A 461,373-nucleotide genomic window follows, 5' to 3' on the forward strand; every position below is an offset into this window, starting at 1 on the left:
GCCCGTCATCACACCAATTGCGTACCGGATTGGGTCCGAGCCAGCGTAGCATGGCTGATACCCGGCCCTGCCAAAAGGCCGGGAAAGCCTCGCCAAGGTCATCCTCGACAATCCGCTTGGTCGCCAAGCGCAGCCATGCATTGAACAGCAACGGCTCGATCTTGTTGCGGTCTTCCACATAGTCCCATTGGCTCAGTTGCTTGAAAGCCGCCTGATCCACATCCTTGCGCCCCTCAATGAGCTTCAGCATAACAGGGCCAAGTGCCGCATAGGCATTGGAATAGGCATCGCCCTGTGCCTTGCGATTGGTCTCCATTGATTGCTGGTTCGCGCCATAGACAAGCGATTTGATCCGGTCCATTCGCCATGTCTCATCCCAATCGAATGTCAGGAAATGCGGATAGGTCGCGTCGACCATCTTGGTATTGGCTGTGCCAATGACGTTATCGGCAGGGTTATAAGCGCGCGGCAGTTCCTCATAGGGGATATACCCCTTCCAGTCATAAGTTGCGTCCCAACCGGGGGATGGTGCGCGGCCCATGATCTGGTTGGCTGGATCGCGGACGGGCACCCGGCCCGGGGCAATCAGACCAATATTGCCATCAACATCCGCAATAACCATCGATTGCATCGGCGTCACGAAATCGCGCATTCCGTTCTGGAAATCGGTGACATTGGCAAAATCCCAGAGTTTCAAACCGGCAGATATGGTTTTGTCATCGGATGCAAGTGCGGTCCACGACAGTGCGGCAACCGTATTCTCGGGCAGATAGTGATCGAGACCACGATAATCGGTAGGCAAGACCGGACCATGCCGCGTGACCATCCGGTTAAAGGTCACATCGCTCGCACCCTTGACCTTGATCGTCACCGGCTGCTTCTGGAAAGGCGCAAAACCCTCAGGTGTCTGATATTCATCCGGATTGGCCGGATTGATGCGCTCGATAAAAATGTCCTGAACGTCGGAACCCGTATTGGTGAAGCCCCATGCTACCCGGTCATTACGTCCAAGCAGCACCAGCGGCGCACCGGGAAGTGTCACGCCGACGAGATTCCGGCTCGTGCCATCGGCATTTTTCACTTCAAGATGTGCCAGATACCATACGGCAGGTGCGCCCAACCCCAGATGCGGATCATTGGCAAGGATTGGCTTGCCCGTTTCCGTTCTCGCACCGCCCACGACCCAGTTGTTAGAAGCACCCGTCGACATGATTGCATTGAGCGAGGCAAATTGCTCTTCGGCTTCCAGCGCACCGGTCTTGATGGTGCCGCTGGGCAAACCAAGCAATTGCTTCAGGTCAGGCATGGGCTGCGGTGCATCATCAGCAACCGGCGGCAACAGGTCTGATATTTCCGCATCCGACATACCAAGCCGGGCGAATTTCAGACGATTTACTTCCTGATCGATATTCGCAGCCAGCGTCACCGACATCATCTTCAATGTCACGATGACATCTGCTGCGGTCCATTCATCCGGCTTGTAGCCAAGAACGACAAATTCCGGCGAATATTTAGACGCGAAGGAACGCCCGCTGCTGTTGATGAACGCGTTGATGCCGCGCACATAGGCGTCAACATGCTTGCGATCTTCGGGGGCAAGTGCTGCAGCTGATGCAACAGCAGATTCATAAACGCCGAGCGAACGCAAAAAGCGGTCAGTGGAAACAGTCTTGTCACCAAACATTTCCGACAAGCGCCCCTGCCCGGCCATGCGTGTGACTTCCATCTGCCACAAGCGCTCCTGCGCGTGGACAAAGCCAAGAGCCCTCAGGACATCATCGACATTGTTACCGACAATATGCGGAACAGCGTTCCTGTCGCGCGTCACGGTCACAGGTGCCGAAAGGTCGGCCAGCACCATTTCGCCCGTCGCCGGAGTTACTGAACGTGCGAGCCAGACATAACCAACCCCTGCTGCAATTAAAGCGATAGGGATGAGCGAGAAAACTATCCACAATAGGCCTTTGATGATCCGCCGCATTGTCCTAACCTCTCCCGCAAATCTTCGAACACATAGCCTATCTGACAGAGGAAATTACGGAATGGCAACAGTCACATTTATTGGTCTTGGTATTATGGGTTACCCGATGGCGGGTCATCTAAAGACCCGCGGGGGCCATGACGTCACCGTCTTCAACCGCAACGGCGAGAAGGCAAAGAAGTGGGCTGAACAGTTTCAGGGCCAACACGCGCCAACCCCCGCAGAAGCCGCTGCGGATAAGGATTTCGTCTTCTCCTGTGTCGGTAATGATGATGATTTGCGCGCTGTTACCATTGGCGACAATGGCGCTTTTCATGCGATGAAAAAGGGCTCGATTTTCATCGATCACACCACCGCCTCGGCAGAAGTGGCACGTGAACTCGGTGCAGAAGCAAGCAAGCGCGGCTTTCATTTTCTTGATGCGCCAGTCTCAGGTGGTCAGGCCGGTGCCGAAAATGGCGTTCTCACAGTCATGGTTGGCGGCGAATCGGAGGCCTTCGACAAGGCAAAGCCCGTCATCGGATCCTTCGCCAAGATGGTCGGCCTGATGGGGCCAGTTGGTGCCGGGCAGTTGACCAAGATGATCAACCAGATATGCATTGCCGGACTGGTCCAGGGGCTTGCCGAAGGCATTCATTTCGGCAAGAAGGCTGGCCTTGATATCGAAAAGGTCATTGAAGTCATTTCCAAGGGCGCTGCGGGCTCCTGGCAGATGGAAAACCGCCACAAGACCATGAATGCCGGAAAGTATGATTTCGGCTTTGCCGTGGACTGGATGCGCAAGGATCTCGGTATCTGCCTCGATGAGGCTGACCGCAACGGCGCACAACTGCCGGTGACGGCGCTGGTCGATCAGTTTTACAAACAGGTGCAGAACATGGGCGGAAAACGCTGGGACACATCATCCCTGTTGGCACGGCTGGAGAAATAGCCAGCCGTGATGGATCGGGCTGATGATATCAGCCCGATTCCTTTTCAATGCTCATATAATCAAGCGGCAGCTCGGTCGTGTATTTGATCTGCTCCATGGCGAAGGCCGATGACACATCGCGAATGTCGATCTTGGCGATCAGGCGCTTGTAGACCGCATCGTAAGCGGCAATATCAGGCACAACAACGCGCAGGAGATAGTCAACATCGCCGCTCATGCGGTAGAACTCGACCACTTCCGGGAACTCCTGAACCACTTCGGAAAAGCGCTTCAGCCATTCATTGTTATGCGCACCGGTGCGGATCGACACGAACACCGTCACCCGCGTATTCACGCGCACCGGATCAAGAATGGCAACACGACGCTGGATTACGCCATCTTCCTCCAGTTTCTGGATGCGGCGCCAGCAAGGCGTCGTCGACAGCCCCACTTTCTTGGCGACATCAGCCACCGCGAGCGTTGCATCCTCCTGCAGGAGGCGAAGAATTTTTCGGTCGAGTCTGTCCATGACATTCAATCCCCTTGGAATGGGATACTTTATGGTCCGTTATTCGACCATCGTACAAGAAAATTATTCTAAACTTTATAAACTTCGAAAAAATTTCGTCCGGAAAGCGATCAAATTAGAATCTTGACCTTCTCCCGCAGCACAGGAAGAACGTTCTCTCCGAACCATGGATTCTTCCGCAACCACCCGCTATTGCGCCAGGACGGATGCGGCAGCGCTAAAATGGAAGGCCCCGACGCAGGGTTGAAATAATCCTGCCAGTGAAAAACCGTTTCCGTCACGCTGGCCCGGCGATGCTTGCCGAGGTGATAGGTCTGCGCATATTGGCCGATTGTCAGGATCAACTCGACCTGCGGCATGGCGGCAAAAACCTGATCATGCCACGTCTCGCGGCACTCTTTACGCGGCGGCAAGTCCCCGCCATGCGCATCATAGCCGGGAAAGCAGAACCCCATCGGCACAATGGCGAATTTATGCGGATCGTAGAACTGATCCCTGTTAACCCCGAGCCACTCGCGCAGCCGGTCCCCCGATGGATCGTTGAACGGCAGGCCAGTGTTGTGAACACGAATGCCCGGCGCCTGTCCGCAAATGACGATACGCGCGCTCTGCGACATCACGCAGACAGGATTGGGCTCATGCGGCAAAGGCGGCAGATAGCGCGGCGCATCACGGCACAGGCGACACGCCTTGATCTGCGATGACAGGGGGGCGATCTCTGGCACGTTCACGCCTTGGCGCTTGGCCGGTTTGATACCGCCTCGTACCAGCGCCTCACATGCGTGACATAATCGGGCAGCTGAATCCGGGCGGGCTTGAAGAAATCAATCGCCACGAGCGCTGTAATATCCGCGATGGAATATTCATCGCCCGCGATGAACGCATTGGTCTCAAGCTGCTTGTCCAGAACATCCAGAAAGGCGATGGCCTTTGGCTTGTTTGCCTCGCCCCATTCAGGAATTTGCGGCACCTCCCACTCGACCATAGCCGGATGAATGTGCCGGAAGGCGGAAGCAACCGTAGCAAGGAGGTTAAACTCCACCCGCCGCTGCCACATCTCCACCAAAGCCTTGCCAAGCGCCCCCCGGCCGAACAAAGCAGGCTCCGGATAAAGCTCCTCAAAATAGCGGGAGATAGCCACCGACTCCGCAATCACAGTGCCATCATCAAGTTCCAGCACAGGCAGACGCTGCAAGGGATTGAGTGCGGTGATTTCTGCACAGCGATGTCCCATCGCCCCCATATCAACAGGCACAAGCGGTACCTCGATGCCCTTTTCTGCCAGAAAAATCCTTGCCCGCCGCGGGTTTGGCGCGCGTCCTCCATCATATAGTTTCACCAAAACTCTCCCAATTTCTGATACACCCAATCATAGGCGCTATTGATAGCGTCGAACAACCAGTCCAACAGCGAGGGCGATGTTTCCACGCTGCCTTCATGCACCTTTCGCCAATCCTGCGGCCTGTCAAAGGAACCCGCCCACAGGCCTTTTCGTTCCGCCTTCGCCCGCATTTCCTCGTCATAATAGGCGCCATAGGATGTCGCCTGCCCCGCCTCGACCATCATGCTGTTAAGATTGGTTTCACTGGCAAAACACGTGCCGAGATCGCGCTTATACTTGTCCTGTCCTGTTATCTCGCACCGCACGGCCCTGCTGCTGATCAGCTTGTCCAGTGCCCGCCTTGCCACCTGCCCGCAGGGGTAATCCGCAGGCACCTCGCCGCAACGCTGCGCAAGCTCAGGCGCGTCGATGCCCTTGAGGCGGATATGTTTGCCCGTCAAGACAATCGTGTCACCATCGATGACATAGGCCTTGCCGGTTATCTCCTGCTCATCGCGCGGAATGGACAACCGCGCCGCCAGAAGCGCAACCAGAGCAAAGAAAACCAGCATCAGGATGAAATCAACAAGTTTCCGCGCGAAAGAACGCGGTGGCCGTGCCTGACGTTGCTGATGGTATCCCCGGAAGCGTCCACTCATCGCAAGAATACGTCCATCAAGATTGATTCTCCCGGCAGGTTTGAAGTCTTTTAATCATTTATCCATAGGCTTGCGATGCAATGCTGCCAAATGAGCAGACAAACGATGATCTGGAACAAGGCGCATGGCATTACTCGACGCGGCAAATGCAGACAAAAACATTGTTGACCGGCGCAAACCGCCGCGCAACAAGGATTTGTCTGTTGTCGTGCGCCGCGCCCGTGATCGCCTGATGGAACATGCGGGCGTGAAGCATTTCGAGCGCGAATTGCTGTTCATGCACACCCGCGCCTTGATCGTGAACGCAGCCACGCTCCCGCTTTTCATTGCGATGATTGCAGTGGCCGGTGTTTTCGCCGGGTTTGGCCGGGATATGGTCGTCTGGGCAACCATCACAATCGGCCTTTATGCTGTTCTCGGCCTCCTCGCCCGCCATCTGGATAAAATCGGCATCCACGATGAACAGGTCAAGAACTGGCAGGTTATCTATCTCGGTGGTCATTTCCTCACCAGCATGGGCTGGGCCTATTTCTCCTTTTTGGGCTGTTCCACCTGTGGCATCAGCCTTTTCCCGGTTATTCAGGCGGTTGTGCTGATCCTCGCCATGGCCATCACCGCCATCATCTGCTCGGCCTTGCGCGCTGCCATCCTCGCTGCGTTCACCCTGCCTGTTATCACCTATACAATTCTTGCCACGAGCCATCTGCAAAGTCCGATACAGGCAACGATGGTGATCATGCTTTTTGCCGGGCTGGCGTTCTTCTATCTCGTCGCCACGCGCCTCAACCGCTCGGTTTCCGTATCCCTCGCCCTGCAGGCGGAGAAAGACGCGCTGATTGCCGAGCTTGAAACCGCCAATGCCATGTCCGATGAAGGCCGCCGCCGCGCCGAGGAAGCCAATCTCGCCAAATCACGCTTCCTCGCCTCCATGAGCCACGAACTGCGCACACCGCTCAACGCCATCCTTGGCTTTTCCGAAGTCATGGCCAAAGAAGTGCTCGGGCCCATGCAAAACGCCACCTACCGCGAATACGCAGGTGATATCCATGCATCAGGCGATCATCTGCTCAATCTGATCAATGAAATTCTCGATCTGAGCCGTATCGAAGCCGGGCGTTATTCCATCAATGAGGAACCCCTGCTCCTCAGCGATATTGCCGATGAATGCATCCACATGATGGATTTGAAAGCCCGCAACAAGAGTATCCGGGTCGTTCCCCAATTCGAAACCGGCTTGTGGCGGCTGCGCGCCGATGAGCGGTCGATCCGCCAGATCATTCTCAATCTCCTCGCCAATGCGATAAAATTCACCCCGCAAAACGGCCGCATCGACGTCAAGGTCGGCTGGACAGCGGGCGGCGGGCAATATGTCTCCGTGCGCGACAATGGCCCCGGCATTCCGCCGGAGGAAATTCCCATTGTTCTCTCCACCTTTGGCCAAGGCTCGATCGCCATCAAGAATGCCGAACAGGGTACCGGCCTTGGTCTTCCCATCGTTCAGGCCCTCGTCCACATGCATGACGGTGAATTCCACCTGTTCTCAAAACTGCGCGAAGGCACGGAAGCACTGGCCACCTTCCCTCGCGCCCGCATCCTGCCATCAGCTGAATCGGCAGTAAAAGTCGCAAAACGTCAAAAAGTTGCCTGAAAAACTCAACTTCAATTTATTGTTATTTGCTCGTTATTTAGCACCTGTCCATTGCTGCCATGTGCAACACGTTCACATGGGGAAATTTTATGAACGCAAATGGCAACAACCGTCCGCTGATCATTCCTGCTCTTGGCGGCATCTACACTGGTCTGGCGCAATTTTCTGAAACACTGCTGCGGGTCATCGCCGGGGGCGCGCTGGTCCTGCACGGCTCCGGCAAGATCGCCAATCCGTTCGGCGCTATCGAAATGGTCGAAGGACTGGGCTTTTATCCCGGTGTGTTCTGGTCGCCGCTTCTCGCCGCAACAGAATTCTTCGGCGGCATTCTGCTGGTCCTTGGGCTCCTGACCCGCCCGGCCGCCTTCGCCACCACCATCGTCCTCCTTGTTACCGTCTATTTCCACTGGATCGCAAAGGGTCAGGGCTGGGACGGCTCGGAAAAATCCATCCTCTGGGCGGCAATCTTGTTCTTCTTCGTCATCCGCGGCGCCAGCAATTATTCGGTTGATGCCAGGATCGGTAAGGAATTCTAACTGGCTATCGCTTTGCCGGCACTTATCACAAAGTGCCGGCAAAGCCACCGATCTGCTCCAAGACTGCCTCATACTTATGTTGCACTTGACTATCCCGCGCATTTGCAAATTTATGAGCCGATATTCATTGCCTGCTTTTTTTGATTTTACATTTTAAAAAATTTATAATGGGAACCATATTTCATGTCTTTTCACGCCACAGATGCGGGCTTTTCCGCACGGACTATTCGCCTTTCCATTTTTCGCAAGCATTTGATGAGCAGCGTTTGCGCCGGGTTGATTATTGCAGGTGCTGGACCGAGCGCGCATGCGCAGCAGGTCCCGAGCAAGTATTTTAATGCTGATGGCACACGTACTAGCGATTATGAAGCTGCCAAGAGAAGTTGGCTAGCTGACAAAGAGTTTCAAGGTAACTGGGGATTGAAAGCGATCCATGCTGAAAGCGCCTATGCGCATGGTTTTTCAGGCAAAGACATCAAACTCGGAATCATTGATGAAGGCACCTATAAATATCACCCCGAATTTTCGAAACCAGGCAAGCTGATCCCACTGATTACGAGGGCCATCCGCACAATGGATGATATCCACAATCCCAATGACGCTGCCAGCAAGAAAGGAATGCTCCTCGCAATTGATGGCGGAATGCCATTTTACGGGTTGAAGAATATTGATAATCCATTGGATGGCTATGAAATTAAAGATCACGGTACTCACACAGGCGCGATAGTTGCAGCCCAGCAGGATTATTCCGATAAAGGCATGTTGGGTGTCGCTTGGGGATCCACACTTTATGCATCCAATGGAATAGGTCTTGGCCCCAGTGTAGGTCCGATTGATGCACTAGACCCAGATATCTACGCAGTCGAGATAAATCAGCTAATCGCATCCGGCGCCATTGCGATTAACAACAGTTGGTCAATTGACCCTGCTACAGGTAGGGCACCTTGGCCATTGCCGGATGTCATTCATCAATATACCACAGCTAAGACCCGCGCGAATCTTGACACCGCGGAGCGCGCGACCAAAGCGGGTGTTATTTTGGTTTTCGCTGCGGGCAACGAAGCACGCTCTCATCCAAGCGTTCTCAACGGGTTACCCTACTTCAGGCCAAGTCCGGAAATTGAAAAGCATTTTGTTACCGTTGCCAATTTGCAGAAAAATGATGATCTTAGTGAGTCTTCCAACATTTGCGGCTACACCAAATATTGGTGCCTTTCCGCTCCTGGGACAGATATCCTTTCCGCAGTTGTGACAGGTGATCCTGATCATTTGAAGAGCGCATACAAAGAGCAAAGCGGCACATCCATGGCTGCGCCTCATGTGACCGGAGCGCTCGGACTACTCGCTGAGCGTTATCCATTTCTAACGACCGCCCAAATTCGAGATATAATGCTGACAACAGCAAGAGATCTGGGGGCGACCGGGGTCGATTCTACTTTTGGTTGGGGCGCACTTGATTTGAACAAGGCCCTTAATGGTCCGGGTCAATTCCTTGGGCGGTTTGAAGCCAATCTTGGCCTAGGTAAAAGCGGCACATGGAGCAATGACATCTCGCAGGACGCACTTAATCAGCGCAAGTTGGAAGACGCTGGAGAAATTGCTAAGTGGAATCAGGAGAAAGGCGCAAAGCATCTGTTCGCGAGCCAAACTGAGGCACAATCGAAAACAATGATTGAAAATCAGTCCAGCCGCGCTGCAGACCTACTCAAATCACTGCACGGCGCGATTTCAACTGGTAAGTTTGAGAAAGAGGTTGGTGCGATCCTAGAAAATAACGTGGCTAGCGCATTGTTCTCACGTTTTTTGAAATCGTATCCCTCCGATGCAATAAATTTCAACACCTACCTGAAATGGGCTTCCAATCCGAAAGATCAGGACGCGGTTTTGTATGCTGGCAAACTGAGCGATGGACTAGCGGGGTTTAACCACGCGTCCTTGCAAACCGGCATTCAGACACACCCTAGCGAAGTGGTGGAACTATTCAAATCACTGCAGGGTGCGGTTGCAACAGGCAAATTTGAGAAAGAACTCAAAGCTATTCGAGAAAATGATCTGGCGAATGGATTGTTTTCACAGTTTCTGAAATCGTATCCCTCCGATGCAATAAATTTCAACACCTACCTGAAATGGGCTTCCAATCCGAATGATAACGACGCAGTTACTTATGCTGGAAAATTTGGCGATGGATTGACAAAATTTATTGCTGTAGATTTGCAAACAGCAATTGAGCCTCAGTCCGCCGGTGCGTTAGAACTACTGAAATCACTACAGAGTGCGATTGCGGCCCATAGTTTTGAGAAAGAACTCAAAGCTGTTCGAGAAAATGATCGGGCGAACGGATTGTTTTCCCGCTTCCTGAACCAGCATACACCCGAATCTCTAACCTTTAGCGATATCTTAACACGGGCCTCCGGTGACGATGCCGAAAAAGCAGTTAGGAATAGAGACAGACTAAAAAAAGGATTGGTCGAATTTGCCGAAACAGGATTGCAAACAGCAATTGATCCTCAGTCCGCCGCTGCGTTAGAACTACTGAGATCACTACAGAGTGCGATTGCGGCCCATAGTTTTGAGAAAGAACTCAAAGCTGTTCGAGAAAATGATCGGGCGAACGGATTGTTTTCCCGCTTCCTGAACCAGCATACACCCGAATCTCTAACCTTTAGCGATATCTTAACACGGGCCTCCGGTGACGATGCCGAAAGCGCAGTTAGGAATAAAGACAGACTGGTCGATGGATTGGCTAAACTTTTGAGCCCGTCTTCTTTTTCAATTTCCAATGCCGATATCGAGGAGGCAAAAAGAATATTGCAGGAGCGGATTACTGTAGGTCTTTCGGAATATGATTTTATAGAAGAAAGCCGAGTTCCCTACCTCACCAAGAAGCTCTCCGATCCATCCGCCTATCTCGGCGGATTGACGAAATCCGGTGCCGGATCATTGTGGTTGACGGGGAAGAACACCTATCGCGGTGATACCATTGTCAACGGCGGTGAGCTTGGCATTAGCGCGGGCGGTTCGATCGTTTCGGCGTCCACCATTAATGATACCGGACTTTTGACCGTCGATGGCAGGGTAGCCTCAGTGACCGCAAATTCCGGTGGGATATTGAAAGTCAAGGCTCCGGGTGTCACCGGCGCTGTTACCCTCAATGGCGGTTTTGCCTCGGTTGATGGAACAAGCGGTGCAACTATTGTCAACGCGGACGGCACGCTCGCCGGCGTTGGAACGATAGACAGTCTCGCGGTGCATGCGGACGGTACGGTGTCTCCCGGCAATTCCGTCGGCACATTGCATGTCGGCACACTGCATGTTGACAATGACGCGACCTTTCATGCTGGTAGTTTCTATGACGTCGAGATTGCCCGGACTATGGACAAATCAGACAAACTGCTGATTGGCGGCAAGGCATCCTTACTGGGCGGTACCGTGCTGGTGGGTATGGAAGACAGCGCAGCCCAGCTTGACGAGAAGGAGACAAAGGCTCTTTTCGGCAAGGGCTACGATATCCTGAGAGCCGGAACGATCACCGGCCAATTTGCTGGCCTCGACCAGAAGGTGTTGTTCAACTATATCAGCCCCTTATTGGACTATGGTCAGGCAAATACTGTTTATCTGCGCTTTGATTTTACGCAGACCGCAAAGGATGAGGCGGCACGGAAGCTTGCCGAGCAGTTGGCTGCCGTCAAGCGAGAACAGGAAAGGCTAGAGCAGCAGGGTGTGGACCTCGCACAGGTCGAGCGAGCAAAGGGGCTTGTTGCAGTCAAGCAAGAAGCGGATATAGAAGCTGAACGAGAGCGAGTAGGAGCGCGGGCCGAGGACACAAAAAAAGCGGCGGCGGCCCAACGAGAAGTCGAACGGCTGGAGGCAGCTCTTCTGACAGAAAAGGCAAGAACCTTCTTTCCTTTTGACGCGATCACCCACAACCAGAACAGTGTATGGAGTGGTATTCGATCGCAGGGAATGGGCAATTCTCTGTTTAATACGGTTCTGTTCTCCAAAGCGGGCGAGATATTTGATTACGACGCCCTGTCAGGTGAAGTGCATGCTTCACTGCAAGCTGTGCTTGTTGAGGACAGCCGCTTTGTGCGCGATGCGGCTGCCAATCGCATCCGTGCCGCCTTTGGCAATATGGCAGGTGGCAAAACATCAGCGCCGGTTCTGGCCTATGGTCCTGATGCAAAGAAGGGCAGCAAAGCCGCAGGCGAAGCCTTTGTCCCGCTGCTGCCAGCTGTTCCCACCACTGCCTTTTGGGGTGAAGCCTATGGCTCACGCAGCCATGCGGATGGGACAAGCAATGCATCCGCCTATAGCCGCAATACCGGCGGCTTCGTCACCGGGTTTGACGGGGTGATTGCCGATACATGGCGCTTTGGTCTCTTGGCCGGTTATGGCAATACGTCTGTCAATACGGCGCGTGGTCATGCCACAGCCGACAGCTATCAGGTCGGTGTCTATGGCGGCACCAGACTGGATGCACTGACTTTAAGCCTTGGCACCAGCCTTGCCCATCATCAGATTGATACGCGCCGCAAGGTCGTCTTCGGCGCTATCAATGACAGCAACACCGCAGACTATTCGGCCAACACAGTGCAGTTGTTCGGTGAAGCCGCCTACCGGATCGATACGGCCTATGCCGCCCTCGAACCCTTTGCGGCAGCCGCCTATACGCATCTGAAAACCGATGGCTTTACCGAGACAGGTGGCAAGACTGCTCTGTCAGGTCAATCTGATACAACTGACCTGACCACCACAACCCTTGGTCTCAGGGCCTCACATCGCTTTGCCTTGAGCGAGGGGACTGTCCTCACGGCTCATGGCATGGCGGGTTGGCGGCATGCCTTTGGTGATACCACACCGGAAGCCTCATTGGCCTTTGCCAGTGGCGGTCAGGCTTTTCCGGTCCATGGATTGCCCATTGCATCAGATACAGCCCTCGTCGAGGCCGGGCTGGACTTTGGTATCGGCAAGGCAACCACGCTTGGCCTCAGCTATACCGGCCAGTTTTCCAGCCAGAGCCATGATAACGCCGTCAAAGCCGATCTGACTGTACGATTCTAAGGGGAAACGCAAAATCAACAGGCTGGCGGGAATAGACCTCGCCAGCCCCGGAAACGATGGGTTTTGGTCATGCCACATCAGATCGCCACACAATTGGTCGAATGCAGCCATTGCAGTACCCAGCATATGGTCACATTCCGCATGTCATGCTTCACCTACCAAGGACAAATCCCCGAGGAGTTCGACTGTCTTCACTGTCAAAAACTCCTCGTCAGGGCAAAATGCCTGTCTATTTCAGCCGTCCTGCACCGGGTTCATTCCGATGCAGGGTCAAGGCTGCAAGTTCCAGCGCACCCCTGAAAGCTGACCAGCAAGAAGCTGAATGGTCAGATCAGATGCCAGCCGCTAATCGCGGTTGCTGACACCGGCCTGATCGAATGTTGCCATGCCGCTGTGGCAAAGCGCAGCCGCCTTGACGATACCGGCGGCAAGCGCTGCACCGGTGCCCTCGCCGAGCCGCATGCCAAGATCAAGCAATGGCTTTTTACCAAGCTTTTCCAGTGCCTTGCGATGGCCGGGCTCAGCTGACACATGGCCGAACAGGCAATGGTCGATGGCTTCAGGATTGGCCGCATGCAGGATTGCAGCAGCTGAAGTTGCCACATAGCCGTCGATAATAACCGGGATTTTTTCCACACGGGTGGCTAGAATGGCGCCGACCATGGCAGCAATCTCGCGCCCGCCCAGACGGCGCAGCAGCTCCAGCGGGTCTTTCAAATGCGAAGCGTGCAATGCCACGGCGGTGCGCACGGCATCGGCCTTGCGCGTCAAGCCATCGCCGGTTGCGCCGGTGCCGGGACCGACCCACTCCTCGGCTGTTCCGCCATAAAGGCCATGGAAAATCGCCGCAGCAATGGTCGTATTACCAATCCCCATCTCGCCAATGCACAAAAGATCCGTGCCACCGGCAATGGATTCCATACCAAACGCCATGGTGGCAGCGCAGGTCTTTTCATCCATCGCCGCTTCTTCGGTGATATCAGCGGTCGGATATTCCAGTGCGAGATCAAAAATTTTCAGGCCAAGATCATTGGCGATGCAAATCTGGTTGATCGCTGCGCCGCCAGCGGCAAAATTCTCCACCATCTGTGCCGTGACCGATGACGGATAGGGCGAAACGCCCTTGGCGGTCACGCCATGATTACCGGCGAAAACCGCAACCAGTGGCCGCGTTATCTGCGGACGCGAACGACCGGTCCATGCGGCCAGCCATTCGACAATCTCTTCCATACGCCCCAAGGCGCCTGGTGGCTTGGTCAAGGTCGAATCGCGCTTGCGCACCGCAGCAACAGCGGCTTCATCCGGTCCGGGCAGGGTTTCAATCAGAGTACGGAAATCGTCAAATGGCAGGCCAGTGGTCATGATATTCCTTGCAACCAGGTCTTCATGGCAAATTATCAATGCACGTCCTATAAGCTCTGGCGAAGGAAACGCAAAGGCTATCGGACGGCATTGAATGTCGCGCCCCTCAGCTTACGGGAACATGTCATGGATCTGGTGAAGGAAACGATGCGCGCATTGGCCTTTTTGTCGCGCTGGCCGGTTTCGCCGCAATGGTTCGATGGTTACGAAGGCGCGCTGCACGACACGGTGCGCGGCTTTCCGCTGGCTGGTATTCTGATCGCCCTGCCCTCGGCGATTGTCATCCTTGCGGGCTCAGTGCTCGATTTGCCTGAATTCGTCACGGCATTGCTTGTGGTAACCGCATCGATCATCGTGACGGGTGCGCTGCATGAGGATGGCCTCGCCGACGTGGCCGATGGTTTTTATGGCGGTAAAACCCGCGAGCGGCGGCTTGAAATCATGAAGGATTCGGCCATCGGCTCCTATGGAACACTTGCGCTGATCATCTCGGTTCTCATGCGTATCGCCTTCTATATGGATATTCTTTCCGAGCTCAGCCCCGCCGCTTCCATCGCCATTCTCGCCGGAACAGAAGCGGCAAGCCGCGCAGTTCTGGTCAAATTCTGGCAGATGCTGCCCTCAGCGCGTGAAGGCGGCGTCGCCGACCGGGCGGGCACGCCAACGGCGAATGCCGCCAATTTTGCCCTCATCATCGGCGCGGTTGTGTTTTCTATCGCCTATGGCGCAGCCGGAGGACCTTTTGCCGTGATTGTTCCCGCATGTCTGACCGCATTGGTCTTTTATGGGTTTTCAGCCCTATGCCGCGAGAAAATAGGTGGGCAAACCGGGGATACATTGGGCGCCATGCAGCAACTGGCAACAACTTCCCTTTTGCTCGGGCTTGTCATAACACTCTAACCGCACCAAATTTGGGATATGAGCACCATCGAGTCACCCTGCATTCTCGTCTGCGCCATCGATATGAAAACCGGCTACTGCTTCGGTTGCGGGCGCACGCGTGAGGAAATCGGTGCCTGGTCGGTGATGACGCCTGAAACACGCCGCACCGTCATGGCTGGCCTCCCCGCCCGCATGGAAGCCATTGAACGCCGCCCGCGCCGCGAAACGCGCAGGGGCCGTATGGCGCGCGAGAAAGAACAGGGTATCTGATGCCACGGCTGTTCTGGATAATCATTGCACTCATGGCCGGAACGGTATTGCTCCTTATTGCCAACAATGGCAGCGGCACGACGCTTGGCCTTGCCAATGATCAATTTGCGCGCTTTGCCTATATGAGCATCTGGGGCATCGTGCTCGCCGCCGGTCTTCTCGGTTCCGGCATTCCGCTCAGCCACTTCCTGCGCAACATGGCCGTGTGGCTGATCATTTTGCTCGCACTGGTTGCGGGGTATCAATATCGCTACGAATTGCAGGATGTCGGCCACCGCATCACGGCTGGCCTCATTCCCGGCAGTCCGATTTCCGCCCGCGATGGCGATGGCGCCGTGACCGTTACCCTGGCCAAGGCTGAAAGCGGTCATTTCGAGGTCAATGGCTCGGTAAACAACACGTCGATAGGCTTCATGGTTGATACGGGAGCCTCATCCATTGTGCTGTCCTATGATGACGCAAAGCGCGCCGGGCTCGATCCGGATAAGCTGTCCTACCGAACGCCGATCATGACAGCCAACGGCTCAACCACAGCGGCGATTGTCACATTGGATGAGATCAGGATCGGTGCCATTACGCGGCGCAATATCCGCGCCATGGTGGCGCAGGATGGGCGCATGGATGGCAGCCTTCTCGGCATGAATTTCCTCAACACCTTGAACGGATTTTCCGTGCGCGGCGACCGGCTGATCCTGTCGGATTAGCCAAAGCCTCAGGCAGCCTGATCGGCCATCCCCGTTTGCACGGCCTCATAGGCGCGGCGGATAACACTGCTATCCGCATCCGGCTTGTTTGCTTCGGTGGAGAGTATCTGGCGCCAGCGCCGCGCTCCGGCAGCACCATGAAACATCCCGACCATATGGCGTGCCACATGGGAGACGCGGCCACCCTGACGGATATGATTATCCGCATAGGCACACATATGATCGATGATCGCGTCAATCGACACGGCTTGCGGCGCATCACCATAAATCGCCGCATCCACATCAAGCAGCATCATTGGATTGTTATAGGCGGCACGGCCAAGCATCACCCCATCCACATGATTCAGATGATGAAGCGCTTCATCGAGCGTCTGAATACCACCATTGATCCCAATGAATTGACTCGGGTTTTGCCGCTTGAGGCGGTAGACGCGATCATAGTCCAGCGGCGGAATATCCCGGTTCTCTTTGGGTGACAGTCCCTTGAGCCAGGCTTTGCGGGCATGGACCCACAGCGCATCCGCTCCAGCGGCGAAGACGCCACCCGCAAGATCATCAAGCGCGGGTTCAACATCCTGATCGTCAACGCCGATACGGCATTTCACCGTCACGGGAATGGAGACCGACTGTTTCATGGCAGCCACGCAGTCCGCCACCAGACCCGGCGTTTTCATCAAACAGGCACCGAACGTGCCGGATTGCACGCGGTCAGACGGGCAGCCGACGTTCAGATTGATTTCGCGATAGCCAAAAGCTTCCCCCACTCGCGCGGCTTCCGCCAGCTTCGCCGGATCGGACCCGCCAAGCTGAAGCGCGACAGGATGCTCATCACTGGAAAAGCCCAGAAGCCGGTCGCGATTGCCATGGATCGCGGCGTCGGCAACGATCATTTCCGTATAGAGCAAGGCGTGGCGTGTGAACTGCCGGTGCAGTGTCCGGCAGTGGCGATCGGTCCAGTCGATCATCGGTGCAACAGCAAAGCGGTTGTGCCCATATCCCTTGTCCTGTTCAGCCGTTTCCGCCACGTCTCAGTTCTTTCGATTGGTTATCTGACACCCATTGGCGCCAGTCATGATTGATGAAAACGAACATGGGGCAGCCAAACGGCCCTGCCCACCTCTTGCACATCACGCCGCCCCTCATAATCCGCCATGCCGATTTTGTCTACCAAACCGAGGATTTGGCTTGTTAAACCCGATGCATAAAAGCCGGATGCGGTAGCGTGATAAAACCGCAACAAGCTTTATCGAACCGGTGGTTCGACATTATTTCAGTCTTACGTCATCATAAAAACCGGCCTAGAAATGATTCACTGATTTGAATGGAGGCTTCCAAATGAACATCAAAGGTTTTCTTTTCGGTTCAGCTGCAGCACTTGTTGCAGTTACTGGCGCGCGTGCGGCAGATGCTATCGTTGTCGCAGAACCGGAACCGGTTGAGTATGTTCGCGTTTGCGATGCTTACGGCAAAGGCTTCTTCTACATTCCCGGTACCGAAACCTGCCTGAAGATTGGCGGCTATCTGCGTTACGACGCATCAGCGGGCGATGATGTTTATAATGGCGGGGACCGCGACACATGGAACAAGCATCTGCGTACGGAAATTCGCTTTGATGCCCGTTCCGAAACTGAGCTTGGCACCCTGCGCTCTTACATCCAGACCCGTTTCGAATATACCGACGGCGTCAACAGCGGCGGCTCCATTCCGCAGGCATTTATTGAGCTTGGTGGTTTCCGCATCGGTGTTGCCGATGAAATCTTCGGATCATGGACCAATTATGCGGGCGATATCGTCAATGATGATGTGATCAACTACAACAGTTGGGCGAGCAATCAGGTCAGCTATACCTATGCTGCCGGCAATGGCATCTCTGCAATCATTGCTGCCGAACAGGGCTCGGTCAATGAAGGTTACTCCGATTATGTTATCGATGACTACCTGCCGCATCTTATGGCAGGTGTGAAGTTCGAACAGGGTTGGGGCGGCGTCAGCGCAATTGGTGGCTATGACTCAAACGTCGAAGAATTCGCAGGCAAGTTGCGCTTCGATCTCAAATTCACCGATACGTTCTCTGCCTTCCTCATGGGTGGCTATCAGTCCGGTTATGACGACAGCCGCGTCAAGCGCAACTTCCTTGCGCCTTGGCATGGTGATTGGGCTGCCTGGGGCGGACTTGCCGCCAAGGTTTCTGACAAGGCAACGATCAATGGTCTTATCGGCTACGAATCCGAGGGCACCATTGCTGCGGCTCTGAATGTTGGCTACGAAATCGTTCCGGGCTTTGTGATCACACCGGAACTGAACTACACCAAGTTTGATGGCGACCGTAAGGCGGATTCAATTGCCCATGGTGGTAGTGACGATGCATTCGGTGGCACACTGCGCTTCCAGCGCAATTTCTAAACAAATCGCAAAAGCATAATAAAACCGGGGGCTTGCTCCCGGTTTCTGCATATATGAATTGAATTCAGTTCAGATTTGTTCCGAAACAGCCGCAAACGCAGCGGATTTCTTCAGAACTGCAACAAATGCAGCACCGGCATTGGCGACAACACCAGAATTATCGATCATCACGGCATCCAATGGATCGCAAGGGTTTGGTGCCGCCCGCATCAGGCGACGCTTGATTTCCTCAGCGCCTTCCCGCCCGCGCGCGGCAAGGCGCTGCGCCAGAACCTCATGCGAGGCCGTAATGTGCACCACGATGAAATTGGCATAGGACTCCCGCAACGCAGGCAGAATTGCCCGCGAGACATTGGCAATGGCAACGGTACCCTGTTCCACCTGCAGGTTTACCGAAACAGGCAGCCCATAACGCAGGCCATGCGCTTCCCAGCAGTGGCAGAACGCCCCTTCCCGCTGCGCGGTCAGAAACGCCTCTTCGCTCAAGCTGTCATGGTCTTCTGCATCGACAGTCGATGGCCGTGTCACCACGCGGCGCACGAAATGGAAATCCGGTTGGCCGCGCAGCGCCTCCCGCGCGAAATCCATGATTGTGTCCTTGCCCGCACCGCTTGGGCCGACCACCGCGACAAACACGCCGTTGCGCAAAGGGGCTGAGGCAGGATTGAGCGCGCGTTCGATCGTTGCCGCCGCCATCAGACTACCCGGCGGCCTTCGCGCCAAACGGTGCGCACAACGGGAATGTGCTCATCAACACGAACCCGGACCAGATCGGCACGCTTGCCAATGTCGATAACACCGCGATCATCAAAACCAACAGCTTCGGCTGGATTTTTCGTCACCAGCCGCACCGCGTCGGGCAGGGTGATGCCATCGACAACTTCACTGAGGAAGAAGGTCGACTGGATCAGGCTGAACGGAATATAATCCGAGGACAGAATATCGAGGTGGCCGTGTTCGACCAATTCGCGAGCCGAAACATTGCCCGAATGCGAGCCGCCACGAACAACGTTCGGTGCCCCCATCAGCACAGCGAGCCCCGCCGCTTTTGAAGCAGCAGCCGCTTCCAGAGTCGTTGGAAATTCAGCCACATGAATGCCCTGCTCAATCGCTTCATCCACATGGGCTGATGTCGCGTCATCATGGCTGGCCAGCACAATGCCACGCTCGCGGCACATATCAGAAATCGCCTTGCGCTGGGGTGCAGAGTTACGCGCAGATTCTTCCATGCGCTTTTCGCAGAACACAGCGAATTCCACATCGGAAAGCTTCAGCTTGCGCTGATAGTAGTAGGCATAGGTTTCGAGATTGACGAACTGGCGCTGGCCGGGAGCGTGATCCATCAGCGATGCCAGCCGCACGCGGCTGTCATTATCGAAAAAGTGAAAGCCATTGAGGCAATCGGCTTCCGATACTTCGCAGCGCAAGTGAAAATAATGGTCGGCGCGCAAGCGGTCCTGCTGCACGCTGTCTTCAATCGCATCGGCCAGCTTGCGGATTTCCTCGGCTGACATATCCGCATCGCGGTCAAGACCGATCCGCAGCGCATCGAGAACCGTGGTGATGCCTGACGTGGCAATCTGCGCATCATGGGCAAGCACGGCGGCAATCGGGTTCCAGCGCACGCGCGGACGCGGTGCATAATGCCCCTCCAGATGATCCGTATGCAATTCCACGAGACCGGGAATGAGATAATCGCCGTCAAAATCCTCGCCGCCCGCAATTGTGCCGGTTGAGATATCGGCAATCTTGCCATCACGGATCAGGACCGATCCGGTGATAACCTCGTTTTCGAGAACGATTTGCGCATTGTTCAGGCTCAATTCGGCGGACATGATCAGGCAGTCTTTCTACGGTTGGTTCCGGCCAGCGGATGCAGCGAGTGAATTTCAAAGGGAAAGCCCGGCTCGGCTTCCGTAAACAAAGCGAGATTATTGATTTCGACTGGTTCTTCGAGGACTGGTTCCAAGAATTCACCCAAAATGCGTTCGATTTTGGGCCTGTCGCGCTCGGGAACCGGGCCTGTTAACGTCATATGGAAGCGGAATTCCTCAAACACATAGGGATAGCCCCATTGTTCGAGATTGCGCCGCTGGGCCAGAGACAGTTTTTCCGGGTTGCGGCGCTTAACTTCGGCTTCGCTCGGCGGCGCACGAAAACGGTCAAAGGCAACGGTGACATCGTTCGCCAGTTGGTTCAGCCGCTCAACGGGTTCTTCAGGAACCAGCGCAAAAAACCCTTCGAGATTGGCAATCACCAGCTTTGGAATTTCCACGGGCTCAATCGACGAGGCAAAATGCATCATGGCCGACAAAAGCTCGCGCTCTTCAATGCCTTCAGCCAGATGAAACGGCGCCTTCAGGGTCGCGTGAAAACCGTAGCGGCGCGCGGACTCGGTCAATTGCGCAAAATGCTCATGCGCCAGATCGCGGATCTGTGGCGGCCTGACCGGTTGCCCGGTAAAGGCGTTGCGGCCAAGCCAGTTCGCCGCCACTTTCAATAGCGGGTCGGCCGATGGCGGCGTGAAATAGATTGCATAGCGCATGGGTGATTCCTCTGGAACAGTCTCGCGTTACGCCCCGAATATGACAAGCCTTTGAAGGTCACGAATTAATGGTGCGACTTTCCGGCCAGACGGGATCGCAGCGCGTTCGATATGCCGTCGAAAATGAATATCACAGCAAGGATGAGGACGACCATATAGGCAACATTGTGCCAGTTTGTATTGGTGCGCATGGCCTCCCACAGTTTGAGGCCGATACCACCCGCCCCCATCGCGCCGATAATAGTGGCCGAGCGCGTATTGGACTCCCAGAAATACAGCGCCTGGCTCGCAAAAACCGGCAGCACCTGCGGCATGACACCATAGCGCTGCACATTGGCCGGCGACGCACCGACGGATTTGACGCCCTCGCGCTGCTTGTCGTCGATATTTTCAAGCGTTTCCGAATAGACCTTGCCGAGCGTGCCGGTGTCGGTGAAGAAAATCGCCGAAATACCGGCAAGCGGTCCGGGACCGAAAGCCCGGGTAAAGAACAATGCCCAGATCAGCATATCCACCGAACGCAGGAAATCGAAGAAGCGCTTGGTGATCTGGTTGGCAAAGAAATTCGGCGTGATGTTGCGCGCCGCCATGAAGGCCAGCGGAAACGCCACCAGTGACGCCATGAGCGTGCCCATAAAGGCCATGACAATGGTCTGCAGGAGTTTTGTCCAGACATCGCCATGCTGCCACGACGAGTTGAACCAGATATTGTCGAAGGCCAACGCCGCATTCGACATTTCGGGCTTGATGCGGTCGCCGCTGACGATCATGGAAGTCACTTCACCGAACGACTTGCCCCAGAATGGCGACGCCGTATCGAACACAAAGTTCGCCCAGCCGAGGAACCGGCGGCTCACCACCACGCGTTGCGGAATAATATCCGCCTGCCCGGCAAAGCCGAAGGTCACGGTGACCTGATCTTCCTTGAGGGTCGCCCAATCCGGCAATGGTCCCTGCGGCTTGGCACCATCGGTTGCAAGGAGAACTGTCAGGCTCTCGGATCCACGCGTCGCGATGACCCGCTGATCGTTGATATCGAGCTTTTTGTCTGGACCGAATGCGATGGTGACATTGTTGCCGTCCTTGACAACCCAGCTTGGGTTCGGGTTGTCGCCGAGTTCAGAAAAGCGCGGATAGCTGACAGTTGTTCCCGTTGGCGTCGGGCGAACTGTGGTGCGGATCGCATAAGACACCCAATCGCGCGCATAAAGCTCGGCACGCTGCCATTGGCCGCTCGCCAGCACTGTCCCGATGGAAAAGAACCACCAGCAGTAGAAAACATAGAGCACAATCCCCGCTGCAATCACCAGAGGCATAAAACGCCGCCAGAATGGCGGATTAAACACGGCGGGATGCCGCAACTCAAAATCGGCAATGGCATCGGCTGTCATGGCGTTCATAAGAATTTCCTAACCGCCGAAGGCAAAGGCCTGCTCGCCAACGAGGCGGCGGCGCAGCCATGCGGAAAACTGGTCCACGGCAATGATGGTGATGAACAGAAGCAGGATGATTGCGAGCGTCTTGGCCTGATGGCCACGGCCGATAGACAGGCGCAGCTCCTCACCGATACCACCGCCACCGACAGCGCCGATGATGGTCGATGCCCGCACGTTGATCTCAAGCCGCAGAAGCGCATAGGACATGAAATTCGGCATGACCTGCGGCACGATGCCGAAGCCGACGCGCTCGATCCAGTTGGCACCGACAGCACGCAAGCCCTCGTCCGCCTTCATATCCGCGTTCTCGACCACTTCGAAGAACAGCTTACCGAGTGCACCGATGGTGTGAATGCCCACGGCAAACATCGCCGGGATCGGCCCGAGCGACAGGATCGCGGCAAAGAAACCGGCAATGACGATCTCGGGAAAGGCACGCAAAATTTCCATATAGCGGCGCGCGGCAAACCGGATGAACCGGTTTTTGACGAGGTTCTTGGCCGCCAGAAAGCAGATCATGAAACCGAAGATAAAACCCACAAGCGTCGCCAGGATCGCGATATTCAGCGTCTCCAGCATCTTGTAGAAATATTCGGGCATATAGAAGCCGCCAAACAGATAAACCCGGCCTTCCGGATAATCATATTTCAGGCTTCCATCGAAATAGGGCGACGGCAGATCGAACATGGCGCGCCAGACTTCCCAGCCGTCGCGCGGGATCAGATCCCCGGCAAAATCGAAAAGATGCGGCAAACGATCAAAGAACTTGCCGGCATTGGATTCATTGGCAAACCACAGGGACCCGGCGATAGTCACCAGCAGCCCGATAGCGATAATCCAGCTATAGGCGCGGCGGCGTCCGGCAAGCTCCTGCCAGTGCCGTTCGATCTGGATGCCGTCGGGTGACAACTCAGCGGAAGCGGTTTTGCTCATTGCACAAATCCTTCAAGGTGCCAGCAAACAAAATCACGGCCAGTCGTAAGGACCGGCCGTGATGATGCGTGTCTGGCTTATCCGCCGATCTGCGCTTTGCGAGCGTCGATGATGGGCTGATAGAACTGGGTGTTCACCTCAGTGTAGCTCTTGAAATCACCGCCCATGGTGGCAGCAAAGCAGGCTGGATCGCTCTTTGGCAGGTCGAGCATGAATGCCTTGAACTTGGACTTCAGGCCCGAATCCAGCGAGGTGCGGATAACAATAGGACCGTTCGGGATCAGCGGCGACTTCCAGAGTTCGACGAAATCCTTCATGTCGATCAGGCCCTTGTCGACCATCTTGCGCAGATTGCCGGATGTGTAGCCTTCATCAAACTTGCCAACGCCGGAGCCGAATGTCGTACCGGCATCGAACTTGCCATCCTTGACGGCCAGAACGAGGTTTTCATGACCGCCGCCAAAGCCGGTTTCGGAGAAATAGTCCTTGACCGAAGTCTTGATGTCTTTTGGCAGCGAGGTCACTGGAATGAGATAGCCGGACGTGGAATCCGGATCGGCAAAACCAAGCTTCTTGCCCTTCATGTCGGCAAGCGTCTTGATGCCGCTGTCCTTGCGGGCAACCATGATGGAGTAATAACCGGTCGCGCCATCGGTCTGAACGGTGGTCAGGATTGGTTCAACAGCGTTCGGGTTGGTCAGGTAGATCTTGGCAAAGCCAGAAGCGCCCAATTCCGCATAATCGAGGGTGCCGCCGAGCAGGCCCTGGATGACGCCATCATAATCCGTCGCCGGGAACAGCTTGACGTCCTTGACGCCGAGAACTTTCGGCAGCTTGTCGACGATGCACTGGTAGTTGCGCAGACGGTCGGCTTCGTTTTCGCCGCCAATGATACCAACACGAAACGTTTCAAGGTTTTCAGCGCGGGCCATTGTGCCGGTAAATATGGCGCTGATCGCAATCGCACCCATAAGGGCTTTCCTAAGCAACATGACTATCTCTCCTGTCAAAGCTTCAAAGTTTTTTATGTGACTTGAGCCCGTTACGTGGGCAAGCCGATCCGTTTGCGCTTAACGCGCGGCCAATATGGCCTCCAATTCGGGGATTGGTGTCGGCGCTTGACGCGCAATGCTTGTCGATGTGATGGCTTCCGAAAAAGCGTCCTTCAGGCCATCCGCACCATAGATGCGGCGGGCGGCGGCCTCAGTCAGGTCATCAGGTGTTCCATCAAAAACCACTTTGCCACCCTGCATGCCGATGATGCGCTCGCAGAAATGCCGCGCCGTATCGAGCGTGTGCAGGTTGGTGATAACGGTCAGACCCTCTTTCTCATTAATGTCGCGCAAAGATTCCATCACCACCTGCGCATTACGCGGATCGAGCGAAGCAATGGGTTCATCAGCAAGAATAACTTTGGGGTTCTGCATGAGCGCACGGGCAATGGCGACGCGCTGCTGTTGTCCGCCGGAGAGTGTTCCGGCCCGCTGCAATGCGGTTTTGGCAATATCGAGCCGCTCCAGCGCGGCGATTGCCATGGCACGTTCTTCCCGTGAGAAAATGCCAAGAATACTTTTGATGGTGGATCGGTGGTTGAGGCGTCCGAGGAGGACATTGGTCAGCACATCAAGGCGGGGAACAAGATTAAACTGCTGAAAGATCATCGCGCAATCGCGTTGCCAATTTCGCAGCGCCGACCCGTTCAGCTTCGCCACATCCTTGCCATCAAAGATGATCGACCCTTCCGACGGGTCGATCAGGCGATTGATCATGCGCAGCAATGTCGACTTGCCCGCGCCCGAACGGCCGATGACGCCAACCATCTGCCCCTGCGGGATTTCAACATTGACATTGTCGATGGCAATATTGTTGCCAAAACGACGTGTCACGTTTTCAATCTTCAGCATAGGCCAATCCTTGTTGGTATTGCCCTGTCCTAAAGCTCTACTGTGAAGGTGCTATGGCACTTTTGTTGCACTTACGTGACAACTGTTGATAGCAAAACTCAACTCGAATGTTTTTCGAGAAATGCCTCAATATCCAGAGCGCGAAAATCATCGAGAGCACCACGCAGGCGTGCATGGTCCCAGTCCCACCACGCCAGTGTTTGCAGGCGTTCGGCGATCTTCCGGTCGAAACGATCACGGATTTTGCGCGCAGGAACACCCCCGACAATCGTATAGGGATCAACATCGCGTGAGACGACCGCCCCTGCCCCGATCACCGCACCATCGCCGACCGTAACACCCGGCAAAACGGTCGCGCCATGGCCAATCCAGACATCATGGCCGATGCGCACCTGATTGGTGCGGCGCCATTCGAAAAAGTCCTCTTCCGGCCCGGCATCATCCCAGTAATCATTGGCCCGATAGGTGAAGTGGTGCAGCGTTGCGCGCCAGGTCGGATGGTTGGTCGCGTTGATGCGAACACTGGCGGCAATATTGGCAAATTTGCCTATCGTGGCACACCAGACCGCGCCGTCCTGCATGATGTAGGAATAATCATCGAGCCTCGTTTCGCTGATCCGGCAACGCTCGGAAATTTCCGTATAGCGGCCAAGTTCGCAATCCTCGACATGGGCGGTGGCATGAATAAGCGGTGTTTCGGAAAGCCGGGTCATGCTGCCTCGCTGGTCACGGCGAATGCGGTCACGTCGATAATCCTGTCGGCCACTGCCGTGCGGACATCCTCATCGTGGAAAATGCCGAGCATGGCGGTCCCTGCCTCTTTCTTGGCCCGGATCATGGAAACCACCACTTCACGGTTTTTCGCATCGAGCGATGCCGTCGGTTCGTCCAAAAGCAGGATCGGGTGATCGGTGATAAAACCGCGCGCAATGTTGACGCGTTGCTGTTCACCGCCGGAAAAGGTTGCAGGCGGCAACGACCAGAGCCGTTCCGGCAGGTTCAAACCTGCAAGCAACACAGCTGCCCTGTCACAGGCTTGCCTGCGATCAACACCACGCGCCACCAGCGGTTCAGCAACCACATCAAGCGCCGACACGCGCGGCACAGTGCGCAGAAACTGGCTGACATAACCGATCATATCGCGGCGCACGCCGAGAACCGTGCGCGGATCGGCGGACGCAAGATCAACAAGGCGGTCGCCATAGGGCACGATGATCTGGCCCTGATCGACGGCATAATTGCCATAGACCATTTTCAGGATCGAGCTTTTGCCCGCTCCGGATGGACCACCGAGAACGGCACATTCGCCCGCCTTGATGGAAAACGAGACATTCGCCACCACGGGCAAACGAATACCGTCGCGCAGATGCATGGTGAAACTTTTGGCGACATCGGAAACAACAAGAGGTGTTGGCATGATGTTAAACCTGCAGAATGGAGGAAACGAGAAGCTGGGTGTATGGCGCCTGTGGGTCATCAAGCACCCGATCAGTCAGACCTGTCTCGACAATATGGCCATCCTTCATCACCATCATTCGGTGTGAAAGCAGCCGTGCCACGGCGAGATCGTGGGTGACCACAATTGCCGCGAGCCCAAGATCACTCACCAAACCGCGCAAAAGATCAAGCAGACGCGCCTGCACGGAAACATCGAGGCCACCGGTTGGTTCATCCATGAACACAAGCCGGGGGTTGGTCACGAGATTGCGTGCAATCTGCAGACGCTGGCGCATGCCGCCGGAAAAGGCGCGCGGCTGGTCATCGATACGGTCAGAGGCAATTTCCACCCGGCCAAGCCAGTCGGTCGCCGTGGCGCGGATATTGCCATAGTGCCGGTCACCGATAGCCATCAACCGTTCGCCGACGTTTGCACCGGCAGAAACAGTCATGCGCAGGCCATCCGCCGGGTTCTGGTGCACAAAGCCCCAGTCCGTGCGCATGAGGAACCGGCGTTCCGCCTCACTCAAACGGTAGAGATCGCGGAACTGGCCATCGCGCATGCGGTATTCCACCGAGCCTGCCGACGGGGCGAGCCGTGTGGCAAGGCAATTGAGCAGGGTCGTCTTGCCGGAACCGGATTCACCGACAATCGCCAGCACTTCACCCGGCCACAGCTCGAACGAGACATTCTGGCAGCCAATGCGGCTTCCGTAAAATTTTGACAGGTCCTTGACCTTTAAAAGGGGTGTGTCGCTCATATTCATTCTGCTGCCTCCGCAGTCCCGGCCTCTGGCGCAAGTGCACCGCGATGCCCCTTGGCCTGCCGATCTTCACAAAAATCCGTATCCGAACAGACGAACATGCTGCCGCCCTTGTCATCGAGAATGACCTCGTCCAGATAGCTGCCCTTGGCGCCGCACAAGGCACAGGGCTGGGAAAAAGTCTGGATTTCAAAGGGATGATCCTCGAAATCAAGGCTGACCACTTCCGTGTAGGGCGGGATGGCATAGATGCGCTTCTCGCGCCCTGCCCCGAAAAGCTGCAATGCCGGAGACATATGCATCTTGGGGTTGTCGAATTTTGGCGTTGGCGACGGGTCCATCACATAACGCCCCTCAACCTTCACCGGATAGGCATAGGTGGTGGCGATATGGCCATGCCGGGCAATGTCCTCGTAAAGCTTGACATGCATCAGGCCGTATTCTTCGAGCGCATGCATCTTGCGCGTTTCGGTCTCGCGCGGCTCCAGAAACCTCAGAGGTTCGGGGATCGGCACCTGATAGACAAGCGTCTGTCCCGCCTGCAATTGCATTTCCGGGATACGGTGGCGCGTCTGGATGATCGTCGCTTCTGAGGTCTTGGTGGTCACGCGGACATTGGCGACCTTCTGGAAGAACGCCCGGATCGACACGGCATTGGTGGTGTCATCAGCGCCCTGATCGATCACTTTCAACGTGTCGTCGGGGCCAAGCACCGCTGCCGTCACCTGCACACCGCCAGTGCCCCAGCCATAGGGCATGGGCATTTCGCGCGAGGCAAAAGGAACCTGATAGCCGGGAATGGCAATGGCCTTGAGGATAGCGCGGCGGATCATCCGCTTCGTCTGCTCGTCCAGATAGGCAAAATTGTAGGTCGCTAGATCGGTCATTCTGCTGCCTCTTTGGCTTCTTCGCCCGTCTGATGCTTGCGCTCGTGTTCGGCGCGCATGCGGCGGATAAGATCAAGCTCCGCCTGAAAATCCACGTAGTGCGGCAGTTTCAGGTGCTCGACAAACCCTGTGGATTGCACATTGTCGCTGTGGGAAATGACGAATTCCTCGTCCTGCGCCGTAGCGGTGATATCTTCGCCGAGTTCCCTTGCCCGCAAAGCGCGATCACACAGAGCCATGGACATGGCCTTGCGCTCACTCTGGCCGAAAACAAGACCATAGCCGCGCGTAAACTGCGGCGGCTGCTTTGCGGAGCCCTTGAACTGGTTGACCATCTGGCATTCGGTGACGCGGATGGTGCCGAGCGTCAGCGGGAAATCGAGTTCCGCCACTTCAAGCTCAATGTCCACTTCACCAATGCGGATTTCACCAGCAAAAGGGTGACTGCGGGCATAACCGCGCTGGGTCGAATAGGCCAATCCGAGCAGAAAGCCTTCATCACCGCGCGCCAGTGCCTGCAAGCGCAAATCCCGTTCCAGCGGAAAAGTCAGCGGCTCACGAGTCAAATCGCCGGCAACCGAACCTTCCGGCATTTCGCCATCTTCCTCGATCATGCCGTCATGGCCGAGAATGTCAGTCACACGCGGGGTAAATGCTTCCGGCTCGTCACGCTGTTCGGGCGCGTCAACCGGGCCATCCTCCGCCAATTCCGGATCAAGCAGACGATGGGTGTAGTCGAACGTCGGTCCCAGCAACTGGCCACCCGGCAAATCCTTGAACGCTGCTGAAATGCGCCGTTCAATCTGCATCTTTGATGTTTCCAGCGCTGTCGAATAACCGAAACGCTGTAGGGTCGTCCGGTAGGCGCGCACCAGAAAGATCGCCTCGATCAGATCGCCCCGCGCCTGCTTGATGGCAAGTGCGGCAAGTTCCGGATCATAGAGCGAGCCTTCGGCCATCACCCGGTCAACGGCCAGCGACATCTGCTCGACAATCTGGTTCAGTTCAATCGCAGGAACGTCCCGGTCGCCGCGACGGCGGTCGGCGAGAAGCTTGTGCGCATTGCGGATGGCGGCTTCACCGCCTTTGACTGCAACATACATGGCTCAAGCCTCCGTTTTCGTAATGCGGGTGGTGCGGGGCAAGGCTGCAAGCGCGCCCTTTGCGGCGAACACCAGATCAACACCGCGTGGGAAAGCCGCACGATTGGCAGCCCATTGGTCCCGGAACATTCTCGGCAGATGGCTTGGAGAGAAGGACTGTGTTTCCTTGATCCCCGGCCCTTCGAGCGTCAGGACATCCGCCCCATCGAAACTGTCGATCTGCAGGATCAGCGTGGTCGAACGATCAGGATATTCAGCCGTTCCCCGGCAAAAAGATTCCAGCGACGGCATCGCGTTGACATCGCTGATCAGGGCAAAATCCGCTTCCGCCGTATCGCCAGTCAGTTCGAGGCCCGTGTGGAATTTGAGCCAACCGACAGCGGCGGCAGAACCCGATATGGCGCGATCACACCACACCGTTGCATCATGATCGAACAGCGTCGCGGCAATGGATGCTGCGAGCGGCGTCAATGGCGCTGGCGGCGTGGTGAGATCGCTCACATCAACGATGCGTCCGGGATTGGCCATGGCATCCATCAGCGCACGGAAAACATTTTGGGCATTCAGCACGCTATCGCTGAAACCGCCTTCAAAGACCTGTGTTTCAACACGCATCAGTCATCACCCCGTACCATTGTGAAAAAGTCGACTTTCGTCGCAGCCGTCTGCGCATGCTTCAGCGCGCGCTGCTGCTCAAGGCGTTCGGCGATGGGTGCAAGCACCGCCTTCTCCACCGCATCACGGCAATCCGGCTGCTGCCACAATGCGTCGAACACAGCGGCAAGACGTACCTTTTCCCGGTGGCGACCAAGCGCATAGGCATGCCCGACGGCACCATTGCCGAGCCGCACCGTGGCGCGGGTTACGGTCGCCTCACCCAGATTGAACGGAGCGCCACCGCCGCCGATACGGCCACGCAACATCACGAGGCCGGTTTCCGGACCGCGCAGAGTTTCCACATCGGGCTTGTCACCCCACCCAGCCCAGAAGGCCGCTATTTCGGGCGCTGTCGCCTGCGCCAGCAAGGCCATGGCGGCCTTGCGCTCCAGATCCGGCACATTGCCGGTTTCCGTGGACTGATTATTTTCTTTGATCATTGACATCTCGCTCAGATTTGTCTATTCATCTATACAACTAGACAATAAACCTACCTATAAATCCCGTCAATGACAGGAGCATGACAAAACGTGAAAACCGCGCGATTCATCACACGCAATAGTGGTGTTGCCATCTGGCGGCAGATCGCCGATCAAATCCGTGGTGATATTACGGCGGGCAAAATGCCAAGCGGTGCCAAACTGCCGCCGGAGGTGACGCTGGCCGAGCGTTTCTCGGTCAATCGCCACACAATTCGCAGCGCCATTGCCGCCCTGACCAAGGAGGGCGTTCTGCGGGCTGAACAGGGTCGCGGCACATTTGTTGCCAACAGCAAGAAGCTAACTTACCGCATCGGCGAGCGGACGCGGTTTTCCGAGATACTGTCGACTCAGGTGCGCGAGACAAAGGGCATATTGCTCGGTCATCGCATCGAAGACCCAACCGAGGATGTGGCGGCAGCGCTTGGCATGGTGGCTGGTCAGGTGATCAGGATGGATGCCATGCATACGGCAGACGGCAACCCCGTTTCCTGCGGCACCACCTGGTTTGATGCGGCACGCTTTCCCGATATCGTTGAGGATTATCAGGCCTCCGGTTCAATTACCGCCGCACTCCGCGCTGCCGGTATCGATGACTACCTGCGCAAATCAACCGTCATCGCCGCCCGTCACGCCGACGCGGAAGATTTGCGCCATCTGCGCCTGTCGCCCGGCGCTATTGTGCTGATATCAACCGCGATCAATGTGGATATGGAGGGCAACCCGATTGAATATACCGTAAGCCGCTTTGCCGCTGATCGTATGGAGATAGCGATTGCCGGGAAATCTGCGGGTTAGGGTCCGTGTTGCAGGACTATTGTGCGTGGTTCGACAAGCTCACCATGAGGGAGAGAGGTGCTGTAACGCTAATCACCAACGTTGCAGATCAAAAAGGTTGCAGATCAAAGGTTGCAGAGTTTAGCTCCCTTTCATCACCCCTCTCCCTCATGGTGAGCTTGTCGAACCACGAACCACAAACCACGCGAATGCAATCCCATTGTCCTAATCAATAACCGACCCGCACCAGCCCGGCAGATAACCCGCATCATCGCCCTTGGCTTCCTTCAACGCACGGTTGAGCGCGGTTTCAAAATCCGTTTCAACACTCTTGCGGTTCATCCTGCGCCGCAGGAAATCCGCCCAGAGAAACTCGCTGAATGGTGTTGTGTCCTTGGCAAAGCCACCGGCGCGGCGCAATTCGCCCGCCAGACTGCGGAACGGATCATCGGCAAGGTCCTTGATCGCTTTCGGGATTGCCCCATAGTCGCGCCGCTTGCCTTCTTCATCAAAGGGATGCATCCAGCCGCGATTGTCGAGAACGACCATAAACGCATCCTTGTCGAGCGAAGAAAGATCGCTGATGACAGTCACCAGAATGTGCTTCACACCCTCTTCATAGAGCGCACGGGCAAGATGGTGATGATCGATCACATAGTTGCGCCGGTTAGGACCCAGCACCACGGGGATCATGTGTTCGCCGAGAAATTTTCCGCCCTTCTCGCCCTTTTGCTGACGCCATTTCTTGCGCTTCTCGTCCACTTCACGCATGCCGACCGTTATCTGCGTTGGCCGCAGATCCTTGATCGCAACCGGCGTTACAATGGGTTCTCTTGCTCCGGATATCTGCATCGTCATTCCTCCGCGCTGGGCGCCAGTTTCCTGATCGCATCGTCGACACTATGAAATATATGATCCGATCCGATCAGAGAGATGAGCCCAAACCGTGACAGGGCGTCTTGCGCACGCACGGATTCCAGCCGCGCAATGGCAAATTTTACACCAGATGTCTGGCAGTAACTGATCACATCGGCGAGAGCCTGTGACGCGGTGTAGTCGATCTCGATAATGCTGCTGGCCTCAAGCACAACCAGATTAAGCTCGGTCCGGTTGGCATCGATGGTCTCACACAGGCCGCGCTTGAAATCATCCGCATTGACAAAGGATAGTGGCGCCTGAAACGCGATAACCAATACGCCGGGTAGCTTTTCACCGCCCTTTGCTGCGCTGGGCGGCCACCAGATGGAGCTGCCAGGCACCTTTTCAAATTCAATGGGCCGGGCCCGCATCACCGCCCACAAACCATGCAGCAGAGAAAGCCCAATGCCGATGGTCACACCCGCCTCAATGGGCAATGCGACAATGGCGGCCATGGTGATGAGGATCAGCGCGAATTCGCCTCGCGCCTCGCGGTAAACAGCGCCAATGGTCTGCCAGCGGATAATCCGCTGCGCCACGAAGAGAAGAATGCCCGCCAACGCCGCATGCGGCACACGCGCCAGCAACTGGCCGCCAAATGCTACCAGTGCCAAAACGATCGCCGCTGCAATCAATCCGCTGACCTGCGAACGACCGCCGGTTTCGGCAACAATCGCTGTGCGCGGCGGGCTGGCATTGACAGGGAATGCACCGAAAAGTCCGGAAAGAATACTGCCTGCCCCTACCCCGATAAAATCGCGGTTCACATCAGGCGCTTCGCCATCTTTCGAGACAAAAGACCGCGTTGTTGCGGCCGTTTGCACCATCACGACCACCGCGACGAGCAGAGCGAGGGGAAGCAGGTTCCGCAGTTCCTCAAAACCAACCTCCGGTACAGAAATCTGCGGAAGGCTGTTGGGAAGCGCACCGAGCACCGAAACGCCGCAGCTCTCAAGGTTAAAAAGCACAACCGCGAGGGTTGAAAGAACAAGCCCGAGCAAGGCACCGGGTATCCGCGCGTTGATCCGTTCGGAAAGCAACACAATCAGGAACACACCAGCGCCGAGGGCCACGCTGTAGACGTTGATTTGCGGCGCACTGGCAATCGTTGCCGATATCCGCTGAAAGACATCTCCCGATTGCGCGGAGATACCCAAAAGCCCCGGCAATTGCGAAATGATAATGTGGACAGAGATACCAGCAAGAAAACCTGTTGTTACGGGCACCGACAAAAGATCGGCGATCCAGCCAAGCCGGAAAATACCGCTTGCCACCACGATCAGGCCAACAATTAAACCAAGCGCAGCAGCCAACAGACCAAACTCCGGCGACCCACTGGCAGCAAGCAGCGCCAGACTGCCGGCAAAGATCGGTGTGATGGTAGAATCCGAACCCGCAGACAAATGCCGGCTTGCGCCAAAGATGGCAAAAGCCAGCGAACCGGCGATGAAGGCAAAAAAGCCGATCTCAGGCGCAAAACCGCCAAGCCGTGCCGTTGCCATCTGCTCGGGGATCGCGATAGCCGCCAGCGTAAGACCGGCAATGATATCGCCATTGAGATCAGATGGTTTCCATCCGGCAATGGAACGAAACGGCAGCCAGTTCCTGCCCCTTGCAATGGTTTGGGAAGCACGCGGCTGTTCCATCAAATGCCTCCCAGAGTTTGGCGCAGCCTACCACATGGTCTTGGCAGCGCGCGCAGCCCATTCACTGTCGTAGGTTTCACCGCCCACGCGGTTTTCACTCAATGCCGCCAGCATCTGGCCCGGTGTTGGAAACTCCTTGGGCGAGCGGAATTTCCCGGCGTTCCAAAGCTCGGATCGGATCAAAGCTCGGGCGCACTGGAAATAGGCTTCCTCGACTTCCATGGTGATGACCGAGCGCGGTGCCTTGCCGTCCATGATGAAACTGTCGAGCAACTCCGGGGTCGTATCGATAAACGCGCGACCATTGACGCGGAACGTCGTGTTAATCCCGGGTATCAGGAAGAGCAGCGCCACACGCGGATCGCGTACAATATTGCGCAGGGAATCGACGCGGTTATTGCCGTGCCGGTCGGGCATCATCAGTGTCCGCTCGTCATGGATACGAATAAAGCCAGCAAGATCACCGCGCGGCGAGCAATCCAGCCCCTCCGGTCCGCTTGTTGCAAGCGCCACAAAGGGAGAGCCTTCGATCAAGGCCCGGTATTCCGGAATAATGCGGTTTGTTACCTTGGCGGTCGATGCTTCTGCAATCGCGCCGCCGCCATAAATGACCTCAAGTTCTTCGATTGTCGTAACGCGAGACAACGAAACCTCCTTCTGGATTGTTCAAATGTCTTTGCCGCCTAACATTGCATGTTTAAGCTATGATGACAGCCCGCATTTTTAGCAAATGACAGCGGCATTGCACTCGTATATCAGTTCGCGGCAGGCATATGTTTGGGAGGATTTCATGGGCGGGTTTGCAGCCATCGGCGAGTGTATGATCGAACTGTCAGGAGCCAATGGCGACCAGTGGCGCATGGGCTTTGCCGGTGACACGCTCAACACCAGCTGGTATGTGCGCGCCCTCACCGATCCGGATTTCGCCGTCGATTACGTCACGGCCTTTGGTGACGATCCTTTCTCCGTCAAACAGCGGGCATTCCTGAAGGAAAATGGCATCAACACAGCCTATAGCCCTGTCGTTGTCGGTGCCCGCCCCGGCCTTTATGCCATCACGCTCACAGGCGTCGAGCGCTCCTTCACCTATTGGCGCAATGACTCGGCGGCACGCCATCTGGGCGATGACCCGTTAGCTCTCGCACATAGTCTGGACAGCAGAAAAATCATCTACTTTTCCGGTATCACCATGGGCATTCTCAGCCCCAAAAGCCGCCAGAATGTTCTAAACGCCGTCAGTAATGCCCGCAGACAGGGCACACTTGTGGCGTTTGACGCGAATTACCGCCCGCGCCTGTGGGAAAACGCCGAAACAGCCAAGCAGGCTCTCATCGATGCCTATCACGTCGCAGACATTGCCCTTCCGACCTTTCCCGATGAAAACGCGCTGTTTGGCGACACAACACCTGAAGAGACAGCCGCGCGCATCACCACCTATGGCGTGAAGGAAATTGTGGTGAAGGATGGTACGGAGCCTGCTCTCGTCGTTGCTGATGGTAAGCACGAGCAGGTAGCGGCCGTGCGCGCCAATGCGGTGGATACAACAGGTGCCGGTGACAGCTTCAATGGCGGTTACATCGCGTCGCGTCTGGCCGGTCTTGAACCTGTGGCCGCCGCTGCCCGCGCGCACAAGGTTGCGGCGCGGGTTGTCGAGTTCCACGGCGCGCTCGCCCCGATGAGCGAAGCACGCAAAGCCTTCACGAACTAAGCCTTATTCTTCTTGAACGTATAGTGTGTAAGGTGGCTGTATCCCTGCCCCGGACGCAGTATCGCTTGCGGGAAGTAAGGGAAATGCGTTGAATCAGGCCAATTCTGCGTTTCAAAGCAGAAACCGGCATAATTGCCATAGGTCTGACCTGTCAGGCCAAGCGGCGGGCGCCCGCCCAGCGTATTGCCTGCATAGAGCTGCACACCCGGCTCCGTCGTCAGCACATTCAGCTCAACGCCGCTCTTTGCACCTTTGGCTGAGGCAACCCATTGCAGGGGGTGTCGTTGGCTGGCAACGCAGAAATTGTTGTCATAGACAATCTGCTTGCCATTCTCCTCGCGCCGGATGGTCCGGTATTCGCGGAAATCATGCGTTGTTCCGGCAACGGGAATAACCCGGCCATCGGGTAGAAGATCGCTGTTGACGGAGAGATAGGCATCCGCCCCGATCTTGACCTGATGATCAAGCGCATCGGTCAGCCCGCCATCATCAAGATTGAAATAGCTGTGATGCGCCAGATTGCAGATGGTCGGCTTGTCTGTCACCGCATCGAGACGCACCACCAGCGTGCCTTTGGATTCCAGCATATAGGTGCAGGTGATGGTAAGATTGCCGGGAAAGCCCATTTCGCCATCGCCGAGCATGATCGTCAGCGTGACATAATCAGGGCCGACAGCCACAACATTCCAGACACGTCGCCCTGCGCCATGATCACCACCGTGAATGTTATGGACACCGTGGAAATTGCGCTGGAGTTCAAAAGTCTGGCCATCGATGACAAGCTCGCCATCGCGAATCCGGTTGATCGACCGCCCCACAGTCGCCCCCATATAGGGAGAATGCGCGGGATAATCGGCAAAATCCTGATAGCCGAGCACGAGCGGATGCTCGTGCCCCTTGAAGCGCAAATCCTGAATGACTGCGCCCCAGGTAAGGACATTGGCGGTCAGCCCGCCGCCCGAGATTGTAATGCGGTGCACTGCCTCGCCATCGGGCGTATGGCCGAAAATTTCGGTATTCATGTTTCTTAGAGTCCCAGGCCGCCGACGCAGACATATTTTGTGTCGAGATAGTCTTCGATGCCCTGATGCCCGCCTTCCTTGCCAAGACCGGATTCCTTCAGGCCACCAAACGGTGCTTCCACCGTGGTGATCATGCCTTCATTCACGCCGACCATGCCATATTTCAGGCCTTCAGAAACACGGAACACGCGTCCGAGATCCTGTGTGTAGAAATAGGAGGCAAGACCGAACTGGGTGTTGTTGGCCAGATCAATGGCTTCCTGTTCGGTTTCGAACTTATAGATGGGCGCAACCGGTCCGAAAATCTCTTCCGTTGTGAACAGCATATCAGGCGTTGCATCGCCAATTACAGTCGGCTCGAAGAAGCTACCGCCCAGCGCATGGCGCTTGCCTCCGGTGATGATCTTGCCGCCCTTCTGCTTGGCATCGGCGATAAACTCTTCCACCTTGGCAACAGCCTTCTCGTCGATCAGCGGTCCCTGCTGTGTTCCGGCATCAAGCCCATTGCCGATCTTCAGCTTTTCCGTTGCCGCGGCAAACTTTTCGACAAAGGCGTCGTAAATGCCAGACTGGACAAGGAAACGGTTGGTACACACGCAGGTCTGGCCGGAATTGCGGAATTTCGCTGCAATAGCGCCGTCGACGGCGCGGTCCAGATCCGCATCATTGAACACGATAAACGGCGCATTGCCGCCCAGTTCCATCGAAACCTTCTTCACCGTATCGGCAGCCTGTTTGATCAGAATTTTGCCGATTTCGGTCGAGCCGGTGAAGGTGATCTTGCGCACCAGCGGATTGCTGGTGATTTCGCCGCCGATTTCCGAGGCAGAGCCGGTCAGAATATTGACTACGCCCTTGGGAATACCGACTTCCTCGCACAGCGCACCCCAGACAAGACCCGAATAGGGTGTCTGTGTTGCAGGCTTGACCACCGCCGTGCAGCCCGATGCCAGTGCCGGACCGATTTTGCGGGCGAGCATGGAGGACGGGAAATTCCATGGTGTGATCGCACCGATAACGCCGAGCGGCTCTTTCGTTACCAGAATACGGCGATCAGCCCACGGTGACGGAACCACATCGCCATAGGTGCGACGTGCTTCTTCCGCATACCAGAGGATATAGGCGGCCGACATACCGACCTCGCCCTTGGCTTCCGTCAGCGACTTGCCCTGCTCCAGCGTCAAAAGTTCCGCCAGCGCGTCCTGATTGTCAAGGATTGCATCGTGCAGCTTGCGCATCAGTTTCGAGCGCTCCAGCACCGATGTCTTGCGCCATGTCTTGAACGCTTCGGCTGCCGCCTCGATGGCGCGCTGCGTTTCGGCTTTGCCTGAATTGGGAACAGTACCGATCTTCAGACCGGTTGCAGGGTTGATGACGTCAATCGTCTTGCCGGAATCTGCGGCCACCCATTCGCCATTGATCAGATTGGCCTGTTTCATGAACTGGCTGGATTTCTGCAACATGATATTCTCCCTGAAATGCTAGGCGGAGCGTTTGGTCCACTGATTTTGTGAGTTCCGTGAGAGGACAATCCCGCATCGCAAGATGCCATGGATGTCCTGTGGAAGCGATGCCGCCACCCTGCTCCTTTTTGGCCAAAGCTGCAACAGCGTTCGATTACCCAAAAAGGTGTACAGCGACGCTCGCCCAAAACACCACTGTCACTGCGGAAAGCGCCGTTGCTATGACCATGGAATTGGACGCAAGCGCTTCGGCGGTCCTGAATTTGGTGGCAATGAGATAGGAATTAACCCCGGCAGGCAGCGCCGCCGACACCACCGCGATCTTGGCTGTGAACGGCGTAAGACCGATGAGGAGCGCGACTGCCAGCACGATTGCAGGCATGACAAACAGTTTTATACCCGCAATGACAAGCGAAGGGGCAAGCTGCCCTGACGTGCCGAATTTCTTCAAGCCCATTCCCATGGCAAACAGGGCCACCGGCCCCGCCACACTCCCCAGCAACTGGACGAGGGAATCGACAACAACAGGCAATTGCAGCCCCGTAAAGCGCCACAGCCATCCAGCGAGAATACCGAGGACGAAAGGATTGCGCAGGAGGCTTTTGAAAAACGAGGCGACAACTGTGCCAAGCCGGGTCTCACCCTCAAACACACCATCACGGCGCAGGGCAATCTCATGCAGGGTGATCGAAGCGGCCATGACACTTGGCATATGAACAGCGACAATCAGCGACAGGATGGCAAACCCGTCCTGACCATAAACGCTTAACATCAGTGGCATGCCCAGAAACACGAGATTGGAAAACGCGCCGGAAACACCTGCGACCACCCCTGCTCGATTATCCCGCTTGAAGATTACTTTGATTGCAAGATCAGAAAGAGCCCAGGCCAACGCCAAGCCGGTGAAATAAGCAATCCACAGTCCCCAAGGTGCCGTGCCGTGAAAATCTGCCGTCACCATGGTGCGGAACAGCAAAAGCGGTGCGGCGATCATGAAAACAAACTCGGAAAGTCCGTCGCCCACCCGCTCGTCAAGCAGCTTGAAATGCGCTGCGGCATACGCAACGCCTATCACTCCAAAAACCACGATGATTGTTTGAACGAGACCCATTACTTCCCGCAATAAGCCCGCCGCAGCAACCGTGCAAGGCAATCACAGTTTTTCACTTTATTTTTCTTCGCCAAACCACCATCTCCACGCTAAGGAGAATGAATGTTAAAGCCTTTGCGACTTTTTACCTTTTTGACCCTGACGCTTGCATCAAGCGTTTCCCTTTATATTCCTACTGCATTCGCCACCGACGCCGCCTGGGCAAGACTGGCACGCGGCGGCTATACGGTTCTTCTGCAGGGCGCTGATTCTTCGGGAACCTTAAGTCCTTCCACAGATAATTCCGCTGACTGCACACAAATACGCACGCTTTCGGATCGCGGCCATCAACTGGCGCAAAAGCTCGGCGCGCGCTTTGCCGCAAAAGCCGTGCGAATCGATAAGGTGCTGACCAGTCCCGTCTGCAATGCACAGGAAACCGCGCGGCTGGCATTTGGCTCGGCACCGGTGGAGATCGTAAGTGCTCTTGGACCTTTGGCCGAAGACGAAACCGCGCAAAAATCGCAGATTGATCAAATTCGCGACCTGATTGCCGAATTCAAAAGCTCCGGCAATCTGGTAATGATGACTGACCGTGCCAATATAACAGCACTGACCGGCATCACCCCGCGCCCAACCGAAGCGGTGGTGGTCTCGCCTCCAGAAGCTGGGGAAACGGTTCATATTGCAGGCAGGATTATTTTCGACTGACGACGGAATATGCTGGAGTAACAATGGATAGGGTATTTCGGTCTTTCCCTTAGCCATGAAAAACGCTAGATACCGCCTCATGAGACATCAGTGCCTTTACGGAGGCACCGGAAGCAAAAGGAAACTGAATTGACCTCAACATTTGACAAGGTCGCCGATATCATCGCTGAAACCAGCGAAATCGACCGCGATTCCATCACGCCGGAAAGCCACACGATCGACGATCTCGGCATCGATAGCCTTGACTTCCTCGACATCGTTTTCGCGATCGACAAGGCCTTCGGTATCAAGATCCCGCTCGAGCAGTGGACGCAGGAAGTCAATGACGGCAAGGCTCCGACCGAAGAATACTTCGTTCTGAAGAACCTGTGCGCCAAGATCGACGAACTCGTCGCGGCCAAAAAAGCCTGATTTCCGGATGCAACGTCTGGACTGATCATCTTCACCTAACCGGGTGCACCGTATGAAAGGTGCTGCGAGAAAATGCAGAACAACACCGTCGTTATCACTGGTATCGGACTGATTTCATCCCTGGGTGAAGGCGCTGATGCCCATTGGCAAGCGCTGAACAGCGGGGCCGATCCCCGCATCGATAGTGAGACGTTCAAGCCCTATACGGTTCATCCGCTCGGTGAAGTCGACTGGAACAACCAGATTCCGAAGCGCGGCGATCAGCGGCAGATGGAGACCTGGCAGCGCCTGGGTACCTATGCTGCCGGTCTCGCGCTGCAGGATGCGGGGATCAAGGACGATGAAGCGCTTTGCACGACCATGGATATGGTGGTTGCTGCCGGTGGCGGCGAGCGTGATGTCACTGTTGACACGCAAATCCTCGCCGAAGCGCGCGTGCGCAATGATCTCGGCACAATGCTCAATGAGAAGCTGACAACGGAACTGCGCCCGACCCTGTTTCTGGCACAATTGTCCAACCTTCTGGCGGGCAATATCTCGATCGTCCACAAGGTCACCGGCTCGTCGCGTACATTCATGGGCGAAGAGGGTGCAGGTATTTCCGCGCTTGATACAGCCGCAGCGCGCATCCGCTCCGGTCAGAGCACCCATGCGCTCGTCGGCGGCTCCTATAATTCCGAACACCCTGACATGCTGCTCGGCTACGAGCTGAACGGCATGCTAAAATCCGATGGCTGGGCACCACTCTGGCAGCGTGAAGGCACGGCAGGCGGCGGTGTTGTCACCGGCTCCGGCGGCGCTTTCCTCGTGCTTGAGAGTGCTGACCATGCGGCCAAGCGTGGTGCCCGCGTCTATGCGGCAATTGACGGTATCTACAGCGCGCAGATTCGCCGCAAGCGCGAAGACCTGCAGGAAACCATTGCGAAACTGGTTGCTGCCGCAAGTGCAGACAAGCCAGCTGGCTTGATTGTTTCTGGCGCAACTGGTGCACAGGGCGTTACTGCAACGGAAAAAGCCGCGCTTGATGTGTTCGCTTCCGCCGCTGTTCGCGGCGTTGCGGGTAAGATCGGCCATCTGCGTGAAGCACAGTTTCCGCTGGCTGTCGGTCTGGCTGCGCTCAGCCTGTTCCATGGAACAGCATTCCCGCCTATCGATGCGAAGAATGAAAAGGCCGCTTCCGGCAGCCTTGATACGGCACTGGCGACCGCAATCGGCGCAACCCGGGGCGAAGGCGTCGCTCGCCTCGTCAAAGTTTGAGAGATTGGCACATGTCAAAATACACTGACCATCTTGGCCGTCCCCTCGTTGCCGTCACTGGTCTTGGCGTTGTCTCCTCGCTCGGACAGGGCAAGAAGGACAATTGGGCCGCGCTGACTTCAGGCACCTCTGGCATCCACACCATCACGCGCTTTGCGCTTGATAATCTGCGCACGCAGATCGCCGGAACCGTTGATTTCCTCAAGGAGAGCAATGAAGGTGCTTCGGCCCTCTCTGAAAAGCTGGCATCGCTCGCCGCCGAGGAAGCCATTGCGCAGGCCGGTTTCGACACGGAGAATTTTGGCGGACCACTGTTTCTCGCCGCTCCCCCCGTCGAACTTGAATGGCGCAACCGCTTTGCGCTCGATGCTCTGGTAAAGAGCGAGGGCGAACCGGGCTACGACCTGCTTCTCGCGGCCTGCCGCCGTGGCACGCAGGAAGCCATGTTCCACACCACCGAATTTGGCTATATTGCCGAGCGCCTTGCCGACACGTTCGGCACACGCGGCCTGCCGATCACGCTTTCCACCGCCTGTGCATCCGGCGCCACGGCTATTCAACTTGGCGTTGAGGCCATCCGGCGCGGCGAAAGCGACAAGGTTCTGTCCATCGGCACCGATGGTTCCGTTTCGGCCGAAGCGCTCGTGCGCTTCTCACTGCTCTCTGCCCTTTCCACCCAGAATAACCCTGCCCACAAGGCGGCAAAGCCTTTTTCCAAGGACCGCGATGGTTTTGTCATGGCGGAAGGCTCCGGCGCGCTTGTGATGGAATCGCTGGAATCAGCAGTCGCACGCGGTGCAAAAATTCTCGGCATCATGCATGGCTGCGGCGAAAAGGCTGATGATTTCCATCGCACCCGGTCAAAGCCAGACGGCTCGCCCGCCATTGGCGCAGTGCGTGCAGCGCTTGACGATGCGGGTATCAAGGAAGATGCGATTGATTACATCAACGCGCATGGCACCTCGACACCCGAGAACGACAAGATGGAGTATCTCGCGCTCTCGACCGTGTTTGGCGAGCGTATTGCATCGCTGCCAGTCTCATCCAACAAATCGATGATCGGGCATACGCTGACTGCTGCTGGTGCGATTGAAGCCGTATTCTCCATGCTCACCATCGAGACCGGAACACTTCCGCCGACGATCAATTATGACAATCCGGACCCGGCAATCATCCTCGATGTTGTGCCGAACGTGAAGCGTGAAGCGAGCGTTTCATCGGTGCTCTCAAGCTCATTTGGCTTCGGTGGACAAAATACGTGTCTTGTCATGACGGCAGAACCGCACTAATCCCTCTCCGAAAAGGAAAACGGATATGCGCGCATTACAGCTGATTGAAGACCGCAAGCTCGAGATTGTCGATGTTGCTCCCCCGCCCCCACCCGGTCCCGGTGAAGTAACCGTCAATATCAAGGCTGTCGCGCTCAATCATATCGATGTCTGGGGCTGGCGCGGTATGGCGTTTGCCAAGCGCAAGCTACCGCTAACCATCGGCGCGGAAGCATCCGGCGTGGTTGACGCAATCGGTCCCGGCGTTTCCAACCTTCTGCCCGGTCAGCTTGTGTCGATCTATGGCGCGCAGACCTGTGGTCTCTGCCGTCCCTGCCGCGAAGGCCGCGATAATTTATGCGAGCATGTTTCCGGCGTTTATGGCTTCCATCTCGATGGTTTTGCGCAGGAGAAGGTCAATCTCAAGGCACGCCTGCTCGTTCCTGCGCCTCCCGGCGTTGATGAAATCGGCGCTGCTGTTGCGCCCGTTACCTTCGGAACTGTCGAGCACATGCTGTTCGATAATGCCAAGCTTGAGCCGGGTGAAACTATCCTCGTGCACGCAGGCGGTTCGGGTATTGGTTCCGCAGCAATCCAGCTTGCCAAGAAGATCGGTTGCACCGTCATCACCACTGTGGGTTCCGATGCAAAGATCGAAAAGGCCAACGCGCTCGGTGCCGATCACGTCATCAATTATCGCGAAGACCGATTTGAAGGTGTTGTGCGCAAGCTGACCAAGAAGAAGGGCGTTGATGTGGTATTCGAGCATGTTGGCGCGGATACATGGGCCGGTTCCATGCTGTCGTTGCGGCGCGGTGGACGGCTCGTCACCTGCGGTTCAACCTCGGGCGTTTCCACCAGCATGAACCTGATGATGTTGTTCCAGCAGCAGTTGAAACTGCTCGGCTCCTTCGGTTGCCGCATGGAAAACATGGCCGATGCCATGCAGAAAATGGCGCGCGGTCTGGTTCATCCGGTCATAGATACGGAAGTCGGCTTTGACGACATCGATACGGCGCTGAAGCGCATGGAAGGCCGGGACGTCTTCGGCAAGATTATCCTGCGCGTCAACTGAGCCGAGCATGAACCTCAAATTTAAACTTGCTCTGTTCCGCTGGAGCCAGAAGTTGAAGGTTTTCAACTACTGGCTATCGGCTCATGTCATTTTCGGCATATTACGCGTCCTCCGGTTGCTACCGGCGGAAGCCGCGACCAATTTCATCGACGCTGCGGCACGTAAAATCGGACCGCTGATGGGGCGTCACCGGGTGGCGATGATCAATCTACGCAAAGCCTATCCGGAAAAACCGGAGGAGGAATTGCAGCTGATCGCCCGCGATATGTGGGGCAGCATGGCGCGCCTTACCGCCGAATATGTCTTTCTCGACGCGATTTTCGACTATGATCCGCACAGCGAGACGCCGGGGCTGATTGAGGTCCAGGGCCGCGAAATATTCGAGCGCATCCGCGACGAGAGCGACCGCCCGCATATTTTCTTCACCGCTCATACGGGCAATTTCGAACTCTTGCCAATTTGTGCCGCCACGTTTGATCTGAATGTCACAGCGCTGTTCCGCCCGCCGAACAATCCCTATGTTGCCAAGAAAATACTTGGCGCACGCCGCACCAATATGGGCCACCTTGTTCCTTCAAAAGCCGGTGCCGCATGGTCGCTTGCCAGCGTTTTGAACACCAATGGCAATGTCGGCATGCTGGTTGACCAGAAATTCCATCGCGGCCTGCCCTCGACCTTTTTTGACCGCCCATGCAAGACCAACCCGCTGCTGGCAAAGCTCGCCCGTCAATATGATTGCGATGTCTATCCCGCACGCTGCGTCCGCCTGCCCGGTGGCCGGTTCAGGCTGGAGTTGGAAGAAAAGATGGAATTGCCACGCGATGAAACCGGCGCCGTCGATATTGCCCGCACAGTCCAACTGGTCAATGACAAGGTGGAAAGCTGGGTGCGCGAATATCCCGGCCAGTGGATGTGGTTTCATAAGCGCTGGAACGCCTGATCAGTAATAGTTCATGACGGCATGTTTCGCTTCGGCGAAAAACAGCCAGCGCTCAACGAACAGACCGAGCATATGTGTAAGCACGCCCATGGCCATCAGGCAGGTGCTCAATGCACCACCGCCAACGGCCATGGCAAGCAGCACCGCCAGAATTGGCAGCACAATCCCGCTGACAAACGCGATGACCCAAAGCTTTTGCGCATGTTTGCGCGCAACGCGAAAACCCATTTCCCGCGTCAGATAATTATCAAGCGCATGGGGTCGCTCCAGCAACCGCACTTTGCCGATACCGCCTAAGCCCGTGGCACTTTCCGGCGTTGACAGAGAAACAAGCGTCGTTGCGCGCTTGCGCCAGATCATCTTTGCAACAAGCGCCAGCAGCAAAAATAGCACCGCCAGCAATTGCAACGGCAAGACGTTGCCATCCCCAGCAAATAGCGCACCCAGCACCAGACCGCCCGCCAGCGCGAACAGCAAAAAACACAGCGGCGTCAGTTTCGTATGCCATGCATCAACGGTTTTAAGCGATGCATAGATCATCGAGGTGCAGTAAACCGTGATGACGGCCCCGAGAACGGTGATCAGGCCAAGGGTTGTGTCTTGCCGGTTGAGGAACAGGCACAGCGCGGCGTTTGAAGTCAGCGGTACAAACGTGGCAATCGCCATCACACCTTCACGCGATAGCCAGCTTGACCGCCATTGGCTCAGCGCCCGCCACGCCCGCTGCGGATTACCCAGATGCAACAGGGACGACAGAAGGCCAATGCTTATGAGCGCCAGTGCGGTGATGTAGGCAATTTTGGTTGGCAGTGCGGATGGATCAAGAAATCCCAAACCCAGAATGACGGCAAGGCCATAGCCAAGGCCTGACAGCGTGGTGAAGACGATGATGGAATAGGCTGGATGCATTTATGACAGCCTCGGGGGTGGGTGCTCACCCCCCTCTGTCCTGTCGGACATCTCCCCCACAAGGGGGGAGATCACATTGGCATCAACGCCTTTGCACAACAGGAAGCGTTTCAGATTGTGCAAAGACAGCCATGTAGGCTGATCTCCCCCCTTGTGGGGGAGATGTCCGACAGGACAGAGGGGGGTGAAAATGCACAACATCATCCTCAAATCCGATCCAATGTCTTATCGAGCCAGGCAAAGAACCCGCGTGCGCCTTCCGTATTCTCGGCAAGCGGGATCATCGGGGCAGCATTGGCGAGAGAGGTGCGGGCGCGCGGTGGAAGATATTTGTTCGTCGGACGGGTCTCCTGTTCCGGCATCAGATCAAAACCACCCCGCGCGGCAACCATGATAGAAACCTCAGACGAAGGATCACCAAGATCGCCATAATGGCGTGCATTGGCCGGGCATGTGCGCACGCAGGAGGGCACGCGGTCCTCCTGCTGCAAAGTCTCGTTGTAAATGCGGTCAACACACAGGGTGCACTTCTTCATCACCCCTGCCGCCAGATCCATCTCGCGCGCGCCATAGGCGCAGGACCAGGCACAGAGACCGCAGCCGATGCACTTGTCCTCATCGACAAGCACAATGCCATCCTCGGCACGTTTGTAGGATGCACCGGTCGGGCAGACGGTAACACAGGGTGCATCCTCGCAGTGCAGGCAGGATTTGGGGAAATGCACCACCCGCGCATCACCAGCCTCACCAATCACCTGCCCGCCATCGGGCACCACTTCAAAACTGTGAATGCGGTTGAGAAAGGTGCCGGAGACATCATCACCATAGGGGTCCTGATCCGACAGCGCATTGCCATAGGCGCCGGTATTCCATTCCTTGCAACTGATGACGCATGCATGGCAGCCGACACAGACATCAAGGTCAATCACAAGGCCAAGCTTTTTCGCACCAAGGGTTTGCGGAAGGCTGGTCATTTCGCCCACTCCTGTCCATAGCGTAATGCATCGACAGGCGCGGGCTGACTGCCGGGCCGCTTGAGCGTACTGAAATGTGGCTCGCTGATGGCCTCACCGGCCTCGGCCTTTTCAATTTGCACGCGCAAATCATACCAAGCGGCCTGTCCCGTGATCGGGTCCGAATTCGACCAGCGCATGCCATCGCCTTTTGGTGGCAGCAACTCATGGATGAGATGGTTGAGCAGAAAACCCTTGGTAGCCTCTGGCGCGTTCTTGTCGAGTGCCCATGCGCCGCTGCGCTTGCCAATGGCATTCCATGTCCACATGGTCCTGCCATTCACCGCATCGGTGCGGGCAATCTCGCATTTGATCCGGCCATGATGGGAAGTCACCCACACCCAGTCGCCATCCTTCAAACCAAGCTCATCGCAAATGCCGCCGGGGACATAAAGCGGGTTCTTGGTGTGGATTTGCCGCAACCAGGCATTTTGCGAGCCCCATGAATGGTACATCGCCATCGGTCGCTGGGTGATCGCGTGATAGGGGAAAGCATCGGTATCGACACCTTGCTCCTCGAACGGCCGGTACCACAGCGGCAGCGGATCAAAACACTCAAGCAATCGCTGGCGATATTGCTCCGGCGCGACGGGCTTGCGTACACCCTGCGCCGACAGGCGGAACTTTTGCAGCGTCTCCACATAAAGCTGGATGGTCACCGGCTGCGGCGTATCGAAGAAGCCCATATCAATGGCGAACTGCTGGTAGGCCGCATTGTGATGTTTGAAATAGAGCGCTTCCTCCGGAATGTGCTTCATCCAGAATGCACCATTGCCGACATAGTTTTTCAGCTGGTCGGGGTTTGGCGTTCCGCGCCCCTCACCGCTTCCGTCCGTATCGCGCCAGCCTGATAGCGGACCGATACCCGGCTTGCGCTGATGATTGACGATGTAATCCGCATAATCCTTGTAGAGCGCCCCGCCCTGTTCATTAACAAATCCCGGCAGCTTCAGCCGAGCGCCAAGATCAATCAGCACTGACTGGAAGCCGCGCACATTGCGATCAGGCTCCAGCACCGGCCAGCGAATGGCATCGCAGGCAGCTTCCGGCTCGGAAATCGGTCTGTCGAGCAGCGAAATACAGTCATGCCGCTCCAGATAGGTCGTATCCGGCAGAACCAGATCCGCATAGGCAACCATTTCCGAGGAATAGGCATCGGAATAGATGATCTTGGGGATTTTGTATTCACCCGTTGCCTCGTCCCGCGCCTCCAGCATTTTTATGGTGCCGCGCGTGTTCATCGACGAGTTCCAAGCCATATTCGCCATGTAGAGGAACAGTACATCAACCGGATACGGATCGCCCGCATGGGCATTGGCGATGACCATATGCATCATGCCGTGAGCCGACAGCGGCGCTTCCCACGAAAACGCCTTGTCGATGCGCTGCGGCTTACCATCGGCATCGACAAGCAAATCTTCCGGCCCAAGGGGATAGCCAAGATGTGGTCCGGCCAGTGGCTTGCCGGGTGTCACATGCTCTGCCCGCCCATGCGGACGCGGATGGGCCGTGGCAGGCTTCGGATAAGGCGGCTTGTAGCGATAACCACCGGGGCAATCGATGGAGCCAATGATCGTCTGCAGCACATGCAGCGCGCGCGCCGATTGAAATCCGTTGGAATGGGCCGAAATACCACGCATCGCATGGAACGTCACCGGACGGCCGATCATCACCTCGTGCTGCTCGCCCTTCATATCGGTCCATGGCTGGTTGAGGATAATTTCTTCCTCAAACGCCACCCGCGCTATTTCCGCGGCCAATCCCCGGATTGTTGCAGCGGAAATACCGGTTTCTGCGGCAACCGCATCGGGTGAATATTGCGGGTCGAGATATTTTTCCGCCATCAGCCGGAGCACGCTGCGCACCTTGCGGCCATCAGGCGTGGTGAAATCCGCATTGAGATCAGCAACGTGACCGGGTTCGTCAAAACGCACCAGCGCACCCGTCTTGCGGTCGCGCACCAAAGCCTTGCCGAGATCATCACGCAGGAACAGCCCGTGATCCTCGCTCCCCTCCGCATCAACCACCAGCCACGGCGCATTGGTGTAGCGCTGGAGATAATCGAGATCAATCTGCCCGTTGCGGAACAATTCGTGGATGATGGCAAGGATCAACAGCCCATCGGTTCCCGGCCGGATACCGATCCAGTTGTCAGCCACCGCCGAATAGCCCGTGCGCACCGGATTGACCGACACGAACCGTGCACCGTTCTTCTTCAGCTTGGAGATGCCCATTTTGATCGGGTTGGAATCATGATCCTCCGCCACGCCAAACAGCACAAACAGTTTGGTCTTGTCCCAGTCAGGCGCGCCGAACTCCCAGAATGCCCCGCCAATCGTATAAATACCGGCTGCGGCCATGTTGACCGAACAAAACCCGCCATGGGCGGCATAATTGGGCGTGCCAAAATTCTGTGCCCAGAAACTGGTCAGCGCCTGCGACTGGTCGCGCCCGGTAAAGAAGGCGAGTTTCTGCGGCGCCGTCTCACGAACAGGCTGCAGCCAGTCGACGGCCAGCGAAAGCGCCTCCTCCCAGCTGATTTCCTTGAATTCTCCCGATCCGCGCGGCCCGGTGCGCAGCAGCGGCGCACGCAACCGTGCGGGCGAATAATGCTGCATAATTCCCGCCGAACCTTTGGCGCACAGCACACCCTTATTGATCGGATGGTCGCGATTGCCCTCGATATAGCGGACCTTGCCGTCCTTTAGATGCACATCAATGCCGCAGCGGCAGGCGCACATATAGCAGGTCGTCTTGCGAACCTCATCACCAACCGGCTCCGACAGGGCAATGTACGGTTCGGTTTGCATCTGGTGATTGCCTCGCTGGTCACGTCACAGAATCTCTGTTTTATAAGAACAATTCTAATCCGCCAAACACACAAGCGACATTGCACAGGGAAAACGCCACGATGCAATTGGCAAGAAGTTGCCCCTTGCCAAATCCGCCCCGACGCTGATTTGATATACCAATGGACGAAAAACTTTCCCGCGCGATTGAAAAACGACGTGACGATCTGGTTGCGTTGACCCGTGATCTCATACGGTTTCCCACCGTCAACCCGCCCGGTGAAGCCTACACGCCCTGCGCTGAATATATCGCGCAGCGGTTGAAGAAGAGCGGTTTCGAAACGCAACTGATTCGCGGTGAAGGCACGCCCGGTGATACGGACCGCTATCCGCGCACCAATGTCATCGCCCGCTTTGACGGCAGGACGCATGGCCAGACCGTGCATTTCAATTCGCATATCGATGTGGTTGATACGGGTGAAGGCTGGACCGTTGATCCGTTCGAAGGCGTGGTGAAAGACGGCAAGGTTTATGGGCGCGGTGCCTGCGACATGAAGGGCGGGCTTGCCGCTTCGATCATCGCCGCCGAGGCCTTTCTCGAAGTCTATCCGGATTTTGCCGGTTCCATCGAAATATCAGGCACGGTGGATGAGGAATCCGGCGGCTTTGGCGGTGTCGCCTATCTCGCCAGCAAAGGCTTCTTCTCAAAACCCCGCGTTGATCACGTCATCATCCCCGAACCGCTCAACAAGGACCGCATTTGCCTTGGCCATCGCGGTGTCTGGTGGGCGGAGATCGAAACCAAGGGCGAGATCGCTCATGGCTCCATGCCGTTTCTCGGCGATTGCGCCGTGCGCCATATGGGTGCGGTGCTCGACGCCTTCGAGAAAGATCTGTTTCCCGCGCTCGATAAAAAACAGACCCGCATGCCCGTGGTGCCGGAGGGTGCAAAGCGCTCCACCATGAATATCAATTCGATCCATGGCGGACAGACCGATGATTATTCCGGCCTGCCCTCGCCCAATGTGCCTGATAGCTGCCGCCTGATCATCGACCGGCGTTTTCTGCTGGAAGAAGACATTACCGAGGTGAAGCGCGAGGTGACATCGATCCTCGACCGGCTGCAATGGGAGCGGCCGAAATTCCACTACAACATCCGTGACATCATGGAGGTGCAACCGCTGATGACCGAGCGCGATGCGCCCGTGGTGACAGCCGTCGCGCAGGGCATTCGCGAGATTTTTGGCAAGGAACCGGAATATGTCATTTCGCCCGGCACCTATGATCAAAAGCACATCGCCCGCATTGGCCTGCTGCATGATTGCATCGCCTATGGCCCCGGTATTCTCGACCTCGCGCACCGGCCCGATGAATATGTGGGGATTGAAGACATGATCGAATCGGCAAAAGTCATGGCACTCGGGCTGAAAGTTCTGCTATCCGGTTCTATCTAGAACAATAAAAATATGCTGATCTGCATGGGGTTTACGGCAAAGTCTTTGGGAGACGGTGAATGAACAGATTCTGGAAGTCGGCCCTAGCGGCTAGTGCAATTGTCCTGCTTTCGACCACCGCGTCCTTTGCCGCGAAAACCGATCTGGTGCTGGGCATCGTGCTGGAACCTCCGCATCTTGACCCGACCGCCGGCGCTGCGACAGCCATTGGCGAAGTTGTCTATGCCAATGTTTTCGAGGGGCTGACACGGATCGATGCCAAGGGTCAGGTTTTGCCCGCACTCGCGGAAAGCTGGACCGTCTCCGAGGATGGCAAGGTCTATACCTTCAAGTTGCACAAGGATGTGAAATTTCACGATGGCACCGCCTTTGATGCGCAGGATGTCAAATTCTCGCTCGACCGGGCACGCGATGAAAAATCCACCAATCCGCAAAAACCCCTGTTTGCATCCATCGATACAGTGGAGGTTGTCGATCCGCTGACCGTCAAGATCACGCTCAAACAGCCGAATGGTGATTTCCTCTACAATATGGGTTGGGCGGCTGCCGTCATCGTCGCGCCTGAAAGTGCCGACACCAACAAGGAAAAGCCGGTTGGAACCGGCCCCTTCAAACTCGACAACTGGGCCAAGGGCTCGCAGATCACCATCTCCAAAAACCCTGCCTATTGGGGCAAGCCGGTAGCCCTCGACAAAGCAATTTTCCGCATCATTCCTGATCCGGCAGCCGCAACCGCCGCACTGCTTGCGGGCGATGTGCAGGCATTCCCCGTCTTTCCGAGCTATGAGGCCGTGCCGCAGTTTCAGGCTGACCCACGTTTCAAGGTGGTGATCGGTACAACCGAGGGCGAGACCGTTCTTGGCATGAACAACCAGAAGCCGCCTTTTGATAATCTCAAGGTCCGGCAGGCAATCACCCACGCCATTGACCGCAAAGCATTGATTGATGGCGCCCTGTTTGGCTTGGGAACACCAATCGGCTCGTTCTTCCCGCCGCATCACCCCGCTTATATCGACCTGACCGGTGAGTCCGCCTACGATCCGGCGCTGGCCAAAAAGCTTCTGGCCGAGGCTGGCCACCCTGACGGTTTCAAGACCACGCTGAAACTGCCGCCACCCGTCTATGCCCGCCGCGGCGGCGAGATCATAGCGGCAGAACTGCGCGAAATTGGTATCGAAGCCGAGATTATTCCGGTTGAATGGGCGCAGTGGCTGGAACAGGTGTTCAAGGGCCGGGATTACGACATGACCATCGTGTCCCATACGGAGCCGAACGATCTCAACATCTTTGCCCGGGATAATTATTACTTCAACTACAACAGCCCGGCCTTCCGCGATGTGATCAAGCAGATCGAGGCGACGTCTGATACGGCCAAACGGACTGAACTCTATCAGCAGGCGCAGAAAATCCTCGCCGCCGATGTTCCGGCTGCGTTTCTGTTCCAGCTTCCCAAAACCGGGATATGGGATGCAAAGGTCGAAGGGCTCTGGGAAAATGGGCCAATCCCCGCCAATGATTTGACAGCGGTGAAATGGGCAGAGTGATCGATTGATGGTTGGACCCGAGGCATTCACCCCCCTCTGTCCTGTCGGACATCTCCCCCACAAGGGGGGAGATCAGCCTTCACTACTGCCTTTGCACAATCTGCAACGCTTCAGATTGTGGGAAAGCGTTACTGTCAATGTGATCTCCCCCCTTGTGGGGGAGATGTCCGACAGGACAGAGGGGGGTGAAAACCCGCACCTCCTATGCTGAACTACATCTCAAAGCGCGTCCTGATCGGCATTCTCACCCTTTTGGCCGCTTCTATCGTCGTTTTCATCATGCTTGAAATCGTCCCCGGTGATCCGGCACGGCTGATGCTCGGCATGAATGCGACGGAGGATGCTGTTCAGGCGCTGCAACAGCAGATGGGTCTCGATCAGCCCCTGCTCACCCGTTATTTCAGCTGGATCGGTGGTCTTCTCGTCGGCGATTTCGGCAAGTCCTATACCTATTCAGTCCCTGTTCTGAATCTCATCACCGAACGTATCGCCGTTTCCCTGCCCCTCGCCCTTATCTCGCTGTTTCTCTCCACCATCATTGCCATTCCGGTCGGCCTGTTTTCCGCCGCCCGGCGCGGTACGCTTGCCGATAGCGGCACAATGGGCATTGCGCAAATCGGTGTTGCCATACCCAATTTCTGGTTCGCGCTGCTCTTGGTCTACGTCTTCGCCGTCACCTTGCGGCTTGTTCCTGCAGGCGGGTTTCCCGGATGGAATGCCGGATTATGGGCCGGGTTCAAATCGCTGATCCTGCCCTCCATCGCGCTTGGCCTGCCGCAGGCGGCTATTCTTGCCCGTGTCACCCGCTCCGCCCTGCTTGATGTGCTTGGCGAGGATTATATCCGCACCGCCCGCGCCAAAGGGCTTTCGCGCCGCAAGGTGCTTTATCGCCATGCCCTGCGTAACGCGCTTATTCCCATCCTCACCATTCTCGGCCTGCAATTTGCATTTCTGCTGGCCGGTACGATTATCATCGAGAACGTGTTTTACCTGCCCGGCCTTGGCCGTCTGGTGTTTCAGGCCATCACCCAGCGCGATCTGATCGTGGTTGAAGGCGTGGTCATGCTGCTGGTGGCCACGGTCATTCTGGTCAATCTGCTTGTTGACCTCTCCTATGCGCTTGTCGATCCGCGTTTGCGGGGCCGCTCATGAGCGCCCCGACCGAATGGCAAGCCAATATCTCAAAGGCCTTTTCCAACCGCTCTTTTGTGATCGGCCTGATCATCACCGTCCTGCTTCTCTTGATGGCGATCGTTTCGCTCTTTTGGACGCCCTATGCCGTCGGTTCGTTTGACATTCTGGGCAAACTGAAAGGCTCATCATCGGCCCATTGGCTCGGCACTGACCATTTCGGCCGCGATATCCTGTCGATGATCATGGTTGGCAGCCGCAATTCCATCGCCGTTGCTTTGGTTTCCGTGCTCATCGGTGCCGGTATCGGTGTGCCGCTTGGCCTGTGGGCAGCGGCAAGAGGCGGTATCATCGATGAAGCACTGATGCGTTTCAATGATCTGGTCTTTGCCTTTCCCGCGCTGCTTTCTGCCGTGATGATCACCGCCGTGTTCGGGCCGGGCGCTATCAACGCCATCATTGCCATTGGCATTTTCAATATTCCGGTGTTCGCCCGTGTCGCGCGCGGCTCGGCGCTGTCGCTTTGGCCGCGTGAATATATTCTGGCGGCCAGAGCTTCAGGTAAAGGCATTGCGCGCATCACCGTCGAGCACATCCTGCCTAACATGATGAACATTCTTGTCGTGCAGGGCACCATCCAGTTTTCCCTTGGCATTCTGGCGGAGGCCGGCCTGTCCTATGTCGGGCTTGGTTCCCAGCCACCCATGCCAAGCTGGGGGCGGATGCTGTTCGAAGCACAGACAATGATTGGCCTGGCACCACATATGGCACTCTACCCCGGCCTTGCCATCGTCATCACCGTGCTTGGCCTCAATCTGCTTGGCGATGGTCTGCGCGACGTTCTCGACCCGAAAATGCGGCGGGAGCGCTCATGAACCTCCTCGAAATCAGCAAGTTATCGCTGCGGATTGGCGCTTTCGAAGCGCTAAAAGGCGTCGACCTCTCCGTCAATGTGGGCGAAATCCGTGCGCTTGTCGGCGAATCCGGTTCCGGCAAATCCATGACCGCACTCAGCATCATGAAGCTGCTGCCAACAGGCGCGCGAACCGAAGGGCAAATCCGTTTCGACGGCAAGGACCTGCTTGCGACCAGCGAGGCCGATATGTGCCGCTTGCGCGGTAACGAGATCGGCATGGTGTTTCAGGAGCCGATGACCGCGCTCAACCCGGTCAAAACAATCGGCGAGCAGGTGGCTGAAGGCATAAGGCTGCACACCGGCGCAACCCGCGCCATTGCCGAGGAGCAGACCCGCGCCATTCTCGATCGCGTCGGCCTTCCCTCCGCAAAATTCCCGCTCAGCCGTTATCCGCACGAACTTTCCGGCGGTCAGCGCCAGCGTGTGGTGATTGCCATCGCCTGCGCGCTCAAACCCCGTTTGCTGATCGCCGATGAACCCACGACCGCGCTTGACGTTGTCCTGCAGGCGCAGATTCTCGAGCTTCTGCAAAGCCTCGTCGATGAGGAACGCATGGGCCTGCTGCTGATCAGCCATGATCTAGCTGTTGTCGCTGACATGGCCCACTCCATCACCGTGCTGCGGCATGGCGAGGTGATGGACAATGGCGAAACCGCGCAAATCCTCACCGAACAGACACATCCCTATACCCGCCAGCTCGCGCGGGCTTCCATGCATGTGCCGGAGCGTTCGCCTGAGCATCCGCACCACGCTGCCAATAACGGGCCTTTGCTCGCCATCCGTGATCTGTCACGCACCTATCCGGGCCGACGTATTGGTCTGTTTGGCCGTGATCCGGAATTCACCGCGGTTGATAATGTCAGCTTTGACATCAAGCCGGGACAATCGACGGCATTGGTCGGCCGTTCCGGTTGCGGTAAATCCACCCTCGCCCGCATGGTACTTGCGCTTGACCGGCCCACATCGGGCCAAATCCATTTCGCTGGACGCCGGATTGATGAGCTTACACAAAACGACCTACGCCCGGTCCGGCAGAATATGCAGGTGGTTTTTCAAGACCCTTACGGCTCGTTCAATCCCCGCCACAAGGCCGAGCGGCTGGTTTCCGAACCATTATTCTTGATTGATCGGGAACTGAGCGCAAAGGAAAAACGTGACCGGGTAGACCGCGCACTGGAACGCGTTGGCATTCCGCGTGCTGATAAGGACAAATATTCGCATGAATTCTCAGGCGGTCAGCGCCAGCGGCTTGCCATCGCGCGGGCCATCATCACCGAACCAAAACTCATTGTCGCCGATGAGCCGGTTTCGGCGCTTGATGTTTCAATCCGCGCGCAAATCCTTGACCTTTTCGCCGATCTGAATGACCGGCTTGGCATTGCCTATCTCTTCATCACCCACGATCTCGCCGTCGCACGGGCGATTACTGACACGGTCATGGTCATGTCCGAAGGCAAAATCGTTGAGCATGGCAAAACCGACGAAATTCTGCTTCACCCACGCTCCGAGGCAGGACGGGCGCTGGTGAAGGCATCACCGGATTTGCACAAGGCCCTCGCCCGCCGTATCGGCGAACAGGGCTAAAATAATCCCAGGAAGAAGAATACCAAGAGAACAACCATGAAGAGCGCCGTCGCAACACTGTAAACCCGCAGCGCCGCATCGATATCTTCGCCACCCGCATCACGACGACCTGCACCATTGAGCATCGGCTCATTGGCAATCACACCGCCATAGATACGCGGACCGGCAAGAGCAACGTCGATAGCCCCCGCCATGGCCGCCTCAGGCCAGCCCGCATTGGGCGAGCGATGCAGGCGCGCATCGCGCATCATCACATTGAACGAACGGCTGGCCGCCTTGCCGCCCCGTAGAATCCATGCGGCCGCAGCGATGAGCAGTCCCGTCAGCCGCGCGGGAATCCAGTTGGCGACATCATCAAGCCGGGCAGCAAACCGGCCAAAATCGCGATGGCGATCATTCAGATGGCCGATCATCGAATCCGCCGTATTCAGCATTTTGTAAGCAAGCAGACCCGGTAGCCCGAGCAGCGCATACCAAAAGGCCGGTGCGATAATCCCGTCAGACGTGTTCTCAGCGAGGCTTTCAATCGCAGCGCGTGTAATCGCCGGTTCGTCAAGCACCTGTGGGTCGCGCCCGACGATCATCGATACCGCACGGCGTGCGCCCACCAACCCGTCATTGCGCAGGGCATCAGCCACCCGCGCCACATGCTCGCCAAGGCTCTTTTGCGCGAGGAATACTGCTACGATCAAAGCTTCGATCAGACCGCCAAATGGCGGGATCATCGTCAGCAGCCAATGGATGAGCGCACCAATTCCAGCCGCCAGAAGCAGTAGCGCCAGCATGGTGAAAAAGCCGTCACGTCGCTTTTCCTGCTCCGTATTGCCAGCCTTGTTGAACCGCTTGTCGATAAAGGAAATTGCCTTGCCGAACAGCACGACGGGATGCGGGATTCTCTGCCAAAGCCAATCGGGGTCGCCGACATAACGGTCTGCGAGCAAAGCAAGAAACAGAATCAAGAGGTTGATTTCCATGGATGATTCGATCCCGTTGAATCAAAATATCAGCTTCGGATAGTATCCAGAGCTATAAGGGTCCGCTGCCGAAAAGTCTCTGCGTCATTCTCATCCAATGGCAGACCAAAACGCAACCAATGCGGCGCATAGGCAAATTTCCGCACCAATACATGCCGGGTGCAAAGCGCTTCAAACAGCGCATGGGCACGCTCGTGCTCGACCAGCGCAAACAGATCAGTACCGCCGATTTCCTTCAGCCCTGTCTTGGTGAAAACCGCACTCAGCAACCCACGACGATGCGTCAGCCGGTCCGTGAAAACACGCAGAGCACCCTTGTCCGTAAACGCGTGTTTGGCGATGACAAGTGCGGGGCCTGATACCGCCCATGGACCCATCCGCCTTGTCAGCCGCGTCGCGATATCAGGGCTTGTCAGGGCAAAGCCGAGCCGCAGTCCCGCCAGCCCGAAAAACTTGCCGAAGGATTTGAGCACGATCAATCCATCCCCGCCGCAATGGGCCGCAATACTGGTTTGCGGGTGTGGATCGGCAAAGGCTTCGTCGACGATCAAAAACCCTCCACGCATGCGCAACGTCTCGGCAAGATGAAGCAGCGCATCTTTCGCAACAATACGGCCATCGGGATTGTTCGGGTTAACGACGACAGCTACTTTCGCCGATTGTGGAATAGCATCGACACTGTCACACAACGTCACTTTCCAACCTGCCTGTTCGAAAGTTGACTGGTGCTCCTGATAGGTCGGGCCGACAATCGCCACCTCACCGCGCTCAACCAGATCAGGCATGATCTGGATCAGGGCCTGCGTGCCGGGTGCGGCAGTTATCGCTGCTTCATCAGCAACACCGTAATAGCTGCGGGCCGCATCAAGCGCCGATGCCAGCAGGCTTTCATCGGGCAAGCGGTTCCACACATCCGAAGCAATGGACGGTAGGGGAAAAGCCTCCGGGTTGATGCCGGTGGAAAGATCGATCCAATCTTCGCGTGTTCCGCCAAAGCGGCTTATGGCGCGATCAAGCGCGCCGCCATGCTCAATCTGCATCATCCGGCCATATCGATCATATGCATGTAGGAACCTGATACGGAGCCAACCCGCAGACCCATCTCACCAAGATCTTCACCCAGCGCATCGCGAACACGGAACAAGCGCTCGGCGTTACCCTCACGGACGATACTGGCATAGTGAAATTCATGGGCGTTAAACGGAAACGCGAAGGGTGATGCCGCCAGCGGCTCAATCCGCCGGTAGCCCAGATGCAGCTTGCGCTTGGCAAAACTGGTTTCCAGCGGCAGCAGCCCAAGCATGGCATGGGTTTTCCCCGATGCATCTTCGATGCTTTCGCCCAGCACCATGTAACCACCGCACTCGCCATAAACAGGGATACTGCGTTCCGCCGCCTGCCTTATTCCTCCGGCAAAATTCGATGCGGCAGACAATTGTTCCGCATAAAGTTCGGGATAACCGCCCGGAAGATAGACCGCGTCACTACCCACCGCTGGCGCTTCGTCGTTCAGCGGTGAAAAGAAACTGATCTGCGCACCGCGCCGCCGCCAGCCGTCGAGCAAATGCACATAGGAAAAAGCAAAGGCATTGTCACGCGCAACGGCAACATGCTGGCCGAGTGGCGGCACACGGGCGATATTGGCCATGGATGCCGCCGGGCCGAACCGCCCCGCAATATGCTGAAGCGCCGCCAGATCAATCTGCGTGCTCATCACCTCGCCCGCATGGGCCATGAACGCGTCGAGTTCCGCATGTTCTCCCGCCTGAACCAGACCGAGATGCCGCTCCGGCAAATGCAGTTTCGGATCGCGCATAATGGCACCGAGAACCGGGATACCCACAGGCTGCAGCGCTGCACGCAACATTGCCTCGTGCCGCGCACTGCCAACCCGGTTGAGAATAAGCCCTGATATCATCACCTTGCGGCGAAAATCCCTGAAACCGCTGACAAGCGCGGCAATCGAATGGGATTGCTTGGCACAATCAAGCACCAGAATAACCGGCAGCGACAGACGCACGGCAAGATCAGCCGCCGAACCCGTTCCGTCAAGCGCACCGTCAAAAAGGCCCATCATGCCTTCGACAACCAGCGTCTTGCCGCCTTCCGTATGGCGGGACGCCAAAGCGCTGATCAGATCAGGCCGCATCGCCCATGGATCAAGATTGATGCAGGGCACACCTGATGCAACGCTATGATAGGCAGGGTCGATATAATCAGGGCCAGCTTTGGCTGGCGCAATCTTGGCGCCAAGGTCGCGCAGTGCGCGCAGCAATCCCAATGTCACCGTGGTCTTGCCGCTGCCCGAAGATGGTGCGGCGATTACAAAACCTTTCATCCCGCATCCTTTTCGCGGCGTGTTCCGAGCGGATCAACCTGCAGCACCCGGCCATCCAACGCACCCAGCCAATCCAGCGCCGCGCGCAGCCGCACCACTTCGCCGATCACCACAATTGCCGGTGGCCGCAAGCCTGCCTGCTCCACATCGCGTTCGGCTTGAGTAAGCGTCGTTTCCAGCACTTTTTGTTCGCCCGTCGTCGCATTGCAGACAAAAGCCATCGGTTCATCTTTCGAGCGGCCCGCCGCAATCAGCTTGGCGGCTATCGTACCAATATGCTTCATCGCCATATACATGACGATGACGGATGATCCCTTGGCAATACTCGCCCAGTCCATCGTATCGGGGATAAGGCCTGTTGCATCATGGCCGGTCAAAAAGGTCACGCTCTGGTTGGTCTCGCGATGGGTAACCGGAATGCCCGCATAGGCAAGCCCGCCAATGCCAGCGGTGATTCCCGGAACGATCCGGAAGGGCACCCCATGTTCAACCAGCGTCAGCGCTTCTTCGCCGCCACGTCCAAACACGAAAGGGTCGCCGCCCTTCAGGCGCAGCACCCGTTTGCCTTCCTTGGCCAGTTCCACCAGTCGCAAGGATATATCCCGTTGCTGCGGCGACGGCTTGCCGCCGCGTTTGCCCGCATATTCACGCTCGGCTTGCGGCCCTGCAAAGGAAAGGCATTCCTCATTCACCAGCGCGTCATAGACAATGACATCTGCCTGTTCGAGTGCATTGACCGCATGCAGCGTCAAAAGGCCGGGATCACCCGGCCCCGCCCCGACGAGCCAGACATGGCCCGCTTCAAACTTCGGCAATTTTGCTGTCACTGCGCTCATCGCGCTCCCCGTATTTGCTGTTTTGCGCATAGCATAATTTTTCGCCTTGCAAGCATGAACTTATCGGAAAAATCATGCAACTCTATCCCAAGCTGGTCTATAAGACGCGCATGAGCGACGAACCCGATGCCGGAATGCGGAAACCTGATGATGCCAGCCCCACGCCCCTGCGCCGAGGCTGGACGACGGGTGCCTGCGCGACCGCAGCCACCAAGGCGGCGTTGATTGCACTAATCACAGGCGAATTTCCCGATCCCGTTGCCATTATCCTGCCGAAGGGCGAAGTGCCGCATTTTCCGCTGGCACTCGAATCAATCGGCGATGGCTATGCCATAGCCGGTATCGTCAAGGACGCCGGGGATGACCCTGACGTTACCCATGGCGCCACCATCATCTCGACCGTTTACCCCGCTGCTCCCGGCAGTGGCATCCAATTTGTCGCCGGTGATGGGGTTGGGACCGTCACCCTGCCCGGCCTGCCGATCCAGCCGGGGGAAGCGGCGATCAATCCCGTCCCTCGCGCCATGATGACCGCCATCTGCGAGGAAATCTGCGCGCAATATGAACTGCCCGCCGATCTCGTCATAACGATCTCCGTACCTGAAGGCGAGGAACTCGCCAAACAAACCTGGAACCCGCGCCTTGGTATTGTCGGCGGCATCTCCATTCTTGGTACGACAGGCATCGTCCATCCCTTTTCCTGCGCCGCGTGGATACACTCGATCCACAGGGGCATTGATGTTTCCCGTGCAGCGGGCCTCACCCATGTGCTGGCAGCGACGGGTTCGACCTCGGAAGATGCGGCACAGGCCATTTATGATCTGCCTGATGTCGCGCTTCTGGATATGGGCGATTTTGCCGGTGGCCTTTTAAAATATCTGCGCGTGCACCCCATCGACAAGCTTACCATTGCCGGTGGCTTTGCCAAACTGACCAAGCTCGCACAGGGCGCGCTCGATCTGCACTCGGCGCGCAGTCAGGTCAGCATGGAATTTCTGGCTGATGAAGCGGAAAAGCTTGGATTCGACCAGAATATGAGGGACCAGATTCTGAATGCCAATACCGCGCAGGAAGTGCTTGAAATGACTCTGGGTTTGGGCATCGACCTGCCGAAATCCATTGCCGAGAAAGCCAAGGCGGTGGCGCTGGCAACGCTTAAAGGCGCGCCTGTGGAGGTGGAAATGATCGTGACTGACCGCAAAGGGACGATCCTTGCCCGCCTCTGATCATCCGATTCTCATTCTTGGTGGAACAGCCGAAGCGGCGAAACTGGCCGCCGCGCTTGTCGCCTTGGGCTATCGCACCATCTCGTCACTGGCGGGCCGCACCAGCAATCCCGCGAAAATCGAGGGCGAAGTGCGCACCGGTGGCTTTGGCGGCGCTGATGGCCTTGCCGATTATCTGCGCAGGGAAAATATCGCGCTGCTGGTCGATGCCACACACCCCTTCGCCACGCAAATCTCCGACAATGCCATTGCGGCGGCTGATGTCACCGGCATTCCTTTTGTCCGTTTGGAGCGGACCGAATGGCGGCGCAAACCCGGCGATATCTGGATCAGCGTAGCGACACTGGAAGAGGCCGTTGCCGCTGCTCCCTCCAAGGCGCGGATATTGCTGGCGCTCGGCCGCCAGCACATCGCCCCCTTCTCCAAACGGCGGGATGTGTTTTTTGTCGTGCGGATGATCGATCCACCGGAAACACCCCTGGACCTCTTCGATTTTGAACTGGAATTGTCCAGGCCGGGCAAAAAGGACGAGGAAGCCGCGTTTCTCACGCGCAAACGCCTGACGCATATTATCTGCCGCAATTCCGGTGGCGCCGCATCCTATGCAAAAATATCAGCGGCACGGGAGTTGGGTCTACCCGTTATCATGATTGAACGGCCACATCGCCCCGGTGCTCATGCTTTGCCTGATACGGACAGTGTGCTGCGTTTTGTGGTGGAGATGTTGGGGTAAGTTGCGCGAATATGTGAGTGGGTCGTTCGAGGTTGGTGGTTCGTGGTTCGTGGTTCGACAAGCTCACCATGAGGGAGATGGGTGGATGCAACGCTAATCGCAAAGACTGTAGAGATTGCAATTCACAAAAGTTGCAGAACTTGGCTCCCCTTCATCACCCCTCTCCCTCATGGTGAGCTTGTCGAACCACGAACCACGCCCCTCACCCACGCCAAAACAACCCGCACCTACCACCTCATTCAGACCGTGAGCGCAGCGTGTGGCTGTGATCCTTGTGATAAAGCGCGGAATCGCGAAATGCACCGGCTAACAGGCCCTTGCCGACAAAGATCATCGCTGAGCGGGTCAGGCCCGAATCCTTCACCTTGCCCGCAATATCGGCAAGCGTTCCATGGATGAATTGCTCGTCCGGCCAGCCAACCCGGTAAGCCACGATCACAGGACAATCGGCACCATAAAGCGGCGTCAGCTCCGTCTCGATTTTCGTCAGATTGCGGATGGAAAGATGAATGACCAGCGTTGCGCCGGATTTACCGAGCGTTGCCAGTTCCTCACCCTCCGGCATGGCTGATGATTTCATTGAGGTGCGCGTGAGAACAATGGTCTGGCAGACCTCGGGAACCGTCAATTCCTTTTTCAGCGCTGCGGCAGCCGCCGCAAAGGCTGGAACACCCGGCGTCACATCATATTCAATGCCAAGCGCATCAAGCCGTCGCATCTGCTCGGCCACAGCGCCATAGATCGACGGATCACCGGAATGCACCCGCGCCACATCCTTGCCTTCCGCATGCGCCCGTTCAAACTCGGCAATGATCTCGTCCAGCGTCAATGAGGACGTATCGACAACCCGCGCACCCTCTGGCACTTCGGCAACCATTTCCGGTGGCACCAGCGAGCCCGCATAAAGACACACCGGGCAGGACTGGATCAGTTTCAGACCGCGTACGGTGATAAGATCGGGCGCGCCGGGACCGGCGCCAATGAAATGAACGGTCATTGTTTTACGTCTTTCTTGCCGCCAATGCAGCGGTTGCATGGGCAGATTTCGTCTTGCCGATCACCAGTTTACCAGCCGGGCCAGCGGCAGCGAGTGCTGCGGCTTCTGCTATACCATGACTGCCTGTCAGCTCGAATACACGCTGCGACGGGTTGGCAAGCCGTGGCGTTTGCTCCTCCAGCGTTGCAGCGTCAAAGCAGAGGAAGGGCAAACCCCAGCGCGCGGCCAACTGAATGATAGCTGTCTCGCCAGCACGCGCGTCTATCGAATAGATACCCGATAGATCGTCAGAATTTATCCCAGCCGCTTTCAAAACAGTCTCGGCAAGGGCCAAAAGCTCCTGCGGATCGCATCCCCGCTCGCAGCCCACGCCAAGCATGTAACCAATGTCTGACATCAATGGGACTTGTGCAGCTCTTCCGGCGTCACGCCGAGCAGGTCCGCCGTCCGGCGGATGAGATTGGCTTCCTTGGGATCAAGATCATCGTCCGCATTGGCGATGGCGAGAAGATGGCGCAGGAGCATCACCTTGCGCTCAAAGGGCACGTCCGCAAAAGCCAGCGCCGCCTGTTCGCTTGATGTCTCATAGCCGAAATCCTTGAGATATTCGGCAACTTCGCTGAACTCATCCGGCGAAATACCGAAATCTGTGGAAGCAATGCGCAGGATCGCAGCATATTCCGATTTCTCTGTTTTGCCGTCAGCCAGCGCCACATGCAACAGGAGCAGCAGTTCCGCTGTCAGAATCGGATCATCGGCCACTTTCTGCACCGCGCTCTTGCTGCCGAGAAATGCGGTGATGCGATCAAAAATGCTTTCGCTCATTGTACCCCCAACTGTGTTCACGCGATTGATCGCAGTCTCAACCATTGAATTCAAGTGCGCAAACAACACACCAGAACGCGATTCGCACAAGTGAATTGACAGAGCGCGCAAATGTTCTCGCCAAAATGGAATTTGTCTCTATGGTCCGGCGCATTCTTGCAAGAGTCTTCCGCCATGTCCGCCTTCTTCGACAATATCCCTTACATTCTCATCATTGCTGGCTTTGCCGCAGGCTTTATCGATTCGATTGCCGGCGGTGGCGGTTTGATCACCGTCCCGGCGCTGCTGCTATCGGGCATGTCGCCAGTGGAATCACTCGGCACCAACAAACTGCAATCGCTGTTCGGGTCAGCCTCCGCCACCATCGCCTATGCGCAAAAGGGGCATGTTCATCTGAAATCACAGCTTCCTTCGGCGCTTATGTCCTGCCTTGGCGGTGTCGGTGGTGCTTTGCTCGCCGGTTTCTTACCCGGTGATCTGCTGCGCGCCTTTTTGCCCGTCCTGCTCATTGCCATCGCGCTCTATTTTGCCCTGAAGCCCAATATGGGCGATATCGACCGCAGCAGGCGCATGACGCCCTTCCTGTTCGGCGTGACAATTGTTCCGCTGATCGGCTTTTATGACGGCCTGTTCGGCCCCGGCACCGGCTCGTTCTTCATGCTCTGCTTTGTTTCGCTGGCAGGCTATGGGTTGCTCAAGGCAACAGCGCACACAAAGCTTCTCAACCTTGCTTCCAATCTTGGCGGCTTTGCCACGTTCGCCTTTCTCGGCGTGATCAACTGGAAGATTGGCCTGTGCATGGGCGTTGCCCAGTTCCTCGGCGCGCGCGTTGGCGCCGCCATGGCCATGAAGAACGGCGCAAAGATCATCAAGCCGCTGCTGATTATTGTCTGTCTGGCCTTGGCGACCAAACTGCTGCTCGACCCCAGCAACCCGATCCGGGTGTGGATTGCAACGCTTTAGAGTCTGCCAACGTGCAAAGAAGCGATCGGTAGTGGTTCGTGGTTCGTGGTTCGACAAGCTCACCATGAGGGAGAGTGAGGATGCAACGTTAATCGCAAAAGTTGCAGCACAAAGGTTGCGGAAGATTGTGGCATAGGGATTGCACCGCAAAGATTGCAGAACTTAGCTCCCTTTCATCCTCACTCTCCCTCATGGTGAGCTTGTCGAACCACGAACCACCCACCAAGACCCTTCAACATTCAATGCTGCACCATACCTCTAAAACTCAATGCCCTTCTGCGCTTTGATACCGGAACGGAACGGATGCTTGATCATTTCCATCTCGGTAACGAGGTCGGCAAACTCAATAAGTTCGTCCTTGGCATTCCGCCCGGTTATAATCACATGTTTCATATGCGGTTTCTGCTTGAGCACCTCGATGATTTCCTCAACGGGCAGGTAGTCATAACGCAGCGCGATGTTCAGTTCATCGCAAAGAACGATGTCCGTTTTATCATCAAGGATCATGGTCTTGGCCTGCTCCCACGCATCGCGCGCCATGGCGATGTCGCGAGCGCGGTCCTGCGTTTCCCAGGTAAAGCCCTCACCCATGGCCGAGATCGTCACCTGCTCGGGAAACTTTTCCAGAACCCAGCGTTCGCCCGTATCCCATGAACCCTTGACGAACTGGATAACGCCAATCTTCATGCCATGACCGAGCGCCCGGAACACGACGCCGAAACCCGCCGTCGACTTGCCCTTGCCCTTGCCCGTGTTGACGATAACAAGACCTTTTTCATCTGTTTTGGTCGCAAGGATTTTGTCGCGCACGACCTTCTTTTTGCGCATCTTGTCCGCATGCCGCGCGTTGACTTCCTCTTCGGTCAGGTTCAACAATTTCTCTGATTTTTCAGCCATTTGGCGTTTCCTTCCGAATCATTGTCTCAGGCGGCAAGCTTGCCGAGTTCAAATCGTGCCGAGTTGGAACGCGGCACCCAGAAGCCGCGCTCTACGGCCTCTTCAAGCTTTTCCGCGATGTCGCGCAGGGCATGCGGGTTCTTGTCTTTCAGGAACGCCCGCACACCATCATCCATCAAAAACGCCTGATAGACAGCTTCAAAATGGTGGTTGCGCACGGCGCCTGTCGTTGCCGCAAAGGCAAAGAGATAGTCGACCGTTGCCGCCATCTCGAAAGCGCCCTTATAGCCATGGCGCATTACACCGGCGATCCATTTCGGATTGGTGACGCGGCCGCGCACCGTGCGCCCGATCTCTTCCTCAAGCGTGCGGATAACGGGCTTTTCGGGGCGTGAATGGTCATTGTGATAAATGGTCGGGCGCTCGCCGGAAAGCTGTTCGACCGCCGCCGACATACCACCCTCGAACTGATAATAATCATCGGAGTCGAGCAGATCATGTTCGCGATTGTCCTGATTTTGCACCACCGCTTCAACGGTGCGCAAACGCTCCTCCAGCAGCCCGCGCTCCGCTTTACCGTCTTCACCAGCGCCATAGGCATAGCCGCCCCAGACGAGCCATGCTTCGGCAAGATCGTCGCGCTTGTCCCATGCCTTTTCGTCAATCAGCGTCTGCAAGCCTGCACCATAAGCACCGGGCTTTGAACCGAACACGCGAAAGCCAGCCCTTTGCCGTGCGGTCTTCTCATCAGCACCTTCGGCCATGAGCCGCGCCTGTTCATCGCGCATACGCTTGGCAATCGGATTGTCTTCCGCATCTTCCTGCAGAGCGCCAACAGCCCGCACCGCCTTGTCGAACAGCGCAATCTGGTCCGGAAAGGCATCCCGGAAAAAGCCTGAGATACGCAAAGTCACATCCACACGCGGACGGCCAAGCATGGCGGGCTGAATAATTTCGTAGCCGGTGACGCGCCGTGACGCCATATCCCAGACGGGTTTGACGCCAATCAGCGCTAGCGCCTGCGCGATATCATCACCGCCGGTCCGCATATTCGAGGTGCCCCATGCGGTGAGCCCAAGCGATGTCGGCCATTCGCCGTGATCCTGCGTATAACGGCGGATCAGAAGCTCAGCGGATTTCTGTCCAAGCTCCCACGCAGCAGGTGTTGGCACAGCGCGGCTATCAACGGAAAAGAAGTTGCGTCCTGTCGGCAGGACATCAGGACGCCCGCGCGTCGGCGCACCCGATGGGCCCGGTGCAACAAAACGCCCGGAAAGCGCCGTCATCAGCCCGGTCATCTCAGCCTCGCCGCAGGCCATGACAGCTGGATGCAAGTTCGTGCGAATGCCTTCCAGAACCGCTTGAGTCGCCTGCCATACGTCCGGACAAATGGTTTCACCGGCCACCAGCTTTGCCGCCAGCAATTCAATACGCTCAACGGTGTCGCCCGCAATACGCCAAGGCTCGTCGGTGACCGCGTTCAGAATATCCGGCCGTTCCGCAGTCCACGCCGCAGCCATTTCGCAATCGAGCGGATCGAAACCGGCAAAGCCAAGATCGCCAGCAATGGCGCGTTGCAGGCTTTGGTCCGCACCATCACCCGAACCGCGTGGGACACGCGCCAGTGCCACCACCAGATCGGTCAGCAAACGCCCTTCCGGCGACAGTCCAAAAATGTGCAGGCCGTCGCGAATCTGCATTTCTTTCAAATCGCAAAGATAAGCATCGAGCTTTTGCAGGGCGAGATCATCAGGGTCATGATCATGAATACCCGCATCGCTATCAAGGCCGATATCCCTGACCAGATGCAGGATTTGCACCTTGAGCCGCACCAGACGCCTCGGATCAACGCCCGAAGCCTCATAATATTCATCGACCAGCGCTTCCAGATCTTTTAATGGCCCATAGCTTTCCGCCCGCGTCAGCGGCGGCGTCAGATGATCGATGATGACGGCAGAGGAACGGCGTTTTGCCTGCGTGCCCTCACCCGGATCATTGACGATGAACGGGTAGATATGCGGCACAGGCCCAAGCACCACCTCGGGAAAACAGGTTTCCGACAGCGCCAGCGATTTGCCCGGCAGCCATTCGAGATTGCCATGCTTGCCGACATGCACGATCGCATGGGCATCATAAACGATGCGCAGATAAGCATAGAAGGCGAGATAGCCATGTGGCGGCACCAGATCCGGCGAGTGGTAGGTGTCCTTTGGATCGATATTGTAGCCGCGTGCAGGCTGGATACCGACGAGGACATCACCAAACCGGCTCAGTGGCAGCGCAAAGCCGCGCGCGCTATCAAGGAAAAATGGATCGTTCTTTGGCTCGCCCCAGCGCGCCGTTACCTTCGCTTGAATCACATCGGGAAGCGCCTCAAAGAAGCTCTTGTATTGATTGAGTGAAATCGTCTCGCGAATATCGCGTCCATCGCTGGCCGCGTTGGTGGGACCCGCCATCAAATGATTGATCAGCGCCTCGCCATTATCTGGCAGATCGGCGACACCATAGCCCGCATCGCGCAGGGATTTCAGCACCTGCCATGTGCCCGCAGGCGTATCAAGGCCAACACCATTGCCCAGCCGTCCATCCCGATTGGGATAATTCGCCATGACAAGCGCAACGCGCCGCTCCTGCGGCTTGCTTTCACGCAGACGCGCCCAGTTGAATGCCAGCTCAGCCACAAATGCCACGCGGTCAGCCTGCGGCTCGTGCATGACGATATTGGCTTCCACGGCTTCATCGAAATGCTGTGCCGACTTGAACGAAACCGCACGCGAAAGAACCCGGCCATCCACTTCAGGCAAGGCGACGTTCATCGCGAGATCACGCGCTGACAGGCCCTGATCGGACAGACGCCACTGCTCGGCACTGGAGCCGGAGAAGATAACCTGCAGGACCATCGCACCATCATGCTCAAGCACAGTCGGCTTGCGCGCGGAACCCGGCGCAGACACGGCAAAGCCCGTGGCGTTCAGAACCACCGCAGGCGGTGCTTCGGCAAAAATGCTCTCCAGCGTTGCAATGGAAACCGGGTCTTTCAGGCTGGAAACAAACACCGGCAGCGGGTTGAGGCCCTTGGTGCGCAATGCCTCCAACAATGCTTCAACCGGTTGCGTCTGCCCGCTTTGCACCAGCGCCCGGTAGAAACAGATCGCCACGACAGGCGCACCATCCCGCCAACTCTGGCGCATCTCTTCCAGTGAAGGTGCTGCTTTCCCCGGCCACCACAACCCGGCTTTCAGCAGGGGTGCGGCTTCCTGCGGTTTTTCACCTGATTTGATCAACGCGCCACAATAATCGAGAAAACGCTGCGCATTCTGCGCGCCGCCTTCCAGCAGATAATGCCAGAGTGCATCGCGATCATGCCGGGCAATGGTTGAAAACCGGTCGAGCCCCGGATCGGGCTTGTCATCCCCCGGCAGCACCGCAAGCTGCACCTTGTGATTAACAGCGCAGGCATGCAAGGCTTCCAGACCATAAGGCCAGTAGCTTTCGCCGCCGATAACCCTGACCACGATCAATTTCGCCTGTCGCGCCGTCCGCTCCACATAAGCATCGACGGACATCGGGTGCGACAGGCTCATCATATTGGCAAGGCGCAGCGACACCGCGCCATCGCCCTGCCGCCGCGCGGAGGCAAGGCTCGCCAGTTCCGTATCAGCGGCAGAAAGAAACAACACATCTCCCGGCGTCTGGCCAAGGTCGATAGCCTCGGTCCCTTCAGCAATGGTGCCTTTCTGGGCAAGCAGGAGATGCATTCAGTTTTCCAGCCTCAATTATACGGCAGCAGCGGTTACAGCCGATGTGATGGCTGCATTATCGATGTCATGCAAACCGATGACGACGAGACGCGTCTGGCGCTCTTCGCCCGGATTCCACGCACGGTCAAAGTAATGCTCGATGCGTGTACCGACAGCCTGCACCACCAGACGCATGGGCTTGCCGGGAACATCGGCAAAACCTTTCAGGCGCAGAATGTCGTGATCGGCAATAACGGTCTTCAGCTTTTCAACAAAGCTCTTCGGTTCCGCAACCGGGCCAAGACCAACGACAAAGCTCTCAAACTCGTCATGATCATGCTCTTCGCCCGCTTCGTGTTCCATTTCATGGTGCGATTTGCGGTTGGCAATGTCCTGTTCAGTGCCAACACCCAGACCCAGCAGCAGTTCATTGCTGAGCTTGCCGAAGCTGGCCGAAACCATATTGAGCGAGCGGGACGAACGGCTCTGCACATCGCCGCGCACGCCATCAAGCTGCTTGTCACTGATAAGATCGGTTTTGTTGAGAACAATCAGGTCGGCAGCGCGAATCTGGTCTTCGAACAGTTCTTCCAGCGGGCTGTCATGATCGAGCGCTTCATCCTGAATGCGCTGGGCATCAACCTTGTCATGATCATCGGCAAAACGGCCTTCCGATACGGCAGAGGCGTCGATGACAGTCACAACGCCATCAACCGTTACCTGCGTCTTGATTTCGGGCCAGTTGAACGCTGCAACCAGAGGCTGCGGCAAAGCGAGACCCGATGTTTCAATGACGATATGATCAAAGCGATCAGGCCGATCGAGCAATTTGGTCATGGTCGGAATGAAATCATCCGCCACGGTGCAGCAGATGCAACCATTGTTCAGCTCGATAACATCTTCATCGCGGCAGGCTTCGATGCCACAGCCTTTGAGCAGGCCACCATCAACGCCAAGATCGCCGAACTCGTTGATGATCAGCGCAATGCGCTTGCCATTGGCGTTCTCAAGCAGATTGCGGATCATCGTGGTTTTTCCCGAACCGAGAAAACCGGTGATGACTGTTGCTGGAATCTTCTGACCCTGCATATTCCTGTCCCTTCATTGTGAGCGGCAGCCCGGCTGCCACGAAATAGACTGTTGCCGCAGCTTGTGCCACGGCCTGATGGAGACGTCCGGCATGGTCGCGAAAATCGCGCGCCATGCGGTTCTCCGGAACGATGCCGAGACCCACTTCGTTCGAGACCAGAACAATCGAACCTTGAAGTTTCGGCAGCGCTTCGACAAGCTGCCGCGTCTCGGCGGTGATGTTGCGCTCATCCATCATCAGATTGGTAAGCCAGAGCGTCAGGCAATCGACAAGAACCGCCTTACCCTCGCCAGCCACCCCTTGCAAAGTATCCAGCAGATCAAGCGGCTCTTCTATGGTGCGCCACAGTGGACCGCGCTGCTCTTTATGCAGGTCAATGCGTACAGACATTTCCTCATCCCACGCCCTGCCCGTTGCGACATAGATCGCATCAAGGCCCGACGCCTTGATCAGGCCTTCGGCAAAGCTGGATTTGCCCGAGCGGGCACCGCCGAGGATGAAAGTCACACCGGAATTGAGTTGAGGCATCGCCGCTATTGCAACCGCAACGATCCATCCATCAAAGGGAATGCGGGCGGGAAAACAAGCGAATGCGTCATACGAGCAGCCATAACAACCTCCGTGCTGGGCCTGAAGAGACATTACCCTTCAATTCTTGGGCAGGATTACCCTTAAGTGCTTCCTGGAAAAACACTCTATGACTGGCAGGTCTCCTGGCTCACGGGTCGTCGAAGCAATGCCGCCTTCCCGGTTTCCCAGTGGCTGCCTTCTGCATATGCATCAGGCTTTGCATTGATCCTCGCCGCTCTACAGTCGCGGGGTCGGCTGCGGTGGGACCGCCCTTCAGGGTACGGCCGTCGCATTCCCTTTTGATCCCTTGGCCTTCGACCAATATGGGAACCAATCATGGGTTGGACGTTATTCATCCCTCACGAGAAATGTCAATTGAATGTGTGTTGTTTGGGAAGAGAGTGATGGGGGTGTGGTTCGTAGTTCGACAAGCTCACCATGAGGGACGGGGGTGATGCAAGGGAGTTTTATTTTGCCATGTTGCGGAGCTTGACTCCCTGCACGCTCCTCACTCCCTCATGGTGAGCTTGTCGAACCACGAACCGGCGGCGTTCACCCCCCTCTGCCCTGTCGGGCATCTCCCCCACAAGGGGGGAGATCACATTGACATTAACGCCTTTGCACAACAGGAAGTGTTGCAGATTGTGCAAGATGGTTTTGAAGGCTGATCTCCCCCCTTGTGGGGGAGATGTCCGACAGGACAGAGGGGGGTGCCTATGCGGCGGATAAACATCAATATCTGCCTGCAGCACATGCAAACAGCGCATCGATATCAATCAGCTCTTCCAACTGCCCCGCAATACTATCCAACGCGGCATCCACGCCAGCCCGATAGTCAAACTCGTCAGCAGCGATACCCATCGACCCCAACAGCGCCGCACGAAACTGATCCGCGCCGAAAAGCCCGTGCAGATAGGTGCCGAACACCTTGCCGTCCTTCGATATCGCCCCATCATTCATACCGTTGATACGGGCAACGGGGCTGGAACAATCAGGGCCCGTCGTCCGCCCCAGATGAATTTCATAGCCACTCAGTGGCAGATCGAACTGCAGCGAATGCGCATCGACATTGCGCACGGTCTTTTCAGGTTCCATCACCGTATCGATATCGAGATGCCCGAGCCCTTGGGTTTCCGTCACGCTGCCCTCGATGCCATCGGGGTCGCGTACCGTGCGCCCGAGCATCTGGAAGCCGCCACATATGCCGATGATATGGCCACCGCGCCGTCGGTGCAGGTCCAAATCCCTGTCCCAGCCATTTTCGCGGAACCGCAGCAAATCGCTGATTGTGGATTTTGAACCGGGAATAATCACCAGCCCAGCATCGGACGGCAGCCGCTCGCCGCTGCGCACCATCACCACATCCACCTGCGGCTCGGCCATCAGCGGATCGAGATCGTCAAAATTGGCGATGCGATCAAGCACCGGCACCGCGAGCTTGAGCGCCCGGCCCTCGCCTTTCACCAGACGTTCCAGCACGACCGAATCTTCGGCAGGCAACCGCGCCGCATCCTTCAGCCACGGCACGACGCCGAATGACGGCCAGCCGGTGAACTCAGTGATGGCTTTCAACCCGTCGTCGAACAGCGAGACATCACCGCGAAACTTGTTGATGAGATAGCCGATGATCATCGCCCGATCTTCCGGTTGCAGAATCGCATGGGTCCCGACGATGGAGGCAATCACCCCGCCCCGGTCGATATCGCCAACCAGCAGCACAGGCACGTTGGCGCGGGTGGCAAAGCCCATATTAGCGATATCCCCTGCCCGAAGATTGATCTCTGCCGGTGAGCCAGCCCCCTCGACGATCACGAGATCAGCGCCATCACGTACAATATCCCATGACGCCATGACAGCATCGAGCAGCTGCGCCTTGAATTTTTGGTAATCGCGTCCCTTCGCCTGCCCCCAGACTTTGCCCTGCACGATGATCTGGCTGCCGGTTTCCGATTGCGGTTTCAAAAGCACGGGATTCATATGCACAGATGAGGGCACACCACAGGCGACGGCCTGCAGCCATTGCGCCCGGCCAATCTCGCCGCCATCATCACTGACAGCGGCATTATTCGACATATTCTGCGGTTTGAATGGTCGAACTTTTAATCCACGATTGCGCGCAAGCCGGCAAAGTCCGGCCACCAGGACGGATTTCCCAACATCTGACCCTGTTCCCTGCAACATGATTGCGTGTGTCATGGGCTTTGAGTAGCGGATATGTCTTTCTCTTCCTAGCCCCCGCCAAAACGCATCTCTGTCGTTGCGCGGCCCCGCGCTTGGGATAAACTGCGGCCAAGAGGAATACAGGGAGGTTATCATGGATGCGCACGTGGATACGGCGTCCAGCCAGTTCGAACTCAATGAGGATCAGCTGGCAATTCAGGACATGGCCCGCGCCTTTGCGGCGGACCGCGTTGCACCCAACGCGCTTGCCTGGGACCGCGACAAGCACTTTCCAGCGGATGTAATCCGGGAAACCGGCCCGCTCGGCATGGGCGGCATCTATGTGAAGGAAGAGTTTGGCGGCTCGGGGCTGAAACGGCTCGATGCTGTGCTGATCTTTGAAGCGCTATCAGCCGCCTGCCCGGCTTTTTCGGCCTTCATATCGATCCACAACATGGCGACATGGATGATCGATCTCTACGGCAATGACGAACAGCGCCAACGCTTTGTGCCGCATTTGACCTCAATGGAGTGGCTGGCGAGCTATTGCCTGACCGAACCGAATTCCGGCTCGGATGCCGCCGCGCTTAAAACCCGCGCGGTGCGCGATGGCGACCATTATGTGCTGAATGGCGCAAAACAGTTCATTTCAGGCGCGGGTGATACGGACCTTTATGTCACCATGGTGCGCACCGGCGAGGACGGCCCGAAGGGCATCTCGACGCTGATCATTCCGAAAGAAGCGCCCGGCCTTTCCTTCGGTGCGAACGAACACAAGATGGGCTGGAATGCCCAGTCCACCCGGCAGGTGATTTTCGACAATTGCCGGGTGCCGGTGGCAAACCTGCTGGGCGCGGAAGGCGACGGCTTCAAGATCGCCATGGGCGGCCTTGATGGCGGACGCCTCAATATTGCCGCCTGCTCACTTGGCGGCGCTCAGTCGGCACTCGACAAGGCAGTAACCTATGCGTCGGAGCGTAAGGCGTTCGGCAAGGCGATCAACCAGTTTCAGGCACTGCAATTCAAGCTGGCCGACATGGAAACGGAACTCTCGGCGGCGCGCGTCCTGCTATACACGGCGGCGTCAAAGCTTGACCGCAAGGCGCATGATGCCTCCAAATGGTCTGCCATGGCCAAACGCTTTGTCACCGATACCGGCTTCAATGTTGCCAATGATGCGCTGCAAATCCATGGCGGCTATGGTTATCTGCACGATTACGGCGTGGAAAAGCTGGTGCGTGACCTGCGCGTTCATCAGATTCTCGAAGGCACCAATGAAATCATGCGGGTGATCATATCCCGCTCCATGATGGGCCGCTGAACCACGCCTTTCACCTAACAATATCAGGGAGAATACCGCGATGACGACTGTCGCTTTTATCGGTCTTGGCCATATGGGCAATCCTATGGCCGCCAATCTGGTCAAGGCCGGGCACACGGTGCTGGGTTTTGATCTTCTGCCGGAAAATCTTGAAACCGCCAAAGCCAATGGCGTCACCATCGCGCCAAGCGCAGTTGCAGCCATTGCCGATGCCGATGTCGTCATCACCATGTTGCCAGCAGGAAAACACGTCCTCTCCGTCTATGCGGAAATCGCTGGAAAGGCCAAAAAGGGCGCATTGTTCATCGATTCCTCGACAATCGATGTGGATTCGGCTCGCAAAGCCCATGCCATAGCCGGCGAAAGCGGATTGCTTTCAGTTGATGCCCCGGTTTCCGGCGGTATTGGCGGCGCAGCGGCGGGAACGCTGACATTCATGGCCGGTGGTTCCGGTGATGCCTTTGCCGCTGCCGAGCCTGTTCTCAAGCCTATGGCTGGCCGTATCGTCCATTGCGGCGAACCGGGTGCCGGTCAGGCCGCCAAGATCTGCAACAATATGATTCTGGGCATTTCCATGATCGGCGTCAGCGAAGCCTTTACGCTGGCCGAAAAACTTGGCCTGTCGCATCAGGCATTGTTCGATGTTGCCTCCACCTCCTCGGGCCAGTGCTGGTCACTGACCACCTATTGCCCGGTCCCCGGCCCTGTGCCGACATCCCCTGCCAATAACAGCTACAAACCGGGCTTTGCCGCTGCGCTGATGCTGAAGGATTTGAGGCTTTCGCAGGAAGCCGCAAGAAGTGTCGGTGCTGCGACACCGCTCGGCCAGCATGCGGAAGAGATTTATGCTCAATTTGGCGCCGCCGGAAACGAAGGTTCGGATTTCTCCGGCATCATCAATTATCTGCGCGATGCCACCCGTGAAGGCTGACAGGCAAAGAAAATCTTGCAAATTTAGATTTGCTTAAGCTCTCGCTAACCTCGCGGTAACGATGTCCGGTTAAAACTTTGCATGGAGCAGACAAGACCCTGCCCCATGCTCCGGATAGGTACTGCGTACCGGAGCTGTAATTTCTGCCAGCGTATTGTACGGCAGAATGCCATGCGTAATTTGGCAAAAAACCGCACTGCTCCTTGTCGGACAGGGCGGTTTTTGATTTGGGTCTTCAGCAAAATCAGGCAAAGAAAAACCGCCACCTCCGAGGAGGCAGCGGTTTCTCGAAACTTTCTGACGTGTCAGAAATCAGCCAGCCGAACGGGTCCAGATAAAGGACACTGCGGAGGCGATGCCGCTCTTCAGATTGCTGGATGGCGCATTGCGCTTTTCCGTAGCATTCCATGCAATGTGGACGCGGTTGTTGCGATTGAAGATGTAAAGCATTTGAGCACCTGATGGTAAAAACGTTTGTTGCCGCTCAAATGCGCTTTTTGCTTAAAGTTTGATCACGTTTTTTCGCCATGGCATGTCGCATTTACAGCAACCGATCATGCAAATATGCATGGCTGCTATGCTGAAACCACACCTCTATTGCCACAATTACGGGCACTCTGACTAAAACAGCAGCAAAATCAACGATGGCGCTGATAAAGCAGCCTTATTTCAGCTTTTGGCCACCAGACGCTTGTAATTGGCCCGCAGCGTTTTCCGTCCGGGATGGAGTGCCGCTTTTGTCGCTTTATCGACGGTCGCCTGTGCGATAGCCGCCGGTGACTTGCCGCTCCACACATCGAGCCAGAATGTTGCCGCCGAGTTCATCACCGATATTTGCGCTGCCACAACGCCATCGGTCATCGCGGCCATTTTTTCGGACACCGCCCGCGTTGACTCTGTTTTGGCGGACTTTTCCGTCAGCCCCTCCATCATCATCATGGGCAGGCGCATGGCGATCACCATCGACGCCATTTGCAGGTCATGGACAGGAGCACGGCTTTTAACGGGAGATTTCATCTTTAAGGCCTTTTGGGTTTGAACGCAGCATCGACAGGTGGTTTTAAACCATTGGCGAGCCGATTGGTTTCATTGGCCATGCCGACAACCGCCAGAAGTTCCATCAATTGCGGATCGGTCATGCCCTTGGCGCGGGCAGAAGCCGTGTGCGACCAACTGCAATAGTCGCAATTATTGGTGGCGGAAACCGCGATATAGATCATCTCTTTGACCAGCGGATCGAGCGCCCCGGGTGCCATGACTTCCCGCAGACTCTCCCATGTCCGTTTGAGAAGCTTTGGATCATTCGCCAGCACTTTCCAGAAATTGTTGACCCAGTCGGTGCCGCGCGTTTTCATGATGTCATCATACACGGCACGCACCGCTTCATCAGCCTGTTCATACTCAATCATCGGAACAATGGTTTGGTCAGTCATCGTGCTTTCTCGCGCTCTTGAGCCTTGGGAAATACGCCCGGAAATAACGGGCAGAAGAGGCCCAGACCCCAGATTGAGCCCGCCAGAACGAAAAAGTCCATTGGAATTCTTGCACAGGAAAATCCGCCGCTTAGAACCAGAAAAATCGGGAAAATACGCCCAACAGTAAATGAAATGGTGAAGAAAAATCGCCTAAAGCGTTGATCTTTCATGAACTGGCTTGTTACAATACCCGGATGAACATTGTGACATCCACCTTCACAATTGATTTCCCGGCGTCGTTATATCGACAGGTGCTGTCGCGATATACCGCATTAATTGAACGAAACCATTGCATTCTGACGCGATAAGGATGCCAAATGGCACACAAACGAACAGCTGGGCAAAAGGCAGTGCCAAGTTAGATTCGTACCGGGTGAACGAACTGTCAAAACGAGTGGGAGACTAAACCTATGAAGAAGCTACTTGCTTCAACTTTATTGGCCGCAGGGTTTTTCGGCTTTGCCGGAGCCGCTTCGGCAGCAGAATGTGGTTCCGTTACCATCGCAAATATGAACTGGCCGTCTGCTGAAGCCTTGGCCAATCTGGACAAGCTTGTGCTCACCGAGGGCTATGGCTGCGATGCGGAACTGGTCGCTGGCGACACCGTTCCAACCTTCACATCAATGATCGAAAAGGGACAACCGGATGTCGCGCCGGAAGGCTGGCTCAATTCGGTGCGTGAACCGCTCGAAAAGGCAGTCAAGGAAAAGAAGCTTGTCTATGCTGCACCTGCCATTACGGAAGGCGGCACGGAAAGCTGGTGGATACCCAAATATTTCGCCGATGCACATCCTGACATCAAGACAATCGCCGATGCCATGAAGCATCCGGAGCTTTTCCCCTCACCTGAAGATCCGAAGAAGGGTGCGGTTTACAACTGTCCGTCAGGCTGGGCCTGCCAGATCACAACAACGAATTTTTACAAGGCCTATGAAGGCGACAAACACGGCTTCACCCTTGTTGACACGGGTTCCGCGGCTGGCCTCGACGGCTCGATTGCGAAAGCTTACGAGCGCAAGGAGCCATGGCTCGGTTATTACTGGGGTCCAACAGCCATTCTCGGCAAATATCCCATGGTTAAACTCGACAATGGCGTGCCATTTGATGAAAAGGAATGGCAGCGCTGCACCACCATCGCCGATTGTCCTGATCCAAAGCCGAATGGCTGGGCAAAATCCGACATCTACACGATCGTCACCACGAAATTTTCTGACAGGGCTGGACCCGCGTTCGACTATTTGAAGAAGCGTCAGCTCTCCACGGTCGAGTTCAACGCGCTTCTCGCCTGGATGGTCGACAATCAGGCCACCGGTGAAGATGGTGCAAAATATTACCTGAAGAACAACGAAGCCACCTGGTCAAAATGGGTTTCTCCGGAAGCCGCTGCAAAGATCAAGGCAGCCGTTCAATAACCGACTGAATTGATGCGGCGAAGACCCTCTTCGCCGCATCGCACCATCCCGAATGGGCCGAGCGTTATCGCGTTCGGTCGCGATGGTCATTTCTTGACCCACAAAGAAGGGGGCGCAACATATGGATTGGTTCTATTCATTCCCGAAAATGAATGACGAGACACTCCGCAATTTGAAAAAAGCCATGGATGAAGGCTTCAAGGCTTTCACCCGCAGCTATGGCGATGTGATCGAGTCATTTTTCCAGCCGCTGCAATATTTTCTCATCCAGGCCGAAAAGTTCATGACATCGACACCGTGGCCAATCATGGTCCTGCTGATCGCCGGTATTGCCTGGATCGCCAGCCGCAACTGGAAGATCGTTGCCGGAACGGTCATCACTCTCCTCCTCATCGGCTATTTCGATATGTGGAGCGATGCGATGAAAACCATCGCGATGATTTTCGTCGGCACTGTCGTGTCCATCGTCGTCGGCATCCCCATCGGCATCGTCATGGCCCGCTCCGATACATTCCAGCGCGTCGTCAATCCCATTCTTGACGTCATGCAGACCATGCCAAGCTTCGTCTATCTCATCCCCGTGGTCATGCTTCTCGGCATCGGCAAGGTTCCGGGCCTCATCGCCGTGGTGATCTACGCCATTCCGCCGATGATCCGCCTGACCAATCTCGGCATCCGGCTTGTTGACAAGGATGTGCTTGAAGCGGCTGACGCCTTTGGCTCCTCCAGCTGGCAGCGCCTCAAGAATGTGCAGATACCGCTCGCCCTTCCCACCATCATGGCCGGTATCAACCAGACCATCATGATGGCGCTTGCCATGGTGGTTATCGCTTCGATGATCGGTGTACAGGGTCTCGGCCAGCCGGTTCTGCGGTCGGTCAACGGCCAGTTCTTCTCACTCGGACTTTTCAACGGTCTTGCCATTGTCGGCATTGCCATCATTTTTGACCGCGTCAGCCAGGCCTATGGCATGCGCCTTCAAAAGCACCAGGAGGTGGTTCATGGCTGATCGTTCCGTTCAGGGCGCCGGTATCCAGATCAAGAATCTCTACAAGATTTTTGGCCAGAAACCTGCGAACTATGTCGATGCCGTCAAGAAGGGCATGACCAAGACCGAGCTCAATGAAAAGTACAACCATGTGCTCGGCCTGCGCGATATCAATATCGATATGCCCGCCGGTTGCATTCAGGTTGTCATGGGCTTGTCAGGTTCCGGTAAATCGACACTGATTCGCCATATCAACCGGCTGATTGATCCGACTGCCGGCGAAGTCATCATCGACAAGTCAGATGTTTGCAAGATGAACCAGAACGATCTGCGCGAGTTCCGCCGCCACAAGACGGCGATGGTTTTCCAGAAGTTCGCACTGCTTCCGCATCGCACGGTGCTCGACAACACGGTCTATGGCCTTGAAATTCAGGGCCTGAGCCGGGCAAAGCAGGAAGAACAGGCCCGCCGCTGGATTGAACGCGTTGGCCTGAAAGGCTTTGAGGACAATTATCCCAACCAGCTTTCCGGCGGCATGCAGCAGCGCGTGGGTCTTGCCCGTGCGCTCACCAATGACGCGCCGATCCTGTTGATGGACGAAGCCTTCTCGGCGCTTGATCCGCTGATCCGCATGGACATGCAGTCTGTGCTTCTGGATTTGCAGAAGGAAATCAAGAAAACCGTTGTCTTCATCACCCACGATCTTGATGAGGCGCTGCGTCTGGGCGACCGCATTGCAATCTTGCGCGATGGCGAGGTGGTTCAGCAGGGAACCGGACAGGATATCGTGCTGAAACCTGCGGACGAGTATATTTCCAGCTTCGTCAAGGAAGTGAACCGCGGCCGGGTGATCATGGTGGATACCATTTCCACCAAAGGAGATGGTGCTGGCAATGCGGGTGGCGTGACGGTGAAAACCGGCACAATCCTCGAGGAAGCCGCCAAAACCATGACCGACGCCAACCAGCAGCATGCAACGGTTGTCGATGAAAGTGGTAAGCCGCTGGGTGTCATCAGTATGAACAATCTGATTCAGGCCATGGTTACGCCAATCAGCCATCTGACCCATCAGGCTGCTGAGTAGCAGCGCTTTATCTCCGCTTTGTGGGAGAGACTCGCCGTGCTGATACTTCTGTGCTGGGAGGTGGCATTCACCCCCCTCTGCCTTGTCAGGCATCTCCCCCACAAGGGGGGAGATCACATTGACATGAACGCTTTCCCACAACAGGAAACGTTTCAAATTGTGCAAAGGCAGTAGTGAGAGCTGATCTCCCCCCTTGTGGGGGCGATGTCCGACAGGACAGAGGGGGGTGAATGCCACCGGTTCGTGGTTCGTGGTTCGACAGGCTCACCATGAGGGACCTGGGTGGACGCAACGCTAATCGCCAACATTGCACTTCACACCTCTGCACTTCACACCATTGCAGAACTCACTCCCTGCACCCCACCACTCTCCCTCATGGTGAGCCTGTCGAACCACGCACAACCTTGGTGCAACTCTGTTCAATAAATTCTCCCTCTCAACTCCTTAACACCTGTTTCCCCCTCTCGCCCATGTCGCTTCCCTTGCGGTCAGCGTCGCTCACGCCGCGCACGAATTTCCCGTCTGTGGCGATAGTGGCACCATCGCAAGTGAAGGGCATGAGCTATGAGTGAACCGGCAACAGACATCGAAATCCCCGCAACGGCACGCGATCATGGCCGGCGTGGCGGACGGTCCCGCCCCCGCAGCATTGAAAGCGGCGCATTCGACCAGCCTCCCTTCCGTCAATTGAAGATTCCGTTCGCGCCCACCAAGATCATTTCCGATGATGAGCTGGAATCCATCCACAATGCCTCGCTGCGCGTTTTGCAGGAGATTGGCGTCGACGTGCTGCATGATGGCGCGCGGGAGATCATGAAACAGGCGGGCGCAGATGTGCGTCCCGGCACCATGCGCGTGCATTTTGATAAGGACATGATCCTTGAATATGTCGGCTACGCGCCGTCGGAATTCACCCTGCACGCCCGCAACCCCGCCCACAATGTGCGTTTCGGCGGCAACAACCTAATTTTCGCGCAGATGGGATCGGCGCCCAATTGTTCCGACACGGACAATGGCAGACGATCCGGCAATCAGGCGGATTTCCGCAACTTCGTCAAACTGGCGCAGATGCACAACATCATCAACATGACGGGCGGCTATCCCGTTGAACCGATCGATATTCATCCATCGGTTCGCCATCTCGAATGCATCCGCGATCTTGCCACTCTCTCCGACAAGGCTTTTCACATTTATTCGCTCGGCAAGGAGCGCAATCTGGATGGCATTGAAATCGCCCGCATTGCCCGTGGCATCAGCCAGGAGCAGTTGCAGAACGAAGCCTCCTCCTACACCATCATCAACACCAATTCGCCCCTGAAGCTCGATGTGCCGATGATGGAAGGCATCATCCATATGTCGGGCAATGGCCAGATTGTTATCGTCACTCCGTTCACGCTGGCAGGAGCCATGGCCCCCGTCACCATCGCCGGTGCGCTCGTTCAGCAGAATGCCGAAGCGCTTGCCGGTATCTCCTTTACCCAGATGGTGAAGAAGGGTGCGCCTGTCGGTTATGGCGGCTTCACCTCCAATGTCGATATGAAATCCGGTGCACCTGCTTTCGGCACACCTGAATATATGAAGGCGCAGATGGTCGGCGGCCAGCTCGCCCGCCGCTATAAGATCCCCTATCGCACCTCCAATGTTTGCGCCGCCAACACGGTCGATGCGCAGGCTGCCTACGAATCCGTCTTCTCGCTCTGGGGTGCAATCCAGGGCGGCGGCAATTTCATGCTGCATTCCGCCGGTTGGCTGGAAGGTGGCCTGTGCTGTTCCTACGAAAAGATGATCCTCGATTTTGATCTGTTGCAGATGGTGGCGGAGTTCCTGACGCCGCTCGATCTGTCTGAAGATGCACTCGGCCTCGACGCCATGCGCGACGTTGGTCCCGGTGGCCACTTCTTCGGCACAGCCCACACCCAGTCCCGCTACAAGACGGCGTTCTATGCGCCGATCATATCAGACTGGCGCAATTACGAGACATGGCAGGAAGCCGGTTCCCCCACGGCCATTGATCGCGCCAATCGCGTCTGGAAGGAGCGGCTTGCCACCTATGAGAAGCCTCCTATCGATCCGGCCATCGAGGAAGAGCTGAACGCCTTCGTGGCCAGACGCAAGGCCGAGGGCGGCGCGCCGACCGATTTCTGACGGCCCTTTGAATCAAACTCTCAACGCATTGAATCATATTCCTATACAAGAGGCATAAGTGAATGAAATCGCACGTTAAAGCAGTTGTCATTGGCGGCGGCGTAGTTGGATGTTCGGTCCTTTACCATCTCGCCCGCGCCGGCTGGACGGATGTTCTGCTGATCGAACGCTCGGAGCTGACATCGGGGTCATCCTGGCATGCGGCTGGCGGTTTTCACACGCTGAACGGCGATCCGAACGTCGCCAAGCTGCAGGCCTATACGGTCAGCCTCTACAAGGAAATCGAAGAACTCTCTGGCCAGTCCTGCAGCCTGCATCTGACCGGCGGCGTGATGATGGCCGACTCGCCCGAACGCATGGATTTCCTGCGCCTCGCCCATGCACGCGGCCGCTATCTCGGTATGGACACCGAGCTAATCACCCCGTCGGAAGCCAAGGCCATGTTCCCGCTGATGGACGAAACCAACTTCGTCGGCGCCATGTGGGACCCGGTTGAAGGGCACCTTGATCCATCCGGCACCACCCATGCCTATGCCAAGGCCGCGCGCAAGCTTGGTGCTGAAATCAGCCTGCGCAACCGCGTTGTTGAACTGACGCAGGAAGTGGACGGCACCTGGAATGTCGTCACCGAACAGGGAACGGTAAAGGCCGAACACGTCGTCAATTGCGGCGGCCTCTGGGCCCGCGAAGTCGGCCGCATGGTTGGCCTCGAATTACCAGTGCTTGCCATGGAGCATATGTATCTTCTGACTGAAGATGTGCCCGAAGTCATGGAATTCAACCAGTCAACAGGCCGCGAACTCATCGGCGTCATGGATTTCAAGGGCGAGATTTATACCCGTCAGGAGCGCAATGGCATTCTGCTCGGCACCTATGAAAAGGCCGCCAAGCCGTGGTCGCCGGTTAATACCCCATGGGATTTCGGCCATGAACTTCTGGCACCGGATATTGATCGCATCGCCCCTTCCCTCGAAGTCGGCTTCAAGCATTTCCCCGGCATCGAAAAGGCCGGCATCAAGCAGATCATCAATGGACCGTTCACCTTCGCGCCGGATGGTAATCCGCTCGTCGGCCCTGTTCCGGGCCTGACCAATTACTGGACCGCCTGCGCCGTCATGGCCGGGTTCAGTCAGGGCGGCGGCGTCGGGCTCGCCCTTTCCAACTGGATGGTGCATGGCGAACCCGGCTTTGACGTCTGGGGCATGGATGTGGCGCGGTTCGGCGAATGGGCAACCCTGCGCTATACCAATGCCAAAGTACGCGAAAACTATTCGCGCCGCTTCTCCATCCGCTTCCCCAATGAAGAACTGCCCGCCGCACGGCCGCAGCAGACAACGCCGCTCTATGACACCATGGTTAGCCAGAACGCCGTCATGGGCGATTCCTGGGGACTGGAAACACCGCTCTGGTTTGCGCCAAAGGGCACAGAAGCCAAAGATATCGTTTCATATCACCGCTCCAACGATTTCGAGCATATCGGCAATGAAGTCCGCGCCACGCGTGAGCGGGTCGGCGTGACCGAAATCGCCAACTTCGCCAAATACGAAGTCACCGGCAGCGGCGCGGAAGCATTTCTTTCCTATCTCATGACCAACACCATGCCGAAGACAGGCCGTCTGGTGCTGACACCCATGCTGAATGAAAAAGGCAAGCTGATCGGCGATTTCACCATCGCCAAAGCAGCCGAGGATCGCTTCCTCATCTGGGGTTCGTCCGCCGCCCAGCGCTATCACATGCGCTGGTTCCAAAAACATCAGCCAAAAGACGGTTCGGTGCATATCCACCGCTTCGACCAGACGCTGGTTGGCCTTTCCATCGCCGGGCCGAAATCCCGCGATCTTCTGGCCAAACTTGTCGATGAAGATGTGTCGAACACTGCCTTCCGGTTCATGGATTTCCGCGAAATGGCCGTTGGCGGCGCACCGTGCAAGGTCAACCGCATTTCCTATACGGGCGATCTCGGTTACGAAATCTGGATGGAACCGGCCTATCAGCGCCTTGTCTACAAGGCCATCAAGGAGGCGGGCAAGGAATTCGACATTGTCGATTTCGGCATGCGCGCTTTGCTATCCATGCGGCTGGAAAAGAATTTCCCCACATGGTTCCGCGAATTGCGCCCGATCTATGGGCCCTATGAAGGCTCGATGGATCGTTTCATCAAGCTCACCAAGAATGATTTTATCGGCCGCGAACCCGCAGCGCAGGAAAAAGCCGAATTTGACGCCGGAATCAGCAAAAAACTGCGCCGCGTATCGCTGATCATCGATGTGCCCGATGGTGATGGTGCTGCCGATGTCATGGGCGATGAGCCAATTTGGGCCAAGGTTACCAAGGATTATGGTGTCGTGGAAGCCGGCCACGGCGTTGGCGCCCCGCGCTTCGACCACACCGGTGCCGCTGTTTCCTTTGATGGCGACAAGGGTGCTGTTCAGGGCGATTGGCGCGTTGTCGGCTGGGTGACATCGGGCGGTTACGCCCATTATGTCGGGCATTCCATGGCACAGGGCTATGTGCCTGCCGAGTTGGCTGAAAACGAGAGTGCTGGTCTATTCGAGGTGGAAATCCTCGGCCTCCGCCGCGCTGCCCGCATCAATATCGAGCCACCATTCGATCCATCCGGGGCAAAAATGCGCGGGTGAGTTGAGGGTTGTATTCCAACACATCTGTTATCCCTGATCTACTCTCCATCATCCTCCGCTCCACCGCCAACCTTGGATACCATCCCTCCGTCATCCTCGGGCTTGACCCGAGGACCCATTACTGAGAAATGCGTCGCGCTTGCGAAGATCGCTGCCCTCTTTTGCCGTGGGTCCTCGGGTCAAGCCCGAGGATGACGGTGGAATGGAGGATGACGGACGGATGATGCCCGTGGAATAAGGACCGAGGACGGTGGAGTTGAGAATGTTGCGGAATGCGCGGCGTTTTTAAACAACCACACCTTCAAAGGCTGAGATAAATGGCAGGCCCTTGCGCTTGGCGGTCCAGCCTATCACGATCAGGGCACTTGCTGCCTCGTCATAGCGCTGGGCAAGTGCCCAGGACTTGATATCAATAGCGGCAATATCCGCACGCCCTGACGCCACGGCTTGCACCGAGGCACGGTGGCCGCCGGTTTCAATGAGGCGGGCAAACAGGCTAAAACTCTCACCCGTTGCGGCCAGATCGCGCTGGAGGCCGAGATAGCCGGACATGGAATCATGGCTGTTGAAAGCAAGGCGTTTTCCGCGCATGTGGGCGATGGGTAAAATCGGCTGGCTGTCCTGCGACGCAGGCACGGCTACCCCCTCGCCCCGGCGCATCACCAGCGCGCTGGAATAGAGCGCGTCATCGCCGCCCGCCACACCCGAATAGTCGTCCTGCCCCGCCACATGCACATGGGCGGCAAGACCGAGTTCCATCGGACCCCAGCAGGTCTGCGCGAACAGCAATGCGGGATGGCGCCACAGCGTCGGCATATCGAGTTCATCGGGGGCAAGCGATGCCGGATCAGGCGCAATCACATGACCGGCGGCATCGCGGATACCGCCCGCTACAGCAGGAAGATCGCCATTGCGCCGCGTCAAAAACTCCGGCGCATCAAACCCTTTGGCGCGAAGCTCATCTCGAATGGCAACCCACTGCGCATCCACTTCGGCGCGGCGTTCCGGCCAATCATACATCGGCAAGGCTGCAATGAGTGTCATACGGGTAGTTTACTCTGTCGGAGGCTCGGCGGGAATAGGCACGCTCGTTCCGCCCTGCAGGGAAATGCCATGGCGGCGTGGACGAAAAGCCCGTCCAGGTGCGGGTTCACGGCGCAGGACCGGGTGAACGACTTCTTCCTTGCTGCGGAATGCATAGGCACGCAGGATTTCAAAGTAGTTGCGGAAGACATAGCCGCCATTCATGGCTTTCCACTCTTCACGCTGCTCGCGATAGAGTTTTGGCAATTTGTACCACGGCACAGTCGGCCGCTTGTGATGGACGAAATGCAGATTGTTGTTGAGAAACAACAGCGCCAGCGGCGATTTCTCGACAATAATTGTGCGCCCATCCGGGCGCTCGGACCACTGGTGTTCGCAATAGGAGCGGATGGCAATGATCGCCAGTCCCCAATAAACCGCGGTCAATGCATAAAGCCAAAGCGGGATACCGAATTCGACCAGCAGGACAACCAGAGGAATAAGTCCGGCCGCATGCAGGAGCCATGCGGTGCGCACTTTCCGGTCACCACCGGATATCAGCTTGATATCCGTGGCGATGAATCCCACAATCATCAACGCTGGTCCAACAATGATACGGCCAAGCATCGTATTGTTCCATTTCAGCAGCATCTTGAGAGCGGCAGGCAGCTTCTCCCAATCCCCTAACGCCCGGTAATAGCTTTCCGGATCGTCATAGGGATCGGTCAGGCGCTCATCCGCATGGTGTTTCAGATGCAGATGCTTATAGCGGCGGTAGGGGTAGAAGAGACCGATAGGCAGGGAGACAAGAAACTCATTGAGCATGCCGCTGCGGGTCGGGTGCCCGTGCAAGGCTTCATGCTGTAAAGAAGAGTGAAATGCGACGGCAACCGCCATCAGTGCCAAGGCCACAAAAGGCATGGTTGGATAGAGGTAAAATCCTGACACCAGCCATAAACCGTAGCAGATGATCATCAATGCAAGGGTAGGCCATTCAATGCCAGGGTGCTTGTGTCCCCGACCGGATTTGTCAGTTAGTTCGGCTGTATGTGCTTCTGATTCCATGACTTTCATCCTCTCACTGTCAGGAACTGTCAGCAACGCGATTTTAGTGATAAACTGTTGATTATGCGCACCAAATGATGCAATTGTTGTATTTAGTAAACAAAAAGGCATGCAAATGGACAAACGGGATCTCTCGCGCCTGTTTCAGGACCGCATCCGGAGCCTGCTTGCCCGCAGCGGCGATAATCAATCGTCGTTTGCTTCAGCCGTCGGCATAGACCGTTCAGCACTCTCGCAACTTCTCTCCGGCCAGTCGACGCGCCTGCCCCGCGTTGAGACACTGCTCAACATTGCCGAGCGCTATGCAGTATCTCTCGATTGGCTGCTTGGTCTCAGTCAGGATGAGGCGATCACCGGCGAACTGCGCGCCAGTATGGAGATTGAGGAAGGCCATGACGGTTTCGAGCGCACGCTGCTGGTGCGCTGGCATGCGGAGGCGACAGGCAGCAAGATCCGCTATGTACCGGCGCGTATTCCCGACCTGCTGCGCACACAGGCGGTGATTGCCTACGAGACTTCGCTTGTACACCGCGATCCCACGACCCAGATCACTGAAACTGCGTTCCGGCTTGATTACAATCGCCAGCCGGGCACGGACATGGAAGTATGCATGCCCTACCAGACCCTGCGCGATTTCGCTGGTGGCGGCGGCATCTGGGGCGACCTTTCGCGCGCGGTACGCGTTGAACAGCTTCAGCATATGACGGCCCTGCTTGATGAGCTTTATCCGTCCTTCCGGCTGTTTCTGTTTGACGGGCGCGAGCGGTTCTCGGTGCCCTACACCGTGTTCGGCCCCTACCGCGCTGCGATCTTTGTCGGCGAGATGTATCTGGTGCTCAACACAACGGATGCCGTGCAAACCCTGCAACGGCATTTCGATGGTCTGATCCGCGTGGCAAAGATCAATGCCCACGAGGTTGGTGCTTATATTTCGTCATTGAAGGTCGATTGAGTGCTAGAGCTTGTCGCAAATGAATATTGACCACATATAAAGACTTCCTTATATCGTTATCTAAGTCTCATCACAGGAACTGCGCGCCATGACCATTGCCAATCCGCTTGCCGATCTTCTCGCTGAAAAGGGCGTTCTGCTGGCCGATGGTGCGACGGGCACGAACCTGTTTGCCACGGGTCTGGAAGCCGGTGAAGCACCCGAACTCTGGAACGAAGCCCAGCCGGAAAAAATCCTCGCGCTGCATCAAGGCTTTGTCGATGCCGGTGCTGATATCATCCTGACCAATTCCTTCGGCGGCACACGCCATCGCCTCAAGCTACACCATGCGCAAGACCGCGTGTTCGAGCTCAACAAGAAGGCCGCTGAACTTGCCCGCGCTGTCGCCGATAAGGCAGACCGCAAGGTGATTGTGGCTGGCTCTGTCGGTCCGACGGGCGAACTGCTGGTTCCACTTGGTGCGCTAACCGAAGAGGACGCTGTCGCTGCGTTTACCGAACAGCTTGAGGGTCTGAAGGCTGGCGGTGTTGATGTCGCATGGATCGAAACCATGTCGGCTCCGGGTGAAATTCGCGCTGCAGCAGAAGCTGCCGTGAAGGTCGGCCTGCCTTATGTCTACACAGGCTCGTTCGATACGGCTGGCAAAACCATGATGGGCCTGCCACCAAAAGAGATTCACGGCGTTGTCGATGGGCTGGCCCAACGCCCGGTTGCTGTCGGTGCCAATTGCGGTGTCGGCGCGTCGGATATTCTGGCCTCCCTGCTCGACATGTCCGAAGCTGATCCCACAGCCACCATTGTCATCAAAGGCAATTGCGGCATTCCGGAATTTCGCGGCGCGGAGATTTTTTACTCCGGCACGCCCGAATTGATGGCAAATTATGCGCATCTCGCCATTAATGGCGGTGCAAAAATCATTGGCGGCTGCTGCGGCACCTCGTTTGAACATCTGGCCGCGATGCGCCACGCGCTGGATAACCATATCCATAGCACGCGCCCGACGGTGGAAACCATTGTTGAGGCGATCGGACCAATGCGCAACAAGCTCGCTGCCCATGCGGATGACCTGCCGAAGCGCGAACGTCGCGGACGTCGCGGTTGAACCTGGGCTGGATCGGCGCACTGCCTGACCCGTTGGGCATTATCGTTTTTCTCATCCTGGGCTACCCGGTCCCATTCATCCTTGCGCTTGTCGTGCTTTATATTATCGCGCGATATGCATTCCGCTGGTCCGTGCTTGTCAGCCTCCTGATGAGTGTTATCGTTGGAACGCTCGCGTTCTTTGCGGGTCTTTCATTTTTTTAATGGTTCGTGGTTCGTGCAGCCCGCAGGAACTCGCTGCGATAACCAATGGCATCATCGCCCCTTTGACGATGCCAAAGGTCCAATCCTTGGGTGAAAAAACGAAATCAATCAAAATATTTTTTGCGCTCGCTCAGCTGCGTGCAAATGCGGCCATGTGAAAACGCTGCTGATCGGGCATATAGGCGTGTTCCCGTCCGACTGGACAAGCCAGCCGTGCCAGACAGCCGCCATCGAGACACACACGCCCTTGTGGTTCTGCGAGATATGATCGGCAGCGACCAACAGCAAAATTCTTTCCATCGAATGCGTCCACCGGGCAGGCGCTCAGGCATGGTTTTTCCGCGCAGCTATCGCAGGGGTGATTATCCCGAGCAATTGATGGGAAGTCGATAACCCGGTCAAACAGCAAGGCACCCCGAAACGCCTGCCAGAGGCCGTATTCAGGATGAATCAACAGCCCCAAGGGCGATGCCGAGAGGCCCTCCCCACGCATGGCCCATTGCTGGAACGGCAAATAAGGCTTGTCGGATGGAAAGACGGCTTGTCCTTCCACAGCGTCCGCGACACGGGTGAGAACAGCTTTAGACCATGCATCGAGCGGATCGTCCACATCCGGATGCGCCCGCCGCCACCGGGTGAAATACGGCCAGATGGATGAACCGAAATGGCCGATAAGAACCACGCTGCGTGCCGAAACGCCGGTGCTCAGACGGGGCGCATCATCCCCTGCTCCGAAAACAAAAACGCCGCGCGGAACAAGACCATAGGGTTCCAGCGCGGCGGCGATTTCAACAAGAGGATCGGCAATAGTCATCCCGGGCCTGAACCCTTAACAGCAGTGGCCCAGACTTCTTCATGGATCAGATTGGCCACTTTAGCCCGGCCGTCCTCGGGCTTCTTTCAGGTGAATGCGTCGGGCATCGACGCTTTTTTCTTGGCAATGAATTCCTTGAGGGATTCGTCAATGGCCGGATCAAGATAGGGTGCTTCGTAGGTTTCAAGCCAGCGTCGTGCCAGTTCATTGCCGCGCTGGTCGGCACGTTTCTCGCCCTCGGCAAGCCACTGCTCATAGGAATTGTTGTCGGCAATGTTCGAGCGGTAGAAGGCCGTCTGGAAGTTTGCCTGTGTGTGGTCGCAGCCAAGATAATGGCTGCCGGGCCCAACCTGACGGATCGCATCCATCGCCTGACCATTCTCGGAAAGGTCAACGCCTTCAGCAAATTTCTGCGCCATACCAAGCTGGTCGATGTCCATCATGAACTTTTCATAGGAGGACACAAGACCACCTTCGAGCCAGCCGGCGGAATGCAGCACGAAGTTCGTACCAGCCAGAAGCGTCGAATTCAGCGTATTGGCGCTCTCATAGGCCGCCTGCGCGTCGGAAACTTTTGAAGCGCAGAGCGAACCGCCGGTGCGGAACGGCAGTCCAAGACGGCGTGCCAGCGCCGCAGCGCCGTAAGATACAAGCGACGGCTCAGGTGTTCCGAAAGTCGGCGCACCCGACTGCATCGAGATGGACGAGGCAAATGTGCCGAAAATAACCGGAGCACCCGGTCGGATCAGCTGGGTGAGCGCTGCACCGGCCAGCACTTCCGCCAGAACCTGCGTCAACGTACCGGCCACCGTCACAGGGCTCATCGCACCGGCAAGAATGAACGGCGTGACAATGCAGGCCTGATTGTTGCGGGCATAGACCTTGAGCGCACCAACCATCGTCTCGTCGAAAACCATCGGCGAGTTTGCATTGATCAGGCTGGTCAAAACCGTGTTCTGGTCGAGATAATCCTCACCGAAAACCAGCTTACACATGGATATCGTGTCTTCCGCCCGCTCAGGCGCGGTGACAGACCCCATGAACGGCTTGTCGGAATATTTGATATGGGCATAGACCATATCGAGGTGGCGCTTGTTGACGGGAACGTCGACAGGCTCGCACACCGTGCCGCCGGAATGGTGGATTGACGGTGCCATATAGGCGAGCTTCACGAAATTATTGAAGTCTTCAATGGTCGCATAGCGGCGATTGCCATCAAGATCGCGCACAAAGGGCGGGCCGTAGACCGGCGCAAACACCGTGGCCTTGCCACCGATCTGCACGGAACGCTCTGGGTTGCGCGCATGCTGTGTGTAGATGGACGGTGCCGTCTTCAGCAGTGAGCGGGGAAGCCCCTTTGGAAAGTGTACCCGCTCGCCTTTGACATCGGCCCCAGCTTCGCGCCAAAGCTGCAAAGCTTCCGCATCGTCGCGGAACTCGATGCCGATTTCCTCAAGGACGGTATCCGCATTGGCTTCGATCAGCGCCAGCCCTTCCTCATCAAGCACTTCATATTCGCGAATCTTGCGCGTGATATAGGTGAGCGACTTGCCGGGGCCACCGCCGGAACGGGCGGCACGGCGCGCAGCAGCGCCCGCACCGGCACCACGTCCGCGACGTCCGCCGCTTTCAGCAGTATCAGCGGGGGTCGCAGTGTCCACCGGTGCATCAACTGGCGTTTCCTGATTCATTTTATTTCTCCAGGCGCTTGATGCGCGGATTGGTTTAACGATCCGATCCTACCTGCGACATGGACAGGCGCGTTTCCGTGTGCGTCAAACGATGGCGCATGGAAGACAAACAGGTGGTCGCTTTCGTCATTTACGAGGTCGCATTTAAGCAATGCGTTTTCAGCAACTTGCCCGATATGTTAAGGGAATGCCAGTAGAGATAAAAAGCGCTGCATAACGCTTGAGAGGAAGACACCCATGGCCGACGATGAAATCATTCTTTCGGAGCTTTCGGACGACGAACTCGTCGAACAAATGCACGACGATCTCTACGACGGATTGAAGGAAGAGATCGAGGAAGGCACCAATATCCTTCTGGAGCGCGGCTGGGTGCCTTACCGGGTTTTGACCGAAGCACTCGTCGAAGGCATGCGCATTGTCGGCGAAGATTTCCGTGACGGCATTCTCTTCGTGCCGGAAGTTCTGCTGTCAGCCAATGCCATGAAAGCCGGCATGTTCATCCTGCGCCCGCTTCTCGCAGCCACGGGCGCGCCGAAACAGGGCAAGCTCGTTATCGGCACCGTCAAGGGCGACATTCACGACATCGGCAAGAATCTGGTCGGCATGATGATGGAAGGCGCTGGCTTTGACGTCATTGATCTCGGCATCAACAATCCGGTCGAAAATTATCTGGCAGCCATCGAAGAGCACAAGCCTGACATTCTCGGCATGTCGGCCCTGCTCACCACGACCATGCCTTACATGAAAGTCGTCATCGATACGATGAAGGAAAAGGGCATTCGCGACGATTACGTGGTGCTCGTCGGCGGTGCGCCGTTGAACGAAGAATTCGGCAAGGCCGTCGGTGCTGATGCCTATTGCCGCGATGCGGCGGTGGCCGTTGAAACAGCCAAGGACTATATGAAGCGCAAGCACAACCAGATGTCCGGCGCCTGAACCAAATCAAAACGGCCGCATCAAAATGCGGCCGTTTTTCGAATCTAGTGTAACTTTGCTGAAACTGGCCTATGAGGCCGAATAATCAGTTGGCGGCTTTTGCTACCCGATGACCAGCGGACTGGGTCGCATTCACCGTGTTGGCTGTATCGGAGCCGATACCGCGGATTGTGTTGGCGCAGCCGGCCAGTGCTACGACAGCAAGAACAGCGGCGATCGGTACAACGCGTGATAGTTTCATGGACAGGGTCTCCCGTTCTGATAGAATTTAATCAACGTTCGCATAACGCGATGGAGCGAAATCAGTTCCATGAATGTTAGCCAGAATTCGAATAATTCGCCAGAGATCGTCAGGGTGATCGCCTGCGGCATGATTGCCCGGGAAATACTGGCTATACGCGAGCAATTCGGCCTCGATCACATCGAGCTGAAATGTCTGCCCGCCGTCTATCATCATCATCCGGAAAAGATTGCACCGTCGGTGGATCGGGCAATCGTCAAGGCAAAAGCTCAGGGCATCAAGCGAATCTTCGTCGGCTATGCCGATTGCGGCACTGGCGGCATGCTTGATCGCGTCTGCGAAAAGCACGGTGTGGCGCGTATTGAGGGTCCGCATTGCTTCTCGTTCTATGTCGGCAATGATGCCTTTGCGTCCAAATGGGACGATGACATGACGTCATTCTTCATGACGGACTTTCTCGCCCGGCATTTCGAAGCCTTCATGGTCAAACCGCTTGGCCTCGACCGCCACCCTGAGTTGCGTGACATGTATTTCGGCAATTACACCAAGATGATCTACCTCGCTCAGACAGACGACGCCAAGCTCAATGCCAATGCCGAAAAGGCGGCTGAATTCCTTGGCCTCGCCTATGAGCGGCGCTTTACCGCCTATGGCGATCTGGTTCCTGCCCTGCGGCTGGCAGCAGCAGATAGCGCAGTTTGACACTTTCCTTTACGCCTTTAAATCGGCATGGTCCGCCTGCTTCCTGATGGAATCGAAAACAAAGGACCGTTCTCATGCTGTTTCGAACCCTTCTTCTCGCAACGATCAGTCTGGCAACCATCAGCGCCGCCCATGCGGATGGCGCGATTACAAAGATCATCACGCCCGCCGATACCAAACGGCTAGAGCAGTACGATCAAACAAAGACCAAGGCGGTTGCAGATGCGAAAGCGACCGGTAGCGCCGCTGATATCCGCATTGTTGATGAATTGTTAAAGCGCCCCAGCCTGCCTTTCAGTGAAGGTTTTGACATGACCGGCAACTGGCAGTGCCGGACAATCAAGCTCGGCGGCATGGCCCCGGCGCTCGTGGTCTATGGCTGGTTCAAATGCAAGGTCACGGATGATGGCTCCGGCTGGGCTTTGGAAAAAGTGACGGGATCACAACGCACCAAAGGGCGTTTCTACACCGAAAGCGACAAGCGGCTGACCTATCTCGGCACCGGCTATGTTTCGGATCAAAAGCCTGCGAAATATGGTGCAGGACCGAAAACCGACGAAGCTGGCTATGCCTATCGCACCGGCAAGAATGCCTTCCGCATCGAGTTTCCGGCACCCTATTACGAATCCCTGCTCAACATCATGGAATTCAAACGTTAAGTACTTTCGTCGCTGCCGCGTCATTGCAATGTCACCTTTGCCCCTCCATATGGGCAAAGGTTGAACAAAAGACGGACCCATGGTTGCAATAGATAGTGAAAATCAGAAGAAGATGGACAGTGCTTCGACACATGCGGAAAACGATCCGCGGCCCCTTTCACAGGTTTTCGAAGACCTTGCACGGACAACCACCGCACCCGTTTCTTTCACCGAACTTGAAGATGCCTTCACTGATCGCAGCTTCGCAGCCCTTTTGACATTTTTCGCCATTCTCAACCTGCTTCCGCTGCCACCGGGAACCGGTATTGTCACCGGCATTCCGCTTGTTCTTGTATCGGTGCAGATGGTCATGGGCCGCGAATCCGTCTGGCTACCGACCTTCATGCGCACAAAAACCATTGCGCCGGAACGTTTTCGTCAGGTCTCGAACAAGGTTGTTCCGTGGCTGCAATGGCTGGAACGCTTCATCCGCCCGCGCAACTGGCCCTTTTCCCAGCGTCAGGGCGATCGCTGGCTCGGCGCATTTACGACAGTTCTGGGCATGTCCGTCGTCCTGCCCATGCCGCTTTCAAACTGGCTTCCGGCCTTGGCAACGGCCATTATCGGCATTGCACTGTGTGAACGCGATGGCCGTTTGATGCTCGGTGGCCTCATTCTGGGCGTGGTCTCGATCAGCATCGTCTTCGGCTTCGCCTTCATCGCCGCCAACGTGCTGGCCTATCTGGCAGGTTTCTGGCCTTTTTGAGATTGGGCAGAGCCGTGATGTTGGTTCGTGGTTCGACAAGCTCACCATGAGGGATAGAGGTGATGTAAAGATAATCGCCAGCTTTGCAGATCACCAACGTTGCAGAACTTGACTCCCTTTCATCACCCTTCTCCCTCATGGTGAGCTTGTCGAACCACGAACCAACCACCCCCACTAAAATCTCTGTCGCAAAAACAACAATGTCGCACGTCGCATTTGAGTGGGCGCACGTCGTGAGATAACAAGCTTACCCCCTGATTATCAGGCAAAACGGTCCTCGTTGGAGGATAAACTGCATGGCCGATCTTATTGTCGTTTATTGGCGGGACATTCCTGCTCAAGTGACCGTCAAAAAAGGACGTCAGGCCGCAAAACGCGAACTTCCTCTTCGTTTTACTGAAGCCATCGACATGTGTGCGATGCGCATTGGCGCCCGGGATTCGGACGCCTATCTGGCAGAGTGGCGCCGGGGAACACCGGTGCCGGTGAGTGATGATCTGGATGCGGAGGCTGATGCGGCCCTCGCCCGTATTGACAGCGAATATCATCGGGAACGCCTTGTGGCGCTAGTAAAGGCAGGCGGACATGACAATTCATGAACTGAAAGCAAAGCCAATGACAAAGATCGCAGCATCCATCGAAGTGGCGGCACGCCAGGCGATTGAATCGCAGGACCTGCCCGGACTGTTCCCGGAAGGGACACGCGTTTACATCACTGACATGGGTACTGATGGCGTTGACACGCTGACAGCTGCCGCCAAACGCATTCATGATCTCGGCTACAAGCCAGTTCCGCATTTCGCCTCCCGCCGCCTTGGCACGAAAGTAGCCTTGGAGACCCGCATCCGCCGCGCCGCTGAAGAAGCTGGTGTGACCGATGTGCTGGTTATCGGCGGCGGCCTTGAACGGCAGGCTGGCGAATTCTCCTCCACCATGGAAGTGCTGGAAACCGGCTTTTTCGACAAATATGGCATCAATGAAATGGGCGTCGCCGGTCATCCGGAAGGCAGCCCGGAATTTTCCGAAGCTGTTGCGCTTGAAGCCCTGCGCCTGAAGAAGAATTTTGGCGAGCGCACCGGCGCCCGCTTGCGTGTCGTCACGCAGTTCGGCTTTGATGCCGATCGCTTTATCCGCTATGCGGAATCGCTGCGGGAACATGGCGTTGATCTGCCTGTGCATCTGGGCGTTGCTGGCCCGGCCAAGATCACCACATTGATCAAATATGCTGCCATGTGCGGCGTCGGCAACTCGATCAGCTTCCTCAAAAAGAATGCCTTGTCCCTGACAGCGCTTGCCACCAGCCATTCACCTGAAGGTGTTGTTGGCCCTATCGAACAGCATGTGATCAACCATCCGGCTTCCGCCATCAAGCAGATCCACATTTTCCCGTTTGGCGGCCTGAAGAAGTCCTCCGAATGGCTGGTTGATCGCGGCTCCTGGAATGTCGCAACCGGCCACTACGCATCTGCAGCAGCGAACTAAGGATTTCCTGAATGACCCGTACCATTGTTGCCTCGGCGACCAGAGAAATCATCATCGGATTTGACCAGCCTTTCTGCGTGATCGGCGAGCGGATCAATCCGACCGGCCGCAAGAAGCTTGCCGCCGAAATGATCGCTGGCAATTTTGATACGGTCATCAGGGATGCGCTGGAGCAGGTTGCTGCCGGTGCAACCATGCTTGATGTCAATGCGGGCGTCACTGCTGTCGACCCGAATGCAACGGAACCGGGCCTTCTGGTCAAGACACTGGAGATCGTGCAGAATCTGGTCGATGTTCCCCTCTCCATCGACAGCTCGGTAACGGCTGCTATTGAAGCTGCTCTGAAAGTCGCCAAGGGCCGCCCGCTGGTTAATTCGGTGACCGGTGAAGAGGAAAAGCTTGAAGCCATCCTGCCGCTGATCAAGAAGTACAATGTGCCTGTCGTCGCTATCTCCAACGACGAAACCGGTATTTCCATGGACCCGGACGTCCGTTTTGCCGTTGCCAAGAAGATCGTGCAGCGCGCGGCTGATTTTGGCATTCCGGCGCATGATATCGTCGTTGACCCGCTGGTCATGCCGATTGGCGCGCTTGGAGATGCGGGCCGTCAGGTTTTTGCGCTGCTGCGCCGTCTGCGTGAAGAGCTGAAGGTCAACACCACCTGCGGCCTTTCCAACATCTCATTCGGCCTGCCCCACCGTCACGGCATCAATGCCGGGTTTATTCCCATGGTAATCGGCGCTGGCATGACCTCGGCGATCATGAATCCCTGCCGTCCGCAGGAAATGGAAGCGGTTCACGCCGCCAACGTGCTCAACGGCACCGATGCCAACTGCACTTATTGGATCAGGAAATATCGTGACCATCAGCCTGCTGTTGCCGGAGCGCCTGCCGTATCGGTTCCTGCTGATGCCAATGGCGGTGGACGGCGGCGCGGTGGACGTGAAGCGCGGCGTGGCGTTGCCGGTTGATTGATTTGTGATGCCACGCTATTGGCGTGGTTCGTGGTTCGTGGTTCGTGGTTCGACTAGCTCACCATGAGGGAGAGTGAGGATGCAACGCTAATCTTAGGGATGGCAGATCAAAAAGATCACGCATCACAAGAGTTGCAGAACTTGACTCCCTTTCATCACCACTCTCCCTCATGGTGAGCCTGTCGAACCACGAACCACGGACCACAAACTGCGCACCGGCCATATCGGTATTGCAAGCAAATGGCATGCAGGACTTGGAGCATTGATTGTGAACGCACCCGTAAAATCCCCTGAAGCATCGGCAAAGGACGCGCTTGTTCTGTTCATGCCATCGGGCAAGCGCGGGCATTTTGCGGTTGGCACCACGGTGCTGGAGGCAGCGCGCACGCTCGGTGTCTATGTGGAAAGCGTGTGCGGCGGGCGCGGCATTTGCGGGCGCTGCCAGATTGACGTGCAGGAAGGCAAATTTGCCAAGCACGGCATTACCTCTTCCAATGATCACATTTCCGAATTCGGTCCAAAAGAAAAACGTTACGCCGAAAAGCGTGATCTGAAGGATGGCCGCCGCCTTTCCTGCTCGGCAACCATTCTCGGCGATCTCGTTGTGGATGTGCCGCAGGATGTTCAGGTCAATGCGCAGGTCGTGCGCAAGGATGCCGATACACGTATCATCGAGCGCAACCCAGCCATCCATATGTGCTATGTCGAGGTGGAAGAGCCGGACATGCACAAGCCGCTCGGCGATCTTGACCGCCTGAAGGCCGCACTGGAAAAGGAATGGGGCATCCGCAATCTTGATGTGGATACCTATCTCCTGCCGCAAATTCAGAAAATCCTGCGCAAGGGCGAATGGGGCGTCACCGCTGCCATTCACCACGACGAGGAAACGACGCGGCCAACCATGATCGGCCTGTGGCCCGGCCTGAAGAACGAGGCTTACGGCATCGCCTGCGATATCGGTTCCACCACGATTGCCATGCATCTGTCATCGCTGCTTTCGGTGCGCACCATTGCTTCGGCTGGAACATCCAACCCGCAAATCCGCTTCGGCGAAGATCTGATGAGCCGCGTCTCCTACGTCATGATGAACCCGGAAGGCCGGGAAGGCATGACCAATGCGGTGCGCGACGCCATCAACGAGTTGATCGGCAAGGTCTGTGCTGAAGGCAATGTCGCGCGCGAGGACATTCTCGATGCGGTGTTTGTCGGCAATCCGATCATGCATCACCTTTTCCTCGGCATTGACCCGACGGAACTCGGCGGCGCGCCGTTTGCCCTCGCCGTTTCCGGCGCCGTGCATCTCAGAGCCAGTGAAATCGGTCTCAATATGAACCCCGGCTCGCGCGTCTATATGCTGCCTTGCATTGCCGGCCATGTCGGCGCTGATGCTGCTGCTGCAACCCTTGCGGAAGGTCCGCACCGGCAGGATGAGATGATGCTGCTCGTCGATGTCGGCACCAATGCGGAAATCGTGCTTGGCAACCGGCAACGCACGGTTGCAGCCTCCTCGCCAACAGGCCCGGCCTTTGAAGGCGCGGAAATCTCGGGCGGCCAGCGCGCTGCCCCCGGCGCCATCGAACGTGTGCGTATCGATCCGATAACACTGGAGCCACGCTTCCGCGTCATCGGCACGGAACAATGGTCGGATGAACCGGGTTTTGCCGAAGCCGTGCAGGCAAGTGGCATAACAGGCATTTGCGGCTCAGCTATTATCGAAGTCGTCGCGGAAATGTACCTTTCCGGCATTATCTCCGAAGATGGCGTGGTGGATGGTAGTCTTGTTGCCAAATCGCCGCGTATCATGCCAAACGGTCGTACATTCTCCTATCTGCTGCGCGAGGGAACACCGACCATCACCATTACCCAGAACGATGTGCGTGCAATCCAGCTTGCCAAGGCTGCGCTCTATGCGGGCGTCAAGCTGCTGATGGACAAGCAAGGCATTGATCACGTTGATCAAATCCGTTTTGCCGGTGCCTTCGGTTCTTTTATCGATCCAAAATATGCCATGGTGCTCGGCCTTATCCCTGATTGCGACCTCGACAAGGTAAAAGCTGTCGGCAATGCCGCCGGTACAGGCGCGCGCATGGCGCTGCTTAACCGCGATTATCGCCGCGAGATCGAGGATACTGTCACGCGCATCGAGAAGATCGAAACGGCACTGGAGCCAAAATTCCAGGAGCATTTCGTCTATGCCATGGCCATGCCGAACAAGGTCGATCCCTTCCCCAAACTCTCGCAGGCCGTCACCCTGCCACCGCGCAAGAATGTCGGTGAGGATGGTCAGACAGGTGATGCCACACCGCGCCGACGCTCACGCGAGGACCGAGCGGCCCGCCGGTCGCGTGAATAGGTCGCGTGAATAAATCCATTCAGTTGAGTTTGCCATGCAGACAAATTCCGCTATCAACATCCACCATGATTGATTCCGGATATATGTTCCCATGATTGCCTGCTTTGACATCGGTGGCTCGGCCATCAAGGGTGCAATAGCCTATGCGCCCGAAGACATCCGGCCACTGCCAAAAGTGCCGACGCCCTTGCGCGATTTCGACGCCTTTGCCGCCGCGATTGAAAAGATTGCAGCGGAGGGTGGCGCTGATACCGCATCGCTGATTTCCATTTCGATTGCCGGTGTTATCGATGCGGATAGTGGTAAAATCACCTGTGCGAACATTCCCTGCATCGATGGTCGCCCGCTGGTCAAAGACCTCAGCGAAAAGCTGCGCCGTCCGGTTCTTGTCGCCAATGACGCCGATTGTTTTGCCCTGTCGGAAGCCGTTGTCGGCGCCGGACGCGGCCACCGCGTGGTGTTCGGCATTATTCTGGGCACTGGCGTTGGTGGCGGTCTTGTCATCAATGGCAAGATACATGAGGGCGCCGGCGGCTTTGCCGGGGAATGGGGCCATGGTCCGATATCGGCGACATGGGCCGGTAATCCGCCGATTGCCATCCCGCGTTATGCCTGCGGTTGTGGTCAGGTCGGCTGCGTCGATGCGGTTGGCGCAGCGCGTGGCATGGAACGCCTGCATGCACACATTCACGGCGTTGATCTGCCAAGCACCGAGATCATTGCCGCATGGAACAGCGGCGATGCGGCGGCTGAGCGCACCATTGATTGCTACATCGATATCGTCAGTGGCCCGCTGGCCATGACGCTCAATGTGGTCGGCGCGTCGATTGTGCCCGTCGGTGGCGGCCTTGCCAATTCAGTCCCGCTGATCGAGCGGCTGGACCGCGCCGTGCGTGACCGCATCCTGTGGAAGACAGCCAAGCCGCTGGTCATCCCGGCGCAACTGAAAATTGAACCCGGATTGATCGGTGCCGGTGTTCTCGGTTTGATGGGAGCGGCACAATGAGCGGCATTCTTCTGGAAGTCTGCGTTGATGATTCGAGCGGCCTCGCCGCTGCCATCACAGGCGGCGCTGACCGGGTGGAGCTTTGCTCTGCGCTGGAACTCGGCGGCCTGACACCAACACCCGGCCTGATCGGTCAGGCCATTGCTTCGCCCATTCCGATCTACGCCATGATCCGTCCGAGGCCCGGCAATTTCGTCTTCGGCGAGGCTGATATCGACGCGATGCTGCGGGAAATCGACATGATCCGCAGCGCCGGTCTGGCGGGCATCGTCCTTGGTGCGAACCATGCCAATGGCAGTCTCGACCATGCCACGCTTGAACGCCTGATGCGCAATTGCCATGGACTGGGCGTGACGCTGCATCGGGCCTTCGATCTCGTACCCGATCTTGCTGAGGCTGTTGAAACGGCTGTTGGACTTGGCTTTGAACGTATTCTGACTTCAGGCCGCATGCCGACATCAGCTGAAGGCATCGACAATCTGGCAGAAACCTTCGCGCTTGCTGCTGGGCGGATCAAGATCATGCCCGGCTCGGGCGTCAATATCGGCAATGCCGGTGCATTGCTTGACCGTATTCCCTTTCGGGAAATCCACTCATCCTGCGCGGTTCTGGCAGAACCAGTCAGTGCCGCTGCACAGCGGCTCGGTTTTGAGACTTCAACGCAAAAGCGCACCAGCGTTGAGCTGGTCAAGGCATTGAAGGCTTATTGCCAAACTCGGTAGAGGTGTGGTGCTGCCGTTTGGACGTGGGTGGCATTGCGGGTGGTTCGTGGTTCGACAGGCTCACCATGAGGGGGAGTGTGGATGTAAGGATAATCGCCAACGTTGCAGAATAGAGCTCCTTGCACCCCACCCCTCTCCCTCATGGTGAGCCTGTCGAACCACGCAATATATCGATGCAGCGTTTAGAGGGGGTGTTACCGCTCCAATTGCCCCTAAAGCTTGCCCGTCCGCTCGTAGCCCTCGAAATACACCCGCAGATGCTGAGCCACAGCTTTGACATGCGCGCCGGCATTTTTGGCAACCAGCATGCCAAGCTTGGACTCACCGAGTGGTGGCAGACCAGTTTCCGGGCCAAGTGCTACCATATTGTCCTCAAGCAGAAACTTTGAGAACGGCGCAACGGCAAGGTCGGCCACGATAGCGGCGCGCTGGCCCATCGTATGGGCGCTCATATAGGCGACACGATAGTCCCTGCCAGCGCTTTCAAGTGCGCTGATGGCATTGGCGCGCCAGATGCAGCCCTCTTCCCACATGGAAAGCGGCAAAGGATTGCGCTCATGCGCTGTTCCGCATTTCGCCCCGGCCCAGATGATTTCCTCGGTCATGAGGACTTCGACCTCATCAAGCTTGGCCAATGTTTCATTGACATTAACAAGCGTCACATCAAGCCGCTGCTCATCCAGCCGCTTGCGCAGGCTGTTACTCTGGTCGATGACCACATCAACGGTGACATCCGGATGCGACTCGGCAAAGCGCTTCAAAACGAAGGGCAGCACCTTTTCGCCGATATCATCGGGCGCACCGAGCCGGACAACCCCGGAAACCGTTGGCGTGATGAATTTCGCCACAGTTTCGCGATTGAGCGCCAGCATGCGCCGCGCATATCCAAGCAGCAACTCGCCGCTCGGCGTCAGTTTGACCGAACGTGCATCGCGTTCAAGCAGGATATGACCAAGTGTCTCCTCAAGCTTCTTGATCTGCATGGACACAGCCGAAGGTGTGCGGAACACCGCATTGGCAGCGCTGGAAAAGCTGCCCGTCTCGGCAATCATGGCAAAGGTACGCAACACATCAAGATCGAGGATCGGTATGGGATGCTGCATCGGTGCTGACATTGCGGCGTCTCCTTCATCAATTTTTCTGAACTATACTGTTCTGTAATTTCGTTTGATTGAACATCAACTTGGGCAGATAGTCAATATCACACAACAAGGTGGTTACAGAAAATTGGGCACCTTAACCACAAGGAGCAGCAAAATGAGTGTCTGCAATGAACTTCCACACCAGACAAGCCTGAGTGAACGTCTCTTTACTGCCGTTACACGCACGGCGGAAAGCGTCGCATCAATAGCAATAGTCTCGCGCGATGCGATTGTCCGGGGCCGTCGGCGGCGTGTGACAGAAGCAGCTCTGGATAGTCTTCCAGATAATATCCGCTCTGATATTGGCTGGCCGGATCTGTATGAGCGCCAGATTGCCGAATGCAATCAGTCTAATCGCACGCGCCAGTAAATCATGAGAACACCCCAATAAGGGAGCGGACCTGTTCACGTCCGCTCCCTTTATTTTGCGCTTTACCTGCGCTTTTGCGACACAGGCAGGCTCACTTCCCTTTAGAATAATTCTATGGTTCTATCTGAAAAAAAGCTCCAGAGACCACGCCCGTAATTTGAAGAACCTACTTCAGGTGCGACATGGCCTCGTAGTAATAATGGGAACATAGAATCATCATGAACCAGACGGACCTGAACAAGCGGTCTTTTGTTTTTTTCCTTGTGCCGAACTTTTCGATGATCGCTTTTGCGACCGCTATCGAACCGCTGCGCATCGCCAATCGCATGCTCGGATATGAGGCCTATCGCTGGCGTCTGGCCTCGGTCGATGGCAAACCCGTCACGGCCTCCAATGGCGTTGAATGCGCCGCGAACTCTTCCCTTGAAGATGAACGCCGCTTTCTGACCGGCGAAGACCGTCCATCCATGGTTTTTGTCTGCTCCGGCGTGCATGTCGAAAAATTCCAGAACAAATCCGTCTATGCCTGGCTGCGGGAAGAATTCAACCGCGGCGTCGCCGTTGGTGGCCTTTGCACCGGCGCGCACATTCTGGCTGCCGCTGGCCTGCTCTCGGGCAAGCGCTGCGCAATCCATTGGGAAAACCTTCCCGGCTTTGCCGAAGCGTTTCCGAAAGCCGACGTCTATGCGGACCTGTTTGAAGTCGACGGCAATATCTACACCTGCGCCGGCGGCACCGCCGCGCTCGACATGATGTTGAAGCTCATCGGCGATGATTTCGGCGATAATATCGTCAACCGCGTCTGCGAACAGGCCCTGACCGACCGCGTGCGTAGCCCGCATGATCGTCAGCGGCTGCCATTGCGCGCACGTCTCGGCGTGCAGAACTCAAAAGTTCTTACCATCATCGAACTGATGGAGGCACGTCTGTCCGAGCCGCTATCGCTCATCGAGATTGCCGACCATGTCGGCCTGTCACGCCGCCAGATCGAACGGCTGTTCCGGCAGGAGATGGGACGCTCACCCGCGCGCTATTATCTGGAAATCAGACTCGACCGCGCCCGCCATCTCCTCATCCAGTCATCCATGCCTATTGTTGAAGTAGCGGTTGCCTGCGGCTTCGTCTCCGCATCGCATTTTTCCAAATGCTACCGCGAACTTTATGGCCGCTCACCACAGCAGGAACGCGCCGACCGCAAGCAGCTGATGGCGGCATAGTTACCTGCTTCAGCATGTTCGTGGTTCGTGGTTCGTGGTTCGTGGTTCGTGGTTCGACATAACAACCATGAGGGAGAGTGAGGATGCAACGCTCATCGTAAAGATTGCAGCGTAAGGGGTGCAGAATTTCGCTCCTAACAAACCCACCCCACCGTCATCCTCGGGCTTCACCCACCCCCACCGTCATCCTCGGGCTTGACCCGAGGACCCATAATTCAAAAGTGCTGAACGTTGAGATTCGTTTGAGCTCCTTAACCGTGGGTCCTCGGGTCAAGCCCGAGGATGACGGTAGGGTGGGTTTTTTTAGGAGCCAAATTCTGCACCCTTGGCGGTTACACTACCAATCTCTCCAATATGGGTGCTTAGCATCGCATCAACCAATCCAAGGTGGTTCTTGCATCCTCACTCTCCCTCATGGTTGTTATATCGACCCACGAACCATCCTTGAAGCAAATCTATCGCGATTCCCAATCCTGCATGCGCCGCTGCCAGACTTTTTCACCGGACAGGCAGTCATAGTCTTTCTTGGTCTGCGCAAAGATAACCGGGAGTTTTTCCTGAGGCGACCATTCTGCATGTTCTATGCCGTCAGGCTTATCAGCGAGTTCCTGTACAAGCTTGCGGCGCACCGCTTCGGGGAACTGTTCCCATGAATTGACGGGAACCATGAAGGCGCCGCGACCGCCGATGACGCAGTTACCGTAATAGGTATCGAGATCGGAGACGACCCAATCCGAATAGAAGTCGCTCTGTGTCATCAATGGCAGACCATTGATGGTCACGCCCTTGGCAATCGCCTCCGCACGCGCTTCGATGACTGGCCTGCCATGATTATTGGCACCATCGCCGGAGACATCAATCACATGGCGCGAGGACCGAAAACCGTTATTGTCAAAAAGCGTCGCGCCAAAATCAATCGCTCCGGAAATCGATGTGCGGCTTTGGGTGGAAGGAATGGGCTGATCGAGGGCCACAGCCAGCCGTTCAGCCGATTCAGCGCTATCCACCAGCGTCCATGGCACGATGACGCGTTGCATGGATGACCCCGCCCACTCGACATAGGTAATTGCCACGCGGCCATGAACGCCTTCAAGAATGGCATCGATAACCTGACGGTGGCGCAAGGCGGCGATATAGCCATCGCGCTGAATCTTCTGCTCAAAGGGTTCCATGGAGCGGGATGCATCCACAGCCAGCACAAGCTCGACATCAACATCGACAGGGGCGGTCTGGGCGCATGCAGCAGAACTCGCCAGTGATGCCGCGAGTAAGAGAAAACCTCTGAAAGTTTTCCTGTGCGATGCCATAGGCAAGTGTAACGCAATCAGGCGCAATACAAAGCCCGATACGGCGCATTCACGCTCTATTGAACGGTTGTTCAAAAGAAATGGCGCCCCTGCGGACGCAATCCTCTCATTCAATCGCCATGCATCATCGTGGAAGTGGTAGTTGTTGCGTGCGCATTATTCACCCCCCGACCTTGATCGTTGTGGCTCAGAAAGTCCGAGACAGCCAGCACGCTTGGAAATCAATCGCATGGGATCATCTTCGGCCTCTTCGTATTCAAAAAGAAAAAGCATCCGGCCATAAAATGAAGTGCGGGCAGGCCACCGCTACGGACGATACGAAAGGTGTCGCGTAATTTGAGGCGAACCCTACCTCCGCACACATCATGTGCTGCATGAGCGACGTAAAGCCTGACGAACTTCTTATCGAGCCGGGACAGCGCAAAGAGGTGCGTGTTGATCTTGCATTTTAGTAGATAGCTCTCAATCTCGCCATCAGCCCAGACACCTACCTTCTCATTAAGCCATTCAAAGATCGGAAAATGGACAAACAATCGGTGATCAGTCACAGAGATGTCCTGGCCTTCCCGCTCCTGCCGGTAATAATAATAGCAGTCTGGAATGATCGACATGCGTTTCACGCGTGCAAGAACTTCGAACTGAAATGGAAGGTCATCAAAACGGCGAATGTGCTCCGGAAAGCTTATGCCATTATCGGATAAGAAAGCGCGTTTGTAGATGCGTCGCCAGATTGTCGGCTTTACCGCAAGAAATGTGCGAGGGTTCCATACGAGCCCACTCTTGCCGTCGACCGAGGAACCACCCGCAGCGGTAGGATAGGCTTCGAACCGTCCAGAATCCTCGAAGGCTTCTATATACCCACACTGTGAAACATCCGCCGCGTTGAGGACAGCGGACTGGTAGAGCTGCTCAAACATGTTCACGTCAACCCAATCATCTCCGTCTACGAACGCAACATACTCTCCGGTAGCGTGGGCAATCCCAGCATTGCGGGCGGATGCGCAACCACCATTCTGTTTGTGTATGACCTTGATACGTCCCGGATACTTTTCCGCCCATTCGTCGAGTCGAGCACCAGTGGCATCAGGCGATCCATCATCGACCGCAATGATTTCCATGGATTGGAGAGTCTGATCAGCGAGTGTTCCCATGCATCGGTCGATCCAAGGGAGTACCTTATATGCAGGGACGATCACTGAAACCTCATAAGTAGCCTTTGGACCATTGAAGCTGATCGGCGTCGAATGGCCGGATATTCGCCAGAAGAAGCTTTCAACCCGGCCGCGGCAACCGCGATAGACGACCATTGGATCAGCATCGTAAGGATCAAACTCGCCGGCGATGTGGCCAATCTCGAAACTCTCAATCAAGCGGGCGACCATGCCCCAATCGAATGCCGCCAAATCAACACGGACCATTCCTATCCTTCGTTCGGGGATGGCATGTGCCAGTTCGTCCGCAGACGAACAAAAGATAACTTGGCTCTGCCAGTCGAGCCCTTGAACCCGCGCAAGCGACGTCAAAATCTCCTGTCGCAACCCCTCATGAGGTTCAACAAGCACAATCTTCATTGTCGGGGAAGATGTCAGAAGGCGAACAATCTCAAGACCTGATCGCGCACCAAAAAACACCGTGACACTTTGAGGATCCTCTGATCGCACTTTAAGTCCGAAGAAGCTATTTTGGAGGCGCCAACGATCTTCATCTAAATATCTAGTGAGAAGGACACCATTGAGCCTCCTCGCCAACCGATGGAATTCCGTGTTTCTCAACATGTCTGTTTGCTCTATGATTTTTTATAAGCGATAGGAAATACTGTCGCAAAGAAGGTTCTGAACTTCGCCAACATCATTCTTTTTGCAACTGCTCTCGGCTTGTCACCGAACTGCCAGTCCAGCAACATTCTTAACGTTACGAACGGAGAAAACGATTGCCTGGACGCATGGCTAACAAGGAACGGGACGGAGTTTGTGCTGAACGCAGACAGAAGAATGCCCTCCCGTTCATCCACGACAGAGTTAATGCAATAGTTGACGACAGGCCTTGGAACTCTTTCACGAATTAACTGGCAGGCCATCGTGAAGAAACGCACCCTATCTTTATTAAGCGTATTCTTCCCACACCAATAGATCAGACGGGAGGCCATCGCCAGGATATGCGCCATTCCCTCTATATTTACTTGCCTCTTCTGCGCCGCGCGTAACGCCAATGTCACTGATTGGAGGATATCGAAGCGTCTGGCGCTCTTTTCGTCTGTAATCTTGCCGGCCCGGTTTACCCGATAGAAATAGCCCGTACTATCGAGTAGGAGCACCCTATGCGCAGCCCCAAGTGCATCAATATGGGTCGGGAAATCTTCTCCAATGGTCAGCCCAATTGGAAATGAGAGATTATTCTCCAAAGCAAATGAACGTTGCCAAAGACGGGTGTTGACGTTGGGTTCAAGCTGGAAAATGCGACAATCCCGGGCAGCGTTTACCGTTACACTGCTCTGCCCCGCCAATATCCAGTGCCAAAGCGGAGCATCATAAAAGTCGTGAGATTCTCCGGAGGCATTGTCAAAAACAACTGAACGGCAAATGGCAACTTCACACGCTCCGCGCTTGGCAATTTCTGCCAGTTTAAGATAGACGGCCACATCAAGGCGGTCATCGCTATCACAAAACCCAACAAACTCTCCGCGTGCTTTTTTGAGCCCAGCCATCCTGGCCGCAGACGGGCCAGCATTGGGTTGCCAAATATGAACCGATGGGAATTTGTGTGAACGCATCCAATTGTTAATCACGTCGGAACTGCGGTCTGTGCTGCCGTCATCAACAACGATTATCTCAATGTTTTGCGAATCCAGGCAGGCTATGGAATCGAGTGTTTCACGTAGGAATGCTTCCGTATTGAACACCGGCACAATGAACGAAATGAGCACTTCACCATCATCCAGTGCATCACGGGCGTCATAAATGATCTGGTCCGTCATCTTAAATTAACACAGCCTTTTCTGGAGTTTTCTATAAAGTATAGTTTAAATATCGTACAGCGAAGACGACCCGGTATTCTTCGCTCCGGGAACAGTCGTAGAAAATTTCACAAGATTAATATTTTCTGGCATCACAGCGAATTCTGTCAGAAAGTGCGTAGAGATAGAGTGGGGCCATATTCGCCAATGCCTTCGCCTCTTGACGCGCCAGTGCCCTTCTCTTGTTTTGAATGGGTTTTGCCTCTGAACCAACTCCGACGCATTGGCTAGAACTCTCCAAGCCTCCCCTTCAACCCGTCCCATATTGCTCTAAAGAGCATACGTAGAGACATCACGCTAAACTTCTTTCTCGATACCGCCCATATCGCTATTCCAGTAATTATTGCTAAAAAAATAGATAAAAACTTGAATTCGGAGTATTCACCAGAAAGAAATACCATATTTCTCACGTTATAGTAATGCTTCACACCAAACTGGCTATGCCGCATCCTTGATGCTTGAACACGCATATGATCTATCTGACTTGCCGGTACGAGCCAAATCCTCCATCCAAATTTCTTCAGACGCAGGGAATACTCAATGTCATCGTAGGAAACAAAAAACCTGATATCCGGCATTCCGATCTCGCGGACGGCATCAGTGAGGACAAGAAAACCAACAAACGACGCCGTATCTATCTCATGGGTAGCGACTACATAGTTTTCCGCCGATACAGGGGTTTCTATACCGAGAGCATGTGAGTATTTTCTGCGGTGCATCAGGGCCAGCGAACCAAACTCATAGACAGCGGGACACATTGCGCCAGTTTTTGCTGGTAACTGGCAATGGACTTCAAGCAGACACTCCAAGGCAGATGGATGCGGCACTGCATCGTCATCCAGCAACCAAATCCACTTTGGATTAAACGAGAGACCTGTCTCAAGGCCAAGAGCAAAACCGCCTGCCCCGCCATGATTTATCTCGCTACGGACAACATGGAACGTTGAGGATGACGGCGTGCCCGCAACCACCGGAATTGTACTGGCGTTATCTATCACCACAATATGGTCTGGCTTGAGGGTTTGCGATAACAGAGCAGCCACAACCTGTTTGAGTTCCTCGGAGCGATTATGGGTGACAACAACTGCGACAACGCCCATGCTATCCGGCGTCATGCGAGTGGGTCCACGACAAAGCTGGGCATGGCACCGCCGCTCTTTTGCATATCGAGAAAGCGTTCAGCTACTTCAAACGCTTCGGCAATCGTGACATGCATATCGAGATACCGATACGTCCCCAATCGGCCAACAAACGTGATTTTTTGTTCGGCGCGAGCCAACTCGACATATCGCGCGAATTGAGCCTTATCATTCACGAGACGGATAGGATAATAAGGGGTATCTGCCGCGCCGCATTGTCGACTGTGTTCTTTGTAAATAATCGTACTGTCGTGCGATTCCCATGGCGCAAAATGCTTGTGTTCGGATATACGCGTCCATGGCACATGCTGATCACAATAATTGATTACCGCGTTTCCTTGATAATCACCCCGGTGACGCTCGACTTCAAAATCCAGCGTTCGGTAACCCAAGCGCCCGTCGGCAAAATCGAACCAACTATCAATAGAGCCGCTATAGAAGAGGTGGTCATAGTCACCGGCCATCCCACGCTCGAAATTGGTGTTCAATTGAATATCGATGTTGGGATGGTCAAGAATTTTTCCAACAATAAAAGTATAACCGTGCTTGGGTATGCCCTGATACGCACTGGCATAATAATTGTCATCATAGTTGAAGCGCACCGGTAGGCGCTTCAGGATACTGGAGGGAAGTTCAGACGGGTGTAAGCCCCACTGCTTCTGTGTGTAGCCTTTAAAGAAAACTTCATACAGATCACGCCCAACAAAGCGTAAGGCCTGTTGTTCGAAGGTCAGCGGAACAACAATGGATTGATCACCTATTAAACCCATAAATTCGGCGGCTTCCTTGGGGGAAAGCGCCTTTCCAAAGAATGAATTGATGGTCATAAGATTAATCGGCAATGAGTATACTTTGTTGCCAACGAGAGCCTTAACTCGATTGACGAAAGGCATAAACTCATCAAATTTACGGATGTAATTCCATACTTTCTCATTGCTTGTATGGAAAATGTGCGGCCCATACACGTGAAGCATTATATTTGTCTCAGGATCGCGTTCCGAATGGCAATTACCCGCGACATGGCTTCGACTGTCGAATACGATAACTTTGTAACCTGCGTCCGCTAACTCACGTGCAATAACTGCGCCCGAAAAGCCTGCGCCCACGACGCCGACCTTACCCCTCACTTCGTCACCTTAAAATGCGGGGCTACCATTTGTGCCAACATCTCCGAAACCCTCAATCTGAGTGCCAAAAATCGATAGCATCCGCCCTCATCAAGCTTGATCTCAAATCTCCGATGACTTGAGGCTTGCAGAGCAAATGACTCGCTATTGGCAGTGCTGTCAGTTGACACGAAATGTCATGCTGGAGAAATCCGTAAACCTACGGATTTTGTCTCAATGTTACGGTCAAATAAAATCTGGAGTTGTCAGAAAAAAATAATTTATACTTTAACTTACATGTGGAAGTTACCGTATTATGAATCATTAATTTGAATAGACTCTCACCTTAAATGAACTGGACAACCACCCAAAAAAATGGCGCCCTTGCGGGCGCCATTTCTTATTCTTCGAAGTGGTAAGAGAAGTTTATGCGCGTAGACGCTCGTTCTCGGTATCAAAAGGTGCTTCCGGAATGACCGTTGCCTTGTGAGTCTTGCCAAGGATTTTGATCTCAAGCTGCGTGCCCAGTGCCGAATAGTCAGGCTTGACCATGGCAAGCGCGAGGCTCTTGCCCAGACGCCAGCCGTAACCACCATGGGTAGCACGGCCAATCAGCTGGCCATTGGCATAGATTGGCTCGCTGCCGCGCGCGTCGATATCGGAAACACCCGGTACATGGACCTCAAGCGTAACGAAATTCCACTTCAGGCCATCCTCGCGCGCCTTCACCACCGCATCACGGCCAATGAAATCACCCTTGTTGGGATGAACGAAACGGTCGAGGCCACTTTCGAAAGCATTGTACTCGATCGACAGTTCACGCGGGATCAGGCGATAGGACTTTTCGACGGCCATTGCTGTCATAGCGCGGATGCCAAATGGCTTGATGCCGAATTCCGCACCGGCTTCGAGCAGCAGATCATAAATAGTGTTCTGCTGTTCAATCGGGTGATGCAGTTCCCAGCCAAGTTCACCGACAAAGTTGACGCGCAGGGCATGGGCTGTGCCGGTGCCAACGCTGATTTCCTTACCCGACAGCCATGGGAAGGCTTCATTGGACAAGTCAGCCCGTGTGAGTTTCTGCAGCACTTCGCGGCTTTTGGGTCCGGCAACAACCAGCACGCCATACATCTGCGTGATTGGGCGCAGGGTTACCGAGCCATCAGATGGCAGCAGCTTGTAGAGATAGTCGTGATCATGGTTCTCATAGGCACCGGCGGAGACGAGATAGAACTTGCCGGGCGCCCATTCGTAAACCGTGAACTCGGAACGTACGCCGCCGTCCTTCGTCAGGAGATGGCAGAGTGCAATGCGGCCCTGCTTCTTGGGGATGCGGTTGGCCAGAATGGAATCGAGCCATTCACGCGCACCGGGACCAGCCACTTCAATCTTGGCAAAGGCAGACATGTCGAGAAGGCCAACATTGTTGGTGACGTTCTTGATCTCGTTGCCCACATGCTCAAAATAGTTGGAACGATGGAAGGACCAGATTTCCTTTACCTTGCCATCCGCATCCGGCTTTGGATGGTTGTGGTTCATGATCACATCCGGCTTGTCCAGCTTTGCAACGTCAAGGCCATAACCCTGCGGCGCGAACCAGTTGGCACGCTCCCAGCCATAGACAGTACCGAACACGGCACCGAGCGCCTTCTGGCGGTCATAGGATGGCGAACGCTTGAGCGGACGGGCGGCGCCGCGCTCTTCATCCGGATAGTGGACGGAGAACACCTCGGCATAGGCTTCCTCGTTCTTTTCCTTCAGATAGCCTTCGGTTGCGTAAGGACCGAAACGGCGCGGATCAACACCCATCATGTCAATGGATGGTTCGCCTTCGACAATCCATTCGGCCAGCTGCCAGCCAGCACCGCCAGCGGCGGTCACACCAAAGGAATGGCCTTCATTAAGCCAGAAATTCTTCAGGCGCGGCGCTGGACCGATGATGGGCGAACCATCCGGGGTATAGGCAATCGCGCCATTATAGACTTTTTTGATACCGACTTCGCCAAAGGCAGGAACACGGGCAATGGCCGTTTCGATATAGGGTTCGAGACGGTCAAGGTCTTCCTGAAACAGCTCGTACTCGCTGGCATCGGATGGCCCGTCCACATAGCAGACAGGTGCGCCCTTTTCATAAGGTCCGAGCAGCAGGCCGCCATTTTCCTCGCGCATATACCAGGATGAATCGCTTTCGCGCAGAACACCCATCTCCGGCAGGCCCTTGGCCTTACGCTCAAGAATGGCCGGATGCGGCTCGGTGACGATGTACTGGTGCTCAACCGGGATGACGGGCACATCGAGACCAACCATCTTGCCGGTTTTGCGGGCAAAGTTGCCGGTTGCCGAAACAACATGTTCAGCGGTGATCTCGCCCTTGTCGGTTTTCACAAGCCATTCGCCGGAAGGCAGCTGCTCGATACCGAGAACTGAGGTGTAGCGATAGATCGTGGCACCGCGATCACGCGCACCCTTGGCCAGAGCCTGTGTCAGATCAGCGGGCTGGATATAGCCATCTTCCGGATGCTGGATTGCACCGAGAATCCCGTCCATTTCGGCCAGCGGCCAGATTTCCTTGACCTGTTCTGGCGTCAACAGCTTGACCGGAACGCCGATGGTTTCAGCAACACCGGCATAATACATATATTCGTCCCAGCGATCCTTGGTACGGGCAAGACGAATATTGCTGCAATTGGTGAAGCCGACATTCATGCCGGTTTCTTCCTGCAGCTCCTGATAGAACTTGACCGAGTATTTGTGAATCTGGCCGACGGAATAGCTCATATTGAAAAGCGGCAGCAGACCAGCTGCATGCCAGGTGGAACCGGATGTCAGTTCCTTGCGCTCGATGAGCACCACATCGCTCCAGCCTTTCTTGGCCAGATGATAGAGTGTTGATACACCCACCACACCACCGCCGATGACAACTACACGCGCTTGGGTCTTCATTTCATTCTATCCTCTGATATCAATCGGTGGTTTGGCGGTGATCTGGCGACACGCACCAATTTTCTGCACTATGCCGTTCGTACTGTCCATTGCTAAGGCCTGTTTGCGACATGGCCAAAACACGCCGCGACGCGCGGCAAACTGTCAGCATTTTGCGTGAATTTCTGATCAAACTGCAGGAATGATTTAACGCAATATGGAGACTTCCCGCTATAGAAATGGTCTTTAAGCGTCGACCAGCCGGAAACGAACAATAATGTCAGATATCTCCAAGGACATGACCAGACCGGCCGTTGGGATATTCTCCCCGCTGGCGTTGCTTCTGCTGGTGCTGGCGGTGCTGGCACTGCTGCTTAGTCTACGGCTGGTTGTGCCGATCGGCCCGATGTACTGGGACACCTATATATATCTCGACGCAGCCCAGCGCCTGAAGATGGGGCAAATCCCGGCCGTGGATTTTCTGGCTCCCGTCGGAGCGCTCGACTACTACCAGTTCTACTGGCTGCAAAGGCTTTTCCCCAATGGCCAGCCTACCCTGCTTGCGCAGTGGTCCGCCCTTATTTTTGCCGCGCCCATCATGGCCGTTATTGTTTGGGACGTGGACAAGCGCAGCCGTGGCATCGCCTTCGCCCTGCTTATTCCCTTTCTGATTTTTGCGATCTGCCCCACCAACACGCAGAGCTTTCATTCCTATCCCGGCATCTCAGGCTTTGGCATCTATAACCGGCATACATCGCTGCTGCTCTATGTCCTGACCAGTGCGCTGATCTTCCTGCCAAATACCCGCAAGCTGGCTATCGTCGCTGCCTTGGCGATGCTGGCGCTGTTTTTCACCAAGATCACCGGCTTTCTTGCGGGCGGACTGATTGGCCTGTTCGCAATACTCAGCGGCCGTTTCAAATGGCGGCATGTATTGCTGGCTATGATTGTGGTGATTGTTGCACTGCTGATTTTCGAACTCAACCACCGCATGGTTTCGACCTATCTTGCCAGCATCATCGAACTTGTGGGCATGAACCAGGGCGTACTCCTGTCGCGTTTTCTGACTGTTTTTTCTACCAAGCTGGATGTCATTCTGGCCGCCGCTGCGCTCATCCTGTTTCTCTTCTGGATCAATCGCAGCAATGTGGCCGCCGTGCTCAAAAAGCTGGCAAGCCAGCCATCCACCAAGGCAGTGGCAACCGTTCTTGATCAGGACTTTCTATGGATCGGCGTAGTGCTGGTAGCGGGCATATTCTTGGAGACCCAGAACACTGGCAGTCAGGAGTTTATCTTCCTCTGGCCTGTCCTGCTGGCACTCATTGTCAAGTCGGCGACCTTGCCGGAAAGCCATCGCCTCATCGTCTACGTACTCGTTGCCTTCACGGCGATACCCACCTTGACCAAAGTGATGCACGAGAGCCTGCGCATGACAGCCGTTGCACCAACATACGTGGCAGCACCTGTCACGGACGTAAAATCAATGGGGCTCGTGTCGACGCGCAAAGACATATGGGAGCGCGTTGATCTCCTTGAGGCGCATTATGTGAAGAATGCTGCCACCTATCGCGAACTGGCGGAACAGGGGCAGCTGCCAAGCTGGCAGCTTTATTCGGAACTGGACTACCAGATGTTCTGGCTTGTCTCGGCGGATCGCGCCGTCAAGGCCATCAAGCAGTTCGAAGCCACGAACGGCGTACACCTGAACAGTCTGATGAATCTCGATTTCACCAATCCGTTCCCATGGATTCTCGATCGCGATGCAACGCGCCATATACAGATTGGTGCAGATCCGTTCCGCACCGTTGGCACCCTGACATCGGAAGAAGAAGCCGCGGTGCGCGCCACAGACGGCGTGTTGCGGCCAAGCTGTCCCATGACAACAGCGCGTTTGATGCTTTGGAAAGTCTACGAGAAAGCCCTTGATGACAGAACCGTGGTCAAGCTCAATGAGTGCTGGGATCTTTTGCTGCGTCCGGGCGTTGCCAGCACGAAATAAAAGGCCGGGACATCAGCCCGGCCCTCACACTCTTATTTCACCTGTGCTTTGACGAAATCCTTGACGATCCGCACGATGCCGCGCGAAAGCACCTCATCAAGCGCCGCGATAAACCGGTCGACATTTTCGTGCTGGCAGATCAATGGCGGCTCAAGGCGTACCACATTGCGGTTATATTCAGTGAAGGCCACCAGCACGCCATGATCGCGTAGCAGATGGCTACCGATAAAGCCCGGCAGTGATCCCTTGAGTTTGTCGTCGAGAATGGCGAGCACAGGCCGCAACACGACCGGCACTGTCTTGGAAAAATCGTGGAATTCGAGGCCGATCATCAGCCCCTGTCCGCGAACATCCTTGATCATGGCCGGATACTTGGCTTTGAGGCCTTCCAGCTGTTCCAGCAGATAATTTCCCGTCTCGGCTGCATTGTCGATCAGATGCTCGTCATAGAGAATATTGATCGCTTCAATGGCCGTCACACAGGCCTCGCCAATACCACCAAAGGTTGCCATGGCGTGGATCATCGCGGTCTTGGGTGTGCCATAGGCCTTCATATAGACCTCGCGCCGCGCAATCATCGCACCAACTGCAGCCTTGCCGCCACCCAATGATTTCGCCAGCGCCGTCACATCGGGCACGACACCCGCATGTTCGAACGCATAAAACCGACCGGAACGGCCAAAGCCGCACTGCACCTCATCGGCAATCCAGAGCACGCCATATTGATCACACAGCGCCCGAAGCTTTTGCCAATAGGCATTAGGCGCGCTGATGATGCCGCCGCCACCCTGAATGGTCTCAAGCACGATGACACCGATTTCCGGGTCAGAGCGAAACACATTCTCAACCGCATCAATATCGCCGAAGGGAATACGGACGGTATTGTCGACAAGCTTGAAATCACCGCGATAAAGCTGGCCATCGGTGATCGACAAAACACCCTTGGTCTTGCCGTGGAACGAGTTTTCGGCATAGACGATCTTGGGTTTCTTTGGCCCTGCCGCCCGCTCCGCTACCTTGATTGCCGCTTCCATGGCCTCAGACCCGGATGAGCCGAGAAACACCATGTCGAGATCACCGGGCGAACAGGCCGCAAGATTATGGGCCAGCGCGCTCGCATATTGCGACATGAAGGCAATGGCGATTTCCTGACGCCGCTCGTCCTGAAACTGCTTGCGCGCAGCTACAATGCGCGGATGGTTATGGCCAAAGGCCAGTGATCCGAATCCGCCGAAAAAGTCGAGAATGGCCCGGCCGTTCTGATCGTAATAATACATGCCTTCCGCATGCTCGATCTTGATCTTGTGGAAGCCCAGAAGCTTCATGAAATGCAGCTGGCCGGGATTGAGATGTTTGGTGAAAAGCTCCGTCATGCGCGGCAGCGTCATCACCTTGGCGTCTTCAACGGTCAGCAGATCCGGCCTTTTGATCGGCTCGATCACATCAGGGGTGTCCTTTGGCAGTGTTGTCAGCTTGTTCATCGATAATCCCCGTTATTGCGCCGTTATCGACGATGGTTGTCCGGCAACCTTGCCATCCTTGTTGTTGCGGTATTCGCGGTAAGCCGCAATCAGCATGTCCTCATCCCGGTATTGCGGCACCCAGCCCAGTTGCCGCTCGGCCTTCGAGACATCCAGCACGCACATCTCGTCAGCAATCAGATATTGTTCCGGGTCCATGATCGGCATGTTCAGCCAGTCAAATGCATCCAGTGTTTTCTTGACTGCCCAAGCGGGCGTCGGCAGCAGCAGTGATTTCGAATTGGCGAATTTAACCAGATCCCCCAGCAGCTTGCGCACCGGCGGCGGGTTAAGCGAACCGAGATTATAGGCTTCGTTGGGCACACCGGCTTTCCACGCCGCGCGTGCAGCCTCAGCGCAATCGAACACCGAAATGAACTGATAGGGGTTCTTGCCCGAACCAATCATCGGAACGGGTAGATTATAATCGATCAGCTTGAACAGCTTTTCGAGAATGCCGAGCCGTCCGGGCCCGATGATCAAACGCGGGCGAAACAGCGAGATATCCATGCCCCGCGTCCGCCATTCAGCGGCCAGTTCCTCGGTTTTAAGTTTTGACCATCCATACTCACCCAGCGGCGCCGCCGGATGGTCTTCGGTCTGTGGCCAGACATAGGTGTGGCCGTAAATCATGTCCGTGGTGTAGTGGACAAGCTTCTTCGCGCCTGCCTTGTCCATCGCCTTGATGATGTTCTCCGTGCCGAAATAATTGACCGGAAAGAAGAAATCGTGGCGTTTGGCGCGCACTTGCAGGGGCGACAGCATCTTGGCCGAAAGATTGAAAACCATATCGTCAGCCTTGATGCCAACGGCAGCAATCGCCTGTGGATCGGTCACATCGCACTGGATAAAGGCAACATTGGCATAATGCGGCTGATCGCTCTTGACGATATCCGCAACGATAACCTCTTCACCATCGGCAATCAGTTTGGGTGCGAGATGGCGTCCGACAAATCCGTCGCCGCCGAAAATAACATGTCTCATGGCTCTGCTCACTCAGGACGACGTTGTGGGGGCTGGCGGCGTCTGTTCACCCGGCTCAGCGCCGCTGTGACGGCCGCTCTGCGCAATGAAAATCGTGCCCAGCATAATAAGCGCAATTCCGGCAATCTTGTAGGCGCCCAGTTCCTCCTTGAAGACAGCCCAGGCAAACAGCGCAACCGCCACATAGGCAAGGCTCAGAAAGGGATATGCGAAGGAAAGGTCCACCTTGGAAAGCACGTAGAGGTGCGAGGCCATCGAAATGACGAAGGTGAAAAGCCCGGCAAACACCCATGGGTTGAACACGATCTGGAACACGCGCTGGATAAAGCTGTCTGCGCTGAAACTGATCGGCCCGAGCGTGATCATCCCATATTTCAGCATGACCTGCGCCGCCGCATTGGTCATGACTGTAAAGAGTATGAACGGAATATATTTTGTCATGCCAAGATTACCCCCACCTGCTGCCCCCAAATAACAACCTTACGTTGAAAAGACTCGAAGGCCATTGTTAAAAATTGAACTATCTGTCGCTTTATTCTTGGGCCGACAGAGCCGTTCGTGCCCAGAAATTCGAATTGAACATCGGGTCCCGCCATTTCTCCAGCTGCTTCCATTGCGGAAACCCTGCCTTGAAGACAGCCGCACTCATACGCTGATCCTTATACGGATTGACCCGGCCGCCTGCTTCGATTGTCATGCGGTCAAGCTGCTCCAGCAGTGCCAGCGTTTTCTGGCCGCGATTGGGAAAATCCAGAGTGAGCGTGTAACCGGCACGCGGAAATGACAACAGACCCGGTGAGGCGATGGCACCAAAACGCTTGAGAACCGTCAAAAATGAGTTTTGCCCGGCCTGCCGCGTCAACTCCAGCATAAGAGCGATCGTCTCGCGGGCACTGGCTTCAGGGATGACACTCTGGTGCTGATAAAGTCCAGCCCGGCCATAAAGGCGGTTCCAGTTCTTCACCTGATCGAGCGGATAAAAGAAAGGCGAATAGCCCGTCAGTCCCGTATCCGTTTTGCTGCCCTTGCGATGATAATACGCTGTATTGAACAGCTTCAGGCTTGGAAAATTGAGCGCCGAAACCGGCAGATCAACAGGCACGCCAAATCTGGTTCTGCCCGCGCTGATGTCGAAATTGCCATTATCCGCATGGTTTCCGGTCAGGAGAATGCCGCGTCCGCTGCTCAACTGATCCACCCATGCGACGACATATTCGTTTTCTTCATCCGCCTTTGGGGCGAGATCGAAATAGGCGTCCAGATTTTTGAAGCGGGTGACGCGCTCCTCAATATCAAGCGAACTGACCCGCATGAGCCGGATGGAGGCCGTCTGGATAATGCCGGTCAGGCCAAGCCCGCTTATGGTGGCGTTGAACAGATCAGTATTTTCCAAGGCCGAGCAATTGGCGACTGTCCCGTCGGAGCGCAGAAGATCAAAGCTCTCGACATGGCAACCAAATGTACCGCGCCGATGATGGTTCTTGCCATGCACATCATTGGCGATAACGCCGCCCAGCGTGACAAACCGGGTACCGGGCGTAACAGGCAGGAAATAGCCTTCGGGCGCGGCGATGGCGATGATATCCGCAAGCAGCATTCCCGCTTCCGCATGCAGCACACCTGTCGCTGCGTCGAAGGCGATGAGTTGATTGTTGGGACGCATGTCAACCAACAGGCCCGCATCATTATGGCAACTGTCGCCATAGGATTTGCCATTGCCGAACGGCAGGTAGGAACCGGGCAGTGAAACATCGAAAGCCTGCCGCGCCTCCTCCAGCGAAATGGCGGAGCGGCGATGCCTGTCTATCCGGCCAAAGCTTTCATAGTCGTGCGTCATGCCCTTGCGCCGCCGTAGAGCAGCAAGGCCGCGCCGATTGCGATCATCACCTGGCTGCGCCAATCGGAAATAATAAAGACAACCGGGTCCTCATGCATCTCGCCGCGATGCGCCAGAATCCAGATGCGGATATTGAGGTAGAGAACGATGGGGCACAGCGGCCAGATCATCCACGGATAGGAATAGAGCCGGACCACGGAATCGCTGTCCACATAAAGCGCGAGAACCGTAGCAGCTGCAAAAGCGGATGCGACACCGCATTGCGCAACAACCTCGCGATCACTCTGCCGGTAACCCCTGCCCGCAATCCGATCTTTTTCGAGAAGTGTCGTGCTTTGCAATTCCACATAGCGTTTGACCAAAGCCAGCGAGAGAAAGAAGAACGACGAGAACGCCAGAAGCCAGAATGATCCCGCAATGTTCGTGGCAGCAGCACCGGCGAGCACACGCAGTGTATAAAGTCCTGCCAGCATCAGGACATCAATCAGCAGCATACGCTTGAGCGAAAGCGAATAGGCCGTTGTGGCGATGATATAGACACCCAGCACGACACTGAATGCCCACGGCAATTGCATTGCCAGAAAACCGGCGATGACGAGCAGCAGGAACGCAATCCTCAGACCGAACGGGATGGAAAAGACCCCGCTGGCAAAGGGGCGGCTCCTTTTTCGGGCGTGCTGGCGATCCAGCGGCAGATCAAAGAGATCATTGAGGATGTAAATCGCCGAAGCCGCCGCAGAAAACGCCACAAATGCGATCAGCGCAGCGCTCAATGTCACCCAATTCGTGATTTCATGATCGAGTGTAGGCGGCACGAAGATAAGCGTGTTCTTCATCCATTGATGCACCCGCAACATTCGGAAGAACGTCCGCCAGCTGGTCTTTGGCGCTTCAAACATTTTTACGGAATGCGCATGCTGCCATTTGGCTGCGGCCCGGTCCGGTGCAACCACAATGGCCTCGCTTGCGGCCTCGAAGACGGGGATGTCAGCCCTGCTATTGCCCGCATAGGCAAAGCTTCTTCCGTCAAAGGTTTTCAGCAGAAACTCGGTTTTCAGCTTCGATGTCAGATTTCGCGTCTCATCCGTGGCATAAACCGCATCGAAAAGACCGATATGCGCAGCGATTGGCTCGGCAAATTGCCGGGCGGCACCGGTGGCCAGAACAATGCGCCGGCCCTTGCTGTGCTCTTCCCGCAAAAATTCGAGAAAATCCTGCCTATAGGGAAGAAGAGCGGGATTGATACAGACACGTTGCGATATCTGATGCTTCAGATTGCCTTTTCCCTTTAACGCCCAGAAAGGCAGAACAAAGAGATAAAGCATATTCTTCTTGAGCAGCTGAAAAATACTTTCCCATAGAAGGTCAGTGGCAATCAAAGTGCCATCAAGATCGACAACGAGATCCACAAACTGCTTGCTTGACTGCACGCTCACCGACACATCCCCACGCGATATTCCCCATGCGACGACCTATCGGCAAACTAGAAATGAAGAGTGAACTGCCCAAGTAAAATGAAAAAATACGAGTAAAAACAATATCGACAGTGAATCAAAAATTAATAGGCCCGAACTATTTTAAACAGTTCGGGCCTATATTTACTGGAACAGCCGGGTTTCGTCTACTTGATCGAAACCTTGCCGCCTTTGATTTCGATGCTTTCGCCGCCCGTCAGAGCTTCGCGGTCGCCATTGGGAAACGTGACGAAGCAGCCGCTGCTGCAGAACTCAACCGTGTCACCGGCGGCAACCTGCAACTGGGTTTTACTGGAACCTTCGGTCACGACGACGGTCTGAGCGCTCGCGTCGCTGTTTTTCAGGCTGGCTGCGAACGCTGGACCGGCCAGAGTGGTGCCCGCTACAATGGTGCTTGTAAGAATGACAACAGCAAACTTGTTCATTTCACCCCGGTGTTTCCACCGCCCCTGTTACATCGGGCTTAACTGCCCCTTTTCGACAATAGTTATAACGGGGTGAAACTGAACGGCAACTGAACGTCTCGTTATTTTTCCGATATTTAGACGAAAGTACCAAGTTGATGACTGATCTGTATCATCAATTCTTTGTTGTCTTCTTCGGTTGTCCAGCAAGCTGCTCCTTAACGCGGTCTGTAATCATCTGAACGATGGCATCTGCATCATCCAGATGGATGTTGACGTCGCGCTGCGGGAACGGAATCTCGATCCCCTCTTCGGCAAAGCGATCAACCAGCGCAAAGCGAATTTCATTCTGCACAGTGCCTGAGTTCGACAGGTCAGCAAGATGCACCCGCATCTCAAAATCCATGGTGGAGTCCGCAAGCGCCTTGAACGCAACGAAGGGTTCGGGGTTTTTCAGGACAAGCGGATGGCTGCGCGCAATGTCCATCAGGATGGCGTGCACACGGCGCGGATCAACCTTGTAGGAAACGCCAATCGGAATTTCCACGCGGCCAAGCTTGTTGCGGTGCGTCCAGTTACCAACATTGCCGTTGATGAAGGACGAGTTCGGAATAATGATCGACTGGCGCTGGAAGGTTTCAACTTCCGTCGCGCGAACACTGATCTTTTTGACAATACCGCCAACGCCGCTCGTTTCAATCCAGTCACCCACCTTGAAAGGCCGCTCGGCCAGAAGGATCAGGCCAGAGACGAAGTTGGAAACAATGGCCTGCATACCAAAACCGATACCGAGCGACAGACCACCGGCAACCAGCGCGAGGCTTGAAAGATTGATACCCGCCGCCGAAATGCCAATGAGACCCGCGATACCAAGGCCGAGATAACCGACCGCAGTGCGGATCGAGTTACGCACACCGGAATCCAGCTTGCCACGCGACATGACGCGCACATCGAGCCAGCCCTGAAACCAGCGCGTGAAACCGTAAAACAGGGCAAACAACAGGATACCGACCGCAATGGCCACCAGCGAGATCGTCACCGATCCGATCTGGAAGCCGGTGGCAAAGGTCAGGAACCAGACCGTCATTTCGCTCCACTGGAAGCCCCAGAGCAGCAGAATGATCGGAATACCAAGCAGAAGCACAAAGACATTGATGACGATGCTGGCAATCAATCCAAGCTGGTCAAGCGTCGATTCATCGATGCCGAAGCGCGTCTGAATTGTACGTCCAAGCACGGTTCCACCAAGCGCATTCTCGTCTGCAACGGCACGCGCCGTGAGGAAGCCGAGATACATTGTGACAAGCACAGCACCATTGATGACGATCTGCTGCGAGACAAAGCGCGCAAAGCCGATATAGCCAAGCAGGGCGGCGGCGATTGGAATAAGACCGATGGCATAGAGGAACAGCCGCAATGGACGCGGCCAGCGCTTCGCCGCACCGGTCTCCTGATCCTCCAGCGGTTTCAACAAAGCCATGGCAATGATGAGAAGCCCGACCAGAACCGTGGCAAACAGGCTTTTGGCCACCGTCAGCGACAGCGGTGAAGTTGCAATCTGGTTGATCGTATCGGCAAGGTAGTCAAGCCCGGTGATGGTTGCGGTGGCGGTGATGAGAACCATCAGGATACGCCCCGGCCGGGGCGCCACATGCACAAGCCGCCAGTTCGGCGCGCCGGGACAGATGACCGCCTGCGCCAAAGCATGAACGAAGTAGACAATACCGATGACGCAAAACAGCGTGTAGAACAGTGAGGCAACGTCAGGTCGCAACACATTGAAATAGCTAAGGAAGAGATAGGTGGTGGCAAGAAATACCACCACGGTCAGCGAGCGCATCAGCGTCGACCAGAACGCGACTGCCAGACGGCTGAGATAGGATGGCTGCTCAATGGCGGCATCGCGCAGGTAAAGGTGCCCAAGCAGCCGCTGCCCGCCAATAAGAAGGACCAGAGCAGCAATCACAGCGAAGAAAGCTGCAGCCAGCATCGACTGCCATTTGAAGGTAACGACAAAGCGCCACCAGGACGAAATCAGCTGGTTCATCGTGCTGATTTCGCGGCCATAAGCGTCGATCACTTCGCTGCCAAGAGAATAGTTGATGTCAACGCGCTGCGACAATGTATTGGCGAACAGCTCACGGCGCGCATCACCAATTGCGTCGATCATCTTGTTGACTTCGAGCAACTGATCTTCAGTTTCACCCAGAACTGCGTTGATCTCGGCCTTCTCGGTCGTCAGGCGCGTCCGTTCGTCGGTAACGATCTTCGCTTCCGCTGGCTGGCCTTGTGGCGGCGGCGATCCCAGCTGTTCAAGCCGGGCATTGATCTCCGTGATGCGCGGGCGGAATGAAACACCGATATCGAGCAGCTTTTTGGCGCTGCCTTCCAGATCAAGCCGAAGATTTGCCAGCGCGGCGTCCGCGTCAGCCTTTTGCTTGAATTTCTGTTCGTAGGCCGCAATCTGCTTCTTCAACGCATCGATGACGGGGCGCTGCTCGCTCACAATACTGGATGGAACCGCAGGAGCTGGAGCCTCCGCTACCGGCGCTGGTGCAACTGCTGCCGGTGCTGGTGCAGCGGGCGTAGTCGTTACGGGTGCCGGTGCGGGCGATGCTGGTGTAGGCGTCTGGGCCAAAGCCAATTGGACAGGCGCCGCCAGAAACAAAACGGCGGCAATCGTCAGAAGAATCTGCCGAAGAAAAGATGAGATCACAGGTCTGGAGCCTTTATGAATAGTTTGCTTTGTCGATTTGCCTGTTCATGTCGGCACAATCAAGGCACTTTTTGCTTCCAATTCCAAGGTTGGGTCGGGTTGTTGATAGTGCTCGCCGCTATCCTGATGACCGTCCCTTGCATCGGACAGTAGCATAATGCCGGGGTAATCATGAATCGTCACACATAAGGCAGGCCGAAATTCTTGCCAAAGTAACAGTTTTGCTCACCTTCGCTTCGTACTCATCTTGACCAGCCCAGACACACACTGTTGACTGGCATATCAGAGAAATAGAACGCCAAACCGCAACAGATTCGCTTTCGAGACAAGAAGACCATGATAATCAAATGCCCCTATTGCGGACCGCGTGACGTCATCGAATTCACCTATCAGGGCGATGCAACACGCCAACGCCCCGACCCGGCTTCGTCAGATCAGGCTGCATGGAGCGCCTATGTCTATGACCGCGCCAACCCGATGGGCTCGCACCGCGAATTCTGGCTGCACAGCGGTGGCTGCCGCCAGCATTTGATCATCACCCGCGATATGGCCACACACGTCATTTCATCCGTGGGCTTTGCGCGCGACGCAGTTGCATCGGTAAAAGGCGGTGAGCACCCATGACCGCTTCAAGACTTCCCAAGGGCGGACGTGTTGACCGCGCCAAAACCGTTCGCTTTACCTTTGATGGCAAGGCCTATAGCGGCCATCCAGGTGATGTGCTGGCTTCAGCCCTCCTTGCCAATGGCATCACGCTGTTTGGCCGCTCCTTCAAATATCACCGCCCGCGCGGCGTCTTTGCTGCGGGCAGTGATGAACCGAATGCACTTGTCACTGTTCTGTCCGGCAGCGTTCGCGAGCCGAATGTCCGCGCTACCGAACTGGAGATCTATGATGGGCTGGTGACGGCAAGCCAGAACCGGTTCCCATCGCTCGAGCATGATTTCATGGCCGTCAACCAGTTGGCCGGCCCGATATTTTCCGCAGGATTTTACTACAAGACCTTCATGGGACCGGCGATAGGTCCGCTGCGCAGCACCAAAGTCTGGATGTTCTTTGAAAAATTCATCCGCCGCGCCGCCGGTCTTGGCAAGGCAGGCGTGACAGCAGACCCGGATCATTACGAACGCATGAATGCCTTCTGCGATGTGCTTGTGGTCGGCACTGGCCCCGCCGGGCTTCTGGCGGCAGAAGCTGCTGCGGAAACTGGCGCACAGGTGATTATCGCCGAAGAGCGCCCTATCGCTGGTGGTTCGCTTCTGGCATCGGTTGAACTGATCGATGGACGCAATGCCGCCGTCTGGGCGCGGGAAAAAGCGGCAGCGCTTGCTGCCCTTCCCAATGTCCGCTTTCTCACCCGCACCTCCGTCTGGGGTTATTATGATGGCAATGTCCTGACAGCCATCGAACACGTCTCCGACTTCAAGCCGAACCGCACGAAGGGGCAGGCACGCCAGCGCTACTGGATTATCCGCACCGGTAAAACCATTCTGGCGACGGGCGCATTTGAGCGACCCATTGTATTTCCCGGCAATGATTGCCCCGGTGTCATGCTGGCGGATGCTGTCAGGCGCTATGCGGTCGAATACGGCGTTGCGACAGGAAACAATGTGACGCTGTTTACCAACAATGACAGCGCCTATGAAGCGGCACGCGCCCTGTCGCAGGCCGGCGTCAACATCGTCGCTATCGTTGATGTGCGTGCCGATGTTTCGGGTGCCTGCATCGAGATTGCCTCATCGGCGGGAGCAGAGCTTGTGCTCGGCCATGCGGTAACAGGCACCCATGCGGGTAAAACCCTGAGTTCGATCACTGTTCAGCATTTCAATGCGCAGACAGGTCATGTCTCGGGAACGCCGCGGGAAATCAAGACCGATTGTCTGGGTGTTTCAGGCGGATGGTCCCCGGCTATCCATCTTGCCAGTCAGGCGGGTGGCAAACCGGAATGGGACGAAGACCTGCAGGCCTTCCTGCCACCGGAACCCAACCAGAACTGGGTCACTGCCGGATCAGCCGCTGGCTATATGGATACGGTCAGCGTGTTTTCCGACGGTGCCACCAAAGGCTCCTCGTCCAAGGCCAAGCCGAAACTGCCCTCCGTCGACGCGCCGATGTTCGACGCTTCGCCCGCAGCCGTTTTCCAGATCGAACCGGCAGCCAAGTCTCAAAAAGCTTTCGTCGATTTTCAGCATGACGTTACCGCCGATGATATTCGCCTCGCCTATCGCGAAGGGTTCCATTCGGTCGAGCATTTGAAGCGTTACACTACGCTCGGCATGGCGACGGATCAGGGCAAGACCTCCAATATTCCCGGCCTTGCCATCATGGCCGATGCGCGTGGCATTACCATTCCTGAGGCTGGAACCACCCGCTTCCGCCCGCCCTTCACCCCGGTTTCCTTCGGTGCGATTGCTGGCGAGCGCTATGGCGATCTGCGTCCGCACCGCCTGACACCGATGCATGACTGGCATCTGGCCAATAGCGCCAAGACCTATGAGGCCGGGCTTTGGCATCGCCCGATGATCTATGGCAGCCATGGCGAAACTGTTGAACAGGCCTATGTGCGGGAAGCCCGCGCCGTGCGCCAGAGTGTCGGCATTGTCGATGTTTCAACTCTCGGGAAGATCGATATTCAGGGCCCCGACGCGGGAATATTCCTCGACCGCGTTTATACCAACATGTTCTCCACCCTGCCCGTCGGTAAGGCACGCTACGGCCTGATGCTGCGTGAAGATGGGATTGTCTATGATGACGGCACCACATGGCGCTTGAGCGAAACGCAGTTCCTGATGACGACAACCACCGCCAATGCCGGAAATGTCATGCAGCATCTGGAATTCTATCTCGATTGCATCTGGCCTGACCTGCGCGTGCATCTCACTTCAGTCACCGATGTCTGGGCCGGTACGGCTGTGTCAGGCCCAAAAGCCCGCGCTGTTCTGGAAGCCTGTGTCACGGGAACCAGCGTCGACAATACGACTCTGCCTTTCATGGGCATTGTTTATGGTTCAATCGGCGATGTGCCCGTCATGATCTGCCGCCTCTCCTTCTCGGGCGAACTTGCCTATGAAGTCTATTGCGGCGCGGGTTTCGGCACGCAGGTCTGGGAAGCGCTGCTGGAAGCAGGCAAGCCTTACGATATCATGCCTTACGGGCTGGAAGCGCTTGGTACGCTGCGTATCGAAAAGGGCCACGTTACCGGTGCCGAGATCGATGGACGGACCACCGCCCACGATCTGCATCTGGATTGGATGTTGTCGAAAAAGAAGCCCTATATCGGCTCCGCCATGAAGGATCGCGACGGGCTTGCCGACGAAAATCGTCTGTCGCTTGTGGGCCTGATCTCGCTCGACAACCAGTCGATCAATGGCGGCAGCCATATCGTCAGTGATGCCACTCCGCGCGAGCCTGCCGACAGTTTCGGCCATGTGACTGCCGCCTGCTATTCACCGGCGCTCGGCAAATATATTGCACTGGCGCTGGTCAAGCACGGAACATCAATGATCGGCAACCGTGCCTATGCGACGGACCTCCTGCGCGGCAAGCATGGCGCGGTTGAGATCGTCAGTCACCACATGTTTGATCCAGAGGGGAGCCGGATGCATGGCTGAACCATTATCTCCACTCGGCCACGCGTTCATAACCGGCGACCACGGTAACTCTGCTGGTGGTGTCGGCATTGCGATAACGGAGCGGAAAAACCTGTCCATCGTACAGGTCACTGCGTGGCGTGAAACCGTACCTGCCATTCTGACCGCCATCAGCAATGTCACTGGCCTCAGCGTCCCGGATAAACCCGGCGCGGGTCGCAGCGCCGGCGAGAAATCCGTGTTTGGTTTTGCCCCCGGCCGTTACTTCGTCGTGGCGCAAGCCAGCGATCTGGAAGATCGTTTGCGCAAGGCGATACCGCTTGAAACCGGAACGATCATCGATCTCACCCATGGCCGCATGGCCATTCGCGTCAAAGGTCCGTGGTCTGAATGGGTTTTGTCAAAGCTCTTCGCCATCGACTTTTCCGAGCACGCTTTTCCGGTTGGTTTTGGCCGCGCGACGCTGCATCACGATATTCACACAAATATCCAGCGTATTGATGAGGAAACCTTTGACCTCTACGTGTTCCGCACCTTTGCCCGCTCGTTCTGGCAAACGCTCGGCCACGCGGCAGCCGAAGTGGGCTACCACGTCCAATAGTCAGATCAAGTGGTGAGCAAGCTCTTCGCAGGCTTTCCGGCCACGTAGACCTCGGCGATGGTGCGGTCATCGCCCATGGTCTGCATCAGGAAAAGCTCCTCGACCAGCGTTTCCACCGTCTCCATGCGCAGACGCATGGCCGGAGTTGAACGGGCATTGAGCACGATGCAATCGGCTTCCGCACCCGGCATGAACGAGCCAATGATCCCTTGCAGTGACAGGGCGCGGGCATTGCCAAGCGTCGCCTGATAATATGATCGCAGTGGATGATAGCGCTGGCCCTGAATGTTCAGAATCTTGTAGCCCTCATCCAGCGTGCGCAGCATGGAATAGGACGTGCCACCGCCAATATCCGTGGCGATTGCATGGCGCACTGGCGGATTGGATGCTTCCAGCCGGGCCAGATTGAACAGTCCGCTGCCGATGAACAGATTGGAGGTCGGGCAGAACACCGCCACCGAAGCGCTATTGGCGATAGAGGCGATTTCCGCATCGGTCAGGTGAATACAATGGCCAAGCAGCGTCTTGGAGCCAAGCAGGCCGTAATGCTCATAGACTTCAGTATAGTCCCGGCTCCACGGGAACAGCTCTGCCACGAAGGCAATCTCGGCGGTGTTTTCGCAAAGATGCGTCTGCACATGCAGATCAGGATATTCGCGCACCAGCGCGCCGCTCATCTCCAGTTGCTCGGGGCTGGATGTCGGGGCAAAGCGCGGCGTAATCGCGTAGAGCTGGCGCCCCCTACCGTGCCATTTGCCGATCAACTCCTTGCTGTCGTTATAGCCTGACTGCGGCGTATCCAGAAGCCCCGGCGGTGCATTGCGATCCATCATCACCTTACCCGCGACCATGCGCATATTGCGCCTATCCGCTTCGAGGAAGAAGGCTTCAACTGATGCCTTGTGAACGGTGCAATAGGCGGCAGCGGTGGTGGTGCCGTGCCGGATCAGTTCATCAAAAAACGCCGAGGCAATCCGTTCAGGATGCCCCTGATTGGAGAATTTCTGCTCTTCAACAAAGGTGTATTTGTTCAGCCATTCCATCAACTCGCCCGCATAGGAGGCAACAACCTGCGTCTGCGGATAGTGTATATGCGTGTCGATAAAGCCCGGCATGATCAGGTATGGGCGATGATCGATGACCTCGACATTCCGCCCTTCCCCGGCCCGCAGACGCGAGAATTCATCCATCGCCCATATCTTGCCGTCGCGGATCAGCAGTGCGCCATCTTCAATATAGGTGAACGCATCAGGGCTCGCTTCGCCAGCCAAAGGCTCATCGTGAAACGTCAGCAGACGCCCGCGTAACAGAAGTTCAGTCATTGCGTCGATTTTCCCGATGCCGCGGAGCGATACCAGGAGACGATCTGGGCCCGTTCAGCATCTGTCATTTGAGTAAGGTTTCCCGGTGGCATGGCGTGGCTGGCACCGGCGAAGAGATAGACCTGACTGGCGTGAGTCGCAATCATGGCATCCGTATCAAGCCGGATACCTTTGGGCGGATGGGCGATCCCTTCCCATGATGGCTCCGCCGCATGGCACATGGAACAGCGCCCCATCACCGTATCGCGCACCTGTTGAAAGTTCTGCGCGGCGAGAAACGGCGTTGCGGCGTTTGATACTTTTTCCTCGCCTTTCAAAACCTTTGGCACTGTCGACAGCCAGACAATCACGATGAACAGCACGACTGATGCCAGCCATGTCCAGTGCGGATTCCCCTTTCCGGCGTGTTTAGAATTGAAGTAATGGCGGATCAGCACACCCATCACGAAAATCAGCGCTGCAATAATCCAGTTGAATTCCGTTGAGCTGGCCAAAGGATAATGGTTGGACAGCATCAGGAAAATAACGGGAAGCGTCAGGTAATTATTGTGGGTCGAGCGCTGCTTGGCTTGTTTCCCGAGCTTCGGATCTGGCGTCTTTCCAGCGATCAGATCAGCCACAACCTTCTTCTGATTGGGGATGATCAGCAGGAAGACATTGCCGGACATGATCGTCGCGGTGAATGCGCCGAGATGCAGGAAGGCAGCACGTCCGGTGAAGAGATGCGTATAGCCCCACGCCATGAAAACGATGACCGCATAAAGGATGATCATCAGGGCGGTGTCATTTTTGGCCAGCGGCGATTTGCAGAGGAGATCGTAAATCAGCCAGCCCAAGCCGATAGAAGCCAGCGAAATCAGGATCGCAACGGGTGTCGACACGTCAAGCACATTGCGATCAATGAGATAAAGATCAGCACCCGCATAATAGACGATGCAGAGCATTGCAAAGCCTGATAGCCACGTCGCATAGGACTCCCATTTGAACCAGATCAGATGTTCCGGCATGTTGGGCGGCGCGACCATATATTTCTGGATGTGGTAGAAGCCACCCCCATGCACCTGCCATTCCTCACCATTCACCCCCTGCGGCAGTCCCTGATGACGCCGCAACCCCAGATCAAGCGCGATGAAATAGAAGGATGAGCCGATCCATGCGATTGCAGTGATGACATGCAACCAGCGGGCGGCAAAGCTGAGCCATTCCCAGAAAATAAGGTAATCCATCAAGGCCTCATGCAAAGCATCACAATGCGTGTGTTCGAGGCTTGATGCAAGGTGGGGAAGTAGTCAGTTGGGAGTAGTGAGTAGTCCGTGGTTCGACAAGCTCACCATGAGGGGCTTGGGTGGATGCAACGCTATTCGCAAAGACTGTAGCACAAGGGTTGCAGAACTTGACTCCCGTTCATCCTCACTCTCCCTCATGGCGAGCTTGTCGAACCACGAACCACGAACCCCGGACTACTCACTACTCACCTACCTACTTGGAATCATGAAAAATAATCCCCAACGTATTGCGTTTGCCGCTGCGGACCCGGCTGACCCCATGGCGCATGTTCACGCGGTAATAGCCGCGCGAGCCTTTAACCGGTCGCTGGCTGACGGGAAAGACCACACCATCACCTTGTTTCAGCGGCACCACTTCCGCGCGCGATTGCATACGCGGTCGCTGCTCGGTCAGCACGAACTCGCCGCCGGTAAAATCCTCTCCCGGTTCTTTCAGCAGAAAAGCCACCTGCAGGGGAAACACATGCACCCCGTAAATATCCTGATGCAGGCAATTGTAATCTCCCGCACCATATTCCAGCAGCAGAGGTGTCGGCCTGTCCTGCCCCGCCGCATGACAACGCTCGATGAATGCCTGATGCTCATCAGGATAGCGGATATCGATGCCCATATGCTCGTTCCAGCGATTGGCGATGCCAGCCAGCGGCGGATAGAGCGCTTCACGCAAGCCATGCACAATCTCAGGCAGCGGATAGGAGAAATACTTGTATTCGCCCTGCCCGAAACCATGCCGGGCCATAATGATGCGCTTGCGGAAAATCGTATCATCAGGATAGCTGTCTGCCAGCGTCTCGCATTCCTCCTGCGTCAACACACTCCGAAGGATCTTGCAGCCGGAGGCGTCCATTTCCGCTTCTGCTGCATTCCAGTCGACATCGCGCAGTCCAGTCATCGCCGTTTCCTCGATCATTTTAGTTTCACCAACAGGAAAACCTGATCGGGCCAGAACAACCACCCGATTCCTGCGCTCAAACCATGAAAAGGCCAGGTTTTTCATCCAATTGGCCACACACACGACGATTTTAAGTGACTCAGCTTGCCGGACTTCATAAATAGAGTCGCAACGAGGCCGGTTCGGCCCGCGACAATGAGCTATTGGAAACGCATATGGGCTTTAGCAGAAATGGCAAATCAGGAAGGCGTGGGTCCGCTCCGCTGCTGATTTCTATTTTCTGGCTGATTGCGACTTTAGGCGCCGTCTATATCGCTGCTCCCGAAACGGATTTGCGCAACAACCGTGCCAGTACGCCGGTTCGCGACGATGCACGTCTGGCCCATGAGAGTGATAACCGGTCGGGCCCGGTGCAAAATTCCATGCGCATTGCCGCACTGGAAGCTCTGCACCTGAAAATCAAAAGCGGTATGCGGGCAGGCACGGATTCCCACGATGGCCTATTGCCTGGCGGGAACGAACTCGTCCTGATCAGCAGACAGTCCGCTTCTCCATTGGAAACAGGTTCGGGCCTTGTGCTTGAACAAATAAGCGTTTTCAGCGCGCGGGCACCTCCTCTCGCCCTTGCTTGAGACCATTCGTTGCTCAGCAACGGTCCCAACACAACACCATCGGCAAGCCGCCCGGAACAGATGTGATCATCTCTCGGCAGCAGGGCCGCAATTCATAACGGAACACTGACATGCGCACTTCGAAATGGGTTCTGGGAACCTATATTTTCATCATTATTGCGGGCATCATCCTCGCGCTGCCCAATATTTTCACCAAGGCACAGCTTGATGTCCTGCCGAATTGGCTGCCCAAGAAGCAGATCTCGCTTGGTCTCGATCTTCGCGGCGGCTCCTACCTCGTTCTCGAAGTTGACGCCGCAGCGCTGAAAAAAGACCGCATCCGCGCCATGCTGGATGATGCGCGCAACAAGCTGCGCACGGAGCGCATTCAGGCACAGTCAATCCGTATTGCCGGTGATTCCGTCATCGTCACCATTGCTGATCAGGCACAGCGCGACCGCGCCGTAACTGTTCTGAAAGAACTGACCGCGCAGGTTACACAGATTGGCTTCGCCGCTCCGGTCAGCGACATCGATATTACAACTGCCGACAATACAATCCGCCTGACACTGACGGAAGCCGGCATGAAGGACAGGCTCGATAACGCCCTGACCCAGAGCCTTGAAATCGTTCGCCGCCGCGTCGATCAGGTCGGCGTTGCCGAACCATCCATCCAGCGCGTCGGTTCAGACCGTATCGTCGTCCAGCTTCCGGGCCTTCAGGACCCGTCACAGCTGCGCGCTCTGCTCGGCAGCACGGCCAAGATGACATTCCACATGGTTGCCAATGGCAATTACGGCGATACACCGCCTCCCGGCATTTCCATCCTGCCTGATGCAAAGAACCCGGGACAGACCTATCCTGTTGAAGATCGCGTTGCGCTGAGTGGTGAACGTCTGACCGACGCCCGCGCTGCCTTCGATACGCAGACCAACCAGCCGATCATTTCGTTCCGCTTTGACAATGTCGGCGCCCGTCAGTTTGCCGATATCACCAGCCAGAACGTCGGACGCCCCTTCGCCATCGTTCTCGACGGCAAGGTGCTGACCGCTCCGGTCATTCAGGTTCCAATCACTGGCGGTTCTGGTCAGATCACCGGTAACTTCACCGTTCAGGATACCGTTACCACTGCCGCCCTGTTGCGTGCCGGTGCCCTGCCCGCACCATTGACGGTGATCGAAGAGCGTACTGTCGGCCCTGATCTTGGCGGCGACGTCATCAAGATGGGTATTTTAACCGGTCTTATCGGTTTTGCCCTCGTCGTCGGCTTTATTTTCGTTCTTTACGGAACATGGGGCTTCATCGCCAATCTGGCTCTGGCGCTTAACGTCATCCTGACATTCGGTGTTCTTACCCTTATCGGCGCGACGCTCACCCTGCCCGGCATCGCCGCTATCATTCTCGGTATCGGTTTTGCCGTTGATGCGAACATTCTGATCAATGAGCGTATCCGGGAAGAAGCCCGCAAAGGCATCGGCGCCATGGCTGCCGTGGATCGTGGTTTCAAACACGCCTACGCAACCATCGTTGACGCGAACGTTACCCACATGATTTCCACCCTGCTGCTGTTCCTTTTCGGCTCGGGCCCGATCCGTGGTTTTGCCGTGACCATGCTTATCGGCACGCTCATTTCAATGTTCACCGCCGTTACGGTCGTGCGCATCGTCATGACGGCCATCGTGCGCCGCCGCAAGATGAAGACGATCAGCATCGAACATGTGATCAAGCTCGTTCCGGAGACCACGAATATCTCCTTCATGAATGCGCGTTTCTTTGGTATCGGCGTTTCGATCTTCCTGTCGATTGCCTCGATTATCCTGTTTATTCATCCGGGTCTCAACTACGGCATCGACTTCAAGGGCGGCATTCAGGTAGCGATCGCAACCTCGAAGCCAACAGATCTGGCTACCATGCGTAGTTCGCTTGAAGAGCTGGGCCTTGGCGAAGTTGTGCTTCAGCAGGCTGGCAGCGACAGTCAGGTGCTGATTCGCGTTCAGCGTCAGGATGGCGGCGAGGAAGCCCAGACAATTGCTGTGACCAAGGTCAAGGCAGCGGTCGAAAAGCTCGATCCGGGTGTGAAGATCGAAAGCTCGGAGGTCGTTGGACCAAAGGTCAGTCAGGAACTGGCACGGTCAGGCGTTCTGGCTGTTATTCTCGCCAGTATCGCCATGCTGCTCTACATCTGGTGGCGGTTTGAGTGGCACTTTGCCCTTGGCGCGATTGCCACGCTGATCCTCGATACGACGAAGACAGTAGGCTTCTTCGCGCTGATGGGACTGGACTTCAACCTCACGGCCATTGCCGCGCTTTTGACGATGATCGGTTACTCCGTGAACGATAAGGTCGTGGTTTATGACCGTATGCGTGAAAATTTGCGCATTCACAAGAAGATGCCACTGCGCCAGATCATCGACATGAGTATCAACCAGACGCTGGCGCGCTGTATCTACACCTCCGCCACCATCTTCCTTGCCATGCTCCCCATGGCAATCTGGGGTGGCAAGGCAGTGGAAAACTTCGCATTGCCGATGCTGTTCGGTGTGATCATCGCCACCAGTTCCTCGATCTTCATTGCAGCGCCTATCCTGCTGCTGCTGGGAACCTGGTGGGAAAAGAACCACACACATCGCATTGGTTCCAGCGAAACACCTGCTGTTAAGAGCTGACCAGACATTCGTCTAAGCTCTCCAAGCTAAATATCTGCGGCGTATGGAAAAAATTGCATTTCCTGCGCCGCAGAATGACAAAAGTTGTTTGCAAGACATCATGTGTACGCAATAGTGAGGCAGTCATAGAGCAATTATTGTTTTTGCGTAGCCGTTCTGCCGAACCCGGGGGATTTGACCCGAATGTACAGGCGGAAAGCCTGAGCAAAAACAAAACCTGCTCTGGCTGTTCACAGTTTGATTTGATTATTTTCAACATATCCAAGGGGGAGACACCGACATATGCCTCATGAAACGCCGCTGATTGCGACAATCGTAGTGGGCCTTGTTCTGGCCTTCATATTCGGTGCGATTGCCAACCGTCTGCGCGTTCCTCCCCTTGTCGGTTATCTGCTTGCCGGTGTGCTTGCCGGCGCTCACACGCCCGGTTTTGTTGCCGATCAGGAACTGGCCGCAGAACTCGCCGAAATCGGCGTCATTCTGCTGATGTTCGGTGTCGGGCTGCATTTCTCTCTGAAGGATTTGCTGTCCGTCCGCGCCATCGCCATTCCTGGCGCCATCGTCCAGATCATCGTCGCCACATTGCTTGGCGCAGGTCTTGCCTGGATACTTGGCTGGAGCATGCAGGCTGGTTTCGTCTTTGGCCTCGCCCTGTCCGTTGCCAGTACCGTTGTGCTGCTTCGCGCCATGCAGGAACGCCGCCTGATCGAGACGGAGCGCGGCCGCATCGCTGTTGGCTGGTTGATCGTTGAAGACCTTGCCATGGTTCTGGCACTGGTGTTGCTCCCGGCCATAGCCGGTGTCGTCAATGGCAAAAACCCTTCGGCTGAAATTGTCCACGCAGCCAGCGATCCGATCGCCAATTATTTCAACCTTGGCATTGGCGGCATCATTGCCCTGACCCTCGGCAAGGTCGCCGCCTTCGTGGCCCTCATGCTTATCGTTGGCCGCCGCGTCATTCCGTGGACGCTCCATGCTATTGCCCATACGGGATCGCGCGAGTTGTTCAGGCTCGCGGTGCTGGCCATTGCGCTCGGCGTCGCCTTCGGTGCTTCAAAGCTCTTCGGCGTATCGCTGGCACTTGGCGCCTTCTTCGCCGGTATGATCATGAGTGAATCCGAGCTGAGCCACCGTGCAGCGGAAGAATCCCTGCCACTGCGTGACGCTTTCGCTGTTCTGTTCTTCGTTTCCGTCGGCATGCTGTTCGACCCGATGACGATCATCAATGATCCCCTGCCCCTTCTGGCAACGCTCGCGATCATCGTGGTGGGCAAATCGCTGGCGGCATTCTTCATTGTTCTGGCCTTCGGCTATCCGACCGGAACGGCGCTGATCATTTCAGCAAGCCTCGCGCAGATCGGCGAATTCTCGTTCATTCTGGCGGAGCTGGGGGTCGGCCTTGGCATGTTGCCGGAGGAAGGACGCGATCTCATTCTCGGCGGCGCTATCTTGTCGATCCTGCTCAATCCCCTCGTCTTTGCCGGGGTGGGTTATCTCAAACCATGGCTGGAAAAACGCTATGCACCGGCACAGGAGGCCGATCCGGAAGTCACTGTGATCGAAGAGCCTGATGTCGAGGAACTGCACCAGACAACCCTGACAGACCACGCCGTTCTGATCGGTTATGGCCGTGTCGGCAGCCTCGTCGGCGATGCGCTCAAAGAAGCGGGCAAGTCGTTCCTCGTCATCGAAGACGCAGACAAGACGGTCGCGAAACTACGCGATGATGAGGTGGAAACCATCGTTGGCAATGCTGCCAATGGCGATGTTCTGGCCGCTGCCAATCTGGCACAGGCCCGGCAACTCATCATTGCCATTCCCAATGCGTTTGAAGCGGGACAGATCGTCGTCAAGGCGCGCGCTGCCAATCCATCAATCAGTATTCTGGCGCGGGCGCATTCCGATGCAGAGGTGCAACATTTGCAGGATCTCGGTGCTGATGCAGTGATCATGGGTGAACGCGAGATCGCCCGTGGTATAGTCGCGCATATTCTCGATCTGGACAAACCTGTGCCGGAGGAACCGTTACCGGCATAACGATAGGAAAATGGGGGTAGCGGCGTAAAGATATGCGCCAGTGGATCAATAAGCTCGAAAAGAGCGCTCAGTGAGAATGGCAAGGCAGGAATAAGCATGAAGTTGAAGGATTATGTATGGCCGGTAATCGGACTGGCCGCAGTCGGTGTTTCCGCATGGCTCCTTTACCGGGAGTTGCGCAGCATATCGCTGGATGACGTAATCCACAGCCTCTATGCCATTCCCGCCCATCGCTGGATTCTGGCCGCGCTCAGTTCGCTCGTCGCCTACGCCGCACTCGCAGGTTATGATCGCATCGCCCTTCTGCATCTGCGCCGCAAGATTTCATGGCTGTTCATCACGCTTTGCTCGTTCACCACCTACGCCCTCTCGCACAATATCGGTGCATCGATGATATCGGGCGCTGTGGTGCGCTATCGTGCCTATTCCTCGCAGGGCATGAGCACAGCGGAAATCGCGCTCCTCATCGCCTTCTGTTCGTTCACTTTCATGCTCGGCACAATAACGCTGAGTGCAGTCGTGCTTCTGATCGAGCCGGAGATTCTGCAACGTTTCAACGATGAAACGCCGCTTTACGTCAGTTACCTTCTGGGGTTTGGTGCCCTGGCGTTTGTGTTGCTTTATGTCTTCGGCAGCTGGTTGCAATTGCGCCCCTTGCGTATCCGCAAATTCACTCTGGAATATCCAAGGCTGACCGTCGTCGCCCAGCAGTTGATCGTCGGGCCGGTGGAACTGCTCGGTGCCGCCGCCATCATTTATTTCACCCTGCCGGAGGCAGGTAATCCCGGCTTCCTGATCATTCTCGGCATTTTCCTCATCTCATTCTCTGCGGCGCTGATTTCCCATGCACCCGGCGGACTTGGTGTACTGGAACTGGTGTTTTTGACTGGCCTTCCCGATATGAATCAGGCCGATGTACTGGCTGCACTCATCATCTTCCGCCTGTTCTATCTGCTTATTCCCTTTGCCCTGTCACTGCTTGTGGTCCTCTTTTTCGAACGTTCACAATTGCTGTTGCGCTGGTACAAGAAAGACACCGAAAGTTGAGATAACAAGGAGGTGCTTTAACCGGACGTATCATTGTTTGAAGCAATGCGTTGGCGGTAGGCAAGAAGAATGACAGCGAGCGCAACCGTCAGATAGCCGCTCAGAAGATAAGGCGCAGAGACACCCGCGATCCCCGCCAGAACAGCCCCAAGCGGCGGTGCAGCTGTTATGCCAATCGCGCTCACCGCCTCGCCAACTGCCGTAACGCGGCCAAGCGATTCTGGCGGCGTTTCTTTCTGAAGAATAGTTCGGTAGGGAACAAAGAGGCACGCGCTCGTAACGCCAATAAAGAACTGAAGTATGCAGAAGATAATTGGCGACATCACCAAATCGCCACGCCCCACATGTCCCGTGACCGCAATGAGCAGACCGCACCCGATGCCACCTGTCGCCATCAGCCTTAGCGGGTCATGGCTGGCTCCGAACTGGCCAAGCAGAAGAGCGCCCAGCACGCCGCCTGCGCCTGTTACTGCCACCGAAATGCCCAGCATCGCGTCAGAATAACCAATCGTTTTAATCAAAAGAGAGATCAGCCCATCGTAGAGAAATATCAGGAAGAAGCCGATGCCCATCGTGGCGATTGCAGTGAGAAGTAAGGGGCGTCTTCCGATGAGAACCAGCCCATCCATAAATTCAAGACGGAAGCCTCTGCTCCCGGTCGCCTCGCGGGCATGACGCAAACCGGATGGCAGTCCCAACAGGATAAGCGCGGCGATGAGCGAGAGGCTCGCATTGGCGAGGAAGATTTGTTGTGGGTTGAGAAGAACCACCAGTCCACCTCCCAAAGCGGGACCAGTTACCTTTGTCACTTGATTGATGGTGTGACTAAGACTGTTGGCGGCCATTAACCCATCGGGCGGACTGAGCAGCGGTATTGTGGCCTGTTTCGCTGGTGTGAACACGGCATCGACACTTGATTTGGCTATGACCAGCAAAAGCAGAATTGGCAGGTTCGGGGCTATGGCAAAAGCCGCCGTTGCAACGGCTCGAAGGAAATTACTGGCAATCAATAGAGTACGTTGGTCACTGCGATCAACAAGCACACCAATCAGAGGTGCAAGGACGACATGGGGCAAGGCGAGCGCCAACGTCAAACTGGCCAATGCGGCTGGGCCGAGATTCCAATGAAAGGTCAGCAGTGCCGCCAATGCAACAAAGTCGAGCCAATCAGCAAGATCAGCGGGCACTTGGGCAATGAAAAGTCGGCGCAATCGTGGAACCGCGAGGGGAGACAGCGCAGTCGGCAGGGAGAAAAAGCGCATTGTTCACCGCACCTCGACTGCTATCATTTTCCGGAAAGTATTTGTTTTAACCGCTACCCACAAGAAACCCTTGCGCGAAACCTTTACCAGTGACCGGGCGCGATTTCACGGTTTCGGATTTTTGCATTGGATTTATTTTCCATTCCTCGCACTCTTTAGTGCCCTATTCCTTCAATGAATGGGGTTCGGCACCTATTTTCAGGCGGTGACTTCAACATTTCCTCCCGAAACTGGAAGGATGAGCGGCTGATGACAACATTGATCATTCCGGGATATCTCGGCTCCGAAAAAGGCCATTGGCAGCGCGAATGGCTGGCCGATGACGACACTGCCCGTCTTGTTGAGCAGGACGACTGGGAGAACCCGGTCCTGTCGCAATGGCTGCATGTGCTTGAAGCCCGAATTTCCGAAACGCCGGGCGCCATCCTCGTTGCGCATAGTCTTGGCTGCGTTCTTGTTGCGCATCTGGCCAGCCGTCCCTCCGCCGCCCATGTGGCGGGCGCCGTGCTGGTGGCGCCTGCGGATGCGGAGCGCATGGCCGTGCAGGACGAAAAGTTCCGCAGCTTTGCGCCATTGCCGCGCCATGCTTTCAGTTTTCCATCGATTGTCGCCGCCAGCCGTGACGACCCCTATATGTCGTTCAACAAGGCACAGGCACTGGCGGAAATCTGGGGCTCCGGCTTTGTCGACATGCGCAATGCCGGGCATATCAATGTGGCCAGCGGTTTTGGTGCTTGGCCGGAAGGTTATATTCTGGCGGATTCCATGCGGCGGCAGAATGAAACTTTTCGCACCAAACGCGCCGCTTAACCCGCCTGTTTGCGTTCCAGAAAATATTTCAGGATCAGCGTGACCACGGCAATCAAAGCCAGGGTCGATGCGGCAGCAAAGGCCCCGGTGACATTGTAATCATTGAACAGCAGTTCGATTTGCAATGGCAGCGTGTTGGTCTGGCCGCGAATAGCACCCGATACGACTGACACAGCGCCAAATTCGCCCATGACGCGCGCATTGCACAAAACTGCGCCGTAAAGCAGCGCCCAGCGAATATTTGGCAGTGTCACGTAGAAGAAGGTCTGCAATCCGGTTGCGCCAAGGGTAATCGCCGCTTCCTCATCTTCACTGCCCTGCGCCTGCATCAGCGGAATGAGTTCGCGCGCCACAAACGGACTGGTGACGAACAGGCTGACAAGGAAGATCGCCGGGACCGTAAACATGATCTTGATGTCATAACTCTCAAGCAGTGGCCCAAGCAGACCCTGACTGCCATAAAGAAAGAGATAGGTCACACCGGCAACAATCGGCGAGACCGAGAACGGTATCTCGATAAAGGTGATCAACAGCCCGCGTCCGGGAAAGCGGAAGCGCGTGACGAGCCATGCCACGCAGATACCAAAAATCATGTTGATGGGCACAACCACAATGGCTGTCAGCACCGTAAGCCAGATGGCGTGCAGTGTGGCAGGCTGGGTAATCTGCGAGAAATATACCGCCACGCCTTCGCGGAACGCATAGGAGAAGATCACCGCAATCGGCACGCCAATGAACAGCGCCGACAGCGCCATGGCAGACAGGATCAGCACCCAATGCGATGCCCGCGCCGGGGGCTGGCCATGCCGCCGGGACGACTGCCGCTTCGCAGTGGTGGCGAGATCAGCTGCGGTCTGCATAGCGAAGCTGCCGGGCTTGAATGGAATTGGTGACAAAGAGCATAAGGAACGCCATGACAAGCATGACCGTGGCGATTGCCGCTGCCGCCGGATAGTCATATTCATCAAGCCGGATGAACACGAGCAAGGACATGACCTCGGTTTCAAAAGGCAGATTGCCTGAAATAAACACGATCGCACCGAATTCGCCAAGGCTGCGGGCAAAGGACAGGCTGCATCCGGCGATAAAGGCCGGGAATATCGCAGGCCAGATAACCCGGCTGAATATCTGCCAGTTCGTCGCCCCCAGTGAGCGCGCCGCTTCCTCCACATCCCCAGCCACGTCTTCCAGCACCGGTTGTACCGTGCGGATGACGAAGGGAATGCTGGTGAACATCATCGCAATGGCGATGCCAAGCGGCGCATAGGCAACCTTGATGCCCATAGGCTCCAGAAACCGGCCAAACCAGCCATTGGCAGAAAACACGGTGACAAGGGCGAGACCAGCAACAGCCGTCGGCAAGGCAAAGGGCAGATCAACCACCGCGTCGAGCAATCTGCGACCGGGAAATTCGTAGCGCACCAGCACCCATGCGAGCAGCATGCCAAACAATGCGTTAAACAGCGTCGCAAGCGCCGCCGCCCCGACGGTGATCCGGTAAGTTGCCACCGCCCGTTCGGAGGAAATGATTGTCCAGAAATCCGACCAGCCGAGATTGACCGATTTGTACAGCATCGCCAGCAAGGGCAGAGCCACGATGATGGTGAAATACAAAAGAGTGACGCCGAGGGTCAGGCTGAACCCCGGCAATATTCCGCGCTGACTGGATTTCGAAAACAACGACATAGCAGGGTTCTAGAGCCTGTTCCCGTGAAAGCAAGCAAGGGTTGAAAAGAATGCGGCGCAGCTTTGAAGCCACGCCGCCTTTTGATCTATCAATCGCCGATCAACGCTTGGTGAAAACCTTGTCCAGAATCCCGCCTTCGGCAAAATGCTCCTTGGACAACTTATCCCAACCGCCGAATACATCTTCCACTTTAAGCAACCGTGTTTCAGGGAACTGCGCGGCATATTTCGCTTTAACCGTTGCATCATTCACGCGGTTATAATTCTGGGCAAGAATGTCCTGCCCTTCAGGCGTGTACAGGAATTTCAGATAGCTTTCGGCAATCGCCCGCGATCCGCGCTTGTCGACCACCTTGTCAACGACGGTAACGGGAAATTCGGCGAGAAGGCTGACCGGCGGTACAACCGCCTCATACTTGTCTTCGCCCAATTGCTTGCGTGTGCCCAGCACCTCAGCTTCAAAGGTAATCAGCACGTCGCCAATGCCACGCTCAGCAAAGGTGGTTGTCGCGGCACGCCCGCCCGTGTCAAACACCGGCACATTGGCGAAGAGCTTTTTGACAAACTCCTGCGCCTTGGCCTGATCCTTGTTGTTGACTTCAAGCGCATAGGCATAGGCGGCCAGATAGGTATAGCGCGCATTGCCTGATGTTTTAGGATTGGGGAAAATCACCTTCACATCATCGCGAGTGAGATCGTCCCAGTTCTTGATGTGTTTTGGATTTCCGGCGCGCACCAGAAAAGCCGGCAGGGAATAATAAGGCGAGGAATTGTTGGGCAGACGTGACTGCCAGTCGGCGGGAATGAAATTGCCCTTGTCATGCAGAACCTGAACGTCGGTGACCTGATTGAAGGTCACGACATCGGCTTCCAGCCCTTCAAGAATGGACCGCGCCTGCTTTGACGAGCCGGCATGCGACTGGTTGACGGTGATGTCCTTGCCCGCCTCCTTCTTGTAGGCGGCGGTGAATGCCTTGTTGACCTGCTCGTAAAGCTCGCGCGAAATATCGTAGGAAACATTGAGAATTTCCGTTGGCTCCGCAGCTTTCACGGGCCCAAGACCCAGTGCCAGAGCAACTGTGGCATAGACGAACAGTCTTTTCATTGCATTCTCCCAAGCAAACGGCACGGAACGCGCCATCATTATTGACCCAGCCCAATCCGACCCGACGATTTCATAGGAGAACGGATATTTTTTCTTAGGATGCCGCCAAATTTCCGGGAGAGGAAGAATTGAAGTTCCAACAATGATGAGCTTGTTAAAATGTTATTCCAAGAAATACGTAAATTGAAATATTCTCCCTGAGTATCAGGGCTGCTTGCGCAATTGATTTCTACCCCCGCTGCTGTGCGAGGGCGCGTCCCAGTGGAAAAAGCGGCTTACCAGAAGCCGCGATGCTGCCAGCACCAGAGGAAATCTTCTTCGGTCCAATTGCGATGACGCTTGGCCGAAGCCTCCTGGCTGTCCCGCTTCTTTGGATCACTTGCATCGGAATCGAGTGTTTCGGCGACAAATACCTCGCGCCACAGACGCTCGGCCCGATTAAAAATGCCGGATACTTCACTGTACATTGCGACCTCCTGAAACAATTTGGTTGCAGAGTGCAGCTGCCCTCAAGGGTCAACCGATACTCAATGATGACCGGTTGAAAAAATTTGTCAACAATCACTACCTGTTTAATCGTGTATTGATTTTAACGCTTTCGAAACTTCTTGAGCGCTGAATTCTTAATGAAGTATTATTTTTCAGAGCCTTACCGGCCACTTTTAAGACATTTGGCTGCCATGAAAAAACTCCAATTTTTAACATTTTTACACTAGAAAATGGCACGCGAGGGACTATGACTGCGTCTTATAAGATGATCAGGCAACAATAATGATTTCGCAGAAAGCCAAATATGCGCTCAGGGCGCTTGTCGTTCTCGCGAGAGCTGACGCCGAAAAGGCTCTGTTCATTTCCGATATTGCGGAAGAACAGAACATTCCGAAAAAATTCCTCGAACAAATCCTGCTCGACCTGAAGCATCAGGGCATTGTCATGAGCCGCCGCGGCAAGATGGGTGGCTATCTGCTGCTCAAGCAGGCGGAGGACATCACCTTCGGCGAAGTGCTGCGCCTGATCGATGGCCCGATTGCTCCCCTGCCGTGCCTCAGCAAGATTGCCTATCGCCGCTGTGAAGACTGCGAGAGCGAAGACAATTGCGAAATCCGCCATGTTTTCAGTGAAGTTGCCAATGTCACCCGCGGTGTGCTCGATAAAACAACCATCGCCGATTGCCTCGCCTATGGCGGTGATCGCGGCCTGGCTATGCTCGATAGCTAGGTTCCGCTTTAATTGTCAATGAGTGGTTCTTGATGAGTGTTTCGTGGTTCGACAAGCTCACCATGAGGGAGAGGGATGATGCAACGCTAATCACGGAGATTGCAGCCCAAACGGTACTGAATATAGCTCCCCTTTCGGTGCAGAATGTAGCTCCCTTTCATCACCCCTCTCCCTCATGGTGAGCTTGTCGAACCACGAACCACACACCAACCACCACCTCAAAGGACAGCTATGACCGCCAATGATCCGGATACTCTGGCATTTTACGCTGATGAAGCGGTGCGCTATGCCAATCAGATACAGGCGCGGTCATTTGAGCATCTGGATACATATCTTGCGCTGCTCTCGCCGGGTGCCACCATTCTGGAACTTGGCTGTGGCGGCGGCGATGATACCGCCCATATGCTGGAGCGCGGATTTAACGTTGCCCCAACAGACGGCTCACCTGAAATAGCTGCCGAAGCACAGAAGCGGCTGGGTATTCCGGTCAGCGTTTTGCAATTTCAGGATATAACAGCCGAAAATGCCTTTAATGGCGTCTGGGCCAGCGCCTGCCTGCTGCACGTGCCGCGAACAGCCCTCCCTGATATTATCGGCCATATTCACCGGGCGCTAAGACCCGATGGCCAGTTCTTTGCAAGCTTCAAGTCAGGCACAGCGGAAGGGCGCGACAGGTTCGGTCGCTATTTCAACTATCCCTCACCCGACTGGTTGCGAGATGCCTATCAGGCGGATCGCTGGCAGACCATCGACATCCAAACAGTGATGGGCAGCGGCTATGACAAGGAGCCGACCGAATGGCTCCACGTCACCGCCACCAAGCGCGGCTGATCAAGTAAACACCGCCCTGCCGATCACTGGGGTTGACGGCACTGCCACATCGCGCGGCTCCAGCATGCCCGCATGAAATGCCATGTGGCCAGCGTCCACTGCCTTGGCAAAGGCGGCGGCCATCACGACGGGGTCTCCAGCCTTCGCGACCGCCGTGTTGAGCAAAATGGCATCAAAGCCAAGCTCCATCACGGTTGCCGCATGGGAGGGCCTGCCGAGCCCCGCATCCACAATCATCGGAACCTCAGGAAAATGCCCGCGCAAAGCCCGCAAAGCGTGGAGATTGAGTGGTCCCAGCGCCGATCCAATAGGCGCGCACCACGGCATCAGCACTTCACATCCGGCTTCGAGCAGACGCTCGGCTACAACGAGATCATCGGTTGTATAAGGAAAGACATTGAAGCCGTCGGCGGTGAGGATACGTGCCGCTTCGACCAGTGCAAACACATCCGGCTGCAGTGTATCGTGGTTGCCGATCACCTCCAGCTTGATCCAGTTGGTGGCAAAAATATCCCGCGCCATCTGCGCCGTCAGCACCGCCTCTTTGACCGTATGACACCCGGCCGTATTGGGCAGAACATGCACGCCGAGCGACTGGATCAGCGACCAGAACTTGTCGCCGGATTTGCCGCCTGCCATTTCACGCCGCAGGGAAACCGTGACAATCGCGGTTTCTGACGCTTTCACCGCATCCATCAATATGGCGGGCGAAGGGTACTGTGCAGTGCCGAGCAGCAGCCGCGAGGAGAGCTCGGTGCCATAAAGTTTCAGCATGGCTCAGCCTCCCTGCCGGGGCGTCAGGATTTCCACCTTGTCGCCTTCATTCAAGGTGAAGGTCGAACGCGCCGCCGCCCGCACCAACTCGCCATTGAGCGCGGTTGCCAGCCAGTCGCCCTCATAGTCGAGTTCGCCCAGCAGATCGCCAAGCGTTCGGGAGGTAACCTCCAGCGGTTCTCCATTGATGATAAGTCTCATGATCAAGCTGCCTTCTCATATTCAAAAACCATCGCCGCCGCCTGTATTGCCATGGTAGGCGCGAGCAGAAATCCGTGCCGGTAGAGCCCGTTAATGCTGATCACTTTGCCCTCACGCTGCACACGCGGAAAATTATCCGCATAGGCGGGCCTGACCCCAACACCGGTCTCAAGGATTGCCGCCTCACCAAACGCCGGGTGCAGGCTGTAGGCGGCATTGAGCAGTTCCATCATCGAGCGGGCGGTGATGGGGCCTGTGGCGTCGCTTTCGATCATCGTCGCCCCGACCATGAAGATATGGTGCGCACGCGGCACGATATAAACGGGGAATCGCGGGTGGATCAGTCTCACAGGCCGGGCCAGCGAGACATCGCGCGTTTGCAGCACAAGCATTTCACCGCGCACCCCGCGCAAATCGGGCTTGGCTGCGCCATAACCGGTGCAATCAACGATGACATCAAAGGTGCCATCCGCTTCGCCGCTCACGAACCGGACGCCGGAGGCGGCCAGTTTTTCCGCCAGCATGGTCAAGGCGCGGCGTGGATCCAGATGCGCCTCTTCCTTGAAAAACAATCCCCGACGAAACCGCCCTTCAAGATCAGGCTCCAGATCGGCCAATTCCTGCGCGTCCACATGGGAAAACCCTGATGTGCGCGAACCGAACCGGTCCAGTTCCCGGATATCCCGTGCGGGCGCTAAAACCAATGTGCCGTTGCGCACAACACTTCCGGGCAAAGCTGCCTCCCACCAGCAAGCAGCTTTTAGCCCGAGTTCAAGCACCTGTTCATCGGCACTTTCCCGCTCGCAATAGGGTGCAAGCATGCCGCCCGCATACCACGATGCGGTGGCGGATGTGTCGCGGCGCGGGTCAAGGACTGTTATGTCCCCGCCCCGCGCCAACAGTTCATGGGCGGCGGTGAGCCCGGCGACCCCCGCCCCTTTGATGAGAATACGCATCAGAACTCGTCACCTGATACCGGTATGGGAACAGCCACGGATTTGAGCGGCATATAGAGATCGCCGCCCTGCTTGAATTTCTCGGCCATGGCAGACATGCCCTCCTTCTGCGCCTCGGCCCGGATATCATGGGAAATCCGCATCGAGCAGAATTTCGGCCCGCACATGGAACAGAAATGCGCGACCTTATGCGCCTCCTTCGGCAGGGTCTCATCGTGGAAGAGCCGCGCCGTTTCCGGGTCGAGCGACAGGTTGAACTGATCCTCCCAGCGGAATTCGAAGCGTGCGCGCGACAGTGCATCATCACGCACCTGCGCCGCCGGATGCCCCTTGGCGAGATCCGCCGCATGGGCCGCGATCTTGTAGGTGATCACTCCAATTTTTACATCATCGCGGTTCGGCAGGCCAAGATGCTCCTTCGGCGTCACGTAGCAAAGCATGGCCGTGCCAAACCAGCCGATCATCGCCGCGCCTATGCCCGATGTGATGTGGTCATAGCCCGGCGCAATATCGGTGGTGAGTGGTCCCAAAGTGTAGAAAGGCGCTTCACCGCAGACCGCCAACTGCTTGTCCATATTGGCCTTGATCTTGTGCATCGGCACGTGGCCGGGGCCTTCAATCATCACCTGACAACCCTTGGCCCAGGCAATCTGCGTCAGTTCACCCAGCGTTTCCAGTTCGGCAAATTGCGCCGCATCATTGGCATCGGCAATCGAGCCCGGACGCAGGCCATCACCCAGCGAAAAGCTGACATCATAGGCGCGGCAGATATCGCAAATCTCGGCAAAATGCTCGTAGAGAAAACTCTCGCGATGATGATGCAGGCACCACTTGGCCATGATCGAACCACCACGCGAGACAATGCCGGTCACACGGTCGATGGTCAGCGGGATATAATGCAACCTAACACCCGCATGGATGGTAAAATAGTCGACACCCTGCTCTGCCTGCTCAATCAGAGTGTCACGATAGACTTCCCATGTCAGGTCTTCGGCAATGCCGCCGACCTTTTCCAGCGCCTGATAGAGCGGCACAGTGCCAATCGGCACCGGCGCGTTGCGGATGATCCATTCGCGAATATTGTGAATGTTGCGCCCCGTGGAGAGGTCCATCACCGTATCGGCGCCCCAGCGGATCGCCCACACCATCTTTTCCACCTCCTCCGCCATGGAGGATGTCACCGCCGAATTGCCGATATTGGCATTGATCTTGACCAGAAAATTACGGCCGATGATCATCGGTTCAAGCTCGGGATGGTTGATATTGGCCGGGATGATCGCCCTGCCTCGGGCAATCTCCTCGCGGACAAATTCCGGCGTCACATGATCAGGCACCGAAGCCCCGAAGGAATTGCCATCCCGCTCCAGCTTGGTGCGCGCAGCATCCCGACCGAGATTTTCGCGGATCGCCACATATTCCATCTCGGGTGTGATGATACCGGCGCGGGCGTAGGCAAGCTGTGTAACGGCTTTATCACCCTTCGCCCGCAACGGCTGGTTGCGAACCGGAAATTCCGGTGTCAGCCGCTCGCCGGTGACAAACCCATTGTCCTCAAGTTTGATGTGGCGGCCTTCATAGGCAAATAAGTCTTCATGATTGGCCAGCCAGCGTTCACGAATGCGCGGCAGGCCCTTGGCAATATCGATGGTTGCATTGGCATCCGTATAGGGCCCGGATGAATCGTAAACCGTCACCGGCGGTTCGCCCGCCGTCGGGTGTACGGAAATCTGGCGCAAAGGAACGCGCAGATCGGGATAAGTCTGGCCCGGTTTGTATATTTTGATCGATGCCGGCAGCGGTCCTGCCGAAACGGTGGGGGTAATTGCGGTCATCATCAGGCTCCTAAGCGGTTAAGCGTAAAAACCCAGTTCTGTGCCGGAAGGATGAAAAGAGATTGCGAATCCGAATACGGATTATGTGCCGAGGCTGACTCGCATGACTTTCGCACCGTCCCTACGCCAGTATGAACTGGATCAGGTTCAACGGGTCACTGCGCTGCAAAAGCCAGCAGAATCTCAGCCCCTTGTCGGGACCCCCCTGGTGAATGTCTTGAATTGAAACCCCGATCCGCCATTTGTCAAGCGAATCAGGAAAACTTGAAGGTGTGGCGCCCTGGCAGAGCCAGAGCGCAAGAAGATATCAGGAAGCGCGCAGAGGCTTCAAAGCGTTGCTCCACTTGAGCAATTCGCCGATCATCGTATTGGCGCTCGTGACAACGAGTTCGTTGGCCTGAAATTCGCCTTCATCGTTGATGAACTGCTGAAATGCGGGAATGGCAACACCCTCTGGGATCGGAACCGTGCGCAAACCGGCAAGCAGCCCCTTGACCGATTCGACCGAGCGCAACCCGCCCGACATGCCGCCATAGCTGACGAAACCAACCGGCTTGTAGTTCCACTCCTGCCAGAGATAGATGATCGCATTGGTCAGGGAGGGCGGGGCAAAAAAGTCATATTCAGGCGTGACGAACACCACCGCATCACCCGCGTCGATCAGTGCGCTCCACTTTTTGGTATGTTCATGTTCGTATTTTTTGGCGCGCGGATGGTTCGGTTCATCGAAGATTGGCAGGTTTAGATCAGCCAGATCAATCAGCACTGGCTCAAATTGACCATCCTGCTTGACGAAATCATGGAACCATTTTGCAACCGGTGAACCGGCGCGGCCCGGACGGGTACTGACTTGGACGATATTGAGCTTGGGTGCCATTGAGACGTCTCCATAGGGCTTGAACGATAGTCCCCATGAATAGGCGCGCCATACGGGAACGCACAAGAAGGCACTTTTTCGAAACCGGGTCATATCGCTGTGAACGAACGACTTGGAGCGTCGTGCCGCAAAGTGGGCAGAACGCACACAAAACGAAACCCGCTACGGCGTGACCGTGCGGGTTCTGTCGCGTTTTACAAGGACCGGAAAGCTCCGGTCATTGATGATTATCGGTTATTGCTGAAATCGTTTGAAGCGGCGCCGGGACGGGCAACCCGTTCCTTCTTCTTCGGACCAGGAAGCAGACCTTCACGCTGTGCCTGCTTGCGCGCTGCCTTGCGGGCGCGGCTGACGGCTTCAGCTTTTTCACGGACACGGCGCTCGGACGGCTTTTCAAAAGCCTGGCGCGCCTTCATTTCGCGAAAGAGACCTTCGCGCTGCATCTTCTTCTTCAGAACCCGAAGGGCCTGTTCAACATTGTTATCACGGACGAGAACTTGCAATCGTTTTCCTTACCCATGCTTGTCTCGTCTTGCGAACCTATAAGCCACAATCAGACAAGCGTTTGATGAATTACCACAGTGGCAATCACGAGAAGCGCGGACTTTATTCATTCCCGCGCCAAAAATCCAGTGCATCGGAGCAGATTTACTGGCGTGCACTTCATTTCATCCCAGCAAAATACAATATTTCCGCCGGGATGAACTTATTCTTCTGCGTCACCCACCCTATCGGGTAGATTTCTGTAAAGAATCAGATCGCAGCAGTGATAATGATTTCGACCTTGTAGTCAGGTGTCGCCAGCTTGGCTTCGCCGGTGGCGCGTGCAGGTGTGTTGGCCGGATCGACCCATGCATCCCAAACCGCATTCATCTCGGCAAAGTCCTTCATGTCGGCCATCCAGATGATAGCCTGCAGGAGCTTGGACTTGTCGGAACCGGCTTCCTTCAGCAAACGGTCAACCGAAGCCAGAACATCCTTGGTCTGCTCGGTAACGCTCTTGCCGGGTGTGCCTACCTGACCTGCGAGATAAACCGTGTTGCCATGGATAACGGCCTGGCTCATGCGTGGACCGACTTCAATACGACGAATGCTCATGGAGAGTCTCCTCTAGCAGTTTGGGGATAGACGGACGTGTATAAGAAAAAAGGGCCATACGGCCCTTTTTTCAAAGAATTGGTGGGCACAGTAGGGATCGAACCTACGACCCGCTGATTAAGAGTCAGCTGCTCTACCAACTGAGCTATGTGCCCGTCAGCCGTTGTGACGACCGAAGGTGGGGGCTCTATAACGGGCCAAAACCGGACTGTCCAGCCCTTCATGAAAACTTTATGTCAGCTTTGAACAATAAGTCGCTTAAACGAAAAGCTGCCCTTCTGCTGTCTTGACCGCAGAACCGCCGATACGCCCGCCAACAAGCCTCTGGTCGGCAATATCCAGTTCCAGACGCAACCGTGACGGACGGCCCATTTCCTGCCCCTGTTCCAGCCACAGGCGCAGTAAACCATCAAGCGGTTCGTCAAAGTAATGGATGGCACCGGCGAAAGCAGCAGTAGCAGACCCGGTCGCCGGGTCCTCATAGGTACCATCGCCGCTCACGAACATCCGCGCGTGAAAATGACTGTCATGCAGCGTGGTCTCGCGGCAATAGACATAGGCGGGAAGCTGGCGCTGGCCGATTGTGGGAGCCACCTTCTTCATGGCTGCCTGATCGATTCGAATGCGGCCCGCCGCGGCCAGCCCATGCACCGGCACGAGAAGATAGGGCACGCCCGCATCCCAGATGGTTGGAACGTGATTCTCGAAACCGATTTCCTTTGGTTCAAGGCCCAAGGCCCTCGCAAGGGCTATCTTGTCATACTCATAGGGCAGCGGTTCCGGTAATTTGGGAAGATCAAATTCAGCAAAGGCACCATGGCTGGTCAATTTGACACCGCAGCGAACCGGACCAACCTGCTCTTCCAGAATGATCAGCGCTTCCTGATCATCCGAAACATCGGGGAAACGAACCTGTGCCAGGGCAATGGCGGAGCCCACAGTCGGATGACCGGCAAAAGGCATTTCATATTCGGGTGTGAAAATCCGAATTCGTGCCGTATGGGCAGGATTTTGGGCGGGCAGAACAAAAACCGTCTCGGAGAAATTGAACTCCTGGGCAATCTTCTGCATGGCCACATCGTCAAGGCCAGCGGAATCGTGGACGACAGCCAGCGGATTACCCGTCAGAACCTTGTCGGTGAAAACATCATAAACCTGATAACGCCTGCCGCTCATTTGGTGCTCCTCGTCGAACCTCTGGCAAAAGTAGAGACTGGAGGGAGCTGATCAAGTTAAACCTTGTGACGGTGACATTCCAGTGAGGCCAGAGCATATACTCGTAAGCGCGTAGCCAAATCGGAATGGCTGGGAGGTCGAGCGATGCCACTGCCCCCCAAAGCGCGCATGTCCGTCGTCCTAAGCTGACGGGGCGCGCCACGCTGAGTTTTAAAGACGCCGGTGCAGAACAGTCTCGGCAGCGGCGACTACCACATAGCCTGACGGACTATGCCGAGGGCAAATCGAAGCCGCTTGGTAGTGATATCCAGATAACAGTTTGCGCCTCTGGGGAATGACGAGAAAGATGTCCCTTGCCATGCGTGTCCTCTACTAACACGAAGCTACCCGCCTGAACGCGGCGCACCTCTCCGTCGCTCGTCTCGTATTCAACCGAACCATCCAGCCTGACCGTAAGCACCGGTTCTGGGACGCTATGCCAAGCAACCTCGCGCATGCCTGCCGGAATGTGCGTGAGGCGGACGCGGGACGCCTGATAACTGGCAGTAACATCGAACGGCACGGCATCGGGGTGCACCGACCTCTTGGTCGTTGGCAACTCGACTTCGTCGAAATGCGACTCGCCATCCGGGGTGGCATAGATGCGCAGACACTTCATCACAGCTGACTCCTTGTAATTCCCAATGCTCAAACGAAGCACGCGTGCCAAGACGGAAGCGGATGACGCGACGGTCTGGGCGAATGCACGGCATATTTAGCAACTTTTCAACTATATTGGCACCATCCGAACTTGGCGATGTCCGGTTGGAGTCTGCAATTCACCGGATAGCCCTAATCCCCAAAGTGCCAATCAGCAAAAGTGCTGAACGTGCGCGGCGTTGCCTCGCCCATCTCTCCCGCCGCGGAGATGGCACAGATATCATCAAGCTCAGGCTCGGCCTGCGAGGCGATGGTTTTGCGGATGGAGGCAAGCAGTTCATCCGCCGTTTGGGTAAAATAATAGCGCCGGAACACTGCGATACTGCGATCAACCCTTACCAGATAGGCCATATCATCACGCCGCGCCGCTTCGGCAAGATTGAGCCCGGTTTCCTCGGCGACTTCACGCTGGGCATTGCCATCGAAATCCACCCGGTCATCAACCAGATCATCGGCATCAAACGACCCGGCAGGAAAGTACACCCGGCCCGCAACCGATGTTGTCGGCGCCATCCGTCCGGCGATCAGCCTGTTGTCGCTCGATACGATCACGCCGACGCCAAAAATGTGCCAGGGTTTTTCACCCGTCACATTGCGCTTCCAGTGCATCATCGTGGCGAATGTCGTGCGTTTGTAGAGGGCGTGGAAAACACTGCCCTCGATTTCGGCATGTTCTCCCATGAAGAATGACCCGTCGAACAGCGTCGGCTTGCCAGCGATTTCTTGAGCCCAGTTTGCCGTTATCGCATCGCGATGCTGCACGGCATAGGCGAGAGGCCCTTCCTCCACACGCACAATAGCTTGGCTGATCGGGATGACGGTTTCTTCTGGTATATTGAGCATCAGTCAGACAACATTAAACGTTACGGCAACAGGGCAATGGTCACTCGCCTTGGGGCGATCCCAGCCAATACGCGGAAACATCTCGACCTTCTGGTCGGGCGGGAAAATCGTGCGGTACGGCTGGCCGCGCCTGATTATATCGGGAACCGCATCGCTGTTGGTTCGCGCAAGCGCCGGCGAGGCCAGTATATAATCCAATTGGCACAGATGCCGCTCCTCGGGGCCGCGCGTGTGGTACAGCGTCCAGCGATCCATAACCGGGCGACGCTCCACCAGATTTTCGCAGAATCCGCCTTCCAGCAACACGTCAACACTGCTTACCGCCTCGCGCACCGGATCGAATGTATATCCGGCCATGGAATCGCCGCCGATAATCACCCGCTCGCGGTAGTCATTGAAATCACCGCAGATGACCCAATGCTTGTCCGCCGAGCCGCCGCTATCCGCAAACCGGTCCTCGATGATGCGCCGCACCGCCTTTGCCTCAGCCATTCGCACGGGCATGGAGGCTGTACGTCCGTCAAGCCCATTGCGCGGCGGTCCCATGGATTTGAAATGGCTGACGAATAGTGTTAGCGGCCGCCCGCCAATGCGCACATCGATCTCCAGACAGTCCCGCTTGAAAATACGGTCATGCGGCTCAAGCCCAAGCGCCGCGATCTCCGCGTTGTAGAGACCAAAATCATTATAGGTCATATGGGCGTGGCTGGTCATTTCGATGAATTCGATAGGCTCGCCATGCCGGGTCTGGTCGCGCATCAACACGGCAACATCAATGCCGCGACTGTCATTGCCTTCAAGCATATATTTGTGGCGGTAGCCCTCGCCCACCATCTTGAACAGATAACCGAACTCAAAAGCGTTCAGTGCGCCGATATTATCGACTTCCTGCAGGCACAGAATATCCGCATGGGTTTCGGCGATGGCCAGTGCCGTCAGCTGCCGCGTATCATCCGCATGGGCAATGGCCCGCCCCTGTTCCAGTTGCCGGTATTGTTCCTCATTATTGATCTGGAAGAGCTGAAGCGTCCGGTCCTTGTTCAGATTGTTCTTGAAGCCTGAGAAATCGAACCTGTTCATCAGATTTTCGACATTGAACGTGGCGATGCGTACAGACATTCAAATACCCTGAATTATGAAACCAATGGGAGAAGCAGGACGTTACGCCAAGCCTAGCCTGATTGGTGCATCACAACCAGTGCCGAAACCGTTACCCGAACGTTTTCCGCTTGGGCAGGTAGCGATGAGCCGCATGAAGGCCTATATAAAAAAGCGAAACAATACGGATATGATAATGATGAAAAGCCTGCTCTCCGCCCTCGCTGCCCTTGGTCTTGTCCTGACGGTTGGTATCGGTGTTGCGTCGGCACAGGTGCAGCCATATCGCCCGGCGCCGCGCGGCAATGATGTCGTTCCAAGAACGCCGCTGGTGCTTGGCAATGACAACTCGGCCCTTGCCAGCCCCGGTTGCACAGGAACGGCACGCTGCAATGATTTCCGCAGGAGCCGGCCGATTATCTCGCCGCCCACGCGCACACAGGCCCAGAATTGTCAGGATCGCTATCAATCCTACCGCGCCTTTGACAATACCTATCAGCCGCGCAGCGGCCCACGCCGCACCTGTACGCTGCAATAGGAAAAGGCCGGTAGATCGCTCTACCGGCCCATTTTTATGCAGCTTAGAAAAGCTTAGTTCTTGGCTTTATCAACCAGCTTGTTGCTGCCGATCCAAGGCATCATGCCACGCAGCTTTTCACCGACTTCTTCAATCTGGTGCTTGTCGTTGTTGCGGCGGATAGCCTTGAAGCGCGATGCGCCAGCCTTGTATTCCTGCATCCAGTCGGATGTGAACTTACCGGTCTGGATGTCGGTCAATACGCGCTTCATCTCTGCCTTTGTCTCGGCCGTGATGATGCGTGGACCGGAAACGTATTCGCCCCATTCAGCAGTGTTGGAGATCGAGTAGTTCATGTTGGCGATGCCGCCTTCATAGATCAGGTCGACGATGAGCTTTACTTCGTGCAGGCACTCGAAATAGGCCATTTCAGGCGCATAGCCGCCTTCAACCAGCGTTTCGAAACCGGCGCGGATCAGTTCAACCAGACCGCCGCACAGAACAACCTGCTCGCCGAACAGATCGGTTTCGCACTCTTCACGGAAATTGGTTTCGATAACACCCGAACGGCCGCCACCAACACCGCAAGCGTAGGAGAGAGCAAGGTCATGGGCATTGCCCGATGCATCCTGATGGATGGCGATGAGGCAGGGAACGCCGCCGCCCTTCTGGTATTCGCCGCGAACCGTATGGCCGGGGCCTTTTGGCGCGATCATGACAACGTCAACGGTCTTCTTTGGCTCGATCAGGCCAAAATGCACGTTGAGGCCATGGGCGAAAGCAATCGCAGCGCCGTCGCGGATATTGTCGGCAATGTGATCCTTGTAGATGTCGGCCTGCAATTCATCAGGGGTCGCCATCATCATCAGGTCGGCCCATTTTGCAGCGTCAGCAACGCTGACAACCTGGAAGCCATCGGCTTCGGCCTTCTTGGCGGTTGCTGAACCTGGACGCAGGGCAATGCGCACGTCCTTGGCACCGGAGTCCTTCAGGTTCAGCGCATGGGCGCGGCCCTGCGAACCGTATCCGATAATGGCAACCTTCTTCGATTTGATCAGGTTGATGTCTGCATCGCGGTCATAATATACGCGCATTGATTTCTTCCCTTCAGCGTTGCGTACAGCGGCCTTAACCGGCCCCGTTGGTATAAGCTCCATAAAGAGCAAAAAACTGCTGTGTCGCGCGCCGGGCCTCGCCGTCGATTGCCACATCAGTCAACTCGAACCGGTCACCAAGCAGCAACCGGATTTGCACATCCCGGACAACCAGTCCGAAAAAAGTGCGAAATGCTTCTTCCGTATCCTCGAAGGCCAGCAGGCCAGCCTCACGCCCGACTTCGAGCAGCGGCATCAGACGACGCGCCATGGCAAATGGACCGTTTTCCAGAACGATCGCGCCAAGATCGCGCTTGTCGCTGCCCGCATGGCTGACGGCTATGCGGTTGAGCGCCACGGAAATCTTGCCCGAAAGCACCCGCAACCAGTCCGAAGCAAAGCGCTCAAGCCCGCTTGTCAGCGATATCAGATCAAGGCCATCACGTTTGGCGGGAATACCGCGTACTTTTGACGCCTGCCACTGGACAGTCGCCGTCAGCAGCCCGTCCCTGTCGCCAAACCATTTGTAGAGAGTTTCCTTGGAACAGCTGGCACGGCGCGCCACGCTCGTCATCGTCAGCGTATCACCCGCTTCCACGAGAAGACCAAGCGCCGCATCAAGAACGTCGCGCTGACGTTCTGTCAAAGGGCTGTCACTGGCTTCTGTTACGGATTGCACGAGGCGTCTTTCCAATCAATTTTCACGGCTTCTTTTGCCGTACCGTACGTTACGGTTCGGTTCTAGTTCGATGAAAATCATTTGGCAAGTGGTGATGAAAAAGAATTCTAGTTCCAGATCTTTTCGCGCAAGCCGATTGGCCTGAAGGGGTCGATAAGAGTACCCGATACCATCGATGCCAGAACTTGTGGCGCTGGCGGAATACGCGCCAGGGTTGGCACAACCCGATCACGCGCGAAAGGCAGCGCGGTTGAATCCGATTGGTAAAACGGCGTGAAGGCCCGCGACAAAGCTTGAAAACCGCGCACATGCATCCGGCGGGACGCCGCATAGGCAGACAGAGCCGCATCAAGCTCGGTGGACGTCATCAAGGCATGGGCGAGCGCCCGTGCATCCAATAGCGCCATATTGGCACCCTGCCCCAACTGCGGGCTGGTGGAATGGGCGGCATCGCCGATAACAGCCAGATGACGGCCAACCGGCATAGACAGTGTATGGTGGCCATAACGCGCCAGCGTCATATCGTCGAAACCATTGATCTGATCGAGATAGACAGAACATTCGGGCCAGAGTGACAGAACCCGGTCTTTCCAGCTTTCAATTCCGGCAGCACGCAGACTGTCCGCTTCATCGGGTTTTGTACTCCAGAAGAAGGCGGCCATATCGTCACCAGCCGCATCTGTCCTGCCGATTGGCAGAACGCCGATCATGACACCTGCCTTCCGGTAGCGCTGCAACAGGGAGCGCGCATCAAAGCCTTCGCCGTGCCATTTGAGCGATACCCAATAGGCGCCATAGGTCAGAGGTTTTGGCTCCGACGGATTGAAGGCATATTGCTTGAGTTTCGAGCGCGACCCGCTGGCATCAACAACAAGATCGAACGTGCCAATACTGCGGCCGGTATTGGTCATCAGCCACGCACGGCCATGGCCGGTTTGCATCGTTAGCGCATCCACATTGGTCTGGATATCAATCCCTTCCCGCAAGACGGCCTGATAGAGCACATCGAACAGCGCAGCGCGGTGCACGGCAATGCCGTAGCGCCCGCCTTTCAGGGCGGAGTAGCGGACGTCAAGCACCGGACGTCCCGACAGGGCATCAGCGCCATAGAGCCGGTCAATCCGGTTGCCCAGCAATGAAATACGGTCAAAAAGCCCAAGATCATCAAGCACGGTCAGGCCGGTCGGCTGCAGAATGAGACCAGACCCCAAGGGCGACGGTGTCGAAAAGCGTTCGAGAAGTTTTACATCATGCCCGGCACGATGAAGATAAAGCGCTGCGGCAAGTCCTGCGGGGCCTGCACCGACAATGGCAATCTGCTGCTTTTTCAATCTGACCCGCCCCTTTGCTGGTACGGGCATACAGACGCGATGCGGGTCTTTCAACCCGGCATCGCGTCTCACATCGTCCTAAATATTGACCTGCGTTCCGATTTCGACAACGCGGCCGGTCGGGATTTGGAAATACTCGGTGGCGTCGCTGGCGGTGCGCGCCAGCGCAATGAACAGCCGATCCTGCCAATGCGGCATTTCCGAGCGCGCCGATGCCTTGAGCGAGCGGCGTGACAGGAAGAACGACGTTGTCATGATATCGAACTTCCAGCCCTGCTTGCGGCAGATCGCCAGTGTACGAGGGATATTCGGGCGCTCCATGTAGCCGAAGGTCAGCGTGACGCGCATGAAAAGATCGTTGATGGGTTCGATCTTGACCCGCTCGCTCTTTTTGACGAGCGGCGATGGCGCGGTGATGACGGTCAGGATCACATTGTTCTGGTGCAGCACCTTATAGTGTTTCAGGCTGTGCATCAGGGCAGTCGGCGTGCTCTTCGGATCGCCGGTCAGGAAAACAGCGGTTCCCGGCACCAGCGGCGGCGGGTTTTGCGCCATTTTCTTCGAGATGAGATCAAGCGGCACTTCGCCCTTGCGTGTTTTCTCAAACAGCTGACGGCTGCCGCGCACCCAGGTGAACATCACCAGAATGATCAGGAATGCCACGACGAGAGATGCCCAGCCGCCATCGACAACCTTGATCAGGTTGGCGCTGACAAAGGTCAGATCAATAATCATGAAGCAGACAGTCAGGCTGACCGCCACCCAAAGGCGCCACTTCCAGATGCGCGTCATGACGATGAAAAGCAGGATGGTGGTGACCAGCATATTGCCTGTCACAGCAATGCCGTATGCGGAAGCAAGATTGGTTGAACGCTCAAAGCCGAGAACAAGCAGGATAACCACAAGGCCAAGCAGCATGTTGACGCGTGGCAGATAGACCTGACCCGATTGCTTCTCCGACGTGTGCTCAATGTTCAGACGTGGCAGAAGATTAAGCTGCACGGCCTGACGCGACAGGGAATAAGCGCCCGAGATAACCGCCTGACTGGCAATAACGGTCGCCGCGGTGGCCAGAAGCACCATTGGCAGCAGCGCCCAGTGCGGGAACATTTCGAAGAACGGGTTCTTGGCAGAATCAGCATGAGCCAGAATGAAGGCGCCCTGCCCGAAATAGTTCAGGAGAAGACAGGGAAACACGATCCAAACCCATGCGGTCGCGATTGGCTTGCGGCCAAAATGGCCGAGATCCGCGTAGAGTGCTTCTGCACCCGTCACCGCCAAAAACACTGTACCGATAGTCGGAAATGCTGTTCCCGGATTATCGATAATATACTCGACCGCATAATAGGGATTTACAGCAGCAAATACGCTCAGATCATCGGTCAGATGCCAGAGGCCAAAAAAACCGATGGCAAGGAACCAAAGAAGGGTGATCGGCCCGAAGATGGTGGCAACGCGCGCAGTGCCGAATCGCTGGACGGAAAACAGCGTGAGCAGAATCACAATGGTAATCGGGACGATGAACGGCGTCAGCGCCGGCGTAACAATCTCGAGACCTTCAACCGCCGAGAGCACCGAAATGGCCGGCGTAATCACGGCGTCACCGTAAAACAGCGACGCACCGACGATACCTAGACCCAGAATAAGCTGTGGCCGGGATTTGAAACTGGACCGCGCCAGCGCCATCAAAGAAAGAATACCGCCCTCGCCGTCATTGTCGGCGCGTAGCACGAAAAAAACATATTTGATGGTGACGATCAGGGTAAGCGCCCAGAAGATCATGGAGACAACACCGAGAATATCGGTCCTGCTCAGAAATCCATCCATTGACGCTGCGTGCAAAGCTTCGCGAAAGGCATAGATCGGGCTCGTCCCGATGTCGCCATAGACAACGCCGAGGGCACCAAGCACAAGAACCGGAAATGCTTCTTTGTGATGCGGTTCCGGTTCATAGGCGACGGTGCCGTTCGAATCGTTCTCGTCGCCAATTTGCTGGTCACTCATACAGGTTTTCCCTCGCTCTGACAGCGTGGGCGGACGAGTTAGTCGTGTTGCACCGCAATATCAATCGCCATTTTAACATAGCTGTCATCCCACGTTATGCAAAAACGCATGGCAACGCAAATCTCGCACGCGAATCAAGGCTCTACGCCTGAAGCGCATTCATGAATCTTTCCACGGCACGCGACATGCCGTGCGTCAAAGCCTCGGCTGTCAGGCCATGACCGATCGAAACTTCCACCAGATTCGGCACTTTTTTAACAAGCGCAGGCAAATTGGCGACCGTCAGATCATGCCCGGCATTAACAGCAATGCCCACCTTGCCAGCCGCTTCTGCAACTCTTGCAAGCCTGTCCAGTTCCAATGCTTCGCGGCGTGGATCGTCATGCGCACCGCCATAGGGGCCCGTATAGAGTTCAACACGGTCCGCACCGAGAGCCTTGGCCAGCGCTGGCGCTTCCACATCAGGATCAATGAACAGCGATACGCGGCTCGACTGGTGCTTTAGTTTCTGAATGATGGGGCGCAGGAAGTCGCCGTGTTTCTTCAGGTCCCAGCCATGATCAGAGGTCGACTGATCAGGATCATCAGGAACCAGCGTGACCTGTTCAGGCTCGTTCCTGGCAATGAGATCAAGGAATTCCGCCGTCGGATAGCCCTCGATGTTGAATTCGGCTTGCGGGAACTCGTCATCGATAAGCGCCCGAATCTCCGGCAGGTCAGAGAAGCGGATATGCCGTTCATCCGGACGCGGATGCACGGTCAGCCCGCCCGCTCCACCCGCCAGCGCCACACGTCCAAGCCCGATAACACTGGGCCAAGGCAGGTCGCGCCGATTGCGCAACATGGCAATTGCATTGAGGTTCACGGAAAGGGAAGCTGTCATGCCGGATTCCATTGCAGAAGGTGTTGCCTTGATCTTTAGCGCAGAAAGAGAACATAAAACATTGGAATCTGAACCATAGCCCAAGATGGTCGTCACCCCGCAATTTCTTGCCCGTAAAGAGTATCAGTTTTATGAGCCCATCTGACTTTTCTTCGCCGATTTTTGCGCGGTGGCGCGAAAACGCAGCCACTGACTGGTCCACCTATGTCGACCACGCTTTCGTACGCGGTCTCGGCGATGGTTCGCTGCCTGAGCAGGCATTTCTGCATTATCTGGTTCAGGATTACATTTTCCTGTTCCACTTCTCGCGGGCTTGGGGAATGGCGGTGCTGAAGGCGGAAAGCCACGAGGAGCTGGAACTGGCATCGGCAACCGTCAATGCATTGGTCAATCATGAAATGCCTGTGCATATCGAGATATGCGCAAAGGCGGGAATTTCCCGCGCGGCCCTGCTTGAGACCGAAGAAGAGGCCGAAAATCTCTCTTATACCCGCTATGTTATCGATGCCGGGCTATCCGGTGATTTCCTTGATCTGATAGCGGCTCTCGCGCCTTGTGTGATGGGTTATGGCGAAATCGGTACACGCCTCGCCGCCACCTCAGCGAAAGGCAACCCCTACCAGCAATGGATCGATACCTATGCGGGCAAGGACTATCAGGATGTCTGCCATGCGGTCGGGCAACTGATCGAAAGCAGCGTTCGCACCCGGCTTGGCCTGTCGCCTGATAGTTCAGGGCGGTGGAAGTCACTCAATCGGCGTTTCCGCACGGCAACCCGGCTGGAAGCAGGGTTCTGGTCAATGGGAATGCGCGGGATGGCCCGAGTCTAGGGCTGGTACCGCAAGAGCGATGACGTACCCGTTGCAAAACCCATTTTTTCATAAAACGGGATAAGGCGATCCGGGCAATAAAGCTCAAAGCTTGCCATGGATTTCAGTTTTTCATGGCCTTTAATGCGGTCCATGATCGTTTGGCCCAACCCCGTCCCACGGAATTTTTCATCAACAATCACGTCGAAGATCATCGCCTTGTAAACATAATCAGTCAGAACACGGGCAAAGCCGATCAGCTTACCCTCGACACAGCAGCCAATGATGATGTCGCAATGCTCAAGCATCCGCACGACGTCATCATATTGCCGGTTCTTCGTCCACCACTCATTCTGGTAAAGGGCAAAAAGCTCCTGCCGGTGGCTGCCTTCGATCCGATCGATCCACTGCATATCCTTTTCGCCTCCGGACAAACTCTCTATCTCACTATGGTCAGCCGTTCCGCCGCGCGGGTAATAGCCGTGTAAAGCCAGCGATCACGCGTATCCCGGAAGGCAAAACTTTCGTCGAACAGAACCACGTCGTTCCATTGCGAGCCCTGCGCCTTGTGGGTCGTCAGCGCGTAGCCATAGTCGAAATCGTCATAGCGCTTCTTGGTTTGCCACGGAATTTCGCTGTCAGGGTCTTCAAACTGCGCTTTCAGCAGTTTGATCTTGGCAACGCCCCGGCCCGGCTCTTCATCCTCAGGCGCAACCAGCAGATTGATGCCGGGCTTCACCGTTTCGCGTGATGAGGTCATCACCTTCCACAATGAACCGTTGAGCAGCCCCTTGGCCGGATCATTGCGCAGGCACACCAGCTTGTCACCCGCCTGCGGGAACGATGCGGAAAAGCCTTTGAGTTCGCGCAAACGCTGATTATAGCGGCGGCGCGTGCGGTTGGTGCCAACCAGAACCTGATCGGCGCCGAGCACCAGATCCTGCGTCACATCATTCTTGGAAATGACCTTGGCCGCACCGAAATCCCCATAGCCGAATTCGCGCCCCTCGCGCACATCAAGCGCAAGGCGCAGGATCGGGTTGTCGCGCGCCTGCCGGTGAATTTCGCTGAGCAGAAAATCTGGCTCATGCTCGGTAAAGAAGCCGCCACCTGATATTGGCGGCAACTGGCCGGGATCACCCAGCACCAGAATGGGCGTACCGAAACTCATCAGGTCACGGCCAAGCTGTTCATCGACCATGGAGCATTCGTCGACAACAATAAGCTTTGCCTTCGAGACAGGACTTTGCCGGTTGAGCGAGAAGGTCGGCGCAATGCTGGTCTTACCAGTCGTCTCATCCTCGACTGCCTCTTCGCCGCGCGGGCGATAGATCAGCGAATGCAGTGTCCGGGCATTGGATGCGCCTTTCGAGCGCAGAACCTGCGCCGCCTTGCCGGTGAAGGCAGCAAACTGGACGTCGCCATCAATGTGCTCGGCGAAATAGCGGGCAAGCGTCGTCTTGCCGGTACCGGCATAGCCGAAAAGCCGGAAAATCGGGCTGCGCCCGTCTTTCAGCCATTTGGAAACAGCGCCAAGCGCCTCATCCTGTTGTGGTGATAATTGCATCGCCCTGACTGACAGGATTCGCCCTCAAAGGGCAAGGAAAATGGGACAAACGCGTCTTATACTATAGATTATCCGGGTTTCCGGGCCGGATTTTTCCCTCCCCGGAGGCTCCGGTTTTCGTGTCCCGCATACGGAACTGATCGCCCTTCACTTGCAGGTACCAGCAAACTTTCTGCTCCTCGCCTTCATAAAGCAGGCAGAGCGTGTCTTTCTCCAGCGTCCATTCACCGGCATAGGACATGCCATTGGTCAAAACCTTGTCCGGCTTACAGCATTCGATCAACTTGCCGCGCGATTTGCCATCTGGTCCCAGAAACTCGGTAAAATTGAACGGCGGCTGCGCTTTGACTTCACCAGTAATGGTTGCTCCTGTGATGACCTTGCGCAGGTCCTCTTCCGAGGCAACCGGCCAGGAAGCATCCTGCGCACGCACCGGCGCGGCATAACTGCCAACCGCAAATAGCATCAACACAATCGCTGCACGGCGAACTGTCGAAGTTCCATGCATCTCAAGACCTTTCCGGATCGTTTTCCAGCCGGATCGGCTGGCCATGCGGGGTAGCATGGGCAGCACGCTGCCATGCAGCAGCCAAATGATCAATATCAGTGGAATTTGTCACGTTTTTTGCAGCGATCAGCGATTCCAGCGCGGCAACCCAGCATTGATAATAATCACTGCCATCATCGAGAGCGCCCGGACGCTTCAATTCGGCCGATAGCGCCTGCGCCCATTCATCCCAGCCGAACAAGCCTTGTTCATGCAATGCAAGCACCATGGCAAAGGCTTCTGCCTGCCACGGTTCGGCAAAAACAGGCGCATCGATCCCGTCGCCCAACCCTTGCGAATACGCAATCAGATCACGCAAGCTCAAGATAGCTCTCCCAGGCGTCAATGCTGACAGTCAACGTCGGATCGGCACCCTCACCCCAGATCTCGTCCGCCTTGAACACGACCGTATAGACATATTGCGGGTTCTCGCCCTCGCCATGGGCATTGCTGTCAGGCAAAACAAAACCACCCCGCATTGCCTCCACAATGCCCATTTTCCCGCGGGCATAGCGCGGCAGCCGGGTATGTGTTTCTGGATTGAAATTGCGCGTCTTCACATGGTCCCCCACCTGAAAGCGTGGTGCCACCTCAACCGGTCGGTCACATGGTCCACCCTTTGCCAGAACAGACGCTACATTTTCAGCTTTCAACGTGCGCTTGGGCTCAGTACCCTTGCCGAGCGAATGCGCGTCCTTCAATTCAGCATCGGTCACAAATCCGTGGCGCTTGAGCAATATTTCCAGCGCTTTTGTCCAGATTTCATAATAGCTGGATGAGTAGTAATCAGCCGGATGCAGGCTTTCCCGCGCGTGACGGCTTTCGTCGATATTCCAATGGCCGATCGCTCCGGCGGCCAGTGTCAGACCAAGCGCCCGCTTTTCCCATGCGGCATGAAAATACGGCTCATCCTTTTCCGGATTGACCGGACCAAAGCCCATCTGCCCGCCAAGATCCTGCGGTCCGTTCATGCGACCTCCGGAACGCGCGCCAAACCGGTGCCAATCATCGAATCGCGCGTCACCAGTTCGGCCAGTTGTTCTTCGTTCCAGCCATCCGTGCCTTCGGGGCGGAGGGGTATCACCAGATAACGCAGTTCGGCAGTCGAATCCCACACCCGAATACTGGTCGCCTCTGGCAAAACCAGATCAAACTCCGCCAGCACACCGCGCGGATCGATAACCGCGCGTGACCGGTAAGGCGGCGATTTATACCAGACAGGCGGCAGGCCCAGCACCGACCACGGATAGCAGGAGCAAAGAGTACACACGACGAGGTTGTGGGTTTCGTCAGTGTTGAACACTGCCTGCATGTGCTCGCCCTGACGGCCCGAATAACTAAGCGACCCAATAGCTGCAGTTGCATCGCGCTTCAACCAGGCATTGAACTCAGGATCAACCCACGCCTTGGCCACGACACGCGCGCCGTTGCGCGGCCCGACCTTGGTCTCATAGGTCTCGACAATGGCATCGATAGCCTTGGGATCAACGAGCCCTTTTTCGGTGAGGATCGTCTCCAATGCCCGCACCCGCGCGGCCATAGGATCAAGTTCATTATCGTGGTGGTGATCATCGTGATGGTGTGGCATGAGTTAATTGTAATGCCGCCGCGCTCACTCATCAAGCAGATCGGCAGGCTTAATTTGCGCCGGTATCCGGGATAGCTTCATGAAAATACTTGTACTTGGCGGCAATGGTTTCATCGGACAGGCTGTGTGCCACAAACTGGCAATGAACGGCCATTCTGTTACCGGCATCGGGCGAAGCATCCAGGCGGCGCGCCAACGCCTGCCGGAAATCGAATGGCAATCTGTCGATATCGGAAAACTGCTGCAATCGGATGCTTGGCTTGCCCTGATCAGCGGGATGGATGTTATCGTCAATTGTGCGGGCGCCCTGCAAGACGGTGCCCGGGACGATGTGACAGCCGTCCAGCAAAGTGCCATGCTCGCGCTCTATCAGGCGGCTCAGCGGGTTTCCATCAAACTCATCGTGCAGATTTCCGCAGAAACCGAAAAAAGTGGCGCAGACCTGCCATTCATTGCCACCAAGCGTTTTGCCGACATCGCTCTCAAACAATCAACTCTGCCATATGTGATCTTGCGGCCTGCTCTCGTCATTGGCCGTAATGCAAATGGCGGTTCGGCCCTTATCCGGGCTTTGGCATCGTTTCCCTTCCTCACACCACTGATATTTCATAACCACCCGGTGGAATTTGTTGCTTTGGATGATGTAACCGAAACCGTCCTCACCTGTATCGAAGGAAAGATCACGCCGGGTTCAGATTTCGCACTCGTTGCTCCCAGGACCCATACCTTGGCTGAGGTGGTGGCCGCACATCGGGCATGGCTGGGGCTCAAACCCGCTTCTGTTCTGCGCCTGCCAGAAATAGCGGCAAATCTGATGGCTCGTGCCGCTGACCTCACTGGCCACCTCGGCTGGCGCTCTCCCCTGCGCTCGACTGTTATGGCGATCATGATGGATGGCATTGTCTCGGGCGACATCGAAAAAGCTGGCGCTTCGGCTACACGACCAGAACTCCTCACATTGACGGAAACATTGTCCAGACATACCGCCGGTGTGCAGGATCTCTGGTTTGCGCGGCTATACCTGCTGAAACCATTGATGATCCTCACCCTCTCCCTCTTCTGGATAGCGTCAGGGGCACTGAGCTTATTGAGTTTTGATATGGCGGCTGGCAATCTTGTACCCGGTTTCGGTCCTTTGGGTGCCGAATTGCTCACGGCAATCACCAGTCTTGCCGACATCCTTCTCGGCTTATTCGTCCTGCTCAGGCGGCACGCTATCAAGGCCATGCTTGGAATGTTGCTTCTCAGTGCTGCCTATCTTCTTGCAGGAACACTTCTCGCCCCTATTCTCTGGCTTGATCCTCTCGGACCTTATGTAAAAGTGATCCCTTCAATGGTTCTCACTCTGGCCTGCCTTGCCATATTCAACGAGCGCTAGAAAATGCTGTATCAGGATATTCTCCGCCTCATCCATGTCATCGGCGCAACCGTTCTATTCGGCACCGGCTCAGGCATCGCATTCTTCATGGTCATGGCGCACAGGACGCGCAATCCGGCAATTATCAGCCATGTTGCGGGCATAGTCGTTCTTGCCGATACGGTTTTCACGGCCTCGGCAGTCATTCTGCAACCGATCAGCGGTTATCTCCTGGCAAAATCCATCGGATGGACGTTGGACACACCGTGGATTGCCCTGTCACTGGGCCTCTATGTCCTTATCGGTCTTTTCTGGCTGCCGGTCGTCTGGATACAGATTCAGTTGCGCAACATCGCCACACAAGCAGCGGCAAGCGGGGCTGAACTACCCGCCCACTACTTCAGGCTTTATAACATCTGGTTTATTTGCGGGTTTCCCGCATTTGCCGCAGTCATTGCCATTTTCTGGCTGATGCTCACCAAACCCGATCTCAGCTGGTAAAACGCTATTTCAGCATCGGCCAGAGACTGGCAACCAGCAAGGCGGCCATTGAAATATTGAACCATTTCAGTCGCGCGGGATCGGACAACCAGCCGCGCATGAACTGGCCAAATATGGCCCAGCTTGATACCGACGGGATATTCACCACCGCAAAGGCGATGCCGACGATCAGAACCGTGAGGTAATAGGATTGTGGCGCGGTATAGGTGGCCATGGCAGTCACCGCCATCACCCACGCCTTGGGATTGATCCACTGGAACGCCGCTGCCTCCATAAATGTCATGGGCCGCGTATTGCCATCCACAGCGCCCAGCGAGCGTGATGTGGCGATCTTGTAAGCAAGATAGACGAGATAAGCGCCACCGGCGAATTTCAGGATCGTGTAGACAAGCGGAATAGTCTGGATCAGCGCGCCAAGGCCAAGCCCGACGCCGATCAGCAGCGTGAAAAAGCCGCTGCCAATGCCAAACATGTGCGGAATGGTGCGCTTGAAGCCGAAATTCACACCGGAGGCCAGCAACATCAGATTGTTCGGCCCGGGTGTGATCGACGTAACAAAGGCAAAGACCAGCAATGTGAAAAAGATTTCGAGCGACATGACAAACCAGACCTGATGCGTTGGGGAGATGTAAGCGTCAGGCAGGTATGGCTCAATCGCAATCTTGTCAGGGATACAATTACGTATCCCTGAGTTTGATCGTTGAAGCTTACATGCCCTGCGGGCCGCGGTTCATGGCGGCGACACCTGTCCGGCAAATCTCCACGAGGCCAAGCGGCTTCATGATGGCGATGAACTGGTCGAGCTTTGAACCCTTGCCGGTTATTTCGAAGATGAAATGTTCCGTGGTGGCATCGGCCACCTTGGCATGGAATGCATCGGCAAGGCGCAGTGCCTCGTTGCGGTTTTCACCAAGACCGGCCACCTTGACCAGCGCCAGCTCGCGCTGGATCGGCTTGTCATTGCCAAGCTCATCCGCACGCACGGAAAGATCAACCACCCGGTGCACCGGAACAATGCGCTCCAGCTGGTGGCGGATCTGGTCGAGCACATGCGGCGTGCCCCGTGTCACGATGGTGATGCGGGACAGATGCTGCTCATGCTCGGTTTCAGAGACGGTGAGGCTTTCAATGTTGTAGCCACGCCCGGAGAACAGGCCGATGACACGGGCAAGGACGCCGGGTTCATTGTCAACGAGAACCGATAGCACTGTGGTGATCGGTAGTTCTGTCTCCTTGGCAATGAAATATGCCGAGCCGGAGGCTAGATTTTGAGCGTTCATTTGGTTCTTCTCTCCGGTTTCTTAAACGAGCTGCCGACCTTTGGCATCGATAGCGTTGGCAACGGCTTCATCGGTGGCTTCGTCGGGCAATAGCATCTCATTATGCGCCTTGCCGGATGGAATCATCGGGAAACAGTTTGCCAGATTGGCCACGCGGCAATCGAACAGAACAGGCTTTTTGACATCAATCATTTCCTGAATGGCATCATCCAGCTGATCGGGTTTTTCGCAGCGAATGCCATGGCCGCCATAGGCTTCCGCCAGCTTGACGAAATCCGGCAGGGCTTCCGTATAGGAATGCGACAGGCGGTTGCCATGCAGCAACTGCTGCCACTGGCGGACCATGCCCATATACTGGTTGTTCAGGATGAAAATCTTGATTGGCGCTTCATACTGCACCGCCGCGCTCATCTCCTGCATGGTCATCTGCACCGAAGCATCGCCGGCAATATCGATAACCAGCGAATTCGGATGGGCAATCTGCACACCCAATGCTGCTGGCAAGCCATAACCCATGGTGCCGAGACCACCCGACGTCATCCAGCGGTTCGGCTTTTCAAAGCCATAGAACTGCGCCGCCCACATCTGGTGCTGGCCAACTTCCGTGGTGATGAAGGTGTCGCGATCCTTGGTCAGTTCATAGAGCCGCTCCAATGCATATTGTGGCATGATCACGTCTTTGTTGCGGGTATAGGACAGTGATTTGCGCCCGCGCCATTTATCGATCTGCGACCACCATTCACCCATCGCCTTCTTGTCAGGACGCTCGGATGTGGCGCGCCACAGGCGGATCATATCTTCCAGAACCCGGCCAACATCGCCGATCACAGGGATATCAACGCGAACCGCCTTGTTGATCGAGGACGGATCGATATCGATGTGAATTTTCTTGGAATTGGGCGAGAACGCATTGAGACGACCGGTGATGCGGTCATCAAAACGCGCGCCGATGCAGACCATGACATCACAATCATGCATTGTCATATTGGCTTCGTAAGTGCCGTGCATGCCGAGCATTCCCAGCCAGTTCTTGCCGGATGCAGGATAGGCACCGAGGCCCATCAGGGTCGAAGTGATCGGGAAATTGGTCAGTTCAACCAGTTCGCGCAGCAACTGGCTGGCCTGCGGGCCGGAATTGATAACGCCGCCGCCGGAATAGATGACCGGGCGCTTGGCAGTTGCCATCAATGCAACAGCCTGCTTGATTGCCTCGATATCGCCCTCGACTTTTGGACGATAGCTGGTGCGCGGCGATGTTTCCGGCGGTGTATAGAAGCCGGTGGCAAACTGAACGTCCTTCGGAACATCAACGAGAACCGGACCGGGACGGCCGGTGCGGGCAACGTGGAAGGCTTCGTGCAGAACACGCGCCAGATCATTGACGTCCTTCACCAGCCAGTTGTGCTTGGTGCAGGGACGCGTGATGCCGATTGTATCACACTCCTGAAACGCATCCGAACCGATGAGCGTTGTCGGAACCTGACCACTGATGCAAACCAGCGGGATCGAGTCCATCAGCGCATCCTGCAATGGCGTCACCGCATTGGTGGCACCGGGACCTGAAGTCACCAGCATAACGCCAACCTTGCCGGTCGAACGGGCATAGCCTTCAGCCGCATGCCCCGCGCCCTGCTCGTGGCGAACCAGAACGTGGTTGATTTTGTCCTGCTGATGCAGCTCATCATAAATGGGAAGGACCGCACCACCCGGATAACCGAAAATATCCGTCACGCCCTGATCGATGAGTGCCTGGATGACCATTTCGGCCCCGGTCATCTCCCGTCGTTGCGATGCGTGGTTGTCACTATCCTGCTTGTCTGCGGTCATCGGTCTCTTCCCGTATACTCTGCGGCTTAAAGCCTTCCAGAAGGTGTTTTCGTTTGCGTAATGTTTGGAAATAAAAAAAGCCCCCGAAGGAGCCTGTGTTTCGCGCATGGGAGCTTCCGCCGGGTGCTTACAACACCCTGCCCATGCGCGGTCCCACGACGATAAGAACTGTTTTCATGGTCGCGGACGATAATTAAGCAAATTCTATCCGTCAACGGCAAAATTGAGGAATTTGAAATGTTTGCAAACAAAGGGCTGCTTTGGCGCAACATCCTTCAAATGCGAAATTCATCGCTAAGATATTCTCAATGCCTTACGACTAAAGTTTAATCTCGCTGCCAAGTTCCGGGATTGATCACCACCAATGAGCGCCGAAGCCCTGCCCTCCGCACAGGAAAGACCAATGGTTCGCAACCGGACCGATGGTCATGTCATCGAGTGCAATGGCGATAAGGCCACCATCCACGCGATGACCGGACCATCAATCACTGCATCGGAGGATTACTGGTCCGTCGGCCAGCTTATTTCCATTCAGGTTGCGGGCAGCCGCGTGGTCGGTCTTGTTTACAAGGTTGATCTGCCCAATGCCGAATGGCAACAGGATGTCGATCAGAGCATCCATATCCATGTGGAGCTTGTCGGTCAGGTCGATACGCATGAGGACGGCAAGCTGCGCTTTTCCAGCGGCATCAGAACCTATCCGCATATGGGTGCCATCGCCCACCGCATCCGCGCGGCTGATCTCGCCACGATCTACACGACATCCCTGAAAAATACCGTATCCATCGGCCATCTGTCGCAAAATGCCGACATCCCCGCGCTGATCTCAATCGACAGCTTGATCTCGCGCCATTTCGCCGTGCTTGGCAGTACCGGCGTCGGCAAATCCAGCGCCGTGACGCTGCTCCTGCGGAAAATCATCTCACAGCGCCCGGATTTGCGCGTGCTTATTCTTGATCCCCACAATGAATTTGCCAGCGCTTTTCCTGATCTTGCCATTTCCATTGATTACAGCACCTTTGACCTGCCCTACTGGATGTTCCGGCTTGAAGAATTCGGTGAAGCGGTTTTTCGCGGACGCCCGTCGATCACGGCTGAAATCGACATTCTGCGCGACCTGATACCGCTTGCCAAAGAGCGCTTTGCCAATACGGAATCCACCCCGGCGTCTTCCCTGTTGAAGAGGGAGCGCGATTCCGCCTCAATGACTGCCGACACGCCTGTGCCCTACCGCATGGCCGATCTGATGAAGCTGCTGGATGAGCGTATTGGCCAGCTGGATGGCAAGACTGATCGCCCGACCCTGAAAGCGCTGCGTTATCGGTTGCAGGCATTGATCGCCGATCCACGCTATCGTTTCATGTTTTCAGCGCCCACCACGCTTGATACGATGCGCCAGACACTCGGCCATATTTTTCGCGTACCCAAGAATGACCGGCCAATCTGTGTTTTCCAGCTGGCGGGATTGCCGGCGGAAGTGGTGAATTCCGTCGCTTCGGTTCTTTGCCGCATGGCGTTTGACCTTGCCGTCTCCAGCGATGGCAATGTGCAAACACTCGTGGTCTGCGAGGAAGCACACCGCTATATCCCCGCCGATACCTCCGCCGGTTTCTGGCCGACACGCCAAGCCATCGCCCGCATCGCCAAGGAAGGCCGCAAATACGGCGTTTACCTCGCTGTTATCACCCAGCGTCCCGGCGAGCTTGACTCGACAATCCTTTCCCAGTGCAGCACTGTTTTCGCCATGCGGCTCGGCAATGAGCGCGATCAGGAAATCATTCGCGGCGCGATCAGCGGCGCATCGCAGAGCACCGTGGGTTTCCTGTCATCCATCGCCAATCGCGAGGCAATTGCCTTCGGTGAAGCCGTGCCAACGCCGATGCGCATGATGTTTGAAACCATTGCACCTGAACATCTGCCAGCCGCCCATATGACACAGCAGCAAGAGGCCGTACGCTCCGGTGACAGCCACGTCTCGCTGGATATGATCCTCAATCGCATGCGCCAGTTGAACGCAGCCGACAGCGCCACTGGTGATGACACATCAGGCAATTTTAGCGCCTTCGAAAAACCTGTCATGGTGCAGCGGCCCGCAGCGCCGATTCAGCGCGAACCGATCAGAACCCAATGGCGGGCAGCCGAGGCCGTGAGCGTTCCGATTATCGAGGAACCACGGAAGCCAGCGCGATCAGAGACGGAGGGTTTGCGCGCCAGCGACCTCATCCGCAGTTTCCGCAGCGATAAAACTTAAGTCTGGGGATAGGCGATCCGCTCCCAGTCATCGCCCAACTGATTGCGGAACCATGTCATTTGCCGTTTCGCATATTGCCGCGTCGCAATGGTCGACAATTCGGCGGCGCGCGCGGGGCTGATGGCACCATCCAGCATTTGCGCAATCTCACTCACCCCGATGGCACGCATGGCGGGAAGATCAGTTGAAAGACCAAGCGCCAGCAAGGCTTTAACCTCTTCAACCGCACCCTTTTCTATCATCGCCTGAAAGCGCATCGCGATCCGTTCGCCAAGCCACGGACGATCCGGTTCAATCACGATCTTGCGGGCAGAAACAGTATCGATCAAAGGCGTGCCGGTTTCCTTTTGCCAATCGACAATCGAACGCCCTGACGCATCAATCACCTCCAATGCCCGCACAATGCGCTGACTGTCGGTCGGGCGCAAAATCGCCGCCGCCTGCGGGTCTTTCTCTTTTAGAACAGCATGAAGCTGTGCTGCCCCTGCTTTCGCGTCCTGTTCACGCCAGTAAGCCCTGACAGCATCCGGAATATCCGGCATGGCCGACAGCCCCCCGAGCAATGCCCGGAAATAAAGCCCCGTACCGCCGACAAAGATCAGCGGACGATCACCGGCGGCCTCGGTTTTCAAAAAATGTTCCACATCGGCAAACCAGCGCCCGGTGGAATAAGCAGTCGACGGCGCAACGTGGCCATAGAGAAAATGCGGTGCTTCACGCAGATCATCAGGACCCGGCCGCGCCGTCAGCACATCAAGCACATCATAGACTTGCATGGAATCGGCGTTGACGATCCAGCCATCAACCTCTTTGGCCAAGCGCAGCGCCAATGCCGACTTGCCGCTTGCCGTTGGTCCGGCTATCAGGATTGTCTGTCTTCTTGTCACACCAATCGTCCAATCAGGAAATGCTCATGCCCTTGATGGCCACGCTTATCGCCAATCCGGCTTCACCCAGTCTCAGCCCATCGCTGGGGATTAAAGCCTCAGCGGCAGTCAATGCAACAGGACTTTATTGGCTGGCCGACGGAATTGCCTGCGATCTCGCTTTGCGGACAGGGTCTGACCCGGTGGAAAGCCATGCGGAACTGGCGCGGATCGTTGATGGCGAGCCCATCGATATCGTGGTGCAGGAGCAGGATATCCGGCGCAAGAAGGTCCTGATTGCCGACATGGATTCCACCATGATCCAGCAGGAATGCATTGACGAACTGGCCGAAGAGGCTGGCCTGCGTGACAAGGTAGCCGCCATTACCGCCCGCGCGATGAATGGCGAAATCGAATTCGAACCCGCCTTGCGTGAACGCGTCGCCCTGCTCAAGGGCCTGCCCTATACGGTGATCGACAAGGTCATTGCCAGCCGTATCACGCTCATGCCCGGCGGGCCGGAACTGGTCCGCACAATGAAAAAACACGGTGCCTATACGGCGCTCGTCTCCGGTGGCTTCACCGTGTTCACCCAGCGCATCGCCGCCATGATCGGTTTTCACGAGAACAGCGCCAATACTTTGCTCGACAATGGCGTAACGCTGACAGGCGAAGTCAGCGAACCCATTCTTGGCCGTGAGGCCAAGGTCGCAGCGCTCAACGCCATCTGCGAGCGGTTCAATCTTTCCCCGGAGGAAGCCCTTGCTGTGGGTGATGGCGCCAATGATCTCGGTATGTTGCAGCTCGCGGGCACCGGTGTCGCCCTGCATGCCAAGCCGTCAGTTGCCGCGCAGGCAAAAGTGCGTGTCGATCATGGTGATCTCACCGCACTGCTTTATATCCAAGGCTATCGCAAGACTGATTTCGTTATCTGATGGTGCACATGAAAAAGGCGGCCACTGGCCGCCTTTTTGTTGATCTCGATAGTATCAATTCATCTGCAGGGTCACGAAGCGCAACTCGCCGGTCTTTGATGCGAGCATCAACAGGGCGTTCTTGCGGCCTTCGTCGCGTAGCTTTTCAATCCGCTTGGCTACTTCTTCAGGTGTCTTGACGGTTTCCTGCGCGATATCGACGATGACATCGCCAGCCTCGATCCGCTTGTTCGCAGCGACCGATTCAGCCTGTACTTCGATAATCAGAACGCCTTCGACCTCTTTGGCAATGCCAAATGTCTTTCTGGTTGCCTCATCGAGAACACCGAGCGACATCCCCAGAACATCCACGTCCTGCGAAGAGTCTTCGTCCTGATCGGTCTGCGACTTGGGCTTGTCCTTACCTTTGCCCTTGTCGTCAGTGTCTTCAAGGCGGCCAAGCGTGACCTTGACCGTCTGTTCCTTGCCCTTGCGGACAATGACCACATCGACTTCCTTACCGACAGGGCTTTCCGCAACGGCGCGCGGCAAATCTTTCACATTATTGATAGACTTTCCGTCGAATTTTGTAATGACGTCACCAACAAGCAGCGAACCATTGGCAACGGGTCCGCCATCAATAACACCGGCAACCAGTGCGCCCTTGCCCGATGTCATTCCCAGACTTTCAGCGATATCATCCGTAACCGGCTGAAAGCGAATACCCAGCCAGCCGCGCTGCACTTCACCATGGTCGCGTAGCTGTTGAATAACGCCGGATGCAAGTTCGGCCGGAATGGCGAAACCAATGCCGATCGATCCGCCCGTTGGCGAAATGATTGCCGTGTTGATGCCAATCACCTGACCATACATGTCGAACAGTGGTCCACCGGAATTGCCCCGGTTGATTGCCGCGTCGGTCTGGATGAAATTGTCATAAGGGCCGGAATTGATATCGCGGTTACGCGCCGAAACGATACCGACAGTGACGGTACCGCCGAGGCCGAACGGATTGCCAATGGCCATGACCCAATCGCCAATACGGGCTTTCGAGGAATCGCCAAACTTGACCGCGACAAGCTTGTGCTTCTTTGGATCAACCTTGAGAACCGCAAGATCTGTCTTGGTATCCTTGCCGACCAGCTCCGCCTTCAGCTTGGAACCGTCGGTAAAATTGACTTCGATATCGTCGGCATCGGCAATAACGTGATTGTTGGTCACGACAATGCCCTGCTCCGCATCAATGACAAATCCGGAGCCAAGCGACTGAACCTTGCGGGATGGATTGCTTTCGCCTGGCTTCTGCTTGCCAAAATATTCGTCGAAAAACTCCTGAAATGGCGATCCTTCCGGGACCTTTGGCATCGGAACCGGTCCGGAATCAGAATCGCCGTCCTGCCCCTTCACGGTCTGTGATGTCGAAATATTCACCACCGCATCCAGCAGGCCCTCGGCAAGATCGGCAACCGATGCCGGGCCTTGCGCTCTTGGCTGCGCTGACTGTGCTGCGGCGACAGTCACAAAGGCTGGTGCCACGCTGGTGGCGGACAGCGCAACCAGCGCTATTATCGCGGTGGCAGAACGGAAAAACGGGCGACCAGGAGTGAAAACCATGCGTTCGGGCCTTTGTCTGTATGGACAGATTAAAAAATAAATGGCGACGGATTACAACAGAGCCGCGAGAGTAGACGAAAATATGGCCATGGTCGCAAGCTTGATCAAGTTTGGTAATGGCGGGACCGCCATTACCCCCGTGCAAGCCAGACGATTCCCACGCCAAGGGCGATGGACGCGACACCGGCAATACGCAAAAAACCATCGGGCTGGGCACTAACATCCCGGGCGACGCGTTTTGCGATGAGTGGGAAACAGCCGTAGAGCAGCCCCTCAAAGACGAGGAACAGCCCTACGGCATCCAGAAAATCAATCATCTTCACCTGCCCCGATTATGGGGCAGGTTTTGGAAGAGCAGGCGGTGCCGGTGGTAGAGTGCCATTGGCATCCTGGAAATAACGGAAGAACTCGGAATTGGGCGAAAGCACCATCGTTGTTCCCGTATTATCCAGCGCCGCACCATAAGCCGCCATCGAACGATAGAAGGCGAAGAAGCTCGGGTCCTTGGAGAAGGCATCAGCGAAGATACGGCTGCGCTCGCCTTCACCTTCACCTCGGGCGATTTCCGATTCCTTGCGGGCTTCCGCAACGATCTCGACCACCTGACGATCGGCAATCGCCTTGATGCGCTGTGCAGCTTCACGGCCACGGGCGCGCAGGAACTCGGCCTGTGCGAGACGTTCAGCTTTCATGCGCTCATAGGTCTGCTGCGAGACTTCCTGTGTCAGATCAGTCCGGCGAACACGCACATCGGCAATCTCAAGACCAAGCGATTCCGCATCGGGACGCAGTTGCTCGCGCACTTCACGCATCATGCCCGCACGTTCATCAGAAAGCGCAGCTTCAAATCCACGCAGACCATAAACGCTACGCAAGGACGCATCGAGACGTGTCTTCAAGCGAGCCTGCGCAAAATCCACGTCACCCGACACCGTCTGGCGGAACTTGCGTGGATCGGTAATGCGATAGACGAGGAAAGCATCGACTTCATAGAACTTGCCGCCCGAAACCTGAACACGGATATTGTCGAGTTCAAAGCTCAGGAGACGATCTTCGACCATCTGGACATTGTCGGCTTCCAAAAAGCCGAATGGCAGTTTGAAATAGATGCCCGGTTGCGTTTTCACATCAACGATCTGACCAAAGCGCAGGACAATGGCCTGCTGACGTTCATTGACGACAAAAACCGACGAATAAACCAGCAGGGCGACGAATGCGATCAGACCCGCAATAAGAGGTAAACGGTTCTGGTTCATTACTTTGTCCCCTCGGTCTGGCGCTGCTGCTTGGTGATCTCTGACAAGGGCAGATAGGGCACAATTCCCTGACCATCTTTCTGGTCGACAATCACCTTGTTCGAGTCCTTCAGCACACGCTCCATGGTTTCGAGGTAAAGACGCTTGCGGGTCACTTCCGGCGCCTTGACGTACTGGTCGTAAACAGAGGTAAAGCGCTGCGCCTCACCCTGTGCTTCCTGCACGATCCGGTTCTTGTAAGCGGCAGCATCTTCGCGGATCTGCGCGCCTTCACCGCGAGCCTGACCCAGCTTCTGGTTGGAATACTGGTTCGACTCTTCAACGAAACGGTCTTCATCCTGCTCGGCACGCTGCACTTCATCGAAGGCATCGGCAACTTCACGCGGTGGCGAAGCATCTTCGATCGAGACAGCGTTGACAGCTATTCCGGAACCGTAATCATCCAGTGTCTTCTGGATGATGCCGCGCACGTCATTGGCTATGCCAGCACGATTATCGCGGAAAATGTCCTGTGCCGGGCTGCGGCCAACGATTTCGCGCATCGCGCTTTCGGAGACCTGCTGCACCATATTCTCAGGATTTTGCACATGGAACAGGTAAGCAACCGGGTCGGAAACGCGGTAAAGAATGGAGAACTGAACATTCACGATGTTCTGGTCACCCGTCAGCATCAGACCTTCTCTGGCGCCGGATACACCCTGTCCGCCAATGTTCTTCTGCTTCTCGACGATCTGCACCTTTTCATAGGATTCGATTGGCCACAGATGGAAATGCAGACCGGGCTCGGCAATATCTGCCTTCGGCTTGCCGAAACGCAGCTCTACAGCGCGTTCATCCGGCTGGACCGTATAGATCGACTGAAAAAGCCAAAAAGCAACGAGCGCAAGCGCAACAAGTCCGAAAATCGTCGAGCTGCTGCCAGTACCACCGGGAAGTGCCTGGCGCAGACGATCCTGACCACGGCGGATAATATCTTCAAGGTCGGGTGGATTGCCACCGGGGCCTCCACCCTGTGGTTTTTGGCCCCATGGACCTCCGCCACCACCGTTATTGTTACCGCCGCCACCCCAAGGGCCGCCGCCACCATTCTGATTACTCCAGGGCATTCCTACCTCATATTTTGGACGAGATTCGCCACCCCATGGCAACGTCCCTCTAACCCGACTTCCCGTTTATAGGGATCGCGAGGCCCGCTTTCAACGCGCGGCGCGGTTTTTCATGCTTATTTGGTAAAAAGATGAATGATTATGACCCCTTATCACGACATTTTCATATCAAGACCTATACGGAGTGCCATTTTCAGCGCCGTTCGTAAATTGCGTAGCGTGTTGGATAATTGTCTTTTTCGCCTGCGGGAAATTCTTCCTGAGAAACTTCGTTCCAGATCTTGGGATCAATCGGGGGGAAGAAAGCATCGCCTTCAATATTCGCCAGAACCCATGTGATGTGAAGCCGGTCTGCCCGGTCAAGCAGCTGGCGATAAATCTCACCGCCGCCGATCACACAGATTTCGTCAACCTTGTCAGCCGCCGCATGGCTTCCGGCAATCATCAGCGCCTCGTCAACCGAACGGACCGCGATAACGCCCTCCACGGCAAAGGCCGGATCGCGGGTAATGACGATATTGGTGCGTCCCGGCAATGGCTTGCCAAGAGTGTCCCATGTCTTGCGACCCATTACGATGGGTTTGCCCATCGTAACAGCCTTGAAACGCTTCAGGTCAGAGGACAAGCGCCAGGGCAGACCATTGTCACGGCCAATAACACCGTTCTGTGCGACGGCCACGACAAAACTGATCATGGGACCTTGTTCCTTTCGAGAACCAGAATGTTGAGATCTTCTTCGGGTAAAAAGTCCTTGGCGGTCATTTCGAAGGTGGTTGGTCCCGTCTTTTTGATCCCGGTGCCACAGAAACTGATCAAATTATCAGGATCACCCTTATCAACTGTCAGTTTGAAATTCTGAATGGGCCCCGCCCAATTGGCACCTGTGGTCAAGACGTAGGAAATCCAGCTTTCACGAAAGGGATAGCTGTTCACCGCATATTTCTGCAAGACTTTGGCAACAGTCTGATCAAAATCCTTGTCGCGGCAATATTTTCGCGCATGCGCCGCATCTTCCGCTGACGGGGTTTTGGCCAGAGGATCAAACCGGATGGCAACAAAACCGCCGACGCTCGGCGTATAGCGATGCGAGACCCGTATCTCCTTGCCAGCCGGAAACTTCATCGACCACCAGAAGGTCGCCTTCAATATCCATGCCGGGGCATAGCTCAACTTGCCGTCGACAAGTTCGCCACTGTCGACAAGCAGCCCCCGGCTCATCCAGTCATTCTTCGTGTTGTCATCAAGGGCGTTGATCGCCGCTATCACTTTGCTGTCAAAGGGCGATACGGCTATCCCCTTCCCGGTCAAAATATCCGTAACGTCGAGACCACCGGCAACCGCCCTTTGCTGCAATTGCGGCTTGATGGGTTGTCCGTCTGCTGTGACACTAAAATCAAAGAAATTATCGGACGCCGGGTCCGGTATTGATACCATGGATTGGGTGTCAAGCCGCATGTCAGGCATTGGAAATGCCACCACGCTTTCGACATCTTCCTTGGCGCTGTTGCTGAAGACGTAATCGACCCGGACCTGTTTTTGGGAGATAAACAGGTCTTCCTGTCTCATCCAAATGTCCTGATTGCGCAAAAAGACCAGACCGCCGGTTGCCAGCGAGGCGGTTGAGTCATTTGCCCATGACATGGAAGGGTAAGTAAGCGAAGCAAGCAGAGCGGTTAAACACAAGCGTTTCAGCACGATGTCCTCCAGACAATTGCCTATACGGCGATGGGTGCCTTGATGCTCGGTTCTGAGACGTAGTTCTCTAGATTGAAATCTTCGAACTTGAAGGCGAAGAGATCTTTCACGTCAGGATTGATACGCATAGTTGGCAAATGACCGGGGGTACGGCTTAATTGCAGCTTTGCCTGCTCGAAATGGTTGGCATAAAGATGGGCGTCGCCCAGCGTGTGAACGAAATCGCCCGGCTTCAATCCGGTAGCCTGCGCCACCATCATGGTCAGCAAGGCATAGGATGCGATATTGAAGGGCACGCCGAGGAAAATATCCGCAGAGCGCTGATACATCTGACAGGAGAGCTTTCCGTCGGCCACGTAGAACTGGAACAGGCAATGGCATGGCGGCAGTGCCATTTCATCGACAAGCGCCGGATTCCACGCTGAAACGATCAGACGTCGCGAATAAGGATTCTGCTTTATCGCACTGACAAGATTCGCGATTTGGTCGATATGGCGGCCATCGGGCGCTGGCCATGAACGCCATTGATAACCATAGACGGGTCCGAGGTCGCCATTCTCATCGGCCCATTCATCCCAGATCGTCACGCCGTTTTCCTTCAGATAGGCGATATTGGTTTCGCCGTTCAGGAACCAGAGGAGTTCATGGATGATGGATTTCAGATGCAGCTTCTTCGTTGTCAGCACGGGAAAACCGTCAGACAGGTCGAATCGCATCTGGTAGCCGAAAACGGACCGCGTGCCGGTACCGGTCCGGTCACCACGATCAATGCCCGTATCGAGCACATGCTGTAAAAGATCAAGATAGGCGCGCATGGCTTCTCTTTAGCAGATTCGCTCTGTGAAATAGTAAAACTTCTATGTGATCCACAAGCACAGCTATCAAAATCCCCGGCGAATCACCGGGGATTATATTTTATCCGTGAGGACAATCAGAGGCTGCCGAGCAGTCCGAGTTCTTTTGCCGTCAGATAATAGAAGGTGACGCGCCCCTTGGAACGGTCGGCTTTCATCTTTTCGCAGACGGCGTGAATGGCAGCATCGGCCTTGGCAGCATCGGTAACGCCAAGCTTCTTGCCAACCCAACTGGTGCGAACACGGCCCAATTCTTCCGGGTCCGAGCAGGAAACGAGCGAAGAATCTTTGTTGCGCAGAGCAATTCCGAGATGTTTGACGATTTTGGCTACCGTGGCTTCATCGGCACCGGCATCATAAATGCGTACATCTTTTAGATAGTCACTCATGGATAAATCCCCTGATTGTTAGGTTCAGCGCCCAAGCACTGTAACGCTCCCTGACACGAAAGACATCGCACAACCGGCAGATGCATGAGGCGATGACTCATTTGACAGAAAGAAACATTCCCCACCAACAGGAACCTGTCAATGCCACTCTTTCATTTCGTCGCGACACGACCTATATAGGTCCTGCTGGTCTCGGCCAGCTATAGTGATAAACGGACGATGTAATAAGCCCATTGGACCCGGGGGCGGTACCCGGCGCCTCCACCAGAGTGCAGTTGAAAGACTGCATTGTGGCGGGGGCGAAATAGGATCGACAAGGGTGTAAAGATCGATCTTTTGCTCGGCATTGTACCACCGTTATCGGGCTAACTCAGTAGTTGCAAACGACAACTATGCGGAAGCACGTCTCGCTGCTTAATTGCGGTGTGATCGCTTCAAATTAAGTCCTAGGGGTTCGCACTTCTAGGCGGGGTTCGGAGGTACCTGGCAACAGAAACCTCCACTTTCCCCCTTCTGAACATCTCCAGCGCTGCAAGCCATCCTCAGGCTTTGCGCATTCTTTTTCCATTTCATCAACATTCGCGCATGGCGGCAGGGCTGCACTGCGCCGTCAGGAGTCTATCCATGCATAAGAGCAATGACCGCTACGTGATCCTTACCGGCGGACCGGGAGCGGGCAAGACAACCCTCATCTGCGCCCTGAAAGAACGCGGCTATGCCACCGCGCCGGAAGCGGGCCGCGCGATTATCCAGAATTATCAGGCCATCAACGGACCAGCCCTGCCCTGGCAGAACAAGGCGCTGTTTGCCGAGCTGATGCTTTCATGGGAACTGCGATCCTATGGAGAAGCCGCTGAGCAGGAAGGAATCGTGTTCTTTGATCGCGGCGTGCCGGATGTTCTTGGTTATCTCGACCTCATTGGACTTCCGGTCCCCGAGCACGCAAGACAGGCAGCAAAACTGTTTCGTTACAACCCCAGCGTGTTCATCCTGCCGCCATGGCCGGAGATTTTCGAACAGGATGCCGAACGCAAGCAGACACTGGAGGAAGCAGAATTGACATACAGCGCGCTGGCAAACGCCTATGCGCAAAGTGGTTATAATCTTGTCGAGGTTCCCAAGTGCTCCGTTGCCGAACGCGCCGATTTCATCCTTGCCCGCCTTGGTGGTCTCTGAAAGCAAAAGGCCCGGAACTGTTCATTCCGGGCCTTTGTCTTATCAATGCTAGGGGCCGATTATTCAGCGGCAGCTTCCACTTCCACCACGCGGCGGCGCGCAATGGTTACCTGTGTGAGGATAAAGGCAGCCACGGCGCATAGGCCTATGCCCGCCGCCATCGGCAATGCTGTACCGTCGAAGAACAGGCCCGCAATGACCATGGCAACGGCTGCTGTCACGAAGTGCAGTGTTCCCATCAGGGCTGAAGCTGTACCGGCAATCTCGCCATGATCTTCAAGGGCAAGCACCGCAGTGGTCGGGATAACCAGCCCAAGGAAGCCGTAGCCGATGAAGAGGAACGTCGCCAATACAGGCAGCTGATTGAAGCCAAGCGCCATCACCACAACCATTGCAGCCATGGTGAACGAGAATGCTGTCAGCGCCATGCGCATGACCCGTACCAGACCAAAGCGATCACCCAGCCAGCCCGTCAACTGCGATACCGTGAAGAACGAAACCGCATTGATCGAGAAGGCGATGCTGTATTGCGTTGGCGTCAGGCCATAATGGTCAATCAGCACGAAAGGCGAGTTGGCGAGGTAGACGAGGAAGCTTGAAATACCCAGACCGCCGATGAAGGTGAGCGTCAGAAAATTGCGGTCGCCGAGCAGCAGACGATAAGCCGCCATGGCGCTGCCAAGGCCGCTTTCGACGCGTGCAGCCTGTGGCCGGGTTTCCTTTAGCTGCGTCGACAGCAGGATCAGGCCAATGAAAGCCGCAATCGTCACCGCCCAGAATACGCCGCGCCAGCCGTAAAAGCTGATGACAGCACTGCCTGTCAGCGGCGCCAGGATCGGCGAGATGCTGAATACGAGCATCAGCAATGACATCAGACGCGCAGCCTGCACACCCGTATGCATATCGCGAACGATAGCGCGCGGAACAACCATGCCCGCCGCACCGCCAATCCCCTGCAGGAAACGGAAGGCGATCAGCGTTTCAATGTCCTTGGAAAGCGCGCAGCCAACACTGGCCACGGCAAACAGGCCGATACCCATATAAAGCGGTGCTTTACGGCCCCACATATCGGAAAGCGGCCCGTAGATCAGCTGGAAGATGGCAAATGAGATAAAGAAGGCAAGAAGGCTCATCTGCACGACATTGTTTTCCGCGCTCAAATCCTTGCCGATTGATGGCAGCGCCGGAAGATACATGTCGATCGCAAAGGGCCCGATGGCCGACAGGAGCCCCAGAATGAGGGCCGTACGAAAGAATGAGGTCGTCATGGTGTTTTTCTTTCAGAAAACGGCAGCGTGACGCTCTTCAGCTTCTGCGCTGCATTGCTCTCAGGAGAGGTTCAGAATTCTTACCTGCAAAGCGGCGGCGCGCTTGGGAGGACGCTCGTCACATCACAAAACAGTGTGTCAATATTTTTAGACACAAGTGTCAAATTAGACACTATTGTCTAAAACGTCAATGCGCCTTATCTTTGGTTCATGAGAAATCCAAAAGAAGCAGCGCACAAGGCGACCGGCCCTATTCTTGGCCATACTCAACGCGGTCAATGTTCAAAACGACTATCGATATTGGATGCGGCGGCGGAAGTATTTTGCCGTGAAGGCTTTGCCGGAGCGAGTATTGACGAAATCGCTGTGGAAGCCTGCGTTTCGCGCCAGACCATATACAACCACTACCGCGAAAAGGAAACACTCTTTACCGCTGTGGTGGAAGATGTGATGAACCGCACCAACTCCAGTCTCTATTCCATTCTGGCGACATTTCCCGACAAGCCGGATAGTCTTGAAGATGATTTAAGCGCTTTCGCGGTTCGATTGACCAAGAATTGCCTGTGCAATCAGGACGGCAAATTCCTGCGCAAGCTCGTGCAGTCCGAGGGCGAGCGCTATCCGCAACTGTTCGAGGGTTGGCGCAAGCATGGTCCCGGCAAGATCGGCACCGCCCTCGCCGCGCTGTTTGCCCGCCTCTCCTATGGCGGTGCGTTGCAGATGGAGGATTTTGATCTGGCCGCCCGGCAGTTTCTCGCCTTGGTCAACGCTGATCTGCAAATACTCACGCTGTTTGGCGAATCGCCGACCGATGAACAGCTGGAAACGGCAGCGCGCAATGCGGTGCGCACCTTCCTCAGGGCTTATTCGGCACCCGCGACAAATGCACCTGCTAGTCAACCTCCCGTCAAAGCCGTTGGCTGAAACGCTCCCTCAAACTCAGGGAAATGGCAGCAACTTTGTCTCGTTCACAGCATCGGTGAGGAGGCTCACACAACCTCCCAAGATGTGAGGGACAAGCATTATTTACATCAGGCGCTTACAACCAGTCGCAATTCCTTTATCCATGCGCCATAATGGCTCAAATACGTTTGTCTTCTCTGCTTGACAGAGAGGGGCGAATCCATGGGATAAGAGTGCATGCCACAAGATATGATCCGCTACGATATACTGGCCCAGGAAGCGCTACGCGGCGTTATCCGCAAAGTCCTTGGAGAAGTCGCCAAGGCTGGTCTTCCTGGCAACCATCATTTTTTCGTCACGTTCCTGACCGGTGCGTCGGGCGTGCGCATATCCACACGTCTGCACGAAAAATATCCCGAGCAGATGACGATCGTGCTGCAGCACCAGTTCTGGGACCTGCAGGTGACTGACACGCTTTTCGAAGTCGGCCTGTCCTTTGGTGACGTGCCCGAGCGTCTTGTGGTTCCTTTCTCGGCTATTCGCGGCTTCTATGACCCCTCCGTCAATTTCGAGCTGGAGTTCGATGTCGAGGTGGAAGAAACCGTTGGCGACAACGATCAGGGCATTACCAGCATCGCGCCGGTGCCAACAGCCGAAAAGCCCAAAACCGCCTCTTCGGGTTCCAAGCCCAAGCCAGCAGCCAAATCGGCCAAGAAGCCTGTGAAAGCTGGCGGTGAGAAAACCGATGCGGCGCGCGAGGAAGGCGGCGAAAAGACATCAGCCTCCGTTGTTTCGCTGGATTCCTTCCGGAAGAAAAAGTAGCCGCTGATATGGCCGACATCGTCAATCTGCGGCAATTCAAAAAGCGCAAGGCGAAGGACGCAAAAGAGCAGACTGCGGCCGAGAACCGGATTGTTTTTGGCCGCACCAAAACCGAAAAGCAGTTCGAACAGAGCGCCAACCGCAAGAGCGAACTGTTTCTCGACAGCAACCGGCTTGAGGGCCAGCCGCCTTCCATTGACGCCGACAAGGACAAGCCTTGAGCCTTGTGCGCAAACGCTCCGTGACCATCCGCGGTCACCGCACCAGCTTTTCCCTTGAAGACCCATTCTACGACATCATCACATCCATCGCCGAAAGCCGGGATATGACGGTCGCAGGTCTGATAGCCGACATTGACGAGGGCCGCGACCGTAATTCCAACCTCTCCTCTGCGCTCCGCATCTACGCGCTGGATTGGGTGATGAACGGGATGAAGCCCACCTCATAAGCCACCGTCTTGACTCCATAAATCTGCAAAGAGTGAGCTTGGAGTTCGTGGTTCGTGGTTCGTGGTTCGACAAGCTCACCATGAGGGAGAGTGAGGATGCAACGATAATCGCAAAGATTGCTAATCACAAAGATTGCAAGGCTTTACTCCCTGTAACCCGCCCATTTCCGTCCTTCTCGAACCCCTCTCCCGTCATCCTCGCTTTCCCTACCACCCCCGCCTTCTCCGCCGCCCTCGAACACCCATCTCCGTCATCCTCGGGCTTGACCCGAGGACCCACGGCTAAGAAGATGAAATCATCTGAATGTTCAGTACTTTTAAGGTACGGGTCCTCGGGTCAAGCCCGAGGATGACGGAGATGGGTGTGTCCCTCATGGTTGTTTGTCGAATCACGCGCTGTTGATCTGCAATCGCCCCATCGCCCAAGGATGTTACTGAACCGTCGGGCCTAGCGTTTTCAGAAAATCATCGACTGACTGCTTGTTGATGGAGCCGGTTCCCTGCGGTGGTTCGGCTTGTGCACCGCCATTGGCGGGAGCCTGCTGCTCGCGGGCTTTGCGCGCGGCCTCTTCAGCTGCCTTCTCTGCCGCTGCTTTTTCTGCTGCGGCTTTCTCCGCAGCAGCCTTTTCCGCCGCCTGTCTTTCGGCTTCTGCTTTGGCTGCGGCTTCCTGCTCCGCTTTCAACTTTGCTTCTTCAGCCAGTTTCTGCCGTTCCGTCGCCTTGCTCTGATAAAACAGCGCCTCGCGCCGCAGGCGCTGCTTTTCCACCAGCGATGCCTGCATGGTTTCGACCCGCTGCTGCTCGCGCTCCAGCGTGCGCTGGGTCAGGAACTGTTCCAGCGGCTGACGGTTGAGTGTCCATTTCGGCGCACGCCATGGCCCTTCCCCGGTAAATTCCACAACCGGTTCGGCCCCGGCAACTACCAGCTTGCCCGGATCAAAGGAAAAGCGTCCCTGCGAAGCCATTGTCATATCAGGCAGATTGAGGCGCAGATCCGCATTGAGTGTCGCGCCTTCGCTTTTCAGCTGGAATGTCGAGGTTCGCGCCATGCCGCCCGCAATGGTAAAGGCGAACTCCGCCGCTCCGGCATTGAACGGCCCTGCATGCAGATATTTGCCAATGACGGCGCTGATCGCATCTGACGTAATCGCCCCCGGCAGATTGTCGGCATCGTTCAAAATGGGCTTGAGCGCACCGGGATTGATGGCGTCAACAGCCAGATCGTCGACGGACACAACGCCGGAACCTGCAACAGACGCCATCATATCCGCAATGGATGTTCCGGTCGCATTGACCGATGCGACAATCTTGGCCGCACCCATCAAGGGTTCATGATCATCGGGCGTATAGAGATCATCAAGGGTCGCCTGCTCCAGCGTGAACTGGCCGGTGGCCAGACCATTGCCGCCCGTATTGCGCAGTTCAAACATGCCTTTGAAGTTGCCGCCGAGCACATCCCCTTGCGTGTCATCAAGCCGCAAATAGCCATCCTTCAGCGAGGCGGTTGATTGCAGCTTGGTCACAGGCCCCAGAAGTCCTGCGTCGGCCTCGTCAGCCTTGATTTTCAGATTGAAACCAACGGGAAACAATGGCGCTTTGGCAAAGACTTCTTTGGGCCATGATTTTTGCCCGCTCGCATCAAGCGTGCTGGTGCCGAGCATGAACTGCGCCACCGAGGACAGATCAAGCTTGCTGAAAGTCAGATTACCCTGAACATCGGGAATATTGTTCTCTGTTCCAAGATCAAGCCGGCCCGCCATCTTGGTATCATTCACTTTACCGTTAAGATCGGGCAGCACCAGCCTGCCCTTGGCAAGCTGAAAGCTGCTGGCCATATCCACCGGCATACCGCTGCCGAAGCCCGGCAGAGAATAACCAGCGGTTGCAAGATAGGGCTCGATGTCGCTGGCTTTGATCGAAGCGCGCCCTTCCCCGTTCAACAGGCCGCCGGTGCTGCGCAAACTGCCATCGAGCAGTGCCTGGCCATCCGGCGCTTTAAGGGAAAGCTGGGTCTGAATGCCATCCTTGCCATTGCCCTTGAGCGCAAGATCAGCCTCAAGCTCACCAGCGAAGCCAAGCGGCAGCGCCGGAAGCCCCATCAGGGCCATCAGGTTCTCGCCATGGTCCGTGCGTGCATTCATGGTCAGCTCAAGCGCCCGGAGCTTGTCGGCGCCCTGACTGGTTGTGCCTGATAAGGTTACATTCATGCCACCGGTTTTTCCCGAGGCACTGAGGGAAAATTCATCCGCTGCATTTTTGCCATGGAGAGCATTGGCGAGGATGCTCAATTGCGTTTCCTCGAATAGTCCGGGAAATTTCGCGGCATGTTCATTCAAGGCTGTGACAAAAGGAAAGTCGGGAAATCGCTTCGCCAGTGCTGAAACAAATGGAGCAAGGTCATCTGCAAGAATGGTGGCATCCAGCGAACCCGTCGGTTCATCCTTGAACGGCTCCATCCTGCCCGTAGCGGTAATCGTTGCCCCGGAAAGATCGCCGACCGTCAAACGGTCAATATCGAAAACTCCATCGCGCAGGCGAAAACCCGTATCAAGGCTCTCGGCCACCAACCCGCCATGGCTGACCGGACCAGCTTTCAATCGCACATCGAGGTCTTCGCCCGCCAGTTGCGGCGATCCCTTACCCGCCTCCGATGGTGCATTCCGGCCAAAGATTGCGGCAAAGGCTTCCAGCGCGTCGCCATCCAGCGCGCCGCCCTCCAGTGTCAACTGGGTCAGCGGCACGGATTCGCCTTTGGCACTACGGATCAGCGAACCCTTTAGCGACGCGCCGCCAAGCGCTACCTCAAGATTGTCAATGCGCTGCAAATCATCATGCAGCTTCACGTCACCGGAAAAACCCGCCCCCTGAAGACGCCTGATCGACTCGTCAACAGTATCCGTCAGCCATGCAGCGAGACCAGAGGGCTGGCGCGAGGCCACGAGGAGTTTACCGTCAAAACCGAAATTCTCGCCAATCTGCAACATGCCATTGGCTTCAAATTGGGTCCGCCCGGGCAATTCCGCCCGAAGCTGGTTGATTTTCCACTCGCCACCTGACGGTTCCGCATCGATCGTCACTGAACGGATTGTCGTATCTCCAGCCACAATCGCAGGCAGCTTCAGATCAATCGTACCCGGAACGGTCGGTATCGGGAGCTGATCCATCAGGCGGCGGAACACTCCGAGCCGCTGCGCCGCCGTGTGCGGTTTCGGTTGGCTGCCCTTCGAATCTTCATTCTGATCGCTGAATGTGACCTGCTGGCCGTCAGCCCTGATTTCAAAGCGTGGGTTCTTGCCATAGTCAAAAAGCGCATTGCCATTGACGATGTAAGGATCATCAGTGGTCCCCTGCTCCATACGGAAGTCAGGAATGGATATCCGCGCATGGTCGGCTTCAAAGCGTCCGGTTACACGCACGCTTGATAGCAGCGGCTTCTCAGCAACCGCGCTATTCTTGTTCGCATTTTCCGCCTTGCCCGCACTTCCCATCTTGGGCGCGGTTTCATCAACAGAGCGGATATTGATATTGCCGGCATATTTCAGCGCCCCCTTGTCGAGAGTGATACCGCCATCAGTTTCAAGCACCGCGGGCATTCCATCCGGCGTGACCCGTGCATGGACATTCAGCGAGCCATCGGCTTTCACTTCGCCTGTCGAGGCTGAAACAGCCGTTTTCTCGCCATTGAAAAGCAGGGTGCCGTCAAACTTCCAGGGGCCGCTCAACTTGGTCGCGGAAAGCGTTGCATCGAGATCATCAACCGTGCGCACCGTCGCCGTGGAAGCATCGTGCACCACCACTGATCCATCGGTGATCTTCATGTTTTCCAGTTTCACCTGCGCAGAGCCAATTGAGGTCTGCGGGCGGATGGCCCAGTCGATCACACCATTCTTGTCGATATTCACCTTGGCGGTCGGCTTTTCCAGCCGCATGTCGAAGATGAGGATTTCACCGCGCAGGAATGGCGCAAGCTCCGCATCCATCGAAAACTTGTCGATGGTCATGACAGGTTCCGATCCGGGATCCCCCACTTTCACATCAGAAAATGTCACCGAGGGAAATGGTAGAAGGCGCGCGCTGGCAGATCCGGCAACCGTGACCGGCCGCCCCAGAAGCGCCGAAGCTTCCCGCTCAAACGAAGAACGATAGCCCGCCCAATCGACAAAATACGGCACCACCAGTGCCGCAGTCAGCACCAGTACCAGTAATCCGCCGATGAAAACAAAAAGGCGTGCCAGTGTTTCACTCCATTCCTACGTTCCGAACACCCTATACGCCGCATCGTTCACAAATTGGGCGAACATGCGGATTCAAAACGCAAAGTTACAGACGTAAGATCTTGCCGGGATTCATGATATTGCCCGGATCGATAGCCCGCTTGATGGATTCCATCACATCAACCGCGCCGCCAAGCTCCAGCCGCAGGAATTTTATTTTCCCCTGCCCGATGCCATGCTCACCCGTGCAGGTTCCATCCATGGCAATCGAGCGCAGAATGAGGCGTTCGACAAAGGCTTCCACTTCACGGATTTCGTCCGGGTTCTTGTCGTCAAACAGAATCTGTACGTGGAAATTGCCATCGCCCGCGTGCCCGACAATCGGCGCGACCAAACCGGTTGCTGCAATGTCTTTTTCCGTTTCAACAATACATTCGGCCAGCCGCGAAATTGGCACACAGACATCCGTGGCAAGCGATTGCTTTCCGGGTGCGAGCGCCATGCAGGCAAAATAGGAATTGTGCCGCGCCGACCACAGCTTTTCGCGCTCTTCCAGATTGACGGTCCATTTGAATGCGCCGCCACCATTGGCCGCAGCAATCTCTCCGAAAAGTTCCGCCTGTTCCGCCACGCCCGCATCGCTGCCATGAAATTCAAGGAAGAGACAGGGTGCGATGGGGTAATCAAGCTTCGCATAATTGACCATTGCCTGCATCTGCAAGGTATTGACCAGTTCGATGCGCGCGACGGGAATACCCATCTGGATGGTTTCGATAACCGTGTTGCAGGCACTTTCCAGATCAGGAAACGTGCAGATACCACCGGAGATCGCCTGCGGAATGCCATAGAGTTTCAGCGTCAGTTCCGTGATGATGCCAAGCGTGCCTTCAGAACCAACCAGCAGACGTGTCAGATCATAACCCGCCGACGTCTTTTTCACCCGTTTGGCTGTGCTGATCAGCCGGCCATCGGGCATGACGGCTTTGAGTGCCAGAACATTTTCGCGCATGGTGCCATAGCGCACTGCATTGGTGCCCGAGGCGCGGGTTGCCGCCATACCGCCAAGGCTGGCATTTGCGCCGGGATCAATCGGGAAAAACAGACCCGTATCGCGCAGATATTCGTTGAGTTCCTTGCGCGTAACCCCCGGCTCCACGACGACATTGAGGTCTTCACTATAGACCTTGAGGATACGGTTCATGCGCGACATGTCGATGGAAACCCCGCCCGCAGGCGCGTTCACATGGCCTTCCAGCGACGTGCCGGTGCCGAAAGGAATAATCGGCACATGCCACTCGCCGCACAGACGCACGATCTCCTGGATATCCTCAACATTCTCAACAAAAACAACCAGATCGGGAGCCTGGTTCGGAACATAGCTTGTGGTGTGAGCATGCTGTTCGCGGATGGATTTTCCCGTCTGCGCGCTATCGCCAAATCTTTTCTTGAGAATTGAAACAACGGTCGCAATACCATTTTCGTTGCGCACCATTGCTCCTGCATCAGCCAATGCCATTCCAGTCTCCAGAATTCCAATCGAGGATTCGTTCAAATTGCGCGCATTTTCAGTCAGTGCACGCGACTTGTCCAGTTGTAACTCTGTGTGAGAGAACCGCAAGGGTCAGGGCTGGGTTTGATTTAAATGATATGGTTGATGACGCCAGCACCGCCGGTGCATGGTCCGCGGCCCGTGGTTCGACAAGCTCACCATGAGGGAGAGGGGTGATGCAACGCTAAGCGCAAAGAGTGCATCACAAACATTGCAGAACTTGGCTCCCTTTCATCACCCCTCTCCCTCATGGTGAGCTTGTCGAACCACGAACTACATTCATACAACCCCTAATCATCCTCCTCATCATCACTCGGTTCCCAATCGGTCACCCGAACGAACCGTTCCTGCTCGCCAGTGCGTTCAAAAACGCTGCCAATGGGCGAGTCGAGCAGCGGAATAATGCTGGGATCATAATTGGCGATGGTGTTGACGTCGAATATCCCGCTGTTCTCAGGATCACCCATATAGTCATCACTCTCGAAACCAGAGAGAAAACGCCAGCCGCTATCAAGCTCATTATCCGGGTCCTCACGGTACATGAAGCGCACGGGATATCCGTCGATTGTTATCGTATCAGTTGCGATACAGCCGCCGTAATTGCGGACCAATGGCCGTATCTCGTCCTTGGTGAGTCGATAGGTTTTATCCATGCTTAATTTTAGTTGATCGTCAGCGACTTGGCCAGCCTGCGGAAACGTTCTGCATATTTATCCTTCTCGCTGTCGCGCACGATCAGGATGGCGCGAACATAGCGGGCAGTCTCGAACCGGGCGATCTGCGCGACATAAAGTGCATCGCCGCTCGCAGCATCAGTGGCGCTTCCGTCGATCTCGACCCACTCTCCCCCATCCGCTTCGGAACTCGTTTCATTGTTGGAGCGAACGTCCTTGATACCTGTCAACGACGCAAAGGCCTGCTTGGCAAAATCCATGCGTTGAGCCGCCTCTGGCGCATTGCCGAGATTGGAGGCAATGATCACCACCGGCTGCGAGGAATTGGCGGGAATATCCTGCGGACCATCAGTCAGAAGATAGGTTGCCCCGGCAATGGCGCGGATGGGGCGAAAACCCTCCAGTTGACCCACTTTGAATGGCAAGGCGGCCACCTGCTCTTCAAGGGTTGGCGGCGTGCGCACGGCAATTGAACGCAACGTATCTTCCACATCCGCATCGGAAGGACCGCCCGCAGCACCGTCAGGAACCTGCATGGTGATCATTGCTGTGGTCGTTGGCCCCTGCGTCAGCACGATCCATTTGCGATACTTGATGCCCGATGCGATCTGGCTGCCGTGAACAAACTTGGCAGCAGACGCGCCCTTGACGGTCCAGTCCCGAACCGCGTCGGTGACCACAATGCCCGTCGGAGCCAGGCCTTCCGCGTTAAACTTGCCTGATATTTGAGCATAGGCTTCAGCCGGCAGTTCGGTCAGGACGATTGACGCACCCGTCTTGATATCTTCGAAGCCGCTGAATGTGGATGATGCCTGCATGTTCTTGGGAACGACGAGCCCGACGCTTGATCCTTCCGGGAAAACCGCTTCCTGCGCAAACGCCATCTGTCCGCCGCCAAGCGACAGTGCGATAAAGACCAGAATGGCAGTTATATAGCGCATGAAGGCAATCCCCGTTTCGGCCCTGTCAGTAGCAATGACTGGAACGGTCTGGCAAGCGATTGGTTTCACACCAGTGGATCAGCTCAGATACTTCTTGAAGAATGCAACCGTCCGGCTCCAGGCAAGGTCAGAGGCTTCCTTGCTATAGCGTGCGGTGGATGTGTCATTGTTGAACGCATGGTTCACACCCTCATAAACCTCGATATCGAAGGTTTTTCCATTGTCCTCAAGGGCTTTCCTGTAGCCATCAATGCCCGCATTGATCCGCGTATCCAAGCCCGCATAGTGCAGCAGCAATGGTGCTTTGATTTTCGCCACGTCCTCGGCTTTCGGCTGGCGGCCATAATAGGCAACACCAGCACCAAGCTCCGGCGAATTCACCGCAAGATCATTGACCAGTCCGCCACCCCAGCAAAAGCCCATCACGCCGACCTTGCCATTGGTGTATTTTTCCGCCCTGAGATAGTCGATGGTCGCCACCCCCTCGGCAATCGTCTTATTCGCATCAAGACTGGCAATCAGGTCGCGCGCCTTGTCTTCATCAGCGGGCGTACCACCGGCCGATGACAGAAAATCCGGCGCCAGCACCGTAAAGCCTTCCAGCGCCATGCGCCGGGCGACGTCGCGAATATGACCATTGAGACCACGATTCTCGTGGATGATGATGACCGCAGGCAGTTTACCTGTCACGTCTGCCTGACGCGCGCGGTATCCCTTCATATCGCCTGACGAGCCCGAATAGATCACATCCTTGGTGAAAAGCCTTGCATCATCGGTGGCAACAATGGCGGCCTGTGCGGAATTTGCCGCCAGCATCGGTGCGATGACAGCCGCAGCTGCGCCGGAACCCGCCAGCTTGGCAAGCTTGTCCATGAACGCCCGCCGGTCAAGGGTCAGATGCGTATATTCATCATAGGCATCAACCATGGCCTGATTGATCTTCGGGGTCTTCGGCTTGTCCATTATGGTTCTTTCCATCGAAGAGGGCTGCCGGGCCGTCGAACCCCTGCCGTTTCCCATCATCCCTTGAGACGATGGGAAAGGACACCGGTGGAGAGCGCAACGCCGAGTCCAGTCATCACTGCTGCGCTAATTTCCCAGACGCCGACCGGCTCGTCAAGGAAGATGGCACCACCAAACGCTGCAAGGACAGGAGTAAGCGCACTGAAAGCCGCCGCCTGGCTGCCACCGAGGGCACGCACAGCGATCCCATAGGCGAGCATGGCGGCAAGCCCCGACAGAATACCCTGGCTCAAAAACTGCAAACCAATCTCGCCCAGCGGCACTGTCATGATCGTTGTTCCGAAGACCAAGGCAAGGCCAATATGGATGATGAAGGACCACACGGCGATGAGCGCGCCGCCTTCCAGCGCGGTCAGGCCCGAGCGGCGGAATGCATGGGTATATCCAGCCCACAGCAAGGCCCCCAGCGGCAGGAAGACAAAGCTGATCCATGTGATTTCATGGCCTGCAACGGCGCGCACCAAGAGGATGGCAAGACCACCGACAATCGCGGCAAGGCCGAGACTGCGGAACAGATCGGGCCGCTCACCGAACAGAATGACACCGATCAGCGCAGCAGCCAGCGGCATTGATCCACCAAGCAGCACACCGACGGCGGATGCCGGAGTGGAATGAATGGCAAAGGTGGTGAACTGGAAAAACAGGGCACCGGCGCCGCCCACCATAATCACCAGAAGGATCAGCGGTACATTGCGTGGAATAAGACCAGTGCGCAGCCAGACCGGCGACAGAACCAGCGCGGGAACACCATACCGGATCAGGCCAAGATCAATGGTACCCAGCTGTGTGCCTGTACTGTGGCGCGTGGCGATAATCCATGTGGCCCAGATGAGAACCGTCACCAGCGCCCCGGCATAACCTGCGCCTGATGATGTGGACTTCTTGTAGTCCTGAACGAGAGCAACCATCGGAATATCCTTTCAAAATCAGTCCTGATGACTTCTGTTGAAAGGAGATTACCGCCAATGGCACGAGCATGTCCTTGCAAGTTGATGCCACTACAACTACCATTTCAGCAATATTCGCAAAGTTTTATCGAACTGAAAGGTGATTTATGCCAAATCTGGATAAATTCGATATCGGCATTCTTGAAGCACTGCAGGATGACGCACGGGCAACCAATGTGGAAATTGCGGAGAAGGTGAATCTGTCGCCCTCACCCTGCCTGCGCCGTATCCGCAATCTGGAAAAATCAGGGGTGATCCGTGGCTACCGCGCCGATATTGACCGCAAGGAGGTCGGGCTTGGCCTCACTGTGTTTGTCGAAATCAAGGTCGGACAGCACAGTAAGGAGAACTCCGATGCCCAGCAGGCCGCGCTGATCGCCTTGCCTGAGGTGACCGGAGCCTTTCTGATATCAGGAACTGCCGATTTTCTGGCCGAAGTGGTGGTGGAGGATTTGAGCGCCTATGAGCGTTTCCTGACAGAAAAATTGCTGGTGATGCCCGGTATTTCGGACATCCGCTCCAACTTCGCCATCCGCATCATCAAATCAGGCGCCCCGCTGAAACTGCCTATGCGCTGAAAAAACGAACGCTTCCTTCTGGCAACCTAAAACACCTATCTCACCACCGTCCTTAAACATCCATCTCTCTGTGATTCCAAAAGTAACTACCTCGCTGTCATCCTAAAGCACCTATCTCGCTGTCATCTAGCATCGCTCTCTCCGTGATCTAGCATCGCTCTCTCCGTCATCTAGCATCGCTCTCTCCGTCATCTTAGCATCCCTCCCTCCGTCATCCTCGGGCTTGACCCGAGGACCCATCGTTGAGGTCAGTAATATTGCAATGTATCGGTACCGATTTTGCTTGTTTGCCGTGGGTCCTCGGGTCAAGCCCGAGGATGACGGAGGGAGGGATGCCCAGCATCTTTCATGATACCCAGCATCTTTCATGCAGATGAATGCTGGCAGCACCGGATCACTCCAGCACCGCCAACACAAAGCACTCTATTTATCCTCACAAAATGAAATGCGGTTGCTGAATGGATCGGTCACATGCACCTCGCGGCCCCATGGAGCATCCTCAAGACCGGGTTTCATGAAGCGGTAATTCTTGGCGTGAAGTTCCTTATGAAAGGCTTCAATACCCTTCATCCGTACAAAAACCCGCGCGCCGGGGCTCGCATCACCGGAATGCTCGCTCAGATGCAGCGTCAAGCCGGAGCGTGAGACCTGGCAATAAAGCGGGAAATCGTCACCAAACCGGTGCTCCCAATCCAGCGTAAAGCCAAGAAAATCCAGATAAAACTCTCTTGCCTTGTCCACATCGAAAATCCGCAGGATCGGATTGGCAGGCCCGAAGGATACAGCATCCTTCCCGGCAGGTTCTTCTGCCGCAATTTTTGCCGCAAGCACGTTCCAGTTATCGAGACCGAAGCCGGCCGCAACCAGTTCCAGACCATCACTGTGCGAAATATCGATATTTTTGGCAGCCAGTGCCTGTCGCAGCGATTTGGCCATCGCCTTGGCGTCGTGAAAAGTACGCATCGTCTATCCCTATCGTCATGTGAACGAGGAAAGTCAGTGCCCGCATTGCCGACCCGTTCACCAGACAAGGATGAAACGAAGCTTCTTTTGATACATTCACCTTGGGTTAGGAACCCGCGAGCGGCTGGCTGTATCTGCCTGCTTTATGGATAAGGGCAGTTTGGAAAGCAGTCAACAAAAAGCCTCCCGGACGGCAATCCGGGAGGCTTGTCATACGGGGCTATTACTTCGGCAGCGTATAGGCGACGACGTAATCGCCCGGCTTGGTATTGATCGAGCCATGCCCACCGGCGACGATAACGACATACTGCTTCCCATCAGCCAGCGCATAGGACATTGGTGTCGACTGGCCACCGGCGGGAAGACGCCCTTCCCATAGCTGCTTGCCGCTGGTCACATCATAGGCGCGCAGGTAATTATCAACAGATGCGCCGAGGAATGCCACGCCGCCAGCCGTGATGATCGGACCGCCAAGGCCGGGCACGCCGACCTTGAATGGCAGTGGCAGCGGCGAGGAATCATAAACAGTGCCGTTGCGATGCTTCCAGGCGATCTTGCCTGTGCGCAAATCCGCACCGGCCACGTAGCCCCAGGGCGGTGTCTGGCAGGGCAGACCAAGCGGCGAGACAAACGGTCCCATCACCACCGCATAGGGCGCACCTTCATTGCGGTTGAGACCCTGCTCGCTGCCCTTTGTGCCAGCACCGGGTGCAGGCACGTCGGCACGCGGCACCAGCCGCGAGGTAAAGGCGAGATAGGTCGGCATCCCGAACATGATCTGCCGTTCAGGATCAACGGCAACGCCGCCCCAGTTGAACACGCCGAAATTGCCGGGATAGATCAGCGAGCCCTGTAGTGACGGCGGCGTATACCGGCCCTCATAACGCAGCTTGAGGAAGTTGATGCGGCAGGCGAGCTGATCGAACATGCTGACGCCCCACATATCCTTGCCCTGCAAGGGTTGCGGCATGAAGGTCAGGCCCGAAACCGGCTGTGTCGGCGATGTGTGATCGCCCTCGATAGCACCGCCCGGTGCAGGCACTTCCTCGATAGGAATGATCGGCTCACCCGACCGCCGGTCGAGCACATAGAGATCACCCTGCTTTGTCGGACCGACCAGCGCCGGTACTGTACCTGTTGCCGTATTCACATCGATAAGACTTGGCTGCGAGGGCACATCCATGTCCCACAGATCATGATGGACAGTCTGGCGCACCCAACGCAGCTGGCCGCTGTTCAAATCAAGCGCCACGATGGACGAGGAGAATTTCTCCACATTGGCCGAGCGCCCTGCCCCAAGCTGATCGGGCGTCTGGTTGCCGAGCGGCACATAAAGCAAGCCAAGCTTTTCATCGGCACTGGAAATCGACCAGCTATTGGGGGAATTCGCCGTATATTTCTGCCCTTCCGGCAGCGGTGTCGTCACATCAGGATTGCCGGAATCCCAGTTCCACACCAGCGCACCGGTGTTGATATCGAAGGCGCGAATAACGCCTGACTGTTCGTGGATGGAGTAATTGTCGTTGACCGCACCGCCGACAATGATTTTGCCTGCGGCAATAACCGGCGGCGAGGTGGAATAGTAATAACCGGCGGGATTATAGGGCATGCCGGTTTCAAGATGCACGGTGCCCTTGTCGCCAAAAGCCGGACAAACCTGACCATTGGCCGCGTCAAGCGCAATCAACCGGGCATCGGCAGTTGGCATATAGACCCGCTCTGCACAGGGCTGACCGGCGGCTATGCTTGCATCCGCATAATAGGAAACACCGCGGCAGGTCTGATGCTGCCGGTCATTATTGTCCTTCACCTGCGGATCAAAGCGCCATTTTTCCTTGCCGCTCGCCGCATCCAGCGCAATGACGAAATTGTGCGGTGTGCAGATATAAAGCGTGTCACGCACTTTGAGCGGCGTGACCTGATAGGTCGTCTCAGGCACATCAGTCGAACGGCGCACATCGCCGGTCTGATAGGTCCATGCCACCTGCAGATTGGCGACATTATCAGGCGTGATCTGCTTCAGCGGCGAATAGCGCTGGCCGTAAAGGCTGCGGCCATAATAATGCCAGTCATCATTGGGCACACCGCCAAGATCCGGCTCTGTAACGACCGCCTCCTTGCTGAGCTGGCCCGCGAGATCAAGCGGGTCCTGCGTCATGGAATAACCGGCAACACCAAGCGCCACCAGAACCGTCACAAACAGCGCAGCACTACCGGCTGCCGAACTTTCACCGCCTGCCCGCACAAGTTTGCCGCGCACCCATGGGGTCAGCAACCAGAGCGCGAGGAGAATAATAACACCGCCGCGCGGTGCAAGCTGCCACCAGTCAAACCCTATTTCCCAGATTGCCCAGCCAAGCGTGCCGATTACCAGCACCGCATAAACAAGCAAGGCGGAGGGTCGCCTTCGGAACAGCAGAATGGAGGTGAGAAGAAAGGCAAGAGCCGCGATGATATAGTACCAGCTGCCGCCAAGAGCGGCGAGCCAGACACCGCCCCCACCAAGGGCAGCCGCAATAATGAGAAAAAGGAGAGCCGTTAGAGTGATTGCCATGGCAGGGGTCCTTTCCAAGCTCAATCAAGATCGAATGGTCCTGACATGAGGCTGCGAACGGGCCATCGGCTGCCAGATTCCTCTTAATCACTAAGGCGTATGCCTTAATTCAAACCGGTGCAATATCGATGATTGAATTTTTCAATCGCAAGTTTCAGGGGAAACAATCAGGTAAATGCTGTATGTTCTTGCTTTGTATCGCATTGACCTAGTTTTTTGGTGCCGAATCACTACATTGGAGACAAATGTCCGGATTGCCAGACGATATTCCGTTTTTCGACGAACCTGATGCGCCTCGCCAGCCCTCGGGCATAGCTGCACGCGCCATGCAGGCGCGCGGCATGCCGCCTTACCTCAATGGCCTCAACCCCGAACAGCGCCTTGCAGTTGAAACCACTGAAGGTCCCGTGCTGGTTCTGGCCGGTGCAGGCACGGGCAAGACGCGGGTCCTGACCTCACGCATCGCCCATATCCTGTCGCTCGGCAAAGCCTATCCCAGCCAGATCCTTGCGGTGACCTTCACCAACAAGGCGGCACGCGAGATGAAGGAGCGTATCGGCGTTCTCGTCGGCGGTGCCGTGGAGGGCATGCCATGGCTCGGCACGTTCCACTCAATCGGCGTCAAGCTTTTGCGCCGCCATGCGGAACTGGTCGGTCTACGCTCTGATTTTACCATTCTCGACACGGATGATGTCATCCGCCTGATCAAGCAGATCATTCAGGCCGAAGGGCTGGATGACAAGCGCTGGCCCGCCAAACAGTTCGCGCTGATGATTGATGGCTGGAAGAACAAGGGCCTTGGCCCGACGGAAATCCCTGAAGGCGATGCCCGCGCCTTTGCCAATGGCAAGGGCCGCGAGCTTTATACCGCCTATCAGAACCGCCTGAAAACCCTCAACGCCTGCGATTTCGGCGATCTGCTTTGCCATCCCATCCGCATGTTCCTCGCCTATCCGGATGTGCTCAAGGAATATCACGCCAAATTCCGCTATATCCTCGTGGACGAGTATCAGGACACCAACACCGCGCAATATATGTGGCTGCGCCTGATTTCGCAGGGCTCAAAGAATGTCTGCTGCGTTGGCGATGACGATCAGTCGATCTATGGCTGGCGCGGTGCCGAAGTCGACAATATCCTGCGCTTCGAAAAGGATTTTCCCGGCGCTGTCGTGATCCGTCTGGAGCGCAATTACCGCTCGACGGCACATATTCTTGGCGCGGCCTCATTCCTCATTTCCCACAATGAGGGCCGCCTCGGCAAAACCCTGTTCACCGATGCAGCAAACCCCGAAGACGCCAAGGTGAATGTCCACGCCGCGTGGGATTCCGAAGAGGAAGCCCGCGCTGTCGGCGAGGAAATCGAACAGGCACAGCGCAAGGGCCACACCCTCAACAACATGGCGATCCTCGTGCGCGCCTCCTTCCAGATGCGCGAGTTCGAAGACCGTTTCGTTACCCTTGGCCTGAATTACCGCGTCGTTGGCGGTCCGCGTTTCTATGAACGGCTCGAAATCCGCGATGCCCTCGCCTATTTCCGCGTTGTCGCGCAAGGGTCTGATGATCTGGCGCTGGAGCGCATCGTCAACACCCCCAAACGCGGTCTGGGTGAAGCAGCGATCCGGCAGGTGCATGATTATGCCCGCGCCCGCGATATTGGTATGCTGGATGCCGCTGCCGATCTGGTGCAGACGGAAGAGTTGAAACCCAAACCTCGCTCCGCCCTGCGCGAAGTGGTGGAGAATTTCCACCGCTGGCAATCCCTGATTGATTCTACGCCGCACACGCAATTGGCGGAAATGATCCTAGATGAGTCCGGTTACACCGCCATGTGGCAGGCGGACCGTTCTGCGGAAGCACCGGGCAGGCTGGAAAACCTGAAAGAACTTATCCGCTCCATGGAGGAGTACGAGTCCCTGCGCTCCTTCCTCGAGCATGTGGCGCTGGTCATGGATGCCGAGCAGAACGAAAATCTCGATGCCGTCAATATCATGACGCTGCATTCAGCCAAGGGGCTTGAGTTTGAAACCGTGTTCCTCCCCGGCTGGGAGGAAGGTCTGTTCCCGCACCAGCGTGCGCTGGATGAGGGTGGGCGTTCCGGCCTTGAGGAAGAGCGGCGGCTTGCCTATGTCGGCGTAACCCGCGCCAAGAAAAACCTGCATATCTGGTTCGTCTCGAACCGGCGCATTCATGGCCTGTGGCAATCGACTATCCCGTCGCGTTTTCTCGAAGAACTGCCGGAAGCGCATGTCGAGGTTGTTGCGACGGGTAATTCCTATGGCGGTTACGGCTCTGGTGGCGGTTATGGCCAGTCGCGCTTTGACCGGGCCGATCCATTCGAAAACACCTATTCCACCCCCGGCTGGCAGCGCGCCCAGCAAAACCGCTCCGATGCCACGCGCAACAATTGGGGCTCGCGCTCCGGCTCAAAGGTCGAGCGCATCGGTTACGGCGAAACGGATTCCGGCCACGGCGCCGGACGCGGCTCGGTCAAGGGCCGCATGATCGACGGCGAACTGGTGGCCAAATCCGTCAGCGAAACCCCATCGAATTTCGATGTCGGCGACCGGGTTTTCCATATCAAGTTCGGCAACGGCAATGTGTCGTCCATCGAAGGCAACAAACTGACCATCGATTTTGACAAGGCCGGTCAAAAACGCGTGCTGGATAGTTTTGTAAAGCAGATTTGAGCCAACGTTCATGACGGACCGCAGGTCTGGGCGTGTAGCGGCACCAACTTGGAAGTGTTGGCAAGTATTCACCCCCCTCTGTCCTGTCGGACATCTCCCCCACAAGGGGGGAGATCACATTGACATGAACGCTTTTGCACAACAGGAAAAGTTTCAGATTGTGCAAAGGCGGTAGTGATGGCTGATCTCCGCCCTTGTGGGGGAGATGTCCGACAGGACAGAGGGGGGTGAATGCCACGGCTTCATGGTGCGTGGTTCGACAAGCTCACCATGAGGGGCTTGGATGGATGCAACGATAATCGCAGAGATCGCACATCACAAACGTCGTACCTCATAAAGGTTGCAGAACTTGACTCCCCGCAATCCTCCCTCTCCCTCATGGTGAGCTTGTCGAACCACGAACCATGTTACTGCAACCACCTCTTTTCAAAAAAAATCACACCAACTTATCCAACACCATCCCACCTCGCTTATTCTGATGGTGTCCTTTCCGGCGGGAATGCTCCGGAAACCTTCTGAAGTCAGGAAAGGATCGGTGATTTCGTCTGCGGGGAGAACCCAACCGCAGAGGAAAGGTTTTATCTCACAAGGGTAAAAACCAGTCATCGGGACGGGTGATCCGGGAGTTTCTTGACAAAACAGGAAAATCTCTGGGGAACGCACTGATTAGACTACCAATACCAAGACCCCGCGTTCCCCTTTGGATCGCCCGTCTTTCCCACCTTTCAATAGCCAGACGCAAAAGCGGGCGTGGCAATGGGGAGGGTATAATTTGGTCGGCTGCAGAACCGTTGTTGCGCCCTTCGACAAGCTCAGGATGAGGGGGGTGGTTTGGTTGCAAAACTAATCTTCACCGTTGCAGAACTTGACTCCCCCGCAACCCACCCCACCGCAATCTATCCCACCCGCAACCTGCCCCACTGTCATCCTCGGGCTTGACCCGAGGACCCACGGCTAAGGAGAATAAACGAAACCGATACTCAGCAGTTATCAACATGGGTCCTCGGGTCAAGCCCGAGGATGACGGTGGGGGGCAATGGGGTGGGTTGCGGGGGAGTCAAGTTCTGCAACCTTTGCGATTCGCGTTGCATCCATCTCCCTCATGGTTGTTATGTCGAACCACGACGCACGCACACCCCCTCTTACTCGGGCTTGCCCTTCGCCCAAGTCACATTCCCGGCAAACAGTGGAATGGTCGAGATCGAGGTTTTGGCCGAGCCATCCTGCACCTGGCTGGCATGGGCGAGATAAACAAGCGAATTGTTCTGCTTGTCATAGATACGGGTGATGTTCAGCTTCTTCCAGATCAGGCTGGTGCGTTCGGAAAAAACCCGCTCGCCGCCTTCGCCAAGCTTGATATCGCCGATCACAATCGGCCCTGTCTGCTGGCAGGAGATCGATGCGTTGGATGGGTCCTCGAACCAGTTGCCCTTCTGCAGCCGGTCGATCATGCCACGTGAAAACGAAGCGAGATGGCAGGTCACGCCCTGGATTTTCGGATCGACAACCGCATCAATGACAATGTCATTGCCCAGCCAGTCAACGCCGACCTTGCCGACCTCCTCCGCCTGTACAGGCAGGATGGTAGCGCCCAGAAGGGCCAGAGCAGCAAGCATACGCTTCATCGAAATTCTCCTGAAATTATTAGAAGTGCCAGACAAGGTTGAACCCAGACACAGTTGGACACTGGCTCTTGGAATTTCAAGCAGAACGGCTTGTGGCTTCTATCGTTCCCACTTTGCAAGAAAATCTTCGATGCTGAGCGACTGGATATCAGGAATGGCGTCAAAAATCGTCTCGGTGGGCCAATCCCACCATGAGAGCGCGATCAGGCGTTCGGCAATCTCAGCGGGAAAACGCGGGCGGATCACCCGTGCTGCGTTACCGGCAACGATCATATAGGGGGCAACATTCTTGGTCACGACAGCGTTGGCGCCGACAACAGCACCGTGGCCAATGCTGATGCCGGGCATGATCACCGCGCCATGGCCAATCCACACATCATGGCCGATGCTGACGCGCTTTGCCTGCCGGCGCGCCCGAAACTCGAAATCGAGGCCACGATAGCGGAAAAACTCGTTTGGCCGATAGCTGACCTTGTGGGTGGTCAGCCGCTCCATCGGATGTTCGAGCGCATTGATACGCACATTGGAGGCAATGGAACAGAAGCGGCCAATATCGGCGTAAATGCCTTCGCTATGGCGTTCAATATAGGAAAAATCCCCCATGGTGACATCGCGTAAAATTACCCGTTCATTCACCTCGGCAAACCGGCCAAGCTTGACGCCCTTCAGCTGTGCCGTCGGGTGAATGCGCGGCTCGGGATTCTGGAAACGCAGATCGTCAGGGTCAGCCATCATGTTTTCTCAAATAAGTGTGCGCCAATCCTTTTGCATAAATGCGGGTGAAATCCTATAATCAAGCAATGAAATCATCATATTCCATCAGCCCATCGCAAATGGCGCTCTATGCAACGCTGGCGCTTATTGCCGCCACCGCAACGGGCATTACCTTTGCCGCATGGTTCAACCATGGTGATACGATCTTCCTGTCGCTGATTCAGGCGGGTCTTTCGTGGTGCATGTAGAAGCGTCAGGACGGCCCTTAAAGGAAATTCCCCTATGAACAGACGCTTTATGCCGGTGCTTGTCATCGCAATCATCGCCCTTGCCGCGGTTGCCGGATGGACCACTTTCCAATCCTATCGCCAGCAATCAGGGTCGGCCAATTCAGGGCCGTTTGGCGTGCCTTTTCAGCTTGTGAATATGAATGGCCAGCCAATCACCGAGGCGGCTTTCCGGCAAAAACCATCGGCGGTTTTCTTTGGCTTCACCCATTGCCCGGAGATTTGCCCGACGACCCTGTTTGAACTCGATGCATGGCTGAAGCAGCTTGGACCTGATGGCCAGAACATCAACGCCTATTTCGTCACTGTGGACCCGGATCGCGATACCGCCGATGTGATGAAATCCTATGTGGGCAATGTATCCGACCGTATTGTCGGCATCACAGGCGATCCGGTCAAAATGGCAGCGATGCTGAAAGGCTATGCCGTTTATGCGCGCAAGGTGCCGACCGAAGGCAATGACTACACCATGGACCACACCGCCTCGGTGTTTCTTCTGGATAGCAAGGGCGGCTTCTTCGGCACCATTGCCTATGGCGAAAATCCTGATACGGCTGTCGCAAAGTTGAAACGTCTGGCAAAGAGTTGATGTTGTGACTGATGGTGCGTTGCATGAACATTGTTCATCGTTCATTGCATCAATATGGTTCGTGGTTCGTGGTTCGACAAGCTCACCATGAGGGAGAGTGGGGATGCAAGGGAGTCAAGTTCTGCGACCTTACTGATCTGCAACGTTGGTGATTAGCGTTACATCCACCCAAGCCCCTCATGGTGAGCTTGTCGAACCACGAACCACACAATTCTGATACAACCAACCACACAAACACCACCCCAAGTCCGAAAGTACACGACCTGATGACCCAGACCCGCCTGTTCCTCACCGCTGGCAAGATTGAAGCCGACCGGGTGTTTGATCTGTTGCAGCTTGCCTTTGAAGAGGACGGCCTGCCGATCTCCACATTCGAGGTGGATGAGGATGCGGAAATCTTCGATGTCTCGGTCTATACGTTCGAGCCTGATGAGATCGAGCCGCGCATCCGCGATATTCTCAGCGCCAATGCCTTTGATCTTGAGGTCAGACGTGAACAGGTGCCCGACATTGACTGGGTGGCCCATTCGCTGGAAGGGCTTTCCCCCGTGCGTGCTGGCCGCTTTTTCGTGCATGGCTCGCATGATCGCGACAAGCGCCGCGTCAATGATCTGGGTATCGAAATCGATGCGGGGCTTGCTTTCGGTACCGGTCATCACGGCACCACCTCCGGCTGCCTCGACATGATCGGCGAAGTGATCCGCCGCGAGCATCCGCGCAATGCGCTGGATCTGGGCACAGGCAGCGCGGTGCTGGCCATCGGCATTGCCAAACTTGCGCCCATTCCGGTTCTGGCAACCGATATCGATCCGGTTGCCGTGGCGGTGGCGCAGGATAATGTGGTGAAGAACGGTGTTGCAGCGCGCGTGCAGACCGAAACAGCAACAGGTTTTCATCACCCTGCCCTGCGCTTTGCCGCGCCATTCGATCTGATCGTTGCCAATATTCTGGCGCGCCCGCTGATGCAGCTGGCACCTGAGATGCGCAAGCATCTGGCCTGGGGTGGATCGCTCATTCTGTCGGGAATTCTGGAAACCCAGCGCGACAAGGTACTGGCGGCCTATCGCGTGCAGGGCCTTTTTCATCAGAAAACCCTGCGGCGCGAAGGCTGGGTCACTCTGCACCTCAAGGCAAAATCCACCTATTGATGCCAATTACACTTGCAGCAAATAAAAAGGGCAGCTTCGGGCTGCCCTTTATTTATACGAAGTAGACAATGTGCTTGGTTCTTTCGCGCTTGCCGTCAACAGTGCGGACAACATACCGCTCAATCTGCGACGTGCGGTAAGCGATCAGATTTTCGAGCGCTGTCTTGAAAAACCCGCGGACCTTCTGTGCCATCTTGAATCTCCATGATTGGCAGTCGATCCTCCCGTTGCACTGCTATAGCTGACTCTCCCCTGTTCCAGCCATCCGCGTTGCTGCATGACAGCCATGCTTTTGTGCATGTGCGAAGTCATAATTGTGCAATGCACACATGAATCACCTCTGTAAAAGTGGCGTTCTCCATTGCCTCGGAGATGGTGGAAAGATAGGTTCCATCACCCACCAACAGAGGTTTGCATCACTATGTTCCAGTCGTTTGAGGTCGTCAGCAATCCGGCCACCGGCGCTCCGCGCGTCGCCAAGCTGCGCGCCGAACTCGAAACCCTTGGCCTTGACGGTTTTCTCGTTCCCCGCGCCGATGAGCATCAGGGAGAATATGTTCCGCCGCGCGCGCAACGTCTGGCCTGGCTGACCGGCTTTACCGGCTCCGCGGGTGTTGTCCTCGTTCTGAAGAGCAAGGCGCATCTGTTTGTCGATGGCCGCTACACGCTGCAGGCCGCCGAGCAGACCGATCCTGCCGTCTTTACCGTGGAAAGCCTTGTCGAAACTCCGCCACCAGTCTGGCTGCGCAACAGCGGCCGCAAGCTCACCATCGGCTTTGATCCATGGCTGCACACCATTGCCGAGACCAAAGCACTGCGCGAAGCGCTTGAGGCCAATGGCGGCACACTCGTTGCCGTGAAGGACAATCTGGTTGATCTCATCTGGGAGGATCAACCCGCGCCGCCGCTGGAAGCAGTCTCGATCCAGCCGGAAAAATATGCGGGGAAACTCGCCAGCGACAAGCTGAAGGAACTGGCCGAAGCGGTGGAAAAAGCCAAAGCCGATGCAACCGTGCTGACCGACCCTTCATCCATCGCATGGGCCTTCAATATTCGTGGCAATGACGTCAGCAATACGCCGTTGCCGCTCGCCTTTGCCATTATTCCCGTCTCAGGCGAGCCGCTGCTCTTCATCGACAAGCGCAAATTGCCGATCGAGACAGAAGCCTATCTCACCCAGCTCGCAACACTGCGCCCGCCATCAGCTCTTGAAGGTGATGTGGCATCCATCGGCGTACAGGGGAAAACGCTGATGCTTGATCCGGCATTGGCAGCCGAAAAGCTACGGCTGGTGGTCGAACATGCCGGTGGCAAGATTGTCGAAGGAACCGATCCGGCCCGCCTGCCCCGCGCCCTGAAAAATCCCGTGGAGCTTGAAGGCGCCCGCAAATCGCATGAACGCGACGGCGTTGCCATGGTGTCTTTCCTCTCATGGATCGATGCGCAGGCTCCCGGCACGATCGATGAGATCGACGCCGCCAAGAAGCTTGAGGAAACCCGCCGCACTGTGGCCGAAGGTTTCCAGATGCCGCTGGAAAACCTCTCCTTTGACAGCATCTCCGGTGCAGGTCCCAATGGTGCTTTCGCCCATTACCGCGTCAACACCCAGTCCAACCGCAAGCTGCAGGAGGGCGAACTTTATCTGATCGACAGCGGCGGCCAATATCGTGACGGCACCACGGATATAACCCGTACCCTGCCCGTCGGCAAGCCGACAGAGGATATGAAGCGCAAATTCACATTGGTGCTGAAAGGCGTGATCGCCATCACCACGGCGCGTTTCCCCAAGGGCACGCGCGGCATGGACATTGATGTGCTTGCCCGCATTGCATTGTGGAAACAGGGTTACGACTATGGCCACGGCACCGGCCACGGTGTCGGGTCATTTCTGTCTGTTCATGAAGGTCCACAGAGCATTTCCAAGCGCGGTGTGCATGAACTGCTGCCGGGCATGATCCTGTCCAACGAACCGGGTTACTACAAGCCCGGCGGCTATGGCATCCGCACGGAAAACCTGCTCATCGTCACGGAGCTGGAAGTGCCCGAGGGCGGCGACCTGCCGATGATGGGTTTTGAGACGATCACGCTCTGCCCCATCGACAAGCGTCTGATCGACACAAGCCTGCTGATCCGGGAAGAGCTTGTCTGGCTCGATGCCTACCATGCGCAGGTGCGCGAAGCATTGCTGCCGCATACCAGCGCTGGCGACAAGGATTGGCTGATCAAGGCAACCGAGGCGTTCGGACAGCAGTAAACAATCAGATCGGAAGCTGGCGCAGCAGGATAATCATCGCTGCGCCGGCGAGAAACATTGTCAGTGCGTTGAAACGCAGGGACACCAGCCCGGCAAAAACCAGCGCGACAATGCCGCGCCAATCCGCCGTTGCGATAGCGGGCGCCACCAGCGTTGTCAAAACCGCTGCGGGAACGGCATTGAGCGCCACTTCCACCCGCGGATGCACATGGTCAAAGCGCGACAACACCAGATGACCGCCGATACGGGTAAGGAACGTCAGCACGGCACCGGCGAGGATAATCCAGAATATCGTCGACATCTCAATTCTCCCCTTCGGTTTTACCGGGCTTAGCGAAGATCACGGCGGTCAGGATACCGGCGAGCGCGCCGATGCTGACATGCCAGGGCGAACCGATGGTCTTGGCCGCAACAATCGACGCGATACCGCTGGCAATCACGATAGGCGCCCAGTTGGAGCGCTTGCGGAAACCCATGACCAGTCCAAGGAAATAGATCGGCAGCAGCATATCGATGCCGAGCGCATGCGGATCCTTGATCAGATTGCCGAAAAGTCCGCCAATCCAGGCTTCAACCACCCACATCACATAGATCGGGGTGGCAACACCGAGATACCATGCAAAGGTGACACGAACACCTGATTCCGCCCGCTTTTCCGTCTCGGCATATTGCGGATCGGTAAGCAGGAAGTAACTCAGAAAGCTTTGAACAATGGTGAAATGGCCGATGCGGCGACCCACGGCTGCCGAATAAAGCACATGGCGGAAATTGACCGCAAAAATGGAAAAGACGATCAGCCACGCCGGAATATTGTGGCCGAAAAGTTCGATGCCAACCATCTGGCTTGCACCGCCAAAAATCGCCGCGCTCATCAGCACCGCTTCAAACACGGTAAAACCATTGTCGATGGCAAGGGCACCAAACAACAGGCCAAAGGGTGCCGAAGCAATCATCACAGGAATGCCGCGCCGAAAACCTTGCCAGAATTCCAGGCCAAAGCCTGATTGCCGCGCAGTGGCGGTGTCATCTTGATATATTTGTTCGCTCATGCGGGTGGTCTACGGCAGGTTTGGCAGCCTGTCACGTGAGAATTCTTGATCGCTATCATCAATGTTGCTGCAATGTCAGGTGCTTGTCAGGAGCACAGTGCCAAGCGTAGGTTCCCTTCAAGGTCGTACCGGGAGGAGACGCATGGCACATATTATCAACCGCGAAGACTGGGCTGAACACCCTGAATTGTGGAAGGGCGAATTTACAGGAAAACCCTATGGCACCAATGTTTCGGTGATTTTCTACAGCACACACAAGATCGGCAGTGGACCCAACCTGCATACCCACCCCTATGCGGAAACTTTCATCATCCGCAGCGGCAATGCCCGCTTCACCGTGGGCGATCAGGTGATCGATGCCCATGCAGGACAGGTCGTCATCGCCCCGGCAAACACGCCGCACAAGTTCAAAAATCTCGGTCCCGATCTGCTGGAGACCATCGATATCCACGCCAATGAGGTGTTCATCACCCAATGGCTTGAATAGACGACAAGAAAAAGCCACCGGGCGAGGTCGGCACCCGGTGGCAGTAGACCAGCAGAAATTCGGCTAAAATTTCTGGGTCAGGGAAACGCGGAAACTGCGACCAACTTCGGAATAACGATCGCTGGTGGCGAGGTTGATGCTGTTAGGAACATCAGTGGCATTCCAGTATTTCTTGTCGAACACATTGAAGACACCGGCCTGAATCTTCATGCCCTTGGCAAATTTCGGTTCCCAATAGGCTGTCGTGTCGACGATGCCGTAGCCCGGAGCAACGAAACCACCCGTACTAACCTTGTCGCGGGCAGCGGCCATGGTCAGGGAGACGTCGGCACCCCAGCTATCGGCATTATAGCCAAGGCCGACAATCGCGCGAATTGGCGGGATCGAGTTCAGATACTGGTCCGTTTCCGTGTTCTTGCCCTGCGAAAAGGCAACGGATGCCCAAGTGACCCAATGATCGGCAAAGTTGATGCGACCGTTGAGTTCGGCACCGTAAATATGAACACGGCTGAGGTTGGCATAACCGGTAATGCCACCAACGGGGTAGTCACCGCCCGGAGGCGCAATTGTTATCGTGTCGATGAAGTTGCGATAGTAATTATTGAAGACACTGGCCGACAGCGCATATTTATCGCTCTCATATTTGGTGCCAATCTCGAAACCATTGCTGGTTTCGGACTTCAGGTCTGCGTTGCCGACGCGGGCATAAGAACCGGGCGCACCATAATTCTGAAACAATTCAAGAGCCGATGGTGCACGGAAGCCCTGCGCCCATTGCGCATAGAAATCCAGATCATTCGTCGCGTGATATGTTGCCCGCAACTTCGGCGTGAAACGTGATTCACTGCTGGAACCCGGCAAAGTGCCATTGAAATTTGGTCCATTCGCGTAGGCTGCGGTTGATTGCGGACTATGCTCGTACCAATCGAAACGGCCCCCGGGTGTCAAGGTCAGACGTCCGTTGAAAAGCTCAATATCGTCTTCCGCATAGATACCAACTCCTGTTGATTGAACGTCGGGCATATCCGAACTGTTGGCATGCAGCATCCGGCACGTCTGCGGCCCCATCGGTTGGCGTATCTTGGTCCAATCAACATTCGGGCAGTTATCAACGCCAGCCGCATACTGGTGCCAATCCTGCCGATAGATTTCACCGCCGATACGGAACTTGTGTTTGATATCGCCGATCTCGGCTTCCTTGATCAGATAGCCGGTAAAACCGTAAGCATCGAGGTTCAGCTCGTTGTCGCGTTTGTAGACACCTGATGGAAAGCCATAACGGAACGGATCACCGGGGATGGCCGCCGCACGGGGATCGCGCAAGCGGACAGCATCAGTCGTCGTATTGAGGGTCTGCTGGGTCCAATAAACAGTGGCATGCGCCTCATCAAGCCAGCCACCCTTTTCGGGGGCGATATAATCGTAACTGCCGGAAATACGCTTGCGATCATAATTCTCGCCAGATTTAAAACTGTCCCGCACATAGGACGATGACGTGCCAATCAGATTGTCAAAGTCGGAATCACGTTTGAAAATTTCACCGGTCAGACCGAAGCGGTGCCCGCCTTCGACGTTCTGGTAGAGCTTTACGAGCACATTGCCCTGATCATAGTCGAGCGGATTCTGTTCTGTTCGCCCTGCGCCATAACCACCGATGTCGCCGGGAATATCCTTCTCATGCCCCTGACGATAGCCACCCTGAACGAGAAACTCCGTATTGCCAGCACGTGCGGCAACCGTAGCGTTCGTGCGCCAGCTCTTGTCACTGGAGTCATAGGCGCCCTTGGTCACGGCACCCCAATTGCGGCCTTCCTCGATCACATCCGATGGATCAAGCGTTCGCAATTGAATAACACCGCCCAGCGCACCAGAACCGTAACGGCTTGAATCGGCACCCTTGGTGATGTCGATCTTCGCAAAGCTGTCGAAGTCAAAACCATCAAGCCCGCCCTGCATATCACGCGGATCGGCCAGCCATGGCACACGAATACCATCAATGACAGTCAGGACACGATCCTGATCCAAACCGCGCAGGTTGATGCTTTTCGAGGCGGAGTTGAAATTCACGCCCGCATCGACGCGGCGGCCCAGATCCTGGAAATTATCGACCATGCGTTTCTGGATCGTTTCCCGATCCGTGGTCGTCGTCAGCGGCGTTGCTTCTGTACCACTCTGATTTCTTTTCAGAACAATCGGCGCAAGCTCGATCGCCTCGCCCGTTTGCGGCACAGTTTGCGCGAGTGCTGCGCCCGTACCTATCCCCACAATCAACAAAGTACCGGCGCTACCGCACATCAGGCGCGCAAGCAGATTCCGTGTCATAGCCATATCCAACAAATCCCCGAGAGAGAGTGCTTGGCTGGCTTAACGTTGAGCGCAATAACCGCGCCGTGTTTATGGCTTGCTGAGCTGAATTTATCTGCGTGTATTCACGCTGTACATTTGTTCAGTACAAAAACATGACCATAAAAGTCAACATTAATAAGCTGAATAATCCGCCGATAATTTATTGCCTGAACGGGTGTTGCCACGACAACACAATTTCGCCTTATTCACCCAAGTCCTTGGTGTTTTGGATCAAACCGGGATCTGTTACCCCTTTATAAAAATCATCAGGAAACGAGTGTACCTTCGATCTTCCTGCCCCAATCGATGAGCGGCTTGGCCTTCGTCGCAAACGCCAGCAGTTCATCGGCAAGTGCAGGTGATGTAATGCCATCAGGATCGATCGGGTAACGCACGGCAAAATGCCGGTTGCGCAAGGCTTCGATGAGATCGGCATCCACGACCGTTTCAAAGCCGCGCGGCGTGCGCTTCAACCGGTCGTAATCGCTGAGGGTCAGGCCGCCCTTCTTCAGCGCGGCAACCATGGCGCGGTAATTCTCCGGCTTTTCAACAATGGCCTTGCGCATGGCAAGCAGAAGTTCCGGCTTTTGCTGCCACCACGCCACCGCAGCATAGCAGCCTTTGTAATCCTCAAGGCCAATGCAGACGTAGAAACAGCCTGATTCGGGCCATTTGCTCCCATCAGGCGAAAGCAATGCCGAAAGGTGCCTGTTGTAAGGGCTTTTGTCCTTGGCAAAGCGCGTATCGCGCTTGATGCGGAACTGCGATTTCTTGCGGTCGCCTTTGAACGGCAACCCGGCTTTTTCAAACCTGATGATCAGATCATCGATCAGATCGCCCAGCGGTTCCAGCAGATGCGCTTCGAACAGGTCCTTGTTCTCCAGAAACCATTCCCGGTTCTGGTGAAAATCCAGCGCTTTGAGAAAAGGCAGCGCCTTGTCGCCAAAGCCTTTGAAAACCGTCTCGCTCATGCGCCCACCAGTGTGAACCAGCTATCTTCGTCAATGACTTCAATGCCCAGTGACTGCGCCTGTGTCAGCTTCGAACCGGCGCCCGGTCCCGCCACGACAAGATCAGTCTTTTTCGACACGGAACCGGCTGTCTTGGCGCCATAGCGTTCGGCCATGGCTTTTGCCTCGTCGCGCGACATGCGTTCCAGCGAACCGGTGAAGACAATCGTCTTGCCCGCAACCGGCGAGTTGCCGACAGTGCGCACTTCCTCGTCAAGCGGTGTCACCTCCGCCAGCAAAGCAGAAAGCGCCGTGCGGTTATGCTCTTCCGCATAGAAATCAACCAGCGCTTCCGCCACAATACTGCCAATGCCTTCAACGTCGTTGAGTTCGCGCCAAGCATCATTGCCCTTGTCGGATTTATCCACCGGCAGGGTTGCAGCCTGCGCCACCGCCGCAAGCGCATCATAGGAACGATAGGCCTTGGCCAGACGCTTGGCATTGACCTCGCCCACATGGCGAATGCCAAGCGCGTACACGAACCGGCTGAGCGTTACCTGCCGCCGGTCATCAATCGCATCATAGAGTTTCTTGACCGACACAGCACCGAAGCCGTCAATATTCTCAAGCTTGGTCAGCGACGCTTCCTGCCTTTTCCTCAAGGTGAAGATATCCGCAGGCGTGCCGATATGCAGCGCCGGATCATCGGATTTGAAGAAGAACTCGACCTGCTTTTCGCCAAGACCTTCAATGTCGAAGGCATTGCGCGATACAAAATGCCGGATACGTTCCACCGCCTGCGCCGGGCAGATAAGACCGCCTGTGCAGCGCCTGACGGCTTCCCCCTCTTCACGCACCGCATGCGAGCCGCAGGCCGGGCATGTATCGGGGAACACATAGGGCGACGGACCGCGCGGCTTATCCGCGACAATATCCACAATCTGCGGGATGACATCACCCGCCCGCTGCACGACAACCGTATCGCCAACCCTGAGGTCACGGCCCTCGCGGATCGGCTGGCCATTCTGGCCGATCCCTTTGATATAATCCTCATTGTGCAGGGTCACGTTGGTGACGACAACGCCGCCCACCGTCACCGGCTCCAGCCGCGCCACGGGCGTCAACGCGCCGGTGCGGCCAACCTGAATATCGATGCCGCGCAAAATGGTGATGGCCCGTTCCGCCGGGAACTTATGCGCGATAGCCCAGCGCGGACTGCGGGAGACAAAGCCTAGCCGTTGCTGCAAAGCGAGATCGTCGACCTTGTAGACAACACCGTCAATATCGTAGCCCAGCGTCGCGCGCTGTTCCTCAATCTGGTGATAGTGTGTCACCAGCCCTTCAACCGTGTCGAACTTCTGCATCAGCGGGTTGACGCGGAACCCGTAGGACTTGAACGCCTCGACCATGCCCATCTGGGTTGAGGCAGGCATCTCGCTGACCTCGCCCCAGGCATAGGCGAAAAACTGCAGGGGCCGCGAGGCGGTAATCGTCGCATCAAGCTGGCGCAGGGAACCCGCCGCCGCATTGCGCGGATTGGCAAAAACCGGCTTGCCATCCTGTATCTGACGCTCGTTCATCGCAGCAAAATCCGCATGGCTCATATAGACCTCGCCGCGCACCTCAAGCACTTCAGGCGGATGGCCGCCAAGCACGTTCGGAATGCTGGCTACGGTGCGCGCATTGAGCGTGACGTTTTCGCCCGTCGTGCCATCGCCGCGGGTTGCCGCCGTGACCAGCCGGCCCAGCTCATAGCGCAGCGACAGCGACAGCCCGTCAATCTTTGGCTCCGCAGTGATTGCAACCGGCGCGCTGGCACCCAATTTCAGGAACCGCCTGATGCGATCAACAAAATCCTGCACGTCCTGATCGGAAAAGGCATTGTCCAGCGACAGCATCGGGATGGAATGGGTGACCTTGCCGAATTTCTCCGAAACGGTCGCACCCACCTTGTTGGAAGGCGAATCCTCACGCTTCAGGTGCGGAAAACGTTGCTCAATGGCAAGGTTTCTGCGCCGCAGGGCATCATACGCGCCATCCGAAATCGTCGGGGCGTCTTCCGTATTATAGCGGTAATCATGCTGGGCAATTTCTGCCGCCAGACGGCCAAGCTCCTCTGCCGCTTCTGCTTCGCTCAATTCTTCTACGGAAATATCTGCCATGACCTGTCCGACGCTGAAAATACGGATTCGGCGCGAGATTAACTGAAGAAGGGCGGAAAAGCATCGGCAATATCCGTTGAGGATGCGGGTTGTGATCAGATGCTGACAGTTGAACGATAATGACCGCAGGGCGATGTGATTTCACCCCCCTCTGTCCTGTCGGACATCTCCCCCACAAGGGGGGAGATCACATTGGCATAAACGCCTTTGCACAACCGGAAATGTTTCAGATTGTGCAAGATGCTATTGAAGGCTGATCTCCCCCCTTGTGGGGGAGATGTCCGACAGGGCAGAGGGGGGTGAATACTGGTGGTTCGTGGTTCGACAAGCTCACCATGAGGGAGATGGGTGGATGCAACGCTAATCGCAAAGAGTGCAGAATGAAGCTCCCCTCATCCTGAGCCTGTCAAAGGGCCTCATGGTGAGCTTGTCGAACCACGAACCACAACCCACACACAACTCAAGCAGCGCTGTTTTCCCGCAGCAAACGCACGGCGGCAGCGCGCGCTTCATCCGTCACGCTGGCACCGGCCAGCATCCGGGCGATTTCTTCCTGACGATCACCGGTTTCCATCGCATGGATCGATGTTGCCACCCGGTCATTGCCCGCGGCGGATTTGGCGATGAGAAAATGTGTCTGGGCGCGCGCGGCAACCTGCGGCGCATGGGTGACGGAAAGCACCTGCACCCGGTCGGACAGACGGCGCAGGCGCTGGCCGATGGCATCGGCCACCGCGCCGCCAACGCCCGTATCGATTTCATCAAAGACCAGTGTCGGCGCGGAACCACGGTCGGCCAATGCCACTTTCAGCGCCAGCAGAAAGCGCGAGAGTTCGCCGCCTGAGGCAACCTTCATCATGGGTCCGGCACGGGTGCCGGGATTGGTGCGCACCCAATATTCAACCGTATCAATGCCCTCGGGCAGGCGGTTCTCGGGATTAGCGGACATTTCAACAATGAATTCCGCCCGCTCCAGCTTCAAAGCGGGCAGTTCCGCCATCACAGCAACCTTGAGGTGGTCGGCAGTTTCGTGCCTTTCCCCGGACAGGCTCAAAGCGGCTTCATCATAGGCAAGACGCGCGGCGACAGCCTCTTTTTCGAGTGCGGCAAGCCGTTCGGCGCCCGCATCAATATCGGCGAGATCCGCATCCATCTTGTCACGCAGGCTGGCGAGATCATCGACCGGAACCGAATATTTACGCGCCGCACCACGCAGGGCAAACAGCCGCTCTTCCGTTTGTTCCAGAATACGCGGATCGAAATCAATGGCGCGAATGGCCTGTTCGATCCCGTTCTGCGCTTCTGCCAGAGCGTTGAGTGCTTCATCGATTGCCTTGACCACCGGTTCCAGCAATTGCGGCGCTTCAGGCACCTTGCGCTCAAGTCGCCGCACAAGGCTGGCCAGCGATGGCACCGGAGAACCGGAGCCAGACAGCACTTCATTGGCGTCGTTTACATCACCGGCGATCTTTTCAGACCGCATCATCTCGGTGCGTCTGGTTGCCAGCGCCTCTTCTTCCAGCGGTTCCGGATCAAGCTTGGACAATTCATCGACCGAAGCGCGCAGATAATCCGCCTCGCGCGTTGCCGCTTCCACCTTGGCGCGATGCCGGACCAGTGTGTTTTCGGCATCACGCCACGTCTTGTGCAGGGCGCGCACTGTCGATGCCTTGGTTTCCAGCGCGCCAAAGGCATCAAGCAAGGTGCGGTGAATATCAATATCGATCAGCGCACGATCATCATGCTGGCCATGAATTTCCACCAGCCGACGACCGAGTTCCCGCAGCAGCGTGACGCTCGCGGCCTGATCATTGATGAAAACCCGGCTGCGTCCATCCGATGTCTGCACCCGGCGCAGAATAATGTCGCCATCATCGCTGATATCATTGTCGCGCAGAAGCGCCCGCGCGGGATGAGCGCCTGCCACGTCGAACACGGCAGTCACCTGCCCCTGCTCTGCGCCATGACGCACAAGCGAGGCATCGCCGCGTGCCCCAAGGGCAAGCGACAAGGCATCAAGCAGAATGGATTTACCGGCGCCGGTCTCACCCGTGAGTACCGACAAGCCATCGCGAAACTCAATGTCGAGCCGTTCAATCAGAACAATATCGCGGATCGACAGGTGCGAAAGCATGAGTAGCTCAGGTTAAAGTCTGTTATGCGCCATCTTTTTTGCCGCCAACAATCGATTGGGCAGCCTGTGACAACCATGAACCGGCATTCTGGCGAGGCTCCAGACCACCTGATTGCAGCAGCTTGTAGCTGTCCTTGTACCACTGGCTATCAGGATAATTCTGTCCAAGCACCGCAGCGGCTGTCTGGGCTTCACTGGTCAGACCAAGCGCATAATAGGCTTCTGTCAGACGTGCCAGCGCTTCTTCGATGTGGCGGGTATTGGAATATTGTTCAACAACGCCGCGGAAGCGCTTGATTGAAGCAAGATAGTCCTTGCGCTCCAGATAGTAACGCCCGACCTGCATTTCCTTACCGGCGAGCTGGTCGCGGCCAAAGCGCATCTTTTCCCTGGAGTCATCAATATATTCCGACTGCGGGAAGCGTTCGATGACTTCATTGAATGCAGCGATGGAGCGGCGTGTCATGCTCTGTTCGCGCGTCACATCGGGGATCTGCCGGTAGTAGCAAAGGCCGGTGATGTAATAGGCGTAGGCAGCTTCCGGCTGCGTCGGATAAAGCGCGATGTAACGCTTCGTCATGGCAAGCGCATCATCATATTTGCCGGAGCGATAATTCGCAAAAGCGCCCATCACGAGCGCCTTGCGGGCAAATTCAGAATAGGGGTGCTGGCGGTCAACCGCATCGAACTTCTTGGCGGCCTCGTCAAGACGGCCTGCGTTTAGATTGGCAAGGGCCTGATTGTAAAGCACATCGGCGGGCTCGATTGTGTCGACATAAGCAGACAGATCGAGGTCATCATCTTTCGAAGCACAACCTGAAATAGCGGTAATACCAGCAACGGACGCCAGAAGAAGGGCCAAACGGGCCTTGCTGCCAAACCCTGCACTCATCGACATTCTGCAACTCGCCATTCTGTCTTAGGCCCCATTCAAGAAATTAGAGCATTCTGCGCAAATTCGATATCACGTTTGCGCATCATGCTCTAGATACAGTCAAACTAACCGTCAGTTGGGCGTTCTTAAACCACAAGCCGACAGAATCAGCAATCTTATTGCCATCTAATCGTCCAAATTTGTGGCAGAGACAGAAATGAGCTGTGAAAAGGCAATATTCCTTTATTTTGGCAGCGAAAGATGGCCGACCTTGTAAATCTGGGTGGCGTCATTGACCGGACCCGGCCCTTCAGCGCTCCACAGACGGAATCGCACAACTGTCCATGTGGTGGGCTCAAAGCCGGTGACAGAGGCGACAACGCCCGATTGTTCGATGTCTTCAATGGCCTTTTCGCTCTCCAGACGCCGACGGTCGCCGACGGATATATTGACATCAACAGGCAAAATCTCCCGCGTTGCAAATACCGCCTGTGCAACATCTGGTGCTATACGCGCCTGCCAGACGAACCAAGATTTCACCTGTGGCCGTCCAAACGAGTGTGACACAGCAACAAACCCATCCCCGCCGAGAAAATTGTTCAGGCCCTGCACGTCGTCCCAGAGATAAAATGGTGCATAGAGATTGTCACGGCTACGGGTTTCATCGGTACGACGTGCCGACAGATAGGCCTTGAAGCGAAGATGCGGGAAATTGTCGAGCAAATGCCCCTTCTCCGCAATACGGCGGTCAATGATCCCCATGTCGTAATCGGCAGGCAGGGTAAAACTATACTGCATGGCGATCATGGTTCGATGCCTTTCCGGTCGACAGGTTCAAGCCAGTGTACCGACTTGCCCTCATGCACAGCCTGGATGCTGACATAGGAGAATGCGCTCCTATCGCTGGCGCCATGCCAATGGCGTTCATTCGGGGCGAACCAGACGCAATCCCCTGCCCGCAGTTCCTCAACCGGGCCACCATCGCGCTGGGCGAGACCAACACCCGACAGCACGTAGAGAAATTGCCCGCGTGGATGGGTATGCCAATGCGTGATGACATCAGGATCAACCGTTGCACGCATGACGGTGTTCTCGCCCTCCTGTTCGCTTTCGAGCAGCATTTCCGCCCAGAACGGCGCGGAGGAAATACCATCAGGAGAACGCGCGATTGCTGTTCCTGCCCGGCGCACCGTCATTTGGCCGGGGCAGGTCTTTGGTTTGGTTAGTACACGGTCATTCATGGGACTATCACCTGTTTTGAAAGAAGCTTGATCAGGCAACCTCGAACATCTGCATACCGCCATTGGCGAAGGACCATTCATCCCGGCTGGAGGTGCTGATAATGATCATGACGTCTTCGGGTCGCACACCGGGGGCAGCCGCAAGCCGCTCAACCAGCCGCTCGTAAAATGCCTTTTTCGTTGCCGTATCGCGCGGCTTGCCGATCGCAATGGCGAAAATGATGAAATCATCGGAACGCGGACCACCAAGATAGTTGCGGTCAAAAATGAACTCGTTCGGGCGGTGCTGATGGATAACCTGGAATAGGTCATTAACAGGGACATTGAAGGTCTCGATCATGGCCTGATACAGGCTGTCAGACACGGCCTTCAGATAGTCATCAGACTTACCCTCACGCAGGGAAATACGGGCGAATGGCATGGACCTATCCTCTTTGATCTGGCGCTCCGGTTTCTGGTGGCGGGCGCTATTGAACTTGACCAAATGGTTTTAGCACGCCACAATCATCCTGATAATCAGAAATAACTGGATCAATGATCCTGAAAAAGTGGATTAATGGCGATGCGTCAAACCACATTTGATCTCGATGTTCTGCGAACCTTCGCCACGGGCGTTGATCTTGGCAATTTTGCCAAGGCGGCGGACAGGCTCGGCCGTTCCACCTCAGCTGTCAGCGCGCAGCTGAAAAAGCTGGAGCAGCAGGCGGGTACGCCCATCTTCCAGAAAGCCGGGCGCGGGCTGGCGCTCACCGATGCGGGCGAGACCATGCTTGCCTATGCCAGACGGTTGCTTGACCTGAATGACGAGGCGGCGAGCGCCATCCATGGCATTGAACTGGAAGGCTGGGTACGGCTCGGTCTGCAGGAGGATTTCGGCGAAACCCTGCTCCCCAATATTCTCGGGCAGTTTGCCCGGGCGCATCCGAAAGTGCGCATCGAAGCGCGTGTTGCCCGCAATGCCGAGCTGGTTGATCGCGTCACCTCAGGCCGTCTTGATCTCGCATTGGCATGGAATATCGGCGCACCACTCCCCTACGGTCAACGCATCATGGATGTGCCCATGTGCTGGGTGGGTTCGGTCAATCCCAATATGGTCTGGCAAAAATCCGATGGCGACCCCCTGCCGCTGGCCGCGCTGGAAGCGCCCTGCCTCTTGCGCACGGCAGCCATCAACGCGCTTGACCGCGCCGGCATTGCCTGGCGGCTGGCGTTTATCAGCCCGAGCCTTGGCGGCTTATGGGCGGCAACGGCAGCGGGGCTGGGCCTGACCATCCGCACACCGATTGGCTTGCCCAAATCTGTCCAGTTGATTTCACCGGAGGAAAACGGGCTGCCCGTTTTGCCAAAAATTGGACTGGACCTGCTGCGTGCCGACTCGGAACCCGCAGCTGTTACCGCGCGATTGGCCTCGATCATTTTGCAAGCATTGCAGGATTTCATGCCTGTCCGGGCGGAGGCTGCTTAGTTGCATGACGATTGTGTGTGGTTCGTGGTTCGTGGTTCGACAGGCTCACCATGAGGGAGAGTGCGGATGCAACGATAATCGTCAACGTTGCAGAATAAAGCCCCCTCACCCTGAGCTTGTCGAAGGGCCTCGTGGTGAGCCTGTCGAACCACGCACTCCCGACAGCACCGTCGCCTTCTACCCCTCTCCGTCACCTTCTACCTCTCTCCGTCATCCTCGGGCTTGACCCGAGGACCCCCTCGCGGAACGGGTATATCCGCATTTGTGAAATGCATTGGGTAAATCCCGACTTCGATGTGGAATTGTACTATCTCACGCGATGCGAGATTGGGTCCTCGGGTCAAGCCCGAGGATGACGGAGGGTTGAGCGTTTTTGGATGACGGAGAGATGTTTTAGAATATTCAGCATGTCTAAATCACCCGGGGCGCAAACACCGCTGCATTGACCGCGCCCAATGATGCAGCTTGACCGGCTTGATCAGGCATCTCGACAATCTCAAACCCCGATGGATCAGACAATAGCGCGCGCAGTGCCATGGCGTTCAATCGGTGCCCGCCACGATAGGACCGGAAGCAGCCGATAAACGGGCTACCGGCCAGCGCAAGATCGCCCACCGCATCCAGCGTCTTGTGCCGCACGAATTCATCCTTGAAGCGCAGGCCACCGGGATTGATGATATTGTGGTCGTCACCGATAACGAGCGAGTTATCGAGCGATGATGCCAGCGCCAGTCCTGCCGCCCAGAGCTTTTCCACATCGCGCATGAACCCGAAAGTGCGGGCGCGGGATATCTCGTCGCGGAAAACCGCTTCGCTCATATCGCCGGTGAAGGCCTGCCTGCCGATGACGGGGGTCTCGAAATCGATCTCCACCTCATAGCGCGTACCATCATACGGGCGAAACTCTGCCCACGACGCTCCAGCCTCAATGCGCGATGGCTTGAGCACGCGGATATACCGGCGCTTGGCCATTTGAGCCACAAGCCCGGCCTGATCAAAGGCTGCAAGGAAAGCCGCTGATGTTCCATCAACGATGGGCACTTCCGGTCCGTCAATCCTGATAGTCAGATTGTCGATCCCTGCCCCCGATATGGCGGCCATGACATGTTCGACGGTGCTGACACTGACGCCATTCCGATTGGTAAGGGTGGTGCTCAGATCCGTTGTGCCGACTTCCGAGATCAAGGCTTTGATCTCATGGCTGGCGCCCGCCGAATCGAGCCGGTGAAAGACAATGCCGGTATTGGGGTCCGACGGCAGAAATGTCATGTTCACGGGCGTGCCACTGTGCACACCAATCCCGGAAAGCGAGACGCTCTTCGCTATTGTTGTCTGAAAACTTTGCAACAAAAACCCCATGCCTGTGTGGCAACATCAATAGCGCCATATGACTATCGTGCTCGGCTGCCCGTGATTCCGAAGCGCCGTCATACTGAATTTTCTGCGCTTTAAGCTACATATGGCAAAGCGAAACGCAAAATCAAGCTCACGCACTGCCTGCCATGAACGCAGCCGCTTTATGTCTTGGTTCCTTTCGTAAAGGTATTTTTGACCCGCTCGGAACGCGCGAAGTAGATGATCCAGAGCACACAGCCAACATAGGCACGGGACATATCGTCAGGCACTCTTGCTGTCAGTGAAAAATCACTGAACACCTTGGAAAAATAATACAGCGACACATTGTCAAACGTACTGGCAAGGCTCGTTAAGACAATGAAATTGATCGCCCAATCTGGAGCTCTGAAATTTTCAGAAAAGATCAGATTCAAAGTAAAGACACCAAGGGAAACGCTAGTGACTCCCAAAAACAGGGATATTGCTGCGGATATGGCAACACCAGGATAGGCTGTACGAACTGGCTTCCATTCTTCTGCCGTTAATTCAAACGCGTCGTAGCAGATATTTATGCAGGTCAAAACGATGGCCAGACAAATAACAATCACAGCGACATTGAGCCAGCCGCCAAAGCCCTTGGGACCTTTATCAACCGAAGATTCCTCCGTCACTTCAATGCCCCCAGCACAATAAAAAGAAAAACCCGCCATTGATACAATGGCGGGTTTTTCGGCTCCGAACAATCCGTGATCGGATCAATTAGCCTGACGGCGCAGGAATGCCGGGATTTCAAGCTGATCATCTTCCGACGACTGGCGGGACTGCGGCTGAACACGGCCCTGTTCGTCAAGCTGTCCGCGGCGCGGTGCATAGATCGATGCATCCTGCGACAGCGGGCGGCGTGGCTCTGCCGGGCGCATGGCTGGTTCGCGTGGCTGCGCTGGCTCAAGCCGTGCCGTATCGTCTTCACGGCGGGTCAGGCCAGCGGTCAGACGCTTCAGGAGACCCATCGGGCCACGGTCTTCGTGGCTGTCATAGGATGCCTGATCACGGCCATGATCGCGTGCATTGAGTTCTGCCTGAACAACCGGCGGGAAGTCAGCAACATTAGGCATGCGTGGTGCCGGTGCTGGCTGTGGAGCCGGTGCGGCCTGCACAGGAGCCTGTGGCTGCGGTGCTGGCTGATGAACCGGCTGCTGCGGTGCAGCGGCAACAGGCGCATCAAACACCTCCGGAGCAGGTGCCTGGAAAATACGGCTCTGCGGGCGGAATTCCTGTTCGGCAGGCTGCGGTGCGCGCTGTGGCATTTCCATTTCGGCGGCGCGCATGGCGTCAGCGACCGGATCTGCGATACGGGCGGCTGGCTGCTGCACAACAGGACGTGGTGCAACGGTTTCAACACGGGCAGCTGGCTGCTGGACCGGCTTGGCAATCGGCTTCATCGGCTGGCGAAATTCGATCGGCGCAGGCGCCGCATCTCCCACCTGCTTGTCGATACCTGTTGCCACGACCGAAACGCGGATGATGCCTTCGAGGCTTTCGTCGAAGGTTGCGCCGAGGATGATATTGGCATCCTGATCGACTTCTTCGCGAATACGTGTTGCAGCCTCGTCAACTTCAAACAGCGTCATGTCACGGCCGCCGGTGATCGAGATCAGCAGGCCCTTGGCACCGCGCATGGAGGTTTCATCCAAAAGCGGGTTGGCAATTGCAGCTTCGGCAGCGGCCATTGCACGGCCATCACCGGAGGCTTCACCCGTGCCCATCATTGCCTTGCCCATCTCGCGCATAACCGAACGAACGTCGGCGAAGTCGAGATTGATCAGGCCTTCCTTGACCATCAGATCGGTGATGCAGGCAACACCGGAGTAAAGAACCTGATCGGCCATCGCGAAGGCATCGGCAAAGGTCGTCTTGTCATTGGCGATGCGGAAGAGGTTCTGGTTTGGAATGACGATCAGTGTATCGACATTCTTCTGCAGGTCTTCAATGCCCATATCGGCGGTGCGCATGCGGCGCTGGCCTTCGAAATGGAAAGGCTTGGTGACAACACCAACAGTCAGGATGCCTTTTTCGCGTGCGGCGCGGGCAACAACAGGGGCTGCACCAGTACCGGTACCGCCGCCCATACCAGCCGTTACGAAGCACATATGCGTGCCCTGCAGGTGATCATTGATTTCATCGATGCATTCTTCAGCGGCTGCGCGGCCAACTTCCGGCTGCGAACCAGCGCCAAGACCTTCTGTTACCGCCGCGCCAAGCTGAATAAGACGTTCAGCCTTTGACTGCGCCAGTGCCTGGGCGTCCGTATTGGCCACAACAAACTCAACACCGCGCAAACCGGCATTGATCATGTTATTGACCGCGTTGCCACCGCCACCACCAACACCAAAGACGGTGATCCGGGGCTTAAGCTCGGTAATGTCCGGCTTTTGCAGATTGATGCTCATTTGTCTGTTCCTTTTTCCTTTACCGCGTCGCCGCCGCGGTATCTTTTTTGGGTTTCCCCGGATTGATCAAAAACTCTCTTTCAGCCACTGGCCGATACGCTGAAAACGCCCACCCGTACCTGTCATCAGCGACGATGAACCGGCCTTTACAGAACGCTCCTCAATTCCTGCCACCTGCGGATAGATCAACAGACCGACCGCTGCGGAGAAAGCTGGCCCCTTGGCTGCTTCGGGAAGCCCCGTAACACCCAGAGGACGGCCAATACGTACGTTGCGGGCCAGAATACGGCGCGCCACTTCAGGCAAGCCGGCCAACTGGCTGGCTCCACCTGTCAGGACAACACGCTTGCCGACAATCTGGCCGTAGCCGGATTGGTTCAGGCGATCACGTGCCAATTCCAGTGTTTCTTCCACACGAGCCCGGATGATGCGGGTAAGCACGGCGCGTGGATATTGATTGGGAACGTCCCGGCCATCATTGCCGAGCGGCGAAACGCTGATGAGGTCCCGGTCATCGGCTGCACTTGGCAGGGCCGAACCGTGCATGACCTTCAAACGTTCCGCATCGTCCATATGGGCGGAAAGACCGCGTGCCACATCCATGGTGACGTGGTTGCCGCCAATCGCGATGGCATCGGCATGAATGAACTTGCCTTCGGAGAAAACCGAAATCGTTGTCGTACCGCCGCCCATATCGATGCAGGCCGCACCCATTTCCGCCTCATCATCGACAAGCGCCGAAAGGCCGCTGGCATAGGGCGTTGCAATCATCGCTTCAACCGAGAGGTGGCAGCGGTTGACGCACAATTCGAGATTGCGCAACGGCGCCGCATCGGCGGTCAGCACATGCATCTCGACACCGAGCGTATCGCCGATCATGCCAAGCGGATCGCGGATACCTTTTTCGCCATCGAGCGCATAACCGATAGGGAGCGAGTGAACGAGGTGACGCTCCGTTGCCAGCGCCTGCTTGGCACCCGCAGCAAGCACTCGGCGAATGTCGGACTGGTCGACTTCATGACCACCCAGATTGATACTGGCGGAAAAGCTTTCGCTCTTCAGGCGACCGGCAGAAATATTGACGATCATCGAATCAACAGTCAGGCCAGCCATACGTTCAGCCGCATCGACCGCCAGACGGATTGCCTGTTCGGCCGCATCGAGATTGACGATGACGCCGGATTTGATACCGCGTGATTTCTGATGTCCGATACCCAGCACTTCAATGCGATGGGTACGGCCGGGCAGATGCGAACTTTCCTCGCGCGGACGCAGCCGGGCGATGATGCAGCACACCTTGCTTGAACCAATATCAAGAACTGTCAAAGACCGCGTCCGTTTTGCGGAAGCAGCTCCAGATGACGCGCTCTTTCCGTTCAGAATACTCATATACGCTTCTCCGAACGCTTAGGCGCTTTGTCTCGCGCCTTCAAAAACTCTACGCGCTGAACCATCGCATCTGGTGTCAGCTTCACAACAACCCGGTCCGAAAGCCGCATATCCACCGACGATATCGCGCGGGACAAAAGCCCGTCTTTACGGTCCATATTCACGATATCCGCAAGCGCCTGATCAATACGGAATTCCGGCAACATCACGGTTACGCCGTTTTTCAGGATCAGGTCCCAGCGCCGGTCGGCTACACGGGCATAGGCCTTGACCTCGGAAACGACCTGCGGGAATGCAGCAATCTGGGCGAACAGCATTTTCGCCTGCTTGTCAGCACCAGCACCCATAATCAGCGGCAACCCGGCATTGCGGCCAGCCGTGTAAGGAACAATCACACGACCATCGGCATCGATGACCGACAGATCATCGCCGTTCTGCCAGATGGCCAGCGCAGAGCGCTCATGGATCGAAATCTGGATGGTGTTCGGATAAACCTTGAACACATCAACGGATTCAACCCAGGGCAAGGTAGCAACAGCCTTTTGCGCATCGGCCGCACTCAGACCAACCAGTGACGTCTCGCCATCAAGACCAAGCGCACCAAGCACGTCGATCTCCGAAGTTTCCTTGTTGCCGACAACCTTCACATCTTCGATGGCAAAGCCGAAGGTCGAAGTCGTCACCTTGACCACCTCGGGCGCATGGCCGCCGAGAATGGCACCGTAAGCACCGGTCAGAGCCAGAAACACCACGGCACCGAGCGTGCCGGTGTGATTGGGAATATGAACTTCACCCTCGACCATACGGGTAAAGACGCGCACAGGCTTGCGCAGGAATTTCGGCAGGACAAAGCGGAAACGGCCAAAAGCTGCCGTCCTGTCCGAAGACACCGGCGCCACACCCCGTGGGTGTATATTTTTGCCCTTCAACGCAAACACGATGCGTCCTCCACCATCCAACTCAACAATTCACCGAAGGTATGCCCCGCAGCTTTGGCGATATCAGGTACAAGAGATGTTGGAGTCATGCCCGGCTGAGTGTTTACCTCCAGCCAAATCAGTTCGCCATCTTCGGAAAAACGGTCGTCGTAACGGAAGTCCGACCGGCTAATCCCTTTACATCCAATTGCCTGATGCGCCTTGAGTGCTAGTGTTTGTATTTTTTGGTAAATTTTTAGTGAAATTTTTGCCGGACACACATGATTTGATCCGCCTGCAACATATTTTGAATCATAATCGTAGAACTGATGGCCCACAGGGATGATTTCGCACACCCCGATTGCCACATCGCCCATCACCGCGCAGGTCAATTCGCGTCCATGGATGTAACGCTCGACCATAACTGTGTTGCCATATTTCCATTCAGGCGAGGTGATCACCTGCGGCGGATGCGACTGATCCTCCTTGACGATGACGACACCGAAGCTCGAACCTTCATTGACAGGCTTGACCACGTAAGGTGGCTTCATCGGGTGCTTGGTCGTAAAATCAAAACGGTTCATCACCTTGGCTTCCGCCACGGGAACACCGGCAGCCTTGGCAACAATCTTGGCCTGTTCCTTGTCCATGGCCAGAGCCGAGGCAAGCACGCCGGAGTGCGTATAGGGAATTTCCAGATATTCGAGGATGCCCTGAATTGTGCCGTCTTCACCAAAAGGACCATGCAAGGCGTTGAACGCCACATCGGGGCGCAATTCGGCGAGCACACTGGCGACATCACGCCCCACATCAACACGGGTGACCTGGTAACCTTCAGCTTCCAAGGCCGCAGCACAGGCATTGCCCGAGGAGAGACTCACCGGACGTTCCGATGAAAACCCACCCATCAGCATCGCAACATGCTTTTTCGCCATGGAGGCAACCCCTTTTACGCATCCCGCCACTACTGCACCGCGCACCCCCATCGGACACGCAAAGGACACAGCAGCATCCCTCACTGGCGCATCACCACTCCAAAAACCGATACGATTTCCGGGGCTCTGCGCAGCCGAAAAAAGACATGAGTTTCCGCAAGCCCGGCGATCAAGACCGCAGGCACCCGAGGCTGACACAAATCAGCCGACTCAAATCAGTTAACGCTTGTCCCTAAAGAATCAGAGAGTTGATTCGCTGACAAGTCCCCTTTGATTCAACAATGATATTTCGTGGAAAAAAAGAGTCATGAGCCCGATTATGCGGCCCGTGTTGCCGCTTCGATTGCCCCGGCAATCCATTCATTCAGACTTTTGTTCTCCGCTGCGGCTGCCAAAACGGCAGCCTCGTGAACTTCAGCAGCCAGACGAACATTAAAACGGCCGGAAAATTCGCGAAATGGCGCAATGCCCTTCTCCGCACACATCTCAAGAAAGACCTGAAGAGACTTTCTCCCCTCCAAAAGAAGCCCGTCAACGCTTTGCGCGTAAAAATCTGCACCGCCGTTCAGCCCAAGAAACTCACCTCTTATCAGGCTGATCTCGGGATGAAAGGAAATGACCGCTTTGTGGCCATCTATATCCAGAATGTTCTTCAAGGTCCTATCTGCACCAAAGTTGCGCGATGTCTTCTATTCAAATTATTGGTACCAAAATTCAGTACTATTACAAAATGTTTTCGGTTCAAAAACTACAAAAGCTGTCCCAGATACTCCTGGACTTCCTGACCGGGACGGAAAAGCCCCAGACGCTTGATTTCCCAATGCAGGTGAATGCCGGAATTTTCCAGCACGCGGGCACGGATTGTCTCACCGAGCGTTTCCAGATCATGCCCGCTGGCAGTGCCCGTATTGATCATGAAATTGCAGTGCATCGGCGACATTTGGGCACCGCCAATCATCAGGCCACGACCGCCAGCAGCGTCGATTTCCTTCCACGCGGAAGTGCCTTCCGGGTTTTTGAAGGTTGACCCCCCGGTTTTTTCGCGGATCGGCTGCACTGTCTCGCGGTGCTGCTGAACCGCGTTCATCGCCGCCTGAATGGCGTGAGTTTCGCCGGGTGTGCCCTCAAGCAGGGCGGAGGTGAAAATCAGATCCTTGGCCGCACCGGAATGCCGATATTCATAGCCCATATCCGCATTGGACAGGATGTGCACATTGCCCTTGCGATCGAGCGCCCGTACCTCGACTACGCGCTCGCGCGTTTCGACACCATTGGCACCGGCATTCATGCGCAGCGCACCCCCGAGGCCACCGGGTATGCCATGGTAAAAATGAAACCCGGCAATTTTTGCCTCAAGCGCGGTTGCGGCAAGCCGCTTGTCGGGCGTTGCCGCTCCGGCGCGCAACTGCGTATCGCCGACGCGCTCGACTTCACCAAAGCCCTTGGCCGACAGGCGCACGACAAAACCCGGCACACCGCCATCACGCACCAGAAGGTTGGAGCCGATGCCAACAACGAGGATCGGATATTCTTCGGGGACGGCTTGCAGGAAGGCAGCAAGGTCTTCTTCGTCGGCGGGCTGGAACATGACTTCAGCAGGGCCACCGGCGCGGAACCATGTGACTTTTTCCATACCCATATTGGGCGTCAGCCGCCCGCGTAAGCCAGAGAAACGATCTCCGAGCTTGCCAAGCAGAGCCTCGCCGTCAATCCTTGAAGACATGATATCCTTCCAGCAGTTATGGCGTGAGGCACCCCGTCCTCACGCAACCGCAAACTCTAAAGCGCAGCAAGTTCCTTTGGCAAGGCATAAGCCCACTGGGTGATATTGCCAGCCCCGAGAAACACGACGAAATCGTCAGGCTTGGCGATGGTCGCAATCAATGGCGCAATTTCCTGCGGACCAGTGACATAGCGTGCATCACGATGCGCTGCCGTCTTGATGCGGGAAACCAGCGCTTCCGACGTAACGCCCTCAATGGGGTCCTCACCTGCCGTATAGACAGGAGCAACGACAACCGTATCGGCATCGTTGAAACATGCTGCGAACTCATCAAACAGGCTGGCAAGGCGGGTAAAACGATGCGGCTGCACGACAGCGATCACCCTGCCCTTGGCGGAATCGCGTGCTGCTTTCAGCACGGCCTTGATCTCAACCGGATGGTGTCCGTAATCATCGAACACCTCGACACCCTTCCACGATCCCGTGTGGGTGAAGCGCCGCTTCACGCCACCAAAGGATGACAGACCTTTTTTGATATCATCAGCCGAAATACCGAGTTCATGCGCAACGGCAATCGCCGCCGTCGCATTGGACACATTGTGCTTGCCGGGCATTGGCAGGCGCAAGCCCTTGATTTCAGTGGTCTCTCCGGTTTTGCGCTTTGATATCTGCACATCGAACAACGACGATGGGCCATCGACAACGAGATTGACGAAGCGCACATCGGCCTGCGGATTTTCACCATAGGTGATGACACGGCGGTCCTCGATGCGTGACACCAGCGATTGCACTTCCGGATGGTCAAGACACATCACGCCAAAGCCATAGAACGGTACGTTCTCGACAAATTGGCGGAAGGCTTCGCGCACCCGGTCAAACGTGCCGTAATGATCGAGATGCTCAGGATCGATATTGGTGACAACTGCGACATCGGCAGGCAGCTTCAAAAATGTGCCATCGCTCTCATCAGCTTCCACCACCATCCATTCACCGGCACCCATGCGGGCATTGGTGCCATAGGCATTGATGATGCCGCCATTGATAACGGTCGGATCGAGATTGCCCGCATCGAGCAGGGTCGCGACCATGGATGTGGTTGTGGTCTTGCCATGGGTGCCGCCAATGGCAACGGCCTGACGGAAGCGCATAAGCTCGGCCAGCATTTCGGCACGGCGGACAATCGGCAGAAGCTTTTCGCGCGCCGCAACAATTTCCGGATTGGTTTTCTTGATGGCAGTTGACACCACGACAACCTCGGCATCGCCAAGATTATCAGCATTGTGCCCGACAAAAACCTCGATACCCTTCTCACGCAGACGCTGCACATTGGCGCTGTCTGCCTGATCGGAACCCTGAACCTTGTAGCCGAGATTATGCAGGACTTCGGCAATGCCGCTCATGCCGATACCGCCGATACCGATAAAATGAACAAGGCCGATGTTGAGCGGCATCTTCATGGACGCACTCCTTTTTTAATTGCAGTCATGGATTGGCCTGTTGCAATAGCCTCTGTGACATCAGCAAGCAACCGTGCAGCATCAGGCTTGCCGGTCGAGCGGGCTTTATCCGCAATAAATGCCAATCGGGTCGGTTCATGCATGGCACTGCTCAGGATCGTGGCGATCCTTTCAGGCGAAAGCTCTGACTGCTTGATCACATCGGCGCCGCCTGCGGCCTGTAGCGCAGCAGCGTTGGCCGCCTGATCATGATCAAGCGCATGGGGGAAAGGCACCAGAATGGCCGGACGGCCAATGGCAGCGATTTCCGAGACGGTCGATGCGCCGGAGCGCGACATGACGAAATGCGCATCTGCCATCCGGCGCGGCATATCCTTGAAAAACGGCGCGACATCCGCCTTCACACCCATGGCCTGATAGGCGGCACGCACCTGCGCTTCATCCTCGGCCCGCGCCTGTTGTGTGAGCACAAGACGAGCGCGGTCATCAGGCGACAAAAGCTTTATCGCTGCGGGAATGGCCTCGGAAAAATACGAAGCGCCCTGACTGCCGCCGAACACCAGAAAATGAAACGGCTGATGCGCCTGTGAAGCTTTGTACGGCTTGCCGACTTCCGCCAAAACCGACGGGCGCACCGGATTACCCGTCACCACGATCTTGCCCGCATAGGGGCCTTCGCCCTGCGGCAGGAATCCGCCAGCAATGGCACTGACACGGCCAGCCAGCGCCTTGTTGGCACGGCCCATCACCGCGTTCTGCTCATGAATGAGTGTCGGAATTTTCAGGGCCGTTGCCGCATAGAGCGGCGGCAGGGTCGGATAACCGCCAAAGCCCGCAACGAGCTTGGGTTTCAGCCTCCGGAACAGTTTGCGCGAATCAAGATTGCCCTGCCATAACGTCCAGAAGGTGCGGGCCAGCGAAATCGGGTTGCGCCCGCCAATGGTTGCCGAGCGCACCACATGGATTTCCTTGGCCGGGAAAGCACCCGCAAAACGTTCCGCACGATCATCCGTCACCAGATGGATGTCCCAGCCACGTTCAATCAGTTCATGTGCCAGCGCTTCCGCCGGAAACAGATGACCACCTGTGCCCCCGGCACATAAAACAATAATTCCTTTGGACATCGGCAACTCAGACTGCGTTGGCCAGTGACGGCGTTTTCGAATTCGCCAGTGTTGCCGAGCGTCTTCCTTCCGGTCTTCTTCGTGTCAGGGCCAAAAGCAACCCTGTCGAGATTGCCACCGAAATCAGTGACGAACCACCGTAGGAAATGAACGGCAGCGTCATACCCTTCGCGGGCATCAGATGCAGATTAACCGACATATTGATGATCGACTGGAAGCCGAACAGGATCACAAGTCCGGATACGGCAAGGCGGGTGAAATCCTCCCGCTCTTTCAGCGCGATCGACAGGCCGCGAACCACGATGAACGCGAAGATCAGAACGATTAGCAGGCAGAGCGCGATACCATATTCCTCAGCGGTCACCGAGAAGATGAAGTCCGTATGGCTATCGGGAATGATGCGCTTGATGGTGCCTTCGCCGGGACCCTGACCCAGCCAGCCGCCACGGATAATCGCTTCGCGTCCGGCATCCACCTGAAACGTATCGCCTTCGCCCGTCATGAAGCGGTCAATACGGCCCGCCACGTGCGGGAACACCGTATAGGCGCCGAAGAAACCCGCAACGCCAAGACCGCCGAGACTGACGATCCACAACCACGGCACGCCAGCCATGAAGAACATCGCGCCCCATGTAATCGCGGTCAAAATGGTCTGGCCAAGATCCGGCTGGGCCACCAGCAAAGCCGCGACCACACCAAACAGCACCATCGCGAAGAAATTGCCCGGAATATCCTTGCGCCGCTCATTTTCGGAAAACAGCCACGCACAGACAATCACAAAGGCGGGTTTCATGAACTCGGATGGCTGAATGGAGATACCGGCCAGCGATACCCAGCGCCGCGCACCCTTGACCTCAATGCCGAAGAACAGGGCACCAACCATCGCGACCATCGAGATGCCAAGCAGAATAATGGCAAAGCGCCTGATGGTGCGCGGTGCCATGAACGACACCGCAAACATGACGACCACCGCAGGCACCATGAACATTGACTGGTGCTTGACGAAGTAAAAGCTCTCAAGGCCGATGCGCTCGGCAACGGCGGGGCTTGCAGCAAACGAAAGGAGGATGCCCAATCCCATCAGAGTGAGACAGGCGGCCAGCAGGAAACGGTCTATCGTCCACCACCAGTCAGCGACGGGTCCACGGTCAATGCGGCTTACCATTAGTTTGCCCCTTCAATCGGTGATGCGCCCGCAAGCGCCAGCACGGCGGAGCGGAATGCCTCGCCGCGTTTCTCGAAATTCTGAAACTGGTCAAAACTGGCACAGGCGGGCGACAGCAGAACCACAGCTTCCTGCGCCCCGTCACCGGCTGCATCCCGCGCGGCGTGTTCCACCGCAGCGTTGATTGTGCCTGAAATCTCGTAGGGTGCCGCCTCGCCCAGTGTTGCGGCAAATTGCGGCGCAGCTTCGCCAATCAGATAGGCCTTGGCGATGCGTGGGAAAAAGCCTGACAACGAGGCAATGCCGCCTTCCTTGGGCAGGCCACCGGCAATCCAGTAGATACGCGGGAAAGAGGACAGCGCAGGGGCCGCCGCTTCCGCATTGGTCGCCTTGGAATCATTGACAAACAGCGTTTTGCCCTGCCGTGCCACCTGCTCCATGCGGTGCGCGAGGCCGGGAAAGGTTTTGAGGCCCGCATTGATCTCATCAACAGACAGACCGACGCAGCAGCAGGCGGCAAAGGCGGCCAGCGCGTTCTGGGCATTGTGTTCCCCGCGCAGCGAGCCGATGCCCTGCAGCGAGGCGACAGCGGTCCGCGTGCCATTCTCGGCCAGATAAAGCGTGGAACCTTCGGCGAAATAACCGTTCTGAATGGGCAGGCGCTTGGAGATGCGGATCACCCGCTTGCCCGCGCGTTCCAGCCGGTCGGCAATCGCCGCGCAGAAACTGTCATCAACACCGACAATCGCCGTATCGCTACCCGCCACCAGACGTTCCTTGATCTCGGCATAGTGCTGCATGGTGCCGTGACGGTCGAGATGATCCGGTGTCAGGTTCAAAAGGATACCGGCAGTCGGATTGATCGAAGGTGCAAGGTCGATCTGATAGGATGAGCATTCAACCACATAGTGGCGGCCATCGACAGGTGGCTCCAGCGTCATCACAGCCGTGCCGATATTGCCGCCAAGCTGCATATCACGGCCCGACGCCTTGATGATATGGGCGATCAGTGCAGTTGTTGTCGATTTGCCATTGGTGCCGGTGATTGCAATGAAGGGGCTATTTTTACCGGCCAGATTGCACTCACGCACAAAAAGCTCGACATCCCCGATGATTTCCACGCCCGCAGCGCGGGCCAGATCCACCGTCCAGTGCGGACGCGGGTGGGTGAGTGGCACGCCCGGGGACAAGACAAAGGACGAGAACAGTTTCCAGTCAACGAGCCGCAGGTCGGCGGTTTCGATACCAGCGGTTTGAGCCCGTGCAACGCTATCCGGATTATCGTCCCAGGCGATGACTTTCGCACCGCCAGCGGCAATTGCCTTGGCCGTCGCAATGCCCGAACCGCCGAGCCCGAAGAGCGCGACAGTTCTATCCTTCATGGAGTGGGCGGCGATCATGCAACTGGCCTTATCTGAGCTTGAGAGTGGAAAGGCCGATCAGCGCGAGAATGACGGCGATGATCCAGAAACGGATAACCACCTGGCTCTCGGTCCAGCCCTTCTTTTCGAAATGGTGATGGATTGGCGCCATCAGGAACACGCGCTTGCCTGTGAGCTTGAATGATGTGACCTGAATGATCACTGACATGGCTTCCATAACAAAGACGCCGCCGATGATGGCAAGAACGATTTCGTGCTTTGTCGCAACGGCAACGGCACCGATCAGGCCGCCCAGCGCCAGCGATCCCGTATCCCCCATGAAAATGGCGGCGGGCGGCGCGTTGAACCAGAGAAAGCCAAGACCAGCACCGATAACGGCACCCAGCACAACGGCAAGTTCACCCGTACCGGGCGTGAAGTGGATTTGCAGATAATCGGCAAAGATCGCGTTACCGGCGAGATAGGCAATCACCCCAAATGAGGCAGCTGCAATCATCACCGGAACCGTGGCAAGACCATCGAGGCCATCGGTGAAATTGACCGCATTGCCAGCGCCAACCATGACGAAGGCGGCGAAGGGAATGAAGAAAATGCCGAGATTAAGGATCAACTGCTTGGCGAAGGGGAAGGTCAGCGAGGAGGAGAAAGGTTCCTGCCCAACCTGCATGATGGCAAATCCGGCAAGTCCAGCGATCAGAAACTCGATACCGAGGCGCCCGCGTGCCGAAAAGCCCTTGAACGACTGTTTGCTGACTTTGAGATAATCATCATAAAAGCCGATGGCGCCAAAGCACACGGCAACCAGAAGAACGATCCAGACATAGGGATTTGACCAGTTGGCCCACAGCAGAGACGAGACCAGAATGCCTGACATGATCATCAGGCCGCCCATGGTCGGCGTACCGGCTTTCTTGAAGTGGGTCTGCGGACCATCAGCACGAATTGGCTGCCCACGGCCCTGCCGCACACGCAGTGAGTCGATGATGCGCGGGCCAAACAGGAACACAATCAGCGCCGAAGTGATCAGCGCACCGCCGGTCCTGAACGTGATGTAGCGAAACACGTTCAGAAATTGGATATGTTCCGCCAGACCGGCCAGATAATAAAGCATGTACTATGTCCCCATCCCCGTAGGCTCACTCGGCTGGACCGACGGGCTCCACGGTGTTGTACTTCTGTAGAATTGCCTTCACGATCCTGGCGAACCCGGTTCCCTTCGATGATTTGATCATGATCACATCACCGGCCCTGATCGTGCTCAGCAGATTTGACTGCAATTCGTCGACGCTCTGCCTGTATTCGGCATGGATTTCAACCGGCAAGGCCGCTTTTAACGCCGCCATTTCGGGTCCACCGAGGAAAACCATGTTGATATGATTGGCCGCAATCACCGGCGCCAGCTCCGCATGGAGTTTTGGTGCCTGCTTGCCAAGCTCCAGCATGTCGCCGAGAACGGCAATACGGCGGCCCCTGCCCGTCGGCACGGCAGCGGCAAGAAGCTCGATGGCCGCATGCATCGATGCAGGATTGGCATTGTAGCTCTCATCGATCAGCGTGAATGTACCCCGGCCGATCTCCAGCGTGTGGCGGGCGCCGCGGCCACTATCAGGTTTCAGCGATGCCAGTGCCAGCGTGACTTTTGTCATGTCAGCACCGGTCAGATGCGCAGCGCCCAGCACCGCCAGAACATTCTGCACGATGTGCCTGCCCGGAGCGCCGACCTTGACCACAACCTCGGAACCGGCAAGGCGCGCCGTCATGCAGGAGCATTCGCCATGCAGTTTCAGCGCGCGCAGGCGATAATCGGCACGGGCATTTTCGCCAAAGGTCTTGATATGCTCAACGCCCGCATCCACCGCCAGCTTCTCCAGAAGCTTGTAATGCTTGTCATCGCGATTGAGCAGGGCATAGCCGCCGGGCACAAGTCCTTCAAAAATCTCGGCTTTTGCCGTTGCAATTTCCTGCAAATTCTTGAAATGGCCAAGATGCGCCGGGGCGATCAGCGTGATGATCGCCACATGCGGGCGCACCATTTTTACCAGCGGTCTAATCTCGTCCGCATGGTTCATACCGATTTCAAAGACGCCGTAATCTGTATCCTCGGGCATGCGCGCAAGGGTCAGCGGCACGCCCCAATGATTGTTGAACGAGGCAACCGACGCATGCACATTGCCCGCATTGGCAAGCACATGCCGCAGCGCTTCCTTGGTGGTTGTCTTGCCAACGGAACCCGTCACCGCAATGATCTGTGCATGGGAACGCTCGCGCGCCGCCAGCCCAAGCCGTGTCATGGCCGCCAGCACATCGTCAACCACGATCATCGGGGTTTTCAGCTTGCCCAGCGCCGGAAGCTTCACTTCTGCAACCACCAGAAGCGCGGCACCTGCGGCAACCGCTGCGGTTGCATAATCATGACCATCAAGTGCATCGCCTTTGATGGCAAAGAACGCCTCACCCTTGCGCAGGGTTCGTGTATCGATGGAAATCCCGGTGATGCCTTCGGGCAGCGTGCCAACCGGCCTGCCGTTCATGGCCTCGATCATCGCTTCCGAGGTCCAGAGCAAACTCATGAGTTATGCTCCCCGGCAAGACGATCCTTGAGGGCCTGCGCCACTTCCGTGTGATCGGAGAATGGCAGGACGACATCGCCGACGGTCTGGCCTTCTTCATGGCCCTTGCCCGCAACGATCAGCGTATCGCCTGACTTCATCATGGCGACAGCGGCGCGAATGGCTTCGCGGCGATCACCAATCTCCTGCGCACCGGGAGCCGCAGCCAGAATTTCGGCGCGGATTGTGGCCGCAACTTCCGAGCGCGGGTTGTCATCAGTCACGATGACAACATCGGCAAGGCGAGTGGCGATTTCGCCCATCATCGGCCGCTTGCCCTTGTCGCGATCACCGCCGCAACCGAACACCACGATCACCCGACCCGTCGTGAAGGGGCGCACCGACGTCAGCACGTTTTCCATGGCATCAGGCTTGTGCGCATAATCAACATAGGCAGGTGCGCCCTCTTCCGTCGCACCAACAAGATCAAGCCGTCCCGGAGCACCCTTCAGCCGTTCAAGACCACGCATGGCAGCAGCGGCTGGAACGCCTGTTGCAATAGCGAGACCCGCAGCAACAAGGCCATTGGCCACCTGAAAATCACCCGCAAGCGGCAAGGTGATCTCGAAAATCTCACCTGCAATCTGTACTTCGACATGCTGGCGGAAACGCTCATGTTCAACGCGTTTCAACGTGATGAACTCGCCCTTGCGGCCAACGGTCAGGACCTTGCAACCCGCTTCAGTGGCAGCCGCAATGGTTGGCTTGGAAAACGGATCGTCGGCAAAAATAACAGCTGGCGCGCCCTTGGGCAGAAGGTCAGTGAACAGCCGCAGCTTGGCGGCGTGATATTCTTCGACCGTCGGGTGGTAATCCATATGGTCGCGGCCAAGATTGGTAAAAGCACCGGCTGTCAGCTTCACACCGTCAAGGCGGCGTTGATCAAGACCATGGGATGAGGCTTCCATGGCAGCGTGAGTTACGCCCTCTTCAACCAGTTCGCTCAAAAGCTTGTGCAATTCGACAGGATCTGGCGTTGTGAGAGAGCCATAATCATTGCGCGTTGGCGAAACCACGCCTGTCGTTCCGATACTGGCGGAGGCGAAACCGGCACCCGCCCAAATCTGGCGCGTAAAGGAAGCAACCGACGTCTTGCCACTGGTGCCTGTTATGGCAACCATCACATCGGGTTGAACCCGGTAAAAGCTGGCAGCAGCCAGAGCGAGCGCGCGGCGCGGATCGTCCACATAGATAATCGGTGCAGAAACATTGCTCAGCTTGGACCCGCTGGCAGCCACAATGATCGCCGCGCCGCGCTTTGCTGCGTCGGCGGCATAAACACTGCCGTCAGCTTTCGATCCCTTGAGCGCCGCAAAAAGGAAACCCGGCTTGATCTGCCGGGAATCCGAAGTCAGGCCAGTAATCTCCGTATCCCCGAATTCGGAGATCGCCAGGGCAGGTATGCCGTTCAAATCTTTCAGTTTCATGACCGAATCTGCTTTACTCATCACTGTCGTAGGAAACCTGCAATGGCGTTACTTGTTGGCCGAAATCGGGCTTTACCCCCAGAAATGACGCTGAACGGCGGATAATTTCGGCCACCATGGGCGCCGCATTGTAGGCCGCGATACCGCTGCTCTGCCCCTCGGCAGGCTTTGGTTCATCGATAATCGTCAGGACAACATATTCAGGTTTTTCAATCGGGAACGCTGCCACGAAGGCATTGAACCGCAGATCCTTGGCGTAGCGGCCATTGACAACCTTATCGGCTGTACCCGTCTTGCCGCCGACGCGATAACCTTTGACGTTGGCGTTACGGCCTGAACCTGTATCGCCATTGAGCTTGTACAAATAGCGCATATCATCGCTGGTTTTCGGCTTGATGACCTGTTCGGCCATCGACTGCGCCTGTTCAAGTGTGCGGGGCAGGAATGTTGGCTCGATCAGCTTGCCGCCATTGACCAGCGCTGCAGCACCGACAGCCGTTTGCAGCGGCGTTGTCGCCATGCCGTGACCGAAGGAGATCGTGATCGAATTCACCTTCTTCCACACTTTTGGCGAATATGGCCGGGCGATTTCGGGCAGTTCCGTCTTCATCGGATCAAGCAGACCAAGGCGCGTCAGGAATGCCCGGTGATTTTCAATGCCGACAGCATCGGCTTCACGCGCCGAACCGATATTCGATGAGAATACAAAGACTTCAGGCAGGGTCAGTACGCGCGCCTTGCCGTGGAAATCGTGGATCGTCTGGCGGCCAATAGTGATCGGGCGCGTCGCATCATAGGTGGTGTTGAGCGTCGCGCCATGATCGAGCGACATGGCCGTGGTGAAACTCTTGATTGTCGAGCCCATTTCATAAAGACCCGCCGACATGCGGTTCAGATGGTCCTTGTCGAGCGCGTTGAACGGATTGTTCGGATCAAAATCCGGCGCCGAGGCCATGGCCATGACTTCGCCGGTGTTGACGTTGAGAACAACAGCACCCGCCGCAATGGCACGGTATTTCTGCATCGCGGTGACGACGACATCGCGCACGACGTGCTGCACGCGCAGATCGATCGACAGGCGCACGGGTTCCAGCGAACGGCCATCGGCAAGTCCGACATCGCGCAGATCAGTCAGGCCCTGCCCATCGATATATTTCTCCATACCGGCAATACCCTGATTGTCGATATTGACGAGGCCAAGAATGTGTGAGGCCGTTGGACCACCCGGATAAAAGCGCGACTTTTCCGTGCGGAAGCCAATGCCGGGAATGCCGAGTGCCATGATCTGGCTTTTCTGCTGCGGTGTCAGACCGCGCTTGAGCCACGCAAAACCGGCTCCACTTTTCAGGCGGGCATAGGTTTGTTCGAAGTTAAGATCGGGCAGAACCGTCGAGAGCAGTTCATAGGCTTCGTCAGGATCAATGATCTTGCGCGGTTCAGCATAGAGCGATGCGGTCTTGATATCGGTTGCCAGCACTTCGCCATTGCGGTCAAGAATATCCGGGCGCGAGGCAAGGACGGTACCGGTCGGGCCGTTATAACCCGTCGTGTCTTCCTGCATGCCGTAGAAAATCAGCCGTCCGCCGATGACACCATAAATGCCGACAAAGCACATCATAGCCATCATCACACGGTTGCGCGCGCGATTGCCCGACTTTTTCTTCTTCGCATCCAGTTCGAATGCCGGGACTGTTCCGTTTTCCAGTTGCGCTGTTTTGCGTTTGATCCAGATCGCCATGTTAATGCGCAGCTCCCTTTGGCTTTGCACCAGGAACGCCAGCCGCAGGCTTGCTCACGCTGCCTGTCTTGATCGCATCGGTCTTTTTGATTGCATGTCCCGCATCTGCCTCGGTGATGAGGTTGGCAACATCATCGATCTTTTCAGCCGCTGGCTTGGCTCTGGGGATTTCATTGAGGTTGGCGATCTGCTGCGCTTCAACCGGCTGCAGGTTCAGCTGGCCCTGAAAGGAGGCGACAAGCTTCTGCAAACGGCTTGGCTGGGTGAGCAGGCTCCAATCGGCTTTCAAAAGATCAATCGTATCTTTCTCATCGGCGATCATACGCTCGATCTTGTGGACTTCCGTCATCTGCTTTTCAGCATCATGCTTGATTTTATACGTTATGCCCGCAGCTGCGATCATCAGCCCGATCAATATGATGTCGAAGGTGCGCAGCATGGATCAGCTCCTCGCCGTTTCATGAAAATGCGGAAGATTGGGCAGGCCATAGATCGAATGATCTTCAGCAAGCGGCGGATTTTCGGTACGGATAGCAGCGCGCAGCTTGGCCGAGCGTGCCCGCGGATTGCTTTCGGTCTCGGCATCGCCGGGTGCGACAACGCCTTTGCCAATGAGCGCGAAGCTCGCCAGCCGCACATGTGCCTGCGGCAGGTGGCGCGAGCCGCCGCTTGAACCGGCGCGATCATTGAAGAAACGCTTGACGATACGGTCTTCCAGCGAATGAAAGGTCACGACAACCAGACGACCGCCCGGCTTCAGCGCCCGTTCAGCCGCATGCAGGGCGCGGACAAGTTCGCCAAGCTCGTCATTGACGAAAATACGCAGCGCCTGAAACACCCGCGTTGCCGGATGAATCGGAATTTTTGGATTGCGTCCGACCAATGCTTCGATGGCGTTGGCAAGGTCACGCGTGCGGTGGAAAGGCTCGGTGGCGCGGCGCTTTTCAATCATGCGCGCGATACGGCCCGCATGGCGCTCTTCGCCAAGGAAATTAAAAATGCGGGCAAGATCACCGGTTTTCAGGCGATTGACCACATCGGCAGCACTTGGACCAGAACTCGACATGCGCATATCGAGCGGACCGTCCTTCTGGAAGGAAAAGCCGCGCTCCGCCTCATCGATCTGCATGGAAGACACGCCGATATCGAGCACGATTCCATCAGGGGCACCAAGCAGTGCGACCTGATCGAGCGTCGAGAATGTCCCCTGTACCAGCGTGAGACGTCCCGCATGGGCTTTTTCCAAAGCCCGCCCGGCTTCAATGGCTGACGGGTCGCGGTCGATTGCCGTAACCGAGGCACCGGTTTCGAGAATACGCGTTGTATAGCCGCCAGCGCCGAATGTACCATCAATGATCAACTGACCCGGACCGGGTTTCAGCGCAGCAATGACTTCATCGAGCAGGACCGGTATATGGCGCGTATTATCCTGACCGCCTGCACCTGCCATTATCCGTTTCCTGTCTGATTTTCCTGAAGACGCCGTTGCATCAGGCGTTGACGAACCTTTGCCCGATGCGCTTCGAACTGATCCGGCTGCCACATCTGAAAATGCGTGTTCGCCCCCGCAAAGGTCACATCCCCGGTAATGCCCGTATGCTCGCGCAGAAAGTCCGTCACCGTGATGCGGCCATCCGCGTCCAGTTTCAGAAAACCGCCATCCGCGTGCAGATAAAAAGACATATCGTCCGCCATCTCGGCGAAGGGGTCCTCGTTCTCCAGCCGCTTGTCGAAGCGTGTCAGCAGATCCGGCCCGCCCGCATCGAGGGCAGGAAGGTGCAGCGAGCGCAGCGCGTAGAGTTCCGTATGGCCGGCCTGCTGGATGATCGAACGAAAGTGCGCCGGCACGGATACCCGCCCCTTCGCATCGATCTTGTTCGTCACATGTCCAAGGAACCGGTTCAAAACGCAACACCGCCGTTTCCGCCGCGAGGGCCTGTTTCATTTCTACCCCTGCTCCACCCCTTGGAGCCCCATCAATAGCCATGGAAGCATTGGCCAAACCGGCCGATTGCAAGCCCTGGCATGCCAAATCCAATGTCGGGAAACACCGTGTCGACTGAACGCTACTGATGAAACCAATCGATATCATGGGGCACTATGGGCGTCAATGGGATTAGAGAACACATATGGGAGCAAGCCCGCAACCAGGCACACTTCCGGCGATTCTGAATTTATCGCTCATTAAGCTTAATGAACGGTTAGGAAAGGGAGTGATGGATGATTGATGGGTTGCATCATTGTGGGTGGTTCGTGGTTCGTGGTTCGACAAGCTCACCATGAGGGAGAGTGGGGATGCAACGATAATCATCAGCATTGCAGATCACAAAGGTTGCAGAACTAAACTGCCTTCATCATCCCTCTCCCTCATGGTGAGCTTGTCGAACCACGAACCACGAACCACGATCCAGCGGCGCTCACCCCCCTCTGCCCTGTCGGGCATCTCCCCCACAAGGGGGGAGATCAGCCTTCAATGCAATCTTGCACAATCTGCGACGTTTCCGATTGTGCAAAGGCGTTGATGTCAATGTGATCTCCCCCCTTGTGGGGGGTCCGAAGGACGGGCGAGACCCGTGGCTCGCCCCGGTAGTCCGACAGGGCAGAGGGGGGTGAACCCCGGCACACCACACACAAAAGCGCGTGATCGCCAAAAACAAACGATGAAGTGTCAGCTGGCCTGTAAGCCGGGTTCTGTATGGCTGGACTTTCGTCCAACGCGGCAGCCATTCATCTTGGACGGATGTTACCATCCGCCTCCTGCAACCTACCCGGACGACTGACCGGAAACCAATCGTCAGACTTTCGCCTGACACGCCGTCCCTATTCGGTTTTGCTCCCGGTGGGGTTTACCTTGCCGTTCCTGTTACCAGTAACGCGGTGGGCTCTTACCCCACCCTTTCACCCTTACCCCGTCATTCCTTGTGTCCAATCGGTAACGATCCGACACAACGAAAGACGGGGCGGTTTCCTTTCTGTGGCACTTTCCCTGGGGTCGCCCCCGCCGGACGTTATCCGGCACCGTGTTTCCCTGGAGCCCGGACTTTCCTCACATGCCGCCTTTCGGCTTTTGACATGCGCGGCTGCCCGGCCAGCTGACGAAGCGTATAAAAGGGTTTCGACGGCAAAACGCAAATGAAAAAGGCCGGATTGGTTATCCGGCCCTTGTCTATGAACAGTTCTCAATGAAATCAGCAACCCGTTTAGTTGGAAGCCATTTCCATCTTCACCTTGGCACAATAGTTGGCCGAAACAGGATTCATGCGCGTTGCGCCATGTCCGGCATTGTATCTGAGAATTGTACCGCAGGTCGTGCCATTGCCCAGCTTATGCGCTCCGGCAAGGTATTTCATGCCCCAGCGAATATTGGTTTCCGGGTTGTAGAGCGCTTGACGCGAACCAGTGTAACCAAGGCCGCGCGCTGTTTCGAGCTTGATCTGCATGAGGCCGATTTCTCCGGCGCTTCCCGTCATATCAGCGCGGTAATTGCTTTCCACCCGCACCACCGCATTGGCGAGCGAAACCGGCACGCCGTAAGAGGCGGCATAGGAACTGATAATCGTCGAATATTTCGTTGACCCTATCGATCCCACGGAAGATGGGATGCTAGCCGTGGTCATTGTATCGACATTGGCAAGGTTTCTGTTGCGGATCGTCACCTTGATGCGAGCCTTGGTTTCAACGATTGGGCGCTTGGCTGATGCCAGAACCTTTTTGCTGGTCCGCTGCTTCACGGCAACCTTTTTGCCCTTGCCGCCTGTCTGTCCAGCCTTGGCGGATTTCCCGCTTGCCTTTTCCTTTTCAGCGGCATCCCGTTTGGCCTTGAGGTAGTCCATCAGGTTTGTTGGCTCTTTCGGGCTACTATACGCTGCGCTTGAGCCAAAGAAGGCCGTCGCCCCGAGAAGGGCGATAATCATACCAATTTTTTTTGTCATCGTTTTCCGTCTAAATCGCTTGGGCGATGCGAGCGCACCACCAGATCCGTTCCACGCCAAAAATCAAAAAGGGCACCACCGGAACAATGGCTAAGGATGTGACGGTCCAATGCAGCCGAATATGGGTCGGCCAAATAACAAAGTATAACACATTGAAATATATAGGTTGCACTGCACAAAAAACAGCAGAGAAAGCGTTTTTTTACAAATAGTTATGCTATCAGCGCGGGGAGTGCAGAAAGTACCCTGTGCAAGGTTTCGATGGTTGACATGTCGGCTACTCCATCGACTTTTTCTGGGCGAAAATGGCGCTGGAACGCTAAAATGCCTAATTCTGTCGACCTTCCGAACACACCATCTATGGGTACATCATAGCCATAAAGGGCCAGCATGCCCTGCAAAGCTTCAACCGGCTGGCCCTGATCACCGAGCGAAAAGAACCGGCCGCCACGGATCGGCGATGGCGCTACCCAGTGCCCTACCCCGGAATTGTACAAAACCGGCCACGGGAATTTCTCACCGGGATCAATCTTGCGCGCGGGCGCAATATCCGAATGGGCGAGCACATTCTCCGGGCGCATTTTGTGGCGCGAGACAATGCCCTTGCACAGGTCAATGACCGCATCGATCTGCACATCGCCAAAATCAGGAAAATCCAGCAGCGGGCCGCCATTGACGATTTCAATGCCGATGGATGAGGAATTGATATCCACCTCGCCCTTCCACGAACTCTGGCCCGCATGCCATGCGCGTTCGCTCTCGGGCACGAGCTGCACAACGCGGCCATCCTCATGCACGACATAATGAGCCGAAACTTCGCTCTCCGGGTTGGTCAGCCAGCTTTCCGCAGCCTCACCCGTTGCCATGCCCGTATAATGCAGGATCAGAATGGAAGGGTGCTTGCCATCCTTGCGCGGGCCAAAATTCGGAGAGGGATGCACTTCCGCGCGTAAATGATCAGGTTTAAACGCGCTCATATGCCTTCAGATCTTTTTCGACTTTTTCCCACGCTGCATTGATAGCAGCGATGCGCTGATTGGCAATCGCAACAAATTCTTCCGGCACACCGCGCGCAATCAGCATATCCGGATGGTTTTCCCGCACCAGCGCCCGATAACGCTTGCGCGCCTCTTCAAAGCTGACACCGCGTGTAAGGCCAAGGACGACGAACGGGTCCGCCTGCCCGCGCCCGACATGCCGCGCGAGAATGCTGTCGAACTGGTCTTCATCCAATGCAAAAATCTCGGCGACTGTTCCCAGAAAGATCAGCTCTTTATCGTGGAGCGCACCATCTGATTTGGCAATGTGGAACAGGCCGTCGAGAATGTCTTCCAGCATTTTGCAATTCGGCTGGCCGGAACCGCAGAGCGAAGCAAGCTGCGCCGCATAGGTCTCGTAACCCGCGACATCCTGCTTGGCGAGATTATAGAGCCGCGTGACTTGATCCTGATAGCGCGGCGGAACGTGGAAAATCTCGTGGAATGCCTTGACCTCGACTTCGGTTACAACACCATCAGCCTTGGCCATCTTGGCAGAGAGCGCAATCATGGCAATCGAGAATGCAACGCGCCTGCGGGTTTCGGGATCACCCTCAAACGCAGTGCGCACGGCCTCGATGATGCTGGAGAAAGCATCGATTGCAGTGGTGGTAATGAAGTCGCTGATACGGCGCCAAATCGACATATGACTGTTTTATTCAAATTCTTTCGCAATTGCGAGAGCGATCTGACGTAAGTTGAGCAGACGGGTTGACGCACCTGTCAAAATAAAATGGCCAGCACAAGGCTGGCCATTTTCATCAGGGATAGCGGCTCTTACTGAACGCCGAGCGCATCCTTGATAACTTTTTCTGCGGCATCCGCAGCGGCCTTGATCTGGTCAGCAGTCTGACCGGCAGCCTTGGCAGCATCTTCAGCAGCCTTACGGGCAGTTGCAACAGCGGCCTGCTTCTGCTCGGCTGTCATCGTGGCAGCCTGTTCCTTCAGCTTCTTCAGCGTATCCGCCGCATTCATCGGCGTTGCTGGAGCAGCCGGTGTCTGTGTCGTGGAAGGTGTTGCAGGGGCAGGAGCAGGTGTTGCTGCAGGCTGTTCAGTTGTCGCTGGCGCCTTCTTTTCTTCTTCTTTTTTACCGCACGCTGTCAGTGCGAGAAGCGAAACCAAACCAAGCGAAATAAGAAGTTTGCTGTTCATAAGTATACCCTCTCCGTTTCAAACAAATACGTCCCTCATCTTTTATCTTACCTGAAATAAGGCAAAGTTGGGTCTTGTTTTAAAGTTGGGTTAACTTTTCATCGAGCATTCACAAAACCTCAAGCAATCCGGGCCCTTTGCTTGTGATTGCTTCTGGCACATTGTTCTGCAAAATTGCCGCTCCACAGCCGAAATACCGAAGAGATCACTCCCATGCCCCTATCCCCGCTGATTCGTGTCCTAACTTCCCAGGATGCACCGACCTTCCAGCAGTTGCGTCTCCATGCCCTCAAAACAGCACCGGAAGGGTTCGGCTCAAGCTATGAGGATGAAGTTGGCCGAGAACGATCAGACATTGAAAGGATGCTTGGGGCCAGACCCAACGCAGTGTTCGGCGCTTTTGCCGGAACTGAACTGGTGGGCATGGCCGGTTTTGCCACCACGCCCAAGGTCAAACAGAAGCACAAGGGTCTGCTATGGGGTGTTTTCGTTCACCCCGATTGGCGCGGCCACAACCTTGGCAAACGGTTGACATTGGCGGTTATCGATCACGCCCGCGATCACGTCGATACGTTGCATGCCACTGTCATGGCGGCAAACCTGCCAGCACGCACACTCTATCTCGGGCTTGGTTTCACGGTCTTCGGCTTTGAAAAGGATGCCCTGCGCATCAATGGCCAATCCTATGATGATGAGTTGCTGCGGCTCGATCTGCGCTGAAATCTACTCCAGAAAATCACCGCACCATCTTGAAAATTGCGCGGGTTGGGTTTATACCAACCGAAATGATTAGCTCACTACTTATTACATGGCTACCATATGTCCAAAATGACGCCTCGTGACATCTATATCGACGAGCTGGCGAAAGTCAGCCGCAAGATTCGCACATTGTTCGATGCGCGGGTCAAACAACGCGGCCTCACCTTTGCGCGCGCCCGCACAATGATGCTGCTCGACCGCATGGAAATACTCAGCCAGAAAGATCTGGCCGAAGAGCTGGAGATCGAAACACCCACCATGGTGCGGCTTCTGGACGGTCTGGAGAAGCAGGGCTTTATTGAACGACGCTCGGTGGAGGGTGATCGCCGTGCCAAACAGATTGTCATGACGCCTCTCGGCGCGGAGCTTGCCAGCGAGGTCAATCAATTGGCACAGGAATTGCGGGCGGAATTTTTGCAAGGCATCGACGACAAGGCGCTTGTCGCCACGCTGGAGGTCATCCGCGCTATCAATGGCAACATTGGCGAAATGGACAAGGATCAGGCCTGATGATCCCGGAGGCAGAATTTGTCGGGTATGACCCGTTAAAATTGCAGCCGGAGCCCGCCGAGGAACAGGCTTTGCCCGCAGCGCCCCAGCCTGCTCCACCGCTAGCCATGAGTCCCTATTGGTCGGCCATCTATATTGCTGCATCCACCCTGCTCTCCCTGACACAGGGGCTCGGCATGAATCTCATCGCCACCAATGTGTCACAGATTCAAGGCTATCTCGGCGCGACAAGTACCGAAACGACATGGCTGATTGCTGCCTATATGGCGCCAAATGTCAGTCTTTCGGTCGCCTTGATCAAAATCCGCGCCCAATATGGCCTGCGCAATTTTGCCCAGTTGAGCATTGCCGGATTTGTCCTTGTCTCGCTGATGCATCTGTTTGTGACCGATCTGCAATCGGCCATCATCATCCGTTTTTTCAGCGGCATGGCGGCCTCTCCCATGTCGACCCTCGCCTTTCTCTATATGCTCGAAGCATTTCCGCCCGCGCGCAAATTGACAGTCGCGGTCTGTCTCGTGCTGACCAATATTTCTCTGGCATCGCCACTGGCACGATTTCTGTCACCCGCACTGCTCGATTTCGGTCAATGGCGCGGGCTCTATATGTTCGAGGTTTCGCTGGCCTTCATTGCCTTTACGGTCATTTATCTGCTGCCACTGACACCGCCACCACGCGCCAAGGTCATCGAGAAACTTGATATTCTGGCCTATCTGCTGATCGCCATCGGTTTCGGCTGTACTGCTGTCGTCCTTGTAACCGGACGGCTTTACTGGTGGACGGAAGTGTCATGGCTCGGCATTCTTCTTGCCATCGCCGTTGTCACGTTGACGCTGGCCGTTATCATCGACCTCAATCGAACGAAGCCGCTGCTTGATATCCACTGGATCGTGAGCAAGGAAGTGTTGCATCTGGCCGGAACCATTCTCTTGTTCCGCTTGATCGTTTCCGAACAAGCCACCGTCGCAACCAACTTCTTCCAGAATCTGGGGCTGCTCAACGAGCAGATTGCCACGCTCTACGCGGTGATGATGGTATCAATGGTCGTGGCAGGCCTGTGCTGCGCTGCGGTGATGACGCCGGAACGCGGGCCTGCCATCCATGTGATCGCCCTGATCTTCCTGATTATCGGCTCCTATATGGACAGCCAGGCAACGAACCTGACGCGCCCTGAGAACATGTATGTCAGTCAGGCGCTGATCGCAGCGGCAACGGTGATTTTCCTGCCGCCTGCCATGTCTGCAGGCCTGATGTCCGCGCTGAAACGTGGACCAGTCTATATTCTCAATTTCTTCATTGTGTTTCTGGCAACGCAAAGTCTTGGCGGCCTGCTCGGAACGGCGGTTTTCGGCAGCTTCATCACCATCCGCGAGAAATTTCACTCCAATGTCCTTGCCGAACATATCGTCATGTCCGACCCGCTCGTGGCCCAGCGTGTTGCCCAACTGGCAAGCGGCTATGGCCGCGTCATCACCGACAAGGTGCTCCTCAATGCGGAAGGTATCGCACTGCTGTCGCAGCAAGCCACCCGTGAAGCCAACATCCTTGCCTATAATGATGCATTCTTCCTGATAGCGGGCATCTCATTCTTTGCCCTTGTCGCCCTCCTCATCCATGTCAGCTTTCGCTATGGCATCAGGAAGTTCATACTTCCGGCTATCACAGGCGAAATTGCTCAACCAAGTTCGTAAGATATGACCATATTGCTTCGCAACACCGCCACCCTGATTGCAATTTTCCTCGGCCTGCTCGGCCTTGTGCTGGTGCTCTATGCATGGAGGCTGCCGCCTTTTAACAGCGACGTCGAGATCACCGAGAATGCCTATGTCAAAGGGTATGTGACGCTCATCAGCCCGCAGCTCAGTGGCTACATCGTTGAAGTGCCGGTGCAGGACTATCAGCAGGTCAAGGAAGGCCAGTTGCTGGTGCGGATTGATGACCGCATCTATGCGCAGAAGCTTGAACAGGCGAAAGCGACACTGGCAAGCCAGCAGGCCGCACTCAACAATTCGACGCAGCAGGAACGCGCCGCTCAGGCCCGCATTGGTTCGAGTCAGGCGCAGCTTGACAGTGCCAATTCCGGTCTGCGGCGCACGCAGGCCAATTGGGCCCGCATCGAACCGTTGACCATCAAAGGGGTCATGACAAAAAGCGATTCCGATCAGGCTGAAACCGCATTGGAGCAATCTCAGTCTTCGGTCACACAGGCGCAGGCAGCGCTGGAGGTTTCACGCCAGGATCTTGAGACCATCAGGGTCAGCCGCGGATCGCTCGAAGCAGCTGTCGCAGGCGCGGTTGCCGCCGTCAATCTCGCCGAGATTGACATGACCAACACGAAAATTCTCGCGCCGCGCGATGGGACGGTTGGCGAAGTGGGCGCAAAACTTGGACAATACGTGACCGCAGGAACACAGCTCATGGCGGTGGTCCCGCCAGATGTGTGGGTTATTGCCAATTTCAAGGAAACCCAGCTCAGCAATATCAAGATCGGCCAGCCTGTAACATTCACGGTGGATGCCCTCAACCGCAGGCGTCTGAACGGTCATGTCGAGCGGTTTTCGCCGGCTGCCGGGTCAGAATTCAGTGTGCTCAAACCCGATAATGCGACCGGTAATTTCACCAAGGTTGCACAGCGCATTTCCGTGCGCATCTCTGTTGATCCGGGTCAGGACCTTGCCCAGTATCTGGCACCGGGCATGTCGGTTGTGGTGCGTACAGAGCTGGAAAAATGAGTCGCCACGGAATCACGAAAACGCGGTTGAACCGACAGAAGTCACAATAACCACACCGTTTATGCACCGGTTTGTTGCCTGAAACTGGCTTCCCCGATACGCGATTTCCGGGGCAAGAAATCACCATCATCGCGAATTTAGGGGAAAATGTTTTCACTCATTTGCAATGAGAGAGAAATTAACAAAATCAAAGGATTGGGAGAATAACATCAATTGGCATGCCGCTGCACGTCCACCCCATAGTCGTGAAAATGCAAGGGTTTGTCCGCACAACCGGAATCAATCTGGCAAGGACTTGATTCAAAATCGTCACGGCTCTGTTACATCGAAATGTTAGGCGGAGAGGAATTTCCAACAAGGGGATTCAATCCGATGCCGTTTGCCAAACAGCCCGATAGCGCCTCCGCGCCGCGGCATGAAAAAGTTCAGAACGCCGTTCGCCAGAACAAGCTTCTGTCAAAGGCTGGTCTATCAGAACGGCTCTTCGCCCATGTCTTCAAGGGCCTTGTCTATCCGCAGATTTGGGAAGACCCCGAAGTGGACATGGAGGCACTGCAAATCCGCTCCGGCCACCGCATTGTCACCATCGCCTCGGGTGGCTGCAATGCCATGTCCTACCTCACCGCTGATCCTGCAAGCGTCGAGGCTGTCGATCTCAACACGGCGCACGTGGCTTTCAATCGGCTGAAGCTTGCGGCGGTCTCGCGCCTGCCGAATTACGATGCCTTCTACCGCTTCTACGGAACGGCTGACGACAAGGCGAACCTTGCAGCCTATGAGCGTTTTATCCAGCCACATCTCGACACCACCAGCCGCGCCTATTGGGAAAAGCGGATGCTGTCTGGCCGCCGCCGCATCACCATCTTTTCGCGTGATCTCTATCGCCACGGCCTGCTTGGCCTGTTCATCGGCATGGGCCACCGCGTCGCCAAACTTTATGGCATCGATCCCCGCGATATTCTGAAAGCTGAAACGATTGAGGAACAGCGCGCCTATTTTGATCGCGCCCTCGCCCCGCTCTTTGACAAGCGCATGGTGCGTTGGGCAACGAAGCGCAAATCCTCCCTGTTTGGCCTCGGCATTCCACCCCAGCAATATGATGCGCTGGCAACCGCAGGCGACGGTAATATGGCGCTGGTATTGCGCCGCCGTCTGGAGAAACTCGCCTGCGGTTTTCCTCTCTCTGAAAACTATTTCGCGTGGCAGGCCTTCGGGCGTGGCTACAGCGACAATGCCGAAACCGGCCCGCTGCCTCCTTACCTTTCGCGCAACAATTTCGAGAACGTCCGCGACCGTGCCGAACGCATGAGCGTCGTCAATGCCTCGCTGACGGAGTTCCTTGCGGCCAAGCCTGCCGGATCGGTAGACCGCTTCATCCTTTTGGATGCGCAGGACTGGATGAATGACAAGCAGTTGAATGATCTCTGGCACGAGATCACCCGCACCGCTGCATCAGGCGCACGCGTTATCTTCCGCACCGCTGCCGAGCCCACCATTCTGCCCGGCCGTATTGATGACAGCGTGCTTGAGCGCTGGGACTACAGGCAAGAGCAATCTCTTGACCTGCATAACCGCGACCGGTCGTCGATCTATGGCGGCTTCCATCTTTACGCGCTCAAGGATTGATATTGATGTTGACCAAGATCGAGCATGGACCGCTGATGGATCGCGTCTACCGGCATCAGCGCCATTTTTACGATGCCACGCGCAAATATTACCTGCTGGGCCGCGACCCGATGATTGCGGGCCTCACACCACCAGCCAATGGCAGCATTCTGGAAATCGGCTGCGGTACGGGACGTAATCTCGTCATGGCCGGCGAAGCTTACCCCACGACCAAACTCTTCGGTGTCGACATTTCCAACGAAATGCTCAGCACCGCACGCAAGAAGGTCATGGCTGCAGGACTTGGCGAGCGCACGCAGCTTGCCTATGCGGATGCGGCAAAGTTCGACCCGTCATCTCTCTTCGGTCTCGCACAGTTTGACCGGATTTTCATCTCCTATGCCGTATCGATGATCCCGCAATGGGAAAATGTCATGCGCGAGGCGGTCAATCACCTCGCGGTTGGCGGCGAATTGCACATTGTCGATTTCGGCGATTTGAAGGATTTGCCCGGTGCGGCAAGGGCGGCCCTTTATAAATGGCTGGAATGGTACCACGTCACACCGCGCAACGATCTCTTTGAGATCGCCGAAACCATTGCAGCCGGGGCCGGTGCCCATGCCGAAGCGCAACGGCTCTATCGCGGCTTTGCCTGGATTTCGATCATTCGCCGCACTGCTTAAGAGCTTTGCACTCGTATGCATGATATACGAAAGGTCGCTTTGATTACCTTTCGGTTTGCCGGGGAATCTCCCATGGATCAAGCAGCGGGACGCCGGTAGGCAGGAAATCAATGGTGTTTCGCGTGACGATCGTCATGCCATGAACGAAGCCCGTCGCCGCAATCAGAGCATCGCGCTCTGAGCGCCGATCCGGCACATGAAGCCGGGCGCATCTTTGGGCAACAGCAGTGTCTATGGACAATGTGCGTCCAGCAAACTCCGGAAGAACCTTTTGATCAAGCCATGCGCGAAGGATACCGCCTTGTCCGGGATCTCTCCGCTCCATTTGCAAAACGCCCGTCTCAAGCTCGAGCACAGTAATTGCGGAGATGTAAAGCTGTCCGGATTCAGCAGCGTTGGCCCATCTTGCGAATTGCGGGTCTGCCTTTCCAGCGCGAACCTTGCGCAATTCCGATACAACATTGGTGTCGAGGATAAACATCAGGAGAGATCGGTCGAGCGGCTGTTGATGACTGCTGCGGGGGCTTCAAAATCAATGTCTTCGGCTCCAGCCAAAGCATCCACAATTTTCTGCGTCCCTCCACTCAGTTGCATATATTCTTTCATAGTCAAAAGGACGTGCGCGGGCCTGCCCCGATCCGTGATAAACACCGGGCCGTCATTGGCCGCCTTCTTTGCGCGGCTGGTGTCCTGATTGAATTCGCGACTCGATAGGGTGGTAATCGTCATGATACCTCCGACGCTCAAATTATGTAGATATGTTACTACATTATTCGCTGAATGCAATGGAAAACCCGGCAAACCCTATATATGTCGTTGCCTCAAAAGATTGAGCACTAACCGCTTATTTACACAGATCGCCCTTGGCGACGACCGAGCTTGGGGCTGCCTGACAATAAAGTTTGGAAATATTTTCCGCCGTGCGTCCGCTCTGCGGATTGGATTCCAGTTCGTCGCCGCTCTCACTTTGCAAGAGTTCACAATCACTGCGCAGCAGGCAGATAACCGGGATACGGGCCATTGCCGTTGCGGTCTTGAACATGCCGCGCTTGCCGTCCATCGGCCCGGCATTGCGGACACGATACCATTGGTGCACACGGGTGATGCGGAAGAACGAGCGGGGATTGGGCAAAATAGCAATCCGCGACAGGAGATCATTGTCAGCGAAAAGATCGACGACCTGTCCGTCATAGGGTTCCGTCAGCCGGAAATTGTTCGAAATGAACGTGGAATTGAAAGCGATAGCCGCCGTGCATGGAAATGCTGCGGCCATGTGGCGGGCAAGTCCGCCACCCAATTCATGACCGACGACAATGTAATCAACAGGTAAGCCATCCGAATTTTTCTGGGCTTCGGCTCTGACCTTGGCGAATTCCTTGCGGGCCGTGCGATACTGATCCCATGGATTGATAATCTGGGTGAAATAGCTGAGTTCACTGATCAACCCCGAAATGCTGGCCAAACCATCGCTGCCACGAAACACGATCATATAGGACATGCGGTCTGAACTGCGGCGGCGATAGACTTCCGCATAAAATCCGCCTGCCTTGGCGACAGGCTCGCCGAAAGGCTCCCAGCCGAAATATTCGGACTTCAGATCAAAATGATGCCGGGCAATCGGCTTGTAGATATTCGACGCATAGGCAGCGTAAACGCCGAAATAGTCGGCGATAAGCTCGTTATTATAGCTGGGAAAGCCGCGATAATTTCTCCAGAAGCTCGGGACCGTCGGACGCACGCAATTTTCCGTATGGCTATTGCCGATACCAAGCTCCGGCCGGTCGATGGTAATCCACGCGGCCAGCGTCACATTGGCAAGGCCAATGACGCAGATAACAAGTACAACCCAGCCAATTTTCCTGAACATCGTCTTCCCCGGATGGGTCAAATCTGTGTGCTGACAACATTTTTGCCGTCTATCATGTCAAACACAATGATGTGACCTACCATGCCCCAACAGTCACTTACAGATATCACATTGAAAAATAGTGACAAAGTCGCGGCACTGATTATCACTAGTCATCTCTGCCGGTCATGATCTGTTAAGCATAATATCGCATGACTGAAAACCAATAGAATGCCCAATCACGATTCGAGTACGGACCGTCTTTCATGAAGCGACTTGCCGCTGGTTTACTGATACTTCTTCTCGCCGGCTGCACGACGGTCGATTATGATTTTTCCGATGCGAAAAAGCGGTCTGCATCCGCTCCGTTGCAGCAGATCGCCGCGCCGTCGGGTCCTGTCAACGCGCCGCGTTTCAATGATCGCGACCCGCATGACTGGACGGGAAAGACGCCATGGCATTATCCTGTTCACGGAACTGACGTCTCAAAATACCAGTCGACAATCGACTGGTCGACAGTTCGTGCCAGCCGCATCTCCTTTGTCTTTATCAAGGGCACGGAAGGCGCAGACCGGGTCGATGACCGTCTGGCGGAAAACTGGCAGGCGGCGCGGGCCGCGGGCATTCCGCGCGGTGCCTATCACTTCTATTATTTCTGCCGCACCGCCAAGGAACAGGCGCAGTGGTTCATTCGCAATGTGCCGAATGATCCCGGCGCGCTGCCGCCCGTGCTTGATATGGAATGGAATGCGTCGTCCCCAACCTGCAAGCTGCGCCCCAATGCGGCCGTGGTGCGCAGCGAAATGCGCATCTTCGCCGATATGCTGGAGCGCCACTATGGCAAGCGGCCAATCATTTACACCACAGTCGACTTCTTCGACGACAATGATCTGAGACAATTGGCCGGATATCCATTCTGGCTACGCTCGGTGGCCGGACACCCGGACGAGAAATACGGCACCCACCCCTGGACATTCTGGCAGTACACGGGAACAGGCTCCATCCCCGGCATTCGCGGCGATGCGGACATTAATGTCTTTGCTGGCAATGAGGCGGCGTGGAAACAGTGGCTGGCCCGCAACAAGGTGCGATAAAGTCACATTCCGGGTTTTCTCGCAATTCTGTGACTTCACGCCACGGACATAATCGTGCATTAGCAGGGAAACGCGCGCGCCGATGGGCGCGCCCCGAGTTACTGACGAGATTTCCTGAATGAACAAACTATCGATAGCCCTTGCCGCCGCGCTTCTTTCTGCGACAGGTTCCGCCTATGCACTGGATCAGGTCGATCCCCTGCAACCAGCGGCTGCAAAACCTGCCTGCGGCGGTGAACTCGAGCCATGGTTCAATGGCCTCATTGCCGAGGCAAAGGCAGCGGGCGTGGGCGAAAAGGGCCTGAACGAACTTCTCAAGGCGTCCATGGATGACAAGGTTCTGCAGCGCGACCGCGCGCAGGGCGTGTTCAACCAGACGTTCCTGACCTTCTCCTCGCGCATGGTATCTGATTATCGTCTCAAACAGGGCGCTGCCAACCTCAAGAAATATGCCGATACTTTTGCCAGGGCCGAAGCCGAATATGGTGTGCAGGGCCCCGTTATTGCCGCCTTCTGGGGGCTGGAGACAGACTATGGCGCGGTTCAAGGCGATTTCGATACGCTGAACTCCCTTCTCACGCTGTCGTTTGACTGCCGCCGTCCGGAACTGTTCCGCCCTCAGTTGATCGCTCTTCTCAAACTCTTCGATAAGGGCGTGGTCGATTCAAAGACAACAGGCGCGTGGGCGGGTGAAATCGGTCAGACACAATTGCTGCCGACGGTTTATCTTGAACGCGGTGTCGATGGCGACGGCGATGGCAAGGTGGATCTGAAGAACAGCGCGCCGGATGTTATTATGACAACTGCACGCTTCCTGCATGATCTGGGCTGGCGCAAGAGCGAGCCCTGGCTTGAGGAAGTCAAGCTGACCAAGGAACTGCCTTGGGAAAACGCCCTGCGCACCAACCGTCTTCCGCATTCCAAATGGTCTGAATGGGGTGTTACGGGCATGAAGGGACCGCTTGGCCCTGATGATGGCGATGCCTCGCTGCTGCTACCGATGGGCCGCAAGGGTCCGGCATTCCTGTCCTATGCGAATTTCGACATTTTCGTCGAGTGGAACAAATCCATCATTTACGCCACAACGGCCGCCTATTTCGCCACGCGTCTGGCCGGTGCAGGTCCGCTTGAGCCTACAACCCCTGAAACTGGCCTTACTCCGGATCAGATGAAGGAATTGCAGACCAAACTCGCCGCCCGTGGCCATGATATGGGCCCGAAGATCGACGGCGTGTTCGGCATCTTGACCCGCGATGCGGTTCGCGAAGAACAGATGCGCCTTGGCCTGCCTGCCGATTCCTGGCCTACACCGGAACTGCTCGGAAGGCTCTAAGGGGCCAATCGTAAGGCTTACTCTCTGTGCTCGGCCGGGGCCATTGTTTCCAGTGAAGCAAAGCCTTCCGGTTGGCCACCCTCGTCAAACGTTGTTTCCACCTCAACAAACGTATCAGGGTAAAACCCGTTGAAGCGGGTGCGCAGCGACAGGGAATAGGCGCCGATATTGCCGATTTCGATCCAGTCACCGGTTGCCACCGTTTCCGGCAGCCAGAATGGCCGTGACAGGATATCGACGGAATCGCAGGTGGCACCGCAGACGCGGAACGGTACGATTTCCTTGACGTTGCCATTGCGATGCTTGATTGCCGGGTCCGGTATGAACCGCGCGGGAAGTGTGATCTTGCCGGTCCACGAATCCGACAGCGAAGCCCAGATACCATCATTGATATAAAGCCGCCGCCCCTTGCGCAGGAGCACGCGCACGATCAGCGAGAAAGCCCGTGCCACAATCACGCGGCCGGGTTCTGCCACCAAAGGCAGATCGCCAAAGCCCCATTCCTTGATGTCGCCGCGCAGACGCGACATCAACTGCCCGAGCGAGGGCATTTCCACATGCTTGCGCTTGGGATCATGGCCATATTCAGCCGGAAAGCCGCCACCGACATCAAGACCCGCAAGCGGCACACCGGCACGATTGCGCACCCAGTCAGCTGACCGCAGCGCCCGCTCATAGGTATCAGGATCTTCAATCTGGCTACCCACATGGAAACAGATGCCGACCTTGTAGCCGATCTTGTGCAGCCGCTGCAAAAGCTCGACCGCATGGGCTGGCGTTGCCCCGAATTTCTTGGAAAGCTCATAGGCCGCATGGCCCTTGGTCTGCAGCCGCACATAGAGCGTGACGCTGCCCGGATCAATATCAAGCGCCCGCACAATACGCGTTACCTTGGCAATCTCATCCTCATGATCCACCGCAAGGATGCGAATGCCATAGGTCTCAAGCGCAAGGCGAATGTCCGACTGCGCCTTGATCGGATGCATATAGAGCATGTGTGCATGGGGAGCGACCTTGCGCACCGCTTCAAATTCACCCGGCGAGGCCACATCGAATGTGTTGATGCCGTTGCGCGCCAATGTTTCCAGCACAAGGTTTTCACCGTTGGTCTTGACCGCATAGGCGGTCTCGCCGGGAAACATTTTCATGAACTGGTGCGCATCTTCGACCAGTACATTTGGCCGAAAGCAATAGACAGGTTGATCGGGCCGCAGGGTAAGGGCTGCATCGCGGGCCGAGGCGAATCGTTGCATCGTGATGTTCTGCGTCATGCAGAAGTCTTAGCAAGAGCAGATGACGGACGAAAGTCAGTTCTGTCGCGATCCCCTGGTCCCGTTTTCACAGTTCTCTAGCACCTCCACGCTCTTTTCCATCTGATGTCGACTTTCCATCTGATGTCGACCACGCCTATTCCCCAATGCTCCCCAATGTCGTTATTCAACAATGTCGTTATTCAACTGGTATCCTCGCATTTCCGTTGTGTCTTCGTACCACTCAGGAAATCAAACCCTCGCACCGGTCGAGAACAGATGTCGTCGCTCTCTTTAACCTATCGAAAATTATATAAGCTTCTGAAATCATTATCAATTATACTATGGTCTAATTTAAATTCCTTGGTCTTGATGATAGCGTTCAATAGGTCGAATTTGTGGGTAATCGGGTGATCCTGTTTGGTAGAGCGCGTAAAACAAAAGCAGTAACGATAGAGCAGCAAAAACGGTAGAACGTGGAGGTGTGCACAAGTGTAGTGCCAAGAGTCTCGCAGTGTTTGGTGTCCAGAGGGTTTGTTTCAGTTATTCATTCTGGCGAGCTGTCGTGAAAGCTATCTTCTCACACGACTATCTTTCCGCGCGAACTATCTTCTCGCACGAATCAGGTGGCAATTTCCCGGTGCGCGCTTAGGAATAGGCGTCTCAGACAGGAACCGGGGGACTTCCAGTGACAATGAACCAGACGACGACACCCAATCCGCTTGCTATGACCGGCATTGTCTGGCTGCAATTGCTGTTGCTTGGCGCCATATGGGGCGGTTCGTTCTTCTTTGCCAAAATCGCCGTATCGGTAATTCCGCCGCTGACACTCGTGCTTTTTCGGGTGGTCATCGCTGCCCTCGCCCTGCACATCTATCTGCTTGGCCGTGGCATCAGGTTCTGGGATTACCGTCAGCACGCGCTGGGTTTTGCCGGGCTGGGGCTTCTGAACAATGTCATCCCCTTCTCCCTGCTGTTTATCGGCCAGACGGCGCTTGGCGCGGGAATTGAGTCGATCCTCAATGCGACGACACCGATCTGGACCGTGATCATAGCCAGCTTCCTGACCATTGATGAAAAAATCTCCACCAACAAGATCGCAGGTATTCTGCTCGGCATCTTCGGCACCGTGGTTATGGTCGGGCCCGGCTTACTCTCCGGCCTTGGCGGACCGCTTTGGGCCGAAATCGCCGTGCTGACTGCCACCCTCTCCTATGCCTTTGCCAGTATTCTCGCCAAGCGGTTCAAGGGCATTCCGCCTGCGGTCACTGCAACCGGCCAGATGACTGCCTCGACCCTGATCATGATCCCCGTGGTGCTGTTGTCGGATGGTATTCCAAATTTGGCTGCACCTGATAGCGGCGTCTGGGCCGCAGTCTTCAGCCTTGCGCTTCTATCCACCGCCTTTGCCTATATCCTGTTCTTTTCGATTGTCCGGGCTGGCGGCGCCACCAATGCCTCGCTTGTCACACTGGTTGTTCCCGTGAGTGCAATCCTGCTTGGAACAATTTTTCTTGGCGAACAGCTCGGCTTAAAGGATTTTGCCGGCATGGCGCTGATCGCCCTTGGCCTTCTGACCATTGATGGCAGGCTGCTTGCCGCACTTAAAAACCGCAAAAAAGATAGAGTTTTCAACAAATCCTAGCGGACTACGCATGAAACGCGGTGGCGGAATTGCGGCGCAATTATGTCACAAATCCGTGAGAAACCGCGCATTTTGAGTTTTGGTGCGTTGCAAAAATAAACCAAATCTTCGGTAATTTAATCGTGAATACACGATTTTTTATTCCGTTAAATGCGTTTCATTTCATAAACTTACGATTGGTGAGCAAAAAATTTCTACAGATGATGTCATCAGACCGTAATATTTCCGCTTTTTCTGTGGCAATTTTCCGTTATGCTAAGGCGGTTAACTGCAGGAGACAAACTATGGGACTTACTCGTTCGATGAACGTCCTCATGATCTGTGCAGCGTTCGCATTTATCGGTGCAATGGTCGTAGGACTCATACCCTGATTGAGAAGAAGAGCGCCGTAGAGATGGTCTCTGACCGTTAAGAAGGTGACATACAAATTGGAATGGCCCGGTTATAGCAACCGGGCCATTTCCATTTCAAATGCACCTTATCCGCGATCAGGCAGCGCCTGCTAATGCGGGTTCCAGCGTGCCGCTGGCTGGACGAATACCGATGAGGTGGCAGATCGCAAAGGCAAGATCCGCACGGTTCATGGTGTAGAAATGAAAATCCTGCGCACCGCGCTCGACCAGATCGAGGACCTGCTCCGCAGCAACAGCTGACGAGACCAGTGCATGGGTCTGCGGATCATTGTCGAGCCCCTCGAACCGCTCAGCCAGCCATGCCGGAATATGCGTTCCGGCCTTCGAGCAGAAATTTGTCACCTGCGTGAAATTATGGATCGGCAGAATGCCCGGCAGGATGGGAATGTAAATGCCTGCCCGGCGCACCTTCTCCACATAACGCTCATAGAGATCGTTTTCGAAGAAGAACTGCGTGATTGCACGCGTTGCACCATTATCGACCTTGCGCTTGAGCATATCGATATCAGTGGCAAAGTCCGGGCTTTCCGGATGCTTTTCCGGATAGGCGGAAACGGAAATGTCGAAATCGGCAAAGGCTTTCAGACCTGCAACCAGATCGGCACCATTCTCATAGCCACCCGGTGTCGGCTTATAATGGGCACCAACCCCACCAGCCGGATCACCGCGCAGTGCAACGAAGCGCTTCACGCCCATGGCCGCGAATTCACGCACGACGGTGTCGACTTCTTCCTTCGTCGCATCGACGCAGGTCAAATGCGCTGCCGCATTGACGTCGGTTTCAGTCAGAATACGCTTGATCGTACGGGCCGTGCGCTCGCGGGTGGAACCACCGGCTCCGTAAGTCACCGAGACAAATTCAGGATTGAGCGGCGCAAGTCGCGTCACAGTCTCCCAAAGGCGCTCTTCCATCACCTCGGTCTTCGGTGGAAAGAATTCGAACGAAACCTTGATATTGGTGCCAAGGTCTGCACGGCGGGATTGGCGGAAAAAGCTCATCAGACACTCTCCGATACGCGGGAGGTTAAAGCGGGATCAGCGATCAGCAAGCGTGGGTCGCGTGCCAGCCACAGTTTGACGGTCAGTTTGTCCTGGTCTTTTGGTTCAAGTTCAATGCTGTCTTCCAGTGCAAGCCCGGCTTCAGTCAGCCAGTCACGCATCTGGTTATCGGTAAAGCCAAGCCGCAAATGAGCATGGCTGTCCCGCAGGAATTCAAGATCGTGCGGGGCAAAATCGACGATCAGCATCCGGCCACCTGCCCGAAGTGCCCGTGCTGCCTCGCGAATTGCTTCGGCAGGATTATCAAGGAAGTGCAGAACCTGATGAATAGTCACCAGATCAAAGGACTCCCGATCGACAGGCAGCGAATAGACATCGCCCTGACGAACCTGCGCATTGGCAATACCCGACCGGTCGAGATTGGACCGGGCGATGGTCAGCATGTCGCGATTGATATCGATGCCGACACCGCGAATGTAAAGCGGTGCAAACAGCTCAAGCAGTCTGCCAGTACCGGTGCCAACATCAAGCATGGCCTGAAAGGGTGTACGTCCGACGATCTTGGTCAGCGCGGCTTCCACGGCACCATCGGGCACATGCAACGAACGGATAACATCCCAGCTTGTTGCATTGGCACTGAAATAGGCTGCTGCCCGCTCGCGGCGCTGCAGCTTGACCGAGCCAAGCCGCTCAATATCGCGTTCCAGCAGCGGATCGGATATATCGAGGCGGTCGAGCAATATGCGGGCAATGTCGCCAACGATCAGCGATTCTGCCAGGCGGAAATAGGCCCAGGAGCCTTCCTGATAACGATTAATCAGATTGGCTTCGAAGAGCAGCTTGAGATGGCGGGAGACACGCGGCTGCGATTGTCCGAGAATGGAAGTCAGATCGGAAACCGTCAAATCACCGCGGGACAACAGCGCCAGAATGCGCAGGCGGCTTGGCTCCGCCGCTGCTTTCAGCGTATCGACCATCAGGTCAAGGTTGAGATCACGTTTGTCCATCGAGCTTTCCTCAAAAGATATAAAGATATGTTTATGTGAGAAATGCGGATTTGGCAAGTTTGTTTTTTGTTGACGGCAAATTTTGTCGCGTCTGAAATAGGCGAGCCAATCGACAGGCGAATCTGTGAGAGTGATGTTATGAGTTCAGGAACCAACCGTCAGCGGGCTATCGGCAAGCAGCTCACATTGCTTCTGCCTGCTGTGCCCTATTCGGATTCCGAACCCATACGCGCCGCCGCCACCGCACCGCATATGAAAACCCTGCCGCCGCCCATCGCCGTCTGGCTTGCGACAGTCGCCCATGTCCGCCACCAGCACACGGATTACGATGCCCTGCGCGACGATGGCTATGATAAGGAATCGGCACGGTTTTTTGTGCTTGAAGCCATCAACCGGAAACTGACGGAATGGCGCGCAACCCGGCTTCTCGATCCTGATGAGGAAGATCCGAGCTGATTGGCCATTGATCTTCAAAAATGAGTTCACTTAAGGGTAAGCGTTTGCGCCAGCCGCGTTTTTCCAGTTCCGGGCTGTCATAAAGCTGATCGACATAGCCGATGCACAGATAAGCGATAATCTCGATATGGTCAGGGATACCAAGAATGCGGCGCATATCCTGATCGTGATAGATGCTGACCCAGCCGACGCCGATACCTTCTGCCCGTGCCGCCAGCCACAGGTTCTGCACGGCGCACACGGTGCTGTAGATATCCATCTGCGGATTGTGCGTCCGCCCCAGCACCACATCGCCTCCCCGCGTCCTATCGCAGGTAATGCAAAGATTAACCGGCGCCTTCACGATGCCTTCCAGCTTCAACGACGCATAGAGAGCCTGACGCTCATCGGCAAACATCCCAGCCGCTTCCGCATTGGCACGGGTAAATGCTTTGTGTACCTCGGCCTTGCGCGCTTCATCGCGGATGAGAATGAAGTTCCACGGCTGCATGAAACCCACTGACGGCGCATGATGGGCAGCATCGAGGAGCCGCATCAGAACGTCATCTTCTATAGGTCGTGGCAAAAACTGATCGCGCACATCGCGGCGGGTATAGATGGCTTTGTAGACGGCATCGCGCTCATCACGGGAAAAATCAGCGGCGGTCACAGGACCATGGACAGAATCATGCATTGTTTGCTCCCAACAACGCGAGGGGCCAAAGCCCCGGACACCTCCCCCGCTGTCCATGCGGTTTTGGCTATCTGGTCCGGCCGGTCTTCTGACTGAGGTTCATCTGAACCGCGCGCCTTCCGGATATCTCCGTGGCAATCTGCGCGGCCCATCCCCTTTTACAGCGTTGGGCACGTGCCGGATTTTCACCGGCTTCCCGATTCTCCTGCAAGCAGGCACCGAACCAGCTTTCATTCGCCATAAATTCTGAAAAGACGCAAGTATCAGCCGGGATAAATCCATTGCTCCGGCAGACGCGCATCGACTTTTTCACCCGCATTGATAATTCCCGGCACTTCAACCCAGGCGACAACCCCACGCAAACGCCTTGATGCCTTGACGAAATCAAGCGCTGTGGCGGTGTGATCGCGTGTCTGCGCGCTTTCGGCGATGGAACGCCCGGCAACCTTGCAGGGTGCGTTCTGGCCATCCACCTTCAGCGTCACCCCGCCTTCGAAGAACAGCAGCGTGCGCGGCGGCAGCATGGAAAGCGAGGCAATACCATCGACCACCATATTGGTGCCGATCCATTCCGGCTTGATTTCCGCAAGGCCCATGGTCTTGGCAATCGTTTCAAGCTCATCAGCTGCCAGAATGGAAATATGCCGCTCATTGCGCATTTCAGTGCCACGCGGATACCACGGCTCGCGTCCACCTGAGCGGCGGGTAAGGCCAGCATGATAATCCCCGCGTATGCCCTCAAAGGTAAGATCAAGCATTTCGGCCGCGGCAGTGACAAAACTGTCCTTGGGCGCCTGAAATACACCGCTGACCCGGCCGGCAATCTTGCGGGCAGGAATAATGTGAGTTGTGGTTGCGAAAAGATCAGTCATGACAACGGCGCTCCATGCAATCTGCCGCATCTTAGGAAAATTGAATATTAAAACCAGCCAATATCAATGATGGATCAGTCAAAATTGGTGATGGGAGGGTGTTGCCACCCTCCAGATCTTCTTAGCGCGCCCGCTCTTATTAGCGTGCCCGATCTTATTAGCGTGTCAGCGGCTTATAGCTCGGACGCTTTGGATTAACGCTGTCTGGTCCCAGACGGCGAATCTTATCGTTCTCATAATCTTCGAAGTTGCCTTCGAACCATTCGACGTGGCTGTCACCTTCGAATGCCAGAATATGCGTTGCCAGCCGGTCGAGGAACATACGATCGTGGCTGATGATAACGGCGCAGCCAGCATATTTTTCCAGCGCATCCTCAAGAGCCGCCAGCGTTTCCGTGTCCAGATCATTGGTCGGTTCGTCGAGGAGCAGCACATTGCCGCCCGATTGCAGCATCTTGGCAAGGTGAACGCGGTTGCGCTGACCACCGGAGAGATTGCCAACCTTCTGCTGCTGATCGCCGCCCTTGAAGTTGAACGCCGAAACATAGGCGCGCGAATTCATCTCGTTCTTGCCGATCTTGATGATTTCATTGCCGCCGGAAATTTCTTCCCAGACGTTCTTCTCGGCGACAAGATGATCGCGGCTCTGATCGACATAACCAAGATGAACCGTTTCACCGACGCGGATCGAACCGGAATCCGGCTTTTCCTGTCCGGTGATCATCTTGAACAGCGTGGTCTTACCCGCACCGTTTGGCCCGATGATGCCAACAATGCCGCCCGGAGGCAGTTTGAAAGTCAGGTTTTCAATGAGAACGCGATCACCGAAAGACTTGGTGAGGTTTTCGGCTTCGATAACCACCTGTCCCAAGCGCTCGCCTGCGGGGATGATAATCTGTGCATCGCCCGGACGCTGATCATTGGCAGCATCGACCAGCGCATCATAGGCCTTGATACGCGCCTTCGACTTGGCTTGACGGGCCTTCGGGCTGGCGGAAATCCATTCGCGCTCGCGCTCCAGAGCCTTCTGGCGTGAGTCGTCCTCGCGGCCTTCCTGCAGCATGCGCTTGGACTTGGCACCCAGATAAGCGGAATAGTTGCCTTCGTAAGGAATGCCACGACCACGGTCGAGTTCGAGAATCCAGCCCGTTACATTGTCAAGGAAGTAGCGATCGTGGGTGATGAGCAGGACGGAGCCGGCATATTCACGCAGATGCTTTTCCAGCCATGCGGTGGTTTCGGCGTCAAGGTGGTTGGTCGGTTCGTCAAGCAGCAGAAGATCGGGCTGCGACAACAGCAGACGGCACAGTGCGACACGGCGGCGCTCACCACCCGACAGCTTTTCCACACCGGAATCACCGGGCGGGCAGCGCAACGCTTCCATGGCCATCTCGACCTGTGATTCCAGATCCCAGAGGTTCTTGGCGTCGATGATGTCCTGCAACTTCGCGCCTTCATCGGCGGTCTCGTCGGAATAGTTCATCATCAATTCGTTGTAGCGATCAAGGATAGCTTTCTTGTCCGCAACACCGTCCATGACGTTGCCCATCACGTCCTTGTTGGGATCAAGCACCGGTTCCTGAGCGAGATAGCCAACGGTGGCACCATCGGCCAACCAGGCTTCGCCCGTATATTCCTTATCCATGCCGGCCATGATCTTGAGGATCGTCGACTTACCCGCACCGTTCGGTCCGAGAATACCGATCTTGGCATCGGGGTAAAAGGAAAGGTGAATGTTTTCGAGAACCTTCTTGGTTCCATATGCCTTGTTCAGGCCGGCCATATGATAAATGAATTGGCGTGCCATAACGCGCGTCACTCCGATGTTCGGGATTTTTGGGACATGAATTTGCGCCGTATGTAGGCGAAAGGTGCGCGGGTGGCAATGCGCGCGGCGTTTATTTCGGGATATGGCTGATTTGTTTGATCGTTTTACGGCATCTATTGTGCTCAAACACCACCCCCCTCTGTCCTGTCGGACTACCGGGGCGAGCCACGGGTCTCGCCCCGGTAGTCCGACAGGACAGAGGGGGTGAATACACCACCCCCAAAACGAGCGAAACCGGGCGCGGATATTTCCGTCACCCGGTTTCCCCTCTGGCGCCGTATTTGGGGAGCGTCCTCTTCTCCCCTGAACGGCCATGTAACTGGCAAAGACCTGAATACTCTGGCTCAAACAATTATCCCTCAACGCAGCAATTCAGCGTTCTGTCAGCATCAAAGCCGGGAGACAATTGAGAGAAGACACGAGGTTCAATCTCTTTCTGAATGAAGTTTTGCGGCAAGTTTTTATCGTTTGCAAGAGGTTTTGCAAAATAAAATTGCATCACCCAATCGATGATTATTTATTGTGCATAAATACGCCAACATAGCCAAATTTACGCAGAATTTATTGTGGATTGACTAATCACGCGCCACCCTTTCAAGTGTTCCGGAGCCTCCCTTACCCAAACAGAACCACTTCTATTTGGGTAAGGGAGGCCCGTGGGAGGCATGAATGAGTTTTGCAGACATTGAAACGATCCGGTCATCGACGGGCGCGGCGATTGCCATGCGTTTTTCACCCGCTGACGGTTCCGGCAAAGCCATTATCCAGATCAGCCACGGACTTGCCGAACATTGCCTGCGCTACCAGCGCTTTGCAGAACACCTGAATGCCCAAGGCTTTCATGTTTATGCCCATGATCATCGCGGCCATGGATACACCAAAGCCGAGGGCGCGCCGCTTGGCCGCTTTGCCCAGAAGGATGGCATGCGGCTGGTGCTGAAGGATATGGACGTGATCAATGCCATCGCCCGCGTTCGCCATCCGGGATTACCGCTCATTCTGTTTGGACATTCCATGGGCGGGCTGATCGGCCTCAATTATGTGCTTGAGTATCAGGAGAAGGTTCAGGCGGCGGCGATCTGGAATGCCAATTTTTCCGTCGGACTATCGGGACGACTGGCACAGGGCATTTTGCGGGCCGAACGGATGTTTCTCGGCTCCGATGTGCCGAGCATGCTTTTGCCCAAACTGACCTTTCAGACATGGGCGCGTGGCATCAAGGATGCCCGCACGCCATTCGACTGGCTGTCCCGCGACCCCAAGGAAGTCGACGCCTATGTCAATGACCCTCTATGCGGCTGGGACGCCTCGGTCAGCATGTGGCGCGATGTTTTCGGCTTCACCTTTGCAGTCGCTGATAATACCGCACTTGCTAAGGTCAGGCGTGACCTGCCGTTCAATCTTGCTGGCGGTGGGCAAGACCCTGCGACGGCAAAAGGCAGTGCCGTGCGTGATCTCGCCAACCGCATGCAAAAACTCGGCTTCTCCGATGTCACCAGCAAAGTTTATGAAGACACCCGCCATGAAGGGTTGAATGAAATCAACCGCGACGTGATTATGGCTGACTTCACCCAATGGGCGGTTCGAGTCGTTCAGAAACAAGCAGTAAATTTGGAGCGCACCTGACAATCATGACTGAAGCTCCCCTCAAAGGCGTGCGCGTCATCGAACTCGCCCGCGTCCTTGCCGGGCCATGGGCCGGACAAATCCTCGCCGATCTCGGCGCCGATGTGATCAAGGTGGAAAACCCTGCAGGTGGCGACGAAACCCGTGGCTGGGGCCCGCCCTTCATTACGAGCAAAGAGGGTGAGAACCTCTCCGCCGCTTATTTCCATTCCTGCAATCGCGGCAAGCGTTCCATTACGGTTGATTTCACCTCGCCGGAAGGTCAGGAAACGGTTCGGGCGCTGTGCCGGACAGCGGATATTGTACTGGAAAATTTCAAGGTTGGCGGCCTGAAAAAATACGGCCTCGACTATGAAACATTGAGCGCCGACAATCCCCGCCTCGTCTATTGCTCCATCACCGGCTTCGGCCAGACGGGTCCTTACGCCAGTCAGGCGGGCTATGACTTCATCATTCAGGGCATGTCCGGCCTGATGTCCGTCACTGGCGAGCCGGAGCGCGAACCGCAGAAGGTTGGCCTTGCCGTCGCCGATGTTTTTACCGGGCTTTACTCGGTCATCGCCATTCAGGCGGCGCTCGCCCATGCGCAAAAAACCGGTGAAGGCCAGCAGGTCGATATGGCGCTGTTCGACGTGCAATCTGCTGTTATGGCCAATCAGGCGATGAACTATCTCGCCACAGGCAACAGCCCCAACCGCATGGGCAATGCGCATCCGAATATTTCACCCTATGAGGTGGTTCCAACCTCCGACGGCCATATGATCCTTGCTGTTGGCAATGACGGACAATTCGCCCGCTTCTGTGCAATCATGGGGTTGGACGGTCTCAGCGCCGATCCGCGCTTTCTGACCAATCGCTCCCGGCTGGAAAATCGCACCGAACTGACCGCCCTGCTCCGGACCGAAACCCAAAAGCGCACGAAGGCCGATCTGCTTGAAGCCTGCGCGCAAAATGCGGTTCCCGCCGGGCCAATCAATCGTATCGGCGAAATGTTCGATGACCCGCAGATCGTCTCGCGGCAACTCCGCCTCGATCTTGATGATGCCCATGGCAGCAGCATTCCCTCGGTGCGCACGCCGATCGTCATGTCAAAAACACCCCTTACCTATAACCGACCCTCGCCACGCCTTGGCGAACACAGCGCAGACATTCTTCAGGAATTAAAGGACGCATCCGATGAAAACCGGCGGTGAATTGATCGTAGAAGCACTCAGGGCCAATGGCGCGGAACAGCTGTTTTGCGTTCCCGGCGAAAGCTACCTCGCGGTGCTCGATGCGCTTGTGGATGCCGATGTGGGTGTAACAGTCTGCCGGGCCGAAGGCGGCGCGGCGATGATGGCCGAGGCTTGGGGCAAACTCACCGGCAAGCCCGGCATCTGCTTTGTCACCCGTGGTCCGGGAGCCACCAATGCCTCGCCGGGCATTCACATCGCCATGCAGGATTCAACGCCGCTGATTCTGTTCATCGGGCAGGTGCAGCGCGAGGCGCGTGAACGTGAAGCCTTTCAGGAAGTGGAGTATCGCCGCTTCTTTGCTGACACCGCCAAATGGGTGGCCGAGATCGACGATGCCCGCCGCATCCCGGAATTCGTCACCCGCGCATTCTCCGTGGCCACGTCAGGGCGTCCCGGCCCTGTCGTGCTTGCCCTGCCGGAAGATATGCTGACCGACAAGGTTGAAGCTGTCGCCGCGCAGGGTTGGCAGCCTGTTGCAACGGGCCCCTCATCCGCCAGTATCGAGAAACTCGCCGACCTTTTGCAGGGCGCCAAAAAGCCATTCATGATTCTGGGTGGCTCGCGCTGGGATGAAGCGGCGGTTCGCTCCATCACCCGTTTTGCCGAAAAATGGCACTTGCCGGTTGGTTGTTCCTTCCGCCGCCAGATGCTGTTCGATCATCTTCATCCAAATTACGCTGGCGATGTTGGTATTGGTATCAATCCGGCGCTTGGTACGCGGGTGAAGGAAGCCGATGTGCTTCTGCTTGTTGGTGGACGGTTCGGCGAAATGCCATCATCAGGCTATACGCTGATGGACAGTCCCTACCCCAAGCAGACACTGATCCATGTGCACCCTGATGCCAATGAACTTGGCCGTGTCTATCGCCCCGCACTCGCCATCAACGCCGCGCCGGATGCCTTCGCCGAAGCGGTCGAGCATTTAGCGCCGCCATCGCACATCAACTGGCCTGATGAAGCTGAGATTGCGCACGCTGCCTATCTCAAATGGTCGACGCCGCCGCAAACCGGTCCCGGCAATGTCGCCATGGGCCCGATCATGACTTATCTTGAAAGCGTTCTGCCTGAAGATGCGATCATGACCAATGGTGCTGGCAACTACGCCACTTGGCTGCATCGTTTCCACCGCTTCCGCCGTTTCGGCACACAGGCGGCGCCGACCTCCGGTTCGATGGGTTATGGTCTACCGGCAGCCGTCGCAGCAAAGCGACTTTATCCTGAACGAACAGTCGTCTGTTTTGCCGGAGATGGCTGCTTTCTGATGAATGGTCAGGATTTTGCGACAGCGGTCAAATATAACCTGCCAATCATCGTGCTTGTCATCAACAACAATATATATGGCACCATCCGCATGCATCAGGAGCGGGAATATCCCGGACGCGTCTCGGCAACCGACCTGACCAACCCGGATTTTGCCATGCTGGCGCGTGCCTATGGCGGCCATGGCGAGACGGTTGAAGCCACCGCAGATTTCGAAGGCGCATGGCAAAGGTCGGTTCAAAGCGGCAAACCGTCCATCATCGAAATCCGGCTTGATCCGGAGGCGATCACGCCTGCCAAGACCTTGACGGATATTCGCAATAAGCGTTGATCATTCCCTGTTGAATGATTTGAGGATGGAAAGGCGGCTCTTTCAATGTTAAGGAGCGCGCCTGACCAGATAATACGAAAGTCTGCAACTTGAGCAATCCGGCAATCACAATTGTAATTCCATGCCGAAACGAGGCCGCCAATCTGGCCTTTCTTCTCGACGAAGTGGATGCAGCCATGGAAGGCCGCAGCTACGAGGTAGTGGTCGTGGATGATGGCTCGACTGATGGAACCGGCGATGCCTTGGGCGAACGCATACGCGCGGGCAAGCCGCTGCGCCACGTCAGGCATGACAAATCAGCGGGCCAGAGTGCCGCTGTACGATCAGGCGTTTTTGCAGCCAAAGGCGCAATTGTCGTCACCATGGATGGCGACGGTCAAAATGATCCCGCTTATCTGCCAAAACTGGCCGATGCATTGATTGAAGCTGGCCCATCTGTCGGCATTGCCGCCGGTCAGCGCCTGAAGCGCACTGACACCAAGCTGAAACAAATCTCTTCCAAGCTTGCCAACAACCTGCGCGGCGCGATCCTCAAGGACAATACGCGCGATTCCGGTTGCGGCTTGAAGGCACTGCACACCCAGCTTTTCCGCGAACTGCCATTCTTCGACGGCTGGCACCGCTATCTGCCAGCCCTCGTGATCCGCGAAGGTTTTGGCGTCGTCCATGTGGATGTGGTGGACCGCGAACGCCGCCACGGCAAATCCAACTATGGTATTCTTGACCGCGGCCTGCGCGGTATTTTAGACCTCTATGGCGTGTGGTGGCTGAGAAAGCGCCGCAAGACCGTTCCAACAATTACGGAGATCAGCCATGGCTGACGCAATTAGCAATTGGCTTCACTCGGTCTTCGTTGCCCAGTTTGACGCCTGGATACTTCTCGGCTTCTTTGCACAGGGCTGCTTTACCATGCGCTTTGTGGTGCAATGGATCGCCTCGGAAAAGGCCAAGCGCAGTGTCGTTCCTGTTACCTTCTGGTTCTTCTCGCTGTTCGGCGGCGTCCTGCTGTTCATCTATGCCATCGTGCGCAAGGACCCGGTGTTCATTGCCGGACAGGGATTGGGCCTTTTCGTCTACATCCGCAATCTCTGGCTGATCGCCAATGAAAAGAAAGCAATGACGCAGGATACGTAAGCCAAAGGCACAGCAAGGCACGATCATGACCCATTCTGACCCTGCCTCTGCGGGCACTGCAAAACTCCGTTTCAGCCACTATCTGCTGCTTATTTTCATCTGCCTCGTGTCATTCGTGCCGGGAATAGCTTCGATCCCGCCGCTCGACCGGGATGAATCGCGCTATATTCAGGCCACGCACCAGATGGCGGAAACCGGCGATTACGTCGATATCCGCTTTCAGGATGCCTCGCGTTACAAAAAGCCCGTCGGGATTTACTGGCTCCAGAGCGCTGTCCTGAAAGTGACAGGCTATGACCATACGGCACCCGTCTGGACCTACCGGCTTGTGTCGGTGATCGGCGCTACCCTTGCTGTGCTGGCCACGGCGGCACTTGGCGCATTCCTGTTCGGCCAGAGTGCTGGTCTTCTCGCGGGCTTGGCGCTGGCCGCCATTGTCATGCTCGGATTTGAAGCGCGCGTGGCAAAGACCGATGCCACCCTGCTCGCCACCGTGATATTTGCCCAAGGTGCGCTCGCCTCCATGTGGATGGCCAGCCGCAACAACGCTCCGGCCAAATGGGCACCTGCCCTCATCTTCTGGGTCGCAACAGCCGTGGGCGTCTTGATCAAAGGGCCGATCACGCCCTTTGTCAGCGTCCTCACCGCAGCCACGCTCTGCCTTTTCTATCGTGAATGGCAATGGCTGAAACGCCTGAAACCCCTGACCGGCATCGCCATTCTTCTGGTCATTGTCCTGCCATGGCTGATCCTGATCACATTGAAAAGCGGTGGCGCATTCTTCAACGAATCCGTTGGTAATGATCTGCTTTCCAAAGTGGGCGACGGACAGGAAAGCCACGGCGCACCACCCGGCTATTTCGCACTGATTTTCGTGGTCTTCATCTGGCCATTTGGCGTCATGGCCATTCGCGGCGGCTTGCAGGCTCTGAGCCGCTTTCGCACCGATCCGCGTCTGGCCTTTCTGACGGCATGGTACATTCCCTATTGGCTGGTGACGGAAATGATCCCGACCAAGCTGCCGCACTATATCCTGCCCGCCTACCCCGCACTTCTGCTGATGATGGCATGGGCCGTGGATACGGGTATCGCAAGCAAGCCCTATCGCGGACGCTGGCAAATCTGGCTGGAGCGCCTGACGCTTCTCGGACTGGCCATCGCAACACTTGGCCTGATGGGCGCAGCCACGGTTCTGCCATGGGTGATGGCCCATACGGTGACAATTCCGGGCATCATTGCCTTCTTCACAGCGGCGGCTGCAGGCATCTTTGCCAGCGGGCTCGTGCTGAAGGATGATCTGAAACGCGCCGTGCAGGCGGCGGCTGGCTTTGGCATCGTGACGCTGGCACTGCTCACATGGGGCGTTGTCCCCGCCATCACGCCGATCTGGATGAGCCCTGCCATCAACAATGCCTTCAATGCAGCAAAGCCATGCCCTGACAGCGTGCTGGCGTCAGCTGGCTATGCCGAACCCAGCCTTGTTTTTCTGGCTGGCACAAAAACTGTTCTGACCGATGGCGCGGGAGCGGCAAAATATCTTCTCAATAATCCCGCCTGCGCAATTTCAGCTGTTGATGAGCGCAATCAGGCAGAGTTTTTGCAAAACCTGCCTCAGGGGGAAAAATCCGTTGTGGCAGTTGGTAGCGTTTCGGGGATCAACTACAGCAAGGGCCGCAAGACAACGATCACGCTTTATAAGGCTGTGCGGTAAGGAGGTAAGTTTGCAAAAGCAGGTATGCGTAGTGCGTGGTTCGACAAGCTCACCATGAGGGAGAGTGTGGATGCAACGATAGTCGCGACGTTGCAGAATTCAGCTCCCCTCACCACCCATCTCCGTCATCCTCGGGCTTGACCCGAGGACCCATAATTTAAAAGCGGTGAATATCCGGTTCGTTTGATTTCTTTGGTCGTGGGTCCTCGGGTCAAGCCCGAGGATGACGGAGAGAGGCGCGGTGTGGGAGCCAAGTACTGCAACATTGGCAACTATCATTGCATCCACACTCTCCCTCATGGTTGTTATGTCGAACCACCCAACCGTGGGCGGCCAAGCGAGTGATACTCCAGCCCGGCACCATCAAGATCCTGCTCGCCAAAAACATTGCGCAGATCGAACAGCACATTGCCCTTCATCAGATTGGCGACTTTTTTCAGATCAAGCGCGCGGTAGGCGTTCCATTCGGTCAGGAGCACGGTGATATCAGCGCCCTCAATGGCTTCATAGGCTGACTTGCACCAGATAACACCGGGCAGAACAGGCTCGGCGGCAGAGCGAGCTTCCGGGTCATGCGCGCGGACTGTCAGTCCAGCTTTTTGCAGAGCCGGAATGATATCGAGCGAGGGTGACTCGCGAATGTCATCGGTATTCGGCTTGAAGGCGATACCAAGCGCTGCAACCGTCTTGGCACCGCTTTTGGCAGCCGCTGCGATAACACGCTGGGCCATGGAACGCTTGCGCTGCTCGTTGACGGTCACAACCTGTTCGATCAGCGTCTGCGGTGCATTCATCTTGCGCCCCGTTGCCGCATAGGCGCGCGTATCCTTCGGAAAACACGATCCGCCAAAGCCCGGTCCCGCATGGAGGAATTTTGAGCCAATGCGATTATCCATGCCAATAGCGCGCGCCACATCCTGCACATTGCCACCGGTCTTTTCGCAAAGATCAGCCACTTCGTTGATGAATGTCACCTTCATCGCCAGAAAGGCATTGGCGGCATATTTGATGATCTCGGCGTTTTCGAGCGTTGTCACAATCATCGGCGTTTCACGCAGATAAAGCGGACGATAGACCCGCTTCATGGCGTTGGCACCGCGTTCGTCATGCACACCGACGACAACGCGGTCGGGGCGTAGAAAATCCTCGACCGCCGAGCCTTCGCGCAAGAACTCCGGATTGGAAACCATCGAGAATGGAACATCGGGCCGCGCCTTGGCAATATGGGCGCGCACATCCGCATTGGTGCCGACGACAACCGTTGACTTGATAACGATCACCGCGCCGGGCTTCATGGCCGCCGCGATTTCATCAGCCGCCGCATAGATATATTGAAGGTCGGCCTCGCCGTCACCACGGCGCGAAGGCGTACCCACGGCGATAAAGATCACATCCGCATCGGCGACGGTTGATGCCAGCTCGGTGGTAAAAATCAGGCGGCCGTCGCGGGCGTTGCGGGACAGGAGTTCATCGAGACCGGGCTCGTAGATCGTCACTTCACCGGCCTGCAACCGCTCGATGATCGCAGGGTTTTTGTCGACACAGGTAACCTGAAAGCCAAATTCGGCAAAGCAAACACCTGAAACCAGACCAACATAGCCAGTCCCGATCATCGCAATCTTCATCGCACTATCCCATCCGTAACGTCAATTTCGCGCAGACATGTCGCATATTCGCGCGGCGCTGCCAATTGCAGATCAAAACGCCAGCCACGAGGTCGCGACTGGCGTTTTCGGTGTCTCTTATCTAGGCCATTTCACCGGTGGTTCAAGCCAGTTTTGGCGGCGTGCGGTCCGGTCCCCGGCGCTCGGCAGATGCTGCCCACAAATTGATGTTCGCATCGTTCGCATAGGTGTCGATTTCGGCAAGCTCGGCGTCGGTAAATTCAAGATTTTCCAACGACTTGACGCAATCGATAACCTGTTGCGGCTTGCTGGCACCGATCAGCGCCGTGGTGATCCGCCCGCGACGCAGCACCCAGGCAAGCGCCATCTGTGCCAAAGTCTGGCCGCGCTTCGACGCAATCGCGTTCAAAGCGCGGATATTGGCAAGGTTCTGCTCGCTGAGGAATGCCGGATTAAGCGATTTGCCCTGTGCGGCGCGGCTCTCATCAGGCACGCCCTTGAGATATTTGTCAGTCAGCATGCCCTGTGACAGCGGCGAGAACACAATGGAGCCGATGCCGAGTTCTTCGAGCGTATCGACAAGACCGTCCTCTTCAATCCAGCGATTGATCATGGAATAGCTTGGCTGATGGATCAGGCATGGCGTGCCCAGTTCTTCCAGAATTGCCGCTGCTTCACGGGTGCGGTGCGAATTGTAGGACGAGATGCCGACATACTGCGCCCGGCCGGAACGGACGATATGGTCAAGCGCCATCATGGTTTCTTCCAGCGGTGTATCCGGATCAAAACGGTGCGAATAGAAAATATCGACATAATCGAGACCCAGCCGCTTCAGGCTCTGGTCGCAGCTGGCAATCATATATTTGCGGCTGCCCCACTCGCCATAAGGTCCCGGCCACATGCCGTACCCGGCCTTCGAAGAGATAATCAGCTCATCACGATAGCCGTTGAAATCATTGCGCAGGATTTCGCCAAAAGCTTCTTCAGCGGAACCGGGCGGCGGGCCGTAATTATTGGCAAGATCGAAATGGGTAATGCCAAGATCAAACGCCTGACGGCAGATCGCCTGTTTGGTCTGGTGCGGCGTGTCATGACCGAAATTGTGCCACAACCCCAAAGAAATCGCCGGTAGTTTGAGGCCGCTCTTGCCACAGCGATTATACTTCATCGTGTCATAGCGTTTGGAGTCTGGAGTCCATTTCATGGCTTATTCTCTTCCCTGTCATCTGTCTCGCCGAGACGGACGATTTCCGTTTCAGCGCGCCGGACTATGAACGAAAGTCATAATGATGTCATGACAGGAAATACGTAAGTCGCATTGCTATTTTACGTAAAATACGTAAAATACGTATTATACGTAAAATACGTATTCAGGCCCGGAGCTGATTATGAAGCAGTTCACATTTTCAGAGGTTAATCGCCAGTCGGGCGAAATCCTTGATGCAGCCTTGGTGGAACCCGTAGCTCTGACCAAACGCGGCAAAGAAAAGCTTATCATTCTAACCGCAGAAAAATATCAGCAATTGGTAGGGGCGCTGAAGACGACAGCATATACGTTGGAAGATGCGCCCGACGATGTTCACGACACGCTGATGGAAGGTCTGGACGCAATCATCACCGGCGATAATGACGATTAAGCCGGGGGATGTGCTCCAATACTATTACTTGTGGGCACGTCAGTCGGATGCAGGAGAAGAGTCCGGCAGAAAGGCGCGACCCGTCTGCCTTGTTGTGAAAACGATAGCAAACCCAGCCAGCCTCTATCTATTTCCAATCACATCGGGAATGCCTGACAGGTCCAGAATTCACGCGTCGGTAAGCGAGATCGAGTGCCACCGTGCTGGTCTCAACTTTCCCTCTTGGCTGATCCTTGATGAATACAACAGGATTGATATGGATCAGGCCTATGACTTTGCATCGACAAAGCCAATTGGAGCGTTCAGCCCTGCATTCCTTCGAAAAGTTGCAATCCTCATAAAACAGGCATCCGCAGAACGCCGGGTACGCGCCGTTCTGCGGAGTTAACGTCAAGCCTTGATGATCATGTCCTTGTCATCGAAACGGTAGGTGCGCCCGGCATCCGGTGTCGCATAAAGTACCTGATCGACCTCATACTGATGCTCGCCGAAGAGCCGCACCGTTAGCGGACCGAAATCGGTCTGCAGATAGATGATTGTATCGGCGCCAAGATGTTCCACATGGATAACCCCGCCCTTCCACGTTCCTGATGTATTGCTGACCTGAATATGTTCAGGGCGAATGCCAACGGTCTTTGCCGTGGCGTCGCCGAGCTTTGCGCCTTCGATCAGATTCATCTGCGGCGAACCGATGAAGCCAGCCACGAATAACGTCTGCGGCGAATTATAAAGCTCCATAGGCGAGCCGACCTGCTCGATCCTGCCCTTGTTCAGAACCACGATCTTGTCGGCCAGCGTCATCGCCTCCACCTGATCGTGGGTGACGTAAATCATCGTCGCTTTAAGCTGCCGGTGCAGGCGGGCGATCTCAAGCCGCGTGTTAACGCGCAGCGCCGCATCAAGGTTCGACAGGGGTTCGTCAAACAGGAACAGTTGCGGCTCGCGCACAATGGCACGCCCGATGGCCACGCGCTGGCGCTGACCGCCGGAGAGTTCGGACGGACGACGTTCGAGATAATCATCGAGCGAGAGCATGCCTGACGCGACCTTGATGCGTTCCTTGATTTCCTCTGTCGGTTTGCCAGCCTGCTTCAGGCCAAGGCCCATATTGTCCCGGACAGAAAGATGCGGGTAGAGCGCATAAGTCTGGAACACCATGGCGATGCCGCGCTTTGCCGGCGGTGTGTTGTTGACCTTCTTGCCATCGATCAGGATTTCGCCTGATGTTGCATCCTCCAGCCCGGCGATCACACGCAAAAGGGTTGATTTGCCACAGCCGGATGGTCCGACAAAAATCACGAATTCGCCATCCTTGACCTCAAGGTCAATGCCTTTCAGCACGTCCACGTGGCCGAAAGACTTACGAATATTTTCAATCTTCAAAGAACCCAATGTCTTGTTCCCGTCTTCAAACTTTTAATTAAAGGTCAACCGGCTTGCCGGTGCGCACGCTTTCATCTGCCGCAAGACAGACACTCAGCGATCGCACGGCATCCTGCATGTGGCGGCCAAGGTCGAGATTTTCCCGGATGGCTTTGAGCACAAAGGCCTGCTCCAGATCACAAAGATCCTGATGACCGGGTTCGCCCGCCATGTTGAGCAGTTCGTCCGGCTTGGCAAAACGCCCGTCAGCGCCCCTTTTGGCCGAATGCAACCGGATGGTCGATGTCTTGGTATGCGAGTCGATATCATCCGACTTGGCGTTCTGGTCCATGACAATGGACACACAGCCATTGGGCGAAATGACATCCTTTACGAAGAAAGCCGTTTCCGAAATCATCGGACCCCAGCCCGCCTCATACCAGCCGACGGAATTGTCATCGAACAGCACCTGAAGATGGCCGTAATTGTACATCTTGGCGTCGATCTCATCAGAGAGCCGCACCCCCATGCCGCGTACCTGAACGGGCTTGGCATCGGTAATCTGCAACATCACATCAAGATAATGCACACCGCAATCGACGATGGGCGATGTGGTCTGCATCAGCGCCTTGTGAGTTTCCCATGTGGGTCCGCTCGACTGTTGGTTGAGGTTCATGCGGAAAACATAGGGGCCGCCGAGCTTGCGGGCTTCCCCGATCAGCCGCACCCATGAGGGATGATGGCGCAGGATATAGCCAATCACCAGCTTGCGGCCATATTGCTTGGCCGCAGCCACCACACGTTCCGCATCGGCAACCGTGGTTGCAAGCGGCTTTTCGACAAAAACATCGGCTCCGGCTGCCATGGCCGCAACCGCATAATCCGCGTGGCTGTCGGAATAAGTGTTGATCGAAACCAGTTCCGGTTTGAGTTCAGCCAGCGCCTGTTCGAACGATGGATGGATTGTATAGCCCTGCAATTCCTCGGCCAGCGGCACGACGGAGCGGTTCACCAGTCCGACAATCTCAAAACCGGGATTGTTGTGATAGGCGAGCGCGTGGCTTCGGCCCATATTGCCAAGCCCTGCAACCAGAACCCGCACGGGCTTTTGCGTATTCGCGCTCATTTGACGGCTCCGGATGTAATGCCGCGGATCAATTGCCGCGAGAACAGGAAGTAGAGGACGAGCACCGGCAGAATGGCGAGGGTGAGTGCCGCCAGAACCGCATTCCAGTTGGTGACGAACTGGCCGATGAACACCTGCGATCCCAAGGTAACGGTCTTGGTTGCGTCGCTCGGAGCAAGGATCAGCGGGAACCACAGATCGTTCCAGATCGGGATCATGGTGAACACGGCAACCGTGGCCATGGCTGGCCGCACCAGCGGCAGCACCAGCCGGAAGAAGATCGAATATTCAGACAGCCCATCGATACGCCCGGCATTCTTCAGATCGTCGGACACGGTGCGCATGAACTCGGTCAGGATGAACACGGCAAGTGGCAGGCCCTGCGCCGTATAAACGAGGATCAGCGCAGTCAGCGTATTGACGAGACCGGTTGCAACCATGCCTTGAAGGATGGCGACTGTACCAAGGCGGATCGGGATCATGATGCCAAGAGCAAGATAGAGACCCGTCAATGCATTCCCGCGGAAGCGGTATTCCGACAGCGCGAAGGCAGCCATGGCGCCGAACAGCAGCACGAAGAAAATCGACACGGATGTGACGATCAGGCTGTTCTGGAAGTACAGGGTGAAGTCCCCCTGCTTCAGCACCGATTCATAGCCAACCAGGCTGAAACTCTTTGCATCAGGCAGACCAAGCGGATTGCGGAAAATCGACGCCCGGTCCTTGAACGAGTTGATGACGGTCAGGAACACCGGGAACAGCGCAATCAGTGTATAGATAATCAACGCCAGATGGACGAAACCGGAGCGAAGGGGCGACGTGCGGGCTTTTGCCATGATGAGACCCTCCTAGAACTGGTATCGGCGCATGCGCCGCTGGATGGCGAAGAGATAGATGCAGACACCGGTCAGGATGATAAGGAACATCACCGTCGCAATGGTTGCGCCCATGGATTTGTCACCGATCTGCAGCTGGAAGCCGAAGAAGGTGCGGTAAAGCAGCGTACCCAGAATATCCGTCGATCCATCAGGCCCCGCCAGCGCGCCCTGCACCGTATAAACAAGATCGAAAGCGTTGAAATTGCCGACAAAAGTGAGAATGGAGATGATGCCGATGGATGGCAGGATCAGCGGCAGCTTGATTTTCCAGAACTGGCTCCAGCCGGTAATGCCATCGCATTCCGCAGCTTCAAGAACCTCTTCTGGAATGCTCAGCATCGAGGCGTAAATCAGCATCGTCGGGATGCCAACATTCTGCCAGACCGAAATCAGCGATACGGTGATGAGCGCCGTATCCGGCCTTCCCAGCCACGGCGCAAACAGCGATTTCAGGCCGACCAGATCAAGCAGATAGGGCGATACACCCCAGATCGGCGAGAGGATCAGCTTCCAGATGAAGCCGACAATCACGAAGGAGAGCAGCGTCGGCAGGAACAGCGCGGTTCGGTAGAATGCGCCAAACCGCAGCTTTGGTACGGAAAGCAGCGCCGCGAGGGCAACGCCAATCGGGTTCTGCACCAGCATATGGATCAGGAAGAAAACGAAATTGTTGCGCAGGGCATTCCAGAAACTGGCCGACCAGCGCGGCTCACCAAACAGGGTCTGGAAATTGCCGAAGCCGACAAATACGCTATGGCCGTCGACCTCGTTGAACAGGGACAGGCGCAATGTCTCGATCAGAGGCAGGATCATGATTGCCGTGTAGACGATCACCGCCGGCAGCAGGAACACAAGGATGTGCCAGCGCCGTGTGCGTTTGTCCTGACCCGTGTCAGACTGGGTATAGTCGGCCGTGCTCATTAAATCGCAAACCCCTGCTTCTTGATTTGTTGGTCATGGAAAACCGGTCCATGACTGCCGTTCGTCAAACGAATGGTCGACAATAATCGCAATATCCGGAGCGGCTCGACAAAACCTGCTCGCGATAAAGAAAATGCCGGGACGGCATGCACCATCCCGGCATTGAATTGCTTATTTCGCAGGCTTATACCAGCTATCGAGACCATCCTGCAGCTTCTTGGCTGCAACTTCTGGTGTATCAGTGCCGTTGATCACATTGGCCGATTCAACCCAGGTTTCGTTTTCGAGGTTCGGCTTGCCGCGCGACAGGATCTGATAGGTGGAGCGGATCGTTGGCTTGCACTTTTCGCGCCATGACACGAATTCCTGCGCCAGCGGGTCCTTCATCTTGACCGGTGTCGACGACAGGCTGAAGAAGCCCGGCAGCGCATTTGCATAGATGTCGGCGAACTCAGGCGAAGCGACCCATGACAGGAACTTCTTGGCGGCTTCAGGATTCTTGCTCTTCGCATTCATCGCTGCACCAAGATCGGCATGATCCGAGATGTAGCAGGTGTCGCCAGCCTTCTGGACCGGTGGCAGGAACGCACCCATCTTGAACTGCGCCTGTGTGTTGAACAGCGAGATTTCCCACGAACCGGCAGGATAAATCGCAGCACGGCCGAGTGTGAACAGGTTCTGGCTGTCTGGATAGGTCTGGGCTTCGAAACCGTCGCCGAGATAATCCTTCCACTTGGCCAGCGTCTTGTAAGGCGCAACCCAATCCGCATCGGTAAGCTTCTGCGTACCCTTGATCAGTGCAGTACGGCCTTCTTCGCCCTTCCAGTAGTTTGGACCAATGTTCTGGTAGCCCATGGTTGCGGCTTCCCAGAGATCCTTGGTGCCCATGGCGAGCGGAATGTAGGTGCCGTCCTTCTTGATCTTGTCGAGAGCAGCGAAGAATTCAGCTTCCGTCGTTGGAACAGCGATGCCGAGCTTGTCAAAAGCATCCTTGTTGTAGATGAAGCCGTGGATAACCGAGGCCATCGGCACGCAGAACGTGTCGGAACCATCGTCCGTGCTCCAGGCGGCCTTGGCAACTGGAGAGAAGTTCTCGATGCCCGGAAGGCTCTTCAGGCTCGACAGATTGCCGCGCTTGAACTGTTCCAGCGACTTGTCGAAGGGCCGGCAGGTGATGATGTCACCGGCGCTGCCTGCATCGAAGCGGGCGCCAAGTGCGGCATCATATTCGGTTGGTGGTGTCGGTGCGAACTTGATCTTGATGCCGGGATTCTTCGCTTCGAAGGCCGGGATCAGCTTTTCCTGCCAGATCGCAAGATCGTCGGTACGCCAGCTTTCAATTGTCAGCGTGGTGTCGGCAGCGTGCGCGAAACCGGCCGAAGCCAGAATGCTGGTAGCCATAAGCAGTGTTTTTAAAGTCGTGCTTCCCATTTTAGTCTCCTGTTGCACCCTTTTGAGCAGTGCCGTTAACGAGAGCCGAGGCTCCCTTTGAGTTCCGAAAGCGCCGGGCGTAGCCTCTGTTGATTGCCTTCGAGAATGTGTGATGCCTGTTTTGCATTGGCGGCTCCGGCGGCCAGCAGGATCGCGGATTTCACCGAACCGCCAGATGAGGCCAGATGCTGCTTTGCATGCGCGATATCGCAGGCACCGATAGCCGAAACGATGATCGCCGCGCGCTCACGCAGCTTTTCATTGTCGGCAACGAGATTGACCATATAGCCGTCATGCACATGGCCAAGATGCACAGCCATCAGCGTCGACAAGAGGTTGAGCGCGATCTTCTGCGCAGTGCCTGCCCCCATTCGGGTTGATCCGGCGACGATTTCCGGCGGCGTTTCCAGCGTGATGGCAACATCAGCCTGCGCGAAAAGCGGAACATCAGGATTATTGGCAATGGCAATGATTTTCAGCCCGCGCCGCTTGGCTTCATCATTCGCTGCGAGCGCATAGGGCGTGGTGCCGCTGGCGGAAATGGAAATCAGACAGTCGCCCTGCCCCAGTCCCGCACCGGCAATGTCTCTGGCGGCCTGCTCGACATCATCTTCATAGCTGCCTGCAAGGCGATTAAGGCCTTCAATACCACCCGCCAGCAGAATAACAACGCGGTCAGGGGCAATGCCGTAGGTGCCAGGCAATTCAAGCGCGTCGGCAAGGGCCATCAAGCCGGAGCTGCCCGCAGCGGCATAGGCGATGCGCCCGCCAGCGGCGAGAGTCTCGGCGGCCAGCAATGCGCCCTTGGCAATGGAATCCGTTGCGCGCGCCACCGAAGCCGCAGCCTCGATCTGCGCCTCGTGCAGCAAACGCAAAACATCTTCTGGCGATCGCTCGTCCAGTCCGGATGCCTTGTCGTTGCGTTGCTCGGTACGGGTTACCACCACTCGCCTCTCCTCATTGCGATAATTAATGCCAAAAAAATACCACTTGTCCAGCAGTTCTTAAAAAAATCCTGAATTGATTTTTGCATAAATTAAATTTCCCAATAAAATCAACATGATAATTAAAAGTGGAAAAAACATGGAATTAACGCTTGGCTATTGGTATTTTATTGGTATTCTATTTTTCGGAGGACGGTTGACGTGACATATCTTCTGGGAATTGATGGTGGCGGAACGGGTTGCAGAGCAGCTGTGACCGATAGGAATGGCCTCGTTCTGGGCATCGGCAAAAGCGGTTCGGCCAATATCATGACCGATATGGATGCCGCACGCCTGAACATTCTCGATGCCACGCGCGCAGCCTTTACCACTGCCGGCATTGATCATGCAGCGATTGCATCCACGGACGCGGTTCTCGGACTTGCCGGGGCGCTGATCAGCGGCAACAGTAAAAAGTTGCAGGCAACACTGCCGTTTCGCCAATCACTGGTCTTTTCGGATGGTGTCATTGCCCTTCAGGGTGCGCTTGGCGACAATGATGGAACGGTGGTCATCATTGGAACGGGGTCCTTCTTTCTCACCCGCGACGGCAATGAAATCCGTTTTGCCGGAGGCTGGGGCTTCAAGGTTGGTGATCTTGGCGGCGGCGCCAGAATTGGCCGCGACCTTCTGGAAGAAACACTACTTGCCTATGACCACTTTCATCCCTCCTCGCCTCTGACCGATAGCGTCATGGCGCGCTTTGAGAACAACCCGCACCGTATTGTCGAGTTTGCCCATTCGGCCCGTCCCGGCGATTTTGGTGGCCTTGCCCCCATGGTTTTCGAATATGCCGCGAAGAATGACCCGATAGCACTGGCAATGCTGCAGAAATCGGTAATGCAGATTGAAGAGGGTCTTGATGCGATCATGCCGTCAGCACAGGAACGTCTGTCATTGATCGGCGGCCTTGGTGCATTGTTTGAAGCGCGCCTTTCCCCCCGTTACAGAGCAAAGCTGCATAAGCCCCTGAACGATGCGCTCACCGGTGCCGTGCAACTCGCCGTGAAGAATTTTGCATCGGCGGGCAAGGAGGCGGTACATGGCTGATGGTCTGATCGATATCCTGCCGACGCTCAATGACAGCTCCGCCAGTGGCGGTCCGCTTTATGTCAAACTCCAACGGCTGATTGAAACGGCGGTGCGTGACGGCATGTTGCAACCGGGCGATGCATTACCACCGGAGCGGGAACTCGCCACCATCGCCGATATTTCGCGCGTTACCGTGCGCAAAGCTGTTCAGGGTCTGGTGAATACTGGGCTGCTTGTTCAGCGGCATGGATCAGGCACATTCGTCGCGCCCCGCTCCGAGCGGGTCGAGCAATCGCTTTCGCATCTCACATCCTTCACCGAAGACATGGCGCGGCGCGGCATGATCGTCCGCTCCACCTGGCTTGATCGCGGCATCTATGCGCCATCGCCGGAGGAAATGGTCACACTCGGATTGTCATCAGGCGAGAAGGTCGCGCGTATCAGCCGTTTGCGCGTTGCCAATGACACACCCATGGCCATTGAACGCGCTGCCCTGTCCATTCATGTCCTGCCCAATCCGGAACTGGTGACACTCTCACTCTATGCGGTGCTTGCAGAAGGCGGCAACCGCCCGGCCCGCGCTATCCAGCGCATTTCGGCGGCGATCCTCAAAGAGGCCGATGCCAAGCTGCTAGAGGTTCCCGCCGGTTCCGCCAGCCTCAACATAGAACGCATATCCTACCTTGAATCAGGAAAAGTGATCGAGTTCACCCGGTCGATTTACCGGGCGGACGCCTATGAATTCGTCGCGGAGCTGAAGCTCGGCGACTCCTCGGAAATTTCAGGAGCAGTACTTTGACCAACGGAACACTCATGCGCGCAGAAATCCTGTCCATCCCGGATGTGACAGCACGGTTTCTCGATGCATCCCGCGATACGCTGGCCAATGCCGGGGCAAAACTGCGCGAGAAAAACCCGCCCTTCCTCGCATCCATTGCGCGCGGCTCGTCGGACCATGTTACGGCATACCTGAAATATGCAACTGAACTGACCGCAGGCATTCCGGTTGCCTCGCTCGGACCTTCGATTGCCTCGATTTACGGTGTGACGCTGAAGCTCGAAAGCGCCGCAACGCTTTCCATTTCTCAATCCGGTAAAAGCCCTGACATTGTCAGCATGACCAAGGCCGCGCGCGAAAGCGGTGCGCTGACGCTCGCTATTACTAATGAAATCAACTCCGATCTCGCCTATGCCAGCAATCTTGCTATCGATATTCTGGCCGGACAAGAACGTAGCGTCGCAGCCACCAAGACCTTTGTCAGTTCGGCGGTAGCTGGTCTCGCGCTGATCGGTCACTGGACCCAGAATGAAGAGCTTCTGACAGCCATTGATGAGCTTCCCAAAGCGCTTGCGGCAGCCATCCGCTGCGACTGGTCGCCTTTTGGCGCTGCGATGAAGGGCGAAAACTCCCTGTTCGTGCTGGGTCGTGGACCCTCATTTGCCGTCTCTAACGAAGTCGCGCTAAAATTCAAGGAAACCAGCGCCATGCATGCGGAATCCTACTCCGCTGCGGAAGTCATGCACGGACCGAAGGCTATTGTCGGCAAGGACTTCCCTGTTCTGGTGCTGGCAACACGCGATGCAGCTGAGGATTCGCTCGTTGAAGCCGCTGACCGCCTGGCCGAACAGGAAGCCGCCGTGTTTCTCACGTCTGCCAAGCCATCAAAGGCGACCGCCCTGCCGTTCATCGCCACGTCGCATCCGCTCACTGACCCGCTGACCCTGCTGGTTTCGTTCTATGCTTTCGTTGAGGAATTTGCCCGCAGCCGCGGCCTTAATCCGGATGAGCCACCGCATTTGAGAAAAGTGACTGAAACAATATGAGCACTGCCTATGCACTGACCGGCGCCGACATTTTCGACGGCGAAAACTGGCACACCGGTTCCGCTATCCTTGTTGATGAGGGCGTTATCTCCGCTATCGTTGCCGAAGCGGATATCCCCGCCGGGATCAGGCGCGTCGAAATGCAGGGCGGCAAGCTGGTGCCCGGTTTCATCGACGTTCAGGTGAATGGAGGCGGCGGTGTGCTCCTGAATGACGGTCCGACCGTTGAAGCGATCAGGACGATCTGCAAGGCGCATGTGGCGTTTGGCACCACTGCTCTGCTGCCGACCCTGATTACCGATACGCCAGAGATCACCAACGCAGCTATTGCGGCGGGCAAGGCTGCGGCACAGGAAAAGGTTGCCGGTTTTATTGGCCTGCACCTTGAAGGCCCCCACCTTTCCGTATCGCACAAGGGCACGCACGACCCGGCGCTTATCCGCCCTATGGAAGACAGCGATCTCGTGGCCATCATCGAAGCCGTGCAGGAACTGCCGGTTCTGCTGACCACAGTCGCGCCGGAAACCGTTCCTGCGGACAAGATCAAAGCCATGGTGGATACGGGCGTTATTGTCAGCATCGGCCATAGCGGTGCTTCCTATGACATTGCAATCGCGGCAAAGGAAGCCGGTGCTTCCATGGCTACGCACCTCTTCAACGCCATGAGCCAGCTCGGGCATCGTGCGCCGGGTGTTGTCGGGGCTGTTCTTGAATCGGGCGAATTGTCAGCAGGCTTGATCGCCGACGGGTTCCATGTGGACAAGGCTTCCATGGCAATTGCGTTGCGGGCGAAAAAAGGCCCGGCTAAAATTTTTCTCGTCACCGATGCCATGTCGACGATTGGCACTGACATCACCACCTTTACGCTGAATGGCCGGACAATCCGTCGCGAGGGCGGGCGCCTGACGCTTGAAGATGGCACGCTGGCCGGTGCTGATCTTGATATGATTTCAGCTGTTCGTTTCGTGCATCACGAGCTTGGGCTTGATCTCGATGAAGCCCTGCGCATGGCCTCGCTTTATCCGGCGGAAAGCATCCGCATCGATCATCAGTACGGGCGCATTAACGCTGGCTACGTCGCCAATATCGTTCACCTTGATGATGCGCTTGATGTTGATCATGTGTGGATTGATGGCGATGTGCATTACGCGCGTGGTTCGACAAGCTCACCATGAGGAACTTGGGCGGATGCAATGCTAATCGCAAGGGTAGCAGAATTTAGCTCCCCACCCCACGCCCATCCAACTCTGTCATCCTCGGGCTTGACCCGAGGACCCACAATTTAAAATGCATCGAGCGTCCACATTCGTCTGACCTCCTTAGCGGTGGGTCCTCGGGTCATCCTCGGGTTAAACCCGAGGACTGAGGATGACGGGTAGAGGTATGTCCTCCCGTGGATGGCAGAGATGGGTAGGGGGTGGGGAGCTAAATTCTACAACGTTGGCGATTAGCGTTGCATCACCCCTCTCCCTCATGGTGAGCTTGTCGAACCACGAACCAAGAAACACGCACAACAAGTTCAACCCGCACCCATCTCCCTCATGAGCACCACCCGAGTTGACGGCCTTCTCCGATTGGCGATACTTTCCATCCAAGCAATCGGAGAAGTGAAATGGCCAAGGATGCGCTTGTTGTTATCGACGTGCAGAATGATTTTTGCCCGGGCGGTACGCTGGCAGTGGATGGCGGCAACGAGATTGTTCCAATCATCAACAAGCTGATCGTCCGGTTCGATCATGTGATCCTCACGCAGGATTGGCATCCTGCGGGTCATTCCAGTTTTGCCTCCACCCATCCCGGCAAGGCCCCCTTCGATACGATCAAAATGCCCTATGGTGACCAGACCCTATGGCCCAATCATTGCATTCAGGGCACACCGGGCGCCGAGTTTCATTCCGATCTGCACTGGACCAAAGCTGAACTCGTCATTCGCAAGGGTTTCCGCCCGCACATCGACAGCTATTCGGCTTTTTTCGAAAATGACCGCAAGACCCCAACCGGGCTTGGCGGTTACTTGCGTGAACGCGGAATCACCAATGTGACCCTTGTCGGTCTTGCCACGGATTACTGTGTCGCCTATTCGGCGCTGGATGCCGTAAGCCACGGTTTTTCTGCCGATGTGCTGCTCGATGCCAGCCGTGCCATCGACATGGGCGGGTCGCTTGCCGCCATGGTCACAAAAATGCGCAATGCCGGTGTTACCCTGATCTGACCGGCAAAAAGTGAACAGCTGCGCATTTTTTCCACAGGCTCGGTGTCAGACTTTAGGCCAACGTTATAAAACTGTTGTTTCTCTGTCACATAATGAGGATAGTGCCCGTAAGCGCACTCTAGATGACGCCTCATTATGGGAGACACACATGACATTTCGCGGCACTTCGCTAAGCCTCGCATTCGGGCTTATCCTTGCATCCTCCACCTCATCTTTCGCCCTCACCGAAATCAGCTGGTGGCACGCCATGACGGGCGCCAACAACGAGGTTGTTGAAACCCTCTCCAAGGAATTCAACGAGAGCCAGAGCGAATACAAGGTGGTTCCTGTATTCAAGGGCACCTACCCCGAAACACTCAATGCAGGCATTGCCGCGTTCCGTGCCAAGCAGGCGCCGCACATCATGCAGGTTTTCGACGCTGGAACGGGCGTCATGATGGGCGCTGAAGGCGCTATCAAGCCGGTTGCCGACATCCTCTCCATGGGTGGCGCAAAGTTCGACAAGAGCCTCTATCTGCCTGGAATCGTTGCATATTATTCCAAGCCTGACGGCACCATGCTGTCCTTCCCCTACAACAGTTCGTCGCCGATCCTTTATTACAACAAGGATATCTTCAAGAAGGCAGGCCTTGACGAAAATAACCCGCCTAAGACATGGCCCGAGGTTTGGGAAGCAGCCAAGAAGATCAAGACCAGCGGCGCGGCCAAATGCGGTTACACCTCCACTTGGCTGACGTGGATTCACACGGAAAACTTCGCCGCATGGAATAATCTGTCCTACGGCACCAATGAAAACGGCATTGCCGGAACCGATGTCGAACTGAAGATCAATGCTCCGCTCTTCGTCAAGCATTTTCAGGAACTGGCCGATCTGGCCAAGGACGGCACATTCCGTTACGGCGGCCGCACGTCCGAAGCCAAGCCGCTATTCCTATCGGGCGAATGCGGCATCTTCACTGAATCGTCAGGCGGTCTCGGCGACGTGGTCAAATCTGGCATGAACTACGGCACCGGCCAGCTTCCCTATGATCCCGATGCCAAGGGCGCACCACAGAACACAACACCCGGCGGCGCCAGCCTTTGGGTATTCGGCGGCAAGACCGATGCCGAATATAAGGGTGTAGCAGCCTTCTTCACCTTCCTGTCGCGCACCGACATTCAGGCCCGCCTGCATCAGGTTTCCGGCTATCTGCCGGTAACGCTTGCCGCTTACGAGGAAACCAAGAAGTCGGGTTTCTACGACAAGAACCCCGCCCGCGAAATTCCGATCAAGCAGATGATGGGCAAGGCACCGACCGAGAACTCCAAGGGCGTGCGCCTGCCGAATCTGCCACAGGTGCGTGATATCGAGAACGAAGAGTTCGAGAATATGCTCTCCGGCAAGCAGACTGCCCAGCAGGCCCTCGACAATGCCGTCAAGCGCGGCAATGCAGCCATCAAACAGGCTAACGGCCAGTAAGCGCCTGTTCATGAACATCCCGTCCGCATTCCCAGCGGGCGGGATAATTTTCAAGAGGGGCAATCATGGCATCGTCAACGCGCGTCACCTTTCCAAATAAGTTTCTGCCCTATCTCCTGTTGGCGCCGCAGCTCGCCATCACGATTGTCTTTTTCTATTGGCCAGCGTCCCAGGCCATCCGCCAGTCGGTCCTGCGGGAAGACCCGTTTGGCCTGTCGACCCAGTTTGTCGGACTTGGAAATTTCAAACGTATCCTCAGTGACCCCAATTACCTGAACTCGCTTCAGGTGACGGTCGTCTTCTCCATCGCCACAGCCGTGATCGCCATGGGTTTTGCCCTGATGTTTGCCGTCATGGCCGACAAGGTCATCCGCGGCAAAGGCATCTACCGCACGCTGATGATCTGGCCTTACGCGGTGGCTCCGGCCATTGCCGGCATGCTCTGGCTGTTCCTGTTCAATCCATCCATGGGCACATTTGCCTATATGATCCGCTCTGCCGGATACAATTGGGACCCGTTGCTCAATAGCGGTCAGGCAATGCTGCTTGTGGTCGCTGCCGCCGCGTGGAAGCAGATCAGCTATAATTTCCTGTTTTTCGTTGCCGGGCTCCAGTCCATTCCGAAATCACTGATTGAAGCTGCCGCCATTGACGGCGCGGGTGAAACCAAGCGTTTCTGGACCATCGTCTTCCCGCTGCTCGCCCCGACGACGTTCTTCCTTCTGGTGGTCAACACCGTCTACGCCTTCTTCGACACGTTCGGCATCATTCACGCCGTTACGGGCGGCGGCCCCGGCAAGGCAACGGAGACACTGGTCTACAAGGTTTATAATGACGGCTTCGTCAATCTGATCCTTGGCGACTCCGCCGCGCAATCAGTCATCCTCATGGTTATTGTTATCGGTCTGACGGCGATCCAGTTCCGTTATGTCGAGCGCAAAGTTCATTACGGCTGAGGGGAAAAGACATGATCCAGAACAATCCCATCAGCCGTATCGTGGCCCATATCGTCCTGATTATCGGTATCCTGATCGTCGCCTTCCCGATCTACTACGCCTTTATCGCATCAACACAGTCGCTGCAGGACATTATGCGTCCGCCGTTGTCGCTGCTGCCCGGCGGGCATTTCTGGGAAAACTATACAACCGCGCTTTTCGGCGGCATTGGCCGTATCGGCGGCGTCGGTGTTGGCCGCCTGCTCATCAACACAACGATCATGGCGCTGGCAATTGCCGTCGGCAAGATCATCATCTCGATTCTGTCAGCCTATGCCATCGTGTTTTTCCGCTTCCCGGGCCGCATGATCTTCTTCTGGTTGATCTTCATCACGCTGATGCTCCCGGTCGAAGTGCGCATCCTGCCAACCTATAAGGTCATGGTCGATCTCGGTCTCATCGACACCTATACGGGCCTTACGGTTCCACTCATGGCATCGGCAACGGCAACGCTGCTGTTCCGCCAGTTCTTCATGACCATACCGGGCGAACTGGTCGAAGCGGCGCGCGTTGATGGTGCGGGGCCATGGCGCTTCTTCAAGGACATCCTGCTTCCTTTGTCCAAAACCAATATCGCAGCGCTGTTCGTCATCCTCTTCATCTACGGCTGGACCCAATATCTCTGGCCCCTGCTGATGACAAATCGCAATGACATGACAACCATCGTCATCGGTCTGCGCAAAATGATTTCCTTCGCCGATGCCGATACCGAATGGCATCTGGTGATGGTGACCTGCATTCTGGCCATCCTCCCCCCGGTCCTCGTCGTTGTCCTGATGCAACGCTGGTTCGTGCGCGGTCTGGTCGAAACGGAGAAATGATCTCACATGGCAAGTGTTGAACTTACGAATGTCCGCAAGGTTTATGCCGGTGCCGTCGAGGCGGTCAAAGGCGTCGACATCGCAATCAAGGACGGCGCGTTGTGCGTGCTTGTTGGCCCGTCAGGCTGCGGAAAATCGACGCTTCTGCGCATGATTGCCGGATTGGAATCGATCACTGACGGTACGGTCAAGATCGACAACAAGGTCGTCAATGATCTCGGACCGGCCGAGCGCGATATCGCCATGGTCTTCCAGAATTATGCGCTTTATCCGCATATGAAAGTCTATGACAATATGGCTTATGGCCTGCGCAACCGCGGCATGCCGAAGGATCAGATTGACAAGCGGGTGCGTGAGGCAGCCGCGACCCTCGAACTCACGCATCTTCTCGAGCGCCGCCCGAAGGAACTGTCAGGTGGCCAGCGCCAGCGCGTGGCCATGGGCCGTGCCATCGTACGCAACCCGAAAGTGTTTCTCTTTGACGAGCCGCTTTCTAATCTGGATGCCAAGCTGCGCGGTCAGATGCGTGTCGAAATCAAGAACCTGCAGCGCCAGCTCGGCGTGACCAGCGTTTATGTCACCCATGATCAGTTGGAGGCGATGACGCTCGCCGACATTCTTGTGGTGATGAATGCCGGTGCTGTCGAACAGATTGGCGCGCCACTGGATATCTACGAAAAGCCTGCCAGCACATTCGTGGCAAGCTTTATCGGCGCCCCGCCAATGAACCTTATTCCGGTGACATCAGACGGTTCGGGATTGATCCTGAAAGACGGCACCCGGATCGGCGCGCAGGGTCTTGCGGTGACCGACAAGGACGCAATCATCGGTTTCCGTCCGGAAGATCTGGAAGTTGCCACCGGGACCGAGTCGCATGTTGGCGGCCTTTTGCTTGACCTCAAAGTGCTCGGTGTCGAGCCTGTCGGTGCGGAAAGCTATGTCTATGGCATTATCGGCGGCGAACGGGTTGTCGTCCGGGTTGCAGGTCGTTCGGTATCACAGCCCGATGATCATCTCAGGGTCATCATCCCCAAGGAAAAGCTGCACCTTTTTGGCGGCAACGGGAAGCGCCTCTAAGGCGTTTTAGAGAGATCACTCCCCTCTACCATCAAGGCAGAAGGGAGTGAGATTATCATTTACCAGGCTGGAACAGCAGCACCCTTGTACTTGTCCAGGATGAACTGCTTGACCGGGTCGGAATGGTAGGATTCGATCAGCGTCTTGACCCAAGGCTTATCCTTGTCGGCTTTACGAACGGCGATCAGATTGACGTAAGGTGCCTTTTCGCCTTCCTTCAGGATCGGGTCCTTCATCGGATCAAGACCAGCTTCAAGCGCATAATTGGTGTTGATCGCGGCGGCATCGACATCATCGATCGAACGCGGCAGCTGGGCTGCATCGAGCTCGACGAACTTGAAGTTCTTCTTGTTCTCGACGATATCGGCAAGCGTGACTTTAAGGCCGGAACCTTCCTTCAGCTTGATGGCGCCTTTATCCGCGATGATGAGCAGCGCGCGGCCGCCATTGGTCGGATCGTTCGGAATGGCAATGGTTGCACCATCGGCCAGTTCATCAAAGCTCTTCACCTTCTTCGAATAAACGCCCATCGGGAAATTTACCGTGTAGGCGACATCAACCAGATCAAATTTGCGGTCGGCAATCTGGTTGTCGAGATAGGGCTTGTGCTGGAACGAGTTGGCATCAAGCTCGCCATCGTTCAGCGCCTGATTGGGCACGACATAGTCGGAAAATTCGAAAATCTCGATATCAAGGCCCTTTGGCTTGGCGATTTCCTTGACCTTTTCCATGATCTGCGCGTGTTCGCCGGGCGTCACGCCAATCTTGATCGTTTCGGCAAGCGCACTGGTGGCGCTGAGAATTGCCGCCAGCGCAGCCGTGGCGAGGATTTTCTTCAACATTTTACTCTCCTGTTTTAACAAAACTCAATTCAGCGGGGACGAATGCGCTTGTCGAACTGCCGCGCCAACCGGTCGCCAGCGCTTTGGACAAGTTGAACAAGCACGATCAGCACAAGAACCACGACAGCCATCACGTCAGGCATGAAACGTTGATAGCCATAACGAATGCCGAGATCGCCCAGACCTCCACCACCAACGGCGCCGACCATGGCTGAATAACCGATCAGGCTGACAATGGTCAGTGTTAACGCCGATGCAATACCGGGCCGCGCTTCCGCCAGCAGAACCTTGAACACGATCTGAACCGGGCTTGCCCCCATAGCGCGGGCCGCTTCCGTCAATCCCGGATCAACTTCGCGGATCGCCGATTCAACCAGCCGCGCAATAAAGGGAATGGTTGCAATGGTCAGCGGAACAATAGCCGCCGTCGTGCCGATTGAGGTTCCGGCAATCATCCGCGTGAATGGGATAATGGCAACAACGAGAATGATGAAGGGTGTCGAGCGGGCGGCATTGACGATAAGCCCCAGCACCTTGTTGACCGAAGGCGCGGCAAACAGCTCGCCCCGCTCACTGGTCGCCAGAAAAACGCCCAGCGGAATACCAAACAACGAACCAATGAGGCCGGCCACTGCAACCATATAAAGCGTCTGGCCCATGGACTTCAAAAGCAGTGCGAAAATATCAGCGGACATAACCGACAACCTCCGATGACAGGCCATGATCGGCGAGAAAGCGTCGGGCCTCGACTATCCTTGCCTCATCGGCCAGCAGTGAAACAACCAGCATACCAAAAGGACGACCGGCAATCTCGTCAACCGCACCCGCCATAATATTGACCTCAATACCAAGATCGCTGCCGAGCCGTGCAAGCATCGGCTCTGTCGCATTCTCACCCTTGAAGATGATGCGAAGAATCGTTCGCAGACCCGGCTCTGGCTCTTCCACCATCTGCCGCGTCAGAAACTCCGGCAGGTGCAGACCTGCGAGACCGCCGAGCAGCGAACGCGTGGTTGCATGGGTATGACCGGTGAAAACATCGAAGGTTGGCCCCTGCTCGACAATGCGCCCGCCATCGATAACCGCCACATGATCAGCGATGGTTTTGATCACTTCCATCTCGTGGGTAATCAGAAGAACCGTAAGGCCAAGCTCCCTGTTGATCGTCTTGAGCAGGGCAAGAATGGAACGTGTCGTTTCCGGATCGAGCGCCGACGTCGCCTCATCCGACAAAAGCAGTTTTGGTTCCGTTGCCAAAGCACGGGCAATACCAATGCGCTGCTTTTGCCCTCCTGAAAGTTCGGATGGGTAACGGTTGCGTTTGTCTGAGAGACCAACAAGATCAAGCAGCGGTGTCACGCGCTTTTCAATAGTCTGTCTATCGATACCGGCGATCTCGAGCGGCAGCGCAATATTGTCGAACGCTGTGCGCGACGAAAGCAGATTGAAATGCTGGAAGATCATGCCGATTGAGCGGCGCACGTCTCGCAAGCTTTTCTCGTCAAGCTCGGCAATGTTCACACCATCAACAATGACGCGGCCCGCGGTGGGTTTCTCCAGCCCGTTGACCAGCCGGATCAATGTGGATTTGCCCGCACCCGAGCGCCCGATAATGCCTGTCACGGAACCGCGCGGGACCGTGAGATCAACACCATCCAGCGCCGCGACTTCCGCGCTGGTGCGCCCCGCAGCAAACCGCTTGGAAACACTTTCAAACACCACCATGGGATTTGCCGCTTTGGCCAACCCCTTGTCAGCAGCCTCTCCCGTCTTTTGTACCAACGTTGTCATACTCATTTGCGCTGCACTTGCAGCCGCCCTGTTGTCTGTTTGCGACTGTCTATACCGATCAGGTCGAGATTTCGATAGGGCCTGCGGACAAGCATGAACATTTTCGACGGAAGAAATATTGATTTCATCGAACTGTGGTCTGAATTGTTCTCATGAACAACGCAGTTTTCTTGCCACTTTAGTTATAAATAACTATTAAAAACAACCACTTACCTCACTAGATTCAACTCTGCATTTCTGGCAAGGCCGGATGAAAACAGGCAATGCATTGAGCAGGCGTTCTACACGCAATCCGTTTGAGGGTGAAGCAGCACGCACTGAGCCAGCCGGTGTATCGAGAAGATGGGCCTCTCGACCGCGGCAACGGCCTTGCTCTCAAATCTGGAGGTGCTCTATGCGGTATAAACCGTTTAGCGTCACGCTAGTGGTGAAAAGAACCCAGACAGGCTGGCAGCTGATCGTCCGGGTTCAATTCAAAACCTAGTCCCGGAGGACGGGCGAAAGTCCGTCCCTCACTCCAGAACCTTACAACACCTCATCGGGAATTCCAACCAACCACAGGTTTCAGATCATACTTTCAAGTGGCATGAGATACCTTCAACTTTAGTTCCAAACTTCCTTGTTAGAACAACCGCTTACCTCAAAAGATTCAACTCTGCATTTCTGGCGCGGCTTCGAAAAAGCAGGCAGCGTTGAGCAGGCGTTTTTACGCGCAATCCGTTTGAGGGTGAAGCAGCACGCACTGAGCCAGCCGGTGTATCGAGAAGATGGGCCTCTCGACTGCGGCAACGGCCTTGCTCTCAAATCTGGAGGTGCTCTATGCGGTACAAACCGTTTAGCGTCACGCTAGTGGTGAAAAGAACCCGGACCGGCTGGACGCTGATGTTCCGGGTTCAATTCACTAGCTAGAACAGAGGGACGGGCGAAAGTCCGTCCCTCACTCCAGAACCTTACAACACCTCAACCATATTTCCAACCAACCACAGGTTTCAGATTAGGCTGCAAGTGCAAGTTTTGATGCGTTCAGGCCACGCTCCAGATCGTCGAGAATATCGTCGATATGTTCGATGCCAACCGAAAGGCGAATATACCCTTCAGAAACACCACTTGCGCGTTGCTCGTCCGGTGAAAGCTGGGAGTGTGTGGTTGTGGCTGGATGAATGGCGAGGCTTCGCACATCGCCGATATTGGCAACATGATAGAAAAGTTCGAGCGCTTCAATGAATTTGCGCCCGGCCTGCAAACCGCCTTTCAGCTCGAAACCGACCAGACCACCGAAACTGCCGGAAAGGTATTTTTCCGCCCGTTCGCGATCGATCCCGCTCTGCTGGGATGGATGGATAACCTTGGCAATCTCCGGTCGCTTTGCAAGAAAATCCGCAACCTTCTTGGCATTTTCCACATGACGCTCAAGCCGCAGCGCCAGCGTCTCGATCCCCTGTATCGTCTGGAAAGCATTAAAAGGTGAAAGCGCTGCACCGAGGTCACGCAACAGTGTCACGCGCGCCTTGATGATATAGGCCACCGGACCAATGGGCTTGACGGCGTCTGTCCAGACCGCACCATGATAGCTTGGATCAGGCGTATTGAGCGCGGGCTGACGTTCCGGAAATTTCTCCCAGTCGAACTGGCCGCCATCGACGATGATGCCACCGATGGAAGTGCCATGGCCGCCCAGATATTTGGTGGTGGAATAAACGACGATAGCAGCGCCATGCTGCAAAGGGCGCGCAATCAGCGGTGCCGCCGTATTGTCTACGATCAGCGGAATGCCATATTCGCGGCCGATGGCGGCAACTTCGGCGATTGGAAATACAGTCAGCTTCGGATTGGGGAGTGTCTCTGCATAATAGGCGCGGGTTCGCTCATCCGTCGCCCGGCGAAACGCTTCCGGATCTTGAGGATCAACAAAGCGCACTTCGATCCCTTGATCCTTCAGCGTATTGGCAAAGAGATTCCATGTGCCACCATAAAGATCGGTGGAGCTGACGATATTGTCACCTGAACGCGCAAGGTTCTGGACAGCAATCGCCGAAGCCGCCTGCCCTGAGGCAACCGCGAGTGCGGCAATGCCACCATCAAGTGCCGCAATTCGCTTTTCCAGCACATCAGTCGTCGGGTTACCAATGCGCGTATAGATATTGCCGAGTTCCTTCAACGCGAAGAGATTGGCTGCATGTTCCGTATCGCGAAACTGATAGGATGTGGTTTGGTAGATTGGCACTGCCACGGCACCGGTTGCGGGATCAGCCCGCCAGCCGGCATGCAGGGCGATAGTCTCAGGATGCAAATGGACTGCCATGGTTTTCGTCCTTGTGTTGGTGACGGATTAATCACCTGTGACACTAGGAGAACTTGCAAAAGCGGGACACGCAGACTGTTTCTTATTTAAGCTGGTTCCGGCAATCCTATGCTAAAAACACAGTAGAACAATCCAATCCATGCCGGTGGGCCGCAAGCAAAGCCGGAAATGGAGAATTCCATTCCCGGCTTTACGAAAATCAATAATTTGAGATTACGCGGCCCGATAGCGTTCCAGCCAATGGGCATAGGGAGATGGCAAAACCCATGACGGCTTTTCGACACCAAGTTCCTTGGCGGCACGGAAAGGCCAATGCGGATCAGTCAGCAACGGACGGGCCAGCATGACCAGATCAACCTTGCCTTCCCGTACCAGCGCATCCGCTTCCTGCGGGGTGCTGATGTACCAGGATGTGGAGGCTGGCAGACCGGTTTCGCGGCGAACCCGTTCTGCGACTGGTCCAAGGAATGCCGGACCCCATGGAATGCTGGTCTTGCCAAGCGAGAAGCCCATGCTGACATCGATAAAATCAAGGCCATTGTCTTTCAACAATTTGACAAGCTCAATGGCTTCGCTGAGCGTCTTCTCGTCCTGTCCATCATATTCGATAACGCCGAGGCGGGCTGTGAGTGGCAGGTTTTCAGGCCAGACAGCCCGAACAGCGCGAACGGTTTCGATCAGAAAACGGCTGCGGTTTTCAAAACTGCCACCATATTCGTCTGTGCGCTTGTTGGAGTGCTCAGACAGAAAACTCTGGGCGAGATAACCATGGGCGAAGTGCAGTTCCAGCCATTCAAAACCGACGGCAAGCGCCCGCTTCGCGCTATCAACAAATGCCTGCTGTACCCGCTCGATATCAGCCTTGGTCATTGCGCGCGGAACCTTTGGAAGTCCTCCCCCATAGGCAACCGCCGATGGTGCAATAGTCTCCCAGCCACGTGCGTCATCTTCGGCAATATGGTCATCGCCTTCCCATGGGCGATTGGCACTGGCCTTGCGTCCCGCATGGGCAATCTGAATGCCCGGAACGGCGCCCGCATCCTTAATGGTCTGCACCGCAGGCGCAAACGCCTTTGCCTGTTCGTCATTCCAAAGCCCGGCGCAACCCGGCGTAATACGGCCCTCCGGCGAGACGGCTGTTGCCTCAACAATCACCAGCCCGGAACCACCACGCGCCAGCCCACCGAGGTGAACGTGATGCCAATTGTTGATCACGCCATCATTTGCCGAATACTGGCACATGGGCGACACCGCGATTCGGTTACGCAATGTCACATCCTTCAAAGTGAAGGGGTCGAAGAGAGAGGCCATACTGTTACTCCGGTTTAAAAATCTTTTGGCTCCGCGCCAATCATATTTCTATAGTTCGATATAATTCGAACAATAGCAATACACAAAATTTTGTGCTAGAAAGAGTTTATGAGAGAATATCGTCACCCCCAGATCACCGAAGTGCAACTCGAGTCTGTGCTTTACGCCTTGAGCGACCCCATCCGCCTGTCGATTGTTCGACAGCTTGCGCGAGAGGGTGAAGCAAGCTGCGCAGCGCTTGAAAACGGGCGCCCGAAATCCAGCGTGTCGCATCATTTTCGCGTGCTGCGCGAAGCTGGCATTATCAAGACACGCAATGACGGAACGTCCCGCATCAATGAGTTGCGCGATAATGAACTCGCCGAGGTTTTCCCCGGTTTGCTGCCTGCAATTCTCGCAGTACGCAGCTAGGAGATTTCTGCGCGTCCAAAGGGAGCGAGCAACCAACTGTGAGCTGCTGGCGCCCGTAAGCAGTGGGATACGCAACAAATTCGTCGTGTATTCTGGTTATACCTTGTTTTATTACAAATATTGACCTCGTAAGCCTTACTTTTTACTTATGACAAGTATCCATCTGTCGATTTACAGGTGGGGATTACAAAACATTTTGCCGGGAATGCAATATTGCTGCGGCATAAACCATAGAACCATAAAGACATTGGTAACTATTATAAAAAATGGTAAGCAAATTAACCAATGCCGAACGTAATAAAAATAGCATAGGGAAATATGAACTCGCCTGTCTGAGGTCCGTGGGTGCCACTGTCGAATTTCCATACACCTGACGCTATCCGGTCGATGTTCGGCATGCGGGGAACGATCAACCCTGCTGTCAAACGGCGTGTCTATGCTGAACAGATGGATGTGGCGCTGAGACTGGCGCCGTTTACCGTCGTTGTCGCCATGAGTGTGGTGTTCGTTGTGGCTTTTGTCTTCTGGGATCAGGGACATAAGCTCTATCTGGGAAGCCTCTCAACAATCGTCACCCTGATGACTGCTGCATCGCTCTTTGCATGCTGGCAATGGTACAAGGTGCCGAAGGTCAAGGAACTTAGCTTTGACGGCATCAAATATCTGATCATCACATCCGCCTGCTATGGCTTATGTCTGGCCAGCATCCCGCTCATGTTGTTTCTGGAAGCCGATGCTTACCATAGGTTACTTATCGCCTGCACAGCCGCAGGCCTGATGGCAACCGGCATTGGTGTCGCTGTGGTTCCACTTGCAGCCATTGCCTTTTCGGGGGCGATTATCACAGGTTCGTTCTTCGCCCTCGCCTCAACCGGTGAGGATTTCTTTCTTTTCATTGCGATTCTGCTGGCGATCTACGCACTCTTCATTCTGTTCACCATTGTTCACATGAGCAATCTGATCGTTATGCGCACGCTCGACCAGATCAAGGTTGAGCAGCAGAAGGAAGTTATCAGTCTGCTGCTTTATGACTTCGAAGAGAACGCCAGCGACTGGATCTGGGAAACCGATGCAGATCTGAAACTTCAGCACACCTCGCCCCGGCTTGCACAGATCGCTGAAAAAACCACCAAGCAATTGCAGGGAATGCCGTTTGCCCAACTCTTCAAGGTTGACCAGTCGCACGCCGAAGAAGCGGTAAAAGTCGGCTCCATCTGGCAGGCCATCGAGAACCGCACGACGTTCCGCAATCACATCCTGCCGATCAACATTAAGGGCGAGACCCGTTGGTGGTCACTTACCGGCAAGGCGATTTTTGACAATGCCGGACAGTTCTGCGGTTATCGCGGTGTTGGTTCCGACGTGACAGCCGCCAAACAGTCGGAAGATCAGCTGTCCTATCTCGCCCGTTATGATGTGTTGACTGACCTGCCCAACAGAACCCTGTTCACGGATCAGCTTTCACAGGCGACCAAAGAACTTGAAGAGGGTCTTGCCGGATTTGCTGTGTTCTGTATCGACCTCGATGAGTTCAAGACGGTCAATGACAGCTTTGGCCATGGTATCGGTGATCAACTGCTGAAACAGGTTGCAGAACGGCTGCGCAGCACATCACCAGCCACTTACATAGTGGCGCGTCTATCGGGTGACGAATTTGCCATCCTCGCCCCCGGCGCGGATCATGCGGATGCAACAACTTTGGCTCAGGATCTCGTCCAGACGATTTCTCAGCCATTCTGGATCGATGGTATCCAGATCAACATTCATATCAGCGTCGGTATTGCTCTTGCGCCGACAGACAGCGTCAATGACATCATGCGTTGCGCTGATCTGGCACTTTATCGCACCAAGAACGAAGGCCGGAACAGTTATCGTTTCTATGAAGTGGAAATGGATGCCCGCATTGAGGCAAAGCGCGCACTCGCAATGGATCTGCGCGGGGCTTTGGCCCGCAAGGAATTTATTTTGCATTTCCAGCCGATTGTCTCGGCCATAACGCTCAAGACAGTCGGATTTGAAACGCTACTGCGTTGGAAGCACCCGGTGCATGGCTATATTTCGCCAGCCATTTTTATCCCGATCGCTGAAGAGACCGGCAATATTATTCCGCTTGGCGAATGGATCATTCAGGAAGCCTGCAGAACAGCTGTTCTCTGGCCAGATGATATCAACGTAGCGATCAATATCTCGGCCATCCAGTTTCGCCACTCGGACCTTGCATCCATTGTCCGCGATGCGCTGACAACGAACAAGTTGAAGCCCAATCGCCTTGAACTCGAAATCACCGAATCGGTGTTTCTTGAAGCAAATGTCGCGGCCATATCCCTGCTTCGCCAGTTCCGCGCCATGGGTGTCAGCATCGCCCTTGATGACTTCGGTACGGGCTATTCCAGTTTGAGCTATCTGCGCAAAATGCCATTCGACAAGATCAAAATCGATCAGTCCTTCGTGCGTGATCTTCCACACAACCGGGGCAGCCTTGCCATTATTCGCGCTGTCATGGGACTGGGTGCCAGCATGGGCATGAAGATCACAGCGGAAGGCGTGGAAACGCGCGAACAGCTTGCCTGTCTGCAAAAGGAAGGCTGCGATCAGGTTCAGGGCTTTCTCTTCAGCCCCGCAGAGCCTTTTGAAAAGACCTCCGGCCTCATGTCATTTGACCGCGACCGTTACGAAGTCGCCAGCTGAAACCCACAGGGGATTGCCCTCCAAGGATTAAGCCTGACGTTTTGTCTTGTCCTGCACAACAGGACGATAGCTTGGTGACAGCCGCGAGTCCTTGGGCCAATAGGCCAGAAACCCCTTGATGACCTCGCCCGGAATATCGAGCGGGTTATACTGATCCCGGTCCACGAACATCAAAGACTGTTCCCCATGGCCAAGCAGGCCCTGAGCCGCGCTGTGGATCTCGTGCTGCAATGTTACGAACTTGCGGTTGTGCTTGGCGATCTTGATGCGAACACTGATCTGTTCGAATTCCTTCGATTCCCGGCGGTAGTCATGGGTGAAGGAGCGCGTGAGAATATAGAACCGCGTCGTTGCCAGATCAAAATCCGGCATGCAGACATTGAAAAACAGCTCACGCGCCTTGCCAACCCAGCGCACATAATTGGCGAAATACACATTACCCACGGAATTGGTGTCGTCGTAGGTCGGTGTGAGATGCATGACAAACCACTCGCCATCGAAGCCATGCGATTGCGAGATTTCCTGCGAACCCGCGGCAGTGGTCAGCGGCGCGGCACTCATCATGCGGATTGGCTGATCAACGATTTCTACCGGTATCGCCTTGGATTTCGGACCAATCAATTCGATGATGACAGGCAATGCGCCGATCAAACCGATAAACGGCGACAGGAACAGGAAGCCGGGCACGGGCTGGATGTAACCCAGAACGAAGATCAAGGATGATCCGCAGCCAATAAGAAAGCTCAGCACGGGATCAAATTTCGGCTTCGCACCAAGCGCTTCACACACGAGGTTGGCCGAGGCGCTGACAAACAATGTCGCAAAAGGCATCATGAAATACATGAGTGAAAAATTCGCAGGCACTGCCGCATAGGCGACCCAGGCGGCACCAATCAGCAGCCAGAGCGGTGATGATGCAATGCCATCGGGGATAAGCGCCAGAAGCGGGCTGTTACTGCGCATGTTTTTGCCGCGCAGATACCAATTGGTAGCGCAGTAAAAACTGTCGACTGTCGATGCCAATGCGATGACAGTCCAGATGACAAAGGCGATTTCCAGATAGGTCGAACCGTTTTCTGCGGAAAGCACAGCCGCCGCGGAAACCGATCCCTGTGCACTTGGCAAACCATCAATGGAAATGATGCTGCCAATGGGTCCAACCGCCGAGGCTGTCAGCGCATTGAGCAAAAGAAAGCCGAAGAACAGCAAGGCACCGGCACCATAGGCGAGGCCGACAGACCCGCCCTCGCGTTTGATGTAGACGGCACGCTGCCAGTGCTGGATGTCGAGCCAAGGGCCGAGCAAAAACCCGATCAGCGTTGGCATAACCAGACCATAAAAACGCGCATCGAAACTTTGAAGCGGCACACCGGGATAATCAGACGTTTGTCTCAGACCGACCAGCAGGACAATACCGGCGGCAACACCGACAATCATGTAGACGATATGCAGCAATTTGAGCTGTTGCAGGGATAGGGCATGTCCGATCGCACAGGAGACCAAAAGCAGGAAAGCAACGCCGATCGATGCACCCTCACCCACAATCGGCTGCCAGAGATAGGCAACAAACCCGAAAATCGTAACAACAAGCGCCGCCATCTGGAACAGCAGAAAGACGCCAACATAGCGGCTTTCAATGTCCTTCATGATCTGATCAGGCGTTCGCTTGCTGCGACCGAGAATATAACCGAATAGCCAGAGCCCACCGACATTGGCAATCGCGAACCCGAAGAAGCCCAGCCAGCCATAAGTCAGGGTGACATGGATTGAATAGAAGAAACCCAATCCCCATAACCAGGATAGGCCAATTGTAGGCGCCCACATAAGATTTCGCACGAACGTCATGTCTATCCAGCTTTTCGAGAGTCGGTGATCGTCAACACCAACTTTAATCGACGTTATTCGTCGTGATAAGTCAATGATTTGCTCTTCGCAGTTGCGCAAAGAATCAGCATTTTTTGCTTTCTTTCCTATTGCAGGCGCAAACAGTTTTCATCGGGATTTCCAGCCAGAATAACGTTAAGAATGCTGCCGGAACTGACGTTTGAAGTCCCGATACGGACTGTTGCGCAATGGTTCCTTCAAGATACAGCAAAATCATGGCAGGAATCACCACAGATCCACGATTTATCCTCTGGGTGTGAAAGAGATATGTCAGCGAGCAGAACGCGATTATAGCCGGGATTCAATACTGGCCAGATGGGTAATCAGCTTTTGATAACGCCCTTGCAAGGGTTGTCATGGGGTAGCTCGAATGGTCTAACCCCATGAGAACATTTGCATCTGGAAGGGCCAATATGAACCAGAACATGCTTTACCTGATCATTGGTGGATTGATCGTACTCGTCCTCGGGCTGGGTTTCTACATTTACGACCAGAATACAAAGCCAGCCGGGATCGAGTTAAAGATCGGTGAAAGCGGCGTGTCCGTTCAACAGAAATAGCACAGGAAGAGCAGGCACCGGCTTTCCATATCGCCGATGCCTGTTGACTGATTATAGGCCAGCAATCTTCTTGAGATCATCGACTGCGCCCGGCGCGGCAGCAAGAACAGGTGCGCCCTTGGTCAACCCATCTCCCTTCACCGGAAAAGGATGGTGCCAGCCGCCCGCTTCCTTGACGAGGCAATACCCGGCCATGCAGTCCCAGGCATGCATGTAAGGTTCGTAATAGCCAACCAGACGTCCCGCCGCCACATAGGCCAGCATGAGTGCGCCTGAGCCGTTGCGGATAAAATTGCCGCCCGCTTCCAGCAGCTTTTCCACCAGCGACGCAACGACCGCCGGAGTGACGTGATGATTGGCACCGATGCCCGTCACTGCATTGCGAATGGTTTTTTCAGAATCGATAGTGAGCGCCTTGCCGTTCAATGTCGCACCCATGCCAAGCGCTGAAGCATAAAGTTCATCATTACACGGCACATAAATCACCCCGACAACGATCTCCTCTCCGCGCATGGCCGCAATGGAAATACACCAGGTCGGCATGCCGTTGACGAAAGGACTGGTGCCATCAATCGGGTCAATGACCCATGTGAACTCCGACGTTCCCTCGCTCGCACCATATTCTTCGCCAAGCACTGCATCACCGGGATAGGTAGCGCCGATACGTGCACGGATCAGTTCTTCCACTTCCCGGTCGGCGATTGAAACCACATCCTGCGGATCAGCTTTGGTTTCGATAACCAGCCGCTCGCGCGCATTGAAATGCGCCAGTGCCACGGCTCCGGCTTCGATAGCCATCTTCTTGGCAAGATCAAAACGGCCCTGCAATTCGGCTTGCGCATGCGATGTCATGATAGTCCTTTGAAAATACAGTTTCAGTTGTTGATGATAGCGATGCCACGGTGATGAAAACCGATGCTCACATTGGTTGCGGGGGCAAGATTGCGGTCAACAGCCGGATCAACCACGAACAGTGTTCCGGATGCCGTTTCGACCTCATATTCAACATGATCACCGAGATAGGCGGCATGCCGGATGCTTCCGGCAAAGGCGCCATTCTCCTCCGGCTCCAGCGTAATTGCATTCGGCCTCACTGCAATCTTTGCCGGCCCCGGCTTGGCGTTGCGCCCCGGCACCGTATGTTCCAGCGTGCCAATGCGGATAATAGCCTTGCCGCCATCGCTGCGTAGCACTTCACAAGGCACCACATTGGCCTCGCCGATAAAGTCGGCGATAAAAGATGAAGCCGGTGCCTCATACAATTCGCGCGGCGTCCCCTGCTGGGCAATCACGCCGTCCTGCATGACGATGATCCGGTCGGACACGGCAAGCGCTTCTTCCTGATCATGGGTGACATAAACTGCCGTGAAACCAAGCCGCTGCTGCAACTCACGGATTTCCGTGCGCACGCGGCGGCGCAGACGCGCATCAAGATTGGACAGGGGTTCATCCAGCAGCAGCACTTGCGGCTCCAGAACCAGCGCGCGGGCAACGGCAACGCGCTGCTGTTGACCACCGGAAAGCTCGGCAGGCAGGCGCTGGCCATACCCCGCAAGGCCAACCTGTTTAAGACCCTCTTCTGCCTTTTCGCGCGCATCGGACTTTTTCATACGGGATGATTCAAGACCGTAAGCAACATTCTCAAGCACCGACATATGCGGAAACAACGCATAGGACTGGAACACCATCGACACATCGCGCTCATTGGCCGGAAGCATGGTTACATCCTTGCCGCCGATCAGGATACGGCCCGAAGACGGGTGCTCAAGCCCGGCCAGCATGCGCAGGGTCGTGGTCTTACCGCAGCCGGAAGGTCCAAGCAGTGTGACAAGCGTGCCGGGCTCGATATCCAGCGACAGATCATGAATCGCCGTGAAATTTCCAAACTGCTTTTTGACATTGGAGAAAACGACGGAGCCGGTGCGATGCGTGGTCATGAGGCGGCCTTTTCTTTTGGGGTGGCAGACGGAACAAAGGCAGTTGCGACACGGTTTTCGCGCCGCAGCTTTCGTTCGCCCACCAGAAGCTGGAAACAGGTGATGATGACGATCATCACGACAATCAACATCGATGAATAGGCCACCGCCACGCCGTACTCGCCATTTTCGACCAGTCCGACAATGTAGGATGTCGCCATATTATACTCGGCGCTCACAAGGAATATGACAGCGCTGATCGAGGTGATGGCCCGCACAAAGGAATAGACCAGTGCGGCAACGATTGCCGGACGCAGCAGGGGCAGAATGACCTTGCGGATGGTACGGAAACTGGTTGCCCGCAATGTCAGCGATGCCTCATCAAGGCTCTTGTCGAGCTGGCTCATGGCCGCCACGCCGCCACGCACGCCGACAGGCATGTTACGGAAGACGAAACAGGCGATGAGGATCAGCGCCGTACCGGTCATCTCAAGCGGCGGCAGGTTGAACGCCATGATATAGCTGATGCCGATAACCGTACCGGGAATGGCAAAGCTCATCATCAGGGCAAACTCAAACACATTACGACCGACAAAGCGCTGGCGGACGATGAGGTAGGCCGTCAGCAAACCAACAGCGGCAGTCAGCGGTGCCGAGATCAACGCGATCTTGATGGTCGTCCAGAACGAATTCCAGGCAACGCCGGTCCAGGCAATCGCACCATTCTCGAAGCTGAAAGAGAATGCCCGCTGGTAGTGTTCCAGCGTCAGCGTGTTGTCGAGACCCCATGTGCGCACGAAGCCGCCAAACAGGATCATGCCGTAGATGACAAGCGTGAAAATGATCCATGGAATGACAATCGCATGGACACCAATGGACAAAGATCGCGGCAAGGCAATATGCGCGCCGGAATCCCCCTTGCCCGTCACCGTAGCAAAGCTCTTGCCCGCCAGCCAAACGCGCTGGGCCAGAAACGCCGACAGCGTGAAGAAGAGAAGAATGATAGCAAGAACCGCCGCCCGCGACGGGTCATTCTGCGAGCCGACCACTGCAAAGAAGATTTCCGTCGACAGCACGCCGTGACTGCCGCCAAGCACCAGCGGATTACCGAAATCCGCCATGCTTTCGATAAAGCCGATGAGAAATGCATTGGCGAGGCCGGGCTTCATCAGGGGCAGCGAAACCCGCCAGAATGTGCGCCAGCGGTCGGCACGCAGGGTCTGCGACGCCTCTTCCATGGATGGGCTGACACCTTCCACAACGCCAATCAGCACAAGGAAGGATATCGGCGTGAACGACAGGACCTGCGCGATCCATATGCCGGTCAGGCCATAGAGCCAGCGGCCCGGCTCGATGCCGAAAAAATTGGACAATTGCTGGGTCACAACACCCGCCCGGCCAAACAGCAGGATGAGCGCAAGGCCAATAACAAAAGGCGGCGTGATGATCGGCAGGATCGTCAGCAGACGCAGGCCTTTTTTGAAGGGAAAGCGCGTGCGCGTTGCCACCAGTGCAAAACAGAGGCCGAGAAGCGTGGAGCCGGAGGCGGAAAGAATGGCAAGAAACAGCGTGCGCCATGCAATGCCGCAGCGATTGCCGCCCACAACGCAATCAAGGCTCCAGATTGACGGGTCCTGAATATTACGGATGAAACCGGATGGATCGAACGAGCCATCAACACTCTGAACCGAGCCAATGAGCATGCTGCCGACGGGGTAGAACACGAAAATCGCGACCAGAAAGATCAGCAGTGCAATCGACGCGACGACAAAGGCGTCACCACGCAGGACACTCCGCTCGGCCAGCCCAAAGGAGAACATCAGGACAAACGATAGCGCGACCAGACCGGCACCGGCACCCATGGAGGGTTGCCCGTCCGCAAGTGCTCCGAAGAGATGTTCGCTGATCGCCCAGGTCCAACCGGTAAAACCAACGGCCAGCCCCTGCAGCACCAGAAACACAATGCCGACAGCCCCCGCTCCGACAAGCAGATTGGCCCGCAAAGGCGAAACCTTGAATGCGCGCGCGAAAAGGCCCAACGCGAACAGAACGGCGATAATAATAAGCGTCCAGCGCCCATGATAAGCCATCTGCACGAGGCCGGGTGCCTCTGCCGGGCCGGACGGAAAATTGCCAAGCCAGCCGAAGCCATAAAAACCGCTTTCGATCCTGTACCACGGTACAAGCGCAAACCCGGCAAGACCGATACCGAGAGCAATGTTCAATCTCCGGTCGCTACGTTCCATTGTGCTACCCAATACTGTCTTCAAAGATGGAAATGGCAGTTGCGTGCCCGAACGCATGAAATCGGGCACGCAAAACTCAGGAAATCAGATCAATTGGCGCTTGCGCCGATTTCCTTATCCCAGCGCTCAAGCAATGCCTTGCGCTTTTCCGGATCGCCATAGGTTTTGAAGTCGTAGTCGATGAGCTTGATGTCTTCGAACTTCGGTGCCTCCGGCGGAACAACAGCTGATTTGTTCGAAGGCAGCTGGAAGGATTTTGCTTCCTTCATGTGCGACTGCACTTCGGCTGACAGTGCCCAGTCATACCATTTCTTCGCCGCATCAAGATTACGCGCACCCTTGATGATCGACATGGAGCCGATTTCGTAGCCCGTACCCTCGCACGGCGCTACAGTCTTCACCGGAAAGCCCTCGACAGTCTGGGCAACCGCGTCATGCATGAAAACAATGCCAAGCGCCGTCTCACCGCGTGCCGCCGCTTTCACCGGCGCAGAGCCGGACTTTGTATATTGGGACACATTGGTGTTGAGCTTCTTCAGGTAATCATAGGCCTTGTCTTCGCCCATGATCTGCACAAGCGAGGCAAGCGCCGTATAGGCTGTGCCCGACGAATTGGGATTAGCCATCTGAATCTCGCCCTTATAGGACGGATCGAGCAGATCAGCCCAGCACTTGGCTTCCTTCAGGTTCTTTTTCTTGACGATATCGGTGTTATAGCCCCAGCCGAGCGCTCCGGCATAAACACCAACAGTCTTGTAGCCGGAACTTTCCGCCTGCTTCTTCGCCCAATCCTGCAACTGGTCGAGCAATGGTGACTTATATTCCTGCGTAAGGCCTTCGGAAGCGGCCTGCAAATGCGGATCACCTGTGCCAGCCCACCAGATATCAGTCTTTGGATTGCGCGCCTCGGCGCGGATTTTTGCATAGGTCTCACCCGATGACAGGCGCACCATATTGACCTGAATACCCGTATCCTTCTCGAACATGCCCTTCATCAACTCGCAGATGACGACATCAGCCGAGCAGATCAAATTGAGATTGTCCGCAGCGTGCGCTTTCATCGGCATCATCTGGATACCAACAGCAAAAGCGGCAGCAATGGCAAAGACTGAACGCATGAATTTCTCCTCCCTGAAAAAGCGGCACCTCCATGCCGTCGCTTGTTTTGCAAGCGTGTGCAAAGCTTTCACACCCGAATACATCATGTCAAGTCGGCTCAGTACTTTTGCCTCAGAAAATATGAACACATACATATTGCGAAGGAGCGCAAACGCGTGCAACCTATGGTGAAACAGAAGATTGCCGGGTGGAACCTTTTTGAACAAATCATTCATCAGCGCTGAAGACGTTGCAAAACGGGCTGGCGTTTCGCGCTCGGCGGTTTCCCGCACATTCACGCCGGGAGCCAGCGTCTCCGAGGAAACGCGCCGACGCGTCATTGAAGCTGCAGATGCGCTTGGCTATCACGTCAATCAGCTTGCCCGCGGACTGATGCGCAGTGAAAGCGGCATCGTCTGCCTGGTCGCTTCGGAAATGGACACGCCCTATCGTGCCCGACTGGTGCGGGAGTTGTCCCATGCCCTGCAAAGGGCCGGCAAGGTTTGCATGATCATCAACACTGACCGTTCCGATGGCAGCGTCGATGCGGCCCTGCGGCAAACTCTCAATTATCGCGCCGACGCCTCGATCCTGTTGTCGGGGCTGCCTGATAAGGCAATCACCAAACTCTGTCTCGACAGCGGGCAGCGTATCGTTCTCATCAATCGGGACGACGACGTCGAAGGCCCGCTTTACATCAACCTTGATGACAGGCGCGCGGCGCGCGCGGTTGTCAGCGCATTCCTGCGGGCGGGTTGCCGGCGCCTCGCCTTTGCAAACTCTGCTGTCGGCACGCCGAGCCTGATGGCGCGCGAGCGCGGCTTTGTTGCCGCAGCGGCAGAGTTCGGGCTTGAGGTGACGGTGATACGGCACGGAAATACGGTTTATGAGAGCGGACAACAGATCGCCCGCATGCTGTTTACCGAACCTGCCCGCCCTGATGCTGTTTTCTGCGTCAACGATCTGATGGCGTTCGGGTTGATGGACAGCGCGCGTCACGAGTTTTCGCTGCGTATCCCCGAGGACCTTTGTGTCACGGGCTTCGATGACATCCCGCAGGCAAGCTGGTCATCCTACGCGTTGACCACTTTTACCCAGCCTGTCGACGACATCGTGAAAAGCAGTGTGGAATGGCTGACCAGTACCGAAAACCCGACCGGGGCAGACAATCCCTCAATCAATCTGCACGCCCCGATGATCTGGCGTAAAACAATTCGCGGCAAACCAGCTTAATCAGTGGAAAAGCTTCCCCAGACGCTGAACCGGCCGCGCCCTGCCCGCTTGGCTTCATAAAGCGCCCGGTCCGCAAGATTGAGCAATTCGTCTGGCCCGCCCAAGGTCGCAGGGCTCATCAGATCAAGGACACTGACACCAATACTGACCGAGGTCTTGCCAGCCGGCGTTCCCTCATGGTCCAGTTGAAGACCTGCAACGGAATCAATGATCGTTTTTGCCACGTCTATGGCATCGGCCATCATTGCGGCGGGTAACAGCGCGGCAAATTCTTCGCCGCCGAAACGGGCGACAACGCCTGTACCTTCCTTGACGACCTTATTCAGGACACGCCCCACCTGCACGAGGCATCGATCCCCGGCCATATGTCCGTAAACATCATTATAGGCTTTGAAATGATCGATATCGATCATGAGCAGGGCCAAAGACTGGCCACGATCAATGGCCTTGTCATATTCCCGTTTGAGCAGGCGATTGAACTTACGCCGGTTCGGCAGGTCAGTGAGATGATCGCTTTCCGACAGTTTCTTCAGCTTCCGGTTGGCTTCGAGCAGTTTTTGCTCCAGTTCCAGCCGCATCCGAACGGTCGATGAGAGCTGCTCCTCAATCAGCTTCTGGCTGCTGATATCAACACTCGTTGCCAGAAGCCGCAGCGGCGATCCATCGGGCCCATATTCAACAATCTTGCCGCGGCTCATAATCCAGGCCTGTCCGCCGCTACCGCGTGGCACGCGATATATGGCTTCGAAATATGGCTTGCGGCCACTCACCACGTCTTCAAAAGCCTGAATGGCGCCCTGCTTGTCGTCAGGATGAACAATGTCCCATGCGATGTTTTCCGTCTCCGGACTTGCCGGATCAAGCCCGAGCAGAGCGCGGTATTGCGGGGATCGCCAGACGCGGTTCGTCGCAATATTCATGTCCCATATCCATTGCCCGGCACTTTCCAGGGCATAGGCGGTGCGCTGTTCGACTTGCGCCAGCTGTTCGGACATCCGCTTCATATTGGTGATGTTGGTATAGGCGACGGATATTCCGGCCACTTCGCCAAGATCATTGGTAACAGGAGCGGCCGAAACCATGAAGGTTTCACCCGAGCGTTGAAGCTCGTGATCGGGAACAGGCTTTTCTTCCAATGCCGTAACGAGGCTGACCCGGAGCAACGCCGCATGATCAGGCACAATATCCTCGACCAGACGGCCAATGGCATTGTCGCTGCTGATGCCAAGCATACGTGAAAGCTGGTCGTTAACGGTAACAAAGACGCCATCGCGATTGAGATAGCAGAGCCCAACCGGAACCTTGTCATAAACAGCTTCGATCTGGAGCAAGCGATCACCCCCCCGCTCATTTTGGGTGTCGAATGGTGATTGTCGGGACTTGCTCGATGGCATCACGCAGTCTTGGCTCCTCTGCGGGCAACCCGCAGCACCTCTACTTTGGCGACCGGAAAGGCAGAGCGTCAAGTCAAATACTGCAACCTAAGGTTAATTATCGGTCACACAGCCCGAACCATTTTTTGACAGGTGACTGGCGTCTTTTCCAGCCACCCGTTACGCTGTGCCCAACAGACAAGCAGGAGGCATCATGTCGGAAGATCATCACCATCACGATGAACCTGTCGATTGGCGCGAGCATGGCGTGAAAGTCATTCCGGGTAATTCCCTTGATCCCAACACGGCACAGACACCCGGTATGAACCGGGCAGCCGCTATCAACCATGCCCGCGCCGGTGCCGAGAAAATTTGGGCGGGGACCGTTGTCATTCACCCCAATGCCAAAACTGGCGCCCACCACCATGGTGATCTTGAAAGCATTATCTATGTGGTCAAAGGCAAGGCACGTATGCGCTGGGGGGAGAAGCTGGAATATGTTGCAGAAGCAGGTCCGGGCGATTTCATTTTTGTCCCGCCCTACGTTCCGCATCAGGAGATCAATGCCAGTGAGGATGAGCCGCTGGAATGTGTGCTTGTTCGCTCGGGTCAGGAGCCGGTGGTTGTCAACCTCGATATTGAACCCGTCGAAAAGCCGGAAGGCGTTCTTTGGAAAGATCCCATTCACCGATGAGACACAGACTAGGCTATTTGGACGCGTTGCTGTTTCTCAAACCGTTTGACCAGCCGGTCCCGCTTGAGCTTTGACAATCGATACAGCCAGAAGATTCCGTCAAGCTGGTCGATCTCGTGCTGCAGACACACGGCCAGCAATCCGTCGGCTTCTTGGGTTTGCGCGGCACCTGTCAGGTCCTGATAGCTTATACGGGCGGACGATGGCCGTTCAACTTCATCGTTGATGCCGGGCATCGACACACTGCCCTCCATGTTCTTCACCAGAGCATTCGATGCCCACTCAACCGTTGGATTGATATAATATCGCACACCCTGCCCGTCATCGAGTTCAACAACCACGACGCGTTTCAAAACGCCAATATGCGGCGCCGTAATGCCGATTCCAGGTGCATCGCGCATGGTGTCGAGCAGATCGGCAGCCAAGGTCCGCAGGCTGTCATCGAACTCCGTGACAGGTTCTGCCTTCGCCCGCAGATGCGGGTTTGGAAATTTTACAATTGTGCGGACTGTCATATCGATACTCCGGTCAAAACCGCGTGGCAGATCAGCAACGCCTGCCCACCCTGTTGCCCCAAACCTCTGCCAGAATGCAAGCTTGCTTTACAAGCGGCATCACGCCCGATAATCCACAACGAATGACTGTGGTCTCCATTATCTGATGGAAAGACCCAACGAGGCTGATGAATGTCCTCCAGCGAAACCGAGATCAAACAACAGGTTCTGCCAAGGGGCGCGCTAGCTTTGACGCTTCTGGCTCTGGCAGCGACGATTGCCTCATTCATCGTGATGATGGGCATCACCACTATATCGCCGACAAAAGAGATCACCCAGCTTATTATCGCGGCCAATACGGTCTCGATCCTGCTGCTCATCTATCTGTCCTATGCGACCGTACGAAAGCTCTTCCTTTTCAAGAACAAGGAAAAGCACAATGATCTGCACACCAATATCGCCTTCATCTTCGCTCTGATCGCGTCGATACCGTGCATCATTGTGGCCTGTTTTTCGTTGATTATTCTGGATAACCGGCTGAATTCATGGATCAATGTCGACAACAACAAGATTATCGACATGTCGATCAAGGCAGCGCAGTCCTATACGGAAGACAATGCCCAGAATCTGGTGACCACAACCCTTTCCATGGCCATTGAGCTTGACCAGCGGCGCATGCTTTTCAGCCTGGATCGCGGCGCTTTTGCTGACTGGCTGACCTATGATGCGGGCCGTAACAATCTTCTGGGTGCGTCACTGGTCAAATCAACGGGCGAAATCGTTGTCAGTGCGAACCTCATCAATGACCACCAGCTGCCGCCGGTTCCGCTGACGGCATTGCGCGGCGCTGCTGGCGACCGGCCTGCCCTGATCCCGCCGGGTGAGACCAATCTGGTCGGGGCCGTCGTCAAGACACAGGCACTGCCGGACCTTTATCTCTATACGTTGCGTACCATCGATCCGTCGGCCCTGAAAAATATGCGGGTTATGACCGATAATAACAGCGAGTATCAGTCGCTGGCCAGCAACCGCAAGAACACGCAGATTGCCTATGCGCTGCTCTACGTTGAATTAACATTATTGCTGCTTCTGACAGCTGTCTGGACGGGTATCGCCGTCGCCAATCGCGTGGTTCAGCCCATTCGTCTGCTTATCGGGGCAGCCGAAGAAGTTGCGACAGGAGATTTTGACGTCTCCGTTCCTGTCCGGGGGTCTGATGGCGACATTGGCTCGCTATCCCTGACTTTCAACAAGATGGTCAGACAGTTGAAAACCCAGCACACCGATCTGATCTCGGCAAAAGAGCAGATCGATGAGCGCAGGCGATTTACCGAGGCTGTTCTTTCCGGCGTCACCGCTGGCGTGATCAGCGTCAACACACAAGGCGACATTGCTGTTATCAACCGGCCCGCTGAAACCATGCTGCTGGAGGATGGCGTTTCGACGATTGGCGGCAATTTGACTGAACTCCTGCCGGAGTTTGGCGAAGTCTTCACCACGGCACGCGATAGCGGGCGTTCGTCAAGCCGCAAGCAGATTGCCATCACCCGCAACGGTGTCGCCCGTTCATTCAATGTCCAGATCACGCGCGAAGACGCGGACACCCAGAACACATCCTATGTGGTCACGGTCGATGACATCACCGATCTCGTCGCAGCGCACCGCTCATCCGCCTGGGCTGATGTTGCGCGGCGTATCGCCCACGAAATCAAAAATCCGCTGACACCTATCCAGCTTTCTGCCGAGCGGCTGCGTCGCCGTTACGGCAAAGTCATCACCGAAGACCGCGAAGTCTTTGACCAGTGCACCGAGACCATTATCCGGCAGGTCGGCGACATTGGCCGCATGGTGGACGAGTTTTCCGAATTCGCCCGCATGCCAAAGCCGCAGCTGGCCGCAACGGATATTCGCGATGTGCTGCGCGACGCATCTTTCCTTGTTGAAATCAGCAACAGCCAGATCAAGTTCGAACATGAATTTGCCGGCGAGCCGCTTATCGGCAATTTCGACAGCCGCCTTCTGGGACAGGCATTCGGCAACATCATCAAGAATGCATCGGAGTCCATTGATGCCGTGCTGCAGTCCGGTGCCATCAGCGAAGGACACATACTGGTGCGGGCGGCGGGCTCCGGTCCTTCCATCATTGTCGAAGTGGTCGATAACGGAAAGGGTTTACCGGCCGAAAACCGGCATCAATTGCTGGAGCCTTATGTAACCACCCGCGAAAAGGGTACCGGACTTGGCCTCGCCATCGTCAAGAAGATTGTCGAAGACCATGGTGGGCGGCTCGAAATGCATGATGCCCCGGCGGGTTTTTATGAAGGCCGTGGTGCGCTGGTGCGTATGATCTTTCCAAGACTGGTTGACCCGGATGCTGGTAACGAAAAATTAACGTAATCTCACGGTTCCGATATCAAATGTGATGATTCCGGGGCGGACAACAAATTGAGCCCCATCCCGGTAAGTGCTATACTCCGTCTCGCTGTAATCCGGATGGCTGAATACCAATTCCGCACGCTCCGGCAGCAGGACATGAATCACTCTTTTCAAAAACGATCGTTGGCCAACAGAGTCAGCGGCGGGTGTTCGTGGTCTTTGAGAACGCGCCGGTTTAGCCGGTTACGCTCAACAGGAGGCAAGTGATGCGACACGTTAAAGAAAACGGCGATCTATGCAATTGGATAACATGCTCTGCCATTTTGTTCGGAGCAATGATGGTTACGGCTGTTATCTTCGCAGTCTGACCGTTCTTGTAAACATCTGATATTTCAGGCGGTAACGCTGGCAAGCGCTCCGGCAGGGGTTTCGTTTGCCAGCAAATTCCATCGTACAATTGCCTGGGATTGCGTCCCGCCGCCAATGCCGATCACCTTCCTGTTACAACCTCTGGTAAGGGTGGCTTTTCTGTGTCATCAATCGCACATGCTGCGTTGACTTTGACATCTGTCCCACAGACACGGATAACCGAGGAGCGGCCTGATGATAGCCCTGAATATAAATGGCGAAGATCGCAACGTTGATGTGCCGGAGGATATGCCTCTGCTCTGGGTGTTGCGTGATGTGATCGGTTTGACCGGGACCAAATTTGGTTGCGGCATTGCCCAGTGCGGCGCTTGTACGGTGCAGCTGGACGGACGTCCGGTACGCTCCTGCGTCCTGCCTGCCGCCTCCGTTGGCTCGCGCAAGATAACAACCATCGAAGCGGTTAGCGCCACGCCATCAGGCAAGAAGATTCAGGACGCCTGGCTCAATCTGGAAGTCGTGCAATGCGGCTACTGTCAGTCCGGACAGATCATGTCCGCCTCCGCTCTGCTTGATCGAAACCCTGACCCCACGGACCGCGATATTGATGCGGCCATGTCCGGCAATATCTGTCGATGCGGCACCTATCCCCGGATTCGAGCGGCCATAAAACAGGCCGCGAAGGCCTGAGGAAATGGAGATAGCCAGCATGAGCAAGCCATCCTCCTCCCCCTCCCCGAAAACAGGAACTTCCCGCCGTGCCTTCCTGCAAGGCGGCGGCCTGATTCTGGGCTTTGCATTATTTGGCGTCGGCACGACGCCTGTTCTCGCCGCCAGCACCGCATTGCCGGTGGACGGCGACGTCACCGCAGCCTTTTCGCCCGATGCCTATATTCGCATTGGCACTGATGGGCAGATCACGCTCATCCTTCCCAATATCGAAATGGGTCAAGGTACGCATACTGGTGAAGCCACACTGATTGCCGAGGAACTTGAAGTCGGCCTTGATCAGGTGAAAGCCGTCGATGCACCGCCGAATGACAAGCTCTATGCGACCGCGGCCCTTGGCGGACAGGCCACAGGTGGTTCGACCTCCATGCGCGCCACCTGGGAACCGCTGCGCAAAGCGGGTGCAACGGCACGGATGATGCTGGTTGCAGCCGCCGCGGCTGAATGGTCGGTGCCTGTGACGGAATGTGTTGCGAAGCTCGGTATTGTTACGCACCAACCGACTGGCCGCCAGCTCGCCTATGGCGCTCTTGCCGACGCAGCCGCAAAGCAGCCTGTACCAACCGAGGTCAAGCTGAAGGACCAGAAAGATTTCCAGCTAATCGGGAAGTCGAGCCGCAGACTTGATACTCCGGGTAAGGTCAATGGTGCAGTCAAATACGGCATTGATATCCGCGTGCCCGATATGAAGGTCGCAACCGTTGCCGCATGCCCCGTCTTTGGCGGCAAGCTGCAGGATGTGGACGACAAGGCAGCGCGTGCCATTGCGGGCGTGCGCGATATCGTCAAGCTCGACAATGCCGTTGCCGTCATTGGCGACCATTTCTGGGCGGCGAAGAAGGGCCTTGAAGCACTCAATATCACCTGGAATGAAGGCGCGAATGCCAAACTTGACAGCAGCAACATCATGGCGGCCCTTAAAGCCGCATCCGAGCGCAAGAAACCCATCATGGCGCGGCAGGAGGGCGATGTTGAAGCCAAGATGAAGGCTGCGGCCAAGAAGGTTGAAGCCACCTATGAGCTTCCATTCCTTGCGCATGCGCCGATGGAACCCATCAATTGCGTCGTGCATGTCCGCTCCGATGAATGCGAGATCTGGGTTGGCACGCAGGTGCCTGCGATTGCGCAGGGTGTTGCCGCACAGGTGACAGGCTATCCACTCGAAAAGGTCATCCTGCATAATCAGCTGATCGGCGGTGGCTTTGGCCGTCGCCTTGTGGCGGAATCCGTCGCTCAGGCCGTCGCCATCGCCAAACAGGTCAGCTACCCCGTCAAGGTGATCTGGACTCGCGAAGAGGACATTCAGCACGATCTTTACCGCCCCGCCTATTATGACCGCATATCCGCCGGGCTTGGTGAAGACGGTTTGCCAACTGTGTGGGTTGACCATGTTGCCGGTGGTTCGGTGCTCGGAAATTACATCCCGAGCGGCTGGCCGGAGGATAAGCTTGACGACGATGCGGTTGAAGGTGCTGCAAAGCCTCCCTATGACCTTCCCGTCATTCACGTCGACTGGGTGCGTGAGGACCCGCCGGTTCCGATCACATGGTGGCGCGGTGTTGGTCCTACCCACAATGTGTTTGTGGTCGAGAGTTTCATGGATGAACTCGCCCATGCGGCGGGCAAGGACCCCGTGGAATATCGCCGGGCACTGACCAAGAACCAGCCACGCGTGGCAGGCGTGCTTGAACTTGTTGCTGAAAAATCCGGATGGGGCACACCGCTCGCCGCTGGCATGGGGCGGGGTATCTCGCTGCATGACGCCTTCGGCAGCTTCATGGCTGCGGTATTGGAAATTTCCGTTTCACCCGCTGGCGAAATCACCCTGCACCGTGCAGTGGTTGCCGTCGATTGCGGCGTGACGATCAACCCCAATACGGTTGAAGCGCAGATTGAGGGCGGGCTGATCTTTGGGCTTTCCGCAGCGCTTTATAGCGGCATCACCTTCAGTGAAGGACGCGTGGACCAGAGCAACTTCCACGACTACCGCATCCTGCGCAACAATGAAGCGCCAAAAATCGAGATCCACCACGTCAAGAGCACCGAATCCCCCGGCGGTATCGGCGAGACCGCAACGGTTTCCGCCGCGCCAGCACTCGGCAATGCCATCTTCTCAGCAACCGGCAAGCGTCTGCGCACGCTTCCCTTCAACCGGGACGAGCTGAAAACCGGCGGAACCGAGAAAAAGAGTGTCTCGATGATACCGCCGCTGACAGCACCCCTGTTAGCTGCTCTGGCAACCACAAAGGCCGAGGAGCCTTCTGAAACTGCATCCGAAGAATTGTGAGGTCTGAATCATGAAGAGACTGGGCCTCCTTTTTCTCGCCGCAGTGGTTGTTATCGGTGCGGGCGTCGCAATCTTCCTGTTCAAACCGGCATCCCTGCCGGATGTATCGGAAGCTGCCGCTAAATTGCCGACCGGTCAGGCACTGATTGATCGCGGTGAATATCTGACCCGCGCGGCGGACTGCGTTGCCTGCCACACCACGGCGGGCGGCAAGCCCTATGCGGGCGGTCTTGCCTTCAAGCTGCCATTCGGCATCATTTATTCGCCCAATATTACAGCCGACAAGGAAACCGGCATCGGCAACTGGACCGATGCGGAATTCGTGCGCGCGCTGCATCAGGGCATCGACAAAGCCGGACAGAATCTCTACCCGGCCTTTTCCTATGCGGCTTATGCCCAGATGACGACGGAAGACGCACTGGCCATCAAAGCCTATCTGTTCAGCCTGCCGCCTATCAGCGCCGAAGCACCAAAGAACGAATTGGGTTTCCCCTTCAACCAGCGCTACGTCATGCGCTTCTGGAACCTGCTGTTCGTTCCGGGCCCATTGCAACCCGATCCGAAACAGAGCGAGGAATGGAACCGGGGCGCTTATCTGGTCGAGGCCATGGCCCATTGCGGCGAATGCCACACCCCGCGCAATCTGATGTTTGCAGTCAACAATGGCAAGAAATTCGCCGGAGCCGAACTACAAGGCTGGAAGGCTTACAATATCAGCTCCGACAAGCAGACCGGCATCGGCAGCTGGACCGATCAGCAACTGTTTGACTACCTCTCCAAGGGCCATGCCGAAGGTCGCGGATCGGCCACCGGCAGCATGGGTGAAGCTGTGGATTTCAGCCTGCGTCATCTGACGCCCGAGGATGTCAAGGCCATTGTCACCTATGTGAAATCGGTACCGCCACAAACCTCGGCTGATAAGGCCATCGTCGAAGCTGAACCGGCCACACTGACCGCATCCACCGCCTATGCCCCTGCTGCGAATGCGGCAACGCAGGACAGCCTTGGTCTCAAGATTTTCCAGGGTGCCTGTGCCAGCTGTCATGGCTGGAATGGCGAGGGCCTGCAAACGCCCTATGCTTCGCTCAAAGGCAGTCGCACCGTCAACGACCCCGATGGGACCAATCTTATACAGGTCATTCTGAAGGGTGCGCATATGACAACGCAGCAGGGCAGACAGTCCATGCCGGGTTTTGCCAATGCCTATTCGGATGTCGAGATTGCTGCGCTGAGCAATTATGTGCTGGGTCATTTCGGTGGCAAGCAATCCGCTATCACGCCTGATAATGTCGCCAACGCCCGCAAGCAATGAGGCGATGCACCGGCTGATAATATTGGCCACAGAATAAAATGCTTGATTTAGGAAACGATCTCTCCCTATATAGGGAAATGTCTGAAACCACCTCATCAAGCACCCTTGCTGCACGCAGCCGTGGCCGTCCGCGTGCGTTCGATATGAACGAAGCGCTCGACAAGGCTTTGCTTGTGTTTAGCGACCGGGGCTATCACGCCACCTCAATCGGCAATCTGACCGAGGCGATGCAATTGGCGTCGGGTAGCGTCTACAAGGCGTTCAAGGACAAGCGCGGTGTATTTCTGGCGGTGTTTGACCACTATCGCGCTATCCGGAGCGGCAAATTGCGCACCGCGGTCGAAACGGAAAAACCCGGTTATGACCGCATCCGTGACGCCCTGACTTTTTTTGCCGATGCCTCGCATGGCATGCAGGGAAAACGGGGGTGCCTTGTCGTCAACTGCGCCACGGAACTGGCAACTTTCGATCCGGAAGTGGCGGAAAAGGTTGCAACGGCAATGGCTACCAATGAGGCCGTGCTTCTGGAACTGATCGAACAGGGCCGGAAAGACGGCTCGGTGCCTGCCCATATTGATGGCAAGGTTACTGCACGAATGATGCTTTGCCTTGTGCAGGGCATGCGCGTGGTCGGGAAAACCGGCCGAACGCGCGAAGAAATGGTGGCTACCGTCGACGTGGCCATGAAGACCCTGATCTGATCTGCCTTTTGACTTCATTTCCTCCCAAGGAGCTACCCATGTCCTCCCCCCATTCAGACAATCCGTCTGATCAACAGGCCATTTCCCCGTGGTTGACCCTTCTGCTTGCAACAGCCTGCGGATTGATTGCCGCCAATCTGTATTACGGCCAGCCTCTGGCCGGTCCTATCAGCGCTGAACTTGGCATGTCACCGGCAGCAGCGGGTCTCATCGTCACGCTGACGCAGATTGGTTACGGCCTTGGCCTGCTGCTGATCGTGCCGCTTGGCGATCTCTTCGAAAACCGCCGCCTTATCCTCGCAGTCATTCTCGTGGGCGCTGTTTCCTTGCTCGCGGCGGGTCTTGTCACCCATCCTCTGCCGTTTCTTACGGCGGCGCTTTTTATCGGCCTCGGTTCGGTTGCGGTGCAGATTCTTGTGCCTTATGCCGCCCACATGGCGCCGGAAGCCGCGCGCGGCAAGGTTGTCGGCAATGTCGTCAGCGGGTTGATGCTTGGCATCATGCTGGCACGCCCGGTATCCAGCTTCATAGCGCAGTTTTTCTCATGGCACGTGGTGTTCTATCTCTCATCCGCCGCGATGATCGCACTGATGATCGTTCTGGCATTAGCCCTGCCCAAGCGGGTTCCCGCATCAAAACCCACCTATGGCCATTTGCTGGCATCGATGGGTCACCTCGCCGTGACAACGCCCATTCTGCAACGCCGTGCGCTTTATCAGGCCTGCATGTTCGGTGCGTTCAGTGTTTTCTGGACGACAACACCCCTGCTGCTGGCCGGTCCCGAATTCGGTCTGTCGCAAGGCGGCATCGCCCTCTTCGCATTGGCAGGCGTGGCTGGCGCTATCGCAGCGCCGATAGCCGGACGCTGGGCCGATCGCGGCCTGACACGCCCGGCAACGGCCTTTGCCATGCTGCTCGTCGCGGTGTCATTTCTGATGACGCATCTGGGCTCTCACGGCTCGACATTGGCTTTGGGTCTGCTGACAGCTGCGGCCATCCTGCTTGACTTTGGCGTCACCACCAGCCTCGTGCTCGGACAGCGTGCAATCTTCTCACTGGGACCCGAATATCGCAGCCGTCTGAATGGCCTTTACATGGCAACCTTCTTCACGGGAGGCGCAATTGGTTCAGCCGTCGGCGGCTGGGCCTTTGCCCATGGCGGCTGGTGGCTAACATCCTGGATCGGCTTTACCCTTCCGGTTCTGGCGCTTCTCTATTTTGCCACGGAAAGACGCCCGGAGCTTGTCCCGGCCACATAACCCGGCACATCCTCCAAATTGTAATAGACTGGAATCCCACGTTCATTGGCAACGCGGACATCATTATCAGCCCCCTTCGACTCGCCGGGAAGGCGCAGGATCGCATCGCAAAGCGCGATCAGCCGCCCTGCTGCCGGGTGGAATATCTGGTCATAGAGCTCATCGCCAACGTGCTTGCCACCAGCCGCATTCCACACGGGCAGAGCCACCCACTCGCCGATCATGGGCAAATGCCCGGCCTGAAACAGCGGCCATGACGCTTCTTCGAGACGCTTCAGGTTGGCAGCCATCTTGTCGGCATCATCATTGGTTCCGGACCGGTATGGACCGGCGATCAGAATAAGCATCAGCTTTCTCCGTATGTTTGGGGTGGTTCAAGCAAAAATGTGCAGGGCTGCATATTGGAGCAGCATGATTGTCTTGGCGTCCTGAATGGCCCCAGTGCCGATCATCGCAAATGCTTCAGCAAAAGGCAGTTCCAGCACCTCGATGTCTTCGCCTTCGGACGCAAGGCCGCCACCATCCGCAATACGATCCGAGGCGGTATAGGCACCCACGAAGAAATAGAGTTTCTCCGTCACTGATCCCGGGCTCATAAAAGCCTCGAAGACCTTCTGCACTTGGTGGACACGGTATCCGGTCTCCTCCTCCACCTCCTCGCGAATACGCTCTTCCGGCGAGATATTGTCGAGCAGCCCCGCAGGCGCCTCGATCAGGAGTTCCGTATAGCCGCTAGCAAAAGCCGGATAGCGGAATTGCCGCGTCAGGATGACAGTGCGCCGCGAAAGGTCATAGAGCAGGATTGTTGCACCGTTGCCGCGATCATAGGTCTCGCGGTTTTGCGTCTGCCATGTGCCGTCGCCACGCTGATAGTCAAATGTCGTCTTCTTCAACACATACCAGTCATCGGAAAGAGTTTTGACAGTCTGGATGCGGACACGTTCAGCAAGCTTCGTCATTGATACCACCATGTTGCGGGATTGGCTTGATAAAACGTGCAATTTCGTGCAGAGTCAAGAAATAACATGCAAAAATAGTGAGAGAGATATGCTGACACAGCAGCGCAAGGCACACATTCTCGCGACTTTGCGGGAAACGGGCGAGATCGTCGCCAAGACGCTCAGCCGGGACCTCAACCTTTCGGAAGATACAATCCGGCGGGATTTGCGCGAACTGGCAGCAGAAGGATTATTGCAACGGGTCCATGGCGGCGCCCTGCCCGCCTCGCCTGCCCTGGCCGACTTCTCCGGGCGCCAGACGATTGCCACCGATGGCAAGAAAGCCATTGGCCGTGCCGCGGCGGCCATGGTCCAGCCGGGACAGGTAATTTTCGTCGATGGAGGCACAACGGCCGTCCAGTTGGCCCGCCACCTGCCGCTCGATCTCAAAGCGACCATCATCACCCACAGCCCGAGCATTGCTGTTGAATTGATCAACCATCCTGATATTACGGTCGAGATGATCGGCGGACGTTTGTTCAAACACTCGGTCGTGGCCGTGGGTGCGTCGACAATCGAAGCCATCGCGTATTATCGCGCCGACATATATTTCATGGGGGTAACGGGCATCCATCCGGAAATCGGCCTGACAACAGGCGATTGCGAGGAAGCAACCGTGAAACGAACCCTGTGCCGCTATGCAGCCGAAACGGTTGTGCTCGCTTCATCCGAGAAACTTGGAGCCGCCTCGCCCTATGTGGTCGTGCCAATGAATTATGTGCAATGCCTGATCGTTGAACGAGATACGCCTGTCGACGCCACTGCCGCCTATGATGACTTGGGGATTGCCGTCGTGACGGCCTAGAGCATGGGGCCGTAAATAAGGTGCAATGCTCTAAACCTCATTTGCAGCAATAACGCTCATCACCTGATCAAAGGGTTCGCGCGAGCGCAGCATCCGCGCCAATATCCACGCCCCTTCCAGTGAAACGAGAATTTTCATGGCGGGCGCCCGGCCATTCCTCTCGGGATGGAACCTCGTTATCTGGTCCGCAAGGCAGTTGATCCAGCTCTCCATGACATCCTTGATGGCAAGGGACAGACGTTCGGACTTGGGTGTGGTATCAAGCAAGACGCTGGTAATGGGACACCCCAGCGTCCATCCGGACGCCTCAAAGGAATCATACAGCCGGGCGATCATCAACTCCGCACCAGCGCGAAAACTGGGCGCATCGCGAAAACTCTTGTTCAGCACGTAAATAAGATAGCCGCCAGCGCTGCGCACCGCGTGCTCAGCCAGCTCTTCCTTGCCGCCGGGAAAATGAAAATAGAAGGAGCCCTTGGGCGCCTTTGCCTGCTCGATAATCTCTGACAACCCAACACCATGATAGCCATGCGCCTGAAACAGGATCACTGCGGTGTCGATAAAGCGGGTCTTTGCATCGGATGGACGTGGCATAATCAGTATTATGCATGTTGTATGGCGATCGGTCTAGTGCTACGTTGTATGGCGATTGCCATAGAACAAACGGCTATCAAGGAGATTGGCGATGTCCGACCAACGCGAACTCAACTTGTCCGATTGCGCTGCAAATTTTGCACCGCCAACGGAAACCCGATTGTTTCAGCGCCTGTTTGATCTTGCTGGCTTTTCCGCCCTGCGCAGTCTTGGTGGCCGCAGCACGACCAAAGCGCAAGCCTGGGATGGTCTGGAGCCATTCGATATGCTGCGCGGCTGGCGCTGCGGCGAGGAATGAGTTGCGAGAAGCAACCAGAATTGTCCAGTTATCTCGATTATAAGTGGCCCATCGGTAACACCGTTTGACCGCATTGGAACATTTGCAGAATAACCTCCACATCGACTGTATAGTTTGGCGCCGTCGCACCGTTTAGTTGCATTTTGCAACCCAATACATGATGATTCGCACTTCATAGACCAATGCAGATCGGCAGATTTTTAACGCATTTCAAAATAGAACCAGTTATTTCCATATATTTTACAATGGTTTAATATTGAAACCAGCCGATTGTGTGGCTTATTTGTGACATTGCGGCAACATTGCGACTTCAACTATCACTCAACTGTGAGTTGGTTGTTGCTGTCCCTCATCGAACTGCTTTAAGCAATAAAGGTCAATGAAGACCATTGGGGGACCAATATGAACATCAAGAGCATTCTCTTCGGCTCTGCTGCAGCCCTGATTGCAGTAACAGGCGCACGCGCTGCTGACGCAGTTGTTGTCGCTGAACCGGAAGCCGTTGAATACGTTCGCGTTTGCGACGCATACGGCGCCGGATTTTTCTATATTCCAGGAACTGAAACCTGCCTGAAGATCAGCGGTTATCTGCGTTATGACGCTGTTGGCGGCGACGACGTCTACAGCGGCGGCCATGTTAATCAGGGCAGCGATCCGAATGGCGATGGCACCTGGTGGAAGCGCTCACGTGCGACTGTCCGTTTCGACGCTCGCTCGGAAACAGAACTCGGCACGCTGCGTTCATACATTGAAACACGTTTCCAGTACACGAACGGCGTCAATGCAACCGAACTTCCACAGGCTTACATCGAACTCGGCGGCTTCCGCATCGGTGTATCTGATGAAATCTACGGTTCGTGGACCGGTTATGCTGGCGGCGTGATCAACGACGACGTGATCAACTACCAGTCTGCCACAACCAACCAGGTTAGCTACACCTTCACAGGCGGCAACGGTTTCTCGGCGATCATCGCTGCTGAACAGGGCGCATCCATCACCTATCCGACAGGCGGTACAATCGATCATCGCATCGATGACTACATGCCACACGTTCTGGCCGGTGCGAAGTTCGAACAGGCTTGGGGTTCAATCTCCGGCGTTGTCGGCTACGACTCCCGCGTGGAAGAATGGGCTGGCAAGCTGCGTTTGGACGTAAAGTTCAGCGATACAGTGTCTGCCTTCGTCATGGGTGGTTACCAGTCTGACTGGGATGATTCCACCTCTGCCAATGGCAACTGGTTCGGCACCTGGTACGGCGATTACGCTATCTGGGGCGGTTTGACTGCGAAGGTTTCCGAGAAGGCAACAGTCAACGGTCAGGTTGCTTACGAAGAAGACGGCACATGGGCTGCTGCTCTGAACGTACAGTACGAGCTGGTTCCTGGCTTGGTCATCACACCAGAAATCGACTACACCAAGTTTGATGGTCAGCGCGGCAATGATGATGCATTCGGTGGCATGATCCGCTTCCAGCGCAATTTCTAATCGACTGAGATTTGGAGAGATCCCGGGGGCACGCCCCCGGGTTTATAAGGCCTCGGCCCAAAAAGCATCATATCAATGAGTGTCTGGCCATGTAGAAGGACTGCATTTCCAGATTGCGATGATGAGATCTCCAGTCACGTCATTTTCTTTAAACGGTGGGCTTTTGGCCCACCGTTTTTTGATTTTGAGCGGTCACTTGTTGCGGCTGAAACAACACGCACATCGTGTCGGCAGCCCCCTTGGACGATGTCTTGACTATCGGAACAGATTGCAGCGGCTGGCCATCGCGATTGGCTGGCCCATCATGGTTGTTATTTTGTGCCGAACTCATCGGCCTTTGCTTCGACAAGAGCGTCAATTGCCCTCTGGACATCCCCCAGGCTCCAGCCAGCGGCCATTCCTTCCTGATAGATCCGGTACATGTCCTTTGAATCAACGAAATCCAAAAATCGCGCTCGCATTGCCTCCCGGCGTTCAGCATCCCGCTCTTGGTTGTCATCCGCATTCCCTGGAGAGAAAATACTCATAACTGTTCCTCCCAAAACATCCGCATCAAAGTGCGGATGAGGTGCAGCTTCCACAAGCACCTTGCTGGTCTGATCAAAAAAACCTGTTGTCCCCAGATACGAGGACAATCTATTTCAACGGCAACAGACTTTGTTCCATTCTTCAGATTAAAGGCGGGCGTCCGGCGCTAGAAGCGATAGTAGTACCGGTGAGCGCGATGGTGCCTCCAATGCCCGTGCCGATAGTGATGATTGCTCCAATGGTAGCGGCGATGATGGTGACGCCCCCAACCATGGCGATAATGGTAGCGATGACTCCAGTGCCGGCGATGATGGTGCTTATACCTGACCTGTTCCACATTCGAAGCGATCGGGGCACTCTGTACGGAAATTGGTGAGGCAACAGAAGGCGTAACCGATGTCAGGCTGACGACAACCGTGATCAAACCAGCAACGACCAGAGCAAGAACATTTTTCATGACAGCTCCCTCCACGTTAGTTTTCTGAAGCTTACGCCTATATCGATGAGGATACAAATGAATGCCCAGATCACGCTGGCGTCATTCATTTGTATCCTCATCAGTTGGAATAGACTTTATCTGCAGTCGACTGGGCTCTGTTGGAGGCATTCATTGCCTCCAACACTTGCCGAATATTGACCGATGCTTTCCACTCAAGGGTTAAAGCCCGGTTCAAGACTTCCCGGCGTCATCCTGATTCCGGAATGCTGCCTCTCCGAGGTCTGACACCTCGACCCACTTCTTGTCAGGCACCGCATCGGCGACATAACTGTCATGCCAGTTCCACCATTTGTAAGTTGGGGTCTGAGGATAACCCTCCGGAGAATTTTCCCAGACCTCCTGACGGCCGAGCGGCGTGATATCAAGATAGTTCCAGGTGTTACCCATCTGCTCGTCGCCGCGATTGTTGACGAAATAGGTACGGAACACGCGCTCGCCATCGCGATAAAACACGTTTGTGCCATGCCACTCGCCCACATCGAAGTCGGCATCAAAATTGTCCGTGATCGTGAACCAGGGCATCGTCCAGCCCATCCGCGACTTCAGTCGCGCTATTTCAGCCTGCGATGCGCGTGAGATAAAAACAAGAGTCGTGTCACGGGCATTCAGATGGGCCACATGCGCGACCTGATCGGCCACCATCGAGCAACCTCGACATGCATGGTCCGGCCAACCAAATACGCCCGGCTCGAAGAAGGCACGGTAGACGATGAGCTGGCGCCGTCCGTCAAACAGATCGAGCAGGCTGGTCTTGCCCGCAGGCCCATCGAACACATACTCCCTTTCCACTGCCGTCCAAGGCATGCGCCGGCGTTCGGCGGCAAGGGCGTCGCGAGCGCGGGAATGTGCCTTTTCCTTCACGAGCAGTTCCTCGCGGGCGGCCTCCCACGCCTGCGGCGATACGACCGGCGGTGTATTCATGGCAGACTGACTGCCTTTCTGTCCGTTGTCAGTTGAATTGGTCATGGCTTTGCAACCTCCTATCTTGCAAACTCCCGCGCCTCGTGGCCGAGGCGCAATTCAATCACTGCTCTCAATCTTGGTGGTGAGATATTTCTACCACAGCGAAAGGGACGTAAGGAGTAACAACTCTGACGGGATTCAGGTTCCATCGGCTCCTGGTCCGATCACCAAGGATCGTCCAGAGCGATTTTGACGCCATATTAGAGAACACTGGACCCGGAAAATTCTTCTAAAAATAGTTGGGAGACACATAATAGCCGGGTTCACGGGCGTGCAGTTTCCCACGCATGTACTGCAAAATACGAACCCTTTCGAATATTGCCGCCCAAACGTCTGTGTTTCCCATCCATGTGACGGCATCAGTCTGAACATACGGCATGCGCATTACCATAATGCTGGAGCTGATCTTGTTCAGATCGAGATTATGCGGGGCAATGGGCTCCTGCCATAGATATAAAAGACTTACGGTATTGGCGAGATACTTCTCTTGCAGCAATTGGACAAGATGGTTCAGATCCGCTTCATTGCGTGGATTAAAGTCGCGATTATGCGGAAAAGCGGTCGCTGGTGTCACGGCACCGCCAAAGCGTACGAATAGCACGGAGCCGCCTGCCTCGAGGGTCGTCGCCATCTTATTATGCTTGTAGAGCAGTTTGGATCGGCAATTCAGCAACTGCTCATCCGTAATGACAGGCTTACCCAAAGAATCCTTCTTGAATTCATGGGCATAGAGAACCCCATAATGGTCACACTTTATGCAATCCGAAATCGGATCGTAAGTGGCGGCAGTACCAAAACGGGCCCCTTGCGTTTCAAGTATAGATATCAGCCCATCCCAAGGTGTAACGAGCCAATCGAAACAACTTTTGGTATGTGGAAAATTATGTTTTTCAATTTGATATGCCGTTTGGCACCATGCCCCAAGACTAATAAAGTGGTCAAACATCATCCCCCCGGATATCTATATGCCCAACAGCAAGTATATATCAGAGGTATTGGGTTGTGTATTGTCTTTAAATGGAAACATCAAAGTTAATCCATTTTATATTTCTGCTGGGGTACATGATCATTTCGGATGCCCACACGGCACACAGAACTGTATTGACGAGAAGTGGAACAGGATCGTGTCGCCGCCGATGATATGGATCGGGCAATCGTCTCTTGGGGCGGTCAAAACAGACTGACTAACCTGCGTCATAACGCATTCATTTTGAAGGGAAATGGTGGGCCCGGAGGGACTCGAACCCCCAACCAAGCGGTTATGAGCCGCCGGCTCTAACCAATTGAGCTACAGGCCCCACCTGAAAGCAGCAAACCGGATGGTCCCTGCCCGTCTTCCCCGCGATCAATAGCGGGAAAAATCACGAATGCAATGCCCGATTTGATCTGATCGCCTCATAGGACGATTTCGGGACAAAAATCCACAACTCCTGTGAATTTTCATGGGGTTGGACGATGATTACCAGCGAGCAGCGCCGTGGCTCGAATGAGGCCTATTCTTTCTCTGCCAGAGCAAGCAATTGCCGCGCGCTTTCCTCGTCGGTGATGAAAACCGTCGGACGGATCAGCTTCATCGCCCCAAGCAGGGCATTGATCTTTTCCTTACCGCCTGACGTCAGCACACGCACCGGCACCTTCTGCAAGGTTTCGATACCCACCGACATGACGAGATCATGGATCGGGTGATCCACAAGACGCCCCTGCTTGTCATAGAAATGGAACAGGATATCGCCAACGGCACCACGCTCGGCGAGCGATGACTGATGCTCTTCGTTAAGGAAGCCGATGCGGTAGGGTGTGCTTGATGCCGTTTCAATGGCGCCAACGCTGAGCAGGACGAGATCAAGATCCTCAGCCATCTCGAACACGCTTTTCAGGCCGCAGCGTTCAATCAGCGCGGTTCTGGTTTCGACACTGTCCACCAGCGCCGGTGCGGGAATGAGATAGCCGTTACCTTGGAACAACTGCGCAAACTGCCAGGCAAATTCGGCAGGATTAAACCGGCGCGGCTGACTGATACCGCCAAGCAGCGAAATGACAGTAAAGTCCTCGAGCGCACGCGCTTCCAGATAGGAGAGTGTGCTGAGCAAGGTGCGTCCCCAACCCACGCCCACACGCATACCGTTGCAGACTACCCCGGAAAGGTAGTCGCCAGTTGCAGCACTGATAGCAGGAATCGGATCATTGTCTGCCTGCGACAAGGGAGCGATGATGACCTTCTCAAGACCAAACTGCTGTTCAACCTGCCGCTCCAGCGCGATCAGGTCAGACAGATAGCCTTGAATACCAATCTTGACCTCGTTGCGGGCACGGGCTTCAGCGAGCATGCGCACGATAGTCACACGGCCAACGCCCAGCACTTCAGCAATCTCGTTCTGCGTCATCTGCTCGATGTAATACATCCACGCAGCGCGCATCCGCATGCGGCTGATCTTCGTATCAGGCTGCCCGATGTCAACCGGGGCCTTCTTTGGACTGTTCGTCGCGCTATTCACTCGCTTGCGTCGATCGGTCAATTCTCACCCCCTCAATTGCTCGTATCTGTTTCTTGCCAGTGCCAGAATTGTGTGCTGACAAAAGAACGTTGCACACAGTACACTCCGGCAGAATATTGTTTAGCAAGTCACCAAAAGCAGATACAAAGCATTATCCACTTTGCAAGTCGAGGTCTGCCACATGATCAGGGATATTTCAAACGAGATTGTCGTCGGCCTCAAGGACCGTTTGCGCGATGTGAGGCATATGATCCGTGCCAGCCGCAGCGACAAGATCAAAAACACCGCCCCTGAAGGACCGGAAATTTTGCTCGGCCATGCGGCGCGCGTCGTCGACAAGGCACTTACGGTTGCCGAGACAATCTCGATTTCTCTTGTTTCTCAAGACCCTAAGGCTCATTCGACCACAATCGAGGCGCGCAGTCTGGGTGCCTATTTTTCAAGCGATACGGCAAAAGGCGAGGCTCTGTTCCGCCGCGACGTTTATTACTTGGCGAAACGTATTTTTACCGTGCTTGGCGCTGAAAACACCGTTGTTCATGAGGCAACCTTTGCTTCTGCCCATGCAATCATGATTCGCCGCCATGCTGACCAGCTCAAGGCAGCGATCCGAACGGGCGGCCTGAACGACGTTGCAAAGGCCTGTGCAACACTGGCATTCGAGCTTCAGTCCTGCCATCAGGCCCAGCCATTGCCGCCGCATGTACCGGGCGAAAGCGCGCCGGATACTGCAACACAATATCTCTGTTTTTCGGCAATCGCCCTTGCCATCGGCCTTGCCAGCTATAGCGACGATGAAGAACCTGGCGATGAAAAACTGGTAGAGAGCGCCCTGCTGGCATTGAAGGCCCGTCAGACGACGCTGACGGAAGCCGTACAGGGGAAAGACCGGGCCAATAGCCTGTCCGGCCTCTTTGCATTCCTCATTCCGCTGCTGCCCTAAGCTGTTTTAAACGTATCCAAAACACATTTCTTCGCGCGCTGGATGGATGACGGGCTCATGCTGAGTTCCGTCAGCCCCATGGCAATGAAACCGGGTATCAGATCGGGCCGTCCCGCCGCTTCGCCGCACATGCCAACCATGATCCCCGCTTCAACCCCGGCCTTGGCAGTCAGCTCGATTGCAGCCATCACTGCGGGGTGCGTTACGTCATTCAGCTTGGCCACAACAGGGTTAAGCCGGTCAGCAGCCATGATATATTGCGTCAGATCATTGGTGCCGATGGAAAAGAAGGCGACTTCCCGTGCAAGAGCGGGTGCAACCAGCACCGCAGCGGGTGTCTCGATCATCACGCCCAGATCGAAATGCGCGAAAGCCCTGCCTTCGGCGGCAAGTTCTTTGGCGCATTCATCGATCAATGCCCGCGTTGCCTGAACTTCGCCAACGCCCGAGATCATTGGCAGCATCACCTTGACATTGCCATGCACGGCGGCGCGCAAAAGTGCCCGCAATTGCGGCTTGAAGACATCAGGGCGGTCAAGACACATGCGGATGCCGCGCCAGCCAAGAAACGGGTTTTCCTCATCGGGAAACTCGACCCCAGCAATCGGCTTATCGCCGCCAATATCCAGTGTCCGGACAATCACTGGGTAGGGTGCGAAGGCCTTGGCAAGGCTTGAATAGGTTTCGGCCTGCAAATCTTCCGAAGGCAAATGCAGATGGCGCATGAACAGAAGCTCGGTGCGGAACAAACCGATACCCATGGCACCGACGTCCTTGGCCGCATCGATCTCCTCAAGCGAACCAATATTGGCAGCAATTTCGATCACCGTGCCATCGGCACGCTTCGGCGTTACATCCTTATAGGCTGTCAGCGCCCGCTTTTCCGCATCCGCCTTGGCAATTTCTGCCTGAAAATGGCTTGCGACTGCCGCATCGGGATTGGCAAAGACTTCGCCGCTATCACCATCAAGCGCGACTGTTTTGGCGCCCCTGAGATCAAGAATGGATCGGCCAAGGCCAAGCACGGCAGGAATGCCATGGGCGCGCGCAATGATGGCCACATGCGATGTCGCGCCGCCATGGCCGCAGATCACTCCGGCGATACGTTTCAGCGGCGCACGCGCCAGATCCCATGCGCCGATATCATCGGCAACGAGGATCGAACCTGCCGCAACCGCATCAAGGTTGGCATCTTCCTGTCCAAGCAGCGCAAGGCATATCTGCCGCCCCACCGCGTTCACATCATCCCCGCGCGCGTTGAGATAGGGATCATCCATGGTGGCAAAATCGGAAGCTATCTTGGACGCTGCCCCAATCACCGCCGAAACTGCGTCAACGCCGCCTTCCACAATCGCAATGGCTCCGCCAGTCAGTTCATCATCATTGGCAATGTCCTTCAGCGCCGCGACAATGCCGCGATCACTATCCGCCAGACTGGTTTCCGCCAGTGAAGCATCCATGCGTTTCTGTACGGTCGCGATAGCCTGTTTGAGGCGCAGAACCTCATCGGCGATCTCATTGGCTGCAAGCGAGCGGTTTTCCTGTTTGATCTCCGCCGGGAAGAAGCCGTAGACGGGGCCAATCGCCACGCCTTCGCTCGCGGCAACGCCGCGCAGCTTGCCATCAGCAGGAAGATTACTCGCTGATTTGCTGGAGGTTTTGCCGGAATCGGTCTTGCGGCTCTGCGCTATGCCCTCTTCTTCCGTCCCCGCAAGTGGATTTTCCAGATAACCAATCAATGCTTCAACAGCCTCGATAGCATCGGCTCCCGTTGCACGAACGGTAATTTCCTCATTCTCCTTGACGCCAAGCAGCATCAGCTTGACCGAACTCTTCGCGCTGACTGACCTGTCATCCTTGACCAGCTCGATATCCGATTCAAAACTCTTGGCGAGTTTGACAAACCGGGTGGCTGGCCGCGCATGCAATCCATCATGCACCCGCACAATCGTCGAGCGTTCCATGCTTTACTCTCTTTGGTATTTCGTTCTGCTGCGGTCCGAATAATTATCCGATGGTTATTGTCGCGCCCACTTTGAGGGTGGAAACCAGCTTGCCGGTATCGACTTCCGATGCACAGATTTCGCCGGGGCGCTCAACATGATCGGACCCGTTGAATGTGATGACAACATGACCGATGTCCCGGACTTTTTGCCACGCATAATCACCAATACCTGTAATCTTCGCGGTAAGATCACCTATGCGGATCACGGAACCGACAGGCGGCGTTGTCTCCGATGGCTGATCCTCGATCAGATGCAGGATGGAAACTTCGGCAAGTTCCGGCGGCGCACCATCGGCAAACAGGATGACGACGCCTCCCTCTGCGAGGTCCGCCACCTCGGGACCCACGGCTGTTACCCGTGTTTTCAAAAGAACTGACATATGGCGAACCTCTTCTTGTTAATCGAGTTTAGAATACGATCAAGCTGACAACCCAGGCAATCAGCACTGATACGGGACCCATGATCTGGCGGCTGATCAGAACCGCCGGAACACCGATTTCGATTGTCTTCGGCTTGGCTTCACCCAGAGCCAGACCAACTGGCACGAAGTCGCAGCCAACCTGCGTATTATAGGCGAACAGCGCTGGCAGAGCCATTGCCGGGGAAATTGTGCCATTGGCGATCTGCGGACCGATGATCGCCACGCCGATCACCTGCGCAATAACCGCACCTGGTCCCAGAATGGGCGACAGGAACGGCAGGCCGCAAATGGCCGAAATGATCAGCAAACCGACAATATTGTTGGCAAGCGGCCCCATTGGCTGCGCCAGCACATCGCCAATCCCCGTATAGAGGATGAAGCCGATAAGCATGGTCACGAACGCCATGAAGGGCAGAACGTTACGCACAACCTGATCGATGGTCCGGCGACCGGCATTGAAGAAAATACCGACAACCCGGCCCATGACCCGGCCAACAGAACTGATCAATCCAATCAGTCCGCCTTCGCCTGCGTCAGATGCCGCAGCGGTGCGGCTGGACATGGCTGCTGCCATCTCTGCCGGGGTCGGAGTTGATATGCCTGCAACCGTGGCATCTGCCGATCCATCGGCGAGTTCGATATTGGCTTCTTTCACGCCCGAAACATAAATGTCCTCGGTGATGAACTGCGCCAGCGGGCCCGATTGTCCAACCGGTGTGAGATTGACAGTGGGAATGCGCTTGCGCGGATAGACACCGCAGCGCGCCGTGCCGCCGCAATCGACGACGACAACGCCCATCTCACCTTCAACAGGCGGTGCCTTGAAGCCATCGACGGCCTCACCGCCGGTCAGTTCAGCAATGCGGCGTGCAACAGGATGAATACCGCCACCCGTAACAGAAACGACCTTGTTGCGCTGCGGCGTCAACTGGATCGTCAGCGGGCCGCCCCAACCATTGGAGCCCCTGGAAATTTTGACTGGTTTATAGGTCTTTGACATTCTTTTTCTCCCCACTTCTGATTTAAAGCTCGATGCCCTGACGCCGCGCCATGATGGCGGTAATGCGCTCGGTCAACATGCCTTTGAGGAGGATAACGACCAGACCAACAATCGCGTACCAGATGGCCACGTTGATATGATAGCCAGCGGGAACAGCACCCTTTTTCTCCAGTTCGAGCAGCGCAACGAGAATGCCGCCCCAGACGAAATATTCGCCCGGATTGATATGCGGGAACAGGCCAAGCGGCGGATGCACATAGGAAACCGCAGCATCGTAAAATGCCGGCTTGTGCTTTTCTTCGAGGAACGAACCGAACGTGTAAGCCATCGGGTTGGTGAGGAAGAACACCGACAGAAGCGGCAGCACCGTATAACGCGTCAGGGCAATGCGACCCGCACCGCGGGCAATGCCGTGCACGCGTTCTTCGCCGACGAGTTCAGTCAGCGCATAGAAGGCGGTCATCAACACGACGAGCGTTGGAATAATGCCAGTAACGAAACCGGCAAAGACTTCGCCGCCCTTCTGGAAAATACCGATAAAATATTTGCCCGCGCTGGTGAGCCAGCCAAGCTGCTCTTCCTGCTGGACGTGCTGCAGCTTGTTCTTGAATTCTTCGACGGTAATATCGCCGCTGCTCGACTGAGCCAGCACCACGAGATCATTGCCCGCGTGTTGAACAGCCTGTTTGCCGTGCAGCGCAGCATCCGAGACCATCGACCCCGCCACCGACAGGTGCTGCATGGTAACGTCGGCATGCTGCGCCAACATTGTTAGAATTGACATGTTCCCTCCTCCTTATCAGCCGTTTGCTCGGGTACGGCCACCCCTAGAGCTTATGCCCCTAGAGCCTATGCATTGACTGTCTTGATTCCCGAAAGGCCCGGCTGCTTTGGTTCGGTTCTCGCACGGTCGATCTGTTCGATCGCGCGCTCCGCCGCTTTGGCCAAAGCCGGGTCTTCCACGCCTGAAATGAGCGGATCGGCGCGCAATGCATTCAGCGTGATTCCCTCAAACTCGGGACGACGCGTGAACTTGGCAAAAACCGAGCGACCGCGCATCACCAGAAAGCGTTGCACAATCAGATCCGGCGTTACCACCACGAGGGCTATAACACCTTTGCCAAAACGCCCGCGCACATTGCCTGCACCGACATATCCATCATTATATTTCGACGTAATGCCCTTCATCACATCGCTATAGTGGCGCATCTGATACCAGACACCCAGTGACTGCAAAGCCCAAAGGATTCCAAGGGCAAGCAATCCCCATTGCCACATCGCCATGTCTTCAACCTCCCATTGTCCAGCCATATACATATGCTATGCCGGGACGGAAAAATATAGAACATTTGTTTTTTGTAATGTCAATATGTATGATTTCTTGTATCATTGAAAACTTGGCTTCCGCTGCTTTGAAGCGTAAGACATACACAAGAGACGTCTGAGAGAGACACATGGATTTTCTGTTTCGCGATGAACTGGTCAGTACACCCGATCTGCGCCACCGCCTGCGGCGGCTACGCTGGTTCCGCATGGCCTTTCGCAAGAATGTCGCGCTGATTGCCGAGCATTATGGCTACCGCTTTGCCATTGACGAAACGAAACTGACAGCAGCATTCCTCAACTGGATCGAGACCGTCGAGCAGCAGAAATCCTTTTCGCGTGTAGACCGGAAGGACTTCATTATTTTCGCCGCCGGTCTTGTGCTGAAAGAACTGATCGCCGAAGCGCCAGCCAAGGTTCAGGGCCATACACCGCAAGCCAACAATGACGCGGCTAAAATGGCCGATATTATCGCATTCTGGCCGGAAGGTTTTCTCTACACCAACTTCTGTGTCGGCACGATTGCCGCCATCTACGAGCAGGAATTTGGCGTCGCGCCGCAAATCGCCAGTTGTGCAAATGACCTGCGGACCTGGTGGTCCTACAAGGAAAATGTCAACGAAATGCCCGGCTATGCCATCGCCTATCTCGACAAGTTCCTTGGCGCAGAGCCAAACTGGGTCATGCCCAATCTGGCATCCGCCCGGAGTGCCATCCAGCGCGCCCTGATCGCTTCAAAAGGTGGCAGCCGTCTGACTGCACCTACCTCACCGAACGACTGACCTCCCGCAATATCCGCACCACCTTTTCCCGCTGCTCCAGCTGCGGCATATGCCCTGTTCCGGCGAAAACATGAACCGCGATCTCACCCGGCAGACCTGCCGAATGGGCTGCCGGAATGATCCTGTCTGCCGCACCGAAAATGATGCGGACCGGAATTGCCAATTGACCAAGATTTCTGCGGATATCGAAAATCTGCGTCCCATCGGCAAAGAAACGATCAGCCACCAGCTTCTGCGCCTCGCGCAAACCTTCATCCTGCGATTGAGCAAGCGTTGCCTTGACAAAGGATTTGGTCAGAAGGCTCTCATCCTGCACCAGCAGTTTCATCCATGCGAGAAGGCTGGACTCTGCCCTCGCCCGCACAAACCCTTGCAGGAAAGCACCATTGATCTCAGGCCCAAGACCCGCAGGTGCAATCAAGGTCAAAGCACGAATATCAAGATTGCCACGAGCAGCGACCTTCGCTGTAATCGCTGCACCGAAGGAATGGGCCGCGACAACAACCGGCCCTGTATGAAGGGCCGCAATCGTCTGCTCCACCAGCGCAGCGATGGAATCAATATCCGCAGGAATATCCCGCATTGACTCGCCATGCCCAGGCAAATCAATGGCAAGGATCGCGCTATCGAGTGTCGTTCCCGCCAGCATCGGCCGCCAGCTATTGAGATCAGAACCGAAGCCATGGATCAGCACCAGCGGCGCCAGACCAGTATCATTGCCCTGCCGCAACCAGACCGCATGCAGCGGCGCTTTATCCGCCTTTGCAGCAATAGGTTTGGCAATAGCTGGTTGCATGTGTGCAACGCTCGCTTCAACGTCTTTCCGCTGAATCCGCCCCTTGGGACCCGAACCCGACACTGATGCCAGATCAATGCCACTTTCTCTGGCGATCCGCCGCGCCAATGGTGTCGCGCGGACATCATATCCTTGCGTCACCGATGGGCTTTCAGCCACAACCGGAGATGGTGATGACGCGACCGCCTCCACCACTTCGCTGACTGGCGTAGTTTCAATCGCTTCTGGCATAACGATAGCAGCGTATTCCTCGCCTTCGGCATAAATCCAGGCGACCGACTGGCCCACCGGCACAACAGTGCCTTCCTGTGCCGTCACGCCGCGCAGGATACCGGAGGCAGGAGCATCCACTTCCATGGCCGCCTTGTCAGTTTCGATTTCGAACAGCAGCTGCCCTTTGGATACACTGTCGCCGTCCTTGGCATACCAGCGCGATATCTGGCCGGTCTCCATATCCATGTCGACCTTGGGCAGGATAACTTCGGTGGGCATGACCTAGCGTACCCCCTTCACGAGATCGCGGGCGCTCTTCAATATTCCCGGCACTTGCGGCACGGTGGCCTTCTCCAGCTCCGGATTATAGGGGATCGGCGTTTCCGCGCCGCCAAGCCGCACAATCGGCGCATCAAGATAATCAAAGGCTTCGCTTTCGGCGATCATGGCGCTGACTTCCGCACCGATACCGAGCGTCTTTACACCCTCGTAGACGCACATCAGCTTGGACGTCTTCTTGACGCTGGCAATGATCGTGTCCTTGTCCATCGGCCTGATGCTTCGAAGATCAACTACCTCGACGTTGATCCCTTCCTTTTCCAGCTCTTTCGCCGCTTCCAGCGCCTTGTGCACCATGATGGCGGAAGCAACGATGGTAAGATCAGTACCTTCGCGCACCACCGCAGCCTTGCCGATTGGAACAGTGTAATAGCCCTCAGGCACCGGCCCTTTCATCTTGTAGAGCAGCTTATGCTCAAAGATCATCACCGGATCAGGGTCTTCGATAGCTGCGAGCAGCATGCCTTTCGCATCATAGGGCGTGGATGGCTGGATAACTTTCAGACCGGGCACATGGCCAAGCCATGCTTCAAGGCTTTGGCTGTGCTGGGCTGCCGCCCCCGTGCCGGACCCCGATGGAAAGCGCATGACCAGCGGCACCGACACGGCACCACCCAGCATATAGCGGATTTTGGCCGCCTGATTGACAATCTGCTCCATGGCAAGCGCAGCAAAATCGGAAAACTGAAATTCAAAAATCGGCCGCATACCGGTCAAGGCCGCACCTACGGCAACACCCGCACCGCCAAGCTCGGAGATCGGCGTGTCCATCACACGGTCTTCACCAAAGCGATGCACGAGATCACCCGTGACCTGAAAGGCACCACCATAGACGCCGATATCCTCACCCATGAGGAACACCCGCTCATCTGCTTCCATGGCCAGCGCCATGGCTTCCTGAATTGCCTGCGAATAGCTCAGCTCGCGAATTGTCTCATTCATCGGGTATGCTTTCAGTCCGTGTACACGTCGCGCGTGAGATTGTTCAGATCAGGCGATGGGCTGTTCCGGGCAAATTCAATCGCCTCGGCGATTTCCGTCTCCACACCTGCGCGGATTTCCTCGATATCCCCTTCGGTGACAAAGCCGAATTCCTTCAACTGGCTTTCGAACAGATCGATGGGATCACGATTGGCGACCCAGTCCTCGATCTCTTCCTTGGTGCGATAGCGGTTGCGGTCACTCTTGGAATGGCCGCGATGCCGATAGGTCTTGCACTCGATCAGCGTCGGGCCCTCGCCGCGCCGTGCCCGTTCGACTGCGGCGTTGGAAGCCTCAGCCACATCGGACAGATTATTGCCGTCCACAATCACACCCGGCATGTTGTACCCGGCAGCACGATCCGCCACGTTGGCAACTGCCGTCGACCGCTGCGTAGATGTGGACATGCCATAGCCATTGTTTTCGCAGACGAAGACAACAGGCAGTTTCCAGATGGCAGCAATATTCAACGCCTCGTGGAAAGCGCCCTCATTATTGGCACCATCACCGAAATAGGAAATGACCACCTTGCCGTTCTTCTGCTTCTTGGCGGACAGCGCAGCGCCCACCGCAATCGGAATACCGCCACCGACAATGCCATTGGCTCCAAGATTGCCCTTGGACACATCGGCAATATGCATCGAGCCGCCGCGACCCTTGCAATAGCCGGTTTCCTTGCCAAAAAACTCGGCAAACATCTTTGACACTTCCGCACCCTTGGCGATGCAGTGCCCATGCCCACGATGGGTGGAGGTGATCATATCGTCTTCATTAAGCGGTAGGGAAATGCCGACAGCGCTTGCTTCCTGCCCAATGGAAAGGTGCATCGTGCCGTGGATAAGCCCGCGCGTGTAGGATTCCTCCGCACCTTCCTCGAAGCGGCGGATAAGATACATCTTGCGCAGGGCTTCCTTCAGCTGCTCCGGAGGATAATGCCGGAACGCGAAAGGAAGATTACTGCCATCATCCTTGAATTTAGCGTTGGTGGCGGGAGCCATGCTTGGCACTCCTTCGCTGATTGCCCTGAATTCTGATTGGTTGATCTCGTCAGCCATAAACAAGCTTGTCCTGCCGCTGTCTGAGTTCAACGATCTTGGAGCCCGCGATAGGCGCGGCATTGGCGCTGGTGATGAGTTCGCCTTTGGCAATGGGAGCTGTCACCGTGCCACCCTGCAGAAGGCCACAGGGGATCGCCTTGGCATCGCGTGCTTCCTGCGCCGTCATGATCCAGGCGCGGTAGCAATATTCGCCAATGGCATCGAGCGTCTCGCCAACCTTGAGGTCCTTTTTGGCAACCGCACAGACTTCTGCCACGGGCTTCGACAGGGGCACCATATCCGCCTTGCCATAGAGAACGACACGGGCGCAGGTCAGTGGCACTTCCAGCGAGGTCAGATGGTAGGGCCGGTGGAACGTGAAGTAAGGACCTTTGCCCATCTTCAGATCTTCCATCCGCTCCGATATGCGCGGATGCGACATGTCGGCGACGACGAACACGCCGGGGGCCACGCCCTTGCCGATGGAATAATCGACAACGCCAACGCGCGACAGCAGCCCGCCATCCTTTTGTGGGATGAGCGTCTTGTTGAGCTGGTCGAGCGTTGCCGCCGGGCCATGCATGCCTGCCTTATCAGGCACCAGTCCGGTGGCATTGGCAATGGCTGCCATTTCCACCATGGTTTTCGAACCATCGACGAATTCCACCAGCATGCGCACATTCATGTGGCGGCGCGCTGCCTCTTCCTCATAATCATCGGGGATGGCATCGATGTTGAGCGGGTTGTTCTTGCCCTTACCGGCAGCGACAATCGGATGCCCCATGGCCGAGACGAACTCGATCAGCTCCATGCAGGAGGATGGCTCGTCGCCAGCGCCGAGCGAATAGGTCACGCCAAGCCGGTCAGCCTCGCTTTTAAGGTATGCGCCGATGGTCACATCAGCCTCGACATTCATCATGACGAGATGCTTGCCATGTTCCATGGCGCGAAGTCCGATTTCGGCACCGACAGCCGGAACGCCTGTTGCATCGATCACCACATCGATCAGATCATTCTCAAGGATGAGATCCGCATTATCGGTGACGGCAATCTTGCCGCTTTCCATGGCTGATGTCAGCGCCGAAGCCGTATTCACTTCGCGGGCATGGCCCGGTTCCTGATAGGCGATATCGACGGCCTTCAGCGCATTGGGCAGGTTCAACTCGGAAATCGCACCGATTTCGACGCCGGGCATGTGGGCGACGCGGGTGACGATATCCGTACCCATCTCGCCTGATCCGATCAGACCAATGCGGATGGGACGCCCCGCATCCGCACGCGCCTGCATGTCCCGCGCCAATCCCGTCAATGCTACATTGCTCGCCATACAAATATGCTCCTCGCCGGCCTCCGGTGCGACGCCGGGAACCACTGTCTTTCCATCAATCGAATATTGAACATTTGTATTTTAGTCAACACCTATGTGCATTATAAGAGTTGTAACCATGATCACATAACAAGCGTGTGAACGTTCGGAACGCACGCCCGCAAAAAGAGAGACGGAAATGCCGCAAAACAGGTTTGATCTGATAATTTTTGATTGTGATGGTGTGCTTGTCGACAGCGAACCGCTGGCGGAACGCGCCTACCACAATGTTTATGCGCGGCATGGGATGAACCTGCCCGAAGGCACCATTGCCCAATGCGTGGGCATGAAACAGGCCGATATCATCAAGCGAATCGCTGAGCTGAGCGGCTTCCAGCTTTCCGAGGCCGGTGAAGCCGAACTCTGGCCCGAGACAAAACACGTTTTCAGCCAGTTCCTGCAACCAACGCCCGGTATCACCGCGCTGCTCGAAGCGCTGGAAACACCCCGCTGTGTTGCCTCGTCCTCATCGCTGGAGCGCATTCACTTCAGTCTGGAAACCACCAAGCTCGCCGGGTTCTTCGGTGATGCGATCTACTCTTCATCCATGGTCAAGCGTGGCAAGCCTGCACCTGATCTCTTCCTGCACGCTGCGAAAGAAATGGGATACGAACCATCCACATGCGTGGTGATCGAGGATTCGCCATATGGTGTGGAAGGAGCAGTTGCCGCGGGCATGACCGCTATTGGCTATACCGGCGGCGGCCATACCTACACATCCCATGCCCAGACCCTGCTGGACAAAGGCGCCAGCGCGGTGTTCGCAGACTGGAAAGACATTGCTTACTGGATGCGGGCGGAGAAGGACTGATCCACAAAACAAAGAAGGGTGCCGCAGGGCACCCTTCTCATTTGGCTGTGAAGACGCTTAGTTCTTCAGCTCGAACGTCACGTTGACGGTGACATTGTAGCTGTTCTCACCCGCAGCAACCGGCACGGTATCCGATGCGGGCGCTGCCATCATCTTGGCGCGTCCAGCCATTTCGTACGGGCGCGGCTGGAAAGACTGCTCACTGATCTCGATGATCTTGCCGACTTCTACACCAGCGGCTTGCGTCAAGGTCTTTGCCTTGGCAATGGCGTCGGCCACGGCCTTCTTGCGGGCTTCCTCAAGGATGGTCTCCGGCTTGTCATTGGTGAAGGTCAGATTGCCGCCCTGATTGACGCCAAGCGTCACCGATTGATCCAGAATGTCGCCAACCTTTTTGAGGTCGCGCACCCGCACCGACAGGGAGTTGGAAACCGCATAGCCGACAATCTTCGGCGCTTTCGGTTGTTCGCCCTGCTTGTTGTCAGGATAGACATAGCGTGGATCAATGCTGAAGCCCGAAGTCTGTAGATCGCGCTCGGCGATTCCGGCTTTCTTCATGGCGTCGAGCACCTTGGCCATGGTTTCGTTGTTAGCGGTCAAAGCTTCCCGCGCGGTCGGCTTTTCCTGCAATACAACCAGTGAAAGCACGGCCATATCAGGCGCAGCAGCGGCTTCGCCTTGCCCTGTAACCGTAATGTGCGGACGTGGTGCTTCATCCGCCATAGCGGCGAAAGGAACGGCCATCATTGCGGTTGCGGCAACAGCCACGGCTAGAAATTTTGGTGTCATGGAATATCTCCCCGGATGAAGTGACATGAGCTGCGTCGCAGCTGATTATGGGCGCAATAGGGCGAAAGATAAAACTTTCGCCCTCTTAGGTTGTGGTCTGTCGAATTGGATTTAACGGATGACCAGGCAGCCGTTTAACGGATGACCGGGCAGCCGGGTGCACGGGCAAAGACGATGGCGGTGCGATGACCATAGCGCCAACCGGTAACCCGTACGACATTCCGGTTCACGATAGCCCGTGGATTACGGATGCCCATGCGGCTCGCCTTGTTCAACGCCAGATTGACACTGCACGCGCGCACAGGCCGATAAACAGGGCGATAGCCATGATGATAGCGATGGCCATAACGATGATCGACCTTGATGACATTTGAACCGGCAACATCAACGATCTGAGACGACGGGGCGATGGGCGCAGCTGACGCGGCGCTGGCACCGAAGAGGGAACCGAGGCCAAGTGCGGCGGTCACAGCGAGCATCTTGAATGAAATGCGGGACATGGCGTTTCTCCTTTATTGTTTTTTGATCCAGACTTAAAATCCGGAAGGTGATCGTTTGTTCCACAAATCACCTGAACAAAGCTTCAACGTTCCATTCATCTCCCGTTCAGTAGAATTAAATTCCTCAACTTTCTGATTCGGCCATCATCATGTGGTCGAAATAATCTTCGTCCCTTTTCAGGTCGTGATCATAGGCGGTCACCTTGCCGCGCACCGAAATTCCGGCTTCATGCACGGTTTCCGCGCTTCCCGAAACCAGCGGATGCCACCAATAAAGATCCCTGCCCTCATCAATGAGGCGATAGCCGCAGGTTTCAGGCAGCCAAGGCACTTCACGGACAATCTCCGGTGTCAGGAAAACGCAGTCGGGAACTTTCTTCTTCCGGCCTACATAATCCGAGCACTGGCATGTCCCCGCATCAAGCAATGTGCAGGCCACGGTGGTGAAATAGATTTCATCCGTGTCTTCATCTTCCAGCTTGTGCAGACAGCAACGCCCGCAACCGTCGCACAGACTCTCCCATTCCGAGCGGTTCAGCTCGTCAAGCGTCTTGGTTTTCCAGAATGGTTCTTTGGGCATGCGCTCGCATACATCTCAAACATCGATCCGTCCAGTGTAGCGCATTTTCCGCATGAACCCAAAATGAACAGCACCTTCACACGCGATACAGGCTCACCCGTGCAATCTCCCTGTAATCGGACTCGGGCAGGATGACATTTGCGCATGTGTACCCGCAACGAATCTGGTGAGACGACTGCGATGGTCAATTGGCTGCCACAAAGCTGACCCAAGCTGCGGTCACAAACATTTGACGTGTTTCAACGGAAAGAAACGCAAGACAGGGATGACAATGAAACGCACAGCACTCTTTTTTGCTTCAACAGCAATTCTGTTCTCCTCGCCCTCGGCGATGGCAGAGCAATCGCCACTCCCTCGCCCTTACATCTCTTCCAATACCAACGAAGCTCCGTTGTTGCTGGCGCAGGCGGAGGGTGAATCCACAGCGGAAGAGGTGATAAAGCCGCAGCAGGTCGAGAACCAAGCGCCCGCTCAGATCGAGGAAGCCCAGAACCAGCCGCAGGAAGCTGCACCTGGTGCCGGTGCACAGCAAAAGGCTGAAGAGCTAGCAAGAAAACGCGCTGAAGAAGAAGCCCACGCTGCGGAAGCGCAGGCCGCCGAACGTGCGCAGGAGGCTAAGCGCGCGGCGCACGAAGAAGCACAGAAAGCTGCTGAAGAGCAGAAGGCTATCGCAGCAGAAGCCAAGCAGAAGGCCGCCGAAGAGGCGCAGGCTGCAAAAGCTGCCGAAGCCGAAGCGAAACAGAGAGCAGCGGCAGAAGCACAGGCCGCCAAAGCCGAACAGCAAAAGGCCATAGAGGCCGAAGCCAAGCAGAAGGCTGCCGAAGAGGCGCAGGCTGCAAAGGCCGCCGAAAAAGCGGCTGCGCAGGAAGCCGAGCAGGCCAAGAAGGCAACTGAAGCCGAAGCCAACAAGGCTGCGGAACAGCAAAAGGCTATCGAGGCTGACGCACGCAAGAAAGCCGAAAGCGCCCAGAAGGCCGCTGACCAGCAAACGCAAAAAGCCGCTGAGGACGCGAAGAAGGCAACGGAAAAAGCCACAAAGGAAGCTCCAGCTGCCGAAGAGCCCGCCGTTGAAAAGCCGCAGCAACCCAAGGGACAAAAGCCTGCGGCAGAGCAACCAGCAACTGAGAAGCCTGCACCAGCTGCCGAGCCTGCTACGGGCGAAAAGCCCGCCAAGCCTGCTGAGGCACAAAAGCCTACTACAGAACCGGCAACCAATCAGCCTGCGGAAAAGCCGGCCAAACCAGCCGCAGGTCAGAAACCTGCAACGGAACAGCCCGCTGGTGAAAAACCGGCACCTGTCACCGAACCTGCCAAGGGTGAGAAGCCCGCGCCAGCCACAGAGCCTGCCAAGGGTGAAAAGCCCGCGCCAGCCACAGAGCCTGCCAAGGGTGAAAAGCCGGCAAAGCCGGTCGAAGGCCAAAAGCCTGCAACCGGGCAACCTGCTGGTGAACAACCCGCAACCGGAAAACCTGCGGGCGAGAAGCCATCTCCTGTTACAGAACCTGCTGCGGGAGAAAAGCCTGCCAAGCCTGTTGAAGGACAGAAGCCAGCGCTGGAGCCTGCCGCCGGTCAGCCTACGGGTGAAAAACCCGCAACGCCTGTCGAAGCTGGAAAGCCCGGACCAAAGGACGCCTCGCCATTGCCGGAAAATGCCGCCCCGGTTCTCGACAGCCAGAAGCCAGCCCCGCCCGTAAAGGGCACCGGCGGTCAGACCGTCGAAAAGCCTGCCGGTCAACAGCCGGCGGTCCAACAGCCGGTTGTCCAGCAGCCTGCCGTTCAGGTTCCAGCTACCCCGCCTGCACCGCCGCCAAAGAATGACGCGGATGTGCAGAAGGCGCTGGTACCGATCAAGGTGGAGGGTATCCGCACCGAGGAAGGCACCCGCGTCAAACAGGCACCACGCGAAGAGCGGCCTGCCGATGTGCAGATTATCCAGAAGATCGACAACCGCACCATCGTCGAAGTCAACAACAACATCTTTGTTGAAAGCTCCGACCGTCCGCGCATGTCTCGCGATGCCCAGGATGTCTATTACGAGGACCTGCCGCGCAACCGTACACGCGAAACCATCGTGCGTGACAATGGCGTGCAGGTTGTCACCATCCGCAACCGCTATGGCGATGTTATCCAGCGTTCACGCGTCATGCCCGATGGACGCGAGGTCCTTCTGAGCTACACACCCGATTACGATCGTGAGGAACGCTATCAGTGGCGCGATCCCGGCCTTGATCTGCCACCGCTCGTCCTTGATATCCCTGTTGCCGAATACATCCTTGATGCCGATCAGGTGCCGGAAGCAGACGTCTACGACTTCTTCATCCGTCCGCCGGTGGAACGTGTTGAACGCATTTACTCGGTTGATGAAGTCAAGCGCTCGGCTCGTATCCGTGACAAGGTGCGCCGTATTGATCTGGATACGATTACCTTCAAGTTCGGCTCCGCTGACATCACCGACGATCAGATCCCGCATCTCGACAGTGTGGCCAAGGCAATGGCGGAGATCCTGAAAAAGAACCCGGCTGAAACCTTCCTCATCGAAGGCCACACCGATGCCGTCGGTTCCGATCAAGCCAACCTTGTTCTCTCCGACAAGCGGGCGGAATCGGTTGCCCAGGCCCTGACCAATGTGTTCGGCATTGCGCCTGAAAACATGGCCACCCAGGGCTATGGCGAACGCTATCTGAAGATCAAGGTCGATGGACCCGAGCAGCAGAACCGCCGTGTCGCCATCCGCCGCATCACCCCGCTGGTGCAGCCGCTGGCCAGCAAGTAGTCCGATCGGACATTGAAACAGAAAAACCCGGGCTTCAGTCCGGGTTTTTTGTGATTATAGGTGGTTTTGTCTTGAGTTCGTCATCTGCATCGCTATCTCATGCAGGAAACCAATTGGAATAAGTTGTTTATGAAACGTATCGAAGTTTTCATCGAAAGCATCATTCTCGCCTCGCGCTGGCTGCTTGTCGTGTTCTATCTCGGGCTGGCAATCGCGCTGGCGATTTATGCTTTCTCGTTCGCCGGTAAGCTCTTCGATTTCGTCATGAAGGTCACTACTCTTGATGAAACCGAAACAATCCTCAAAATGCTCGGGCTCATTGATGCAGCGCTGGTTGCCAGCCTCGTGGTGATGGTGATCATCTCCGGTTACGAAAACTTCGTCAGCCGTTTCGATCAGGCCGATGATGTCCATTGGCTTGGCACGATTGATGCCGGATCGCTCAAGATCAAGGTAGCCTCGACCATCGTCGCCATCTCGTCGATCCACCTCTTGCAGGTGTTCCTGAATCTGACAAAATACTCAACCGAACAGCTGACATGGTTCACGGTGATCCATCTCGCCTTCGTCTTCTCCGCCCTGTTCCTTGCCTATATCGACAAGATCATGGCCAAGGACAAAGGCGATAAGAAATCGGACGAGCCGTCGATTTAAGCTGATCGACCGCAGTGTCGGTGAATGCATTCACCCCCCTCTGTCCTGTCGGACATCTCCCCCACAAGGGGGGAGATCAGCCTTCAGTACCGCCTTTGCACAATCTGAAACGTTTCCTGTTGTGCAAAGGCGTTCATGCCCATGTGATCTCCCCCCTTGTGGGGGAGATGTCCGACAGGACAGAGGGGGGTGAAAGCTGCCGGTTCGTGCTTCGTGGTTCGTGGTTCGTGGTTCGACAAGCTCACCATGAGGGAGAGTGAGGATGCAACGCTAATCGCAGAGTTTGCAGAATAAAGCTCCCTTCATCCTGAGCCTGTCGAAGGGCCTCATGGTGAGCTTGTCGAACCACGAACCACGAACCACCAAACCACACCCAACATATCTGCCACTGTCATCTCAAACACAAAACGGGATGGGTTTTCACCCATCCCGTTTTCATTTTAACCGGCGATATAACGCTTAGCTGTCGAGGAAGGAGCGCAGTTTGCGCGAGCGGCTCGGGTGCTTGAGCTTGCGCAGTGCTTTCGCTTCGATCTGGCGGATACGCTCGCGCGTAACCGAGAACTGCTGGCCGACTTCTTCCAGTGTGTGGTCGGTGTTCATGCCAATGCCGAAACGCATGCGCAGAACGCGTTCCTCACGCGGGGTCAGCGAAGCCAGAACCCGGGTTGTCGTATCGCGCAGGTTCGCCTGAATGGCCGCATCGATTGGCAGCAACGCATTCTTGTCTTCGATGAAATCGCCGAGGTGCGAATCTTCTTCATCACCCACCGGCGTTTCCAGCGAAATCGGCTCCTTGGCGATCTTCAGAACCTTGCGCACTTTTTCAAGCGGCATGGCCAGCTTTTCAGCCAGTTCTTCCGGTGTCGGTTCACGGCCAATTTCATGCAGCATCTGGCGCGATGTGCGGACGATCTTGTTGATGGTTTCGATCATATGCACCGGAATACGGATGGTGCGCGCCTGATCGGCGATCGAACGGGTAATCGCCTGACGAATCCACCATGTCGCATAGGTCGAGAACTTGTAACCACGGCGATATTCGAACTTGTCGACCGCCTTCATCAGGCCGATATTGCCTTCCTGAATGAGATCGAGGAACTGCAGACCGCGGTTCGTGTACTTCTTGGCGATGGAAATAACGAGACGCAGATTTGCCTCGACCATTTCCTTCTTGGCCAGCGCTGCTTCGCGCTCGCCCTTCTGCACCTGATTGACGATGCGGCGGAATTCCGAAATCGAGATCGCAGTTTCCTGCGCCATGTTCTGGATTTCCGTGCGCAGGTTCTTGATCGTGTCTTTTTCGTTCTTGGTGAACTCTTTCCAGCCACGGGTGGTGAGGTTGGAAACGGCTTTCAGCCAGTTCGGGTCAAGTTCGTTGCCCTGATATTCCTTCAGGAAGTCCTCGCGGCGCACGCCATAGGATTCGGCAAGACGCAAGAGGCGGCCTTCGTTCTGGACCAGACGCTTGTTGATGTCATAAAGCTGGGCAACCAGCGCTTCGATACGGTTCTGGTTCAGCGACAGTGACTTCACTGCCTTGATCAGCTGATCCTTCAGTTCCTTGTAGCGACGCTCCTGGCTTGGCGACAGGGAACCCGAGGCAGCGAGGCGGGCTTCCACCTGCTGGTCCTGCAGCTTGCGCAGCTTCTTATAGGTATCGGCGATAACGTCGAGCGTTTCCATGACCTGCGGACGCAGTTCAGCTTCCATCGCGGCAAGCGACAGATTGGCTTCATCGTCCTCATCATCATCGTCTTCAACGGGTGTATCACCACCAACATTGGTAATGTCATCATCGTCGCGGCGGCTGCGCGAGCGGTCATTGCCAGCGGCAGGCTTTTCTTCCTCGACGCGCTCGATCACCGGAGCCTGCTTGGCTTCGGGGCCCGCATAGGTGGTTTCCAGATCGATGATTTCGCGCAAAAGAATCTGCGAGTCGTTCAAGGCATCGCGCCAGATGATGATGGCCTGGAAGGTCAACGGGCTTTCGCACAGCCCTGAGATCATCGTCTCGCGCCCGGCCTCGATCCGCTTGGCGATGGCGATTTCGCCTTCGCGCGACAGAAGCTCGACGGTGCCCATCTCGCGCAGATACATGCGAACAGGGTCGTCTGTACGGTCGGTTGGTTCTTTCTTGGTGACGGTTGGTGCGACGGCTGTGCCGGTTGCGTCGGCGAGTTCGCGAGCATCGCTCTCGTCGTCGCTATTGTCAGCCTCTTCGGCGTCCGCGTCCTGTTCGTCGTCCTCGACAACATTGATGCCCATATCACTGAGCATAGCCATCGTGTCTTCAATCTGTTCGGAAGTGACCTCTTCGGACGGAAGAACGGCATTAAGCTCGTCCATCGTCACATAGCCGCGCTTCTTGGCGAGCTTGATCATCTTCTTGACAGCGTCATCGGAAAGGTCGAGAAGCGGTCCGTCCGGCGCGCCTTCGCGCTCGACTTCTACTTCTTCGTTTTCCTTTGCTTTCGTTGCCATATTCTATGTCTCCAAGCGACGTTTCGCTTTGTTCATGCATGGGAACTAACGAGTGCGGTGGCGCACCGGTTCCCCTACAGCGTCAAGGTAGTAAATGATCGACTAGCCGAAATCCCGTTAATGCCGGATTAACCTTGTTATTCCGATGGCGAGCACATTGTATATTTGCCGTATTTACAGGTTTTTCAGCCAAACCTACAAACATCAACGCAATATTTTCAATTCCGCGCAATCTGATTCCGTCATTATTCACCCACGTCAACCCCGACTCAACTGATTCGGGGTAAAAAAGCGAATCAATTCCGTCAAAAACCCTTTCCGGAGCGTCCGGAGGGTATTCCGAAGCCCTCGATCAGTGCTTCCGTAGCTTGCGCGTTACGGATATCGTTCTGAATATCGAGCAGCCGGTTCAGGTTTTCGTCGGTTGTATCGGTGGCCAACGCGGTTTCAGCTACTTTCAGCTCTTTATGTAGTGTGCTTGCGCGCTGATGCAAGTGAACGGCCTGCCGTAATGCTTCCAGCGCGTCCTCTTCAGCGGCTTCTGCGGTGGCCGTCCACATACGCGCGCGACGGGCGAGCGCTTCCAGCGCCTCGATCAGCGTGCCATGTCCGGCCTCGGTCATGGCTTTGCGCATTTCAGCGCCGTCCACCACATGGTGCTCGGCCAGCGCATTGAGCATGGCCGAATGAAAGCGCTTCAGATCCGGGTGGCTGAATTCCAGCCGCACAACCGTTTCAAAATCCTCTTCGATCAGCCGGGGATGATTGAACAGTGTCATTAATATAGCAGTCTCGCGCAAAGGCGGCGCCGCTGATGTTGTCTTAACCAGTACCGAACGAGCCAGACTGTCGGAAACCGCCAGCCGTCCCGATGCTGCGCCCCTGCCCCTTTGGCCATAGCTGTTCTGGCCATAACCGTTCTGGCCATTGCCGCGCTGCCCGCCGTCGCGCCGGTTATTGTTATTGCGCTGGTTTGACCCAAAGAACTGCTGGATACGCTCCCGCACATCCTGCGCATAATGGCGGCGCACATTTTCATCGGCAATCAGCGCCGTCATCTGCTTGAGCCGGGATTCCAGTTCAGCCCGTCGTTCTGGCGTGTCGAAAACACCACCGCTGGTCTCGCGTGTCCACAGCATATCGGCGAGCGGACGCGCATCATCAAGCACCGCCTGAAATGCCTGCGGCCCTGATGCCTTGACCAGATCATCCGGGTCCTTGCCCTCGGGCAGCACGGCAAAGCGCAATGACCGGCCGGGTTTGAGCGCAGGCATGGCAAGATCAATGGCGCGGTAAGCAGCCTTGATCCCCGCCTGATCGCCATCAAAACACAGGACCGGCTCCGGCGACATGCGCCACAGGAGATCAAGCTGGTCTTCCGTCAGCGCAGTACCCAGCGGTGCAACGGCTTGGCCAAAACCTGCCTGCGCCAGCGCGATCACATCCATATAGCCTTCAACGGCGATAACTGATTTGGCCGCCTGCCCCGCCTGCGGCTGGGCAAACCTGCGCGCACGCAAAGCATTGAAGAGGACCTTGCCCTTGTGGAAAAGCTCGGTTTCGTTGGAGTTCAGATATTTGGCTGGCGCATTGGGCGTCAGCGCACGGCCGCCAAAGGCAATAACCCGCCCGCGCAAATCCTCGATCGGAAACATGATGCGGTCGCGGAACCGGTCATAGGAAACAGGCTTGTCGTCGCCATAGACCACCAGCCCGCAAGCCTCAATCTGTTCCCGCGTTGCACCTTTCAGCGCCAGATGTTCCTTCAGCGCATTGCGGCTCTCAGGTGAATAGCCAAGCCGATAGGCATGTTGTGTGGTCGCTGACAGCCCGCGATCACGCAGATAGGCCCGCGCCTTGGCACCTGCCGCCGACTGCAACTGCTCCTCAAAGAATTTCGTCGCCATATCCATGACGTCATAAAGCGTCGCGCGCTTGGCCTCGCGTATTTCCATTTCAGCATCGCGCGCCGGCATGGGAATACCCGCCATATCAGCCACGCGTTGCACGGCTTCTGGAAAACTCAGTCCTTCAAGCTCCGTCAGGAACTTGAAGTGATCACCCGTCACCCCGCAGCCAAAGCAGTGGTAGCGGCCCTTGCGATCCTCACAATGGAAACTCGGCGACTTCTCGCCATGGAACGGACAGCACGCCCAGAAATCACCCTTCGGCGCGTTGGTTTTTTTCCGGTCGAATGACACCCGCGTGCCGATCACACTGGAAATCGGTACACGCTCCCTGATCTCGTCGAGAAAGGATGGTGGAAATCGCATGCTGTTCTTCGTTCGCTCAATCTGGCGGTTCTAAAAACCGCACTGTTTTGATGGCTCGCACAGCGGTCTGCAGAACCAAATCCATATTGCATTATATCGTGTGGCGGTGGAAGGCCTGCAAGGCTGTCATCCCCTGCTCATCACTCTGATTCCGATTTAAATATCAGATTACCTTATCAACATATCAGCGCGCCTTATAGAAAGCCGGCTCACAACTATCAATCCGTCAAAAAACTGTCATAAAACTGTTACACTTTGCCAAAAACGACACAATTCTTCTTAGCCGGAACATATTTTTTCCCCTTTTGGAATGATATGTTATCTTAATAATTAGCAACTAGAATTCGTCTGGTTGTCTACCGCATTTTTCCACCTAGTCAGGATTGGCTCAAGTGAACGGTTCGACAGTTTTATTGCATCTTGCTGGTGCAGTGGCTCTTTTATTGTGGGCGACCCGCATGGTTCGCACCGGCGTCGAGCGCGCCTATGGTGAGCGCATGCGCCAAAGCCTGCGCGGCGTCCTGCACAATCCGGTTCTTGCGGTCCTTTGGGGAACGATGCTTTCCATCGCCCTGCAGAGTTCGACTGCGGTCAGCCTGCTCGTTGGTTCCTTCGTGGGCTCTGGCATTGTCAGCGGCATTTCCGGCCTCATGGCCGTGCGTGGTGCCGAGGTAGGTTCGGCGCTTGTGGTCCTCATCCTCAGTTTTGATCTGACGCTGCTGGTTCCTGTCTGTCTGCTGGCAGGTACCGTCATTTTCATGTCGACCGAGCGCGGTGACTGGCGCCAGATCGGCCGCATTCTCGTTGGCATCGGCCTGCTCGTGCTTTCGCTTGAGATGACCGGCCAGGCTACAGAACCGTTGCGCAACAGCGATCTCCTGCCGGTTATTGTCAGCTATCTGAACACCGATCCGATCACCGCCTTCATGCTGGCCGCGCTGATGACATGGCTGTTCCACTCCAGCATCGCTGCCATCCTGCTGCTCGTCACCTTCGCCTCGCGCGGCTTGATCGAGCCGGAACTCGGCGTGGTCATGGTGTTCGGCGTCAATCTCGGCTCATCCTTCATTGCGCCGCTGCTCACCCGTAACGCCGCACCGCAGGCGCGTATCGTGCCCATGGGCAATCTTTTGATGCGCGGCGCCGGTTCGCTGATAATCCTCATCGCATATCTCACCTTCAAACCATCCGTGGCTTTCCTCGGCTCGGCTCCAACCGACCAGATTATCCACGCCCATATCCTCTTCAACATCATCATTCTGCTGGCTGGTGTACCGCTGTCGGGTCTTGTCCTGAAAGCCACTAAAGCCATCGTCGCACTCAACGCCCCTGCCCCGCAGGCTCCGTCGCTGGAACAGGCGGAAATGAGCGCATTGGATGAAAGCGTGCTGGATATGCCTAATCTTGCACTTGCCAATGCTACCCGCGAAACGGTGCGCGTTTGCGAGACCGTAGAGATCATGCTGCAGCGGGTTATCGGCCTCTACGAGAACCCCGAGCAGCCCCGCATCAACGAACTATCCGGGCTTGATGACAAGGTTGATCGCAAACATGCAGCGATCAAGCTTTATCTTGCCAAGCTGACGACCCGCTCGCTCTCCCCGCAGGAGGTTGGCCGTGCTCAGGAACTGCTTGGCGCCTGCGTCAAGCTTGAACAGGTCGGCGATATCATCGTGCGCAACATGCTGGCGCTGGTGCAGAAAAAGATGGACCGCAACCTCAAATTCACCGATGAGGGCTGGCTCGAACTCAGCAATTTCCACGCCAAGGTGCTGACCAATGCACGTATGGCGTTCAACGTGCTCGTTTCGCGTGACAGCGAAATGGCACACCAGCTCGTTCTGGAAAAGGATCTCTTGCGCGATCTGGAAAAGCAGAGCAGCCAGCGTCATTTCAGCCGGTTGCGCGAGGGTACATTGCGCAGTCTGGAAACCAGCTCGATCCACCTGGACACCATCCGCGACCTGAAGCAGATCAACTCACTTCTCGCCGCCATGGCCTATCCGGTGCTCGAAGAACAGGGCCTGCTCAACACTACCCGCCTGCGCGCGCTGAATAATTGAGTATTGCATGCAGCATCTTGCCCGCCCCCGAAGTAGGGAAGGTAAGATGATGCTTGATGCAGCTTTGTATTGGGGACACCTCCCCCTACCGGGGCGAGCCACGGCTTCCGTGGTTCGACATAACAACCTTGAGGGGCTTGGGTGGATGCAATGCTGATCGCAGAGATTGCAGAACTTGGCAGCCTTCAACCTACCCCTCTCCGTCATCCTCGGGCTTGACCCGAGGACCATGATCGAGAAGCACGAAAATTGTAGTCGTTCCTTCCTCCCCCTTTGTCGTGGGTCCTCGGGTCAAGCCCGAGGATGACGGAGTGGGTTGAGGTGATGACGGAGAGAATTGAGATGTCCGGAGCTATATTCTGCAACCTTTGCGCTGCAACATCTGTGATCTGAAATGTCGGCGATTAGCGTTGCATCCTCCCTCTCCCTCATCCTGAGCTTGTCGAAGGGCGCGACAATGGTTCTGCAACCACCCATTTTCAAAAAAAATCGTGCCAACTTATCCAACACCATCCAGCCTCGCTTATTCTGATGGTGTCCTTTCCGGCGGGAATGCTCCGGAAAACTTTCGAAGTCAGGAAAGGATCGGTGATTTCACCTGCGGGGAGAACCCAGCCGCAGGTGAAGCGGTTTTATCTCACAAGGGTAAAACCAGTCATCGGGACGGGTGATCCGGTTATTTTCTTGACAAAACAGGAAAATCTCCGGGGAACGCACTGATTAAACTACCAATACCAAGACACCTGCGTTTCCCTTTTGGATCGCCCGTCTTTCCCACCTTTCAATAGCCAGACGCAAAAGCGGGCGTGGTAGTGAGAGAGGTATATTTCCCAACTACAATGTTGGTGGATGCAATCACCCCCCTCTGTCCTGTCGGACATCTCCCCCACAAGGGGGGAGATCAGCTGTCATTACAGCCTTTGCACAATCTGAAACATTTCCTGTTGTGCAAAGGCCTTCATGTCGATGTGATCTCCCCCCTTGTGGGGGAGATGCCCGACAGGGCAGAGGGGGGTGAGCGCCGACGGTTCGTGGTTCGTGGTTCGTGGTTCGTGGTTCGACAGGCTCACCATGAGGGAGAGTGAGGAGGCAACGATAATCGCCAACTTTCCGTATCACAAAGATTGCAGAATAAAGCTCCCCTCACCCTGAGCTTGTCGAAGGGGGAACCACGAACCACACACACAATCGGCAATGCAGCGCGCTACGCCGGCTTGCCCAGTGTCCCATCCGCAAGCAAACTGTTCAGCAGTTCCTTGATCGCCTCGACAGCCCGGCGTGAGGTGGCTTCCGGTTCGGACGAGTTGGCAATCCACGAGGCGGCATGCAGCAGAGCACCATTCAACAGGCGTGCCAGCGCCTCGGGATCACCCGGTTTGATAATTCCATCCGTATGCAGACCCTCGAGACTGGCCGACATGGAGCGGATGCATTTGTTCTGGTTGGGCCAGATTGCCGGATCGCCAAGGACAGAAGGGCCATCGCGCAGGACGATGCGCTGGATTTCCGGCTCCAGCGCCATTTCCAGATAGGCAGTGCACTCATCGACAAATCCCTGCCATTTGCTTGCCGATTTGCTGGAGACTTCGAGCAGGCGCGTATCCATCTCCGCATCGATCTCGGCAATAACTGCTTCAAGCAGTCCCTTTTTGTCACCGAAATGGTGATAGAGTGCACCGCGTGTCAGACCGACAGCGGATGTAAAGTCATCCATGGAAGCATCGGCATAACCCACCGTGCCAAAAGCTCCTCTTGCCGCAGCAACCAGCTTGGCGCGCGTTTCTGCAATCATTTCGGCGCGAGGTTTATGAGCCATACAAATTCCCTTTACATACACAGCGTATATTAATTGACATACGCTGCGTATGCAACTATCTAATAAACATACGCTACGTATGTAAATGCGAGTCTTCGCTTATAAGGAATGTTCGCCATGACCAATGCTTATCGGGATATTTTCAGAGCCCCCGGAAGTTTCGCCTTCTCCGCATCCGGATTGATCGCGCGCCTGCCTGTTGCCATGATAACCCTCGGCATCGTTACGATGCTTTCGCAAACCCATGGCGCCTATTGGCTGGCGGGCGCTGTATCGGCTGCGTTCGCCCTTTCCAATGCGCTGATTGCCCCACAGGTCTCGCGGTTCATTGATCGGTATGGGCAGCGGCGCGTTCTTCCCCCTGTTACAATCATCACCATTCTTGCACTGACAGCGCTGATGTTGTCGGCGCGCTATGGCGCTGCCAATTGGGTGCTGTTTCTTTTCGCCATACTGGCCGGTTTCATGCCAAGCATATCGGCCATGGTCCGGGCGCGCTGGACCGAGATTTATCGCGACACGCCCAAGCTCCACACCGCATTTGCGCTGGAATCAGTTGTCGATGAAATCATTTATATGCTGGGACCGATCATCTCGATCGGACTGAGCGTTGCGCTTTTCCCGGAAGCCGGTCCACTGGCGGCAACGCTGTTTCTGGCAGTTGGCGCACTTCTGTTCATCGCTCAAAGATCAACGGAACCGCCTGTCCATGCCCAGGATAAAAGCAAAGGCACTTCGGTTATCCGCCTTCGCCCCCTGCAATGGATCGTGCTGACCTTGATCGCGATTGGCGCCATCTTCGGCACCGCAGAAGTGACAGCCATCGCCTTTGCCGAAGAACACGGGCAAAAGGCGGCGGCCAGCATTGTTCTGGCCAGCTATGCCGCTGGCTCACTGATTGTTGGTCTTGTCTTCGGTACGCTCAAATTTAAACAGTCTCTACAGGCGCAATTTCTATATGCCATCACTTTGGCAATGCTGACTACGCTGCCGCTGCTCTTCGTCACCAACATCCCTGCGCTTGCAGTGATATTGTTTCTTGCCGGTGCGGCCGTATCGCCGACCATCATTATCTCGATGGGCCTGATCGAACGCCTTGTCCCACCGTCAAAACTCACCGAAGGCATAACCTGGGCGATGACGGGTATCGGCATCGGAATGGCATTGGGGTCGTCAGTGTCCGGGCTTGTCATTGATGCCTATGGCGCGCGCTACGGCTTCTGCGTTTCCATCGCCGCTGGTGTCATCGCCCTGATAATTGCAATGATGGTGTACCGGAACGCACGAGCGACATGCGCCACCAACCTTGAAGCGACCGTTTCAGTGCCCTGCTGAAAACGGCTTCTCCTTGTTCCTATCGTCTGCATCTGCCGTACAAACATAAGAGCATCGCACACCGCGATGCTCTTTTCATTTGAACATACGCAAACCGGCGGGTTCTGTTGAAGGTGGTATTTTTGGAATTGGATGCATTAAGATTGCTGGAAGATTGCTGGCAATTCTGAATGAAAATTCGCATGCGCCGTAGAACAGGACAGAGAAAATGAAGCCGACCGAAACCGACTATCTTGCCGCGTCCTTTCTGCAGATTAGTCAGGATCTCGTCAAAGCATCGCTTAGCGGAATGACGGATATCGAGATTACAGCGGTTCTGGGCACGGATTTATTAAAGGCCGGAGTGAACATCTCAACCATTGAGATTGCGTGCGATGTCGTTGATCCTGAAGTGGAACTGCACCGGGTGCGATGGCACAGCCATACGGCCAATGCCGCAAAGACTGACCTTTCTGTCCATGTTTTCCCTTATATGCTGGAAGAGGAAATAACGGTCCTCCGTCTCAACGCCGAAAGCGATAGATTTGCATCGGTGCTGCAAGGCAGAGGAACAGACGCCATTGCCTTCGCGAACCATCTTGAGCCTGATGTCACGATTGGTTTTTTTGATGATGTGATGAGCTTTTTCATCACGCAAGAGCCCGGTGGCTTTAAATCCTCTGATATCGACCTGCTGCATCTCGTGACGCCCGTTTTTGCACTGGCGTTGGGCGCCCGATTAAACGCCGCCGCTGCCCGCACGCTGCTCCAGACCTATCTTGGCAGCAATGCTGCGACTGCCATGCTCGACGGGCGCGTGGGTCTGGGTGAAGTCGAGCAAATCAGCGCCATCGTGCTTTTCTGCGATTTGGTCGAGTTTACCCATATGACGGAGATGCTGGATGCCCAATCGCTCATCAGCAATCTCAATCTTTTCTTCGAAACGGTGACAAGACCTCTGTCGCGCGCCGGTGGACAGGTGTCGGGCTATGTTGGCGATGGTGTTGTGATGTTTTTCCCGATCACCGATCCTGCCAATGAGGGCGCTTTGTGTGCCACGGCAGTAAACGCTGCGCTGGAAGGACTGAAAGCGCTGGACATGCTGAATGATGATCCGTCACGAAACAACAGACCATCATTGCGTGCCCGTATCGGAATCGACTTGGGAAAAGTCGTGCATGGCAATATTGGTTCGGCTGGACGATTCTCATTTACGATCATCGGCTCGCCTGTCAACCGGGCTGCCCGGCTGCAAGCCCTCGCCAAAGAGGTCGGTGCGGAATTACTCATGACCGCCAACCTTGCCGACAAGGCCAATATACAAGGTAGCTCGTTTGGCAATCATGCGTTGAGAGGGTTTGACAGTCCTGTCGACGTTGTCGGGTTCGGCAACCCGCGTACTGTCAAACCCTAGAAATCACTGGAGGATTTCCTTCACAATGCCACTGGCCTTGGTGAAGTCCATCTGCCCTGCATATTTTTCCTTCAGCGCATTCATGCACTTGCCCATGTCGCGCAAACCGCCTGCACCGATTTCATCAATGACCTGCGTGCAGGCCTGACGGATATCGTCTTCGCCAAGCTGCTTGGGCAGAAAACCGCTGATGATCTCGATCTCGCTGCGCTCCTGCTCAGCCAGTTCAAGGCGGTTGCCTTCCTCGTAAAGCTTGGCGGATTCTTCGCGCTGCTTGATCATCTTGGCGAGAATCGCGGTGATTTCATCTGAAGTAACCGGGTCCTTGCCCGATCCACGATTGAGAATATCCCGATCCTGAATAGCGGCCATGATCAGGCGCAGCGTCGAAACGCGGCGCTTGTCCTGTGCCTTGACGGCTGATGTCAGTGCCCCGGCGATAGTATCGCGCAGCATAGCGTATTCTCCTTTTTCCGCGCACACTACCGGTGGGTCCGAGCGAAATCAATCATCGTGGCAGGTGGGGTTAGCACCGAAATCCACGAAGAGTTTTCGTGTCGCAATTGACCGGAAGCGCGGTTTTCTTTAAGGTCCGTGACCTAGCCAGACATTTTGGGTTGTTGCTGCGGTGGTAAGGTCAATCGACCACCGCGTTCAGCCATGTCATATGGAATACCGAAGGGCATTTTTCAATGCCCAATCAATAACGATGACGCCAGTCTACATTCAGGCCCATATTCAGGCCCATATTCAGGAGTGCCGCATGACAACCACAGACGCAGGGGCAAAAACTGCAGCCTGGACAGAATTCAAGCCGACAGCGGTTCTGGTTCTGGCCGACGGAACGGTTATCGAAGGCAAGGGCCTTGGTGCAACCGGCGCCTGCGAGGCGGAAGTCTGCTTCAACACCGCGCTAACAGGCTACGAGGAAATCCTTACCGACCCCTCCTATGCGGGCCAGATCGTCACATTCACCTTCCCGCACATCGGCAATGTCGGCACCAACAAAGAAGACATTGAAGACCTGCACCCGGCCAACCGCGCCGGTGCCGTCGGCGCCATTTTCAAGGCTGACATCACGGCACCATCAAGCTACCGCGCTGCCGAACACCTCGACCATTGGTTGAAGGCGCGCGGCGTGATTGCGCTTGCCGGTGTCGATACCCGTGCGCTCACCGTTCTCATCCGCGAAAAGGGCATGCCCAACGGCGTTATCGCCCATGACCCGGAAGGCAAGTTCGACATCCCTGCCCTGACCAAACGCGCCGCCGCCTGGCACGGCCTTCTCGATCTTGATCTCGCCAAGGATGTTACATCAGGCCAAAGCTCGGTATGGACCGAAAAGCCATGGGTGTGGAACGAAGGTTTTGACCAGCAGACCGCGCCTGATTTCCATGTGGTCGCCATCGATTACGGCATCAAGCGCAATATCCTGCGGCTCATCGCCGGGCTTGGTGCCAAGGTCACGATCGTTCCGGCAACGGCAACGGCTGATGATGTTCTCGCCCACAAGCCCGACGGTATTTTCCTGTCAAACGGCCCCGGCGATCCCGCTGCAACGGGCAAATATGCGGTTCCCGCCATTCAGGAACTGATCAAGACAGACATTCCCGTCTTCGGCATCTGCCTTGGTCACCAGATGCTGGCGCTGGCGCTCGGTGGGGATACCAAGAAGATGCATCAGGGCCATCACGGCGCCAACCATCCGGTGCGCGACGATACAACCGGCAAGGTGGAAATCGTCTCGATGAACCATGGTTTTGCCGTGGACGCAGATTCATTGCCCGATGGGGTCGAAGAAACGCACGTATCGCTGTTTGACGGCAGCAATTGCGGCCTGCGTGTAACAGGCAAATCGATCTTCTCGGTGCAGCATCACCCTGAGGCATCGCCCGGCCCGCAGGACTCGCATTACCTGTTCCGCCGGTTCGCCAATCTGATCCGCGCCCGTCAGGGACTGGAACCTTTACCCGAACGCGATCAGGCTGCCTGATCGCGGAGCTAAACCGCTTGGCTTTTTCCTACTGAGCGTGGTTCGACAAGCTCACCATGAGGGAGATGGGGGATGCAAAAGCTAATCGCAAAGATTGCAGAACTTGGCAGCCTTCAACCCACACCCTTCTCCGTCATCCTCAGTCCTCGGGTTTAACCCGAGGATGACCCGAGGACCCATGATCGAGAAGCACGAAAATTGCAGTCGTTCCTTCCCCTTTGTCGTGGGTCCTCGGGTCAAGCCCGAGGATGACGGAGAGGGTTAAGGTGTCGAGGATGACGGAGAGGGGTAGGTTGAAGGCTGCCAAGTTCTGCAATCTTTGCGATTAGCATTGCAGCACCTCTCTCCCTCATGGTGAGCTTGTCGAACCACGAACCACGAACCACGCCCCAACCCACCAACCAGACGAATACAGAACTAAGCCACATCCTCACCGGTGCTGGCTTTCAGAATGGCAAACCATTGCTGGCGCTCAAGTTTGATATCGAGTGCTGACACCATCTTTGCCAGACGATCGCGCTTCAGGCTGCCAAGCACTGGAATGAGTCGCGCCGGATGCTTCAGGAGCCAGGCGATGGCAATTGCAGATATGTCATCCACACCAATCTCATCACCAACAGCTTTCAGCGCAGCACGCACCCGCTGTTCCTGCTCACCTGTTCCGGTGAACAGGCTGCCGCCACCCAGCGGTGACCAGATCATCGGCGAATAGCGCAGCCGCTGGGCATGGTCGAGACTGCCATCGGTCAGCGGCGCCGTGTAAGTCACCGACATCTCGATCTGGTTGGTGACAAGCGGGAATGGCAGACGCGAGGTCAACAGATCCATCTGCGACGGCGTAAAATTCGACACGCCCACGGCGCGCACTTTTCCCGCCTTCACCACGTCCTGCAATCCTGCTGCCGTTTCATCCGCATCCATCAGCGGATCGGGACGATGCAACAGCAGCACATCGATATAATCGGTCTTGAGGTTCTGCAACGAACGATCCACCGAAGTTTTGATATGCGCTGCGCTGGTATCGTAATGTTTTACCCGGTTTTGCGGACGCTCTGATGAGGTCAGCATGATATCGCATTTGGTAATCAGTTCGATGGACTGGCGCTTGCCGCTCCAACCGGCAAGACCGGCACCGAAAGCCGCCTCAACACCGTAATTGCCATAAATATCCGCATGATCAATGCTGGTCAGTCCGAGATCAACGGCCTCGTCAATCAGCCGCGCCACCTCTGCCGCGGTCGGTTTTGCACCCTGATCCAGCAGCCGCCACGCACCCAGCACCAGCCGGGACAGCGACAGACCTTCGGAATTGAGCGAAATACGTTTTGCGTCGGACATGGGAAACCTCATTGCATCAGGTGGGACAGGTTGCATAGCGCAAAGCGACGACCAATCAAATAGGATCAGATCTGATTTCTGAACCGACGATTGACAGCTTCGATCAGCGATTGTACTCATCAATACAGACTTTACCAATCAGTACAACTCGCTTAACAGGAGCGTACCATGTCCGAACAGCGTCCACCGCTTCCACCCTTCACCCGCGAAACTGCCACCCAGAAAGTTCGTGCAGCTGAAGATGGCTGGAATACCCGCAATCCGGAACGGGTGGCGCTGGCCTATACAGCCGATAGCTATTGGCGCAACCGCGCCGAATTCGTGCAGGGGCGCGACGCCATTGCCGCGTTTCTTGCGCGTAAGTGGAACCGTGAACTGGATTATCGCCTGATCAAGGAACTCTGGGCCTTCACCGATAACCGCATCGCCGTGCGTTTCGCCTATGAATATCACGATGATTCCGGCAACTGGTTTCGCGCCTATGGCAATGAAAACTGGGCGTTCGATGCAAACGGCCTGATGCAAACGCGTTTTGCCTGCATCAACGATCTGCCGATCAAGGAATCCGAGCGGAAATTCTTTTGGGACCGGTCCGGACCGCGCCCGGTGGATCATCCCGGATTGACCGAATTGGGCCTCTAAGACATGGCACGAACAATCGCCGAGCGCGCCGATGTCATTCCCGCCCTGGCTGAAACCTTCCGTGAATACGGTTTTGAAGGCGCAAGCCTTTCGGTGATTGGCGAAAAGACCGGTCTTGGCCGCGGCAGCCTCTATCACTTCTTTCCCGGCGGCAAGGAGGAGATGGCAACGGCTGTGTTGCAGCACATTGATGCGTGGTTTGAAGAGCGCATCTATCGCCCGCTGCGCCAGTCGGATGATCCGCAAGCGGCGATCAGCACGATGTGCCGGGCCGTGTCGGATTATTTCCACTCGGGGTGCCGCGTCTGCATTGTCGGTGCCTTTGCCCTCGATAATGTGCGGGACCGTTTTGCCAGCGCTATTCTTGACTATTTCGCTGTTTGGAAAAGCTCCCTTGCCACGGCATTGCAGAAGGCCGGTCATGAACAGGATCAGGCCATCGATCTTGCCGAGGAAGCGGTTGCCAATATTCAGGGCGCGCTGGTTCTTGCCCGCGCACTCAATGATCCAGCCACATTCGAGCGCGCGATGATCAGGATCGAGAAGCGCTTGCTATGAAGCTCCACCGGACACCAAGGCACCCGGTTCCAGCGGTTCATGTGTTGCTATGGCGGGTTTCTCCACGCGCAGCACAAAGACCGCCACGGCGATGACAACAAAAATTCCGCCAAGCACATAGGGCGCACCGCCAAAGGCAAAAGGTGCCGTCGGCGCTGTGAAAATCGCAAATATCTGGGTGAAAATCAGCGGGCCGATCACATTGGTGATGCTGAACATGCTCGTCATCGCACCCTGCAATTCACCCTGCTCCGACGATGGAACCTTGGCCGAAGCAATACTGCGCATGGCTGGATCGGCAATGCTTTCAAGGCAGGTCGCGATAATCACCGCATAAACCATCCAGCCCTGCCACGCGGCGGCATAACCGAAGAAACCCAGCGCCGTGAAAACCAGCCCGATCACCGCCGTTCGCCACTCACCAAACCGCGCCACAACCCGCGGCAGGATGAACACCATAACCAGCGCCCCGCCCATGCCGAAGACACCCAGCGACAGGCCAATATCCCGCTGGTTCCAGCCATAGCGATAATCGCTGACAAACGACCAGACGGACGGATAGGCCATATGGCCAAGCGTCAGCATGAAGAAAACAAGCCCGATCCACAGAATGCCCCTATGACCGCGCATCTGCTTCAAGGCGCCGAGCGGGTTGGCGCGTTTCCAGTCGAACGTCCGGCGGTTCTTCACATCAAGCGTTTCCGGCAGGAAGAAATAGGCGACGATGAAATTGAGGAACGCGATCAGCGCCGCACCATAGAAGGGCACGCGCGGACCAAATTCGCCCAGCAATCCGCCAATGATCGGGCCGAGAATAAAACCCACACCGAACGCAATGCCGAGCAGGCCAAAATTCTTGGCGCGATTCTCGTCCGTACTCACATCGGCAATATAGGCTGATGCCGTGGAAAAGCTTGCGCCACTAATGCCCGCCAGCACACGTCCGATAAAGAGGATGCCGAAACTGGTTGCAAGCGCGCAGATCAGGTTGTCGATGGCGAAGGTGAACACCGAAGCCAGCAGCACCGGACGACGGCCATACCGGTCACTCAGATTGCCGATCAGCGGCGCAAAGACAAATTGCATGGCCGCATAGACAAACAGCAACCACCCGCCATCAATCGCCGCGTGGCTGACATCGGACCCCGTCAATTCTTCCAGATAGGCAGGCATGACAGGCACGATGATCGCAATGCCAATGACATCAAGAAGAAGCATGACAAAGACAAGTGTCAGCCCACGCTTGGCAAGAACGGGATCAATCATCGGAAACCCTCAACTGGCATTGCGGAGCAAATAGGCCCGGAAAATGGTCTTAAACGATTTGAGCTAGCGAAACAATACGTGAACATTATTGAAAGGTGGTGCCGTTTGAGGGGGATGATTGAAGTTGATTGTGCGATGCGACCGTCACCCCCTCTGCCCTGTCGGGCATCTCCCCCACAAGGGGGGAGATCAGCCTTCACTACTGCCTTTGCACAATCTGAAACTTTTCCGCTTGTGGGAAAGCGTTCATGCCAATGTGATCTCCCCCTTGTGGGGGAGATGTCCGACAGGACAGAGGGGGGTGAGCGCCACCGCTGCGTTGTTCGCGGTGCATGGTTCGTGGTTCGACAAGCTCACCATGAGGGAGATGGGTGGTGCAAGGGAGCTATATTCTGCAGCCTTTGTGATCTGCAACCTTGGTGATTAGCGTTGCCTCCTACCTCTCCCTCATGGTGAGCTTGTCGAACCACGAACCACGAACCACTCCCTTATCAACAAACCCTACCGCGCATAATGCGTTGGCAAAGCCGTGGTTGCTTTCAGCGTCTCCATGGAAACCGAGGCGGATATGTCAAAGAACTCAACCTTTTCCACCAGTGTCTTGTAAATCCCGTCATAGGCTTCAACACGCGGCAGGACCAGCTTCAGGATATAATCAATGGTGCCGGTCATCCGGTGTACCTCGACAATTTCAGGGATATCGATAATGGCAGCGCGGAACTGCTCCAGCCAATCGGCGGAATGGCGCGCGGTGCGCACAATAACGAACATTGTCGTTGGCAGGCCCATAACGGGCCGGTCGAGAAGAACAACTCTTCGGGCAATGTAGCCCTCTTCCTCCAGACGTTGAATGCGCCGGGAACAAGCCGACACGGATAGGCTGACCCGGTCAGCCATGTCAGACACACCTATGGACGAATCTTCTTGCAGCAAATCAAGGATTTTGCGGTCGCGATCATCGAGCATATCAATTCCCAAGCAAAATTTCAGCGTGTATCACTATAGATGCGCTTATTTTTTGCGACAAGACAGATTTTATTCGCAAACTTTGCGAACCTTTCGCGCGCTATCCGAACTATTATTCCTGTAATGACTTCAATGGGAGAATAAGAATGCGCACGATTGGCCTGATTGGCGGAATGAGCTGGGAAAGCACTGCGGTTTATTACCGGCAGATCAACGAAGCCGTCCGTATCAGGTTGGGTGGCCTTGCCTCCGCCAAGGTCGCCATGCAGTCGCTGGATTTCTCCGAAGTCGTCGCCCTGCAAAAGAGCGACCGCTGGGATGATGCCGCAGCCCTTCTGTCCGATGCCGCCAAGCGCCTTGAAGCTGCGGGCGCCGATTGCGTGCTCATCTGCACCAACACCATGCATCTGGTTGCTGCCGAGGTCGCAAAGTCCGTCACCATTCCGCTGATCGACATTCGCCATGAGACCGGCCGTGTGCTCGCGGCGGCTGGTAAGAAGCGCCCGCTGCTTCTGGCAACCCGCTACTCAATGGAGCACGGCTTTTACGCCGATTACATGCGCGATGAGTTCGGCATTGACGTTATGGTGCCCAACGAGATTGATCGCGCGAAAATTCATTCGGTGATCTTCGATGAACTCTGCTGCGGTATCGTCAAGCCAGAGTCCCGCCAGGCACTGGAAAAGATTATCGTGCGCGGCAAGGAAGCCGGAGCCGATTGCGTTATCCTCGGTTGCACCGAGATTTGCCTGTCCATCACTGATGACAATGTCGCCCTGCCGGTGTTTGATTCCACAACAATTCATTCCGATGCAGCTGTATCCATGGCGCTGGATGAGGGTGTGGCAGTCAAGCAGAACGCTGTTTAATTTTCCTGCATGGTGATAGTGCGTGGTTCGTGGTTCGACAAGCTCACCATGAGGGAGAGGGGTGATGTAGGGGAGCACATTTCATCTCCCCACCCCACCCGTCATCCTCGGGCTTGACCCGAGGACCCAAGGCAAAAAGCACAAACCGGGTTTCGTAATCTCGGTCGGCTAGTTGGTATATCTCTGTTTTGGAATTGTAATTTTTCCAATGGTGGGTCCTCGGGTCAAGCCCGAGGATGACGGAGAAGTGGATGATCAATATGAAGTGCTTCAATAAGAAAAAGGCGGCATCTCTGCCGCCTTTTGTTTGTGTGATCGTTCTCAGATACCGCCGCTGAATGTATCGCAGCTATCGAGTTTACCGCTGTCAAAGCCGCGCTTGAACCACGCACTGCGCTGGGCAGAGGTGCCGTGGTTGAAGCTTTCAGGAACGACATAGCCCTGCATCTTGCGCTGCAAGGTGTCATCGCCGATCTGCTTGGCGGCATTGAGCGCTTCTTCCAGATCACCCGCTTCGAGAATGCCCTTCTGCTGGGTAAAATGCCCCCAGATACCGGCAAAGCAATCGGCTTGAAGCTCGACCCGCACCGACATGGCGTTGGCATCGGCCTCGCTCATGTTCTGGCGCATCTGGTTGAACTTCGGCAGAACACCAATGAGGTTCTGCACGTGATGGCCAACTTCATGAGCTAGCACATAGGCCTGAGCGAAATCGCCCGAAGCACCAAATTTCTTGTCCAGCTCGTCATAGAAGCTCAGGTCGATATAGAGCTTTTTATCACCAGGGCAATAGAATGGCCCGGAGGCCGCACTGGCAAAACCGCAGGCCGAACGAACCTGTCCATTGAACAGAACCATGGTGGGTGGTGGATACTGCTTGCCCTCAGCCTGGAAAATACCGCTCCAGACATCTTCGGTCTCGGCCAGAACCGTTTTGACAAACTGGGTCATCTGGTCGTTCGCCTGAGCGGTGGGGGCCTGACCCGCAGGGCGGGAAGCCGGCGACGTTTCGGTCTGGCTCTGCCCCGGCGCCAGCTGGTCCAGCCCGCCATTCACCAGAATCTGCATCGGATCAATATTGGTGCAGAATTTCAGGAACAGGAAAATAGCCGCGAGAATAAGAATACCGGAGATACCACCGCCGCGCACCGACTGCATGCCGCCGCCGCTTGGGAAGCGAAATCCACCGCCGCCCGTTCCTCCGGGAGTACCACCATCGTCACCCTCGGTGCGGCGGTCCTCAACATTGTCACTTTGTCTACCGCCTTGCCAGCGCATTACCAACCTCCAGATGAACCCTCAGCCCACAGGCCGATATGCTGCACGTCAACAGTATAGTCCCATATTTGTTCCATGCACGATGCTATTTTCAACTGCTGGCTGCAATCAGTTCATAATCAATTTTCGTGACTGAATAATGCAGCTTGAAGCAGACATTCCATGGCCTTAGCGAGACAAGAGGCCATCAGGCGCAATATCCTGATAAAACTGCGGCGAAAAAGCATGGAATTGTGCGTTTTTGGGGTTACGCAACGCGATCGCTTTGCCTATAAGGCAGCCTTAGCCTCGCATTAGGAATTTTGTGTCTGCCCGTACGGTCAAATCCGTGCGGTTTTTTGCGCAGATACGCTGTTGATAGGAAGAAGCCATGCCAAAACGCACCGACATCAAATCTATTCTGATCATCGGCGCTGGACCGATCATCATCGGTCAGGCATGTGAATTCGACTATTCAGGCACGCAAGCCTGTAAAGCGCTGAAAGAGGAAGGCTACCGCGTCATCCTCGTCAACTCCAATCCCGCCACGATCATGACCGATCCGGAGCTGGCCGATGCGACCTATATCGAGCCGATCACTCCCGAGGTCGTTGCCAAGATCATCGCCAAGGAACGCCCCGACGCCCTGCTGCCGACCATGGGTGGCCAGACTGCGCTGAACACCGCCCTGTCGCTGCGCCGTATGGGTGTGCTCGAACGCTACAATGTCGAAATGATCGGCGCCAATGCCGAAGCCATCGACAAGGCGGAAGACCGCGCGCTTTTCCGCGAGGCCATGGCCAAGATCGGGCTGGAAACACCCAAATCCATGCTGGCCAATGCGACCGATGTCAAAAACCTCGACCGCCGCCTGCACAAGGAACAGCGCGAAGTTGTCAAAGCCAAATACTCAGGTGATGAACTTGATGCGGCACTCGACAAGCTGGAAACCGAATGGCAGCTCGGCGAAGGCGACCGCAAGCAGCGCTATGTCTCCCATGCGCTCGGCATGGCCGGTGCGGCGCTCGATCATGTCGGCCTGCCCGCCATCATCCGCCCGTCCTTCACGATGGGCGGCACTGGTGGTGGTATCGCCTATAACCGCAGCGAGTTTTACGAGATCATCGGCAGCGGGCTTGATGCATCGCCAACCACCGAAGTGCTGATTGAAGAATCGGTCCTCGGCTGGAAGGAATATGAGATGGAAGTCGTCCGCGACAAGGCGGACAATTGCATCATCATCTGCTCCATCGAGAATATTGACCCGATGGGTGTGCATACGGGCGACTCGATCACCGTTGCGCCAGCCTTGACCCTGACGGACAAGGAATACCAGATCATGCGCAACGCCTCGATTGCGGTGCTGCGTGAGATCGGCGTGGAAACCGGCGGTTCAAACGTGCAGTTCGCCGTCAACCCCGAGAATGGCCGCCTGATCGTCATCGAAATGAACCCCCGCGTCTCACGCTCCTCGGCGCTGGCTTCCAAGGCAACCGGCTTCCCGATTGCCAAGATCGCGGCAAAACTTGCCGTCGGCTACACGCTGGATGAACTTGAGAACGACATCACCGGCGGCGCAACCCCGGCATCGTTCGAACCATCCATTGATTATGTCGTCACCAAGATCCCGCGCTTTGCCTTTGAAAAATTCCCCGGCGCCGAACCGACGCTGACAACGGCGATGAAATCCGTTGGCGAAGTCATGGCCATTGGCCGTACCTTTAAGGAATCGCTGCAAAAGGCGCTGCGCGGTCTTGAAACCGGCCTGACCGGTCTCGATGAAATCGCTATTCCCGGCCTTGGCGAAGGCAGCGACAACAACGCCATCCGCGCCGCTATCGGCACGCCCACGCCCGACCGTCTGCGCATGGTCGCCCAGGCGCTGCGCCTTGGCCTTTCCGTCGAGGAAGTGCATGAGGGCTGCAAGATCGATCCTTGGTTCCTTGAGCAGATGGCAGAGATCATCGCCACCGAAGAGCGCGTGCGTGAGCATGGCCTTCCGCAGGATGCCCAGAACCTGCGTATGCTGAAGGGCATGGGCTTTTCCGATGCCCGCCTCGGCAGCCTTGCCAAGATCGACGCCAATGACGTGTTCAAGCTGCGTCGGAAGCTGGGTGTACATCCGGTCTTCAAGCGCATTGACACCTGCGCCGCCGAATTTGCCTCACCAACAGCCTATATGTATTCAACCTATGAAGTCCCCTTCGCCGGAGCGGTTGCTTCCGAAGCGCAGGTTTCGGACCGCAAGAAGGTTGTCATTCTCGGCGGCGGTCCCAACCGGATCGGCCAAGGCATCGAGTTCGATTATTGCTGCTGCCATGCGGCCTTTGCGCTACGCGATGCGGGCTATGAAGCCATCATGATCAACTGCAATCCGGAAACGGTTTCAACGGATTATGACACTTCGGACCGGCTCTATTTCGAACCACTGACGGCCGAAGACGTGCTGGAAATCCTGCGCACCGAACAGACAGCGGGCACATTGCACGGCGTCATCGTCCAGTTCGGCGGCCAGACACCGCTCAAGCTCGCCGATGCGCTTGAAAAGGCCGGCATTCCGATCCTCGGCACCTCGCCCGATGCGATTGATCTTGCCGAAGACCGCGACCGCTTCCAGAAGCTGCTGATCAAGCTTGATCTGACCCAGCCGAAGAATGGCATCGCCTATTCCGTCGAACAGGCGCGCACCATTGCCGGTGAACTTGGCTTCCCGCTGGTCGTTCGCCCGTCCTACGTTCTGGGTGGCCGTGCCATGCAGATCATCCACGACGAGCGCGCCTTGCAGAGCTATCTGCTCGACACGGTGCCCGAACTCGTGCCTGAAGACATCAAGCAAAAATATCCGAATGACAAGACGGGCCAGATCAACACGCTGCTCGGCAAGAACCCGCTGCTGTTCGACCGTTATCTGAGCGAAGCCATCGAAGTCGATGTGGATTGCCTGTGTGACGGCAAGGACACCTGGATTTGCGGCATCATGGAACATATCGAGGAAGCTGGCATTCACTCCGGTGACAGCGCCTGCTCGCTGCCTGTACATTCGCTCTCCGCCGAAATCGTCGAGCAGCTTGAGGCGGAAACCGCTGCACTGGCAAAGTCGCTGAATGTTGTCGGCCTGATGAACGTTCAGTACGCCATCAAGGACGGCACAATCTATGTGCTTGAGGTCAATCCGCGTGCGTCACGTACGGTGCCTTTTGTTGCCAAGACTATCGGCAAGCCGATCGCCAAGATCGCCGCGCGCATCATGGCCGGTGAAACACTGGATGAGGCACTCGGCAATTACGGCGGCAAGCCCTCAGGCACCGCGCGCAAGCACATTGCCGTCAAGGAAGCCGTCTTCCCCTTCGCCCGCTTCCCCGGTGTCGATATTCTGCTCGGACCGGAAATGCGCTCGACCGGTGAAGTCATGGGCCTCGATTACGATTACGCCCTCGCCTTTGCCAAGGCGCAGCTTGGTGCCGGTGTTGATCTTCCGCGTGATGGCACATTGTTCGTGTCGGTGCGTGATGAGGACAAACAGCGCATTCTTGCACCGGTCAAGCGCCTGTCGGAATTGGGCTTCAAGGTTCTGGCGACCGGCGGTACAGCCCGTTTCCTCGCGGAAAACGGCGTAGCGGCCCAGAAGATCAACAAGGTTCAGGAGGGACGTCCGCATGTTGAGGACGCCATCCGAAACCGGCAGGTGCAGCTGGTGTTCAACACCACCGATAGCGCCAAGGCGATCTCGGACTCCAAATCACTGCGCCGTGCCACATTGATGCAGAAGGTACCTTACTACACCACCCTTTCAGGTGCCGATGCGGTGGCGGAAGCCATTGCAGCGCTCAAAGCCGGTTCGCTCGAAGTGCGTCCGCTGCAGGATTATTTCTAAGACATGATCCGGTCACGGCATGCGCCGTGACCGGATACTTTTTTCAGTCGCGCTTGGCTTCCTTTGTCGGATCGCCCTTTTCCGCATTGAGCGCCACACCTGCCGTGACAAGCTTGCGCACAATAGCTGTCTTGATCTCGCCCGGTCCCTGAAGTTTTAGCGAAGCCATCAGAAAGCTGCCGCTCTCATCCAGTTTCGGTTCGAGCGACTTCATTTCCGCACCGCGCCACAGGGAAAACGCCACATGCGACTTGTGCGCTTTGAACAGACACACCGGACCATTGGACTCATAGACGGGATGCCCCCATTTGAAGGTCTCGGTAATGCCCTCGACACTCAATATGTCGCGGCGTAGCGCGACAACAGCTTCCGCCTGCCAGCCGCCAAGGCCCGCAATATAATCGTCAACCGTCTTGGCCATATTCACTCCCCTCATGCTTTGGAAATTGGTTAGTTCGGCGTCCCGTTGGGATCACCCTTCTGCAAGGTCTGCAGATAATCTTCAAGCCGGTCGAGGCTCTGATCCCAGAACCGGCGGTAATGCTCGAGCCAGTCCGATACTTCACGCAAAGGTCCAGCCTCCAAACGGCAGGGCCGCCATTGGGCTTCGCGCCCGCGCGCAATCAGGCCCGCCTTCTCCAGCACCTTCAGATGTTTTGAAACCGCTGGCATGCTCATGTTGAATGGCTCGGCCAATTCAGTCACAGATGTTTCGCCTTCGGACAGTCGCGCCAGAATAGCCCGCCGCGTTGGATCGGCGAGAGCAGACAATATGCCACTGAGACGGTCAGGCGTCATATTTATTACATTACCTTTAGGTTAAATAACCAAATAGTTTAATACTGCAAATCCTATGGGATTGTCAAGATTCGACATTGCAATGGTATCAGCATTGAGAGGTGTAATCTTGATCGATATTCAGCGCTCCAACGAAAAACGCAAAAGGGTGTAAAGCGATCTTTCATACTTCGATCAGGGCCGAAGTATCTCATTGAGATAACGTGCTTAGCTCGTGCGATAACGAGGTAGCAAATAAATGAAAAAGCAATTTTACACATCCGCCGATCTAAACGAGGGTTTCGTTGTTGCGATCAGCATTGAAGCCAAGAAAGGCCAAGAAGAGGCTGTAGGAGCCCTGCTCAAGGGGCTCGTTGCGCCAACAATGGCTGAACCCGGCGTCAAACTCTTCTTGCCGTATCGCTCGCCAACCAACCCGGCCAATTTCTTTCTGTACGAGCTTTATGTCGATGAGGCAGGTTGGCAACAACATCAAGAAACTGAGCACTTCAAAGCAGCCATCGAAAAGCTGCTTCCCCTGACAGCAAAGCGCGAGCGACTGCCATTCGTTCCGTTTTTTGAGTAAACTATTCTTTCAGTTTGGAGCCAACCACGGATCAGCTTCTGCCTATTTTCAGGCATCACCCTCGCTTGGACAAAATGACCTTCAACAGACCGATTGACCTCAACTTAAGTTGAGGTTCTATAAACCACGCTCCTACCGGAATCGACCTATCCAGGAGCAATCATGTTGACCGACATTGAAAGACTAACAGACGCACAGTTTCTCCGGCTGTTTCAGGCAAAACGATTTCTTGTGACAGGCGCGACAGGCAATGTTGGCCGGCATATCGTCAATACACTATTGGAAAATGGCTATCTTGTCCGGGCGCTCACCCGTGATGCGAAGCGCGCCAATTTACCCCGCTGCGTTGAGGTGGTCGAAGGCGATCTGACAAGGCCTGAGACATTCGAGCGGGCACTGGCCGGGGTTGCAGGGCTTCATCTCATCACCATTGGCGGTGATGATTATACACCGCTCGAAAACGGCGACGAAATCGTGCAACTGGCGCGTTGGGAGGGTGTGCAGCGCATCAGCGTGCTCAGCGATGGCCGCACCGGCAGCGTTGAAAAGGCTGTTATGGCAAGCGATGTCGAATGGACGATTTTGCAGCCTGTTGATCTCATGTCCAACACGCTCGGCTGGATCAAGAGCATCAAAACCGCCAATGTGGTGCGTGAGCCCTATGGCCGTATGGCCAAAACGTTGATCCACGAAGCGGATGTCGCTGCGGTTGCCGCAAAAATCCTGAGTGACGGCGGGCATTCACGCAAAACGCTCAAGCTGACAGGTTCCGAAGTCCTGACCATACCGGACAAGATCCGGGCGATCAGCGCCGCCACGGGCAAGCCGATCACATATGTTGAAGTCAGCGAGGAGCATACAAGGCAGTCCATGCGCGAACTCGGTATTGACGAGGATGTTATTGATTACGTGGTGGCATGGAACAGCAACCCGCCAGTGGAAGGCCGCGCGGTGACAAAGAGCGTACAGCAGGTGATTGGCCGCCCGCCCCTAAGCTTCACCCATTGGGTGAGAGAGCATGCTCCGCTGTTTATGTGAGTGGGGTAGAGGGTGTGGTTCGTGGTTCGTGGTTCGTGGTTCGACAAGCTCACCATGAGGGAGATGGGTGATGCAACGCTAATCGTAAAGATTGCAGAATAAAACTCCCTGCAACCTCCCCCCTCTCCGTCATCCTCAGTCCTCGGGTTTAACCCGAGGATGACGGAGAGGGGGGATCTAAGGGAGCCAAGTTTTGCAACGTTGGTGATTAGTATTGCATCACCCATCTCCCTCATGGTGAGCTTGTCGAACCACGAACCACGAACAATAGACATGCAAACCTATAGGCGTATCGAAGGACACGTGAACCACGGCCCTAAACCCCGCTCAAGCCCTCTTCTTCCATACCGTGACCGCTGGGATCGCTGATAAAATGCAGCACTTTGGAGAACACATGGTTGGTTTTGTCCTCGCGCCCGATATGCACCACGGTTGACTTGGCGAGTTTGTCGCGCAGCACGCCCAGAACGCGGTCATGCGCTTCGGCTTCCATGGCATCGAGAGACTCGTCAATAACAACCCATTGCGGCTTGTGCAGCATCAGCCGGGCGAAGGCCAGAGACTGCTGCTCGTCATCGCTCAGCTCACGATCCCAGCGCGTGCGGAAATCCAGCATGGTTTCCAGCCGATCAAGACCAAGCTCATGCAGGGCAGAGACAAGCTCCGTGTCAGGAAAAGCATCTTTGCCGAGCGGATAGGACATGACCTCCCGCAGACTACCCGGCGGAAAATAGGGCGAGCGCGGCATATAAAGAATTGAGGTGTCCTTTGGCAGGGCGATGTTGCCCGCACCCCATGGCCACAGACCGGCAATCGCGCGGAACAGCAATGTTCGGTCAATGCCGGGCTCGCTGGTGATGAGCACGCGCTCCCCCTCTTTCACCACGGCTTTCTTCTCTTTCAGGCGCACCGTTGCGAGTGGCGCAGTAATCTTTAATCCATCGAAAACCAGTTGATTGCTATCCGATTCCGAGAACTTGATCCGCTGTTCGACGCTGTTGAGCGTGTCCATCGACTGCACCGCCTGACGGAAGGATGTGACACGCAAAAGCGTGGCGCGCCAGTCGGCAATCGCCCCGAAATTGTCGACGAACCATTTGAGCGAGGCCTGAAGCTGGTTGAACGAACCAACAGCGATGATCATGCCGCCAAAGGACAAGTTGCCGGTGAAATAGACAGGTGCGGCCACCAGATAAGGCGCGACATTGGTGAACCAGCCATAGCCCGATGTCACCCACACAAGTTGCGTCCAGGCGGAAACCAGTTTGCGGATCGCCCCCATCAGGCTGTCGACATCGAGACCGAGCCTCACCTTTTCATCCTGCTCGCCCCGATAGAGCGAAATGGCATCAATATGCTCATTGACGCGCATCAGCGAAAAACGCAGGTCAGACTCGCGCTGATAGCGGTCAGCATTGAGCTTGATCAGCTTACGCCCGACGAACCAGCTGATTGCCGATGCTGAACCGGCATAGAGGATTGCGGCCCAAACCATGTAGCCGGGAATGGAAAAACTGTAGCCATAGACGTTGAAGACAAAGCCGCTGGAAAGCCCCCAGAGCACGCCAATGAAGCTTGCCACCAGAATGGATGCCTGCAGCAGGCCAAGACCAAGATCCGTCGACATTTCAGCCAGGTGGCGCGCGTCCTCATGCAGACGCTGGTCGGGGTTAACGCCGATAGGCCCGGAATTGGAAAGCTTGAAAGCGCGGCGCGGGACGAGCCACTCGCCGATCAGATCGCGGGTCAGGCCTTCACGCAGTTTCATGCGCGTCATCTGGTTGAACCACGCCTGCGCCACGGCCAAGATCAGGAGAACAATCGCAATACCCAGAAACACCAGCAACTCGTTGACAAATGCCGGGAAATCCCGATGGGAAAGCGCATCAAGAAAGCGCCCGTTCCATTGGACGAGGCGGACTTGTCCTGCCGATGTGATGATGATGATGGCAAACAGGGTCAGCAGCAGCAATATGAGCCGATTGCGGACGGGTGAGATCCAATAAACGTCGAGGATAACGCGAAGCTGAGAAAGAAGTCCCACCTGCACTTCGCCGGCAACAGCGATGGCGGACGTCTTGCTCTGTTTCTCTTCCGCCATGAGTTAGCCCCCGTGGACGACCATGATTCGCCACATCCACTCTACCATCAAAGGTTGCCAGCAAGGTTAAATTGCACGGGATAACGTGCTGGATTTCCCCAGCGCAAGTAAGGCTGAATTTCGCCTAATCAAGGGCAGAAGCGTGACCCCAACAATGTGCGGTTTTGAATCCGGCTTGTTTCTGCTCCGATTCTGTCTTATGTATCCCGCATCGATTTATCGGTCGAGTGACTTTGCGACCCGCGCAACCTGTTGCGCTTCCTGATGAACTCCATTGCATAGGTTCGATTCCCTGGGCAGCATAGCTGTATGTTGCCTGTTTTATATCTCTGAAAGGAATTTCCCATGGCTACGGGAACAGTGAAATGGTTCAACAGCACTAAAGGCTTTGGTTTCATCCAGCCTGACACCGGCGGTGCAGACGTTTTCGTACACATCTCTGCTGTTGAGCGTGCAGGTTTGCGCGGCCTCAATGACGGCCAGAAGATCAACTACGAAATCGTACAGGATCGTCGTTCGGGCAAGTCGTCCGCAGACAACCTCAGCGTTGCTGGCTAATCGCCGCAAGCGAAAATCTCCGGATTTTCCAGCGCACACATTTGAAAAGGCGGGATTTTAATCCCGCCTTTTTGCATATTATCAATTGGGTTTCAGGCTTCAGCCGATCTCGACAACGAGCTTGCCAAAGGGGCCACGCTCCAGATGGTCGAGCGCATTAGCAAAATCTTCCATCTTGTAGACGGCATCAATGACAGGCGTCATGCCGGACAGATCGAAGGCGCAGACCAGATCTTCCAGCGAACGCCGGTGCCCGACCTGAATTCCCTCAACGATCAGACGTTTGCGGGCAAAGGCGCCGAAACCGCCGGATATCTCAAAACCATCGATTACGCCGATCAGCGATATCCGTCCACAGACCGCAGCGGCCCGCAGGGATTTGTCGAGATGTGCGCCGCCGATCGTCTCCAATATATGGTCCGCACCATGATCATTGGTCAGACGGTAGACCGCTTCCACCCAATCCTCTTTCTGGCGATTGATGCCGTGATGGGCACCAAGCTCCTTGGCCCAAGCCAGTTTCTTATCATCGCCTGATACAACGATGACTTGGGCGCCGTGCATCAATGCAATCTGCATGCCGGAGATCGCCACACCGCCGGTGCCGATGACAACCACCGTCTGCCCTGCCCGCAGCTTGCCGCGCTCGACCAGCGCCGTCCATGCGGTCAGGCCAGCACAAGGCAGCGTACTTGCCTGCAGATCAGTGAGCTTGCTCGGTGCGCGCACTGCCCAATCCTCGTGCAGGACAACATATTCGGCAAGTACACCCTGCATCGGCCCGCCAAGAACACGGTCATTCGGATCGCGGGCAGTCCCCGGACCATTACCGTCGATCCAATCGGGTAGAAACGTCGAGATGACCCGATCACCTTCAACGAACCGTGTCACATCACGCCCGGCAGCCACAACGGTTCCGGCCAGATCGGAAAGAGGCGTGACCGGTTCGGTCTGTGGTATCGGCAAACCAAAACCGAGATCGACCAGCAGCTTGTCGCGATAATTAAGCGAGGCAGCGCTCGCTTTCACAAGGATTTCCCTCGGGCCGGGTACCGGGATGTTGGCCTCGATCAATTTGAGGTTTTCGCGTCCGGCACCGCCAAGCACCCAGCGCTTCATTGTCTTGCTCATCGTTCTTCCTCGTTAAACCCTTTCATCGGGTGGAGGACATCAAACTATATGATCGATAGGCGATGCAGTTGCGCTCATATTGTGCAATATTGTATCCTGAAACTCTACAATGGAGCGATAAAATGGATCGGCTTGCGGGTATTCAGGAATTTGTCGCGGTGGTGGACGCCGGAGGCTTTTCTGCCGCTGCCCAGAAACTTCACCTTTCCCGCTCTGCCGTCGGAAAAGCCATTGCCCGGCTGGAAGAACGGCTCGGCGTTCGTCTTTGCCACCGCACCACCCGGGCATTCAAGCTGACAAGCGATGGCCACGCTTTTTACGAGCATAGCGTGCGGATATTGGCCGAACTCGATATTGCCGAAAACGCCATGACGTCGGACAAGGAGCAACCGGCGGGCCGCCTGCGCCTCAGCGTTCCCGTGATTTTTGGCCGACGCTGCGTGGCTCCGGTTATCGCGGATATCGCCCGCCAGTACAGCGAGCTGCGTTTTGATGTTTCCTTCACCGATCGGCCTGTTGACCTGATCGATGAGAGCTATGATCTCGTCGTCCGCAATTCTGCACTGCCTGATAGTGCCGTTCTCACAGCGCGCCGGATTGCGCGTCAGCGTATGACGATATGTGCCGCTCCCGCCTATTTGGCTGCGCGTGGAACACCACGAAATATCGAGGATATTGCGGAGCACGACTCCATTGTTTATGGCCGCGACGGCAATACACGGCCTTGGGTTTTCCCCAACGGAAAAGGCGGCACCTACACCGCCCGTGCCCGCAGCCGCTTGATTCTCGATGATCTGGAGGCTGCTGCGGATATGGCCGTCGCGGGCATGGGGCTGGCGTGGCTGCCCTGCTGGCTCATTCGTGAACGAGTGCATAGCGGGACGCTTGTCCGGGTACTGCCCGACATCGAGCCGCTGGTTTTTGACACGTTTGCCGTCTGGCCGAAGGCACCCTTCATGCCCGCGCGGCTGCGCGTGCTGATCGATGCGCTTGCCTCCCGCCTGCCCGGGATGACCGGAGCAGACGGCGAAATCAAATCAGCTGCCTGATGCGTCCGGCAGCCAGCCGATCGGCACATGCCCCTCATCGCCAGCCACACGGCTCAGCCATTTGGCCACAGACGGATAGGCAGACAGATCATAGCCCCCCAAGCTTGCCTCATGGGTATAGGCATAAAGCGCGATATCGGCGACGCTGATGGCGTCACCGGCAAAATAGGGCGTCTTCTGCAATTGCTGTTCCATGACCAGCAATGCCTTATTTCCGCCCTCCAGCGTTGCCGCCAGCCGCTCCGGCGTCGCATCTTTCGCCCGCTCGGGATAGACAAGCAAAGCCCGCCGCACGGCAATATTGGGCTCATGCGTATATTGCTCGAAGAACAGCCATTGATACATCAGGGCGCGCGCATAGGAATCTTCCGGGATGAAGCGGGTGCCCTCGGCCAGATAAAGCAGGATCGCATTCGACTCCGCCAGAAACCGGCCATCATCAAGCTCAAGCAGTGGCACCTTGCCATTGGGGTTCTTGGCGGTGAATGCAGGTTGTCGCGTCGACCCGTCGATGGACGAAATAGCCACATGCTCAAACGGCAGACCAAGCTTGGCCATCAACAGGCGCGGCTTGTAGCAATTTCCGGAAGTCATCTGCGAATAAAGTATAGGCATGATTGGTCTCCTGTGGCGGCCGACCGTAGCCGCTGGTGTCCTGATGTATCTGTATATGTGAAGCATCTTGCAAACATACGTGATGCTTTGAACGTTTCATGTCACACCCTGCATAGAAACAGCGCGATGTGAAGCCTTCAATGTATGCTTTTGCTTGCGATTCCCCGGCCATTGCGACATAGCAGACGCGCAAACCGGCTTCCAATTATCAAACACCTCAGGAGAACGATACCATGGCATTCCTCGCCGACGCCCTTTCCCGTGTGAAGGTTTCCGCAACGATTGCGATCACCCAGAAAGCACGTGATCTGAAAGCCGAGGGCCGGGATGTGATTTCACTCTCCGTTGGCGAACCGGATTTTGATACGCCTGAAAATATCAAGGAAGCCGCCATTGCCGCCATCCGTCGCGGCGAAACCAAGTATACACCGGTATCCGGCATTGTGCCCTTGCGCGAAGCCATTGCCCGCAAGTTCAAGCGTGAGAATGAGCTGGAATACAAGCCGAGCCAGACCATTGTTTCAACCGGCGGCAAACACGTCATCTATAATGCGCTGCTCGCCACGCTGAACCCCGGCGATGAGGTCATCTGTGTTGCGCCCTACTGGGTCAGCTATCCGGAAATGGTTGCGCTGTGCGGTGGGACGCCGGTTATCGTTTCAGCCCTCCAGAAGAATGAATTCAAGCTGCAGCCGGAAGATCTGGAACGGGCGATCACACCAAAGACCAAATGGGTCATTCTGAACTCACCATCCAACCCTTCAGGCGCCGCTTACAGCTGGGATGAACTCAAGAAGATCACCGACGTTCTCGTGCGTCATCCGCATGTCTGGGTTCTGACCGACGACATGTATGAACACCTGACCTATGGCGACTTCAAATTCGTCACCCCGGCGCAGGTCGAGCCGAGCCTTTATGACCGTACGCTGACCATGAACGGCGTGTCGAAAGCCTATGCCATGACTGGCTGGCGTATCGGCTATGCGGCGGGTCCGCAGGCGCTGATCAACGCCATGGATATGGTGCAGGGCCAGCAGACATCGGGCACCAGCGCGATCTCGCAGTGGGCCGCAGTGGAAGCTCTCGACGGAACGCAGGAACATCTGCCTATCTTCAAGAAAGCCTTCGAAGGTCGCCGCGATCTCATCGTTTCGATGCTCAATCAGGCGCCGCTGCTGGAATGCCCCAAGCCGGAAGGCGCATTCTACGTCTATCCGTCCTGCGCGGCAGCCATCGGCAAGACGGCCCCATCAGGCAAAGTGATTGAAACGGACGAGGATTTCGTCAGTGAATTGCTGTCGAGCGAAGCTGTTGCCGCCGTGCATGGCTCAGCCTTTGGCCTTGGACCGAACCTGCGCATTTCCTATGCAACGTCGGATGCCAAGCTTGAGGAAGCAGGCAAGCGTATCCAGCGCTTCTGCGCCAGCCTGCGCTGATCTGGCAATCCTGTTCGACATGATGAGGGGCCTCCATGGCCCTTTTTTCTTTGGCATGTTGGCTTCACAGCTTTGTGTGAAGCATCAGCACGGGGAAATGGCATATTTTCACGGGCAACCCCCGCAGGAATGAAAGAGCAGTCATGGTCGCAATCCACCGCAAACCCGCCTGGGCAATAGCCGAAACCTTGGCAACCCCGGAAGCTGCGTTCATAAACCGGCGGGCAATTCTTCAGGCGTGGGGGCTTGGTGCGCTGGCAATCGTGGCTCTCGCAGCTTCGCCGAAGATGGCGCGCGCGGAAGGCGAACGCAAACCCGCTGGCAACCCGGCGCTTTATCCGGCCAAACGCAATGACGCCTACAAGCTTGATCGCAGTCTGACGCCGGAAGAAATCAACGCGAAATACAATAATTTTTATGAATTCGGTTCCGACAAGGGCGTTTACACGGAAACGCAAAGCCTGATTACCAATCCATGGGCGATTGAAATCGACGGCATGGTGGAAAAGCCTTTTACGATTGACTTCGCTGACCTCGAAGCAAAAATCCCGCTGGAAGAGCGCCTTTACCGGCATCGTTGTGTCGAAGCATGGTCGATGACCATTCCATGGACCGGCTTTTCCCTGTCCAAGCTGGTTGAACTGGCAAAGCCGCTTGGCACAGCCAAATATCTCAGGTTGGAGACCTTCAACGATCCATCCATGGCCAGCGGCCAGAACGGCTTTCTCTACACATGGCCTTATGTGGAGGGCGTTACCATGGCAGAAGCCGCCAACGACCTCGCCTTCATGGTCACGGGAGCCTATGGCAAACCGCTGCTCAATCAGTTCGGCGCCCCGATCCGGCTTGCTTTGCCGTGGAAATATGGTTTCAAGTCGATCAAATCGATCCGAAAGATCACTTTCACGGACAAGCAACCGGTGAGCTTCTGGGAAGAGCTGGCATCGAACGAATATGGCTTCTGGGCCAACGTTAATCCGGCTGTTGCCCACCCACGCTGGAGCCAGGCGCATGAGCGCGTGCTGCACACGGGTGAAAGCGTGCCGACGCTGCTGTTCAATGGCTATGGCGATCAGGTCGCATCCCTTTACACGGGACTCGAAGCCGAAACGCTCTATCGCTGATTTGTGAAAACAGACCCCAGAAAGAAAAGAGGCCGGACAATTGCCCGGCCTTAAGTTTTGAAGGATGCCATTTCTGGCAAAACCTCCAGAGGGGAACACTTGCGGATGCGCAATGGGAGGAGGAGACGCATCGGCAAGTGATGTGGATATGGGCCTATTAACCGTTTCTTGCAATCCCCCAATTGTGCATTGCACCCATGCACAAAATGCATATCGACAATTTATCGGCATTTTTGAAATGATTGCAGGTATTTCCTCCCTAAATGAGCAACCTCATGCTCCAACCCAACTTGTTTTCAAAAGATAATTTTTCGAAAAACCGCTAAAGTTTCTGCATGCGATGGCACTTGTTAGCGATGAGTTCATGCGCAAAAGCAACATGCCATCAATATCAAGAAGGCGGTTTATCAAAGTCCATTCAGGTATAATCCGGCATCTAATCGGGTAGAGACTTTCAGATAATCGGAGCACGAGCTGGTTGATCAATCAGGTATAATCGGGTATTTAATCCGGTATGATCAACGCGGATAGCATCCATATTACGCCAGAAATATTAAATCTGGTCGCCGAAATAGACGAATTCAAGGGGGCATGGCGCGCGCTGGGTACCCTTGCACCCGAGCGTCTCAAAGCGCTGCGAATGATCGCAACCATCGAAAGTATCGGGTCTTCAACGCGCATTGAAGGCAGCAAGCTAACTGACCGGGAAGTCGAGCACCTTCTGGCTAATCTGGAGATTCAGCGGTTCACAAGTCGCGATGAGCAGGAAGTCGCAGGTTATGCAGAGGCGATGGAAACAATATTCCAAGCATGGGAAGGTATTCCACCAACAGAAAACCACATCAAGCAACTCCATCGCGACCTTCTACGTCATAGTCCAAAGGACGAACGTCATCGGGGTGAATACAAGACCTTGCGCAATGATGTGGGTGCCTTTGATCAAGAAGGTAAAATGATCGGTATCATCTTCGAGACGGCTACACCTTTCGATACCCCGCGACGGATGCACGAGCTTGTTACGTGGCTGAGAAATGCGCGTGACCTGGGCCATTTGCACCCCCTGATGATTATTGCTGTATTCACCGTCGTTTTTTTGGAAATCCATCCTTTTCAGGATGGCAATGGTCGCCTCAGCCGGATACTGACCACATTATTGCTGCTACAAGCAGGATATGCCTACGTGCCTTATACATCGCTGGAAAGCGTGGTCGAAAACAGTAAGGAAGGCTATTACTTGGCATTACGCCAGACGCAGGGAACCATCCGGACCCAGACACCCGATTGGCAACCATGGCTCGTTTTCTTCCTTCGCGCCCTGCAACAACAAAAACGCCGACTGGCGGCAAAGGTCGAGCGCGAGAAAAGTGCGCTATCTGTCCTTCCAGAATTGGCGTTAAAAATCCTTGATTATGCCCGTGACCATGGCCGGGTGACATCGCGCGACATGGTGCGCGAAACTGGCGCTAGCCCCAACACCCTTAAAGTCACTTTTACCTCGCTGGTGACAAAAGGAATGCTGGCACGTCATGGCGGCGGACGTTCGACTTGGTACGCGCTCCCATAAGCAAGGAACGCGGAGGACGCAGACTGGGCATGTATTGCAGAACCTCGATCAATACGACCAGGTACGCGCCTTCGAGAAAAGAAAATCTCTGAATACGTGCAATTTGGCGGCGTTCTTGATTCCCTCGGGGTAGCAGAAGAACGTATCGAAGGATGGCATTTCCATCTCCGGCAACAGGCGCACAAGGGTCGAATCCTTCTCGACCATATAATCAGGCAGCACCCCAAGACCGACGCCTTTCTGGATGGCGCGCTTGATCGACAGGAGGTTGTTGATCTGCAATACGGCGGGCCGCAGATTGCCGTCGGAGCGGCCGATCACCTCAAGCCAGTTGAGATTGGTCAGGTATGATGGTGCCGGTTCGCCAAAGCTGACAATGCGATGGGAGTCGATCTCGTCGATGTTTTCAATCTTGCCATATTTGGCAATATAGCCCGGCGAGGCATAGACGTGCATATGCACCGTGAACAGTCGCCGCTGGATCAGGTCAGGCTGTTGCGGCTGGCGCAGGCGGATCGCGCAATCCGCATGGCGCATCGTCAGGTCAAGCTCTTCATTGTCGAGCAGCAGCTGCAACTGCACTTCCGGGTAGAGTTCGATGAATTCCTGCACGCGCTCGATCAGCCAGCCGGAGCCGAGGCCAACGGTGGTCGTCACCCGCAGCTTGCCCGATGGCCGGTCCTTGCTTTCGGTGAGGCGAGAGCGGACGTTTTCCAGCTTCATCAGCACTTCATGTGCCGTGCGGTAAAGCACCTCGCCCTGCTCGGTCAGGATCAGCCCGCGGGCGTGCCGGTGAAACAGGGGAACGCCGACATCCTGCTCCAGGGCGCTTACCTGACGGGAAATGGCTGATTGCGACAGATGCAGCGTCTCGGCAGCGTGGGTGAATGACCCCGCTTCCGCCGCAGCATGGAATATTCGCAACTTGTCCCAGTCAAGCGACATGGCGCAGTCTCTCCCCCGTTCCGGTTTCGCACATCGAAACCGGCTCCATTATTTCAGACCCTATTCGGCAGCCTGACGCACCGGTTCCTGTGCCGTCAGCCAACGTTCAGCCTCAAGCGCCGCCATGCAGCCCATTCCGGCCGCCGTCACAGCCTGACGATAAATATCGTCGGTGACGTCACCGGCAGCAAAAACGCCGGGAACATCGGTTGCTGTCGAATCCGCAGCGGTCCACAGATAGCCATTCGGCTTATGTTTGAGTTTCCCCTTGAACAGTTCCACCGCTGGCGCATGCCCGATAGCAACAAACACGCCATGCGTTGCAACATCCGTCGTCTCGCCCGTTTTGATATTCTTCAGGCGAACGCCGGAAACCGATGCTGCCATAGGCGGCTTTGCCTCCGTGCCCGTAATCTCGTCAATGACGTTGTCCCAGACGACTTTGACATTTTCACGAGCAAACAAACGATCCTGCAGAATTTTTTCCGCACGGAAATGGTCGCGGCGATGCACGACCGTGACGGACTTTGCCAGATTGGCGAGATAAAGCGCTTCTTCGACAGCGGTATTACCGCCGCCAACCACAACCACGTCCTTGTTGCGATAGAAGAACCCATCGCAGGTGGCACAGGCGGAAACGCCAAAGCCCATAAAGGTCTGTTCGGTGGGAATACCCAGCCATTTTGCCTGCGCGCCTGTTGCGATAATCAGCGCATCGCAGGTGTACTGCGTGCCGCCATCGCCGACGAGGCGGAACGGGCGAACGGAAATGTCCACTTCCGTAATGATATCGTGAATGATCTCGGCGCCCACATGCTCCGCCTGAATGCGCATCTGGTCCATCATCCATGGCCCCTGCACCGGATCGGCATAGCCCGGATAGTTTTCCACATCCGTGGTGATCATCAGCTGACCACCCTGTTGCAGACCGGCGACGATCACAGGTTTCAGATTGGCGCGAGCCGCATAGATAGCTGCGGTATAACCGGCAGGACCGGAACCGATAATGAGGACGGGCACGTGGCGCTGTGACATATCAAGACCTATAACAACAGATGTTCAGCCAGAAAGGGTTCGGAGCAGAGTTTTCATCATTTCCAATGCCATAAGGTAGTGGGTCAGCCCCCTCCGTTGCAAGGTCTGAGCTTGATATAGCCGGGTTAGCCACAGCTTGTACGTGGTGTTTTGCTATTTCTGGCGCATTGTGACACCTGTCAGAACCGGTTATGAAATATTCTCATGTCCATCTCGCCAGCCTGAGGTCCGCTCATTTTTCGCACCATCATCAATATTTGCGCGCGATTTGGCTTGGTCATGGCCGCAGCCATGCTGATTCCGGCCGCTGTTGATCTGCATATCGGCAACCGGGACTGGATCGCTTTCGTTCAATCGGCCATTTTCACCGGCGTTCTCTGCGGTCTGATTGCACTTGCCACCAACAACCCCGAGATACGCTTCACCCCGCGTCTTGGCTTTCTGCTGATCGTCGCTGTGTGGCTGACGGCCGCTGTGCTTGGCTCCCTGCCCCTGTATTTTTCCACCCTGCCGATCAGTTTTGCCAAGGCATTCTTCGAATCCATGTCCGGCATCACGTCAACAGGAGCGACGGTGCTGACGGGATTGGATGCAATGCCGCGCGGCATCCTGCTCTGGCGCTCCCTGCTGTGCTGGTTCGGCGGTTTCGGTTTCGTCGGCTTGGGGCTCTTGCTTCTGCCATCACTACGCGTCGGCGGCATTCAGCTGCTGCACATGGAATCCTCGGATAAATCAGAGAAAATCCTGCCGCGCATCCATCAGATCGCTACAGGGATTATCATTGCCTATGTCAGCATGACGGTGCTGTGTACTATTCTTTATTTCGCCGCCGGCATGGGCATGTTCGATGCGGTTAATCACGGCATGACGACGGTTGCGACTGCCGGCTTTTCTACCCATGACTCATCCCTCGGTTTTTACGCCCATAATCGGGCGATCCTCGTTATTGCCACCGTGTTCATGGTGCTCGGTGCCCTGCCGTTCGTGCTCTATATCAAGGCCGTGATGCCGCAGCGCCTGACTTCACTGGCCGATCCGCAGGTGACACTGTTCTTCATCATCGTGATCGGCCTAAGCTTCTTTCTGGCCGTGGGTCTCACGCTCGAAACCGGTATCGGCTTTGGTGACGCGCTGATTGCCGCGTCCTTCAACCTTGTATCCGTCATTTCCACCACGGGTTTTGCCACCGAAGATTACACGCGCTGGGGATCGGAAGCGCTCGGCATCTTCTTCATCGTCACATTCATTGGCGGCTGCGCCGGGTCCACCTCGGGCGGCATCAAGCTCAATCGTCTGATTATTCTCTGGCAGCTCGCCTCCGCCAGCCTGACGCGGCTGATCATGCCCAATGCCATTGTCAAAATGCGCTATGGCCGCTCGGAAATCAGTCAGGAAGTCGCCCAATCGGCGCTGCTGTTCATTTTTCTCTACATGGCATCGCTGGTTATCGGCGCCACGGCTCTTGCCATGCTTGGCAATGATCTGGGCACATCAATCACCGGCGCCCTCACGGCGCTTTCCAATGTAGGCCCCGGTTTTGGCGATACAATCGGTCCCGTTGGCAATTTCTCGACGCTCGGAGACCCTTCCCTGCTTGTTCTCAGCTATCTGATGCTGGCGGGACGGCTTGAGATTATCACCATCGTTATTCTGTTTACACGCCGCTTCTGGAGCAGATAGGTCCATGCTATGTACCGAACCTGTTTGTAACTGGATGCGGATGCATTACACAGCGACAGGAATCGCCTATGGTGCTTACCGCAAGCGCCTTTTTGACAGGGATATAATCAGACCATGCCTTTGAAGGCGGACTTGGACGAGATCGACTGGAAAATCCTGAAACAGCTTCAGGATAATGGCCGCATCACCAATGTGGAGCTTGCCGAACGCGTCGGCATATCGGCGCCGCCCTGTCTGCGCCGCGTGCGCAAACTGGAGGAAAGCGGGATTATTCAGGGCTATAGAGCCATTCTGAATGGCTCCATCCTTGGTCAGGATATTGTGGCATTCTGCATGATCCGGCTGCACCGGCAGTCCGATGCCGACCTGAAAAGTTTTGCTGAAAAGACCAAAGGCTGGACGATTGTCCGCCGCGCATGGATGGTATCAGGCGAGTCTGACTTCCTGCTGCATTGCGTGGCCAGCGATATCAGCATCTTCCAGAATTTCGTCATCGAAGACCTGACGGCAACGCCCAATGTGGATTCGGTGCGCACCTCGCTTACAATCCGTTCGGTCAAGAACGAACCGCTGATGGTGCTCTAGAACGGTCCTGTCTTTGACAGAATCGTTCTAACCGCGAATTTTCGAATAGAGAAACAAGAGAACCCGGTAATAGGGCCTGAGCACTTCGCGCTTCAGCTTGTCCAAAAGCGTCTTCTTGCCCTGAACCACCGTGCCGCCAAGATTGAAATCAATCTCGCGAATGGTGATGGGCCGCGCCGAAAGCACCCGCACCGGATGCAACCAGCGCATTTGCAGCGTGGTGTCCACAGGTCGGTCGAACCGCTCCGTCGCCGCAAGCAAGGCAATCGCCGCCTCACGACCAATCAGTTGCATCTGCATACCCAAACCCGGCAGTTTAGGCTGCATGATGGACATATCGCCCGCACGGACAACCTCGCCGCCCACTTCACCCCGTGGCCAACGGGGAAAGCGGATATAGTCCGCAGGCTTGATTGTCTCGACAGCCAGTTTCAACTGTTCTGCGAAACCCGCATCAATATCGACATCATCCTCGATGACCAGACCGGCATCAAGATTATCGTCGACAATCGCTTGCCACGCCTTTCGGTGCGAGAGGAAACAGGCAATCTCGGTGATACGCAAGTCGAAGGGATAAACAGGGAAATGCAGCGATTTCCGGCTGTAAACCGCCGCAATATCACTCTTCCCAAGCTGCTGCGCATCAACAGCGTCGATAATCTCTGATTTGATTGGCAGCCGCTGCATCAGTGCGTGGACATGCTCACCACGTTTTTCGGCGCGCTTCAGATGGATGATGAAAGCCGAAACTTTCATTACCCGGCCCTGCTATTGCTGCCAAATAGCCGCTCATACACGGTGAGAATTTTGGCTGCCTCGTTCTGCAAGGGAAAATTCTCCCTGACATGCTCAAGACCTGATTTACCGGCCTCTTCGCATTTATGCGGATCGGCCAGATAGCGCTCAATTGCCTGTTCCAGTGCCGGGCCATCGCCAGCCGGAACCACCATACCCGAGGCGCGGTCGACCATTTCCGCATAGGCACCCGCATCGCTGGTGACAACCGCCGTTTGCGAGGCCATGGCTTCAAGCGGCGTCAGGCCAAAGCCTTCATTGCGCGAGGGCGCGACATAGAGCGTCATGCGGCGGTACCAGAGCTTTACGTCAGGTACTTCGCCCAGAAAAATCAGGCGATCCTGCAATCCGGCTTTGGCAATCTTCTCGCGCAGGGCCTGTTCGAAGCCCTTATGCTCGGCAGTTGTCCGCCCGGTCATCACAGCTGTCCACTCAGGGTAGCGCGGCAACAGGCTGATCATCGCATCAACGAAAAGATCAGTTCCCTTGGAATGCCGGATACGCCCGGAACAGCCAACGAGATATTTGCCCGGCAAACCCGAGGCGGCAAATGCGTCTTCATTCGTCACCGGCGGATGGAACATCTCGGTATCCACGCCGTGCATGATGACCGTATGCGACACTTTGAGAAAGCTGCCCGACTTGGCGCTGGTGGCGATGACGGCATTCATCCGCCGGATCAGCCATTTGGTGAAAGGCTTGTGATCGCGCTGGGCGGCTGAGGTAAACAGCAGGCGCAGCTTCATGCGCAGCACATGGCGCAGGAAGATACCCGCAATCATTTCATTGTTGCGACGGGCATGCCAAATTCGAAAAGGTCGGGTCTTTGGTTTGAACCAGAGTCCGGGCAGCGAACGCCACCCGATCTTTGGCAAAGTGTCGGGAAGACCCGGTCCCATGGCAACGATATCGAGACCGTTTGCCCTTTGCAGCGGAATAAGCTGCACGATAGTCGAGGTGACCCCGGAAAGCTTGCGCTTGAAGTTCGGGGCGATCACCTCAACGTTATCAACTGGTTCCAGCACGATATCAGGCGAACTTGAATCCGACGATTTCATAGGAACGGGCGCCGCCCGGTGCATTGACCTCGATCGTGTCGCCTTCGCTTTTGCCGATCAGGGCGCGGGCGATGGGCGAGGAAATGGAAATGCGGCCGGCTTTCGGATCAGCTTCCTGATCGCCGACGATCTGGTAGATCTTCTTGTCTTCCGTATCTTCGTCGATCAGCTGCACGGTGGCACCAAACTTGATCTTGTCGCCTGACAATTTCGAGATATCGATGATCTCGGCATGCCCGATATAGCCTTCCAGCTCGCCAACGCGGCCTTCATTGTGGCTCTGGGCTTCCTTGGCGGCATGATACTCGGCATTTTCCGAAAGGTCGCCATGGGCGCGCGCTTCCGAAATGGCCAGAATGATACGGGGCCGCTCTTCTTGCTGGCGCCAGCGCAACTCTTCCTTGAGCTTGTCAAATCCGCCTTGAGTCATCGGGACCTTTTCCATGCCCTCTCCTTTCGCAGTCAGTGTCAAATGCGCGCCGCCGGGGCCGCGCGACACAAAAAGAAAACGGTCACCGAAGCTCAAGACTTCGGAACCGTTCAGTCATCAGTCGTTTAATATAGCATTCTTTCCGGCGATTTCACGAAGAAAGTAGAAAATGTCGCGGATTACCCTGTTTGAAGTGCGAACCACAACGGTCACGCGAGTGTGATTGAGTGTGAAAAGACCGGGGCGGCACAATACTTCACACTGCTTTCGACAAGATGGGACAAAACAGGGAGGACGCAGTGCTGAATCGAAAGAGCATATTGGCCGTTGGGTTCACATTTCTGCTTTGCACCACCCTGCCGCTTTCCGCTGCCAATTTCAAAACCGAAAAGGTTGATATCACCACCGAAACAGTCGCTGAGGGACTGGAGCACCCGTGGGGACTTGCGTTTCTGCCCGACGGCGCGCTGCTCGTGACGGAGCGAACCGGGAGCCTGCGGATCGTCAGGAATGGCCGGACATCGCAACCGGTTGCCAATGTTCCCGAGGTCGTCGCTGCCGGTCAGGGCGGGCTGCTTGACGTGGCGCTCGCGCCGAACTTTTCCACGAGCGGAACGATTTACTTCACATTTTCCGAACCCGGCAAAGGCGGTGCTGGCACAGCGCTGGCGAGCGCCAAGCTCATACGCGGCGAAAACAGCAACAGGCTTGAGAATGTCAAAATCCTCGTCTCGATGAACAAGAAGACGACAAAAGGCCAGCATTTCGGCTCGCGGATTGTCATTGCGCCCGACGGCAAACTGTTCGTGACCATGGGCGAGCGCGGCGAGCAGGATCGTGCACAGGATTTCAGGGATCAAGCGGGTTCGGTCCTTCGCATCAATGCAGATGGTTCTATTCCATCAGACAATCCATTCGCCGATGGGAAGAAAGGGCTTCCGGAAATCTGGTCCAAAGGGCATCGCAATCCGCAAGGTGCCGCTTGGGACTCGCTGACAAAATCACTGCTGGCTGTCGAACATGGCGCAATGGGCGGTGACGAGGTCAACCAGCCAAAGCCCGGCAGGAACTACGGCTGGCCGGTCATTTCCTACGGCAAGCACTATTCCGGAGCCAAGATCGGCAAGGGCACCAGCGCCGCAGGCTATGAGCAACCGCTCTATTATTGGGACCCGTCCATCGCTCCGTCAGGATTGGCAATCTATCAAGGATCAATGTTCCCGGAATGGCAAGGCGACCTTCTGGTCGGATCGCTTAAATTCGAGTTGCTATCGCGTTTGGACAGGGACGATAAGGGTGCATTTACCGGCGAGGAACGGATGTTCGACGGCGCGTTCGGGCGCATTCGCGATGTCAGGGTTGCACCTGATGGTTCCGTCTATCTGTTAACCGATGAGGCCAATGGCAAGATCATCCGTCTGACCCGCGGCTAGTGGTGAGTGCTCTTGAAGTCGCCCACGACAACCGGTAGAGCAAGGCGCGGGCTCAAATCCTTGGGATGACCGCACATATTCTGTGGATTCATCATGACGCAAGGCCGTGCCAATCTGTTGCTGCTTTTCGCAGGCGCCATCTGGGGCCTCGGATTTGTTGCGCAGGCCAGCGCCGTCGGCAATGTCGGCGCCTTTCTGTTCATCGGATTGCGCTTTGGTCTGGCGAGCCTCACGGTCGCGCCGCTGGCAATCCACGAAGCACGGCAAGCCAAACAGCCTCTGGCCCTCAAAGACTATGGCGGATTCATCTTTATCGGATTGTTTCTATCAGTCGGGTCCGTTCTGCAGCAAATCGGCCTTGCCACCACAACTGTCACCAATTCCGGCTTTCTGACCGGCCTTTACGTGGTGATGGTGCCCATTTTCGGTGTCATGCTGTTCTGGAATTGGCCGAGCCCTATTGTATGGCCCTGCGCCCTGACAGCGCTTGGCGGCATTTATCTGCTATCCGGCGGGCAGCTTGGCAATCTGACGACCGGTGACTGGCTGACAATCCTCTGTGCCGCCTTCTGGGCGCTCCAGATCATCTTTATCAATCGTCTTGCCCATGAAAACGGCCGGCCCTTCATGCTTTCCCTCGTGCAGTTTCTTACCTGCGCTGTGTTCGGCATCACGATTGGCCTGTTCACCGAGCCGTTCAACCTGCCATCCATCATGCTGTCATGGCCCGCCATTCTCTTCGGCGGCGTGTTCTCCTGCGGCATTGCCTTTACCCTGCAGGCAGTGGGACAGCGCTATACCAGTGCGCCACAGGCCGCGATCATGCTTTCCTCCGAAGCCCTGTTTGCGGCACTTTTCGGCGCCATCCTGCTTGGCGAGCGCCTGACATTCCACGGCGTTATCGGTTGTGCGCTGATATTCATCGCCATGATAACGGTCGAACTCGTACCGGCACTCCGTAACCGTACGGATGCAGCGTAAAAAAACGCCTCGGAATCACCACATAGGTTAATCCGAGCGCTGACCTTTCCTTTACATTTTGGCTTTATTTTATCGCATCGACGCTTGATTTCAGGCGAAAAGGATGTGGTGACATGAGTTTTGCGTTGTCGTCCGCCGTACCCTTGCGGCGCCTTTCGACCGTCTTTGTCCTGTGCACGGCAACCGCGCTCAGCGCCTGCGGCATGGGCGATGTCAGGCGTCCGCAAGCCAATGTCGGCCATGGCTCCAGCACAACAGAAAGCGACACCTATATCGCCGAGGCTCCGCCCGCGGACACAACCACCGATACGTCCATTGCTGATAATTCTCTGGCTGGTGAAGAAAGCCGCGTTGCAAACAATGAGGTAGATCAGCCCGCGGCAAACGAGCAAAGCCCTCCCGCCGAACAGAATCTTGCAGCCGAACAGCCCGTTATGACGGAGGAAAACCACGCGGTGGCAAGCAATCAACAGAATTATGGCTATGCGGGCGGCAACCTTCGCGATCCTGTTTCCCGCAATGAAAGCCGTTATGGCATGCCCGCAAGCGAAGTTGCCTGCCGAACACAGCTCAAACAGCTTGGCGTCGTTTTTCAGGAGCGCGCGCCCATCAATGATGGCGGCGTCTGCCGCATCGACAATCCGCTCAACGTCAGCGGCTTTGCCAGCGGGCAAATCCGGCTGAAACCGAGCGCAACCCTGAATTGCCAGATGACCTTGGCCTTCGCCCGCTGGGTCAAAGGTGATCTCTCACCGTCAACGCGGCTGCGCTATCTCTCCGGCGTCAACACCATCCATCAGGCATCCAGCTATTCCTGCCGGACCATGAGCAACCGGCGCGGTGCCAATATGTCTGAACATTCCAAGGGCAATGCGCTGGATATTGCAAAAATCACCCTGAACAATGGCACGGATATCAAGGTGCAGAAACCGGGCTTCTTCGCTTTCCGCCAGCGTGGATTGCTCAACAATGTTCGTTCCGACGCCTGCGATTATTTCACCACGGTGCTTGGACCCGGCTATGACATTTTCCACAAGGACCATTTTCACTTCGACCTCATGCAAAGGAGAAATGGTCATCGGGCCTGCCGTTAGTCCGCCCTAGTGATGGGCCGGTTCTTGAACCCGGCCGATATATTCCCAGATTGTCACGACGATGAGGATCAGGCTGGTGGCAGCGCCAAGCACCAGCGGAGAAAGCGCACCACCTGCAAACGCCAGAACCGCGCATAGCACTAGTCCTGCGATGTGAGACAGTGGCGGCCTGCCCTCGACATAGCCCTTGAACAGCAGATTACCGATCAGATAGAGCGCCGTGCCGCCGATGGAGGTCCACAGGACAGCGGGTGCAGAATGGCCGGTCGGGTGCGCCAAGATCAGCTCATCTGAAACCGCCACAACGATAATACCCGCCACCAGCAACACATGGATATAGGTATAGGCAACACGGGCGATGCGGCCCGGATCATCCGTCGAAGCGATTTTATGGTGGGCGCGCAACTGCCCGACATTGAAGTAGATCAGCCACATTGCCACCGAGGCGACAAAGGTGGTCAGGAAGGCCGAAAACGAAATAAACGTCCATTCCTGCTCGGCGAACGTCGCACCGGAAACGAGAATGGATTCGCCTAATGCGATGATGATGAACAGCGCCGCCCGCTCGGCCATATGGTCGCCGTCCACATCCCAGTCTGTCGTGGACGAAGCGCCAAGACCCGGCGTGCGAAAACCCATCGCCGGTCCCGCAATCTCGATCAGCAGGGCAATGAGCCAGAAATATACCCGGTTTTCCGGCTCGGCCAGACCACCTGTGATCCAGAATATGCCTGACATGGTCAGCCAGATCGAGATACGGACAAAGTTGATATAGTTGGAGCGATTGTGGTGACGCATCGCCCACATCATGAAGAGTGAGCGGCCAAGCTGCATCGTGACAAACGCCATGGCAAAAACCAGTCCGCGCCCGGCAAAAGCCGTGGGTATCGAGGTTGATAGTACCAGCCCCGCCAGCATCAGCACGAAAAGCATGACCCGGACGGGCGGTGTTGTCGGGTCAAGCCAGTTCGTGACCCAGGCCGTATAGACCCACACCCACCAGACTGCCGCCAGCAGCAGCGTGCTTTCGCCGAGCCCCTTGAGGCTGAGATCATGCAGCAGAAAATGCGAAATCTGGGTGATCGCGAACACAAAGACGAGGTCGAAGAACAGTTCGACGAAATCGACCTTTGCACTATCGCCTTCACCGCGCTTACGCGAATAGTTCCGGATTGCCCCAGATAATGTCATTTGCCGCCCTCAAATATCCCATCCGCACAAATGGTGCCTGATACAGCGTTTTATTCCAAGCTTTTTAGGGTGTTAACCCACAGCCAGTTTATCTCCACCCATCACCATATTCGAATGAAGGTGCATGAACACTCCTGACAAAACACCCTTGTCATTGGCGGGTCAGCTGCCTTTAATGCTGGTAAATCCCAACCTTCAGGAAAGGCCTACCATGCGCTTTACCGATCGCTACCCGATCATCGTCACCGACAGAAAAGAGGCATGCCGCGATTTCTGGATACGGCATCTCGGCTTTACCAGCGGCTTTGACAGCACATGGTTCTGCTGGCTTTCAGGCGAAGATCACACGGCTTCCATCGCCTTTATGACGCCGGATCATCCATCAGCACCGCCCGGCCCGGAAAGCTTTGGCGGCAAGGGCATGTGTTTTGAATTGCAGGTGGAAGACGCCGCCGCGGCATATGAAAAAATCGTCGCCACAGGATTGCAGGTCGAATATCCACTCACCGACGAACCTTTCGGCCAGCGCCGTTTTGGCTTTCACGACCCGTCGGGGCTTTGGATCGACATTGTCGAACAGATCGATCCGCAAGCCAATTTCTGGGACAAATATATGATCGGCGGCTAGCCCTTTGTCTCAGGCGGCACTGGCGTTGGATTGCCCGATGAATCAAGTGCCACCATGACGAAATCCGCATGGGTAACGCGTTCCATCAGATCGGAAAGATAGCGCTGTGCCCATGCCTCCACCTTCAGGGTGATGGATGTGCGCCCGACACGCTCGATATGGGTGTAAACACACAGCGTGTCGCCGATCTTGACCGGCTTGGCAAAAGCCATCTCTTTTACAGCCGCCGTCACCACGCGACCACGCGCCCGCTCCGCCGCCCGAATCCCGCAGGACAAATCCATCTGCGCCATAACCCAGCCGCCGAAAATATCGCCAGCTGCATTGGCATCCGCTGGCATGGCGAGCGTACGCAGGGTCAGTTCGCCGATTGGCTTGGTTTCTTCAGTCAATTCCGGTCTCCGTAGCAAATCATCTGCATTGATGATGCAGTGCAATAGAGGCAATGGAAAGACCTTGCGTGCAAGAACTGTCAGAAAGCCGACATGCCGGGTCGCTGCACGGTTTTTGACATCACCGCCCACTCGCTTAGGGTCGCAATGACAGTGAACGACCGGAGCAGGCCATGAAAATCACCGATGTAAAAACCTTTGTCGTCGGCAATCCCCCGCCCTCGTTCGGTGGCACATGGTTCCTCTTTGTCAAACTCACCACCGATTCCGGCGTTGTTGGCTATGGCGAAGCCTATAATTCGACCGTCAGCCCACAGGTCATGCGCAAGGTGGTCGAGGATGTGGCAGAACGCTGGCTGATTGGCGAAGACCCACATCATATTGAGCGATTCTTTCGCCGTGCCTATTCCGGCGGGTTCACCCAGCGCCCTGACGTGACCATCATGGGCGCCGTGTCGGCACTCGAAATGGCCTGCTGGGACATTATCGGCAAGGAAGCGGATAAACCCGTTTATGAACTGCTGGGCGGGCGGGTGCATGGGCGGCTGCGCAGCTACACCTATCTCTACCCGAAGCCCGAGCTGGGCGAGACATCGGCGATCTACTGGAATGCCGAAGCCTCGGCGGAGCGCGCCGCCGAATATGTGGCCGAAGGCTATACGGCGGTAAAATTCGATCCGGTCGCGCCCTATACTTCTTTCGATCCGCGTCAGCTTTCGCTCGAACAGCTTGATCTCGGAGAAAAATTCGTCCGCCTCGTGCGTGAAGCGGTTGGCTCGAAGGCCGACCTCCTGTTCGGTACGCACGGCCAGATGACGCCCACCAGCGCCGTAAGACTGGCAAAGCGGCTTGAGCCCTATGACCCGCTCTGGCTGGAAGAACCTGTTCCGCCTGATATGCCTGAAAACATGGCCTATGTGCAGCAACACACCTCCATCCCCGTTGCGGCGGGCGAACGTCTGACGACGAAATACGAGTTTCAGCGGCTGCTGGTGAACCGTGCTGCCAATATCCTGCAAATGAATCTCGGGCGCGTCGGCGGCATTCTTGAAGCGAAGAAAATTGCTGGCATGGCCGAGACATTCCATGCGCAGATCGCGCCGCATCTCTATTGCGGGCCGATTGTCGGCGCTGCCAATATCCAGCTTTCTACCTGCAGCCCCAATTTCCTCATTCTCGAATGTATTCAGGCTTTCGGCGGTTTTCATGCGGAAATTCTCAAAAAGCCCATTCAATGGGAGGAAGGCTACATCATTCCGCCAACAGCGCCGGGCCTCGGGGTGGAACTGAATGAAGCTGTAGCCGAAGCCCACGCCTATGACGGCCATGAACTGCATCTGAACATGGGCCGCGACCCGTTGATCGTCTGACGAAATGGGTGGTTCCATTGTTGGAAAATTGTCACGCTGGTCAGTGATCAGCGTGACAATTCCATGTCGATGGATGCTTTTAGGTTGCGGTGCGGTCTAAATACTGGTTCTAACTCTGGAATGCAGTTCGGAGTGCGATCATGAACGTTTCCCGCTTGTCGGCCTTTCTGCTCGTCATGCTTGTGCTGACAGGCTGCGGTGGTCGCGCCGTGCTTGGCCTTACCTCCCAGAATATCGTCAAGGCCAATGCTGCCGTGCCGTCCCCCGTGCTGAACGATAAAACAGGTCCGAAAGCGGTCATTCCGATTTTCGTTGCAACAAGCCGTGAGCGTTCGGACAATCTCTCCCTGCCCTATTCATCGAAACGCTCCGTATCGCTCAATTTTGCCCGTGTTGATGTGGGTATTCCGCCCAATCACAAAAGCGGCGAAGTGGAAAAGAGCAGCAGCAAGCCCAATCCGGCCCGCGATTTTGCCGCCACAGCCTTCCAGCCCTATGGCGACAAACGCGTCTTCGTTGACAAGATCAACGCGGAACTGGCCAAGCGGCCGGCGGGCCAGCGCGAGCTTTTTGTTTTCGTCCATGGCTACAACAACAATTTTGCCGACAGCGTTTTCCGTCAGGCACAGTTTGCCTATGATTATGGCCTTCCCGCCGTAGCGGTCCAATATTCCTGGCCATCGGCAGGTTCGCTCGGCCTCTATGTCTATGATCGCGACAGCGCCACCTATGGCCGTGATGGTCTGGCTGAACTCCTGCAACTTGCTGCATCGACCAAGGCGACAAAAATCCTGCTGGTCGGACATTCCATGGGCTCGTTCGTGGTTATGGAAGCCCTGACAAAACTGGCGCAAACCGGTCATCGCGATGTTTTCAAACGCTTTTCTGGCGTAATGCTGGCCGCGCCGGATATCGATATTGATGTGTTCAAGAGCCAGGTTGCCGATATCGGCACGCTGCCCAAGCCCTTTACCGTTCTTGTGTCCCGCGCTGACACGGCGCTCAATTTCTCCGGCCGCATTACCGGCGGGCACCCGCGCGTTGGCGATGGCAGCAGTATTGCCGTGTTGCAGAAACTCGGCATCGTCGTCCTTGACGCGTCGGATCTGGATGGCGGCTCACATGGCGTCTTTGCCAGCTCGCCAACACTGATGAACATGGTGCGGAGCGGGCAGCTGTCGCAGAAGGTACTCGATGGTGACGAAACGCCTGCCGGACAGTCCGTTCTGGCCGACGGAACCTCTGTCATAACGGGTGCCGCATCCCTTGTGATTTATTTGCCAGCCCGTCTTCTGGGTGCCGTTCAATAGTCGGCGCGCAAAAGACACGCGATCAACAATCCGCGATATAAATTTTTATCGCTGCTAGCCGGTTACGTCATGATTTCGCTGTATTTTTTCGAAGAATCTCCTCATATTTCAATTCTCTCATTTTCTGAAAGTTTATTCCGTGGATCAGCATATCGAGCTTGTGGGTAGCCTCGCTGCCTTGATCACCACCCTGTGCTGGGTTCCGCAGATCATCAAGATCGTACGGTACCGGGAGACTGGCAGTATTTCGCTGGTCACCAACGTTTCCTTGGCGCTTGGTGTCCTGCTTTGGCTGTTTTATGGCGTCATGATCAGTTCGTGGCCGGTCATCGCCGCAAATGGTGCTACGCTTCTGCTTATTCTGACCATCCTCGGGCTGAAACTGCGCTACGGTTGATCGGGTTTTCGAGCCTATAGCTCGGACTATTCCAGCCTCGCCCCTGACATTCCTACTGACAACCTTATGTCAGTAGCCTGTCGCTTCGGGTGACTTTTGCAGAGTTGGGTCTTTCCATTTCGCCGGACTCCCACCATATTCAACCCATGGTTAAATCTCCTGACAAATATAACGCAGATGGTTTCGGCGAAGCGCCGCAGTCTGAACTGGAAGGCACACCGCTTTCCGGCTCGATCAGCGATTGGGCCAAACAGATTTCTGAGGAAACCGCCAAGGCAAAGCCCAAACCGGTAAAGCCGAAGAAGACGGCTGCCAAGGAAAACAGCAGTTCCAGAACGTCGCGCGGCACATCCATTGGCGGATCGAGCGATCCCAAGACGCGCGCTGCTGCCGGGCTAAACCCCGTCGCAGGGCTCGATATTGCGCTTGAGGATGTGGGTAGTCTGCCCGCCGGAGGAGCAACGGCAACGGTTGCCGCCCTGTCGGCACTGATTGAAAGCGGCAATCCGCTTTTCAAGAACGGCATGGCCTGGCAACCGCATCGCCCGGCCCGCCCGTCAAAATCCGAAGGCGGTATCGCCATTCGCATGGAAACGGATTTCACACCATCGGGCGATCAGCCAACGGCCATCCGCGATCTTGTCTCGGGCATCGCCGATGACGACAAGACGCAGGTGCTGCTCGGCGTCACCGGCTCGGGCAAGACCTTCACCATGGCCAAGGTCATCGAGGAAACCCAGCGCCCGGCACTGATCCTTGCGCCCAACAAGACATTGGCGGCGCAGCTTTACGGGGAGTTCAAATCCTTCTTCCCCAACAATGCGGTCGAGTACTTTGTTTCCTACTACGATTATTATCAGCCGGAAGCCTATGTGCCGCGCTCGGATACCTTCATCGAAAAGGAATCGTCGATCAACGAACAGATTGACCGGATGCGCCACTCCGCCACCCGTTCGCTGCTGGAACGCGATGATGTGATCATCGTCGCGTCCGTATCCTGCATTTACGGTATCGGATCGGTCGAAACCTATACGGCCATGACCTTCGAAATGAAGATCGGTGACCGGCTCGATCAACGCGCCCTGCTCGCCGACCTTGTGGCGCAGCAATATAAGCGCCGCGACATGGATTTCACACGCGGTTCGTTCCGGGTGCGCGGCGATACAATTGAACTGTTCCCAGCCCACCTTGAGGACAGGGCCTGGCGCATTTCCATGTTTGGCGACGAGATTGAGACAATCACTGAATTCGACCCGCTGACCGGCCAGAAGACCGGCGATCTCGGCCAGGTGAAGATTTACGCGAATTCGCACTATGTGACACCGCGCCCGACGCTCAATCAGGCCATCAAGTCGATCAAGGAAGAGCTAAAACATCGTCTTGTCGAGTTGAACGAGGCTGGTCGCCTGCTGGAAGCCCAGCGGCTGGAACAGCGCTGCACCTTTGATCTTGAAATGCTTGAGGCGACAGGTTCCTGTGCTGGCATCGAGAACTATTCGCGCTATCTGACCGGCCGCAAGCCCGGCGAGCCGCCGCCCACTTTGTTCGAATATATTCCAGATAATGCGCTTGTCTTCATCGATGAAAGCCATGTGACCGTTCCGCAGATTGGCGCCATGTACAAGGGCGACTTCAGGCGCAAGGCAACGCTGGCCGAATATGGCTTCCGCTTGCCCTCATGCTTGGACAATCGTCCGCTGCGCTTCGAGGAATGGGACGCCATGCGTCCGCAAACCGTTGCCGTTTCCGCCACCCCCAGCAATTGGGAAATGGAAGAGGCAGGCGGTGTGTTTGCCGAACAGGTTATTCGCCCGACAGGTCTGATCGATCCGCCTGTTGAAGTGCGTCCGGCGAAATCACAGGTCGATGATGTTCTCGGTGAAATCCGCGAGACCTCGGCAAAGGGCTATCGCACGCTGGTCACTGTTCTGACCAAGCGCATGGCGGAAGACCTGACGGAATATCTGCATGAACAGGGCATTCGCGTGCGCTACATGCATTCGGATATCGACACGCTGGAGCGTATCGAGATCCTGCGCGATCTCAGACTGGGTGCATTTGATGTTCTCGTTGGTATCAACCTCTTGCGCGAAGGTCTGGATATTCCCGAGTGCGCATTTGTTGCCATTCTCGACGCTGATAAGGAAGGTTTCCTGCGCTCGGAAACGTCCCTGATTCAAACCATTGGCCGTGCCGCCCGTAACATTGACGGCAAGGTTGTCCTTTACGCCGATCACATCACCGGTTCGATGGAACGCGCCATGGCGGAAACCAGCCGCCGCCGCGAAAAGCAGGAGGCCTATAACACCGAACACGGGATTACGCCCGCCAGCATCAAGAAGAATATCGGCGATATTCTCAACAGTGTTTACGAGCGCGATCATGTTCGTGCGGATATTTCCGGCTTTACTGATTCCGGCGCGATGATGGGGAACAACCTCAAATCGCACCTCGAACATCTGGAAAAGCAGATGCGTGTGGCCGCCGACGATCTCGACTTCGAAGTGGCCGCAAGACTGCGCGACGAAATCAAGCGTCTGCGCGAAACGGAACTCGCTATTTCAGACGATCCGATGGCGCGCGAGGTGGAACTGGAAAGCCCCGTTTCCGGCCGTACCAAAGGCAGGCACAATGCCGGACGAGCCATGCACCGTGTGGTTACGGATGAGAACAGCGATCCAAACTCGCCGCTGTTCCGCAAGCCGCATCTGGATGAAATGGGCGGCGATTCCACCCGGCCTCTGGGTGGCGGTCAGTTCCGCAAGAACACGCTGGATGAGATGACCGTGGGCCGGACAGAGAAACCTGTTCGCGGCGCTGTTCCGGAAAAGCCAGCAAATCCCGGTGCCACCAACAAAAATGACGACGCCATTATCAGGCGCGAGCGCAGCGGTATCGGTTCCTATGAAGATGCCAATGACGCGCGTAAAAAACGCCGTCCGGGGAAAACGGGACGTCCGGGGCGGTAGTTTTGGGCTTATGACGGTGTGTTGCACCACTTATCGCGCGTGGTTCGACAGGCTCACCATGAGGGAGATGGGTGGGTTGCAAGGATAATCGCCAGCATTGCGGAACATCGCGAAGGTTGCAGAACTTGGTTCCCTGCAACCCTCACTCTCCCTCATGGTGAGCCTGTCGAACCACGCGGCAGGGTTATGCAATCCTTTGAATCATCGACATAAATGGCATTGATATCCCCTTCAACCGGAGATATCCCACACCCTATTCCGTCTCTCTCCCAAACGCTGCTTCACCAATCCTGTTGATTTCTTTGGCAAATTCCGGATCGTCCACCGCGTGGGACAGAACGACTGTTCCCACCAGTCCGGCCATAACAGCAATGGCTTTCTCCCGTTGCTTGGCTTTTGTATTCCCGGTCACGGCGTTGATCAGAATATCGAGCAGCGCCTTTGTTCCCTCGGTAAAGCGCGAGCGCACAGGGCCACCACGGCGGGCAATATCCGGTGCAAGAGCCGCCATCATGCAACTGCTCATTTTGCCCTCGCCATGCGCGTCACCGGTCAGGTAGGACTTGGCGATCGCCGCAAGGGCATTATTCGGAGCGCCCTCGGAAAGGCTCGTCCATTTGCGGACTGACAGCGCCATGGCAGCTTCGCAGGCCTCGGCAATCAGATCATCCTTTGAATCGAAATGGCCATAGAAGCCACCATGCGTAAGCCCGGCGCTTTTCATGACGTCGGCAACGCCGATTCCATCAAAGCCCTTTTCGCGGAACTGCTGCCCCGCGATCTGTACAATGCGGGCGCGGTTCTGAGCTGCCTGGTCCCTGCTGACGCGCATGAAACATTCCTTCAAAAAAACTGCATTGACAATTTATATGATGACCGTCATCAATAGTCAATGATGATGACCGTCATTTAAATCAATTGTCTATACTCGCCCATCGGGGAAACGAACATGATTTCTTCACCACTTGCCGCGACCCTCGCCCGACGCAATATCCATTATGGCTGGGTGGTCGTTGCCGTCACCTTTCTCACCATGCTTGTTACCGCGGCGGCTGTTGGCGCGCCGGGGGTACTCATCGTACCACTCGAAAAAGAGTTCGGCTGGACCACGGAACAGATCGCAACCGCCTTTTCCATTCGTCTGCTCCTGTTCGGCCTGATGGGTCCGTTTGCCGCCGCTTTCATGAACTATTTTGGTGTGCGTAAAGTTGTCTGCGTGGCGCTCGCACTCATCGCAGGTGGCTCGTTTCTATCCCTCGGCATGACCGAAATCTGGCAGCTTATCCTGCTATGGGGCGTCGTGATCGGCTTCGGCACCGGCTTGACCGCCATGGTGCTCGGCGCAACCGTTGCCACGCGCTGGTTTACGGAGCGGCGCGGGCTTGTGCTTGGCATGCTGACCGCAAGCTCGGCGACCGGCCAGTTGGCCTTCATGCCACTTATGGCCTCCATCAGTGAAAATTACGGCTGGCGTGCCGCCACCATGATGGTCTGCGCCCTGCTCGCCGTCGCTGCGGTTGCGGTATTCCTGCTGATGCGCGACCGTCCATCGGATGTCGGCTTGCCGGCCTATGGCGAAAACGAAGTAACGAAAACTGCTCCGGTAACGGGTGGACTTTTGAGTCTGATCATTATGCCGATCACCACGCTCAAAGAAATCTCCCGCAGCAGCACGTTCTGGGTCCTGTTCGCTACATTCTATATCTGTGGTGCGAGCACCAACGGTCTCATCCAGACACATTTTGTGGCGCTTTGCGGTGATTACGGCCTCGCCGCGGTGACGGCGGCCAGCGTGCTTGCCATGATGGGCTTCTTCGATTTCTTTGGCACAATCGGTTCCGGCTGGCTGTCCGACCGCGTCGATAATCGCTGGTTGCTATTCTGGTACTATGGCCTGCGCGGTGCCTCGCTGCTCTTTTTGCCTTACAGCAACTTCTCCATCTACGGCCTGTCGCTGTTCGCCATGTTCTATGGATTGGACTGGATCGCCACCGTACCGCCAACCGTCAAACTGGCAACCGATCGTTTTGGCCGCGAAAAGGCCGGTATGGTGTTCGGCTGGGTCTTTGCCGGTCACCAGCTTGGAGCCGCATCTGCTGCCTATGGCGGCGGTTTTGCCCGCACGGAATATGCAAGCTACCTGCCTGCATTTTTCACCGCCGGTATTCTCTGCTTCATCGCAGCCTTGCTCGCTTTGACCATCAAGAAAAGCAGCAAGAGCGACGTTGTCGGTGAACCAGCCGTCGCGCACTAAGCGCGACGGGAACAACAAGCCATCCTATTGAGCAACGCGCGCGCGGCGACCGGCAGCTTTGGCCCGGTTGCCGCAGGCTTCCATGCTACACCAGCGGCGCGTGTGGTTCTTGCTGGTGTCATAGAACATGATGCAGCACCGCTCATTGCTGCATTTGCGGACATTCGTGCCTTCGGTGGCAACGAACCGGGCAAAATCACTGGCAATATCAGCCAGAACGCGCTCAGGCCCCTCGGTAACCGGCATCGAGCGGGTTGCCCATCCGCTTCCTGATTTTTCCAGAACTGTCGCGACAGGATGATCCGCCATGCGCCGGTTGATATCGGCGATAAAAGCAGGATTAAGCGCGGTGCCCGCAGACAGATCATTTGCCGCCGCGCGCAACTGTTCCCGAAACAATCGTGTTTCAGTCAATGCCGCGTCAAAGCCATGCGTCGCATGTTCATCAGCCGGAATATCCGCCGCCCTTGCCCATTGCATAAAAGCATCGCCGCCGCCGATGAGGTCAACAAGCTCGCCGTCGATGATCTGTGTGTTGACGAAATCCAGCCAGAGGGCATTGCCCAGAAAAATAAACGACATCGCATTTCCTTTCGACTCCAAAAGTAACCATCAAAATTCGATTTGACAAGTTACTTCTGCGCGAGTAACCATTAAAATATAATTTAGACGGTGCAATGCACCACGTAACAGGAGCAAGAACGATGTCACAGTCGAACGAACACGCACGCCCGGTGATCAGTTACCGGACACAGGACGTTGATGGTCTCAATATTTTCTACCGGGAGGCAGGGCCAAAGGATGCGCCGACGCTGCTCCTGCTGCATGGTTTCCCTACATCGTCACATATGTTCCGTGATCTCATTCCATTGCTTGCCGACCGCTATCATGTGGTTGCGCCTGATTATCCCGGTTCCGGTTACAGCGATGCGCCGTCAAACAAGGAATTCGCCTACACATTCGATCATCTGGCCGATATCATTGACGCGTTCACGCAGAAGCTTGGGCTGAAGCGCTATGCAATCTACTCGCAGGACTTTGGCGGCCCCGTCGGTTTCCGTCTCGCTACCCGCCATCCGGAACGCATCACCGCGATTTTCGTCCAGAACGCCGTGGCTCATGAGGAAGGTCTGTCGGAGGGATTTGCCACCGCCCGGCGCCTATGGGCCAACCGCAATGCTGAAACCGAAGCCGCCATGCGCAGCCATCTCACAATCGGAGACACAAAGGGCCAATATCTCTTCGGTGCAAAAGACCCGGCAAGAATCAACCCCGATGCCTGGATGCATGCACAGGACGGCCTTGATCGTCCGGGTATTGCAGATGCCCAGATCGATCTGCTTTACGACTATCAGTCAAACCTCAGGCAGTATCCGCATTTTCAGGCCTATTTCCGTGACCATCAGCCGCCCATGCTGATCACATGGGGCAAGCATGATCCATTCTTCGCGCTTGCCGGTGCCAAGGCCTTTGCCGAACAATTGCCCAAGGCTGAACTGCATATTTTCGATGGCGGGCATTTTTTGCTGGAAGATCATGCAGAGGAGGTCGCGGCTCTGATGCGGGAATTTCTTGAGCGCACGCTGGTCTGATTGCAAAGCTAAAGTTCGTGGTTCGTGGTTCGTGGTTCGTGGTTCGTGGTTCGACAGGCTCACCATGAGGGAGAGGGGTGATGCAAGGCTAATCGCGAACATATAATCGCAAACGTAGTAGTACAAAGTTGCGGAATTTAGCTCCCTGCAACCCACCCCTCTCCCTCATGGTGAGCCTGTCGAACCACGAACCACGCTGTATGCCAATGCAAAGCCCATTTCTCGCCATGCTGCACAAAACCATCTGTGGGTTTCCGGGGAGAAGCGACATATCGCTCGCCCATGAGCGAAAAGGAATGCTAAGGAGTTTCGCGCGGTTTATCACGCGCGGAATCACCACCGGTCTGGAGAAGCAATGAAGGTCGATATCGACATGGGGGCGGCGCCCGCAGGCGCAAAAGCCATGCTCGATCTGGAAGAGCTTCTGGCCACGCGCCTTTTGGTGCAGGGTAACTCTGGCTCGGGCAAATCCCATCTTCTGCGCCGCCTGCTCGAACAGAGCGCCCAATGGGTGCAGCAATGCGTGATTGATCCGGAAGGCGATTTCGTCACGCTCGCTGATAAGTATGGTCACGTCGTTGTTGATGGCGCGCGCACCGAGAATGAACTCACCCGTATCGCCGCCCGTATCCGCCAGCACCGGGTTTCCGTGGTGCTCGATCTTGAAGGGCTTGATGTCGAACAGCAGATGCGTTGCGCCGCCGCCTTCCTTGGCGGATTGTTCGATGCGGAGCGTGATTACTGGTATCCGATGCTTGTTGTCGTCGATGAAGCCCAGCTTTTCGCCCCGGCTGTGGCCGGTGAAGTCTCCGACGAAGCGCGCAAGCTTTCGCTCGGCGCCATGACCAATTTGATGTGCCGTGGCCGCAAGCGCGGACTTGCCGGCGTCATCGCCACGCAGCGTCTGGCAAAGCTTGCCAAAAATGTCGCTGCCGAAGCCTCCAACTTCCTAATGGGTCGTACCTTCCTTGATATCGATATGGCCCGCGCCTCCGATCTTCTTGGCATGGAGCGGCGGCAGGCCGAACAATTCCGCGATCTGGCGCGCGGACACTTTGTGGCACTTGGCCCTGCCCTGTCGCGCCGCCCGCTGCCCGTTACCATTGGAGCGGTTGAAACTTCTGCCCGCTCGTCTAGCCCGAAGCTGACACCCTTGCCGCAGCAAGCGGATGATGCGCATGATCTGATTTTTACGCCTGCACCGGAAGAACGGCGACCAGTCGTGCGGCGCACGCCTCCACCACCGCAGCCAACACCAACAGCTGACATTCTGGCGCAATTGAGCCAGGCCAAGGCAATGGCCGAAGCGGAAGCACCCGCCATGACACTCTTCCCGGAGATCGATCAGGCTGAGCGCAACGGATTGATTGACGGTGTCATGCAGGAGATGCTTGGCGATCCCGATGCCGGTTTTCGCACCGATGCGGTTCTCTATCAGGATTTTCTCGTGCGCTGCCGCATTCGCCGCGTGCCGGGCGAAGCGCTTTCCCTGCCTGCGTTCCGCCGCAAGCTTGCCGTCGCCCGTGCCGGTATTGACGGCGAGACCGCACAGAGCGAGCCATGGCAACAGGCATTGGAACTGTCGAAAAGTCTGCCAGATGATGTGCAGGGCGTGTTTTTTATCGTGGCGCAGGCGGCGGTGACGGGAAATCCCTGCCCATCCGATGCAACGTTAGCGCGCGCTTACGGAACCCACTCGGCGCGGCGCGCCCGGCGACTGCTGACCTATTTCGAAGAGCAGGGACTGGTGGTGGTCCGCACCGATTTCGCGGGTAACCGCGTTGTTGCCTTCCCGGATCTTGGCTGCGAAACATTGGCGGGCGACCCGAACGGTCCCGATGACGGCGCGCAGGAACAGCACGCCGCCGAATAGCAATAGCTAGCCGATTTCAGCAAGCAGAGGTGCGAGTGCACCGAGATTCTCGATTTCCCGGAAACGTGGCTCGGCAACCGGTGCATCCACATGCTCAAGCACCCAGGTCAGCCCATGCGGAACATAGATGCCCCAGCCACCCGCCTGAATGGCCGGAACCACATCGGATTTCAGCGAATTGCCGATCATCATACTGCGTTCAGGGCCATCGCCATGGCGGCTGAAAATCCGTTCATAGGTAGCCCGGTCCTTGTTGCTGACAATTTCCACCGCATCAAAGAAATCACCAAGGCCCGACTGCGCGAGTTTGCGCTCCTGATCGAAAAGATCGCCCTTGGTGATCAGCACCAGCCGGTAGCGACCCGCCAGTTGTTCCAGCGTTGCTTGCACATGCGGCAGGGTTTCAATGGGATGACGCAGCATTTCGCGGCCAGCCGCCAAAATCTCATTGAGGACCGATGAGGGAATCTTGCCATCGGTCACTTCCAAGGCGGTTTCGAGCAGCGAAAGCGTGAACCCCTTGATACCAAAACCATAGAGATCGAGATTGCGCCGCTCGACTTCCAGAAGCCGGTCCGAGAGGTCAGTCGCATCCGTATAGGGTGCCAGCAACGCTTCAAAATGCTTTTCCGACAACCGGAAGAACTGCTCGTTTTCCCAGAGCGTATCGTCTGCGTCGAAACCGATGGTGGTGAGGGAGGACATTTTCAAACTCTCATGCTGACATCATATGGCGATCTGTGTAGCGCGCAGTTTAGGCAAAATCCATCCATCCCCGCCCCCGCCTTGTTTCGCCACAAATGAAACCCCACCTGCGGCTGACAGCAAGCCGGAGCACCGATCTATTGACCAAAGCCAAACCGCCAAGACGCGCACTCTTTATCGTCAATCCCAATGCACGCAGCGGCAGAAAGCCAATCGATCCTATTCGCAAGGTGCTTGAAACGGGTGGACTGACCCTGATCGATGCTGCATCTGATAAAGACGAATCCATCTCCGATGTGATCCGTCGCATGAAAGATCTATGCGATCTAGTGATCATTGGCGGCGGTGACGGCACCCTGAATTCTGCCGCTTCAGGTCTTGTTGAGACCGGCCTGCCGCTCGGTGTCCTGCCGCTTGGTACTGCGAATGATTTTGCCCGGACAATTGGCTTGCCACCCCTGCCCTTGAAAGCTGCGGAGCTGATCCTCACCGCAAAACCGCGTCCTATCGATCTGGGCGAGGTCAATGGCAACTTGTTTTTCAACGTCGCCAGTATCGGCTTCAGCGCGGAACTTGCAGCGGAACTAACCGAAAAGGCTAAAAAACGCTGGGGTAAGCTCGGCTATGCCATTGTCGCTGCCCGCCTTCTCGCCCGGTCACGCCTGTTCACAGCCTATGTCGAGCATGATGGTTCGGTCGAGACGATCAAGACGATGCAGGTTTCCGTTGGCAATGGCCGTCACTATGGCGGCGGCATGACGGTGGAAGAAACCGCAACAGCCGATGATGGGCGGCTTGATTTCTATAGTCTTGAAGTCGATCACTGGTGGCGGTTGCTCGGTCTCCTGCCCAGCCTGCGCAAGGGCACCCATGGACGGTGGGACGATGTTCGCGCCTTCCAGACAACGGAAGTCACCATCAAAACGAGTAAACCCCGCGCCGTGAACACCGATGGCGACCTGACCACGTGGACACCCGCGCATTTCCGTATCCGCGAAAAGGCAATCAAGGTTTTTGCGCCGGAAACTTCACCTAAGAACGCCGCATAGCGAACAAACAGGCGAGCCAGACTTTCGTCGGCAATTTCTCTGTGCTTTATGCTGAAGAGCATCACGAATGGGGAATGAGGGCTGAGTGAACTGGTTTTATAAGATCGCTCTGGTTGCATCATTCACCATGCTGACCGCATCAGCTGTGCGGGCGGCTGATAATCCTTCCGTAGCTGTGCCGGTGCAGCCACCCGCCCCGACTGTCAGCCAGATTTGTGCTGCCATCGCAACCCAAGCCGATGGCCATGGTGTGCCGCGCGACTTCTTTGCAAGGCTGATCTGGAAGGAAAGCCGCTTTGACGATCAGGCCTTGAGCCCCGTCGGCGCGCAGGGCATTGCCCAGTTTATGCCGGGTACGGCCAAGGAGCGGCAGTTGGACAATCCATTCGATTTTGCTCAGGCACTCCCCGCTTCCGCGGCGCTCCTGAAGGATTTACGGAAAACCTTCGGTAACTGGGGATTGGCTGCCGCCGCTTATAATGCCGGGCCAACCCGTGTGTCAAAATGGCTATCGAGCGGCGGGTTCCTGCCGCTGGAAACCGAAGACTATGTGCTTGATATTACTGGACGTCCGGCCGACGACTTTGCCGCTGGCGCAGAGATTGGCGCAGCGCCACTCAATGCGAAGCTGGATTTCGATGTTGCCTGCCGGCAATTACCGATCGTACGGTCTGCCACAGTCTCCATGGCACAGATCAAGCCAAAGCCCTGGGGCATCCAGATTGCCGGCAACTTCCGACGCTCCGCTGCCGTGAACCAGATGGAGCGGCTTCGCCGGGCTTTTCCGGCTATTTTGAACGTGCATGAGCCCGTGATCAGCCGTTACCGTACGCCCATGGGCAGGCGTGGCATCTACGCGGTGCGCATCGGCGCTGATACCCGCGGCGAAGCCAACACGATCTGCGCCCAGCTGCATGGAGCCGGTGGCGCATGTATTGTTTTGCGCAATCGTTAGGATTGAGCCGTAAATATTTGACCATTTGGACAGTTTTACTCTTATTCCCGCTTCCACAACCTCAAATTGCAATGTCTGTCACAACCAATACACCGGTACTAGGCAACAATTTTGTGCGACCAAGTATGTCAGCTGCACAGCTGTTCGATATAGTCGCCTAAACGTTGGAAAAACTTTTGCTTGCCAAAAAACACTTATTCTAGCAGTCTTCCAGCGTTCGGGCATCTGCGAACACTGGAAGACTGGAAGAACGGCGCGCCGGAACCGCAAGAATACCGGGTCGGGAGAAATCCCGGCAATGATCGGCTCCTTTCCTGAATTCGAGACTTGCCTGCATGACTTACGCTGGATGTATTTTGCAAAAGGCGACACTACCAATCCCGCAAACCCGGAGGGGAACGCGGTAGTAAGGAAAAGGAACGGAGCATGGCACAGACCGGTACGGTCAAATTCTTCAACAGTGAAAAAGGCTTTGGCTTTATCAAACCGGATGACGGCGCGGCGGACATTTTCGTCCATATCTCCGCGGTACAGGCGTCCGGCCTCACAGGTCTCGCAGACAATCAGAAGGTTTCCTTCGATACCGAGCCTGACCGTCGTGGCAAGGGCCCAAAGGCCGTTAACATCACGGTTTCGGAATAGTTTAGCGGCGCAAGCCGTTTTGGAGCCCCCGGCTAAAATCGGGGGTTTTCCTTGAGAGTGCATACCCAACCGGTCGCGGCGATGGCTGCGCTTCCGCAACGGGAATAGATTTTGCGTGGCTTTGCCCCGAAATTACCCGCTTTCCACCCCCTCCACATATGTTTTGCCATTGATTTGCTAATATTGTCGTGTGTTGTGCCCTGAATGAAGGGAACGAAACTGTGCGGTTTCCGTTCAGCTTGCATTCATTCAAGAGCGTTTAAAACACACATCACGGCTGGCGCCCCCACGAAAGTCCAGCCCAACACGATCAGGCGGTTCGAAAGTTTCGCCAGGGATGCTTCAAAGGAGGCACAGATGTTTAAGAGTATGAAAATTGCCATTCTTGCAACAGCAGCTTTTGCAACGATTGCTGTTCCGCTTGCTTCGTCAGCATCGGCTGATGACTGGGGCTGGCGTGATCGCGGCTACTACCGCCATCATCGTGGCCACCGTGGCGGCGACGCCCTTGCTGCCGGTGCAATCGGCTTGGCAGCCGGTGCGCTGATCGGCGGTGCATTGGCCCAGCCACGCGAACCCGATGTCGTTTATCGCGATTATGATGATCGTCCTGTCTATCGCGCCGCACCGGTTCGCGTTTATCGCGAAGTCCGCCCTGCTTATTATGGCAGCGCGCAGCCATGGTCACAGTCATGGTATCGTTATTGCGCCGACCGCTACCGTTCCTTCAACCCGGAAACCGGCACGTTCCGCGGTTATGATGGACGCGAATATTTCTGCAACGCCAACTGATCTCCAGTCAGTGCGACATGCAAAAGGCCGCCGGAATGTTCCGGCGGCCTTTTGTTATGTCAGAAATGGATTGGTGCGGCGCTCTTCGCCAAACCGGCCGCCAGGCCCATGCCCGCAGATAAAGCCGATATCATCACCGAGCGGAAAAAGCTTGTTCCTGATTGAGCTGATCAGTGTCTCATGGTCGCCGCCGGGCAAATCCGTCCGCCCCACCGAGCCATTGAACAACACATCACCCACATGGGCGAACTTGGCAGCGCGATTGTAAAAAACCACATGCCCCGGCGCATGTCCCGGACAGTGCAGCACTTCAAAGACATGCGAGCCAAACGAAACCGTGTCTCCATCCTCAAGCCAGCGATCCGGCGTGCAATTGCGCACGTCGCCCTGAAGACCATATTGCAGGGCCTTGGCTTCCATCGAGTCGAGCAGAAACTTATCCGCCACGTGCGGGCCAATAATATCGACACCGAGCGCCTCTTTCATGTCCATGGCACCAGCGGCGTGATCCACATGGCCATGGGTAATCCAGATCGCATCAATGGTGATGCCGTTGGAACGGATAGCGTCAAGCACCTGTTGATTGTCACCGCCCGGATCAATCAGGACGCCGTGCTTGTCATCGCTGTCAAAAAGGATGGTGCAGTTCTGTTGAAAAGCCGTAACGGGAATAATACCGGCCTGCAATTGTCCCATTATACCTAGGTCCTATGCTCATAACGTCTCGTCAGGCACAAGACTTGTCAAAGCGTCAGCTCAAATGAAAAGGGCGGCCGATAGACCGCCCTTGAAAATCAGTTGCGTCCTGTCCTGATCAGGATTTTGCCAGCGATGTTTTGATGGCGCCAACAATTGCCGTAAGGATAAGACCGCCAACACCGCCACCGGCAACATTGCTGATGATCGAGCCGAGATCAAGCCCCGACGACGCTACTGCGTCTGTTACAGCCGCGGCACCACCGGCGCCAAGGTATTGCGTCAAGTAGCCACCCACCAGTCCACCAACGCCGCCAGCGATTGTATTGCCAGTCGGGCCAAGTGTCAGGTTTTTGAGAATGCCGCCGACAATATTACCGCCGACCGCACCTGAGATAAGTTGGATGATAAGAGGAAGAAGCGCACCCATAATTGACACCCCGTCAACGTTTCGCGCCAGACTCATGCCTGACAACTGGCATGTTGACTAAGTTTTAGGCAATGTCAAACCGGTTGATACCTCAATAAAGAGGTATCAACCGATTGTTTTCGTTAGCAAGCTTGGAAGTATCGGACAGACCGCACCTTATTTGCGGCCGGATGCTCCGAGTTATTCAGCCGCTGCTTTCTTGGGAGTTACTTCGGCGGCATAATCGTTCATCAAGTTGATTGCGATTTCGCCCACCGTGAAGCGATAAGGCCCGATCTCCGAAACAGGCGTCACTTCCGCTGCAGTGCCGGTCAGGAAACACTGTTCAAAACCTTCAAGCTCTTCCGGCATGATCACCCGCTCGACGACTTCATAACCACGACGCTTGGCCAGATCGATGACCGTGCGACGCGTGATCCCATCAAGGAAGCAATCGGGCTTTGGTGTATGAATAACGCCGTCCTTGACGAAGAATACGTTCGCGCCAGTGGCCTCAGCCACCTGACCGCGCCAGTCGAGCATCAGCGCATCCGCATAGCCCTTGGCTTCAGCCGCATGCTTGGAGATCGTGCAGATCATGTAAAGACCAGCGGCCTTTGACTTCGATGGTGCAGTCTTTGGGTCCGGGCGGCGATATTCGGCCATATCAAGGCGAATGCCCTTGAGCTTCTGTGCCGGATCGAAATAGCTGGGCCATTGCCAGATGGCGATCGCCACATTGATCTTGTTGTTCTGCGCCGAAACACCCATCGACTCGCTGCCGCGCCAGGCGATCGGACGCACATAGGCATCCTGAAAACCCTGCATCGCAAGAAGCTTGCGGCAGGCATCATTCAACTCTTCGACGGAGTATGGGACAGTGAACCCAAGAATCTTCGCCGATTCGTGCAGACGCTCCGTGTGTTCATTAAGCTTGAAGATTTCGCCGCCATAGGCGCGCTCGCCTTCAAAGACCGAGCTTGCATAATGCAGGCCATGAGTCAGCACATGAACCTTAGCATCTGCCCAGCGAACGAATTCGCCATTCATCCAGATGTAACCTTCAAGCTGATCAAATGGTACGGATGCCATGTTTTCCTCCAGGCGTTTGATTCCTGATCATTGGACGGGTTTGATACGACGCCAATTGTTCCCGTTTCACAATTGGTGAACCGTGGCTCCTTACAGCGCCGCATGTTCGTTGAACATGCAAAGGACACTGTCCATTTCGAATAGACGCCCAATCCCTCGCGAGATCAGGTTGCAGCAACAGGCGTTTCGATAAGGAAAATGTCCCAGAAACACTTATTGGCTTTTCGTTTCATTCAAAATGTCGCCAACAGCTTGCCAAAAATTATCAGCAGTCTAAAATTAAGTCAACAAGACTGACATATTATTCGGCGACACATGAACGAGAGCGGGAGCCCTGTATGAAACCTTATACACCAGATCGGCACATTGAGACAGCCCTGACCAAGGAGGACGCAAGCCAACTTGACCTCATCGAGCTGTTTTTCTTTGCCTATCGCGACTTCACCGCCGACCCGGATCTGATTCTGGAAAAGCTGGCTTTTGGCCGCGCCCATCACCGCGTTCTCTACTTCATCAACCGCAAGCCTGGTATGACCGTGGCGGAATTGCTTGATGTACTGCAAATTACCAAGCAAAGTCTGGCAAGGGTGCTCAAGCAATTGATCGATACGGACCACGTCGTGCAGATACCGGGGCCACGGGACCGGCGGCAGCGGGAACTGTACCCCACCATGAAAGGCAGGGAACTTGCACTTGAACTTGCAGCACCGCAATCACGCCGCATTGGCAGTGCATTGGAGCAAATCGGTCTGGCTGACCGGACGGTGATCGAGCATTTCCTCAAGGCAATGGTCAATCCCGGCCAATGGCAACAGATCGACAGCCTGCCACAGGCAGGATAGTTTAGGCCGGATCGGGACGTCCGGGGACCAGGGACGGGCGTAAATGCCCGGAGAGAGAAGGAACGACATTAGTGAGTGAAGAACTTCCGCTTTCAGACGATGCGCCACACCTGCTCATTGTCGACGACGACACCCGAATTCGCAACCTGCTGTCACAATATCTGACAGGCAGCGGCTTTCGTATTACGGTGGCTGCCAATGCGGATGAAGCCCGGCGCAAGCTGGCCGGCATTGATTATGATCTCCTGATCCTCGACGTGATGATGCCCGGCGAAAGCGGCGTCGCGCTCACCCAGTCGCTGCGGGAGGAAAAGAACGTTCCCATTTTGATGCTGACCGCGCTATCCGAAACGGACAGCCGGATTACAGGCCTTGAAGCGGGTGCGGATGATTATCTGCCAAAGCCGTTTGACCCGCGCGAGCTGATCCTGCGCATCAACAATATTCTGCGGCGCGGTGCGCCAACATCGCAGGCAAAGATCGAGCAGATCGTTTTCGGCCCCTATACCTTCGTTATCGCCAAGCGCGAACTGAAGCGTTCCGGCGAATTGATCCGCCTGACCGACCGTGAACAGGACATCATGGCGATCTTCGCCGCCCGCGCTGGCGAAACCGTGCCCCGGCACGAGTTAACAGGTCAGGAAGGCGATGTTGGCGAGCGGACAATTGACGTGCAGATCAACCGCCTTCGCCGCAAGATTGAAAATGATCCGGCCAACCCAGTTTGGTTGCAGACGGTACGCGGCGTCGGCTATAAATTGAGCGTGGAATAGAGTCCGGATCAACAAATCCGGACGGAATAACCAATGCGCGAGCGGGCACTGATTATATGGCACAAACGGACAGTGCAAAACGCGCATTGGCAGTCAGGCAGCGGCATTGGCGGCGCAGGCGCAGCACGCTGCTCGGCCCCTGGCGGAAATTTTCCCGCTGGCTGGCGCAATGGATGCCGAAAAGGCTCTATGCGCGTTCGCTGATCATTATCATTGCACCCATGGTGCTGTTGCAGTCAGTGATCGCCTTCGTGTTCATGGAGCGCTACTGGCAGACCGTGACGCAGCGTCTGTCTACGGCCGTGGTGCGCGACATTTCAGGCATTATTGATGTGATGGACACCTACCCGCAGGACCCGGGTTATGAAAATCTCATCCGCATTGCACGCGAGAAACTGTCGCTCAGCATTTCGATCCTGCCGCCCGATCCCCTGCCCGCACCCGGTCCAAAGCCGTTTTTCTCCATTCTGGACGAGCCGCTGAGCGCCGAGATTACCAAGCAGATCAACCGGCCCTTCTGGATCGACACGATTGGTGATTCCGACCTCGTTGAAATTCGTATTCAACTGGAAGGCAAGGTCCTGCGGGTTTTTGCCCGCCGCAGTCAGGCCTATGCCTCAAACACCCTGATCCTGCTCGTCTGGATGTCCGGTTCAGCGCTGGTGCTGCTTGCCATCGCCATTCTCTTCCTGCGCAACCAGATTAAACCCATTCAGCAGCTGGCTGCCGCCGCCGACAGTTTCGGCAAGGGACGCGCCACACCGCCCGATTTCAAGCCGCGTGGCGCCGAAGAAGTGCGCCGGGCCGGTGCTGCGTTCATTGTCATGCGCGAGCGCATCGAGCGCCAGATTGAGCAGCGCACCACCATGCTCAGCGGCGTCAGCCACGACCTGCGCACCATCCTCACCCGCTTCAAGCTGCAACTCGCGCTTGTCGGCCACAAGGTCGATACGGATGCCATGGAGCAGGATATCGAGGACATGCAGTCCATGCTGGAAGGCTATCTCGCCTTTGCCCGCAGCGAGGCGGAGGAAGAGACAGGCACATTCAATCTGGAGCGCCTCTTTGCCAAGTTGAAGGAAGAAGGCGCCCTTTTGGAACGCGGATTCAAATCGAGCATTCGCGGCGAACCGGAAATTCAGGTCCGCCCCAACGCCTTCTCGCGCTTGATCTCCAACCTCGTATCCAATTCGTTCCGCTACGCCAAAAATGTCGTGGTCAATGCCGATCACCGCGAGGGCTGGCTGAGCATAATCATTGACGATGATGGTTCGGGTATCCCGAAGGAAATGCGCGACGAGGTGTTCAAGCCATTCTTCCGGCTGGATGAGGCACGCAACCAGGACGCGAGCGGCACCGGGCTTGGGCTTGCCATCGCACTCGACATCGCCCGCAGCCATGGCGGCGATATTACCCTCGACGAAAGTCCGATGGGCGGTCTGCGTGCCGTGGTGCGCATCCCGGCCTGATCGAATTGCCCGTCATGTATTGGGAATCCCGAATTACCGGGAGCTCTGCTACACTGCCCCTATCGGGTTTATCGGGGGAGAACCAAATGTTTCTGCAGACAATAGGGGAAGATGAAGCAACTGGACGTGTTGCGGAAATCTACAACGCGTCAAAATCACAACTTGGGTTCGTTATGGAAGCGACACGGTGCTTCACGGCGCGGCCGGATCTGCTGCCGCTCTATACGGATTTTTCCAAAAGTATTCGCGCCGGGTTTTCACTCAGCCAGCGCGATTGGCGTTTGATCACGCTGATTGCGGCAAAGCATATTCCGTCCACCTATTGCTCCTATGTCTATGGCCAGCAATTGGTGGATGATCTCGGATCGAAAGAAGCGGTCATCGCAGTTCAGCGGGATTTTCGAACGGCTGGCCTGTCTGATAGGGACGTCGAAATGCTCGCTTATGCGGAAAAGATTGCCGTAGATGCATCCCTGATTTCCCAGCACGACATTACCAGGCTGCGATCGACAGGCTTCTCGGATCAGCAGATTTGCGACATCGCGCTTTGCGCGTCATTTCGATGCTTTGTCAGCCGGTTTTTCGATGCCACAGGTGCTGGTCCTGAGGCTGTCTACATCGATAGCGACCAAGAATTCCGGGCGGCAATGACTGTAGGGAAAGCCCATTGAGAAGACTGCTTAAAACAGCTTGCCTCCATTCGGCACCGGTTTGCTGATAGCGGCGAGAACAACGCCGCCTTCCTCATCCGGGAAGCCAAGCGTTAGCACTTCCGACATGAATGGGCCGATCTGGCGCGGCGGGAAATTGACCACCGCCATCACTTGACGGCCTTTCAGCTCATCCAGCGAATGGTGTTTGGTGATCTGCGCCGACGATTTCTTGATGCCGATCTCTGGACCGAAATCGATCTTGAGCTTGAAGGCGGGTTTGCGCGCCTCCGGGAAAGTCTCCGCCTCGACAATGGTGCCGACACGGATATCCACTTTCTCAAAATCGTCAAAACTGATGGTCATCAGGCCAACTCAAATTGATGGAATCAGGCCGAACCGACCGTCTCGAACAGGATGCTATCGAGCGATTCCCGTGCTGTCGAGCCTGACCAGACAACAAACTGGAACGCCTGAAAGTAAGTCTCGCAGGCATCGAGCGCGCTGGACAGGAGAACCTCCACCTGCTTGCTCGTTGGTTCGGCACCGCCTGATAGAAGCAGGGACTGGCGATACATGACCGCACCTTCCTGCCGCCACAGATCGAAATGGCCCATCAGCAACTGCTCGTTAATCAGCGACAGCAGTCGCATCACTTCATTGACGCGCGGTTCGCTGACCGCGATATCAAAGGCGCAGGCCAGATGCAGCGCCTCAAAATCTTCCATCCACGAGAAGGAAATCTGGTAGTCCGTCCAGTTTCCCTCGACCGTAATCGCGATTTCATCGTCCCCGGTGCGCTCGAAAGCCCATTCATTGGCATGGGCAACATGTTCAATCACATCGACCGGATGCAAATCACGCGCAATCTCTATTTCCAGAAGGCTCATCGCCACTACCTGCTCAATCGAATCTCATCTGACGCTGTGGGACCACAGCGCACCCACCCAAAGGACACACAACGCTTGAAAACTCACCGGCAGGCAGAACACACCAGCCGGACCACGGATATGAACTTGTTACCCGCCGCATGACCATCGAAACGAATCATGCTGTAATTTCAGTGTATTGATGCTGAGTCCGAGCGCCAGCCCCCTTTGGCCCAAATGGCGCGAATGGGTGTGGACAGAAGTTCCGAAAATGATTCACGAGCAGCCTTTAACTGACTCTAAGAAAACGATTTTCGGCGATTTCCACCTGTTGATAATTTGTTAAGATTTATTTTGGGGACAGCGCATTGGAATGCCGAAATACAGCAAAAAGCCCGGTGGTAACGCCCCTGCCCACCACCGCTTTTGTCAAAGGTGATTCATCGGCGCAAAAAACAGCTCACCCGGATCAAGACGAACAGGCATTCATCGGAGCCGTCGACAGGTAATTTTTGCCTCTGTCAGATATTCGTCACATCGTCGATACGCAGGCCACCTAGACTATCAATCGGTTTCATCCAAAAGGAGACGGCAATGTCCACAGAACCGAATGCGACAGTAACCGCTACCCAGAAAAACGACGATGGTCAGTGGTATTATGTCATCACTATTGACGACGAAGCGGGCGACAAGGTCGGCCCTTTCGAGACCGAAGAAGAAGCAATCGCAGCCGGTGAAGAGGAACTGGCCGATAGCGCCGAGGCTTGATCAGTCGAAATGATAAAAAGCCCCGCAATTGCGGGGCTTTTTATTTGATCTCAGACGAAACGATTACGCGTCAGTCTTTTTTGGCGCGGGTGCCAGATGCCGCAGGCTTTGCCGGCTTGGCCGCATCACCAGCGGATTTGTCTTTGCTGCCAACCAGCGCTTCAAGCGCTTCGATGCGGGCGAGCAGCGCCGTATTTTCGGCACGGGCGCGGATAGCCATTTCACGCACGGCCTCGAAATCCTCGCGCTGCACCACATCCATGGTGTTGAGCAGCCGCTCGGCCTGCCCACGGAATGCAGTCTCGACTTCGCGGCGAACACCCTGCGCTGCACCGGCGGCGTCGGTCACGAGCTTGGCCAGTTCATCAAGAACGCGGTTTGATCCATTGGTCATGGCAGATACCTCTGTTGCTTTCCCAATCAAATAATCGCCGCAGCAGGCGATTGCAAGCGAAGGTCATAATTGCACAAATGTTACCGGATAGGCGTCTTGACGCTGTTCCTGCCCTCGCGCATGGTCCGCGCCGATAAACCATGCTGATTACGGAGTGCCTATTGTGAGCGAAATTCTTGTCCCGACGATGGCCGCGATCGCATTTCCCAACATCGATCCGGTGATCTTTTCCATCGGGCCATTCTCCGTACACTGGTATGGACTAGGCTATGTGGTCGGCATTCTCTTCGCATGGTGGTACGGTAAGAGGCTCATCAGCAAGCCGCGCCTCTGGGCCAATAATACACCGCCCATGAAGCCGAATGATCTCGATGACTTTGTTCTCTGGGCGGCGCTTGGCGTGGTTCTGGGCGGGCGCATCGGCTACATCCTGTTTTACGATCTTGCCCGCTACATCCATAGTCCGCTCGATATATTCAAAGTCTGGGAAGGCGGCATGTCCTTCCATGGCGGTCTCATCGGCACCACGCTTGCCATGATCTTTTTTGCCCGCTCGCGCAGGATCAACGTCTTCAGCATGATCGACACCATCGCCGCTGGTGTGCCTGTTGGCCTTGGTCTTGTCCGCGTTGCCAATTTCATCAACGGCGAGCTCTGGGGCCGTATGACCGATGTGCCCTGGGGGATGATTTTCCCGACGGGCGGCCCTTTTGTTCGCCATCCAAGCCAGCTTTATGAGGCAGCGCTTGAAGGTATTGTTCTCTTCACCACGCTCGCTTTGCTGATTTTCTATGGCCGCAAGCTGAAAAGCCCGCGCTTTATCGGCGGCGCCTTCATCACCGGTTATGGCCTGTCGCGCATTTTTGTCGAATTCTTTCGCGAGCCTGACGCACAGCTTGGCTATCTCTATGGCGGCTGGCTGACAATGGGTATGATCCTTTCAATCCCCATGGTGCTCGTTGGTGTCTGGGCGCTTCTCACAGCCCGCAATCCGGAAGTTTCCACCGGGCGATGAAGCTGAAACAGCGCATTACGAGACAGATCGAGTTGGGGGGGCCAATCAGCGTTGCCGACTATATGGCGATGTGTCTGTTCGACAAGGATGCGGGCTATTACACCACGCGCGAACCATTCGGTCGCGAGGGTGATTTCATCACGGCGCCAGAAGTAAGCCAGATGTTCGGCGAGCTTATCGGTATCTGGTGCGTTGGTGCCTGGCAGGCGCTGGAATCGCCAGCCGAATTCGTCCTATGTGAGATCGGCCCTGGACGCGGGACATTGATGAAGGATATTTTGCGGGCGGCTTCAAAGCTTGCACCGGATTTCATTAAGGCTGCGCAGATCCATATGGTCGAGATCAGCCCGCGCCTGACCCAGATCCAGAAGGAAACGCTCGATACATCCGCGTTTGGAATCCAATGGCATGAACAGTTCGGCGACTTCCCATCCGGCCCGCTTGTGCTTGTCGCCAATGAACTGTTCGACGCTATTCCTATCAGGCAATACGTGAAGTCTGGCGGGCGTTTCGTTGACCGTACGGTGGCAGTCGATGCAACAGGCGATCTTGCATTCGCAGCTGGCTCTGGATCAATCGACACAGCGCTTCTACCTGCCGATCACGCCACTGCTCCTGACGGAACTGTTTTCGAGATTGCCCCGGCCCGCAGCGCGCTGATGCAGGAGATTGCCGAACGTGTGAACCGCGAACGCGGCTCGGCACTCCTGATAGATTACGGCCATCTGCAACAGGGTTTTGGCGATACACTGCAGGCGCTCAGCCGCCATAAATCTGTTGATGTGTTTGAGGAGCCCGGTGAGGCCGACCTGACCACCCATGTGGATTTCGCCATGCTGGATAAGGCCGCCCGTTCCGAGGGCTGCAAGACCAACGCCATGACCCAGGGCGATTTCCTGATCGCCATGGGATTGCTTGATCGAGCCGGTGCCTTTGGCCACGGGAAATCCTCCGATTTTCAAGACCAGATTCGCGCCGATGTCGAACGTTTGGCAAGCCCCGCTCAGATGGGTACGCTGTTCAAGGTGCTTTGCGTTACAGACCCGGCCACACATTTGTTTCCATTTGAATCCATAGACGGAAGCAATTGACTTCGCGTCGCTGCTCCACCACCATTCGCAGCCTTGAGAAAGAGCAATCCGGCATGATCACGTCCGAAAAACCAGTAGCGTTGCAGTCTTCCCAGCTGGGGTCCCCCGAGAAAGATCGAATCGCTCACGGGTTTTTTACCCGTATAGGCGGTGTTTCCACCGGCATCTATGCCGGACTGAATGTCGGCAGCGGTTCCAATGACAATCAGGACCACGTAGCGGAAAACCGCCGCCGTGTGGCCCAGTCGCTTGGCGCTGATCTGTCGCGGCTCGTGACTGTCCATCAGGTACATTCGCCTGATGTCATTACAGTAACTGGCCCCATCAGCGGCGAGCGGCCCAAGGCCGACGCCATGGTGACGGCCACCCCCGGTATCGTCATCGGTTCGCTGTCTGCCGATTGCGGCCCCATCCTGTTTGCCGACAGGGATGCGAGGGTCATCGGTGCGGCCCATGCGGGCTGGCGCGGTGCCATTGGCGGTGTGCTCGAAAACACAATTGATGCCATGATTGCCCTTGGTGCAAAGCGCGCCAACATTCAGGCTGTGCTCGGCCCGACAATCGGCCCTGATAATTATGAGGTCGGCGCGGAATTTTACGACCAGTTCACCGGAGCCAATCCATCCAATGACCGCTTCTTTCGCGACTCGCTGAAGGAGAACCACAAGATGTTTGATCTGTGGGCCTTTATCACGACGCGACTGCAAGACACCGGTGTCAACGCCGCGGCGCTGCAAAAATGCACCTATGCTGAAGAAGATCAGTTCTTCTCCTATCGGCGCACCACCCATCGCAAGGAACCGGACTATGGTCGCCAGATCTCGGCGATCACAATTCTAGAGGAATAATTATGGCCCTTCATTTCGAGCCCGAAGAATTTGCCGCACGCCGCGACCGCCTGATGATGGTGATGGCAGAGCAGAAGCTCGACGCCATTCTGCTGTTTGCGCAGGAAAGCATGTACTGGCTGACAGGCTATGACACGTTCGGCTTCTGCTTCTTCCAGTGCCTCGTGGTCAAATCCGATGGCAGCCATGTGTTGATGACCCGTTCCGCCGATTTGCGTCAGGCACGTCAGACCTCGAATATCGAAAATATCGTGATCTGGGCGGATCGCGACAATGCCAATCCGGCGGCGGATTTGCGCGAACTTCTCAATGACCTCGATTTGCTCGGAAAACGGATCGGCGTTGAATACCAGACCCATGGCCTGACCGCCGCCAATGGCCGCAAGCTTGACGAACAGTTGGCCGCCTTTGGCCAGATCGTTGACGCATCCGGTCTTGTCGACAAGTTGCGCGTGCTGAAAAGCCCCGCTGAAATCGTCTATGCCCGCAAAGCCGCAGAACTTGGCGATGAGGCCCTCAATGCGGCCCTGAAGCTCATCAAGGCAGGCGCTGATGAAGGTGCTATTCTCGCCGCCATGCAGGGCGCTATTTTCGCCGGAGGCGGCGATTATCCAGCCAACGAGTTTATCATCGGTTCGGGTGAGGACGCGCTCCTTTGCCGTTACAAAGCGGGACGGCGCAAGCTGACGAAGAACGACCAGTTGACGCTGGAATGGGCCGGCGTCTATCGCCACTACCATGCGGCGGCAATGCGCACCGTCTTAACCGGCAAGGCTTCGAAGCGTCATCTGGAGCTTTATGATGCCGCCCGCGAGGCACTTGAGGCCGTCGAGGAGGCCATGACACCGGCTTCAACCTTCGGCGATGTGTTCGACGCTCATTCCCGCGTGATGGAGGCTCACGACCTGACACGCCACCGGCTCAACGCCTGCGGCTATTCACAGGGCGCACGGTTTACGCCCTCATGGATGGACATGCCGATGTTCTATTCCGGCAATCCGGAGCGCATACAGCCCGATATGACGCTCTTTGCCCATATGATCATCATGGATTCCGACAGCGGCACAGCCATGACACTGGGCCGGACGTACCTTACAACCAATGGAGCGGCCGAGCCACTTTCACGCCAACCTCTTGACTTGATCGTAAAATAAAACTTTTGTCAGCTTTCGTTTTTTCGAGATGGCACGCACATGGCTCATGATGGGGTTCTACCAAAGATGATGTCTCGCAAATCATTGACCTATATCTGCGTGGCGCTGGCGGCTCTTGGCCTCAGCGCCTGCAACAGCGCCGAAACACCGATCGCCGTAACGAAGAGCGATCTTCCGGCAGCCCAAGGCACGGCAACGCCCGGAACGGTTACCCCGGGCACGAATCCGGCGACGACAACCACGACAACCCCAACAGCCACGGCAACAGGAACACCGGCAACAGTTCAGCCTGGAACAACGGTACCGGCAGCGGGCGCCGCCGTAGCATCAGGAGCAGCACAACCGGGCGTTTCGCGCACGGCAAAGCTGCGTTTCGCCCCCATTGTCGGCGCGCCGATCACCGCGGCAACTCCACTCTCGCAGCGCCTGTCGGCACTCGCCAAAGCCAAGGGCATTGTTCTGGGCACCGCTGCCGATACGGATAATACGCACATCATGAAGGGTTATTTCTCCGCCCTGCCCGATGGCAACCAGACAACAATCATCTATGTCTGGGACGTGCTCGATCCGGCTGGAACACGGTTGCATCGCATACAGGGACAGGAAGTTGTTCCTGGTAATGGGACCGATCCGTGGAGCACGGTGCCACCAAAGGTTATGGAATCAATCGCCGATAAGGCCATCGATGGTTATCTGAAGTGGGTAAACGGCACCAAGACGTGACATATTTACGCGTTTGACCCGATATTAGCGAGGAACTGTGCATGAATCTGCCCTGCCCGCTTGCAATGTGCGTCAGGCACAGTACAAGGCCCGCCATATCCTTCACTTGGCTGGCACCGGGGAAAATACGGGCATGAAACTATTCGCGGGCAATTCCAATCGTGTTCTCGCTGAATCTGTCGCCAAATATCTCAACATTCCGCTAGGAAAGGCCAGCGTCCGACGCTTCGCCGATCAGGAGATATTCGTAGAGATTCAGGAAAATGTCCGTGGCGAAGATGTCTTCGTCATGCAGTCGACATCCTTCCCGGCAAATGATCACCTGATGGAACTGCTCATCATGATCGATGCCTTTCGCCGTTCCTCGGCAAAGCGCATCACCGCAGTGCTTCCCTATTTCGGCTATGCCCGTCAGGACCGCAAGGCCGGTCCACGCACCCCGATTTCCGCCAAGCTGGTTGCCAATCTGATCACCGAAGCCGGTGCAAACCGTGTGCTGACGCTTGATCTGCACGCCGGTCAGATTCAGGGCTTCTTCGATATCCCCACCGACAATCTCTATGCCGTTCCCGTTATCGCCAGTGATGTACGCGCCCATTACGGCACGTCGAACGTCATGGTCGTATCGCCTGACGTTGGCGGTGTGGTCCGTGCCCGCTCGCTGGCCAAGCGCATTGATGCACAGCTCGCCATTGTCGATAAGCGCCGCGATCGTCCGGGCGAGTCCGAAGTCATGAATGTTATCGGTGACGTCGCTGGCAAGGATTGCCTGTTGTTCGATGATATCGTCGATTCCGGCGGCACGCTCTGCAATGCAGCCGAAGCGCTGCTTGCCAAAGGCGCAACGAGCGTCACTGCCTATATTACCCACGGCGTGCTGTCAGGCGGCGCTGTTGCCCGTATCGCCGGCTCGAAGCTGAAGGAACTGGTGATCACCGATTCCATCCAGCCAACGCCTGCCATCGAATCCGCGCACAATATCCGCGTCCTGTCGATTTCCGATTTGATCGGCGAAGCGGTTTCGCGCACGGCGGCGGAAGAGTCGGTTTCAAGCCTGTTCGACTAAGCGAGCTGGATCAGGATTCCGGCGAGCGCTGCAAGTCCGAGTACCGCAAGCAGATTGATCCGCAAGGCGATCAGCGCGATTGCTGCACCCAGCGCTATGGCTGATGCTGCCCAATCGAATGCCGACAAATCCAAGACTGGCAGGTGCAGCAAGCCGAACATCGCCTCCTGAAATGTGCCAAACAGCACATGCAGCCCAAACCAGACGGCAAGATTGGCGATCACACCAACCACCGCAGCCGTAATGGCTGCCAGAGACGCCTTGAGCCAACCCACATGCCGCAACCGTTCAACAAATGGCGCACCGGCAAAAATCCACAGAAAACACGGCGCGAAGGTGAACCACAGCGCAATTAGCCCGCCGAGCAGTCCGCCGGTGAGCGGGTCAAACCCTGATAGCCGCGACCCACCGACAAAGCCGACAAAGGCCAGCACCAGAATAAGCGGGCCGGGCGTGGTCTCCGCCAATCCGAGGCCGGTGAGCATTTCATCCGGTTTAAGCCAGCCATAATAGTCAACCGCCTGCTGCGCCACATAGGCGAGAACCGCATAGGCACCGCCAAAGGTCACGACGGCCATCTTGGAGAAAAACGCCGCCTGCGCGGCAAAGACATTGGCCTGACCGAGCGCGAGCAGCAGGATGGCAAGCGGCCCCAGCCAGAGCACAGTCCAGACCATGGCAGATTGGAGGGCACCCCGCGCTGCGGGTTCTGGAATGGTGTCGTCCGGCAAGGACGGGGACGATTTATTAGTCAAGCGATAGCGCAGAAATCCGAAGAGACCGGCAATCAGGATAACCAGAGGAAATGGCAGTTTGATCAGGGCAATGGCGATGAAGGCGATGGCGGCAATGCCATAGGCGGTATAATCGGTGAGAGCCCGTTTGCCGACCTTGATCACCGCTTCAAGCACGATAGCCAGAACGGCGGCTTTGAGACCGAAGAGCAGCCCTTCCACCAAGGGGACATGACCAAAACTGACATAAAGCGCCGACAGTGCCAGCATCACACATGCACCCGGCAGGATGAACAGGAGCCCGGCGATGACACCACCCTTCACGCCGTGGAACAGCCAGCCGAGATAGGTAGCAAGCTGCATGGCTTCGGGGCCGGGCAACAGCATGCAGAAATTCAGCGCATGCAGGAATCGCTCCTCGCTGATCCATTTCTTTTCGTCGACCAGCACGCGGTGCATCATGGCAATCTGTCCGGCCGGACCGCCAAAGGACAAAAGACCAATTTTCCCAAATGTGTAAAACGCTTCCCGCGCCTCGATTTTTTGCGGTTCCAGCGCTATTGTCCCAGCCATCGCCTGCCCTTGTTCTGCCAAGCTGCGGTAAACAGCGCCCATGACAATGGGATGACAGACTTTCACAGCGCCTTGGTCAAGCAACAAACTTGCACATGACGTCTCTTTCCGTTATAGAGCCGCCATCCGCGTAGACACCCTTGGAGGCAACGCGGAATGGGGCGGTCATTTCATCCGGTTCCGGATGACCATGCGACCGCTTCATGTTTTTTGGGCCATCCTTACGGATAAACCGGAAAACACTCCAGATTTGAACCTCGAAAGGAAATGCCATGAGCGAAGCATACGAGCTCAAGGCCGAGGCGCGCGAACGGGTTGGTAAGGGGTCCTCCCGGGAAATTCGCCGCAACGGTAAAGTGCCAGCAGTCATCTATGGTGACAAGCAGGCACCAATCTCGATTACCCTCGACTATAAGACACTGTACTACAAGATTCACGGCGGCGGCTTCAAGACCACGATCGCGAACATCCAGCTGGATGGCAAGACCATTCAGGTCCTTCCAAAGGACTACCAGCTTGATCCGATCAGCGACAAGCCTGTGCATGTGGACTTCCTGCGCGTGTCGGCAAAGTCGGTTGTGAACGTGAACGTCCCTGTTCACTTCCTCAACGAAGAACTGTCCCCAGGCATCAAGCGCGGCGGCGTTCTCAACATCGTTCGTCACGATGTCGAACTGCATGCCCCGGCAAATGCAATTCCCGATGCGATCAATATCGATCTCACCGGTCTGCAGATTGGTGACTCGATCCACATTTCCGCTGTTACCCTGCCAAAGGGCGTAACATCGGTTATTCACGATCGTGACTTCACCATTGCCACGATTGCTGCTCCTGCTGTTCTCGCTGCTGAAGACGAGACCGTTGAAGCTGCGGTTGAAACGACTGAAACGGCAGAAAAAGAAGGCGAGTAATCGTCTCTATTGGGAGCTTTGGTACCATGCTGCTCATCGCAGGTCTTGGCAATCCTGGCTCCCAATATGCTGCAAACCGGCACAATATCGGTTTCATGGCGGCGGATGAAATACACCGTCGCCATCGTTTTTCTCCCTGGACCAAAAAATTCCAGGCACTGATCGCCGATGGTGTTATCGACGGCGAAAAGATCATCCTGATCAAGCCCCAGACCTTCATGAATCTATCAGGCCAGTCCGTTGGTGAAGCCATGCGCTTCTACAAGCTGGAACTCGGCGATCTCGTCGTCATCTATGATGAACTGGATCTGCCACCGGGCAAGCTGCGCGTGAAAACGGGCGGCGGCTCAGGTGGGCACAATGGCATCAAGTCCATCGACGCACATTGCGGTAAGGACTACAGGCGCATTCGCCTCGGCATTGGCCATCCCGGCGTCAAGGAGATGGTGACAAACCACGTGCTTGGCAATTTCGCCAAGACGGATGGCGAATGGATCGAGCCGCTGCTTGGCGCTATCTCTGACAATGTGGCTCTCCTTGCCAAGAAGGACGATGCTGGCTTCATGAACCGTGTGGCGGTGGCCACCGGCAGCGGAAACAAACCGGAGCGGGACAAAGAACCAAATCCGGTTGCAAAACCATCCGGTCAAAGCCATATCCGGCAGGCGCGTCAGGCAAAGCCAAATATCAACATTCCAAAAACCGGCCCGATGGCCGACATGCTGAACAAGCTCTTCGGCAAGAAAGAATAAGGATCGCAGATTATGGGTTTCAAATGCGGCATCGTTGGCCTGCCCAATGTCGGTAAGTCGACGCTCTTCAACGCCCTGACCAAGACAGCGGCCGCACAGGCTGCGAACTATCCGTTCTGCACAATCGAGCCGAACACCGGCGAAGTCGCTGTGCCTGATCCGCGTTTGCAGGCCATCGCCAAAATAGGCAAATCGGCCAATATCGTCCCAACCCGTATCAGCTTCGTTGATATTGCCGGTCTGGTGCGCGGTGCGTCGAAGGGCGAAGGCCTTGGCAACCAGTTTCTGGCCAACATCCGCGAAGTCGATGCTGTCGTGCATGTGCTGCGTTGCTTTGAAGATGACGACATCACCCACGTTGAAGGCCGTATCGATCCTGTGTCTGACGCTGAGACAGTCGAAACCGAATTGATGCTTTCCGATCTTGATAGCCTTGAGCGCCGCATCGTGCAGTTCCGTAAACGCGCTGGCGTCAAGGACAAGGAAGCACTGACTGTTCTCCCGGTTATGGAGCAGGCACTTGAACTGTTGCAGGGTGGCAAACCCGTACGCTTCATGCTGTACGGTATTGCGCCAGACGATCTCCTCATCCTGCAGGGCCTCAATCTCCTGACCTCGAAGCCTGTGCTTTATGTTTGCAACGTCGCTGAAGGCGATGCGGCAACCGGTAACGAGCATACGGAAGCCGTTGAGGAAATGGCGACTGCACAGGGTGCCGAGACGGTGACGATTTCCGCCGCCATCGAGGCAGAAGTCGCTCAGTTGCCTAACGATGAAGCCAAGGAATATCTCGATGCAATGAATCTGGATGAACCGGGCCTCGACCGCCTGATCCGCGCGGGCTACAAGCTGTTGCACCTCATCACCTATTTCACCGTGGGACCAAAAGAAGCACGCGCCTGGACTGTCGAGCGCGGCTCCAAGGCACCGCAGGCCGCTGGCGTGATCCACACGGACTTCGAGCGCGGCTTTATTCGCGCCCAGACCATCGCCTATAACGACTATGTCACGCTGGGGGGTGAAGTCCCTGCCAAGGAAGCGGGCAAGGCACGCGACGAAGGCAAGGAATATGTGGTGCAGGACGGCGATATCATGCTGTTCCGGTTTAACACATAGGCTCAGGGTTTTCTGGTCTGAGGTGGCATCCTCGTGTTGCATGCCTTGTGGTTCGTGGTTCGTGGTTCGACAAGCTCACCATGAGGGAGAGGGGAGATGCAACGCTAATCGCAGAGATTGCAGCTCAAGGGTACAGAACTTGACTCCCTTTCATCACCCCTCTCCCTCATGGTGAGCTTGTCGAACCACGAACCACGAACCGCTCCACCACATCACACGCCACTCTAAGTTTAGCGCATAACCATCTTCCACTCTTGAACCAAACTCCCCCATGCCTATTATAGCTGGCATGAGCGAATACAATCCCCGATATGCCTATGAGGATTTCACTGTCGGTAGCGAATGGCCGCTACCTGCGAAATCCGTCGAAGCCAGCGAAATCATCGATTTTGCCAGCCAGTTTGATCCCCAGCCGTTTCATCTGGATGAGGCAGCCGGAAAGGCCAGTATCCTTGGCGGGCTTGCCGCTTCCGGGTGGCATACGGTTTCCATGTTCATGCGTATGATGTGCGATGCTTACCTGCTTGATTCCACATCGCAGGGTGCTCCGGGCATAGACTTTGCCAAATGGAAAAAGCCTGTCCTTGCCGGTGATACATTAACAGGCAAAAGCACAGTGCTGGAGCGGCGCGTGTCGAAATCCAAACCGTCACTTGGCTTTGTTGTGCTCCACCATGCAATATTCAATCAGCATGGTGACGTGGTCTGCGAATTGCAGAACACCGGCATGTTCACATTGCGGGAGCCTGCCGCATCATGAGTACAGCTCTTGAAGCATTGATCGGGATCGAACGCGATCTCGGCACCCACACATTCACCGCCGATGAGATGGTCACCTTTGCCAAGAAGTACGATCCGCAGCGCTTTCATGTTGATCCGGAAGCGGCGAAGAAAAGCAATTTCGGTGCGCTCTGCGCCTCCGGCTGGCACACGACAGCCATGTGGATGCGGCTGAACGTGGAGGACATGAAAGGGCAGATCAAGGCGGCCATGCAGCGCGGCGAAAAGCCACCGCAATTTGGCCCCTCGCCCGGCTTTGAAGACCTGAAATGGTTGAAGCCTGTTTATGCGGGTGACACGATCCGTTTCACCCGGACGCTGACAGGTTTCCGTGAACTGCAATCACGGCCCGGCTGGGCCATGATGCAGATGTCATCGGCAGCCTACAATCAGAACGAGCAGAAGGTTCTGGAGTTCAACAGCGCCGCGCTGATCCTGTTGCCGGCATAGACAGCCACAGCGGCCCGCTAGTGGCCTTCATAGGCGATAAGCGTGCGAACGTTGACGCCGAGCGCTTCAAGCTTCCTGCGGCCGCCGAGGTCAGGCAGATCAATGATGAAGCAGGCGCTGACAATATCGGCGCCCATCTGCTGCAACAATTTCACCGCTGCTTCTGCCGTGCCACCCGTCGCGATCAGATCATCGACGAGAATAACCTTCTCACCCGGCACGATGGCATCCCGGTGCATCTCCATTTCGTCCACGCCATACTCAAGACTATAGGCAATGCGCACCGTATCATGCGGCAGCTTGCCCTTCTTGCGGATCGGCACGAAACCGGATGAAAGCTGGTGAGCCATGGCACCGCCGATGATGAATCCACGCGCTTCAACACCGGCAACCTTGTCGACCTTGCCGCCCGCATAGGGATGAACCAGTTCATCGATAGCCCGGCGGAAAGCCCGCGCATTGCCGAGCAAAGTCGTGATATCGCGAAACATGATACCCGGTTTGGGGTAATCGGGAATATTACGAATGGCATCCATCAGCGTCTGTTTCAGCGTAGAATCCATGTCGTTGCTCCTTCGTGCCTTTCGGGCATCAAGGTCCAGTCTAATGGACCCCGCCCACAAAAGAAAAGGGCGCATAGCGCCCTTTCCGGATCAGATATATTGGATCGATCAATGTTCGATATCGGCCCAGATACGGCGCTTGGCCACATAGAGCAGACCAGCGAACAGAACGAGGAAGATCATGACGCGGAAGCCGGTCTTCTTGCGTTCTTCCAGATGTGGTTCAGCGGCCCACATAAGGAATGCCGAAACGTCCTGTGAATACTGCACCAGCGTCTGCGGTGAACCGTCATCATAGGTCACCTGACCATCCTGAAGCGGTGCAGCCATGGCCAATGATTTGGCGGCAATGAAGTAAGGGTTGTAGTGCGTACCCTCAGGAATCTTCATGCCTTCTGGTGGCGTCTGATTAAACCCGGTCAGCAGCGCGTGGATATAATCCGGTCCGCCTTCTTGATACTGGCCCCAAACGATGTCGATCAGGAACTGCGGAAAGCCGCGCTCGACGGAACGAGCCTTGGCAATCAGCGAGAAGTCGGGCGGAGCAGCACCATTATTGGCAGCGGCCGCAGCCTGCACATTGGCAAAAGGCGACGGGAAATAATCAGCCGGGATTGCCTTGCGGGTGAACATCTCACCTTCGCCATTGGGGCCATCCTGCACTTCATATTCCGCGGCAAATGCCTTGACCTGCGCTTCCGTGTAACCAAGCTCGGTGAGCGAGCGGAATGGCACCAGCTTCATTGAGTGGCAAGCGGAGCAGACTTCCTTGTAGATCTTCAGACCGCGCTGCAGCTGCTGCTTGTCGTAATGACCGAACGGACCTGCAAAAGTCCATTTCATCTGTTCCGGCTCTTTGATCGGAAAGTGCGTTGGCTCAGCGGCATTATGGGCTGCTTCTTCGGCGGATGCGACACCGCCGAAAGCCAGCATGGTACCAAGACCGGCAGCTGCGAGACCGAGGAGGATTTTTTTCATCGGAGAGTCCTTCACGTTTCTCAGCCTTTGGTTTCCGGAGCCGCCGCAACACCAGCCGGCTGACCGCCGCTCTTGGTCTTTGCAAGCACTGCTTCCGTGATCGAGTTCGGTATGCGGCGCGGTGTTTCGATCAGGCCCAGCAACGGCATGATGATGATGAAAAAGCCGAAGTAGTATGCCGTACCGAGCTGCGAGAACAGCGTATAGAGGCCTTCTGCAGGACGCGAACCGAGCCAGCCGAGCATGATGGCATTGGCAACAAAAATCCAGAAGAACAGCTTGTACCATGGACGGTAAACAGCCGAACGAACCTTGGATGTATCGAGCCATGGCACGATGAACAGGATCGCAATCGAACCGAACATCGTCAGAACGCCGCCGAGTTTCGAATTGATCGGTCCAATGTTGAAGGTGATGGCGCGCAGCATCGCGTAGAACGGCAGGAAGTACCATTCCGGAACGATATGGGCAGGTGTCTTCAGCGAGTCAGCCGGAATGTAGTTATCCGGATGGCCCATGTAATTAGGCATGTAGAAGACGAAATAGGCAAAGAGGATCAGGAAGATCGACATCGCAAACGCGTCCTTGATGGTCGCGTAAGGTGTGAATGCAACCGTATCCGTCTTCGACTTGACTTCGATACCTGTCGGATTGGTCTGACCGGTCACATGCAGCGCCCAGACGTGCAGGACAACGACACCGGCAATCATGAACGGCAGCAGGTAATGCAGCGAGAAGAAGCGGTTAAGGGTCGGATTATCGACGGCAAAGCCACCCAGCAACAGCTGCTGGATCGGATCACCGATAACCGGGAACGCTGTAAAGAAGCCGGTGATGACGGTCGCGCCCCAGAAGGACATCTGGCCCCAAGGCAGAACGTAACCCATGAAGGCGGTTGCCATCATCAGTAGAAGGATGATCACACCGAGAATCCACAGAAGCTCGCGCGGTGCCTTGTAGGAACCGTAATAAAGCCCGCGGAAAATGTGAACCCAGACGGCAAGGAAGAACATGGAAGCGCCGTTGGAATGCAGGTAGCGCAAAAGCCAGCCTGAATTCACGTCGCGCATGATCTTTTCAACCGAGTTGAAAGCCAGACCCGTATCAGCCGCATAATGCATGGCCAATACGACACCGGTGATGATCTGCGAAACCAGCATGATCGCCAGAATGCCACCGAAGGCATAGGCGTAATTGAGGTTGCGCGGAACAGGATAGGCAACGAATGAATCATAGATCAGACGCGGCAATGGAAGTCGCGCATCGACCCATTTTTCGATACCTGTGTTCGGCGTATAAGATGAATGTCCACCGCTCATGTCGTGTCTCCCCCTGGAACCTTAGCCGATCTTGATGACGGTGTCGGAAATGAATGAAAGTGGCGGGACAGGCAGATTTTCCGGTGCGGGACCGGAACGAATGCGTCCAGCGGTATCATATTGCGAGCCGTGGCATGGGCAGAACCAGCCACCGAAATCGCCCTGCTGTCCAAGCGGGATGCAACCGAGATGGGTGCAAACACCGATCATCACCAGCCAGTTTTCCTTGCCCTTGCCAGCGCCGCGATCCGCGTCGGTGGCCTGAGCATCACTCGGCAGATTGGCGTTACGGGCAATCGGGTCCTTGAGCTGGCTCAACTGAACATTGGCCGCATCCTCAATTTCCTTCGGCGTACGGTTGCGAATGAAAACGGGCTTGCCGCGCCATTTGACCGTCAGGGACATGCCTGGCGTCAGTGCTGAAACATCAACTTCAATGGACGAGACTGCCAGCGTGGATGCATCCGGTCTCATCTGGTCGATAAAGGGCCACGCAAAGGCGCCCACACCGACCACACCGGCCATACCTGTCGCAATATAGAGGAAGTCACGCCGTGTCGGCTCGGTCGTATCGTGTGCGCTCACGGGGCCTGTTCCTTTCCGAATAACAACGCCGCAGGAGAGTCCACTTTGTCACTAGAATAGACGACTGGCCCACAAAATGAGCCGCGCGGATTCCCCAGCATATTGCGTGGTTTCTAAGCATGTCGCAGGAGCTTGTCCAGCCTGACAGAGGCACAAGGGCAGGATGTCGCAGGGATAAGTCGCCACACCTTTTCCACTCTTTGGCCATGAATCTGTTCGGCTTTTGCAGACGATGTCATGCCCGGCCGATAAAGCCACCCGATTGGCGCGCCCAAAGTCCCGCATAGAGGCCATTGGCGGCAATGAGTTCCTCATGGGTGCCGCTCTCGACAATACGTCCGTCATCCATGACCACCAACCGGTCCAGCGCGGCTATGGTGGAGAGGCGATGCGCGATGGCAATCACGGTCTTGCCCCGCATCAGCCGGTAGAGATTATCTTGAATCGCTGCTTCCACTTCCGAATCGAGTGCCGACGTGGCCTCATCCAGAATGAGAATCGGCGCGTCTTTCAGCATGACGCGCGCAATGGCGATACGCTGGCGCTGACCACCCGATAGTTTGACACCGCGCTCACCCACATGGGCATCAAAACCCTGCCTGCCTTTGGGATCTGTCAGGGCGGCGATGAAGGTATCCGCCTGCGCATTCTCCACCGCGTGCCGCATCATTTCGTCAGAGGCGTCGGGCCGCCCGTAAAGGATGTTATCACGCACCGAGCGATGCAGCAGCGAAGTATCCTGCGTCACCATGCCAATATGCGAGCGCAATGAGTCTTGTGTTACTGCCGCAATATCCTGACCATCAATGAGGATTCGCCCGCCCTGCACGTCGTAGAAACGCAGAAGCAGATTGACCAGTGTCGATTTGCCCGCACCGGAACGGCCAACGAGGCCGACCTTTTCACCCGGAAGAACGTCGAGCTTGAGATTGTCGAAAACCGGCTTCGAACTATCATAGTGAAACTCGATATTTTCAAACTTGATGGCGCCTGCCGGAACCATCAACTTGGTCGCATTGGGTTTATCAACGACGGTTACCGGCCGAGCCAGAAGCTCCATCGAGTTCTGGATTGTACCATAATTGCGCAGGAGACCATTGAGGTTGGCCATGGTCCGTCCCAAAAGCATACTCAGGCGCAAGACCAGGCCGAGTGTGAAGGCAATGGCGCCGGGCGAAATCTCAGACTTCAACCACAAATCGATAGAAACAATGGCTACCGCGCAGATCATCACACCACTGGTTGCGCCAAGCGCGATGCGGATACCACTGAGGCCACGCGTCAGAGGAATGATGGCGTCGAGCCAACGCTGCATGCCCTGCCGCATATAGGCATCATCCCGTTCGGCACTGCCGAAGAGTTTCAAGGTCTGGATATTGCTATAACCATCGACCAGCCGTCCCGTGACAACGGAACTGGCCTCTGCCGTCTCCGCCGCTGCCCGGCGCACACGCGGCAGGAAATAGCGGGCAATCAGACTGAACACCAATAGCCAGACAATAACGATTGTCGCCAGCCGCCAGTCGAGATCACCGATCAAGGCAATGGTGGTGACGCTATAGACGATGCAGATCCAGATCGCCTGCAGCAGCGTCATCATGAAATCACCGACCGCCTGCCCCGTCGCCCATACCTTGGCGACGATGCGGCCGGAAAAGTCATTCTGGAAAAAGGCAAGGCTCTGCCGATAGGTATGCAGATGCGCCTGCCAGCGCACCAGATTGAAAAAACCCGGAACAACGGTCTGTTCCTCAACCAATGCGGAGAGCGTCAGGATAATCGTGCGGGCGACCAGCACACCGGCCAGCATCAACAGAAGCGACGTGCCATGATCCTGCATCAGGCCCTGCCAGCCCTTTGCCGGATTGACCGATGCCAGAATATCGACGAGCCCGCCGAGAGCCCAGAACAATCCTGCTTCCGTCAGTGCCACCAGTCCGCCAAGCACCAGCACCGCGAAGAATGCGGCCTTGGCTTGCCGGACATAAAACCAGATGAAGGGAAAAGGCCGCGAGGGAACATGATCTGCCGGGGGAACGGCATAGGGATCAATCCATGTTTCGAACAGGCGGAAAACATTTCTCATGCGGTGCAGCCTCTCCAAGTCAGACGTGCAGCGCGCGACTGAAAGAATAGTTTTGAGTGAGTCCCCTCATCCGTCAAATTAAAGTTCGTTTAGGCAAAGCGCGGGATGTTTATCATACCGAGTGGGGTGGCGGTGGTTCGTGGTTCGACAGGCTCACCATGAGGGAGAGAGGTGATGAAAGGGAGTCAAGTTCTGCAACCTTTGTGATCTGCAAAGCTGACGATTATCGTTGCATCCCCACTCTCCCTCATGGTGAGCCTGTCGAACCACGAACCATGTTGATGCAAAGCATCCTAAAATCAGAAGGCGGCGGTTATTCCGCCGCCGCCTGTTCATCATCCAATCCGAGGAAGCCACCGGATTGGCGGGCCCAAAGCCCCGCATAGATGCCGTCAGCGGCAATGAGTTCCTCGTGGCTGCCGCTTTCGACGATTTTGCCCTGATCCATCACCACGAGGCGATCAAGCGCCGCAATGGTGGACAGGCGGTGTGCGATGGCAATGACGGTCTTTCCCTGCATCAACCGATAGAGGTTGTCCTGAATGGCCGCTTCCACTTCCGAGTCCAGCGCAGAAGTCGCCTCATCCATGATCAGAATGGGCGCATCCTTGAGCATGACCCGCGCAATGGCGATACGCTGGCGCTGACCGCCCGACAGTTTCACACCGCGTTCGCCCACATGAGCATCGAACCCGCGCCGTCCCTTGGGGTCGGATGCAGCCTCGATGAACGTTTCCGCCTGTGCGTTCTGCACAGCCTGCCGCATCAGTTCTTCCGATGCCTCAGGCTTGCCATAAAGCACATTGTCCCGGATCGAGCGGTGCAACAGCGAGGTATCCTGCGTGATCATACCGATATGTTCACGCAGCGAGTCCTGCTTCACCTTCGATATGTCCTGGCCATCGATGGTAATGCGGCCACTTTCCAGATCGTAGAACCGCAGCAACAGGTTGACGAGCGTCGACTTGCCCGCGCCTGACCGCCCGACGAGACCGATCTTTTCGCCGGGGCGAATATCAAGTGACAGACGGTCGATGACCCCTGCTCCCTTGCCATAGTGGAAGCCGATAGCATCGAAGCTGATGGCACCGGTACTCACCTTGAGTTCGGGAGCGTTGGGAACATCGGTGACAAGGCGAGGCAGCGAAATGGAGGTAATGCCGTCTTCCACTGTGCCGATATTCTCGAACAGTGCCGACATTTCCCACATGATCCACTGCGACATGCCGTTGAGACGCAGCACGAGACCAATACCGACTGCCACCGCGCCAACCGAGATGGCAGAGCCCAGCCACAGCCAGATCGCAATGCCGCTGACCGAGAACAGCAACAGGCAGTTCATCACATAGAGCGTGGCGTGGAATCCCGTCACCATGCGCATCTGCGTATAGGCTGTTGACAGGAACTCCTGCATTCCCTCGCGCGCATAGCTTTCCTCCCGTTTGGAATGGGAGAACAGCTTGACGGTGGCAATGTTGGTATAGCTGTCAACGATACGTCCGGTCATGGACGAGCGGGAATCCGCCTGCGCCTTTGATGCCACCTGCAATTTCGGGATGAAATACCACATCAGGCCGACATAGGCGGCCAGCCAGACGAGAAATGGTATCATGAGACGCAAATCCGCAGCGGCGGCAATGATCAGGGTACCGCTGAAATAAACGATCACATAGTTGAGCACATCAAGCAGCTTCATCACCGCCTCACGCACGGCGAGCGATGTCTGCATCAGCTTGGTGGAAATTCGCCCGGCGAACTCGTCCTGGAAGAACGTCATCGACTGGCGAACCACATAGCGATGCACCATCCAGCGGATGCGCATGGGATAATTGCTCAGCAACGTCTGATGGATGACAAGCGAATCGAGCAGAACAATGCCGGGCATGACAATCAGCACAACGCCGGCAAGCAAGGCGAGCTTCCAGCCTTCCTGCGCAACAAAGGTATCGCGTGACTGGTTGGACAACCAGTCAACGACATTGCCCATGAAGGCATACATCGACACTTCAAGCACGGCGATTGACGCGGTGCAGATGGCCATGACAACAAGCCACGGCCAGACACCGCGTGTATAGTGCAAACAGAACGCAACCAGCGTTTTGGGTGGCTCACTGGGCTCGGCAGATGGAAACGCCTCAAGCCTTTGTTCAAACCAGCGGAACATTATCAAACCTCTTTCGGGCAGCGGTCTCGAAGAAATGCGAGACAGGAATAAATCCGACGCAGATTGGCAGTTACTGCGCTTGAGTTGCCGGAGCATGATCGAAATTGAAGGAAACAAACATGCAAACGCCAACTCGGGCGAATGCGACTTGTGTCAGGGAAGAAAAACTACGCGGAAAAAACAGACACAAGACCGCCAACGACACCGGCCACGGCTTCAGCAGGTGAAGCCATCCGGTTTGGAAGAAGTCGGAAAAATTCAGTCATCGACACCTCCAAAGTTAGCGTTGCGGTCGAAACCCTATACCTATTATGAACAGAAAAAGCGAGAGGCTTTTCTAAGGAAAGATACTTGCGCGAATAGATTGTTGCCAATGGAGCACGCCGCCTGTGACTGACGCCAGACCTGACCTGCGCATTGCGCTCTACCAGCCAGATATTCCCGGTAATACAGGCACGATCCTGCGCATGGCCGCCTGTTTCGGTATCAGCGTTGATTTGATCGAGCCCGCAGGCTTCGATATTTCCGATCGCTCACTCAAGCGGGCCGGTATGGACTACCTCGAACAGGCAGCCCTCACGCGCCATGCGGACTGGCAGCACTTCCAGAACTGGCGGCTGGGCGAAAAGCGCCGGTTGTTGCTATTCTCAACCAAAGCGGCCGTGCCCTATACGCAGTTTGCGTTTCAGCCCGGTGATATATTGCTGCTCGGGCGCGAATCGTCAGGCGTACCGGATGAGGTGCATCAATCGGCTGATGCGCGGCTGATCATACCGATGGTACCGGGTGCCCGGTCACTCAATCTTGCATTGTCTGCGGCGATTGCTACCAGCGAGGCTCTCCGGCAGTTCTCCCTGCCATCATGAAAAACGCCGGTCATTGCTGACCGGCGTTCTTATTCACATCAAAGCAAGCTTACTTGACTTCAGCTGCCTTGCCGCCTTCCCACTTGTAAAGAACAAAGGTCGGCGTCGTCAGATCGCCAGTCTTTGCATAGGTAAGGTCGCCAACAACGGTTGAAACCGGTGCGCCGGAATGCAGTGCTTCAGCCACCTTTGCCGGATCGGCAGAGCCAGCCTTTTCGATGCCAGCCTTGATGACCTGCAGCGCAGCATAGGCATTGAGCGTGAAGGCTTCAGGTGGAATGTTCTTGCCCTTCAAAGCTTCCATGATCTTCGCAGCGGATGGGTTCTTTGTCGGATCGGCACTGTTGGTGAAGAGTGTACCAGCAGCAGCTTCGCCGCCAATGGCCCAATATTCCGTGTTCGACAGGCCTTCGGCACCAATGATCTGGGCTTTGATGCCCTGATCAGCCAGCTGGCGGGCAATCAGGCCGCCTTCCGGATGATACCCACCGAAATAGATCACTTCGGCCTTCTCGGACTTCAGGCGGGTAATGAGCGCGCTATAGTCCTTTTCACCGGCATTGATGCCCTGATCGACAACTTCCTTGACGCCACCCTTGTTGAGCGCAGCCTTCAGACCATTGGCCAGACCCGTGCCATAGGTGTTCTTGTCGTAGACAACGGCAATGCGCTTGTCCTTGTAATGCTCAAGGATGTACTTGGCAGCCACGTCAGCCTGCTGGTCATCACGGCCGCAGGTGCGGAACACGGTTTCCAGACCGCGTGTGGTCAGTTCAGGCGTGGTGGATGTCGGAGTAATCATCAGGATGCCGTTTTCAGCCAGCACATCGGAAACCGGCATCGAAACGCCTGATGTAACCGGACCAACGACGAACTTGATGCCTTCGCCGACCACCTGGTTGGCAACCGACACGCCCTGCTTGGGCTCGCCCGCATCATCGAAAAGCTTGATGACGATCTTTTCGCCCTTGATGCCCCCCTCGGCATTGATGGCTTCGGCGGCCGCTGCAACGCCGTTCTTCACCTGTGTGCCATAGGCAGCAACAGGGCCGGTAACAGGCGCGATATTTCCGATGACGATGTCAGCACGGGCGAATGAAGTCATCGCCATGACAGCCGTCAACGCCACGCCAGAGATCAACGATAAGCGCATAGTGTCCTCCTTGAATTTTTTATTGCGCGGCCGGAAGATTCTCCGGCACTGAAAAAAGTTCTACTGTCTTTATGACAGGCTGTCAGCCACGATTCATGACAATCCTGAATCCTTCGTTGAAATATTTTGATGCCATTTATGAAGAAAAGTGTTCCGTACCAGCAGTTTCAACCCGAGATTGTCAAAAATTCCAGAGTTCCCGTACTAAAACAGTCTTTTCAGCGGATTTTAGTCCGCATTTGGCAAACGGCGCATGGTGAACTCGATGATATCGCCAGGCCGCTCGTACCAGCTCTCAATCTCGGTCCAGTAGGCGGCTTTCGGATATTGCTCGAACCATTCCTTCGCCTTCTCGCGCGCTGCAAGGCGCGGCAGACGAAAACTCTCGCGGATGAATGCCCCGCGCTGCCGGCCGGTTTCACCGCGGCTTTCTTTCAGCTGCTTGCGCAAGCCGTCGAGCGGCGGCTTGGGGAAGTGTGCTCTGGGTACTTTGGAGACCATCTCGTATCCCTTCCTGAACCCTACATCCTCAGATTAGATCAAACTCAGCCCTGAAAACGAGTCATTTTTTTGGGATAGGTAAAACAGCTTCTTCCTTTGCCGGTGCCCTGATGTGATAACGTGCACAGCAAGAAGGATTCGTTGATATGGACCGCCCTGATATTCCTGCCATCCTGCCAGAAGCACTTGAAGACAAGAAGACAGCCGCGACTGCGTGGTTTGCCGAACTGCGCGACAAGATTTGCGCCAGCCTTGAGAAGTTGGAAGATGATCTGGATGGCCCCCTCTCCGACCGGGCGCCGGGCCGTTTCATCCAGACGCCTTGGCAACGCGAGGAAGGCAAAGGCGGCGGCGGCATCATGTCCATCATGCATGGCCGTGTCTTTGAAAAGGTTGGCGTGCATACATCGACGGTTCATGGCGAATTTTCACCCGAATTTCGCAAGCAGATACCGGGCGCCGAGGAAGATCCGCGCTTCTGGGCTTCCGGCATTTCGCTGATTGCCCATCCGCAGAACCCTTATGTACCGGCTGTTCATATGAACACGCGCATGGTCGTGACCACCCGCCAATGGTTTGGGGGCGGCGCTGACCTGACGCCGGTTCTTGATCGCAAGCGGACGCAGGAAGATGCGGATACGGCGGCCTTCCACAAGGCGCTGAAATTTGTCTGTGACAAACACTTTGCCGTCGCCAACCACGAGAAGTTCAAGAGCTGGTGCGATGAGTATTTCTACCTGCCGCATCGCAAGGAACCACGCGGCAGCGGCGGCATTTTCTATGACTGGCTGCATTCATCGGAAGAAAATGGCGGCTGGGACGCGGATTTTGCCTTTACCCGCGATGTGGGCCGGGCATTCTCGGTCGTCTACCCGCATCTTGTGCGGCAGAACTTCAATCAGGATTGGGGTGCTGAGGACAGGCAGGAGCAGCTTATCAGGCGCGGCCGCTATGTGGAGTTCAACCTCCTCTATGATCGTGGCACGATCTTCGGGCTCAAGACCGGTGGCAATGTGGACTCGATCCTGTCTTCCATGCCACCGACAGTCAAATGGCCGTGATTTGATTTTTTAAGGGATCAATCTGGTTTTTTATGCGTTATGCTGCTGTTGGTACGGTTTTCACGCCGTATCTCGATGGAGAGAGTTCGTCTTATACGTGCTCACGACAGGGAGAAAAGCCATGAAAGAACTTCATTGCATCGTTCCCGGTTGCCAGTGGCATACCCGTCACGACACCGAAGCTGAAATCATCCGCCGCACCACCGAGCATCTTCGCGAAACCCATGGTGAGACGACCATTCGCGAATCCATGCTTGAAACCATCAAGGCCAATATCCAGCCTGAAAAGATCAAGGCTGCTTAATCAGGCCTTCCCATCAATTCAGGAATTCTGGCAAGCAGCGCATCGCGGTCGAGGGCAAAGCCTGAGTCAATCCAGGCATCTTCAAGTGCGTGTTGCAGCTTGCCCACCTCCGGCCCTTTTTCCAGCCCGGCAGCGACAAGATCGCCGCCGGTTACAGGGAATTTCGGCTTTTCATACCGCTCGGCCAATTCCAGCAATTTTGACAGATGACCGGCGCGCATCATGGCAGCATTATCATTGAGCGCACCCAAGCGCGCGGAGACCAATGCCAGCCGCAAGCAATAAATCATACCCTGACGATCGCTGCGATAAAGCCGCTTGGCGAACCCCGTCTCCGAGATTTCGGCATTGGGCACGACAGCCGTCGCCCATGCTTCCAGACGCTCACGCTCCTGATTGGAGAGCTTCAAACGCACTGCCATTTCATTGATACGCTCCGCATCTGGCGGAATGATGCTGGCCAGACGCAGCAGCGGATCAACCTGCCAACCCAGTTCTTGTTCAGTTTTGACCAAACCATGGATCGTGTCGATGCCCCATTTCTCGCTCTCGGGCAGAACCGACGTCAGCACACCCGCTTGACGCATCCATAAAAGGGCACGCGAGGGGTCCGGCGCCGCCAGCATTTTCTTCAGCTCCGACCAGACACGCTCCGACGACAATTGCGCCAGACCATCTTTCAACCGGGCGCAGGCTTTAAGACCTTCGCTTTCCGGGCGACCATGACCATACCAGGCGAAAAACCGGAAAAACCTGAGGATACGCAGGTAATCTTCGCGGATACGCTGCTCGGCATCGCCGATAAATCGCAATGTCCGGCTTTCAATATCCGCAAGGCCGCCAACCAGATCAACAACCGTGCCATCAGCCTCAAGATAGAGCGCATTAATGGTGAAATCGCGCCGCGCCGCATCCACTTGCCAGTCCCGCCCGAAGGCGACAGCCGCATGACGCCCATCCGTCTCCACATCAGTCCGCAACGTTGTCACCTCGAAAGGCCGCTTGTCGGCGACGACTGTCACCGTGCCATGGCTTAAGCCGGTGGGGACGGTCTTGAAACCTGCCGCCTGTGCCCGGCGTATCGTTTCCTCGGGTACACAGGTTGTTGCAATATCGAGATCAGACACCTCTTGTCCGAGCAGCGTATTGCGCACCGCACCGCCGACAATGCGGGCGCCTTCGCCATCAGCGGAAAGAATGGAAAGCAATGTCTGCAAGGCTTCGTCCTGCAACCATGGAGCCTTGTCAGCAATGGAAATTCTCGTGCTCAAGAATAGAGCCTTTCATAAAGTATGCGGATGATGCCAGCTGTAGCGCCCCAGATGAAGCGGTCACCAAACGGCATGGTGTAATAGAAGCGCTCCTTGCCCTGCCATACACGACTTTCTCTTTTGTGGTTGGCAGGATTCATCAAAAAGGACAATGGCACTTCGAATACATCGGCCACTTCATCCGGGTTGGGTGTCAGGGTAAAAGGCGGATGCACCAGCCCGAGCACCGGCGTGATGGAATAGCCAGTCATGGTAAGATAACGCGGCAAACGGCCGAGAAGCTCCACGTGCCTCCCCTCAAGCCCGATCTCCTCGTGGGTTTCGCGCAAAGCTGCCTTCTCAGGCTCAAAATCGTCCTCCGGATCAATCGCGCCGCCGGGGAAAGCCACTTGGCCCGAATGTTTACGCATATTTGCATTGCGCAGTGTCAGGATGACACCCGCCTCGTCGCCGCGGTCGACAATCGGGATCAGCACAGCCGCATCACGCAATTTGGTTGCCGCAATCAATGCATCGAGATCTGGATTGAGCAAATGGTCGCCATTATCCCCGCTCAGCGGTTCATTGCCTTTCGATGCCACGCGCAGCGCAAAGGCCCGGGCGGAAAAGCCATCCTCGTGCCATATGGTCTGGCTCATAGGCTCTGCTCTTCCAGCTCGCCCGATGGCATGATCGGGAAGATTGTTCCCTTGGAGCGCACGGCAAACATGGATTTGCCGTCGATCACCATATCTTCGCCATGGCTGACCAGTTCATACATCACGGGCCGGGCCAGCAGGGCTTCCAGCCGCCCGCGCACCAGCAGATAGGGTTTCAAACCGCCATTATCAGGATCAATGACAAACCGCAGCGGATGATCCGCGCCAGCCTCGATAATATCGCCGACATTGCTGCGGAACGTCATGACCTGATCATCGCCCTCGCCAGAGACATTAAGCTCAACAGCAATGAAATGCGCATCCGCAATACGGATACCAACTTTCTCGACCGGGGTAACCAGATAGGTCTTGCCATCCGCATCCTTGCGCAGAACGGTGGAGAAAAGGCGGACCAGCGGCGCCCTGCCAATAGGGGTGCCCATATAGAACCAGGTACCATCGGCCTTGATCTCCATATCGAGATCACCGCAGAAATCCGGGTTCCATTTTTCAACCGGTGGCAGGCCCTTGCCTTGCGCAGCTGCGCGCGAAATCAGCGCTTCAAGTCCCGCCGCGTCCCGCAGACCGCTCTCTGACTGTGCCATTTTCAGACCTTTTTGCTCATTCGTCACGAAATAGTCACCGTTAAACCGCTTGTCAGCATGTCATAGTGATTTAGACTCATTTAATAATGGAACTGACCATAAACCAGCTCCGCAGGCCAGTGGTACGAATTTGACATGGAGACGAGGTAAACCATGACGATTATCAAAACCGGGGAACCGTCCGATCCGAAGGCGATGATAGCCGAAGCTGAAAAGGCGCTGGCCGATATTTCCAGAATACGCGCTGCAATCGGTACTGTCATCTTTGGTCAGGAAAGCGTGATTGAACGTACACTGGTGGCGCTGCTGGCTGGCGGCCATGCGCTTCTCGTGGGTGTTCCCGGCCTTGCCAAGACCAAGCTGGTGGAAACGCTCGGAACGGTGCTTGGTCTCGATGAGCGCCGTGTGCAGTTCACGCCCGATCTGATGCCATCGGATATTATCGGTTCGGAAGTCATGGAGCAGGACGACCATGGCAAGCGTTCGTTCCGCTACGTCAGGGGCCCGATCTTTGCGCAACTGCTGATGGCTGATGAAATCAACCGCGCCTCGCCGCGCACCCAATCTGCGCTGCTGCAATCCATGCAGGAATATCACGTAACCGTTGCCGGTGAACGGCATGACCTGCCAACGCCGTTCCATGTGCTCGCGACGCAGAATCCGCTGGAACAGGAAGGTACCTATCCCCTGCCTGAAGCCCAGCTTGATCGCTTTCTCATGCAGATCGACATTCTTTATCCTGAGCTTGATGCGGAACGCCGCGTCCTGCTGGAAACCACCGGCACGTCGGAAGTGCGCGCCGCCAAGACCATTGACGCGGAACGGCTGCGCGAAATGCAGCAGCTTATCCGCCGCATTCCTGTTGCAGAAGGCGTGGTCGAAGCCATCCTCAAGCTTGTGCGCTCGGCCCGCCCCGGCGCTGATAATGAGATTGCGCAAAAATTCATTGCATGGGGCCCCGGCCCGCGCGCCAGCCAAGCGCTGATGCTGTGTGCCCGTGCCCGCGCGCTTTATGACGGACGGCTTGCGCCTTCAATTGATGATGTCAGGGCGCTTGCCGAACCTGTTTTGCAACACCGTATGGCGCTGACATTTGCCGCCCGCGCCGACGGCATGAATGTGCGTGAAGTCATCGCGAAACTGACAAAGGCAGCCCTCTGATGGCTGCAATCGGCGCGCGGGTCCAGAAGACAGCAACAAGAGAGGCGCTGGCGCGTGCACGCCAGCGCGCCGCTTTGTTGCCTGATCTTCTGGTCGAAGCCCGCCGCATTGCCAACACCACGAATACCGGCTGGCATGGCCGACGCAAAAGCGGCGTCGGTGAAACCTTCTGGCAGTTCCGGCCCTATACGGAAGGCGAAGCCGTTTCGCGTATCGACTGGCGCCGCTCGGCCCGTGATGACCGGATTTATATCCGCGATCAGGAGTGGGAAGCCGCCCACACTGTCTGGCTTTGGGCTGATTCTTCCGCATCCATGCTCTACAAGTCTGATACGGCGCAGGTGTCGAAGGAATCGCGCGCGCTCGTGCTCATTCTGGCTTTGGCGGAACTTTTGTCGCGCAGTGGTGAGCGCATCGCCTTCCCCGGCGTGACTGACCCGACCTCCGCCGCCAATGGCGCAGAACGGTTGGCGACAGCATTGTCCCACGCAATTGATTTACCCAAACAGCCGGATTTCAGCAGGGTCAGGCGGTTTTCCGACGTGGTACTGGTGAGTGATTTTCTCGAACCGGTCAATGAAACGCTTGCCATGCTTGAGCAGATCGCGCAGCGCGGTGCCCGCGCCCATCTGGTCGAAATTTACGACCCGGCGGAAGAGGAATTCCCCTACAAGCGGCGCACGGAATTCGTCGACCCGGAATCAGGAGCAATACTGACGGTCGGCCGCGCGCAGGATTATGCCGAAGAATATAAGAGATTGTTCATTGCCCGGCGCGAAACCTTGAGCGCCTATTGCCGTCGCATCGGCTGGAGCTATACGACCAACCGCACGGACCGGCTTGCCTCTGAAGCGCTTGTTTCCGTTCACCTGAACATGACCGCTGACGCCGGTTATCAGAGGACCGGCATATGATGAGTGCTTTTCCTCTTGCCCTTGGCGCTCCGGCGATCCTTCTGGGTCTGCTGGCATTGCCAATTATCTGGTGGCTGCTACGGGCAACACCGCCACGGCCAATTCGCGAATCCTTCCCGCCGCTGAAAATTCTGGCGCAAATCCTCAAGAAGGAGGAAACACCGGATAGAAGCCCGTGGTGGCTGACCCTGTTGCGGCTCCTGCTGGCAGCAATTGTCATTCTGGCGCTGGCCGAGCCCATCTGGAACCCACGCGCCGAGACCCTGAGCGGCAAGGAACCTGTTGCCATCGTGCTCGACAATGGCTGGTCCTCCAATGAAGAATGGATTGCCCGCAAGGAGACGGCAGAGCGGTTGATTGACGATGCCAATTCTTCCGGTGCGCTCATCTACATTCTTGGCACCGCCGAGAAACTGAATACCGATGTCGGGCCTTTTGATGCCACAGCGGCGCTTGAACGGCTGCGCGCGCTGAATATCAGGCCAATCCCCGTCGACCGCGCTGCGGCTTTTGACCGGTTGAAAGCCGTTCTGACTGATGTCAAAGGCGTTCGTGTTGCCTACCTCAATGATGGTGTCGATACCCCGCAGGCAACCGCCGCAGTGAAATCGATGGAAGGATCAGGCATCGCCTCGGTGATCTGGTATCAGCCGTCTATCGCCAACCTTTCCGCCATCCGGCAGGTAGAGAACAATGCAAACGGGCTGACCGTTCACGCCGTGCGCTCCAATGACAGCCGCGCGTCCGGCGGCATTACTATCGGTGCCTATGATGAAAAAGGCCGCCGCATTGCCGAGACAGGACTGGTTTTCCGTGCCAATGAATCAACAGGCGAAGCAGTGATCACAGCGCCTTACGAGCTGCGCAACGATTTCAACACTCTGCGCATCGACAATGCAAAGCATGCCGGAGCGACGTTCCTCGTCGATGACAATAACAAGCGGCGGCGCGTCGCGCTGCTTTCGGGCTCTGAAGCTGATCTGTCGCAGCCCCTGCTTTCACCACTCTATTACATTTCGCGCGCGCTGGAGCCTTTTGCCGATCTCCTGCGCCCGCACAATGCGGAACTGACCAAAGCCATTCCCGAACTGCTGGAGCAAAAACCATCCGTGGTCATCATGGCTGACATTGGCAAACTGCCCGGTGAAACAGAGCAGGCTATGGTCGATTGGGTGGCAAAAGGTGGCACGCTCATCCGCTTCGCTGGTCCACGCCTTGCTGGAAACAGCGAAGCGGACCCGCTTTTGCCTGTTAATCTGCGTAAGGGCGAGCGCTCGCTTGGCGGCGCATTGTCATGGAAAGAATCGCAGCCCATTGCCGCTTTCCCGGATAAGGGCCCGTTTGCCGGCCTGCCGACGCCGCAAGATGTCACGGTCACACGGCAAGTGCTGGCGGAACCCGCCGTCGACCTCTTCGAAAAGAGCTGGGCCAATCTCGCTGACGGCACACCGCTGGTAACAGGCGAAACGCGTGGCCGCGGCCAGATCGTCCTGTTCCACGTCACACCTGAAGCAACATGGTCAAATCTTCCCATCAGCGGTAGTTTTGTTGACATGCTGCACCGGATTTTGACCCTGTCGCGCAACACAGGTCCATCACCGCAGGAAAATGGTGCTGTTGCCTCGCGCGCTCTTCCGCCTTACCTGACGCTGAATGCGGAAGGCGCCCTCACCCCACCCGGAGGAGACGCCAAGCCATTGATCCTGAAAACAGGCGAAACCGGCAAGGTGAGCTTTGACAATCCTCCCGGTTTTTATGGTGTAGAGGATTCCATGAGCGCGCTCAATCTCTTCAAGCCCGACAGCGAGATCAATCCATTGGTTCGCCCCGATCTCAATATACCCGTGACCACCGCGCGCTATGCCATCGATGAATCGGTGCCGCTGCGCGGTCCGCTCTTTGGCCTTGCGGCCCTGCTTCTGGCTCTCGATGCTATTGCCATTTTCTGGCTAGGCGGGCATCTGCGCCGCCGGTTCAAGACCGCGGCGGTCACTTCTCTGGCGATCCTGCTCATTCCGGCTGTTCTGGCATTCAGTCCTTCACCCGCTCACGCCCAGCAAAATGACAGCAAACCGGGTGATCAGCAGATACTGGACGCGGTCAATGTCACGCACCTTGCCTATGTGATCACAGGCGACAGTTCTGTCGACGATATCAGCAAGGCTGGTCTGTTCGGTCTTTCCAGAGCCCTTGCCGACAGCACAGCGCTGGAGCCGGGCGATCCAATCGGGGTTAATCCGGAAACCGACGAACTTGCGTTCTTTCCGCTGATCTACTGGCCGGTCGATCCATCAGCCAAAATGCCTTCCCCTGCCTCGATAGCCAAGATCGACGCCTATATGCAGCAGGGCGGAACCGTTCTGTTTGATACGCGCGATCAGGATGCGGCGGCAATCAGCTTTGATAACAGCTCGACACCGGCCAATGCGCGTCTGCGCGATATCCTGTCCGGGCTGAACATACCGGCACTGGAACCGGTTCCCAACGACCATGTGCTGACCAAGGCATTTTACATCCTGCAGGATTTCCCGGGCCGTTACCGGGGCAGCCAGCTCTGGGTACAGGCCTCGCAGGCGCCCGAGGCAAGCAAGGACAGGCCGGTGCGCGTTGGCGATGGTGTTTCACCCATCATGATCACCGGTAATGACTTTGCCGGAGCATGGGCAGTCAATGCCAGTGGCACGCCTCTGCTGCCCACCGTTCCGAATGATCCCGATCAGCGGGTTCTCGCCTATCGCGCAGGCATCAACATTGTCATGTACATGCTGACAGGCAACTACAAATCCGATCAGGTGCACGTCCCTGAACTTTTGAAGCGGCTGGCGAACTGACATGTATCTTTCCCTCGATTTCCAGCCCCTGCTCTCCACATCACTTCTGGCGCTCCTGCTGCTGCCTTTGCTGGCGCTTGCATTGGCGGGCCTTTATCTGCGCCAACGCGGCGGCGTTATTCGCCTGCTGGCCGCCGCCGCGCTTGCCATGGCCCTGTTCAATCCGGTTGTGATCAATGAGGAGCGTGAGCCGCTCAAAAGCGTTGTGGCTGTCATAGCCGACCGCAGTCAGAGTCAGGACATAGGCGACCGCGCGGCTGACACCACCGAAGCACTCAAGCAGGTGCAGGCAGCACTTGGCCGCCTACCACAGTTTGAGGTGCGAACTGTCGAGACCAATCGCGCCAGCGAGAATGATGACGCCACGGCGACAAGGCTGTTTCAGGCTGTCAACAGTGCGTTTCGTGATGTTCCACCATCGCGTATCGGTGGCGCCATTATGATCACCGATGGTCAGGTGCACGACATTCCGAACAATGTAGCCGGTCTCGGCTTCAACGCACCGGTGCATGGCCTCATCACAGGCAGACCGGGCGAGATTGACCGCCGTATCCAATTTGTCCGCGCGCCCCGCTTTGGCATAACAGGCAAGCCGCAGCAGATGACCTATAAGGTGACAGCTGCCGGTGAGCCGCAGGGCGGCCGCGCCCGTGTTACCGTGCGCGTCAATGGCAATCAGATGGCGTCGCAAGATGCGATCATCGGCGAGGAGATGCCGCTTGAAGTGACCCTGCCCCGTGCTGGCGTCAATATTGTCGAACTTTCAGTTGATGCGGTTCCCAATGAGCTGACCGAGATCAACAACCGTGCCGTCGCCATGGTTGATGGTATCCGCGAGAACCTGAAAGTCTTGCTGGTCTCCGGTGAACCACACAATGGCGAGCGCACCTGGCGCAACCTTCTGAAATCTGATGCCTCGGTGGATCTCGTCCACTTCACCATTCTGCGTCCGCCAGAAAAACAGGACAGCACGCCGATCAATGAACTGTCGCTGATCGCTTTCCCGACGCGTGAGCTGTTCGTTGAGAAGATCGACCAATTTGATCTGATCATTTTCGACCGCTATCAGCACCGCGATGTGCTGCCGCTGCTCTATTATGACTACATCAATGACTATGTGCAGAAGGGTGGCGCATTGCTGATTGCGGCAGGTCCCGAATATGCGGGCAATGTATCGATCGCCAATACACCGCTCCTCACTGTCCTGCCCGCAACGCCAACAGGCGAGGTGACGGAACAGGCCTTCTATCCGCGTTTGAGCGATGACGGCAAACGCCATCCCGTCACCCGTGGCCTTGAAGGCAGCACACAGGAGCCACCACAATGGAGCCGGTGGTTCCGCGTCATTGATGTCAACAAGCCGGAGGGTTCTGTTGTCATGAATGCGGGCGACAAGCCGCTGCTGGTGCTCAACCGCATCGGTGAAGGCCGTGTCGGCATGTTCCTCTCCGATCAGGGCTGGCTTTGGGCGCGTGGCTTTGAGGGCGGCGGACCGCACGCGGCGCTCTATCGCCGGATTGCCCATTGGCTGATGAAGGAGCCGGAACTAGAAGAAGAAGCGCTGACGGCATCAGGCAGCGGCCGCAATCTTGAAATCCGCCGCCAGACGATGAAGAAAACCGCCGCACCGGCAAGCATCATTACACCATCGGGCAAGAAGCAGGACATTCCACTCACCGAGACGGAACCCGGTGTGTTTACGGCATCCGTGCCGACAACGGAAATCGGGCTGTTCCAGATCGCCAATGGCGATCAGACAACGCTCGCCCATGTCGGGCCGGTTGATGCACCTGAATTTGCTGACAATGTATCGACAACGGACAAACTCAATGGCTTGGCGCGCGAAACCGGCGGCGGTACCCGCCGCTTGCGCGCAACCGCTGATCAGCCATCCATCGAGGTGCCAAGTATCGTCGCCTCGCGTGGCTTTGCCAGCGCCAGCGGCGACAACTGGATCGGCTTGCGCCCAACCAATGAAACCGTGTTGAAGAGCGTCAATCGTCTGCCGCTGTTCTCAGGTTTCCTTGGCCTTGCCGCGATGATCCTTGTTCTCGGCAGCATGTGGTATCGCGAAGGCCGGTAAAAACGGGCTTAGCGACCACCCGAATCCGCGTGTCTTACCCGGCCCTGAACATCTTTCAGCACACGAGGCTCAAGTTCGCAGGCGAGAAAGCGGGATGGTTCGACTGGTGCTGGCATTTCAATCTGATGCCCGACAATCTGCCGGAAGCCGAAAGGCGCATAATAAGGCTCGTCACCAACCAGAATAATCAGCTTGTGCCCGGCAAGACGCGCCGTCTCGATAGATTTGCGCATAAGCGCCGCGCCGATACCCTGCTTCTTCCAGGCGGGCCGAACCGCAAGCGGACCGAGCAGCATGGCTGGTGTGGTGCCGATCAGGATGGGCGTCAACCGTACGGACCCGACAACATAAGCGCCATTCATCGCAACAAAGGAGAGATTACGGTCATGCGGACCACCTTCGCGGATGCGATAGGCAGCACGGGTAAAACGGCCGGGGCCAAAAGCCTCTTTGTTGATGTCTTCAATGTCAGCATCGTGCACCGGTTCTTCCGGCGCGTAGGTCACGACATGGGTCAGCATGCTGGGTATCTTTATAAAGGAGTAGACAATGGCCTTTTGGCCAACACAGGAATATCCGCCGCGCTTTTCAGCGCCGGTACTGGTTTCATCGTCGGATGAAGAGGAATCCTGTCACAAAATGTCTCCTTTTTCCCCGCGTAGCATCTCAGCAACGCTGCGTAAACCGAATTTCTCGGGGCAAGCGCAAAAAGTGACGCTCTGTTCACTCTTGCAAAGCTGGTTTGAACGACATTTATGTCCAAGTATAGGCTATCAGCAACAAACACGATTATCATTGCCCGTGCGCAGCATTGCGGGCCAAGGAGTATGAAATGGGTCTTCTCGTTGACGGCAAATGGCATGACCAGTGGTACGACACCAAAGACAGCGGTGGGCGTTTCATCCGCTCAGAATCGCAGTTCCGCAATTGGGTGACGGTAGACGGCTCCGCTGGACCGACGGGCAAAGCCGGGTTCAAGGCTGAAGCTGGGCGCTATCATCTCTATGTTTCCTACGCCTGCCCATGGGCGCATCGCACCCTGATTTTCCGGGCCCTGAAAAAGCTGCAGGATGTCATTTCCGTATCCGTTGTCGATCATTTCATGGGAGCCGATGGCTGGACCTTCAATGCCGTCGATGGTGCCACTCCTGATCATCTCTTTGGTTTCAAACGGCTCCACGAAGTCTATACGCGCGCTGATCCGGCTTATTCTGGCCGCGTAACGGTGCCTGTGCTGTGGGACAAACAACAGAAAACCATCGTTTCAAACGAGTCTGCGGAAATCATCCGCATGCTGAACTCGGCATTCGATGCTTTTGGCGATGCCTCGCTGGATTTTTACCCGCAAGCCCAGCGCACCGAGATCGATGCCGTCAATGCACTGGTTTATCCCAACATCAACAATGGCGTGTACCGCGCGGGCTTTGCCACCACGCAGGAAGCCTATGAAGAAGCCTTTGACCAGTTGTTTGCAACACTGGATCAATTGGAAGAGCGTCTTGCCACACAACGCTATCTCACTGGTAATCAGGAGACCGAGGCCGATTGGCGCCTGTTCACCACCTTGCTGCGTTTTGATCCTGTGTATGTCGGGCATTTCAAATGCAATCGCCAGCGCATTGCCGACTATCCGAACCTGTCCAACTATACACGCGACCTTTATCAGGTGCCCGGCGTGGCCGAGACGGTGAACATGCTGCATATTAAGGCGCATTATTACGGCAGCCACAAAACCATCAACCCAACAGGTATTATCCCCAAGGGACCGACGCTGGATTTTACCGCTCCACATGACCGGGACCGCTTCTGATCTACCAGGTCAGCGGCACCTCGGCACCCTCTAGAATTTCAGCGAGCCGACGCCGGGTGGAAGCAGTCGTACCTTCAGGCAGGGCATCGAGCCTGAAGAACCCCGCTTCGGCGATTTCGCGATCCGGCAGGCGCGGTGCAGTCTGCCGGAATGAGCGGCAAATATAGAGCGCGACGTGATCGCGCTTTGAAGCATGGGCATTGTGATAGATGGCAAAGAGCTGCGGCCTGCCCGTCAGCTCGATATTGCCCTCTTCCATCAGTTCCTTTGCAAGTGTCTGTTCAACCGTATGGCCAGTTTCCACGCCGCCGCCCGGAAACTGCCAGCCCGGCACATAAGTATGCCTGACGAGGAAGACCGATTGCGTTGCTTCGTCAAGGATAACGCCTCGCGCACCCAGCGTCATGGGACGTCGCAGAAGAAAATAGGTGTGAAACAGGCGATATCGCCACTTCACGCTTTTGTCAGCCATTTCGTCAGTCCTAATGGGAACCTTGCAGCAATGCGACGGTTCTAACACTGGATTCCTACGCTATACTCTCTTAAAGCTGAAATAATGTTCCGCCTTGCACACATCTCCGACATTCATCTATCGCCTTTGCCAGCGCTAAGCCTGCGCGAGCTAATTTCCAAGCGCATCACGGGTTACGTCAACTGGCGCTCTAACCGCAAAGGCTCGATGACTGGCGGGACGCTCGAAACATTGGTTGCTGATTTGAAGGCACAGTCACCTGATCATCTGGCAGTGACCGGCGATCTCGTCAACCTTGCCCTTGATGAGGAACTGGAAACGGCGGAGCGCTGGTTGAAAACACTCGGCAATCCCCACAATGTTTCGGTTGTGCCGGGTAATCACGACGCCTATGTGCCGGGCGCATTGAAGAAAACGCGGCGCTATTGGGCGCCATGGATGCTGGGGGACCGCGAAGTGGCCGAGCACCGCCCGGTCGAATTTCCTTACCTAAGGGTTCGCGGCGATGTGGCGCTGATTGGCGTATCCTCGGCACGGGCAACCGCCCCGTTCATGGCAACAGGCGATTTACGCGACCGACAGGCACGGCGTCTCGGCGAAATCCTTGACGAAACCGGCAAGCGCGGGCTTTTCCGGGTGATTATGATCCATCATCCGCCCGTGCGCGGCGCAGCGCCAGCGCATAAGCGGCTGCTTGGCATCGGGTTGTTTCAGCGGACCGTACAACAGCATGGCGCGGAACTCGTCCTGCATGGCCACACCCATCTGGCAACACGCTATGAAATCAATGGGCCCGACTGGAAAATCCCTGTTGTTTGCGTACCATCCGCCAGCCAGAGCTTTGGGGCGCACAAGCCACCGGCACGCTTCAATATTTTCGCAATCGAAAAGACGAATTCCGGCTGGTCGTGCCGCATGACCGAGCGCGGCATCGTCAACGCCGAAATGACTATCGAGACGATAGCAGAGCATGATCTGAACGTGGGCGCGGTTTCCGCAAACGCCTAAGTCTCAGAAATAGGGCGAGAGACGGTCCCAGAAAAAGGCAAGCAAAGCGCCTGCGCCCGCAAGCGCACCGATCAACAGCCAGATCACCGCATTGACGAAATCATTCACCATGGAACGATGCTGCCGTACCTGAACAACGGGCGTTACCACTGCTTGTGGAGTCGTTTCAATTTGTTTGGCTGGCTCGGGTTCAGCAGCTCCGTCACGCAGACTGATGCGCTCGCCTTCCATCATGCGCTGACGCTCGACAATCCGCTCGGCGATGTAATTGGTGACCGCATCCGAGATGGGTTTTACCTCGGTCGCTTCAGCCACAACGATCCGGCCAAGCCGGGTGTCCCGGACGAAACGATAGGTGCGGCGATCCCGCCCCATCATCACATGAGAGGTTGCATCGATCCACAAACGCGGCTGCAAACCGGTGGAAATGGCAAAATCCCATTGTTCGTCATCAGCAGGCACTTCATCGAAAACCGGCTTCAAATCTTCTGCCAGAATCTCGATGCGGGCGCGGTCCGCTTCCTTCATGTCGATGACAACGTCACCGCGATCGGCAGCCGCTACCTGAGCCCCGCGAATGGCATCGCCGAGCCTTCGTCCGTTATCAGGGATCTTGTCTGGCATCTCACTCATGGGCGCTTCCAGCAGGGAGGGTTAAGGCATCATTAACAATATGCCCGTGCCATTGCACCAGAAACTTGTCCGAATTCAGCCAGTGCCCACAGTTGCGAGAATCAGGCTGCTGACTTCATCAGGAATTTCCTCGATCAGCATATGCCCCGCCCCGTCAAACCGGTGTAGGGCGAAGCTGGATGGCAGCCCTTCCGATTGATAGAGAGGCAGAACATTGTCGAGCCGTCCCCATGCAAGAGTGACAGGCATCGTGAACGCTTCAAGAAACTCACGGGGAATTGTCCCTTGCAGCCCGTCCTTCATCATCCGGGCGAGAATGGCATCGAGCCGTTCGATCTGCCCTGGTTTCGCGCGCAGGTTTATATCGCGCCTTATCATGTCTTCGGGCACTGGATGACGCCAACCGAACATGCCTTCGAGCGCCATCTTCAGGTCATCATATTCGCACGCAGCCGCATAATGCTGAAGCAACCGGCCATTGATATCAGGACCAAAACCACCGGGCGCAAGCAATGTCAGCGATGAGACTTTCTCCGGCGCAAAAGCTGCGATCAAGACCGCCGTTGCGCCGCCCATTGAATGGCCGACCAGATGCACCTTCTGAATAGTCCGCCTGCCAATATCGTCAATCACCGCCTGCGCGAAATGACGTGCAGTCACAGCATCGGGATAATCAAGCGATGCTCCGTGACCGGGCAAATCAAAAGCAATGGTTGTGTGCTTTTCGGAGATTGTGGTCTGTACAGAATGCCAACTGGCAGCCGTTCCCCCAAAACCATGCAAGAAAACAACAAGCACACCCGCTTTCTCACCCATCTCGATTGCGCCCAGCTGGTGCATACATATCTCCCGACAAGAAAAAGGCCGCTTCACAGCGGCCTCTTATATCTGCCCGGCTTACTTGCCGATGATGCGATTGGCCGCCGAAACAATGCCCTCAAGCGAGGCGGCAACAATGCTCTTATTGATACCCGCACCGAAAATCTTGCCGTTCGGATGCTCGATTTCCATGTAGCTGATAGCCGCTGCATCGGAACCATGCTGGAGCGAATGCTCCGAATAATTGACGACTGAGAGCCTGAAACCGAGATAGTGCGACAGGGCATCAATGAAGCCATCAACAGGACCGGTGCCCCTGCCCTCGATCCGCTTGGTCTCGCCACGATCGGTAATTTCAGCGGAGAGAATGCGCAGACCCTTGTGTTCCGTATCCGGGTAGGTGTGATGATCCACAAACTTCAACCGTGCATCCGGCTGATCGACATAGACCTCGATGAACCGCTCATAGATCTTCTTGGACGGCATTTCCTTGCCTTCCTCATCGGTGATCTGCTGAATGTCCTCGCGGAACTCAACCTGCATGCCGCGCGGCAGGTTCAAGCCGTAATCGGCCTGAAGAATATAGGCGATGCCGCCCTTGCCTGACTGCGAATTGATACGGATGATCGCCTCATAGCTGCGTCCGACATCCTGCGGATCAATCGGCAAATACGGCACTTCCCACAGGGTCTTGTTGGCCTGTTTGATCGCCTTCATGCCCTTGTTGATCGCGTCCTGATGCGAGCCGGAGAAAGCCGTATAGACCAACTCGCCCACGTAAGGGTGGCGTTCCGGGATAACCAACTGATTGGAATACTCGTACACTTCCTTCATCCGGTTGATGTCGGAACAATCAATTTCCGGATCGACACCTTGCGTGAACATGTTCAACGCCAAGGTCACGATATCGACATTGCCCGTGCGCTCACCGTTGCCGAACAGGGTGCCTTCAACGCGATCAGCACCGGCCATCAGGCCGAGTTCTGTCGTGGCAATACCTGTGCCGCGATCATTGTGCGGATGCAATGAAATGATCAGATTCTCGCGATTATCAAGCTGACGGCACATCCATTCTATACGGTCTGCATAAACGTTCGGCGTCGACATCTCGACCGTTGAGGGCAGATTGATGATCAGCTTGTTATCAGCGGTCGGTTTGACGATCTCGGTAACCGCGTTGCAAATCTCCAGCGCGACTTCCAGTTCCGTGCCGGTAAAACTCTCCGGCGAATATTGGAAGCGGAAACCGCCACCTGCCTTGGCAGCCATATCGGTGATCATCTTCGCCGCATCAGTGGCGATGGTCTTGATACCACCGACATCCTTGTTGAAGACAACCCGGCGCTGCAATTCGCTGGTCGAATTGTAGAAATGGACAATCG

Annotated in this window: 425 protein-coding genes, 2 tRNA genes, 2 other RNA genes, 1 pseudogene and 3 riboswitches (2 of these 433 only partly in view); of the genes and pseudogenes, 180 read left to right on the forward strand and 250 right to left on the reverse strand. The window is 56.0% G+C overall.

Translation table 11 applies throughout. The features are described from left to right. Window positions 1–1,981: the 5' portion of a penicillin acylase family protein gene (locus BLU05_RS02615; protein WP_091877654.1), read on the reverse strand. It extends 476 nt beyond the left edge of the window; only the first 1,981 of its 2,457 coding nucleotides appear in the window; its start codon is at window positions 1,979–1,981; its stop codon lies off the left edge, out of view. 61 nt (window positions 1,982–2,042) lie between these two features. Between BLU05_RS02615 and BLU05_RS02620 the strand changes: the two genes are divergently transcribed. Beyond that, a complete protein-coding gene (locus BLU05_RS02620) occupies window positions 2,043–2,912 on the forward strand; it encodes an NAD(P)-dependent oxidoreductase (protein WP_091877655.1) in 870 nt (289 codons plus the stop codon). Window positions 2,913–2,940: 28 nt separating this feature from the next. Here BLU05_RS02620 and BLU05_RS02625 read toward each other — a convergent pair whose 3' ends face one another. From BLU05_RS02625 to BLU05_RS02640, 4 genes are all read right to left on the reverse strand, one after another. Then, window positions 2,941–3,420: an Lrp/AsnC family transcriptional regulator gene (locus tag BLU05_RS02625; RefSeq protein ID WP_091877656.1), complete on the reverse strand. Its 480-nt coding sequence runs from the start codon at window positions 3,418–3,420 to the stop codon at window positions 2,941–2,943. Window positions 3,421–3,530: 110 nt separating this feature from the next. Continuing rightward, window positions 3,531–4,145, reverse strand: coding sequence for a uracil-DNA glycosylase family protein (locus BLU05_RS02630; RefSeq protein ID WP_244518124.1), 615 nt, complete (start codon window positions 4,143–4,145; stop codon window positions 3,531–3,533). Between the two features lie 2 nt (window positions 4,146–4,147). After that, window positions 4,148–4,759: a glutathione S-transferase gene (locus tag BLU05_RS02635; protein ID WP_091877657.1), complete on the reverse strand. Its 612-nt coding sequence runs from the start codon at window positions 4,757–4,759 to the stop codon at window positions 4,148–4,150. Beyond that, window positions 4,756–5,400, reverse strand: a complete 645-nt coding sequence (locus BLU05_RS02640) for a thermonuclease family protein (RefSeq protein WP_091877658.1) — start codon at window positions 5,398–5,400, stop codon at window positions 4,756–4,758. The genes BLU05_RS02635 and BLU05_RS02640 overlap by 4 nt, the downstream gene beginning before the upstream one ends. Window positions 5,401–5,524: 124 nt before the next feature. On the opposite strand from BLU05_RS02640, the gene BLU05_RS02645 reads away from it, so the two are divergent. The 3 genes from BLU05_RS02645 to BLU05_RS02655 all read left to right on the forward strand — a co-directional run bounded on the left by BLU05_RS02645 (window position 5,525) and on the right by BLU05_RS02655 (window position 12,645). After that, window positions 5,525–7,048 (forward strand): sensor histidine kinase, encoded by a 1,524-nt coding sequence (locus tag BLU05_RS02645; protein ID WP_091877659.1) that lies wholly within the window; start codon window positions 5,525–5,527, stop codon window positions 7,046–7,048. A gap of 89 nt (window positions 7,049–7,137) precedes the next feature. After that, entirely contained in the window at window positions 7,138–7,584 is a 447-nt protein-coding gene (locus tag BLU05_RS02650; protein ID WP_091877660.1) for a DoxX family protein, read from the forward strand. 183 nt (window positions 7,585–7,767) lie between these two features. Further along, window positions 7,768–12,645: an autotransporter domain-containing protein gene (locus BLU05_RS02655; protein WP_091877661.1), complete on the forward strand. Its 4,878-nt coding sequence runs from the start codon at window positions 7,768–7,770 to the stop codon at window positions 12,643–12,645. 345 nt (window positions 12,646–12,990) lie between these two features. On the opposite strand, the gene cobT is transcribed toward BLU05_RS02655, so the two are convergent. Next, complete coding sequence (gene cobT, locus BLU05_RS02660) at window positions 12,991–14,010, reverse strand: nicotinate-nucleotide--dimethylbenzimidazole phosphoribosyltransferase (protein ID WP_091878441.1); 1,020 nt, start codon at window positions 14,008–14,010, stop codon at window positions 12,991–12,993. A gap of 123 nt (window positions 14,011–14,133) precedes the next feature. Between cobT and cobS the strand changes: the two genes are divergently transcribed. From cobS to BLU05_RS02675, 3 genes are read left to right on the forward strand one after another with little or no spacing between them, the layout of a single operon-like run. Then, complete coding sequence (cobS, locus tag BLU05_RS02665; RefSeq protein ID WP_175540506.1) at window positions 14,134–14,907, forward strand: adenosylcobinamide-GDP ribazoletransferase; 774 nt, start codon at window positions 14,134–14,136, stop codon at window positions 14,905–14,907. An 18-nt stretch (window positions 14,908–14,925) separates the two neighbouring features. After that, window positions 14,926–15,159, forward strand: coding sequence for a DUF1289 domain-containing protein (locus BLU05_RS02670; RefSeq protein WP_091877663.1), 234 nt, complete (start codon window positions 14,926–14,928; stop codon window positions 15,157–15,159). Continuing rightward, window positions 15,159–15,863, forward strand: coding sequence for a retropepsin-like aspartic protease family protein (locus BLU05_RS02675; RefSeq protein ID WP_091877664.1), 705 nt, complete (start codon window positions 15,159–15,161; stop codon window positions 15,861–15,863). Before BLU05_RS02670 ends, BLU05_RS02675 begins: the two co-directional genes overlap by 1 nt. An 8-nt stretch (window positions 15,864–15,871) precedes the next feature. Here the strand turns inward: BLU05_RS02675 and dusA are convergent, their stop codons facing one another. Then, window positions 15,872–16,888: a tRNA dihydrouridine(20/20a) synthase DusA gene (dusA, locus tag BLU05_RS02680; protein ID WP_091877665.1), complete on the reverse strand. Its 1,017-nt coding sequence runs from the start codon at window positions 16,886–16,888 to the stop codon at window positions 15,872–15,874. A 310-nt stretch (window positions 16,889–17,198) separates the two neighbouring features. Between dusA and BLU05_RS02685 the strand changes: the two genes are divergently transcribed. Next, window positions 17,199–18,266, forward strand: a complete 1,068-nt coding sequence (locus BLU05_RS02685) for a porin (protein WP_091877666.1) — start codon at window positions 17,199–17,201, stop codon at window positions 18,264–18,266. Window positions 18,267–18,335: 69 nt separating this feature from the next. On the opposite strand, the gene phnN is transcribed toward BLU05_RS02685, so the two are convergent. The 14 genes from phnN to phnG form a co-directional block, all read right to left on the reverse strand. Further along, window positions 18,336–18,962 carry a phosphonate metabolism protein/1,5-bisphosphokinase (PRPP-forming) PhnN gene (gene phnN, locus BLU05_RS02690; RefSeq protein ID WP_348271751.1) on the reverse strand — a complete coding sequence of 209 codons (627 nt, stop codon included), beginning with the start codon at window positions 18,960–18,962 and terminating at the stop codon, window positions 18,336–18,338. After that, window positions 18,962–20,101, reverse strand: a complete 1,140-nt coding sequence (locus BLU05_RS02695; RefSeq protein ID WP_091877667.1) for an alpha-D-ribose 1-methylphosphonate 5-triphosphate diphosphatase — start codon at window positions 20,099–20,101, stop codon at window positions 18,962–18,964. The genes phnN and BLU05_RS02695 overlap by 1 nt, the downstream gene beginning before the upstream one ends. 2 nt (window positions 20,102–20,103) lie before the next feature. Then, window positions 20,104–20,811 (reverse strand): DUF1045 domain-containing protein, encoded by a 708-nt coding sequence (locus BLU05_RS02700; RefSeq protein WP_091877668.1) that lies wholly within the window; start codon window positions 20,809–20,811, stop codon window positions 20,104–20,106. 65 nt (window positions 20,812–20,876) lie between these two features. Beyond that, window positions 20,877–22,211 carry a phosphonate ABC transporter, permease protein PhnE gene (gene phnE / locus BLU05_RS02705; protein WP_091877669.1) on the reverse strand — a complete coding sequence of 445 codons (1,335 nt, stop codon included), beginning with the start codon at window positions 22,209–22,211 and terminating at the stop codon, window positions 20,877–20,879. A 9-nt stretch (window positions 22,212–22,220) separates the two neighbouring features. Continuing rightward, window positions 22,221–23,180, reverse strand: coding sequence for a phosphonate ABC transporter, permease protein PhnE (gene phnE / locus BLU05_RS02710; protein ID WP_091877670.1), 960 nt, complete (start codon window positions 23,178–23,180; stop codon window positions 22,221–22,223). A 77-nt stretch (window positions 23,181–23,257) separates the two neighbouring features. Next, window positions 23,258–24,169 (reverse strand): phosphonate ABC transporter substrate-binding protein, encoded by a 912-nt coding sequence (phnD, locus tag BLU05_RS02715; RefSeq protein ID WP_091878445.1) that lies wholly within the window; start codon window positions 24,167–24,169, stop codon window positions 23,258–23,260. An 81-nt stretch (window positions 24,170–24,250) separates the two neighbouring features. Beyond that, on the reverse strand, window positions 24,251–25,084 hold the full coding sequence (gene phnC / locus BLU05_RS02720) for a phosphonate ABC transporter ATP-binding protein (protein WP_091877671.1): 834 nt from the start codon (window positions 25,082–25,084) through the stop codon (window positions 24,251–24,253). A 98-nt stretch (window positions 25,085–25,182) separates the two neighbouring features. Continuing rightward, window positions 25,183–25,797, reverse strand: coding sequence for a DapH/DapD/GlmU-related protein (locus BLU05_RS02725; RefSeq protein ID WP_091877672.1), 615 nt, complete (start codon window positions 25,795–25,797; stop codon window positions 25,183–25,185). Next, a complete protein-coding gene (gene phnL, locus BLU05_RS02730; protein WP_091877673.1) occupies window positions 25,794–26,501 on the reverse strand; it encodes a phosphonate C-P lyase system protein PhnL in 708 nt (235 codons plus the stop codon). Before phnL ends, BLU05_RS02725 begins: the two co-directional genes overlap by 4 nt. Window positions 26,502–26,505: 4 nt before the next feature. Then, window positions 26,506–27,282 (reverse strand): phosphonate C-P lyase system protein PhnK, encoded by a 777-nt coding sequence (phnK, locus tag BLU05_RS02735; RefSeq protein ID WP_091877674.1) that lies wholly within the window; start codon window positions 27,280–27,282, stop codon window positions 26,506–26,508. A 2-nt stretch (window positions 27,283–27,284) separates the two neighbouring features. Next, window positions 27,285–28,172, reverse strand: a complete 888-nt coding sequence (locus tag BLU05_RS02740) for an alpha-D-ribose 1-methylphosphonate 5-phosphate C-P-lyase PhnJ (protein ID WP_091877675.1) — start codon at window positions 28,170–28,172, stop codon at window positions 27,285–27,287. Next, window positions 28,169–29,275 (reverse strand): carbon-phosphorus lyase complex subunit, encoded by a 1,107-nt coding sequence (locus BLU05_RS02745; RefSeq protein WP_091877676.1) that lies wholly within the window; start codon window positions 29,273–29,275, stop codon window positions 28,169–28,171. The genes BLU05_RS02740 and BLU05_RS02745 overlap by 4 nt, the downstream gene beginning before the upstream one ends. Before the next feature lie 3 nt (window positions 29,276–29,278). Then, window positions 29,279–29,890 carry a phosphonate C-P lyase system protein PhnH gene (phnH, locus tag BLU05_RS02750; protein WP_091877677.1) on the reverse strand — a complete coding sequence of 204 codons (612 nt, stop codon included), beginning with the start codon at window positions 29,888–29,890 and terminating at the stop codon, window positions 29,279–29,281. Beyond that, window positions 29,890–30,372: a phosphonate C-P lyase system protein PhnG gene (gene phnG, locus BLU05_RS02755; protein ID WP_227988094.1), complete on the reverse strand. Its 483-nt coding sequence runs from the start codon at window positions 30,370–30,372 to the stop codon at window positions 29,890–29,892. The genes phnH and phnG overlap by 1 nt, the downstream gene beginning before the upstream one ends. Window positions 30,373–30,462: 90 nt before the next feature. Between phnG and phnF the strand changes: the two genes are divergently transcribed. Continuing rightward, window positions 30,463–31,209: a phosphonate metabolism transcriptional regulator PhnF gene (gene phnF, locus BLU05_RS02760; RefSeq protein ID WP_091877679.1), complete on the forward strand. Its 747-nt coding sequence runs from the start codon at window positions 30,463–30,465 to the stop codon at window positions 31,207–31,209. Window positions 31,210–31,413: 204 nt separating this feature from the next. Here phnF and BLU05_RS02765 read toward each other — a convergent pair whose 3' ends face one another. Genes BLU05_RS02765 through BLU05_RS02775 form a run of 3 tightly spaced genes read right to left on the reverse strand, consistent with a single transcriptional unit; the run spans window position 31,414 to window position 34,397 of the window. Next, complete coding sequence (locus BLU05_RS02765; RefSeq protein WP_091878447.1) at window positions 31,414–32,034, reverse strand: ParB-like protein; 621 nt, start codon at window positions 32,032–32,034, stop codon at window positions 31,414–31,416. An 8-nt stretch (window positions 32,035–32,042) separates the two neighbouring features. Continuing rightward, window positions 32,043–33,752: a SulP family inorganic anion transporter gene (locus BLU05_RS02770; RefSeq protein WP_091877680.1), complete on the reverse strand. Its 1,710-nt coding sequence runs from the start codon at window positions 33,750–33,752 to the stop codon at window positions 32,043–32,045. A gap of 27 nt (window positions 33,753–33,779) precedes the next feature. Further along, window positions 33,780–34,397, reverse strand: coding sequence for a pyridoxamine 5'-phosphate oxidase family protein (locus BLU05_RS02775; RefSeq protein WP_091877681.1), 618 nt, complete (start codon window positions 34,395–34,397; stop codon window positions 33,780–33,782). A gap of 145 nt (window positions 34,398–34,542) precedes the next feature. On the opposite strand from BLU05_RS02775, the gene BLU05_RS02780 reads away from it, so the two are divergent. Next, a complete protein-coding gene (locus BLU05_RS02780) occupies window positions 34,543–35,460 on the forward strand; it encodes a sugar kinase (protein ID WP_091877682.1) in 918 nt (305 codons plus the stop codon). Here BLU05_RS02780 and BLU05_RS02785 read toward each other — a convergent pair. The 3 genes from BLU05_RS02785 to BLU05_RS02795 all read right to left on the reverse strand — a co-directional run bounded on the left by BLU05_RS02785 (window position 35,457) and on the right by BLU05_RS02795 (window position 39,056). Further along, entirely contained in the window at window positions 35,457–36,482 is a 1,026-nt protein-coding gene (locus BLU05_RS02785) for an aldose epimerase family protein (protein ID WP_091877683.1), read from the reverse strand. The genes BLU05_RS02780 and BLU05_RS02785 overlap by 4 nt on opposite strands. 5 nt (window positions 36,483–36,487) lie before the next feature. Beyond that, window positions 36,488–37,945 (reverse strand): NAD-dependent succinate-semialdehyde dehydrogenase, encoded by a 1,458-nt coding sequence (locus tag BLU05_RS02790; protein ID WP_091877684.1) that lies wholly within the window; start codon window positions 37,943–37,945, stop codon window positions 36,488–36,490. 154 nt (window positions 37,946–38,099) lie between these two features. Continuing rightward, window positions 38,100–39,056 carry an AEC family transporter gene (locus BLU05_RS02795; RefSeq protein ID WP_091877685.1) on the reverse strand — a complete coding sequence of 319 codons (957 nt, stop codon included), beginning with the start codon at window positions 39,054–39,056 and terminating at the stop codon, window positions 38,100–38,102. Window positions 39,057–39,158: 102 nt separating this feature from the next. Between BLU05_RS02795 and BLU05_RS02800 the strand changes: the two genes are divergently transcribed. The 6 genes from BLU05_RS02800 to BLU05_RS02825 all read left to right on the forward strand — a co-directional run bounded on the left by BLU05_RS02800 (window position 39,159) and on the right by BLU05_RS02825 (window position 44,697). Further along, window positions 39,159–39,746, forward strand: coding sequence for a histidine phosphatase family protein (locus tag BLU05_RS02800; RefSeq protein WP_091877686.1), 588 nt, complete (start codon window positions 39,159–39,161; stop codon window positions 39,744–39,746). Between the two features lie 129 nt (window positions 39,747–39,875). Further along, the gene (locus BLU05_RS02805) at window positions 39,876–40,157 is read left to right on the forward strand and encodes an acyl carrier protein (RefSeq protein WP_091877687.1); all 282 of its coding nucleotides are present in this window, start codon (window positions 39,876–39,878) and stop codon (window positions 40,155–40,157) included. Window positions 40,158–40,229: 72 nt separating this feature from the next. Continuing rightward, the gene (locus BLU05_RS02810; RefSeq protein WP_091877688.1) at window positions 40,230–41,414 is read left to right on the forward strand and encodes a beta-ketoacyl-ACP synthase; all 1,185 of its coding nucleotides are present in this window, start codon (window positions 40,230–40,232) and stop codon (window positions 41,412–41,414) included. Window positions 41,415–41,425: 11 nt separating this feature from the next. Next, entirely contained in the window at window positions 41,426–42,703 is a 1,278-nt protein-coding gene (locus tag BLU05_RS02815; protein WP_091877689.1) for a beta-ketoacyl-ACP synthase, read from the forward strand. 25 nt (window positions 42,704–42,728) lie between these two features. After that, window positions 42,729–43,757 carry a zinc-binding dehydrogenase gene (locus tag BLU05_RS02820; protein WP_091877690.1) on the forward strand — a complete coding sequence of 343 codons (1,029 nt, stop codon included), beginning with the start codon at window positions 42,729–42,731 and terminating at the stop codon, window positions 43,755–43,757. A gap of 7 nt (window positions 43,758–43,764) precedes the next feature. Then, on the forward strand, window positions 43,765–44,697 hold the full coding sequence (locus tag BLU05_RS02825; protein ID WP_091877691.1) for a lipid A biosynthesis lauroyl acyltransferase: 933 nt from the start codon (window positions 43,765–43,767) through the stop codon (window positions 44,695–44,697). On the opposite strand, the gene BLU05_RS02830 is transcribed toward BLU05_RS02825, so the two are convergent. The 3 genes from BLU05_RS02830 to BLU05_RS02845 all read right to left on the reverse strand — a co-directional run bounded on the left by BLU05_RS02830 (window position 44,698) and on the right by BLU05_RS02845 (window position 49,429). Further along, complete coding sequence (locus BLU05_RS02830; protein WP_091877692.1) at window positions 44,698–45,606, reverse strand: dimethyl sulfoxide reductase anchor subunit family protein; 909 nt, start codon at window positions 45,604–45,606, stop codon at window positions 44,698–44,700. Window positions 45,607–45,812: 206 nt separating this feature from the next. Continuing rightward, a complete protein-coding gene (locus BLU05_RS02840; protein ID WP_091877694.1) occupies window positions 45,813–46,580 on the reverse strand; it encodes a 4Fe-4S dicluster domain-containing protein in 768 nt (255 codons plus the stop codon). Next, window positions 46,577–49,429, reverse strand: a complete 2,853-nt coding sequence (locus BLU05_RS02845) for a molybdopterin oxidoreductase family protein (RefSeq protein ID WP_091877695.1) — start codon at window positions 49,427–49,429, stop codon at window positions 46,577–46,579. Before BLU05_RS02845 ends, BLU05_RS02840 begins: the two co-directional genes overlap by 4 nt. A gap of 161 nt (window positions 49,430–49,590) precedes the next feature. On the opposite strand from BLU05_RS02845, the gene BLU05_RS02850 reads away from it, so the two are divergent. The 5 genes from BLU05_RS02850 to BLU05_RS02875 all read left to right on the forward strand — a co-directional run bounded on the left by BLU05_RS02850 (window position 49,591) and on the right by BLU05_RS02875 (window position 56,037). After that, window positions 49,591–50,862 carry an acetylornithine deacetylase/succinyl-diaminopimelate desuccinylase family protein gene (locus tag BLU05_RS02850; protein ID WP_091877696.1) on the forward strand — a complete coding sequence of 424 codons (1,272 nt, stop codon included), beginning with the start codon at window positions 49,591–49,593 and terminating at the stop codon, window positions 50,860–50,862. A 59-nt stretch (window positions 50,863–50,921) separates the two neighbouring features. Continuing rightward, on the forward strand, window positions 50,922–52,406 hold the full coding sequence (locus tag BLU05_RS02855; protein WP_091877697.1) for an ABC transporter substrate-binding protein: 1,485 nt from the start codon (window positions 50,922–50,924) through the stop codon (window positions 52,404–52,406). A 204-nt stretch (window positions 52,407–52,610) separates the two neighbouring features. After that, on the forward strand, window positions 52,611–53,558 hold the full coding sequence (locus BLU05_RS02865; protein WP_091877699.1) for an ABC transporter permease: 948 nt from the start codon (window positions 52,611–52,613) through the stop codon (window positions 53,556–53,558). Then, complete coding sequence (locus tag BLU05_RS02870; RefSeq protein ID WP_091877700.1) at window positions 53,555–54,412, forward strand: ABC transporter permease; 858 nt, start codon at window positions 53,555–53,557, stop codon at window positions 54,410–54,412. Before BLU05_RS02865 ends, BLU05_RS02870 begins: the two co-directional genes overlap by 4 nt. Continuing rightward, window positions 54,409–56,037, forward strand: coding sequence for an ABC transporter ATP-binding protein (locus tag BLU05_RS02875; RefSeq protein ID WP_091877701.1), 1,629 nt, complete (start codon window positions 54,409–54,411; stop codon window positions 56,035–56,037). Before BLU05_RS02870 ends, BLU05_RS02875 begins: the two co-directional genes overlap by 4 nt. On the opposite strand, the gene cbiB is transcribed toward BLU05_RS02875, so the two are convergent. Genes cbiB through cobA form a run of 4 tightly spaced genes read right to left on the reverse strand, consistent with a single transcriptional unit; the run spans window position 56,034 to window position 60,185 of the window. Beyond that, the gene (gene cbiB, locus BLU05_RS02880) at window positions 56,034–57,011 is read right to left on the reverse strand and encodes an adenosylcobinamide-phosphate synthase CbiB (RefSeq protein WP_091877702.1); all 978 of its coding nucleotides are present in this window, start codon (window positions 57,009–57,011) and stop codon (window positions 56,034–56,036) included. The genes BLU05_RS02875 and cbiB overlap by 4 nt on opposite strands. Before the next feature lie 29 nt (window positions 57,012–57,040). After that, complete coding sequence (gene cobD / locus BLU05_RS02885) at window positions 57,041–58,051, reverse strand: threonine-phosphate decarboxylase CobD (RefSeq protein WP_091878449.1); 1,011 nt, start codon at window positions 58,049–58,051, stop codon at window positions 57,041–57,043. Beyond that, window positions 58,051–59,349: a cobyrinate a,c-diamide synthase gene (locus tag BLU05_RS02890; RefSeq protein ID WP_091877703.1), complete on the reverse strand. Its 1,299-nt coding sequence runs from the start codon at window positions 59,347–59,349 to the stop codon at window positions 58,051–58,053. The genes cobD and BLU05_RS02890 overlap by 1 nt, the downstream gene beginning before the upstream one ends. Beyond that, the gene (gene cobA / locus BLU05_RS02895; RefSeq protein ID WP_091877704.1) at window positions 59,346–60,185 is read right to left on the reverse strand and encodes a uroporphyrinogen-III C-methyltransferase; all 840 of its coding nucleotides are present in this window, start codon (window positions 60,183–60,185) and stop codon (window positions 59,346–59,348) included. The genes BLU05_RS02890 and cobA overlap by 4 nt, the downstream gene beginning before the upstream one ends. A gap of 110 nt (window positions 60,186–60,295) precedes the next feature. Between cobA and BLU05_RS02900 the strand changes: the two genes are divergently transcribed. Together BLU05_RS02900 and BLU05_RS02905 are read left to right on the forward strand one after the other, a co-directional pair. Then, the gene (locus BLU05_RS02900; protein ID WP_091878451.1) at window positions 60,296–61,411 is read left to right on the forward strand and encodes a cobalt-precorrin-5B (C(1))-methyltransferase; all 1,116 of its coding nucleotides are present in this window, start codon (window positions 60,296–60,298) and stop codon (window positions 61,409–61,411) included. Then, window positions 61,398–62,144 carry a cobalt-precorrin-6A reductase gene (locus BLU05_RS02905; RefSeq protein ID WP_091877705.1) on the forward strand — a complete coding sequence of 249 codons (747 nt, stop codon included), beginning with the start codon at window positions 61,398–61,400 and terminating at the stop codon, window positions 62,142–62,144. Before BLU05_RS02900 ends, BLU05_RS02905 begins: the two co-directional genes overlap by 14 nt. Window positions 62,145–62,379: 235 nt before the next feature. On the opposite strand, the gene cobM is transcribed toward BLU05_RS02905, so the two are convergent. From cobM to BLU05_RS02920, 3 genes are read right to left on the reverse strand one after another with little or no spacing between them, the layout of a single operon-like run. Continuing rightward, window positions 62,380–63,141, reverse strand: a complete 762-nt coding sequence (gene cobM, locus BLU05_RS02910) for a precorrin-4 C(11)-methyltransferase (protein WP_091877706.1) — start codon at window positions 63,139–63,141, stop codon at window positions 62,380–62,382. Between the two features lie 4 nt (window positions 63,142–63,145). Beyond that, window positions 63,146–63,538, reverse strand: a complete 393-nt coding sequence (locus BLU05_RS02915) for a cobalamin biosynthesis protein (RefSeq protein WP_091877707.1) — start codon at window positions 63,536–63,538, stop codon at window positions 63,146–63,148. Continuing rightward, window positions 63,538–63,966 (reverse strand): tellurite resistance TerB family protein, encoded by a 429-nt coding sequence (locus BLU05_RS02920; RefSeq protein WP_091878453.1) that lies wholly within the window; start codon window positions 63,964–63,966, stop codon window positions 63,538–63,540. The genes BLU05_RS02915 and BLU05_RS02920 overlap by 1 nt, the downstream gene beginning before the upstream one ends. Before the next feature lie 174 nt (window positions 63,967–64,140). Here BLU05_RS02920 and BLU05_RS02925 point away from each other — a divergent pair, with 174 nt between their 5' ends. Continuing rightward, the gene (locus tag BLU05_RS02925; protein WP_091877708.1) at window positions 64,141–64,929 is read left to right on the forward strand and encodes a TSUP family transporter; all 789 of its coding nucleotides are present in this window, start codon (window positions 64,141–64,143) and stop codon (window positions 64,927–64,929) included. Between the two features lie 258 nt (window positions 64,930–65,187). Here the strand turns inward: BLU05_RS02925 and cobO are convergent, their stop codons facing one another. The 5 genes and pseudogenes from cobO to BLU05_RS02955 form a co-directional block, all read right to left on the reverse strand. Next, window positions 65,188–65,826 (reverse strand): cob(I)yrinic acid a,c-diamide adenosyltransferase, encoded by a 639-nt coding sequence (cobO, locus tag BLU05_RS02930; RefSeq protein ID WP_091877709.1) that lies wholly within the window; start codon window positions 65,824–65,826, stop codon window positions 65,188–65,190. 26 nt (window positions 65,827–65,852) lie between these two features. Then, window positions 65,853–69,584, reverse strand: a complete 3,732-nt coding sequence (gene cobN / locus BLU05_RS02935; RefSeq protein ID WP_091877710.1) for a cobaltochelatase subunit CobN — start codon at window positions 69,582–69,584, stop codon at window positions 65,853–65,855. An 18-nt stretch (window positions 69,585–69,602) separates the two neighbouring features. Next, window positions 69,603–70,655, reverse strand: a complete 1,053-nt coding sequence (gene cobW, locus BLU05_RS02940; RefSeq protein ID WP_091877711.1) for a cobalamin biosynthesis protein CobW — start codon at window positions 70,653–70,655, stop codon at window positions 69,603–69,605. A gap of 7 nt (window positions 70,656–70,662) precedes the next feature. Beyond that, window positions 70,663–71,184 (reverse strand): annotated as a pseudogene (cobU, locus tag BLU05_RS02945) (bifunctional adenosylcobinamide kinase/adenosylcobinamide-phosphate guanylyltransferase); the annotation flags it as partial. Between the two features lie 157 nt (window positions 71,185–71,341). Beyond that, window positions 71,342–71,576, reverse strand: a riboswitch (cobalamin riboswitch). A 382-nt stretch (window positions 71,577–71,958) separates the two neighbouring features. Continuing rightward, the gene (locus tag BLU05_RS02955; protein ID WP_091877712.1) at window positions 71,959–73,422 is read right to left on the reverse strand and encodes a cobyric acid synthase; all 1,464 of its coding nucleotides are present in this window, start codon (window positions 73,420–73,422) and stop codon (window positions 71,959–71,961) included. A gap of 130 nt (window positions 73,423–73,552) precedes the next feature. On the opposite strand from BLU05_RS02955, the gene BLU05_RS02960 reads away from it, so the two are divergent. Continuing rightward, window positions 73,553–74,707 carry an isobutyryl-CoA dehydrogenase gene (locus BLU05_RS02960; RefSeq protein WP_175540528.1) on the forward strand — a complete coding sequence of 385 codons (1,155 nt, stop codon included), beginning with the start codon at window positions 73,553–73,555 and terminating at the stop codon, window positions 74,705–74,707. A gap of 40 nt (window positions 74,708–74,747) precedes the next feature. Then, on the forward strand, window positions 74,748–75,638 hold the full coding sequence (mmsB, locus tag BLU05_RS02965) for a 3-hydroxyisobutyrate dehydrogenase (RefSeq protein WP_091877714.1): 891 nt from the start codon (window positions 74,748–74,750) through the stop codon (window positions 75,636–75,638). A gap of 312 nt (window positions 75,639–75,950) precedes the next feature. On the opposite strand, the gene BLU05_RS26090 is transcribed toward mmsB, so the two are convergent. From BLU05_RS26090 to BLU05_RS25855, 4 genes are all read right to left on the reverse strand, one after another. Further along, window positions 75,951–76,088: a hypothetical protein gene (locus BLU05_RS26090; protein WP_162700203.1), complete on the reverse strand. Its 138-nt coding sequence runs from the start codon at window positions 76,086–76,088 to the stop codon at window positions 75,951–75,953. A 219-nt stretch (window positions 76,089–76,307) separates the two neighbouring features. Then, window positions 76,308–76,655, reverse strand: a complete 348-nt coding sequence (locus BLU05_RS02970; protein ID WP_139210385.1) for a hypothetical protein — start codon at window positions 76,653–76,655, stop codon at window positions 76,308–76,310. Between the two features lie 2 nt (window positions 76,656–76,657). Next, a complete protein-coding gene (locus BLU05_RS02975; protein WP_091877716.1) occupies window positions 76,658–77,071 on the reverse strand; it encodes a carboxymuconolactone decarboxylase family protein in 414 nt (137 codons plus the stop codon). Next, window positions 77,068–77,283: a hypothetical protein gene (locus tag BLU05_RS25855; RefSeq protein ID WP_139210387.1), complete on the reverse strand. Its 216-nt coding sequence runs from the start codon at window positions 77,281–77,283 to the stop codon at window positions 77,068–77,070. Before BLU05_RS25855 ends, BLU05_RS02975 begins: the two co-directional genes overlap by 4 nt. A 240-nt stretch (window positions 77,284–77,523) precedes the next feature. Here BLU05_RS25855 and BLU05_RS02980 point away from each other — a divergent pair, with 240 nt between their 5' ends. The 5 genes from BLU05_RS02980 (at window position 77,524) to BLU05_RS03005 (ending at window position 85,381) form a co-directional block, all read left to right on the forward strand. After that, window positions 77,524–78,525, forward strand: coding sequence for an ABC transporter substrate-binding protein (locus tag BLU05_RS02980; protein WP_091877717.1), 1,002 nt, complete (start codon window positions 77,524–77,526; stop codon window positions 78,523–78,525). Window positions 78,526–78,646: 121 nt separating this feature from the next. Then, window positions 78,647–79,534 (forward strand): ABC transporter permease, encoded by an 888-nt coding sequence (locus BLU05_RS02985; protein ID WP_091877718.1) that lies wholly within the window; start codon window positions 78,647–78,649, stop codon window positions 79,532–79,534. Continuing rightward, window positions 79,527–80,597, forward strand: coding sequence for a quaternary amine ABC transporter ATP-binding protein (locus tag BLU05_RS02990; RefSeq protein WP_091877719.1), 1,071 nt, complete (start codon window positions 79,527–79,529; stop codon window positions 80,595–80,597). The genes BLU05_RS02985 and BLU05_RS02990 overlap by 8 nt, the downstream gene beginning before the upstream one ends. A gap of 564 nt (window positions 80,598–81,161) precedes the next feature. Further along, complete coding sequence (locus BLU05_RS03000) at window positions 81,162–82,742, forward strand: trimethylamine methyltransferase family protein (protein ID WP_091877720.1); 1,581 nt, start codon at window positions 81,162–81,164, stop codon at window positions 82,740–82,742. A 62-nt stretch (window positions 82,743–82,804) separates the two neighbouring features. After that, a complete protein-coding gene (locus tag BLU05_RS03005; RefSeq protein ID WP_091877721.1) occupies window positions 82,805–85,381 on the forward strand; it encodes a GcvT family protein in 2,577 nt (858 codons plus the stop codon). A 285-nt stretch (window positions 85,382–85,666) separates the two neighbouring features. Here the strand turns inward: BLU05_RS03005 and BLU05_RS03010 are convergent, their stop codons facing one another. Together BLU05_RS03010 and BLU05_RS03015 are read right to left on the reverse strand one after the other, a co-directional pair. Beyond that, window positions 85,667–86,425, reverse strand: a complete 759-nt coding sequence (locus BLU05_RS03010) for a phosphate/phosphite/phosphonate ABC transporter substrate-binding protein (RefSeq protein WP_091877722.1) — start codon at window positions 86,423–86,425, stop codon at window positions 85,667–85,669. Between the two features lie 9 nt (window positions 86,426–86,434). Beyond that, entirely contained in the window at window positions 86,435–87,469 is a 1,035-nt protein-coding gene (locus tag BLU05_RS03015) for a fatty acid desaturase (RefSeq protein ID WP_091877723.1), read from the reverse strand. Window positions 87,470–87,584: 115 nt separating this feature from the next. Between BLU05_RS03015 and BLU05_RS03020 the strand changes: the two genes are divergently transcribed. The 3 genes from BLU05_RS03020 (at window position 87,585) to BLU05_RS03030 (ending at window position 89,726) form a co-directional block, all read left to right on the forward strand. After that, the gene (locus BLU05_RS03020) at window positions 87,585–88,421 is read left to right on the forward strand and encodes a helix-turn-helix domain-containing protein (protein ID WP_091877724.1); all 837 of its coding nucleotides are present in this window, start codon (window positions 87,585–87,587) and stop codon (window positions 88,419–88,421) included. Between the two features lie 88 nt (window positions 88,422–88,509). Next, window positions 88,510–89,523 (forward strand): betaine--homocysteine S-methyltransferase, encoded by a 1,014-nt coding sequence (gene bmt, locus BLU05_RS03025; protein ID WP_091877725.1) that lies wholly within the window; start codon window positions 88,510–88,512, stop codon window positions 89,521–89,523. Continuing rightward, window positions 89,520–89,726: a hypothetical protein gene (locus tag BLU05_RS03030; RefSeq protein WP_091877726.1), complete on the forward strand. Its 207-nt coding sequence runs from the start codon at window positions 89,520–89,522 to the stop codon at window positions 89,724–89,726. The genes bmt and BLU05_RS03030 overlap by 4 nt, the downstream gene beginning before the upstream one ends. Before the next feature lie 130 nt (window positions 89,727–89,856). Here the strand turns inward: BLU05_RS03030 and BLU05_RS03035 are convergent, their stop codons facing one another. Next, a complete protein-coding gene (locus tag BLU05_RS03035; RefSeq protein WP_091877727.1) occupies window positions 89,857–90,540 on the reverse strand; it encodes a 4Fe-4S dicluster domain-containing protein in 684 nt (227 codons plus the stop codon). 86 nt (window positions 90,541–90,626) lie between these two features. Beyond that, complete coding sequence (locus BLU05_RS03040; protein WP_091877728.1) at window positions 90,627–92,231, reverse strand: trimethylamine methyltransferase family protein; 1,605 nt, start codon at window positions 92,229–92,231, stop codon at window positions 90,627–90,629. A gap of 237 nt (window positions 92,232–92,468) precedes the next feature. Between BLU05_RS03040 and BLU05_RS03045 the strand changes: the two genes are divergently transcribed. Next, a complete protein-coding gene (locus BLU05_RS03045) occupies window positions 92,469–93,167 on the forward strand; it encodes a corrinoid protein (RefSeq protein WP_091877729.1) in 699 nt (232 codons plus the stop codon). Window positions 93,168–93,252: 85 nt separating this feature from the next. Here the strand turns inward: BLU05_RS03045 and BLU05_RS03050 are convergent, their stop codons facing one another. After that, window positions 93,253–93,408, reverse strand: a complete 156-nt coding sequence (locus tag BLU05_RS03050; protein WP_091877730.1) for an entericidin domain-containing protein — start codon at window positions 93,406–93,408, stop codon at window positions 93,253–93,255. 69 nt (window positions 93,409–93,477) lie between these two features. On the opposite strand from BLU05_RS03050, the gene BLU05_RS03055 reads away from it, so the two are divergent. The 9 genes from BLU05_RS03055 to BLU05_RS03095 all read left to right on the forward strand — a co-directional run bounded on the left by BLU05_RS03055 (window position 93,478) and on the right by BLU05_RS03095 (window position 102,051). Further along, a complete protein-coding gene (locus BLU05_RS03055; RefSeq protein WP_091877731.1) occupies window positions 93,478–94,110 on the forward strand; it encodes a DUF1638 domain-containing protein in 633 nt (210 codons plus the stop codon). Between the two features lie 74 nt (window positions 94,111–94,184). Beyond that, entirely contained in the window at window positions 94,185–94,769 is a 585-nt protein-coding gene (locus tag BLU05_RS03060) for a DUF4893 domain-containing protein (protein ID WP_091877732.1), read from the forward strand. 79 nt (window positions 94,770–94,848) lie between these two features. Further along, a complete protein-coding gene (locus BLU05_RS03065; RefSeq protein WP_091877733.1) occupies window positions 94,849–95,514 on the forward strand; it encodes an exopolysaccharide biosynthesis protein in 666 nt (221 codons plus the stop codon). A gap of 296 nt (window positions 95,515–95,810) precedes the next feature. After that, the gene (locus BLU05_RS03070) at window positions 95,811–96,113 is read left to right on the forward strand and encodes a virulence factor (RefSeq protein ID WP_091877734.1); all 303 of its coding nucleotides are present in this window, start codon (window positions 95,811–95,813) and stop codon (window positions 96,111–96,113) included. A 16-nt stretch (window positions 96,114–96,129) separates the two neighbouring features. Further along, window positions 96,130–96,996 (forward strand): methylenetetrahydrofolate reductase, encoded by an 867-nt coding sequence (locus tag BLU05_RS03075; protein ID WP_091878458.1) that lies wholly within the window; start codon window positions 96,130–96,132, stop codon window positions 96,994–96,996. An 11-nt stretch (window positions 96,997–97,007) separates the two neighbouring features. Next, window positions 97,008–97,967, forward strand: a complete 960-nt coding sequence (locus tag BLU05_RS03080) for a methyltetrahydrofolate cobalamin methyltransferase (RefSeq protein WP_091877735.1) — start codon at window positions 97,008–97,010, stop codon at window positions 97,965–97,967. Between the two features lie 328 nt (window positions 97,968–98,295). Beyond that, entirely contained in the window at window positions 98,296–100,323 is a 2,028-nt protein-coding gene (locus BLU05_RS03085; RefSeq protein ID WP_244518185.1) for an ASKHA domain-containing protein, read from the forward strand. Between the two features lie 91 nt (window positions 100,324–100,414). After that, window positions 100,415–101,329 carry an ROK family protein gene (locus tag BLU05_RS03090; RefSeq protein WP_091877737.1) on the forward strand — a complete coding sequence of 305 codons (915 nt, stop codon included), beginning with the start codon at window positions 100,415–100,417 and terminating at the stop codon, window positions 101,327–101,329. Continuing rightward, window positions 101,326–102,051 carry a copper homeostasis protein CutC gene (locus BLU05_RS03095; protein ID WP_091877738.1) on the forward strand — a complete coding sequence of 242 codons (726 nt, stop codon included), beginning with the start codon at window positions 101,326–101,328 and terminating at the stop codon, window positions 102,049–102,051. The genes BLU05_RS03090 and BLU05_RS03095 overlap by 4 nt, the downstream gene beginning before the upstream one ends. A 212-nt stretch (window positions 102,052–102,263) precedes the next feature. Here the strand turns inward: BLU05_RS03095 and BLU05_RS03100 are convergent, their stop codons facing one another. After that, window positions 102,264–103,166: a LysR family transcriptional regulator gene (locus tag BLU05_RS03100; RefSeq protein ID WP_091877739.1), complete on the reverse strand. Its 903-nt coding sequence runs from the start codon at window positions 103,164–103,166 to the stop codon at window positions 102,264–102,266. 142 nt (window positions 103,167–103,308) lie between these two features. Here BLU05_RS03100 and BLU05_RS03105 point away from each other — a divergent pair, with 142 nt between their 5' ends. Next, window positions 103,309–103,563, forward strand: coding sequence for a hypothetical protein (locus tag BLU05_RS03105; protein WP_091877740.1), 255 nt, complete (start codon window positions 103,309–103,311; stop codon window positions 103,561–103,563). 218 nt (window positions 103,564–103,781) lie between these two features. After that, entirely contained in the window at window positions 103,782–104,780 is a 999-nt protein-coding gene (locus BLU05_RS03110; protein WP_091877741.1) for a GlxA family transcriptional regulator, read from the forward strand. 455 nt (window positions 104,781–105,235) lie between these two features. On the opposite strand, the gene BLU05_RS03115 is transcribed toward BLU05_RS03110, so the two are convergent. From BLU05_RS03115 to BLU05_RS03140, 6 genes are all read right to left on the reverse strand, one after another. Then, entirely contained in the window at window positions 105,236–106,162 is a 927-nt protein-coding gene (locus tag BLU05_RS03115; protein WP_244518127.1) for a DUF1194 domain-containing protein, read from the reverse strand. A gap of 146 nt (window positions 106,163–106,308) precedes the next feature. Then, on the reverse strand, window positions 106,309–107,862 hold the full coding sequence (locus BLU05_RS03120; protein WP_091877743.1) for a glycosyltransferase: 1,554 nt from the start codon (window positions 107,860–107,862) through the stop codon (window positions 106,309–106,311). An 11-nt stretch (window positions 107,863–107,873) separates the two neighbouring features. Next, window positions 107,874–109,061, reverse strand: a complete 1,188-nt coding sequence (locus BLU05_RS03125) for a glycosyltransferase family 2 protein (RefSeq protein WP_091877744.1) — start codon at window positions 109,059–109,061, stop codon at window positions 107,874–107,876. A gap of 266 nt (window positions 109,062–109,327) precedes the next feature. After that, entirely contained in the window at window positions 109,328–110,215 is an 888-nt protein-coding gene (locus BLU05_RS03130) for a glycosyltransferase (RefSeq protein ID WP_091877745.1), read from the reverse strand. After that, entirely contained in the window at window positions 110,212–111,366 is a 1,155-nt protein-coding gene (glf, locus tag BLU05_RS03135) for a UDP-galactopyranose mutase (RefSeq protein WP_210184587.1), read from the reverse strand. The genes BLU05_RS03130 and glf overlap by 4 nt, the downstream gene beginning before the upstream one ends. 405 nt (window positions 111,367–111,771) lie before the next feature. Next, window positions 111,772–114,288 (reverse strand): GcvT family protein, encoded by a 2,517-nt coding sequence (locus BLU05_RS03140; protein ID WP_091877747.1) that lies wholly within the window; start codon window positions 114,286–114,288, stop codon window positions 111,772–111,774. A 256-nt stretch (window positions 114,289–114,544) separates the two neighbouring features. Between BLU05_RS03140 and BLU05_RS03145 the strand changes: the two genes are divergently transcribed. Then, entirely contained in the window at window positions 114,545–116,266 is a 1,722-nt protein-coding gene (locus tag BLU05_RS03145; protein ID WP_091877748.1) for a hypothetical protein, read from the forward strand. 32 nt (window positions 116,267–116,298) lie between these two features. On the opposite strand, the gene BLU05_RS03150 is transcribed toward BLU05_RS03145, so the two are convergent. The 7 genes from BLU05_RS03150 to BLU05_RS03180 all read right to left on the reverse strand — a co-directional run bounded on the left by BLU05_RS03150 (window position 116,299) and on the right by BLU05_RS03180 (window position 125,202). Then, complete coding sequence (locus BLU05_RS03150) at window positions 116,299–117,654, reverse strand: aspartate aminotransferase family protein (protein WP_244518187.1); 1,356 nt, start codon at window positions 117,652–117,654, stop codon at window positions 116,299–116,301. Window positions 117,655–117,759: 105 nt separating this feature from the next. After that, window positions 117,760–118,770: an NAD-dependent epimerase/dehydratase family protein gene (locus tag BLU05_RS03155; protein ID WP_091877750.1), complete on the reverse strand. Its 1,011-nt coding sequence runs from the start codon at window positions 118,768–118,770 to the stop codon at window positions 117,760–117,762. Window positions 118,771–118,782: 12 nt separating this feature from the next. Further along, a complete protein-coding gene (locus BLU05_RS03160; protein ID WP_091877751.1) occupies window positions 118,783–119,211 on the reverse strand; it encodes an EamA family transporter in 429 nt (142 codons plus the stop codon). Window positions 119,212–119,302: 91 nt separating this feature from the next. Then, window positions 119,303–120,607, reverse strand: a complete 1,305-nt coding sequence (locus BLU05_RS03165) for an FAD-binding oxidoreductase (protein WP_091877752.1) — start codon at window positions 120,605–120,607, stop codon at window positions 119,303–119,305. After that, window positions 120,604–122,043: a UbiA family prenyltransferase gene (locus BLU05_RS03170; protein WP_091878460.1), complete on the reverse strand. Its 1,440-nt coding sequence runs from the start codon at window positions 122,041–122,043 to the stop codon at window positions 120,604–120,606. The genes BLU05_RS03165 and BLU05_RS03170 overlap by 4 nt, the downstream gene beginning before the upstream one ends. Window positions 122,044–122,228: 185 nt before the next feature. After that, window positions 122,229–122,507, reverse strand: a complete 279-nt coding sequence (locus tag BLU05_RS03175; protein WP_091877753.1) for a hypothetical protein — start codon at window positions 122,505–122,507, stop codon at window positions 122,229–122,231. Window positions 122,508–122,661: 154 nt separating this feature from the next. Then, entirely contained in the window at window positions 122,662–125,202 is a 2,541-nt protein-coding gene (locus BLU05_RS03180) for a mechanosensitive ion channel family protein (protein WP_244518129.1), read from the reverse strand. Between the two features lie 336 nt (window positions 125,203–125,538). On the opposite strand from BLU05_RS03180, the gene BLU05_RS03185 reads away from it, so the two are divergent. From BLU05_RS03185 to BLU05_RS03195, 3 genes are read left to right on the forward strand one after another with little or no spacing between them, the layout of a single operon-like run. Next, on the forward strand, window positions 125,539–125,826 hold the full coding sequence (locus BLU05_RS03185; protein WP_091877754.1) for a sarcosine oxidase subunit delta: 288 nt from the start codon (window positions 125,539–125,541) through the stop codon (window positions 125,824–125,826). After that, window positions 125,823–128,813: a sarcosine oxidase subunit alpha family protein gene (locus BLU05_RS03190; RefSeq protein ID WP_091877755.1), complete on the forward strand. Its 2,991-nt coding sequence runs from the start codon at window positions 125,823–125,825 to the stop codon at window positions 128,811–128,813. The genes BLU05_RS03185 and BLU05_RS03190 overlap by 4 nt, the downstream gene beginning before the upstream one ends. Further along, window positions 128,806–129,393: a sarcosine oxidase subunit gamma family protein gene (locus BLU05_RS03195; RefSeq protein ID WP_091877756.1), complete on the forward strand. Its 588-nt coding sequence runs from the start codon at window positions 128,806–128,808 to the stop codon at window positions 129,391–129,393. Before BLU05_RS03190 ends, BLU05_RS03195 begins: the two co-directional genes overlap by 8 nt. 5 nt (window positions 129,394–129,398) lie before the next feature. Here the strand turns inward: BLU05_RS03195 and guaD are convergent, their stop codons facing one another. The 3 genes from guaD to BLU05_RS03210 form a co-directional block, all read right to left on the reverse strand. Further along, entirely contained in the window at window positions 129,399–130,715 is a 1,317-nt protein-coding gene (guaD, locus tag BLU05_RS03200; RefSeq protein WP_091877757.1) for a guanine deaminase, read from the reverse strand. Next, window positions 130,712–131,944 carry a urate hydroxylase PuuD gene (locus tag BLU05_RS03205; RefSeq protein WP_091877758.1) on the reverse strand — a complete coding sequence of 411 codons (1,233 nt, stop codon included), beginning with the start codon at window positions 131,942–131,944 and terminating at the stop codon, window positions 130,712–130,714. Before BLU05_RS03205 ends, guaD begins: the two co-directional genes overlap by 4 nt. Window positions 131,945–132,194: 250 nt before the next feature. Further along, complete coding sequence (locus BLU05_RS03210; RefSeq protein ID WP_244518131.1) at window positions 132,195–132,893, reverse strand: 2OG-Fe(II) oxygenase; 699 nt, start codon at window positions 132,891–132,893, stop codon at window positions 132,195–132,197. A 215-nt stretch (window positions 132,894–133,108) separates the two neighbouring features. Here BLU05_RS03210 and BLU05_RS03215 point away from each other — a divergent pair, with 215 nt between their 5' ends. From BLU05_RS03215 to BLU05_RS03230, 4 genes are all read left to right on the forward strand, one after another. Then, a complete protein-coding gene (locus tag BLU05_RS03215) occupies window positions 133,109–133,525 on the forward strand; it encodes a hypothetical protein (RefSeq protein WP_091877759.1) in 417 nt (138 codons plus the stop codon). A 110-nt stretch (window positions 133,526–133,635) separates the two neighbouring features. Beyond that, window positions 133,636–136,170: a protein translocase subunit SecD gene (gene secD, locus BLU05_RS03220; RefSeq protein ID WP_091877760.1), complete on the forward strand. Its 2,535-nt coding sequence runs from the start codon at window positions 133,636–133,638 to the stop codon at window positions 136,168–136,170. A gap of 282 nt (window positions 136,171–136,452) precedes the next feature. After that, a complete protein-coding gene (gene ybaL / locus BLU05_RS03225; protein ID WP_091877761.1) occupies window positions 136,453–138,207 on the forward strand; it encodes a YbaL family putative K(+) efflux transporter in 1,755 nt (584 codons plus the stop codon). 96 nt (window positions 138,208–138,303) lie between these two features. After that, window positions 138,304–139,254, forward strand: coding sequence for a lysylphosphatidylglycerol synthase domain-containing protein (locus BLU05_RS03230; RefSeq protein ID WP_091877762.1), 951 nt, complete (start codon window positions 138,304–138,306; stop codon window positions 139,252–139,254). A gap of 17 nt (window positions 139,255–139,271) precedes the next feature. Here BLU05_RS03230 and BLU05_RS03235 read toward each other — a convergent pair whose 3' ends face one another. After that, window positions 139,272–140,516 carry an MFS transporter gene (locus BLU05_RS03235; RefSeq protein ID WP_091877763.1) on the reverse strand — a complete coding sequence of 415 codons (1,245 nt, stop codon included), beginning with the start codon at window positions 140,514–140,516 and terminating at the stop codon, window positions 139,272–139,274. A gap of 246 nt (window positions 140,517–140,762) precedes the next feature. Between BLU05_RS03235 and BLU05_RS03240 the strand changes: the two genes are divergently transcribed. After that, window positions 140,763–141,326 carry an alpha/beta fold hydrolase gene (locus tag BLU05_RS03240; RefSeq protein WP_091878466.1) on the forward strand — a complete coding sequence of 188 codons (564 nt, stop codon included), beginning with the start codon at window positions 140,763–140,765 and terminating at the stop codon, window positions 141,324–141,326. Here BLU05_RS03240 and cysW read toward each other — a convergent pair. The 4 genes from cysW to BLU05_RS03260 all read right to left on the reverse strand — a co-directional run bounded on the left by cysW (window position 141,323) and on the right by BLU05_RS03260 (window position 144,584). Then, window positions 141,323–142,186 (reverse strand): sulfate ABC transporter permease subunit CysW, encoded by an 864-nt coding sequence (cysW, locus tag BLU05_RS03245; protein WP_091877764.1) that lies wholly within the window; start codon window positions 142,184–142,186, stop codon window positions 141,323–141,325. The two genes, BLU05_RS03240 and cysW, sit on opposite strands and share 4 nt — an antisense overlap. Continuing rightward, on the reverse strand, window positions 142,170–143,012 hold the full coding sequence (gene cysT, locus BLU05_RS03250; RefSeq protein ID WP_091877765.1) for a sulfate ABC transporter permease subunit CysT: 843 nt from the start codon (window positions 143,010–143,012) through the stop codon (window positions 142,170–142,172). Before cysT ends, cysW begins: the two co-directional genes overlap by 17 nt. Before the next feature lie 100 nt (window positions 143,013–143,112). Next, a complete protein-coding gene (locus tag BLU05_RS03255) occupies window positions 143,113–144,117 on the reverse strand; it encodes a sulfate ABC transporter substrate-binding protein (protein ID WP_091878468.1) in 1,005 nt (334 codons plus the stop codon). A gap of 275 nt (window positions 144,118–144,392) precedes the next feature. Further along, complete coding sequence (locus BLU05_RS03260; RefSeq protein ID WP_091877766.1) at window positions 144,393–144,584, reverse strand: hypothetical protein; 192 nt, start codon at window positions 144,582–144,584, stop codon at window positions 144,393–144,395. 304 nt (window positions 144,585–144,888) lie between these two features. On the opposite strand from BLU05_RS03260, the gene BLU05_RS03265 reads away from it, so the two are divergent. Both BLU05_RS03265 and BLU05_RS03270 read left to right on the forward strand, forming a co-directional pair. After that, window positions 144,889–145,335, forward strand: a complete 447-nt coding sequence (locus tag BLU05_RS03265) for an RrF2 family transcriptional regulator (RefSeq protein ID WP_091877767.1) — start codon at window positions 144,889–144,891, stop codon at window positions 145,333–145,335. Between the two features lie 231 nt (window positions 145,336–145,566). Further along, window positions 145,567–146,166, forward strand: a complete 600-nt coding sequence (locus BLU05_RS03270) for a class I SAM-dependent methyltransferase (protein ID WP_091877768.1) — start codon at window positions 145,567–145,569, stop codon at window positions 146,164–146,166. Here the strand turns inward: BLU05_RS03270 and BLU05_RS03275 are convergent, their stop codons facing one another. From BLU05_RS03275 to BLU05_RS03330, 12 genes are all read right to left on the reverse strand, one after another. Further along, window positions 146,167–146,940: a thiazole synthase gene (locus BLU05_RS03275; RefSeq protein WP_091877769.1), complete on the reverse strand. Its 774-nt coding sequence runs from the start codon at window positions 146,938–146,940 to the stop codon at window positions 146,167–146,169. A gap of 3 nt (window positions 146,941–146,943) precedes the next feature. Further along, window positions 146,944–147,141, reverse strand: a complete 198-nt coding sequence (gene thiS / locus BLU05_RS03280) for a sulfur carrier protein ThiS (protein WP_091877770.1) — start codon at window positions 147,139–147,141, stop codon at window positions 146,944–146,946. A 2-nt stretch (window positions 147,142–147,143) separates the two neighbouring features. Then, complete coding sequence (thiO, locus tag BLU05_RS03285) at window positions 147,144–148,097, reverse strand: glycine oxidase ThiO (protein ID WP_139210389.1); 954 nt, start codon at window positions 148,095–148,097, stop codon at window positions 147,144–147,146. After that, a complete protein-coding gene (gene thiC / locus BLU05_RS03290; RefSeq protein WP_091877771.1) occupies window positions 148,097–149,929 on the reverse strand; it encodes a phosphomethylpyrimidine synthase ThiC in 1,833 nt (610 codons plus the stop codon). The genes thiO and thiC overlap by 1 nt, the downstream gene beginning before the upstream one ends. 100 nt (window positions 149,930–150,029) lie before the next feature. Next, a riboswitch (TPP riboswitch) is annotated at window positions 150,030–150,146 on the reverse strand. A gap of 90 nt (window positions 150,147–150,236) precedes the next feature. Then, window positions 150,237–150,806: an NADPH-dependent FMN reductase gene (locus BLU05_RS03295; RefSeq protein WP_091877772.1), complete on the reverse strand. Its 570-nt coding sequence runs from the start codon at window positions 150,804–150,806 to the stop codon at window positions 150,237–150,239. Between the two features lie 227 nt (window positions 150,807–151,033). Continuing rightward, window positions 151,034–151,309 (reverse strand): 30S ribosomal protein S21, encoded by a 276-nt coding sequence (rpsU, locus tag BLU05_RS03300; protein ID WP_091877773.1) that lies wholly within the window; start codon window positions 151,307–151,309, stop codon window positions 151,034–151,036. 250 nt (window positions 151,310–151,559) lie between these two features. Further along, entirely contained in the window at window positions 151,560–151,904 is a 345-nt protein-coding gene (locus BLU05_RS03305) for a RidA family protein (RefSeq protein WP_091877774.1), read from the reverse strand. A 79-nt stretch (window positions 151,905–151,983) separates the two neighbouring features. Next, window positions 151,984–152,059 (reverse strand) — tRNA-Lys (locus tag BLU05_RS03310). Between the two features lie 103 nt (window positions 152,060–152,162). Further along, the gene (locus BLU05_RS03315) at window positions 152,163–153,080 is read right to left on the reverse strand and encodes a PhzF family phenazine biosynthesis protein (RefSeq protein ID WP_091877775.1); all 918 of its coding nucleotides are present in this window, start codon (window positions 153,078–153,080) and stop codon (window positions 152,163–152,165) included. 268 nt (window positions 153,081–153,348) lie between these two features. Then, entirely contained in the window at window positions 153,349–153,738 is a 390-nt protein-coding gene (locus BLU05_RS03320) for a cupin domain-containing protein (protein ID WP_091877776.1), read from the reverse strand. A 173-nt stretch (window positions 153,739–153,911) separates the two neighbouring features. Next, complete coding sequence (locus BLU05_RS03325) at window positions 153,912–154,622, reverse strand: NUDIX hydrolase (RefSeq protein ID WP_091877777.1); 711 nt, start codon at window positions 154,620–154,622, stop codon at window positions 153,912–153,914. Window positions 154,623–154,625: 3 nt separating this feature from the next. Beyond that, a complete protein-coding gene (locus tag BLU05_RS03330; protein WP_091877778.1) occupies window positions 154,626–155,741 on the reverse strand; it encodes an endonuclease/exonuclease/phosphatase family protein in 1,116 nt (371 codons plus the stop codon). Between the two features lie 175 nt (window positions 155,742–155,916). On the opposite strand from BLU05_RS03330, the gene BLU05_RS03335 reads away from it, so the two are divergent. After that, window positions 155,917–156,258 carry a BA14K family protein gene (locus BLU05_RS03335; RefSeq protein WP_244518134.1) on the forward strand — a complete coding sequence of 114 codons (342 nt, stop codon included), beginning with the start codon at window positions 155,917–155,919 and terminating at the stop codon, window positions 156,256–156,258. Between the two features lie 53 nt (window positions 156,259–156,311). Here BLU05_RS03335 and ilvC read toward each other — a convergent pair whose 3' ends face one another. From ilvC to BLU05_RS03360, 5 genes are all read right to left on the reverse strand, one after another. Then, complete coding sequence (gene ilvC, locus BLU05_RS03340) at window positions 156,312–157,331, reverse strand: ketol-acid reductoisomerase (protein ID WP_008123624.1); 1,020 nt, start codon at window positions 157,329–157,331, stop codon at window positions 156,312–156,314. A gap of 34 nt (window positions 157,332–157,365) precedes the next feature. After that, entirely contained in the window at window positions 157,366–158,010 is a 645-nt protein-coding gene (locus BLU05_RS03345; protein WP_091878470.1) for a TetR/AcrR family transcriptional regulator, read from the reverse strand. Between the two features lie 107 nt (window positions 158,011–158,117). Then, window positions 158,118–159,371 carry an FAD-dependent oxidoreductase gene (locus BLU05_RS03350; protein WP_091877780.1) on the reverse strand — a complete coding sequence of 418 codons (1,254 nt, stop codon included), beginning with the start codon at window positions 159,369–159,371 and terminating at the stop codon, window positions 158,118–158,120. Between the two features lie 48 nt (window positions 159,372–159,419). Further along, window positions 159,420–161,330: a potassium transporter Kup gene (locus BLU05_RS03355; protein ID WP_348271753.1), complete on the reverse strand. Its 1,911-nt coding sequence runs from the start codon at window positions 161,328–161,330 to the stop codon at window positions 159,420–159,422. A gap of 157 nt (window positions 161,331–161,487) precedes the next feature. Beyond that, entirely contained in the window at window positions 161,488–162,228 is a 741-nt protein-coding gene (locus BLU05_RS03360) for a pyridoxine 5'-phosphate synthase (RefSeq protein WP_091878472.1), read from the reverse strand. Window positions 162,229–162,359: 131 nt separating this feature from the next. Between BLU05_RS03360 and BLU05_RS03365 the strand changes: the two genes are divergently transcribed. Continuing rightward, the gene (locus BLU05_RS03365; protein ID WP_091877782.1) at window positions 162,360–163,058 is read left to right on the forward strand and encodes a TenA family protein; all 699 of its coding nucleotides are present in this window, start codon (window positions 162,360–162,362) and stop codon (window positions 163,056–163,058) included. Here BLU05_RS03365 and BLU05_RS03370 read toward each other — a convergent pair. From BLU05_RS03370 to nthA, 6 genes are all read right to left on the reverse strand, one after another. Continuing rightward, window positions 163,055–163,450, reverse strand: a complete 396-nt coding sequence (locus BLU05_RS03370; protein ID WP_091878474.1) for a GNAT family N-acetyltransferase — start codon at window positions 163,448–163,450, stop codon at window positions 163,055–163,057. The genes BLU05_RS03365 and BLU05_RS03370 overlap by 4 nt on opposite strands. A gap of 26 nt (window positions 163,451–163,476) precedes the next feature. Continuing rightward, window positions 163,477–164,604 carry an ATP-dependent DNA helicase gene (locus BLU05_RS03375; RefSeq protein WP_091877783.1) on the reverse strand — a complete coding sequence of 376 codons (1,128 nt, stop codon included), beginning with the start codon at window positions 164,602–164,604 and terminating at the stop codon, window positions 163,477–163,479. A gap of 61 nt (window positions 164,605–164,665) precedes the next feature. Next, window positions 164,666–165,112, reverse strand: a complete 447-nt coding sequence (locus tag BLU05_RS03380) for a hypothetical protein (RefSeq protein ID WP_091877784.1) — start codon at window positions 165,110–165,112, stop codon at window positions 164,666–164,668. Window position 165,113: 1 nt separating this feature from the next. Further along, window positions 165,114–165,476 (reverse strand): nitrile hydratase accessory protein, encoded by a 363-nt coding sequence (locus tag BLU05_RS03385; protein ID WP_280139025.1) that lies wholly within the window; start codon window positions 165,474–165,476, stop codon window positions 165,114–165,116. Next, complete coding sequence (gene nthB, locus BLU05_RS03390) at window positions 165,463–166,122, reverse strand: nitrile hydratase subunit beta (protein WP_091877785.1); 660 nt, start codon at window positions 166,120–166,122, stop codon at window positions 165,463–165,465. The genes BLU05_RS03385 and nthB overlap by 14 nt, the downstream gene beginning before the upstream one ends. Further along, the gene (gene nthA, locus BLU05_RS03395; protein ID WP_091877786.1) at window positions 166,119–166,739 is read right to left on the reverse strand and encodes a nitrile hydratase subunit alpha; all 621 of its coding nucleotides are present in this window, start codon (window positions 166,737–166,739) and stop codon (window positions 166,119–166,121) included. The genes nthB and nthA overlap by 4 nt, the downstream gene beginning before the upstream one ends. A gap of 79 nt (window positions 166,740–166,818) precedes the next feature. Between nthA and BLU05_RS03400 the strand changes: the two genes are divergently transcribed. Both BLU05_RS03400 and BLU05_RS03405 read left to right on the forward strand, forming a co-directional pair. Further along, a complete protein-coding gene (locus tag BLU05_RS03400) occupies window positions 166,819–168,117 on the forward strand; it encodes an SDR family oxidoreductase (protein WP_091877787.1) in 1,299 nt (432 codons plus the stop codon). Window positions 168,118–168,120: 3 nt separating this feature from the next. Then, window positions 168,121–168,597 carry a DUF2269 family protein gene (locus BLU05_RS03405; protein WP_091877788.1) on the forward strand — a complete coding sequence of 159 codons (477 nt, stop codon included), beginning with the start codon at window positions 168,121–168,123 and terminating at the stop codon, window positions 168,595–168,597. 4 nt (window positions 168,598–168,601) lie between these two features. Here BLU05_RS03405 and BLU05_RS03410 read toward each other — a convergent pair whose 3' ends face one another. The 3 genes from BLU05_RS03410 to BLU05_RS03420 all read right to left on the reverse strand — a co-directional run bounded on the left by BLU05_RS03410 (window position 168,602) and on the right by BLU05_RS03420 (window position 171,704). Continuing rightward, window positions 168,602–169,195, reverse strand: a complete 594-nt coding sequence (locus BLU05_RS03410) for a LysE family translocator (protein ID WP_091877789.1) — start codon at window positions 169,193–169,195, stop codon at window positions 168,602–168,604. A 109-nt stretch (window positions 169,196–169,304) separates the two neighbouring features. Continuing rightward, window positions 169,305–169,877: an acetolactate synthase small subunit gene (ilvN, locus tag BLU05_RS03415; RefSeq protein ID WP_091877790.1), complete on the reverse strand. Its 573-nt coding sequence runs from the start codon at window positions 169,875–169,877 to the stop codon at window positions 169,305–169,307. 21 nt (window positions 169,878–169,898) lie between these two features. Beyond that, the gene (locus BLU05_RS03420) at window positions 169,899–171,704 is read right to left on the reverse strand and encodes an acetolactate synthase 3 large subunit (protein ID WP_091877791.1); all 1,806 of its coding nucleotides are present in this window, start codon (window positions 171,702–171,704) and stop codon (window positions 169,899–169,901) included. 403 nt (window positions 171,705–172,107) lie between these two features. Here BLU05_RS03420 and BLU05_RS03425 point away from each other — a divergent pair, with 403 nt between their 5' ends. Next, window positions 172,108–173,955: an ATP-binding protein gene (locus tag BLU05_RS03425; RefSeq protein ID WP_244518135.1), complete on the forward strand. Its 1,848-nt coding sequence runs from the start codon at window positions 172,108–172,110 to the stop codon at window positions 173,953–173,955. Here the strand turns inward: BLU05_RS03425 and miaA are convergent. Next, window positions 173,952–174,842 (reverse strand): tRNA (adenosine(37)-N6)-dimethylallyltransferase MiaA, encoded by an 891-nt coding sequence (miaA, locus tag BLU05_RS03430; RefSeq protein ID WP_244518136.1) that lies wholly within the window; start codon window positions 174,840–174,842, stop codon window positions 173,952–173,954. The two genes, BLU05_RS03425 and miaA, sit on opposite strands and share 4 nt — an antisense overlap. Before the next feature lie 26 nt (window positions 174,843–174,868). On the opposite strand from miaA, the gene serB reads away from it, so the two are divergent. Next, on the forward strand, window positions 174,869–175,756 hold the full coding sequence (serB, locus tag BLU05_RS03435) for a phosphoserine phosphatase SerB (protein ID WP_091877794.1): 888 nt from the start codon (window positions 174,869–174,871) through the stop codon (window positions 175,754–175,756). 54 nt (window positions 175,757–175,810) lie between these two features. On the opposite strand, the gene BLU05_RS03440 is transcribed toward serB, so the two are convergent. The 8 genes from BLU05_RS03440 to BLU05_RS03475 form a co-directional block, all read right to left on the reverse strand. Continuing rightward, the gene (locus tag BLU05_RS03440; protein ID WP_091877795.1) at window positions 175,811–177,349 is read right to left on the reverse strand and encodes a DegQ family serine endoprotease; all 1,539 of its coding nucleotides are present in this window, start codon (window positions 177,347–177,349) and stop codon (window positions 175,811–175,813) included. A gap of 131 nt (window positions 177,350–177,480) precedes the next feature. Next, window positions 177,481–177,666, reverse strand: a complete 186-nt coding sequence (locus tag BLU05_RS03445; RefSeq protein ID WP_091877796.1) for a DUF2065 domain-containing protein — start codon at window positions 177,664–177,666, stop codon at window positions 177,481–177,483. Window positions 177,667–177,681: 15 nt separating this feature from the next. Continuing rightward, entirely contained in the window at window positions 177,682–178,605 is a 924-nt protein-coding gene (locus tag BLU05_RS03450; protein WP_091877797.1) for a protease modulator HflC, read from the reverse strand. Beyond that, the gene (gene hflK, locus BLU05_RS03455; protein ID WP_091877798.1) at window positions 178,605–179,711 is read right to left on the reverse strand and encodes an FtsH protease activity modulator HflK; all 1,107 of its coding nucleotides are present in this window, start codon (window positions 179,709–179,711) and stop codon (window positions 178,605–178,607) included. The genes BLU05_RS03450 and hflK overlap by 1 nt, the downstream gene beginning before the upstream one ends. A 193-nt stretch (window positions 179,712–179,904) precedes the next feature. Next, complete coding sequence (locus BLU05_RS03460; protein ID WP_091877799.1) at window positions 179,905–180,405, reverse strand: dihydrofolate reductase; 501 nt, start codon at window positions 180,403–180,405, stop codon at window positions 179,905–179,907. Then, window positions 180,402–181,406 carry a DUF4424 domain-containing protein gene (locus BLU05_RS03465; RefSeq protein ID WP_244518138.1) on the reverse strand — a complete coding sequence of 335 codons (1,005 nt, stop codon included), beginning with the start codon at window positions 181,404–181,406 and terminating at the stop codon, window positions 180,402–180,404. The genes BLU05_RS03460 and BLU05_RS03465 overlap by 4 nt, the downstream gene beginning before the upstream one ends. Window positions 181,407–181,426: 20 nt before the next feature. After that, window positions 181,427–182,221 carry a thymidylate synthase gene (locus BLU05_RS03470; RefSeq protein ID WP_091877800.1) on the reverse strand — a complete coding sequence of 265 codons (795 nt, stop codon included), beginning with the start codon at window positions 182,219–182,221 and terminating at the stop codon, window positions 181,427–181,429. A 116-nt stretch (window positions 182,222–182,337) separates the two neighbouring features. Beyond that, complete coding sequence (locus tag BLU05_RS03475) at window positions 182,338–182,649, reverse strand: DUF2853 family protein (RefSeq protein ID WP_091877801.1); 312 nt, start codon at window positions 182,647–182,649, stop codon at window positions 182,338–182,340. Between the two features lie 146 nt (window positions 182,650–182,795). On the opposite strand from BLU05_RS03475, the gene ssrA reads away from it, so the two are divergent. Continuing rightward, window positions 182,796–183,153: a transfer-messenger RNA gene (ssrA, locus tag BLU05_RS03480) on the forward strand. Between the two features lie 120 nt (window positions 183,154–183,273). Continuing rightward, complete coding sequence (locus tag BLU05_RS03485) at window positions 183,274–183,825, forward strand: AAA family ATPase (protein WP_091877802.1); 552 nt, start codon at window positions 183,274–183,276, stop codon at window positions 183,823–183,825. 59 nt (window positions 183,826–183,884) lie between these two features. Here the strand turns inward: BLU05_RS03485 and BLU05_RS03490 are convergent, their stop codons facing one another. Continuing rightward, the gene (locus BLU05_RS03490) at window positions 183,885–185,093 is read right to left on the reverse strand and encodes a multidrug effflux MFS transporter (protein WP_091877803.1); all 1,209 of its coding nucleotides are present in this window, start codon (window positions 185,091–185,093) and stop codon (window positions 183,885–183,887) included. 210 nt (window positions 185,094–185,303) lie between these two features. Between BLU05_RS03490 and BLU05_RS03495 the strand changes: the two genes are divergently transcribed. The 4 genes from BLU05_RS03495 to BLU05_RS03510 all read left to right on the forward strand — a co-directional run bounded on the left by BLU05_RS03495 (window position 185,304) and on the right by BLU05_RS03510 (window position 187,266). Next, complete coding sequence (locus BLU05_RS03495; RefSeq protein ID WP_091877804.1) at window positions 185,304–186,017, forward strand: TetR/AcrR family transcriptional regulator; 714 nt, start codon at window positions 185,304–185,306, stop codon at window positions 186,015–186,017. A 216-nt stretch (window positions 186,018–186,233) separates the two neighbouring features. Further along, window positions 186,234–186,818 (forward strand): SspB family protein, encoded by a 585-nt coding sequence (locus tag BLU05_RS03500; RefSeq protein WP_091877805.1) that lies wholly within the window; start codon window positions 186,234–186,236, stop codon window positions 186,816–186,818. 8 nt (window positions 186,819–186,826) lie between these two features. Then, window positions 186,827–187,039 carry a DUF4169 family protein gene (locus tag BLU05_RS03505; RefSeq protein ID WP_091877806.1) on the forward strand — a complete coding sequence of 71 codons (213 nt, stop codon included), beginning with the start codon at window positions 186,827–186,829 and terminating at the stop codon, window positions 187,037–187,039. Further along, on the forward strand, window positions 187,036–187,266 hold the full coding sequence (locus BLU05_RS03510) for a ribbon-helix-helix domain-containing protein (RefSeq protein WP_091877807.1): 231 nt from the start codon (window positions 187,036–187,038) through the stop codon (window positions 187,264–187,266). The genes BLU05_RS03505 and BLU05_RS03510 overlap by 4 nt, the downstream gene beginning before the upstream one ends. A 431-nt stretch (window positions 187,267–187,697) precedes the next feature. Here the strand turns inward: BLU05_RS03510 and BLU05_RS03515 are convergent, their stop codons facing one another. The 6 genes from BLU05_RS03515 to BLU05_RS03540 all read right to left on the reverse strand — a co-directional run bounded on the left by BLU05_RS03515 (window position 187,698) and on the right by BLU05_RS03540 (window position 196,575). Beyond that, window positions 187,698–191,501, reverse strand: a complete 3,804-nt coding sequence (locus BLU05_RS03515; RefSeq protein WP_280139029.1) for an AsmA family protein — start codon at window positions 191,499–191,501, stop codon at window positions 187,698–187,700. Window positions 191,502–191,586: 85 nt separating this feature from the next. Next, window positions 191,587–192,996: an FAD-binding oxidoreductase gene (locus tag BLU05_RS03520; RefSeq protein ID WP_091877809.1), complete on the reverse strand. Its 1,410-nt coding sequence runs from the start codon at window positions 192,994–192,996 to the stop codon at window positions 191,587–191,589. Between the two features lie 323 nt (window positions 192,997–193,319). Beyond that, window positions 193,320–193,682: a DUF2185 domain-containing protein gene (locus BLU05_RS03525; RefSeq protein ID WP_091877810.1), complete on the reverse strand. Its 363-nt coding sequence runs from the start codon at window positions 193,680–193,682 to the stop codon at window positions 193,320–193,322. Between the two features lie 8 nt (window positions 193,683–193,690). Continuing rightward, a complete protein-coding gene (locus BLU05_RS03530) occupies window positions 193,691–194,644 on the reverse strand; it encodes a hypothetical protein (RefSeq protein WP_091877811.1) in 954 nt (317 codons plus the stop codon). A 78-nt stretch (window positions 194,645–194,722) separates the two neighbouring features. Then, entirely contained in the window at window positions 194,723–195,607 is an 885-nt protein-coding gene (locus tag BLU05_RS03535; protein WP_091877812.1) for a dienelactone hydrolase family protein, read from the reverse strand. Between the two features lie 56 nt (window positions 195,608–195,663). Further along, on the reverse strand, window positions 195,664–196,575 hold the full coding sequence (locus tag BLU05_RS03540; RefSeq protein WP_091877813.1) for a DMT family transporter: 912 nt from the start codon (window positions 196,573–196,575) through the stop codon (window positions 195,664–195,666). 146 nt (window positions 196,576–196,721) lie between these two features. Between BLU05_RS03540 and BLU05_RS03545 the strand changes: the two genes are divergently transcribed. Next, on the forward strand, window positions 196,722–197,192 hold the full coding sequence (locus BLU05_RS03545; RefSeq protein ID WP_091877814.1) for an Lrp/AsnC family transcriptional regulator: 471 nt from the start codon (window positions 196,722–196,724) through the stop codon (window positions 197,190–197,192). Window positions 197,193–197,615: 423 nt separating this feature from the next. On the opposite strand, the gene BLU05_RS03550 is transcribed toward BLU05_RS03545, so the two are convergent. Together BLU05_RS03550 and BLU05_RS03555 are read right to left on the reverse strand one after the other, a co-directional pair. Continuing rightward, window positions 197,616–198,155, reverse strand: coding sequence for a glyoxalase superfamily protein (locus BLU05_RS03550; RefSeq protein ID WP_091877815.1), 540 nt, complete (start codon window positions 198,153–198,155; stop codon window positions 197,616–197,618). 223 nt (window positions 198,156–198,378) lie between these two features. Beyond that, a complete protein-coding gene (locus tag BLU05_RS03555; RefSeq protein ID WP_091877816.1) occupies window positions 198,379–200,709 on the reverse strand; it encodes a glucose/quinate/shikimate family membrane-bound PQQ-dependent dehydrogenase in 2,331 nt (776 codons plus the stop codon). 245 nt (window positions 200,710–200,954) lie between these two features. Between BLU05_RS03555 and BLU05_RS03560 the strand changes: the two genes are divergently transcribed. Further along, window positions 200,955–203,396 carry an ATP-dependent helicase gene (locus BLU05_RS03560; RefSeq protein ID WP_091877817.1) on the forward strand — a complete coding sequence of 814 codons (2,442 nt, stop codon included), beginning with the start codon at window positions 200,955–200,957 and terminating at the stop codon, window positions 203,394–203,396. A 1,142-nt stretch (window positions 203,397–204,538) separates the two neighbouring features. On the opposite strand, the gene BLU05_RS03565 is transcribed toward BLU05_RS03560, so the two are convergent. Then, complete coding sequence (locus BLU05_RS03565) at window positions 204,539–205,021, reverse strand: CreA family protein (RefSeq protein WP_091877818.1); 483 nt, start codon at window positions 205,019–205,021, stop codon at window positions 204,539–204,541. Between the two features lie 99 nt (window positions 205,022–205,120). Next, complete coding sequence (locus tag BLU05_RS03570) at window positions 205,121–205,753, reverse strand: DapH/DapD/GlmU-related protein (protein WP_091878479.1); 633 nt, start codon at window positions 205,751–205,753, stop codon at window positions 205,121–205,123. A 68-nt stretch (window positions 205,754–205,821) separates the two neighbouring features. On the opposite strand from BLU05_RS03570, the gene BLU05_RS26095 reads away from it, so the two are divergent. The 3 genes from BLU05_RS26095 to BLU05_RS03580 all read left to right on the forward strand — a co-directional run bounded on the left by BLU05_RS26095 (window position 205,822) and on the right by BLU05_RS03580 (window position 207,759). After that, the gene (locus BLU05_RS26095; RefSeq protein WP_175540508.1) at window positions 205,822–205,983 is read left to right on the forward strand and encodes a hypothetical protein; all 162 of its coding nucleotides are present in this window, start codon (window positions 205,822–205,824) and stop codon (window positions 205,981–205,983) included. Between the two features lie 34 nt (window positions 205,984–206,017). Beyond that, window positions 206,018–206,611, forward strand: coding sequence for an SCO family protein (locus tag BLU05_RS03575; protein ID WP_091877819.1), 594 nt, complete (start codon window positions 206,018–206,020; stop codon window positions 206,609–206,611). A 266-nt stretch (window positions 206,612–206,877) separates the two neighbouring features. Next, window positions 206,878–207,759 (forward strand): 50S ribosomal protein L11 methyltransferase, encoded by an 882-nt coding sequence (locus BLU05_RS03580; protein WP_091877820.1) that lies wholly within the window; start codon window positions 206,878–206,880, stop codon window positions 207,757–207,759. Between the two features lie 52 nt (window positions 207,760–207,811). Here BLU05_RS03580 and BLU05_RS26100 read toward each other — a convergent pair whose 3' ends face one another. Then, window positions 207,812–207,952 carry a hypothetical protein gene (locus BLU05_RS26100; protein WP_162700438.1) on the reverse strand — a complete coding sequence of 47 codons (141 nt, stop codon included), beginning with the start codon at window positions 207,950–207,952 and terminating at the stop codon, window positions 207,812–207,814. 228 nt (window positions 207,953–208,180) lie between these two features. Between BLU05_RS26100 and BLU05_RS03585 the strand changes: the two genes are divergently transcribed. Next, entirely contained in the window at window positions 208,181–210,013 is a 1,833-nt protein-coding gene (locus BLU05_RS03585; RefSeq protein WP_091877821.1) for an aminopeptidase P family protein, read from the forward strand. A 4-nt stretch (window positions 210,014–210,017) separates the two neighbouring features. Here the strand turns inward: BLU05_RS03585 and BLU05_RS03590 are convergent, their stop codons facing one another. Together BLU05_RS03590 and BLU05_RS03595 are read right to left on the reverse strand one after the other, a co-directional pair. Then, window positions 210,018–210,314: an AzlD family protein gene (locus tag BLU05_RS03590; RefSeq protein ID WP_091877822.1), complete on the reverse strand. Its 297-nt coding sequence runs from the start codon at window positions 210,312–210,314 to the stop codon at window positions 210,018–210,020. 1 nt (window position 210,315) lies between these two features. Further along, on the reverse strand, window positions 210,316–211,062 hold the full coding sequence (locus tag BLU05_RS03595; protein WP_091877823.1) for an AzlC family ABC transporter permease: 747 nt from the start codon (window positions 211,060–211,062) through the stop codon (window positions 210,316–210,318). A 142-nt stretch (window positions 211,063–211,204) separates the two neighbouring features. Here BLU05_RS03595 and BLU05_RS03600 point away from each other — a divergent pair, with 142 nt between their 5' ends. Next, window positions 211,205–211,549, forward strand: a complete 345-nt coding sequence (locus BLU05_RS03600) for a cupin domain-containing protein (RefSeq protein ID WP_091877824.1) — start codon at window positions 211,205–211,207, stop codon at window positions 211,547–211,549. Window positions 211,550–211,612: 63 nt separating this feature from the next. Here BLU05_RS03600 and BLU05_RS03605 read toward each other — a convergent pair whose 3' ends face one another. The 8 genes from BLU05_RS03605 to BLU05_RS03645 all read right to left on the reverse strand — a co-directional run bounded on the left by BLU05_RS03605 (window position 211,613) and on the right by BLU05_RS03645 (window position 221,677). Beyond that, entirely contained in the window at window positions 211,613–213,871 is a 2,259-nt protein-coding gene (locus BLU05_RS03605; RefSeq protein ID WP_175540509.1) for a TonB-dependent hemoglobin/transferrin/lactoferrin family receptor, read from the reverse strand. A gap of 290 nt (window positions 213,872–214,161) precedes the next feature. Beyond that, entirely contained in the window at window positions 214,162–214,866 is a 705-nt protein-coding gene (locus BLU05_RS03610; protein WP_091877826.1) for a DUF2461 domain-containing protein, read from the reverse strand. Further along, a complete protein-coding gene (gene ligA, locus BLU05_RS03615; protein WP_091877827.1) occupies window positions 214,863–217,007 on the reverse strand; it encodes an NAD-dependent DNA ligase LigA in 2,145 nt (714 codons plus the stop codon). Before ligA ends, BLU05_RS03610 begins: the two co-directional genes overlap by 4 nt. 460 nt (window positions 217,008–217,467) lie before the next feature. Then, window positions 217,468–219,141: a DNA repair protein RecN gene (recN, locus tag BLU05_RS03625; RefSeq protein WP_091877829.1), complete on the reverse strand. Its 1,674-nt coding sequence runs from the start codon at window positions 219,139–219,141 to the stop codon at window positions 217,468–217,470. Between the two features lie 22 nt (window positions 219,142–219,163). After that, a complete protein-coding gene (locus tag BLU05_RS03630) occupies window positions 219,164–220,033 on the reverse strand; it encodes an outer membrane protein assembly factor BamD (protein WP_091877830.1) in 870 nt (289 codons plus the stop codon). A 225-nt stretch (window positions 220,034–220,258) separates the two neighbouring features. Next, window positions 220,259–220,822, reverse strand: a complete 564-nt coding sequence (locus BLU05_RS03635; protein WP_091877831.1) for a DUF4865 family protein — start codon at window positions 220,820–220,822, stop codon at window positions 220,259–220,261. Further along, a complete protein-coding gene (locus BLU05_RS03640; RefSeq protein ID WP_091877832.1) occupies window positions 220,819–221,256 on the reverse strand; it encodes a cupin domain-containing protein in 438 nt (145 codons plus the stop codon). Before BLU05_RS03640 ends, BLU05_RS03635 begins: the two co-directional genes overlap by 4 nt. A gap of 31 nt (window positions 221,257–221,287) precedes the next feature. Further along, window positions 221,288–221,677 (reverse strand): tautomerase family protein, encoded by a 390-nt coding sequence (locus BLU05_RS03645; RefSeq protein WP_091878481.1) that lies wholly within the window; start codon window positions 221,675–221,677, stop codon window positions 221,288–221,290. 141 nt (window positions 221,678–221,818) lie between these two features. On the opposite strand from BLU05_RS03645, the gene BLU05_RS03650 reads away from it, so the two are divergent. Then, a complete protein-coding gene (locus BLU05_RS03650; protein WP_091878482.1) occupies window positions 221,819–222,721 on the forward strand; it encodes a LysR substrate-binding domain-containing protein in 903 nt (300 codons plus the stop codon). A 411-nt stretch (window positions 222,722–223,132) separates the two neighbouring features. Here BLU05_RS03650 and lpxC read toward each other — a convergent pair whose 3' ends face one another. From lpxC to BLU05_RS03770, 24 genes are all read right to left on the reverse strand, one after another. After that, window positions 223,133–224,080, reverse strand: a complete 948-nt coding sequence (gene lpxC / locus BLU05_RS03655; RefSeq protein ID WP_091877833.1) for a UDP-3-O-acyl-N-acetylglucosamine deacetylase — start codon at window positions 224,078–224,080, stop codon at window positions 223,133–223,135. Between the two features lie 158 nt (window positions 224,081–224,238). Next, window positions 224,239–224,799, reverse strand: coding sequence for a DUF2569 family protein (locus BLU05_RS03660; RefSeq protein WP_139210391.1), 561 nt, complete (start codon window positions 224,797–224,799; stop codon window positions 224,239–224,241). 12 nt (window positions 224,800–224,811) lie between these two features. Beyond that, window positions 224,812–226,506: a cell division protein FtsZ gene (gene ftsZ, locus BLU05_RS03665; protein ID WP_091877835.1), complete on the reverse strand. Its 1,695-nt coding sequence runs from the start codon at window positions 226,504–226,506 to the stop codon at window positions 224,812–224,814. Between the two features lie 66 nt (window positions 226,507–226,572). Continuing rightward, the gene (gene ftsA, locus BLU05_RS03670; RefSeq protein ID WP_091877836.1) at window positions 226,573–227,895 is read right to left on the reverse strand and encodes a cell division protein FtsA; all 1,323 of its coding nucleotides are present in this window, start codon (window positions 227,893–227,895) and stop codon (window positions 226,573–226,575) included. Next, a complete protein-coding gene (locus tag BLU05_RS03675) occupies window positions 227,892–228,785 on the reverse strand; it encodes a cell division protein FtsQ/DivIB (protein ID WP_244518140.1) in 894 nt (297 codons plus the stop codon). Before BLU05_RS03675 ends, ftsA begins: the two co-directional genes overlap by 4 nt. 35 nt (window positions 228,786–228,820) lie before the next feature. Beyond that, window positions 228,821–229,747: a D-alanine--D-alanine ligase gene (locus tag BLU05_RS03680; RefSeq protein ID WP_091877838.1), complete on the reverse strand. Its 927-nt coding sequence runs from the start codon at window positions 229,745–229,747 to the stop codon at window positions 228,821–228,823. A 317-nt stretch (window positions 229,748–230,064) separates the two neighbouring features. Then, window positions 230,065–230,403 (reverse strand): type II toxin-antitoxin system HicB family antitoxin, encoded by a 339-nt coding sequence (locus BLU05_RS26395; protein WP_091877839.1) that lies wholly within the window; start codon window positions 230,401–230,403, stop codon window positions 230,065–230,067. Between the two features lie 92 nt (window positions 230,404–230,495). Further along, entirely contained in the window at window positions 230,496–231,470 is a 975-nt protein-coding gene (murB, locus tag BLU05_RS03690) for a UDP-N-acetylmuramate dehydrogenase (protein WP_091877840.1), read from the reverse strand. 56 nt (window positions 231,471–231,526) lie between these two features. Beyond that, on the reverse strand, window positions 231,527–232,927 hold the full coding sequence (murC, locus tag BLU05_RS03695; protein ID WP_091877841.1) for a UDP-N-acetylmuramate--L-alanine ligase: 1,401 nt from the start codon (window positions 232,925–232,927) through the stop codon (window positions 231,527–231,529). After that, window positions 232,924–234,051, reverse strand: a complete 1,128-nt coding sequence (gene murG / locus BLU05_RS03700; RefSeq protein WP_091877842.1) for an undecaprenyldiphospho-muramoylpentapeptide beta-N-acetylglucosaminyltransferase — start codon at window positions 234,049–234,051, stop codon at window positions 232,924–232,926. Before murG ends, murC begins: the two co-directional genes overlap by 4 nt. A 7-nt stretch (window positions 234,052–234,058) precedes the next feature. After that, a complete protein-coding gene (gene ftsW, locus BLU05_RS03705; RefSeq protein WP_091877843.1) occupies window positions 234,059–235,216 on the reverse strand; it encodes a putative lipid II flippase FtsW in 1,158 nt (385 codons plus the stop codon). Continuing rightward, window positions 235,216–236,616, reverse strand: a complete 1,401-nt coding sequence (murD, locus tag BLU05_RS03710; RefSeq protein ID WP_091877844.1) for a UDP-N-acetylmuramoyl-L-alanine--D-glutamate ligase — start codon at window positions 236,614–236,616, stop codon at window positions 235,216–235,218. Before murD ends, ftsW begins: the two co-directional genes overlap by 1 nt. Window positions 236,617–236,626: 10 nt before the next feature. Continuing rightward, window positions 236,627–237,709 carry a phospho-N-acetylmuramoyl-pentapeptide-transferase gene (gene mraY, locus BLU05_RS03715; protein ID WP_091877845.1) on the reverse strand — a complete coding sequence of 361 codons (1,083 nt, stop codon included), beginning with the start codon at window positions 237,707–237,709 and terminating at the stop codon, window positions 236,627–236,629. Window positions 237,710–237,734: 25 nt separating this feature from the next. Continuing rightward, entirely contained in the window at window positions 237,735–239,168 is a 1,434-nt protein-coding gene (locus tag BLU05_RS03720; RefSeq protein ID WP_091877846.1) for a UDP-N-acetylmuramoylalanyl-D-glutamyl-2,6-diaminopimelate--D-alanyl-D-alanine ligase, read from the reverse strand. Further along, on the reverse strand, window positions 239,165–240,634 hold the full coding sequence (locus BLU05_RS03725) for a UDP-N-acetylmuramoyl-L-alanyl-D-glutamate--2,6-diaminopimelate ligase (protein WP_091877847.1): 1,470 nt from the start codon (window positions 240,632–240,634) through the stop codon (window positions 239,165–239,167). Before BLU05_RS03725 ends, BLU05_RS03720 begins: the two co-directional genes overlap by 4 nt. Window positions 240,635–240,647: 13 nt before the next feature. After that, window positions 240,648–242,372, reverse strand: coding sequence for a peptidoglycan D,D-transpeptidase FtsI family protein (locus BLU05_RS03730; RefSeq protein ID WP_091877848.1), 1,725 nt, complete (start codon window positions 242,370–242,372; stop codon window positions 240,648–240,650). A gap of 1 nt (window position 242,373) precedes the next feature. After that, window positions 242,374–242,811, reverse strand: coding sequence for a cell division protein FtsL (locus BLU05_RS03735; RefSeq protein WP_091877849.1), 438 nt, complete (start codon window positions 242,809–242,811; stop codon window positions 242,374–242,376). A 3-nt stretch (window positions 242,812–242,814) separates the two neighbouring features. Continuing rightward, complete coding sequence (gene rsmH, locus BLU05_RS03740; protein WP_091877850.1) at window positions 242,815–243,822, reverse strand: 16S rRNA (cytosine(1402)-N(4))-methyltransferase RsmH; 1,008 nt, start codon at window positions 243,820–243,822, stop codon at window positions 242,815–242,817. Next, window positions 243,822–244,277 (reverse strand): division/cell wall cluster transcriptional repressor MraZ, encoded by a 456-nt coding sequence (mraZ, locus tag BLU05_RS03745; RefSeq protein WP_091877851.1) that lies wholly within the window; start codon window positions 244,275–244,277, stop codon window positions 243,822–243,824. The genes rsmH and mraZ overlap by 1 nt, the downstream gene beginning before the upstream one ends. 759 nt (window positions 244,278–245,036) lie before the next feature. Continuing rightward, window positions 245,037–245,468, reverse strand: an RNA gene (gene rnpB, locus BLU05_RS03750) — RNase P RNA component class A. Between the two features lie 104 nt (window positions 245,469–245,572). Then, complete coding sequence (locus tag BLU05_RS03755; RefSeq protein ID WP_091877852.1) at window positions 245,573–246,304, reverse strand: lytic transglycosylase domain-containing protein; 732 nt, start codon at window positions 246,302–246,304, stop codon at window positions 245,573–245,575. 212 nt (window positions 246,305–246,516) lie between these two features. After that, window positions 246,517–247,281 (reverse strand): N-acetylmuramoyl-L-alanine amidase, encoded by a 765-nt coding sequence (locus BLU05_RS03760; RefSeq protein ID WP_091877853.1) that lies wholly within the window; start codon window positions 247,279–247,281, stop codon window positions 246,517–246,519. Beyond that, on the reverse strand, window positions 247,268–247,987 hold the full coding sequence (locus BLU05_RS03765) for a J domain-containing protein (protein ID WP_091877854.1): 720 nt from the start codon (window positions 247,985–247,987) through the stop codon (window positions 247,268–247,270). The genes BLU05_RS03760 and BLU05_RS03765 overlap by 14 nt, the downstream gene beginning before the upstream one ends. Window positions 247,988–248,118: 131 nt before the next feature. Then, entirely contained in the window at window positions 248,119–248,493 is a 375-nt protein-coding gene (locus BLU05_RS03770) for a hypothetical protein (protein WP_175540510.1), read from the reverse strand. Window positions 248,494–248,706: 213 nt separating this feature from the next. On the opposite strand from BLU05_RS03770, the gene BLU05_RS03775 reads away from it, so the two are divergent. From BLU05_RS03775 to BLU05_RS03800, 6 genes are all read left to right on the forward strand, one after another. Continuing rightward, on the forward strand, window positions 248,707–249,213 hold the full coding sequence (locus BLU05_RS03775; RefSeq protein ID WP_091877855.1) for a GNAT family N-acetyltransferase: 507 nt from the start codon (window positions 248,707–248,709) through the stop codon (window positions 249,211–249,213). A 99-nt stretch (window positions 249,214–249,312) separates the two neighbouring features. Next, window positions 249,313–249,762, forward strand: coding sequence for a MarR family winged helix-turn-helix transcriptional regulator (locus BLU05_RS03780; protein ID WP_091877856.1), 450 nt, complete (start codon window positions 249,313–249,315; stop codon window positions 249,760–249,762). A gap of 107 nt (window positions 249,763–249,869) precedes the next feature. Next, complete coding sequence (locus BLU05_RS03785; protein WP_244518189.1) at window positions 249,870–251,453, forward strand: MFS transporter; 1,584 nt, start codon at window positions 249,870–249,872, stop codon at window positions 251,451–251,453. 3 nt (window positions 251,454–251,456) lie between these two features. Continuing rightward, window positions 251,457–252,494 (forward strand): HlyD family secretion protein, encoded by a 1,038-nt coding sequence (locus BLU05_RS03790; protein WP_091877858.1) that lies wholly within the window; start codon window positions 251,457–251,459, stop codon window positions 252,492–252,494. Between the two features lie 372 nt (window positions 252,495–252,866). Beyond that, the gene (locus tag BLU05_RS03795; protein WP_091877859.1) at window positions 252,867–254,120 is read left to right on the forward strand and encodes a BtaA family protein; all 1,254 of its coding nucleotides are present in this window, start codon (window positions 252,867–252,869) and stop codon (window positions 254,118–254,120) included. A gap of 5 nt (window positions 254,121–254,125) precedes the next feature. Then, window positions 254,126–254,782 carry a class I SAM-dependent methyltransferase gene (locus BLU05_RS03800; protein ID WP_091877860.1) on the forward strand — a complete coding sequence of 219 codons (657 nt, stop codon included), beginning with the start codon at window positions 254,126–254,128 and terminating at the stop codon, window positions 254,780–254,782. 43 nt (window positions 254,783–254,825) lie between these two features. Here BLU05_RS03800 and BLU05_RS03805 read toward each other — a convergent pair whose 3' ends face one another. From BLU05_RS03805 to BLU05_RS03815, 3 genes are all read right to left on the reverse strand, one after another. Further along, window positions 254,826–255,266, reverse strand: a complete 441-nt coding sequence (locus BLU05_RS03805; protein WP_210184595.1) for a type II toxin-antitoxin system VapC family toxin — start codon at window positions 255,264–255,266, stop codon at window positions 254,826–254,828. Further along, complete coding sequence (locus tag BLU05_RS03810; protein WP_091877862.1) at window positions 255,263–255,511, reverse strand: type II toxin-antitoxin system Phd/YefM family antitoxin; 249 nt, start codon at window positions 255,509–255,511, stop codon at window positions 255,263–255,265. The genes BLU05_RS03805 and BLU05_RS03810 overlap by 4 nt, the downstream gene beginning before the upstream one ends. A gap of 115 nt (window positions 255,512–255,626) precedes the next feature. After that, window positions 255,627–256,649 carry a Tle-like phospholipase domain-containing protein gene (locus BLU05_RS03815; protein WP_091877863.1) on the reverse strand — a complete coding sequence of 341 codons (1,023 nt, stop codon included), beginning with the start codon at window positions 256,647–256,649 and terminating at the stop codon, window positions 255,627–255,629. 245 nt (window positions 256,650–256,894) lie between these two features. On the opposite strand from BLU05_RS03815, the gene BLU05_RS03820 reads away from it, so the two are divergent. Together BLU05_RS03820 and BLU05_RS03825 are read left to right on the forward strand one after the other, a co-directional pair. Then, on the forward strand, window positions 256,895–257,722 hold the full coding sequence (locus tag BLU05_RS03820) for a glycoside hydrolase family 25 protein (RefSeq protein WP_091877864.1): 828 nt from the start codon (window positions 256,895–256,897) through the stop codon (window positions 257,720–257,722). A gap of 118 nt (window positions 257,723–257,840) precedes the next feature. Further along, window positions 257,841–259,055 (forward strand): lytic murein transglycosylase, encoded by a 1,215-nt coding sequence (locus tag BLU05_RS03825; protein ID WP_091877865.1) that lies wholly within the window; start codon window positions 257,841–257,843, stop codon window positions 259,053–259,055. A gap of 17 nt (window positions 259,056–259,072) precedes the next feature. On the opposite strand, the gene BLU05_RS03830 is transcribed toward BLU05_RS03825, so the two are convergent. Continuing rightward, entirely contained in the window at window positions 259,073–260,308 is a 1,236-nt protein-coding gene (locus BLU05_RS03830) for an alanine racemase (RefSeq protein ID WP_091877866.1), read from the reverse strand. 691 nt (window positions 260,309–260,999) lie between these two features. Between BLU05_RS03830 and BLU05_RS03835 the strand changes: the two genes are divergently transcribed. Further along, complete coding sequence (locus BLU05_RS03835; RefSeq protein WP_244518142.1) at window positions 261,000–261,950, forward strand: DMT family transporter; 951 nt, start codon at window positions 261,000–261,002, stop codon at window positions 261,948–261,950. 488 nt (window positions 261,951–262,438) lie between these two features. Here BLU05_RS03835 and metF read toward each other — a convergent pair whose 3' ends face one another. Further along, the gene (gene metF / locus BLU05_RS03840) at window positions 262,439–263,362 is read right to left on the reverse strand and encodes a methylenetetrahydrofolate reductase [NAD(P)H] (RefSeq protein WP_091877867.1); all 924 of its coding nucleotides are present in this window, start codon (window positions 263,360–263,362) and stop codon (window positions 262,439–262,441) included. Continuing rightward, window positions 263,362–264,369: an ArsR/SmtB family transcription factor gene (locus tag BLU05_RS03845; RefSeq protein WP_091877868.1), complete on the reverse strand. Its 1,008-nt coding sequence runs from the start codon at window positions 264,367–264,369 to the stop codon at window positions 263,362–263,364. The genes metF and BLU05_RS03845 overlap by 1 nt, the downstream gene beginning before the upstream one ends. Window positions 264,370–264,507: 138 nt before the next feature. On the opposite strand from BLU05_RS03845, the gene BLU05_RS03850 reads away from it, so the two are divergent. Further along, window positions 264,508–264,825, forward strand: a complete 318-nt coding sequence (locus tag BLU05_RS03850) for a DUF2293 domain-containing protein (RefSeq protein WP_091877869.1) — start codon at window positions 264,508–264,510, stop codon at window positions 264,823–264,825. On the opposite strand, the gene bluB is transcribed toward BLU05_RS03850, so the two are convergent. From bluB to ettA, 3 genes are all read right to left on the reverse strand, one after another. Next, on the reverse strand, window positions 264,758–265,498 hold the full coding sequence (bluB, locus tag BLU05_RS03855) for a 5,6-dimethylbenzimidazole synthase (RefSeq protein WP_091877870.1): 741 nt from the start codon (window positions 265,496–265,498) through the stop codon (window positions 264,758–264,760). The two genes, BLU05_RS03850 and bluB, sit on opposite strands and share 68 nt — an antisense overlap. A 60-nt stretch (window positions 265,499–265,558) precedes the next feature. After that, window positions 265,559–265,736, reverse strand: a riboswitch (cobalamin riboswitch). Between the two features lie 25 nt (window positions 265,737–265,761). Next, window positions 265,762–266,370: an MOSC domain-containing protein gene (locus tag BLU05_RS03860; RefSeq protein WP_091878486.1), complete on the reverse strand. Its 609-nt coding sequence runs from the start codon at window positions 266,368–266,370 to the stop codon at window positions 265,762–265,764. Window positions 266,371–266,527: 157 nt separating this feature from the next. Next, the gene (ettA, locus tag BLU05_RS03865) at window positions 266,528–268,177 is read right to left on the reverse strand and encodes an energy-dependent translational throttle protein EttA (RefSeq protein ID WP_091877871.1); all 1,650 of its coding nucleotides are present in this window, start codon (window positions 268,175–268,177) and stop codon (window positions 266,528–266,530) included. A gap of 690 nt (window positions 268,178–268,867) precedes the next feature. Here ettA and BLU05_RS03870 point away from each other — a divergent pair. The 6 genes from BLU05_RS03870 (at window position 268,868) to BLU05_RS03895 (ending at window position 275,495) form a co-directional block, all read left to right on the forward strand. Further along, entirely contained in the window at window positions 268,868–269,824 is a 957-nt protein-coding gene (locus tag BLU05_RS03870) for an alpha/beta hydrolase (RefSeq protein WP_091877872.1), read from the forward strand. A 5-nt stretch (window positions 269,825–269,829) separates the two neighbouring features. Further along, a complete protein-coding gene (locus BLU05_RS03875; protein ID WP_091877873.1) occupies window positions 269,830–271,017 on the forward strand; it encodes a CaiB/BaiF CoA transferase family protein in 1,188 nt (395 codons plus the stop codon). Then, window positions 271,001–272,650, forward strand: coding sequence for a thiamine pyrophosphate-binding protein (locus BLU05_RS03880; protein WP_091877874.1), 1,650 nt, complete (start codon window positions 271,001–271,003; stop codon window positions 272,648–272,650). Before BLU05_RS03875 ends, BLU05_RS03880 begins: the two co-directional genes overlap by 17 nt. Window positions 272,651–272,739: 89 nt before the next feature. Then, window positions 272,740–273,471, forward strand: coding sequence for a glycosyltransferase family 2 protein (locus BLU05_RS03885; protein ID WP_091877875.1), 732 nt, complete (start codon window positions 272,740–272,742; stop codon window positions 273,469–273,471). Continuing rightward, a complete protein-coding gene (locus BLU05_RS03890; RefSeq protein ID WP_091877876.1) occupies window positions 273,464–273,784 on the forward strand; it encodes a lipid-A-disaccharide synthase N-terminal domain-containing protein in 321 nt (106 codons plus the stop codon). Before BLU05_RS03885 ends, BLU05_RS03890 begins: the two co-directional genes overlap by 8 nt. A 25-nt stretch (window positions 273,785–273,809) precedes the next feature. Further along, window positions 273,810–275,495, forward strand: a complete 1,686-nt coding sequence (locus BLU05_RS03895) for an ArnT family glycosyltransferase (protein WP_091877877.1) — start codon at window positions 273,810–273,812, stop codon at window positions 275,493–275,495. A gap of 305 nt (window positions 275,496–275,800) precedes the next feature. On the opposite strand, the gene BLU05_RS03905 is transcribed toward BLU05_RS03895, so the two are convergent. Then, complete coding sequence (locus BLU05_RS03905; RefSeq protein ID WP_091877879.1) at window positions 275,801–277,120, reverse strand: UDP-glucose dehydrogenase family protein; 1,320 nt, start codon at window positions 277,118–277,120, stop codon at window positions 275,801–275,803. A 142-nt stretch (window positions 277,121–277,262) separates the two neighbouring features. Next, window positions 277,263–278,324, reverse strand: coding sequence for an L-glyceraldehyde 3-phosphate reductase (gene mgrA / locus BLU05_RS03910; protein ID WP_091877880.1), 1,062 nt, complete (start codon window positions 278,322–278,324; stop codon window positions 277,263–277,265). Window positions 278,325–278,508: 184 nt separating this feature from the next. On the opposite strand from mgrA, the gene BLU05_RS03915 reads away from it, so the two are divergent. After that, window positions 278,509–278,757, forward strand: coding sequence for a type II toxin-antitoxin system Phd/YefM family antitoxin (locus BLU05_RS03915; protein ID WP_091877881.1), 249 nt, complete (start codon window positions 278,509–278,511; stop codon window positions 278,755–278,757). A gap of 390 nt (window positions 278,758–279,147) precedes the next feature. Here BLU05_RS03915 and BLU05_RS03925 read toward each other — a convergent pair whose 3' ends face one another. The 6 genes from BLU05_RS03925 to BLU05_RS03950 form a co-directional block, all read right to left on the reverse strand. Further along, a complete protein-coding gene (locus BLU05_RS03925; protein WP_091877883.1) occupies window positions 279,148–280,149 on the reverse strand; it encodes an ABC transporter ATP-binding protein in 1,002 nt (333 codons plus the stop codon). 28 nt (window positions 280,150–280,177) lie between these two features. Then, on the reverse strand, window positions 280,178–281,245 hold the full coding sequence (locus BLU05_RS03930; protein ID WP_091877884.1) for a Gfo/Idh/MocA family protein: 1,068 nt from the start codon (window positions 281,243–281,245) through the stop codon (window positions 280,178–280,180). Further along, the gene (locus tag BLU05_RS03935; protein ID WP_091877885.1) at window positions 281,242–282,081 is read right to left on the reverse strand and encodes a carbohydrate ABC transporter permease; all 840 of its coding nucleotides are present in this window, start codon (window positions 282,079–282,081) and stop codon (window positions 281,242–281,244) included. The genes BLU05_RS03930 and BLU05_RS03935 overlap by 4 nt, the downstream gene beginning before the upstream one ends. 12 nt (window positions 282,082–282,093) lie before the next feature. Next, window positions 282,094–283,044 carry a carbohydrate ABC transporter permease gene (locus tag BLU05_RS03940; protein WP_091877886.1) on the reverse strand — a complete coding sequence of 317 codons (951 nt, stop codon included), beginning with the start codon at window positions 283,042–283,044 and terminating at the stop codon, window positions 282,094–282,096. A 171-nt stretch (window positions 283,045–283,215) separates the two neighbouring features. Next, window positions 283,216–284,475, reverse strand: coding sequence for an ABC transporter substrate-binding protein (locus BLU05_RS03945; protein ID WP_091877887.1), 1,260 nt, complete (start codon window positions 284,473–284,475; stop codon window positions 283,216–283,218). 35 nt (window positions 284,476–284,510) lie between these two features. After that, window positions 284,511–285,422 carry an N-acetylmuramic acid 6-phosphate etherase gene (locus BLU05_RS03950; RefSeq protein ID WP_091877888.1) on the reverse strand — a complete coding sequence of 304 codons (912 nt, stop codon included), beginning with the start codon at window positions 285,420–285,422 and terminating at the stop codon, window positions 284,511–284,513. A 198-nt stretch (window positions 285,423–285,620) separates the two neighbouring features. On the opposite strand from BLU05_RS03950, the gene BLU05_RS03955 reads away from it, so the two are divergent. The 9 genes from BLU05_RS03955 to ugpC all read left to right on the forward strand — a co-directional run bounded on the left by BLU05_RS03955 (window position 285,621) and on the right by ugpC (window position 294,878). Further along, window positions 285,621–286,508 carry a glucosamine kinase nucleotide-binding domain-containing protein gene (locus tag BLU05_RS03955; protein ID WP_091877889.1) on the forward strand — a complete coding sequence of 296 codons (888 nt, stop codon included), beginning with the start codon at window positions 285,621–285,623 and terminating at the stop codon, window positions 286,506–286,508. Further along, complete coding sequence (locus BLU05_RS03960) at window positions 286,501–287,289, forward strand: GntR family transcriptional regulator (protein ID WP_091877890.1); 789 nt, start codon at window positions 286,501–286,503, stop codon at window positions 287,287–287,289. Before BLU05_RS03955 ends, BLU05_RS03960 begins: the two co-directional genes overlap by 8 nt. A gap of 14 nt (window positions 287,290–287,303) precedes the next feature. Further along, complete coding sequence (locus BLU05_RS03965; protein WP_091878488.1) at window positions 287,304–288,314, forward strand: SIS domain-containing protein; 1,011 nt, start codon at window positions 287,304–287,306, stop codon at window positions 288,312–288,314. After that, window positions 288,311–289,489 carry an N-acetylglucosamine-6-phosphate deacetylase gene (gene nagA, locus BLU05_RS03970; RefSeq protein ID WP_091877891.1) on the forward strand — a complete coding sequence of 393 codons (1,179 nt, stop codon included), beginning with the start codon at window positions 288,311–288,313 and terminating at the stop codon, window positions 289,487–289,489. Before BLU05_RS03965 ends, nagA begins: the two co-directional genes overlap by 4 nt. 437 nt (window positions 289,490–289,926) lie before the next feature. Continuing rightward, entirely contained in the window at window positions 289,927–290,526 is a 600-nt protein-coding gene (gene pncA / locus BLU05_RS03975; RefSeq protein ID WP_091877892.1) for a bifunctional nicotinamidase/pyrazinamidase, read from the forward strand. Between the two features lie 148 nt (window positions 290,527–290,674). Further along, window positions 290,675–291,985: a sn-glycerol-3-phosphate ABC transporter substrate-binding protein UgpB gene (ugpB, locus tag BLU05_RS03980; RefSeq protein ID WP_091877893.1), complete on the forward strand. Its 1,311-nt coding sequence runs from the start codon at window positions 290,675–290,677 to the stop codon at window positions 291,983–291,985. Between the two features lie 65 nt (window positions 291,986–292,050). Then, window positions 292,051–292,941: a sn-glycerol-3-phosphate ABC transporter permease UgpA gene (gene ugpA, locus BLU05_RS03985; protein WP_091877894.1), complete on the forward strand. Its 891-nt coding sequence runs from the start codon at window positions 292,051–292,053 to the stop codon at window positions 292,939–292,941. A gap of 11 nt (window positions 292,942–292,952) precedes the next feature. Further along, window positions 292,953–293,801: a sn-glycerol-3-phosphate ABC transporter permease UgpE gene (ugpE, locus tag BLU05_RS03990; protein ID WP_091877895.1), complete on the forward strand. Its 849-nt coding sequence runs from the start codon at window positions 292,953–292,955 to the stop codon at window positions 293,799–293,801. Between the two features lie 6 nt (window positions 293,802–293,807). Further along, on the forward strand, window positions 293,808–294,878 hold the full coding sequence (ugpC, locus tag BLU05_RS03995) for a sn-glycerol-3-phosphate ABC transporter ATP-binding protein UgpC (RefSeq protein ID WP_091877896.1): 1,071 nt from the start codon (window positions 293,808–293,810) through the stop codon (window positions 294,876–294,878). Between the two features lie 59 nt (window positions 294,879–294,937). Here ugpC and BLU05_RS04000 read toward each other — a convergent pair whose 3' ends face one another. From BLU05_RS04000 to BLU05_RS04020, 5 genes are all read right to left on the reverse strand, one after another. Beyond that, on the reverse strand, window positions 294,938–295,717 hold the full coding sequence (locus BLU05_RS04000) for a MetQ/NlpA family ABC transporter substrate-binding protein (RefSeq protein ID WP_091878490.1): 780 nt from the start codon (window positions 295,715–295,717) through the stop codon (window positions 294,938–294,940). 32 nt (window positions 295,718–295,749) lie between these two features. Further along, the gene (locus BLU05_RS04005) at window positions 295,750–296,415 is read right to left on the reverse strand and encodes a methionine ABC transporter permease (protein ID WP_091877897.1); all 666 of its coding nucleotides are present in this window, start codon (window positions 296,413–296,415) and stop codon (window positions 295,750–295,752) included. Next, window positions 296,405–297,445: a methionine ABC transporter ATP-binding protein gene (locus tag BLU05_RS04010; protein WP_091878492.1), complete on the reverse strand. Its 1,041-nt coding sequence runs from the start codon at window positions 297,443–297,445 to the stop codon at window positions 296,405–296,407. Before BLU05_RS04010 ends, BLU05_RS04005 begins: the two co-directional genes overlap by 11 nt. 1,060 nt (window positions 297,446–298,505) lie before the next feature. Next, complete coding sequence (locus BLU05_RS04015) at window positions 298,506–299,813, reverse strand: O-acetylhomoserine aminocarboxypropyltransferase/cysteine synthase family protein (RefSeq protein ID WP_091877898.1); 1,308 nt, start codon at window positions 299,811–299,813, stop codon at window positions 298,506–298,508. A gap of 213 nt (window positions 299,814–300,026) precedes the next feature. Next, window positions 300,027–301,124: an NADH:flavin oxidoreductase/NADH oxidase gene (locus BLU05_RS04020; protein WP_091877899.1), complete on the reverse strand. Its 1,098-nt coding sequence runs from the start codon at window positions 301,122–301,124 to the stop codon at window positions 300,027–300,029. 108 nt (window positions 301,125–301,232) lie between these two features. Between BLU05_RS04020 and BLU05_RS04025 the strand changes: the two genes are divergently transcribed. Together BLU05_RS04025 and BLU05_RS04030 are read left to right on the forward strand one after the other, a co-directional pair. Then, window positions 301,233–301,535 carry an ArsR/SmtB family transcription factor gene (locus tag BLU05_RS04025; RefSeq protein WP_091877900.1) on the forward strand — a complete coding sequence of 101 codons (303 nt, stop codon included), beginning with the start codon at window positions 301,233–301,235 and terminating at the stop codon, window positions 301,533–301,535. Window positions 301,536–301,880: 345 nt separating this feature from the next. Next, entirely contained in the window at window positions 301,881–304,223 is a 2,343-nt protein-coding gene (locus BLU05_RS04030) for a putative bifunctional diguanylate cyclase/phosphodiesterase (protein WP_091877901.1), read from the forward strand. Between the two features lie 27 nt (window positions 304,224–304,250). Here the strand turns inward: BLU05_RS04030 and BLU05_RS04035 are convergent, their stop codons facing one another. Then, window positions 304,251–306,068, reverse strand: a complete 1,818-nt coding sequence (locus BLU05_RS04035) for an acyl-CoA thioesterase (RefSeq protein ID WP_091877902.1) — start codon at window positions 306,066–306,068, stop codon at window positions 304,251–304,253. 452 nt (window positions 306,069–306,520) lie between these two features. Here BLU05_RS04035 and BLU05_RS26105 point away from each other — a divergent pair, with 452 nt between their 5' ends. Next, window positions 306,521–306,667, forward strand: coding sequence for a hypothetical protein (locus BLU05_RS26105; protein WP_091877903.1), 147 nt, complete (start codon window positions 306,521–306,523; stop codon window positions 306,665–306,667). 51 nt (window positions 306,668–306,718) lie between these two features. Here the strand turns inward: BLU05_RS26105 and BLU05_RS04045 are convergent, their stop codons facing one another. The 4 genes from BLU05_RS04045 to BLU05_RS04060 form a co-directional block, all read right to left on the reverse strand. Next, complete coding sequence (locus tag BLU05_RS04045; RefSeq protein ID WP_091877904.1) at window positions 306,719–307,519, reverse strand: inositol monophosphatase family protein; 801 nt, start codon at window positions 307,517–307,519, stop codon at window positions 306,719–306,721. A 23-nt stretch (window positions 307,520–307,542) separates the two neighbouring features. Beyond that, a complete protein-coding gene (locus tag BLU05_RS04050) occupies window positions 307,543–308,604 on the reverse strand; it encodes an ABC transporter ATP-binding protein (RefSeq protein WP_091877905.1) in 1,062 nt (353 codons plus the stop codon). Further along, window positions 308,601–310,829 carry an ABC transporter permease gene (locus BLU05_RS04055; RefSeq protein WP_091877906.1) on the reverse strand — a complete coding sequence of 743 codons (2,229 nt, stop codon included), beginning with the start codon at window positions 310,827–310,829 and terminating at the stop codon, window positions 308,601–308,603. The genes BLU05_RS04050 and BLU05_RS04055 overlap by 4 nt, the downstream gene beginning before the upstream one ends. An 89-nt stretch (window positions 310,830–310,918) precedes the next feature. Continuing rightward, the gene (locus BLU05_RS04060; protein ID WP_091877907.1) at window positions 310,919–311,947 is read right to left on the reverse strand and encodes an ABC transporter substrate-binding protein; all 1,029 of its coding nucleotides are present in this window, start codon (window positions 311,945–311,947) and stop codon (window positions 310,919–310,921) included. A 199-nt stretch (window positions 311,948–312,146) separates the two neighbouring features. Here BLU05_RS04060 and BLU05_RS04065 point away from each other — a divergent pair, with 199 nt between their 5' ends. Then, on the forward strand, window positions 312,147–313,160 hold the full coding sequence (locus BLU05_RS04065; RefSeq protein ID WP_091878494.1) for a LacI family DNA-binding transcriptional regulator: 1,014 nt from the start codon (window positions 312,147–312,149) through the stop codon (window positions 313,158–313,160). On the opposite strand, the gene BLU05_RS04070 is transcribed toward BLU05_RS04065, so the two are convergent. Further along, the gene (locus BLU05_RS04070) at window positions 313,157–314,491 is read right to left on the reverse strand and encodes a sensor domain-containing diguanylate cyclase (protein WP_175540511.1); all 1,335 of its coding nucleotides are present in this window, start codon (window positions 314,489–314,491) and stop codon (window positions 313,157–313,159) included. The two genes, BLU05_RS04065 and BLU05_RS04070, sit on opposite strands and share 4 nt — an antisense overlap. Window positions 314,492–314,747: 256 nt before the next feature. Between BLU05_RS04070 and BLU05_RS04075 the strand changes: the two genes are divergently transcribed. Continuing rightward, the gene (locus tag BLU05_RS04075; RefSeq protein WP_091877909.1) at window positions 314,748–315,227 is read left to right on the forward strand and encodes a cupin domain-containing protein; all 480 of its coding nucleotides are present in this window, start codon (window positions 314,748–314,750) and stop codon (window positions 315,225–315,227) included. An 8-nt stretch (window positions 315,228–315,235) separates the two neighbouring features. On the opposite strand, the gene BLU05_RS04080 is transcribed toward BLU05_RS04075, so the two are convergent. Beyond that, a complete protein-coding gene (locus BLU05_RS04080; protein WP_091877910.1) occupies window positions 315,236–315,742 on the reverse strand; it encodes a peptide deformylase in 507 nt (168 codons plus the stop codon). Between the two features lie 171 nt (window positions 315,743–315,913). Between BLU05_RS04080 and BLU05_RS04085 the strand changes: the two genes are divergently transcribed. The 6 genes from BLU05_RS04085 to BLU05_RS04110 all read left to right on the forward strand — a co-directional run bounded on the left by BLU05_RS04085 (window position 315,914) and on the right by BLU05_RS04110 (window position 324,751). Continuing rightward, a complete protein-coding gene (locus BLU05_RS04085; protein ID WP_091877911.1) occupies window positions 315,914–318,118 on the forward strand; it encodes a sensor histidine kinase in 2,205 nt (734 codons plus the stop codon). Window positions 318,119–318,700: 582 nt separating this feature from the next. Next, a complete protein-coding gene (locus BLU05_RS04090) occupies window positions 318,701–319,153 on the forward strand; it encodes a (2Fe-2S)-binding protein (protein WP_091877912.1) in 453 nt (150 codons plus the stop codon). Between the two features lie 19 nt (window positions 319,154–319,172). Next, window positions 319,173–321,479: a xanthine dehydrogenase family protein molybdopterin-binding subunit gene (locus BLU05_RS04095; protein WP_091877913.1), complete on the forward strand. Its 2,307-nt coding sequence runs from the start codon at window positions 319,173–319,175 to the stop codon at window positions 321,477–321,479. Window positions 321,480–321,489: 10 nt separating this feature from the next. Then, on the forward strand, window positions 321,490–322,791 hold the full coding sequence (locus BLU05_RS04100) for a c-type cytochrome (protein WP_091877914.1): 1,302 nt from the start codon (window positions 321,490–321,492) through the stop codon (window positions 322,789–322,791). A gap of 77 nt (window positions 322,792–322,868) precedes the next feature. Beyond that, a complete protein-coding gene (locus tag BLU05_RS04105) occupies window positions 322,869–323,492 on the forward strand; it encodes a TetR/AcrR family transcriptional regulator (protein WP_210184588.1) in 624 nt (207 codons plus the stop codon). Window positions 323,493–323,530: 38 nt separating this feature from the next. Beyond that, the gene (locus tag BLU05_RS04110; RefSeq protein ID WP_091877915.1) at window positions 323,531–324,751 is read left to right on the forward strand and encodes an MFS transporter; all 1,221 of its coding nucleotides are present in this window, start codon (window positions 323,531–323,533) and stop codon (window positions 324,749–324,751) included. Here BLU05_RS04110 and BLU05_RS04115 read toward each other — a convergent pair. Both BLU05_RS04115 and BLU05_RS04120 read right to left on the reverse strand, forming a co-directional pair. After that, entirely contained in the window at window positions 324,706–325,098 is a 393-nt protein-coding gene (locus BLU05_RS04115) for a DUF4406 domain-containing protein (protein WP_091877916.1), read from the reverse strand. The genes BLU05_RS04110 and BLU05_RS04115 overlap by 46 nt on opposite strands. Before the next feature lie 27 nt (window positions 325,099–325,125). After that, a complete protein-coding gene (locus BLU05_RS04120) occupies window positions 325,126–325,710 on the reverse strand; it encodes an NUDIX domain-containing protein (protein ID WP_091877917.1) in 585 nt (194 codons plus the stop codon). Window positions 325,711–325,798: 88 nt separating this feature from the next. On the opposite strand from BLU05_RS04120, the gene BLU05_RS04125 reads away from it, so the two are divergent. Then, entirely contained in the window at window positions 325,799–326,554 is a 756-nt protein-coding gene (locus BLU05_RS04125; protein WP_091877918.1) for a DeoR/GlpR family DNA-binding transcription regulator, read from the forward strand. Window positions 326,555–326,584: 30 nt separating this feature from the next. On the opposite strand, the gene BLU05_RS04130 is transcribed toward BLU05_RS04125, so the two are convergent. Then, on the reverse strand, window positions 326,585–327,148 hold the full coding sequence (locus BLU05_RS04130) for a TetR/AcrR family transcriptional regulator (protein WP_091877919.1): 564 nt from the start codon (window positions 327,146–327,148) through the stop codon (window positions 326,585–326,587). Between the two features lie 91 nt (window positions 327,149–327,239). Here BLU05_RS04130 and BLU05_RS04135 point away from each other — a divergent pair, with 91 nt between their 5' ends. Continuing rightward, window positions 327,240–327,446, forward strand: coding sequence for a hypothetical protein (locus BLU05_RS04135; protein WP_091877920.1), 207 nt, complete (start codon window positions 327,240–327,242; stop codon window positions 327,444–327,446). Window positions 327,447–327,848: 402 nt separating this feature from the next. Continuing rightward, window positions 327,849–328,931, forward strand: a complete 1,083-nt coding sequence (locus BLU05_RS04140; protein WP_091877921.1) for a porin — start codon at window positions 327,849–327,851, stop codon at window positions 328,929–328,931. A gap of 311 nt (window positions 328,932–329,242) precedes the next feature. Here BLU05_RS04140 and BLU05_RS04145 read toward each other — a convergent pair whose 3' ends face one another. The 5 genes from BLU05_RS04145 to BLU05_RS04170 all read right to left on the reverse strand — a co-directional run bounded on the left by BLU05_RS04145 (window position 329,243) and on the right by BLU05_RS04170 (window position 333,374). Next, complete coding sequence (locus BLU05_RS04145) at window positions 329,243–329,566, reverse strand: hypothetical protein (RefSeq protein ID WP_139210394.1); 324 nt, start codon at window positions 329,564–329,566, stop codon at window positions 329,243–329,245. Window positions 329,567–330,129: 563 nt separating this feature from the next. Beyond that, the gene (locus BLU05_RS04155) at window positions 330,130–330,924 is read right to left on the reverse strand and encodes a DUF899 domain-containing protein (RefSeq protein ID WP_175540512.1); all 795 of its coding nucleotides are present in this window, start codon (window positions 330,922–330,924) and stop codon (window positions 330,130–330,132) included. A 226-nt stretch (window positions 330,925–331,150) separates the two neighbouring features. Further along, on the reverse strand, window positions 331,151–331,870 hold the full coding sequence (locus BLU05_RS04160) for a DUF1796 family putative cysteine peptidase (protein ID WP_091877924.1): 720 nt from the start codon (window positions 331,868–331,870) through the stop codon (window positions 331,151–331,153). Window positions 331,871–332,142: 272 nt separating this feature from the next. After that, a tRNA-Ile gene (locus BLU05_RS04165) sits at window positions 332,143–332,219 on the reverse strand. A 195-nt stretch (window positions 332,220–332,414) separates the two neighbouring features. After that, complete coding sequence (locus tag BLU05_RS04170) at window positions 332,415–333,374, reverse strand: sugar-binding transcriptional regulator (protein ID WP_227988260.1); 960 nt, start codon at window positions 333,372–333,374, stop codon at window positions 332,415–332,417. A gap of 223 nt (window positions 333,375–333,597) precedes the next feature. Between BLU05_RS04170 and BLU05_RS04175 the strand changes: the two genes are divergently transcribed. Further along, window positions 333,598–334,359, forward strand: coding sequence for a hypothetical protein (locus BLU05_RS04175; RefSeq protein ID WP_091877926.1), 762 nt, complete (start codon window positions 333,598–333,600; stop codon window positions 334,357–334,359). On the opposite strand, the gene ptsP is transcribed toward BLU05_RS04175, so the two are convergent. From ptsP to BLU05_RS04200, 5 genes are all read right to left on the reverse strand, one after another. Then, entirely contained in the window at window positions 334,356–336,323 is a 1,968-nt protein-coding gene (gene ptsP / locus BLU05_RS04180; RefSeq protein ID WP_091877927.1) for a phosphoenolpyruvate--protein phosphotransferase, read from the reverse strand. The two genes, BLU05_RS04175 and ptsP, sit on opposite strands and share 4 nt — an antisense overlap. 43 nt (window positions 336,324–336,366) lie before the next feature. Then, window positions 336,367–336,744, reverse strand: a complete 378-nt coding sequence (locus BLU05_RS04185) for a PTS glucitol/sorbitol transporter subunit IIA (protein WP_091877928.1) — start codon at window positions 336,742–336,744, stop codon at window positions 336,367–336,369. Window positions 336,745–336,772: 28 nt separating this feature from the next. Further along, window positions 336,773–337,786 carry a PTS glucitol/sorbitol transporter subunit IIB gene (locus BLU05_RS04190; protein WP_091877929.1) on the reverse strand — a complete coding sequence of 338 codons (1,014 nt, stop codon included), beginning with the start codon at window positions 337,784–337,786 and terminating at the stop codon, window positions 336,773–336,775. Between the two features lie 22 nt (window positions 337,787–337,808). Then, complete coding sequence (locus BLU05_RS04195) at window positions 337,809–338,570, reverse strand: PTS glucitol/sorbitol transporter subunit IIC (RefSeq protein WP_091877930.1); 762 nt, start codon at window positions 338,568–338,570, stop codon at window positions 337,809–337,811. Between the two features lie 65 nt (window positions 338,571–338,635). Then, window positions 338,636–339,070, reverse strand: a complete 435-nt coding sequence (locus tag BLU05_RS04200) for a transcriptional regulator GutM (RefSeq protein WP_091878499.1) — start codon at window positions 339,068–339,070, stop codon at window positions 338,636–338,638. Between the two features lie 170 nt (window positions 339,071–339,240). Here BLU05_RS04200 and BLU05_RS04205 point away from each other — a divergent pair, with 170 nt between their 5' ends. Beyond that, complete coding sequence (locus BLU05_RS04205; RefSeq protein ID WP_091877931.1) at window positions 339,241–339,891, forward strand: hypothetical protein; 651 nt, start codon at window positions 339,241–339,243, stop codon at window positions 339,889–339,891. Here BLU05_RS04205 and BLU05_RS04210 read toward each other — a convergent pair. The 4 genes from BLU05_RS04210 to BLU05_RS04225 are packed head-to-tail and all read right to left on the reverse strand — an operon-like array spanning window position 339,872 to window position 344,584. After that, window positions 339,872–341,179: an acetoin dehydrogenase dihydrolipoyllysine-residue acetyltransferase subunit gene (locus tag BLU05_RS04210; RefSeq protein ID WP_091877932.1), complete on the reverse strand. Its 1,308-nt coding sequence runs from the start codon at window positions 341,177–341,179 to the stop codon at window positions 339,872–339,874. The two genes, BLU05_RS04205 and BLU05_RS04210, sit on opposite strands and share 20 nt — an antisense overlap. Before the next feature lie 3 nt (window positions 341,180–341,182). Then, complete coding sequence (locus BLU05_RS04215; RefSeq protein ID WP_091877933.1) at window positions 341,183–342,181, reverse strand: alpha-ketoacid dehydrogenase subunit beta; 999 nt, start codon at window positions 342,179–342,181, stop codon at window positions 341,183–341,185. Window positions 342,182–342,192: 11 nt separating this feature from the next. Next, entirely contained in the window at window positions 342,193–343,218 is a 1,026-nt protein-coding gene (locus BLU05_RS04220; protein ID WP_091878501.1) for a thiamine pyrophosphate-dependent dehydrogenase E1 component subunit alpha, read from the reverse strand. A 49-nt stretch (window positions 343,219–343,267) separates the two neighbouring features. After that, window positions 343,268–344,584, reverse strand: coding sequence for an NAD(P)H-dependent oxidoreductase (locus BLU05_RS04225; protein ID WP_091878503.1), 1,317 nt, complete (start codon window positions 344,582–344,584; stop codon window positions 343,268–343,270). A 178-nt stretch (window positions 344,585–344,762) separates the two neighbouring features. On the opposite strand from BLU05_RS04225, the gene BLU05_RS04230 reads away from it, so the two are divergent. Then, window positions 344,763–345,434: an HAD family hydrolase gene (locus tag BLU05_RS04230; RefSeq protein WP_091877934.1), complete on the forward strand. Its 672-nt coding sequence runs from the start codon at window positions 344,763–344,765 to the stop codon at window positions 345,432–345,434. A 57-nt stretch (window positions 345,435–345,491) separates the two neighbouring features. Here the strand turns inward: BLU05_RS04230 and BLU05_RS04235 are convergent, their stop codons facing one another. The 3 genes from BLU05_RS04235 to BLU05_RS04245 form a co-directional block, all read right to left on the reverse strand. After that, entirely contained in the window at window positions 345,492–346,223 is a 732-nt protein-coding gene (locus BLU05_RS04235) for an SIMPL domain-containing protein (RefSeq protein WP_091877935.1), read from the reverse strand. Window positions 346,224–346,357: 134 nt separating this feature from the next. Beyond that, window positions 346,358–346,723, reverse strand: coding sequence for a hypothetical protein (locus BLU05_RS04240; RefSeq protein ID WP_091877936.1), 366 nt, complete (start codon window positions 346,721–346,723; stop codon window positions 346,358–346,360). 124 nt (window positions 346,724–346,847) lie between these two features. Further along, window positions 346,848–347,303 carry a YcgN family cysteine cluster protein gene (locus BLU05_RS04245; RefSeq protein WP_091877937.1) on the reverse strand — a complete coding sequence of 152 codons (456 nt, stop codon included), beginning with the start codon at window positions 347,301–347,303 and terminating at the stop codon, window positions 346,848–346,850. A gap of 271 nt (window positions 347,304–347,574) precedes the next feature. Here BLU05_RS04245 and BLU05_RS04250 point away from each other — a divergent pair, with 271 nt between their 5' ends. Both BLU05_RS04250 and BLU05_RS04255 read left to right on the forward strand, forming a co-directional pair. Then, window positions 347,575–350,076, forward strand: coding sequence for an OmpA family protein (locus BLU05_RS04250; protein WP_091878505.1), 2,502 nt, complete (start codon window positions 347,575–347,577; stop codon window positions 350,074–350,076). A gap of 129 nt (window positions 350,077–350,205) precedes the next feature. Next, window positions 350,206–350,730: a TIGR00645 family protein gene (locus BLU05_RS04255; RefSeq protein WP_091877938.1), complete on the forward strand. Its 525-nt coding sequence runs from the start codon at window positions 350,206–350,208 to the stop codon at window positions 350,728–350,730. 459 nt (window positions 350,731–351,189) lie between these two features. On the opposite strand, the gene rpoD is transcribed toward BLU05_RS04255, so the two are convergent. Together rpoD and dnaG are read right to left on the reverse strand one after the other, a co-directional pair. Then, window positions 351,190–353,214, reverse strand: coding sequence for an RNA polymerase sigma factor RpoD (gene rpoD / locus BLU05_RS04265; protein ID WP_091877940.1), 2,025 nt, complete (start codon window positions 353,212–353,214; stop codon window positions 351,190–351,192). A 305-nt stretch (window positions 353,215–353,519) separates the two neighbouring features. Beyond that, window positions 353,520–355,487 (reverse strand): DNA primase, encoded by a 1,968-nt coding sequence (gene dnaG / locus BLU05_RS04270; RefSeq protein WP_091877941.1) that lies wholly within the window; start codon window positions 355,485–355,487, stop codon window positions 353,520–353,522. Between the two features lie 392 nt (window positions 355,488–355,879). Here dnaG and BLU05_RS04275 point away from each other — a divergent pair, with 392 nt between their 5' ends. Continuing rightward, window positions 355,880–357,550 carry a Na/Pi cotransporter family protein gene (locus tag BLU05_RS04275; RefSeq protein WP_091877942.1) on the forward strand — a complete coding sequence of 557 codons (1,671 nt, stop codon included), beginning with the start codon at window positions 355,880–355,882 and terminating at the stop codon, window positions 357,548–357,550. A gap of 1,204 nt (window positions 357,551–358,754) precedes the next feature. Here BLU05_RS04275 and BLU05_RS04285 read toward each other — a convergent pair. Next, entirely contained in the window at window positions 358,755–359,366 is a 612-nt protein-coding gene (locus tag BLU05_RS04285; RefSeq protein WP_091877944.1) for a TetR/AcrR family transcriptional regulator, read from the reverse strand. 117 nt (window positions 359,367–359,483) lie between these two features. Between BLU05_RS04285 and BLU05_RS04290 the strand changes: the two genes are divergently transcribed. Further along, the gene (locus tag BLU05_RS04290) at window positions 359,484–360,701 is read left to right on the forward strand and encodes an MFS transporter (RefSeq protein WP_091877945.1); all 1,218 of its coding nucleotides are present in this window, start codon (window positions 359,484–359,486) and stop codon (window positions 360,699–360,701) included. 208 nt (window positions 360,702–360,909) lie between these two features. Beyond that, window positions 360,910–362,094 (forward strand): adenylate/guanylate cyclase domain-containing protein, encoded by a 1,185-nt coding sequence (locus BLU05_RS04295; protein WP_091877946.1) that lies wholly within the window; start codon window positions 360,910–360,912, stop codon window positions 362,092–362,094. Window positions 362,095–362,097: 3 nt separating this feature from the next. Here the strand turns inward: BLU05_RS04295 and BLU05_RS04300 are convergent, their stop codons facing one another. Continuing rightward, window positions 362,098–362,550 carry a GatB/YqeY domain-containing protein gene (locus tag BLU05_RS04300; RefSeq protein WP_091877947.1) on the reverse strand — a complete coding sequence of 151 codons (453 nt, stop codon included), beginning with the start codon at window positions 362,548–362,550 and terminating at the stop codon, window positions 362,098–362,100. Window positions 362,551–362,857: 307 nt separating this feature from the next. Here BLU05_RS04300 and carA point away from each other — a divergent pair, with 307 nt between their 5' ends. Beyond that, a complete protein-coding gene (gene carA / locus BLU05_RS04305) occupies window positions 362,858–364,087 on the forward strand; it encodes a glutamine-hydrolyzing carbamoyl-phosphate synthase small subunit (RefSeq protein WP_091878508.1) in 1,230 nt (409 codons plus the stop codon). Between the two features lie 417 nt (window positions 364,088–364,504). Here the strand turns inward: carA and BLU05_RS04310 are convergent, their stop codons facing one another. Beyond that, window positions 364,505–365,425 (reverse strand): aldo/keto reductase, encoded by a 921-nt coding sequence (locus BLU05_RS04310; protein ID WP_091877948.1) that lies wholly within the window; start codon window positions 365,423–365,425, stop codon window positions 364,505–364,507. A 168-nt stretch (window positions 365,426–365,593) separates the two neighbouring features. Here BLU05_RS04310 and BLU05_RS04315 point away from each other — a divergent pair, with 168 nt between their 5' ends. Continuing rightward, a complete protein-coding gene (locus tag BLU05_RS04315) occupies window positions 365,594–366,067 on the forward strand; it encodes a nuclear transport factor 2 family protein (protein ID WP_091877949.1) in 474 nt (157 codons plus the stop codon). A 3-nt stretch (window positions 366,068–366,070) separates the two neighbouring features. Further along, on the forward strand, window positions 366,071–366,625 hold the full coding sequence (locus tag BLU05_RS04320) for a TetR/AcrR family transcriptional regulator (protein WP_091877950.1): 555 nt from the start codon (window positions 366,071–366,073) through the stop codon (window positions 366,623–366,625). Here BLU05_RS04320 and BLU05_RS04325 read toward each other — a convergent pair. Together BLU05_RS04325 and BLU05_RS04335 are read right to left on the reverse strand one after the other, a co-directional pair. Continuing rightward, complete coding sequence (locus BLU05_RS04325; RefSeq protein WP_091877951.1) at window positions 366,620–367,891, reverse strand: TCR/Tet family MFS transporter; 1,272 nt, start codon at window positions 367,889–367,891, stop codon at window positions 366,620–366,622. The two genes, BLU05_RS04320 and BLU05_RS04325, sit on opposite strands and share 6 nt — an antisense overlap. A 501-nt stretch (window positions 367,892–368,392) precedes the next feature. Continuing rightward, window positions 368,393–368,857, reverse strand: a complete 465-nt coding sequence (locus BLU05_RS04335) for an Lrp/AsnC family transcriptional regulator (protein WP_091878510.1) — start codon at window positions 368,855–368,857, stop codon at window positions 368,393–368,395. A gap of 146 nt (window positions 368,858–369,003) precedes the next feature. On the opposite strand from BLU05_RS04335, the gene BLU05_RS04340 reads away from it, so the two are divergent. Next, complete coding sequence (locus tag BLU05_RS04340) at window positions 369,004–369,726, forward strand: aspartate/glutamate racemase family protein (protein WP_091877952.1); 723 nt, start codon at window positions 369,004–369,006, stop codon at window positions 369,724–369,726. A gap of 321 nt (window positions 369,727–370,047) precedes the next feature. Here the strand turns inward: BLU05_RS04340 and BLU05_RS04345 are convergent, their stop codons facing one another. Further along, window positions 370,048–371,004: a KPN_02809 family neutral zinc metallopeptidase gene (locus tag BLU05_RS04345; RefSeq protein WP_091877953.1), complete on the reverse strand. Its 957-nt coding sequence runs from the start codon at window positions 371,002–371,004 to the stop codon at window positions 370,048–370,050. Window positions 371,005–371,374: 370 nt separating this feature from the next. Between BLU05_RS04345 and carB the strand changes: the two genes are divergently transcribed. Beyond that, window positions 371,375–374,857, forward strand: coding sequence for a carbamoyl-phosphate synthase large subunit (carB, locus tag BLU05_RS04350; protein ID WP_091877954.1), 3,483 nt, complete (start codon window positions 371,375–371,377; stop codon window positions 374,855–374,857). A gap of 43 nt (window positions 374,858–374,900) precedes the next feature. Here the strand turns inward: carB and BLU05_RS04355 are convergent, their stop codons facing one another. Together BLU05_RS04355 and BLU05_RS04360 are read right to left on the reverse strand one after the other, a co-directional pair. After that, complete coding sequence (locus tag BLU05_RS04355) at window positions 374,901–375,278, reverse strand: DUF1801 domain-containing protein (protein ID WP_175540513.1); 378 nt, start codon at window positions 375,276–375,278, stop codon at window positions 374,901–374,903. Window positions 375,279–375,307: 29 nt separating this feature from the next. Continuing rightward, window positions 375,308–375,655, reverse strand: a complete 348-nt coding sequence (locus BLU05_RS04360) for an ArsR/SmtB family transcription factor (protein WP_091877956.1) — start codon at window positions 375,653–375,655, stop codon at window positions 375,308–375,310. 238 nt (window positions 375,656–375,893) lie between these two features. Here BLU05_RS04360 and BLU05_RS04365 point away from each other — a divergent pair, with 238 nt between their 5' ends. After that, window positions 375,894–376,220, forward strand: coding sequence for a putative quinol monooxygenase (locus tag BLU05_RS04365; protein ID WP_091877957.1), 327 nt, complete (start codon window positions 375,894–375,896; stop codon window positions 376,218–376,220). Between the two features lie 162 nt (window positions 376,221–376,382). Then, window positions 376,383–377,258, forward strand: a complete 876-nt coding sequence (locus BLU05_RS04370) for an NAD(P)H-binding protein (RefSeq protein ID WP_091877958.1) — start codon at window positions 376,383–376,385, stop codon at window positions 377,256–377,258. Between the two features lie 316 nt (window positions 377,259–377,574). Here the strand turns inward: BLU05_RS04370 and BLU05_RS04375 are convergent, their stop codons facing one another. Further along, entirely contained in the window at window positions 377,575–379,359 is a 1,785-nt protein-coding gene (locus BLU05_RS04375) for an ABC transporter ATP-binding protein/permease (protein WP_091877959.1), read from the reverse strand. 345 nt (window positions 379,360–379,704) lie between these two features. On the opposite strand from BLU05_RS04375, the gene BLU05_RS04380 reads away from it, so the two are divergent. Then, the gene (locus tag BLU05_RS04380) at window positions 379,705–379,917 is read left to right on the forward strand and encodes a cold-shock protein (RefSeq protein ID WP_091877960.1); all 213 of its coding nucleotides are present in this window, start codon (window positions 379,705–379,707) and stop codon (window positions 379,915–379,917) included. A 99-nt stretch (window positions 379,918–380,016) separates the two neighbouring features. Here BLU05_RS04380 and BLU05_RS04385 read toward each other — a convergent pair whose 3' ends face one another. Beyond that, the gene (locus BLU05_RS04385) at window positions 380,017–381,048 is read right to left on the reverse strand and encodes a zinc-dependent alcohol dehydrogenase family protein (protein ID WP_091877961.1); all 1,032 of its coding nucleotides are present in this window, start codon (window positions 381,046–381,048) and stop codon (window positions 380,017–380,019) included. Window positions 381,049–381,170: 122 nt separating this feature from the next. On the opposite strand from BLU05_RS04385, the gene BLU05_RS04390 reads away from it, so the two are divergent. After that, entirely contained in the window at window positions 381,171–382,097 is a 927-nt protein-coding gene (locus tag BLU05_RS04390) for a LysR family transcriptional regulator (protein ID WP_091877962.1), read from the forward strand. On the opposite strand, the gene BLU05_RS04395 is transcribed toward BLU05_RS04390, so the two are convergent. Then, on the reverse strand, window positions 382,086–382,712 hold the full coding sequence (locus BLU05_RS04395; protein ID WP_091877963.1) for a glutathione S-transferase family protein: 627 nt from the start codon (window positions 382,710–382,712) through the stop codon (window positions 382,086–382,088). The genes BLU05_RS04390 and BLU05_RS04395 overlap by 12 nt on opposite strands. A gap of 233 nt (window positions 382,713–382,945) precedes the next feature. On the opposite strand from BLU05_RS04395, the gene BLU05_RS04400 reads away from it, so the two are divergent. The 3 genes from BLU05_RS04400 to BLU05_RS04410 all read left to right on the forward strand — a co-directional run bounded on the left by BLU05_RS04400 (window position 382,946) and on the right by BLU05_RS04410 (window position 386,836). Then, complete coding sequence (locus tag BLU05_RS04400; protein WP_091877964.1) at window positions 382,946–384,148, forward strand: pyridoxal phosphate-dependent aminotransferase; 1,203 nt, start codon at window positions 382,946–382,948, stop codon at window positions 384,146–384,148. Window positions 384,149–384,291: 143 nt separating this feature from the next. Further along, window positions 384,292–385,272 carry a protein-methionine-sulfoxide reductase catalytic subunit MsrP gene (gene msrP, locus BLU05_RS04405; protein WP_091877965.1) on the forward strand — a complete coding sequence of 327 codons (981 nt, stop codon included), beginning with the start codon at window positions 384,292–384,294 and terminating at the stop codon, window positions 385,270–385,272. Between the two features lie 514 nt (window positions 385,273–385,786). Continuing rightward, complete coding sequence (locus BLU05_RS04410; protein ID WP_091877966.1) at window positions 385,787–386,836, forward strand: Fic family protein; 1,050 nt, start codon at window positions 385,787–385,789, stop codon at window positions 386,834–386,836. 48 nt (window positions 386,837–386,884) lie between these two features. Here the strand turns inward: BLU05_RS04410 and BLU05_RS04415 are convergent, their stop codons facing one another. Both BLU05_RS04415 and trxB read right to left on the reverse strand, forming a co-directional pair. After that, entirely contained in the window at window positions 386,885–387,781 is an 897-nt protein-coding gene (locus BLU05_RS04415) for a LysR family transcriptional regulator (protein ID WP_091877967.1), read from the reverse strand. Between the two features lie 60 nt (window positions 387,782–387,841). Continuing rightward, window positions 387,842–388,816 carry a thioredoxin-disulfide reductase gene (gene trxB / locus BLU05_RS04420; protein ID WP_091877968.1) on the reverse strand — a complete coding sequence of 325 codons (975 nt, stop codon included), beginning with the start codon at window positions 388,814–388,816 and terminating at the stop codon, window positions 387,842–387,844. A 279-nt stretch (window positions 388,817–389,095) separates the two neighbouring features. Between trxB and BLU05_RS04425 the strand changes: the two genes are divergently transcribed. Both BLU05_RS04425 and BLU05_RS04430 read left to right on the forward strand, forming a co-directional pair. Continuing rightward, window positions 389,096–390,496, forward strand: a complete 1,401-nt coding sequence (locus BLU05_RS04425; protein WP_091877969.1) for a TrkH family potassium uptake protein — start codon at window positions 389,096–389,098, stop codon at window positions 390,494–390,496. Window positions 390,497–390,610: 114 nt separating this feature from the next. Then, window positions 390,611–391,081, forward strand: coding sequence for an Lrp/AsnC family transcriptional regulator (locus BLU05_RS04430; RefSeq protein WP_091877970.1), 471 nt, complete (start codon window positions 390,611–390,613; stop codon window positions 391,079–391,081). A gap of 27 nt (window positions 391,082–391,108) precedes the next feature. On the opposite strand, the gene BLU05_RS04435 is transcribed toward BLU05_RS04430, so the two are convergent. From BLU05_RS04435 to greA, 3 genes are read right to left on the reverse strand one after another with little or no spacing between them, the layout of a single operon-like run. Then, a complete protein-coding gene (locus BLU05_RS04435) occupies window positions 391,109–391,837 on the reverse strand; it encodes a glycosyltransferase family 25 protein (protein WP_091877971.1) in 729 nt (242 codons plus the stop codon). Then, window positions 391,837–392,934 carry a glycosyltransferase family 4 protein gene (locus tag BLU05_RS04440; protein ID WP_091877972.1) on the reverse strand — a complete coding sequence of 366 codons (1,098 nt, stop codon included), beginning with the start codon at window positions 392,932–392,934 and terminating at the stop codon, window positions 391,837–391,839. The genes BLU05_RS04435 and BLU05_RS04440 overlap by 1 nt, the downstream gene beginning before the upstream one ends. Then, window positions 392,906–393,379, reverse strand: coding sequence for a transcription elongation factor GreA (gene greA / locus BLU05_RS04445; protein WP_091878512.1), 474 nt, complete (start codon window positions 393,377–393,379; stop codon window positions 392,906–392,908). The genes BLU05_RS04440 and greA overlap by 29 nt, the downstream gene beginning before the upstream one ends. 287 nt (window positions 393,380–393,666) lie before the next feature. Between greA and BLU05_RS04450 the strand changes: the two genes are divergently transcribed. The 3 genes from BLU05_RS04450 (at window position 393,667) to BLU05_RS04460 (ending at window position 396,872) form a co-directional block, all read left to right on the forward strand. Further along, entirely contained in the window at window positions 393,667–394,797 is a 1,131-nt protein-coding gene (locus tag BLU05_RS04450) for a PQQ-dependent sugar dehydrogenase (RefSeq protein ID WP_244518190.1), read from the forward strand. Between the two features lie 93 nt (window positions 394,798–394,890). Then, the gene (locus tag BLU05_RS04455; protein WP_091877974.1) at window positions 394,891–395,778 is read left to right on the forward strand and encodes a DMT family transporter; all 888 of its coding nucleotides are present in this window, start codon (window positions 394,891–394,893) and stop codon (window positions 395,776–395,778) included. Window positions 395,779–395,891: 113 nt separating this feature from the next. Beyond that, the gene (locus BLU05_RS04460; RefSeq protein ID WP_091877975.1) at window positions 395,892–396,872 is read left to right on the forward strand and encodes an extensin-like domain-containing protein; all 981 of its coding nucleotides are present in this window, start codon (window positions 395,892–395,894) and stop codon (window positions 396,870–396,872) included. A gap of 6 nt (window positions 396,873–396,878) precedes the next feature. On the opposite strand, the gene BLU05_RS04465 is transcribed toward BLU05_RS04460, so the two are convergent. Further along, window positions 396,879–398,063 (reverse strand): low temperature requirement protein A, encoded by a 1,185-nt coding sequence (locus BLU05_RS04465; RefSeq protein WP_091877976.1) that lies wholly within the window; start codon window positions 398,061–398,063, stop codon window positions 396,879–396,881. Window positions 398,064–398,274: 211 nt separating this feature from the next. Between BLU05_RS04465 and BLU05_RS04470 the strand changes: the two genes are divergently transcribed. Next, entirely contained in the window at window positions 398,275–398,691 is a 417-nt protein-coding gene (locus BLU05_RS04470; RefSeq protein WP_091877977.1) for a VOC family protein, read from the forward strand. On the opposite strand, the gene BLU05_RS04475 is transcribed toward BLU05_RS04470, so the two are convergent. Continuing rightward, on the reverse strand, window positions 398,688–399,032 hold the full coding sequence (locus tag BLU05_RS04475) for an acyl-CoA thioesterase (RefSeq protein ID WP_091878514.1): 345 nt from the start codon (window positions 399,030–399,032) through the stop codon (window positions 398,688–398,690). The two genes, BLU05_RS04470 and BLU05_RS04475, sit on opposite strands and share 4 nt — an antisense overlap. A 224-nt stretch (window positions 399,033–399,256) precedes the next feature. Here BLU05_RS04475 and BLU05_RS04480 point away from each other — a divergent pair, with 224 nt between their 5' ends. From BLU05_RS04480 to uvrB, 4 genes are all read left to right on the forward strand, one after another. Next, a complete protein-coding gene (locus tag BLU05_RS04480) occupies window positions 399,257–400,453 on the forward strand; it encodes a mandelate racemase/muconate lactonizing enzyme family protein (protein ID WP_091877978.1) in 1,197 nt (398 codons plus the stop codon). 140 nt (window positions 400,454–400,593) lie between these two features. Further along, entirely contained in the window at window positions 400,594–401,763 is a 1,170-nt protein-coding gene (locus BLU05_RS04485; RefSeq protein WP_091877979.1) for an alpha/beta hydrolase, read from the forward strand. Between the two features lie 139 nt (window positions 401,764–401,902). Beyond that, entirely contained in the window at window positions 401,903–402,160 is a 258-nt protein-coding gene (locus BLU05_RS04490) for a SemiSWEET family sugar transporter (RefSeq protein WP_091877980.1), read from the forward strand. Window positions 402,161–402,306: 146 nt separating this feature from the next. Then, on the forward strand, window positions 402,307–405,129 hold the full coding sequence (uvrB, locus tag BLU05_RS04495) for an excinuclease ABC subunit UvrB (protein ID WP_091877981.1): 2,823 nt from the start codon (window positions 402,307–402,309) through the stop codon (window positions 405,127–405,129). A gap of 253 nt (window positions 405,130–405,382) precedes the next feature. Here uvrB and BLU05_RS04500 read toward each other — a convergent pair whose 3' ends face one another. Then, window positions 405,383–405,961, reverse strand: coding sequence for a TetR/AcrR family transcriptional regulator (locus tag BLU05_RS04500; RefSeq protein ID WP_091877982.1), 579 nt, complete (start codon window positions 405,959–405,961; stop codon window positions 405,383–405,385). 117 nt (window positions 405,962–406,078) lie between these two features. Here BLU05_RS04500 and BLU05_RS04505 point away from each other — a divergent pair, with 117 nt between their 5' ends. Beyond that, on the forward strand, window positions 406,079–407,383 hold the full coding sequence (locus tag BLU05_RS04505; protein WP_091877983.1) for an MFS transporter: 1,305 nt from the start codon (window positions 406,079–406,081) through the stop codon (window positions 407,381–407,383). A 24-nt stretch (window positions 407,384–407,407) separates the two neighbouring features. Here the strand turns inward: BLU05_RS04505 and BLU05_RS04510 are convergent, their stop codons facing one another. Further along, on the reverse strand, window positions 407,408–407,965 hold the full coding sequence (locus BLU05_RS04510; protein WP_091877984.1) for a CGNR zinc finger domain-containing protein: 558 nt from the start codon (window positions 407,963–407,965) through the stop codon (window positions 407,408–407,410). A 122-nt stretch (window positions 407,966–408,087) separates the two neighbouring features. Here BLU05_RS04510 and BLU05_RS04515 point away from each other — a divergent pair, with 122 nt between their 5' ends. Beyond that, window positions 408,088–408,975, forward strand: coding sequence for an alpha/beta fold hydrolase (locus BLU05_RS04515; RefSeq protein ID WP_210184589.1), 888 nt, complete (start codon window positions 408,088–408,090; stop codon window positions 408,973–408,975). A gap of 355 nt (window positions 408,976–409,330) precedes the next feature. Next, window positions 409,331–410,848, forward strand: a complete 1,518-nt coding sequence (locus BLU05_RS04520) for a helicase HerA domain-containing protein (protein WP_091877986.1) — start codon at window positions 409,331–409,333, stop codon at window positions 410,846–410,848. A 6-nt stretch (window positions 410,849–410,854) separates the two neighbouring features. Here BLU05_RS04520 and BLU05_RS04525 read toward each other — a convergent pair whose 3' ends face one another. Then, window positions 410,855–411,553, reverse strand: coding sequence for an HAD family hydrolase (locus tag BLU05_RS04525; protein WP_091877987.1), 699 nt, complete (start codon window positions 411,551–411,553; stop codon window positions 410,855–410,857). A 140-nt stretch (window positions 411,554–411,693) separates the two neighbouring features. On the opposite strand from BLU05_RS04525, the gene BLU05_RS04530 reads away from it, so the two are divergent. The 4 genes from BLU05_RS04530 (at window position 411,694) to BLU05_RS04545 (ending at window position 414,991) form a co-directional block, all read left to right on the forward strand. After that, window positions 411,694–412,602 carry a lipid kinase gene (locus tag BLU05_RS04530; protein WP_091877988.1) on the forward strand — a complete coding sequence of 303 codons (909 nt, stop codon included), beginning with the start codon at window positions 411,694–411,696 and terminating at the stop codon, window positions 412,600–412,602. An 85-nt stretch (window positions 412,603–412,687) separates the two neighbouring features. Next, window positions 412,688–413,557 carry a lytic transglycosylase domain-containing protein gene (locus BLU05_RS04535; protein WP_244518145.1) on the forward strand — a complete coding sequence of 290 codons (870 nt, stop codon included), beginning with the start codon at window positions 412,688–412,690 and terminating at the stop codon, window positions 413,555–413,557. Window positions 413,558–413,983: 426 nt separating this feature from the next. Beyond that, window positions 413,984–414,199: a cold-shock protein gene (locus tag BLU05_RS04540; protein ID WP_091877989.1), complete on the forward strand. Its 216-nt coding sequence runs from the start codon at window positions 413,984–413,986 to the stop codon at window positions 414,197–414,199. Window positions 414,200–414,556: 357 nt separating this feature from the next. After that, a complete protein-coding gene (locus BLU05_RS04545) occupies window positions 414,557–414,991 on the forward strand; it encodes a BA14K family protein (protein WP_091877990.1) in 435 nt (144 codons plus the stop codon). Window positions 414,992–415,045: 54 nt separating this feature from the next. On the opposite strand, the gene BLU05_RS04550 is transcribed toward BLU05_RS04545, so the two are convergent. The 3 genes from BLU05_RS04550 to BLU05_RS04560 all read right to left on the reverse strand — a co-directional run bounded on the left by BLU05_RS04550 (window position 415,046) and on the right by BLU05_RS04560 (window position 417,188). After that, window positions 415,046–415,687: an MBL fold metallo-hydrolase gene (locus BLU05_RS04550; RefSeq protein ID WP_091877991.1), complete on the reverse strand. Its 642-nt coding sequence runs from the start codon at window positions 415,685–415,687 to the stop codon at window positions 415,046–415,048. Window positions 415,688–415,805: 118 nt separating this feature from the next. Then, window positions 415,806–416,117 carry a hypothetical protein gene (locus BLU05_RS04555; RefSeq protein ID WP_091877992.1) on the reverse strand — a complete coding sequence of 104 codons (312 nt, stop codon included), beginning with the start codon at window positions 416,115–416,117 and terminating at the stop codon, window positions 415,806–415,808. 180 nt (window positions 416,118–416,297) lie between these two features. Continuing rightward, window positions 416,298–417,188, reverse strand: coding sequence for a branched-chain amino acid aminotransferase (locus BLU05_RS04560; protein ID WP_091877993.1), 891 nt, complete (start codon window positions 417,186–417,188; stop codon window positions 416,298–416,300). 338 nt (window positions 417,189–417,526) lie between these two features. Here BLU05_RS04560 and BLU05_RS04565 point away from each other — a divergent pair, with 338 nt between their 5' ends. From BLU05_RS04565 to BLU05_RS04580, 4 genes are all read left to right on the forward strand, one after another. Continuing rightward, window positions 417,527–418,030, forward strand: a complete 504-nt coding sequence (locus tag BLU05_RS04565; protein WP_091877994.1) for a MarR family winged helix-turn-helix transcriptional regulator — start codon at window positions 417,527–417,529, stop codon at window positions 418,028–418,030. 71 nt (window positions 418,031–418,101) lie between these two features. Then, entirely contained in the window at window positions 418,102–418,803 is a 702-nt protein-coding gene (locus BLU05_RS04570) for a response regulator (RefSeq protein ID WP_091877995.1), read from the forward strand. Between the two features lie 128 nt (window positions 418,804–418,931). Then, window positions 418,932–420,272 (forward strand): ATP-binding protein, encoded by a 1,341-nt coding sequence (locus tag BLU05_RS04575; RefSeq protein WP_175540530.1) that lies wholly within the window; start codon window positions 418,932–418,934, stop codon window positions 420,270–420,272. Window positions 420,273–420,358: 86 nt separating this feature from the next. Next, entirely contained in the window at window positions 420,359–420,943 is a 585-nt protein-coding gene (locus tag BLU05_RS04580) for a carboxymuconolactone decarboxylase family protein (protein ID WP_091877997.1), read from the forward strand. Between the two features lie 9 nt (window positions 420,944–420,952). Here BLU05_RS04580 and BLU05_RS04585 read toward each other — a convergent pair whose 3' ends face one another. Together BLU05_RS04585 and BLU05_RS04590 are read right to left on the reverse strand one after the other, a co-directional pair. Then, complete coding sequence (locus BLU05_RS04585) at window positions 420,953–421,288, reverse strand: tRNA-binding protein (RefSeq protein ID WP_091877998.1); 336 nt, start codon at window positions 421,286–421,288, stop codon at window positions 420,953–420,955. Between the two features lie 23 nt (window positions 421,289–421,311). Then, window positions 421,312–421,812: a type III secretion system chaperone family protein gene (locus tag BLU05_RS04590; RefSeq protein WP_091877999.1), complete on the reverse strand. Its 501-nt coding sequence runs from the start codon at window positions 421,810–421,812 to the stop codon at window positions 421,312–421,314. 573 nt (window positions 421,813–422,385) lie between these two features. On the opposite strand from BLU05_RS04590, the gene BLU05_RS26110 reads away from it, so the two are divergent. Then, the gene (locus BLU05_RS26110; protein WP_162730319.1) at window positions 422,386–422,559 is read left to right on the forward strand and encodes a hypothetical protein; all 174 of its coding nucleotides are present in this window, start codon (window positions 422,386–422,388) and stop codon (window positions 422,557–422,559) included. Between the two features lie 70 nt (window positions 422,560–422,629). On the opposite strand, the gene BLU05_RS04595 is transcribed toward BLU05_RS26110, so the two are convergent. Then, a complete protein-coding gene (locus BLU05_RS04595; RefSeq protein WP_091878000.1) occupies window positions 422,630–422,953 on the reverse strand; it encodes an accessory factor UbiK family protein in 324 nt (107 codons plus the stop codon). A gap of 163 nt (window positions 422,954–423,116) precedes the next feature. Here BLU05_RS04595 and lgt point away from each other — a divergent pair, with 163 nt between their 5' ends. From lgt to BLU05_RS04625, 6 genes are all read left to right on the forward strand, one after another. Beyond that, entirely contained in the window at window positions 423,117–423,968 is an 852-nt protein-coding gene (lgt, locus tag BLU05_RS04600; RefSeq protein WP_091878001.1) for a prolipoprotein diacylglyceryl transferase, read from the forward strand. Further along, a complete protein-coding gene (locus tag BLU05_RS04605) occupies window positions 423,965–425,059 on the forward strand; it encodes a class I SAM-dependent methyltransferase (RefSeq protein ID WP_091878002.1) in 1,095 nt (364 codons plus the stop codon). The genes lgt and BLU05_RS04605 overlap by 4 nt, the downstream gene beginning before the upstream one ends. Window positions 425,060–425,112: 53 nt before the next feature. Beyond that, window positions 425,113–425,907 carry a peptidoglycan editing factor PgeF gene (gene pgeF, locus BLU05_RS04610; RefSeq protein WP_091878003.1) on the forward strand — a complete coding sequence of 265 codons (795 nt, stop codon included), beginning with the start codon at window positions 425,113–425,115 and terminating at the stop codon, window positions 425,905–425,907. A 2-nt stretch (window positions 425,908–425,909) separates the two neighbouring features. Next, entirely contained in the window at window positions 425,910–427,061 is a 1,152-nt protein-coding gene (locus tag BLU05_RS04615) for a M24 family metallopeptidase (protein WP_091878004.1), read from the forward strand. 66 nt (window positions 427,062–427,127) lie between these two features. Next, the gene (locus BLU05_RS04620; RefSeq protein WP_091878005.1) at window positions 427,128–427,784 is read left to right on the forward strand and encodes a hypothetical protein; all 657 of its coding nucleotides are present in this window, start codon (window positions 427,128–427,130) and stop codon (window positions 427,782–427,784) included. 133 nt (window positions 427,785–427,917) lie between these two features. Further along, window positions 427,918–428,850, forward strand: a complete 933-nt coding sequence (locus tag BLU05_RS04625; RefSeq protein WP_091878006.1) for a ribose-phosphate pyrophosphokinase — start codon at window positions 427,918–427,920, stop codon at window positions 428,848–428,850. Here the strand turns inward: BLU05_RS04625 and chrA are convergent. Both chrA and BLU05_RS26545 read right to left on the reverse strand, forming a co-directional pair. Beyond that, window positions 428,847–430,157, reverse strand: coding sequence for a chromate efflux transporter (gene chrA, locus BLU05_RS04630; RefSeq protein ID WP_091878518.1), 1,311 nt, complete (start codon window positions 430,155–430,157; stop codon window positions 428,847–428,849). The two genes, BLU05_RS04625 and chrA, sit on opposite strands and share 4 nt — an antisense overlap. 76 nt (window positions 430,158–430,233) lie before the next feature. Then, window positions 430,234–430,362, reverse strand: a complete 129-nt coding sequence (locus BLU05_RS26545) for a hypothetical protein (RefSeq protein WP_280139026.1) — start codon at window positions 430,360–430,362, stop codon at window positions 430,234–430,236. A 67-nt stretch (window positions 430,363–430,429) separates the two neighbouring features. Between BLU05_RS26545 and BLU05_RS04640 the strand changes: the two genes are divergently transcribed. From BLU05_RS04640 to BLU05_RS04660, 5 genes are all read left to right on the forward strand, one after another. Continuing rightward, complete coding sequence (locus BLU05_RS04640; RefSeq protein WP_091878008.1) at window positions 430,430–431,068, forward strand: 50S ribosomal protein L25/general stress protein Ctc; 639 nt, start codon at window positions 430,430–430,432, stop codon at window positions 431,066–431,068. A gap of 26 nt (window positions 431,069–431,094) precedes the next feature. Then, the gene (pth, locus tag BLU05_RS04645) at window positions 431,095–431,820 is read left to right on the forward strand and encodes an aminoacyl-tRNA hydrolase (RefSeq protein WP_091878009.1); all 726 of its coding nucleotides are present in this window, start codon (window positions 431,095–431,097) and stop codon (window positions 431,818–431,820) included. 12 nt (window positions 431,821–431,832) lie between these two features. After that, a complete protein-coding gene (gene ychF, locus BLU05_RS04650; RefSeq protein ID WP_091878010.1) occupies window positions 431,833–432,936 on the forward strand; it encodes a redox-regulated ATPase YchF in 1,104 nt (367 codons plus the stop codon). Between the two features lie 289 nt (window positions 432,937–433,225). Next, window positions 433,226–433,696 (forward strand): MaoC family dehydratase, encoded by a 471-nt coding sequence (locus BLU05_RS04655; protein ID WP_091878011.1) that lies wholly within the window; start codon window positions 433,226–433,228, stop codon window positions 433,694–433,696. Next, the gene (locus tag BLU05_RS04660) at window positions 433,693–434,166 is read left to right on the forward strand and encodes a MaoC family dehydratase (RefSeq protein WP_091878012.1); all 474 of its coding nucleotides are present in this window, start codon (window positions 433,693–433,695) and stop codon (window positions 434,164–434,166) included. The genes BLU05_RS04655 and BLU05_RS04660 overlap by 4 nt, the downstream gene beginning before the upstream one ends. A gap of 17 nt (window positions 434,167–434,183) precedes the next feature. Here BLU05_RS04660 and BLU05_RS04665 read toward each other — a convergent pair whose 3' ends face one another. The 6 genes from BLU05_RS04665 to BLU05_RS04690 form a co-directional block, all read right to left on the reverse strand. Beyond that, the gene (locus BLU05_RS04665; RefSeq protein WP_091878013.1) at window positions 434,184–434,729 is read right to left on the reverse strand and encodes an adenine phosphoribosyltransferase; all 546 of its coding nucleotides are present in this window, start codon (window positions 434,727–434,729) and stop codon (window positions 434,184–434,186) included. Between the two features lie 108 nt (window positions 434,730–434,837). Further along, window positions 434,838–435,707, reverse strand: a complete 870-nt coding sequence (locus tag BLU05_RS04670; protein ID WP_091878014.1) for a cytochrome c1 — start codon at window positions 435,705–435,707, stop codon at window positions 434,838–434,840. 20 nt (window positions 435,708–435,727) lie between these two features. Continuing rightward, window positions 435,728–437,026: a cytochrome b gene (locus BLU05_RS04675; protein ID WP_091878015.1), complete on the reverse strand. Its 1,299-nt coding sequence runs from the start codon at window positions 437,024–437,026 to the stop codon at window positions 435,728–435,730. A gap of 21 nt (window positions 437,027–437,047) precedes the next feature. Further along, on the reverse strand, window positions 437,048–437,611 hold the full coding sequence (gene petA, locus BLU05_RS04680; RefSeq protein WP_091878016.1) for a ubiquinol-cytochrome c reductase iron-sulfur subunit: 564 nt from the start codon (window positions 437,609–437,611) through the stop codon (window positions 437,048–437,050). 235 nt (window positions 437,612–437,846) lie between these two features. Then, on the reverse strand, window positions 437,847–439,697 hold the full coding sequence (locus BLU05_RS04685) for an ABC transporter ATP-binding protein (RefSeq protein ID WP_091878017.1): 1,851 nt from the start codon (window positions 439,695–439,697) through the stop codon (window positions 437,847–437,849). A 313-nt stretch (window positions 439,698–440,010) separates the two neighbouring features. Beyond that, window positions 440,011–441,861, reverse strand: a complete 1,851-nt coding sequence (locus BLU05_RS04690; RefSeq protein WP_091878018.1) for an ABC transporter ATP-binding protein — start codon at window positions 441,859–441,861, stop codon at window positions 440,011–440,013. A gap of 389 nt (window positions 441,862–442,250) precedes the next feature. On the opposite strand from BLU05_RS04690, the gene BLU05_RS04695 reads away from it, so the two are divergent. Beyond that, window positions 442,251–442,727 carry a tRNA (cytidine(34)-2'-O)-methyltransferase gene (locus BLU05_RS04695; RefSeq protein WP_091878019.1) on the forward strand — a complete coding sequence of 159 codons (477 nt, stop codon included), beginning with the start codon at window positions 442,251–442,253 and terminating at the stop codon, window positions 442,725–442,727. A gap of 49 nt (window positions 442,728–442,776) precedes the next feature. Here the strand turns inward: BLU05_RS04695 and BLU05_RS04700 are convergent, their stop codons facing one another. Then, window positions 442,777–443,880 carry an ABC transporter substrate-binding protein gene (locus BLU05_RS04700; protein WP_091878020.1) on the reverse strand — a complete coding sequence of 368 codons (1,104 nt, stop codon included), beginning with the start codon at window positions 443,878–443,880 and terminating at the stop codon, window positions 442,777–442,779. A 228-nt stretch (window positions 443,881–444,108) separates the two neighbouring features. Then, window positions 444,109–444,381 carry a hypothetical protein gene (locus BLU05_RS04705; RefSeq protein ID WP_091878021.1) on the reverse strand — a complete coding sequence of 91 codons (273 nt, stop codon included), beginning with the start codon at window positions 444,379–444,381 and terminating at the stop codon, window positions 444,109–444,111. A 146-nt stretch (window positions 444,382–444,527) separates the two neighbouring features. Between BLU05_RS04705 and hemF the strand changes: the two genes are divergently transcribed. Both hemF and BLU05_RS04715 read left to right on the forward strand, forming a co-directional pair. Beyond that, window positions 444,528–445,442, forward strand: coding sequence for an oxygen-dependent coproporphyrinogen oxidase (gene hemF / locus BLU05_RS04710; protein ID WP_091878022.1), 915 nt, complete (start codon window positions 444,528–444,530; stop codon window positions 445,440–445,442). A gap of 121 nt (window positions 445,443–445,563) precedes the next feature. Further along, window positions 445,564–445,746, forward strand: coding sequence for a DUF1059 domain-containing protein (locus BLU05_RS04715; RefSeq protein ID WP_091878023.1), 183 nt, complete (start codon window positions 445,564–445,566; stop codon window positions 445,744–445,746). Here BLU05_RS04715 and BLU05_RS04720 read toward each other — a convergent pair. The 3 genes from BLU05_RS04720 to BLU05_RS04730 are packed head-to-tail and all read right to left on the reverse strand — an operon-like array spanning window position 445,743 to window position 448,260. After that, the gene (locus BLU05_RS04720) at window positions 445,743–447,017 is read right to left on the reverse strand and encodes a CCA tRNA nucleotidyltransferase (RefSeq protein ID WP_091878024.1); all 1,275 of its coding nucleotides are present in this window, start codon (window positions 447,015–447,017) and stop codon (window positions 445,743–445,745) included. The two genes, BLU05_RS04715 and BLU05_RS04720, sit on opposite strands and share 4 nt — an antisense overlap. Beyond that, window positions 447,014–447,655, reverse strand: coding sequence for a CoA pyrophosphatase (locus BLU05_RS04725; RefSeq protein ID WP_091878025.1), 642 nt, complete (start codon window positions 447,653–447,655; stop codon window positions 447,014–447,016). Before BLU05_RS04725 ends, BLU05_RS04720 begins: the two co-directional genes overlap by 4 nt. Further along, window positions 447,652–448,260, reverse strand: coding sequence for a DUF1285 domain-containing protein (locus tag BLU05_RS04730; RefSeq protein WP_091878026.1), 609 nt, complete (start codon window positions 448,258–448,260; stop codon window positions 447,652–447,654). Before BLU05_RS04730 ends, BLU05_RS04725 begins: the two co-directional genes overlap by 4 nt. Window positions 448,261–448,413: 153 nt before the next feature. On the opposite strand from BLU05_RS04730, the gene BLU05_RS04735 reads away from it, so the two are divergent. From BLU05_RS04735 to BLU05_RS04750, 4 genes are read left to right on the forward strand one after another with little or no spacing between them, the layout of a single operon-like run. Then, window positions 448,414–449,421: an AAA family ATPase gene (locus tag BLU05_RS04735; RefSeq protein WP_091878027.1), complete on the forward strand. Its 1,008-nt coding sequence runs from the start codon at window positions 448,414–448,416 to the stop codon at window positions 449,419–449,421. Then, on the forward strand, window positions 449,421–450,335 hold the full coding sequence (locus BLU05_RS04740; protein WP_091878028.1) for a DUF58 domain-containing protein: 915 nt from the start codon (window positions 449,421–449,423) through the stop codon (window positions 450,333–450,335). The genes BLU05_RS04735 and BLU05_RS04740 overlap by 1 nt, the downstream gene beginning before the upstream one ends. After that, window positions 450,335–453,166 carry a DUF4159 domain-containing protein gene (locus tag BLU05_RS04745; protein WP_091878520.1) on the forward strand — a complete coding sequence of 944 codons (2,832 nt, stop codon included), beginning with the start codon at window positions 450,335–450,337 and terminating at the stop codon, window positions 453,164–453,166. The genes BLU05_RS04740 and BLU05_RS04745 overlap by 1 nt, the downstream gene beginning before the upstream one ends. Window position 453,167: 1 nt before the next feature. Continuing rightward, the gene (locus tag BLU05_RS04750) at window positions 453,168–455,249 is read left to right on the forward strand and encodes a hypothetical protein (RefSeq protein WP_091878029.1); all 2,082 of its coding nucleotides are present in this window, start codon (window positions 453,168–453,170) and stop codon (window positions 455,247–455,249) included. Window positions 455,250–455,257: 8 nt separating this feature from the next. Here the strand turns inward: BLU05_RS04750 and BLU05_RS04755 are convergent, their stop codons facing one another. Beyond that, a complete protein-coding gene (locus BLU05_RS04755) occupies window positions 455,258–455,770 on the reverse strand; it encodes a GNAT family N-acetyltransferase (protein WP_091878030.1) in 513 nt (170 codons plus the stop codon). A 28-nt stretch (window positions 455,771–455,798) separates the two neighbouring features. On the opposite strand from BLU05_RS04755, the gene BLU05_RS25870 reads away from it, so the two are divergent. Both BLU05_RS25870 and BLU05_RS04760 read left to right on the forward strand, forming a co-directional pair. After that, the gene (locus tag BLU05_RS25870; RefSeq protein ID WP_139210396.1) at window positions 455,799–456,080 is read left to right on the forward strand and encodes a hypothetical protein; all 282 of its coding nucleotides are present in this window, start codon (window positions 455,799–455,801) and stop codon (window positions 456,078–456,080) included. Between the two features lies 1 nt (window position 456,081). Further along, window positions 456,082–457,059: a glutathione S-transferase family protein gene (locus tag BLU05_RS04760; protein ID WP_091878031.1), complete on the forward strand. Its 978-nt coding sequence runs from the start codon at window positions 456,082–456,084 to the stop codon at window positions 457,057–457,059. 1 nt (window position 457,060) lies between these two features. Here the strand turns inward: BLU05_RS04760 and BLU05_RS04765 are convergent, their stop codons facing one another. Next, on the reverse strand, window positions 457,061–457,516 hold the full coding sequence (locus BLU05_RS04765) for an NUDIX domain-containing protein (protein WP_091878522.1): 456 nt from the start codon (window positions 457,514–457,516) through the stop codon (window positions 457,061–457,063). Window positions 457,517–457,615: 99 nt separating this feature from the next. Here BLU05_RS04765 and BLU05_RS04770 point away from each other — a divergent pair, with 99 nt between their 5' ends. After that, on the forward strand, window positions 457,616–458,539 hold the full coding sequence (locus BLU05_RS04770) for a metallophosphoesterase family protein (RefSeq protein WP_091878032.1): 924 nt from the start codon (window positions 457,616–457,618) through the stop codon (window positions 458,537–458,539). 3 nt (window positions 458,540–458,542) lie between these two features. On the opposite strand, the gene BLU05_RS04775 is transcribed toward BLU05_RS04770, so the two are convergent. From BLU05_RS04775 to leuA, 3 genes are all read right to left on the reverse strand, one after another. Next, window positions 458,543–459,172 carry a hypothetical protein gene (locus BLU05_RS04775; protein WP_091878033.1) on the reverse strand — a complete coding sequence of 210 codons (630 nt, stop codon included), beginning with the start codon at window positions 459,170–459,172 and terminating at the stop codon, window positions 458,543–458,545. A 75-nt stretch (window positions 459,173–459,247) separates the two neighbouring features. Beyond that, the gene (locus BLU05_RS04780; RefSeq protein ID WP_091878034.1) at window positions 459,248–460,012 is read right to left on the reverse strand and encodes an alpha/beta fold hydrolase; all 765 of its coding nucleotides are present in this window, start codon (window positions 460,010–460,012) and stop codon (window positions 459,248–459,250) included. Between the two features lie 57 nt (window positions 460,013–460,069). After that, a protein-coding gene (leuA, locus tag BLU05_RS04785; RefSeq protein ID WP_091878035.1) for a 2-isopropylmalate synthase crosses the window boundary here: on the reverse strand, window positions 460,070–461,373 show its 3' portion. The gene runs 397 nt beyond the window's last position; the window shows 1,304 of its 1,701 coding nt (coding positions 398–1,701); its start codon lies beyond the right edge, outside the window; the stop codon is at window positions 460,070–460,072.

Source organism: Phyllobacterium sp. OV277, assembly GCF_900104355.1.
Taxonomy (GTDB): Bacteria; Pseudomonadota; Alphaproteobacteria; order Rhizobiales; family Rhizobiaceae; genus Phyllobacterium.

Bases quoted from the DNA above. Each gene is read 5' to 3' on its own strand.
- BLU05_RS04325 (WP_091877951.1), bottom strand. From the start codon at position 367,891: ATGATTGATCCCGTTCTTGCCAAGCGTGGGCTGACACTTGTCTTTGTC.
- BLU05_RS04200 (WP_091878499.1), bottom strand. From the start codon at position 339,070: ATGGCGATGTGGCAATGGGGATTGCTTGCCCTTGGAATCCTTTGGGCT.
- ugpB (WP_091877893.1), top strand. From the start codon at position 290,675: ATGACATTTCGCGGCACTTCGCTAAGCCTCGCATTCGGGCTTATCCTT.
- BLU05_RS03860 (WP_091878486.1), bottom strand. From the start codon at position 266,370: ATGACTGATCTTTTCGCAACCACAACTCACATTATTCCTGCCCGCAAG.
- BLU05_RS03445 (WP_091877796.1), bottom strand. From the start codon at position 177,666: ATGATTGATTTTCTGGATGCCGTAGGGCTGTTCCTCGTCTTTGAGGGG.
- guaD (WP_091877757.1), bottom strand. From the start codon at position 130,715: ATGACTGAACTTCTGTTACGCGGGCGTCTGCTGACGTTTCACGATGAG.
- BLU05_RS03145 (WP_091877748.1), top strand. From the start codon at position 114,545: ATGTCAGATATCTCCAAGGACATGACCAGACCGGCCGTTGGGATATTC.
- ybaL (WP_091877761.1), top strand. From the start codon at position 136,453: ATGCCTCATGAAACGCCGCTGATTGCGACAATCGTAGTGGGCCTTGTT.
- BLU05_RS04460 (WP_091877975.1), top strand. From the start codon at position 395,892: ATGAGTTTTGCGTTGTCGTCCGCCGTACCCTTGCGGCGCCTTTCGACC.
- nagA (WP_091877891.1), top strand. From the start codon at position 288,311: ATGAGCACTGCCTATGCACTGACCGGCGCCGACATTTTCGACGGCGAA.
- BLU05_RS04375 (WP_091877959.1), bottom strand. From the start codon at position 379,359: ATGGCGGAAGAGAAACAGAGCAAGACGTCCGCCATCGCTGTTGCCGGC.
- BLU05_RS03050 (WP_091877730.1), bottom strand. From the start codon at position 93,408: ATGAAACTATCACGCGTTGTACCGATCGCCGCTGTTCTTGCTGTCGTA.
- BLU05_RS04585 (WP_091877998.1), bottom strand. From the start codon at position 421,288: ATGACCATCAGTTTTGACGATTTTGAGAAAGTGGATATCCGTGTCGGC.
- BLU05_RS02900 (WP_091878451.1), top strand. From the start codon at position 60,296: ATGAGCGACGAACCCGATGCCGGAATGCGGAAACCTGATGATGCCAGC.
- BLU05_RS04235 (WP_091877935.1), bottom strand. From the start codon at position 346,223: ATGACACCAAAATTTCTAGCCGTGGCTGTTGCCGCAACCGCAATGATG.
- BLU05_RS03500 (WP_091877805.1), top strand. From the start codon at position 186,234: ATGCCACAAGATATGATCCGCTACGATATACTGGCCCAGGAAGCGCTA.
- BLU05_RS03035 (WP_091877727.1), bottom strand. From the start codon at position 90,540: ATGACTATTGCCGATCCTCTTGTTGAAATCGCCGCCGCGCTGGAACCC.
- BLU05_RS03165 (WP_091877752.1), bottom strand. From the start codon at position 120,607: ATGACGCACGACTATGAAAGCTTTGGCCGGATAGACAGGCATCGCCGC.
- BLU05_RS04655 (WP_091878011.1), top strand. From the start codon at position 433,226: ATGAGCGAATACAATCCCCGATATGCCTATGAGGATTTCACTGTCGGT.
- ptsP (WP_091877927.1), bottom strand. From the start codon at position 336,323: ATGGAACGCTCGACGATTGTGCGGGTGCATGATGGATTGCATGCGCGG.
- BLU05_RS04425 (WP_091877969.1), top strand. From the start codon at position 389,096: ATGGCCGCAGCCATGCTGATTCCGGCCGCTGTTGATCTGCATATCGGC.
- cobN (WP_091877710.1), bottom strand. From the start codon at position 69,584: ATGCATCTCCTGCTTGCCCAGAAAGGCACCATTGCTGAAGGGACCGAG.
- BLU05_RS03105 (WP_091877740.1), top strand. From the start codon at position 103,309: ATGAGTGTCTGCAATGAACTTCCACACCAGACAAGCCTGAGTGAACGT.
- cobO (WP_091877709.1), bottom strand. From the start codon at position 65,826: ATGGCTGAAAAATCAGAGAAATTGTTGAACCTGACCGAAGAGGAAGTC.
- phnE (WP_091877670.1), bottom strand. From the start codon at position 23,180: ATGAGCAAAACCGCTTCCGCTGAGTTGTCACCCGACGGCATCCAGATC.
- BLU05_RS03090 (WP_091877737.1), top strand. From the start codon at position 100,415: ATGATTGCCTGCTTTGACATCGGTGGCTCGGCCATCAAGGGTGCAATA.
- BLU05_RS03820 (WP_091877864.1), top strand. From the start codon at position 256,895: ATGAAGCGACTTGCCGCTGGTTTACTGATACTTCTTCTCGCCGGCTGC.
- BLU05_RS03005 (WP_091877721.1), top strand. From the start codon at position 82,805: ATGAAATCGCACGTTAAAGCAGTTGTCATTGGCGGCGGCGTAGTTGGA.
- BLU05_RS04130 (WP_091877919.1), bottom strand. From the start codon at position 327,148: ATGCCACGTCCATCCGATGCAAAGACCCGCTTTATCGACACCGCAGTG.
- BLU05_RS04540 (WP_091877989.1), top strand. From the start codon at position 413,984: ATGGCACAGACCGGTACGGTCAAATTCTTCAACAGTGAAAAAGGCTTT.
- BLU05_RS03895 (WP_091877877.1), top strand. From the start codon at position 273,810: ATGACCCATTCTGACCCTGCCTCTGCGGGCACTGCAAAACTCCGTTTC.
- BLU05_RS03315 (WP_091877775.1), bottom strand. From the start codon at position 153,080: ATGAGCGGCAGGCGTTATCAGGTTTATGATGTTTTCACCGACAAGGTT.
- BLU05_RS03540 (WP_091877813.1), bottom strand. From the start codon at position 196,575: ATGGTTGCTCTCGTTCAGGACTACAAGAAGTCCACATCATCAGGCGCA.
- BLU05_RS03045 (WP_091877729.1), top strand. From the start codon at position 92,469: ATGGCCGACGATGAAATCATTCTTTCGGAGCTTTCGGACGACGAACTC.
- BLU05_RS04480 (WP_091877978.1), top strand. From the start codon at position 399,257: ATGAAAATCACCGATGTAAAAACCTTTGTCGTCGGCAATCCCCCGCCC.
- BLU05_RS03755 (WP_091877852.1), bottom strand. From the start codon at position 246,304: ATGACAAAAAAAATTGGTATGATTATCGCCCTTCTCGGGGCGACGGCC.
- BLU05_RS04025 (WP_091877900.1), top strand. From the start codon at position 301,233: ATGAGAGAATATCGTCACCCCCAGATCACCGAAGTGCAACTCGAGTCT.
- BLU05_RS02700 (WP_091877668.1), bottom strand. From the start codon at position 20,811: ATGCGCTATGCAATCTATTTCACGCCGCCATCGGCCGACCCGCTATTG.
- murD (WP_091877844.1), bottom strand. From the start codon at position 236,616: ATGATCGCCGCCCACTCCATGAAGGATAGAACTGTCGCGCTCTTCGGG.
- BLU05_RS02785 (WP_091877683.1), bottom strand. From the start codon at position 36,482: ATGAATACCGAAATTTTCGGCCATACGCCCGATGGCGAGGCAGTGCAC.
- uvrB (WP_091877981.1), top strand. From the start codon at position 402,307: ATGGTTAAATCTCCTGACAAATATAACGCAGATGGTTTCGGCGAAGCG.
- BLU05_RS04215 (WP_091877933.1), bottom strand. From the start codon at position 342,181: ATGAATGAGACAATTCGCGAGCTGAGCTATTCGCAGGCAATTCAGGAA.
- BLU05_RS03405 (WP_091877788.1), top strand. From the start codon at position 168,121: ATGCTGTATCAGGATATTCTCCGCCTCATCCATGTCATCGGCGCAACC.
- phnL (WP_091877673.1), bottom strand. From the start codon at position 26,501: ATGCCAACACCTCTTGTTGTTTCCGATGTCGCCAAAAGTTTCACCATG.
- BLU05_RS02825 (WP_091877691.1), top strand. From the start codon at position 43,765: ATGAACCTCAAATTTAAACTTGCTCTGTTCCGCTGGAGCCAGAAGTTG.
- BLU05_RS03775 (WP_091877855.1), top strand. From the start codon at position 248,707: ATGCCCCTATCCCCGCTGATTCGTGTCCTAACTTCCCAGGATGCACCG.
- BLU05_RS03055 (WP_091877731.1), top strand. From the start codon at position 93,478: ATGAATGTTAGCCAGAATTCGAATAATTCGCCAGAGATCGTCAGGGTG.
- msrP (WP_091877965.1), top strand. From the start codon at position 384,292: ATGGTCGCAATCCACCGCAAACCCGCCTGGGCAATAGCCGAAACCTTG.
- BLU05_RS04735 (WP_091878027.1), top strand. From the start codon at position 448,414: ATGACGATTATCAAAACCGGGGAACCGTCCGATCCGAAGGCGATGATA.
- BLU05_RS02620 (WP_091877655.1), top strand. From the start codon at position 2,043: ATGGCAACAGTCACATTTATTGGTCTTGGTATTATGGGTTACCCGATG.
- BLU05_RS04455 (WP_091877974.1), top strand. From the start codon at position 394,891: ATGACGCAAGGCCGTGCCAATCTGTTGCTGCTTTTCGCAGGCGCCATC.
- BLU05_RS25855 (WP_139210387.1), bottom strand. From the start codon at position 77,283: ATGAAAGATCAACGCTTTAGGCGATTTTTCTTCACCATTTCATTTACT.
- BLU05_RS02725 (WP_091877672.1), bottom strand. From the start codon at position 25,797: ATGACCCGGCTTTCCGAAACACCGCTTATTCATGCCACCGCCCATGTC.
- pth (WP_091878009.1), top strand. From the start codon at position 431,095: ATGCTGCTCATCGCAGGTCTTGGCAATCCTGGCTCCCAATATGCTGCA.
- BLU05_RS03265 (WP_091877767.1), top strand. From the start codon at position 144,889: ATGATTTCGCAGAAAGCCAAATATGCGCTCAGGGCGCTTGTCGTTCTC.
- BLU05_RS04160 (WP_091877924.1), bottom strand. From the start codon at position 331,870: ATGATGTTTGACCACTTTATTAGTCTTGGGGCATGGTGCCAAACGGCA.
- BLU05_RS03150 (WP_244518187.1), bottom strand. From the start codon at position 117,654: ATGACGCTGCCGCGCATGACGGAGCTTTTCACCAAACATCTCAATCCC.
- BLU05_RS04125 (WP_091877918.1), top strand. From the start codon at position 325,799: ATGCTGACACAGCAGCGCAAGGCACACATTCTCGCGACTTTGCGGGAA.
- BLU05_RS03590 (WP_091877822.1), bottom strand. From the start codon at position 210,314: ATGTCGACGATATTCTGGATTATCCTCGCCGGTGCCGTGCTGACGTTC.
- mgrA (WP_091877880.1), bottom strand. From the start codon at position 278,324: ATGAAATGGACTCCAGACTCCAAACGCTATGACACGATGAAGTATAAT.
- BLU05_RS03585 (WP_091877821.1), top strand. From the start codon at position 208,181: ATGTTCCAGTCGTTTGAGGTCGTCAGCAATCCGGCCACCGGCGCTCCG.
- BLU05_RS04075 (WP_091877909.1), top strand. From the start codon at position 314,748: ATGTCGGAAGATCATCACCATCACGATGAACCTGTCGATTGGCGCGAG.
- BLU05_RS03375 (WP_091877783.1), bottom strand. From the start codon at position 164,604: ATGCAATTATCACCACAACAGGATGAGGCGCTTGGCGCTGTTTCCAAA.
- BLU05_RS02865 (WP_091877699.1), top strand. From the start codon at position 52,611: ATGCTGAACTACATCTCAAAGCGCGTCCTGATCGGCATTCTCACCCTT.
- hflK (WP_091877798.1), bottom strand. From the start codon at position 179,711: ATGCCCTGGAGTAATCAGAATGGTGGCGGCGGCCCTTGGGGTGGCGGC.
- pgeF (WP_091878003.1), top strand. From the start codon at position 425,113: ATGATCACGTCCGAAAAACCAGTAGCGTTGCAGTCTTCCCAGCTGGGG.
- BLU05_RS04060 (WP_091877907.1), bottom strand. From the start codon at position 311,947: ATGCGTTCAGTCTTTGCCATTGCTGCCGCTTTTGCTGTTGGTATCCAG.
- BLU05_RS03940 (WP_091877886.1), bottom strand. From the start codon at position 283,044: ATGAGCACGGCCGACTATACCCAGTCTGACACGGGTCAGGACAAACGC.
- BLU05_RS03040 (WP_091877728.1), bottom strand. From the start codon at position 92,231: ATGAATCAGGAAACGCCAGTTGATGCACCGGTGGACACTGCGACCCCC.
- BLU05_RS04555 (WP_091877992.1), bottom strand. From the start codon at position 416,117: ATGGGTGCGCTTCTTCCTCTTATCATCCAACTTATCTCAGGTGCGGTC.
- BLU05_RS04315 (WP_091877949.1), top strand. From the start codon at position 365,594: ATGTCCGAACAGCGTCCACCGCTTCCACCCTTCACCCGCGAAACTGCC.
- BLU05_RS04005 (WP_091877897.1), bottom strand. From the start codon at position 296,415: ATGTCCGCTGATATTTTCGCACTGCTTTTGAAGTCCATGGGCCAGACG.
- BLU05_RS03770 (WP_175540510.1), bottom strand. From the start codon at position 248,493: ATGAACAGCAAACTTCTTATTTCGCTTGGTTTGGTTTCGCTTCTCGCA.
- BLU05_RS04190 (WP_091877929.1), bottom strand. From the start codon at position 337,786: ATGTCAAAGACCTATAAACCAGTCAAAATTTCCAGGGGCTCCAATGGT.
- BLU05_RS04410 (WP_091877966.1), top strand. From the start codon at position 385,787: ATGATCAACGCGGATAGCATCCATATTACGCCAGAAATATTAAATCTG.
- BLU05_RS04100 (WP_091877914.1), top strand. From the start codon at position 321,490: ATGAAGAGACTGGGCCTCCTTTTTCTCGCCGCAGTGGTTGTTATCGGT.
- BLU05_RS03760 (WP_091877853.1), bottom strand. From the start codon at position 247,281: ATGAGCGCGTTTAAACCTGATCATTTACGCGCGGAAGTGCATCCCTCT.
- BLU05_RS04485 (WP_091877979.1), top strand. From the start codon at position 400,594: ATGAACGTTTCCCGCTTGTCGGCCTTTCTGCTCGTCATGCTTGTGCTG.
- nthA (WP_091877786.1), bottom strand. From the start codon at position 166,739: ATGCCACACCATCACGATGATCACCACCACGATAATGAACTTGATCCT.
- BLU05_RS03335 (WP_244518134.1), top strand. From the start codon at position 155,917: ATGATGAAAAGCCTGCTCTCCGCCCTCGCTGCCCTTGGTCTTGTCCTG.
- BLU05_RS03365 (WP_091877782.1), top strand. From the start codon at position 162,360: ATGAGCCCATCTGACTTTTCTTCGCCGATTTTTGCGCGGTGGCGCGAA.
- bluB (WP_091877870.1), bottom strand. From the start codon at position 265,498: ATGCATGATTCTGTCCATGGTCCTGTGACCGCCGCTGATTTTTCCCGT.
- BLU05_RS03190 (WP_091877755.1), top strand. From the start codon at position 125,823: ATGACCGCTTCAAGACTTCCCAAGGGCGGACGTGTTGACCGCGCCAAA.
- BLU05_RS04135 (WP_091877920.1), top strand. From the start codon at position 327,240: ATGTCCGACCAACGCGAACTCAACTTGTCCGATTGCGCTGCAAATTTT.
- trxB (WP_091877968.1), bottom strand. From the start codon at position 388,816: ATGTCACAGCGCCACGTGCCCGTCCTCATTATCGGTTCCGGTCCTGCC.
- BLU05_RS04285 (WP_091877944.1), bottom strand. From the start codon at position 359,366: ATGGCTCATAAACCTCGCGCCGAAATGATTGCAGAAACGCGCGCCAAG.
- BLU05_RS03965 (WP_091878488.1), top strand. From the start codon at position 287,304: ATGCGCGCAGAAATCCTGTCCATCCCGGATGTGACAGCACGGTTTCTC.
- BLU05_RS03720 (WP_091877846.1), bottom strand. From the start codon at position 239,168: ATGAGTTTGCTCTGGACCTCGGAAGCGATGATCGAGGCCATGAACGGC.
- BLU05_RS02920 (WP_091878453.1), bottom strand. From the start codon at position 63,966: ATGAGCGAAAGCATTTTTGATCGCATCACCGCATTTCTCGGCAGCAAG.
- BLU05_RS03555 (WP_091877816.1), bottom strand. From the start codon at position 200,709: ATGGCAATCACTCTAACGGCTCTCCTTTTTCTCATTATTGCGGCTGCC.
- BLU05_RS03080 (WP_091877735.1), top strand. From the start codon at position 97,008: ATGACCCGTACCATTGTTGCCTCGGCGACCAGAGAAATCATCATCGGA.
- BLU05_RS04120 (WP_091877917.1), bottom strand. From the start codon at position 325,710: ATGACGAAGCTTGCTGAACGTGTCCGCATCCAGACTGTCAAAACTCTT.
- BLU05_RS02740 (WP_091877675.1), bottom strand. From the start codon at position 28,172: ATGACCGATCTAGCGACCTACAATTTTGCCTATCTGGACGAGCAGACG.
- BLU05_RS03160 (WP_091877751.1), bottom strand. From the start codon at position 119,211: ATGACAAAATATATTCCGTTCATACTCTTTACAGTCATGACCAATGCG.
- metF (WP_091877867.1), bottom strand. From the start codon at position 263,362: ATGAGCTTTTTCCGCCAATCCCGCCGTGCAGACCTTGGCACCAATATC.
- ugpA (WP_091877894.1), top strand. From the start codon at position 292,051: ATGGCATCGTCAACGCGCGTCACCTTTCCAAATAAGTTTCTGCCCTAT.
- BLU05_RS04620 (WP_091878005.1), top strand. From the start codon at position 427,128: ATGATGTCTCGCAAATCATTGACCTATATCTGCGTGGCGCTGGCGGCT.
- BLU05_RS03635 (WP_091877831.1), bottom strand. From the start codon at position 220,822: ATGATCGCCATGCAGTATAGTTTTACCCTGCCTGCCGATTACGACATG.
- nthB (WP_091877785.1), bottom strand. From the start codon at position 166,122: ATGAACGGACCGCAGGATCTTGGCGGGCAGATGGGCTTTGGTCCGGTC.
- BLU05_RS03370 (WP_091878474.1), bottom strand. From the start codon at position 163,450: ATGCAGTGGATCGATCGGATCGAAGGCAGCCACCGGCAGGAGCTTTTT.
- BLU05_RS03580 (WP_091877820.1), top strand. From the start codon at position 206,878: ATGACCCAGACCCGCCTGTTCCTCACCGCTGGCAAGATTGAAGCCGAC.
- BLU05_RS03155 (WP_091877750.1), bottom strand. From the start codon at position 118,770: ATGAGACATGTTATTTTCGGCGGCGACGGATTTGTCGGACGCCATCTC.
- BLU05_RS03870 (WP_091877872.1), top strand. From the start codon at position 268,868: ATGAGTTTTGCAGACATTGAAACGATCCGGTCATCGACGGGCGCGGCG.
- BLU05_RS04525 (WP_091877987.1), bottom strand. From the start codon at position 411,553: ATGTCCTCCCTCACCACCATCGGTTTCGACGCAGACGATACGCTCTGG.
- BLU05_RS04470 (WP_091877977.1), top strand. From the start codon at position 398,275: ATGCGCTTTACCGATCGCTACCCGATCATCGTCACCGACAGAAAAGAG.
- BLU05_RS03600 (WP_091877824.1), top strand. From the start codon at position 211,205: ATGGCACATATTATCAACCGCGAAGACTGGGCTGAACACCCTGAATTG.
- BLU05_RS04580 (WP_091877997.1), top strand. From the start codon at position 420,359: ATGTTTCTGCAGACAATAGGGGAAGATGAAGCAACTGGACGTGTTGCG.
- BLU05_RS03830 (WP_091877866.1), bottom strand. From the start codon at position 260,308: ATGCAACGATTCGCCTCGGCCCGCGATGCAGCCCTTACCCTGCGGCCC.
- BLU05_RS04290 (WP_091877945.1), top strand. From the start codon at position 359,484: ATGACCAATGCTTATCGGGATATTTTCAGAGCCCCCGGAAGTTTCGCC.
- BLU05_RS04295 (WP_091877946.1), top strand. From the start codon at position 360,910: ATGAAGCCGACCGAAACCGACTATCTTGCCGCGTCCTTTCTGCAGATT.
- BLU05_RS02790 (WP_091877684.1), bottom strand. From the start codon at position 37,945: ATGTTGCAGAAATCCAGCCAGTTCATGAAACAGGCCAATCTGATCAAT.
- BLU05_RS25870 (WP_139210396.1), top strand. From the start codon at position 455,799: ATGGCCTTTTGGCCAACACAGGAATATCCGCCGCGCTTTTCAGCGCCG.
- BLU05_RS02990 (WP_091877719.1), top strand. From the start codon at position 79,527: ATGGCTGATCGTTCCGTTCAGGGCGCCGGTATCCAGATCAAGAATCTC.
- BLU05_RS03800 (WP_091877860.1), top strand. From the start codon at position 254,126: ATGTTGACCAAGATCGAGCATGGACCGCTGATGGATCGCGTCTACCGG.
- BLU05_RS04675 (WP_091878015.1), bottom strand. From the start codon at position 437,026: ATGAGCGGTGGACATTCATCTTATACGCCGAACACAGGTATCGAAAAA.
- BLU05_RS02850 (WP_091877696.1), top strand. From the start codon at position 49,591: ATGGACGAAAAACTTTCCCGCGCGATTGAAAAACGACGTGACGATCTG.
- BLU05_RS26545 (WP_280139026.1), bottom strand. From the start codon at position 430,362: ATGAAGCGGTCGCATGGTCATCCGGAACCGGATGAAATGACCGCCCCA.
- BLU05_RS02695 (WP_091877667.1), bottom strand. From the start codon at position 20,101: ATGTCCGCCGAATTGAGCCTGAACAATGCGCAAATCGTTCTCGAAAAC.
- BLU05_RS03915 (WP_091877881.1), top strand. From the start codon at position 278,509: ATGAAGCAGTTCACATTTTCAGAGGTTAATCGCCAGTCGGGCGAAATC.
- BLU05_RS03935 (WP_091877885.1), bottom strand. From the start codon at position 282,081: ATGGCAAAAGCCCGCACGTCGCCCCTTCGCTCCGGTTTCGTCCATCTG.
- rsmH (WP_091877850.1), bottom strand. From the start codon at position 243,822: ATGGCAGGTGCAGGCGGTCAGGATAATACGCGCCATATACCGGTCCTG.
- phnH (WP_091877677.1), bottom strand. From the start codon at position 29,890: ATGCGTGTTGAAACACAGGTCTTTGAAGGCGGTTTCAGCGATAGCGTG.
- cobS (WP_175540506.1), top strand. From the start codon at position 14,134: ATGGATCTGGTGAAGGAAACGATGCGCGCATTGGCCTTTTTGTCGCGC.
- BLU05_RS04155 (WP_175540512.1), bottom strand. From the start codon at position 330,924: ATGACCAATTCAACTGACAACGGACAGAAAGGCAGTCAGTCTGCCATG.
- BLU05_RS03215 (WP_091877759.1), top strand. From the start codon at position 133,109: ATGGGCTTTAGCAGAAATGGCAAATCAGGAAGGCGTGGGTCCGCTCCG.
- BLU05_RS26090 (WP_162700203.1), bottom strand. From the start codon at position 76,088: ATGCTTTACATCTTCAATCGCAACAACCGCGTCCACATTGCATGGAAT.
- BLU05_RS03545 (WP_091877814.1), top strand. From the start codon at position 196,722: ATGCCAAATCTGGATAAATTCGATATCGGCATTCTTGAAGCACTGCAG.
- BLU05_RS02625 (WP_091877656.1), bottom strand. From the start codon at position 3,420: ATGGACAGACTCGACCGAAAAATTCTTCGCCTCCTGCAGGAGGATGCA.
- BLU05_RS02870 (WP_091877700.1), top strand. From the start codon at position 53,555: ATGAGCGCCCCGACCGAATGGCAAGCCAATATCTCAAAGGCCTTTTCC.
- cobD (WP_091878449.1), bottom strand. From the start codon at position 58,051: ATGCAGATTGAGCATGGCGGCGCGCTTGATCGCGCCATAAGCCGCTTT.
- mmsB (WP_091877714.1), top strand. From the start codon at position 74,748: ATGACGACTGTCGCTTTTATCGGTCTTGGCCATATGGGCAATCCTATG.
- BLU05_RS03490 (WP_091877803.1), bottom strand. From the start codon at position 185,093: ATGACGACCTCATTCTTTCGTACGGCCCTCATTCTGGGGCTCCTGTCG.
- BLU05_RS03875 (WP_091877873.1), top strand. From the start codon at position 269,830: ATGACTGAAGCTCCCCTCAAAGGCGTGCGCGTCATCGAACTCGCCCGC.
- BLU05_RS03320 (WP_091877776.1), bottom strand. From the start codon at position 153,738: ATGAAGTGTCTGCGCATCTATGCCACCCCGGATGGCGAGTCGCATTTC.
- BLU05_RS04550 (WP_091877991.1), bottom strand. From the start codon at position 415,687: ATGGGACAATTGCAGGCCGGTATTATTCCCGTTACGGCTTTTCAACAG.
- BLU05_RS04390 (WP_091877962.1), top strand. From the start codon at position 381,171: ATGGATCGGCTTGCGGGTATTCAGGAATTTGTCGCGGTGGTGGACGCC.
- BLU05_RS02975 (WP_091877716.1), bottom strand. From the start codon at position 77,071: ATGACTGACCAAACCATTGTTCCGATGATTGAGTATGAACAGGCTGAT.
- BLU05_RS04110 (WP_091877915.1), top strand. From the start codon at position 323,531: ATGTCCTCCCCCCATTCAGACAATCCGTCTGATCAACAGGCCATTTCC.
- BLU05_RS02670 (WP_091877663.1), top strand. From the start codon at position 14,926: ATGAGCACCATCGAGTCACCCTGCATTCTCGTCTGCGCCATCGATATG.
- BLU05_RS04085 (WP_091877911.1), top strand. From the start codon at position 315,914: ATGTCCTCCAGCGAAACCGAGATCAAACAACAGGTTCTGCCAAGGGGC.
- phnE (WP_091877669.1), bottom strand. From the start codon at position 22,211: ATGAACGCCATGACAGCCGATGCCATTGCCGATTTTGAGTTGCGGCAT.
- BLU05_RS03260 (WP_091877766.1), bottom strand. From the start codon at position 144,584: ATGTACAGTGAAGTATCCGGCATTTTTAATCGGGCCGAGCGTCTGTGG.
- lpxC (WP_091877833.1), bottom strand. From the start codon at position 224,080: ATGGGGTTTTTGTTGCAAAGTTTTCAGACAACAATAGCGAAGAGCGTC.
- BLU05_RS03640 (WP_091877832.1), bottom strand. From the start codon at position 221,256: ATGAATGACCGTGTACTAACCAAACCAAAGACCTGCCCCGGCCAAATG.
- BLU05_RS02980 (WP_091877717.1), top strand. From the start codon at position 77,524: ATGAAGAAGCTACTTGCTTCAACTTTATTGGCCGCAGGGTTTTTCGGC.
- murB (WP_091877840.1), bottom strand. From the start codon at position 231,470: ATGTCTTCAAGGATTGACGGCGAGGCTCTGCTTGGCAAGCTCGGAGAT.
- BLU05_RS04780 (WP_091878034.1), bottom strand. From the start codon at position 460,012: ATGCACCAGCTGGGCGCAATCGAGATGGGTGAGAAAGCGGGTGTGCTT.
- BLU05_RS03550 (WP_091877815.1), bottom strand. From the start codon at position 198,155: ATGCGTACTTTTCACGACGCCAAGGCGATGGCCAAATCGCTGCGACAG.
- BLU05_RS04045 (WP_091877904.1), bottom strand. From the start codon at position 307,519: ATGACATCGCATGCGCAAGCCGAATTGCAGGGCCGTTTTGATCTTGCC.
- BLU05_RS03110 (WP_091877741.1), top strand. From the start codon at position 103,782: ATGAACCAGACGGACCTGAACAAGCGGTCTTTTGTTTTTTTCCTTGTG.
- BLU05_RS03070 (WP_091877734.1), top strand. From the start codon at position 95,811: ATGGCCGATCTTATTGTCGTTTATTGGCGGGACATTCCTGCTCAAGTG.
- rpoD (WP_091877940.1), bottom strand. From the start codon at position 353,214: ATGGCAACGAAAGCAAAGGAAAACGAAGAAGTAGAAGTCGAGCGCGAA.
- BLU05_RS03930 (WP_091877884.1), bottom strand. From the start codon at position 281,245: ATGAGCGCGAATACGCAAAAGCCCGTGCGGGTTCTGGTTGCAGGGCTT.
- BLU05_RS04560 (WP_091877993.1), bottom strand. From the start codon at position 417,188: ATGGCATCCGTACCATTTGATCAGCTTGAAGGTTACATCTGGATGAAT.
- thiS (WP_091877770.1), bottom strand. From the start codon at position 147,141: ATGAGACTTATCATCAATGGAGAACCGCTGGAGGTTACCTCCCGAACG.
- BLU05_RS02640 (WP_091877658.1), bottom strand. From the start codon at position 5,400: ATGAGTGGACGCTTCCGGGGATACCATCAGCAACGTCAGGCACGGCCA.
- BLU05_RS03610 (WP_091877826.1), bottom strand. From the start codon at position 214,866: ATGAGCGAGACGGTTTTCAAAGGCTTTGGCGACAAGGCGCTGCCTTTT.
- BLU05_RS03130 (WP_091877745.1), bottom strand. From the start codon at position 110,215: ATGACGCCGGATAGCATGGGCGTTGTCGCAGTTGTTGTCACCCATAAT.
- BLU05_RS02685 (WP_091877666.1), top strand. From the start codon at position 17,199: ATGAACATCAAAGGTTTTCTTTTCGGTTCAGCTGCAGCACTTGTTGCA.
- BLU05_RS04760 (WP_091878031.1), top strand. From the start codon at position 456,082: ATGGGTCTTCTCGTTGACGGCAAATGGCATGACCAGTGGTACGACACC.
- BLU05_RS02745 (WP_091877676.1), bottom strand. From the start codon at position 29,275: ATGTATGTTGCAGTCAAAGGCGGTGAAGCCGCCATCCGCAATGCGCAC.
- BLU05_RS02645 (WP_091877659.1), top strand. From the start codon at position 5,525: ATGGCATTACTCGACGCGGCAAATGCAGACAAAAACATTGTTGACCGG.
- BLU05_RS04475 (WP_091878514.1), bottom strand. From the start codon at position 399,032: ATGCCAGCGGATGCCAATGCAGCTGGCGATATTTTCGGCGGCTGGGTT.
- BLU05_RS04700 (WP_091878020.1), bottom strand. From the start codon at position 443,880: ATGCGCTTATCGTTGATCTCTGGCGTGGCGTTGACGGCTGTCATGGCG.
- secD (WP_091877760.1), top strand. From the start codon at position 133,636: ATGCGCACTTCGAAATGGGTTCTGGGAACCTATATTTTCATCATTATT.
- BLU05_RS04430 (WP_091877970.1), top strand. From the start codon at position 390,611: ATGCCTTTGAAGGCGGACTTGGACGAGATCGACTGGAAAATCCTGAAA.
- BLU05_RS04035 (WP_091877902.1), bottom strand. From the start codon at position 306,068: ATGACGTTCGTGCGAAATCTTATGTGGGCGCCTACAATTGGCCTATCC.
- thiO (WP_139210389.1), bottom strand. From the start codon at position 148,097: ATGCGTATTCTCATCAAAGGGGCGGGGGTCGCCGGGCTCACCGCCGCC.
- BLU05_RS03235 (WP_091877763.1), bottom strand. From the start codon at position 140,516: ATGCGCTTTTTCTCCCTGCCGACTGCGCTGTCTCCCCTCGCGGTTCCA.
- BLU05_RS02780 (WP_091877682.1), top strand. From the start codon at position 34,543: ATGGGCGGGTTTGCAGCCATCGGCGAGTGTATGATCGAACTGTCAGGA.
- cbiB (WP_091877702.1), bottom strand. From the start codon at position 57,011: ATGGAAATCAACCTCTTGATTCTGTTTCTTGCTTTGCTCGCAGACCGT.
- ligA (WP_091877827.1), bottom strand. From the start codon at position 217,007: ATGGCAGATATTTCCGTAGAAGAATTGAGCGAAGCAGAAGCGGCAGAG.
- BLU05_RS04595 (WP_091878000.1), bottom strand. From the start codon at position 422,953: ATGACCAATGGATCAAACCGCGTTCTTGATGAACTGGCCAAGCTCGTG.
- BLU05_RS04020 (WP_091877899.1), bottom strand. From the start codon at position 301,124: ATGGCCTCTCTCTTCGACCCCTTCACTTTGAAGGATGTGACATTGCGT.
- BLU05_RS04715 (WP_091878023.1), top strand. From the start codon at position 445,564: ATGAAAGAACTTCATTGCATCGTTCCCGGTTGCCAGTGGCATACCCGT.
- BLU05_RS02925 (WP_091877708.1), top strand. From the start codon at position 64,141: ATGTCCGCCTTCTTCGACAATATCCCTTACATTCTCATCATTGCTGGC.
- phnC (WP_091877671.1), bottom strand. From the start codon at position 25,084: ATGCTGAAGATTGAAAACGTGACACGTCGTTTTGGCAACAATATTGCC.
- BLU05_RS04660 (WP_091878012.1), top strand. From the start codon at position 433,693: ATGAGTACAGCTCTTGAAGCATTGATCGGGATCGAACGCGATCTCGGC.
- BLU05_RS26110 (WP_162730319.1), top strand. From the start codon at position 422,386: ATGTCCACAGAACCGAATGCGACAGTAACCGCTACCCAGAAAAACGAC.
- BLU05_RS04015 (WP_091877898.1), bottom strand. From the start codon at position 299,813: ATGGCAGTCCATTTGCATCCTGAGACTATCGCCCTGCATGCCGGCTGG.
- BLU05_RS03605 (WP_175540509.1), bottom strand. From the start codon at position 213,871: ATGACACGGAATCTGCTTGCGCGCCTGATGTGCGGTAGCGCCGGTACT.
- BLU05_RS03680 (WP_091877838.1), bottom strand. From the start codon at position 229,747: ATGGCGAAAAAGCATGTTGCGATGCTGATGGGTGGGTTTTCATCGGAA.
- BLU05_RS04310 (WP_091877948.1), bottom strand. From the start codon at position 365,425: ATGTCCGACGCAAAACGTATTTCGCTCAATTCCGAAGGTCTGTCGCTG.
- BLU05_RS04335 (WP_091878510.1), bottom strand. From the start codon at position 368,857: ATGCTCGATGATCGCGACCGCAAAATCCTTGATTTGCTGCAAGAAGAT.
- BLU05_RS03630 (WP_091877830.1), bottom strand. From the start codon at position 220,033: ATGAGTGCAGGGTTTGGCAGCAAGGCCCGTTTGGCCCTTCTTCTGGCG.
- cobA (WP_091877704.1), bottom strand. From the start codon at position 60,185: ATGAGCGCAGTGACAGCAAAATTGCCGAAGTTTGAAGCGGGCCATGTC.
- BLU05_RS04105 (WP_210184588.1), top strand. From the start codon at position 322,869: ATGTCTGAAACCACCTCATCAAGCACCCTTGCTGCACGCAGCCGTGGC.
- BLU05_RS03460 (WP_091877799.1), bottom strand. From the start codon at position 180,405: ATGATCAGTTTTGTCGTGGCCGTCGCACAGAACGGTGTTATTGGCCGT.
- BLU05_RS03575 (WP_091877819.1), top strand. From the start codon at position 206,018: ATGAACAGACGCTTTATGCCGGTGCTTGTCATCGCAATCATCGCCCTT.
- BLU05_RS03470 (WP_091877800.1), bottom strand. From the start codon at position 182,221: ATGCGCGCCTATCTTGATCTTTTACAGCATGTGCTCGATACGGGCATT.
- BLU05_RS03020 (WP_091877724.1), top strand. From the start codon at position 87,585: ATGGACAAACGGGATCTCTCGCGCCTGTTTCAGGACCGCATCCGGAGC.
- BLU05_RS02890 (WP_091877703.1), bottom strand. From the start codon at position 59,349: ATGAAAGGTTTTGTAATCGCCGCACCATCTTCGGGCAGCGGCAAGACC.
- BLU05_RS04345 (WP_091877953.1), bottom strand. From the start codon at position 371,004: ATGCGCTGGCAAGGCGGTAGACAAAGTGACAATGTTGAGGACCGCCGC.
- carA (WP_091878508.1), top strand. From the start codon at position 362,858: ATGACAACCACAGACGCAGGGGCAAAAACTGCAGCCTGGACAGAATTC.
- BLU05_RS03780 (WP_091877856.1), top strand. From the start codon at position 249,313: ATGTCCAAAATGACGCCTCGTGACATCTATATCGACGAGCTGGCGAAA.
- BLU05_RS04140 (WP_091877921.1), top strand. From the start codon at position 327,849: ATGAACATCAAGAGCATTCTCTTCGGCTCTGCTGCAGCCCTGATTGCA.
- BLU05_RS04520 (WP_091877986.1), top strand. From the start codon at position 409,331: ATGAAGGTCGATATCGACATGGGGGCGGCGCCCGCAGGCGCAAAAGCC.
- BLU05_RS03960 (WP_091877890.1), top strand. From the start codon at position 286,501: ATGGCTGATGGTCTGATCGATATCCTGCCGACGCTCAATGACAGCTCC.
- cysT (WP_091877765.1), bottom strand. From the start codon at position 143,012: ATGTCGTTGTTTTCGAAATCCAGTCAGCGCGGAATATTGCCGGGGTTC.
- BLU05_RS03175 (WP_091877753.1), bottom strand. From the start codon at position 122,507: ATGAACAAGTTTGCTGTTGTCATTCTTACAAGCACCATTGTAGCGGGC.
- BLU05_RS04055 (WP_091877906.1), bottom strand. From the start codon at position 310,829: ATGGAACGTAGCGACCGGAGATTGAACATTGCTCTCGGTATCGGTCTT.
- BLU05_RS03825 (WP_091877865.1), top strand. From the start codon at position 257,841: ATGAACAAACTATCGATAGCCCTTGCCGCCGCGCTTCTTTCTGCGACA.
- BLU05_RS03330 (WP_091877778.1), bottom strand. From the start codon at position 155,741: ATGTCTGTACGCATCGCCACGTTCAATGTCGAAAATCTGATGAACAGG.
- BLU05_RS04730 (WP_091878026.1), bottom strand. From the start codon at position 448,260: ATGGCACAGTCAGAGAGCGGTCTGCGGGACGCGGCGGGACTTGAAGCG.
- BLU05_RS04300 (WP_091877947.1), bottom strand. From the start codon at position 362,550: ATGCTGCGCGATACTATCGCCGGGGCACTGACATCAGCCGTCAAGGCA.
- BLU05_RS03845 (WP_091877868.1), bottom strand. From the start codon at position 264,369: ATGGACAAACGTGATCTCAACCTTGACCTGATGGTCGATACGCTGAAA.
- BLU05_RS03785 (WP_244518189.1), top strand. From the start codon at position 249,870: ATGAGTCCCTATTGGTCGGCCATCTATATTGCTGCATCCACCCTGCTC.
- BLU05_RS04395 (WP_091877963.1), bottom strand. From the start codon at position 382,712: ATGCCTATACTTTATTCGCAGATGACTTCCGGAAATTGCTACAAGCCG.
- BLU05_RS03725 (WP_091877847.1), bottom strand. From the start codon at position 240,634: ATGAAACTGAAAGATTTGAACGGCATACCTGCCCTGGCGATCTCCGAA.
- BLU05_RS03835 (WP_244518142.1), top strand. From the start codon at position 261,000: ATGAACCAGACGACGACACCCAATCCGCTTGCTATGACCGGCATTGTC.
- ychF (WP_091878010.1), top strand. From the start codon at position 431,833: ATGGGTTTCAAATGCGGCATCGTTGGCCTGCCCAATGTCGGTAAGTCG.
- BLU05_RS02795 (WP_091877685.1), bottom strand. From the start codon at position 39,056: ATGGGTCTCGTTCAAACAATCATCGTGGTTTTTGGAGTGATAGGCGTT.
- BLU05_RS26095 (WP_175540508.1), top strand. From the start codon at position 205,822: ATGAAATCATCATATTCCATCAGCCCATCGCAAATGGCGCTCTATGCA.
- BLU05_RS04095 (WP_091877913.1), top strand. From the start codon at position 319,173: ATGAGCAAGCCATCCTCCTCCCCCTCCCCGAAAACAGGAACTTCCCGC.
- BLU05_RS04340 (WP_091877952.1), top strand. From the start codon at position 369,004: ATGCGCACGATTGGCCTGATTGGCGGAATGAGCTGGGAAAGCACTGCG.
- BLU05_RS02815 (WP_091877689.1), top strand. From the start codon at position 41,426: ATGTCAAAATACACTGACCATCTTGGCCGTCCCCTCGTTGCCGTCACT.
- BLU05_RS04210 (WP_091877932.1), bottom strand. From the start codon at position 341,179: ATGCCCACCGAAGTTATCCTGCCCAAGGTCGACATGGATATGGAGACC.
- cobM (WP_091877706.1), bottom strand. From the start codon at position 63,141: ATGACCGTTCATTTCATTGGCGCCGGTCCCGGCGCGCCCGATCTTATC.
- BLU05_RS03125 (WP_091877744.1), bottom strand. From the start codon at position 109,061: ATGACGGACCAGATCATTTATGACGCCCGTGATGCACTGGATGATGGT.
- BLU05_RS02820 (WP_091877690.1), top strand. From the start codon at position 42,729: ATGCGCGCATTACAGCTGATTGAAGACCGCAAGCTCGAGATTGTCGAT.
- pncA (WP_091877892.1), top strand. From the start codon at position 289,927: ATGGCCAAGGATGCGCTTGTTGTTATCGACGTGCAGAATGATTTTTGC.
- BLU05_RS03425 (WP_244518135.1), top strand. From the start codon at position 172,108: ATGGTTCGCAACCGGACCGATGGTCATGTCATCGAGTGCAATGGCGAT.
- ilvN (WP_091877790.1), bottom strand. From the start codon at position 169,877: ATGAACGCTCAAAATCTAGCCTCCGGCTCGGCATATTTCATTGCCAAG.
- BLU05_RS04755 (WP_091878030.1), bottom strand. From the start codon at position 455,770: ATGCTGACCCATGTCGTGACCTACGCGCCGGAAGAACCGGTGCACGAT.
- BLU05_RS04320 (WP_091877950.1), top strand. From the start codon at position 366,071: ATGGCACGAACAATCGCCGAGCGCGCCGATGTCATTCCCGCCCTGGCT.
- BLU05_RS04380 (WP_091877960.1), top strand. From the start codon at position 379,705: ATGGCTACGGGAACAGTGAAATGGTTCAACAGCACTAAAGGCTTTGGT.
- BLU05_RS04440 (WP_091877972.1), bottom strand. From the start codon at position 392,934: ATGAAATCGTCGGATTCAAGTTCGCCTGATATCGTGCTGGAACCAGTT.
- BLU05_RS03350 (WP_091877780.1), bottom strand. From the start codon at position 159,371: ATGCCCGTACCAGCAAAGGGGCGGGTCAGATTGAAAAAGCAGCAGATT.
- BLU05_RS02770 (WP_091877680.1), bottom strand. From the start codon at position 33,752: ATGGAACAGCCGCGTGCTTCCCAAACCATTGCAAGGGGCAGGAACTGG.
- BLU05_RS04255 (WP_091877938.1), top strand. From the start codon at position 350,206: ATGAAACGTATCGAAGTTTTCATCGAAAGCATCATTCTCGCCTCGCGC.
- BLU05_RS03325 (WP_091877777.1), bottom strand. From the start codon at position 154,622: ATGCTCAATATACCAGAAGAAACCGTCATCCCGATCAGCCAAGCTATT.
- BLU05_RS03850 (WP_091877869.1), top strand. From the start codon at position 264,508: ATGAGTTCAGGAACCAACCGTCAGCGGGCTATCGGCAAGCAGCTCACA.
- BLU05_RS03815 (WP_091877863.1), bottom strand. From the start codon at position 256,649: ATGTTCAGGAAAATTGGCTGGGTTGTACTTGTTATCTGCGTCATTGGC.
- cobW (WP_091877711.1), bottom strand. From the start codon at position 70,655: ATGCAGGGTCAGAAGATTCCAGCAACAGTCATCACCGGTTTTCTCGGT.
- BLU05_RS03015 (WP_091877723.1), bottom strand. From the start codon at position 87,469: ATGGAATCAGAAGCACATACAGCCGAACTAACTGACAAATCCGGTCGG.
- BLU05_RS04225 (WP_091878503.1), bottom strand. From the start codon at position 344,584: ATGGCGAGCAATGTAGCATTGACGGGATTGGCGCGGGACATGCAGGCG.
- BLU05_RS04355 (WP_175540513.1), bottom strand. From the start codon at position 375,278: ATGGCCAAGACGGTTGACGATTATATTGCGGGCCTTGGCGGCTGGCAG.
- BLU05_RS26105 (WP_091877903.1), top strand. From the start codon at position 306,521: ATGAACCAGAACATGCTTTACCTGATCATTGGTGGATTGATCGTACTC.
- bmt (WP_091877725.1), top strand. From the start codon at position 88,510: ATGACCATTGCCAATCCGCTTGCCGATCTTCTCGCTGAAAAGGGCGTT.
- BLU05_RS03475 (WP_091877801.1), bottom strand. From the start codon at position 182,649: ATGAGTGACTATCTAAAAGATGTACGCATTTATGATGCCGGTGCCGAT.
- BLU05_RS03085 (WP_244518185.1), top strand. From the start codon at position 98,296: ATGCCATCGGGCAAGCGCGGGCATTTTGCGGTTGGCACCACGGTGCTG.
- BLU05_RS04080 (WP_091877910.1), bottom strand. From the start codon at position 315,742: ATGACAGTCCGCACAATTGTAAAATTTCCAAACCCGCATCTGCGGGCG.
- BLU05_RS03270 (WP_091877768.1), top strand. From the start codon at position 145,567: ATGACCGCCAATGATCCGGATACTCTGGCATTTTACGCTGATGAAGCG.
- BLU05_RS04515 (WP_210184589.1), top strand. From the start codon at position 408,088: ATGTCACAGTCGAACGAACACGCACGCCCGGTGATCAGTTACCGGACA.
- BLU05_RS03795 (WP_091877859.1), top strand. From the start codon at position 252,867: ATGCCGTTTGCCAAACAGCCCGATAGCGCCTCCGCGCCGCGGCATGAA.
- BLU05_RS03505 (WP_091877806.1), top strand. From the start codon at position 186,827: ATGGCCGACATCGTCAATCTGCGGCAATTCAAAAAGCGCAAGGCGAAG.
- BLU05_RS03185 (WP_091877754.1), top strand. From the start codon at position 125,539: ATGATAATCAAATGCCCCTATTGCGGACCGCGTGACGTCATCGAATTC.
- BLU05_RS04775 (WP_091878033.1), bottom strand. From the start codon at position 459,172: ATGAGTGAGATGCCAGACAAGATCCCTGATAACGGACGAAGGCTCGGC.
- BLU05_RS04745 (WP_091878520.1), top strand. From the start codon at position 450,335: ATGAGTGCTTTTCCTCTTGCCCTTGGCGCTCCGGCGATCCTTCTGGGT.
- BLU05_RS04665 (WP_091878013.1), bottom strand. From the start codon at position 434,729: ATGGATTCTACGCTGAAACAGACGCTGATGGATGCCATTCGTAATATT.
- BLU05_RS03140 (WP_091877747.1), bottom strand. From the start codon at position 114,288: ATGAAGACCCAAGCGCGTGTAGTTGTCATCGGCGGTGGTGTGGTGGGT.
- mraY (WP_091877845.1), bottom strand. From the start codon at position 237,709: ATGCTTTATTATCTGGCCGGTCTGGCGGAACATATCCAATTTCTGAAC.
- carB (WP_091877954.1), top strand. From the start codon at position 371,375: ATGCCAAAACGCACCGACATCAAATCTATTCTGATCATCGGCGCTGGA.
- BLU05_RS04605 (WP_091878002.1), top strand. From the start codon at position 423,965: ATGAAGCTGAAACAGCGCATTACGAGACAGATCGAGTTGGGGGGGCCA.
- BLU05_RS02845 (WP_091877695.1), bottom strand. From the start codon at position 49,429: ATGCAAACCGAACCGTACATTGCCCTGTCGGAGCCGGTTGGTGATGAG.
- BLU05_RS04220 (WP_091878501.1), bottom strand. From the start codon at position 343,218: ATGGCTCCCGCCACCAACGCTAAATTCAAGGATGATGGCAGTAATCTT.
- BLU05_RS04670 (WP_091878014.1), bottom strand. From the start codon at position 435,707: ATGAAAAAAATCCTCCTCGGTCTCGCAGCTGCCGGTCTTGGTACCATG.
- BLU05_RS03440 (WP_091877795.1), bottom strand. From the start codon at position 177,349: ATGGTTTTCACTCCTGGTCGCCCGTTTTTCCGTTCTGCCACCGCGATA.
- BLU05_RS03380 (WP_091877784.1), bottom strand. From the start codon at position 165,112: ATGCATGGAACTTCGACAGTTCGCCGTGCAGCGATTGTGTTGATGCTA.
- BLU05_RS02970 (WP_139210385.1), bottom strand. From the start codon at position 76,655: ATGAAATCTCCCGTTAAAAGCCGTGCTCCTGTCCATGACCTGCAAATG.
- BLU05_RS03650 (WP_091878482.1), top strand. From the start codon at position 221,819: ATGCGTCAAACCACATTTGATCTCGATGTTCTGCGAACCTTCGCCACG.
- BLU05_RS04750 (WP_091878029.1), top strand. From the start codon at position 453,168: ATGTATCTTTCCCTCGATTTCCAGCCCCTGCTCTCCACATCACTTCTG.
- BLU05_RS04115 (WP_091877916.1), bottom strand. From the start codon at position 325,098: ATGCTTATTCTGATCGCCGGTCCATACCGGTCCGGAACCAATGATGAT.
- BLU05_RS03530 (WP_091877811.1), bottom strand. From the start codon at position 194,644: ATGCGCTATATAACTGCCATTCTGGTCTTTATCGCACTGTCGCTTGGC.
- BLU05_RS04705 (WP_091878021.1), bottom strand. From the start codon at position 444,381: ATGGTCTCCAAAGTACCCAGAGCACACTTCCCCAAGCCGCCGCTCGAC.
- BLU05_RS03295 (WP_091877772.1), bottom strand. From the start codon at position 150,806: ATGGCACCCAAGCTCAATATCGTCCAAGTCAGTACCCGTCCGGGCCGC.
- BLU05_RS03520 (WP_091877809.1), bottom strand. From the start codon at position 192,996: ATGGCATTGGCTGATGCAGGAGCAATGGTGCGCAACGAAAATGGTATT.
- BLU05_RS04435 (WP_091877971.1), bottom strand. From the start codon at position 391,837: ATGAAAGTTTCGGCTTTCATCATCCATCTGAAGCGCGCCGAAAAACGT.
- murC (WP_091877841.1), bottom strand. From the start codon at position 232,927: ATGAAGATGCCGCTCAACATCGGCCTTGTTCATTTTATCGGTATCGGC.
- recN (WP_091877829.1), bottom strand. From the start codon at position 219,141: ATGCTTTCGCACCTGTCGATCCGCGATATTGTTCTGATTGAACGGCTC.
- BLU05_RS04050 (WP_091877905.1), bottom strand. From the start codon at position 308,604: ATGACCACGCATCGCACCGGCTCCGTCGTTTTCTCCAATGTCAAAAAG.
- BLU05_RS03275 (WP_091877769.1), bottom strand. From the start codon at position 146,940: ATGCTGAAACTTTATGGCACCGAGCTCTCCTCGCGGCTGCTGCTCGGC.
- BLU05_RS03595 (WP_091877823.1), bottom strand. From the start codon at position 211,062: ATGAGCGAACAAATATATCAAGATGACACCGCCACTGCGCGGCAATCA.
- ftsZ (WP_091877835.1), bottom strand. From the start codon at position 226,506: ATGAGCATCAATCTGCAAAAGCCGGACATTACCGAGCTTAAGCCCCGG.
- cysW (WP_091877764.1), bottom strand. From the start codon at position 142,186: ATGCAGACCGCAGCTGATCTCGCCACCACTGCGAAGCGGCAGTCGTCC.
- phnN (WP_348271751.1), bottom strand. From the start codon at position 18,962: ATGGCGGCGGCAACGATCGAACGCGCGCTCAATCCTGCCTCAGCCCCT.
- BLU05_RS04465 (WP_091877976.1), bottom strand. From the start codon at position 398,063: ATGACATTATCTGGGGCAATCCGGAACTATTCGCGTAAGCGCGGTGAA.
- BLU05_RS04195 (WP_091877930.1), bottom strand. From the start codon at position 338,570: ATGTCAATTCTAACAATGTTGGCGCAGCATGCCGACGTTACCATGCAG.
- BLU05_RS02830 (WP_091877692.1), bottom strand. From the start codon at position 45,606: ATGCATCCAGCCTATTCCATCATCGTCTTCACCACGCTGTCAGGCCTT.
- BLU05_RS03730 (WP_091877848.1), bottom strand. From the start codon at position 242,372: ATGGCGATCTGGATCAAACGCAAAACAGCGCAACTGGAAAACGGAACA.
- BLU05_RS04385 (WP_091877961.1), bottom strand. From the start codon at position 381,048: ATGAGCAAGACAATGAAGCGCTGGGTGCTTGGCGGTGCCGGACGCGAA.
- ftsA (WP_091877836.1), bottom strand. From the start codon at position 227,895: ATGAGTATTCTGAACGGAAAGAGCGCGTCATCTGGAGCTGCTTCCGCA.
- BLU05_RS04415 (WP_091877967.1), bottom strand. From the start codon at position 387,781: ATGTCGCTTGACTGGGACAAGTTGCGAATATTCCATGCTGCGGCGGAA.
- BLU05_RS03570 (WP_091878479.1), bottom strand. From the start codon at position 205,753: ATGGCTGACCCTGACGATCTGCGTTTCCAGAATCCCGAGCCGCGCATT.
- BLU05_RS04690 (WP_091878018.1), bottom strand. From the start codon at position 441,861: ATGTTCCGCTGGTTTGAACAAAGGCTTGAGGCGTTTCCATCTGCCGAG.
- thiC (WP_091877771.1), bottom strand. From the start codon at position 149,929: ATGACCGCAATTACCCCCACCGTTTCGGCAGGACCGCTGCCGGCATCG.
- BLU05_RS02655 (WP_091877661.1), top strand. From the start codon at position 7,768: ATGTCTTTTCACGCCACAGATGCGGGCTTTTCCGCACGGACTATTCGC.
- BLU05_RS03945 (WP_091877887.1), bottom strand. From the start codon at position 284,475: ATGGGAAGCACGACTTTAAAAACACTGCTTATGGCTACCAGCATTCTG.
- BLU05_RS04245 (WP_091877937.1), bottom strand. From the start codon at position 347,303: ATGCCCAAAGAACCATTCTGGAAAACCAAGACGCTTGACGAGCTGAAC.
- BLU05_RS03095 (WP_091877738.1), top strand. From the start codon at position 101,326: ATGAGCGGCATTCTTCTGGAAGTCTGCGTTGATGATTCGAGCGGCCTC.
- BLU05_RS04615 (WP_091878004.1), top strand. From the start codon at position 425,910: ATGGCCCTTCATTTCGAGCCCGAAGAATTTGCCGCACGCCGCGACCGC.
- BLU05_RS03230 (WP_091877762.1), top strand. From the start codon at position 138,304: ATGAAGTTGAAGGATTATGTATGGCCGGTAATCGGACTGGCCGCAGTC.
- BLU05_RS03565 (WP_091877818.1), bottom strand. From the start codon at position 205,021: ATGAAGCGTATGCTTGCTGCTCTGGCCCTTCTGGGCGCTACCATCCTG.
- BLU05_RS04770 (WP_091878032.1), top strand. From the start codon at position 457,616: ATGTTCCGCCTTGCACACATCTCCGACATTCATCTATCGCCTTTGCCA.
- BLU05_RS03100 (WP_091877739.1), bottom strand. From the start codon at position 103,166: ATGTCAGCACCGATGCAGCATCCCATACCGATCCTCGATCTTGATGTG.
- BLU05_RS03410 (WP_091877789.1), bottom strand. From the start codon at position 169,195: ATGTCGCTCGAAATCTTTTTCACATTGCTGGTCTTTGCCTTTGTTACG.
- BLU05_RS04725 (WP_091878025.1), bottom strand. From the start codon at position 447,655: ATGAGCCAGACCATATGGCACGAGGATGGCTTTTCCGCCCGGGCCTTT.
- murG (WP_091877842.1), bottom strand. From the start codon at position 234,051: ATGTCCAAAGGAATTATTGTTTTATGTGCCGGGGGCACAGGTGGTCAT.
- BLU05_RS03210 (WP_244518131.1), bottom strand. From the start codon at position 132,893: ATGACTGGACTGCGCGATGTCGACTGGAATGCAGCAGAAGCGGAAATG.
- ettA (WP_091877871.1), bottom strand. From the start codon at position 268,177: ATGGCACGCCAATTCATTTATCATATGGCCGGCCTGAACAAGGCATAT.
- BLU05_RS03880 (WP_091877874.1), top strand. From the start codon at position 271,001: ATGAAAACCGGCGGTGAATTGATCGTAGAAGCACTCAGGGCCAATGGC.
- BLU05_RS03120 (WP_091877743.1), bottom strand. From the start codon at position 107,862: ATGTTGAGAAACACGGAATTCCATCGGTTGGCGAGGAGGCTCAATGGT.
- BLU05_RS03765 (WP_091877854.1), bottom strand. From the start codon at position 247,987: ATGTCGATTTGGCGCCGTATCAGCGACTTCATTACCACCACTGCAATC.
- BLU05_RS03065 (WP_091877733.1), top strand. From the start codon at position 94,849: ATGGTTGCAATAGATAGTGAAAATCAGAAGAAGATGGACAGTGCTTCG.
- BLU05_RS03305 (WP_091877774.1), bottom strand. From the start codon at position 151,904: ATGAGCATTCGTCGTATTGAAGTCGGTCCACGCATGAGCCAGGCCGTT.
- BLU05_RS03535 (WP_091877812.1), bottom strand. From the start codon at position 195,607: ATGGACAAGCCGAAGACCCCGAAGATCAATCAGGCCATGGTTGATGCC.
- BLU05_RS02855 (WP_091877697.1), top strand. From the start codon at position 50,922: ATGAACAGATTCTGGAAGTCGGCCCTAGCGGCTAGTGCAATTGTCCTG.
- BLU05_RS02985 (WP_091877718.1), top strand. From the start codon at position 78,647: ATGGATTGGTTCTATTCATTCCCGAAAATGAATGACGAGACACTCCGC.
- BLU05_RS04505 (WP_091877983.1), top strand. From the start codon at position 406,079: ATGATTTCTTCACCACTTGCCGCGACCCTCGCCCGACGCAATATCCAT.
- BLU05_RS04175 (WP_091877926.1), top strand. From the start codon at position 333,598: ATGATCAGGGATATTTCAAACGAGATTGTCGTCGGCCTCAAGGACCGT.
- BLU05_RS04240 (WP_091877936.1), bottom strand. From the start codon at position 346,723: ATGTCCCGCATTTCATTCAAGATGCTCGCTGTGACCGCCGCACTTGGC.
- BLU05_RS03560 (WP_091877817.1), top strand. From the start codon at position 200,955: ATGTCCGGATTGCCAGACGATATTCCGTTTTTCGACGAACCTGATGCG.
- BLU05_RS04090 (WP_091877912.1), top strand. From the start codon at position 318,701: ATGATAGCCCTGAATATAAATGGCGAAGATCGCAACGTTGATGTGCCG.
- BLU05_RS03400 (WP_091877787.1), top strand. From the start codon at position 166,819: ATGAAAATACTTGTACTTGGCGGCAATGGTTTCATCGGACAGGCTGTG.
- BLU05_RS02875 (WP_091877701.1), top strand. From the start codon at position 54,409: ATGAACCTCCTCGAAATCAGCAAGTTATCGCTGCGGATTGGCGCTTTC.
- phnG (WP_227988094.1), bottom strand. From the start codon at position 30,372: ATGATCAAAGAAAATAATCAGTCCACGGAAACCGGCAATGTGCCGGAT.
- phnK (WP_091877674.1), bottom strand. From the start codon at position 27,282: ATGAGCGACACACCCCTTTTAAAGGTCAAGGACCTGTCAAAATTTTAC.
- BLU05_RS03495 (WP_091877804.1), top strand. From the start codon at position 185,304: ATGAGAAATCCAAAAGAAGCAGCGCACAAGGCGACCGGCCCTATTCTT.
- chrA (WP_091878518.1), bottom strand. From the start codon at position 430,157: ATGGCTGGGACAATAGCGCTGGAACCGCAAAAAATCGAGGCGCGGGAA.
- BLU05_RS03000 (WP_091877720.1), top strand. From the start codon at position 81,162: ATGAGTGAACCGGCAACAGACATCGAAATCCCCGCAACGGCACGCGAT.
- BLU05_RS26100 (WP_162700438.1), bottom strand. From the start codon at position 207,952: ATGGCACAGAAGGTCCGCGGGTTTTTCAAGACAGCGCTCGAAAATCTG.
- BLU05_RS04205 (WP_091877931.1), top strand. From the start codon at position 339,241: ATGGATTTTCTGTTTCGCGATGAACTGGTCAGTACACCCGATCTGCGC.
- BLU05_RS04685 (WP_091878017.1), bottom strand. From the start codon at position 439,697: ATGAGAAATGTTTTCCGCCTGTTCGAAACATGGATTGATCCCTATGCC.
- BLU05_RS04500 (WP_091877982.1), bottom strand. From the start codon at position 405,961: ATGCGCGTCAGCAGGGACCAGGCAGCTCAGAACCGCGCCCGCATTGTA.
- BLU05_RS04545 (WP_091877990.1), top strand. From the start codon at position 414,557: ATGTTTAAGAGTATGAAAATTGCCATTCTTGCAACAGCAGCTTTTGCA.
- BLU05_RS03450 (WP_091877797.1), bottom strand. From the start codon at position 178,605: ATGAACCAGAACCGTTTACCTCTTATTGCGGGTCTGATCGCATTCGTC.
- ugpE (WP_091877895.1), top strand. From the start codon at position 292,953: ATGATCCAGAACAATCCCATCAGCCGTATCGTGGCCCATATCGTCCTG.
- dnaG (WP_091877941.1), bottom strand. From the start codon at position 355,487: ATGCGATTTCCACCATCCTTTCTCGACGAGATCAGGGAGCGTGTACCG.
- BLU05_RS03010 (WP_091877722.1), bottom strand. From the start codon at position 86,425: ATGACACTCATTGCAGCCTTGCCGATGTATGATTGGCCGGAACGCCGC.
- BLU05_RS03060 (WP_091877732.1), top strand. From the start codon at position 94,185: ATGCTGTTTCGAACCCTTCTTCTCGCAACGATCAGTCTGGCAACCATC.
- BLU05_RS04370 (WP_091877958.1), top strand. From the start codon at position 376,383: ATGTTGACCGACATTGAAAGACTAACAGACGCACAGTTTCTCCGGCTG.
- BLU05_RS04185 (WP_091877928.1), bottom strand. From the start codon at position 336,744: ATGTCAGTTCTTTTGAAAACACGGGTAACAGCCGTGGGTCCCGAGGTG.
- ugpC (WP_091877896.1), top strand. From the start codon at position 293,808: ATGGCAAGTGTTGAACTTACGAATGTCCGCAAGGTTTATGCCGGTGCC.
- BLU05_RS02840 (WP_091877694.1), bottom strand. From the start codon at position 46,580: ATGACCAGCCTTCCGCAAACCCTTGGTGCGAAAAAGCTTGGCCTTGTG.
- BLU05_RS04740 (WP_091878028.1), top strand. From the start codon at position 449,421: ATGGCTGCAATCGGCGCGCGGGTCCAGAAGACAGCAACAAGAGAGGCG.
- BLU05_RS04565 (WP_091877994.1), top strand. From the start codon at position 417,527: ATGAAACCTTATACACCAGATCGGCACATTGAGACAGCCCTGACCAAG.
- BLU05_RS03810 (WP_091877862.1), bottom strand. From the start codon at position 255,511: ATGACGATTACCACCCTATCGAGTCGCGAATTCAATCAGGACACCAGC.
- BLU05_RS04640 (WP_091878008.1), top strand. From the start codon at position 430,430: ATGAGCGAAGCATACGAGCTCAAGGCCGAGGCGCGCGAACGGGTTGGT.
- BLU05_RS02800 (WP_091877686.1), top strand. From the start codon at position 39,159: ATGTTAAAGCCTTTGCGACTTTTTACCTTTTTGACCCTGACGCTTGCA.
- BLU05_RS04510 (WP_091877984.1), bottom strand. From the start codon at position 407,965: ATGTCGTTTATTTTTCTGGGCAATGCCCTCTGGCTGGATTTCGTCAAC.
- BLU05_RS03645 (WP_091878481.1), bottom strand. From the start codon at position 221,677: ATGCCATTCGCCCGTATTTCCCTGCGTGAGGGTAAGTCTGATGACTAT.
- ftsW (WP_091877843.1), bottom strand. From the start codon at position 235,216: ATGGTAAGCCGCATTGACCGTGGACCCGTCGCTGACTGGTGGTGGACG.
- BLU05_RS04590 (WP_091877999.1), bottom strand. From the start codon at position 421,812: ATGAGCCTTCTGGAAATAGAGATTGCGCGTGATTTGCATCCGGTCGAT.
- BLU05_RS02810 (WP_091877688.1), top strand. From the start codon at position 40,230: ATGCAGAACAACACCGTCGTTATCACTGGTATCGGACTGATTTCATCC.
- BLU05_RS03195 (WP_091877756.1), top strand. From the start codon at position 128,806: ATGGCTGAACCATTATCTCCACTCGGCCACGCGTTCATAACCGGCGAC.
- BLU05_RS03890 (WP_091877876.1), top strand. From the start codon at position 273,464: ATGGCTGACGCAATTAGCAATTGGCTTCACTCGGTCTTCGTTGCCCAG.
- greA (WP_091878512.1), bottom strand. From the start codon at position 393,379: ATGGAAAAGGTCCCGATGACTCAAGGCGGATTTGACAAGCTCAAGGAA.
- BLU05_RS04250 (WP_091878505.1), top strand. From the start codon at position 347,575: ATGAAACGCACAGCACTCTTTTTTGCTTCAACAGCAATTCTGTTCTCC.
- BLU05_RS02675 (WP_091877664.1), top strand. From the start codon at position 15,159: ATGCCACGGCTGTTCTGGATAATCATTGCACTCATGGCCGGAACGGTA.
- BLU05_RS03420 (WP_091877791.1), bottom strand. From the start codon at position 171,704: ATGACCGCAGACAAGCAGGATAGTGACAACCACGCATCGCAACGACGG.
- BLU05_RS03790 (WP_091877858.1), top strand. From the start codon at position 251,457: ATGACCATATTGCTTCGCAACACCGCCACCCTGATTGCAATTTTCCTC.
- ilvC (WP_008123624.1), bottom strand. From the start codon at position 157,331: ATGCGCGTATATTATGACCGCGATGCAGACATCAACCTGATCAAATCG.
- BLU05_RS03255 (WP_091878468.1), bottom strand. From the start codon at position 144,117: ATGAAAAGACTGTTCGTCTATGCCACAGTTGCTCTGGCACTGGGTCTT.
- BLU05_RS02650 (WP_091877660.1), top strand. From the start codon at position 7,138: ATGAACGCAAATGGCAACAACCGTCCGCTGATCATTCCTGCTCTTGGC.
- BLU05_RS02955 (WP_091877712.1), bottom strand. From the start codon at position 73,422: ATGACACACGCAATCATGTTGCAGGGAACAGGGTCAGATGTTGGGAAA.
- BLU05_RS04625 (WP_091878006.1), top strand. From the start codon at position 427,918: ATGAAACTATTCGCGGGCAATTCCAATCGTGTTCTCGCTGAATCTGTC.
- BLU05_RS04010 (WP_091878492.1), bottom strand. From the start codon at position 297,445: ATGGTGGTGTTTGAAAGTGTTTCCAAGCGGTTTGCTGCGGGGCGCACC.
- hemF (WP_091878022.1), top strand. From the start codon at position 444,528: ATGGACCGCCCTGATATTCCTGCCATCCTGCCAGAAGCACTTGAAGAC.
- BLU05_RS02915 (WP_091877707.1), bottom strand. From the start codon at position 63,538: ATGTCAGACATTGGTTACATGCTTGGCGTGGGCTGCGAGCGGGGATGC.
- BLU05_RS03360 (WP_091878472.1), bottom strand. From the start codon at position 162,228: ATGACAGCTTCCCTTTCCGTGAACCTCAATGCAATTGCCATGTTGCGC.
- BLU05_RS03905 (WP_091877879.1), bottom strand. From the start codon at position 277,120: ATGAAGATTGCGATGATCGGGACTGGCTATGTTGGTCTGGTTTCAGGT.
- BLU05_RS04360 (WP_091877956.1), bottom strand. From the start codon at position 375,655: ATGACGCCTGACCGTCTCAGTGGCATATTGTCTGCTCTCGCCGATCCA.
- BLU05_RS04365 (WP_091877957.1), top strand. From the start codon at position 375,894: ATGAAAAAGCAATTTTACACATCCGCCGATCTAAACGAGGGTTTCGTT.
- serB (WP_091877794.1), top strand. From the start codon at position 174,869: ATGCCCTTGATGGCCACGCTTATCGCCAATCCGGCTTCACCCAGTCTC.
- BLU05_RS04400 (WP_091877964.1), top strand. From the start codon at position 382,946: ATGGCATTCCTCGCCGACGCCCTTTCCCGTGTGAAGGTTTCCGCAACG.
- BLU05_RS04230 (WP_091877934.1), top strand. From the start codon at position 344,763: ATGCCGCAAAACAGGTTTGATCTGATAATTTTTGATTGTGATGGTGTG.
- BLU05_RS03525 (WP_091877810.1), bottom strand. From the start codon at position 193,682: ATGGATAAAACCTATCGACTCACCAAGGACGAGATACGGCCATTGGTC.
- BLU05_RS03485 (WP_091877802.1), top strand. From the start codon at position 183,274: ATGCATAAGAGCAATGACCGCTACGTGATCCTTACCGGCGGACCGGGA.
- BLU05_RS03735 (WP_091877849.1), bottom strand. From the start codon at position 242,811: ATGCTGCGCACCTTCGACATCATATTGATCGGGCTGATGATCGCAGCT.
- BLU05_RS03075 (WP_091878458.1), top strand. From the start codon at position 96,130: ATGACAAAGATCGCAGCATCCATCGAAGTGGCGGCACGCCAGGCGATT.